This window comes from Micromonospora terminaliae, from assembly GCF_009671205.1.
Taxonomy (GTDB): Bacteria; Actinomycetota; Actinomycetes; order Mycobacteriales; family Micromonosporaceae; genus Micromonospora; species Micromonospora terminaliae.
Map to the genome: position 1 here is coordinate 1,702,679 of NZ_CP045309.1, position 461,373 is coordinate 2,164,051.

General features: G+C 69.8%; 355 protein-coding genes, 1 tRNA gene and 8 pseudogenes (2 of these 364 only partly in view). 180 read left to right on the forward strand and 184 right to left on the reverse strand.

All coding sequences use genetic code 11. The annotated features are described in order from the left end of the window. From GCE86_RS07705 to GCE86_RS31965, 3 genes are all read left to right on the forward strand, one after another. On the forward strand, positions 1–1,576 hold the 3' portion of the coding sequence (locus GCE86_RS07705; protein WP_154226296.1) for a ThuA domain-containing protein. 434 nt of this gene lie to the left of the window's left edge; only the last 1,576 of its 2,010 coding nucleotides appear in the window; the start codon falls outside the window, past its left edge; it ends in the stop codon at positions 1,574–1,576. 611 nt (positions 1,577–2,187) lie between these two features. Further along, positions 2,188–3,432 (forward strand): SGNH/GDSL hydrolase family protein, encoded by a 1,245-nt coding sequence (locus GCE86_RS07710; protein WP_154226297.1) that lies wholly within the window; start codon positions 2,188–2,190, stop codon positions 3,430–3,432. Positions 3,433–3,565: 133 nt separating this feature from the next. After that, positions 3,566–3,688 (forward strand): YciI family protein, encoded by a 123-nt coding sequence (locus tag GCE86_RS31965; protein ID WP_239543051.1) that lies wholly within the window; start codon positions 3,566–3,568, stop codon positions 3,686–3,688. On the opposite strand, the gene GCE86_RS07715 is transcribed toward GCE86_RS31965, so the two are convergent. After that, positions 3,658–4,365 carry a maleylpyruvate isomerase N-terminal domain-containing protein gene (locus GCE86_RS07715; RefSeq protein ID WP_244317224.1) on the reverse strand — a complete coding sequence of 236 codons (708 nt, stop codon included), beginning with the start codon at positions 4,363–4,365 and terminating at the stop codon, positions 3,658–3,660. The two genes, GCE86_RS31965 and GCE86_RS07715, sit on opposite strands and share 31 nt — an antisense overlap. Before the next feature lie 66 nt (positions 4,366–4,431). Between GCE86_RS07715 and GCE86_RS07720 the strand changes: the two genes are divergently transcribed. Both GCE86_RS07720 and GCE86_RS07725 read left to right on the forward strand, forming a co-directional pair. After that, positions 4,432–5,385, forward strand: coding sequence for a helix-turn-helix domain-containing protein (locus GCE86_RS07720; RefSeq protein WP_204342862.1), 954 nt, complete (start codon positions 4,432–4,434; stop codon positions 5,383–5,385). Between the two features lie 66 nt (positions 5,386–5,451). Then, positions 5,452–6,033 carry a dihydrofolate reductase family protein gene (locus GCE86_RS07725; protein ID WP_154226299.1) on the forward strand — a complete coding sequence of 194 codons (582 nt, stop codon included), beginning with the start codon at positions 5,452–5,454 and terminating at the stop codon, positions 6,031–6,033. Between the two features lie 85 nt (positions 6,034–6,118). Here the strand turns inward: GCE86_RS07725 and GCE86_RS07730 are convergent, their stop codons facing one another. From GCE86_RS07730 to GCE86_RS07765, 8 genes are all read right to left on the reverse strand, one after another. Further along, entirely contained in the window at positions 6,119–6,820 is a 702-nt protein-coding gene (locus GCE86_RS07730) for a hypothetical protein (protein WP_154226300.1), read from the reverse strand. A 126-nt stretch (positions 6,821–6,946) separates the two neighbouring features. Then, positions 6,947–8,038 carry a glycerate kinase gene (locus tag GCE86_RS07735; RefSeq protein ID WP_154226301.1) on the reverse strand — a complete coding sequence of 364 codons (1,092 nt, stop codon included), beginning with the start codon at positions 8,036–8,038 and terminating at the stop codon, positions 6,947–6,949. Beyond that, complete coding sequence (locus GCE86_RS07740; protein ID WP_167537031.1) at positions 8,038–8,880, reverse strand: sugar phosphate isomerase/epimerase family protein; 843 nt, start codon at positions 8,878–8,880, stop codon at positions 8,038–8,040. Before GCE86_RS07740 ends, GCE86_RS07735 begins: the two co-directional genes overlap by 1 nt. Further along, complete coding sequence (locus GCE86_RS07745; protein ID WP_154226302.1) at positions 8,877–10,040, reverse strand: dihydrodipicolinate synthase family protein; 1,164 nt, start codon at positions 10,038–10,040, stop codon at positions 8,877–8,879. The genes GCE86_RS07740 and GCE86_RS07745 overlap by 4 nt, the downstream gene beginning before the upstream one ends. After that, positions 10,037–11,188: a Gfo/Idh/MocA family protein gene (locus tag GCE86_RS07750; protein ID WP_154226303.1), complete on the reverse strand. Its 1,152-nt coding sequence runs from the start codon at positions 11,186–11,188 to the stop codon at positions 10,037–10,039. Before GCE86_RS07750 ends, GCE86_RS07745 begins: the two co-directional genes overlap by 4 nt. 19 nt (positions 11,189–11,207) lie before the next feature. Then, on the reverse strand, positions 11,208–12,029 hold the full coding sequence (locus tag GCE86_RS07755) for an ABC transporter ATP-binding protein (RefSeq protein ID WP_154226304.1): 822 nt from the start codon (positions 12,027–12,029) through the stop codon (positions 11,208–11,210). 5 nt (positions 12,030–12,034) lie between these two features. Continuing rightward, positions 12,035–13,051, reverse strand: a complete 1,017-nt coding sequence (locus GCE86_RS07760; protein WP_154226305.1) for an ABC transporter substrate-binding protein — start codon at positions 13,049–13,051, stop codon at positions 12,035–12,037. Positions 13,052–13,067: 16 nt separating this feature from the next. Beyond that, positions 13,068–13,949: an ABC transporter permease gene (locus tag GCE86_RS07765; RefSeq protein WP_154226306.1), complete on the reverse strand. Its 882-nt coding sequence runs from the start codon at positions 13,947–13,949 to the stop codon at positions 13,068–13,070. 229 nt (positions 13,950–14,178) lie between these two features. Between GCE86_RS07765 and GCE86_RS07770 the strand changes: the two genes are divergently transcribed. From GCE86_RS07770 to GCE86_RS07780, 3 genes are all read left to right on the forward strand, one after another. Further along, the gene (locus GCE86_RS07770; RefSeq protein WP_244317225.1) at positions 14,179–15,177 is read left to right on the forward strand and encodes a LacI family DNA-binding transcriptional regulator; all 999 of its coding nucleotides are present in this window, start codon (positions 14,179–14,181) and stop codon (positions 15,175–15,177) included. Then, the gene (locus GCE86_RS07775; RefSeq protein WP_154226308.1) at positions 15,174–16,328 is read left to right on the forward strand and encodes a mandelate racemase/muconate lactonizing enzyme family protein; all 1,155 of its coding nucleotides are present in this window, start codon (positions 15,174–15,176) and stop codon (positions 16,326–16,328) included. The genes GCE86_RS07770 and GCE86_RS07775 overlap by 4 nt, the downstream gene beginning before the upstream one ends. 65 nt (positions 16,329–16,393) lie before the next feature. Beyond that, positions 16,394–17,182 (forward strand): SDR family oxidoreductase, encoded by a 789-nt coding sequence (locus GCE86_RS07780; protein WP_154226309.1) that lies wholly within the window; start codon positions 16,394–16,396, stop codon positions 17,180–17,182. Between the two features lie 56 nt (positions 17,183–17,238). Here GCE86_RS07780 and GCE86_RS07785 read toward each other — a convergent pair whose 3' ends face one another. The 3 genes from GCE86_RS07785 to GCE86_RS07795 are packed head-to-tail and all read right to left on the reverse strand — an operon-like array spanning position 17,239 to position 18,608. Beyond that, positions 17,239–17,811, reverse strand: coding sequence for a TIGR03086 family metal-binding protein (locus tag GCE86_RS07785; protein ID WP_154226310.1), 573 nt, complete (start codon positions 17,809–17,811; stop codon positions 17,239–17,241). Then, positions 17,798–18,280 (reverse strand): SRPBCC family protein, encoded by a 483-nt coding sequence (locus GCE86_RS07790; RefSeq protein ID WP_154226311.1) that lies wholly within the window; start codon positions 18,278–18,280, stop codon positions 17,798–17,800. The genes GCE86_RS07785 and GCE86_RS07790 overlap by 14 nt, the downstream gene beginning before the upstream one ends. Further along, complete coding sequence (locus GCE86_RS07795) at positions 18,213–18,608, reverse strand: ArsR/SmtB family transcription factor (RefSeq protein WP_154226312.1); 396 nt, start codon at positions 18,606–18,608, stop codon at positions 18,213–18,215. Before GCE86_RS07795 ends, GCE86_RS07790 begins: the two co-directional genes overlap by 68 nt. Before the next feature lie 131 nt (positions 18,609–18,739). Between GCE86_RS07795 and ggt the strand changes: the two genes are divergently transcribed. Both ggt and GCE86_RS07805 read left to right on the forward strand, forming a co-directional pair. After that, positions 18,740–20,542 carry a gamma-glutamyltransferase gene (gene ggt, locus GCE86_RS07800; protein ID WP_154226313.1) on the forward strand — a complete coding sequence of 601 codons (1,803 nt, stop codon included), beginning with the start codon at positions 18,740–18,742 and terminating at the stop codon, positions 20,540–20,542. Between the two features lie 167 nt (positions 20,543–20,709). After that, the gene (locus tag GCE86_RS07805) at positions 20,710–21,297 is read left to right on the forward strand and encodes a dihydrofolate reductase family protein (RefSeq protein WP_154226314.1); all 588 of its coding nucleotides are present in this window, start codon (positions 20,710–20,712) and stop codon (positions 21,295–21,297) included. Positions 21,298–21,325: 28 nt separating this feature from the next. Here GCE86_RS07805 and GCE86_RS07810 read toward each other — a convergent pair whose 3' ends face one another. Both GCE86_RS07810 and GCE86_RS07815 read right to left on the reverse strand, forming a co-directional pair. Continuing rightward, on the reverse strand, positions 21,326–22,198 hold the full coding sequence (locus GCE86_RS07810) for an LLM class F420-dependent oxidoreductase (RefSeq protein ID WP_154226315.1): 873 nt from the start codon (positions 22,196–22,198) through the stop codon (positions 21,326–21,328). A gap of 52 nt (positions 22,199–22,250) precedes the next feature. After that, a complete protein-coding gene (locus GCE86_RS07815) occupies positions 22,251–23,738 on the reverse strand; it encodes a purine-cytosine permease family protein (RefSeq protein ID WP_154226316.1) in 1,488 nt (495 codons plus the stop codon). Between the two features lie 476 nt (positions 23,739–24,214). Here GCE86_RS07815 and GCE86_RS07820 point away from each other — a divergent pair, with 476 nt between their 5' ends. After that, positions 24,215–25,576, forward strand: a complete 1,362-nt coding sequence (locus tag GCE86_RS07820) for an MFS transporter (RefSeq protein ID WP_154226317.1) — start codon at positions 24,215–24,217, stop codon at positions 25,574–25,576. Here GCE86_RS07820 and GCE86_RS07825 read toward each other — a convergent pair. Continuing rightward, a complete protein-coding gene (locus GCE86_RS07825) occupies positions 25,573–27,408 on the reverse strand; it encodes an AMP-dependent synthetase/ligase (protein ID WP_154226318.1) in 1,836 nt (611 codons plus the stop codon). The genes GCE86_RS07820 and GCE86_RS07825 overlap by 4 nt on opposite strands. A gap of 256 nt (positions 27,409–27,664) precedes the next feature. On the opposite strand from GCE86_RS07825, the gene GCE86_RS07830 reads away from it, so the two are divergent. After that, on the forward strand, positions 27,665–28,075 hold the full coding sequence (locus tag GCE86_RS07830) for a VOC family protein (RefSeq protein WP_154226319.1): 411 nt from the start codon (positions 27,665–27,667) through the stop codon (positions 28,073–28,075). 318 nt (positions 28,076–28,393) lie between these two features. Here the strand turns inward: GCE86_RS07830 and GCE86_RS07835 are convergent, their stop codons facing one another. The 3 genes from GCE86_RS07835 to GCE86_RS07845 form a co-directional block, all read right to left on the reverse strand. Continuing rightward, a complete protein-coding gene (locus tag GCE86_RS07835) occupies positions 28,394–29,242 on the reverse strand; it encodes an MBL fold metallo-hydrolase (RefSeq protein ID WP_154226320.1) in 849 nt (282 codons plus the stop codon). A 27-nt stretch (positions 29,243–29,269) separates the two neighbouring features. Further along, positions 29,270–29,707 (reverse strand): Rrf2 family transcriptional regulator, encoded by a 438-nt coding sequence (locus GCE86_RS07840; RefSeq protein ID WP_154226321.1) that lies wholly within the window; start codon positions 29,705–29,707, stop codon positions 29,270–29,272. A 569-nt stretch (positions 29,708–30,276) separates the two neighbouring features. Then, entirely contained in the window at positions 30,277–31,008 is a 732-nt protein-coding gene (locus GCE86_RS07845; protein WP_154226322.1) for a TioE family transcriptional regulator, read from the reverse strand. A gap of 59 nt (positions 31,009–31,067) precedes the next feature. On the opposite strand from GCE86_RS07845, the gene GCE86_RS07850 reads away from it, so the two are divergent. The 4 genes from GCE86_RS07850 (at position 31,068) to GCE86_RS07865 (ending at position 33,745) form a co-directional block, all read left to right on the forward strand. Continuing rightward, complete coding sequence (locus GCE86_RS07850) at positions 31,068–32,261, forward strand: erythromycin esterase family protein (RefSeq protein WP_154226323.1); 1,194 nt, start codon at positions 31,068–31,070, stop codon at positions 32,259–32,261. Positions 32,262–32,408: 147 nt separating this feature from the next. Continuing rightward, entirely contained in the window at positions 32,409–32,888 is a 480-nt protein-coding gene (locus tag GCE86_RS07855) for an NUDIX domain-containing protein (protein ID WP_154226324.1), read from the forward strand. Between the two features lie 130 nt (positions 32,889–33,018). Next, positions 33,019–33,477 carry a pantetheine-phosphate adenylyltransferase gene (gene coaD, locus GCE86_RS07860; protein ID WP_244317226.1) on the forward strand — a complete coding sequence of 153 codons (459 nt, stop codon included), beginning with the start codon at positions 33,019–33,021 and terminating at the stop codon, positions 33,475–33,477. Then, positions 33,470–33,745 carry a hypothetical protein gene (locus GCE86_RS07865; protein ID WP_154226326.1) on the forward strand — a complete coding sequence of 92 codons (276 nt, stop codon included), beginning with the start codon at positions 33,470–33,472 and terminating at the stop codon, positions 33,743–33,745. The genes coaD and GCE86_RS07865 overlap by 8 nt, the downstream gene beginning before the upstream one ends. Before the next feature lie 23 nt (positions 33,746–33,768). Here the strand turns inward: GCE86_RS07865 and GCE86_RS07870 are convergent, their stop codons facing one another. Then, positions 33,769–34,218 carry an AAA family ATPase gene (locus GCE86_RS07870; RefSeq protein WP_154226327.1) on the reverse strand — a complete coding sequence of 150 codons (450 nt, stop codon included), beginning with the start codon at positions 34,216–34,218 and terminating at the stop codon, positions 33,769–33,771. 560 nt (positions 34,219–34,778) lie between these two features. On the opposite strand from GCE86_RS07870, the gene GCE86_RS07875 reads away from it, so the two are divergent. Beyond that, complete coding sequence (locus tag GCE86_RS07875; RefSeq protein ID WP_154226328.1) at positions 34,779–36,635, forward strand: FAD/NAD(P)-binding protein; 1,857 nt, start codon at positions 34,779–34,781, stop codon at positions 36,633–36,635. Further along, a complete protein-coding gene (locus GCE86_RS07880) occupies positions 36,632–37,861 on the forward strand; it encodes a putative PEP-binding protein (RefSeq protein ID WP_204342860.1) in 1,230 nt (409 codons plus the stop codon). The genes GCE86_RS07875 and GCE86_RS07880 overlap by 4 nt, the downstream gene beginning before the upstream one ends. Positions 37,862–37,918: 57 nt before the next feature. On the opposite strand, the gene GCE86_RS07885 is transcribed toward GCE86_RS07880, so the two are convergent. The 4 genes from GCE86_RS07885 to GCE86_RS07900 all read right to left on the reverse strand — a co-directional run bounded on the left by GCE86_RS07885 (position 37,919) and on the right by GCE86_RS07900 (position 41,183). Beyond that, entirely contained in the window at positions 37,919–39,163 is a 1,245-nt protein-coding gene (locus GCE86_RS07885; RefSeq protein WP_154226329.1) for an RNA polymerase sigma factor, read from the reverse strand. A gap of 14 nt (positions 39,164–39,177) precedes the next feature. Then, the gene (locus tag GCE86_RS07890) at positions 39,178–39,471 is read right to left on the reverse strand and encodes a YciI family protein (protein WP_154230383.1); all 294 of its coding nucleotides are present in this window, start codon (positions 39,469–39,471) and stop codon (positions 39,178–39,180) included. An 80-nt stretch (positions 39,472–39,551) separates the two neighbouring features. Continuing rightward, entirely contained in the window at positions 39,552–39,932 is a 381-nt protein-coding gene (locus GCE86_RS07895; protein ID WP_154226330.1) for a YciI family protein, read from the reverse strand. 177 nt (positions 39,933–40,109) lie between these two features. After that, positions 40,110–41,183, reverse strand: coding sequence for a carboxymuconolactone decarboxylase family protein (locus GCE86_RS07900; RefSeq protein WP_204342859.1), 1,074 nt, complete (start codon positions 41,181–41,183; stop codon positions 40,110–40,112). 268 nt (positions 41,184–41,451) lie between these two features. On the opposite strand from GCE86_RS07900, the gene GCE86_RS07905 reads away from it, so the two are divergent. Further along, positions 41,452–42,387, forward strand: a complete 936-nt coding sequence (locus tag GCE86_RS07905) for a maleylpyruvate isomerase family mycothiol-dependent enzyme (RefSeq protein WP_204342858.1) — start codon at positions 41,452–41,454, stop codon at positions 42,385–42,387. Positions 42,388–42,448: 61 nt separating this feature from the next. On the opposite strand, the gene GCE86_RS07910 is transcribed toward GCE86_RS07905, so the two are convergent. Beyond that, entirely contained in the window at positions 42,449–43,384 is a 936-nt protein-coding gene (locus tag GCE86_RS07910) for a hypothetical protein (RefSeq protein ID WP_154226332.1), read from the reverse strand. Positions 43,385–43,725: 341 nt separating this feature from the next. On the opposite strand from GCE86_RS07910, the gene GCE86_RS07915 reads away from it, so the two are divergent. The 13 genes from GCE86_RS07915 to GCE86_RS07975 all read left to right on the forward strand — a co-directional run bounded on the left by GCE86_RS07915 (position 43,726) and on the right by GCE86_RS07975 (position 60,647). Further along, positions 43,726–44,205 carry a hypothetical protein gene (locus GCE86_RS07915; protein WP_204342857.1) on the forward strand — a complete coding sequence of 160 codons (480 nt, stop codon included), beginning with the start codon at positions 43,726–43,728 and terminating at the stop codon, positions 44,203–44,205. A 5-nt stretch (positions 44,206–44,210) separates the two neighbouring features. After that, positions 44,211–44,756, forward strand: a complete 546-nt coding sequence (locus tag GCE86_RS07920) for a copper resistance CopC family protein (RefSeq protein ID WP_154226334.1) — start codon at positions 44,211–44,213, stop codon at positions 44,754–44,756. A 256-nt stretch (positions 44,757–45,012) separates the two neighbouring features. Continuing rightward, the gene (locus tag GCE86_RS07925; RefSeq protein ID WP_154226335.1) at positions 45,013–46,005 is read left to right on the forward strand and encodes a DUF1702 family protein; all 993 of its coding nucleotides are present in this window, start codon (positions 45,013–45,015) and stop codon (positions 46,003–46,005) included. After that, positions 46,002–51,752, forward strand: a complete 5,751-nt coding sequence (locus GCE86_RS07930) for a type I polyketide synthase (protein WP_154226336.1) — start codon at positions 46,002–46,004, stop codon at positions 51,750–51,752. The genes GCE86_RS07925 and GCE86_RS07930 overlap by 4 nt, the downstream gene beginning before the upstream one ends. 3 nt (positions 51,753–51,755) lie before the next feature. Next, positions 51,756–52,178, forward strand: a complete 423-nt coding sequence (locus GCE86_RS07935) for an acyl-CoA thioesterase (RefSeq protein WP_154226337.1) — start codon at positions 51,756–51,758, stop codon at positions 52,176–52,178. A 19-nt stretch (positions 52,179–52,197) separates the two neighbouring features. Next, positions 52,198–52,758 (forward strand): flavin reductase family protein, encoded by a 561-nt coding sequence (locus tag GCE86_RS07940; protein ID WP_154226338.1) that lies wholly within the window; start codon positions 52,198–52,200, stop codon positions 52,756–52,758. A gap of 237 nt (positions 52,759–52,995) precedes the next feature. Next, positions 52,996–54,957, forward strand: coding sequence for a CRTAC1 family protein (locus GCE86_RS07945; RefSeq protein ID WP_154226339.1), 1,962 nt, complete (start codon positions 52,996–52,998; stop codon positions 54,955–54,957). Continuing rightward, positions 54,954–56,000: an enediyne biosynthesis protein gene (locus GCE86_RS07950; RefSeq protein ID WP_239543050.1), complete on the forward strand. Its 1,047-nt coding sequence runs from the start codon at positions 54,954–54,956 to the stop codon at positions 55,998–56,000. The genes GCE86_RS07945 and GCE86_RS07950 overlap by 4 nt, the downstream gene beginning before the upstream one ends. 9 nt (positions 56,001–56,009) lie before the next feature. After that, a complete protein-coding gene (locus GCE86_RS07955) occupies positions 56,010–56,798 on the forward strand; it encodes a 4'-phosphopantetheinyl transferase family protein (RefSeq protein WP_154226340.1) in 789 nt (262 codons plus the stop codon). A 427-nt stretch (positions 56,799–57,225) separates the two neighbouring features. Next, positions 57,226–57,582, forward strand: a complete 357-nt coding sequence (locus GCE86_RS07960) for an SCP2 sterol-binding domain-containing protein (protein WP_425280846.1) — start codon at positions 57,226–57,228, stop codon at positions 57,580–57,582. A 46-nt stretch (positions 57,583–57,628) separates the two neighbouring features. Continuing rightward, the gene (locus tag GCE86_RS07965; protein ID WP_154230385.1) at positions 57,629–58,159 is read left to right on the forward strand and encodes a DUF5987 family protein; all 531 of its coding nucleotides are present in this window, start codon (positions 57,629–57,631) and stop codon (positions 58,157–58,159) included. Continuing rightward, complete coding sequence (locus GCE86_RS07970) at positions 58,156–59,829, forward strand: GMC family oxidoreductase N-terminal domain-containing protein (protein WP_154226342.1); 1,674 nt, start codon at positions 58,156–58,158, stop codon at positions 59,827–59,829. The genes GCE86_RS07965 and GCE86_RS07970 overlap by 4 nt, the downstream gene beginning before the upstream one ends. A 20-nt stretch (positions 59,830–59,849) precedes the next feature. Next, positions 59,850–60,647: a TIGR03084 family metal-binding protein gene (locus GCE86_RS07975; protein WP_154226343.1), complete on the forward strand. Its 798-nt coding sequence runs from the start codon at positions 59,850–59,852 to the stop codon at positions 60,645–60,647. Between the two features lie 147 nt (positions 60,648–60,794). Here GCE86_RS07975 and GCE86_RS07980 read toward each other — a convergent pair whose 3' ends face one another. Next, the gene (locus tag GCE86_RS07980) at positions 60,795–61,592 is read right to left on the reverse strand and encodes a helix-turn-helix domain-containing protein (RefSeq protein ID WP_154226344.1); all 798 of its coding nucleotides are present in this window, start codon (positions 61,590–61,592) and stop codon (positions 60,795–60,797) included. 425 nt (positions 61,593–62,017) lie between these two features. Here GCE86_RS07980 and GCE86_RS07985 point away from each other — a divergent pair, with 425 nt between their 5' ends. The 3 genes from GCE86_RS07985 to GCE86_RS31795 all read left to right on the forward strand — a co-directional run bounded on the left by GCE86_RS07985 (position 62,018) and on the right by GCE86_RS31795 (position 64,965). Continuing rightward, positions 62,018–63,211: an MFS transporter gene (locus tag GCE86_RS07985; RefSeq protein WP_163636897.1), complete on the forward strand. Its 1,194-nt coding sequence runs from the start codon at positions 62,018–62,020 to the stop codon at positions 63,209–63,211. A gap of 595 nt (positions 63,212–63,806) precedes the next feature. Beyond that, on the forward strand, positions 63,807–64,286 hold the full coding sequence (locus GCE86_RS31790) for a helix-turn-helix domain-containing protein (protein WP_244317227.1): 480 nt from the start codon (positions 63,807–63,809) through the stop codon (positions 64,284–64,286). Next, complete coding sequence (locus GCE86_RS31795; RefSeq protein ID WP_204342855.1) at positions 64,246–64,965, forward strand: RNA-guided endonuclease TnpB family protein; 720 nt, start codon at positions 64,246–64,248, stop codon at positions 64,963–64,965. The genes GCE86_RS31790 and GCE86_RS31795 overlap by 41 nt, the downstream gene beginning before the upstream one ends. A gap of 55 nt (positions 64,966–65,020) precedes the next feature. On the opposite strand, the gene GCE86_RS07995 is transcribed toward GCE86_RS31795, so the two are convergent. Beyond that, positions 65,021–65,824 carry a hypothetical protein gene (locus GCE86_RS07995; protein ID WP_154226346.1) on the reverse strand — a complete coding sequence of 268 codons (804 nt, stop codon included), beginning with the start codon at positions 65,822–65,824 and terminating at the stop codon, positions 65,021–65,023. Between the two features lie 370 nt (positions 65,825–66,194). Here GCE86_RS07995 and GCE86_RS08000 point away from each other — a divergent pair, with 370 nt between their 5' ends. From GCE86_RS08000 to GCE86_RS08010, 3 genes are all read left to right on the forward strand, one after another. Further along, positions 66,195–67,568, forward strand: coding sequence for an FAD-dependent oxidoreductase (locus tag GCE86_RS08000; RefSeq protein ID WP_154226347.1), 1,374 nt, complete (start codon positions 66,195–66,197; stop codon positions 67,566–67,568). A 15-nt stretch (positions 67,569–67,583) separates the two neighbouring features. Next, positions 67,584–68,744 (forward strand): epoxide hydrolase family protein, encoded by a 1,161-nt coding sequence (locus tag GCE86_RS08005; RefSeq protein WP_154230386.1) that lies wholly within the window; start codon positions 67,584–67,586, stop codon positions 68,742–68,744. 87 nt (positions 68,745–68,831) lie between these two features. Beyond that, positions 68,832–69,257 (forward strand): SgcJ/EcaC family oxidoreductase, encoded by a 426-nt coding sequence (locus GCE86_RS08010; RefSeq protein ID WP_154226348.1) that lies wholly within the window; start codon positions 68,832–68,834, stop codon positions 69,255–69,257. A 299-nt stretch (positions 69,258–69,556) separates the two neighbouring features. On the opposite strand, the gene dpgB is transcribed toward GCE86_RS08010, so the two are convergent. Together dpgB and dpgA are read right to left on the reverse strand one after the other, a co-directional pair. Next, the gene (gene dpgB / locus GCE86_RS08015; RefSeq protein ID WP_154226349.1) at positions 69,557–70,267 is read right to left on the reverse strand and encodes an enoyl-CoA-hydratase DpgB; all 711 of its coding nucleotides are present in this window, start codon (positions 70,265–70,267) and stop codon (positions 69,557–69,559) included. Continuing rightward, the gene (dpgA, locus tag GCE86_RS08020) at positions 70,264–71,427 is read right to left on the reverse strand and encodes a 3,5-dihydroxyphenylacetyl-CoA synthase DpgA (protein WP_154226350.1); all 1,164 of its coding nucleotides are present in this window, start codon (positions 71,425–71,427) and stop codon (positions 70,264–70,266) included. The genes dpgB and dpgA overlap by 4 nt, the downstream gene beginning before the upstream one ends. 354 nt (positions 71,428–71,781) lie before the next feature. On the opposite strand from dpgA, the gene GCE86_RS08025 reads away from it, so the two are divergent. After that, positions 71,782–71,952, forward strand: a complete 171-nt coding sequence (locus GCE86_RS08025) for a hypothetical protein (RefSeq protein WP_154226351.1) — start codon at positions 71,782–71,784, stop codon at positions 71,950–71,952. Positions 71,953–71,981: 29 nt separating this feature from the next. On the opposite strand, the gene GCE86_RS08030 is transcribed toward GCE86_RS08025, so the two are convergent. The 5 genes from GCE86_RS08030 to GCE86_RS08050 form a co-directional block, all read right to left on the reverse strand. Further along, positions 71,982–72,491: a pyridoxamine 5'-phosphate oxidase family protein gene (locus tag GCE86_RS08030; protein ID WP_154226352.1), complete on the reverse strand. Its 510-nt coding sequence runs from the start codon at positions 72,489–72,491 to the stop codon at positions 71,982–71,984. A 149-nt stretch (positions 72,492–72,640) separates the two neighbouring features. Then, complete coding sequence (locus GCE86_RS08035; protein WP_154226353.1) at positions 72,641–73,855, reverse strand: serine hydrolase domain-containing protein; 1,215 nt, start codon at positions 73,853–73,855, stop codon at positions 72,641–72,643. Between the two features lie 262 nt (positions 73,856–74,117). Continuing rightward, the gene (locus tag GCE86_RS08040) at positions 74,118–75,101 is read right to left on the reverse strand and encodes an LLM class F420-dependent oxidoreductase (RefSeq protein WP_154226354.1); all 984 of its coding nucleotides are present in this window, start codon (positions 75,099–75,101) and stop codon (positions 74,118–74,120) included. 118 nt (positions 75,102–75,219) lie between these two features. Next, positions 75,220–76,575 carry a condensation domain-containing protein gene (locus GCE86_RS08045; RefSeq protein WP_154226355.1) on the reverse strand — a complete coding sequence of 452 codons (1,356 nt, stop codon included), beginning with the start codon at positions 76,573–76,575 and terminating at the stop codon, positions 75,220–75,222. Then, the gene (locus tag GCE86_RS08050) at positions 76,572–76,943 is read right to left on the reverse strand and encodes a phosphopantetheine-binding protein (protein ID WP_154226356.1); all 372 of its coding nucleotides are present in this window, start codon (positions 76,941–76,943) and stop codon (positions 76,572–76,574) included. Before GCE86_RS08050 ends, GCE86_RS08045 begins: the two co-directional genes overlap by 4 nt. A 230-nt stretch (positions 76,944–77,173) precedes the next feature. Between GCE86_RS08050 and GCE86_RS08055 the strand changes: the two genes are divergently transcribed. Further along, the gene (locus GCE86_RS08055) at positions 77,174–78,826 is read left to right on the forward strand and encodes a condensation domain-containing protein (RefSeq protein WP_163636895.1); all 1,653 of its coding nucleotides are present in this window, start codon (positions 77,174–77,176) and stop codon (positions 78,824–78,826) included. 360 nt (positions 78,827–79,186) lie between these two features. On the opposite strand, the gene GCE86_RS08060 is transcribed toward GCE86_RS08055, so the two are convergent. From GCE86_RS08060 to GCE86_RS08090, 7 genes are all read right to left on the reverse strand, one after another. Continuing rightward, positions 79,187–80,422 carry an acyl-CoA dehydrogenase family protein gene (locus GCE86_RS08060; RefSeq protein ID WP_420846491.1) on the reverse strand — a complete coding sequence of 412 codons (1,236 nt, stop codon included), beginning with the start codon at positions 80,420–80,422 and terminating at the stop codon, positions 79,187–79,189. A gap of 137 nt (positions 80,423–80,559) precedes the next feature. Next, complete coding sequence (locus GCE86_RS08065; protein WP_154226358.1) at positions 80,560–84,096, reverse strand: non-ribosomal peptide synthetase; 3,537 nt, start codon at positions 84,094–84,096, stop codon at positions 80,560–80,562. Positions 84,097–84,170: 74 nt separating this feature from the next. Beyond that, entirely contained in the window at positions 84,171–85,484 is a 1,314-nt protein-coding gene (locus tag GCE86_RS08070; protein ID WP_204342854.1) for an aminotransferase-like domain-containing protein, read from the reverse strand. Beyond that, complete coding sequence (locus GCE86_RS08075; RefSeq protein WP_204342853.1) at positions 85,463–86,698, reverse strand: enoyl-CoA hydratase/isomerase family protein; 1,236 nt, start codon at positions 86,696–86,698, stop codon at positions 85,463–85,465. Before GCE86_RS08075 ends, GCE86_RS08070 begins: the two co-directional genes overlap by 22 nt. Positions 86,699–86,763: 65 nt before the next feature. Then, on the reverse strand, positions 86,764–88,008 hold the full coding sequence (locus GCE86_RS08080; protein WP_154226359.1) for a cytochrome P450 family protein: 1,245 nt from the start codon (positions 88,006–88,008) through the stop codon (positions 86,764–86,766). Positions 88,009–88,082: 74 nt separating this feature from the next. Further along, positions 88,083–89,099, reverse strand: a complete 1,017-nt coding sequence (locus GCE86_RS08085) for an alcohol dehydrogenase catalytic domain-containing protein (RefSeq protein ID WP_154226360.1) — start codon at positions 89,097–89,099, stop codon at positions 88,083–88,085. An 85-nt stretch (positions 89,100–89,184) separates the two neighbouring features. Then, entirely contained in the window at positions 89,185–90,366 is a 1,182-nt protein-coding gene (locus GCE86_RS08090; RefSeq protein ID WP_154226361.1) for an acyl-CoA dehydrogenase family protein, read from the reverse strand. A 271-nt stretch (positions 90,367–90,637) separates the two neighbouring features. On the opposite strand from GCE86_RS08090, the gene GCE86_RS08095 reads away from it, so the two are divergent. From GCE86_RS08095 to GCE86_RS08140, 10 genes and pseudogenes are all read left to right on the forward strand, one after another. Beyond that, positions 90,638–93,859 (forward strand): condensation domain-containing protein, encoded by a 3,222-nt coding sequence (locus tag GCE86_RS08095; protein WP_163636893.1) that lies wholly within the window; start codon positions 90,638–90,640, stop codon positions 93,857–93,859. Between the two features lie 47 nt (positions 93,860–93,906). Further along, the gene (locus tag GCE86_RS08100; RefSeq protein WP_163636891.1) at positions 93,907–95,451 is read left to right on the forward strand and encodes an amino acid adenylation domain-containing protein; all 1,545 of its coding nucleotides are present in this window, start codon (positions 93,907–93,909) and stop codon (positions 95,449–95,451) included. Between the two features lie 22 nt (positions 95,452–95,473). Continuing rightward, the gene (locus tag GCE86_RS08105; protein WP_239543069.1) at positions 95,474–96,247 is read left to right on the forward strand and encodes a thioesterase II family protein; all 774 of its coding nucleotides are present in this window, start codon (positions 95,474–95,476) and stop codon (positions 96,245–96,247) included. 141 nt (positions 96,248–96,388) lie between these two features. Then, positions 96,389–96,904 (forward strand): annotated as a pseudogene (locus GCE86_RS32565) (FAD/NAD(P)-binding protein); the annotation flags it as partial. Between the two features lie 1,397 nt (positions 96,905–98,301). Then, the gene (locus GCE86_RS08115; RefSeq protein ID WP_154226366.1) at positions 98,302–99,882 is read left to right on the forward strand and encodes an AMP-binding protein; all 1,581 of its coding nucleotides are present in this window, start codon (positions 98,302–98,304) and stop codon (positions 99,880–99,882) included. Positions 99,883–99,886: 4 nt separating this feature from the next. Beyond that, positions 99,887–100,942 carry a phosphopantetheine-binding protein gene (locus tag GCE86_RS08120; RefSeq protein ID WP_154226367.1) on the forward strand — a complete coding sequence of 352 codons (1,056 nt, stop codon included), beginning with the start codon at positions 99,887–99,889 and terminating at the stop codon, positions 100,940–100,942. Between the two features lie 111 nt (positions 100,943–101,053). After that, positions 101,054–101,263, forward strand: a complete 210-nt coding sequence (locus GCE86_RS08125; RefSeq protein WP_154226368.1) for an MbtH family protein — start codon at positions 101,054–101,056, stop codon at positions 101,261–101,263. Positions 101,264–101,331: 68 nt separating this feature from the next. Then, positions 101,332–102,297, forward strand: coding sequence for a 2,3-diaminopropionate biosynthesis protein SbnA (gene sbnA, locus GCE86_RS08130; protein WP_154226369.1), 966 nt, complete (start codon positions 101,332–101,334; stop codon positions 102,295–102,297). Positions 102,298–102,306: 9 nt separating this feature from the next. Beyond that, positions 102,307–103,290, forward strand: a complete 984-nt coding sequence (gene sbnB, locus GCE86_RS08135) for a 2,3-diaminopropionate biosynthesis protein SbnB (protein ID WP_154226370.1) — start codon at positions 102,307–102,309, stop codon at positions 103,288–103,290. An 18-nt stretch (positions 103,291–103,308) separates the two neighbouring features. Next, entirely contained in the window at positions 103,309–104,478 is a 1,170-nt protein-coding gene (locus tag GCE86_RS08140; protein WP_154226371.1) for a threonine synthase, read from the forward strand. On the opposite strand, the gene GCE86_RS08145 is transcribed toward GCE86_RS08140, so the two are convergent. After that, complete coding sequence (locus GCE86_RS08145; RefSeq protein WP_154226372.1) at positions 104,368–105,348, reverse strand: alpha/beta fold hydrolase; 981 nt, start codon at positions 105,346–105,348, stop codon at positions 104,368–104,370. The genes GCE86_RS08140 and GCE86_RS08145 overlap by 111 nt on opposite strands. Positions 105,349–105,539: 191 nt before the next feature. Between GCE86_RS08145 and GCE86_RS08150 the strand changes: the two genes are divergently transcribed. Together GCE86_RS08150 and GCE86_RS08155 are read left to right on the forward strand one after the other, a co-directional pair. Further along, positions 105,540–106,880, forward strand: coding sequence for an extracellular solute-binding protein (locus GCE86_RS08150; protein ID WP_154226373.1), 1,341 nt, complete (start codon positions 105,540–105,542; stop codon positions 106,878–106,880). 32 nt (positions 106,881–106,912) lie between these two features. Then, positions 106,913–107,788, forward strand: coding sequence for a MaoC/PaaZ C-terminal domain-containing protein (locus GCE86_RS08155; RefSeq protein WP_154226374.1), 876 nt, complete (start codon positions 106,913–106,915; stop codon positions 107,786–107,788). A gap of 54 nt (positions 107,789–107,842) precedes the next feature. Here the strand turns inward: GCE86_RS08155 and GCE86_RS08160 are convergent, their stop codons facing one another. Beyond that, positions 107,843–108,808, reverse strand: coding sequence for a DUF1702 family protein (locus GCE86_RS08160; protein WP_154226375.1), 966 nt, complete (start codon positions 108,806–108,808; stop codon positions 107,843–107,845). Positions 108,809–109,063: 255 nt separating this feature from the next. Here GCE86_RS08160 and GCE86_RS08165 point away from each other — a divergent pair, with 255 nt between their 5' ends. Further along, positions 109,064–109,870, forward strand: coding sequence for an AfsR/SARP family transcriptional regulator (locus tag GCE86_RS08165; RefSeq protein WP_154226376.1), 807 nt, complete (start codon positions 109,064–109,066; stop codon positions 109,868–109,870). A gap of 73 nt (positions 109,871–109,943) precedes the next feature. Here GCE86_RS08165 and GCE86_RS08170 read toward each other — a convergent pair whose 3' ends face one another. The 11 genes from GCE86_RS08170 to GCE86_RS08220 form a co-directional block, all read right to left on the reverse strand. Beyond that, entirely contained in the window at positions 109,944–111,341 is a 1,398-nt protein-coding gene (locus GCE86_RS08170; RefSeq protein ID WP_154226377.1) for a cytochrome P450, read from the reverse strand. A 91-nt stretch (positions 111,342–111,432) separates the two neighbouring features. Next, a complete protein-coding gene (locus GCE86_RS08175; protein WP_154226378.1) occupies positions 111,433–111,906 on the reverse strand; it encodes an acyl-CoA thioesterase in 474 nt (157 codons plus the stop codon). 205 nt (positions 111,907–112,111) lie between these two features. Next, positions 112,112–112,720 (reverse strand): response regulator transcription factor, encoded by a 609-nt coding sequence (locus tag GCE86_RS08180; RefSeq protein ID WP_154226379.1) that lies wholly within the window; start codon positions 112,718–112,720, stop codon positions 112,112–112,114. Positions 112,721–112,736: 16 nt separating this feature from the next. Continuing rightward, a complete protein-coding gene (locus GCE86_RS08185; protein WP_154226380.1) occupies positions 112,737–113,942 on the reverse strand; it encodes a sensor histidine kinase in 1,206 nt (401 codons plus the stop codon). A 150-nt stretch (positions 113,943–114,092) separates the two neighbouring features. Then, complete coding sequence (locus GCE86_RS08190; RefSeq protein ID WP_154226381.1) at positions 114,093–115,217, reverse strand: branched-chain amino acid aminotransferase; 1,125 nt, start codon at positions 115,215–115,217, stop codon at positions 114,093–114,095. A 2,247-nt stretch (positions 115,218–117,464) separates the two neighbouring features. Next, positions 117,465–118,280 (reverse strand): hypothetical protein, encoded by an 816-nt coding sequence (locus GCE86_RS08195; RefSeq protein ID WP_154226382.1) that lies wholly within the window; start codon positions 118,278–118,280, stop codon positions 117,465–117,467. Further along, on the reverse strand, positions 118,277–121,030 hold the full coding sequence (locus GCE86_RS31800) for a non-ribosomal peptide synthetase (protein WP_204342851.1): 2,754 nt from the start codon (positions 121,028–121,030) through the stop codon (positions 118,277–118,279). The genes GCE86_RS08195 and GCE86_RS31800 overlap by 4 nt, the downstream gene beginning before the upstream one ends. Beyond that, positions 121,027–121,452 (reverse strand): phosphopantetheine-binding protein, encoded by a 426-nt coding sequence (locus GCE86_RS08205; RefSeq protein WP_204342850.1) that lies wholly within the window; start codon positions 121,450–121,452, stop codon positions 121,027–121,029. The genes GCE86_RS31800 and GCE86_RS08205 overlap by 4 nt, the downstream gene beginning before the upstream one ends. Further along, positions 121,453–123,861, reverse strand: coding sequence for a lantibiotic dehydratase (locus GCE86_RS08210; protein WP_154226383.1), 2,409 nt, complete (start codon positions 123,859–123,861; stop codon positions 121,453–121,455). A 28-nt stretch (positions 123,862–123,889) separates the two neighbouring features. Next, positions 123,890–129,328, reverse strand: a complete 5,439-nt coding sequence (locus GCE86_RS08215; protein ID WP_154226384.1) for a type I polyketide synthase — start codon at positions 129,326–129,328, stop codon at positions 123,890–123,892. Beyond that, on the reverse strand, positions 129,318–132,767 hold the full coding sequence (locus GCE86_RS08220; protein ID WP_163636888.1) for a condensation domain-containing protein: 3,450 nt from the start codon (positions 132,765–132,767) through the stop codon (positions 129,318–129,320). Before GCE86_RS08220 ends, GCE86_RS08215 begins: the two co-directional genes overlap by 11 nt. 438 nt (positions 132,768–133,205) lie before the next feature. On the opposite strand from GCE86_RS08220, the gene GCE86_RS08225 reads away from it, so the two are divergent. The 3 genes from GCE86_RS08225 to GCE86_RS08235 all read left to right on the forward strand — a co-directional run bounded on the left by GCE86_RS08225 (position 133,206) and on the right by GCE86_RS08235 (position 146,459). Beyond that, positions 133,206–134,237, forward strand: a complete 1,032-nt coding sequence (locus GCE86_RS08225) for a MupA/Atu3671 family FMN-dependent luciferase-like monooxygenase (protein WP_154226386.1) — start codon at positions 133,206–133,208, stop codon at positions 134,235–134,237. A gap of 181 nt (positions 134,238–134,418) precedes the next feature. Next, the gene (locus GCE86_RS08230; RefSeq protein ID WP_154226387.1) at positions 134,419–135,582 is read left to right on the forward strand and encodes an MFS transporter; all 1,164 of its coding nucleotides are present in this window, start codon (positions 134,419–134,421) and stop codon (positions 135,580–135,582) included. 47 nt (positions 135,583–135,629) lie between these two features. Then, entirely contained in the window at positions 135,630–146,459 is a 10,830-nt protein-coding gene (locus tag GCE86_RS08235) for a non-ribosomal peptide synthetase/type I polyketide synthase (RefSeq protein WP_163636886.1), read from the forward strand. Positions 146,460–146,535: 76 nt separating this feature from the next. Here GCE86_RS08235 and GCE86_RS08240 read toward each other — a convergent pair whose 3' ends face one another. Both GCE86_RS08240 and GCE86_RS08245 read right to left on the reverse strand, forming a co-directional pair. After that, the gene (locus tag GCE86_RS08240; protein ID WP_154226389.1) at positions 146,536–147,015 is read right to left on the reverse strand and encodes a GNAT family N-acetyltransferase; all 480 of its coding nucleotides are present in this window, start codon (positions 147,013–147,015) and stop codon (positions 146,536–146,538) included. 161 nt (positions 147,016–147,176) lie between these two features. Beyond that, positions 147,177–148,031, reverse strand: a complete 855-nt coding sequence (locus GCE86_RS08245; RefSeq protein ID WP_338106363.1) for a sulfotransferase family protein — start codon at positions 148,029–148,031, stop codon at positions 147,177–147,179. A gap of 250 nt (positions 148,032–148,281) precedes the next feature. Between GCE86_RS08245 and GCE86_RS08250 the strand changes: the two genes are divergently transcribed. Beyond that, entirely contained in the window at positions 148,282–149,406 is a 1,125-nt protein-coding gene (locus GCE86_RS08250) for a zinc metalloprotease (RefSeq protein WP_244317228.1), read from the forward strand. Positions 149,407–149,465: 59 nt separating this feature from the next. Here the strand turns inward: GCE86_RS08250 and GCE86_RS08255 are convergent, their stop codons facing one another. The 4 genes from GCE86_RS08255 to GCE86_RS32315 form a co-directional block, all read right to left on the reverse strand. After that, positions 149,466–149,981, reverse strand: coding sequence for a GNAT family N-acetyltransferase (locus tag GCE86_RS08255; RefSeq protein WP_154226391.1), 516 nt, complete (start codon positions 149,979–149,981; stop codon positions 149,466–149,468). A 65-nt stretch (positions 149,982–150,046) separates the two neighbouring features. After that, on the reverse strand, positions 150,047–152,575 hold the full coding sequence (locus GCE86_RS08260; RefSeq protein ID WP_154226392.1) for an FtsX-like permease family protein: 2,529 nt from the start codon (positions 152,573–152,575) through the stop codon (positions 150,047–150,049). 1 nt (position 152,576) lies between these two features. Next, a complete protein-coding gene (locus GCE86_RS08265) occupies positions 152,577–153,353 on the reverse strand; it encodes an ABC transporter ATP-binding protein (protein ID WP_154226393.1) in 777 nt (258 codons plus the stop codon). A gap of 31 nt (positions 153,354–153,384) precedes the next feature. After that, positions 153,385–153,516: a hypothetical protein gene (locus GCE86_RS32315; RefSeq protein WP_275587224.1), complete on the reverse strand. Its 132-nt coding sequence runs from the start codon at positions 153,514–153,516 to the stop codon at positions 153,385–153,387. 138 nt (positions 153,517–153,654) lie between these two features. On the opposite strand from GCE86_RS32315, the gene GCE86_RS08270 reads away from it, so the two are divergent. Beyond that, a complete protein-coding gene (locus GCE86_RS08270) occupies positions 153,655–153,894 on the forward strand; it encodes a heavy-metal-associated domain-containing protein (protein WP_154226394.1) in 240 nt (79 codons plus the stop codon). On the opposite strand, the gene GCE86_RS08275 is transcribed toward GCE86_RS08270, so the two are convergent. From GCE86_RS08275 to GCE86_RS08285, 3 genes are all read right to left on the reverse strand, one after another. Then, positions 153,891–156,872, reverse strand: coding sequence for an AfsR/SARP family transcriptional regulator (locus GCE86_RS08275; RefSeq protein ID WP_154226395.1), 2,982 nt, complete (start codon positions 156,870–156,872; stop codon positions 153,891–153,893). The genes GCE86_RS08270 and GCE86_RS08275 overlap by 4 nt on opposite strands. 128 nt (positions 156,873–157,000) lie before the next feature. Further along, a complete protein-coding gene (locus GCE86_RS08280; protein ID WP_154226396.1) occupies positions 157,001–158,071 on the reverse strand; it encodes a flavin-containing monooxygenase in 1,071 nt (356 codons plus the stop codon). Positions 158,072–158,094: 23 nt separating this feature from the next. Next, the gene (locus GCE86_RS08285) at positions 158,095–158,292 is read right to left on the reverse strand and encodes a heavy-metal-associated domain-containing protein (RefSeq protein WP_091261743.1); all 198 of its coding nucleotides are present in this window, start codon (positions 158,290–158,292) and stop codon (positions 158,095–158,097) included. A gap of 219 nt (positions 158,293–158,511) precedes the next feature. Between GCE86_RS08285 and GCE86_RS08290 the strand changes: the two genes are divergently transcribed. Then, positions 158,512–161,751 (forward strand): heavy metal translocating P-type ATPase, encoded by a 3,240-nt coding sequence (locus tag GCE86_RS08290; RefSeq protein WP_154226397.1) that lies wholly within the window; start codon positions 158,512–158,514, stop codon positions 161,749–161,751. A 29-nt stretch (positions 161,752–161,780) separates the two neighbouring features. Continuing rightward, entirely contained in the window at positions 161,781–162,416 is a 636-nt protein-coding gene (locus tag GCE86_RS08295; protein ID WP_154226398.1) for a DJ-1/PfpI family protein, read from the forward strand. Positions 162,417–162,496: 80 nt separating this feature from the next. Here GCE86_RS08295 and GCE86_RS08300 read toward each other — a convergent pair whose 3' ends face one another. After that, positions 162,497–164,500, reverse strand: coding sequence for an acyl-CoA dehydrogenase family protein (locus tag GCE86_RS08300; protein WP_154226399.1), 2,004 nt, complete (start codon positions 164,498–164,500; stop codon positions 162,497–162,499). 211 nt (positions 164,501–164,711) lie between these two features. On the opposite strand from GCE86_RS08300, the gene GCE86_RS08305 reads away from it, so the two are divergent. Both GCE86_RS08305 and GCE86_RS08310 read left to right on the forward strand, forming a co-directional pair. Beyond that, the gene (locus GCE86_RS08305; protein ID WP_154226400.1) at positions 164,712–166,745 is read left to right on the forward strand and encodes a hypothetical protein; all 2,034 of its coding nucleotides are present in this window, start codon (positions 164,712–164,714) and stop codon (positions 166,743–166,745) included. Between the two features lie 36 nt (positions 166,746–166,781). Next, positions 166,782–167,456: a cytidylate kinase family protein gene (locus tag GCE86_RS08310; protein WP_154226401.1), complete on the forward strand. Its 675-nt coding sequence runs from the start codon at positions 166,782–166,784 to the stop codon at positions 167,454–167,456. An 18-nt stretch (positions 167,457–167,474) separates the two neighbouring features. On the opposite strand, the gene GCE86_RS08315 is transcribed toward GCE86_RS08310, so the two are convergent. Next, positions 167,475–168,905 carry a hypothetical protein gene (locus GCE86_RS08315; RefSeq protein ID WP_154226402.1) on the reverse strand — a complete coding sequence of 477 codons (1,431 nt, stop codon included), beginning with the start codon at positions 168,903–168,905 and terminating at the stop codon, positions 167,475–167,477. Positions 168,906–169,163: 258 nt separating this feature from the next. Here GCE86_RS08315 and GCE86_RS08320 point away from each other — a divergent pair, with 258 nt between their 5' ends. Next, positions 169,164–169,988, forward strand: coding sequence for a MarR family winged helix-turn-helix transcriptional regulator (locus tag GCE86_RS08320; protein ID WP_204342849.1), 825 nt, complete (start codon positions 169,164–169,166; stop codon positions 169,986–169,988). 62 nt (positions 169,989–170,050) lie between these two features. Here GCE86_RS08320 and GCE86_RS08325 read toward each other — a convergent pair whose 3' ends face one another. The 3 genes from GCE86_RS08325 to GCE86_RS08335 all read right to left on the reverse strand — a co-directional run bounded on the left by GCE86_RS08325 (position 170,051) and on the right by GCE86_RS08335 (position 171,889). Further along, entirely contained in the window at positions 170,051–170,470 is a 420-nt protein-coding gene (locus GCE86_RS08325; RefSeq protein ID WP_154226403.1) for a PPOX class F420-dependent oxidoreductase, read from the reverse strand. Positions 170,471–170,559: 89 nt separating this feature from the next. Further along, positions 170,560–170,931 (reverse strand): VOC family protein, encoded by a 372-nt coding sequence (locus tag GCE86_RS08330; RefSeq protein WP_154226404.1) that lies wholly within the window; start codon positions 170,929–170,931, stop codon positions 170,560–170,562. Between the two features lie 52 nt (positions 170,932–170,983). Then, positions 170,984–171,889 (reverse strand): LysR family transcriptional regulator, encoded by a 906-nt coding sequence (locus tag GCE86_RS08335; protein WP_154226405.1) that lies wholly within the window; start codon positions 171,887–171,889, stop codon positions 170,984–170,986. Between the two features lie 72 nt (positions 171,890–171,961). On the opposite strand from GCE86_RS08335, the gene GCE86_RS08340 reads away from it, so the two are divergent. After that, complete coding sequence (locus tag GCE86_RS08340; RefSeq protein ID WP_154226406.1) at positions 171,962–172,885, forward strand: EamA family transporter; 924 nt, start codon at positions 171,962–171,964, stop codon at positions 172,883–172,885. 39 nt (positions 172,886–172,924) lie between these two features. Here GCE86_RS08340 and GCE86_RS08345 read toward each other — a convergent pair whose 3' ends face one another. Continuing rightward, complete coding sequence (locus GCE86_RS08345) at positions 172,925–173,401, reverse strand: hypothetical protein (protein WP_154226407.1); 477 nt, start codon at positions 173,399–173,401, stop codon at positions 172,925–172,927. Positions 173,402–173,617: 216 nt separating this feature from the next. On the opposite strand from GCE86_RS08345, the gene GCE86_RS08350 reads away from it, so the two are divergent. The 3 genes from GCE86_RS08350 (at position 173,618) to GCE86_RS08360 (ending at position 176,475) form a co-directional block, all read left to right on the forward strand. Then, positions 173,618–174,478 (forward strand): YwqG family protein, encoded by an 861-nt coding sequence (locus tag GCE86_RS08350; protein WP_239543045.1) that lies wholly within the window; start codon positions 173,618–173,620, stop codon positions 174,476–174,478. 94 nt (positions 174,479–174,572) lie between these two features. Continuing rightward, the gene (locus GCE86_RS08355; RefSeq protein ID WP_154226408.1) at positions 174,573–175,268 is read left to right on the forward strand and encodes a hypothetical protein; all 696 of its coding nucleotides are present in this window, start codon (positions 174,573–174,575) and stop codon (positions 175,266–175,268) included. Positions 175,269–175,392: 124 nt separating this feature from the next. Continuing rightward, positions 175,393–176,475, forward strand: coding sequence for a CapA family protein (locus GCE86_RS08360; RefSeq protein ID WP_239543057.1), 1,083 nt, complete (start codon positions 175,393–175,395; stop codon positions 176,473–176,475). Positions 176,476–176,505: 30 nt separating this feature from the next. On the opposite strand, the gene GCE86_RS08365 is transcribed toward GCE86_RS08360, so the two are convergent. The 3 genes from GCE86_RS08365 to GCE86_RS08375 are packed head-to-tail and all read right to left on the reverse strand — an operon-like array spanning position 176,506 to position 179,847. Then, positions 176,506–176,976: a ribosomal maturation YjgA family protein gene (locus tag GCE86_RS08365; RefSeq protein ID WP_244317230.1), complete on the reverse strand. Its 471-nt coding sequence runs from the start codon at positions 176,974–176,976 to the stop codon at positions 176,506–176,508. Between the two features lie 40 nt (positions 176,977–177,016). Further along, positions 177,017–179,440, reverse strand: a complete 2,424-nt coding sequence (locus GCE86_RS08370; protein ID WP_154226410.1) for an MXAN_6230/SCO0854 family RING domain-containing protein — start codon at positions 179,438–179,440, stop codon at positions 177,017–177,019. Then, positions 179,380–179,847, reverse strand: coding sequence for an RING finger family 4 domain-containing protein (locus tag GCE86_RS08375; RefSeq protein ID WP_154226411.1), 468 nt, complete (start codon positions 179,845–179,847; stop codon positions 179,380–179,382). The genes GCE86_RS08370 and GCE86_RS08375 overlap by 61 nt, the downstream gene beginning before the upstream one ends. A 292-nt stretch (positions 179,848–180,139) precedes the next feature. Between GCE86_RS08375 and GCE86_RS08380 the strand changes: the two genes are divergently transcribed. Next, positions 180,140–180,871, forward strand: a complete 732-nt coding sequence (locus tag GCE86_RS08380) for a class I SAM-dependent methyltransferase (protein WP_154226412.1) — start codon at positions 180,140–180,142, stop codon at positions 180,869–180,871. Positions 180,872–181,039: 168 nt separating this feature from the next. On the opposite strand, the gene GCE86_RS08385 is transcribed toward GCE86_RS08380, so the two are convergent. Continuing rightward, entirely contained in the window at positions 181,040–181,753 is a 714-nt protein-coding gene (locus GCE86_RS08385) for a hypothetical protein (protein ID WP_154226413.1), read from the reverse strand. A gap of 73 nt (positions 181,754–181,826) precedes the next feature. Continuing rightward, complete coding sequence (locus tag GCE86_RS08390; protein WP_154226414.1) at positions 181,827–182,324, reverse strand: GNAT family N-acetyltransferase; 498 nt, start codon at positions 182,322–182,324, stop codon at positions 181,827–181,829. A gap of 172 nt (positions 182,325–182,496) precedes the next feature. Here GCE86_RS08390 and GCE86_RS08395 point away from each other — a divergent pair, with 172 nt between their 5' ends. Next, complete coding sequence (locus GCE86_RS08395) at positions 182,497–182,856, forward strand: hypothetical protein (protein WP_154226415.1); 360 nt, start codon at positions 182,497–182,499, stop codon at positions 182,854–182,856. Between the two features lie 517 nt (positions 182,857–183,373). Here GCE86_RS08395 and GCE86_RS08400 read toward each other — a convergent pair. The 4 genes from GCE86_RS08400 to GCE86_RS08415 all read right to left on the reverse strand — a co-directional run bounded on the left by GCE86_RS08400 (position 183,374) and on the right by GCE86_RS08415 (position 193,621). Continuing rightward, complete coding sequence (locus tag GCE86_RS08400; protein ID WP_154226416.1) at positions 183,374–189,562, reverse strand: S8 family serine peptidase; 6,189 nt, start codon at positions 189,560–189,562, stop codon at positions 183,374–183,376. A gap of 15 nt (positions 189,563–189,577) precedes the next feature. Next, positions 189,578–189,739: a hypothetical protein gene (locus tag GCE86_RS08405; protein ID WP_154226417.1), complete on the reverse strand. Its 162-nt coding sequence runs from the start codon at positions 189,737–189,739 to the stop codon at positions 189,578–189,580. 80 nt (positions 189,740–189,819) lie between these two features. Continuing rightward, on the reverse strand, positions 189,820–192,696 hold the full coding sequence (locus GCE86_RS08410; protein ID WP_239542685.1) for an ATP-binding protein: 2,877 nt from the start codon (positions 192,694–192,696) through the stop codon (positions 189,820–189,822). A gap of 235 nt (positions 192,697–192,931) precedes the next feature. Beyond that, a complete protein-coding gene (locus GCE86_RS08415) occupies positions 192,932–193,621 on the reverse strand; it encodes a hypothetical protein (RefSeq protein WP_154226419.1) in 690 nt (229 codons plus the stop codon). Between the two features lie 403 nt (positions 193,622–194,024). Between GCE86_RS08415 and GCE86_RS08420 the strand changes: the two genes are divergently transcribed. The 5 genes from GCE86_RS08420 to GCE86_RS08440 are packed head-to-tail and all read left to right on the forward strand — an operon-like array spanning position 194,025 to position 199,021. After that, complete coding sequence (locus GCE86_RS08420) at positions 194,025–194,912, forward strand: ABC transporter substrate-binding protein (RefSeq protein ID WP_204342190.1); 888 nt, start codon at positions 194,025–194,027, stop codon at positions 194,910–194,912. Between the two features lie 8 nt (positions 194,913–194,920). Continuing rightward, a complete protein-coding gene (locus tag GCE86_RS08425; protein WP_244317231.1) occupies positions 194,921–195,859 on the forward strand; it encodes an amino acid ABC transporter permease in 939 nt (312 codons plus the stop codon). Further along, entirely contained in the window at positions 195,856–196,620 is a 765-nt protein-coding gene (locus tag GCE86_RS08430) for an amino acid ABC transporter ATP-binding protein (protein ID WP_275587145.1), read from the forward strand. The genes GCE86_RS08425 and GCE86_RS08430 overlap by 4 nt, the downstream gene beginning before the upstream one ends. Then, positions 196,620–198,242, forward strand: coding sequence for an N-acyl-D-amino-acid deacylase family protein (locus GCE86_RS08435; RefSeq protein WP_154226420.1), 1,623 nt, complete (start codon positions 196,620–196,622; stop codon positions 198,240–198,242). The genes GCE86_RS08430 and GCE86_RS08435 overlap by 1 nt, the downstream gene beginning before the upstream one ends. Next, on the forward strand, positions 198,239–199,021 hold the full coding sequence (locus GCE86_RS08440; RefSeq protein WP_154226421.1) for a serine hydrolase: 783 nt from the start codon (positions 198,239–198,241) through the stop codon (positions 199,019–199,021). The genes GCE86_RS08435 and GCE86_RS08440 overlap by 4 nt, the downstream gene beginning before the upstream one ends. Here the strand turns inward: GCE86_RS08440 and GCE86_RS08445 are convergent. After that, positions 198,904–199,917 (reverse strand): LysR family transcriptional regulator, encoded by a 1,014-nt coding sequence (locus tag GCE86_RS08445; RefSeq protein WP_154226422.1) that lies wholly within the window; start codon positions 199,915–199,917, stop codon positions 198,904–198,906. The two genes, GCE86_RS08440 and GCE86_RS08445, sit on opposite strands and share 118 nt — an antisense overlap. A gap of 168 nt (positions 199,918–200,085) precedes the next feature. Between GCE86_RS08445 and GCE86_RS08450 the strand changes: the two genes are divergently transcribed. The 3 genes from GCE86_RS08450 to GCE86_RS08465 all read left to right on the forward strand — a co-directional run bounded on the left by GCE86_RS08450 (position 200,086) and on the right by GCE86_RS08465 (position 204,482). Beyond that, positions 200,086–200,772, forward strand: a complete 687-nt coding sequence (locus GCE86_RS08450; RefSeq protein ID WP_154230399.1) for a DUF2306 domain-containing protein — start codon at positions 200,086–200,088, stop codon at positions 200,770–200,772. Positions 200,773–201,312: 540 nt separating this feature from the next. Beyond that, the gene (locus tag GCE86_RS08460; RefSeq protein ID WP_154226423.1) at positions 201,313–202,851 is read left to right on the forward strand and encodes an FGGY-family carbohydrate kinase; all 1,539 of its coding nucleotides are present in this window, start codon (positions 201,313–201,315) and stop codon (positions 202,849–202,851) included. Beyond that, a complete protein-coding gene (locus GCE86_RS08465; protein ID WP_154226424.1) occupies positions 202,848–204,482 on the forward strand; it encodes a fucose isomerase in 1,635 nt (544 codons plus the stop codon). Before GCE86_RS08460 ends, GCE86_RS08465 begins: the two co-directional genes overlap by 4 nt. A gap of 69 nt (positions 204,483–204,551) precedes the next feature. Here the strand turns inward: GCE86_RS08465 and GCE86_RS08470 are convergent, their stop codons facing one another. From GCE86_RS08470 to GCE86_RS08480, 3 genes are all read right to left on the reverse strand, one after another. Further along, the gene (locus GCE86_RS08470; RefSeq protein WP_154226425.1) at positions 204,552–205,550 is read right to left on the reverse strand and encodes a LacI family DNA-binding transcriptional regulator; all 999 of its coding nucleotides are present in this window, start codon (positions 205,548–205,550) and stop codon (positions 204,552–204,554) included. A 166-nt stretch (positions 205,551–205,716) separates the two neighbouring features. After that, complete coding sequence (locus tag GCE86_RS08475) at positions 205,717–209,400, reverse strand: GH116 family glycosyl hydrolase (protein ID WP_204342189.1); 3,684 nt, start codon at positions 209,398–209,400, stop codon at positions 205,717–205,719. A 15-nt stretch (positions 209,401–209,415) separates the two neighbouring features. Continuing rightward, positions 209,416–210,498, reverse strand: a complete 1,083-nt coding sequence (locus GCE86_RS08480) for a GTP-binding protein (RefSeq protein WP_204342188.1) — start codon at positions 210,496–210,498, stop codon at positions 209,416–209,418. 257 nt (positions 210,499–210,755) lie between these two features. Between GCE86_RS08480 and GCE86_RS08485 the strand changes: the two genes are divergently transcribed. From GCE86_RS08485 to GCE86_RS08505, 5 genes are all read left to right on the forward strand, one after another. After that, positions 210,756–214,007, forward strand: coding sequence for a glycoside hydrolase family 172 protein (locus GCE86_RS08485; protein WP_154226426.1), 3,252 nt, complete (start codon positions 210,756–210,758; stop codon positions 214,005–214,007). A gap of 85 nt (positions 214,008–214,092) precedes the next feature. Further along, positions 214,093–215,631 (forward strand): sugar ABC transporter ATP-binding protein, encoded by a 1,539-nt coding sequence (locus GCE86_RS08490; protein ID WP_154226427.1) that lies wholly within the window; start codon positions 214,093–214,095, stop codon positions 215,629–215,631. Beyond that, positions 215,628–216,692 (forward strand): ABC transporter permease, encoded by a 1,065-nt coding sequence (locus GCE86_RS08495; protein WP_154226428.1) that lies wholly within the window; start codon positions 215,628–215,630, stop codon positions 216,690–216,692. Before GCE86_RS08490 ends, GCE86_RS08495 begins: the two co-directional genes overlap by 4 nt. 23 nt (positions 216,693–216,715) lie before the next feature. After that, complete coding sequence (locus tag GCE86_RS08500) at positions 216,716–217,720, forward strand: substrate-binding domain-containing protein (protein WP_204342187.1); 1,005 nt, start codon at positions 216,716–216,718, stop codon at positions 217,718–217,720. 103 nt (positions 217,721–217,823) lie between these two features. Next, positions 217,824–219,515, forward strand: coding sequence for a family 43 glycosylhydrolase (locus GCE86_RS08505; protein WP_154226430.1), 1,692 nt, complete (start codon positions 217,824–217,826; stop codon positions 219,513–219,515). 480 nt (positions 219,516–219,995) lie between these two features. Here the strand turns inward: GCE86_RS08505 and GCE86_RS08510 are convergent, their stop codons facing one another. Next, on the reverse strand, positions 219,996–220,397 hold the full coding sequence (locus tag GCE86_RS08510) for a nuclear transport factor 2 family protein (protein WP_163636807.1): 402 nt from the start codon (positions 220,395–220,397) through the stop codon (positions 219,996–219,998). Positions 220,398–220,467: 70 nt separating this feature from the next. Between GCE86_RS08510 and GCE86_RS08515 the strand changes: the two genes are divergently transcribed. Continuing rightward, positions 220,468–220,926 carry a MarR family winged helix-turn-helix transcriptional regulator gene (locus GCE86_RS08515; RefSeq protein WP_204342186.1) on the forward strand — a complete coding sequence of 153 codons (459 nt, stop codon included), beginning with the start codon at positions 220,468–220,470 and terminating at the stop codon, positions 220,924–220,926. 105 nt (positions 220,927–221,031) lie between these two features. On the opposite strand, the gene GCE86_RS08520 is transcribed toward GCE86_RS08515, so the two are convergent. Together GCE86_RS08520 and GCE86_RS08525 are read right to left on the reverse strand one after the other, a co-directional pair. After that, positions 221,032–222,162 (reverse strand): glycoside hydrolase family 18 protein, encoded by a 1,131-nt coding sequence (locus GCE86_RS08520; RefSeq protein WP_204342185.1) that lies wholly within the window; start codon positions 222,160–222,162, stop codon positions 221,032–221,034. Positions 222,163–222,230: 68 nt separating this feature from the next. Beyond that, the gene (locus tag GCE86_RS08525) at positions 222,231–222,953 is read right to left on the reverse strand and encodes a class I SAM-dependent methyltransferase (RefSeq protein WP_154226433.1); all 723 of its coding nucleotides are present in this window, start codon (positions 222,951–222,953) and stop codon (positions 222,231–222,233) included. A 188-nt stretch (positions 222,954–223,141) separates the two neighbouring features. Between GCE86_RS08525 and GCE86_RS08530 the strand changes: the two genes are divergently transcribed. Together GCE86_RS08530 and GCE86_RS08535 are read left to right on the forward strand one after the other, a co-directional pair. Then, entirely contained in the window at positions 223,142–223,804 is a 663-nt protein-coding gene (locus GCE86_RS08530) for an MOSC domain-containing protein (protein ID WP_154226434.1), read from the forward strand. Positions 223,805–224,060: 256 nt separating this feature from the next. After that, positions 224,061–225,248 carry a low temperature requirement protein A gene (locus GCE86_RS08535; protein WP_163636805.1) on the forward strand — a complete coding sequence of 396 codons (1,188 nt, stop codon included), beginning with the start codon at positions 224,061–224,063 and terminating at the stop codon, positions 225,246–225,248. Between the two features lie 3 nt (positions 225,249–225,251). On the opposite strand, the gene GCE86_RS08540 is transcribed toward GCE86_RS08535, so the two are convergent. Further along, complete coding sequence (locus GCE86_RS08540; RefSeq protein WP_154226436.1) at positions 225,252–226,433, reverse strand: low temperature requirement protein A; 1,182 nt, start codon at positions 226,431–226,433, stop codon at positions 225,252–225,254. 490 nt (positions 226,434–226,923) lie between these two features. Here GCE86_RS08540 and GCE86_RS08545 point away from each other — a divergent pair, with 490 nt between their 5' ends. Further along, positions 226,924–227,334, forward strand: coding sequence for a DUF2267 domain-containing protein (locus GCE86_RS08545; protein WP_204342182.1), 411 nt, complete (start codon positions 226,924–226,926; stop codon positions 227,332–227,334). A 240-nt stretch (positions 227,335–227,574) separates the two neighbouring features. On the opposite strand, the gene GCE86_RS08550 is transcribed toward GCE86_RS08545, so the two are convergent. Continuing rightward, positions 227,575–227,964, reverse strand: coding sequence for a hypothetical protein (locus GCE86_RS08550; protein ID WP_154226437.1), 390 nt, complete (start codon positions 227,962–227,964; stop codon positions 227,575–227,577). A gap of 299 nt (positions 227,965–228,263) precedes the next feature. Between GCE86_RS08550 and GCE86_RS08555 the strand changes: the two genes are divergently transcribed. Together GCE86_RS08555 and GCE86_RS08560 are read left to right on the forward strand one after the other, a co-directional pair. Beyond that, positions 228,264–228,413, forward strand: a complete 150-nt coding sequence (locus GCE86_RS08555; RefSeq protein ID WP_154226438.1) for a hypothetical protein — start codon at positions 228,264–228,266, stop codon at positions 228,411–228,413. A gap of 397 nt (positions 228,414–228,810) precedes the next feature. Further along, positions 228,811–230,127, forward strand: coding sequence for a vanadium-dependent haloperoxidase (locus GCE86_RS08560; RefSeq protein ID WP_239542683.1), 1,317 nt, complete (start codon positions 228,811–228,813; stop codon positions 230,125–230,127). A gap of 219 nt (positions 230,128–230,346) precedes the next feature. Here the strand turns inward: GCE86_RS08560 and GCE86_RS08565 are convergent, their stop codons facing one another. From GCE86_RS08565 to GCE86_RS08605, 10 genes are all read right to left on the reverse strand, one after another. Further along, positions 230,347–231,132, reverse strand: a complete 786-nt coding sequence (locus GCE86_RS08565) for a CBS domain-containing protein (protein ID WP_154226440.1) — start codon at positions 231,130–231,132, stop codon at positions 230,347–230,349. Positions 231,133–231,241: 109 nt separating this feature from the next. Continuing rightward, positions 231,242–231,775: a hypothetical protein gene (locus GCE86_RS08570; protein WP_154226441.1), complete on the reverse strand. Its 534-nt coding sequence runs from the start codon at positions 231,773–231,775 to the stop codon at positions 231,242–231,244. After that, positions 231,759–232,250 carry a hypothetical protein gene (locus GCE86_RS08575; protein ID WP_154226442.1) on the reverse strand — a complete coding sequence of 164 codons (492 nt, stop codon included), beginning with the start codon at positions 232,248–232,250 and terminating at the stop codon, positions 231,759–231,761. Before GCE86_RS08575 ends, GCE86_RS08570 begins: the two co-directional genes overlap by 17 nt. 102 nt (positions 232,251–232,352) lie before the next feature. Beyond that, positions 232,353–232,793, reverse strand: a complete 441-nt coding sequence (locus GCE86_RS08580) for a DUF4190 domain-containing protein (protein WP_154226443.1) — start codon at positions 232,791–232,793, stop codon at positions 232,353–232,355. After that, the gene (locus GCE86_RS08585; RefSeq protein ID WP_154226444.1) at positions 232,790–233,194 is read right to left on the reverse strand and encodes a hypothetical protein; all 405 of its coding nucleotides are present in this window, start codon (positions 233,192–233,194) and stop codon (positions 232,790–232,792) included. Before GCE86_RS08585 ends, GCE86_RS08580 begins: the two co-directional genes overlap by 4 nt. Beyond that, complete coding sequence (locus GCE86_RS08590; RefSeq protein ID WP_154226445.1) at positions 233,191–235,680, reverse strand: AAA family ATPase; 2,490 nt, start codon at positions 235,678–235,680, stop codon at positions 233,191–233,193. The genes GCE86_RS08585 and GCE86_RS08590 overlap by 4 nt, the downstream gene beginning before the upstream one ends. 403 nt (positions 235,681–236,083) lie before the next feature. Beyond that, positions 236,084–236,902 (reverse strand): ribonuclease HI, encoded by an 819-nt coding sequence (locus GCE86_RS08595; protein ID WP_163636804.1) that lies wholly within the window; start codon positions 236,900–236,902, stop codon positions 236,084–236,086. 32 nt (positions 236,903–236,934) lie between these two features. Beyond that, positions 236,935–237,864: an Rv1352/Rv1906c domain-containing protein gene (locus GCE86_RS31575; RefSeq protein WP_163636802.1), complete on the reverse strand. Its 930-nt coding sequence runs from the start codon at positions 237,862–237,864 to the stop codon at positions 236,935–236,937. Between the two features lie 113 nt (positions 237,865–237,977). After that, positions 237,978–238,544 (reverse strand): hypothetical protein, encoded by a 567-nt coding sequence (locus tag GCE86_RS08600; RefSeq protein WP_154226447.1) that lies wholly within the window; start codon positions 238,542–238,544, stop codon positions 237,978–237,980. Between the two features lie 79 nt (positions 238,545–238,623). Continuing rightward, positions 238,624–239,154 (reverse strand): DUF4352 domain-containing protein, encoded by a 531-nt coding sequence (locus tag GCE86_RS08605; protein WP_154226448.1) that lies wholly within the window; start codon positions 239,152–239,154, stop codon positions 238,624–238,626. Positions 239,155–239,253: 99 nt separating this feature from the next. Between GCE86_RS08605 and GCE86_RS08610 the strand changes: the two genes are divergently transcribed. From GCE86_RS08610 to GCE86_RS31970, 9 genes are all read left to right on the forward strand, one after another. Continuing rightward, entirely contained in the window at positions 239,254–241,206 is a 1,953-nt protein-coding gene (locus GCE86_RS08610; RefSeq protein WP_154226449.1) for an HsdM family class I SAM-dependent methyltransferase, read from the forward strand. Position 241,207: 1 nt separating this feature from the next. Next, positions 241,208–242,035 (forward strand): 8-oxoguanine DNA glycosylase OGG fold protein, encoded by an 828-nt coding sequence (locus tag GCE86_RS08615; RefSeq protein ID WP_154226450.1) that lies wholly within the window; start codon positions 241,208–241,210, stop codon positions 242,033–242,035. A 187-nt stretch (positions 242,036–242,222) separates the two neighbouring features. Beyond that, positions 242,223–245,375 carry a DISARM system SNF2-like helicase DrmD gene (gene drmD, locus GCE86_RS08620; RefSeq protein ID WP_204342181.1) on the forward strand — a complete coding sequence of 1,051 codons (3,153 nt, stop codon included), beginning with the start codon at positions 242,223–242,225 and terminating at the stop codon, positions 245,373–245,375. Next, positions 245,372–249,424: an Eco57I restriction-modification methylase domain-containing protein gene (locus GCE86_RS08625; protein ID WP_154226452.1), complete on the forward strand. Its 4,053-nt coding sequence runs from the start codon at positions 245,372–245,374 to the stop codon at positions 249,422–249,424. Before drmD ends, GCE86_RS08625 begins: the two co-directional genes overlap by 4 nt. Continuing rightward, on the forward strand, positions 249,424–253,263 hold the full coding sequence (gene drmA / locus GCE86_RS08630; protein ID WP_154226453.1) for a DISARM system helicase DrmA: 3,840 nt from the start codon (positions 249,424–249,426) through the stop codon (positions 253,261–253,263). Before GCE86_RS08625 ends, drmA begins: the two co-directional genes overlap by 1 nt. Continuing rightward, complete coding sequence (gene drmB, locus GCE86_RS08635) at positions 253,263–255,161, forward strand: DUF1998 domain-containing protein (RefSeq protein WP_154226454.1); 1,899 nt, start codon at positions 253,263–253,265, stop codon at positions 255,159–255,161. Before drmA ends, drmB begins: the two co-directional genes overlap by 1 nt. 76 nt (positions 255,162–255,237) lie before the next feature. Continuing rightward, positions 255,238–256,020, forward strand: coding sequence for a DISARM system phospholipase D-like protein DrmC (gene drmC / locus GCE86_RS08640; RefSeq protein WP_154226455.1), 783 nt, complete (start codon positions 255,238–255,240; stop codon positions 256,018–256,020). Between the two features lie 255 nt (positions 256,021–256,275). Further along, complete coding sequence (locus tag GCE86_RS08645) at positions 256,276–257,997, forward strand: N-6 DNA methylase (protein ID WP_204342180.1); 1,722 nt, start codon at positions 256,276–256,278, stop codon at positions 257,995–257,997. A 34-nt stretch (positions 257,998–258,031) separates the two neighbouring features. Next, a complete protein-coding gene (locus GCE86_RS31970; protein WP_244317233.1) occupies positions 258,032–259,606 on the forward strand; it encodes a serine/threonine-protein kinase in 1,575 nt (524 codons plus the stop codon). 23 nt (positions 259,607–259,629) lie between these two features. Here the strand turns inward: GCE86_RS31970 and GCE86_RS31580 are convergent, their stop codons facing one another. Further along, complete coding sequence (locus GCE86_RS31580; RefSeq protein ID WP_163636799.1) at positions 259,630–260,064, reverse strand: hypothetical protein; 435 nt, start codon at positions 260,062–260,064, stop codon at positions 259,630–259,632. Here GCE86_RS31580 and GCE86_RS08655 point away from each other — a divergent pair. The 3 genes from GCE86_RS08655 (at position 260,036) to GCE86_RS08665 (ending at position 267,062) form a co-directional block, all read left to right on the forward strand. Continuing rightward, positions 260,036–263,401, forward strand: a complete 3,366-nt coding sequence (locus GCE86_RS08655) for an AAA family ATPase (protein ID WP_163636797.1) — start codon at positions 260,036–260,038, stop codon at positions 263,399–263,401. The genes GCE86_RS31580 and GCE86_RS08655 overlap by 29 nt on opposite strands. 37 nt (positions 263,402–263,438) lie before the next feature. Next, positions 263,439–264,722, forward strand: a complete 1,284-nt coding sequence (locus GCE86_RS08660; RefSeq protein WP_154226458.1) for a vWA domain-containing protein — start codon at positions 263,439–263,441, stop codon at positions 264,720–264,722. 204 nt (positions 264,723–264,926) lie between these two features. Beyond that, the gene (locus tag GCE86_RS08665; RefSeq protein WP_204342179.1) at positions 264,927–267,062 is read left to right on the forward strand and encodes a UvrD-helicase domain-containing protein; all 2,136 of its coding nucleotides are present in this window, start codon (positions 264,927–264,929) and stop codon (positions 267,060–267,062) included. Between the two features lie 535 nt (positions 267,063–267,597). On the opposite strand, the gene GCE86_RS08670 is transcribed toward GCE86_RS08665, so the two are convergent. Continuing rightward, entirely contained in the window at positions 267,598–267,801 is a 204-nt protein-coding gene (locus GCE86_RS08670) for a DUF397 domain-containing protein (RefSeq protein WP_154226460.1), read from the reverse strand. Further along, the gene (locus tag GCE86_RS08675; protein ID WP_154226461.1) at positions 267,794–268,681 is read right to left on the reverse strand and encodes a helix-turn-helix domain-containing protein; all 888 of its coding nucleotides are present in this window, start codon (positions 268,679–268,681) and stop codon (positions 267,794–267,796) included. Before GCE86_RS08675 ends, GCE86_RS08670 begins: the two co-directional genes overlap by 8 nt. 267 nt (positions 268,682–268,948) lie before the next feature. On the opposite strand from GCE86_RS08675, the gene GCE86_RS08680 reads away from it, so the two are divergent. From GCE86_RS08680 to GCE86_RS08695, 4 genes are all read left to right on the forward strand, one after another. After that, complete coding sequence (locus GCE86_RS08680; protein ID WP_154226462.1) at positions 268,949–269,242, forward strand: DivIVA domain-containing protein; 294 nt, start codon at positions 268,949–268,951, stop codon at positions 269,240–269,242. Then, the gene (locus tag GCE86_RS08685; protein WP_154226463.1) at positions 269,239–269,490 is read left to right on the forward strand and encodes a hypothetical protein; all 252 of its coding nucleotides are present in this window, start codon (positions 269,239–269,241) and stop codon (positions 269,488–269,490) included. The genes GCE86_RS08680 and GCE86_RS08685 overlap by 4 nt, the downstream gene beginning before the upstream one ends. Positions 269,491–269,752: 262 nt before the next feature. Next, a complete protein-coding gene (locus GCE86_RS08690; protein ID WP_167537034.1) occupies positions 269,753–271,843 on the forward strand; it encodes a hypothetical protein in 2,091 nt (696 codons plus the stop codon). Between the two features lie 10 nt (positions 271,844–271,853). Then, positions 271,854–273,506, forward strand: coding sequence for an Hsp70 family protein (locus GCE86_RS08695; RefSeq protein ID WP_154226465.1), 1,653 nt, complete (start codon positions 271,854–271,856; stop codon positions 273,504–273,506). On the opposite strand, the gene GCE86_RS08700 is transcribed toward GCE86_RS08695, so the two are convergent. After that, complete coding sequence (locus GCE86_RS08700) at positions 273,460–276,840, reverse strand: DEAD/DEAH box helicase (protein ID WP_154226466.1); 3,381 nt, start codon at positions 276,838–276,840, stop codon at positions 273,460–273,462. The genes GCE86_RS08695 and GCE86_RS08700 overlap by 47 nt on opposite strands. A 466-nt stretch (positions 276,841–277,306) precedes the next feature. Here GCE86_RS08700 and GCE86_RS08705 point away from each other — a divergent pair, with 466 nt between their 5' ends. Then, the gene (locus GCE86_RS08705; protein WP_163636795.1) at positions 277,307–278,035 is read left to right on the forward strand and encodes a CBS domain-containing protein; all 729 of its coding nucleotides are present in this window, start codon (positions 277,307–277,309) and stop codon (positions 278,033–278,035) included. An 85-nt stretch (positions 278,036–278,120) separates the two neighbouring features. Here GCE86_RS08705 and GCE86_RS08710 read toward each other — a convergent pair whose 3' ends face one another. From GCE86_RS08710 to GCE86_RS08725, 4 genes are all read right to left on the reverse strand, one after another. Further along, entirely contained in the window at positions 278,121–278,621 is a 501-nt protein-coding gene (locus GCE86_RS08710) for a hypothetical protein (protein ID WP_154226468.1), read from the reverse strand. 979 nt (positions 278,622–279,600) lie between these two features. Then, positions 279,601–282,699 carry a C-terminal helicase domain-containing protein gene (locus tag GCE86_RS08715; RefSeq protein WP_154226469.1) on the reverse strand — a complete coding sequence of 1,033 codons (3,099 nt, stop codon included), beginning with the start codon at positions 282,697–282,699 and terminating at the stop codon, positions 279,601–279,603. Further along, a complete protein-coding gene (locus tag GCE86_RS08720; protein WP_154226470.1) occupies positions 282,696–284,447 on the reverse strand; it encodes a phospholipase D family protein in 1,752 nt (583 codons plus the stop codon). The genes GCE86_RS08715 and GCE86_RS08720 overlap by 4 nt, the downstream gene beginning before the upstream one ends. Continuing rightward, positions 284,434–285,669: a DUF6361 family protein gene (locus GCE86_RS08725; RefSeq protein ID WP_154226471.1), complete on the reverse strand. Its 1,236-nt coding sequence runs from the start codon at positions 285,667–285,669 to the stop codon at positions 284,434–284,436. Before GCE86_RS08725 ends, GCE86_RS08720 begins: the two co-directional genes overlap by 14 nt. A gap of 392 nt (positions 285,670–286,061) precedes the next feature. On the opposite strand from GCE86_RS08725, the gene GCE86_RS08730 reads away from it, so the two are divergent. The 3 genes from GCE86_RS08730 to GCE86_RS08740 all read left to right on the forward strand — a co-directional run bounded on the left by GCE86_RS08730 (position 286,062) and on the right by GCE86_RS08740 (position 289,201). Beyond that, complete coding sequence (locus tag GCE86_RS08730) at positions 286,062–286,958, forward strand: tyrosine-type recombinase/integrase (protein WP_163636793.1); 897 nt, start codon at positions 286,062–286,064, stop codon at positions 286,956–286,958. Between the two features lie 381 nt (positions 286,959–287,339). Further along, complete coding sequence (locus GCE86_RS08735; RefSeq protein ID WP_154226472.1) at positions 287,340–288,896, forward strand: SGNH/GDSL hydrolase family protein; 1,557 nt, start codon at positions 287,340–287,342, stop codon at positions 288,894–288,896. 44 nt (positions 288,897–288,940) lie between these two features. Further along, complete coding sequence (locus GCE86_RS08740) at positions 288,941–289,201, forward strand: STAS domain-containing protein (protein ID WP_154226473.1); 261 nt, start codon at positions 288,941–288,943, stop codon at positions 289,199–289,201. 13 nt (positions 289,202–289,214) lie between these two features. On the opposite strand, the gene GCE86_RS08745 is transcribed toward GCE86_RS08740, so the two are convergent. After that, the gene (locus GCE86_RS08745; RefSeq protein ID WP_154226474.1) at positions 289,215–289,505 is read right to left on the reverse strand and encodes a hypothetical protein; all 291 of its coding nucleotides are present in this window, start codon (positions 289,503–289,505) and stop codon (positions 289,215–289,217) included. A 331-nt stretch (positions 289,506–289,836) separates the two neighbouring features. On the opposite strand from GCE86_RS08745, the gene GCE86_RS08750 reads away from it, so the two are divergent. The 3 genes from GCE86_RS08750 to GCE86_RS08760 all read left to right on the forward strand — a co-directional run bounded on the left by GCE86_RS08750 (position 289,837) and on the right by GCE86_RS08760 (position 293,127). Next, the gene (locus tag GCE86_RS08750) at positions 289,837–290,085 is read left to right on the forward strand and encodes a hypothetical protein (protein ID WP_154226475.1); all 249 of its coding nucleotides are present in this window, start codon (positions 289,837–289,839) and stop codon (positions 290,083–290,085) included. Between the two features lie 416 nt (positions 290,086–290,501). Then, positions 290,502–291,689 carry a TerB family tellurite resistance protein gene (locus tag GCE86_RS08755; protein ID WP_154226476.1) on the forward strand — a complete coding sequence of 396 codons (1,188 nt, stop codon included), beginning with the start codon at positions 290,502–290,504 and terminating at the stop codon, positions 291,687–291,689. Then, entirely contained in the window at positions 291,679–293,127 is a 1,449-nt protein-coding gene (locus GCE86_RS08760; protein ID WP_154226477.1) for a hypothetical protein, read from the forward strand. The genes GCE86_RS08755 and GCE86_RS08760 overlap by 11 nt, the downstream gene beginning before the upstream one ends. Before the next feature lie 631 nt (positions 293,128–293,758). Here GCE86_RS08760 and GCE86_RS08765 read toward each other — a convergent pair. From GCE86_RS08765 to GCE86_RS08775, 3 genes are all read right to left on the reverse strand, one after another. Then, on the reverse strand, positions 293,759–294,376 hold the full coding sequence (locus tag GCE86_RS08765; RefSeq protein WP_154226478.1) for an SNARE-associated domain-containing protein: 618 nt from the start codon (positions 294,374–294,376) through the stop codon (positions 293,759–293,761). Between the two features lie 136 nt (positions 294,377–294,512). Continuing rightward, positions 294,513–296,855: an NACHT domain-containing protein gene (locus tag GCE86_RS08770; protein WP_154226479.1), complete on the reverse strand. Its 2,343-nt coding sequence runs from the start codon at positions 296,853–296,855 to the stop codon at positions 294,513–294,515. Between the two features lie 91 nt (positions 296,856–296,946). After that, on the reverse strand, positions 296,947–297,711 hold the full coding sequence (locus GCE86_RS08775; RefSeq protein ID WP_154226480.1) for a hypothetical protein: 765 nt from the start codon (positions 297,709–297,711) through the stop codon (positions 296,947–296,949). Between the two features lie 490 nt (positions 297,712–298,201). On the opposite strand from GCE86_RS08775, the gene GCE86_RS08780 reads away from it, so the two are divergent. The 5 genes from GCE86_RS08780 (at position 298,202) to GCE86_RS08800 (ending at position 302,576) form a co-directional block, all read left to right on the forward strand. After that, the gene (locus GCE86_RS08780) at positions 298,202–298,876 is read left to right on the forward strand and encodes a CDP-alcohol phosphatidyltransferase family protein (protein WP_154226481.1); all 675 of its coding nucleotides are present in this window, start codon (positions 298,202–298,204) and stop codon (positions 298,874–298,876) included. 116 nt (positions 298,877–298,992) lie between these two features. Beyond that, positions 298,993–299,823: an alpha/beta fold hydrolase gene (locus tag GCE86_RS08785; protein WP_244317234.1), complete on the forward strand. Its 831-nt coding sequence runs from the start codon at positions 298,993–298,995 to the stop codon at positions 299,821–299,823. A gap of 13 nt (positions 299,824–299,836) precedes the next feature. Beyond that, positions 299,837–300,448, forward strand: a complete 612-nt coding sequence (locus GCE86_RS08790; protein WP_154226483.1) for a glycerol-3-phosphate acyltransferase — start codon at positions 299,837–299,839, stop codon at positions 300,446–300,448. Further along, positions 300,435–301,508 (forward strand): polyprenyl synthetase family protein, encoded by a 1,074-nt coding sequence (locus GCE86_RS08795; protein WP_163636789.1) that lies wholly within the window; start codon positions 300,435–300,437, stop codon positions 301,506–301,508. The genes GCE86_RS08790 and GCE86_RS08795 overlap by 14 nt, the downstream gene beginning before the upstream one ends. Positions 301,509–301,583: 75 nt before the next feature. After that, entirely contained in the window at positions 301,584–302,576 is a 993-nt protein-coding gene (locus GCE86_RS08800; protein ID WP_154226485.1) for a lysylphosphatidylglycerol synthase transmembrane domain-containing protein, read from the forward strand. A gap of 17 nt (positions 302,577–302,593) precedes the next feature. Here GCE86_RS08800 and GCE86_RS08805 read toward each other — a convergent pair whose 3' ends face one another. The 5 genes from GCE86_RS08805 to GCE86_RS08825 form a co-directional block, all read right to left on the reverse strand. Next, positions 302,594–303,319 carry a hypothetical protein gene (locus GCE86_RS08805; protein WP_154226486.1) on the reverse strand — a complete coding sequence of 242 codons (726 nt, stop codon included), beginning with the start codon at positions 303,317–303,319 and terminating at the stop codon, positions 302,594–302,596. A 111-nt stretch (positions 303,320–303,430) separates the two neighbouring features. Next, entirely contained in the window at positions 303,431–304,078 is a 648-nt protein-coding gene (locus GCE86_RS08810; RefSeq protein ID WP_163636787.1) for a glycerol-3-phosphate acyltransferase, read from the reverse strand. Positions 304,079–304,102: 24 nt separating this feature from the next. Next, on the reverse strand, positions 304,103–306,340 hold the full coding sequence (locus tag GCE86_RS32320; protein WP_163636785.1) for a PEP/pyruvate-binding domain-containing protein: 2,238 nt from the start codon (positions 306,338–306,340) through the stop codon (positions 304,103–304,105). Further along, entirely contained in the window at positions 306,337–307,260 is a 924-nt protein-coding gene (locus tag GCE86_RS08820; protein ID WP_154226489.1) for a UbiA family prenyltransferase, read from the reverse strand. The genes GCE86_RS32320 and GCE86_RS08820 overlap by 4 nt, the downstream gene beginning before the upstream one ends. A gap of 690 nt (positions 307,261–307,950) precedes the next feature. Next, positions 307,951–308,088, reverse strand: coding sequence for a hypothetical protein (locus tag GCE86_RS08825; protein ID WP_154226490.1), 138 nt, complete (start codon positions 308,086–308,088; stop codon positions 307,951–307,953). 412 nt (positions 308,089–308,500) lie between these two features. Between GCE86_RS08825 and GCE86_RS08830 the strand changes: the two genes are divergently transcribed. Further along, on the forward strand, positions 308,501–310,156 hold the full coding sequence (locus GCE86_RS08830; protein WP_154226491.1) for an XRE family transcriptional regulator: 1,656 nt from the start codon (positions 308,501–308,503) through the stop codon (positions 310,154–310,156). A gap of 1,580 nt (positions 310,157–311,736) precedes the next feature. Here GCE86_RS08830 and GCE86_RS08835 read toward each other — a convergent pair. Further along, the gene (locus GCE86_RS08835; protein ID WP_154226492.1) at positions 311,737–313,404 is read right to left on the reverse strand and encodes a hypothetical protein; all 1,668 of its coding nucleotides are present in this window, start codon (positions 313,402–313,404) and stop codon (positions 311,737–311,739) included. Between GCE86_RS08835 and GCE86_RS08840 the strand changes: the two genes are divergently transcribed. The 3 genes from GCE86_RS08840 (at position 313,375) to GCE86_RS08850 (ending at position 320,646) form a co-directional block, all read left to right on the forward strand. Then, positions 313,375–313,638: a hypothetical protein gene (locus GCE86_RS08840; RefSeq protein WP_154226493.1), complete on the forward strand. Its 264-nt coding sequence runs from the start codon at positions 313,375–313,377 to the stop codon at positions 313,636–313,638. The genes GCE86_RS08835 and GCE86_RS08840 overlap by 30 nt on opposite strands. A 322-nt stretch (positions 313,639–313,960) precedes the next feature. Further along, positions 313,961–316,606: a BTAD domain-containing putative transcriptional regulator gene (locus tag GCE86_RS08845; protein ID WP_244317235.1), complete on the forward strand. Its 2,646-nt coding sequence runs from the start codon at positions 313,961–313,963 to the stop codon at positions 316,604–316,606. Between the two features lie 668 nt (positions 316,607–317,274). Next, the gene (locus GCE86_RS08850; RefSeq protein ID WP_163636781.1) at positions 317,275–320,646 is read left to right on the forward strand and encodes an NB-ARC domain-containing protein; all 3,372 of its coding nucleotides are present in this window, start codon (positions 317,275–317,277) and stop codon (positions 320,644–320,646) included. Between the two features lie 416 nt (positions 320,647–321,062). Here the strand turns inward: GCE86_RS08850 and GCE86_RS32570 are convergent, their stop codons facing one another. Together GCE86_RS32570 and GCE86_RS08860 are read right to left on the reverse strand one after the other, a co-directional pair. Beyond that, positions 321,063–321,635 (reverse strand): helix-turn-helix domain-containing protein, encoded by a 573-nt coding sequence (locus tag GCE86_RS32570; protein WP_154226496.1) that lies wholly within the window; start codon positions 321,633–321,635, stop codon positions 321,063–321,065. Between the two features lie 922 nt (positions 321,636–322,557). Continuing rightward, positions 322,558–323,577: a C40 family peptidase gene (locus GCE86_RS08860; RefSeq protein WP_154226497.1), complete on the reverse strand. Its 1,020-nt coding sequence runs from the start codon at positions 323,575–323,577 to the stop codon at positions 322,558–322,560. A gap of 86 nt (positions 323,578–323,663) precedes the next feature. Here GCE86_RS08860 and GCE86_RS08865 point away from each other — a divergent pair, with 86 nt between their 5' ends. Then, on the forward strand, positions 323,664–324,281 hold the full coding sequence (locus GCE86_RS08865) for a hypothetical protein (RefSeq protein WP_244317236.1): 618 nt from the start codon (positions 323,664–323,666) through the stop codon (positions 324,279–324,281). Positions 324,282–324,377: 96 nt separating this feature from the next. Beyond that, on the forward strand, positions 324,378–324,728 hold the full coding sequence (locus tag GCE86_RS08870; RefSeq protein WP_244317237.1) for a hypothetical protein: 351 nt from the start codon (positions 324,378–324,380) through the stop codon (positions 324,726–324,728). 91 nt (positions 324,729–324,819) lie between these two features. On the opposite strand, the gene GCE86_RS08875 is transcribed toward GCE86_RS08870, so the two are convergent. The 4 genes from GCE86_RS08875 to GCE86_RS08890 all read right to left on the reverse strand — a co-directional run bounded on the left by GCE86_RS08875 (position 324,820) and on the right by GCE86_RS08890 (position 328,849). Further along, a complete protein-coding gene (locus GCE86_RS08875) occupies positions 324,820–325,809 on the reverse strand; it encodes a DUF932 domain-containing protein (RefSeq protein WP_154230408.1) in 990 nt (329 codons plus the stop codon). A gap of 74 nt (positions 325,810–325,883) precedes the next feature. Beyond that, positions 325,884–327,110 (reverse strand): MarR family winged helix-turn-helix transcriptional regulator, encoded by a 1,227-nt coding sequence (locus GCE86_RS08880; RefSeq protein WP_154226498.1) that lies wholly within the window; start codon positions 327,108–327,110, stop codon positions 325,884–325,886. 221 nt (positions 327,111–327,331) lie between these two features. Next, positions 327,332–328,063 carry a hypothetical protein gene (locus GCE86_RS08885; protein WP_154226499.1) on the reverse strand — a complete coding sequence of 244 codons (732 nt, stop codon included), beginning with the start codon at positions 328,061–328,063 and terminating at the stop codon, positions 327,332–327,334. Between the two features lie 96 nt (positions 328,064–328,159). Beyond that, positions 328,160–328,849 carry a hypothetical protein gene (locus tag GCE86_RS08890; RefSeq protein WP_154226500.1) on the reverse strand — a complete coding sequence of 230 codons (690 nt, stop codon included), beginning with the start codon at positions 328,847–328,849 and terminating at the stop codon, positions 328,160–328,162. Positions 328,850–329,404: 555 nt separating this feature from the next. Between GCE86_RS08890 and GCE86_RS08895 the strand changes: the two genes are divergently transcribed. After that, entirely contained in the window at positions 329,405–330,124 is a 720-nt protein-coding gene (locus GCE86_RS08895) for a DinB family protein (RefSeq protein WP_154226501.1), read from the forward strand. 335 nt (positions 330,125–330,459) lie between these two features. Here the strand turns inward: GCE86_RS08895 and GCE86_RS08900 are convergent, their stop codons facing one another. The 7 genes from GCE86_RS08900 to GCE86_RS08930 form a co-directional block, all read right to left on the reverse strand. Continuing rightward, positions 330,460–331,368, reverse strand: a complete 909-nt coding sequence (locus GCE86_RS08900) for a methyltransferase (RefSeq protein ID WP_204342176.1) — start codon at positions 331,366–331,368, stop codon at positions 330,460–330,462. Positions 331,369–331,680: 312 nt separating this feature from the next. After that, positions 331,681–332,535, reverse strand: coding sequence for a replication-relaxation family protein (locus tag GCE86_RS08905; RefSeq protein ID WP_154226502.1), 855 nt, complete (start codon positions 332,533–332,535; stop codon positions 331,681–331,683). A gap of 203 nt (positions 332,536–332,738) precedes the next feature. Next, positions 332,739–335,201, reverse strand: coding sequence for a type IV secretory system conjugative DNA transfer family protein (locus GCE86_RS08910; protein WP_154226503.1), 2,463 nt, complete (start codon positions 335,199–335,201; stop codon positions 332,739–332,741). Next, the gene (locus GCE86_RS08915) at positions 335,201–336,952 is read right to left on the reverse strand and encodes a VirB4 family type IV secretion system protein (RefSeq protein WP_167537035.1); all 1,752 of its coding nucleotides are present in this window, start codon (positions 336,950–336,952) and stop codon (positions 335,201–335,203) included. The genes GCE86_RS08910 and GCE86_RS08915 overlap by 1 nt, the downstream gene beginning before the upstream one ends. Then, positions 336,949–337,839, reverse strand: coding sequence for a PrgI family protein (locus GCE86_RS08920; protein WP_154226504.1), 891 nt, complete (start codon positions 337,837–337,839; stop codon positions 336,949–336,951). The genes GCE86_RS08915 and GCE86_RS08920 overlap by 4 nt, the downstream gene beginning before the upstream one ends. After that, positions 337,836–338,756: a conjugal transfer protein TrbL family protein gene (locus GCE86_RS08925; RefSeq protein ID WP_154226505.1), complete on the reverse strand. Its 921-nt coding sequence runs from the start codon at positions 338,754–338,756 to the stop codon at positions 337,836–337,838. Before GCE86_RS08925 ends, GCE86_RS08920 begins: the two co-directional genes overlap by 4 nt. Before the next feature lie 10 nt (positions 338,757–338,766). Then, positions 338,767–339,063, reverse strand: coding sequence for a pilin (locus GCE86_RS08930; RefSeq protein ID WP_154226506.1), 297 nt, complete (start codon positions 339,061–339,063; stop codon positions 338,767–338,769). Positions 339,064–339,572: 509 nt separating this feature from the next. Between GCE86_RS08930 and GCE86_RS08935 the strand changes: the two genes are divergently transcribed. The 3 genes from GCE86_RS08935 to GCE86_RS08945 are packed head-to-tail and all read left to right on the forward strand — an operon-like array spanning position 339,573 to position 343,589. Next, positions 339,573–340,307, forward strand: a complete 735-nt coding sequence (locus GCE86_RS08935) for a hypothetical protein (protein ID WP_154226507.1) — start codon at positions 339,573–339,575, stop codon at positions 340,305–340,307. Beyond that, complete coding sequence (locus GCE86_RS08940; RefSeq protein WP_154226508.1) at positions 340,300–341,421, forward strand: KAP family P-loop NTPase fold protein; 1,122 nt, start codon at positions 340,300–340,302, stop codon at positions 341,419–341,421. The genes GCE86_RS08935 and GCE86_RS08940 overlap by 8 nt, the downstream gene beginning before the upstream one ends. Further along, on the forward strand, positions 341,418–343,589 hold the full coding sequence (locus GCE86_RS08945) for a CHAT domain-containing protein (protein ID WP_154226509.1): 2,172 nt from the start codon (positions 341,418–341,420) through the stop codon (positions 343,587–343,589). The genes GCE86_RS08940 and GCE86_RS08945 overlap by 4 nt, the downstream gene beginning before the upstream one ends. Positions 343,590–343,800: 211 nt before the next feature. On the opposite strand, the gene GCE86_RS08950 is transcribed toward GCE86_RS08945, so the two are convergent. Continuing rightward, a complete protein-coding gene (locus GCE86_RS08950; protein ID WP_239542677.1) occupies positions 343,801–344,679 on the reverse strand; it encodes a hypothetical protein in 879 nt (292 codons plus the stop codon). Between the two features lie 387 nt (positions 344,680–345,066). On the opposite strand from GCE86_RS08950, the gene GCE86_RS08955 reads away from it, so the two are divergent. The 8 genes from GCE86_RS08955 (at position 345,067) to GCE86_RS08990 (ending at position 352,404) form a co-directional block, all read left to right on the forward strand. Further along, entirely contained in the window at positions 345,067–345,534 is a 468-nt protein-coding gene (locus GCE86_RS08955) for a hypothetical protein (RefSeq protein ID WP_239542675.1), read from the forward strand. After that, positions 345,527–346,402, forward strand: coding sequence for a TRM11 family SAM-dependent methyltransferase (locus GCE86_RS08960; RefSeq protein WP_154226510.1), 876 nt, complete (start codon positions 345,527–345,529; stop codon positions 346,400–346,402). Before GCE86_RS08955 ends, GCE86_RS08960 begins: the two co-directional genes overlap by 8 nt. A gap of 508 nt (positions 346,403–346,910) precedes the next feature. Further along, a complete protein-coding gene (locus GCE86_RS08965; protein WP_154226511.1) occupies positions 346,911–348,098 on the forward strand; it encodes a hypothetical protein in 1,188 nt (395 codons plus the stop codon). A 145-nt stretch (positions 348,099–348,243) separates the two neighbouring features. Beyond that, positions 348,244–349,251 (forward strand): DUF4192 domain-containing protein, encoded by a 1,008-nt coding sequence (locus GCE86_RS08970; RefSeq protein ID WP_154226512.1) that lies wholly within the window; start codon positions 348,244–348,246, stop codon positions 349,249–349,251. A 31-nt stretch (positions 349,252–349,282) separates the two neighbouring features. Then, positions 349,283–349,735 (forward strand): hypothetical protein, encoded by a 453-nt coding sequence (locus GCE86_RS08975; RefSeq protein ID WP_154226513.1) that lies wholly within the window; start codon positions 349,283–349,285, stop codon positions 349,733–349,735. A gap of 108 nt (positions 349,736–349,843) precedes the next feature. Further along, entirely contained in the window at positions 349,844–350,257 is a 414-nt protein-coding gene (locus GCE86_RS08980; protein ID WP_154226514.1) for a hypothetical protein, read from the forward strand. A 165-nt stretch (positions 350,258–350,422) separates the two neighbouring features. Further along, positions 350,423–351,115 carry a GGDEF domain-containing protein gene (locus GCE86_RS08985; RefSeq protein ID WP_154226515.1) on the forward strand — a complete coding sequence of 231 codons (693 nt, stop codon included), beginning with the start codon at positions 350,423–350,425 and terminating at the stop codon, positions 351,113–351,115. Then, positions 351,112–352,404 (forward strand): hypothetical protein, encoded by a 1,293-nt coding sequence (locus GCE86_RS08990; protein ID WP_154226516.1) that lies wholly within the window; start codon positions 351,112–351,114, stop codon positions 352,402–352,404. The genes GCE86_RS08985 and GCE86_RS08990 overlap by 4 nt, the downstream gene beginning before the upstream one ends. 615 nt (positions 352,405–353,019) lie before the next feature. Here the strand turns inward: GCE86_RS08990 and GCE86_RS08995 are convergent. From GCE86_RS08995 to GCE86_RS09005, 3 genes are all read right to left on the reverse strand, one after another. Next, complete coding sequence (locus tag GCE86_RS08995; protein WP_154226517.1) at positions 353,020–353,160, reverse strand: hypothetical protein; 141 nt, start codon at positions 353,158–353,160, stop codon at positions 353,020–353,022. Positions 353,161–353,293: 133 nt separating this feature from the next. Then, entirely contained in the window at positions 353,294–353,860 is a 567-nt protein-coding gene (locus GCE86_RS09000) for a hypothetical protein (protein WP_154226518.1), read from the reverse strand. 117 nt (positions 353,861–353,977) lie between these two features. Then, positions 353,978–354,907 carry a hypothetical protein gene (locus GCE86_RS09005; protein WP_154226519.1) on the reverse strand — a complete coding sequence of 310 codons (930 nt, stop codon included), beginning with the start codon at positions 354,905–354,907 and terminating at the stop codon, positions 353,978–353,980. An 822-nt stretch (positions 354,908–355,729) separates the two neighbouring features. Between GCE86_RS09005 and GCE86_RS09010 the strand changes: the two genes are divergently transcribed. Further along, positions 355,730–356,389, forward strand: coding sequence for an HAD family hydrolase (locus GCE86_RS09010; protein ID WP_154230412.1), 660 nt, complete (start codon positions 355,730–355,732; stop codon positions 356,387–356,389). Here GCE86_RS09010 and GCE86_RS09015 read toward each other — a convergent pair. Next, entirely contained in the window at positions 356,386–357,720 is a 1,335-nt protein-coding gene (locus tag GCE86_RS09015; RefSeq protein ID WP_154226520.1) for a helix-turn-helix domain-containing protein, read from the reverse strand. The two genes, GCE86_RS09010 and GCE86_RS09015, sit on opposite strands and share 4 nt — an antisense overlap. Before the next feature lie 541 nt (positions 357,721–358,261). Here GCE86_RS09015 and GCE86_RS09020 point away from each other — a divergent pair. The 9 genes from GCE86_RS09020 (at position 358,262) to GCE86_RS32325 (ending at position 364,663) form a co-directional block, all read left to right on the forward strand. Next, positions 358,262–358,999 carry a hypothetical protein gene (locus GCE86_RS09020; protein ID WP_154226521.1) on the forward strand — a complete coding sequence of 246 codons (738 nt, stop codon included), beginning with the start codon at positions 358,262–358,264 and terminating at the stop codon, positions 358,997–358,999. Positions 359,000–359,133: 134 nt separating this feature from the next. Beyond that, positions 359,134–359,502 carry a hypothetical protein gene (locus tag GCE86_RS09025; RefSeq protein WP_154226522.1) on the forward strand — a complete coding sequence of 123 codons (369 nt, stop codon included), beginning with the start codon at positions 359,134–359,136 and terminating at the stop codon, positions 359,500–359,502. Positions 359,503–359,508: 6 nt separating this feature from the next. Beyond that, positions 359,509–360,186 carry a class I SAM-dependent methyltransferase gene (locus GCE86_RS09030; protein WP_154226523.1) on the forward strand — a complete coding sequence of 226 codons (678 nt, stop codon included), beginning with the start codon at positions 359,509–359,511 and terminating at the stop codon, positions 360,184–360,186. 282 nt (positions 360,187–360,468) lie between these two features. Next, on the forward strand, positions 360,469–360,705 hold the full coding sequence (locus GCE86_RS09035) for a hypothetical protein (protein ID WP_154226524.1): 237 nt from the start codon (positions 360,469–360,471) through the stop codon (positions 360,703–360,705). Further along, on the forward strand, positions 360,702–361,439 hold the full coding sequence (locus tag GCE86_RS09040) for a GOLPH3/VPS74 family protein (RefSeq protein WP_154226525.1): 738 nt from the start codon (positions 360,702–360,704) through the stop codon (positions 361,437–361,439). Before GCE86_RS09035 ends, GCE86_RS09040 begins: the two co-directional genes overlap by 4 nt. Positions 361,440–361,502: 63 nt before the next feature. Continuing rightward, positions 361,503–362,999 carry an APC family permease gene (locus GCE86_RS09045; protein WP_154226526.1) on the forward strand — a complete coding sequence of 499 codons (1,497 nt, stop codon included), beginning with the start codon at positions 361,503–361,505 and terminating at the stop codon, positions 362,997–362,999. Positions 363,000–363,010: 11 nt separating this feature from the next. Then, the gene (locus tag GCE86_RS09050; RefSeq protein ID WP_154226527.1) at positions 363,011–363,667 is read left to right on the forward strand and encodes a GNAT family N-acetyltransferase; all 657 of its coding nucleotides are present in this window, start codon (positions 363,011–363,013) and stop codon (positions 363,665–363,667) included. Between the two features lie 8 nt (positions 363,668–363,675). After that, positions 363,676–364,278 carry a hypothetical protein gene (locus GCE86_RS09055; RefSeq protein WP_154226528.1) on the forward strand — a complete coding sequence of 201 codons (603 nt, stop codon included), beginning with the start codon at positions 363,676–363,678 and terminating at the stop codon, positions 364,276–364,278. 250 nt (positions 364,279–364,528) lie between these two features. Beyond that, a complete protein-coding gene (locus tag GCE86_RS32325) occupies positions 364,529–364,663 on the forward strand; it encodes a hypothetical protein (RefSeq protein WP_275587143.1) in 135 nt (44 codons plus the stop codon). Positions 364,664–365,016: 353 nt separating this feature from the next. On the opposite strand, the gene GCE86_RS09060 is transcribed toward GCE86_RS32325, so the two are convergent. Beyond that, entirely contained in the window at positions 365,017–365,412 is a 396-nt protein-coding gene (locus GCE86_RS09060) for a hypothetical protein (protein WP_154226529.1), read from the reverse strand. 51 nt (positions 365,413–365,463) lie between these two features. Between GCE86_RS09060 and GCE86_RS09065 the strand changes: the two are divergent. Beyond that, positions 365,464–366,038 (forward strand): annotated as a pseudogene (locus GCE86_RS09065) (transposase family protein); the annotation flags it as partial. A gap of 231 nt (positions 366,039–366,269) precedes the next feature. Beyond that, positions 366,270–366,899: a peptidase associated/transthyretin-like domain-containing protein gene (locus GCE86_RS09070; protein WP_154226530.1), complete on the forward strand. Its 630-nt coding sequence runs from the start codon at positions 366,270–366,272 to the stop codon at positions 366,897–366,899. Positions 366,900–367,689: 790 nt separating this feature from the next. Here the strand turns inward: GCE86_RS09070 and GCE86_RS09075 are convergent. The 3 genes from GCE86_RS09075 to GCE86_RS09085 all read right to left on the reverse strand — a co-directional run bounded on the left by GCE86_RS09075 (position 367,690) and on the right by GCE86_RS09085 (position 370,512). Continuing rightward, positions 367,690–368,739: a hypothetical protein gene (locus GCE86_RS09075; RefSeq protein WP_154226531.1), complete on the reverse strand. Its 1,050-nt coding sequence runs from the start codon at positions 368,737–368,739 to the stop codon at positions 367,690–367,692. Beyond that, complete coding sequence (locus GCE86_RS09080; RefSeq protein ID WP_154226532.1) at positions 368,736–369,287, reverse strand: RNA polymerase sigma factor; 552 nt, start codon at positions 369,285–369,287, stop codon at positions 368,736–368,738. Before GCE86_RS09080 ends, GCE86_RS09075 begins: the two co-directional genes overlap by 4 nt. A 979-nt stretch (positions 369,288–370,266) precedes the next feature. Continuing rightward, positions 370,267–370,512, reverse strand: coding sequence for a hypothetical protein (locus tag GCE86_RS09085; RefSeq protein WP_154226533.1), 246 nt, complete (start codon positions 370,510–370,512; stop codon positions 370,267–370,269). Between the two features lie 553 nt (positions 370,513–371,065). On the opposite strand from GCE86_RS09085, the gene GCE86_RS09090 reads away from it, so the two are divergent. The 5 genes from GCE86_RS09090 to GCE86_RS09110 all read left to right on the forward strand — a co-directional run bounded on the left by GCE86_RS09090 (position 371,066) and on the right by GCE86_RS09110 (position 375,239). Beyond that, the gene (locus GCE86_RS09090; protein ID WP_154226534.1) at positions 371,066–371,368 is read left to right on the forward strand and encodes a hypothetical protein; all 303 of its coding nucleotides are present in this window, start codon (positions 371,066–371,068) and stop codon (positions 371,366–371,368) included. 50 nt (positions 371,369–371,418) lie between these two features. Further along, the gene (locus GCE86_RS09095) at positions 371,419–371,949 is read left to right on the forward strand and encodes an SMI1/KNR4 family protein (protein WP_154226535.1); all 531 of its coding nucleotides are present in this window, start codon (positions 371,419–371,421) and stop codon (positions 371,947–371,949) included. A gap of 647 nt (positions 371,950–372,596) precedes the next feature. Beyond that, positions 372,597–373,805 (forward strand): NAD(P)/FAD-dependent oxidoreductase, encoded by a 1,209-nt coding sequence (locus GCE86_RS09100; protein WP_154226536.1) that lies wholly within the window; start codon positions 372,597–372,599, stop codon positions 373,803–373,805. Positions 373,806–373,815: 10 nt separating this feature from the next. Next, the gene (locus GCE86_RS09105; protein WP_244317238.1) at positions 373,816–374,772 is read left to right on the forward strand and encodes a sigma-70 family RNA polymerase sigma factor; all 957 of its coding nucleotides are present in this window, start codon (positions 373,816–373,818) and stop codon (positions 374,770–374,772) included. 170 nt (positions 374,773–374,942) lie between these two features. Next, entirely contained in the window at positions 374,943–375,239 is a 297-nt protein-coding gene (locus GCE86_RS09110; protein ID WP_204342173.1) for a hypothetical protein, read from the forward strand. A 90-nt stretch (positions 375,240–375,329) separates the two neighbouring features. Here the strand turns inward: GCE86_RS09110 and GCE86_RS09115 are convergent, their stop codons facing one another. Beyond that, on the reverse strand, positions 375,330–375,593 hold the full coding sequence (locus tag GCE86_RS09115; protein ID WP_154226538.1) for a hypothetical protein: 264 nt from the start codon (positions 375,591–375,593) through the stop codon (positions 375,330–375,332). A 316-nt stretch (positions 375,594–375,909) separates the two neighbouring features. Here GCE86_RS09115 and GCE86_RS09120 point away from each other — a divergent pair, with 316 nt between their 5' ends. Then, positions 375,910–376,278 (forward strand): hypothetical protein, encoded by a 369-nt coding sequence (locus GCE86_RS09120; protein WP_154226539.1) that lies wholly within the window; start codon positions 375,910–375,912, stop codon positions 376,276–376,278. Positions 376,279–376,315: 37 nt separating this feature from the next. On the opposite strand, the gene GCE86_RS09125 is transcribed toward GCE86_RS09120, so the two are convergent. Further along, positions 376,316–377,230, reverse strand: coding sequence for an endonuclease/exonuclease/phosphatase family protein (locus GCE86_RS09125; protein WP_244317239.1), 915 nt, complete (start codon positions 377,228–377,230; stop codon positions 376,316–376,318). A 292-nt stretch (positions 377,231–377,522) separates the two neighbouring features. Here GCE86_RS09125 and GCE86_RS09130 point away from each other — a divergent pair, with 292 nt between their 5' ends. Beyond that, positions 377,523–378,197 carry an HNH endonuclease family protein gene (locus tag GCE86_RS09130; RefSeq protein WP_154226540.1) on the forward strand — a complete coding sequence of 225 codons (675 nt, stop codon included), beginning with the start codon at positions 377,523–377,525 and terminating at the stop codon, positions 378,195–378,197. Between the two features lie 297 nt (positions 378,198–378,494). Next, positions 378,495–378,836 carry a hypothetical protein gene (locus tag GCE86_RS09135; RefSeq protein ID WP_154226541.1) on the forward strand — a complete coding sequence of 114 codons (342 nt, stop codon included), beginning with the start codon at positions 378,495–378,497 and terminating at the stop codon, positions 378,834–378,836. A gap of 1,017 nt (positions 378,837–379,853) precedes the next feature. Here the strand turns inward: GCE86_RS09135 and GCE86_RS09140 are convergent. From GCE86_RS09140 to GCE86_RS09155, 4 genes are all read right to left on the reverse strand, one after another. After that, positions 379,854–380,276 (reverse strand): ATP-binding protein, encoded by a 423-nt coding sequence (locus GCE86_RS09140; RefSeq protein WP_154226542.1) that lies wholly within the window; start codon positions 380,274–380,276, stop codon positions 379,854–379,856. 19 nt (positions 380,277–380,295) lie between these two features. Further along, positions 380,296–382,023, reverse strand: a complete 1,728-nt coding sequence (locus GCE86_RS09145; protein WP_154226543.1) for a SpoIIE family protein phosphatase — start codon at positions 382,021–382,023, stop codon at positions 380,296–380,298. A 339-nt stretch (positions 382,024–382,362) separates the two neighbouring features. Further along, the gene (locus GCE86_RS09150; protein ID WP_154226544.1) at positions 382,363–382,794 is read right to left on the reverse strand and encodes a MarR family winged helix-turn-helix transcriptional regulator; all 432 of its coding nucleotides are present in this window, start codon (positions 382,792–382,794) and stop codon (positions 382,363–382,365) included. Between the two features lie 1,355 nt (positions 382,795–384,149). After that, positions 384,150–384,419, reverse strand: coding sequence for a hypothetical protein (locus tag GCE86_RS09155; protein ID WP_154226545.1), 270 nt, complete (start codon positions 384,417–384,419; stop codon positions 384,150–384,152). 845 nt (positions 384,420–385,264) lie between these two features. Between GCE86_RS09155 and GCE86_RS09160 the strand changes: the two genes are divergently transcribed. From GCE86_RS09160 to GCE86_RS09170, 3 genes are all read left to right on the forward strand, one after another. Further along, positions 385,265–385,831: a hypothetical protein gene (locus GCE86_RS09160; RefSeq protein WP_204342172.1), complete on the forward strand. Its 567-nt coding sequence runs from the start codon at positions 385,265–385,267 to the stop codon at positions 385,829–385,831. Between the two features lie 380 nt (positions 385,832–386,211). Beyond that, positions 386,212–386,358: a hypothetical protein gene (locus tag GCE86_RS09165; RefSeq protein WP_154226546.1), complete on the forward strand. Its 147-nt coding sequence runs from the start codon at positions 386,212–386,214 to the stop codon at positions 386,356–386,358. A 224-nt stretch (positions 386,359–386,582) separates the two neighbouring features. Further along, positions 386,583–388,583, forward strand: a complete 2,001-nt coding sequence (locus GCE86_RS09170; protein ID WP_244317240.1) for a bifunctional polysaccharide deacetylase/glycosyltransferase family 2 protein — start codon at positions 386,583–386,585, stop codon at positions 388,581–388,583. Between the two features lie 261 nt (positions 388,584–388,844). Here GCE86_RS09170 and GCE86_RS09175 read toward each other — a convergent pair whose 3' ends face one another. The 3 genes and pseudogenes from GCE86_RS09175 to GCE86_RS09185 form a co-directional block, all read right to left on the reverse strand. After that, positions 388,845–389,630: a glycoside hydrolase family 6 protein gene (locus GCE86_RS09175; protein ID WP_163636777.1), complete on the reverse strand. Its 786-nt coding sequence runs from the start codon at positions 389,628–389,630 to the stop codon at positions 388,845–388,847. Between the two features lie 441 nt (positions 389,631–390,071). After that, positions 390,072–390,920, reverse strand: a pseudogene (locus GCE86_RS09180) (IS5 family transposase). Positions 390,921–390,977: 57 nt separating this feature from the next. Further along, positions 390,978–391,112, reverse strand: a pseudogene (locus GCE86_RS09185) (helix-turn-helix domain-containing protein); the annotation flags it as partial. A gap of 277 nt (positions 391,113–391,389) precedes the next feature. On the opposite strand from GCE86_RS09185, the gene GCE86_RS09190 reads away from it, so the two are divergent. After that, positions 391,390–391,944, forward strand: a complete 555-nt coding sequence (locus tag GCE86_RS09190) for a DUF3592 domain-containing protein (RefSeq protein WP_154226549.1) — start codon at positions 391,390–391,392, stop codon at positions 391,942–391,944. Between the two features lie 137 nt (positions 391,945–392,081). Here GCE86_RS09190 and GCE86_RS09195 read toward each other — a convergent pair whose 3' ends face one another. Both GCE86_RS09195 and GCE86_RS09200 read right to left on the reverse strand, forming a co-directional pair. Further along, positions 392,082–392,540: a DUF3592 domain-containing protein gene (locus GCE86_RS09195; RefSeq protein ID WP_163636776.1), complete on the reverse strand. Its 459-nt coding sequence runs from the start codon at positions 392,538–392,540 to the stop codon at positions 392,082–392,084. 202 nt (positions 392,541–392,742) lie between these two features. Then, a complete protein-coding gene (locus GCE86_RS09200) occupies positions 392,743–393,210 on the reverse strand; it encodes a barstar family protein (protein ID WP_154226551.1) in 468 nt (155 codons plus the stop codon). A gap of 1,156 nt (positions 393,211–394,366) precedes the next feature. Between GCE86_RS09200 and GCE86_RS09205 the strand changes: the two genes are divergently transcribed. Continuing rightward, positions 394,367–394,747 carry a hypothetical protein gene (locus GCE86_RS09205; RefSeq protein ID WP_154226552.1) on the forward strand — a complete coding sequence of 127 codons (381 nt, stop codon included), beginning with the start codon at positions 394,367–394,369 and terminating at the stop codon, positions 394,745–394,747. Positions 394,748–395,058: 311 nt separating this feature from the next. On the opposite strand, the gene GCE86_RS09210 is transcribed toward GCE86_RS09205, so the two are convergent. The 4 genes from GCE86_RS09210 to GCE86_RS09225 form a co-directional block, all read right to left on the reverse strand. Further along, complete coding sequence (locus GCE86_RS09210) at positions 395,059–395,682, reverse strand: hypothetical protein (RefSeq protein ID WP_154226553.1); 624 nt, start codon at positions 395,680–395,682, stop codon at positions 395,059–395,061. 437 nt (positions 395,683–396,119) lie between these two features. Continuing rightward, a complete protein-coding gene (locus GCE86_RS09215) occupies positions 396,120–396,434 on the reverse strand; it encodes a hypothetical protein (RefSeq protein WP_208818081.1) in 315 nt (104 codons plus the stop codon). A 73-nt stretch (positions 396,435–396,507) separates the two neighbouring features. Further along, positions 396,508–397,791 carry an IS110 family RNA-guided transposase gene (locus tag GCE86_RS09220; protein ID WP_244317241.1) on the reverse strand — a complete coding sequence of 428 codons (1,284 nt, stop codon included), beginning with the start codon at positions 397,789–397,791 and terminating at the stop codon, positions 396,508–396,510. Positions 397,792–398,143: 352 nt separating this feature from the next. Continuing rightward, positions 398,144–398,410, reverse strand: coding sequence for a hypothetical protein (locus GCE86_RS09225; RefSeq protein ID WP_154226555.1), 267 nt, complete (start codon positions 398,408–398,410; stop codon positions 398,144–398,146). A 417-nt stretch (positions 398,411–398,827) separates the two neighbouring features. Between GCE86_RS09225 and GCE86_RS09230 the strand changes: the two genes are divergently transcribed. The 3 genes from GCE86_RS09230 to GCE86_RS09240 all read left to right on the forward strand — a co-directional run bounded on the left by GCE86_RS09230 (position 398,828) and on the right by GCE86_RS09240 (position 400,920). Continuing rightward, positions 398,828–399,007: a DUF397 domain-containing protein gene (locus GCE86_RS09230; protein WP_154226556.1), complete on the forward strand. Its 180-nt coding sequence runs from the start codon at positions 398,828–398,830 to the stop codon at positions 399,005–399,007. A gap of 727 nt (positions 399,008–399,734) precedes the next feature. After that, positions 399,735–399,935, forward strand: a complete 201-nt coding sequence (locus tag GCE86_RS09235) for a hypothetical protein (protein ID WP_154226557.1) — start codon at positions 399,735–399,737, stop codon at positions 399,933–399,935. Between the two features lie 706 nt (positions 399,936–400,641). Continuing rightward, the gene (locus GCE86_RS09240; protein WP_154226558.1) at positions 400,642–400,920 is read left to right on the forward strand and encodes a hypothetical protein; all 279 of its coding nucleotides are present in this window, start codon (positions 400,642–400,644) and stop codon (positions 400,918–400,920) included. Between the two features lie 242 nt (positions 400,921–401,162). Here GCE86_RS09240 and GCE86_RS09245 read toward each other — a convergent pair. Further along, positions 401,163–401,619: pseudogene (locus GCE86_RS09245) on the reverse strand (calcium:cation antiporter); the annotation flags it as partial. On the opposite strand from GCE86_RS09245, the gene GCE86_RS31810 reads away from it, so the two are divergent. Next, positions 401,504–402,094, forward strand: coding sequence for a hypothetical protein (locus GCE86_RS31810; protein ID WP_204342260.1), 591 nt, complete (start codon positions 401,504–401,506; stop codon positions 402,092–402,094). The pseudogene GCE86_RS09245 and the gene GCE86_RS31810 overlap by 116 nt on opposite strands. A gap of 56 nt (positions 402,095–402,150) precedes the next feature. Here GCE86_RS31810 and GCE86_RS31990 read toward each other — a convergent pair. After that, positions 402,151–402,261 (reverse strand): annotated as a pseudogene (locus tag GCE86_RS31990) (transposase); the annotation flags it as partial. Positions 402,262–402,283: 22 nt separating this feature from the next. Between GCE86_RS31990 and GCE86_RS32485 the strand changes: the two are divergent. After that, positions 402,284–402,529, forward strand: a pseudogene (locus GCE86_RS32485) (transposase); the annotation flags it as partial. Positions 402,530–402,741: 212 nt separating this feature from the next. Further along, positions 402,742–402,885: a hypothetical protein gene (locus GCE86_RS09255; protein ID WP_154226559.1), complete on the forward strand. Its 144-nt coding sequence runs from the start codon at positions 402,742–402,744 to the stop codon at positions 402,883–402,885. Between the two features lie 242 nt (positions 402,886–403,127). Here GCE86_RS09255 and GCE86_RS09260 read toward each other — a convergent pair whose 3' ends face one another. The 4 genes from GCE86_RS09260 to GCE86_RS09275 all read right to left on the reverse strand — a co-directional run bounded on the left by GCE86_RS09260 (position 403,128) and on the right by GCE86_RS09275 (position 409,881). Then, positions 403,128–403,976 (reverse strand): alpha/beta fold hydrolase, encoded by an 849-nt coding sequence (locus GCE86_RS09260; protein WP_154226560.1) that lies wholly within the window; start codon positions 403,974–403,976, stop codon positions 403,128–403,130. A 17-nt stretch (positions 403,977–403,993) separates the two neighbouring features. Further along, positions 403,994–404,734, reverse strand: a complete 741-nt coding sequence (locus tag GCE86_RS09265) for an alpha/beta fold hydrolase (protein ID WP_244317242.1) — start codon at positions 404,732–404,734, stop codon at positions 403,994–403,996. A gap of 46 nt (positions 404,735–404,780) precedes the next feature. Continuing rightward, positions 404,781–407,051 (reverse strand): XRE family transcriptional regulator, encoded by a 2,271-nt coding sequence (locus tag GCE86_RS09270; RefSeq protein ID WP_154226561.1) that lies wholly within the window; start codon positions 407,049–407,051, stop codon positions 404,781–404,783. Positions 407,052–407,112: 61 nt separating this feature from the next. Further along, entirely contained in the window at positions 407,113–409,881 is a 2,769-nt protein-coding gene (locus tag GCE86_RS09275; protein WP_154226562.1) for a LuxR C-terminal-related transcriptional regulator, read from the reverse strand. A gap of 146 nt (positions 409,882–410,027) precedes the next feature. Here GCE86_RS09275 and GCE86_RS09280 point away from each other — a divergent pair, with 146 nt between their 5' ends. Next, positions 410,028–410,237: a hypothetical protein gene (locus GCE86_RS09280; protein ID WP_154226563.1), complete on the forward strand. Its 210-nt coding sequence runs from the start codon at positions 410,028–410,030 to the stop codon at positions 410,235–410,237. 573 nt (positions 410,238–410,810) lie between these two features. On the opposite strand, the gene GCE86_RS09285 is transcribed toward GCE86_RS09280, so the two are convergent. Both GCE86_RS09285 and GCE86_RS09290 read right to left on the reverse strand, forming a co-directional pair. Beyond that, complete coding sequence (locus GCE86_RS09285) at positions 410,811–411,530, reverse strand: alpha/beta fold hydrolase (protein WP_154226564.1); 720 nt, start codon at positions 411,528–411,530, stop codon at positions 410,811–410,813. A gap of 396 nt (positions 411,531–411,926) precedes the next feature. Then, the gene (locus tag GCE86_RS09290) at positions 411,927–412,535 is read right to left on the reverse strand and encodes a hypothetical protein (RefSeq protein WP_154226565.1); all 609 of its coding nucleotides are present in this window, start codon (positions 412,533–412,535) and stop codon (positions 411,927–411,929) included. A gap of 577 nt (positions 412,536–413,112) precedes the next feature. Between GCE86_RS09290 and GCE86_RS09295 the strand changes: the two genes are divergently transcribed. Beyond that, positions 413,113–413,397 (forward strand): phosphoheptose isomerase family protein, encoded by a 285-nt coding sequence (locus GCE86_RS09295; protein WP_244317303.1) that lies wholly within the window; start codon positions 413,113–413,115, stop codon positions 413,395–413,397. A 202-nt stretch (positions 413,398–413,599) separates the two neighbouring features. Here the strand turns inward: GCE86_RS09295 and GCE86_RS09300 are convergent, their stop codons facing one another. The 3 genes from GCE86_RS09300 to GCE86_RS09310 form a co-directional block, all read right to left on the reverse strand. After that, positions 413,600–414,451, reverse strand: coding sequence for an alpha/beta fold hydrolase (locus GCE86_RS09300; RefSeq protein WP_154226567.1), 852 nt, complete (start codon positions 414,449–414,451; stop codon positions 413,600–413,602). Positions 414,452–414,980: 529 nt separating this feature from the next. Further along, entirely contained in the window at positions 414,981–415,265 is a 285-nt protein-coding gene (locus GCE86_RS31815) for a hypothetical protein (RefSeq protein WP_204342171.1), read from the reverse strand. Positions 415,266–415,539: 274 nt separating this feature from the next. Then, positions 415,540–416,268 carry an 8-oxoguanine DNA glycosylase OGG fold protein gene (locus GCE86_RS09310; protein ID WP_154226568.1) on the reverse strand — a complete coding sequence of 243 codons (729 nt, stop codon included), beginning with the start codon at positions 416,266–416,268 and terminating at the stop codon, positions 415,540–415,542. Positions 416,269–416,548: 280 nt separating this feature from the next. On the opposite strand from GCE86_RS09310, the gene GCE86_RS09315 reads away from it, so the two are divergent. Beyond that, positions 416,549–416,623 (forward strand) — tRNA-Val (locus tag GCE86_RS09315). On the opposite strand, the gene GCE86_RS09320 is transcribed toward GCE86_RS09315, so the two are convergent. Then, positions 416,602–419,352, reverse strand: a complete 2,751-nt coding sequence (locus tag GCE86_RS09320) for an ATP-binding protein (RefSeq protein ID WP_204342170.1) — start codon at positions 419,350–419,352, stop codon at positions 416,602–416,604. The genes GCE86_RS09315 and GCE86_RS09320 overlap by 22 nt on opposite strands. Before the next feature lie 97 nt (positions 419,353–419,449). Between GCE86_RS09320 and GCE86_RS09325 the strand changes: the two genes are divergently transcribed. Next, positions 419,450–419,863, forward strand: a complete 414-nt coding sequence (locus GCE86_RS09325) for a hypothetical protein (RefSeq protein WP_154226570.1) — start codon at positions 419,450–419,452, stop codon at positions 419,861–419,863. A gap of 684 nt (positions 419,864–420,547) precedes the next feature. On the opposite strand, the gene GCE86_RS09330 is transcribed toward GCE86_RS09325, so the two are convergent. The 5 genes from GCE86_RS09330 to GCE86_RS09350 form a co-directional block, all read right to left on the reverse strand. After that, positions 420,548–420,793, reverse strand: a complete 246-nt coding sequence (locus GCE86_RS09330) for a hypothetical protein (protein ID WP_154226571.1) — start codon at positions 420,791–420,793, stop codon at positions 420,548–420,550. Positions 420,794–421,337: 544 nt separating this feature from the next. After that, positions 421,338–421,493: a hypothetical protein gene (locus GCE86_RS09335; RefSeq protein ID WP_154226572.1), complete on the reverse strand. Its 156-nt coding sequence runs from the start codon at positions 421,491–421,493 to the stop codon at positions 421,338–421,340. Between the two features lie 11 nt (positions 421,494–421,504). Continuing rightward, a complete protein-coding gene (locus GCE86_RS09340) occupies positions 421,505–421,798 on the reverse strand; it encodes a DUF1330 domain-containing protein (RefSeq protein ID WP_154226573.1) in 294 nt (97 codons plus the stop codon). 33 nt (positions 421,799–421,831) lie between these two features. Then, a complete protein-coding gene (locus tag GCE86_RS09345) occupies positions 421,832–423,220 on the reverse strand; it encodes an MFS transporter (protein WP_204342169.1) in 1,389 nt (462 codons plus the stop codon). Between the two features lie 11 nt (positions 423,221–423,231). Beyond that, positions 423,232–423,720, reverse strand: coding sequence for a MarR family winged helix-turn-helix transcriptional regulator (locus GCE86_RS09350; protein WP_239542671.1), 489 nt, complete (start codon positions 423,718–423,720; stop codon positions 423,232–423,234). Between the two features lie 165 nt (positions 423,721–423,885). Here GCE86_RS09350 and GCE86_RS31590 point away from each other — a divergent pair, with 165 nt between their 5' ends. Beyond that, on the forward strand, positions 423,886–424,584 hold the full coding sequence (locus tag GCE86_RS31590) for a hypothetical protein (RefSeq protein WP_167537036.1): 699 nt from the start codon (positions 423,886–423,888) through the stop codon (positions 424,582–424,584). Positions 424,585–424,678: 94 nt separating this feature from the next. On the opposite strand, the gene GCE86_RS31820 is transcribed toward GCE86_RS31590, so the two are convergent. The 4 genes from GCE86_RS31820 to GCE86_RS09375 form a co-directional block, all read right to left on the reverse strand. Next, the gene (locus tag GCE86_RS31820; RefSeq protein ID WP_204342167.1) at positions 424,679–424,849 is read right to left on the reverse strand and encodes a hypothetical protein; all 171 of its coding nucleotides are present in this window, start codon (positions 424,847–424,849) and stop codon (positions 424,679–424,681) included. Between the two features lie 41 nt (positions 424,850–424,890). Continuing rightward, positions 424,891–425,103, reverse strand: coding sequence for a hypothetical protein (locus GCE86_RS31825; protein ID WP_204342166.1), 213 nt, complete (start codon positions 425,101–425,103; stop codon positions 424,891–424,893). A gap of 335 nt (positions 425,104–425,438) precedes the next feature. Further along, positions 425,439–426,647: a low temperature requirement protein A gene (locus GCE86_RS09370; protein ID WP_244317243.1), complete on the reverse strand. Its 1,209-nt coding sequence runs from the start codon at positions 426,645–426,647 to the stop codon at positions 425,439–425,441. 335 nt (positions 426,648–426,982) lie between these two features. After that, on the reverse strand, positions 426,983–427,447 hold the full coding sequence (locus GCE86_RS09375) for a hypothetical protein (RefSeq protein ID WP_154226577.1): 465 nt from the start codon (positions 427,445–427,447) through the stop codon (positions 426,983–426,985). Positions 427,448–427,608: 161 nt separating this feature from the next. On the opposite strand from GCE86_RS09375, the pseudogene GCE86_RS32490 reads away from it, so the two are divergent. Beyond that, positions 427,609–427,701: pseudogene (locus GCE86_RS32490) on the forward strand (response regulator); the annotation flags it as partial. Positions 427,702–427,828: 127 nt separating this feature from the next. Here GCE86_RS32490 and GCE86_RS09385 read toward each other — a convergent pair. The 3 genes from GCE86_RS09385 to GCE86_RS09395 form a co-directional block, all read right to left on the reverse strand. Continuing rightward, positions 427,829–427,987, reverse strand: a complete 159-nt coding sequence (locus tag GCE86_RS09385) for a hypothetical protein (protein WP_154226578.1) — start codon at positions 427,985–427,987, stop codon at positions 427,829–427,831. Between the two features lie 14 nt (positions 427,988–428,001). Continuing rightward, positions 428,002–429,810 carry an amylo-alpha-1,6-glucosidase gene (locus GCE86_RS09390; protein ID WP_154226579.1) on the reverse strand — a complete coding sequence of 603 codons (1,809 nt, stop codon included), beginning with the start codon at positions 429,808–429,810 and terminating at the stop codon, positions 428,002–428,004. 428 nt (positions 429,811–430,238) lie between these two features. Further along, entirely contained in the window at positions 430,239–434,504 is a 4,266-nt protein-coding gene (locus GCE86_RS09395) for an FG-GAP-like repeat-containing protein (RefSeq protein ID WP_154226580.1), read from the reverse strand. Positions 434,505–435,007: 503 nt separating this feature from the next. Between GCE86_RS09395 and GCE86_RS09400 the strand changes: the two genes are divergently transcribed. The 4 genes from GCE86_RS09400 (at position 435,008) to GCE86_RS31595 (ending at position 443,768) form a co-directional block, all read left to right on the forward strand. Further along, on the forward strand, positions 435,008–441,436 hold the full coding sequence (locus GCE86_RS09400) for an RHS repeat domain-containing protein (protein WP_239542669.1): 6,429 nt from the start codon (positions 435,008–435,010) through the stop codon (positions 441,434–441,436). Between the two features lie 33 nt (positions 441,437–441,469). Beyond that, positions 441,470–442,462, forward strand: a complete 993-nt coding sequence (locus GCE86_RS09405; protein WP_167537037.1) for a TolB-like translocation protein — start codon at positions 441,470–441,472, stop codon at positions 442,460–442,462. A gap of 720 nt (positions 442,463–443,182) precedes the next feature. Continuing rightward, positions 443,183–443,335, forward strand: coding sequence for a hypothetical protein (locus tag GCE86_RS31995; protein ID WP_239542667.1), 153 nt, complete (start codon positions 443,183–443,185; stop codon positions 443,333–443,335). Between the two features lie 274 nt (positions 443,336–443,609). Next, positions 443,610–443,768: a hypothetical protein gene (locus GCE86_RS31595; RefSeq protein WP_167537038.1), complete on the forward strand. Its 159-nt coding sequence runs from the start codon at positions 443,610–443,612 to the stop codon at positions 443,766–443,768. Positions 443,769–444,557: 789 nt separating this feature from the next. Here the strand turns inward: GCE86_RS31595 and GCE86_RS09415 are convergent. Further along, the gene (locus GCE86_RS09415; protein WP_154226583.1) at positions 444,558–444,932 is read right to left on the reverse strand and encodes an ArsR/SmtB family transcription factor; all 375 of its coding nucleotides are present in this window, start codon (positions 444,930–444,932) and stop codon (positions 444,558–444,560) included. Between the two features lie 766 nt (positions 444,933–445,698). Between GCE86_RS09415 and GCE86_RS09420 the strand changes: the two genes are divergently transcribed. Further along, positions 445,699–446,616 (forward strand): NADP-dependent oxidoreductase, encoded by a 918-nt coding sequence (locus GCE86_RS09420; RefSeq protein ID WP_154226584.1) that lies wholly within the window; start codon positions 445,699–445,701, stop codon positions 446,614–446,616. Between the two features lie 498 nt (positions 446,617–447,114). Here GCE86_RS09420 and GCE86_RS09425 read toward each other — a convergent pair whose 3' ends face one another. From GCE86_RS09425 to GCE86_RS09435, 3 genes are all read right to left on the reverse strand, one after another. Next, positions 447,115–447,618 (reverse strand): DinB family protein, encoded by a 504-nt coding sequence (locus GCE86_RS09425; protein ID WP_154226585.1) that lies wholly within the window; start codon positions 447,616–447,618, stop codon positions 447,115–447,117. A 196-nt stretch (positions 447,619–447,814) separates the two neighbouring features. Continuing rightward, positions 447,815–448,282: a DUF5134 domain-containing protein gene (locus tag GCE86_RS09430; protein ID WP_163636771.1), complete on the reverse strand. Its 468-nt coding sequence runs from the start codon at positions 448,280–448,282 to the stop codon at positions 447,815–447,817. Positions 448,283–448,457: 175 nt separating this feature from the next. Then, the gene (locus GCE86_RS09435) at positions 448,458–449,216 is read right to left on the reverse strand and encodes a DUF899 family protein (protein WP_154226587.1); all 759 of its coding nucleotides are present in this window, start codon (positions 449,214–449,216) and stop codon (positions 448,458–448,460) included. A 209-nt stretch (positions 449,217–449,425) separates the two neighbouring features. Here GCE86_RS09435 and GCE86_RS09440 point away from each other — a divergent pair, with 209 nt between their 5' ends. Together GCE86_RS09440 and GCE86_RS09445 are read left to right on the forward strand one after the other, a co-directional pair. Further along, positions 449,426–450,049, forward strand: coding sequence for a winged helix-turn-helix transcriptional regulator (locus tag GCE86_RS09440; protein WP_204342164.1), 624 nt, complete (start codon positions 449,426–449,428; stop codon positions 450,047–450,049). A gap of 396 nt (positions 450,050–450,445) precedes the next feature. Continuing rightward, the gene (locus tag GCE86_RS09445) at positions 450,446–451,327 is read left to right on the forward strand and encodes a PhzF family phenazine biosynthesis protein (RefSeq protein ID WP_154226589.1); all 882 of its coding nucleotides are present in this window, start codon (positions 450,446–450,448) and stop codon (positions 451,325–451,327) included. A 213-nt stretch (positions 451,328–451,540) separates the two neighbouring features. Here the strand turns inward: GCE86_RS09445 and GCE86_RS09450 are convergent, their stop codons facing one another. From GCE86_RS09450 to GCE86_RS09465, 4 genes are all read right to left on the reverse strand, one after another. Then, entirely contained in the window at positions 451,541–452,902 is a 1,362-nt protein-coding gene (locus GCE86_RS09450; RefSeq protein ID WP_239542665.1) for an MFS transporter, read from the reverse strand. 259 nt (positions 452,903–453,161) lie between these two features. After that, positions 453,162–453,656: a hypothetical protein gene (locus tag GCE86_RS09455; protein WP_154226591.1), complete on the reverse strand. Its 495-nt coding sequence runs from the start codon at positions 453,654–453,656 to the stop codon at positions 453,162–453,164. A 67-nt stretch (positions 453,657–453,723) separates the two neighbouring features. Further along, a complete protein-coding gene (locus GCE86_RS09460) occupies positions 453,724–456,024 on the reverse strand; it encodes a hypothetical protein (RefSeq protein ID WP_167537039.1) in 2,301 nt (766 codons plus the stop codon). Between the two features lie 171 nt (positions 456,025–456,195). After that, positions 456,196–456,732, reverse strand: a complete 537-nt coding sequence (locus GCE86_RS09465; RefSeq protein ID WP_341874577.1) for an FAD-dependent oxidoreductase — start codon at positions 456,730–456,732, stop codon at positions 456,196–456,198. Between the two features lie 195 nt (positions 456,733–456,927). Here GCE86_RS09465 and GCE86_RS09470 point away from each other — a divergent pair, with 195 nt between their 5' ends. Continuing rightward, entirely contained in the window at positions 456,928–458,526 is a 1,599-nt protein-coding gene (locus GCE86_RS09470; protein WP_154226593.1) for a beta-N-acetylhexosaminidase, read from the forward strand. Positions 458,527–458,643: 117 nt separating this feature from the next. Further along, a complete protein-coding gene (locus GCE86_RS09475) occupies positions 458,644–461,265 on the forward strand; it encodes a glycoside hydrolase family 2 protein (RefSeq protein WP_163636767.1) in 2,622 nt (873 codons plus the stop codon). Between the two features lie 45 nt (positions 461,266–461,310). On the opposite strand, the gene GCE86_RS09480 is transcribed toward GCE86_RS09475, so the two are convergent. Further along, a protein-coding gene (locus GCE86_RS09480) for a hypothetical protein (protein ID WP_154226595.1) crosses the window boundary here: on the reverse strand, positions 461,311–461,373 show its 3' end. The gene runs 93 nt beyond the window's last position; only the last 63 of its 156 coding nucleotides appear in the window; the start codon falls outside the window, past its right edge; its stop codon occupies positions 461,311–461,313.

Here is a 461,373-nt window from a genome sequence, read left to right on the forward strand (position 1 = left end):
GCCCGGCTCCGGGGGAGTCTTCATCCACCGCATGTGGATCGACGGAACCGAGGTCACCCCACTGCCCGTCGCCACCTCCACCCTGGCCACCGGCGGGCACTCGATCAGCCTGGTGGCCAGCGACGCGGCCGGCAACGCGGCGCGATTCGACCAGTCGTTCGTGGTGACCACGTCCTACGCCGATCTCGACGCCCTCGTCGCCGGCTTCGTCACCAGCGGCGCGATCAGCGCCGCCGCCGGGGACAGCCTGCGCGCCACGCTGGCGGAAGCGGCCAGCCTGGCCGGCGCGGGCGACGCCAACGGTGCGGTGCGCGCCCTCAACCAGTTCGCCGCCGCCGCGCAGCGCGCGACGGAACCCGGTGCCGCCCGGGACACCGTGGTCGGTGACGCCCGCTACCTGAAGCAGCAGGTCACCGGCACGCTGCCGGAGGAACCGGCGACCGGGATGACCGTCACGCCGGCCGCCGGGCCGGACCCGATCCCCGCGGCGCGGCCGCTCGCGGCCTCGACGAACTTCCCCGGCGCCGGCTACAGGGTGCTGTACTTCTCGGCCACCAAGGGCTTCCGGCACGACCACATCCCCGACACCGCCCTGCTCGTCGAGCAGTTGGGCGAGCAGTACGGCTTCGACGTCGACGTCTGGGACCCGAGGCTCGCCCCGGCGTCGCTGCCGAGCACGCCGTTCACCTCCGCCGCCGACCTGGCGAAATACAAGACAATCATCTTCTCCTCGCCGGTGGACGGGACGAACCCGAACAGCGCGCCGGACGCGGACGCGCTCAACGCCAGTGAGCTGGCCGCCCTCCAGGGATACATCCGGGCCGGCGGCGGGTACCTCGGGCTGCACGGCGCGTCCGACGCGATTCACAACGTGCCCTGGTACCGCGACCTGGTCGGTGCGTGGTTCACCAACCACCCGGGCGGTCAGAACGGCGAGGGGACCTGCGGCAGCTGCATCAACGTGCGGGTCAACACCGAGGACCGCACGAACCCCGCCGTTGCGCACCTGCCGAAGACGTGGCTCACCATCGACGAGCTGTACAACTTCGACCACAACCCCCGCGCCGAGGTGCACACGCTGCTGAGCCTCGACGAGTCGTCGTACCAGCGGAGCCTCAACAGTGGCAACGCCGCGACGAACCCGCTGCGCCTGATGGACGGGGACCACCCGATCGCCTGGTGCCAGGAGTTCGACGGCGGCCGCGAGTTCTCGCTCATCCTCGGCCACGACCGGGCGCAGTACTACCGCGACCCGTTCACGCGGATGCTGCTGGGCGGCATCCATTGGACGGCCGGGCAGACCGAGGCGAACTGCTCGACCTTCCGCCAGACCCGGACGCTGATCAGCGGCGACGCTGCCGCCGGTGACCTGGACGCGGAGTCGGCCGCGGCCGCCTCCGCGCTGCTCGACGACGCCCAGGCCGCCTACCTCGGGCTGAACTACACCGCCGCGACCACGTCGCTCAACCAGATCATCGCGATCGCCGGTAACCCCGCGGCCGGCAGCGAGGCGGCGCGTGCCCGACTCGACCGCCAGGCCCGCCAGCTGCGGGACTGGATGTTGTCATTGAAGTAGTCCCGACCCCTGCGGCGCCGTCGGCTCCCCAATGGACCGGCGGTGCCGCAGGCGAGGATTCTCGCGGCGAATTCAACGAACTACCTTCGATTTCTCCGCATGGGCGGCCGGCCGGTCAATCGCACCGGGCCGGCCCTCTTCCGGCTGCGGTGGGACTTGCTGACATCGCACACCGCGTTGACCGGATTTCGCCGGCCTGACCACCCTGCCGACGACATCAACGGGCTATCTCCCCGCTATCTGGTGTCGTGGTCGCATATCGACAGACCGGAACGAGCGACCGGGCAACGGTGTGCGCTGACACGAGCGCTCGGCCAGCCAGGACAACGTCGGCGGATCTGTCGAGCAGATGGTGAAAGCAGCCGCTTGTCGGCACGCGGGAACCGCTCATCGCTCGATTTACGCCGTTCAACTCAACTCCGGGATCAAACTGCTGCACGTCGCCGCAAGAGCAATTAATGTGATCTATGCGTTGGCATTCAGTTGAACGGCCGGCGATCCCGGCGTCTGACTGCCGAACGGTCCATGGTCGACCATTCGCTCGCGGCCTTTCCCCTGCATCGGGCAAGGGTCAAAACCCGGAACCACCACCACTGAGGGAGTCATTCCTGATGAACCGATCACGCATGCCGTTGGTCGCCGCCGGCCTCGCCGTCGCCGCCGGCCTCGCAACGGTAGCCGCCCTCACCGGACCGGTCGCCGCCGAACCGAACTCCGACGCCTCCACACCGGCGGCCTCGGTCACCACCGACCAGGTCGTCACCTGGGGCGCCAGCGCGGACCGCACCGGCGGGTCGTTCACCGACCAGACCGTCCGCAACATCGTTCACACGAGCATCGGCGGCAAGAACCTGCGCATCTCGCTGTCCAACGTGTTCGGCGACCGCATCGTGACCTTCGACTCCGTCCACGTCGGCCTGCAGAGCACGGGCGCCGCCGTCGTACCGGGCAGCAACCGGCAGGTCACCTTCGCCGGCAGCACGAGCGTGACCGTTCCCAACGGCGCCGAGGTCCTCAGCGACCCGCTGCCCGGCGACGTGCCCGGCGACACCAACCTCACGGTCAGCATCCACGTCCGGGGCGCCAGCGGCACCCTGACCGGGCACAACTTGGCCATGCAGACCAACTACGTCTCCGCGGCCGGCGATCACGCCGCGGACGTCGACGGTACGGCCTTCACGCAGCAGGCGACCCGCTGGTACTGGGTCGACGCGCTGGTCGTCGACGCCCCGCAGCAGGTCGACACCGTGGCCACGCTCGGCGACTCGATCACCGACGGCTACGGGTCCACGCGCGATGCCAACCGCCGCTGGCCGAACTACCTGGCCCGCCGCATCGCCGACCAGCCCCCGGCACACCAGTTCGCGATCATGAACGAGGGCATCTCCGGCAACCGGGTCCTCACCGACGGCGCCGGGGTGAACGTCCAGGCCAGGTTCGACCGGGACGTGCTCTCCCAGCCCGACGTGCGCACCGTGATCCTCATGGAGGGCATCAACGACATCGGCGGTGGCGTCGCCACCTCGGCCGACCAGCTGATCTCGGCCTACCGGATCCTGATCGCCCGCGCCCACGCCGACCAGACCTGCATCCTGGGCGCCACGCTGACACCGTTCGAGGGCGCCGGCTACTACAGCCCCGCCAAGGAGGCCATCCGCGAGCAGGTGAACACCTGGATCCGCACCAGCGGCGAGTTCGACGGGGTCATCGACTTCGACCAGGTCACCCGTGATCCCGCGAACCCGAAGCGGTTCCTGCCGGCGTACGACGTCGGCGACCACCTGCACCCGAGCGACGCCGGCTACGAGGCGATGGCCAACGCCGTGGACCTGCGCCAGCTCGAGTGCACGCGGTAACACCACATTTCCACCTCGCACGATCGTCGAACCTGTCCGGCCGGAGCTGACCGGACAGGAGGTAGGGCCCGCGCCAGGTCGGCGCGGGCCCTGCCAGCGTCTGCGGGATCGCACGCAGGCGAGGATGCGGGCCATGCAGTTCTTCTGCTACCACCGCGACCGGGGCGGCTCGATGTCACTGCGCCGCGAGTTGCTGGAGGCGCACCGGTCCTACATGGATCGTTGTTACACGGACGGATCCCAGGCGATGAGCTGATCGAAGATGCGACGGTCGCCTTCGAGCTTCAAAGAATCCAGCGGTATGCGGCCGTAGAACATCAGGACCAGGTCACTGGCCGTGCCCCGGGCGGAGGCGTCGGCCTTCTCCGGTTCCTCGCCGACACCGGGCTCGCCGAGGCGGGCGACCCGTGCCCCGTCGCGGGACAGCCGCAGGCGCCAGGCGCGGCCCTCGGTGGCGTGGTAATCGACGACGGCGGGTTGGTGTGGCCAGGCGACCGTCGTTGCGCAGAGGGTGAACTGGCAGTCGTCGAAACCGTCGAGGGCGACCTCGTCTGGTAGCGGTTGCGGGGCACCCACGGTGAGCTGGGCGTCGTAGGTGTACACCGCGATCTCGGGGACCTGTCGCCGCGCCCAGGCACCGGAGGTTTGCGGTGACGGCGAGTCACCCCACCACGTCCAACAACCGCGATCCGGGCCGGCCTCACGCAGCGTGCTCGTCAGTAGCTCGATGGACTCGGTCCACCAGGTCAGCAGTGCCTCGCGTTCCCGAGGCGCACCCGTGCCGTCGTCCCAGGCCGACTTCTCCGGGGGCGCGTCCGCAGGCCCCGCGGCGACGATGGCGGCTGATTTGCGGCGGGCCATACCCACGTGTCGGACGAGGTCGAACAGCGTCCGCTCGGGGAAAGCATGCGGATCGCTGGTCACCACCGGCACGTCGAGGCTGGGCGCCGCGGCGACCGCGGCGCGGAAGGCGGTCGACCGTTCCTCAATGAGCTGCAGATGATCAGAGAACGTCAAGGTCTTGTGCACTCCGGCTTTCTACCAGTGTGCTCCGATGACCGGACAGCGACTTTCGCAGCCGGCGCGGCTGATGGCGTCTGCGATGCTGTGGACGTGCAGTACGTGTCCAGAGTGCCGCGACCGCCGCTGGACGGGCTGATCGACGATCTTTACTACCTGGAAGGCGCGCCGCCGTACGCCCGGCTGACGCTGCCGCCGATGCCGGCCGCGTTGCTCATCGTCAACCTCGGGGCGCCGTTCCGGATCCGCGCCGGCACCGACATCGAGACGGCCGAGTACGCCGACGGCTGCGTGGTCACCACGCCCACCCGCGCGTTGGAGTTCGGCTACCCACTCCGGACCCGGTCGGTCGGCGTGCACGTCAAGCCGTGGGGGCTGGCGCCGTTCCTGCCGATGCCGGTGGCCGAGCTGTGTGACCGGCCGGTGACGGTGGAGCAGGTGTGGGGCCGGCCCGCCGTTGCTGAGCTGCGAGACCGGCTGGCCACGGCGGACGGACCCCACGAGATGCTGACGGTGCTCGAGGACGAGCTGATGCGACGGCTGTGTGAGACCGCCGGCCTGGGGCTGGTTGGCCACACCAGCAGCGTCATCGCGGCGGCCGGCGGGGCCGTGGCGATCGGTGACCTGAGCGTGGCAGCCGGTGTCAGCGGCACTCATCTGGCGCAGCGGTTCAAGGAGCTCATCGGCGTCACCCCGAAGCGGCTGGCCCGCACCTACCGTTTCGCCGCCACCGTGTTCGCGATCGATCCCGCTGGACCGATCGACTGGGGCGACCTCGCCGGTGGCGCAGGCTACTTCGACCAGGCCCACTTCGGCCACGAGTTCCGGTCGTTCACCGGGCTCACGCCGACCCGCTACGTCGAAATCCGGCGGCGGTTCCTGCGCGAACATCCCGGCCACGTGCTGGACGGCTGGCCGCTGCCGGCCGATTGATTTCTTACAAGAGCGACAGCTCACCACACGCTAGCTTGGGGGCACCTTCAGGCAGAGGAGAGCCCCGTGGGCAAGGTGGTCATGTACAGCTCGGTGTCGGTGGACGGCTTCGTCGCGGACGAGAACGACCAGCCCGGACCGCTGTTCGACTGGTTGTCCAGCGGTGACGTCCCGTTGGACGAGAGCGGCGAGCTGAAGGTGTCGCAGACGTCCTACGACTACACCCGGCCGTACTGGGACCAGATCGGGGTGACAGTCGTCGGCCGCCACGTCTTCGACATGACGGACGGCTGGGACGGGAAGCCTCCGGGCGGGGTCGACCAGGTCGTCGTCGTGACCCACCGGGGCAGGCCCGAGGGCTGGCACCCCGAAGCGCCGTTCCACTTCGTCGACGGCGTCGAGGCGGCCGTGGCCAAGGCGCAGGAGCTTGCGGGTGACCGCGTGGTCGAGGTCGCCGCTGGCGACGTCGGTGGCCAGGTGCTCGCCGCGGGCCTGGTCGACGAGGTGCGCATGGACGTCGTACCCGTCGTGTTCGGGTCCGGCAAGCGCTACTTCGGGTCGGTCGACGCGCAGCACGTGCTGGAGGATCCCGACGCGGTGATTCGCGGCAACCGGGTGCTTCACGTGCGCTATCGGGTGCGCCGCTGACCGCTCTGGGCGGGTACGTGAAGAAGTCCACCGCGAACGGTGAGCACCACGTCCGCGTCGGCGAGCGCGTCGCCCAACCTCTCCGTCACTGCCACGGAACCTCGTGGTACGTCACCGTCGAAACGATCATGATCAGGTGCCGTTGTCCCCGCAGGGGACCGTTCCAGAGGGAGTCGACGTCGACTGGGCGGTCGTCCTGGAACACCACCGGCCACCGGAGTTCCAGGGGAGCGGCGCTTGGCCTCGGGTCGCTCGCCTGTGACCACGCGATGTGGAGCCGTCCGTCGTACCCTGGCGCGACATAGATCGAGTCCGGTGGGCCCAACAGCTGGCCGCCGTCAATCTCGCCGTTGCCGGCGGAAGGGGTCCGGACACCGTCCCGCCTCGCGTCGATGAGCGTCATCAGGCCGGCCTTCTTCGCCCCCGCGTGCACCTGACGCACCACATCGGGCAGCTCTCCCCGGACGCCGAAGTACCTGGTCTCATGCCGGGTGCAGCGAAGCCGGTAGGGGTCGTGCGGGAAGGAGCCGTTGGTGTCGCCCGCGTGGCAGGTGTCGGACGTCGACGTCGCGACCGGCCTCAACGCCGGTGTCTGCTCGACCAGGCGGGCGATGATCCCGTTGAGCTGGGAGGCAGCCGACGCGCTCGCGTCCCTGACGGCCCTGGTGTTGGCCTCCCGGCGGACGTCCTCCGGCGTCGAACCCAACTCACACGTGGGGAGCATGAGTGCCAGGACCAGAGCGGTAGCCAAGCTGAGCCGGCGTCGAGATTCCATGATCACGAGCATGCGGGCTCGCGGCGTCGGGCGGATGAGCCGCCGTACTCATCCTGCGGTGAGCAGCCAGGACTGGGACGCCCTCGTGGCCGCCGTGGTGACGCACACCGCCTGACCATGCCGAGTTCGGGCGGGGACTCAGGTGGACAGCCGGCCGGCCAGCAGGGCGCCGGCCTCGGTGAGCCACCGCCCGGGGTCACCGAGCGCCGCGTCGACCGACCCGGCAAGCTCCACGAGGGACACCGCTGCCGACACCGAACCGGGCACCGGTCCGGCGACCTGCCCGGCGGCCACCGCGACGCGGACCCCGGCGGCCGCGGCCGAGTCCAGCAGCGAACCGACCACCTTGCCGGTCAGCGAGGTCTCGTCGAACCGTCCCTCACCGGTGAGCACCACGTCCGCGGCGGCTAGCGCGCCGGGCAGCCCCACCAGGCCGGCGATGGTCGTCGCGCCCGGCACGATGGTGGCCCCCCACACGGCGGCCAGCCCGTACGCGGTGCCACCCGCCGCGCCGGCGCCCGGCTCGTCGGGATCGCCGCCGGCCAGCCCGGCGAACCGGCGCAGCGCGGTGTCCAGCAGCGTCACCTCCGCCGGCTGCGCGCCCTTCTGCGGCCCGAAGACGGCGGCGGCGCCGGCCGGGCCGGTCAGCGGCGCGGTCACATCGACCAGCAGCCGCACGCCGCCGGGCGGCGCGGGCCGTAGGTCGGTGGTGTCGATGCCGGCGAGGCCGGCCAGGGCGGCGCCGCCGAGCGGCAGGTCACGGCCGAGGTCGTCGTGCAGGCGCAGCCCGAGGGCGCGCAGCGCGCCGGTGCCGCCGTCGGTCGACGCGGAGCCGCCGAGGCCGACGACGAGGCGGGTGGCCCCGGCGTCGAGGGCGGCCCGCGCCACGGCGCCGAGCCCGTAGGTGTGCGCGCCGAGCGGGTCGGGGGAGGCCATGAGCGGCAGCCCGCTGGAGCGGGCCAGTTCCAGCACCGCGGTCCGGTCCGGCAGCAGCAGCCAGGCGGCGCTGACCGGCCGGCCGTCGGGCCCGGGCACGGTCACCGTGCGGCGTTCGGCGTCGGGCCGGGCGGCGGCGAAGGCGTCCAGGGTGCCCTCGCCGCCGTCAGCCAGGGGGACCAGCCGTACGTCGTCGCCCGGCCGCCGCGCCAGCCAGCCGCGGGCCAGGGCGCGCGCCGCCTCGTCGGCGGTGGCGGAGCCCTTGAACGAGTCGGGGGCGACGACGACCCGCATCAGTCGGCGAGCACGAGCTGGAGGTAACGGTCCTTCATGGTGGCGAGGACCTCGTCGGGGTCGGTCGCCCACACCTCGGCGTTGAAGATCTCCACCTCGGTGTCCCCGGTGTAGCCGGCCTCCTCGACGGCCCGCCGGAACGGCGGGAAGTCGATGTGCCCGTCGCCCATCATGCCGCGGCCGAGCAGCACGTCGGCGGGCAGCGGGGTGAGGAAGTCGCAGACCTGGAAACTGGCGATGCGGTCACCGGCCCGGGCGATCTGCCGCCAGACGTCCGGGTCCCACCAGATGTGGAAGGTGTCCACGACGACCCCCACCTGCGTGACCGGGAACGGTTCGGCCAGGTCGAGCGCCTGCCCGAGAGTCGACAGCACCGCACGGTCGGCGCAGTACATGGGGTGCAGCGGCTCCAGGGCCAGCCGCACACCCCGCTCGCCCGCGTACGGGGCCAGCTCGGCGAGGGCGTCGGCCACCCGCTGGCGGGCGCCGATGAGGTCCCGGGAGCCGGGCGGCAGGCCGCCGACGACCATGACGAGGCAGTCCGTGCCCAGCCCGGCGGCCTCGTCGATGGCGCGCCGGTTGTCCTCCAGCGCGGCCCGGCCGGCCTCGCCGCCGGCGGTGAGGAAGCCGCCCCGGCACAGCGACGACACCCGCAGCCCCGCGTCGGCGACGAGCTTCGCGGCGGTCGCCACCCCGATCTCGGCGACCGGCTCGCGCCACAGCCCGATGGCCGGGATGCCGGCGCGGACGCAGCCCTCGACGGCCTCCCGTGCCGACCACGACTCGGTGGTGCGCTGGTTCAGCGACAGCTTCGCCAGCCGTGGGTCGATGCCGGCGCTCACGCCGACACCCCGGCCACCGACAGGTAGCGGCGCATCCGCGCCACGGCCAGGTCCGGGTCCAGCAGCAGCCCGGCTGCGTCGGCGAGCCGGAACACCGCCACGAGGTGCGGCACGCTGCGCCCGCTGTGCAGCCCGCCCACCATGGTGAAGCCGGGCTGGAAGCCGTTGAGCCAGGACAGGAACGCGATGCCGGTCTTGTAGTACTGGGTCGGCGGGGCGAAGACGTGCCGGGACAGCGGCACCGTCGGGTCCAGGATCGCCCGGAAGCCGGCCACGTCACCGGCGTCGAGGCGCTGCAGCGCGGCCGACGCGGCCGGCGCGATGGCCGCGAACGCGCCGAGCAGCGCGTGGCTGGACCGCCGGCCGTCGCCGGCGATCAGCTCCGGGTAGTGGTAGTCGTCGCCCGTGTACACCTTCACGGCGGGCGGCAGCAGCTCGCGCAGCCGCACCTCCCGCTCGGCGTCGAGCAGCGACACCTTCACCCCGTCGATCCGGTCGGCGTGCGCCTGCACCAGCGACACGAACGTCTTGGTCGCCTCGTCGAGGTCGGTCGACCCCCAGTAGCCGGTGAGGGCCGGGTCGAACATGTCGCCGAGCCAGTGCAGCACCACGGGCGTGGACGTCTCCCGCAGCACCTGCTCGTAGACGCTCAGGTAGTCGTCCGGCCCGGTGGCCAGCGCGGCGAGTTGCCGGCTGGCCATCACCACCGGGGTCGCGCCGCACCCCTGCACGAAGGCGACCTGCTCGGCGTACGCGCCGACGACCTCGTCCAGGGTGTCCGGCAGGCCGGTGAGCTGGTCGGTGGCCGCGCCGGCGACGATGCGCCCGCCGCAGGCGGCGGCCTCGGCGGCGCTGCGCCGGATCAGCTCCCGGGTGGCCGCCCAGTCCAGCCCCATACCGCGCTGGGCGGTGTCCATCGCCTCGGCGACGCCGAGGCCCCAGGACCAGAGGTTGCGCCGCACGTTCAGGGTGGCGTCCCAGTCCAGCCGGGCGGGCCGGCCCGGTGCGTTGTCGGCGTGCGGGTCGGCGACGACGTGCGCCGCCGCGTACGCGATCCGGCTGGCCGGCGGGGTGGCCGGCCGCCGCCAGCCGGCCGGCTCGCGCAGGGTCAGCTCCTCGGCGCCGCCGTCGGCGCGCGGGAGGGTGATGCGGGCGGTCACAGGCGGATCTCCTCGATCTCGACCCGCCGCCCCTCACGCGCCGAGAGCAGCCCGGCCTCGGCGAGCTGGACGCCGCGGGCGCCGGCCAGGAAGTCCCACGGGAACGGCTCGTCGTCGACGACGTGCCGCAGGAACGCCTCCCACTGCACCTTGAACCCGTTGTCGAAGTCCTCGTTGTCGGGGACGGTCTGCCACTGGGCGCGGAAGGGCTCGGTGACCGGGAGGTCCGGGTTCCACACCGGCATGGGGGTGGCGCCGCGGTGCTGGATGCGGCACTCGCGCAGCCCGGCCACGGCGCTGCCGTGGGTGCCGTCGACCTGGAACTCCACCAGCTCGTCCCGGTAGACCCGGACCGCCCAGGAGGAGTTGATCTGCGCGGTGATGCCGCCGGCCAGCTCGAAGATGCCGTACGCGGCGTCGTCGGCGGTGGCCCGGTAGGTCTGGCCGGTCTCGTCCACCCGCTCGGGGATGTGCGTGGCGATGTGCGCGGTCACCGCGGTGACCGGGGCGAAGATCTGCTCCAGCACGTAGTGCCAGTGCGGGAACATGTCCACCGTGATGCCGCCGCCGTCCTCGGCGCGGTAGTTCCAGCTCGGCCGCTGCGCGTCCTGCCAGTCACCCTCGAACACCCAGTAGCCGAACTCGCCGCGCACCGACAGGATCCGGCCGAAGAAGCCGCTGTCGACCAGCCGCTTGAGCTTGCGCAGGCCGGGCAGGAACAGCTTGTCCTGCACGACACCGTTCTTGACGCCCCGGGCCACGGCGAGCCGGGCCAGCTCCAGCGAGCCGGTCAGCCCCTCGGCCAGCGGCTTCTCCGTGTAGATATGCTTGCCGGCCTCGATGGCCGCCCGGATGGCCTTCTCCCGCTGCGCGGTGACCTGCGCGTCGAAGTAGATCTGGTACGAGTCGTCGGCGAGCGCGGCGTCCAGGTCGGTCGTGTACGACGTCAGGCCGTGCCGGGCGGCGATCTCGGCGAGCTTGGCCTCGTTGCGGCCGACCAGGGTCAGCTCGGGCCAGATGCGGCTGCCGTCGCGGGCGGGCAGGCCGCCCTGCTCGCGGATGGCGAGCAGGGACCGGACCAGGTGCTGCCGGTACCCCATCCGGCCGGTCACCCCGTTGAGGATGATCCCGATTGACGTGCGCTCCACGTGTGTGTCCTTCCAGTGGTTATTCGGCGGTCGTCGTCGCACCCAGCAGGTCCCGGATGCGTCCCGTGGCGCGGGCGAACTCCGGCGCCGACATGGTCTGGCCGTAGTCCCGCTCGACGGGGAGGTCGACATCGATGACCTCGGCGACGGTGCCGGGTCGAGGGGTCATGACGATCACCCGGTTGGCCAGGTAGACCGCCTCGGCGATGGAGTGCGTGACCAGCAGGACGGTGGTGCCGGTCTCCCGCCAGATCCGCCGCAGTTCGACGTTCATCTGCTCGCGGGTGAGGGCGTCGAGCGCACCGAACGGCTCGTCCATGAGCAGCACCGGGGGGCGGTGCAGCAGCGCGCGGCACAGGGCCACGCGCTGCTGCATGCCACCGGACAGCTCGTTCGGGTACGCGTCCTCGAAGCCGGTCAACCCGGTCATGGCGATCAGCTCGTCGGCGCGCTGGCGTGCCTGCGCCTTCGGCATGCCCCGCATCTCGGCCTGGAGCAGGATGTTGCGCCGGGCCGTGCGCCACTCCAGGAGGGCGGCGCGCTGGAAGACGTACCCGATGTCGCGCCGCGGCCCCCGCACGTCCTCGCCATGCAGGCGGACCTGGCCGGACGACGGCCGCAGCAGGCCGGACACCAGCTTGAGCAGCGTGGACTTGCCGCAGCCGGAGGCGCCGACGATGGCCACGAACTCGCCCGGCTCGATCCGCAGCGAGACGTCGCGCAGCGCCGTGACGTCCTTCTTCTTCGTGCGGAACCGGACCGCGACCTCGTCGATGTCGACCGCGGCGCCGGTCGCCGTGGCGTCCGCGGAGCGCTGCGTGGTGGTGTTGCCGACCGTCATCAGAATCAACCCTTCGGAGCGAAGCTCGCGTCCCAGTACTTCGACGGCGACTCGGCCTTGGTGATCACACCGGCGTCGGCGAAGACGGTGATGGTCTTCTGCCAGTCGGCCTCGTCGTTGACGCCCGGGGCCTGCCCCTTCGTGGCGTCGGTGTGCAGCAGCTGCAGCGTCGCGTTGAACTGGTCGGTCAGCACCTTCTCCGACGGCAGCTGCTGGGACGCGCCCTGCATCGCCGCGACCGCGCCGGCCGCGTCCTTCTCAGCGGCGGACCAGGACTCGCTGCTGGCGGCGACCATCCGCTTGACCAGGTCCTGCTTGTTCTTGATGGTGTCGCCGGAGGCCAGCAGGCCGTTGCTGAAGAAGGTGAGGCCGTGCTCGGCGAACTTCAGGTACGAGACCTGCTTGCCGGCCTTCTCCTGCATGGTCGGGCCCTGGTCGGTGGCAAAGCCGAGCAGCGCGTCGGTCTTGCCCGACATGACCGCGGCCATCTTGCCGGCCGGGTCGGTGTTCTGCAGGGTCACGTCGGTGGCGGCCAGACCGTTGGCCTTGAGGAACGCCGGGAACGTCTTGCTGAGCGCGTCGCCGGCCGTGGACGCGATGGTCTTGCCCTTGAGGTCGGCGGGGGAGTTGATGTTCTTCTCGCTGAAGAACTGCACCGACGACGGGGTGGTCTGCAGGAAGACGCCGACGCTCTTGACGTCCATGCCCTGACCGACAGCCGAGAGCAGCGCCGGGGTGTCGGCCCAGCCGAAGTCGGTCTGCCCGGCGGCGGTGGCCTGGATCGTCTTCTGCGATCCCTGGCCGGCCTGGATGGTCAGGTCGATGCCGTGCTTGGCGAAGATCTCCTTCTTCTTGCCGTAGTAGAACGGCGCGTGCTCGCCGTACGGGTACCAGTTGAGGGTCAGGGTGACCTTGTCCAGGCCCTGGGCGTTCTTCTCCTGCTCGTCGGAGGACGAGCCGCAGGCGGTGGTGGCCAGAAGGAGTGCCGGCACGAGCGCGGCGGCGAGAGTACGCAACTTCATCCGAAGGTTCTCCTGTTCACAGCGTTGTGGTGGCAGCGTCGGTGCGGCGGCTGGCGTGCCAGGGCAGAACGAGGTACTCCAGCAGTTCCACGACGACGAAGAGGATCACGCCGAGCAGCGACATGATGATCAGCCCGGCGAAGAGGGTCGGGGTGTCGAGGTTGCCGTTGGCCTGCAGGATCACGTAGCCGAGGCCCTCGTTGGCGCCGACGAACTCACCGACGACCGCGCCGGTGACGGCCATGGTGGCGGCGACCTTCAGGCCGGCGAACAGGTGCGGCAGGGCGGCGGGGAACCGGATCTTCCGGAACGTCTGGGCCGGGCCCGCGCCCATGGTCGCCGACAGTTGCAGCATCTCCGGGTCGATGGACTTCAGGCCGGTGACCGTGGAGATGACGATGGGGAAGAAGGCCATCAGGACCGCGACGACGACCTTGGGCGAGAGCCCGAAGCCGAGCCACACGATGAACAGCGGCGCGATCGCGATCTTGGGGATGACCTGGGCGAACAGCAGCAGTGGGTAGAGGCTCTTCTCGACGGTGGGGGAGTAGACCATGACGACGGCGGAGAGCACGCCGACCACGATGGCGATGGCGAAGCCCAGCACCGTCTCGTAGGTGGTGATCCAGGTGTGGTGGGTGAAGTAGCCCGGCTGGGCGAGGACCACGTCCAGCGTCGTGCCGGGCGAGGGAACCAGGTAGGGCTTGACCAGCTCCGCGGCGGTGACCACCCACCAGACCAGCAGGATGGCCACGAGGACCGCGGCGGGGCGCCACGTGTTACGGGCGAACCGGAGCAGGCCGGCGCCCGCCCCGCCGGGGCGGCGGGTGGCCGACGCGGTGGCGCCGGCGGGAGCGGTGGTGCGCTCCGATTGCTCGATGGTGCTCTGCGCGGCCATGACCCTCCGTTCTCCCTGGCTGGCCGGCGGTTTCGCCGGGTGTCAGCCGCTGGGTAGGCGCGTGCCGTCGGCAGGGCCGGGGACCCCAGTGAGGGCGGGGAAGCGGCCCTGAATGCGCTTTCAGTAAGCGCTTTCAGGGTGCTACGGTAACCACGCCGAAATAATCCGGTCAAGAACTTCCGCAGGGGGAAATCCGATGCAGCCACGGGCGCACGTGACCTTGGAAGACGTGGCCAGAGCCGCCGACGTCTCGCTGGCCACGGCCTCCCGGGCCCTCAACGGCATGCGCGTCACCCCGCAACTGCGCGACCGGGTCCTCGCCGCCGCCGAGAAGCTCGCCTACACGCCCAACGCGCACGCCCGCGCCCTCGCCGGCGCCTCGCACCGCACCGTCGGCGTCATCTGCCACGACGTCACCGACCCCTACTTCGCCGCCGTCGCGGGCGGGGTCATGCGGGTCGCCGGGGCGAACGATCTGCTGGTCATGCTGGCCAGCACCTTCCGCGACCCGGAGCGCGAGATCGCGTACGTGTCGATGCTGCGCGCCGAGCGCGCCCCGGCCATCCTGCTGATCGGCTCCGGCTTCGAGGACGCCCGGTGGGAACGCGCCTTGGAGGCCGAGCTGAAGCCCTACCTGGACGGTGGCGGCCGGGTCGCCGTGGTCAGCCGGCACCGCAGCCTGAAGGTCGACAGCGTCCTGCCCGAGAACCGGGCCGGCGCCGCCGCCATGGCCCGCGCCCTGCTCGACCTCGGCCACCGCCGGTTCGCCGTCCTCTCCGGACCCCGCGCGCTCACCACGGTCGCCGACCGGCTCGGCGGTTTCCGGGAGGAACTGGCCAAGGCCGGCGTGGGCCTCGACCCGGCCGACATCGTCGAGGCGCCCTTCACCCGCGACGGCGGCTACGGCGCCATGACCGAGCTGCTCGCCCGGGGCTCGACGGCCACCTGCGTGTTCGCCCTGACCGACGTCATGGCCATCGGCGCCTGCGCGGCGCTACGCGACCAGGGCCTGTCCGTCCCGAACGACATCTCCGTCGCCGGCTTCGACGACATCCCCATCGTCCGCGACCTCACCCCGCCGCTCACCACGGTGGCGCTGCCGCTGCAGAGCCTCGGCGAGAAGGCCATGGAGCTGGCGCTCACCGAGAACAGCGGGCGCCGCCGCCGGCTCCTGCGGATGGGCGGCGAAGTCGTCCTGCGCGGCAGCACCGCGAAGGTGGGCTCGTGAACGCTCTCGCCGGCCTGACCATCGAGGCGGTCGACACGTACGCCGTCGCGCTGCCCACCGTCCGCTCGTTCGGCGTCTCCGGCGGCTCCGTCGCCGTCGCCGGCACGCCGAGCATCCGCGTGCTCGTCAAGGTCACCGCCGGTGGCGTCACCGGCTGGGGCGAGGCCACCCCCATCCCGGCCTGGACCTACGAGACCGCCGAATCCATCGTCACCACCATCGACCGGTACCTCGCCCCGGCCATCCTCGGCCGACCCGCCTGGGACCTCGACGGCGTCACCACCGCCTTCGACCGCGCCATCAACCGCGGCTTCACCATCGGCTCGCCGCTGGCCAAGAGTGCCGTCGACGTGGCCCTGCACGACCTGCTCGGCCGCGCTCTCGGCGTACCGGTCGGGATGCTCTGGGGGCAGCGCCGCCGGGAGACCATCGAGCTCGGCTGGATCGTCTCCGGGCAGACCGCCGACGAGGTCGCCGAGGCCGTCGCCGAGGGCCGCGACCTGGGCTACCGGGCGTTCAAGGTGAAGGTCGGCCTGCACAGCGAGGCCGAGGACGCCGCCGTGGTGCGGGCCGTCCGCGAGGCCGCGCCGGACGCGGCGCTGTGGGTGGACGCCAACCAGGGCTACACCGTGGACGGCGCGCTGCGGATGGCCCGCCGCCTGACCGACTACGACGTCACCGCGTTCGAGCAGCCGCTGCCCGCCAACGACGTGGCCGGACAGCGCCGGCTGCGGGAGAGCTCACCGATTCCCGTGGCGCTCGACGAGAGCCTGCGTCATCCGAGCGACCTGGCGACGTTCGTGAAGCTCGACGCGGTGGACGTGGCGATCGCCAAGGTGCAGCGCAGCGGCGGGCTGACGCTGTCCCGGCGGCTCTGCGCCCTGGCCGTGGACGCCGGGGTGCGGCTCATGGGCTCCGGGCTCACCGACTCCGACCTGGGGCTGGCCGCCTCGCTGCACCTGTTCGCCGCGTACGGCATCGACACCCCGGTCGACCTGAACGGCCGGCAGTTCCTCACCTCCTCCTACGCCACCGGGGCGACGGTCGAGATCAAGGAAGGTGTCGCACGCGTGCCGGCCGGGCCCGGGCTCGGCGTCGAGGTTGACGAGTCGGTGGTGCGGGAACTCGCCGTGGACGTGCTCGCCCGCTAGGCACCGGCCGGGCGACACCACACCGCCTTGACTTCGAGCGGGCTCCAAGTCCTAGCGTCTCCGCCATGAGTGCTTCCCACCCTGCGCAGCTCACCGGCCCCCGCGTGCGCGTGCTGGTGACGGGCGGGACGAGCGGACTGGGACTCGCCATGGCCACCGCTCTGGCCGAGGCGGGAGCCGCCGTGGCGTTGACCGGTCGGTCTGGTCCCCGCGCACAGGCCGTCGCGGCCGGCCTGCCGGGAGCGATGGGCGTCGAGTTGGATGTACGCGACGAGTCGTCGGTGACCAGGGCTGTCGGCGAGGCGTGGTCACGGCTGGACGGCATCGACATGCTGGTGAACAACGCCGGCATCGGCATGCGCACCGTCAACCCCCGCTTCATGACCGATCCGCGGGGCTTCTGGGAGGTGCCGGTCGACGGCTTCCGCGCCGTGGTGGAGACCAACCTGACCGGCTACTTCCTCCTGGCACGGGAGGTCACGCCGCGGATGCTGGCCGCCGGCGGCGGACGCATCGTCAACATCGCCGTGAGCACGTCGACCATGCACCGGGCCGGGTTCGTGCCCTACGGGCCGTCGCGCGCCGGCAGTGAGGCGTTGTCCCGGATCATGGCCGCCGACCTGCGGGACACCGGCGTCACCGTGAACCTCCTGCTGCCCGGGGGCGCGACCGTCACCGGGATGCTGCCTCCCGATGCCGTGCCCGCGGGCCAGGCGTTCCTGGACCCCGCCGTGATGGGCCCGCCCGTGGTCTGGCTGGCGTCCGACGACGCGTCCGGCGTGCATGACGAGCGCATCGTCGCCGCCGACTTCGCGAACTGGTTGCGGGACCGGACGACGGCGCGGCGGTCCTGACGGGCGTCGGCCGGCGGGGTCCGGGGCCGGCGGGGATCCGCCGGCCGGGGCTCGATTCAGGGCTTCGACCAGAACGGATCCCGGCCGATGAAGCCCAGCAGCCTGGTCTGGGCGTCCGCGTCCTCGGGCACCGCCACCCGCGGGCCGTACTGGCCGGAGGAGCGGATGACCTCCTCCATCTGCTCCATCCCAGGGAGGAGTTGGGCGCAGAACTCCGCGTCCAGCGCGTCGTCCTGGCCGGTGGCCCGGGCCAGATCCCAGGTGTGCATGAATACGTCGGTGGTGTAGAACCGGTCGATCGCGTCCGCCAGCGGCAGGCTGCCGAGGTGCGGGTTGGTGAGCTTCCGGTGCGCCGTCTCCGGATCGTCCAGCACCGCCTGCACGCCATCGACGTGAATCTGCCAGGCGGCGACTGGGTCGTCGTCCACGGACGGCCCCTGGGGCAGGTCGATGCCGGCGCCGGAGGCGAGGAACCCGGGGAACCATTCGGTGAGGTGGCGTACCACGTCGCGGGCGGTCCAACCGGCGACCGGAGCGGGCGCGTCCCACGATCGGGTGCCCCGGACCCGGTCGGTGAACACCCCGGCCACCTGCCGGTGCCGGTCGGCCGGGCGGTCAGACAGCGCCATCGATGATCATCCTCTCGAGCTTCGCGTATCCCTCGTTGACACCGACCTCCATGCCGCTGCGCAGCCACGCGTCGCGGCCTTCAAAGCTGTCGACCAGGGACTGGGTGCGCAGCCGCGTACGGCCGTCGCCCAGGTCCTCGAACCACAACGTCTCCAGCGCGACCCCGTCCGGCTCGCCCTCGAACGTGAAGGTCTGCACGATGCGGTCCGGCCGTACCTCGTGGAAGCAGCCGCGGAACCAGTACTCCGTGCCGTCGTGCACCGAGGCGTATCGCCAGCTGCCGCCGGTGGACGCGTCCCAGTGCTCGATCCGGGTGGCCATGGCATCGGGACCCACCCACCGGGCGAACAACGCCGGATCGGTGTGGGCGCGGAACAGCTGCTCGGGCCGTGCCGCGAAGTCACGACTCATCCGGATGACCGGCAGCCTCGGATCGGCTTCGATCGCGGTCTCCGTGATCCTGTCCATGTTCGTCTCCTTCCATCTGCGCCAGGACGGCGTCGAGGCGGCGGTAGCGCTGTTCGACGCGGCGCCGGTGGCGCTCGATCCAGGTGTCCACCAGGTCGAAGGCCCCGGACTCCAGGCGCACCGGCCGGGGCTGCGGCCCGCTCGGCCGGCTGACCAGCCCGGCGTCCTCGAGTACCCGCAGGTGCTTGTAGACCGCCTGCAGTGTCATCCGGTACGGCTCGGCCAGCTGGCTCACGGTCGCGTCGCTCTCGGAGAGCCGGGCCACCATGTCGCGCCGGGTCGGATCCGCGAGGGCGGCGAAGGCCCGGGACAGCGCATCCGTGGTCATCCACCCACCCTTTCAACCCGATGGTTTAAAAGACGGTAGGCGGCGGGCGGTCCGCCCGTCAACCCTCGGGTTGCCCGCCCGCGACCGGTGGAGTAGGCAGGAGGTTCACCCACGTCGATCTGGGAGGCCGGATGAGACCTCGGGCCCTCGTCACCGCGACCATCGCCCTGGCCACGCTCGTGGCCGGGACCGCCATACCCGCCCAGGCGAAGCCGGCTGGGCCGCCCAAGGAGCCGGTGGCCGTCGGCTACGGCGGAGCCGTGTCCACCGTGGATGCCACCGCCACGGCCGTCGGCCTGGACGTGCTGCGGCGCGGCGGCAACGCGGTCGACGCGGCGGTCGCCGCCGCGGCGACCCTCGGCGTCACCGAACCCTTCTCGGCCGGCATCGGCGGTGGTGGCTTCTTCGTCTACTACGACGCGAAGAGCCGGCGGGTGCACACCATCGACGGCCGCGAGGCCGGACCGGCCTCGATGAGCGAGACCACCTTCATCGACCCGGCCACCGGAGCGCCGTACCGGTTCGACGAAGCCCGGATCAGCGGGCTGTCCGTCGGCGTCCCGGGCACCCTGCTCACCTGGCAGGACGCGCTGGACCGCTGGGGCACCCGGTCGCTCGCGCAGGTGCTGAAGCCCGCCGCGCGGGTCGCCGAGGACGGCTTCCCCGTCGACGAGACCTTCGCCGGTCAGGTCGCCGGGAACCAGGCGGCGTTCGGCCAGTTCAGCTCGACCAGCGCGCTGTACCTGCCCGGCGGGCAGCCGCCGGCGGTCGGCAGCACCTTCCGCAACCCGGACCTCGCCGAGACGTACCGGCTGATCGCCAAGCGGGGCACCGACGTCCTCTACCGCGGCGAGGTCGGTCGCGACGTGGTCGCCACCGTGCAGCACCCGCCGGTGGCGGCGGACCCGGTCGGCTCGTGGCCCTACCCGATCCGCCCGGCCGGCATGACCGCCGCGGACCTCGCCGCGTACCGCACCCGCTTCCCCGAGCCGACCCGGTCGGACTACCGCGGCCTCGAGGTGTACGGCATGGCCACCCCGTCCAGCGGCGGCACGGCCGTGGGCGAGGCGCTCAACATCCTGGAGCAGTTCGACCTGCGGTCCATGACCGCGACCCAGGCGATGCACCGCTACCTGGAGGCCAGCGCCCTGTCGTTCGCCGACCGCAACCGGTACGTCGGCGACCACACTCCGCGGAACGTGCTTCGGGAGCTGCTCAGCGACGCGTACGCCAAGGAGCGGGCCTGCCTGATCGACCCGTCGGCGGCGCTGCCCAAGCCGGTCGCGCCCGGCGTACCCGACGGCACCTACGGCGGCTGCACGGCGGCGGCCGCCGCCGACGTCCGCGACGACCGCACCGGCACCACGAACCTGACCGTGGCCGACCGGTGGGGCAACGTCGTCGAGTACACGCTGACCATCGAGGCGACCGGCGGCAACGGCATGGTCGTGCCCGGCCGGGGATTCCTGCTCAACAACGAGCTGACCGACTTCAACTTCGCGCCCACCCAGGGCACCGCGACCGACCCGAACCTCCCAGGGCGGGGCAAGCGCCCGCGCAGCTCCATGGCACCCACCATCGTGCTGGCCGACGGCCGGCCGTTCCTGGCCGTCGGCTCGCCCGGCGGCGCGACGATCATCACCACCGTCCTGCAGATGCTGGTCAACCGGATCGACCGGGGCATGACGCTGCCGCAGGCCCTCGCCGCGCCTCGGGCGTCCCAGCGCAACGGCGCCAGCACCCAGGCGGAGCCGGCCTTCATCACCGGGTACGCCACCGGCCTCCCGCCGGGCCACACCTTCTCGTCCACCGCGGAGATCGGCGCGGCCACCGGTATCGAGTTCCTGGCGGACGGCCGGCTGGTCGCCGCGGCCGAGCCCGTACGCCGGGGCGGCGGCGCGGCGGCGGTCGTCGGCCGCTGGGGGCGTGACTGAGTACGGGGATCGCGGCGGCGGTTCCGGCCCAGCCGGAGCCGTCGCCGTGCCCCTGGCCGCAGGGCTGTGACCCGAACGCCTCAGCCGGTGTCGGGACCGCCGGGTCGGCTCCGACCACCTCCTGAGGGCACCGGACGGCGGCGCTCGGAGGACGGCGGAGGTCAGCGATGGGCAAGGTAGTGCTGGACGTGTCGATGTCCCTGGACGGGTTCGCGGCCGGACCGAACGTCCGCGAGGCAGAGCCGATGGGGGATGGCGGCGAACGCCTGCACGCATGGATGGCGGAGCAGGGACCACGCGGCGAGATCGATGCGGCGGTGCGCCGAGAAGTGGACGCGGCCGTCGGAGCGACGGTCATCGGGCGACGTACCTTCGATCTCGGCCTCGGGCCGTGGGGCGGCACCCCATGGCCCGGCGTCCCCAGCTTCGTGGTGACCCACCGGGCGAGGCAAAACCTGGTCGGCGACAACGGTGGGACGTTCGCCTTCGACGGGCTGCACGCCGCGGTGCGGCGCGCCAAGCAGGCCGCCGGACACAGGGACGTCCTGGTGCTCGGGGCCGATGTCGCCCGCCAGCTGCTCCGGGCGAACCTGCTCGACGAGGTACGCATCCACCTGATCCCACTCCTGCTGGGTGCGGGAACACCATTGTTCGCCGGCGAGCAGGCCGAGCTGATCCCGGAAGGAAAGCCGGTCACCGGAACCGTGACCCACCTACGCTTCCGGGTCGCACCAGGCCCCGGCCGCCTGTCCTAGGGTCGCAGGCGGCCGAGCCAGTAGTGGATCAGGCGAGTTCGGCGAGTCGCGCCGCGATCCGCTGCTCGGCCAGTTCCTGCGCGAACTCCACCGGGTGGCGGTCGGGCATCGTCTGCACCTCGGTCACGCCGAGCGCCGCGTATTCGGCCACCTCGGCCACGAACGCGTCGACGTCGGCCAGGGGCGGCCGCGTGACCAGCACCGTCTTGTCGATGCTGCCGTAGTCCCGGCCCTCGGCGGCACAGTGTTCCCGCAGCACGTCGAGCTTGCGCGCGACCTCCGCCGGGCTGTTGCCGAACACGTTGCAGGCGTCGGCGTAGCGGGCCACGAGCCGGAGGGTCTTCTTCTCGCCGCCGCCACCGATCATGATCGGGGGGTGCGGCCGGCTGATGGGCGCCGGCACATTCAGCGTCTCGGCCAACTGGTAGTGCCTGCCGTCGAACCGGCCGTTGTTGTCGCTCCACATCTGCAGGCAGATCTGCAACGTCTCCTCGAGCCGCTCGAAGCGCTCGCCGACCGGGATGACCGGCACGCCGAGGCCGCGCTGCTCACGGTCGTACCAGGAGGCGCCGATGCCGAGCCGGGCCCGCCCGCCGGAGAGCACGTCGAGCGTGGTGACGATCTTGGCGAGCAGGCCCGGATAGCGGTACATCACCCCGGTGACGAGGACGCCGAGCGTCATCTGCTCGGTCTTCGCAGCCAGGTAGCCCAGGGTGGTGTAGGCCTCGAGCATCGGCTCCTCGGCCGACGTCGTGAACTCCATCTGGAAGTAGTGGTCCATGACCGTGAGGGCCGAGATCCCGGCCTGCTCCGCGATCCGGGCGGTCTCCGCCAGCGCCCCGGCCATCTCCGAGGGGTCGGCGGGCGTGGAGAAGTTCCAGTAGTGCAGGCCGAGCTTCATCGCCCATCCTTCCGTCCCTGGGACAACTGGCATTACGCCGGGGCCTCCCGGGTCACGCGGTCCGTTCCTGCTCGCGGACGCGACGCCGACTGAGGAGCAGGTAGCCGAGGAACCCGATGGCGAAGGACACCGCCACCCCGAGGTTCGCGTACGCCCAGTCGCCGGTCCTGCCGCCGAGGCCCGTCGCCGACAGCAGGTAGCCCTGCCAGGACAGCCACGAGGCCAAGCTGTTCGTCACCAGTCCCCAGCCGACGGCGGTGCCGGCGACGACGAGTCCGGCCGCCGCCGCGCCGATCGAGCCGTATCGGCCTTCGGGCCGGTAGAGGTCCGCCTCCGTGTACGCCTGCCTGCGCAGCGCGAGGTCCGCGAGGAACACGCCGCACCAGCCGGCGATCGGCACGCCGAGGGTGATGAGGAAGCCCTGGAAGGGACCGATGAAGCTGTTGGCGATCCAGACGACGTAGATGGTGCCGAGGATCATCAGGACACCGTCGATGCTCGCCGCCACCCACCTCGGCACCCGCAGTCCGAGGGTGAGCAGCGCCAGGCCCGACGAGTAGATGTCCAGGACCGCGCCGCCGATGAGGCCGAGGATGGCGACGATCGCGAACGGTACGAGATACCAGGTAGGGACGAGCGCCGTCAGGGCACCGATGGGGTCCGCGGCGATCGCGCTGCTGAGCTGCTCGTCGGAGGCGGCGAGCAGCAGGCCGTAGACCACCAGGACCACGGGCGCCACGCTCGCCCCGAACGTGGTCCAGCCGACGACGCCTCGGCTCGACGCGCCGCGCGGCAGGTAGCGGGCGTAGTCGGCGCCGGAGTTGACCCAGCCGAGGCCGAAGCCGGTCATCGCGAAGATGAGAGTGCCGACGAACGCCTCGACGGACCCGCTCGGCACCGACGACACTGCGGCCCAGGAGACGTGGTCGGCGGTCAGTGCGAGGTAGCCGACGGTCAGGACGGCGGTGGCGGTGGTGATAATGCCCTGCAGGCGTATGATGGCGTCGAAGCCGAGGACCCCGGCGAGCACGACGATCAGGGCCACGACGAGGAACGCGACGACCTTGGTGAGGTTGCCGCTGCCCCAGCCCAGTCGGTCGAAGACGGTCGCCGTGGCGAGCGTGGCGAGGGCGCAGAGCACGGTCTCCCAGCCCACGAGCAGGACGTAGCTGATGGCCGCCGGCAACGCGTTGCCGCGTACGCCGAACGGGGCCCGGCTGAGGATCATCGTGGGCGCCGAGCCGCGCTTGCCGGCCAGCGACACGAAGCCGACGAGCAGGAACGACACGACGGTCCCGAGTACCCCGGCGAACGTCGCCTGCCAGAAGGAGACACCGAAGCCGAGGAAGAAGGAGCCGTAGCTGATACCCAGGACGGCGATGTTGGCGGCGCACCATGGCCAGAACAGGTCGCGGGGTCGGCCTTTGCGTTCCTCCTCCGCGATCACGTTGATGCCGTTGAGCTCGACGGGCAGGCCGGCCGGCCCGTTGGCGCCGGGCTTCGGGCCTTGACTCTCGGTGGGGCGGACCTCTGCGGTCATGGCTTCCTCGCGCAGTGGGCGGGTGCGACCCGGACGGGTCGATGACTGTGGACGGTACGGGCGATGACCAGTGTCCGGCTGGCGGGCCTGGATGAACAAGGGCCAGGGCGAGCACGATCGGCGGGATCCGGGCGCCGGTCCTGGATGCGACCGGATGACCATGAGTCGTGGCCGGCGGGTGAGGACGTTCGTCTAGGCGGAGCCGGCTGATGCAGGTCAATAAATAGACGGACACGTAGATCTTCAGTCGCTAGGGTTTGAGCTCAGTGCGGAACCGTCCGCGTGGAATTGAGGAGCACTGATGTCCAAGTCGTCGGCTGGAGCTTCCATTCGCCCCTTGGTGACCGCAGTCGCAGGCTTGTGACGCCGCTCGTGTAGCGAACTCAGCCCACATCCCGGTCGCCGGGGCGAGGTGACACCTGTCATCGGCCCTTTGCGCTTTCGGCGTCTCCGTTCGCCTTTCCGGGAGCTCTGCTGTGTCCGCTCGTCGTTCCGCGATCCACCGTGTCCTTCTCGTTCTCCAAGGCCTGATCACTTCCCCTGTCGGCAGGAGAGATCGACGGCTGAGGTCAGCTCCGGCTTCAGACCTTGCTGACGAGACCGTCAGCCGCAACGTTCGCCTGCTGGGCTGGTTCAACTTCCTCGGCGACTTCCGCATGTACGGGCCAATCATGGTCATCTATTTTGGGCAGGTCACCGGCTCGTACACAGCCGCCGCAAGCCTGCTGGCGCTGAAAAAGCTGTCCTCCGCGGCGTTCGAAGTCCCCACCGGCGTGCTGTCCGACCGGCTCGGGCGTCGCGGCACGATGATCGCCGGTGCCGTCGTCATGGTGACCGCCCACCTCGGGTACGCCGGAGCTTCCGGCTATGGCCTCCTCCTGGCAGCTGTTGTGCTGGAGGGATTGGCGGCCTCGCTGTGGAGCGGCAACAACGACGCGCTTCTGTACGACACTCTGCTCGGAGCCGACCGGGAGGAGGAGTTCCCCCGGCACTCGGGCCGTGTGAACTCGATGTTCCAGCTCGCGCTCGCAGTGGCGGCGGCCATAGGTGGCGTGATCGCCGGCGCATGGTCGCTGCGTGCGGTGGTCATGCTGTCGGTCGTGCCGCAGGTGCTGTGCGTGCTCGTCGCCTTGCGGGTCCGAGAGCCGCGATTGCACGGCCCGCTGGAATCGAACGTGCTGGTGCATCTCGGTTCGGCCCTGCGCGGCATCCGCCGTAATCCGGTGCTCCGCCGGATGACTTTGGTGTCGGCGCTTCGATACAGCGGTGAAAGCGCGGCTCAGTTGTCACCAGTCTTCGTGGCAGGGCTGTGGCCGCTCTGGGCGCTGGGCGTGTGGCGCACCTTCGGCCATGGCGTGGCCTTCGTCGGCTTCAGCATCAGTGGTTGGATGATCGGCCGAGTGGGCGCGGCCCGTACGCTGCTGTTGGGTGAGTTGTTCGACAACCTGGCGAACTTCGTGGCGCTGGTCAAGCCGACGACATTTTCGCCCGTGCTGCTTGGGTCACCGACCTACGGCATGTCGACAATCGCCCAGCAGACGTTGCTGCAGCGCGAGTTCACCGATCGGGAACGCGCGACGATGGGTTCGCTCGGGTCGCTGCTCGGCAGCGTGCTGTACGCGCTCGTCGCCGTGGGGGCCGGCCTCGTGGCAGACCGTTGGGGCATCGTCGCGGCGTTGCTCGCGATCCAGGCAGTGGTCCTGGCCGCACTTCCGCTCGCCTGGTCGGTGCACGTACACGCTCTCCGCTACAGCGGAAAGGCCATCCGCTGGGGGCGGGCGCCGGCTCAACCGCGGCGGCCTGACCGACCCGGCGAACGTACGCGGTCAGAGCACTAGTGACCCGCGTAGAGGGCGTCGATCTCGGCGGCGCGCCGCCGCTGCACGACCTCACGCCTGATCTTCAGGGTGGGGGTGAGCTCACCGCTGGCCTCGGTGAAGTCGTCGGGCAGGATGCGGAAGGTCTTGATCGCCTCCGCCTTGGAGACCGAGCGGTTCACCCGGTCGACGGCTGCCTGGATCTCGCCGCGCAGGGCGGGGTCGTCGCGCAGTTCCGCCACTGACGCGCGCGGGTGACCGTGAGCGGTTCGCCAGCGGGACCATGCCTGCGGGTCGATGGTGATCAGAGCGGCCGCGTATGGCTTGGCGTCGCCGACGAGCATGCAGTGGCTGACCAGCGGGTCCGCGCGCACCTGGTCCTCCATCGGGGCGGGCACGATGTGCTTGCCGGCGGCGGTCACGAGGATCTCCTTCGTCCGTCCCGTGATGCGCAGGTAGCCGTCGTCGTCGAGGCTGCCGAGGTCGCCGGTGCGGAACCAGCCGTCGTCGGTGAACACCGCGCGGGTGGCGGACGGGTTGTTCCAGTAGCCCTGGAACACGACCTCGCCGCGGGCGAGGATCTCCCCGTCGTCGGCGATCGCCAACTCCACGCCCGGTAGCGGCCGGCCGACCGTGCCGATCCGCATCGCCGACGGCCGGTTCGCCGCCAGCGCCGGGGAGGTCTCGGTCAGCCCGTACCCCTCCAGCGCCGTCAGGCCGGCGCCGCGGAAAAAGTGCCCGAGCCGCTCACCGAGGGGGGCGCCACCGACGATCGCGATGCGGCACCGTCCGCCGAGCGCCGCCCGCAGCTTCCGGTAGACCAGCAGGTCGAAGACCTGCCGTACCAGCCGGAGCAGCGGCCCGGGCCCGGACGGGCGGTCGAGCGACCGGCTGTACCGCACCGCGACGCGGTCCGCGACGGCGAAGAGGCGGCCCTGGTGGTTCGCGATGGCCTTCTGCTGCGCCCGGTTGTACATTCTCTCGAACACGCGCGGCACCGCGAGGACGAACGTGGGCCGGTACCGGCGAAGCTGATCCATCACCCCGCTCATGCTGGCGCTGTGCACCATCGTCGCCCGGGTCTGCACCATCCCCACCTGGATCATCCGGGCGAAGGCGTGCGCCAACGGCAGGAAGAGCACCGTCGACGCCCGCTCGTGGAACAACTCCGGCAGGGCCGCGACCGCGTTGCCGACGTCGAGGCCGATGTTGCGGTGCGTCAGCACGCAGCCCTTCGGCCGGCCCGTCGTCCCGCTGGTGTAGACGATCGTCGCCACGTCCCCGCCCGACACCGCGCCACGCCGGGCCTCCACCTGCCCGTCGTCGACGGCCCGGCCCCGGCTCGCCACCTCGATCAGATCGCCGGCGTCGATCTGCCACACCTGCTTCAGCTCCGGCAGCCTGTCCCGTGCGCCGGTCAGCATCGCGCCGTGATCGGGTGTCTCCACCACGCAGGCCACCGCGCCGGAGTCGGCCAGGATCCAGGCCAGCTGCTCGGCACTCGAGGTGTCGTACACCGGAACGGTCACCGCGCCGATCGTCCACGCCGCATAGTCGACCAGCGTCCACTCGTAGCGGGTGCGGCTCATCAACGCCAACCGGTCTCCGGGCGCGACCCCTGCCGCGATGAGCCCGCGCGCCAACGCCAGCACGTCGTCGCGGAACTGGCGGCAGGTCACCGCACCCGGGCCGCCGACGCCGGACCGCTGGGCGGGCCACGACCTGATGTCCGGGTCCGGGCGCAGAAACTGCACCCTGTCCGGTTTCCGTCGCGCGTTCTCCCAGACCACGTCGGCCAGCCCCGCTGACTCGCGGCCGGTCACCTTCGGCTCCGCCGCGACACTGCCCCGCATGCCCCGTACGCCCCCTGGCTGTAGACCGGCGCTTCCCGGCGCGCGATTGCCCGAGGCGTCGCGGGGCAAACGCGTGACTGGCGCACCGATCGAGGTGACGCGCTCGGAAAGCGCCCGACGCGACTTGGGGCAGGATCTGCTGCAGCATTGGTCAGCGGGATCTTCGCAGTTGAGGGTGTAGTCGGGGTGCGCGGCGATCGCCGGCTAGGGCCTGTCTCAAAGTCCGGCTCATTTGATCTTGTGGCAAGATCGCGGGATGCTACGACTAACCGACTTCATCATCGATTGCCCGGACACGATGAAGCTGGCAGCCTTCTACTCCGGGGTGACGGGGCTCCCGGTCAAAGACGGCAGTAACGAGCACTGGGCCGGCATCAAGTTCGGCGAGATCGAACTGGCCTTCATCCAGGTGGAGGACTACCGCGCCCCGCAGTGGCCCGACAACGAGCACCCCAAGCAGTTCCACCTCGACTTCGAAGTCGACGACATCGAGGCCGAACAGAGCCGCATCCTGGCCCTCGGCGCGACCCTGCAGCAGGACTCCATCGGCCCCGACGGCTACGGCTGGCGCATCTACACCGACCCGATTGGCCACCCCTTCTGCCTCTGCCGCAACAAGGGTGTCACCTGGACCGACCAGGGCCCCATCTGGCCCAAGCGCGACTAGGCAGTGTCTCGAAGTGCGTAGCCACTCGTTGATCACGGTGACGTGAATGGCAGGGCATACACCTTCGGCACCGCGCACGGCGGTTGCCACAACGAGTTCGGTTTCGGAACTCACTCTTCGATCGCGATGCCGACCAGGTGAGGGAGTAGTGGCTCGACGGCATCACACAGCCGGATAACGAATCATCGCCCTACGTCCATCACACAGTTTGGCCAGAGCCTGAATGTTGCCTACAGAACCACCCGGCCGTGCGGGCCACGCCCAGGGCGTCACCCGCGCGCTGCGCTCCTGAGTGCGCAACGCCGACGGTGCCAGTCGCTACGCCGGTTTGGCGGCCTTGGCGCCGCCCCAGAGGGCGCCCGGGTTGGCGCGGCGCGGGTAGAGCTTGAGCATCCGGTCGTACAGCTCCTCCGCGGTCCGGGAGTCGTCCGCGGCGGCGGTGAAACTGCGCAGGTAGGCGGCGGTCTCGGCGAGGATTTTCGGGTCGTCGGACGCGTCCGGCTTCTTGTGACCCGCGACGACCGCTACCGGGTCGAGCGCGGCGAGCCGCTCGGTGGCATGCGCCCACTGCTCGCGCGTCTCCCGCGTCGTCTCGGCCGTGTACTGGTGGGTGTCGTTGTAGACGACGTCGCCGGCGACGATCAGGCGCAGGTCGGGAACCCACAGCGAGGTGGAGTCGGGCGTGTCGGTGAACCCGGTCTCGATCACCTGCAGCAGGTGGCCCTCGAGCTCGAACTGGTGGCCGTCGGCTGGCTCCGGGAAGACGATTTCCGGGATCTGGCCGGGGAACAGCTTTTCCCAGAATCCGTCGCGCCACTGGGGCTCACCCTGGGTGTGCGCTCGCGCCACGGATCCGGCTGTGGCGATCGCCTTCGCGTCCGGGAACGCCGCCAGGAGTTGACCGATGCCGAAGAAGTGGTCACCGTGGCCGTGGGTGATGAAGACGTAGGTCAGGTTGCGGCCGAACGACTTCACCCAGTCCACTAGTTCGGCGTTCTGGTCGATCGACGTGTACGTGTCGACCAGAACCGCGTCGTGTTCGCCGTAGATGAGGGTGGCGCTGTTGGCGACCCACTGCAGATCCTGCGGCCCGTGCGGCAGGTCGCGGGTGACGCCCTGCCGGGTTGCGGTGCGCACGGCGTACGCGAGGTTCGTGTTGTTGGTCATCGGTATCTCCTGGGATGTGTCGCCGGGTCAGGCGCCACTGACGGTGAGCGTGTCCCGCAGGACATCGGCGAGGCGGGTGCCGGCCAGCTCACGACGGATCGCGTCGTCGACGCGGGCATAAACGGGTGTGAGTGCCGGGCGGATGCCGCGGGCGACCGGGCAGGTCTTGCTGGGTTCGTTGCGGTGCAGCGCGAACGCCGCTTCCGCACCGAGTGCCTCGTTGATGTCCCACAGGCTGATGTCTTCCGGAGCCCTGGCCAGACGCCAGCCGGTGCCCGGGCCGCGCTGCGTCTCGATCAGGCCGGACTTGGCCATCTCGCTCATCAGCCGCCGGATCACCACCGGGTTGGTCGCCACGCTCTTCGCGATCTGCTCGGAGGTGGCGAACTTGCCGCCCAGGCGCTCGTTGAGGGTCATCCACGCGAGGGCGTGGGTGGCGATCGTCAGCTTGCTGTTGGCGCTCACGTGAGAACTGTAACCGAACCAGTTACACTTCTCGAGCGCGGGCCCCATGCAGCAAGGCGGCAAACCCGGATCTCCGGTTCTGCCGCCTTGGCGATACGGTGTTGTTCGGTCTGTCAGCAGTGACGCAGCTGACAGATCGCCGCGCCGGCCCCGGTGCTCGCACCGGTCCGGCGTAAGCCTCAGAGCCGGACCTGGCAGATCCTGGTCGTGGGTCTGGGCGCGTTCATCGCGATCTGGGCCGGTCGGGTGGAGCTGGGACGGCTGACCGGGTTCGTATCGTGCACCCGCTGCCGGGCATCTGGGACAGCTTCAAGATTGACACCACGATCACGCCGCCGCCGGGCATGGACGCCTACGCCGCGTTCACGCTGAGGGTCCGGTTGAGCTTCCCCGGTAGCCCGGAGACTTTGATCTTCCCCAGGTTCCCGGAGTCGTTCTGGTTGGTTTCAGGCGGCTGCCAGCGCCGCACAGCGACATCCTTCCAGGCCGCCCACTGGGCAAGCCATCTCAGATGTCACCTATCGGTGCAGCAGACCCACCCCACGACACGCCAACCTAACAAAGCACTACTAGGCCGTGTCCCCGCGCGTGGCCTGCCGGCAGGTGAGGTAGGCGTCGAGTGCGGCGGCGCCGGTGAGCATGGCGCGGCCGCGCGCCGAGAGACGGGATCGCCAGTCGCCCAACATCGACTCGAGGGGTGCGACGCCGCCGGCGGCGCGGACCTGGGCGATCAGCGCGGCGATCTGCTCGAGCCGGTAGCCGCCCCGCCTCAGCTGGTGGGCCAGCCGGGCGTCGCGCACGTCGGCGGCGCCGTAGACCCGGTAGCCGGTCTGCGGGTCGCGGCGCGGCTGGATCACTCCGGCGCGTTCCCACTTGCGGAGGGTGGCCGGGCGGAGCCCGAGCCGTCGCGCCAGGGGGCCGACGAACGTGTCGCCGCGTTCCTGGCGCACCGGCCCGAGGTCACGGAGAGCGGCCTCGACGGCCTGGAGGGTGCGGCGGTCGTCGAGGAGCTGGGCGTGGCTCTCGTCGATGAGCCGCAGCGCGTCCTCGGTGGCGCCGCGGTTGACCGCCCGCATGATCGCCGTGGTGGTCTGGTGGCCGTGCCCGGGCACCAGGGCGAGGAACGCGTCGAGGGCCCGCGCGTGCAGCGGGGTGTAGGTGCGGTAGCCGCTCTCGGTGCGCTCGGCGTCGGGCAGGACGCCGGCCGCCTCGTAGTTCCGGATCGCCTGCGTCGACAACCCGTGCCCGCGTGCCAGGTCGACCGGCCTCAGCCGTACCCCGTGTTGAAGGTTCTGTGCCACCGCTCTGCCTGAGGTTGCGGAAAAGTCTCCACCGACGGTTCAACGATACCGTTTAAGGAATGACTGACCTCGAATACATCGCCCAGGCCGTCGACGCCGCCACCGTCCGCACGCTGCTCCCGCACCGGCCGCGGGTGCTCGCCCTCGGTGAGCCCACCCACGGCGAGGACGTCCTGCTCGACCTGCGTAACGATCTCTTCCGGCAGCTCGTCGAGCAGGACGGCTACCGGACCATCGCCATCGAGAGCGACTGCCTGGCGGGCCTGGTCGTGGACGACCACGTCACCTCGGGCACGGGCACGCTCGACGAGGTGATGGAGCGCGGCTTCAGCCACGGGTTCGGCGCGTCCGCGGCAAACCGGGAGCTGGTGCGCTGGATGCGCGTGTACAACGAGGGCCGGCCCGCGGCGGAGCAGGTGCGCTTTGCCGGTTTCGACGGGCCGCTGGAGATTACCGGCGGCGCGAGCCCCCGCCTGGTCCTCACCGCCCTGCACGGCTGTCTCGCGGCCCGGGTCGACGCCGGCATGCTGCCCTGCACCGCGGAGACGCTGGAGCGGCTGATCGGCCCCGACGACCGGTGGACCGAGTCCGCCGCCATGATGGACCCGTCCCGGTCCGTGGGGCGGACGCCCGGCGCCGAGCGGCTGCGGCTGCTCGCCGACGACCTGGTGGCCCTGCTCGACGGGCAGGCGCCCCACCTGGCGTCCGCGTCGGAGGACTGGCACCGGGCCCGCCTGTACGGGCGCACCGCCACCGGCCTGCTGCGCTACCACTCCTGGATGGCCGACACGTCACCGGCGCGCATCACGCGGCTGCTGGACCTGCGGGCGTCGATGATGGCCGCCAACCTGCTCGCCCTCGCGGAGCGTGGCCCGGTGCTGGCGTACGCCCACAACAGCCACCTCCAGCGGGACAAATCGTCGATGCGGATGGGCGGCGGGCCCCTCGAATGGTGGAGCGCCGGCGCGATCGTCGAGGCGCACCTCGGCCGGGACTACGCCTTCCTCGCCACCGCCCTCGGCACGATCCGCCACCAAGGCGTCGACACCCCGCCGCCGGACACCCTCGAAGGGCTGCTGTACGCGCTGCCGAAGGACCGGCACCTCCTCGACGCCCGCCGTCTGGCCACCGCCCTGGCGGACCGGCCGCCCGCCGCCCGGGTGTCCCCGTGGTTCGGCTACGCCCCACTCGACCCGGCCCACCTGACCCGCGTCGACGGGCTCGCGTTCGTCAAGGACGGCCACGGCAGCTAGGCGCGCGCGGTCAGCGCTCGGGATGGCGGCGGATTCTCGTTCGCGAGTTCGATCTCGCGGACCTCGGCGGCCAGTTCTGCGCCGGATGTCCGCCGCCGCCCGGGCGGCTGGAGCGAGCGTGTCCTATCCCTGTGCTCTACTCCCGCCATGCATGTCGTCGTCACAGGTGCACTCGTTGAGAACGGCGCGGTCCTGCTGGTGCACCGCAGGCCAACCAAGCGGGCCTTCCCAGACGTCTGGGATCTGCCCGGGGGGCAGGTCGAAGCGGGTGAGTCGGAACTGCAGGCCCTCGCGCGTGAGATGCACGAGGAGCTCGGGGTGCACATTGTCGCGGAGTCCGCCTCACGGTTGGGCGTCGTGCACGCCAGCGTCGGTGAGGACGCCGTTCAGGTGGGCGTCTGGCACATCGGAGACTGGGTTGGCTCTCCGACCAACCGTGCACCCGACGAGCATGACGACATCGCTTGGGTCGGGATCAGCGAGCTGGGCGGCCTTCCTCTCGTGGATGGCGTGCTGGCGGCATTGCTTCGTTCTGTGCCCGAGCCTGACCGGCTGTTTCGTCGCAACGAGGCACGGACAGCCGCAGCGCCGAGCGGTCCAGCGAACCATCGCTGGTCATCGGCATGATCGGGCCTTGTCACGGGTTCCTCGTGGCGGTCAGTCGGTCGGCGGCAGATTAGGATGCCGGCGGGTACGGCTGGGTGGTCGTGGCCAGGTGATGGGAGTCGTGGTGACGGCTACGCCGGATGGTGGAGTGGTGCCGGGTTCGTTGGCGGTTTACCCCGGCACGTTCGATCCGTTCACCCCGGGGCACCACGACCTCGTGGCCCGCGCCCGGGTGCTCTTCGACCGGGTCATAGTGTTGCTCGCGGTGAACGCCGACAAGCGACCGACTGCCGAGGCCAGGACCAGGGCCGCGCGCGTGCGCGACGCCATGCCGGTGGCCTGGGGGAACGTCGAGGTGGACACCTGGGCCGGCCTGACCGCCGCCTACTGCCTGCGCCGCGGCGCCACGGTCATCGTCCGCGGCTTGCGTACGGCCGCAGACCTCGGCCACGAGTACCAGCTCGCCGCGATGAACGAGCAGCTCGGCATGCAGACCGTCTGGTTGCCGGCCCGTCCGCAGCTGGCCGCCACATCGTCCACGGTCGCACGGGCCTACCGCTCGGCACAGTCGGCCCGGCCTTCCCCGGCCGGAACATACGACCATGTTTGATCATCGCTGCCCACAGTGTGGTCGACGAGGGTCGGTCAACAAGCAGGAACGCCGCGACGAGCTGTGCTGGGCCTGCAGCGCGGCGGCAGCCTGGGATTCGCTCGACCCGGACGTGCAGTCCGCGATCGATACCGCGATCCGCCGCGGACCGATCCCCGGGCTGATCGCGATGCGCGACGCCACACCGCCGATCCGGCTGCCCCATGCTGCCGATCTGCTCCACTACCGGCTCGGTTCAGGGGTGGGTTTCGAGGCGGTTGACCGGTAGCCGGTCGCGCGCCTCCCGGCCGTTCAGGGCGCCGCGTCGAGCAACTGCTCCACGATGTCGGCCAGCTCGCCGACTGGGCGCTGGCCGTCGAGTTCCCGCGTGGCGCCACGCCGGAGCAACGGCTCCACCTCGCGCACGTAGCGCGCGATCTCGGCGCGCTGCTCGGCTGTCTTCCCGTACGGATTGGTCGACCGCGCCGTGACCCGATCGAGCAGGACGCCCAGTGGTGCACTCAGCAGGACCACGTGGTCAAAACGATCGTAGAAGTGACCCTGGTTCGCCACCGTCCCCGACACGACGACCACGGGCCGGTCCGTGAGCAGAGCCGCCATCCGTGGCTCGTCCCAGTCGCCGTCCGGCAACGTCCAACCGTCACTGTCGGTGTCGATGGTGTCGTAGCCGCGACGGGACAGCTCGGTCAGCAGGGTGGTCTTACCCGCCCCCGACATGCCCGTCACCAGCACTCGTGCCATCCATCGACCCTACGCAGAGGCCCGTACCAGCCTGAGCGTTCGCCTGTGCGTCGACGCCGGGCGGGTGCACGCACCGCATCCCGCAACGGCGAAGGTGGAAACCCGCGACGGCGCCCGCGAGGCTGTCACGAGGACGCCGACCGTCTCCTCTGATCTTGCATTACTTCGGAGGCTGGGCGGATCAAGACCTGTCACGATGGAGGTTGAGCCCTTATGATGGGGATCTTCGCGGCCGGCACCCTGCAATCCGAAGGATGCGACGTAATCGGCGATTCGAATGACACCGACCCCTGCGTTGTTTCAGTGGTGTCGCACAACTGCCCTTTATCGCGATGCCCGAAGCGCAGTTGTTCGGTATTCGGACCAGGATTCCAAGAATTCGTCGTTCGCGTCGCACCGGAACGCCTTCGCTCGCCCGCGTTGCGGGGCGACGTCGCCGTCCCGATGTCCTCCGCCTGCAGCGGAATGCCGGCCATCGTCCCCCCATCCGGGGGATTCAGGATCGAGGACATCCTCGGCGGGCCGTCGATTCCGGCCCGTAGACGACGACGGAGGCAGGTATGCGTCGCCCACGGATTCTCGTCATCGGCGCCGGCTTGGCCGGTACCGCCACGGCTCTCCGGCTTCTCCAGTTCGCCCGCATGCCGCTTGAAATAGTGCTGCTCGAGCGCCGTGCCGAATACCGGTACGCGGGCGTGGCCTACCACCGGGACGGCAATCCGTGGGGCCATGTCTTCAACATCCAGGCGGGCCGCATGTCGGCGTTCCGGGAGGACGTCGATGACTTCGTTCACTGGGCAAACAACGAGGCCGACCGTCGACAGTGGCCGGAGCCGTGGACCGACTTCGAGTTCGTCGAACACGGACCGGCCCCCCGCAGGATCTACCACGACTACCTCGCCGACCGGATGACGGAGGCGCGCCGCGAGGCGTATCCGGACGTCGACCTTGTTGAGGCCGAGGGTGAAGCGATCGATCTCACCGTCAGCGACCACCACGTCGAGGTGACGATCCGGGACGCCAACGGGACTGACGCCGAGCGCACCTCGACGCTGATCACGGATCACGTCGTTCTCGCGACGGGACTGGAACCCAAGTGGCCGGCGTTCGCCGTCGACGTGCTCGCACATGAGGCCTTCATCCAGCATCCGTACTCGACGGAGGGCGTCCACAGACTCCTGACCGTGCCACCGCAGGCGAACGTGGTGATCGTCGGGACGGTGCTCAGCGCGTACGACTCCGCGGCCCTGCTGCTGCGCCAGGGCCACACCGGCACCATCCATCTGGTCTCCAGGTCCGGCACCACACCCCGGGCCTACCCCGAGCATCACCAGCACGGCGTGGTCCAACTACCCGTTCCGGCACGTCTGCTCGAGCCGTACCGGAACCGGGACGACTTCCTCGCCCGGCTCCGCACGGAGTGGGAGGCGGCCTGCGCTACGGTGCGCGCGGACCACCCGGAGATCGACCCGATGGTCGTCTCGGAACGGGTGGCCAAGGCATGGGAACCGCACCTACCGATGATCATCGACCGGATTCCGACGGACGAGCTGCGCCGCCTGCTCGACGACTACAGCACGCGCATCGCCGCATTCCGCGTCGGCGCCGTGCGGTACACGACAGCGATCGTCGAGCAGGTGATGGCCGCGGAGAACGGGCCCGTGGAGATCGTCATCGGCAGGGTCGAGCGGGTGGAACCGGCCGGCTCGGAGCGGCTGGCCGTCACTGTCGCGGCGCCCACCACCACGCGCGTCATCACGGCCGACCTCGTGGTGTGCAACTTCGGCAGGGAGACCGACTACACGCAGGTCGACTCGCCGCTGTGGAAGAACCTCCTGGCCAAAGACCTGGTCACGCCACATCGCCGTACGGGGCGGGGCATCGAGGTCGACGACCGGGGCACACCGCTGAGGCCCGACGGTGAGCCGGTCACCTTGCTCTCCGCCATCGGCGTGATGCGGGAAGGCGACGAGATCGTGCGCAACGGACGCGCCGGCGCTTTCGCCTTCAATCTCGCCGCCATCAAGAATCACTCGATCGTGGTCGCCGCTCACCTTCTCGCACGACTCGAACTGGACAGTGACGACGCCGCGCGCCGCGCCGTGGCCGAGCGCCGTCGTGCGCTCGCCGCCGACGCGTCGACCCGACCGGAGTTGGAGGAGGCCGTCTCCCTCGAAGTCAGGCGTCTGGCGACACGGTCCCGGGACGAGCGCAGGCGCCTCGACGAGCGCCTGGAGGCCCACCTGCTCTCCATGGACAGCCGTCGCGCCAGCCGTCCGGACGGCACACACGGCCGCCTGACCCGAGCCGCGGTGAACCAGGCGGCGGTGGAGCGCCTCACGGACATCTCGGTCACACCGCGTCAGTTGCGCCGACGACTGCGAATAGTCACCGATGAAGATGCGGAGATCTCGTGATCGAACGACGGATCCGAGGCGTCCTGCTCACCCCCGGTACCACGCCGGTGGTGAGCGGACCCTGCAATCGCACCGCACGGCCGGTCGAGGGTTCGATCCTCGTCGTCCCCGCTCTCAGCCCGAGGCTGTACGACGCGATCATGGTCGCCCGCGCCGTCGTCTGCAGCTCGGGCGGATCGACGGCCCACATGCAGTCGATCTGCCGCGCCAAGGGCATCCCGGTTCTGCGCGTCGACCCCACCGACCTCGACATGCTCTCCGGTGAGGTGACGCTCGACCTGCAAACCCAGTCGATCCTCGTCGGCTCGGCCGGCAACCGCGCGGCGGAGCCGACGAGGACGAGTATGCCGTCGCCGGACGATCTCGGCTCGATCTGTGCGGTGATCGCGGACTCCCGGGACATCCGCACCATCAACACCAGCGACCCGGGCGTGACGCGAGTCGAGTCGTTCTTCCTGCGCGAGGAGTTCCTGTGCCTGGCTGCGGCCCTCAGCCCGATCGACGCGCTGCATAGCGGGACGGCCAGTGTCGTCGCCTACGGGCGGGCCATCGCGGACCAACTGGAGACCTACGTCAAGCTGCTCCTGCCGGGCCAGCGGCTCGTCCTGCGGATGCTCGATCTACGTTCCGACGATGCTGCCCGCATCACGGCACGGGCCCCCATACATCCCGAGCCGAACCCCGACATGGGTCTGCACGGCACACGGTGGCTTCTCCGGTCGGCTTCGTACCCCCAGGCGTTGCACGTCATGTTGGAGACCTTGCGGGTGCGCCTCGGCGCCGAGGCGGGCCGCGTGAGCCTCTCCGCCCCGTTCCTCAACGACGCCGAGGAGTTCGAAGAGCTCCGCCCCCATCTCGGGCTGCCGGCCGAGGCGCCCCTGTCGGCGTTCATCGAGACGCCGGCGGCGGTCCATGCGACGTCGGCGATCTGCGCCGCTGGTGCCCATGAACTCTTCATCGGCACCAAGGACCTGGTGCAGTTCTATCTCGCCGCCGACCGCAACAATCACCTGGTGGCCGAGTCCTATCGCACTCGGCACCCTGCCGTGCTCGACGGCCTGGGCAGGGCCATCGAGGACGCGCGGAAGACCCGCACGCCGGCCCGGGTGTTCGCGCTCGGCGCGGACCTCAAGTACTACCTCGAACGGCTGCCCACTCCCACTGGCTACATGATGTGCGTCGGCGAACTCCAGCGACTGCTCCCGACGCCTCTCCAGACTGTCTAGGGTCGCTCCTGCCGATCATGCAGCGGTCGGTCAGCCAACGGTGACCTCACGTACCGGTCAGCCGACGAGCTGGTCGCGGCGCCGCGCGAGGTAGGCCCGCTCCGCCGGGTTGCCGGCGAGATCGATGGCCCGGTCGTACGCCGTCCGCGACTCGCCGCCGCGCCCGGCTCGCCGCAGCAGGTCGGCGCGCGCGGCGTGAAAGGCGTGGTAGCCGTCGAGGACCTCGGCGAGCCGGTCGACCTCGGCGAGCCCGACCCCGGGGCCGTCGACCTCGGCGACCGCGACCGCCCGGTTGAGCCGCACGATCGGCGACGGGTCGAGCAGCAGCAGGCGGCCGTAGAGGGCGACGATCGTGGACCAGTCGGTGTCCCGGGCCGACGGGGCGTCCGTGTGGACCCGGTTGATCGCGGCCAGCAGTTGGTAGCGCCCGGGTGGGTCACCCCCTGCCGCCACCGCCTCGAGCCGCTCGCGAACCAGGGCTCTGCCCTCGGCGAGGAGGGCGGGCTCCCATGCGTGGCGGTCCTGCTCGGCGAGGGTCACCAGCTCCCCCGTGCGGGACACCCGCGCCGGCCGCCGGGCGTCGGTGAGGAGCATCAGGGCGAGCAGGCCGGCCACCTCGCCGTCATCCGGGAGGAGAGTTCGGAGCAGGCGGCCGAGGCGGATCGCCTCGGCGGAGAGCTCGACGCGTACCGGCTCGGCCCCCTCGCTCGCGAGGTAGCCCTCGTTGAAGATGAGATAGACGACCGCGAGCACGCCTGCGAGCCGTTCGCGGATGTCCTCGTCCGAGGGCACCCGGTAGGGGATGTGCGCAGCCTTGATCTTCGCCTTGGCGCGGGTGATCCGCCGCGCCATCGTCGTCTCCTGCACGAGGAAGGCGCGGGCGATCTCGGCCACGGTGAGGCCGCCGAGCTGCCGCAGGGTGAGCGCCACCCGGGCCTCCATCGCCAGCGCGGGGTGGCAGCAGGTGAAGACCAGCCGCAGCCGGTCGTCCTCCACCGGGCCGGTCGGCTCAGGAGGGCTGTCGTCGTAGACCATCCGGGCCTCCTGATGCTTGGCGTCGCGCTGCGACTCGCGACGGAGCCGGTCGATCGCCTTGCGGGTCGCGGTGGTGGCCAGCCAACCGCCGGGATTGGGCGGTACGCCGTCGCGCGGCCACCGCTCCGCAGCCGTCACGAACGCCTCGGCGGCCGCTTCCTCGGCGACGTCGAGGTCGCCGAAACGGCACGCGAGGCCGGCGACCACCTGCGCCCACTCTTCGCGGTGGACGCGGGTGATCGCCTCCTCGACGTTCGGACCAGTCACAGCTCCCGTAGCGCTCAGACGGATCCCCCGGATCGAAAGGGGCGCACCTCGACCGTGCCGTGGCACGCTCTCGACCCCTCCGCGGCAAGGGCCAGGGCCACGTCGAGGTCGGCCGCCTCGATGACCCAGAAGCCGTCCAGGTGCTCCTTCGTCTCCAGGTAGGGCCCGTCGGTGAAGACCGGCTTCCCGCCTCGCCCGTCAACGGTGGTGGCGGTCGTCGGGGCCTCCAGGCCGTCGGCGAAGACGAGGTGCCCGTCCGTCCTGAGCCTTTCGTTGAAGGCGCCGGTGTCGGCGAACGCCCGCAGCATGGCCTCCTGGCTGGGGTGGGCGCCGAACTCGGCGCGCTCGGCCGGCCCGTAGACGGACAGCAGGTACCTGGGCACCGCGCTCAGTTCTTCCCGGAGCCGCTACGCCGGACCTGGCTGGGGCCCGGGAACCGGTGCACCTCCTGCGGCCATTCGAGCGCGGTCGCGAGCCTGCCGGCCCAGTAGCGCGCCGCTTCCTCGTCGGGCACGTCCACGACGACGAGGCCGCCGAGGTGCTCCTTGGTCTCGACGTACGGGCCGTCGCTGAAGGCGAGCTTGCCGTCAACCGCTTCGACACTGCACACCACGTCGGACGGGTCGAGCCCGCCGTTGGTGAAGACCAGGACATCCTTGTCCTGCATCTCCTCGATCACGGCCCGGACGGCCGTGCCCTTCGCGCCCATCTCTTCCGCCGTGTGGACGGGCACCCATTCATCGTTGAAGCTGATCAGGTACTCGGTCATGGTCGTCTCCTCTCGATCCTGGGACGAGGGTCTACCCGACTCGTCGTGTCCGGCGGCGCTGATGGCCGCCGCACACTAGTTCCACGAACGGCAGCGCCGTAATACGACACCATGCGGGAATCTTCTTTTCAAGCAGGCAACCCTGGAGTGGCGACCGAGGGGGAGGAGGGCTGGACGTCACACGGCGCGGTGACCGCCGGGGTGGTCTCCGAGCTCCTGACCTGCCGCGATGTGACGGGCCGCAGTCATGCTCGCCCACGACGTGATCTCGATCAGCGCCGCGTCGTCCGCGCCGGTCGTCCGTACGCCGGCGATGACCGCATCGGTGACCCGGAATGACGCGACGGCGGCGAGCAGGGCGAGGCGGGTAGCCGGGCGGTCACGGGCCGGCAACGTGTCGAGCCGCTCCTGGAGCCACGGCGCCGAGCCGGCATGGGGACCGGGCTCCCGCAGGGCGGCCCGGACGAGGCCGCGTGCCTCCTCCGTGAGCCGCCGCTCGCCGCCCTCGTCGATGGCCCCGGCGGCGCGGGCCAGGGCGTTGGCGACGGCGGGGCGACCCGCCGCCCAGCTCAGGTCGCCGGGCACGGGCGCGGCGGGGAGGAGGTCGTCGGTGTCGAGCCCGGGTAGGGGCGTGGCGGACGCCAACCGCCGCATCACCCGGGCGGCTCCGCGCCGCACCATGTCCCGCGCGAGACCCTGGACCGGCGGCAGGGGCGACTCCTGCAGGAAGACGTTGACCATGCGGTTGATGTAGTGGAAGGTCAGGACCGTGCCGATCAGTTCCGGCGCCTGAGCCGGGGCGAAGGGGGCCGGGCCGGGAGCGTCGGCGGAGGCGACCGCCCAGCCGGCGAGCGCGCGCAGCCGCTGGTCGGTCACCTTCTCGATGCGGCCCGCGGCGATCGCCTCAGGATCCTTACCGCGCACCAGCCCTCGGAGCGTCGTGCCGTGCACCTCGGCGCAGTACGGGCAGTTGTTCGCGAGCGAGACCGCCGCCGCCACCGCCTCCTTCTCCGCCCGGGGGACCAAGCCGGGGACCACCATCACCTCACGCAGGATCGACCAGCTGGCCGCCAGCACGGCCGGCGCGGGGGAGTGCAGGGCGAGGGGAGGGGCGAGCATCCCGAACTCCGCCTCGATCCGCCGGTACACGGTGCCCACGAGACCGGTGGCCGCGGCGAACGGCACCGGACGCACGTACCGGAAATGCGAGCGGCCGGCGCGTCGCGTCGCGCGTGCGAACAGTGTGGTCATGCCGATCCCGTCTGTGCATCAGCCGGTGGGAGGTCGCTGCCGGTGGGAAGCACCGCCGCCACACCGGCTCGTCCGGCGCAGCGGCGGCGCTGCTTCAGGCCATCGCCGCGGGATCCCCGCCGGCGACGGTGCCGACCGTGAGTGCCGGTACCCACCCTCGCTTCCCGGCCTCGGCGTCGAACTCGGTCATGCGGCGAGCCTCGCATCGCCCGCGGAGGCGATCACCTCGTGGGTTGCCGGACGGAACGGATCTCCGCCAGGAGTCCGGGTGGTCGCGTTCCACGGATGCCGAAACGGAGCACAGTGGAGGGTCGGCTACCGCCCGATCCGGTGTGAGAGTGGTGCCGTGACGAAGAACGCCCGCGACCGCTGGCCCGATGCACGAGCCGCCGTGCACCACGCCACCCAACGGTTCACCGCACTGATCAGGTCATGCCCGGCGCCGACACGCGCCATGGCCACCAGGGCATGGACCGTGTCGGACACCACCGCGCACGTGTTGTCCATCGCGTCGCTCTACGTCTCGCTGGTCGACGCCCAGGCCGACCCGCCGCCGGTGCCCGGGCTCGACGCTGCGCTGGCACGAACGACGGTGGACACGGTGTCGTCGCTCAACGTGCTCGTGCTCCGCCATCTGACCGAGCGTGACGCCGAGGTGTTGTGCCGGGACCTGTCCGACGCGGTGGACCACCTGCTCCGGGCCACGGCGCACGCCGATCCGGGCCGCGTGGTCCGCTGGCTCGGAGGAGCGTCGGTCACGATCGCGGGTCTCCTGGCCCATCTGACGAACGAGCTCCTCATCCACGGCTGGGACATCGCCCGGGCGACGGGCCGGCCGTGGCCCATGCCGGAAGCCGATGCCGCGTTGTTCTTCGACCTCTTCTTCCTCGACATGGTGCGCCACGACCACGGTGTCCTCATCGACACCGGCGTGCGCCAGCCCGCGCGTCACATCGCGGTGGCGTTCCAGTCGGCGTACACCGCACCGACGACGACCGTCCTGGCCGACGGCCGCTTGACCGTTGCTCCGCCCGGCACCGCGGCGGACGTCCGCATCACCTATCGTCCGGCGCGTTTCAACCTCATGCTGTTCGGGCGCATCGGAATGCTCTCGGCCGCGTTGCGTCGCGACGTGGTCATCGGTGGTCCCCGGCCGTGGCTGCTGCCCGGATTCCTCCGGGTCGTGCACATGCCGAACGCATAGTCCGCTCCGCTGGATGGCCGGCGGGCGGTGACCTGATTCCCGCCGGCTCCGGGTCCCCTTTTCAGCGGTTGTACGGCATCGTGGGGAACCATCCGTGTCCGAACATCGCGGGCAGCCGGACGTCCCAGTAGACGAAGGTGAAGACGCCCAGGGCGATCAGCAGCGCCCCCGTCACCGCGACGGTACGGCCCGGGTTGCTCGACAGCCAGCCGATGACGCGCCCCCGGCTGAGCACCACGATTAGGCTGAACAGGGCCGCCACGATGACGATGTTGCCGAGGGACTGAAGGATGAAGGCCCCGGCGCCGTACAGCGGGTTGCCGCTGTCGACGGCCCAGTGGAACAGCTTGTTGAACAACGGGTACGGCCTCCCGATGAGGAAGGCGCCGACGAGCGCGCCGAGGGTGACCACGCGGGCGACCGGGCGCCGGGCGAACGGATCGGGCAGCAGGCCGAGTGCGGCGAGCCCGAGATAGACGAAAGCCAGCCCCACCAGGCCGAAGACCACCATCGACTGCCAGAGGCGTACGGGGATGCCGCCGGATGTCGCGGTCGACAGCTGAGCCAGCCGGTCGCCGATGAGCACTCCGACGAACCCGTAGAGCCCGGAGACCGTCACCATGCCGAGGGTCAGCCACCCGACCGGCTTCAGCATGCTGCGCAGGCCGCTGCGGGCGGAGGAGCCGGCACTGGCCTGACTCATCGGGCCGATGGACGCCGCCATCGCGATGTTGCACGCGGTGAACGTGCCGGCTAGGCCGGAGACGAAAGCGAAGGCCAGGCCGGCCACGGTGCCGCCGATGGCAGTGGCCTTGGCGTCGCGGCCGAGCAGGGTGTTGGCGACGTTGTCGCCGATGACGTGGTCGACCAGTTCGAACGACCAGAGGATGGCCAGCAGCACGCCGGCCACCATGCTGCCGACGATGATCCGGCCCCGGTGAACGGGCCTGCTGCTCGGCGGCGTGGTGATTATCTGTCTGCGGTCGTAGAGAGTCATGCGTGTCATTGTCGGGGCGGATCCGACCGCCTGGTTGTCCCGGATTGCTCTTGCTGTTTACCGCACGGCAACCCGTGAGAAACGCGCGCCGTCGCGCGTGTGCAAGGTGGTGTACGACGGCCCGGATTGACTCATAGCGGACAATGCATTTGTGTTATCCCCCGGCCCGTTGCAGCAATGTACGAGATGGGCCGGGGCCGATACGATCCCATCGTTGATTCGGCACCGCCGGGTGCCGTCACAATGGTGCGGAGGGGCTAGTGGCCACGATCGCGAGAAACAACCAGCGCTCTCTCAGCTGGATCAACGGCGCCGGACATCGACTTGTTCTCGGGCTGTTCATGTTCATTGTGCTCGCCCATTGGGCCGAGCACCTGGTGCAGGCCGCGCAGATCTGGATCCTTCACCAGCCACGACCGCAGGCGCGGGGCGTTCTCGGCCAGTTCTACCCGTGGCTGGTCTCGTCCGAGATCCTGCACTACGGATACGCGATCGTCATGCTGATCGGCCTCTTCGCGCTGCGCAACGGGTTCGCCGGCCGCGCCAGGACGTGGTGGACCGTGGCGCTGGTCATCCAGTTCTGGCATCACATCGAGCACCTGCTGCTGCTGATCCAGGCCCAGACTCACCACTTTCTGTTCGGCGCCACGGTGCCGACCAGCATCCTGCAGTACTTCTACCCCCGGGTGGAGCTGCACCTGTTCTACAACACCGTCGTCTTCATCCCGATGGTGGTCGCCATGTACTTCCACCTGCGTCCCAAGGACGCCGAGCGAGAGCTGACCGCCTGCACGTGTGCCCGCGAACTGGTCAGGGTCTGACGGCCATGACCCGATCCACCCGGTGGGGACGGCTCGTCGCGGCGGCCGGAGCGCTCGTCGTCGTCGCGATCGGCGTGCTGATGTTCGCCGGGAGCGGGGACGTCGCCCTCGGGCCGGTCTACCCGGCCGACGGCGCGGCCCTGCGCGAGCCGCCCCACCAGGTGTCGCTCACCTTCGACGCCCCGGTGCGGCCTGAACAGATCCACATCGGGGTCTCTGACGGTCGGGGGAGGCTGGTGCCGTCCGGTGCGCCGGCGGTGGAGGGCACGGCGATCAAGACGCCGGTGACGATCCAGGCCGACGGCGACTACGTTCTGGCCTATCACGTTGTCCTGGCCGGCGGCCGCACCTTCACCGGCACCAACCGTTTCCGGGTGTCCTCGTCGCTCGCGTCCGCGGCGGCACCCGCCGACGCGGCGCAGCCGGCCGCCGGCGGGCACGATCACTTCGGTAGCGACCCGCTCAGCGTCGGCCTCACCGTCGTCGCCGCGGGATCTGTCATCGCTCTGTTGGTCATGCTCATCCACCGGCCTCAGCCCCGCCGGTCCTAGGGCGTGTGTCGAGTTCCCCCAGTTGGCCGCAGCGGCCCCGATGACGGCCGGTCGCCTGGCGAAATCGGCCCGGACGCAACGCCGCATCCGGGCCAATTCGCTTTCCGGGCTGGAGTCTGAATCCATCTGACGGGTTCGACGAGCCGTGGGCAACACCAAAGAAGACACGTCACCGACGCCTTGCCAGGCTCAGGGAGATGGCGAGGCGGCACAGCGCTTCCCAATGTCGGACGAGCGGCCCAGGAGTAGCCCACCGATGAATGCTCTTCGAGTGATTCGCCGCAAGATAATGACACCCAACCGATCCGCCACAAGGATGGATGTCCGCGGATTCCACGTCAAGAGCCCCGAGGCGCGCGCGCTGCTGGAAACCGTCGGTGGCGCCTTCCTTGACGGCTTTGGAATCGCCGCCGAGGCCCGGACACCAGCTGCGGCCAAGATGCCGTTGGCGGCCGTACCCACCCGCTTCCGCGGTTTCGCCCACGAGGGCGCCGCCATGGCCTTCGCCATCCGCGACGGCCTGCGCCCCGGTGGACGCAACGTCGCACGCTTCCTGGCCGGCGCCGGTGCCGACCACATCTACATGGCGTACGTCGGTGTCGGATGGGCCATGGCGCGACTGCCCCGGATCCGGTGGTCGACGCTGCACTCACCCGATCCGCTGCTGCGGTGGCTGGTGCTCGACGGCTACGGGTTCCACCAGGCCTACTTCCGCACCGAGCGCTACGTCTACGACCTGTACGAGGACAGCTCGCTTCCGTGGCGTGACGTGACCGCGCCGGAATACGCGTCACGCGCCATCGACCAGGGCATCGGCCGGGCGCTGTGGTTCATCGGCGGCACCGACGTCGAAGTCGTGGCCGGCCTGGTCGAACGCTATCCGCGCCCTCGGTGGGCCGACCTATACAGCGGGATCGGGCTCGCCGCCACCTATGCCGGCGGCGCCACGAAGGCCGAGCTGACCGCGCTGTGGGATCACGCAAAGGACTACCGGCCGCAGCTGGCCCAGGGCGCCGCCTTCGCAGCCGGCGCCCGTGCCAAGGCCAACCTGGTCTGCCCACACAACGAGGTCGCCACCCGGATCTTCTGCGGCCAGCCGGTGGCGCTGGCGCAGAAGGTCACCGACGAGGCGATGGTGGACCTTCCGAGTGACGGCCCGGTACCGGCGTTCGAGGTCTGGCGCCAACGGATTTCCGAGGCCTTTGTTCGTTCCGGACACTACGCACTAACTGCCACGGAGCAAAAATGACCCGGATCGCTATTGTCGGCATGGCCTGCCGTTACCCCGATGCCAACAGCCCACGCGAGTTGTGGGAGAACGCGGTCGCCGGTCGGCGCGCGTTCCGGCAACTGCCGTCGGAGCGGATGAATCTCGACGACTACTGGTCACCAGACCCGGCCGCGCCCGACCGGTTCTACGCCCGCATGGCCGCGGTCATCGAGGGCTACGAGTTCGACCGGCTGGCCTTCAAGGTCGCGGGCAGCACGTACCGGTCGACCGACCTCACCCACTGGCTCGCTCTGGACGTCGCGGCGCAGGCGCTCGCTGACGCCGGTTTCCCCGGCGGCGTGGGCCTGCCCCGGCAGCGCACGGCCGCCATCGTCGGCAACAGCCTCACCGGCGAGTTCTCGCGGGCCAGTCAGATGCGGCTGCGATGGCCGTTCGTCCGGCGCACGGTCGCCGCCGCGCTGCAGCGGGAGGGCTGGGACGACGACCGGCTCGGCGCGTTCCTCGCGAAGCTGGAGGGGGTCTACAAGGCCCCCTTCGCCGAGGTGGACGAGGACACCCTCGCCGGCGGCCTGTCGAACACGATCGCCGGCCGCATCTGCAACCACTTCGACCTCAACGGCGGCGGCTTCACCGTCGACGGCGCCTGCTCCTCGTCCCTGCTGGCGGTGGCGACCGCCTGCAACAACCTGGTCGACGGCGTGATCGACGTGGCGGTGGCCGGCGGGGTCGACCTGTCGATCGACCCGTTCGAATTGATCGGTTTCGCCAAGACCGGGGCGTTGGCCCGCACCGAGATGAAGGTCTACGACCGCGGCGCGAACGGGTTCTGGCCCGGTGAGGGCTGCGGCATGGTCGTTCTGATGCGCGAGGAGGACGCCCTGCGCAGCAGCCAGCGGGTGATCGCCACCGTGGCCGGCTGGGGCATGTCCTCCGACGGCAAGGGTGGCATGACCCGGCCCGAGTTCAGCGGCTACCAACTGGCGATGCAGCGGGCCTACGAGCGCGCCGGCTTCGGGGTGGAGACGGTGAGCCTGTTCGAGGGCCACGGCACCGGCACCGCGGTCGGCGACGCGACCGAGCTGCGGGCGTTGTCGGAGGCACGGCGGGCCGCTGGGGCCACCGGGACGGCCGTGGTCGGCTCGGTCAAGGCGATGATCGGCCACACCAAGGCCGCCGCCGGCGTGGCCGGTCTGATCAAGGCGGCGATGGCCGTGCACCACCAGGTCCTGCCGCCCGCCCTGGGCTGCAGTGAACCCCACGACCTGCTGACCGCCCCGGACGCGACGCTGCGGGTGCTGCGTCAGGCCGAGCCGTGGCCCGCCACCGGCCCGGTCCGCGCCGGTGTGACCGCCATGGGTTTCGGTGGCATCAACACCCACGTCGTGCTGGAGAACACCAGGCGGCGCAACGGATTCGATGTCCGGACCCGGGCCATCGCCACGGCCATCCAGGACCACGAACTGCTGCTGGTCGACGCGGCTTCGTCCGCCGAACTGTCGGATCGGCTGCGGGAACTGGTCGACTTCGTGCCGACGATCTCGTACGCCCAGCTCGGCGACCTGGCCGCGAGTCTGCACCAGCGGCTGCGTGACCTGCCCTACCGTGCGGCCGTCGTGGCCAGCTCGCCCGGGGACGCCGCAGACCGGCTGCGGACCCTGCTGGAGAAGGTCGAGTCCGGCGAGACGACCAGCTTCAGCGCGGACGGACGGAGCCTGCTCGGGCACTTCGCCAAGCGCGGTCAGATCGGCTTCCTGTTCCCGGGCCAGGGATCCGGTCAGGGAACCAGCGGCGGCGCGATGCGGCGCCGTTTCACCGAAGCGGACGCGGTGTACGCCAAGGCCGCGCTGCCCACCGGCGGCGACACCGTGGCGACCGAGGTCGCCCAGCCGCGGATCGTCACCGGGTCGGTCGCCGGGCTGCGGGTCCTGGCCTCGCTCGGAGTGCACGCCACGGTGGCGGTCGGCCACAGCCTCGGCGAGCTCTCGGCCCTGCACTGGGCCGGGGCCATGGACGAGGACGCGCTGCTGCGCCTCGCCGCCCAGCGGGGTCAGGCCATGAGTGAGCACGGCGCGACCGGCACGATGGCCCGGATCGGCGCTCCGGCGGTGGAGGTCGACCAGATCATCGCCGGTTCGGACGTCGTCATCGCCGCCTACAACAGCCCGCAGCAGACTGTCATCGCCGGGCGGGTCGAGGCCGTCGAGGCGGCCTGTGTCCGGGCCCGGGAGGCCGGATACGACGCCGGCCGGCTGGCGGTGTCGCACGCGTTCCACTCGCCGTTGGTCGCAAAGGCGGCCGAAGTGTTCGGTGCGGCGCTCGACGACCAAGCCTGGGCGCCGCTGACGGGCCGGGTGATGTCGTCCGTGACCGGTGAGCTGCTGCCGGCCGACGCGGACCTCACCGGTCTGCTGCGCAACCAGATCACCGACCCGGTGCTGTTCCAGCAGGCGATCGCCCTGGTGGGCAAGGAGGTCGACCTGTTGATCGAGGTCGGTCCCGGCCGGGTGCTCACGGGTCTGGCCGGGGCGGCCGATCTGCGGGTGGTGGCCCTGGACACCGATGACGAGTCGCTGACCGGCGTGCTGCGGGCGGTCGGGGCGGCGTTCGTGGTCGGCGCTGCCGAGGTCGACTCGAGCCTGTTCCATGGCCGGCTGCTCAAGCCGCTGGAGGTCGGGACCCGGCAGTCGTTCTTCGCCAATCCGTGCGAGGCCGCCCCGGCACTCGACATCGATGTTCCGGCCCAGCCGGCCGGACCGGCGCCGTCGATCCAGGCGCCGGCGGATCCGCCCGCGATCGTCGCCGACGATGCCGGGGCCTCGAGCCTTGAGCTGCTGCGGCGGCTGGCCGCAGACCGGGCTGAGCTGCCACTGGATCTGGTGCGTCCGGACAGCCGGTTGCTCGACGACCTGCACCTGAGCTCCATCACCGTCGGTCAGATCGTCAACCAGGTCGCGACCCAGCTCGGGATTCCGGCCGGGCAGACACCGCCGAACTTCGCCACGTCGACCGTCCGGGAACTTGCCGACGCTTACGAGGCGCTGGCTCGCAACGCGGGGACGGTCGAGGCGGCCGCACCGGTGGCGCCCACCGGCGCGGCGTCCTGGGTCCGACCGTGGTCGGTCGACCTGGACGTCACGCCGATTCCGCCTCGGGCCGCCAGGGACACCGACGGTGAGTGGCAGGTCTTCGCCTCGCCCGGTCACCCGTACGCCCAGGACCTGAGCGCCGCCCTGGCCAGGGCCGGGGTGGGCGCGGGCGTGCTGGTCTGCCTGCCGCCGGACTGTACCGAGCAGGACCTCGAACTGGCCCTGCGCGGGGCCAAGGTGGTCCTGGCCGGACCGTCGAACCGGCGGTTCGTCCTGGTCCAGCACGGCCGGGGTGCGGCGGGGCTGGCCAAGACGCTGCATCTGGAGTCGCCGCAGACCCGGGTCACCGTGGTCCATCTCCCCGACGCCGATCAGGCGGTGGCGCGGGTGACGGCGGAGACCGCCGTGACGGAGTCCTTCACCGAGGTGTTCTACGACGCGGACGGCACTCGCCGGACCCCGACGCTCCGGGTGCTGCCCTTCGAGCCGGCCCGGACCGTCCCGGCCCTCGCGGCGCGGGACGTGCTGCTGGTCACCGGCGGTGGCAAGGGCATCACGGCCGAGTGCGCCCTGGCCATGGCACAGGACAGCGGGGCCAAGCTCGCACTGCTGGGCCGATCCGACCCGGCTCAGGACGCCGAACTGTCGGCCAATCTCCAGCGGATGGCGCAGGCCGGCATCACCGTCGAGTACGCCCGGGCCGATGTCACCGCCGCCGAGTCGGTCAGCCGTGCGGTGGCCGCGCTGACCGCGACGCTCGGCCCGGTCACCGCGGTGCTGCACGGCGCGGGTCGCAACGAACCGGCGTCGCTGGTCACCCTGGAGACGGAAGCCATCGCCCGTACGCTCGCGCCGAAGACCGGCGGGCTGCGCGCCGTGCTGGCCGCCGTAGACCCGCAACAGGTGCGGCTGCTGGTCACCCTGGGCAGCATCATCGGCCGCGCCGGGCTGCCCGGCGAGGCCCACTACGCCACTGCGAACGAATGGCTGGACGACGCCACCTCCGAGTTCGGCCGGCGGAACCCGCACTGTCGCACGATCTGCCTCGAGTGGTCCGTGTGGTCGGGCGTCGGCATGGGCGAACGGCTGGACGTGGTCGAGAAGCTGGACCGCGACGGGGTGAGCGCCATCCCGCCGGAGCAGGGGATCGCCGTGCTTCGTCGACTGCTGGCTGACCCGGACAGCCCGAACACCGTGGTGATCAGCGGCCGGACCCATGGCATCGACACGATGCGCTACGACGAGCCGGAGCTGCCCCTGCTGCGCTTCGTCGACCGCCCACTGGTGCGCTACCACGGGGTCGAGCTCATCTGCGAGGTCGAGCTGAGCGCGGGAACCGACCTCTACCTGGCCGATCACCTGCTCGATGGCAACCAGCTCTTCCCGGCGGTCTTCGGCATGGAGGCCATGGCGCAGGTCGGGGCGGCGGTCACCGGTGCGGCCAACGCTCCGGTCGTCGACAACGCCGAGTTCCTCCGGCCGATCGTCGTGCCGCCGCACGGCAGCACCCGGATCCGGATCGCGGCCGTGGTCACCGGCCCGGACACGGTCGAGGTCGCGCTGCGCAGCGAGGAGACCGGGTTCAACGCCGACCACTTCCGGGCCCGGCTGTGCTTCGCGCCGACGCGTCCGGCGGCTGGAGCACCCGAACAGGTCGAGCCCGGCCTGCCCGCGGTGCCGCTCGACCCGATGACGGACCTCTACGGCCCGGTCCTGTTCCAGGGCCGCCGGTTCCAGCGCCTGCGGACGTACCACCTGGCCGCGGCACGCGACGTGGACGCCAGCGTGGCGGCCGACGCCTCGACCGACTGGTTCGCCAGCTACCTACCGTCCACGCTGCTGCTCGGCGACCCGGGCGTGCGGGACGCCATGATGCATGGCAACCAGGTCTGCGTGCCGGACGCGACGTTGCTGCCGCAGGGGATCGAGCGGATTGTGCCGGCCGGCGCGGCCATGTTCGACGCCGACTCGCTCCGGTTCCGTGCCATCGAACGCTCGCGAGACGGGGACACCTACGTGTACGACATCGCGTTGCGCGATGCGACCGGCACCGTCGTCGAACGCTGGGAAGGCCTGCGGCTGCGTGCCGTACGCAAGCAGGACGGTTCGGGACCCTGGCATCCGGTCCTGCTCGGCTGCTACCTCGAACGGGCGATGCAGGACGTGCTGGGATCCGCGGTCACGGTCGCCGTCGAACCGGCGCCGGCGGGACCGGACCAGTCGACCACCACGATCGCGATCGGCCGGGCCCTGGGTGCGCCGACCAGGGTCCGCTACACCAAGGACGGCCAACCCCGGGTCGCCGGAGGGCGGAACGTGTCGGCCAGTTCGGCGGCCGGTCTCGCCCTGTGCGTCGCGGCCGCGGACTCGATCGGCTGTGCGGTCGTTCCGGTGGCGCGCCGGACGGCGCAGGAGTGGGCCGATCGACTCGGGTCGCACGGGGAGCTGGCACGGCTGGTTGCCCGGGCCGCCGGGGACTCGCTCGACGACGCGGCGACGCGGGTCCAGGCCGCCCTGGAATGCCTGTCCGACGCCCGCGAGTGGCGCCTGGTCACGACCGAACCGGTCGGTTGGGTCGTGCTCGGGTGCGGTGACCGGAGGGTCGCCACCTTGGTCACCCGGGTGTCCGGCGCGCAGAACAAAGTCGCCGTGGCCATTCTCGACGGAGGGCGTGAATAGGCAGTGGAGAAATACTACGAGTACCGCCACACCGTGGGGTTCGAGGAAACCAACATGGTCGGCAACGTCTACTACGTCAACTATCTGCGGTGGCAGGGCCGGTGTCGGGAGATGTTCCTCAAGGACCGGGCACCATCGGTCCTCGAAGATCTCCGGCAGGACCTGAAGCTGTTCACCCTCAAGGTCGACTGCGAATTCTTCGCCGAGCTCGCTGCCTTCGACGAGCTGAGCATCCGCATGCGATTGACCGAGCTGGCACAGACCCAGGTGCAGTTCGGCTTCGACTACGTGCGGCTGGACGGGAGCGGGGAGACGCTCGTCGCCCGCGGCAGTCAACGGGTCGCCTGCATGCGGGGACCCAACACCCGGACGACTCCGGCTCGCGTGCCGGAGGCGTTGGCCAAGGCTCTGCAGCCCTATGCCTAGACGGCCCCCGGAGGCGAATATGGAAAGGCTTCAGCCGGCTCAGGATGTGATCCACGAGAAGGGGGCACTGCGCCGGGTGTTCGGCGCCTTCGCCACCGGCGTCACCGTGGTGACCGTGGGTGGCGAGATCGCGCACGGTATGACCGCCAACTCCTTCACCGCGGTCTCCCTCGACCCGCCGCTTGTCCTGGTCTGCGTCGGGCGGGACGCTCTCATGCACGACGTCCTGGAGCAGGATCCGGCATTCGCGGTGTCGATCCTGGCCGCTGATCAGACCGAGCTGGCGCGGTACTTCGCCGACAAGCGACGGCCGGTCGGCCGGGATCAGTTCAACGCGGTGTCGTGGTCCCCGGGGCCGTACAGCGCCGCTCCCCTCATCGACGGCGCGCTGGCCCATCTCGAATGTGAACTCGAGCAACGGCACGAGGCGGGCGACCACACGATCTACGTCGGTCGGGTGCGATCACTGTGGCGTCGACCCGGCGACGACGCACTGCTGTTCCTCAACGGCCAGTTCCTGCGCACCGACCCGTCGCCGAAGCCGGTGCCGGCCCAGCCGGGAGCAACGGGCACCGCGTAGGACGGACCTCTTCGTCGGAGCGTCCCGCCCTGTTCGCAAAAACTTTGTCGCCTACGGACCGCGCGGACCCGGTTCGGCCATTCCGGTGGCCTGCCGGGCCGCCGGCGTTTTTTCCCCGAACCGTTGAGCACCGCGCGAGAAGACGCGCTGCCGCCCACAATTCACGCTTTCCCCGGCAGGATCTGCTGCCGCCGTCCGGCGTCCGGTGACGCCTTCCCGTCGAGATGAGAGGATCCAATGCGATCGAGCCCAGTCGCGGTGGTCCGCAGACTCGCCCCAGCACTATTCGTCCTCGTCCTGGCCACCACCTTGTTCGTGGTGGCTCAGCGACCCGCGATCTCCGCAGCCGACGAGGCCGCACTGGCGTCGCGGTTCCGGTTCACGGAAATGCCGATCGCGCTGCCGGAAAACCTCCCGCAGAAGTCGGTGCGGGTGGTCAACCCGAGGTATGAGCACATCCGGTCGTGGATCTCGTCAGTCGGCGCCGCCATCTCCGTCAACGACCTGGACGGTCGCGGTGTGGCCAACGACCTGTGCCTCGTCGACACGCGATCCGACGCGGCCATCGTCACCCCGGCCCCGGCCGGCGGCGACAACTACCAGCCATTCGTGCTGAACCCGGCACCCCTGCCGATGAGCGACGTCATCGCGCCGATGGGCTGCGTGCCGGGTGACTACAACGGTGACGGCTGGAACGACCTCCTCGTGTACTACTGGGGGCGTACCCCCGTGGTGTTCCTGCACCGCGGCCAGCAGGGCCCGCTGACCCTGGCCAGCTACCAGCCCACCGAACTGATCGCGCCGTCCACCGGGCCCGGCGGTACGTACCAGGGCAAGCAGTGGAACACCAACGCCGTGGCAGTCGCCGACTTCGACGGCGACGGGCATCCCGACCTCGGGGTGTTCAACTACTTCCCGGAAAGCGGCGTGCTGGATCCCCACGGGCAGCCCAACGTCCAGATGAACCATTCCATGTCCCGGGCCACCAACGCGGGTGGCGCGCACATCCTGCGCTGGACCGGGGCGACCGCCACGTCGGTCTCCTTCGAGGAGGAGCCGGCCATCAACCCGCGCTTCGCCACCGGCTGGACCCTGGGTGCCAGTTCGGCGGACCTGGATGGCGACCTGTTGCCCGAGCTCTACCTGGCCAACGACTTCGGCCAGGACCGGATGTTCCACAACCGGTCCACCCCGGGCGACATCAAGTTCGAACTGGTGGAGGGCGAGCGGGACGCGCTCACGCCCAAGTCCCTCGTCGTCGGACACGACTCGTTCAAGGGCATGTCCATCGAGTTCGGTGACCTGAACGGCAATGGCCAGTTCGACGCCTTCGTCAGCAACATCACCACCCCGTGGGGTCTGGAGGAGAGCAACCTCGTGTGGATCAACACCGAGGGCAGCGCGGCGGGGGCCAAAGCGAAGCTGGAGAAGGGCATCGCGCCGTTCCGCAACGAGGCCGGCGACCTCGACATGGCCTGGACCGGCTGGGGCTGGGACGCCAAGATGGCCGATTTCACCAACAGCGGCCACCTGGCCGTCGTGCAGGCCTGCGGATTCGTCAAGGGCACCATCAACAGGTTCAACTGGCTGCAGGAACTGGCCATGAGCAACGACGTGCTGCTGGAGAACCCGGACATGTGGCCCAAGGCCGAGCCGGGCGACGACATCGCCGGGCACGAACCCATGGCCTTCTGGGTACCCGACGGCAACGGCCGTTACGTGAACCTCAGCGCCAAGCTCGGCCTGGACGTACCGATCCCGACCCGCGGTGTGGCGGTTGCCGACACCGACGGCGACGGCGGGCAGGAGTTCGCCATCGCCCGTCAGTGGGGCGCGCCGGCCTTCTACCGCAACACCAGCCCGGAGCGGGGTGCCTTCCTGGGTCTGCGCCTGCACCGGCCCGCGTCGGCCGGCGCGGCGGGCGGACCGGTCGGTACCCCCGCCTACGGCGCCAAGGTCCTGGTGACCACGGCCGACGGTCACCGGCAGGTCGCCCAGCTCGACGGTGGTGGCGGCCACTCCGGCAAGCGGAGCTTCGACGTGTTCTTCGGCCTGGGTGACCAGGGCTCGCAGCCGGTGTCGGCCGAGATCAGCTGGCGGGACCTTCAAGGGACCGCTCATGTGCAGACGGTTGACCTGGCTGCCGGCTGGCACGACCTGATGCTGACCGACCAGGTCAAGGAGGTAGCAGCGAAATGACGGCGACGGACAGCGTCTCGACTGGTGACGGGCGTGCCCAGAATCACCTTTCCAGCACCATCACCCTCCCGCCGCCGGCCAGGGACGTGCCGGTGCCGCCGGCGCTGAAGGCCGCGGCGGACCGACGAGCCGCCCGGCCACCGCGCGTGGACAGCCGGGACCCGCGTTACCTGGCGCTGCGCAACTTCGCCATCTCGATGAGCATCTTCAACATCCTGGGCTACACGGTTCTCGGGTTCGAGCAGCCCTGGGCCTGGCCCTTCTTCGCCCTGGCCATCGGCCTGGGCCTGGAGATCGTGATCGCGCTGATCGCGGCTTGGGCGACCCGGAGCAGGCCTGCCTTCACCGGACACGGAGCGTGGGGGTTGTTCACCTTCCTCCTACCGGCCTACATCACCACGCTCGCGTGCAACATGCTGCTGTACGCGAACGACCGGTTCTGGCCGATCGCCCTCGCCGTGGTGATCGGTGTGGGCCAGAAGGCGGTGCTCGTCGCGCCGATCAAGGGTCGCTGGCGGCACTTCATGAACCCGTCCAACTTCGGGATCACCATGACCCTCGTGCTGTTCTCCTGGGTCAACATCGCTCCGCCGTACCACTTCACCGAACACGTGCCGGACGTGTTCCGGATCATGATCCCAATCATCCTGCTGACCGCCGGTACGGTGCTGAACGCCGTACTGACCAAGAAGGTGCCGCTGATCCTGGGCTGGGTCGGTACGTTCGTCATCCAGGCCCTGGTGCGGCACTGGGTCTGGGACGTCTCCCTGTGGGCCGCGCTGGTGCCGATGACCGGTGTGGCGTTCCTGCTCTACACCAACTACATGGTGACCGACCCCGGTACCACGCCGAGCAAGCCGCTCCACCAGTTCATGTTCGGCATGAGCGTGGGTCTGGTGTACGGCGTGCTCATGCAGTTCAACATCGTGTACACCCTGTTCTTCGCGACGACCCTCGTCTGCCTGGGCCGGGGCGCGATGTGGTGGCTGAAGTGGTTGCGGGAACGCCGGCGGCCGGCGGTCGCCGCGGCGCCCGCGAGCTGACGGTTGATCATGGGTGTCTCGGGCGTCGACACCGGCGCGGCGGTGGAAGCGACGGACTGCCGGGTGTGGTGCGTCGATCCGACAGATGCCCCCGACTGGTGCGAGGAACTGCTCAGCGAGCCGGAACGGGCCCGGGCCGAGTCGTTCCACACCGTCGTGGCGCGACGACAGTTCGCGGCGGCCACCGCGTTGCTCAAGGTCGCGGTGGCCGGGTGGAGCGGTGGTGATCCCTTCGATGTCGAGCTCCGGCGGGAGTGCCCGGACTGCCGACGGCTGCACGGGCGCCCCGAGGTCGCGGGAGGCGGGCCGCACGTCTCGCTGTCGCACTCCGGCGACCTCGTGGCGGTCGCGCTGTGCGCGCACGGACCCGTCGGGGTGGACGTGGAGCAGGTGAACCCGGACGTCGACGTGGACGGCATGCTGGAATTCGTGTTCGGCGAGTCCGAGCGCCGGGTCTTCAGCGAGATTCCCGACCGGCGGGCCCGGCGCCGGGCGTTCTTCCAGTGCTGGACCCGCAAGGAGTCAGTGCTGAAGGCGACCGGTGACGGGCTGCGGATCCCGATGTCGAACGTGACCCTGGAGGCACCGGACGGACAGGTGCGGCTGACCGGCTTCACCAACCATCCGGAGCTGGTCGGCACGGCACAGATCGTCGATCTGCGAGCCGGACCGGGATACGCCGGGGCGGTCACGGTGTTGTCAGACCGGCCAGTACGGGTCTGGGAGCTGGCCGGGGCGGACGCGTTCGCCGCCGCGGCCGAGCTCGTCCGCGACCGGTCACGCATCGCGGTGCGATAGGGCGACATTGCCTGTGAACCGAGAGACGAGTGCCGGACGCCCAGGCGTCCGGCACTCGCGTTCGTTGCGACGGAACCCGGGCCGTGACCGCCGGCCGCGCAGCGACTGGTCGCCGGTCGGGTGTCGGGGTGCGCGGGCGAACGGCACGGTGGGAGAGGGCCGATCGAGGCCGGCGGTGCCATGGTCAAGGGCAACCGCCTCGGCCCACCGACGCCGATGACAAACGGTGGAGTCCGTGGCGCGCATCGATCTGGGAGCCGATGCCGCGATGACGCAGCCGGATCGTCGCGACCAGCTACGGCGTGCCTGAACCCGTTACCTGACAGGAGATCGACGGATGAGCCCAGTCGACACCAGCCCCCTTCACGACCGGCTCGCGTTTGCCCGACAGGTCAAGGCCGCCTCCAACGGCGAGCTGCTGGCCCTGATGACGTCACCGCGCCGTGCGTCGATCGTGCACGACATCGTCGAGGACCTGCCGGCGGTCTTCCGGGCCGACCGGGCCGGCGACCTCGACGCGGTGGTGCACTGGAAGGTGACCGGGCGGCCCGACGGCGGCACCGACACGCTGGAGCTGGTCATCACGCGGGGAACGCTGACGGCGTCGCTGGAGCCGACCCGCGCGGCCCGTCTGACCCTGACCCTCGGGCCGGTCGACTTCCTGAGGATGGTCACCGGCAACGCCAATCCCAAGATCCTGTTCCTGCGGGGCCGCATGAAGGCCCGCGGCGACCTCGGCCTCACCACCCGATTTCCCAGCCTGTTCGACACGCCCCGGCCGTAAAGGAAGGTACGTGGAAGACTTCGATGGCCTGACCGCCGACCAGGTGATGACCCTGGAGGCGTACGCCGACACCATCATTCCCGGTGAGAAGCGTGATCCGACCGACCGGGCGGTCGCCGGCGCGGTGAGCGGCGGAGGCGCGGTCGCCTCCGGCGCCGTGGAGCTGATGCTCTCACCCGAGGGTGGCCTGGCCGGCACCCTGGACAGCCTGGCGGAGGGGCTCAACGAGCACGCGCGTGACTACGGCGCCCGGCTCGGCCTCGACCTCGATCCCGCCGTGCCGCCATTCGTGGCGCTGGCCTTCACCGACCGGATCACCCTCGCCCAGGAGCTGCTGGCACCCGGTCACCCCGAGCAGGAGCTGTGGGTCGCGCTGGCCATGTTCACCACCATGGCCTGGGACACCGGCGCCCACATGAGTACGACCGACGCCCTGGCGTCGGGCCATCCGGGCCTGACCACGATGGGGTTCATGCCGCCCGAGCCGGACGGCTCGTGGCGCTTTCCCAGGTTTTCCTATGGCCGTGCCCTCGCCGCGACCCATCCGCGGACGACCCCGAGAGGAGATCCGCAGTGACAGCCCACGAACGGACCGATGTCCTGGTCATCGGCAGCGGCTTCGGCGGAGCGATTCCCGCATACCACCTGGCGGCCGGCGGCGCCTCGGTCGTCGTCCTCGAACGGGGCCCGTGGCTGAGCGCCGACGAGTTCGACCATGACTTCAAGTTCGGGTCCTCGTCGACCCGGGCCTTCGAGTTCACCATGGGCGAGGGGATGAACGTCCTGGGCGGCAACTGCGTCGGCGGCGGCAGCGTCGTCTACTTCGCGGCCATGCCCCGCGCCCCGCGATTCGTGTTCGAGCGCCAGGGCAGCCTCGGCCGGCGGATGTGGCCGAAGTCCATCACACGGGAGGCGCTGGATCCCTGGTACGACCGGGTCGCCCAGGCCCTGCCCATCACTCAGAGCACCTGGGACGACGTCACGTACTCCGGCGGCGTCTTCGCCGCCGCCTGCGACCACGCCGGCCGCACGGCCAACCCGGTCGCGGCCGCGATCGACACCGATCTGTGCACCAACTGCAACTGGATGATGTCCGGCTGCAAGTTCGACGCGAAGCGGTCGTTGCTGCTCAACTACCTCCCGGCGGCGGTCGACCACGGCGCGCAGATCCGGCCGCTGCACGAGGTGCAGCGCATCGAGCGGTCCTCCGAGGGCGCCTACCTGGTCCACTACACCGTCGTCGACCCGGTCGACTACCGGGTGCAGGTCGACGTCGGCGTCATCGAGGCGAAGATCGTGGTGGTCGCGGCCGGCGCGGCAGCGACGCCGGTGATCCTGCAACGGTCCGAGGAGACCCTCGGGGCGATGCCGCCCGCGGTCGGGCGCTACTTCTCCGGCAACGGTGAACGGCTCAACACGGCCATCCTCAACGAGGACCGGGTCCGCGACGTTCTGGGCCTGGACCGGGGCGACGGCCTGGCCTACGCGGCCAACCAGATCGGCCGGGGACCGTCAGCCGCCAGCTGGGACCGGCTCGACGGTTCGCTGCCCGAGTTCAGCCGCTACTCCCTGGAGCAGCTGTACTTCCCGCCGGGGTTCGGCACGATCCTCGCGCAGGCGCCCGACGCCGACGGACCGAGCTGGTTCGGACCCGACAAGAAGGAGATCCTGCGGCGCTGGCAGTCGTGGCTGACCATCTTCATCATGTCCGAGGACGACAACGAAGGCGTCTTCGGTCCTCCTCCGGAGACCGGCAACGCCGATCGCATCTCCATGCAGATGCTCAGCCGGGGCAACTTGCGGTACGAACCGACCGCCAACACGCGGCACGGCTGGGCCCTGGCCGACGCGGACATCCGCGACATCATGGAGCGCGACGGCCTGTCCCGGGTGCTGCCCTGGACCAACGAGGTCATCGGGGCGTACACCGTGCATCCGCTGGCATCGTGCCGGATGGGCGACGACCCCGAGACCTCCGCCCTCGACGACACCAACGAGCTGCGGGACCACCCGGGGATCTTCGTGACCGACGGCTCGGCCGTGCCGGGGGCGTTGACGGTCAACCCGGCGTTCACCATTGCCGCGATCGCCGAGCGCGCCGTGCCGAACATCGTCCGGGCCGCCCAGGCCCGTGGCGTCGACGTGCGGTATCGCGGGTCGCTGCCGCCACCGGCGCGGATCAGTCGCAAGGCACCGGTCCCGTTGACCGGCCGTGACGGCCAGCCCGTGACAGTCCCCTCGGTATAGGCGAATCATCAGGAGGAAACGTGTCGAATCAGACGAGCGTCTACGACGACCTGATCGCTGACGGCGACGACATCGAGGCGTTGGTGACCGGGTTGAGCCCGGCTCAGTGGTCCACCGCCACCCCGGCCCCGGGCTGGACCGTCAAGCACCAGATCGCGCACCTGGCATTCGTGTCCCACCTGGCCGCCCTGTCGGCCACCGAGCCGGACGCCTTCGCCGAGCATGTGGCCGACGCCAAGCGTGACTTCCAGGCGGCGGTCGACAAGGCCCTGGCCGCGTACCTGGAGCTGCCCACCGGTGCGCTGGTGGACAGGTGGCGGCAGGAGCGCAACACCGCGGCCAAGGCGCTGGCTGCCGTCGAGCCGACAGCCACCGTTCCCTGGCTGGTCACCCCGTTGCCGCCGTCGGTGCTGGCCGCGGCCGGCATGATGGAGTTGTTCGGCCACGGTCAGGACATCGCCGACGCGCTCGGGCGCACGCGCGAGCTGACCGACCGGATCGGCCACCTGGCCTGGTTCGGCTTCCGTACCCGCGACTTCGGCTACCACGCGCACGGGCTGACCCCGCCGACCGAGGAGTTCCGGGTCGAGCTGACCGGTCCTTCCGGCGTGGTCTGGGAGTTCGGGCCGGCCGACGCGACCCAGCGGGTGACCGGACCCGCCGTGGACTTCGCTCTGCTGGTCAGCCGCCGCCGACACCGCGACGACCTGTCCCTGACCGCGCAGGGCGAGGAAGCCGACCGCTGGCTCGACATCGCTCAGGCCTACCGCGGGCCGGCCGGCGCCGGTCGCCGCCCCGGCCAGTTCGCCAAGCGGTAATCACCCCGGAGTCCGCCTCCGCGAGCGTCCGTGAGGACCTCGCGGAGGCGGACTTCTCTGTGCGCACGGCGCACGCGACCAACGGATCGCAGGAGCGCGAACCCAGCAGGTGCGAGGGGCGTCCTGCGCGGGTCCGCGCCCGCGTCGCTACCTGCCCTGGGACGCCAGCTCTGCGGTCTGGCCCGGCGCGGACTGCCCGGCACGACCCGCGCAGTGAGTTTCCAGGTTGGGGATCGCGTAGAGGATGGGCAGGTCCGTCATCCGCTTCGGCCGCAACGCGATGCCGACCACGCTGGTTGACCTGTCCGTCACCGTGACCGGATCGACGTCACCGAGGAGCAGCGAGCGCCGGGTCCACGGTTCCGGGTCCACGCTGTCGGCCGTTGCCACGGCCCTGACGTACCACTGCCCGGGGGAGACGGCGGGCAGGCAGTAGCGGGCCTTCACGCCGGCTTCCGCCTCGACGACGGTCCAGGACGCTGGTTGACGCTGGATGATCGGGGTGTCGAAGGCGCCGATGTAGACGCGGGCCCTGGCGTACCCCGGCGGTAGGGTGACCGTGCCGGTCACGGTGCCAGACTCGGGCAGTGACCGGTTCTCGGGCTGCGGTGTCGCACGCATGCCCTCGGCCCACATCCGTCGGAACCGGCTGGGCGACGTGCCCACGCTGTCGGTGAAGTGATTCGTGAACGAGCCCAGACTGTTGAAGCCGACCGCCAGGGAAATGTCCGTGACGCTCAGCGTGGTCGTGGCAAGCAGACGTTTGGCCTGGTAGATGCGAACGGCCGAGAGATACCTGCCGGGGGAGACCCGGGTCGCGGCGCGGAACACCCGGGAGAAGTGGAACCGGCTCAGGATTGCGCTCTTCGCGATGTCGTCGAGCGACAACGGCTCGCTGTAGCTCGCCCAGATGCGCGCTATGGCCGACTTGATAGCACTGTTCATGTGGGGCCTCCGTGAGCGGAGCAACACGATCCGTTAGAACTCTGCACCGGGGACCTCGAGAGCCGGTGGGGCCCGGATGGGGCCTCGGTCGAGACCGCCTCGAGGCGGTGTGGAATCGGATGACACCGCCCTGGGCCGGACGTGACCGGCGCCCGCCGGCCGCCTCGAAGCAGACGGTCCACGCCGCGGCGCCGGACTTCATCGAGCTTTGCGCGTTCGCCAGCCGGTTCTCGATCACTTGCGCGTCGCACGCACGTCTCCGTACAGCCAGGCAATCCCGAAGATGTTGCCGGGAGGCCGGATTCGAGATCGTGCTGCCAGCGACCGACACAGAGATCGGAGGCGGAGCCATGCCGCGATGGAACCCAGTTCGCGTCGTCAGGTCCTTATTCCCCAGCGAGCCGGGCCCGAAGCGCCTGTACGTGGTGGCCACGCTCATCAACACATTCGGAAGCGGGCTGCTGATCGGAAGCCTGCCGTTGTACTTCACCCGCGTCGTCGGCCTGTCCGCGGCCCGGGTCGGCCTGGGCCTGACCATCGCGGCCTCGGTCGCGCTGGCGATGGCTCTCCCGCTCGGCGAACTGGCCGACCGGCGCGGCCCAGCCCAGGTGATCAGGGCCCTGCTGCTGGTGGAGGCCGCGGCGATGCTGGCCTTCCTCTTCATCGGCGACTTCGTCACCTTCCTCGTCGCCGCGTCCGTGCACCTGGTGGCGTCGAATGCGCTCGGGACGGTCGAGGGAGCCCTGTTGCGACGGGTGGCCGGCGACGACGCGCCCGCCTTCCGATCCTCGATCTACGCGGTCACGAACCTGGGCCTGTCGGTCGGCCTCATTCCCTCCGGCATCGCGATCCAGCTCGGCACCCCGGCCGCATATCGCGTGCTCATCATCGTCAATCTGCTCAGCTTCGTGGTCACCTGGGCGGTTCTCAGCAGACTGCCGCGTTACAAGCCACTGCCGAAGCCGGCCACCGGGCCGCGCTGGATCGCGGTGCGTGACAAGCCGTACGTCGTGTTCGCGCTTCTGAAGGCCTCGATCCACCCCCAGTTCTATGTACTCACCCTGCTGCTTCCGCTGTGGGTGGTCGACAAGACGAACGCTCCGCGTTGGGCCATCCCGGTGTCCCTGGCGATCAACACGATCATGATCATCCTGCTCCAGGTCCGCCTCGGTGGTCAGGTGCAGACGATCCGGCAGGGCGGGCTCGCGTGGCGGCGGGCCGGACTGGCCTTCCTCCTCAGCTGCTGCGTGCTGGCCTTTGCGGCCGGGCTGCCCAGCTGGGCGGCGCTGGCGGTGGTGATCACGGCCGTCGCCCTGCACAGCTACGGCGAGATCATGCACACGGCCGGCATCTTCTCCATCGCCCTGAACCTGCCTCCGGCCCACGCGCAGGCGCAGTACGACGGCTTCAGCGGGATCTTCGCCGGCACCGGCAACGCGGCGGCTCCGGCCCTGCTCCTCGGGGTGGTCCTGAGCCTCGGCGTGCCTGGCCTGATCGGACTCGGCCTGTTCTTCTTCCTGCCGAGCCTGCTGATGCCGGCCGTGACGCGGTGGGGTGAGCGGACCAGGCCGGCGGTGTCGGAATCCCTCGACCTGCAGGCTGTCGATGCGGTGAAGTGATCCGGGCAAGCCCTGGCCGGCGCTATCCGACCCCGCCGGTCAGGGCCCGAGAACCAAAGCAGGGCCGGCTGGGCCGACGGATCGGCCCAGCCGGCCCTGCCATCGACGAGGTGGGCGCGACAGTCGGCCTGGACGCCGAGGCGTACGAGATCGGCGCCTGCCGCCGACGTTCGAGGCGGGTGGTGCCGGTCGCGTTCCGGCCGCCGCCGATTTCCGCGCTCGTTCGTGATGCCTGGTGACCATCGACCAGCCGGGTGACCAGCGGCTGCCTACGTCAAGCGGCAGCCGGGCCGCCGTGTGTCAGGCGAAAGCGGCTGACGCGAAGCGCGCGCATCGGTCAGGAGACCCCGCGGCCGGGCATGCGGGCGCCGTCCCGGACGGGCCCGTCACCTGTACCTCCGCAGAATGCCCCGGCCTTCAGGCCGGGGAGGATTTCGGGCTCCGTCAGGAGCGGCCCGGCGAAGCCGGGGCGGTTCGAGAACGGAGTCCTCTGACGCGCAACCCGCCTTCTTACACAGGAGGGCAGATCATGCCCGTCAGTCCTATGAGGACGGTGTACAAATGTCGGGCCTACCCGACACCCGAGCAGGCGGCCGTGTTCAGCCGAACGTTCGGGTGTGTGCGCCTTGTCTGGAACCGGACCCTCGCCGAACGCCACGCCGCCCACCACCAGCGGGGCGAGCGGACCTCGTACAGGCGGACCGACGCCGTCCTCACCGGATGGAAGAGGACCGCGGGGTTGGCGTTCCTGTCCGAGGTGTCGTCGGTGCCGCTGCAACAGACCCTGCGGCACCAGCACACCGCGTTCGCGAGCTTCTTCGCCGGTCGCGCCCGGTACCCGCGCTTCAAGAGCCGCAACGCTCGCCAGTCGGCGCATTACACCCGCTCGGCGTTTCGGATGAAGGACGGCGCGCTGCACGTGGCGAAGACGAACGGGCCGTTGCCGTTCGCGTGGTCGTTCGGCGGTGTCGACATCGCCACCCTCAATCCGACCATGGTCGTGATCTCCCGACGACCCGGACGGCCGCTGGTACGTGACGTTCGCGGTCGACACCGACTTGCCCGAACCGCTTGACGCGACCGGGCACGAGATCGGCATCGACCTTGGCGTCAAGGACTTCGCGGTGACCAGCGATGGGCAGCGGATCGCCAACCCCCGGCACCTGGACCGTCGGGCCCGTAACCTTGCTCGCTACCAGCGGCGCATGGCCCGGTGTCAGCGCGGCAGCGCGAACCGGCGCAAGGCCAAGGCGAAGGTCGCCCGCGCGCACCGCAAGGTCCGTAACGCTCGCGTGGACTTCCTGCACCGCACCAGCACCAACCTGGTTCGGGCCGCCGACACGATCGTGATCGAAGACCTCGCGGTCAAGAACATGCTCCGCAACCGCAGCCTCGCGAAAGCGATCTCCGATTGCGGTTGGGGCGAGTTCCGCCGCCAGCTGGAGTACAAGGCCGAGCGTGCTGGCCGCACCCTCGTGGTGATCGACCGCTGGTACCCCAGCTCCAAAACCTGCTCGGCGTGCGGGCATCTGCTCGCCGTTCTGAGTCTTTCCACCCGGCACTGGACGTGCCCCACCTGCCGCACCCGCCATGATCGGGACGTGAACGCGGCGAAGAACATCCTTGCGGCTGGTCGAGCCGTAGCCGAGGGCAACCGCGGTGATGCCTGTGGAGCTGACGTGAGACGGCAAAGGCCCTCCCTTCCGCGGTCGGCCGTGAAACAGGAACCCCCCGCCGTGAGGCGCCCGGCGTAAGCCGGATCGGCCGTAAGGCCGGTGGGAATCCCCCTCCTTCAGGAGGGGGAGGAAGTCAAGCCGTCCTGAGGTTCGGTGCGATGTTCGTGGCGACGATCTCGGCCAGCTCGGGCGTGACCGTGCCGACCGGTTGCGCCGGCATCTCCCGTACCAGGTAGGCATCCTCGTCCCGGCCCGGCACTCGGACGGTCGCGGGGGAGTCCGACAGGACCGTCACCGCCGCTCGTCCGGCGGCGAGCCCGATCTGCGTGTCGTTCCGGCCGGCCAACAGGAAGGCCAGCCACGCGCGGTACCACACGATCAGGTCCGAGAAGGCCCCCGCCGAGCCGCTGAGGCCCCTGCTGGCTGCCAGGGCGGTCACCTTGTCGAGAAGGATCCCCTCCATCCTCGACATGTCGAGGTCGGGGTCCGCGGTCAGCTCCGGGGGAGCGTGCGTGGCCGGCCCGAACTTGCCGAGGAACTCGGTGAACTTCAGCGCCACGTCGTCGTCGACGGGCCACATGGGATTCACCAGAACCGCCGTGACCGAGCGGCTGGACGCCAGCAGCCCCGCGACGCGCAGCGCCAACGGCGAGGCGCTGCAGTGGCCGACGACGTGGACGTGGCCGTGGTCCGCGCCTGAGCCCAGGAACTCGCTCACGCAGGCTGCGGCCAGCTCCGGCAGCGGAACGTACCGGCGGTCCTCGGACAGCACGCCGATGGGATCGATCTGGAAGACGGCGCGGCCCGGAATCCGTTCGCTGAGCATCTCGCTCATGCGCGGGGACATGGACATCGCCTGGAAGTCGGCTACCAGGATCGGATCGGTGTCGCCGGGGCTCAGCCGCCGGAGGATCCGCTCGTCGCCCGAATGCGTCATGCCGCTCCCTCACGTACTAGCGCCGCCGATGCAGCCGGCGGCCTCGCCGTCCGAGGGCTGACCGCCACCCGGGAGTGGTAGCGACGGTCGTCGCCAGCTCATGATCGACTGACTGACCGTCGTCCATGACCATCGTTCGCACGAGTGCGCGCCGGTTCTTGTCCGGTGGTGCTCGATCGGTCCAGCCCACCCAGCGGTGCCGGGGCCGTAGCCGTAGCACAGCGGAAGGTGCCCGAGCGCGCCGCCGTCGTCGATTCTGGCTCTGGCTCTGCCGTGGTCATGAGGCGAAAAAGTATTCGCCCGCCTGGCGCGACGGCTACCGGTACGCGAGGGCGCAGGCTCTCGGCCCACAAGGGAGGACGAGATCGCAATGCCTGATCAGCTCGGTAACCGGGCAGTGGTACTTGGCGGTAGCCTGGCCGGTCTGCTCGCCGCCGACGTGCTGGCCGAGGTCTACCCGGAAGTAGTCGTGGTGGATCGCGACGAGCTGGCCGGAGTGGCGGGTCCCCGGCGCGGTGTCCCGCACGGCCGCCACGCCCACGGTCTGGTCGCCCGCGGCCAGCAGATCCTGGAGAAGCGCTTCCCCGGCCTCATGACGGACATGGAAGCCGCCGGCGTCCGGCCAGGTGACTTCAGCGGCGACATCCGCTGGTATTTCAACGGCATGCTCCTGCGCCCGGCACAGACCGGGCTTCTCTCGGTCCCGTGCACCCGGCCCGTCATCGAGCGGCTGGTGCGCAGCAGGGTGCAGGAGGTCCGCAATGTGCGGTTCCTCGAGCAGTACGACATCGTCGGGCTCGAGACGACCCCCGACGCGGGCCGGGTCACCGGTGTGCGCGTGCAGCCGCGCGACGGGAGTTCGGGCCTGGAGGTCCTGGGCGCCGATCTGGTCGTCGACACCACTGGCCGGGGCTCACGGACGCCGGCGTGGCTGGAGGAGCTCGGCTATTCCCGGCCGGTGGAGGACCGGGTGAAGGTCGACCTGGCCTACACCACGCGCCACTACCGGGTGTCCCGCGATCCGTTCGGCAGCGACATCGCCATCATCGCCGCGGCGACCCCCTCACATCCGCGCGGCGCCTTCTACTACCGGCTCCCCGGCGACGACGGCCGGGTCGAGCTGTCGCTCACCGGCGTGCTCGGCGACCATCCGCCGACGGACCCCGACGGCTTCCTCGAGTTCGTCCGCTCCCTGCCGGTGCCGGAGATCTACGAGTCGGTCCGCGAGGCCGAGCCCATCGACGACCCGGTGATGTTCCGCTTCCCGGCGAGCGTCCGCCGCCGATACGAGCGGCTGTCCCGGTTCCCGGAAGGCCTGCTGGTGATGGGCGACGCGGTGTGCAGCTTCAACCCGGTCTACGCGCAGGGCATGGCGGTTGCCGCCATCGAGTCCCGGGTGCTGGCCGATCAGCTCAGGAAGGCTCCCGTGCCACCGGCGCGTGACTTCTTCCAGGCGATCTCCCGCCAGATCGATTCACCCTGGGACTTCGCCGCGACCGCCGACCTCGGCTACCCCGGGGTGGAGGGCCGCCGGACGGCCAAGGTCCGCATGATCAACGGGTACGTCGCCCGGCTCCAGCGGGCAGCGGTATACGACGAGAGCCTCACCAACGCCCTCATGAGAGTTGCCGGCCTCGTCGACGAACCGACGGCTCTTCTTCGTCCCGGCCGGATTCTCCGGACGTTGCGGCACTCCGGTCGCCGGACGCCGGCGCCGGCACCGCTCGCAGTGGCCCGTGACTAGTTCTGGAGGTGCATGATGCGTTCGTTCCGTATCGAGGTTCCGCAGTCGGATCTCGACGATCTGAAGCAGCGGATCGCCAACACCCGCTGGCCGGACGAGATGCCCGGCGTCGGCTGGGACCGAGGTGTGCCGCTGGGATACCTCAAGGAGCTGGCCGAGTACTGGCGCACCGGTTACGACTGGCGGGCGGCCGAGGCGCGCCTGAACGAGTTCCCGCAGTTCGTTACCGAGATCGACGGCGTGAACGTGCACTTCATGCACATCCGGTCACCGGAGGCCGGCGCGCTACCGCTCATCATGACGCACGGCTGGCCCGGCACCGTGGCGGAGTTCCTGGAGGTCATCGAGCCGTTGACCGACCCGGTACGGCACGGCGGTGACTCGGCCGACGCGTTCCACCTGGTCATCCCGTCCATTCCCGGGTACGCGTTCTCGGGCCCGACCGGCCAGGTCGGCTGGGACACCGGCCGGGTGGCCGGCGCCTGGAAGGAACTGATGCGCCGCCTCGGCTACGACCGGTACGCCGTTCAGGGCGGCGACTGGGGAACGCCGATCTCGCTGCGGCTCGGCTTGGCCGACCCCGAGCACGTCGTGGGCGTCCACCTCAACATGTGCGTGGCGTTCCCACCGCCGGACCCGGCGGCCATGGCCGGCCTGGACCAGCCCGACCTGGACCGGCTGGAGTTCACCGGCCGCTTCATGCAGGACGGAACGGGGTGGCAGCGGATCCAGTCCACGCGTCCGCAGACGCTGTCCTACGCCCTGACGGACTCGCCGGTGGGGCAACTCGCCTGGATCGCTGAGAAGTACAAGGAATGGACCGACTCGGCGAAGGTGCCCGAGGACGCGGTGAGCCGTGACCACATCCTCACCGCAGTCTCGATCTACTGGCTGACGGCGACGGCCGGATCCAGCGCCCAGCTGTACTACGAGTCCAGCCACATGGACGCCGACTTCGTCAGGACCTGGGGTGGACCCTGGCCGCTGGCGATGCCGGTGGGGGTCGCGTCCTTCCCCAAGGACGCGGTACGCCCGGTCCGCCGGTTCGCCGAACAGATCATGCCGACCCTCACCCACTGGTCGGAGTTCGACCGAGGCGGGCATTTCGCGGCACTGGAGCAGCCGGAGCTTCTGGTCGGCGACATCCGGACCTTCTCCCGATCCCTCCCCCGCTGACCGGGGCGCGGCTCAACTCCCGAGCCGCGGCACCCCGCGCCCGTCCGTACCAACGCGTCCTACCCGCTCCACGAAAGCGAGACGATCATGCCGACGAACTCCTCTCCGGCCGCCGCGCCGACCGGGCCCGGCGCCGAACAGGCCGAGATCGCCGCCGTACCCGGGCGGATGGTTGCGGCGTGGGCCGCGCACGACGCCGACGCCTTCGCCGACCTGTTCACCGAGAACGGAACGCTGATCCTTCCCGGCGTGTACAAGAAGGGCCGTGACGAGATCCGGGAGTTCATGGCGACCCAGTACGCCGGGCCCTACAAGGGCACGCGGGTCACCGGCACCCCCATCGACCTCAAGCCGCTCGCGGAGGGCGCCGTGGCGCTGCTGACCACGGGCGGTGTCATCGCGTCCGGCGAGACCGAACTGGCGGACCGGGACGCCATCCGGGCGTCCTGGATCCTGGTCCGGCGCGACGGCCGGTGGCAGCTGGCGGTCTACCAGAACTGTCCGCGCGACTGAGCTGTTCGACCGAACGTGACGGGCGACCGGTGCTCATCAGAGCACCGGTCGCCCGTCGTGTGACCGGGATCGGTCCGCGGGCCGGGCGGCGCTCGCCTTCGACCAGGGCCGGCGGGTGGCCGGCGTCCGCCCCTCGCTGCTGAAGCAGGTCGCCGGCCGCCCCTTGGCGGCCGGCGGTTGTGGTGTCCTGACGCGCACGGCGAGCGGGTCGACGCGCGGCTCCTCCGAACAGGGAGTGGGGCCGTGACCGTCGGCGGGTCACGGCCCCACTCCCGCGGGAACGCGGTGCGGGGGAACGGCTATGGCGTCCTGGTGGTGGCCGACCGCCGAAGGGCTCTGTCGCAGGCCGCGAGGTGGCGGCCCAGGGCATCCTCGAAGCTGGTGGTCGTGGCATCGAACATCAGTTGCCGACGGATGGCCAGTTCTCTGCCGGACAGACCGCCCACCATCTCGGCGGTGGCGGTCAGGGCCGTGGCCAGGTCGTCGGTCACCTCGTCGACGAGGCCGAGGTCGAGACTGTCCTGCGCGTCCAGAGGGGCACCGAACAGAATCGCGCGGCGCAGCCGGTTCCCGCCGGACTGCTGTGCGAGCCGGAAGACCGCCATGCCCGGCCAGGTGGCGTCCCCGTCGACGTGCAGCGACAGCCGGACATCGGGGGTGGCGATGCGGTAGTCCGTCGCCAGCAGGACGTCGAGGGCGAGGCCCCCGCAGTCGCCCGAGGCGACCGCGACGGTCGTGACGCCGAGGCGTTCGAGCCGGCGCAGTGCCCGCTCCCACTTGCTGACCAGCGCCACCTCCAGGCCGTAGGTCCAGTCTTTGCCGGGTGTACCGGTCACCTGCACCGCAAGCATGGTCGTGGACGTGTCCGACTCGGCAGCCGAGCATGCGGCTTCCACCGCGGCGACGGACTCCGTCGTCAGGGGTTTCGAGCCGTCGATGCGAAGGACGACGTCGCCTCGCGTGCCGTTGGCGGCGTAGTGCTCGCCCCGGCCGACGGTTTCCGCGCTCACCACTGGATCAGCGCCGTCTCGATGGTGGAACCAGGACCCATGGTCATCAGCACTCCATAATCGCCCGGTACGGTAACTCTCTCCTGCTGGAGGCGTTCGTACGAGAAAATGAACGATCCGCTTGACACGTTGCCGTAGTCACGGAGGACGCCGGTGGTGTGCCGGACGTCGTGACGGTTCAGTCCAAGATTGACCGCGACCGCGTCGATCACCTTCTTTCCACCGGAATGCACGAGCCAGTGCGCGATATCGCTTCGATGCAGGCCGGTGTTCGCCAGCAGACGATCCGCGACGATTTCCGCGTGAGCGCCGACAACGTATGGGATCTGCGGGTCGAGGAAGAAGCTGAACCGGTTCTGGGTACTGTCCCAGTCGTAGCGCATGGCGTCGATCGCGTCGGGGATGATGCAGCTCGCGAACTTGAGGATGCGGGGACCACCAGGGGCGCCCACGGAGTCGCCGGCGGGACGGCCGACCACGGCCAGCGCAGCGGCGCCGTCGCCGAACAGACTGTTCACGACCGCGGTGCGCATGGTTGAGTCCAGGACGTAGGCGGCGGAACAGGCCTCGGTGCACAACACCACGGCCAGCTCGCCCGGGTTGGCCACGGACCAGCTCGACACCACGTTCAGGGCGTTGAGCCCCGCGTTGCATCCCATCCCCACGATGTCGGTCCGGCTGCAGTGCCGGTCGATGCCCAGCTCACGGATGAGCAGGGCACTGAGCCCCGGCGTGAGGAATCCGGTGGATGTCACGCAGCATAGGTGGCGGATGTCGGCGATCGTCGCGCCGACGTCGTCCAGGCACGCCTGCAGGGCGCGCCTGCCCATGTCCACGGCGAGCCTCTTGTGCCGATCGAGCAGGTCCGCCTGCGTCTCGAGAGCCGGGGTGCCGTCGGGCGCCGGGAGTGGAAGCTCCAGGAAGCGCCGGCGGATCGCGCTGTTGAGGAAGACGGAGCGGATCTTCGGGTCGGAGATCGCGAAGGTGTCCAGCAGGTCCTGCTGTGAGAAGGACGTGGCGGACGAGGCCGTGCCCACCCCGACAATTGTGGAGGCGTAGGGTGTGGGTGGGAGGATGGGAAACTCTGCTGCCAGGGTCCGATCGTATGGACTCTGGGTGTTCGCGATGTCAACGGTCACGCGCAGGTCGTCCTTCCGCATTTCAGCCACCTCGGCGTGCTTGACCGAAGCCGCATTGTGCTCGTTCTACGAGAATGCTGCCGGGGCCGCGGACGCTGCATCTTGGAGGTTGCCGGCGCGTCCGGTGGACCCGCAATCAGCGCAACGAAATGGCGAAGGAACACGACGGCAGCGCGTTCGTAAGATAGCGACAGGACCGTTCCAGGCGAGTCCGAGTAGTTGTCGGGATCGGCCACACCGCGTCGCGCACCGGGACGAGCTGAAACGCCACCTCAAACCGGCGAGGGTCTGCCCGCCGGATCCTGGCTGACGGTCGCCAGCAGGTGTGCCACTCCACCGCGTGCTGGGCGATCTTCGGGGCGAAGCCTGCGGCGGGTGCAACAGGCCGATGATCTGGTCGTGCAGCTGTGGGCCGACCGCACGGGGCAGCAGCGCGGCCGCCAGCTCGTTGCGGCGTACGGCACCAGCGTGGTCAGCGACCTGGACGCGGTCCGGTGGCTCGAGCGTGGCGCCGTGACCGGGGGCATGCGCTACGGAGTCACGTAACGGTCACCGGGCCGCGTCGGCGGCGCTGCTCAGAGGCGGTAGTTGGTCTGGCTGAACGGGTCGCCCTTGGCGTGAGCGAACGCCTTGCTCGGGGTCACCTCGAAGACCACGATGTCCGTGTCGGGCATGTCGGAGACGACGGCGCCGTCCTTGATCTCGAGCTCCCATCGGCCGTCCCAGCGACCGCGGTAGAGCTCAGCGAGCTTCCGCAACAGAGCGTCGTCGGTGACCGGCGCGACGGTCCCCTCGACGGCCACGTCCAGCCCTCGCTCCCAGGCGGTGTCACCGGCGAGCACGAGCACGTGGGGATTGGCCTGGATGTTGGCGTACTTCACCTCGGTGCTGCCGGTGTGGAAGTAGACCTTGCTGTCATGGAACACCGGCACCATCGGCGTCGCGTGCGGACGGCCGTCCGGTCGCACGGTCACCACCCAGGCGAGCTCGGCAACGGCCAGCCTCGCCTCGGCCTCGGTCCACGGGACGGCCTGGCCGGCCTCGTCGCTGTAGCGCCGGTCGATGCGTTCGCTCGTCGGCCTCATCAACCCTCCGCAAGTGATCGCCGTACGACGGTGGTTGAGAGACGTTAACACGATCGATGGGACAGCACCGTCGGCGTCGATGGCTGACACGCCGGACCCGGCCCGCCGGTCGGCCGGTTCGCTGGACCGGGGCGTCGCCGATCGCCGGCTCAGTCGTCGATCGCCTGGTAGACGGCCGTCCACATGTCGTTCCACAGCGGCAGCGTCTGATCACCCATGTGTGCCCGCTGCATGATGACGACCGACGCCATGTCCTCAGCGGGATCGTTGTACCAGGCGGTGCCATAGAAGCCGGACCATCCGTAGCTGCCGACCGATGGGCCCAGGCGCGTGCGCCGGGTGATGACCGCCATCCCGAGACCCCAGCCGAAATTGTCGAAGTACCCGGGCCGGAATCCCGAGACGGCCTTCTGCGCGGGGGTCAGATGGTCGGTTGCCATCAGGCTCACCGACGACCGCGAGAGCACCCGCTCGCCGTGGTAGGTGCCGCCGGCGAGCAGGGCCGAGGCGAAGGCGAGGTAGTCGTCGGCGGTCGAGACGAGCCCACCGCCCGCGCCCTCGAACGTCGGGGGCCGGCTGAATCGTCCGTCGGGGGAGTCCTCGACGATGGCCTCGCCGGCGGGGCCGTTGTCCCGTTCGTACGCCGTCGCGAGCCGGCCGAGGCTTCCGCCTTCCACGCTGAACCCGGTGTCCTTCATCCCCAGCGGTTCGCAGATCCGCTCGCGCACGGCCTCCCCGAGAGACCTGCCGGTGGCCCGGGCGATGAGCGCACCTGTCGCGTCGGCGGCGGTGTCGTACATCCAGCGCTCACCCGGCTGATGGACCAGGGGTAGCGCGCCCAGGTCACGCAACCACGAGTCCAGGTCGGGCCTGGCGACAGCCTCCAGCGCGTCGGCGATCGGAACCGTTCCCGGTGCGGCGATCACCGTGCCGGTGCCGAGTGTGAAGGTCAGCAGATCCCGCAGCGTGATCGGGCGGCTAGCCGGGACCGTGTCGTGCAGCGGCCCGTCCGGATCGGCGAGCACCCTCATGTCCGCCAGCTCCGGCAGCAGGTCGTCCACCGGGTCGTCCAGACGCAGCAAGCACTCCTCGACCAGCGTCATCGCGCACGCCGCGACGACCGGCTTCGTCATCGATCCCATCCGCACGATCGTGTCGCCCGCCATCGGGATCGCCGCCCCCGCGCCCTGGAACGCCAGGGTTCCCGTGGCTTCGACATGCACCTCGCCATGGCGGGCGAGGGCCACCAGCGCGCCAGGAACGAAACCGGAGTCGACGAGACGCTCGAGCAGGCGCCGCACCCGAACCAGCCGCTTCGCCGAAAACCCGCCAGCCGACACCCGCCGCCCCCTCAGCTCGCTCATTCGAAGACTCGGCTCGCCCGTTCGAGCGCGCGGTCCGCCTCGGCGACGAGGCCAGAGCAGCTATCGATGGTAGCCGTTGCGGCGAGGTTTTTCCGTGCGCGCGGATCGGTTCGTGGGCGCCTGCGGTCGTCCCGGCCCGGCCGACGGCGGCAGGGATGCACCCGCGCAGACCGACGGGCGCGACCGAACCGGCAGCGCCGCGTCGGTGCCGCGGCGCTGCCGGTTCATCGGGGCCTGCTCGCGTCGTTGTTCCACCCGTGAGTTATCGGGACAGCTCTGGTATCACCTTGTTGGTGAAGAGGTCGATGCTCGTCCGGTCGTAGGCCGCGTCGATGAATCGGGCGATCACGTAGCCGACGCCCATCCGGCCGGCCTCGGTGAGCTGCTCCACGATCTGTTCCGGCGTGCCGATCAGGCCCTCTGTCCAGTAGCCCAGGAGCGGCTCGAGCCTCTCGGGCGGCAGGAGCGGCTCGTAGTGGGCCCGGACCCAGGCCACCCGGTCGGCGACATCCTTCTCGGTCTCACCGATGGCCACGTTGAGCAGGACCGACCGGGTGATCGCGTCGAAGTCGGTGCCCACATCCCTGCAGTGCGCGGCCAGGACCCGGGACTTGTGTTCGAACCCGTCCAGTGACGCCCCGAAGTTGGTGTACTGCGCGTACTTCGCCGCGGTCCGCAGGGTCTTCTTCTCGCCGGAGCCCCCGATCCACAGCGGGATCCCGCCGTCCTGCAAGGGCAGCGGCCGGCTGATCGCGCCGTCGACCTGGTAGTGCTTGCCCATCAGGGTGGCCGACCCGGTCGTCCACATCTGTCGCATGATCTGGACGCCCTCGTCGAGCATGCCCAGCCGGTCGCTGACGCTGGGGAAGCCGTAGCCGTAGCTGCGCCATTCGTGCTCGTACCAGCCGGCGCCGATGCCCACCTCCAGCCGGCCGCCGGACATGACGTCGATGCAGGCCGCCATCTTGGCCAGGTAAGCCGGATTGCGGTAGCCCATGCACGTGCAGAGCTGCCCCAGCCGCACCCGTGAGGTGCACGCGGCGAAGGCCGCCATCATCGACCATGCCTCGAACGTCGGCTCATCGGATGGCGGATCGGTGATGAAGTGGTCGAAGACCCAGATCGACTCGAACGGCCCGGCGTCGGCGTCCTGGGCGAGATCACGTATCACGTCCCACTGCTTGGTGACCGGTACGCCCCGGAGCTCGAAATCACCGCCTTGAGGGATGAACATACCGAACCGCATGTCTTGCAGCTTGTTCGTCACGAGGCACGTCCTCTTCTCGCGTCGCGCCGGATCGCCGTGCACGAAGCTGTCGTTGTCCTGAGCGAGGAAGACCCGGCCGCGGTGTCCGGACCGGGCGTCATGCCAGGCCCGGTGAAGCATCCGGGGACGAGCTGAAGGCGCGGGCGATCTCGACGAATTCCGCGGCCATGGAGACGATGGTGTCCTCGCGGAAGAGGTTCCGCTTGTAGGCGACGGCGCCGATGGCATCGCCCGACGGGTCCATGTTCACGTCCCACAGCGCGCCGTCCGGGATCGCGGACGCCAGCTTCTGCGGCTTCAGCAGCCGGGTGATCTGCACGAATCTCAGGTCACCGGGCGCGTCCACGACCGGGTTCGTGGGCACGCTCTGGAACACCGTCGCGGCCGCGTTGTCGGCCATTGCCGGGGCCATCAGCTCCGGCGCCTCGGCGAAGATCTGAATGGTCGGGATGTCGTGGGCGAAGGCCTCGAGACACGTGCGCCGGGTTCGCTTGAGCACATCCCCGTATGACATGCATCCGGTGAGGTCCGTGCGCAGCGGTACGAAGTTGTAGAGCGAACCGACGGTCTCGTCGAAGAGCCCGCCGGCGCGGCCCGGCGTGAACGTCGCGGTCACCACATCCTTGGCGCCGGTCAGCCGATGCATGAGCAGCTGGTAGACCGCGGCGACGGCGATGAAGCGGGTGGCTCGGTTCGCCCTGGCCACGCGGTCCATGGCCGTCATCACGTCACGCGGGATCAGAAAGCGGTGCCGGGCTGTCGACTCAGCGAGGCCCATCGAGCGCGGCATGTCCGTCGGGACCGCCGTGAACTGGGCGCCGTCCAGCCGGCGGCGCCAGTACTCGCGCGCTGTGGCCGACTCGGCAGCCGTACGCTCCCAGGTGCCGTACTCGCGGTACTGCCGGGTCGTCGGCAGGTCCGGAACGCGATGTCCGGTCCGGGCGGCGTAGCGGTTGGCCAGGTCCCGAATGATCACGTCCAGGGACTGTCCGTCGACGCTGATGTGATGTGCCATCAGGACCAGCACCGCGTCCCGGTCATCGAACCTGGCCAGTACGGCGCGCAGGAACGGCGACTCGTACGCGCTCATCGTCCCGGTCTCGACTTCGTGGATCAGCGCCTCGGCCGCATCCGCGCGGGCGTCCTCGGGAACGGCCGGGAAGTCCCGGACCTCGAGCCGGACCGGGCTCGGCGGCAGGATCTCCTGGTACCGGTCGTCGGGCGGCCCGGCGACGCGCGTCCGGAGTGCCTCGTGCCGGGTCACGACGTCGAGGAGGGCGTCGCGCAGTACCTCACTGTCGACCGGCCCACCGGTGACGCGCCACGCGGTGACCGCGTGGTTGCGGCAGCCGAACGGACCGTCGTCGCCACCCCCGTCGAAGAGGCTGTTGAACGTCTGGTTCAGCGACAAGGGGGCCACTGCGGCCCGGCCCTCGGCGTCGGTTGTGGTCACGCCTGCCTCCTGCTGGTCGCGGTGTGCTGCTGAGGGGGAGTCCGGTCCGGATCGGCCCCGAGATGCTGATCCAGTTCGGCGACGGTCGGGAAGTCGAACAACTGGTCGATCGACAGCTCCGACCCGAGCGCCTTGTTGATCAGGTTGACCAGCCGCACGCCGTTGAGGGACTGGCCGCCGAGGTCGAAGAAGCTGTCGTCCAATCCCACCCTGGTCACGCCGAGGGCCTCCGCGAACAGCGTGCAGAGCGTCTCCTGCCGGGGCGTGCCGGGCGCCCGGTAGGCCGACGGATTGGCGAATACTGGTTCGGGCAGCTCCCCGGACGGCGCATGCGCGGCGAGCTGTTCCCGGGCGGAGCTGGAACCCATGCCTTTTCCCCATTCGCGAGCCCGGAACTGAAGGTCCTTTTGCAGGTCCCAACGTGGCAGGCGGCCCCACCAGGTGCACCTCACGGATTGCCCTCGCCTCGGTCGTCGGGCGGGTGCCGCGGGCCGCGGGGCAAGCCCAGAGGTGCCGTGCGGGAGAGGACCGAGCGACCCTCGGCATCTAGGCAATCGTGGTTGCCGGCCGTTCCCGTCCCCTCCGAGGAGGAGTGGAAATGACGCAGCAAGAAGCCCTGGAGACCTCCGGTACCGCTCGATGGTCCGGCGTCGTCGGGGAGGAGCGCCCACACGGCGATACGGAGGTCCTGGTCGAGCGCCTCTTCGCCGAGATGCTCGATGTTCCTGGCTTGCCGCGCACGGCCTCCGTGTTCGATCTCGGACTGGACTCGGTGTGGGTGACAGTCGCCTGCGCCCGCCTGGAGCAGATGACCGGGGTGCGGGTCAGGTTCACCCAGATCTTCCGGACTCCCACCGTCGCTGAGCTCGCGGCATGGATCGATGCCAACCGCGACAAGGCGAGCAACGACGCGGGCGTACCCGCCGAGCCGTCGGCCGGCGAAGGCGACGAGCTCGTGGCGATCAGTCCGATCCAGGCGGAGTCGGTGCCGCAGGAGATCGTGGTGGAGATCGCCTGGTGGTTCGACAGCGAGATCGACGCGACGGCTCTGGAGAGTGCCGCGACTGATGTTCACCGCCGTCATCAGGCGCTGCACGCCCGGTATCTCAGCGGGCCGGATCTTGGCCTGGCGGAGGTGCCGGCCGACCCGGGACGGGTGGAGTTCCACCGGCTGGGCGATGAGGACACCGATCAGGCGGCGATCGAAGCGCTCAGGCGGACACTGCGGACGCCGCTGAGGGTCGACGAGGGGAAGGTGTGGCGGTGCGTGCTCGTGCGCAGCGGGCAGAGCGGACGCACCCTGTTCGGGCTGGCCGTGGACCACTCGGGCTTCGACGGCCGGTCGTGGGACATCGTGACGGCGGAGCTGCCGGTGGCCTACGCGGCGCGGGTGGCCGGGCGGACGCCGCGGTGGCCGGGCCGAACCGCCTCGCTCGCTGAGATGGCCTGCGACTTCCGCCGCCAGCTCACGTCGCCGGACATCGAGGCGCAGCGTCAGTACTGGCGCGACGAGCTCCGTGACCTCCCGGTCTGCCAGTTTCCCCGGCTCCGCAACGAGGCGGCGCAGACCCCGCCGAAGGCCGACGGCTCCCGGTACACGGCCCTGGGACCGGCCGTGTTGCGCAGCTTCCTCGTGCCGGAGTCGCACCTGCGGCATTGGAACGACTACGCGCGGAACAACGGCATGCCGTCATCCGTGGCGGTGGCGGCGGTGTACGTGGAGTCCCTGGTCCGGGCGGGTGCGCTGCCGGACTTCGCGATGATGGTCCCGATCGCGAACAACTCCGGGGAAGTGATCGACCGGACGGTCACCAACCGGGTGGGCACCATCCTGCTGCGCCCGAACGGTCCGTCCCGCTCCGGCCCGCACCTCCTCGCGCGGATGCGCGAGTCGTATCAGCAGGCAATGGCGGCACGGGACGCTCTCCTCGCACCGAAGGACCTGGCCGACGTGCTCAGCGGCGCCGAGGGGACGATCCCGCTCGACCGGATGGTGGCGCTGAACTACAACTCGACGCCGAGCCTCAGCCTCAGTGGCGTCGACGGGACCCTCGTGACCGAGGGCACCGCATTCGCCACGAAGACCTTCTTCGTCGTGATGCTCCTGGTGACGCCGTCCCCGGAGGGCCTCCACATCGGCTTGCAGGTGCGGACCGACCTGCACGACGCCGGCCTTGTCGATCAGATCAAGCAGCACTTCCTCGAGATCATCGAGGCTGGGCCGGAGCGGCTCGAATCGGGAGGCGCGTGACCCGACGATCGAGGCCGTCGCAGCTGTGACGGCCGGTTGAGATCCTGAGTCGGATACCGGAGGTCGAAACCGACCGCGCTCCGACCGTGAATGGGCGGCACCGCCAGGTTCTGGGAACTCCCCGCCGGGCGGTGCTGACCCATGTGCGCGAAGGACGGTCACCCGGCCGTCCTTCGCCCCTTTTCCACGCCGGCGGCGTCCCGGTCGGCCTGCGGCGGCATCGTCGCGGCGATCCGGCGTCGGCACGGGCCGCGGCGGTCGGCCTCGGATGTGTACGCCTGATCGACCGAGGCCGGTCCCCGCGGGTCCGCGGCGGCCGGCACCGAAGCGGGGCGGTCGTCAGACCGCCCCGCTGCCGCCCTAACGCGCCAGGCTCTGGGCGAGTTCGCGCAAGGCGATCGTGCGCAGCAGGACCGAGAAGCCCGCGTGGGTACGCAGCGTGGACATGTCCCGCCACACCCTCTCGAGGCGCTCACCGTGCCGTATCGCACTCGAACCCGCCGTGGGAAGGATGTAGTTCCCCATCGCCTCCCAGCACAGGTTGGCGGCCTGCAGGCAGATGGCCGAGAGGCGCAGGTCCGATTCCCTGGTCACCGCGGCCGGGCCCAGGGCGGCCGTGTGGCGCCACTGCTGGGCCGCGTTCAGCAGGGCGGCCTCGGCGGCGCCGATCATCCCGAAGGCGTCGCTGTACCACAGTTGGTAGTCCCGGTCCTGATAGCGGGGCACCACCGGCGGCACCATGGTCGTCCGGTCGCGCAGCAGGTCCTCGTACGCGTCGAGCGCACCCCGGGCCATGCCCACCGCCATGGAGCAGTTGAGCAGACTGATGAAGGCATGCAGGGCGCCACCGTATTCGGGGTTGCCGTGCAGCGTGCGTCCAGGCGTGCCCGACGTCGCGTCGTAATCGACGATCACCACCCCGGGTCGAGCCAGGTGATCGGGAACATGGCAGTTCGTCATCCTGACGCTGTGCGAACCGCTGCCTCGCAGGCCCAGTTGCTGTCCCCAGTCGTCCAGTCGCACCCACTGGCTCCGCGGTGCGACGAAGAGCAGCGGCGTCGGCGGTTGGCCACCCTCGGCGGGCATCAGCGTGTGTCCCATGAAGTGGGTGCCGTACGGCGCTCCGGAGCTGTACGGCCAGGTGCCGTTGACGGTCCAGCCGCCGTCGGCGGCGGGTACGGCGGTTCCGTTGGGTACCGCGGTGCTGGGACAGATGAAGTCGCCGCAGCTGAAGAGCTCCGCCTGGGCCTGTTCGTCGAACACCGTGGCGGCCATGAGCGCGTGCGAGGCCCCGAGGCTGTACATCCAGCCGGTCGAGGAACAACCGCGGACCAGGGTCATGGCGACGCGCAGGAAGGCCTCGACCCCGAATTCGTACCCGCCGTAACGGCGGGGCACCAGGATCCGGTAGAAGCCGTTCCTAGCGAAGCGCTCGTGGATGTCCTCGGCATAGAAGCCGCGCTCCTCCACCTCGGCCTGGCGTTCGACGAGCTCGGGAATCATCGCCTCCGCTCTCGCGATCACCTGCTCCGGGGTGAGGCCCGGTTCGGGCGGCGCGGGGAGGTCGAGTGCGGCGGTGTTCATGTTCGCGGTCATTGACCATCCATTTCTACCGGGCACGATGCCGCGTGGTTCCTCGCGGGGCGACCGTTCGTCGTCACGGCTCCACCGTCGCCCGCCGTACCGATTTCGACCACTTCGCGATTGCCGGCTCCCGCGCCGAGGGCCGGCGGTCAACGCATCCCGGCGACGACGGACGCCAGCAGCGACCAGTCCGTGGCTGCATCGTGTCCCAGCGCCAACAGCACGAGATCGGCGTCCTCTGCTGTCGCCCGCCAGGTGCGGAGCAGCCCGCGGTCGTGGCTCACCACCCACTGCGGAGCGTGCTCCGGCGGATGCGAACCGCTCGGCGCGGGCGGTTCGACCGCCAGCACCTTCGGCCCGACGCCGATCCGCTCGCGCATCGTGTGGCTCAACTCGGCCGCCGTGGTCACGAGCTCACCGCACGCCGCCAGAACGGCGGCGCCCGGAGCATCAATCGTGGCCAGCCGCGCCGGGACGTCCTGCGGGCGCCCGTCGGAGATGTCGAGGATCGCCACCCTGAACCAGCGCTCGAACTCCGCCACCGCCTGCGCCGGCCAGGCCGCGTCCCCCTGAAGGAGCACCAGCGCGGATCGATCCGGACGACCGGACCAGCGAAGTGGCGGTGCGCCGGCGGCGAGCCGGGCCTGTCGGATCCGCTGTGCCTGATCGGCGGCCGTGGACGCGGCCACGATGTCGTCCAGACGAAGTTGAACGCCCAACTCGCGCCGGACGAGGGCGCGAAGCTTCCAGGCGAGTCGCAGGTCTCCCGGCAGCTCGGCCCGGTCGTCGTCGCCGGCAACGGCACGCCACGCCTCGGTCATCCAGCGTGCTTCCGGGTCGCTCTCGGCGCCGTTCGGTCGCGGTGGCCTGATGCGGGCCAAAGCAGCCCGGTCGATCTTGCCCGTGGCGGTCAGCGGCATCGCGCTCATCAGCGCGTACGAGGACGGCACCATGTACGCCGGTAGCGCCTGGCGGGCATGCGCCGCGACTCGGCTCACCAGGTCCTGACCGAGACCTGGCTGCCGCGGTTGGAGGAACGCCACGATGCCTCTGCTGTCGCGGTCCTGGCCGGCCACCACGGTGGCGGCGAACGCGACGTCCGGATGGCCGCTGAGGACGCTCTCGATCTCGTCCGGTTCGATGCGATGCCCGCGTATCTTGACCTGGCGGTCGTTGCGGCCCCGGAGCTCCAACCGGCCGTCGGCCCGCCACCGGGCGAGGTCACCCGTGCGGTAGAGCCGCCCGCCGTCGCCGCTCGGATCGGGCACGAAGCGCTCGGCGGTCTGCCCGGGCGCACAGATGTAGCCCCGGGCCACCCCGACACCGCCGATGTGGAGCTCGCCGACGACACCCGGCGGCACCGGCCGGCCGGCGGCATCGAGGATCCGCAGCCAGACGCCGGGTAACGGGCGGCCGACCGGGACGATCGGCGGCTGCGGCTGCCGCGGCAGTCGCTCGCACACGCCGTACATCGAGGCCTCGGTGGGCCCGTAGGTGTGCCAGAACTCCTTCGTGCAGGCGACCAGGCGGCTGGCGAGTTCGGGTGAGACGACGTCGCCGCCACAGGACACGGTCAGCTGCGGATCGCCCGGCCAGCCCGTGGCGAACAGGATGCGCCACGTCATCGGCGTCGCCTGCATGACATCAGGCCGATGCCGTGCCAGCACGGCCTGCAGTTCTGCTCCGTTGCGGGCCTGGGCGCTGGTCGCGAGGATCGTCCGGCCGCCGCTGGTCAGGGCGAGGAAGGTCTCCAGCATCGCGATGTCGAACGAGATCGTGGTGACGGCGAGCAGCGACTGGTCCGGCCGGAAGTCAAGCAGCTGCCGGGTGGCGACCAGGCAGTTCGCCAGGCCGCGATGGGTCACCGCGACCCCCTTCGGCCGGCCAGTGGATCCAGACGTGTACAGCACGTAGGCCAGGGAGTCCGGGTGCGGCGGCTGGCCTCCCGCTGCCGGGACGGCCGCCAGCAGGTCGGACAACGGCACCAACGGTACGCCGAGTGCCGTCGCCCGATCGGCCCGTAGGGTGCCGTCGATGATCACCCCGCCGCATCCGCTGTCACTGACGATGTACGACAGGCGCTCGGCGGGATGGTCCGGATCCATGGGCACGGCGGCCAGGCCGGCACGGGCGACTCCGAGCAGGATCGCCGGTAGCTCCACCCGGCGGGCCACGAGGATGCCGATCGGCGACTCGGCCGGGAGTTGGAGCGCGCGCAGCCCGGCTGCGATCCGGCTCGCCGCGTCGTCCAGGTCCCGGTAGGTGTGGACCACGTCGGCCATCACCACGGCCGGCCGGTCGGGCGTGTCGCGGATCCAACGATGGACCAGTTCGACCAGTGTGTCCTCGCCGCTCACGCCCGAGGTCGGCGCCTCCCACTCCGCGAGTCGCGCCCGGTCGGTTGGATGGATCACGTCGAGCTCGCCGATCGGCCCGGCCGGACCGTGCACGAGTCCATGTAGCAGGGTCGAGTAGCTGCGGCCCATCCGATCGAGGGTCTCCTCGTCGAACAGCCCGACCGCGCCTCGCCACGCGCCGACGACACGATCCCTCCCGATCGCCACGTCGAACTCGAGCTCGTACGGTGAGTGCGCCACCGGCAGGTCGACCTCGCGCGTCACCATGCCGGCCCAGGCGGCGGGCGGCTCGGCTGCGGTGTCGCACCGGAAGCCGACCTGGACATCGACCTCGGCACCTCGTTCCGGGCGCAACGCCCGCGACAGAAGCGCGTTCAGCGCCCCGGGATGGTCGACCGGCTGCGTCGCACTGACGTGCTCCGCCCGGAGCGTGTCCACCACCGAGGTGTGCTCGTCGAGGGGGTGGCGAAGGATCCGGATCTCTTCGGGCACGACCTGGAATTCGCCGGCTCGGGTGGGCTTCGGTGCGCCGATCAGGACGTCCGGCTCGCCGGTCTCGCGGAGGAGGAGGACGCGCAGGGCACACCGCAGGACAGAGGCCAGGGAGACACCGGTCTGGTCGGCGAAGCGTCGCACCAGTGTCGTCTGGCTCTCGTCCAGCGACCATGGCCTGGTGATCGATCGACCGTGACTGCGGCCGCGGCCACGGTTGGTGGGCCAAGCGACAGCTTGCGGTGCCGCGGGGAGGGCGCCGGAGACACCGTCGGGCGCGGGCGCGGCGTCGGTGGTCCGCTCCGCACCGTCCGGCTCGATCGGCGGCGTGCCGTCCGACGCACGTGGCGGGTCGGCGACCGCGGATCGGTACCGATCGCCCAACTCATCGAGCAGCCGCGCCGCCACGGACCGACCGCCCACCGCGGCGTGGATGGTCAGCGCCACCAGCGTGCTGCCGCCCTCCACCGGATACACGCCCACCCTGATCGCCGGTCGTCGGCTCAGGTCGAACCGTCGGTTCGCGTCGGCCGCGGCCACCGTGAGCGTGGCGTCCAACGGTTGGGTCACCCCGGCGACGAGCTCCACCGGCGACCCATCGCTCGGCACCAGCAGCGGTTCTCCGTCGACGTCGCGGAAGTGCCGTCGCAGCATGGCGTGGCGACGCTGCAGGTCCGCGCATGCCGTGGCCAGCGCGGCAGGGACCACGTCACCCGCGACCAGGACCGCCTGGCAGTGTTGCAGGCCACCGGCCCAGAGAGTCGTCTGCTCGGCCAGATACCACGCGACCTGGCTGGCGCTCGGCCGCCATGTGGACGACGAGATGTCGTGGATCATCGCTCCTCCTTCCCCCCGGATGACCGGAGTGGTTGCACCAGCGGCTTGTCCGCGCAAGGCCGGCTCGGCGTCGCCTACAACGCATCGACGAAGTCGGCCAGCCGGGCGGCACCCTCGACGATCTCCTCATGCTCCAGCGCGGAACACGACAGCCGGATCCGGCGCTCGCCTCCCGGGCCGAGATGGAAGCCACGCATCGGGGTCCAGAGCACACCGAACGCCTCCGCGGAGTACCGCAGCAGCGCGTCGTCGGCCTCGACCGGAAGCTCGACCTGGACGAAGTAGCCGCCCTCGGGTGCCCACCAGCGAACCCCGGCGCCCGGCTGATCGGGCTCGCCGAAGTGGTGGGCCAGCCGATCGAGGAGGACGTCGCGGTTGTCGCGCAGCCGGGCCGCCTTGGGCGCACCCAATGCGGCGATGGAGCCCCCGTGGCGAAGGAGAAGCCCGCCGATCAATGCCTGGGCCAGTGGAGACGTGTTCAGGGTGACCGCGTTCTTGGCGGCAGCGATCATGGCGGCCAGTCGCACCGGCGGGCCAGGGCGCCGCTCGACCCACTGGTCCGCCACCACGTAACCCACCCGGGCGCCCGGCACCGCGACCTTCGCGAAGGTGCCGGTGTGTACCACCCGGCCGTCTCGATCGAGTGCCTTGAGACTGGGCAGCCGGTCGTCCGAAGCGGCCGTGAAAGCGTACGGGTTGTCCTCGATCAGAATGAGGTCGAGGGCCGACGCCGTCGCCAGCAGGCGCTGGCGGGCGGCGAGCGTGAGCCGGTTACCCGTCGGGTTGGCGAAATCGGGGGACACGTACAGCGCCCGGAGGCGACGACCCGCCGCCCTCTCCCGCTCCGAGGCCCTGCGCAGGGCGGCCAGGTCCGGGCCGGTGCCGTCGTCCGGCACCGGGTGGACCGCGATGTCCAGCGAGTCCGCCGCGGCGAGCACGCCCACGTAGGACGGATCGGTAACCGCCAGGCTGGCGCCCGGCGGATGGAGGACTCGCAGGGTGAGGAACAGCGCCTCCTGGCACCCGACCGTCATGACGATCGCGTCGGGCGGGACATCGATGGCCTCGTCGACGCGCAGAGCGGCGGCAACCAGGTCGTTGATGATCCCTCTGCTGGGGCCATACTGGAACAGGTGCCGGCGCACCTCGTCCTCGCTGAGGCCGGCGGCGCGTCGCGCCTCGACGAAGGTGTCCAGCAGCGGACCGACCGTGATGTCCGCGAAGAACGGCTCGTAGGGGGCGCCTGGTGCGAACGAGATCGCGTCGGGGAACTCGGCCACGATCTCGTTGAGGAAGGTCATGGCGGCGACCTGCCGGCTCGACACGCTGCGATGCAGGTCCTCGGCGTGCAGGTGCGCGGACGGGATCAAGGTTGCCGGCGCATCCACTGCTGCTCCAACCGATGTAGGACGTCCTGGCTGTAAAGCCGCTGTACCTGAACTTCCGCGAACTCGGCGAGGTAGCTCCGGAACTGGTCCTCGGTCTCCTCGAAGGCGGTGAGCATGTGCCGGTTGGCCACCACGGCGGCGTTGTCCATGGCTTGGACCGCCTGGCCGAGCGCGTCGTCGACCGCGTCCTCGGCCACCACGGCGTCGCACAGCAGCGCGGCGACCGGCTCCCGGGCCGCTATCCGCCTACCGCCAAGGAGGACCTGCCGAGCCAGCCTCGGGCCGAGGATGCGGCCGAGCCTGAGGTTGGCCGCACCGGGCACGATGCCCTCTCGTGCCGCCGGCAGCGTGAAGTAGGCCGTGTCCAGGCTGATCACGTAATCGAAGGTCAGCATCAGCTGCATGCCACCGCCGATGGCGAATCCGTCGACCACCGCGATCCATGGCTTCCCGCCGCGGGACGCCGGGTCGGCCTCCTGCCGCGGATCCCACAGGCCACGCTGGATCTTGCTCAGATAGCCGATCTCCCGCTGCATGACGAAGCCAAGGAAAGGGATCTGCCCGGCGCACAGGAGTGTGAGGTTGATTCCGGAGCTGAAGACCCGGCGACCGGCGTACCTCGGGTGCTCCATCACGGCGCCCCGCACCACGCCCACCCGGACGTCCGGATCCAGCAGGGCCAGGTCGACGGCGACCTCCAGCTGCTGTCCGAGGGGCTCGTCCTCCGCGTTGAGGTAGCGCTGGTTGGCGACGGTTATCTCGGCCACCCCGTCCGTACGCCGCACCGACACCACGGGCATCTCGACGACACCGGTCCGCTGGAACTCCGGCAGCCGCGATCGGGCCTCGTCCGTCGGCAGCCGCTGTGAGCGCACGAGGTCGCCGCCCGCACCGGAGCCCAGCAGAGCGGAGTACGCGATGCCCTGGTCGATCTCGAGCCCCTCCTTGGCGCTCTGGCGGCGGGCACGTTCGACCTCCATCTGGGCGCGGTTGGGCGTCAGGCCCGGAACGATGTCGGCCAGGTGGTACGACAGCTCGGTCAACGAGAGCCGTTGGGGGCGCTCGCCGACGGCTTCGCGACAGAGCCGGTCCGATTGGGCGCTCAGCAGCCGGCGCCTCGCGGCTCGCGCGCGTCCATGTGCCGCGGCGGCTCGGGCCCGCTGGTCGGGGTTGCGATCGGCGGGAGCGGGCAACGTCGACAACAGGTCGGCCACGCGAGCCGCGGCGGCCGTCACCTCGGCCCGTAGGCGGTCCCGCACCAGGGGTTTCGTTGATGGAGTCACGCTGACTCGGCAAGGGGTGCGGAGAGCAGGACCGGCAGCTCGCTACGACCGTTCATGATGAACCCGCTCTGCGGCGCGATCTCCGACGCCGGTACCGCGAGAGCCAGGTCGGGGAAACGCGCGAACAGCGCGGGGACCGCGATCTCGGCCTCCAGCCGCCCGAGGGCCTTACCGATGCAGCTGTAACCGCCGTGACCGAAGGACAGATGGTCCTTGCGCGACCGGGTGATGTCGAAGGAGTCGGCGCTCTCGCCATGAACGGCGGGGTCGCGTCCGATCGCGGCGAAGTTCATGAGAACCGGATCGCCCGCACGTATCGTCACCTCGCCGAGCTGGACGTCCTCGGTGGGAAACCGGAACGGCAGATGTGCCACCGGAGCCTCGACCCGGAAGGTTTCCTCGATCGCGTCCTGACACGAGGCCTGTCCGGAGCTGATCAGCCGCCGCTGGTCGGGATGGGTGAGCAGGGCGTGTATCGAGTTGATCACCAGATTCGTCACGGTCTCGGTGCCGGTCCCCAGCAGGAACGACAACGTGCCGACGATCTCGGCGTCGCGCAGCCCGGAGCCGTCCGCTTCCTGGGCGGTGATCAGGTCACTCATGAGGTCGTCCGCCCGGTTCCCGCGCTTCGCCTCGACCAGCGCGGCCATCTCCATGAGTCCCTGCTCGACGCTCGCCGCGATCTCTTCGCCGGTCTTGGTCGTGTCGACCTGCGCCTCGCCGTCGCCGAGAATGGTGTCCCGGGCCGCGCCGGCGATACCGAGGACATCGAAGATGACGTGAGCGGCCAGCGGATAGGCGTACCTCGCCTTGAGGTCCACGACCGTACCGGCGGGACTGGCGGCGAGGTCGGCCAGGAGGCTGGACACGATCTTGTCGATCGTCGGCCGCATCGCCTCGACCCGTCTCGGCGTGAATCGCTTCGCCACCAGTGCGCGCATGCGGCTGTGCGCGCTTCCGTAGGTGGTGTTCATGTTGTCCATGAGCGCCCAGTCGATGAGTGGGAAGGTCGGGTCGACCTCGCCGTCGGTGAACGCGGTCCAGTGCTGACGCCCGTCCTTGGACATCCGCTGGTCGCTCAGGGCCTGCTTGCCGGCCTCGTAGCCGGTGATCGACCACGCTCGCACGCCGTTCGGGAGCTCGACCTCGGCGACTGGCCCACGCTCGCGAATTCGCGCGTTCTCCGCATGGATGTCGGCACCGGAGGTATCGATGACAACCGGAGGGGTTTTTTCTTGCATGACGCCGTCCTCGCTGCTCAGTGGGACCAGCTTTGTACGTGGAATGGCCGACCTGCGTCGGTGCGGCTTCCGGGTCAGTAGGTGACGACGGCGCGGAAGCGGACCTCGCCGGCGGCCACGCGGTCGACCGCCTCGGCGATCTTCTCCTTGGGGAAGACCTCGACCAGGGGAGTGACGGCGCCGCGGGCGGCCAGGTCGAGGGCCTCGACGAGGTAGGGCAGGCCGTTGTGGGTGGCACCGAGGACCGACTGGCCCTTGGCGAAGAACTGTCGCGACGGGTCGATGGTGAAGGAACCCGACGGGTCGATGGTCGCGAGCACCATGCGGCCGTCGACCCGGAGGCCCGCAAGGCATTCGGCGGCGGACTCGTACGAGGTGCCGGTGACGACGACGACGTCGGCGCCACCGATCCTCGCGAGGTCCTGCCCGTCGGAGACCACATGGTCGGCGCCGAGTTCTCGGGCGACCTCGTGCTTGTCCGGATCGCGGGTCACCGCCACGGTCTCGAAGCCGCAGGCCTTGCTGAACTGCACGGCCAGGTGGCCGAGGCCGCCGATGCCGAGCACGGCGACCCGTTCGTGCGGCTGCGGATTCGCGGCCCGCAGCGCCGACCACGAGGTGTACCCGGCGCACAGCAGCGGCGCGGCCAGTTCGTAGGGCAGTTGGTCGGGCAGCAGCACCGTGGAGGACGCGGGTACCACCAGGTATTCGGCGTGGCCGCCGGACCTGGTCAGCCCGGTCATCGCGGGGTTGACGCAGTTCATGCCGGTGATGCCGGTGACCGGGAGGTTGAGCCGGCAGTGATCGCAGCGGCCGCAGCCGCCCTGGATCCAGGTGGCGCCGACCCGGTCACCGACCTTGCGCGCGGTCACCCCGGCGCCGACCTCGGCGACCTCACCGGCCGGCTCGTGCCCGACGATCGTCGGATCGATCGGCGGATACGGGTACGTGCCGTCGGTGAGCCACACGTCATTGCGGCACAGACCGCTCGCGTGCACGCGGATGAGCACCTCGCCCGGACCCGGCGCCGGCTTCGGAACCTCGCGCAACTCCCAGGGCTTACCGGCTGCGGGACACACTGATGCCAGCATCACGACGACGCCTTTCCGACTACGACCGGCCGGATGAGCCGGCCGTTCCTGACAGATGAATGCGGCCCACTGATGAACACGCGGATCAGACGAAGGGCGTGTTGCTGTCCAGGCCGCACACGATCCGGCCGTACAGCTCCAGGTTGGTCTTGGGGTGCAGGATGGCGTGCAGGTTGAGCGCCTGCACGTCGCGCTGGATGCGCTGGATCGGCACGTCCTGGTGGATGGAGGAGCCGCCGCTCGCACCATGCAGGATGTCGACCGCCTCCTTGGCCCGCTGGCACGCGGCGCCCAGGTCGAGGCGCACGCGGGCCCGTTCCTCCAGCGTCCACGGCTCGCCCGCCTGACCCTTGGTGTCGATCATGTTCGCCGCGCGGCGGGCGTGGAAGCCGACCTCGTCGATGTTGGTGATTGCCTCGGCGATCTCCAGGTGGGTGACGGGTGCCTCGGCCTGGTTCTCGTAGCTGGTGTACGTGATCTTCCGCCCGGGCAGTCGCTCGAGGAAGGCGTCCTTCGCCGCCCTGGCCAGGCCGAGGGCCGGCGCGCTGATGGTTGCGCACGCGGTCGGCATGAACGGCGCCTTGAAGATCGTCGCGTCGGCGTTCAGCCGGGACTGGTGCTGCCCCTGCAGCACCGGCCCCATCTGCAGCACCCGCTCTGCCGGGATGAAGACGTCCTTGGCGATCGTGGTGATGCTGCCGGAGCCACGCAGCCCCGACGTGTGCCAGTCGTCGACGATCTCCAGGTCGGCGATCGGAATCGCTGCCATGATCGGAGCGAAGCCGCCGTCCCCGGTCGGCGTGACCGCGGCGTTCGTGTTCCACGTGCTCTGCTGGGCCCCGGTGTTGAACGACCATCTGCCGTTGATGATGAAACCGCCGTCGGTCGGGACGGCCACCGCGCCGGGGCTGAGGATTCCGCTGATGCGGACGCCCGGAGTCCCGAACACCTCGTCCTGCACCTCGTCGGGGAACAGGCCCATCATCCAGGTGCTGATCGACCACACCGCGACCGTCCATGCGGTCGAGCCGTCGCCGCGCCCGAGCTCCGCCAGGACATCCACGACCGTTCCCATGTCCGACTCGTAGCCGCCGTAGCGGACCGGGACCCGCATCTTCAGGATGCCGGCGTCGGTGATCGCGTCGATGACATCGTCGTGGATCCGCCGGTTCTCCTCCATCCACAGGGCCTTCTCCCGCAGCAGCGGGACAAGCTCAGAGGCGCGACGGACCAGCTCGTCCTTGGGCGGCGCTTGCGTAATCTCCATCGTGTTCTCCTTGGCAGGCGTCCCGCTGCGGCATAGGGCCCGATATCGGAATCAGCGGCCATGCAGACGTTTCCAGGTCGTACTGCCCGCCGCGCCTTCGCGCTTGCTGCCCGGCCACGACGGCCGGCTCAGCGCGCCGTCGAGCAAGATCCGAGATGGCCGTCGGTAGTGCGGCTGTGACGCTCCCAGAGAGTTGTGCGTGGCGAGCAGCCAGCTGATTCCACCCTGTGGCGTGGCCGGCGCGGCTCGATTCGTTCCAGCCAGGATGGGGATGACCATGGCGAATCGCTTCGACGCCGGTGGCGTGCTGGGGGACCTGACCACCGCGCGGGAAGAGATCCTGTGCGAGCTGTTCGCGCAGGTGCTGGGCGTCGACCGAGTGGGAGTCGAGGACAGCTTCTTCAATCTGGGCGGCCAGTCCCTGCGGGCGATCCGGCTGATCAGCCGCATCCGCTCGGTGCTCGGCGTGGAGGTCGCGGTCCGTACGCTGTTCTCGAATCCGACCGTGGCGCAGCTGGCCAAAGCCCTAGATGAGGCCGGCGACTCCCGGCCGCGGCTGGTGGCCGCGGCGCGACCGGACCGGTTGCCGCTGTCGTTCGCCCAGCGGCGGCTGTGGTTCCTGGACCAGCTCAACGGGCCGAGTGCGGTCTACAACATGCCGTTCGCCTGGCGGCTTCGCGGCTCGCCGGACGTGGGTGCGCTGGAGTCGGCGCTGCGGGACGTGGTCAGGCGGCACGAGTCGCTGCGGACGATCTTCCCGGTGGTGGGTGGTCAGCCGTACCAGCAGATCGTGGACGCCGCCGAGGCGGCACCGGACCTGACGGTGGTGGAGGCGGACCCGGGGACCCTGCCCGGCCTTCTGGAGCAGGCGACGCGACACGTGTTCGACCTGGCGACCCAGCTGCCGATCCGGGCCTGGTTGTTCCGGTTGGCGCCGCAGGAGCACGTGCTGCTGTTGATGACCCATCACACCGCCTGTGACGGATGGTCGATGGGCATCCTGGTGCGCGATCTGGCCGAGGCGTACCGGGCCCGGACCGGCGGCGACGCGCCGGGGTGGCCCGAGCTGCCGGTGCAGTACGCCGACCACACCCTGTGGGAGCGCCGCCTGCTCGGCGAGGGCGCCGAGGTGAGCAGCCTCCTGGCCAAGCAGGTGGACTACTGGACGTCGGCGCTGCGGGACCTGCCCGACGAGCTGGACCTGCCGTACGACCGGCCGCGGCCGCTCGAGCCGACCGACCGCGGCGGCATGCTGGCGGTGAACCTGGACGCCGGGCTGCACGGCGCCCTGAGAGCGTTGGCGCGCGGACACAAGACGACGCTGTTCATGGTGCTCCATGCCGGGCTGGCGGCCGTGCTGTCCCGCTGCGGCGCGGGCACCGACATCCCGATCGGCACCCCGGTGGCCGGCCGCTCCGACGAGGCGGTCCACGATCTGGTCGGGTTCTTCGTCAACACCCTGGTGCTACGAGCCGACCTGAGCGGCGACCCGACCTTCGCCGAGCTGCTGGCCCGTGTCCGCGAGACCGATCTCGCCGCGTACACCAATCAGGACGTGCCGTTCGAGCGCCTGGTCGAGATCCTCAACCCGGCCCGCTCGGTGTCGCGGCATTCGCTGTTCCAGGTGATGCTGATCTCCGACAACGCGGGCACCGGCCGCTGGGAGCTGCCCGGCGTGCGGATCGAGCCCATGGCGCTCGGCCATGAGACGACCAAGTTCGACCTGTCTCTCTTCGTCCGCCCGCAGTACCACGCCGACGGCTCGCCGGCGGGTGTCCGTTGCACCTTCGAGTACGCGCTCGACCTGTTCGACGAGTCGACCGTCCGGGCCCTCGCCGAACGACTCACGCGACTGCTGCGCCAGGTCGCCGAGGACCCGTCCCGGCCGGTCAGTGACTACGAGGTGCTGGCGGAAGACGAGCGGCAGCGGATCCTGCACGTGTGGAATGACACGGGCCGGTCGGTGCCCGGGCACACCCTGCCGCAGCTGTTCGAACAGCAGGCGGCCCGGACGCCGGACGCCACGGCGGTCGTCTGCGGCGCGAACCGGCTCTCCTACGCCGAGCTGGACCACCGGGCCAATCAGCTTGCTCGCCATCTGGCCGGTCTCGGCGCCGGCCCGGAGCGGTCGGTGGCGGTCGCCCTGCCCCACGGTGAGCTGCTGGTCGTCGCGCTGCTGGGGGTGTTGAAGGCCGGCGCGGCCTTCCTGCCGGTCGATTCGGACCGGCCCGCCGGGGAGGTCGAGTTCCTGCTCGCTGACGCCCGCCCGGCGGTTCTGATCACCGATGACCCCGCCACCGCCGCCGGGCTGTCCCCCGCGGGAGACGGCCCGCCAGTCATGATCCTGAATGCCGCCGGCACCCGCGACGCCCTGACGACTGTGCCGGGGACGGCCCTCTCCGACGACGAGCGGACAACCCCGCTGCGCCCCACCCACCCGGCGTACGTGGTCTACACCCCGGGCTCGACCAGCACTCCTGCGGGCGTCACCGTCACCCACGGGAGCGTCGTCAACTACAGCGTCTGGGCCCGAGACACCTATCGCGTCGGTGCGGGCAGCACGGCGCCGGTCCGCACCCGGGTGTCGTCCGGCCCCGCCATCGGTTCGATCCTGGTGCCGTTGCTGGCCGGGGCTACGGTTTCGCTGATCCCCGGGGGTGCCGGCGCTCAGCCGCTGACCGCCTTCCTGGACGGCGCGGCCGGCCCGGTGGCTCCGGTCAGGCTGAAGCCGTCGGACTTGCGGATGATGGCCGGGCATGAGGACCGGGCGGCGGACCGACCGACGGTGCTGGTCGTCAGCGGCGAGACCCTGCCGACGTCGCTGGCGCGCGACTGGTCGCGCGGCGGTGCGGCGGTCCACCGCGAGTACGGACCGGAGGAGTGCACGGTCGGCAGCGTCGCGCACCTCGTCGGCGACGAGTCCGGTGGTGTCGTGCCGATGGGGCGTCCGATCTGGAACGCCCGCGTCTTCGTGCTCGACAGCCGGCTGCGGCCGGTTCCGCCGGGCGTCGCCGGGGAGCTGTACGTGGCGGGTGCGGGGCTGGCGCGGGGGTACCTGGGCCGGCCGGCACTGACGGCGGAACGGTTCGTGGCGTGCCCGTTCGCCGTAGGGGAGCGGATGTACCGGACCGGCGATCTGGTGCGGTGGCGCCCGGACGGGATCTTGGAGCTCGCGGGCCAGGTGGCTGAGCAGGCGTCGGTTCCGGACCTGATCGCTCCGGATGGCGACCGGGTGCCGGCGTCTCCGCAGGAGGAGGTCCTGTGCGGGTTGTTCGCGCAGATCCTGGGTGTCGACCGGGTGGGAGTCGAGGACAGCTTCTTCGATCTGGGCGGCCATTCCCTGCTGGCGGCGGTTCTCATCGCGAAGATCACCGAGAGCTTCGGCGTGGAACTTCCCCTCAAGCGCTTCTTCAGCAACCCGTCGGTCAGGGCGGTCAACGAATACCTGGGGGATGTCTCCACCGGTGCACACTCGACTGAAGGATCCCGATGAGTGAATTCCCGGAACAGCTCGGCCGCCAGCCGCTGATCCACGCCGCCGTGGCCGGGCAGGCCGCGCGTGACCCGGACGCGACCGCACTCGTCTGGCGGGACCGGGAGATCAGCTACGGCATGCTCGACACGGCCGCGAACGACTATGCCGCTGACCTGCACGATCGCGGCGTCCGGCCGGGGCAGGTCGTACCGATCCTGATGGACCGGTCGCCGGACATGGTGGCGCTCCAGTTGGGCGTGCTCAAGACGGGGGCCGCCTACACGAATCTCGATCCGAACTGGCCGGTGGAACGGCAGCGCCTCATCATCGATCTCATCGCGCCGACGGTGGTCATCACCACGGACGACCGGTGGGACGGCCGGTTCGACCGCTACCAACCGTCGGACGACGGCATCGACGGTGCGGCCCGGCGGGCGCGACCGTTCGACCCGGTGCAGGTGCCACCGGAGGCGCCGGCGACCGTCTTCTTCACCTCCGGCACGACGGGCGTCCCGAAGGGTGTGCTGTCACCGCATCAGGCGGTGACGCGGCTCTTCGGCTCCGCGGGCCTCGACGGTTTCGGTCCCGGCCATGCGACGCCGCAGGTGGCGGCGCTGGCCTGGGACATGTACGCGTTCGAGCTGTGGGGACAGCTCACCACGGGCGGCGCCGTGGTGCTGATTCCGGAGAACTACCTGCTACCGCACACGCTGCGCCAGGTCGTGTCGAAGCACGGCGTTGACACCCTGTGGATCACCACCTCGGTGTTCAACATGTTTGTCGACGAGGCTCCGGACTGCTTCGGCGGCCTCGCCCGCGTCTACACCGGTGGTGAGAAGGCGTCGCCGGAGCACATGCGCGGCTTCCTGAGCCGCCATCCCGATCTCCCGCTCTGGAACGCCTACGGGCCGGCCGAGAGCTGCATGATCACGACTCTCCGGCGGTTGGTGCCCGCGGACTGCGACGTGTCGGGGGGAATTCCGGTCGGCACACCTGTGCAGGGCACGAGCGTGGTGCTGCTCGACAAACGCGATCAGCGCTGCGAACCCGGTCAGGAGGGCGAGATTTGCATTGCCGGCCAGGGCCTGGCGACCGGTTACCTGGGGCAGCCCGAGTTGACGCGCGAGAAGTTCCCGACCATCGACGTCGACGGGCTTCCGGTGCGGCTCTACCGGACGGGCGACATGGGGGTGTGGGACGACGACGGCGTTCTGCACTACCGCGGCCGGCGGGATCGCCAGATCAAGATCAGTGGGCTGCGGATCGAACTGGCCGAGATCGAGTCGGTGGCCGGCTCACTGCCGGGCGTCCGGAACTGCATCGCCTTCCCGATGACCATCCGTGAGGGTCTACCACCGCGGCTGGCACTGGTGTACCAGGTCGCGAGATCGGACGCGCATCCGTCGGGGCCACCGGACGACGATCCCCTGGACGTGCACGCCCAGCTGCGTCAACTGTTGCCCGCGTACATGGTGCCGCAGACCGTCCGCGGCCTGGCGCAGTATCCGGTGACCGCCAACGGCAAGGTCGACCGCGAGGCACTGCACGAGATCGCCCGGCGGTCGCGGACCGCCGGTCGGGTCCGATCGGGGCGCGGCCATGAGCGCTGAACCGGACGGCAACGCGGCCGCGATGCGTAGCGGCGCGAGGAGGAGCACCGGGCGGACGCGTCCCCGGAACCCGTGGTTCCCGTTCGGGACCGGAGAGGGCGCCCCGGTCCGCCTGCTGTGCCTGCCACATGCCGGTGCGGGTGCGGCGGTCTACCGAGCCTGGGCCCGCGGCTTGCCGGGCACGATCGCTGCCTGCCCCGTCGAACCACCGGGCCGGGGGACACGGAGCTCCGAACAACCGCTGACGTCGGCCGTGGAGATAGCCCGGCAGCTCGCCCCGGAGGTGCTCGCGACGGTGCGACCGCCGTACGCCATCTTCGGCCACAGCACCGGGGCCCTGTGCGCCTTCGAGGTCGTGCGTGAGATCCGTCGCCTGGGCGCACCGCTGCCGGTCCACCTCTACGTGGCGGGCCGGCGCCCGCCGAGCATGCCGATGATGAGGACCGAGCTTGCCGGGCTGCCGGCGGACGAACTGGCGGTCGTGCTGCGGCGGCTGGGCGGGACACCCGAGGAGCTCCTGGCGGACCCGTTCCTGTTGGAGCTGATCCAGCCGCTGCTCGTCGCCGACTTCCACGTCAACGAGATGTACCGCTACCGGGCCGAGCCTCCCCTGCCGATCCCCATTACGGCCTTCGCCAGCACCGAGGACCATTTCGCGGAGCCCGGCCAGGTCGCCGGCTGGCAGCGGGAGACAACCGACCGGTACGCGCAGCTCGTGTTCAACGGGGGCCACTTCGCCATCTTCGACAACTCGCCGACGGTGCTCGGGCGGATAGCCGCCGACCTGGAGCCGTAGTCCCGATTGCGGCCGTCGGTCAGTGGCGTCGACGGCCGCAATCGTGGAGGTGTGACGCCCGGATGGGCCTGGAATCGTCAGCTTGGGCCGCCGATGCGGTTGCGGTCTTTGGCCCATTATCGCTTATCTGGAAGGTCTGTGATGGGTGAGCATTATGCGCCGGAGCAATGGAGAAAATGCGTCACTGTTGCGATCGTGGGCCTCGGTGTCCGAGGGCTCGGTGTGCTGGAGCGTCTCATCAGTCACGCCTCCCTCGTCGATGAGAAGGTGACCTTCAACCTGCACCTGGTGGACCCCAACCCGGCCCAGCCGCATCAGTACGACATTCACCAGCCGGACTATCTCCTGCTCAACCACGCGTGCGCGTACGTCTCGATGTTTCCTTCGGTGACGTCCGTCGCCCATGCGCCCGCGACGAGCGGCCCGAACCTTTTCGAGTGGGCGCGCGAACGCGGGATGCGAGTGGCGAGCGACGGGTTCACGGTCGGCGGCGACGGGCGTCAGGTCATGCCGAACGACAACCTGCCGCGGCGGGTCTTCGGAGAATATCTGCTGTGGTTCCACCAGTATCTGCGGGACAACGCCCCGGACAACGTGCGACTGGTCAGTCATGTGTCCCGGGCAGTGGACCTGCAGCCAAAAGGCGATACGTCGATCCTGTATCTCGACAACGGTGACCGCGTCGAGGCGGACTACGTCTTCGTGACGGTCGGCCAACTGCCCTCCCGCGCACGCGACGATCAGGACCTCTCCGCCGACGTGCGGATCGGAACGCCTTACCCGCTGCCCGGGCAACTCGCGTCCGTCCACCCGTCCGAGACCATCGCCATCGCCGGCCTCGGTCTGACGGCAACGGACGCGATCCTCGCGCTGACCGTAGGCCGGGGCGGCAGATTCGACCGGTCGGTCGTCCCCGAGCGGTACGTGCCGAGTGGCCGGGAGCCGCGGATCGTCGTGTTCTCCCGCTCCGGCCTGCCGTACCGCGCGCGGCCTGCGCCGTCGTCGGTCGTCTCGTACGAGCCCGTCGCGTTCACCCGGTCGGCGATCGACCGACTGCGGGCCGGGACGCCGCAACTGGACTTCGATCGCGACGTCCTTCCGCTGCTCCTGCTCGAAATGCGGGTGGCGTACCGCCGGGCGGCGCTGCTGCAGGAGGCAGGCGCCGGAGCGGCTGAGGTCTTCCTTCTGCGTGCGCGCGCCGCCGCCGCCGCGGGGCGCCTGCACACGCTCGCCGACCTGCCCGGGCCGGCCGAGTTCGACGCCGAGGCGGCCTACCACGGGACGCTGACCCCGGGCGCCCAGGACTCCCCGGCGCCAATTGACGGCGAGGCGTATCAGCGGTCGGTGGAGTCGTGGATTGCCGCCGACCTGGCGAACGCGGCCCGCGGATTCGAGGGGAGCCCGTTCAAGGCGGCGACCGAGATGTGTCGCGAGGTCCGCGACACCATCAGGTACGCCATCGAGTTCGGCGGGCTGACGGACGCCTCGCTCGACCGGTTCTACCGCTACCACGTGGAGACGATCAACCGGCTGGTGATCGGGCCGGAGAAAGAGCGATCCGCCAACATCCTGACCCTGCTCCGATCCGGGGTGGTGTCGATGTCCCTGGGTCCGAATCCCCTCGTAACCTGGGACAGCGGCGCTGCCGCATGGTCCCTGTCCTCCACGGCGTTTCCGGTCCGCAGCACGATCAGGGCAGACTGGCTCTACCAGGGATACACCGACCGCCTCAGGTCGTTGCAGGACGACACGAGCGTGGTCGGGGCGATGGCCAGACGGGGCGTGCTGCGGCGATTCAAACCCGACAGCGCGGTCGTGTCGTCGATCGATGTGGACGGCCAGGGTCACCCGGTCGCGGAAGACGGAAGCACCGCTTCCCGGATCTGGATCTTCGGACTGCTCTGCGAGGGCGCGACGTTCTACAACGGCTACCTCACCTCACCCCAACGGTTCGAGCGTGCCCAGTTCGACGTCGATCACGCGGTGCACGAACTCATCAAGAGCGTCCGGCGGGAAGGGCAAATCACCAGCGCGTTCGAGGGAGAGGCCTGCCGATGATCATCGAAACCGGACTCTGGGGCGGGACCGTCGATCCGCCCTGCGTGCTCGCTTCGTTCGAGCGCTCGCTGAACCTGCGGCCGTGGGCGCTCGCCGTAGCCGACTCCGAACACCAGTTGACCTATCAGGACCTGTCGGTATGGATCGCCCGCATCACCGACCTGCTCCACGAGGCCGGGGTCAGGGCCGGCGACACGGTGGCCGTGACAGGGCGCCGGTCGGCGGCGATCGTCGCCGCCGCCTGGGCCGTCATCGGTGCGGGAGCCACCTACCTGCCGCTGGACACCAACTTCCCGCACAAACGTCTCGCCTACATGCTCGCCGAGACCGGCGCCAAACTCCTGCTGCACACCGGGCCCGACCCGGAACTGCCGGCACCGCGCCGGGCGCAGATCCCGGCGTGGAGCGACGTGGACCGGCAGACCGGGCCGGCCCTGGCCTTCGTGCCCTGCACGCCGGATGCGCCCGTCTACGTCATCTACACCTCCGGATCGACCGGAAACCCCAAGGGAGTGGCCCTCCCGCACAGCTGCATCGACAACATGGCGCACTGGCAGCGGCACCACTCGGTCCACCAGGACCTGCGGACGGCGCAGTTCGCGCCGTTGAACTTCGACATCTGGTTCCAGGAGACGCTCAGCACGCTCGGTGGCGGCGGGTCGTTGGTCGTCATGCCCGAGGAGTTGCGGCAGGACCCGATCGAGCTGCTGGACTGGCTCGCACGCGAGCGGATCGAACGGCTGTTCCTGCCCTGCGTCGCGCTGCACATGCTGGCGACGGCGGCAACGGCGTTCGACTCCCTGGCCGGCCTCGCCCTCCGCGAGATCAATACCGCCGGCGAGCAGCTCGTCTGCACGCCGGCGATCAAGGAGTTCTTCCAGCGTCTGCCCGAGTGCGGCCTCAACAACCACTACGGCCAGAGCGAATCGCACACCGTGTCGGCGCACACTCTGGCGGGGCCGAGCAACGCCTGGCCCGCGCTGGCGCCGATCGGCCTCCCGCTGCCGGGCTGCGAGATCCTGCTGGACACCGACGAGGCCGGCGAGTCGCACGTCGGCGAGCTGCTCGTGGCCGGAGCACCGCTGGCACTGGGCTATTTGAACCAGCCGGAGTTGAACGCGCAGCGGTACGTGACCATCCCGCCGACGGCGCACGGGCACACCAGGGCCTTCCGGACCGGCGACCTGGCGAGCGTGGACAACGGAGTGCTGCACTTTCTCGGCCGTACCGACGACGAGGTCAAGATCCGCGGGTACCGCGTCAACCCCCTCGAGGTCGAGGCCTGCCTGGGCAGACAGCCGGGAGTGGTGGAAGCCATCTGTGTCCCGGTGAACCTGGGCGCCGGCTCGCGGCAGCTTCGAGGTGCCGTGACGGTCGCGGCCGGCACGGAATTCGACGCGGCCGCCGCGCTCGCCGCGCTCCGCGAGGAGCTGCCCTGGTACGCGATCCCACCGTCCATCTCGGTGCTGCCTTCGATGCCGCGCACGTCGAGCGGCAAGGCCGACCGAGCCGCCATCGCGCGGCTACTGGCTCCAGGCGACCGATCCGCGGTAGCCGCCGACGCAGGGGAGCGATGAGACCTTGTCCGCGAATCCGTTGCTTCTCGTCCTCGACTACCCGGGCCGGCGGCCCGAGGCACACATCAGCGAGATGCACCTCGAGCGATCCGGGTTCGAGTGCCGGGATGTCCTGACCTCACCGATGCCGACCGCCCTCACGACTCCGGCGTACGCCCGTGAGCTCTACGCGCGGCAGCGACCGGACCGGCCGGCCGCCCTGGTCGCGTACTGCGCGGCCGCACCGCTGGCCGTCGCGATGGCCGCGCTGCTGGCTGGTCCGGCCGGTCCTGTGCCCATCGTGCTGCTCGACCCGCAACCGACACCGCCGTCGGAGATCCTGCACGAGTACCACGAAGTCGTGCGTCAGGTCGAGGGCCGGGCGCCGAACGTCGAACGGCCGCCGCTGCTCGACATCGAGGGCCTGCTCGCCACTCCCGAGACGTTCATGGCACGGATCGGGGAGGACCTGCGCCTGCGCGCGAAGCTGGCGCTGGCCGCCTTCGGTTTCGACGGGGCCGACGTCAGTGGCCCGGTGGAGGGCGTGGTCGGCGTCTATGTCGAATGGCTCAACTTCCTCGTGGCGGCTCACTACGACGAGCAGCCGGGGCCGAGCGGGCCGACGCTACAGGTGATCTCGAAAGGCCACCCGGCTGACGCCGGCTGGCTGGGCGCCACCGACCTCCGGACCGTACGCGTCCCGTGCGACCGGCCGGAGCTGGCTGCCAACGCCGAGGCGCGGGCGGCCGTCCTGGAGTTCCTCCACGACTGTGCGCTCTCCGCACCCGCCGACGGCCGGGGCCAGGGGCAGCCAGGGCAGGGCGACCTCGTCACCGACACCGAACTCGCCCTTGCCCGCATGTGGGCGGACGTCCTGGGCGTGGACGCGGTCGGCCGACGCGACAACTTCTTCGACCTCGGCGGCGACTCGATGCTCGCCACCCGGCTGGTGCTGTCGGCCCGCCGCACCTGGAACGTCGAGTTCAGCGTCCGCGCGCTCGTCGACTCGCCGGTGCTCATGGACCTGGCCGCCCGGATCGACGGGCTGACCGACGCCTCCGCCTTCGGACGGCACCGGTGAGCGCGTCGGCAACCGGCAAGGTGCCCGGCCGGCCCGTGGCACGCACGATCAATGCAGCCGGCTGGCCCGCCACCGTGGCGAGAGCGACCGACAACGAAAGGAGGAGTACCCGTGTCCAACCCGTTTGACGACGGTGACGCCCGCTATCACGTGCTGGTGAACGATGAGGGCCAGTACTCGCTGTGGCCCGCCACGGTCGCCTGCCCTGACGGCTGGGAGGTCGTCCGTGTTGACGACTCCCGAGCTGCCTGCCTCACCTACATCGAGGAGCACTGGACGGACATGCGTCCGGCGAGCCTTGTCCGCTCACAGGATGGCTGACCGACCACCGGAATCCGAGCCGGTTCGCCGGCTGATGCGACCGCGCACGACTGGCGTAGCGAGGCCCGATGATTTTTGACGCTCCGTACGACATCGTCACCGACGACATCTTCCTCAACCTGGCCGGGTTCGTTCCCGGGGTCGACCTGAAACTGAAGTTGGAGGGCCTGAACCCCGCCGGCTCCATCAAGCTGAAGACCGCAGTCGGGCTGATCGAGGACCTGATCGACAGGTCCGGCATCGGCCCCGGCGACCGGCTGATCGAATCGTCGTCCGGCAACCTCGGAATCGCACTCGGCACCGTCTGCGTCAACCGGGGCATCAGCCTGACGATCGTCGCCGATCCCAACACCAACGCGGCCGCCATCCGCACGATGCGGGCTCAGGGCACCACGGTTGTGGTCGTCACGGAACGGGATGCCAACGGCGGTTTCCTGCAGACCCGGATCGACTACATCCGCTCCCAGCTGAAGCAGGACCGGAAGCTGTTCTGGCCCAACCAGTACGCCAACCGGGCCAACAGCGCCGCCCACTACCGGCACACGGCTCGGAGCATCCTCGAGGAACTACCCGATGTCGGCGCGGTGCTCATCGGGGTGAGCACCTCCGGCACCCTCATGGGCTGCCTGGAGTTCTTCCGCGAGCACCGCCCGGCCACCCGGATCATCGCCGTCGACTCCGAAGGATCGATCCTCTTCGCCGAACAGGGCGCCCCGCGCCTCATCCCGGGTCTGGGCGCGAGCCTCCGTCCCGGGTTGCTCGTCGACAAGGGCGACTACGAGCGGGTCGTGGTGCCCGAGGTCGACACGGTGTCCGCGTGCCACATGGTCGCCCGCCGGTACGGAGTGCTGGTCGGCGGCTCCACCGGGACGGTGCTCGCCGCGGTGCGCCGCCTCGGCCCGACGTTGCGCAACGGACAGCCGGTGGTGGCCATCTCGCCGGACACCGGAGAACGGTATGTCGACACCATCTACTCGGAGAAGTGGGTGGCGGAGCACTTCCCCGGCATCGACTCGGTCCTGGCTCGCTGGTGAGGAGTCCGAATGTTTCAGATCGTGCCGCACGCGGTCGCCGTCGAGGCGCTCGAAGGCTCGCGCGACGCCGTCCTGGCCGCGGTCCAGGCGGCGTACCTCGCTCACGACAGAGGCGACACCGTCAACCCGTCCAGCCACTTCCTGCGTTTCCCGGACCGGCCGGCGGACCGCATCATCGCCCTGCCGGCCTACCTGGGCGGCGAGGCCGGGATGCCCGGGCTGAAGTGGATCAGCAGCTTCCCCGGCAACCACGAACTCGGTCTGCCCAGGGCGTCCGCCGTGCTGCTGCTCAACGACGACCGAACCGGCCGGCCGGTGGCGTGTCTCGAGGCGGCACACATCAGTGCCGCGCGTACCGCTGCGTCCGCCGCCCTGGCGGCGCGAGTTCTCCGGCCGTGGGGCGGGCCGGTCAGTCTCGGCTTCGTCGGTACGGGCGTGATCGCGCGAACGATCGCCGCGTACCTCCATCACACCGGGCTCCCGGTGACCCGGTTCGTGTGCCACGATCTCGTGTCCGGGCGAGCTGAGCAGTTCGTCAGTGACGTGGAGAAGCACTGGCCCGGGTCCGGCGGGGTGGCGGATCTGGATGCCGCGCTCGGCTGCGACGTCGTCGTCCTCGCCACCACCGCGGGGAAGCCGTACCTGCCGGAGACCCTGCGCTTCGCGCCCGGGCAGACCGTTCTCAACGTCTCCCTGCGCGACATCCACCCGCAGACGTTGCTGGCCACCCGGAACGTCGTCGACGACGTGGACCACTGCCTGCGCGCGCTGACCTCGCCGCATCTGGCCGAGCAGCTCTCCGGCGGCCGCGAGTTCGTCACGGGGACCCTCGCCGACGTCCTGCTCGGCAAGTGGAAACCGCAGCCGCACGAAGCGGTCGTGTTCTCTCCGTTCGGTCTCGGCGTCCTCGACATCGCGGTCGGCGCCATCGTCCTGGAGCGCGCGAAGAACGATGCGCGCACCGTGACGGTGGCGGACTTCTTCGAGGACTGACCCCGCTAGGAGGCACCGGTGGGTGAGGCACGGCTGGAGTCCGGCGCGCACGGACACGAGACGTACACCTATGACTACGACAGATCGCTCCTGCCCGGGTCGGGCTCGCGGGCTGGCATGTGGCGGTACCAGGGGCTGCTGCCCCGGCCCGACGTGCCCACACGGTATCCGCTGCCGGTGGGTGGGACGCCGCTGCGACCCGTGCGAGAGCTGCGGCGGCGGCTCGGGCTGCCGGGGCTGTGGCTCAAGGACGAGACGGCGGGGCCGAGCGCCTCCAACAAGGACCGGGCAACGGCCCTCGTCATCGACCAGGGGCTGCGCACCGGCGTCGATGTCGTCTCGACGGCGTCGACCGGCAATGCGGCTCTGTCGACCGCCATCGGCGGCGCGGCCGCCGGCATGTCGGTCGTCATCTTCGTACCCGCGGACTGCGCGCCGGCCAAGGTCGAGATGATGACGGCGATGGGGGCGTACGTCTTCCGGGTCCGCGAGGGCTACCGCGCGGCGTTCGAGCTGTCCCGGCGTGCCGCCGCCCACTTCCACTGGCTGGACCGGTGCACGGGACTGAATCCGCTGACCATCGAGGCGAAGAAGACGGCTTCCTTCGAGGTCTGGGAGCAGCTCGCAGGCCGCGCGCCGGACGCGGTGGTCCTGCCGGTCGGTGACGGGGTGACTCTGATCGGCGCGGCGAAGGGCTTCCGAGAACTGGTCGCCTGCGGGGTGCTGGCGAAGGTTCCCCGAGTCGTCGCGGTGCAGGCGCGGGACTGTGCGCCGCTGGCTGCGCAGTGGCACGGCGCCCGGGCGCCGGCACGGTGGCCCGGCACGGTGGCCGACGGCATCGAGGTGCCGGAGCCGATGCTCGGCGACTGGGCCATCGACGAGGTTCGTCATGCCGGAGGTGACTTCGTCACGGTCAGCGACGCCGAGATCCTGGACGCGGTCGACCTGCTGTCCGACGCGGCGCGGATCGCGACCGAGCCTGCCGGGGCCGCCGCGGTCGCGGGCCTGCGCCGGGCGAGCGCCGCGGGGCTGGTCGGTTCGAACGAGACCGTCGTGGCCTGGGTGACCGGCGCGAATCTACCGGCCGCTCCGGTCGAGGCGGGCCGGCCCGGCGCGGTCTTCACCATCTCGGCCGGCCTCGACGCGGTGGCCGCCGCGCTGGCCGGAACCCGCGTTCCGGTGGCGTGAGCGCTCGGCCAGCCACGCATGCGCGTCAGGCAGGCGCTTCAGCGCCAGCGTCCCGTGCCCGTCGTCGTCGAACCACCGGACCTCTGCACCCGGAACGTGCCTGGCCAGCCACTCGCCGTGGCCGGACGGGACGAACACGTCCCGCCGTCCGTACATGAGCAGGACCGGGACGGCGATGTCGGCGAGGTCGAATCCCCACGGCCGCACCTGCGTGCCGCTGTCGTCCCACCATCCCTCGATGCCCGGCGCCAGGCCGGCGGCCCGGCAGGAGGACAGGAACCGGTGGTACCTGCCGAGCGTGGCCGCTTCATCGTCGCGTGTGGGCGTCCACGCCTCACCGACCGCGTCGTCGGTCGCCGCGAGGAGGAACTCCTCCCGGTCCCGGTCCATCTTCTTCCGGGCCGCGACCGGGTCGGTGAGATACAGGTGGGTGTCGTCGACGTCGTCCCGGTACATGTCGGCGAACCAGTCGAGGCCCTCGGCCTCGAACGGTGCCATCCCGGCCAGCACGGCGGCAGCGGTCACCAGATCCGGCAGCAGGGCGGCGCACGCCAGCGCATGCGGACCGCCGCCCGAGAAGCCCCACGTCCCCAGGCGGTCGATGTCCAGCTCGGCGCAGATCGCGCGGACGTCGGCGGCGGTGTCGGCGACGGTGCGGCCCGGCCGGGGCGAGGAGTCCCCGTAACCCGGCCTGTCGTAACTGATCAGCCGCAGCCCGCGCTCGGCGGCGTCGCGCACCCACCGACCGTGGAAGGTCGCTCTCCTGGAACTCGGAGTGCCGTGGTGGGCCAGGATCGGCCAGCCGGCGGGATCACCCCACTCCTCGACGGCCAACCGCCCACCATCCGGAGTTCGTACGGTCCGGCGCATCCTGCCTCCTCAGCGGTGCGTTCGCGCAGCCGTAGCCATCAGAGCACGGTCGCGCGGAGCGGCGAACTCCACGATTGCCCGATCTCCGCCGGGGTGAGCAAACCCGAAGGCGCGGCTGGCCGCGCCCCGTTGACACGATCGACTGGCGCCTGCCCATAACCCCGCAATGCCGGCGTGGATAAGGAGCTGACATGACACAGCCGAGGACCAGGATCGATGTGTGGCTGACGGACCCGGCCAGCTGGGCGACCAACGAGGCGGACATCGCGGTCTCCGCCGCGGCGGAGTTCAACGGGGCGCACCCGGAGTACCAGGTCGAGATCAACAGGTACGACTTCCGTACGATGCCCGAGGAGGTGGCCCGAGCGGCGGAGCGCGGCGAGGCGCCCGACATCGCGGAGTACCACTTCACCTCCACCCGCGCCGCCATGGACACGCTCGGGCCGGACGGGAATCCCCTGTTCACGCCGGTCGAGCGAGCCGTCGCGGGGCGGAGCGAGATCCTCGGTGAGCCCGTCGTGCTCGACGACATGGTGCCCGCGGCACGTGACTACTTCCGCTACCAGGGCGAGCTGATGTCCATCCCGCGCACGGCGTCCGGGATCGTGCTCTACGCCAACACGGACCTCCTCGCCAAGGCCGGTGTGGCCGAGCCGCCGCGTACCTGGCGCGAGGTCACGGCGGCCTGCGAGGCGCTCGCCAAACTGCCCAACGGTCCCACGCACGGCATCGCGTGGCCCAACTTCTACTGGGTCTTCCTGCAGTCGGTCGCCCAGCAGGGCGGGCTGATCGCGGATCGCGACAACGGCCGGTCCGGCCGGGCCGAGAAGGTGGATCTCGCCTCGAGCGAGATGATGAACTACGTCCGGTGGTGGCAGGGTCTCCACCGCGACGGCCATTACCTGTACACGGGCAAGCTCATGGACTTCGCGGGCGGCTACGAGGCGTTCGAGGAGCAGCGGATCGCCCTCTTCCTCAGCTCCTCGGTCGATGCGTCGCACCTGCTGGATCGGGGCGAGCGGCACGGGTTCACCGTGGCGGTGAGCCCGATGCCGTACAACGACGAGGTTCCGCTGGCTGGCAACATGATGGGCGGATTCTCGCTGTGGCTCGCCGCGGGTCTCGACCAGGCCAAGCAGGACGGTGCGCTGGCGTTCATGCAGTATCTGAACCGGCCGGACAACGCCGCGGAGTGGGCCAGGCGTCACTACCGCATCCCGATCAGCAGGGCGGCGGTCGACGTCCTGCAACGGGAGGGCTGGTACCGCGACAACCCGCGCCTTCGCGTGGCCGGCGAACAGCTCGAGGCCGCGGACGGCTCACCGGCGGCGCTCGGGCCCCTGCTCGGCGGTCAGGCCAGCATCATGGGCGAGATCACCGGCGCGATGCACGACGTGCTGACCGCCGACGCCGAGCCTCACGCCCGGTTCGCCGAGGCGACCCGCCGGGCACAGGAGTTTCTCGACGCCTACAACTCGTACTGCGACGGGCCGCCCCGCCGCACCCCTCGTGACCTCGCCGTCAGCCTGTAGTCCACGAACTGGTGTCACCACCTGGAGGTCGCGTGTCGCTCGATCACAGTCTCGTCGGTGTACCCGGAGAACCGCGCGAGCGATCCTGGACCTCCACGGACGCGCTCCTGTACGCCCTGGGCGTCGGCGCGGGCCTCGGCGATCCGTTGCGTGAACTGGAGTTCACCACCGAGAACAGCGAGGGCATCGAGCAGAAGGTGCTGCCCACGTACGGCGTGGTGATAGCGCAGATCCCGCCGGCGCGGAGCATCGGTGACTTCGACCGCGCCCAGCTGGTGCTCGCCGAGCAGTACGTTGAGCTGCATCAGCCACTGCCGGTCTGCGGCACCGTGTTCACCTCGTCCACCGTCACCGGGATGTACGACAAGGGCTCGGGTGCGCTGGTCGAGTTCGAGAGCGTGGCGGTGGACCCGGCCACCGGTGAGCCTCTGATCACCACCCGGTCAGGCATGTTCATCCGGGGCCAGGGCGGGTTCGGCGGCGACCGCGGCACCTCCACGCCGTGGGCGCCGCCGGACCGCGACCCGGACCACACGGTCGTGGAGTGCACCAGGCCGGAGCAGGCGCTGCTCTACCGGCTCTCCGGCGACCGGAACCCGCTGCACGCCGACCCCAGGTTCGCCGCACGTGGCGGCTTCAGCCGACCGATCCTGCATGGTCCGTGCACCTTCGGGTTCACCGGCCGGGTGCTGCTGCACGAGTTGTGCGGCTCCGATCCCGCGAGGTTCGTCGCGATGTCCGGCAGGTTCACCGCTCCCGTCGTTCCGGGTGAGTCGCTGGTCGTCTCGATCTGGCGGGGTGACGACGGCGCCGCCGTGTTCCGGACCGCCAAGCGGGACGGGACCGTCGTCATCGACCGCGGCCGGATGAGCTATCGCGTGCCGTCCGAGTCGCCGGCGTCCTCGTAGGGGCGGCCGCAGGACCCGCCGACCGGCGGCAGCTCGCGAACGAGCTGCCGCCGGTCAGGCCCTGTCGAAATGGGCCCGGATGCGCTGTCGCCACAGCTCGTAGGCCGGCTCGGCGCCGGGGGAGTGCACCGCGGTGGAATCGGCGAGCGTGACCGCCTTGTCGACGGACAGGCCGGTGAGGGCCTGGCAGGCGGTGGTGGTGTAGTCCGGCACCAGACCGGCGTAGGAACGTGCCTTCACCGCGAACACCGCTCCCAGCGCCACCTGGGGCCACTGGTCACCGGCGGCGCGCCGCAACGCGTCCAGGCCGTCAGCGTCGCTTCCCCCGGCGAAGGTGGCTGCCAGCCCCACCCCGCTCCACAGGTCGGGCCGGCGGTGCTCGGCGAAGCGCCCCACCGCGGCGGCGACGTCGGGCGTCCGGCCACCACAGATGAACCACAGCGCCCGCCCGACGCCCTGATCGGCCGCGCGGAGGAAATAGTCCGGTGACCCTTCCCAGGGATAAGGCTTCGGCACCTTCTGCGCATCCACCCAGCGCGATGTGTCAAAATAGGCGCGGTCGAATGCGTAACCGTCCACCGCCAGCCAGCTCATCGTCGGGTAATACGGGTTGCCGGCAAGGTCGGGAACGGCCTTGTGCCACAGCTTTCTGGGCAGTCTGGCCATTGCGAAACCCATGCCGATGTACGCCAGGAAGATGTGCGGGCGACCCGGGCCGAGGAGCAGATCACGGGTCCGGTGGCCGCGTCCCATGGCGTCGAGGACGGTGAAGGCCATCGTGGCGCCCTCGTAGGCGAATCCGCGCATCTCCTCGTTGACCAGATCCAGCCTGCGCTCGACCTCCCACTGGTCGCGGGCGTCGATTCCCCACTCGAATCCGCAGACTACGGCCTGGGGGACAGCCTCTAGATGTCGTGTGCCGGGGGACGGTTGGGCCGGGAAGCCTCGTTTGGCGAACGTCACGTCGGCGAGCTGAGGGGTCAGCGTGAGCCTGCGCAGCGATCCGAAGACAGTTGGCATCTGTTCACCTTCCGTGGTGACACCGACGGGCCACCTGTCCATTGTGGCGTGAGAAATGCGGGCCGGCTTACTCTCGCTTGCTGTCTGCCGCCGACTTCGTCACAGGCTCGGCCATTGATGGGCGCACGTTGCGATGTCATGTTTGTGGGGTGAGTTTTTCACCCTCCGGGTCGTGACGAGGTCTCTGGAAGCTCGGGTTTCGCTCGAGGCAAGATCGAGCAACAGCAAGTCATCCGCCAGCCTTGGAGGTGCGAAATGAACAACGAGAATGGGCGCGTTGTCTTCCAATTGCTGGGACCGGTGTCCGCGCACCTGAACCACCAGCCGGTGATGCCGAGTGCACCCAAGCAGCGTCAGATCCTCGTGCTGCTCGCGCTCAACGCCGGGCGGGTGGTCACCACACAGACGCTCGTGGAGGAGCTCTGGGGGGACCAGCCGCCACGCAGCTCCGCCACCACTCTGCAAACGTACATCCTTCAGCTGAGGGCCAAGCTGGCGGCGGCTGCCCGGGACCGGACGTCGGCGAGGCGCGTGCTCGAGACCAGGCACTCCGGCTACCAGCTCGATGCGCAACTGTGCGAGACCGACGTGGCGGAGTTCGACAACCTGGCACGTGCAGGCCGCCGAGCAGTGGACGCGGGAGATCCGCGGGCCAGCTCCGAACTGCTGGGTTGCGCGCTGGCACTGTGGCGCGGGCCGGCCCTCGTGGACGTCCCGGCCGGCCGGATCCTGCGCGCGGAGGTGGGACTGCTCGAGGAGAACAGGCTCGGTGTGCTGGAACGCCGGATCGAAGCCGACCTGGCCCTCGGCCGTCATGCGGACCTGCTGGGAGAACTGACGATGCTGGTGGCCAGGCACCCGATGCACGAGAACTTCTGCGCCCTGCTGATGACCGCCTATTACCGCTCCGGGCGCGCCGGGCACGCGCTGGAGGCATTCCGCCAGATACGTGCCGTGCTCCGGAGCGAACTGGGGGTGGAGCCGGGTCCGCGGCTGCAACGGCTCCACCAGGCCATCCTGGCCGGAGCCCTCGACTCCGAGCCGGTCTGGCTCGCCTCGTAGGCCGACCCGCCCGACGACCCCGTCGCCGCGCCGGGCCCCGCGGCGATCCGTCGGGACGGGAGCGCCTCAGCGCTCAGGCCGGCCGTACCCGTACCGGCAGGCCGTCACGGATCCGGAGCGACAGCATGGCCTCGGGTACCGGGTCGGCCGGACCGGCGAACTCGAACCGGAAGCGTCGCGCGACCATGGCCGCGACGAGGGTCGCCTCGAGCATGCCGAGATGGCTTCCCACACAGACCCGCGGGCCCGCCCCGAAGGGTATGTAGGCGTACCGGTGCGCGACGGCCGGGGCGTCGGCCGCGAACCGTTCCGGCCGGAACCGGTCCGGCTCCGGCCAGAAGTCGCGGTGCCGGTGCAGCGTGTAGGGGCTGATCATCACGTCCGCGCCGGCAGGGATCGGATATCCGCCGATCTCGTCCGCGGCCAGGGCCACCCGCGGCAGCCCCCACACCGCGGGATAGAGCCGCATCGTCTCCTGGATGACCATCGTGGTGTACGGCAGGCCGGCCAGGTCGGCGTACCCGGGTGTGCGGTCGCCGAGCACCGCGACCGCCTCGGCATGCATCCGCTCGGCCGCTTCCGGATGGCGGCTGAGCAGATACCAGGCCCAGGACAACGTGCTGGCCGTGGTCTCGTGCCCGGCGAGGAGCATCGTCACGATCTGGTCGCGCAGCCCGCGCCAGCGGGCGTCGGCGTCCTGCTCGCTGTCGGCGGCGCGCAGCAGCACCGACATGAGGTCTGACCCGTCCGTACCCGGGCCAGGGCCGCGGGACCCGACGAGTGTCCGCACGGCGTCCTCGATCTGCCGCTTGGCGGCGCGGAAGCGGCGGTGGCGCCGCAGCGGCAACCACAGCGGCAGTGCGCCGAGCGTGACCATCTCGAACATCGCCTGTTCCTGCGCGGTCTCGAACGCGGTTCCCAGGAAGCTCAGGGGGCTCAGGTCGGCGTCGAGCAGGGTCCTGCCGAGCACATCCATCGTGAGTGCCGTCATCTCCTCGGCGAGATCGACGACGTTTCCGGTCTGCGCGTCCAGGCGCTCGGTCAACTGGGCGCCGGCGTCGGCCACCACACCGGCGAATCCCGCGATGCGCTCCCGACGGAAGGCGGGGGAGATGAGCCGGCGCTGACCGCGCCACGTTTCGCCCTCGCTGGTGAGCAGTCCGTCACCGAGAATCCGCCGTCGGGCTTCGGCCAGGCCGAGCCCCTTGTGATAGTTGGCGGCGTTGTCGGCGAGCACGTGTCTGGCGTGATCGGGGTGGTTGAAGAAGTAGAGGGTCTTGGGACCCATGGCGAACCGGACCACGTCGCCGTACTCGTTCGCCGCATCGGACAGCAGGGCCAGCCGGTCGCCCCACAGCTTGCGCAGCAAGCCAGGTGTCGCCCATGGCGGTGGCCCGGGGAAGGTACGCCGGCCGCTCGTTCGCCGATCCGGATCCCGCGGTGCCTGGTCCGCGCGGTTCCCAGTCCTCATGTCAGCTCCCGCGGGTGGTCGGAGAACCGGGGCGCGAGCGGCCGGGCCGTCCCGGGCAGCCGGGGTGCGAGTCCCGGCTGCCCGGCCGGCCTCACGCCCGGCCTCCGGTGCCGGTGCCCCTGCCGGAGGTGGCGGGGGCGACCGCGTAGGCACGCAGCGCCGAGGCGAGCTGTGGCGGTACCGGTGCCGGAGTGGTGGCGCCGTCGACCACACGCATGCACGCCACTCGCTGACGGCATCGAGCCACCAGATCCTCCACTCCGTCACGTACCCGCACGATGTCGAAGGCGAGGCCGATCTGGGTCTGAGTCAGTTCCCTGAGCCGCATCCTGATCGACACCTCGTCGAAGGCGGAAACCTCGGCGAGGTATTCGCACTCGGACTCGATCGGGCGAAGCTCCAGGTCGCCACTCAGCTCGTCGAGCACGCGCGGAGCGTGCTCGAGCAGGAACATCTCGCGACACCGGCCCTGCCAACGCGCGTAGTTGACGGTGTAGACATTGCCGACGAGGTTCGTCTCCTCGAAGCCGACAACGTGCCGGTATTCGTAGTAGTTCTTCCTCACTGGCCGCCTCCGTCAGTCGCTTACGCAAATCAAAGGCGCGAACACCCCCGGGTCGCCGGCTGTGTCGCAGATTGTTCTGCCCGCTGATCTGGGACCACGATGCGCGCAGGCCGTGCGCCTCTTCATCTCGGACCTTGCTCACAGAAACAGCAATCTCCGATTACTCCGAGTCGCGACATCCGGCTAGCGTCAGCCGTCGGGCGCCCTATGGCAGCCAGCCCGAGTCGTACGCCATCTTGACCGCGTCGACCCGGTTGCGGGCGTGCAGCTTGGTCACGACCGTCGTGAGGTAGTTGCGGACGGTCCCGACCGACAGATGCAGGGCAGAGGCGATCTCGGTGGGGTTGGCGCCCTTGGCCGTCAGCCGCAGCACCTCGTGCTCCCGCGTGGACAGCGGGTTCTGGCCGCAGTCCCACGCGGACAGGGCCAGCTGCGGGTCGATCACCCGGCGACCCAGGGCGACGGCGCGGATGGCGTCAGCCAGGTCCTCCGGAGGGGCGTCCTTGAGCAGGAAGCCGGACACCCCGGCGGCGAGCGCGCGGCTGACCGTCCCGGACCGGCCCAGGCTCGTGAGGATGAGGGTACGACAGCAGGGCAGCTTGGCCCTGAGCTGGGCTGCCGCCGACAGGCCGTCCATGCCCGGAAGGTCGACGTCGAGGACCGCGACATCGGGCCGGCAGCGCAGCGCCGTGGAGAGGATGTCGGTGCCGTTCTCAAGGGCCGCCACCACCTTCAGGTCCCGCTCCAGTTCGATGAGGGCCACCAGCGCCCCGCGGACCATGGCGACGTCCTCGGCTAGCAAGATCCGCAGCATGCACAACTCCCTCAATTCACGCCGCCGGCCGACGCGGCGCCGACGAGGTCCATCGATTCCGGCGTGACCGTGCACCCACGCCCGCGTCAGCTTGGGTGGCGATCTTCGCGAGCACGTGGAATCGTCCGTCACCGCGCACCGTTGCGCTCAATGTGCCGCCGACTGCCTGCAGTCGGAAGGCGAGATTCTCCAGCCCACCACCGTCGCGGTAGGTGCGTGCGGTCCGTGGCACCCCGTCGTTGACCACGGACAGAGTGATGTGTCCATTGGTCTGTTCGGCCGTGACCCAGCAGTTCCGCGCACTGCTGTGCCGGAGGATGTTCGTCGTCAGCTCCCGCAGGAGCATGGCCAGGACGGAGTCGACCTTGTCGGGCAGAACTCCGCAGTTCAGGTCGACCCGCGCTGTGATGTCGGCGCTGGCGAACAGCGAGGCCACGGCCGCCGCCTCCTGGGCCAGTGAATTGTTGCGGTACCCCTGGGCGACCTGCCGCACCTCGGTGACGGCCTGCCGGGCCATGGCGACCACGTCCCGCAGTTCACCGCGTGCCTTGGCTGGGTCGCTATTCATGAGCCGTCCGGCCAGCTCGGCCCGGAGCGTGATCGCGGCCAGGCTGTAACCGAGCAGATCGTGCAGGTCCCGGGCGAAGCGCATCCGTTCCCTGATCACGGCTAGCTGTACCACCTCGGTGTGCGTGCCCTGCGCCTGCTTGACGGTGCGGGTGAGGCGGCACATGGCGAAGATGGTCAGGCCGACGGCCAGGCTGGTGATGGCGAGGTAGCCGGCGTCTCGAACTCCCAGCCCTGACGTCAGGGCGGCCGCGAACAGGCTCACGATGACGGCGGTGAGCGGCGCCCAGGCGGCCCGACCGGGTATCACCAGCAGCACTGACGCTGCGAGGAATCCCCCCGATCCGGGCCAGGCCGCACCGACGACCAGCAGCGGCAGGTAGGTGGCGAGGCCCTCGACGGCCAGGAGGCCCATTCGCTGCCACGGTGGACGCGACGCGGTCTCTCTGAAGTGACGGGCCTGCAGGACGGTCAGGGTGGTGACCACGGCCAGACTGGCGGCCAGCCGCCGCGGCGGCACGGGCACGGCCAGGATCGCACTGATCTGCACCGCGAACAGCACGCCGAGGATCACGGCCCGTAGGCGTGCCACCACCGGCGACTTGTCCTCGCGTTGCGACTCCTGTGCCGACGGCATGTAACTGATCGGCTTCATGGCATCTGTGATGTCATTCGGAAACCCCCGAAACCAGGTCTTCGTGGATGGTCCATCGACGCTTTCTGCAATTCCGTCGAAGGCGCTGTGGGCCTGCGACGAGGCGGCCGGACCGCTGGTGTGCTCGGGCCGGCGCTCAGGTGTCGACGGTCAGCACACGATGTGCGTCCACCCCAGGTCGTCGGGGATACGGCCGTATTGGATGCCGAGCAGTTCGTCACGGAGGCGCAGGGTCACCGGACCGGGGCGACCGTCGCCGATCGTCCACTCGTCGTTCGCCCCGCGTACGCGCCCGACCGGCGCGATGACCGCCGCCGTGCCGCAGGCGAAGACCTCGGTGATCAGGCCGGCCTCGCACTGCTTACGCCACTGCTGCACGTTGATGCGCCCCTCGTTGCGGCCGAGGCCGAGCCGCCCGGCCAACTGGAGCAGCGAATCCCGCGTCACCCCGGGCAGGAGCGTGCCGGTCAGCGCGGGGGTCATGAGCGATGAAGACTCGCCGTCCGCTGAATGTTGGACGAAGCAGAGATTCATCCCACCCATTTCCTCTATCCAGGTGTGCTCGACCGCATCCAGCCAGACAACCTGGTCGCAGCCCTGCTCGACTGCCTCTCGCTGCGCGAGGAAGGCGGCCGCGTAGTTGCCGCCGGCCTTCGCGGCCCCGGTCCCGCCGGGCGCGGCGCGGGCGTACTCCTCCGACAGCCACACGGTCAGTGCCCGCGGGCCGGTCCGGGTGCTGAAGACGGCAGATGCCGGGCAGGCGATCACGCAGAACAGGTAGCTGCGCGCTGGGAGCGTGAACCCCAGTGTGGGCTCGGTCGCGATCATGAACGGGCGAAGGTACAGGCTGGTGCCGTCACCGTTGGGTACCCACTGTCGGTCCTGCCGGACGAGCAGTTCGACGGCTCTGACGAAGGTGTCGACCGGGAGCTCCGGCATCGCCAGTCGCCGGGCGGAGGCGTTGAACCGGGCGGCGTTGCGCTCCGGGCGGAACAGCGCGATCGAACCGTCCTGCTGGCGGTACGCCTTCATGCCTTCGAAGATCTCTTGCCCGTAGTGGAAGACGGAGGCCGACGGCGGCAGAGCGATGTTCTGAAACGCTTCAAGTCGCCCGTCGTGCCAACCCCGCTCGGCGTCCCAGCGCAGGGTGACCATGTGGTCGGTGAACACCTTGCCGAAGACCGGTGCGTTCAGTATCTCCCGTCGGTCCAGCTCCGACATCGGATTGCGGATTGGACGCACGTCGAAATCTATTATGACTACTGCCCTCCCCATCAGACCATGCACTGCGTGCAGTTGGTGACCATTCCCCCGAGTAATCAGTCACCGCAGTCTATTCGACGCAAATAATTCCTCTTCGTCCGTGGAACCGTGGGCCGTCCAGCTCACCGGCGTAAAACGCTGACAATTATTCTCCGATTAGTCAATTGCGCCGGGCGATGCTCCTGGTGGCCGGATAGTCCGATTTGCACCGATCACCTCCCTCTCCTGGGCTCACAGGTCGTATCGAACTACCTCTACATCCATCCTAGATCGAGTGGCGTTCTTGCGTCGAGTCCCGTTGATCGGATCGCGGCCGGCCGTCACCTCCTGGTTTTCCGAGAATGGCCAGGTCAGAGTTGGTGGGGAGATTCTCTCCGGCCCGATTTGCGGGTTGACCGGCAGCTGCTGGGTCGTGGAGCCGCTTCGGTGCCCCGGTCGGCCGGGGCTCCGCCTGGGCGGCCGATGCTTCTGTCGATTCGTCCGTTTGTCCCGATTTCGGCATCTCTTGCGGACCACAATCGGAAATAGATGGTCATCGCTACCGCTTCCCGCATTTTCCTCCTCCGTGCTCCTCAGGAAGGAGTGTCAACAACTTTGCGCCTCTCCCGCAGGGCCGCGCGCGTCGCGCCGAGCTCTCGTAAATTGCCTGCGCGGGGGAAGCGGACGGCCGGAGCTGCGATTCGGGCACGGGAAACTACTGCCATTCAGCGCACTCAGGAGGTGGTCCGCCCATTGCTCCAACCGGTACGGCTCTCAACGAGCTCGGTCGGTATTTGATCATCACTGGGTCGTGTTCTCGTACGGGGCGGGCGTCATTGATATCGCGGCGCCCGTCGTCGCCGACGGCAGGCGCCGTAGACGTCATCATCGTGACCGGAAAGGCCACGGTGGGTGGCGGTGTGGTGACAGTTGAAGATGGCCGGCTTTTGATCGGTGCGCCGGCAAGATCGACGGCCGGCGGTCGGGAGCAGCGTCGCAGTTGCGGCCCGCGATGCGGTCGTCGCTGAAAGCAATGGTCGGCGTGCGGCCGGGTGTTCCAGATCGGTGCACGGGGGCCTGGGATGTACAGCTGGACACATGAGTCGACAACCCGGGCGGGTCATTGTGTAAAGGGGGCACGAGTCGGACTCGAGATCCAGGTGGCGTCCGCTGGGCCGAGCTGATCGGCGGCACCATCGTCGTCGCGTTCTGCGGTTCAGCCGGTGCGGAAACCGTTTCTCCCGCGCCGGCGCCGGGCCAGGACGAGACGGTGGGTCGTAGCCGGCCACGGCACACTGTGGATGGTTGGACGGGAAGCTTCCGCACCTCAGGCGGTCTCTGCCCGGGCGGAGCGGCGCGACGACCCGCCGACACTATGTCCGGGAATCCGCAGGACGACGTGGCATGGAGGTGCGCCGGCGAACCCCCGCGCCGCGGAATGCGGGCCGCGCCTACGCCACCGACAACGCCGCCCGGATGCGGGCAGCAACTGCCGTTGGCGCGGAGCGATCCGACGACGTGGCATTTGTGGTCCACCGGTTTCGGCAACAAGGAGAAGCGTGGCCAGGCGCGACGCGGACACTCGCCGGGCGGCTGGGTGCCGACCGGATCACACCGCTGTAGGCATGAAAGATGCTGACAGCCCGGTGTGATTTCCCGGCGAATGTCTTCAGCGCCGAGGACGACCGGATAAGCCGGCACGGCCGCAGCTTCGCCAGCCGCCTCTCGCCACGCTGTGATCCATCGTTAACGTCGGTGTGCCACCAACCGTCGGATCGGCGTATCAGGCGGCATCTCGTCACTGTCTTGTGCTGCGAGCCGTACTCGATCTCGGGAGCCGACGGTCGCATCCGTCGGCATGCCGGAAACATGGCCCCCCCATGGCCAGGTGACCGAACCTGACTAGCGCGAATGCGCTACGTAGTTGCCATCGTCGGCATGGCGGCGAACTGTGGACCAGGACCGGTTCCTCGTTAAGAGCAAAGGTGTCCGAACAGGGGACCGGCGCACGTGAGATCACCGATCCCGGCATCAGAGTGGATCTTTTCCACGATGACAGCGCCACGGCGATGACGGTGGCGGGCTGGAGGAAACTCGCTATTCAAGATCTGCAACCGTGGTCGGGCCGGTCATCGTGGCCGCACCGCTCTCGGGGGGCGCGGAGTGGTATTCGTGGGTCACCGTACCCCCGGCGCAGGGCGTCCGGGGACAGACGTCCGGACGGCCTCCCTCATCCGTGCGTCTCCTTGTCCGCGTGCCTTCCGCGTGACGGCTCGCTGCTCACCGCAGCGCCTCTGCAACGATGCGCGCGACGGCGGGATCGGCGAGCAGCGCCGCGCGGGACACCGGGAGGCGGTGGTCCTCGACGCCGAACCCGGCGGGCAGGTCGTGGTGTTCGGACACGATGACCGTCTCCGTGCCGCCCCGCGCCGCGCCCGCGCGTCCGGCGGTGACCAGATAGCTGAGGAAGGCGCCGAACCGCTCCGAGAATCCCTGGCCCACCTCCTCGCCGGCGTCCAACATGTCGCACACGGTGTGGACGACGTCGTCGTACACGGCCTGCAGGCCGCGCATCGCCTCGCCGAGCGCCGCGGGAGGCTGGGTGCCGATGTCCGTACCGAGGGGACGGGTGAGGCCGTCCGCGGTAGCGAGGGCAGCCCGGATCTGGTCCTCCGACAGCAGTCCCGCGTAACCCTCCACCGACGTGGCGAAGAGGTCTTGGATCAGGGCGCCGTCGACGTGGCTCGGGTCGAGCAGCACGACCGGGGGCTCGGGCAGGCCGCTCCTGCGCAGCAGGTCGGCCGCTTGTCGGGCCAACGCGCTGCCGGCGCAGTAGCCGAGCACCCCGCAGACCTCCAGCCCGGCGCTGGCGACGTCGTCGAGCCAGCGGCTGAGGCAGCGGTGGGGATCCGTGCCGGTGACCGGGTCGCCGGTCTGCGGAGCGAACACCGGCTCCCACACGACCGGCTCCGGTGCGAGGTTGGCGACCAGGTCGCTGAAGCCGGCCTCGCGGCGTCCGGGGCCGAAGTCCACGGCGAGCAGGACGCGATCGCTGGGGCCTGGGGCGAGAACCCGCCACGTGGTGTGCATCGTCATCTCGATTCGTTCGTCCGGGCAGCCGGTGCGCCGAGCCCGGCGGGCACCACATAGGCCACCAGCTGGCGATTACCGGACCCGTCGTCGCGGGTCACGACCACGGCCTCCTTCACCCCGGGGTGCCGGCGCAGCAGGCTGGCGATCTCGTCCACCTCGATCCGGTGACCCCGGATCTTGACCTGCGAGTCGGCCCGCCCGAGGAACTCGAAGTCACCGCCGGGGCGCAGCCGGACCAGGTCGCCGGTCCGGTAGAGGCGCTCCGCGCCGGTCTCCGGCGGCCCGGTGACGAAGCGCTGGTCCGTCAGGCCCGGCCGGCCCCGGTAGCCCAGTGCCAGTCCGCTCCCGCCCAGGTACAGCTCGCCCACCACACCGGCCGGCAGGACATCCCCGTCGGGGTTGAGCACCCAGGCCGAGGTGTTCTGGATCGGGCGGCCGATCGGCACGGGCTCGTCGTCAGGTCCGGGGCGTAGCGGGGCGATCAGCGACCAAACGGTCGTCTCCGTGGGGCCGTACATGTTCCACACCTCGGAGGCGGCCTCGCTTAGCCGGTTGGCCAGCGGACGGGTGAGCGCCTCGCCGCCGCAGAGCGCCAGACGCAGGCGCAGGTGCGCCGGGGCCAGGGTCAGGATGCCGTCCCAGGTCACCGGCGTCGCCTGCAGCACGGTGACCCGCTCCTCGGTGATCAGGTCGAGCAGGCGCTGGGGGTCGCGCGCGTCCTCCGTCGAGGCGAGCGCGATCCGTGCGCCCACGGTCAGGGGGAGGAACAGCTCCAGCACGGAGATGTCGAAGGACGGGCTGGTCAGGGCGAGCATCACGTCGTCCCGGGTCAGCCCAGGCCGCAGCGCCATCGAGGTCAGGAAGTTCACCACCGCGCGATGCGGAACGTTCACCCCCTTCGGCTGGCCGGTGGACCCGGAGGTGTAGATGACGTACGCGGAGTCCTCGCCGCTGCCGCCCGCGGTGGCGGTGAGCGGCGCGCCGTCCGCGGCGTCGCCGTCGGCCTCGTCCAGGACGACGACCGGCGTGCCGAGGGCGGTGAAGGTGTCCGGCGCGGTGGCCGGGCCGGTGACGATCACCTGCGCCCTCGCGTCGCGCAGGATGAACTCGACCCGGCGGCGGGGGTACGTCGGATCCACGGGCAGGTACGCCGCGCCCAGCTGCCAGCTCGCCAGCATGGCGAGCAGGGCCTCGACGGACCGGTCGAGGTGGACGGCGACCACGTCACCGCGGGTCACCCCTTGCCGCGCCAGCCGATCGGCGAGCCTGCCGGCGTGCCTCCCCAGCTCCGCGTAGGTGAACCGGCGCCCCCCGCTGTGTACCGCGGGCGCGTCGGGATGCCGGTCGATCGAGGCGAGCACCAGGTCCAGGGCGCTGCGTACGTCGGGCAGGGGCGTGCGAGGCGGCGCGCAGAGGCGGAGGAGTTCCCGACGCTGCTCCTCGGTCACCAGGCTGAGCCGGTCCACCGGGGTGTCCGGCGCGGCCATCCCGTTGCGCAGCAGGTTGACCGTGTGCTCCAGCAGAAGGGTGGTGGTGGCCTCTTCGTAGAGGTCCGCGCTGGCTTCCAGGTTCAGCTGCATCCGCTGGTCGGGCCCGGCGACCACGATCATTTCGAGGTCGGTCTGGATGGCCGCGGAGGCCAGTGGCAGCCGCCGGCAGTCCAGTTCGGGTACGTCGGCGAACGCCTGGGCCGATCGGGAGGCGTTGTTGAACAGGACCTGGTAGACCGGGTTGTACGCCAGGCTCCGCTCGCGGCCGAGTTCGGCCACCACGGCGGTGAAGGGTGGGCGCCGGTGCATCATGGCCGTCAGGCTCTCGTCGCGTACCCGGGTGACCAGCTCGGCGAAGCTCGTTCCGGCGGGCAACTGCACCCGTAGCGTCACCACGTCCATGAAGAGGCCGATCAGGCCGCGCAGTTCCGCGCGGTCCCGTCCGGACACCGAGGTGCCCACCAGGATGTCCCGTTCCCCGCTGTGCCGGCTCAGGGTGGCCACCCATGCGGCCGACAGGACCATCGCCGGCGACACCCGGTGCAGGCGGGCGAACTCCTGCAGCGCGGTGACATCGTGCTCGGTGAGTGACGCCTGCGCTCCGTACGACGACAGCGTCGGTCGGCTCGGGCGCGGGGCGGCCCCCGGCATGGTGAAGACGGCAGGGGCGTCGTGCAGGCGCGCCCGCCAGTAGGCGAGATCCTCGGCCCAGGAGCCGTCCGTCGCGGCGGTCCGTTGCTGCTCGACGTGCCGCTGATAGGTGGTTGGCAGGTCCGCCGCCGGCCACCGGCCGCCGTCGCGCAGGGTGGCATAGGCGTCGGAGAGTTCGTCGAGGAGCACGCCCAGGCTGGCTCCGTCCGCGACGATGTGGTGCAGGACGACCATGAGGACGTGGTGGTCGTCGGCGATCGGGAAGAGGGTCATCCGGAACAGCGGTAGCTCGGAGAGATCGAACTTCGCCGCGATCTCCACCTCCGCCCGGCTCCTCCAGTCATCGAGCGACGCCACCGGCACCACGCGCAGCGCGGGCGGTGCGGTGTCGTGCACCGTCACGAAGGGACGGCCGTCGCGTTCGTGGAAGGTGGTCCGCAGTGACGCGTGCCGTTCCACCACGGCCTCGGCGGCGCGGCCGAGCACCGCCGGATCGAGCGGCCCCCGGATCTCGTAGGCCATGGTGAGGTGGTGCATCAGCGTGTCCGGCAGCAGCTGCTCCAGAAGCCAGATCCGCTCCTGCCCGAACGACGGCTCGATGGTCGACGTCACGAGTCCCGCCTTCCCGCGCCGGCCGGTCCCACAGCCGCCGCCTCCCGCACCCGCGCGGCGAGCGCCGCCACGGTGGGCTGCTCGAACAGGTAACTGGCCGGTACACCGACCCCGTACGTCTTGCGTACGTGCGCGATCACCCGCATCACCTGCAGTGAGTTGCCGCCGATCCGGAAGAAGTCGTTGTGGACGCCCACCTGGTCCCGGTTGAGCAACTGCCCCCAGAGCCCGACCAGATCCCGCTCCAGGTCGTCGCGGGGCGAGCCGTCGGCCCGCGACTCGACCGTGACCGCCGGCAGGGCGTTGAGATCCACCTTGTGGTTGGGCGTCTGCGGCAGGGCGTCCAGCGTGACGATCGCCGACGGCACCATGTAATCGGGCAACAGCTGACGGAGGTAGTTGATCAGCTCCTCTTCCAGCACCTATTCATTCCTTCCGGTGCGAGGATCGGTGGATTCCGGGCCGGCCGCGCCGGGTCTGGCGCGGGTGCCGTCGATGAGCGGGTCCACCGCGGTGGCACCGGCGGCCGGGTCGACCGCCACCACCCGCACCTCCGCCGTGTAGCCGGCGCCGTCGCCATCGGTCAACCAGGTCTGGCTGATGTCCGGCAGCATCTCGGAGATGGTGAAGGTGGTCTGCCGCGCCTCGGCCGTGCGCCGTACCGCCTTGGCGAACAGGTTCACCAGCACCAGGCTGGTGAAGTCGACGAAGACCGGCTTGTCCTCGACCGGCACCTTGTAGAACCCTCGCTCCGGCAGGCCGAGTTCGGCGCGCCAGGCGCGGGCCGCCAGGAACCGGTCCGGCTCCTTCTTGATGGACGCCCAGCGCAGGTCGGTGGCGTCCAGCGTCCAGGACTCGCGGGCGAGCACGAGCCGGTCGATCGTGACCCTGGGCCGGTGCGCGGCCGGTGGCAGCGGTTTGAACCCGTTCACCGTGGCGGCCGAGAGCAGCTCGCCCACCACCTCGAGCAGGTCGAAGCGCCGGGCACCGTCACGGGTCCGGACCTCGAGCCGGCCGTCGCTGCGTTCCACCACGAGGCGCGCCGCCGGCAGCGGCTCTCCCGGGGTGCCGCCGGCGTCCGGATGCAGCGACCAGTACGTGTACCGGGGCGACAGCAACGCCGACGGTGGGTAGGTGCGGGAGTTCACCGCCTCCCAGTGCTTCGGTGAGGAGAGGTACACCCGCCGGTCGCGGTGGTCCGCCTCGTCCGCCCGGAACAGCCAGGACGGGTCCTCGTGTTGCTCGACGAAGAGGCGGCTCTCGACGGTGTTCGACGCCAGGTGCAGTTCGCCGAGGACGAGCAGGAATTCGCCGCGGGCCACCGCCTCGGGCCCGTCGGCGGCGATCATCAGGTCCGGAGCGTGGTGGACGGCGGCCGCCCAGGCCGGCTCCGGCGCGGCGAAGAGCTCGGCGACCCGCTCCGTGATGTCCTCGGCACGCACCTGGTGGCAGGGCGTGTCGGGGGACGGCCGCAGGATCTCCTGCCACCGCCGCTGGAGCTCCTCGGCGACCGTCGCCACCGGTCGTGGCAGCTCACGGAGGGAGAAGAACAGCTGGGGGGTGGCGGCCGCGACGACCGCCGCCAGCGACGGTGGGGCGTCGCCCGACCGCGCGCGCACCAGCTCGTACGCCTCGTCGAACACCTTGCGGTACTCGCGCGTCACCTCGGCGACGAACCAGCGTGCGCTCTGCAGCAACAGCGCCAGCGGCGGAGCCAGGGCTTCCAGGACCGCCGCACCGAAGTGGACGTCCACGTCGCGGACGGTGTCCTCGTAGAGGATGGTGCGTCCGGCGTAGGTCTGGCCCGGCCGCCGGGCCGCCTGCACTCCGGCGATCTCCTCGAACACCCTGGCGGCCTGGTCCAGCGCGGCCACGAGCTTCGCCTCGTCACCGGCCGCTGCGGCGACCGCGTCCCGGGCGTGCAGGAGACGGCCCACCCGGGTCAGGACCTGCTCGCGGACCACCGGGTCGCCGACCCTTTCGAGCCGCTCAATCAGCTCCCGCTCGGGGTGGGCGGAGACCGCCACCTCCAGGCCGAGGTGCAGGAGTCCCCGGTCGCGCAGTGCCACGAGCTGGTCGAGGACGTCCTGCTCGGTGCAGAGCTCGGGGTGGCCCGACCAGAGGATCTCCTCGGCGATCTCCCGCGCGGTCCTGGTGCCGTCGCAGAGGCCGACGAGTTCGGCCTCCGCCTCGGTCAGCAGTACCGGCGGCCGGCTGCTGCGATGTAGCGTCCGGCCGACGAGGTCGAACGAGTTGATCCGGCGGGGCGGTAGCCACGGGATCAGCTTCGGGTCCTGCTCCAACGCCCGGGCCACCGCGTCCACCGCCCAGACCTCGAGGTAGGTGGTGCGCCGCGCGAGGAGGTCGGGGCCGGGCGTGACCCGTGTCGCCGCGTCGTCGCTGGACCAGTTCGCCCAGCCCACCGGACCGAAGAAGCCGATGGTGTCGTTCTTGACGCAGTAGCGCTGCCAGTAGCTGGCGATCGCCGACTCGTGGTTGCGGCCCCGGACGTTGCGCGGCTCCCCGGCGGCGGCTTTGTCGACACAGTCGGCGATGAGTGCCCGGTTCTGCCAGGCCACCGCCTCGCGGAACGTCGGGTCGCGGGCGATCCGCCGGATCTGCTCCGACAGCTGGGTCGTCGCGCGTTCGTAGGCGGCCTGGTAGTCGTTGCGACTGCCCTCGCCCGTCGCGCACCGGTCGGCCGCCGCCGCCAGCTCGACGTTGCTGAGGCGGCCGACGTCGGCCGCGGGGAAGCCGGCGCTTCGGAGCACCGACTGCTTCCAGATCGACCAGTCGCTGCCGCCGAGGCGGAGCAGGTGCTCGGCCGTCATCGTCGGCACCCCCGATCCTGCCGTCCGGTCATCGTCCCGCTCCCAACCGGCGCAGCTCCTCGGTGAAGCTGCCGAGCGTGGGGTAGTCGAAGATGGCGCCGACGCTCAGGTCCACGCCGAAGCGGTCCCGGACCTGTGACATCAGCTCCACAGCGATCAGCGAGTCGCCGCCCAGCGCGAAGAAGTCCTGGTCGTCGCTGAGGTCGGCGACGCCGGTCGCCGCCGTCCACAGTTCGCGGACCTGGTCGGCGAACTCGCTCGGCGACGGTGCCGGCTCCACGACGGCCGGTGCCGGTGTCGGCTCGGCGGCGGGCGTTCGTTCCGGCATCGGCGCTGGAACGGCAGGTGCCGGCGTCGACGGCCCGCGCCGGCCGGTCGCCGGTACAGCGGTCCTGGGAGCCGGTACCGGCCGGGTGGCCCGTGCCTCCTCCCGGGCCGCCGTCGTCAGCGGGTCCGCAGGAGACGGCTCGGGACGACCGCCGCGGAACCGGCGGACCGCCACCTGTCGGGGCGTGCGCCCCGTCAACAGGTCCATCAGTAGATCCACACCGACCTCGGGCGGTATGCCCACGCTCTCGGCGGCCTCGTCGACCCGCCGCGGTGACACCAGGGCGGCCGGGTCGGTGGCCCGGCGCATGGTGAAGCCCCGCACCTCGACCAGCACGGTGCCGTCCTCGTCGAGGACGTCGAGGTCCGCCATGATGCTGTTGGTCGGGGCATCTGGCCGGCGGCGGATGTGACTGAGGATGCGACCGGGCAGCCGGCCGTGCACCACCACCGAGCGGTACATGAAGGGGACATGGATGTCGTCCTTGTCCAGGTCACGAACCGATGTGGTGGCGGCGTCCATGAGCGTCGGGTGCACCGCGTGCCGGCGTGCCTCGTGCTGGTAGTCCTCGGGCAGCGCCAGGACGAGCAGTTGGCTGTCGCCGGCCGGGTCGGCCTGGGCCTGGTGGTAGGTGCGCCAGCGCGGGCCCAGCGTGAACGCCTGCCGGTCGCTGCCGAACGGTGGGAGGGGCCGGTGCTCGCTCAACCTGGCGCGAAGTTCTGCCAGGTCGACGCGGCGCCGTGCCGTGGTGTCCGGCTCGGGTCGCCACGCGGCGACCCGCCCCCGTACGTGGGTCTGCACGTCGGTGGGGGAGGAGGTGGTCAGTGGCGCCGAGGAGACCGCGAAGGCCCAGCTCTCGCCCTCGGGGTTGAACGCCACCTCGACCCGGCGCGGCGAGGTCAGCTCCAGCATCCGCTGGAACACCACGTCGTTCAGCGCGACCGGCTCCTCCGCCCCGTCGAGGATCTCGGCCCGGAAGGCCTCGACGACCAGGTCCAGGTGTCGGGTGCCCGGCACCACCGGAACGCTGCCCAGCCGATGCTCATCGGTCACCGGGTCGTTCTCCGCGCTCAGCATCGTCTGCCACCGGCGGGCCGGAGCCCGGCCCGCGGAGAGGAGCATCCCGCCCGCGGCCATCCCCACGCCCTGCCATGCCGGCCAGCTGATGCTCAACAGGCGGTCCGCGACGAGGGGCGTGTCGCGCACGAAGGTGTCCAGATAGGCGTTGGCGGCGGCGTAGTCGGCGCCCCCCACCTGGCCTTCCAGGGCGGCGCGGCTGGAGAAGCAGACGAAGAAGTCTAGCCGCGGGCGGCCTGCGAACACCCTCTCGAGGCTCAGCGCACCGGCCATCTTGGGGGCGAAAGTCGCCTCACTGTCCGCCGCGCCGGTGAACTGGACCGTGCCGGAGCCGATCCGGCCGGCCAGGTGCAGGACGCCGTTGACCGGACCCCGCCGGTCGGTCACCTCGTCGACCAGGCGACCCAGTGCCGTGGCGTCCGTGACGTCACAAGCATGGACCTCCACCGTCGCGCCGAGCGCGCCGAGTTCGTCGAGCACGTCGTCCGGCACCGACCCGCTCCGTCCCACCAGTGCGAGAACCGGCTGCTGGCCGGTCCTCGCGAGCCCGCGGGCCACCTCGATGCCGAGTCCTCCACCGCCGCCGGTGATCAGGTAGACGCCGTTGCGGCGGACCGCCGGCGACGCCCCGGGAACCACATCGAGTCCTCGCTCGGCGGGCACCCACCTGAGGTCGCCGCGTAGTGCGACGACCGGGGAGCCGTCCTGGTCGGCCAGCTCCGCGGCGAGGTCGTCGTCGGTCACCCGCGCGCCGAGGTCGATCAGCCGTACGGTGAGCCGCTGGTCCTCCTCGGCGATCGTCCGGGCCAACGGTGGCAGCAGGGCGTGCTCCGGGCGTACGACCTCAGCGCCGCTGATGTCGACGGCTTGGCGGGTCAGCACGACGATCCGAGCCCCGTCGGCCAGCCCGGACACCCGGGACACCAGCCGGGCCACCTCGTGCAGCTCCCGGAAGGGGCGTTGGAGTGCGGCCAGGTCGGCGCGGTCGGCGGCCGCACCCGAGAGACCCCACGCGTGCACCAGCATGAGCGGCTGCCGACCGGCCGCCGCGACGTCGCGCAGCAGGTCCGCCAGCTCACCTCGGCGCCGTACGGGCAGGTGGAAGGACCGCTCGGCGGAGCCTGAGCCCGGATCGGCCGGGACCGGCACCATCCTGATCCCGGCCCGTTGCAGCGCGACGGTGAGGTCGCGTGCGCGGTCCTCTTCGGCCAGCAACAGCGCGTGCGGCGCCGTGTCGTGGCTGGCGTCGGCTCGCCGGGGCACATGCACCCAGCAGGGCACCGAGAATGGGGACTCGTCCACGGGGGTGTCGGCGGTCAACTGCTCCTCCGTCGGGTCGGCTGTCGTGGGTGCTGCTTCGCTGTGCGCCCTCGTGGATTCCGGTGGCGCCTCGGCCGCGGGGGACGTCGGCCCCGCCGCGGCGGGCGCGGCGGGCGGGTCCGCCCAGAACCGCTCCCGCTGGTAGGGGTAGACCGGCAGCGGCGTACGGACGACCGGTTGCCCGTGCCCGACCGCGTGCCAGTCCACGTCGTGTCCGTCGGTCCAGACGGTGGCGAGGGAGTGCAGCAGCGCGATCTGGTCCTCCCCGGGCCTAGGGCGGGACGGCAGCGACGCCACGGCCGCGTGGCCCCCGGCGGCCAGGGCGTGGTGCGACCGGCTCAGCGACGTGAGGGTCTGGCCCGGCCCGACCTCGACGAGCACCTGCGGTCCCTGGGCGAGCAGATGTTCCAGCGCGGGACCGAAGAGCACCGGTTCGACGAGCTGGTCGGCCCAGAATGTCGGGTCCGTCGCCTGGTGTGCGGTCATCGTCGTGCCGGTGGCGGCGGAGACGATGGGGATCCGTGGCGCGCGCAGCGCGACGGCGCCGAAGGCGGAGCGGAACTCGTCGGCCGCCTTCCGCATGGCCTCGGTGTGGAAGGCGTGCGAGGTGCGGATCGGGCGACTGCGCAGGCCCCGTTCCCGCAGCGTGTCGGCGAGGCCGGCCAGCGCGTCGTGCGGACCGGCCAGCACACTCTGTCGGGGTCCGTTCACCGCCGCCAACTCGACTTCCGCCGACAGTAGGTCGGTCAGCTCGTCGGCGCCGGCGGCGACCGCGAGCATGCCGCCGGCCGGCATCCGGTTCATCGCCCGGGCGCGGACCGCGACCAGCGTGACGGCGTCGGAGAGGCTGACGACCTCGGCGACGGCGGCCGCGGTGAGCTCGCCGATGCTGTGGCCCAGGAGGCGGTGCGGTACGACGCCCCAGGAGCGCCACAGCTGCGCCAGGGCGTACTCCACCGCGAACAGCAGCGGCTGCGCGACCGTGGTGCTCGCCAACTGCGCGTCGTCGCCCGTACGCCAGGCCTCGGCGACGTCCGTTCCGGCCGCCGAGAACAGGTGCAGCGTCTCGTCGAGCGCCTCGGCGAAGCGGGGCTCCTGCTGATACAGGTCCTGCGCCATGCCCGCGTACTGAGCGCCCTGGCCGGGGAAGAGGAAGGCCAGCTCACGCCGTTTTCCGGCGCCGCGGACCACGGCGTTCCCGTCGGCGGCGGTGAGGCCGGTGACCGCCTCCGCAGCGCTTTCGGCCACCAGGGCGGCTCGATGCGGGTAGGCGCGGCGGCCGTGTTGCAGGGTCGACACGGTCGCCGTGAACGTCCGCTCACCGTGGTCGGCCAGGTGGGCCCGGATCCGCTCCTGGTAGGTCTCCCGGGCCGCGGCCGTCGCCGCCGACCAGACCAGCAGGCGAGGCCGGGTGGCGGCCGGCTCGGCCACCCGTACGGGCGCTTCCTGCAGTACGGCGTGGGCGTTGGTGCCGCCGATGCCGAGGGAGCTGACGGCGGCCAGCCGGGGCTGATCAGCGCGGCGGGGCCAGGGGACGGCCTCGCTCGGCAGGTAGAAGGGCGAGCCGTCCAGGTCGAGCTTCGGGTTGACGGCGCTCACGTTGATGGTGGGCGCGATCCGCTCCCGTTCCAGACTGAGCACGGCACGGATGAACGATGTGACGCCCGCTGCGTGGCCCAGGTGACCGACGTTGGCCTTGACGGAGCTGAGGGCCACGGTGTCGTCAGCGGGGTGCCCCAGCCGGCGGTACGCGGCCAGCAGGGCGGCCACCTCGATCGGGTCGCCCAGCATGGTGCCGGTGGCGTGCGCCTCGACCAGCCCCACGTGGTTCACGTCCGCCCCGGCCATCATCATGGCCTCCAGCACCACGTTGGTCTGGCCGGTCACGCCGGGGGCGGTGAAGCCGACCTTGCGGGCGCCGTCGTTGTTGACGGCGGTGGCTCGTACGACGGCCCGGACCGCGTCACCGTCCGCGAGCGCCTGCGCGAGCTTCTTCAGCACCACGACGCCCACGCCGCTGCCGAAGATCGTGCCGCTGGCCGCCGCGTCGAACGGGCGGCAGTGCCCGTCCCGGCTGAACGGTCCGTCCATCGCCCAGCGGTGTCCGTGGGTCAGGGGCAGTTCGACCTCGACACCTCCGGCAAGAGCGAGTTCACACTCCCCGTTGCGGATGGCGGCCACCGCCTGGTGGATGGCGACCAGTGAGCTGGAGCAGGCCGTCTGCACACTCATGGCGGGCCCGGTGAAGTCCAGCTTGTACGACACCATGGTGGCCAGCGAGCCGAGATTGTTCCAGGTGCCGACCGCGAGGCCGGTGATGCCCGTGGCCGCCCCCGGCTCCGGGCGCAGGTACAGGTCGACGTACCGGTTGGTGCCGGCGGCGCCGAAGACCCCCACGTCGGTGAGCGAGCCCGGGTCGTAGCCGGCGTTCTCCACCGCGGCGTGCGCCGTCTCCAGGAACAGTCGCAACTGCGGGTCGCTGGTGCGTGCCTCCCGAGCGGTCATTCCGAACAGCGCCGCGTCGAACATGTCGAGCTGCGCCGCTTCGGCGACCGCCCGTACGTACGCGGGGTCGTCGAGGCTGGAGCGGGGAACTCCGGCGGCCAGCAGTTCGTCCTCCGACAGGAAGCGGATGGACTCTCGGCCCGCGCTGAGGTTCTGCCAGAGTTGCTCCACGTCGTCGGCGCCCGGGAACCGCCCGGCCATGCCGATCACCGCGATGGGCTCGAGTTCATCGGCCATGGCCCGACTGTCCCTTCCGCTCCTGGTTCAACTGGGTTCGGACGGCCCGGCGTCGGTCGCTGGCGCCGCCGGGCCCGGCCGCGGGCCGCAGGGGCGCCACGGGCTCGGCAGTCGCGTCCGCTCCGGCGAGCAGCGCGCTGATCTGGCGAACGGTCGGATGTGCGAAGAACGCCGTCGCCGGAGGCGGATCGGGCATGGCCTCGGCCAGCAGCGCGTGCACCTGCAGCAGCCTCATCGAGGTGAGACCGGCTTCGAAGAAGTGCTCATCGAGACCGATCCGCCGGCCGATGACCCCGGCGATGAGGTCGACCAGCCAGCGCTGGGTGTCGGTGGCCGGGGCGTGCCGCAGGCTCTCCCGCGCTGCTTGATCGCCGGTTTCCGCGGGCTGGAGTTCGGTGGGGTGGAACACCACCTTGTGATTGGCGCTGGTGGCGAGGCGGTCCCGGACGTCGATGCGGGGCGGCACGGCGTGGCCCGGCAGCAGCGACAGCAGGTGCGAACGCAGTGCCTGCGGGTCGATCGTGGCATCCGGCCGGGGAACGACCTGCAGGGCCAGGACGGGACCGGCCGCGGTGGCGACGGTCCCGGCGACGGCCTGTGCCACCGGACCCGCGCGCAGCGCGGCGGCCTCCACCTCGGCGAGGTCCAGGCGATGACCGTCGACGTCGATCTGGCGGTCCCGCCGGCCGACGAACTGGACCCCGCCGTCCAGGTCGATGCGGCCGACGTCGCCGGTCCGGAAGGCCGGCCGACCGCCCGGGCCGGCGACGAAGCGGTCCGCCGGTCCGCTGTCGTCCAGGTATCCCTCGGCGAGCAGGGGACCCGCCACCACGATCTCGCCCGGCTCGCCTGTTCCGGCGTCCCGGTCGCCGTCCGCCAGGACCAGCAGCTCGTTGCCCGCCACGCCCCGGCCGTGCGGCAGCACCTCGTCGTCGGCCCACTGAGACAGCGCGTCCTCGGCGGACTCGCCGTGACCGAGCACCTGGTGACAGGCTGCCAGCTGCGGGGTCTCGGTGGTGCCGTAGCCGTTGACCACGGCGGCGGGGGTCAGCTGCCGCAGTCGCCGAACCAGCCCGGCCGTGAGTGGGGCACCCCCGCTGAGCACCAGCCGCACCGTGTCCAGCCGGACCCGCGCCGAGTGGTGTGCCGCGACGAGCAGCTCCAGCAGTCCCGGGGTGGCGTGCAGCACGGTGATCCGGTGGTCGGCGAGGAAGCGCAGCAGTGCGACCGGGTCGGCGAGCACCGCCTCCGGAGGTACCGCGACGCTCGCCCCCACGTGCAGCGCGACGAGCAGGTCGCGCAGCACCGGGTCGTGACCGATCCCGCCGACGAGCGCGAACCGGTCGGCGGCGGTCGGCTGGAAGGCCGTCGCGTACCAGGCGAATGCCGCGCTCAGTGGCTGCGGACCCACCACAACACCGGCCGGGCGCCCGCCGCTGCCCGAGGTGAACAGGACATGACTCGCGCCGGGCAGCGTCCGCGGCTGTGGAACGCCGCTGTGCAGCGTCGGCGCCGCGACCGCTTCCGGCGGCACGTCGATCACGGCGGCCGGCCGGAGCTGTCGCTGCTGTTCGGCCAGGCGGGCCTCGGGCAGGGCCGCGTCGACCAGGGCGATCACCGCCCCCGAGCGCCAGCCGGCGAGCAGAGCCATCGCCAGGCCGGCACTTCGGCGGCCCCGGATCTCCACGACCTGCCCGGGCGTGACGCCGGCGGCGCTCAGCCGGGCACGGAGGTCCTCGACGGCGGCGTCGAGCGCGCGGTAGCTCAGTGGGCCCTCGGCCGTGTGCAGGGCGGTGTCGTCACTTCCGCCGTTCAGGGCCCGCGCCGGGGACCAGGCGTCGGCTCCCGCGGCGGCCGGTGCCGGGTCGGCCAACGGCGAGCGCGCCCGCCGCGCCGCGGTGACCAGGGAGATCTCCCGCGGCGACACGGAGGCGTCGGTCAGTACCTGGTCGAGGACGAGCAGGCATTGTTCGAGCAGTTCCCGGGCCATACCTGGCCGGACCCGGTCCGCGGCGCGGACCAGCTCGAGGCGGAACCCGTCGGTGTCGCGGTGCAGGTAGAGGTTGAGGTCGAACAGCGCACCCGTCCCCGGCGCCGGCTGCGCCCGCACCTCGACATCCGGGAGGCGGGGCAGCGCAGCGCTCTGCGTGAGGTCGTTGAACCAGACCTGGAACAACGGGTTGCCGAGCGGCCGTGCGGGCAGGTCCAGTTCGGCGAGCAGGGCGTCGAAGGTCGGGGTGGCATGGGTGATGGCGCCGACGTGGCGGTCGCGGACATGTCGCAGGACGTCGAGCAGGTCGCCGCGGCGGCCGGTCTCCAGCACCAGCGGGACGGTCTCGATCAGGAAGCCGACCAGCTGGTGTTCGGCGGCCGTGCGGCGGCGGCTGGCCGGCATGCCGACCACCACCTGCTCGGTCCCGCTCCAGCGCGTCAGGACGACGGCCAGGCAACCGAGCAGGAGGACTGCCGGGGTGAGACCGTGGGCACGCAGGAACCGATCCACCTGGCTCGTCCGCTCGGCCCCCAGCGCCACCTCCTGGTGGGCGCCGCGCAACGACGGGGCCAGCGAGTGAGCCACCGGCAGCTTCGGGCTCTCCCGGACCTCGGCGAGCAGGTCCTTCCAGTAGCGCAGGTCGGCCTGCCAGGTGGTGCCGCCCACGAGCTGGGTTTCGGCCACGGCGTACTCGGCGAAGCTGGGGGCGGGAGCGAAGTCGGGCGCCGCGCCGGTCGACCGGGCGGCGTACGCGGTGGCGAGGTCGGCCACGACGATGTCCGCTGCGGCCTGGTCGGAGATGATGTGATGCATCGACAGCGCCAGGCAGGCGTCGGTGCCGTCGGCCGCGCGCAGCAATCCCGCGCGCAGCATGGGCGCCTGATCCATCGGGATCGTGACGGCCCCCACCCGGCGTACGAACTCCTCGGCCGCCGAGTCCCTCAGCGCGCCGTCGGCGTCCTCGACCGTCAGCTCGGGCCGGGCGTCGTCGTCGTACCGCAGCTCCGGGGTGTCGGTGACCCACGCGCGCAGCGCGTCGTGGCGCAGTGCCACGTCGCGGAGAGCGGCGCGCAGCGCGGCGACCTGCACGCGGCCGCGCAGCCGCAGCGCCGTCACCACGTTGTAGGCGGCCGACTCGGGGTGCAGCCGGCTCACCACCCACAGTCGGCGCTGGCTGGGGGCCAGCGGCGAACGGTCGCGGGCGCGGTGCTGCTGCGCGGGGGCCGGCGCCGGCGCGGACACCGCCCGTGCGCGAACGTCGGCGAGGGAGGCGTTGTCGCGCATCAACAGGGCCAGCGGAACCTCCAGGCCCAGTCGTTCCCGCGCCGCCGCCACGAACCGCAGGGCGGCGAGGGACTGCCCGCCCAGCGTGAGGAAACCCTCGGCCTCGTCCTCCTCGCTCTCCGGTGGCCCGGCCGCCTCCCACCAGAGGTCGTCGAGTGACACGCCGTCAGGGGATCCATGCGGGCGGTCCGCCATCGGTAGTACTCCGTCCGTCGAAGCGAGTGCGAGTACGCGCGGTGTCGTCGCTGGTGTGAGGTTCGGGCCAGCGGCGCCTGCCCCCTCGCAGCGTCCGGTCCGTCGTACCTGACGGCCGCCTTTGAAATGGTGCTGACTGCGGGAAAGCGCCGCTTCTCGCCCATTGCCTCGGGGCCGGCGCCACCGCATCACCCTCCTGAGCTGCACGGAAACGTCTTCCGATCTGCGGACAGCAACCGTGAGCAAGCGCGCCCGAATTCGTCGCGCCACGATGGACTGGTGAAACCGCGAGGGAATGGGTGCCGAATGGTTCCGGCGTGAGCTTCCACCCCTGAAGGCAAATGAAAGAGCCGATCGGCGAGCACGCATGCAGATGACTGCTACGGGCTAGGAGTTACCACGAGCATGAAGTTCAGCATCTTCTACTTCGCCGATGGGGCCTCCGCACGGGACGGGGGTCTCTACCGTCTCCTCATCGACGGCGCGCGGTTCGCCGACGCGCATGGGTTCGAAGCGGTCTGGACGCCGGAGCGGCATTTCCATTCTTTCGGCGGGCCTTACGCGAACCCGTCACTGACCAGCGCCGCCGTCGCCGCCGTCACGACGCGTGTGAAGGTCCGCGCCGGTAGCGTCGTGGCGCCACTGCACCATCCGCTCCGGATCGCCGAGGAGTGGTCGATGGTCGACAACCTGTCGGGTGGGCGGGCCGGCGTCGCCTTCGCTCCCGGATGGAACCCGGTCGACTTCGCCTTCAGCCCGCAGTCGTACGCCGACCGCGCGCGGGTGGTGGCCGAGACCGTCGACCAGGTCCGCTCGTTCTGGGCCGGCGAGCCCGCCGAGGTGGTCGACGGCAAGGGGCAGGCCCGACAGGTGCAGCTGTACCCGCGGCCGGTGCAGAAGGAACTACCGATCTGGATCACGAGCGGTGGTAGCCCTCAGACCTTCGAGACCGCCGGGCGACTCGGCGCGGGTGTCCTGACCCACCTGTTCGATCAGGACATCGACGATCTGGCGCAGAAGATCGCGGTCTACCGACGGGCGGCGGAGGCGTCGTCGGCCCGTCCGAACGTGGTCGTCATGCTGCACACCCTGCTCGGGACCTCCCGTGAGGAGGTGCGCTCGTTGGTGCAGGCTCCGATGAAGGAATACCTACGGAGCTCGTTGGACCTCATGTCGCGCATGTCGGCGGAAGACGAGGACCTCGATCCCGCCCTGGTCGAGGAGCTGATGAACGAGTTGCTCGACCAGGCTTTCGAGCGTTACTTCGCCCACGGCGCTCTGTTCGGCACCGTGGAGGACGGACAGAAGCGGATCGAGGAGTTACGCGCGGTCGGCGTCGACGAGGTCGCGTGCCTCATCGACTTCGGTCTGCCGGACTCGACGGTCATGGAAGGGCTGCGCCATCTCCGGGACCTGAAACAGTCATGCGACGACTGACCCGTGACTCAGATCCGAACGCCTCGCATGGTGGGTCCATTCAGTCGCCACGGGAATAGTGGGCGCTCACGGGTAAGGGCGGGATAGATTGCGCCGGCCAACGACGGCAGTCCGCGCGGCACACCCCCTTCGCCTCGTTGTCGCGGCACAGGCATCGTCCACCTACGGCAGTTTCCTCAACATGGTGGCTCTGGGGCTGTTCACCCTCGATGTCACGGGTTCCACGGTGCAGACCGGGTTGTTCATGGCCGTCCGCCTGGCTGCCGGGGTTCTCATGGCGCCGATTGCCGGAGTCCTCGTGGGCCGGTACGCCCGAACCGGCCTGATGGTCACCGCCGACCTGCTCTCGGCCGCCGTTCTCGTGCTGTTGGTCGTGGTTCCGGTGGAAGCGAAGCCGGCGGTGCTCTACGCGCTCGCCGTCGTGCTCGGCGCCGGCCAGGCCCAATGGGGGGTCGCGCTGCGCAGCGGGCTCCCCGAGCTGGTCGAGCCCGAGCGGCTCACCCGCGCGAACGCGCAGCTCGTCGCCGTCCGTTCTACGGCCATGCTGCTCGGTTTCGGCACCTCGGGCGTGCTGGTCACCCTCCTCGGCTACCACGCCGCGTTCCTGGTCGACGCCGCTTCCTATGTCCTCTCCGCGCTGCTGCTGACCAGGGTGGGCAGCTGGCGCCCGCCGATCGCGCCGGTACCGGGGCGGCCGGCGGGCCGCCGCCCGCGCCTCGCGCAGGCGCTTTCCGGGATCGCTCCGGTGGTGCTGGCAATGATCGCCGTACGGACCGCCGACGCCTTCGGTTCCGCGTCGCACAACGTCGGGCTGCCGGTGTACGCGAGCCTGACCCGACCCGACGCGCCCGCCTCGTTCGCCGCCCTGTTCACCACGGCATGGGCGGTCGGCAGCCTGGTCGTCGGTCGCTGGTTCGCCCGGTCCGGGCAACGGAACGCCGGTCCGGCCTCCCCGGCGGCCTTCGGGGCCGCCACGTGCGCGATGTCGGCGCTGTTCGTCCTCGCCTTCACCGGGCTTCCGCTGTGGCTCCTGGTCGTCGTCGTGGTCGCGGCCGGGATGGCGGACGGCTACGCCGAGATCAGCTACACCACCCGCCTGCAGCACGTCGAGCCGTCCCGCCGAGCCCAGCTGTTCGGCCTGGCCGGTGCGTCGCAGAACGCCGGGTTCGGCCTCGGCATGATCGTCGGCGCGTTCGCCCTCGACCAGTTCTCGCCGTTCGTGGTGGTCGCCGCTGCGCACGGGCTGGCGCTCGTCTCCGCCGTCGTGTTCGTCATCACCCAGGCCCGATCCCGGCAGCGCCGGCGGCACCGGCACGCTGCACAGAAAGTCGAGGTTGCCCCGTGAACTCAGCATCGCCCGTCCGACCTCCCGCGATCAGCTACGGCGGAGACGTGCCGAACGATGCCGCCCACCCCCGTACCCTGCGCGCCGCGCTCATCCGGGCGGCCCGGGACTTCCCCGGCTGCGGTATCCGGGTGGTGGGCGCGGACGGGCGCGAGGAGTTCCTCGATTACCCGAGCCTGCTGGACAGGGGAGAGGCGTCATTGGCCGGTCTGTGGGCACACGGGGTGAAAGCCGGCTCGTACGTCGTCCTGCGCATCACCTCCGGCGTCGAGTACTGGCCCGCCTTCGCCGGCTGCGTGCTGGGGGGCATGGTCCCGCTCACCGTGGGCGCTCTCGGCGGCTACGACCCGGACGCACCGGGTGTCGGTGCCCTCCTGCACGCCTGGCGCAAGCTCGGGGAGCCGGTCGTCGTGGGCGGCTCGGACGACCTGGAGGTGCTCACTCGCCTGGCGGTGCGGAACCGGGTCGTGGCGGTGACCGAGCTGAGCGCCGCCGGGGCCGGGGGTGATCGCGGGCCGGGGCGGCTGGCCGGCGCGGTGGGCCAGGACGATCCCGTCGCTGAGCCGGCAGATGTGGCGCTCCTGCAGCTGTCCTCCGGCAGCACCGGCACCCCCAAGATCATGCCACTGACGCACCGGGCGCTCGCCGAGAACGCCATCGGCGCGCGGGAGATGCTCGACATCGGCCCGAGCGACGTCCTGCTCAACTGGCTCCCACTGGACCACTCCGCCAGCCTGCTGCTCTACCACGTCGCCGGGATCTTCCTCGGCGCCACCTCGGTCCATGTCGCCACCGAGCTGGTGCTCGCCGACCCGCTGCACTGGCTGGAGCTGATGCGGCGGCACCGGGTCACCCACAGCTGGGCGCCGAACTTCGGACTGCGGCTGGTGGCCGATGCGGTCGCGGGTACGCCCGACCGGCGCTGGGACCTCAGCGGAGTGCGCTGCATGGTCAGCGGTGGGGAGCAGTGCCTGCCGGAGACGTTCGAGGCGTTCCTGGCCGCGACCGGAGTGCCGGCGGCGGCGATGCGCCCCGCCTGGGGCATGTCGGAGACCGCCACCGGGATCACCTACGCCTCCTACGGGGAGCCCGGTGCCCGGCATCGCATCCGTACCGCCAGTGTGGACGGTGACCTGGAGTGGGCCACCGAGGGCGACGCCCCGGAGGCCGTCAGCGAGTATCTCTCCGTCGGGCGGCCGGCTCCGGGGGCCACGGTGCGGATCGCCGACCACGACGGAGCGGTGCTTCCCGAGGGCCGCATCGGCCGCCTCCAGCTCGCCTCGGCCCGGGTCACTCCCGGATACCTCGATGGTCCGGAGGCGACCCGGCTCGCCTTTCCGCACGGAGGCGACTGGCTGGACACCGGCGACCTCGCGTTCATGCGCGATGGCGAAATCGTGATCACCGGACGGGCGAAGGACCTGATCATCCTCAACGGGCAGAACCTGCCCTGCCACGAGGTCGAGCGGGTGGTGGGCGGTGTGCGCGGGGTACGCGACGGGTTGGTCGCCGCGGTCGGCGTACCGGATCCGGCGACCGGCACCGAATCGCTGGTGATCTTCTACGCGCCCGACGACGGGAACCCGCCGGTCGGGCGTGTGGCACGGGCGGTCACCGCCGTGGTGGCCCGGCGCTGGCAGGTCACGCCGGCCCAGGTCCTCGCCGTGCCGGCAGCGGAGTTTCCGCGTACGTCGGGCGGGAAGATCCAGCGTGCGGCGCTGCGCCGGCGCTACCTGGCGGGGGAGTTTGCGGCGCCGGCCCACGACGAGGACTCCGGCCCCGCTGTTGGCGGCGCGACCGCCTCGGTCGGTGGCCGGAACGCGGCGCCCGGCCGCGTCGAGATGCACGCACTGGTGGCCGACATCCTCGCCGACCTGACCGGCGGCCCGGTCGACCCCGCCGTGCCGTTCTACGAGCTCGGTGTCGGGTCGGTCGAGATGGTCCGGCTCCGGTCGCGCCTGGAACGGGCGCTGGGCCGCCGGATCACCGCACCCACGCTCTTCGCCCATCCCACGGTCCAGGCTCTCAGCGCCCACCTCGCCGCCGCCCCCGCCGCATCGTCACCGGAGCCGATCGGGGCGCAGACGCGGGACCGGCGCATCGCGGTGATCGGCATGGCTGCCCGGTTTCCGGGCGCCGACACCGTCGAGCGGTACTGGGCGAACCTGCTCGCCGGGGTGGACAGCATCCACTGCTTCAGCCCGGACGAGCTGGTGGCGGCGGGAGTTCCCGCGGAGACCGCGACCGCGCCCGACTTCGTCGCCGCGAGCGGCACCCTGGGTGACATCAGCGGCTTCGACGCGGGCTTCTTCGGCATCACCGCCCGGGAAGCCCGGATGCTGGATCCGCAGCACCGCCTGTTCCTCGAGACGTGCCACCACGCGCTGGAGGACGCGGGGCACCCGGGTGACCATCCCGGTCATCGCACCGCGGTCTATGCCGGCAGTGGGATGAACCTGTACCCGCATCACAGCTACCTGCGCCACCAGCTCGGGGAGTTGGCCGGGTCCGCCGATCCGGTGGCCTCGATCGGCGCGGCGCTCGGCAATCAACCCGACTTCCTGGCCACCCGGGTCGCCTACCGTCTCGGGCTGACCGGGCCGGCGATCAACGTGCAGACCGCCTGTTCGACCTCCCTCGTCGCGGTGCACCTGGCGGTGCGGGCTCTGCTCGACGGAGAGGCGGATGTGGCGGTCGCCGGTGCCGTGGCGCTGCACGTGCCACAGGCGACCGGCTACCGAGCCACCCCCGGATCGATCCTGTCGGCCCGCGGCCGCTGCCGGCCGTTCGACGCGGACGCCGACGGAACGGTGGGGGGCAACGGTGTCGCCGCGGTGGTCCTCAAACCGCTCGACCGTGCCCTCGCCGACGGGGACCGCATCCACGCGGTGATCCTCGGCTCGGCGGTCAACAACGACGGCGCCGGGAAGGTCGGCTTCACCGCACCCGGTGTGGCGGGCCAGGTCGACGTCGCCCGACGGGCGCTGGACGCCGCAGCGGTGCCGGCCAAGTCGATCGGCTACGTCGAGGCGCACGGCACCGGCACCGCCCTCGGCGACCCGGTCGAGCACCACGCCCTCGCCGAGGTGTACGCGGGCGCCCGGCCGTTCCTCGGATCCGTCAAGGCCAACATCGGTCACCTGGACAGCTGCGCCGGCATGGCCGGGCTGATCAAGGCGATCATGACCGTCCGCGACGCCCGGGTCCCCCCGCAGATCAACTTCACCCGTCCGAACCCGGCGATCGACCTGTCCGGCGGGCCGTTCACGATCGCCACCAGCCCCCTGGACTGGCCGGAGGACTCCCGCCCGCGCCGGGCGGCGGTGAGCGCGCTCGGGGTGGGCGGCACGAACGCCCACCTGCTCGTCGAGCAGCCGCCGGAGGCGCCACCCACCCCGGTCGGCGGGACCCGGGTGCACCCGGCGCCGGGACTGCTGCCCCTCTCCGCGGCCGACCCCGAGGCGCTGCGGGAACTCGCCGCCCGGTACCGCGACCGACTTCGGTCCCAGCCGGAGCTGCCGCTGGCGGACGTGGTCTCGACCGCCGGGCGGGGTCGCCGCCACCTTCGACACCGCCTGGTGGCCCGCGGCAGCTCCACGGCCGCGCTGGCCGACGCCCTGGACGGGTACCTGCGCGGCGGCGGCGCCGGCCCGGTGCTGGTCGGGCAGACCGGCGCGGACGGGTCGAGCCCGGTCGCGCTCGCCTTCCCGGGCCAGGGGGCCCTGGGCACGGTCGTCCTCGACCTCGCCGCGCGCTTTCCGGTGGTCCGGGACGTGCTCGACGAGGGCGCCGAGGCGTACCGGCGGGCGGTCGGCGGCGACCTCGTCGCTCGGCTGCGGGAGCGACCGGACGCGGGCACCCCGCCGACCGACGTGGCGCAGCCGGCCCTGGTCATCACCGGAGTGGCGCTGGCGGAACTGTGGCGGTCGTGGGGGCTGAACCCCGAGTATCTCCTCGGGCACAGCGTGGGGGAGTACGCCGCCCTGGTCGCCGCCGGCGCACTGTCGCTGGCTGACGCGGTCACGCTCACCGCCCACCGTGGTCGCCTCATGCAGCAGGACCTGCCGCCCGGCGCGATGCTGGCGGTCCTGGCCGACACAGGTGTCGTCGAGGAGTTGCTCGCCGGGAGCGAGGCCGAGATCGCCGCCCGCAACGGTCCGAACCAGTACGTGGTCTCCGGCCCGCCCGCCGCCGTGGAGGCGCTGGCCGGCCGCGCCGAACGGCTCGCAGCGGTGACCCGCCGGCTCCCGGTCGACCGGGCGTTCCACTCGGCGGCCGTGGAGCCGGTGCTCGACCGGTTCCGGCGCATGATCGAGGAGGTGACGGTGCGGCCGACCCGGGTGCCGGTGGTCAGCACCGTGGACGGGCAGGTCCGGCGGCCGGGCTGGCGGCCCGACGGCGACTACCTGTGCCGCCAGGCCCGCCAGCCCGTCGCCCACGACGCCGCGGCGCGAACCCTCGCTGCGCACGGCGTCGCGACGGTCGTGGAGGCGGGGGCGGACGGTGTGCTGACCGGGATCGCCCGGGGCGCCGGGCCGGACCTGCGATGGGTGCCGTCCCAGCGGAGGGACCTGGAGCCGGCCGACGGACTCTGGCAGGCGGTCGCTGAACTGCACGTCGCGGGCGTGGCGGTCAACTGGGCCGCAGTCACCGCCGACTGTGGTGGCCGGCGGACGTCGTTGCCGGCCTACCCCTTCCAGCGGCAGCGCTTCTGGGCCGGGACGCGGGCGCCGGTGACGCATCCCGCGGCCGAGCACGCCTCCCCGTCCGGGGCCGCACCCGCCCTCGCGGGGGAGAGCGGGTCCCCGCCGGTGGCCAGCGCGCCGGCCGCGCCCAGGCTGGAGGAGCGGCCCGACCCGGCTCTGGACTCGGCGCTGACGCGGGTTCTGGCCCTGACCGCCGAGCGGCTCGGCGTGGACGCGGCCGAGGTCGACCCGGACCAGACGTTCCTGCAGGCCGGTGCCGATTCGCTGCTCCTGATGACCATGTCCAGGGAGATCAACGACGCGTTCGGTGTCCGGTTGCCGGTCCGCGACCTCTTCGGCGCCGTCGGCACCCCGCGCCGCCTCGCCGAGGCGGTGCTCGGCGGCCCTTCGCCGGCGACGATTCCACCGACCCGGCCCGGTCCGCCGACCCCGTCGACTCTCCAGCCGACGGACCCGAAATCGGCGGCGGGCGAGCCGGCCTTCGCGCGCCCGGGCGTGACGCCACCACCGGCGCCGCCGCCGACCGCAGCTCCGCCGCTGCCCGCGCCGCTGCCCACGCCGCAGGCCGGCAGCGCCCAGGGGGCGCCCGCCGATCTCGCCGCTGTCGTGCACCGCCAGCTCGACCTGATGCGGGAGCAGCTCGCTCTGCTCGGCGGAACCGTCCCGACCGCGCCGGCCCCACCGACCCGGCCCGGGCCGCCGCCACCGTCCGTGGCGAAGCCCGTCCCGACCCCGCGGCCAGCGGTCGCCACGCCGCCGGTGCCGGCCACCGACGCGGCCGACACCGTCGACTTCAGCCTCTACTTCTTCGGTGACTACGCGGACCAGGGCCGGGACGATGCGTACGAGGTCATCCTGGACGCCGCCGAGTTCGCCGACGCCCACGGCTTCCACGCCGTGTGGTTGCCGGAGCGGCACTTCCACTCGTTCGGCGGGATCTTCCCCAATCCCTCGGTGCTCGCCGCGGCCCTCGCGGTGCGGACCCGGCGGCTGCGGCTCAACGCCGGGTCGGTGGTGCTGCCGCTGCACCATCCCATCCGGGTGGCCGAGGAATGGTCCATGGTGGATCGGCTGTCGGGAGGTCGGATCGGCCTGGGCTGCGCGCCAGGCTGGCACGCCAACGATTTCGTCTTCTACCCGGACAACTTCCCGCGCCACAAGCAGGTGATGTACGAGAACCTGGATACCGTCCGGCGGCTGTGGCGCGGCGAGACCCTCCACGCCCGCTCGGGCAGCGGTGCGGACACCGAGGTCCGGCTCTTCCCTCGGCCGGTGCAGGCCGAGCCGCCGATGTTCGCGGCCATCGTCGGAAACCCGGACAGCTACCGGGAGGCCGCCCGCCGCGGTCTGGGTGTGGTCACCAACCTGATGACGCAGGACGTGCCGCGGCTGGCGGAGAATGTCGCACTGTACCGGCGTACCCGCGCCGATCACGGGCTCGACCCCGACGCCGGGCGGGTCGTGGTGCTGATGCACACGTACCTCGACGAGGACGCCGAGCGGGCCCGCACCGCGGCGTTCGAGCCGTTCTGCGCGTATCTCCGCTCGTCATTCAGCCTGCTCGGCCAGGTGGTCAACAGCCTCGGGATGAACATCGACCTGGCCGACACCCCGGACGACGACGTCCGGTTCGTGCTCTCCCGGGCCTACCAGCGGTACTGCGACCAGCGGGCGCTCATCGGCTCGCCCGACAGTTGCCGGCCGGTGCTGGACCAGGTTCTCGCGGCGGGTGCCGACGAGATCGCCTGCTTCGTCGACTTCGGCCTGCCGGCGCAGGCCGTCCGGGACGGGCTGCCGGTCATCGACACGCTGCGCCGAGCCACCCGACGCCGGCTACCTCGGAGCGGGGTTGAAGCTGCCGACATGGCACCGCTCTCCAATGGCCAGCGGCGGCTGTGGTTGGCGGAACAGGTCGATCCTGGTACCCCGGCGTACACCGAGGGTGCGGCGGTGCGGCTGCGCGGCGCGCTCGACGTGAATGCGCTGCGCGACGCCGTGCAGGACGTCGTGGACCGGCACGCCCCGCTGCGGACCACCTACCGGGATGTCGACGGCGAACCGCACCAGATCATCCATCCGCGGCTGCAGGTCGACCTTCCGCTGCGCGAACACCCGGGCGCCGACGAGGAGCCGGTCGTACACGCGGCGATGGCCGCGGTGAGCGTCCGGCTGTTCGACCTGCGCGAGGGCCCGTTGTTCGCATTCGAGCTGCTCCGTTTCACCCCGACGCATCACGTGCTGGTGATGTCGTTCCACCACCTGGTCGCCGACGGCGGCTCGTACGCCGTGCTGACCCGGGAGGTGTCGTCGTGTTACCAGGCCCGAATCGCCGGCCGTGCGCCGCACCTGCCCCCGCTGCCGGTGAGTTACCCGGAACTCGCGCGGGATCGTGCCGCCACCGACGAGACCGACAAGCATCTCCACTACTGGCTTGATCGGCTCGACCCGCTGCCGCCCGCCCTGGTCCTGCCCTCCGACCGGCAGCGGCCGGCCGTTCCCTCGGCCGCCGGTGAGAGCCTCTTCGTGGACTTCCCCACCGAGCTGACCGAGCGGATCCGCCAGTTCAGCCGAGCCGAGGGAGTGACCGTCTTCCACACGCTGCTCAGCGCGTTCGGCGTGATGCTGTTCCGGTTCAGCGGCCAGCCCGACCTGGTCGTGGGAACGGGCACGAGCGGACGGGACGAGAGGACCGAGAACCTGATCGGGTTCTTCGTCGACACCCTGCCGCTGCGGCTGGACCTCACCGGGGACCCCACGTTCCGCGAACTGGTCACCCGGATCCAGGCCGGCGCCGTCGACGGATATGACCACGCCGTCCCGTTCGACCTCCTCGTCCACACGCTCGCCCCGTACCGGCAGGCCGGTCACCACCCGCTCTTCGACGTCGTCGTCGAATACGAGAGTGGCGACGAACTCTTCGCATTCGACCTGCCGGGGGTCACCGCGAAGCCCCTCCGGATCGGCCTGGACAAGGCGCCGGTCGACCTCATCCTCTACCTGTCGCACCGGGAGACCGTGCACTGCCACGTCGAGTACCGGACCGAGGTGTTCGACCGCACGACCGTGCAGCGGTTCCTCGACTACGTCCAACGGGTGCTCGACGAGGCGACCCGGCAGCCGGGTGACCCGCTGTCCCACCTGGCGACGCGCCTGGACACGCCCACCGGTCAGCTCTGTGGGCCGCAGCGCGAGCCACTCGCCGAACGGCTGCACGACCCGTTCGTCCGGCAGGCGGCCCGCACGCCCGACGCCGTCGCGGTGGTCTGCGGCCAGACCCGGTGGACGTACCGGGAACTGCACCGGCGGGCCGAGCTGTTGGCCCGCCGGATCGCCCGCGCCGGCGTGGGACAGGACGACATCGTGGCGGTGCTCCTGCCACGTCGGCCCGAACTCGTCGCCGCGCAGCTCGGCGTCCTGATGGCCGGCGCCGGGTTCCTTCCCCTCGACCCGACGCTGCCCATCGCCCGTGTCCGTGCCCTGCTAGCCGACAGCGGCGCGCGGCTGCTGCTCACCACAGCCGAGATCGACCACCCGACGGAATGGGCTCACGTCCTCGTGGAGGAGCCGGTGGATCCCCACCTGCCGCCACCCGACCGGGTGCCCGCACCCCAGCATCTGGCCTGGTGCGTGTACACCTCGGGCTCCACCGGCCGCCCCAAGGGCGTCGTCGTGCCGCACCGGGCCGCCGTGGACACGGTGTCCTGGCATGTGCGGGCACTCGCGCTCACCTCGGCCGACACGGTGGCGCACGGCATGGGGTTGGGTTTCGACGCGAACCTCGCCGAGATCCACCCGGCTCTCGCCGCCGGCGCCACCGTCCACCTCGTCCCGGACGAGGTCCGGTCCGACCCGGCTGCCCTGGTCGACGAGTGGTCCCGGCACGGCGTCACCGTCGCACTACTGCCGGCGCCCCTGGCCGAGCTCGTCTTCGCGCTGCCGACACCTCCACCCGCCACCCTCCGGACCCTGGTCGTCGGGGGCAGCCAGCTACGGCGTCGCCCACCCGCCGGCTTCTCCGCGGAGGTGATCAACGCGTACGGCCCGACCGAGTGCAGCATCGTGACCACGGCCGGTCCAGTGTCGCCGGCCGGCCACGGGCAGATCGACATCGGCACCCCGGTGGACAACCGGAGGCTGCACATCCTGGATGCTGCCGGCCTGCCGGTGCCGGCCGGGGCGGTCGGGGAGTTGTGCGTGGGCGGCGCTGGGGTGGCCCGTGGCTACCTGGGCCGGCCGGGCGACACCGCGGCCGCGTTCGTGCCGGACCCGTACCAGCCCGGTGCCCGGATGTACCGCACCGGAGACCTCGTCCGGGTGCGCGGGGACGGCACCCTCGAATTCATCGGCAGGCTGGACGACCAGGTCAAGATCGCCGGCCATCGGGTGGAGCCGGGTGAGGCGACCGCGGAGCTGGCACGGTTGCCCGGCGTACGGCAGGCGGCGGTGATCGCCCGTCACGACCGCGGCGACGATGCCTACCTGGCCGCGTACGTGGTGCCCGACGATGATGACGACGAGCCGGCCGACGCCCGGACCGCACGGCTCGCCACCCTGCTGGCCGAACGCCTTCCGCAGCACCTGATGCCGGCGGCCTGGGTGCTGCGGGACGACCTGCCCACCACCGCCGCCGGGAAGGTGGATGCCGCCCGCCTGCCGGCGCCGGCCGCCGCCCCCGGCGAGGAACGGCCCCGCACGAGCCAGGAACAGCTCGTCCACGACGCCTGGTGTGCGGAGCTGGGGATGTCCCGGCTGTCGGTGGACGTCCCGTTCACCGCGGCCGGTGGCCACTCTCTCGCCGCCGTACGTCTGGCCAACCGGTTGACCGCGCTCGGCGAGGTCAAGGTGAGTGTGCACGAGGTGCTGCGCAGCGGCGGCATCCGGGACATGGCGGCGGCCCTGTCGCCGGGCGGTGGCGACGGGGTCGTGGACCGGGCGCCGGCGACGTACCAGCAGGAGCTGATGTGGCACCGCCAGCGCCAGGCACCCAATCCTCCCGCCGTGCACATGGCGGTACGGATGAACGTGACCGGCCGGCTCGACCTGCCCGCGCTTGAACGTGCGGTCGACGGGCTGGTCGAGAGGCATGCGGCCCTGCGGACCCGCCTGGTGGATCGCGGCGGCGAGCTGATCCAGGAGGTCCTGCCGGCGGGCCCGGCGGGCCTGCCCGTGGTCGACCTCTGTGCGGATCAGCTCGACGAGTGGTGCCTACGGGTCGGCCGGGAGGCCTTTCCCGACGACGCCGGTCCCTGGCTCCGTACCCGACTGGCCCGCGTCGACGACGAGACCTGGGTGCTGATGCTCGTCGTGCACCACCTGCACGGCGACGGGTGGTCCATGCTCCAGCTCCTCGACGAACTGGGGCGCGGATACGCCGCCGAGCGCGGGGGCGCAGCGACCCCACCGCCGTCGGCTTCCAGCTACCTGGCGTACGCGCGCCGGCAGCGTGCCACGCAGGTGGCGCCGGCCGTGCTCACGTACTGGCGAAGCCAGCTTGCCGGCGCTCCCCGGACGGTGTCGCTACCGACGGACCGGCCGCGGCCGGTCCGGTTGTCCGGTCACGGCGAGGAGTTCACCTTCGACATCCCCGCCGACCTGACCGCGCACCTGACCCGCTTCGCCGCCACCCGCGGCAGCACACTCTTCCCCGTCCTGGCGGCGGCTTACGCGTCTCTGTTGCGCGAACTGACCGGCAGCAGCGACATCGTGCTCGCGTGCCCCTATGCCCACCGTGACGATCGGACCTACGAGTCGGTTGTCGGTCTGTTCACCAGCACCCTGCTGCTGCGGCCACCGCTGGCGACGGCGGGATCCTTCACCGAGCTGGTGGCCGGCACCGAGCAGGCGTTCCTCGACGCGATCCGGCACCAGCCGGCACCCCTGCCCGCGATCTACGCCGCGGTTGATCCCGAATGGCGCGGCGGCACGCCGCCGGTAGCCACCATGCTGTTCGGCATGAATCCGGGAATGCCGGAGGTCGACCTGCCCGGCCTCTCCGTGGAGGTGGCGGACCAGGGGCTCGGTTGCGCACGCCGAGACTTCGCGCTGGTCGTCTCGCCGTTCGCCGGTGGCTTGCGTGGCGTGGTCGAGTATTCAACCGATCTCTTCGACCGCTCGACCGTCGAGGCGTGGAGCAGGAGATTTCTGGATCTCCTCGCCGAGGTCGATGGGTGACGGCCGGGCGCCGGCTGACCGCCGCGGACGGCCGCCAAGCGCAGCGGCGCGGGCAGGAGACCGGCCGGACTCCTGGTCAAGCGAGCGACTTACGCATCTGTTGTGTCACGACGCGATAGCCGGACGTCTCGTACAGCCGGATCGCCCGGGCATTGTCGCGGAAGACGTTGAGCTCCAGGCGACCCACGCCACGAGATCGCACCGCGTCCTCGACAGCAGCCAGGAGCGCGCGTCCGTAGCCGGCTCCGCGGTGCGCCTCATCGATCTCGATGTCGTAGATGAACGCGCAGTCGGGCGCGCCGCGCGGATGCGTCAGGCCCAGCCACGACACACCGACATGGGCGCCGTCGGGGAGCACCGCCCGCAGGAACAGCATTCCTGCGGTCGCAAAACCGTCCGGCAACAGGACGTCGTGTGCCCTGGTGGCCAACTCGAGGGCTTCGTCCGCGGACCAGTTCCCGGCTGCTACCTGTTCATCGGCGTAGGAGCGGATGGTGCGGTCACGCCACACCTCGAACTCGTTCCGCGTCATGTCCCGCACGATCAACTCAGGCACCGCGTGATGCTCCCACACCGATCGGTGGACGGCTGTCCGGTTATCCGCCGAGCATAAGGGAGCGCCGGTGCTCGGGTCTGTGATGAGGTTCGGCTGAAGCAGCGTCTGACGGGCGTTCGGGGGCCACGATGCCGCGTCGTCACGGTGGAGAGTCGGAGTCGTCACTCGTATCCCATAGCCGGGATGATCTTACTGAGTGCCTCCTTGACGAATTCGCGGGTGTCGTCGTCGAACTGGTTGTTGCGGTTCGCCAGCTTGTGCGACTGGAACTCGGACGGGGTGGCGAAGTCGTCGACGCCGAGCCGTTCGAACAGGCCCTTGCGCTGCCCGCGCCAGTCGGCTGCGAGTTCTTCCGCTTTCACCTCGATGTATCGCCGGCCCGTCAGGTCGACCGTGTCCTTCCAGGTGAGCCATCGCTCGTAGATGGGCTTGAGGTACGCGAGCGCGCCGTCGACCGTGGACGGTGCCCACGGCTGGGCCAGGTGGGAGGCGAGCACCGAGACCGGGTGACGCTTGATGTGCACGATGGTCGCTTCGGGGACCAGTTCCCAGAGGAAGTCCATGCACAGCAGGTTGAACGGTGTCTTCTCGCACCAGGTCGGCTTGCCCGCGTCGGCGGCCGCTCCGGCGAACAGGGTGTTCACTAGGTTCCGCAGGATGCCGACCAGTTCGCTCCGGTCACTGAAATACCTGGGGACGACCCGTGGGCGGCTCGGCGGCGCGAACGGCCCGGCCGGCCTGTCGGCGTTCCCGAACCCTTCCGCGGGCGCGGGCTCTTCGAACGTGTGCGTGATCAACTGCGGCCAGAGCCGCTGCACCGCGTCCCGGTAGCGCTGCTCGCCGACCAGTTCGGGAACGGTTTTCCCGCGATCGTCGCGCCGGCCGGGCACCCGTACGGTGAGGAAGTCGCTGAGCCGGTGCAGGGCGTCCTCACCGACGGTGGGGTCGTATCGATCGGTGAGCGCGTCGGCCAGGTCCCGCAGGCCACCCGGGTCGATGAGGAACCTGGTCTCCATGGGAATCCGGTGGATCAGCGGATGTTGGCCGATGATGTCGGCGATCCGTGAGGTTCCCGAACGACCCGTACCCGCGACGAAGACCGGTGAGGGGGAGGACATGGTGAGCAGCCAACGCTCAGCCCGGCGGCGCCGCAAGCCATTTAACCCCTAAGTCGCAGCTACGGGCCGGACCGCACGCCATGTCCCGCCGTACCATCCTGCGGTGATCCCCTCCCGCCGACGGCTGGTCGTCGCGTGCCTCCTCCTGGTGCTGGAGGCGGTCGCGTTCGCGCTCTTCGTCACCGAGTCGCTGACGGGTGCGCTCGCCGCCGTCGGTCTCACCTGCGTGTCGTTGTGGGTGCACGTCGTCCTGCACGAGTGCGGGCACCTCGTCGCGGCGAAGCTGCTGCGTCTGCCGGTCCTCGCGGTCCGCATCGCACCCTTCACCGGCAGGCGGAGCGAAGTGTGGGTCCGGCCGGCGCCGACGGCGACCGCGTTGCCGCTGCGGATGGTGATGTTCTACCTCGGCGGCCCGATGGCGAACCTGTGCGCCGCCGCGGTGCTCGGTGCCGCGACGGCGTTCACGAGCACGGCGGTGACGCGCCTCGCGCTGCTCGGCGCGGCGCTCGTCGGAGCGCTGCTCGGACTGGCCAATCTCATTCCCGGCACGTCGCCCCGCAGTGACGGCCGCAAGCTGCTCCGCTGGCTCTCGGCGCCCACGGCCACCCGCGCCGCGCTGCGGGCGGGCCACTACCAGGACGAGGTGAGCCGAACGCTGCGAGCGATGGACCATCGTCTCGGAGATCCGGTTCGCGACGGCGACGACCCGCTACTGGCGCTCGCCGCCTTCCAACGGCGCTGGAGGATGGGGCACGCCGGGTCGGCGGCGGATTTCATCGCCGAGGCCGAGCGGCTCGCGGCGCTGGCCCGAGCCGACAGCACCGATCCCATGGCCGCCGCGGCCATCGGGCAGGCGCTGACCGTCCAGTTCGGGCTGTGGTACCTGTACGACGCGGTGGTCAACGGCGCGCCGGTCGAACACCGGGAGGTCGTGGAGATCGCGAAGCTGGCCCAGCTCGCCCATCACGTGCAGCCGCACCGGTTGTCCGCTCGTGTCGCCATGAGCCTCGCTCACCTGCTCAACCATAGGCCGGAGCAGGCGCGGTCGCTGCTTCTCGACATCCGGGCGGATGTCGACCCGCCGGACCTGTGCCACGTCGCGTTTCTCCTGTCGGCCATCGCCGAGTGTCACCTCGGCAACCACGCTGCCGCGGACGCCCTCATCCGGGCGGCCGGCGGCGGCCACCCGCAGCTGACTCAGGTCGCTGTCGCGATCCGCGCAGCGGACCCGGTGCCACGCCTGTTCGCCCTGGCACCGATGGTTGACGCCTGACCGGCGTGCCCCCGGAGCGGACGCGGGCCCACGGTCCGGGGGATGGCCCGTCCGCCGGCTCAGCAGGGGCTCCCCTGATGCCGGGCGATCGTGTCCGTGCCTCCCGGCGAGAGCAGCGGGAGATAACCGTCCGGAGGCCAGCCGGCGATCACCTTGGTGAAGAGCCTCGCGCCGAGCCGGCGGTAGAACCGTTGTGCCCCCACGTTCCCGGGCTTGACCTCCCACCGGATGGTGAGCCGGTCGACGGCGGCGCAGCGAGCGAGCGTCGTCATCAGCTCTCGCCCCACCCCGCCGTCCCGGGCCTGCGCGCGAACGTACAGGTCGTCCAGGGCGAGGATGTCCCCGCCGGTCCACAGGTGCAGGCGGCGCTGCGCGGACACGTAGCCCAGAGGTTCGCCGGCCCGCTCGGCCAGCAGGACGGTGACGTCTGCGCGCCCGAGTAGGTCGCGCCACCCCGAGGCGGTGACGCTGACGTGGACGCTGTCGCCCTCGTGGGCGGCGATCTCCCGGACCAGGGTGTCCACGGTGGGAGCGTCGTCAGGGTGGGCCCGGCGGATGGTGATGGTGTCGTTCATGGTGCTCTCCTCGAAGAAGGTGTGGCCGGGCGGCACCGGACCCGGCCGGTGCCGCCCGGGAGGGGTCACGGAGTGCCGATGGCGGCGAGAACGTCCAGCCGGGCGGCCCGGCGGGCGGGCAGCAGCCCGGCGAGGAGGCCGGCGGCGAGGGCGACGGCCAGTACCAGGAGCAGTCGGCCGGCCGGCACCGCGAGCACGGTCGGGGCGTCCCGGCCCAGCGCCCGGACCGTGGCGGCGGCGAAACCGACGCCCAGCAGGATTCCCAGCACGCTGGCCAGCGCGGCGACCAGCACCGCCTCGCCGCGGATCATCCAGCGCAGCTGCCGGCGGGTCATTCCCACCGCGCGCAGCAGCCCGATCTCCGCGGTGCGCTCGGTGATCGAGAGGGCGAGGGTGTTGGTGATGCCGAGCAGTGCGATCAGCACGGCCAGCATCAGCAGCACCGTCACCAGACCGAGCACCTGGTCGATCATCTGGGTCCGGCCGGCCACCGCGGCGGCCTGGTCGCGTAGCTGGGCGGTCGGGGTCTCGGCCAGGGCCGCCTTGATCGCCCGCTCGGCGGCCGCGCGTCCGGTCCCGTCGGCGGTACGGATCAGCACGCTCGCGTCCATCTCCTCGCTGTAGAGCCGGGCGAAGGTGTCCAGCGAGATGAGGTAGTCGGTGGAGAGCGCCCGGGCGTCCCCGTCCCTCAGCAGGCCGACCACCGGCAGGCTGCGGGTGCCGGTGCGGGAGAACGTCATGGGCAGCTCGTCCCCGACGGCGAGGCCCCGGTCCCGGGCCACGTGCTCGGCCAGCACGATGCCCCCGCCGTCCAGCGCCGCCAGGTTGCCGGCGGTGAAATGCAGGGACGTCACCCGGGGCAGCGTCGTCGGGTCGACGGCGGTGAGGGCCTGGGTGGCGTCCCCGTCGCGCCAGTGGCCGTAGCGCAGCCGGGACGCGACCGCCACCTCGGGCAGCCGGCTCACCCGGTCGTACACCGCGGGGGAGAGGCCGCCGAGCATCTCGTTGCGGGCGCTCTCCACGACGTGGTCGGCGGTGATCACCTCGGCGTACGACTGGCGGACCGAGCTCTTGACCGAGGTGCCGAGGACAGCCATGAAGCTGATCAGCGCGAGCCCGAGGGCCAGCGCCAGGGCCGTCGCCGCGGTACGTCGCGGAGTCCGGGCCGCCGACTCGTTCGCCAGCCGTCCGGTCACCCCGGCGGCGGCCAGGGGCCGACCGATGAGGCGTACCAGGATCGGGGTGATGGCGGGGCCGAGCAGCGCGAGCCCGCCAACGGCCCCCAGCGCGGCGACGCCGAGCAGCGGGACGGGCGCGCCGGCGGCGAGCACCGCGGTGGTCGCGGCCAGAGCGGCCACGGCGGCCAGTGCACCCGCGACCACCCGGAGCCGTCCGGTGCGGGCGGCGGTCGCGTCCCGCAGCGCGGCGACCGGCGCCACCGCAGCGGCCCGCCGGGCCGGACCGACCGCCGAGCCGACCGTGACGACCACGCCCACGGCGAAGGCCACCAGGACGGTACGGGCGGTCAGCACCAGCCCGCCCTCCGGCAGCGGTACGCCGAACGCCCCGGCCAGATTCCGGATGCCGGTGGCGGCGGCGACGCCGAGGCCGAGGCCGGCGGTCGAGGCGGCGAGCCCGACCAGCAGCGCCTCGCCGAGGACCGAGCGCAGCACCTGCCCGCCGGTCGCCCCTGCGGCCCGCAGCAGGGCGAGTTCCCGGGTGCGCTGGGTGATGACGATGGAGAACGTGTTGGCGATCAGGAACGCGCCGACCAGCAGGGCCGCCGCCGCCAGTGCGAGCAGGACGAGTTGCAGCCAGCCGAGCTGGTCCCGGGCGGCTGCCGCCCCGGCGGCCGCGATGTCCCGGCTCGGGGTGACCTCGTAGCCGGCGCCCAGCTCGACGCTGATGCGGTCCCGCAGTTCCTCCGGTGCGACACCGGGTGCGGCGACCACCGCCACCTCGGAGACGGTGGAGCCGAGCCGCAGGAGGCGCTGCGCCGACGGGAGGGTGACCAGGGCGATCGTGCTGTTCGGCAGGCCGCCGCGGGCGCCGAACCCGGCCAGGCCGACCACCCGCAGCCGGCCGGTGTCGGTCGCCCGGACCGTGACGGTGTCGCCGAGGCCGATGCGGTGCGCCCGGGCCGTGTCCTCGTCGATGACCACCTCGTCGTCGGCGGCCGGCGGCCGGCCGCTACGGATAGTGAACGCGCCGAGCGGCGGCGGCACCCAGGAGGCCAGCACCGACGGGCCACTCGGCACGACGGCCGTGCCGTCCACCTCGAGCAGGCCCTGGCCCCGGACCTGCGGCCGGACGGAGGCCACGCCGGGCACCGCGGCGATCCGCTCCGGGAGCTTCGCCGGCAGCGGATCCCGGGTGACCTCCACGCCCATGGCGGAGTCGAAGGCGACCGCGTCGCGCACGGTCAGGTCGACGCCGGCGGTCGCGGTGCGGAACTGGTCGTCCAGCAGCCGCCCGGAGGTGTCGGTGAGGATCAGGCTCCCGGTGGCGAAGGTGACGCCGAGGACGACCGCGAGCAGGGTCAGCGCGAGCCGGGCCCGGCGGGCCAGGGTGGTACGCAGGGTCACGCGCCACATGTCAGTTCCCTCCGGTGGCGGCGGGCGCGGCCAGGCGCGCCAGGTGGGACAGGATGGCCGGAACGCTCGGCGCGTCGAGCTCGCCGTCGATCCGGCCGTCGGCGAGGAACACCGCCCGGTCGGCGTACGCGGCGGCGTGCGGGTCGTGGGTGACCATCACGATGGTCTGCCCGAGCTCGTCGACGGCCTGCCGCAGGAAGCCGAGCAGCGACTCGGCGGCCTGCGAGTCGAGGTTTCCGGTCGGCTCGTCGGCGAAGACGATCTCCGGGCGGGTGACCAGAGCGCGGGCCACCGCGACGCGCTGCTGCTGGCCGCCGGAGAGTTCCCCGGGCCGGTGCCGTGACCGGTCGGTCAGGCCGAGGGTGGCGAGCAGGTGGGCCAGGTGCTCGGGGTCGGGCCGGCGGCCGGCCAGGGTGAGCGGCAGGACGATGTTCTCCTGCGCGGTCAGGGTCGGCACCAGGTTGAAGGCCTGGAACACGAAGCCGATCCGGTCGCGGCGCAGCAGGGTGCGCTGCCGCTCGGTCAGCCGGCCGAGGTCGGTCCCGCCGAGCAGGATCTGCCCGGCGTCGACGGTGTCGAGGCCGGCCAGCGCGTGCATGAGCGTCGACTTGCCGGAGCCGGACGGGCCCATGATCGCGGTGAACCGGCCGGCCGGGATGGAGACGGTCACGCCGTCCAGGGCGCGGACGGCGGCGTCGCCGCGGCCGTAGGTGCGGACGACGTCGCGGGCCTGCGCGGCGACGGTGGTGGTGGGTGCGGGGGCGGTGCTCGTGGTCATTGGAGATCTCCTGGCGGGTGCGTCCGGGGGCTCAGCGGGCGGTCCGGCGGTGCATCGGGGTGCGGCTCGCGCGAACGGTCGCGGCGTGCCGGTCCCGGTGCAGCTGGCGGACCAGTTCGGCGCGCTCCAGCTGGAACAGCTCGGCGGTGAGCAGGTGGTTCATGGCAGCTCCTCGGTCAGGTGCGGATCGGTGACGTGAGGAGAGTCGCCGGTCGCGCTGTCCGGACGCTGGCTGTCGACCGCGTGGGGGCGGACAGCGGATGGACAGGCGGCCGCCAGCGGCCGCGGCCAGGCTGGCGGCATGGCGGAACGGAACGAGCCCGGGGGGGCGACGCGGGTGACAACGGTGCGGCTGCTGCCCGGCATGTGCCGGCGGTGCGTCCGCGCGGTCAGCGCGCGGGTGAGCGACCTGCCCGGGGTGGTGTCGCTGGAGTTCGACGTGGACGCCGGCGCGCTGCGGGTGGGCGGGGCGGTGGACCCGGCCGCTCTGCGCCGGGCCGGTCTGGTGGTGTGCCCGGACGGCCCGGACTGCTCCGGTTAGCGGCCCGCCGCCAGGTCCGCGGCGGCTCGCCGGGCCGCGTCGGCCTCCTGCGGTCGCCCCGCGGCCGTCGCCGCGTCGGCCGTGAGGGACCAGAGCCGGCGCCGCGCCCACGGGAACTCCCGCTCCTGGAGCAGGTCCAGAGCGCGGCGGCACTCGTCCGCCGCGCCGGCCGTGTCGCCGTCCGCGTACCGGATCCGGGCCCGGCCCCAGGCGGCCCAGGCCTGGCAGCGTGGGTTGCCGCTGCGGCGGGCGGTGTCGTCGGCCTCGGCGAGCATCGCCGTCACGCCGTCGATCTCGCCCCGGTCCAGCCGGGTGTGCGCGAGCTGCACGAGGGTGAACGCGCTCGCGTGGGGGGAGGGGTTGCGCTGCGCCTCGGCCGCCGCTTCCTCCAGCGTGGCGATCGCCTCGTCGAGCCGGCCGGCCTCGCGCAGCGCGATGCCGAGGTGCGCCAGGATCCCGGCGGGCAGCAGCAGGTCGCCCGCCTTCCGCGTCCACTCGAGGCTGCGGGCCCACTGCTCGGCGGACCGCTCGAAGGCGCCGGTCCGCAGATCCAGCAGCGCGTCGACGTAGTGGACCGTCCCGTGCCACCAGGGGTCGTCGGTCTCGCCCCGCTCGCGGACCGCCTGGGCGACCATCGCCCGGTACCGGTGCGGGTCGCCGTCGTACTGGCCCTCCCATGCGACGACCAGCCGGGAGGTGGCGGTGTTGGCCGGGTCGCCCAGGCGCTCGAACGCGAGCACGCTGTCGCGGGCAGCGGCCCGGGTCTGCGGGGTGGGGTAGTAGACGCCGAGCAGGCCGATCCGTTGCAGGGCGGCGGCCCGTGCGGCGGGCGTGGGGACGCCGGCGGCGAGCAGCGCGGTCAGGGCGCGCACCCCCTCGTACCGGGGGCCGTAGTTCCAGAACAGGAAGAGGGCGTCCGCCAGCCGCAGGCCGGCGTCGACCCCGTCGCGCCGGTCCAGGCAACGGTCGATCGCGGCGCGGAAGTTGTCGTGCTCCTCGGTCAGCCGCGCCCAGGCGTCGGCGTCGGAGCGCGCGTGCGGTCCGTACCGCTCGGCGAGTTCGGTGAAGTGGGTGAGGTGCCGGTCGCGGGCCGTCTCCGTCTCGCCGGCCTCGGCGAGCCGGGCAGCGGCGTACTCCCGGATGGTGACCAGCAGGCGGAACCGCCCGGTCGTCGGGTCCGGCACCACGAGGGACCGGTCGACCAGGCGGAAGAGCAGGTCGAGGACGTCGTCGGCGGGCAGGCCGTCGAACGCGCAGACCTGCTCGGCGGCGGGCAGGTCCCAGCCGCCGCGGAACACCGCCAGCCGGCGCAGCAGCCGCCGCTCGGCCTCGGAGAGCAGGTCGTGGCTCCAGTCGAGGGTGGCCCGCAACGTGCGGTGCCGTGCCTCGCTGGTTCGCGCGCCCGCCGTGAGCAGCTTGAACCGGTCGTGCAGGCGTGCCGCGATCTCGGCGGGCGGCAGCGCCTTGACCCGCGCGGCGGCCAGCTCGATGGCCAGCGGCATGCCGTCGAGCTGCCGGCAGATGTCGGCGACCACCGGCGCCGTCGTCTCGTCGAGGACGAACCCGGGGCGCACCGCCCGCGAGCGATCGACGAACAGGGCCACCGCCGGGCTGCCGTCCAGTCGCGTGGGATCGGCCGGCCCGTCGGGTACGCCGAGCGGCGCCACCGCGAGTTGGGTCTCGCCGGGTACGGCCAGCGCCTCCCGGCTGGTGGTCAGCACGGTCACCGCCGGACAGGCCGCGACGAGCTGCTCGACCAGTTCCGCGGCCTCATCGATGACGTGCTCGCAGTTGTCGACCACGAGCAGGGTGCGGTCGGCGCCGAGCCAGGCCACCAGCGCGGCGGTCGCGGCCGGTCCCGGCCCGCCGGCCGGTACGCCGAGCTGACCGGCGACCGCCTCGGGCAGGTCCGCCCCGCTCGGCAGGGCGGCCAGCCGGACCAGGTGCACCCGGTCGGCGAGGGCGTCGTCGACGTGGCGCGCCGCCTCCAGGGCGAGGGTGGTCTTGCCGACTCCGCCCGGCCCGGTCAGCGTCACCACCCGCGCCTCGCGCAGCCGGTCCAGGACGCGGTGCACGTCGTCCTGACGGCCGACGATCGAGGCGAGCCGGCGGGGCAGGTCGTCGCGTTGCGGGGCCCGGGAGGTGGGGACCGGCGGCGGCGCCGTCCGGGCCGGCTCGGCCACGGGCGGCGCGGCCGGCGCCGGGGCGGGCACCTGTTGGCGCAGGATCGCCTCGGCGAGCGCCTGGAGTTCGGGTGCCGGGTCGATGCCCAGCTCGTCGGCGAGGCGGTGCCGCAGCGCGTGGTACGCGGTGAGGGCCTCCGCCTGCCGCCCGCCCCGGTAGAGCGCCAGCATCAGCAGCCGGTGCAGCCGCTCCCGCAGCGGGTGGGTGGCGACCAGCCGTTCCAGGTCGGCGACCGCCTCGGCCTGCCGGCCGGCGGCCAGCAGCAGCTCCAGGCGGTCCTCCACCGCCCCCAACCGCAGCTCCTCCAGGCGGGCAGCCTCCGCGAGGGCCCACTCGGCGTCACCGACGTCGGCCAGGGCGGGCCCCCGCCACAGCCGCAGCGCCTCGTCGAACCGGGACAGCGCCGCGGCCGGCCCGTCGCCGGTGGTGGCGCCGCGCGCCGATTCCAGCAGCCGTTCGAAGCGGTACGCGTCCACCGTGTCCGCGGCGACCGCGAGCTGGTAGCCGGGGGCGCGGGTGACGAGCAGGTCGCCGCCGGCCCCGGCGGCCACGAGGGCGCGGCGCAGCTTGGACACCCGCAGCTGCAGCGCGTTCGTGGCGTCGGCCGGGGGCTGCTCGCCCCACAGCGCGTCGGTCAGCGCGTCCGCCGAGACCACCCGGCCCGCGGCCAGGACCAGCCGGGCCAGCAGCGCGCGGACCGCCGGGGCGAGCGGTGTGGCGGGGCGGCCGGCCACCTGGAGCTCGACGGTGCCGAGCACCCCGAAGCTCACCGTGGGCTCGCTGTCCCGGCTCATCGCATCCCCGTCCGCGGCGGCGGACACCCGGGGCCCGCTCCGGTCGCCCGGCGATCGCCCGGGCGGGCCCCATGGTACGTCCCGGCCGTCGCCGGAACGATCATCCGAGTGGCGGTGACCTGCACCGATCAGGCCGGGACCGCCGGTCGGGCCGGCGCCGGCCGCCGGTCCTCGGCCAGCCGGGCTGCCAACACCTCGGCGTCCCGGCCGACCCAGCCGAGCACCGCCGAGCCCCGGGCGCGTTGCCAGGGCAGGCCCAGGAAATACAGCCCCGGCCAGTCCGTCACGCCTTCCCGCTGGACGGGCGCGCCGGACGGGTCCAGCACCGGCACCTGGAGCCAGGGATAGTGCGCGCGGAAGCCGGTCGCCCAGACCACCGCGTCCACCCGCCGCCGCCCGCCGCCGGCGAACCGGACGTGGTCCCCCTCGGCGTCCACCACCCGACCGACCCGGTCCACCCGGCGCAGCAACCCGGCCACGTCGGTGCCGATGATCGGGTTCTGGGCGGCGATCCGGCGACCCAGCCGGCTCTGCGGGCTCAGCCGCATGGTGCCCGACCGGGAGAACCACCAGAAGATGTCCCGGCCCAGCCAGCACTGCGGCAGCACCGGGCCGAGGGTCGGCGCGGCGAGCGCCACCCGGCGGCCGTCGTCGGCGAGTTCGGCGGCGATCTGCACCCCGGTGTTGCCCCCGCCGACCACCAGGACATCGTGTCCCGGCAGCTGGCCGGGCCGGCGGTACCGGGCGCTGTGCACCTGCGCGACCCGCGGCGCGAGCTTCCGGGCCACGTCGGGGATCCGGGGCGTGTGGAACGCCCCGGCCGCGACCACCACGCGCCGGGCCTGCAGGGTCCCGGTCGAGGTGTCGACCGTGAAGCCGCCGGCCGGGCCGGGACGGACCGACGTGACCCGGCAGCCGAGCCGGACCGGCAGGGCGAAGTGCGCGGCGTACCGGGCCAGGTAGTCGGCGACCTCGTCCTTGCCGGGATGCCCGTCCGGGTCGCCGGGGAAGGGCAGGCCCGGCAGGGCGGAGAACCGGCGCGGGGTGAACAGGGTCAGTGAGTCCCACCGCTGCCGCCAGGCGTCTCCGACGTGGTCGTGCGCGTCCAGGATCGCGAAGGGCACGCCGGCGCGGTGCAGGTGGTGGCCGAGCGCCAGCCCCGCCTGACCGCCCCCGACGATCACGGTGTCCAGGTCCATCGGTCCGTCCCCCCTCGTACCGGTCAGGCGACCTGGTGGCCGGCTTCGCCGATGGCGGCCACCACCGCGGCCCGGTCGGCGTCGCCGTCGACCCGGACGGTTCGGGTCGCGAGGTCCACCGCCACGGCGCGGACGCCGGCGACGAGACCCACCTCCTCCCGGATGGCGTCGACGCAGCGGCCGCAGCTGATCTTCGGCACGGAGAGCACGAGCTGGTTCACGGTTCACTCCTTCGTCCGGCGGGCCGCCCTCCTGGTGGCCCTGCGGTTCGAACCGTGCCGGGAGGCGCTGTCCGCGCCCTGTCGCGTACCCCCGGCGGCGCCGACGGGTCGCGGACAGCGGGCGGACAGCGGCGGCGGCGAGCGTGGCGTCACCGGCCGGCGAGAGCCGCCGGACCAGCGAGGGCGCCTGCGACGCCCCAGTACGAGAGGAGCAGTGCGATGACGACACCGACGGTTGTCTCCGGCACGCTGGACATCGGCGGGATGACCTGTGCGTCCTGCGTCCGGCGGGTGGAGCGGGCGCTGAGCCGGGTCGAGGGCGTCGAGGCGGCCCAGGTCAACCTGGCGACCGAGACGGCGAGGGTGGTCTACGACCCCGCCCGGGTGGCCCCGCCGGCACTGACCGCAGCGGTGGAGCGAGCCGGCTACACGGCCACCGTGCCGGCCGACGAGCCGCGTGAGCCGGGCGGGACGCCCGCGCCGGCGGCCGACGAGGACGCCGACCGGGCCCGCGCCGAGGAGCGGGAGGTCACCCGGCTCAAGCGGACCTGGCAGCTCACCCTGGCCACCGGGCTGTCCATGATGGTGCTGATGTACCTGCCGTTGTCCATCGACGCGATGGACTGGCTCATGCCGGCGCTGCTGGTCGTCGCGACCGTCGTGCAGTTCGGCGCGGGCCGGCCCTTCTACCGGGCGGCCTGGGCGGCGGCGCGGCACGGCGGCGTCAACATGCACACCCTGGTGGCCCTGGGCACCACCGTCGCCTACGGGTACAGCGCCTTCGTCACGCTCTGGCCGGCGGCCGCCGAACGGCTCGGCCTGCCGCTGCACGTCTACTTCGAGATCTCCGTGGTGGTCATCGCGCTGGTGCTGACCGGGCGCTGGATGGAGGCCCGGGCGCGGCGGCAGACCGGCGCCGCGATCGGGGCGCTGCTCGGCCTGCGCCCGCGGACCGCGTGGGTGCTGCGCGACGGCGCCGAGGCCGAGGTGCCGGTGGACCAGGTCGTCGTGGGTGATCTGGTGCGGGTGCGGCCCGGCGAGAAGGTGCCGGTGGACGGCACGGTCGTCGAGGGTGCCTCCACCGTGGACGAGAGCATGCTGACCGGCGAGAGCCTGCCGGTGTCGAAGACGGTCGGGGACGTGCTGATCGGCTCGACCGTCAACCGGACCGGCTCCGTGGTGCTCCGGGCCACCGCGGTGGGCCAGGACACCACCCTCGCCCAGATCGTGCGCCTGGTCCGGGAGGCCCAGGGCGGCAAGGCGCCGATGCAACGGCTGGTGGACAGCGTCTCCGCCTGGTTCGTGCCGGCCGTGCTCGGGCTGGCCCTGCTCACCTTCGCCGTCTGGGCGCTGGCCGGGCCGGCCGACGGGCGGCTGACCTTCGGCATCGGCACCGCCATCGCCGTGCTCATCATCGCCTGCCCGTGCGCGCTGGGCCTGGCCACCCCGACCGCGATCATGGTCGGCACCGGCAAGGCCGCCGAGCTGGGCATTCTCATCTCCGGCGGCGACGCGCTGGAACAGGCCCGGCGGATCACCACCGTGGTGCTGGACAAGACCGGCACGCTGACCCGCGGCCGCCCCGACGTGACCGCGCTGCACGTCGTCGACGGCGTCGACGCCGACCAGCTGCTGGCCTACGCCGCGGCGGCCGAGACCGGCTCGGAGCACCCGCTCGGTGAGGCGATCGTCCGGCACGCCCGCGCCCGCGACCTCGCCGTTGCGGCGGCGGAGTCCTTCGAGGCGGTGCCCGGACACGGCATCGAAGCGCGGGTCGAGGGCCGCGCCGTGCTCGTCGGCAACGCCGCCCTGATGGGGCGCCACGGCGTCGACGTGACCGCCCTGTCCGACCGCGTCGCCGGCGTCGCCGCCACCGGCGGCACCCCCGTGTACCTCGCGGTCGACGGCCGGCTCGCCGGCGTCGCCGGGATCGCCGACACCCTGCGACCCGAGTCCGTGGACGCGGTGGCCCAGTTGCAGGCGCTGGGCCTGCAGGTGTGGATGCTCACCGGCGACAACCGGGTCACCGCCGAGGTGGTCGCCCGCGAGGTCGGCATCAGCCAGGTGATCGCCGATGTCCGGCCCGAGGAGAAGGCCGCCCGGGTGGCCGCACTGCAGGAGCGGGGCGCGGTGGTGGCGATGGTCGGCGACGGCATCAACGACGCGCCGGCGCTGGCCCGCGCGGACCTGGGGATCGCCATCGGCACCGGCACCGACGTGGCGATCGCCGCCTCCGACATCACCCTGGTCGGCGGCGACCTGCGCGGCATCGTCTCGGCGATCGCGCTGTCCCGGCGTACGGTCACCACGATCAAGCAGGGCCTGGGCTGGGCGTTCGGCTACAACGCCCTGCTGATCCCCGTGGCCGCCGGGGTGCTGTACCCGGCCTGGGGCATCCTGCTCGACCCGTCGCTCGCCGCCGCGGCGATGGCCATGAGCTCGGTCAGCGTGGTCACCAACGCGCTGCGGCTGCGCCGCTTCCGCCGCCCGGAGACGGCCGCCGCGCTGCGGCCCCGCCTGGGGGCCCGGCTCGGCGAGTGGGCGTACCTGACCGGGGTCGCCGCGCTCGCGCTCGCCGTGGGCGCCGGCTTCACCGCGCTCAGCCGCACCGACGCCGCCGCCCGGGGGATGAACGGGGTGCTGGCCTGGACGCAGAACACCGGCATGCCGATGCGACCAGCGATGAGCACCATGATGACCGCCGAGACCGAGCCGGTGGACGCCGAGGACGCCGGGGTCCGCGTCGACGTCCGGCTGCCCGCCGACGTCCTGCCCGGCCGGCCCGCCACGATCCGGGTCCGGATCACCGACGCGGAGAGCGGCCGGCCGGTCCGGGACGTGGGGCGCAGTCACGACGCCTGGATGCACCTGATCGCCGTTCGCGACGACCTGGCCAGCTTCGCCCACGTCCACCCGCAGCCGGCGGCCCGGCCCGGCGAGTTCGACGTGACGCTCACCTTCCCCACCCCGGGCCGGTACATCGTGCACACCGAGTTCCGGCGCAAGGGCGAGCTGACCGACGTGCTGCAGCGCCACGACCTGGTGGTCGGCGACCCCGCGGAGGTCATCCACCAGCGGCCCGTGGTGTCCGGGCGGCAGCAGGTCGTCGACGGCGTGCGGGTGACCCTGGACGGGACCGCGAACGTCGGCGGCAGCCGATTCACCTACCGCTTCGCCGACGCGGCCACCGGCCGGCCGCTGACCGGGCTGCGGCCGTACCTGGCCGCCGCGGGGCACGTGGTCGTCATGTCGGCCGCGGGCGACAGCTTCGCCCACGAGCACGCCGAGACCGTCGACGCCGACGGCCAGCCGGTCTTCGCCCTGCCCGGTCAGACGTACGGCCCGGACCTGGACCTGCACGCCGACTTCCCCCGCCCTGGCCGCTACCGGCTCTGGGGCCAGTTCCGCCTCGCCGACGGCCACGTCATCACCGTGCCGTTCACCGTCGACGCCCGCTGACCGACCGACACCCTGGAAAGGAACCGACCATGCAGATCGCCGTCCTCCTCTTCGACCGGTTCACCGCCCTCGACGCCGTCGGCCCGTACGAGGTGCTCGGCCGGCTCCCCGGTGCCCGTACCGTCTTCGTCGCCGACCGGCCCGGCCCGGTCACCACCGACGTGGGCGCCCTCGCCCTAACGGCCACCGCCACTCTGGACGAGGTGACCCGCCCGGACGTGCTGGTGGTCCCCGGCGGGCCGGGGCAGATCGCCCGGATGACCGACGCCCGGCTGCTCGACTGGCTGCGCGCCGTCGACACCGCCACCACATGGACCACCTCGGTCTGCACCGGATCGCTGCTGCTCGCCGCCGCCGGCCTGCTCGCCGGCCGCCGGGCCACCTCGCACTGGCTGGCCCTGGATCAGCTGCCCGCGTTCGGGGCCGCGCCGGCCGAGGAGCGGGTGGTGGTGGATGGCAAGTACGTCACCGCCGCCGGGGTGTCGGCCGGTGTGGACATGGCCCTGACGCTGGCCGGCCGGATCGCCGGGGAGGCCGTCGCCCAGGCGGTCCAGCTCGGCATCGAGTACGACCCCCGGCCGCCGTACCCGGCGGGATCCCCGCGCACCGCGCCGGCGCCGCTGGTCGCCGCGCTGCGCGCGGACCCGCATCGGGTGCTGGGCTGAGCGGTCCGCCCGGGTGGGAGCAGCGCACGCCGGGACCCGTGCCGCAACGGGCGGCGTTCCGTGTCCCGGCGGTGGGCCCGCTACGCCCCAACGGTCTGCGGATCACCGGCGGCGTCGTGGGCGGCCATCGTCTCCTGCCGGAGAGGTTCCTCGCGCAGGATGGCGCAGTGCAGCCAAGCGTCCGGGATGCCGAAGCCGTCCACCAGCGTCCGCATGTGCGGGCGCAGCTCCTTGAGCAGGCCGTTCACCACCCCGGTGACCGCCTTCGAGCGGGCCGGTGTGAGTCGGCCGTGCTCCAGCAGCCACCCCTTGTTGGTTTCGATGACGCTGAGCGCGTACAGGTCGCAGACCCGGGAGAGCAGCGCCCGGACCGCCGGGTCGGCGGCGTCCTCGATGCCGGCGACGAACGCCTCCAGGGTGACCCGGTCGATGTGCGCGGCCGCGACGGCGAGGACGTGGTCCTGGACGTCGTTGAAGATGTCGAAGGGGTGGTCCTTCTTCGTGGCCGCGCCGTTGCGGAGGCGGCGGACCGCGCCGTCGAGCAGGTGCCTCTCGCGGTCCTCGAAGACCTTGAGCTGCCAGCCGCGGTCGGTGACGGCGACCTCCTCGTCACGGCCGGGCACGGCGCTGATCAGCCGCTCGATCAGCGACCGGGCGGCGGTGCGTTCGAGCACCATCTCGCGGACGTGTTCGGCGACGAAGGAGGCGCGTCCCCAGCCGTCCAGCGAACCGAACGCGTCGCGGTAGCCGGTGAGCAGGCCCTTTGCCACGAGTTGCAGCAGCACCGTGTTGTCGCCCTCGAAGGTGGTGAAGACGTCGGTGTCGGCCTTGAGGCTGGGTAGCCGGTTCTCGGCCAGGTAGCCGGCGCCGCCGCACGCCTCGCGGCACATCTGGATGGTGCGGGTGGCGTGCCAGGTCTGCGCGGCCTTGAGGCCGGCGGCCCGGGATTCCAGCTCCCGCTGCCGGTGCTCGTCGACCGGGCCGTCGCCGCTCTGCACCTCGTGCAGCGCGGTGACCAGCTCGGTCTGGGCGAAGTGCAACGCGTACGTGGTGGGCAGGGCGGGCAGCAGCTTGCGCTGGTGGGCCAGGTAGTCGTTGAGCAGCACCTCCCGATCCGCGCCGGGCGTGCCGAACTGCCGGCGGATGTCGCCGTAGCGCACGGCGATGGTCAGCGCCGACCTGGTGGCCGCCGACGCGGCGCCGCCCACGCTGACCCGGCCGCGCACCAGGGTGCCGAGCATCGTGAAGAAGCGGCGGGAGTCGTTCTCGATCGGGCTGGAGTACGTGCCGTCCTGCCCGACCTGACCGTACCGGTCCAGCAGCATGTCCCGCGGCACCGTCAGGTGGTCGAAGCTGAGCCGCCCGTTGTCCACGCCGAGCAGGCCGGCCTTGGCGCCCGCGTCGCCGATGGTCACGCCGGGCAGGGGATTGCCCTGCGCGTCGCGGATCGGGACCAGCCACGCGTGGACGCCGTGCCGCCGCCCGTTGGTGACCAGTTGTGCGAAGACCACCGCCATCCGCCCGTCGCGCGCCGCGTTGCCGATGTAGTCCTTGCGGGCTGCCTCGTGTGGGGTGTGCAGGTCGAAGGTCTGCGTGTGCGGGTCGTACGTGCAGGTGGTGCGCAGTTGCTGGACGTCGGAGCCGTGACCGGTCTCGGTCATCGCGAAGCAACCGAGGAGCTTGCCGGAGATGATGTCCCGCAGGTACGCGTCGTGGTGCCGTTTCGTGCCGAGTGCGCTGACGGCGCCGCCGAACAGGCCCCACTGCACGCCCGCCTTGACCATCAGCGACAGGTCGACCTGCGCCAGCATCTCGGTGGCGACGATCGAGCCTCCCACGTCGTTCCTGCCGCCGTACTCGGTCGGGAAGGCCGATGCGATCCCCAGCTCGGTGGGGAGTTCGGTGAGCAGCCGGCTGATCCGCGCGCGGGCCTGGTCGCCGGTCTCGCCGTAGACCGGGAGGAAGCGCCCGTCGAGGTGGTCCCGGAGCGCGTTGCGCACGTCGGCCCACGGCCCGTCGAGCACCTCCCGCAAGTGAGCGAGGTCGATGTGATCGGACACGGGCACCCCTCCGCTGACGGACATATGGGTACAGTTCGTACTCGATCAAGAGTACCGGCCGGTGGCGTGACCCGCCGGGCGATGCCGCGGTGAGACCGGACACCATCGTCCGCTCCCGCCGGGAGCGCTCGGCGCCCGGTAGCCGGAGCTTGCCGAGATCGATTCACGAGCGTAGGAAGAACATCACCCCTTGACCACCGCGTCGACGCACCGTCCAGTGTCGAAGGAGCAGCGCGTGACCACACCCGGACGCCTCCGTCTCGCCGTGTCCGTGCTGGTGACCGCGGGCAGCATGCTGCTCGGCACGGCCGCCGCCGCAGCGCCTCCCACGACCCCGGCGCCGGCCGGCGACCGGACGTGCGACCCCATCGACCCGACGGCCTGCCTGCTGCCGTTCCCGAACGACTACTTCACCGTGCCGGACCGGACCAGCCCCACCGGCAAGCGGGTGCGGTTCGCAGCGTCGGCGATGCCCGCGACCGTGCAGGGGACGCCGATCGACCCGGCGGAGTGGAACCGGCAGGACGGGTTCAGCCCCGGCTCGCCGATCCTGGTGCACGTGCCCGGCCTCGACGCCGCGGCGACCGGCGTCGCGCCGGTCACCGACATCGGCCGCTCGCTGGCACCGGACGCGCCGATCGTGCTGCTCAACGCCCGGACGGGCGAGCGCACCCCGTACTGGGCCGAGCTGGACGCGCACGCCGCCGGCCGGCCCGACCGGCAACTGCTGATCATCCGGCCGGCGGTCGCGCTGACCGAGGGCACCCGGTACGTCGTGGGCCTGCGTGGCATGCGCGACGGCACGGGGGCGACGATCCCGGCGCCGACGGCGTTCCGGGCGTACGTGACCGGCGCCGGCCTCGGCCGCCGGGACGTCCGCGCCGCGCAGATGAAACGGATCCTCGCCGACCTGAGCCGGACCGGCGTCAAGCGGCACAGCCTCTACCTGGCCTGGGACTTCACGGTGGCCAGCCGCCAAGGGCTGACGGGGCGGATGCTGGCGATCCGCGACGGCGCGTTCGCCGCCCTCCGCCGGGCCGCACCGTCGTTCACCGTCACCAATGTGACCGACTACTCGCCGGAACAGGACCCGCTGATCGCCCGGCAGGTGACCGGCACCGTCGACGTACCGTCCTATCTGACCGGCGACGGCGGGCCCGGCTCGCGGCTGCACTACGGACCGGCCGGCGGCGACGGTACGCCACCCACACCGAACGCCCTGCCCACGCCATCCGGCAGCACGGTGGCGGCCGACTTCGTCTGCAACATCCCGCGCAGCGCCTCCGCCGCGACACCGGCGCACCTCTCGCTCTACGGCCACGGCCTGCTCGGCCGGCCCACCGAGATCAACGCCGGCAACGTCAAGACGATGTCGAACACGTACGACTTCACCTTCTGCGCGACCAGCTGGATCGGCATGGCCTCCGCCGACGTCCCATACGTGGCCGGCGCCTTCACCGACCTCACTGCCTTCCCCGCCGTGGTGGACCGGTTGCAGCAGAGTTTCCTGAACTTCCTCTTCCTCGGTCGCGCGATGATCCACCCGGGCGGGTTCGCCGCCCACCCGGCGTTCCGGGACGCCGCCGCGCGGCCGCTGATCAACGCGGCCGGCGGGCTGCACTACGACGGCAACAGCCAGGGCGGCATCAACGGCGGCGCGCTCACCGCCATCGCTCAGGACTGGACCCGGGCGGTGCTCGGCGTGCCGGCGATGAACTACTCGACGCTGCTGCAACGCAGCGTGGACTTCGCCCCGTTCCAGCAGATCATGGACGGCTCCTACCCGGACAAGGTCGACCAGCAGCTGATCCTCGCGCTGCTCCAGATGCTGTGGGACCGCGCCGAGGCCAACGGGTACGCCCAGCACATGACCGACCGCCCGCTGCCGGGCACCCCGGCGCACCAGGTGCTCATGCACGTGGCTTTCGGCGACCACCAGGTCTCGCCCGCCGCGGCCGAGGTGCAGGCACGCACGATCGGCGCCCGCCTGCACACCCCCGCGCTCGCCGACGGCTGGTCGGCGGACGTGCGGCCGTACTGGGGCATCGCGCCGATCCGCAGGTACCCGTATCAGGGGTCGGCGATCGTGATCTGGAACAGCGGCACGGCGTACGCGCCACCGCCGACGAACCTCGCCCCGGTCGGCCCGGAGTACGGGAAGGATCCGCACGAGTTCCCGCGCGCTCAGGCCGGGGCCCAGCACCAGAAGGCGGTGTTCCTGCTCACCGGCGAGGTCGTCGACGTCTGCGCGGGCACACCCTGCCCGTAGAAGGGCCGCCCTCGAACACACCTTCCAGAAGGGGACATGGACGACGGCACCCGCGGCGAGATGCTCGACCGCCTGGCTGAGGCAGTCGGCTCCGTCGCCGTCACACACCCGGCGCGCGTTGCCATCGACGGACCGCCCGCCGCTGGCAAAACCACGCTCGCCGACGAGCTGGCCGTCGTCCTGCGCGCACAGGGCCGCGACGTCATCCGCGCGACGATCGACGACTTCCTCTTCCCCCGGGCACAGCGCTACCCACGCGGCGAGTACTCGGCCGAGGGCTGCTACTTCGACACCCACGACTACGCGGCGCTGAACCGGGTTCTGCTCGATCCGCTCGGCCCTGGTGGCGATCGACGCTTCCAACACGCGGTCTACGACCGCACGACCGATGCCACGCTGTCCCCGCCGGTCACGACCGCCACCGCCGACGCCGTGCTGATCTTCGACGGCGTCTTCCTCATGCGCCCGGAACTGATCGACCGGTGGGACCTGCGCATCTTCGTGTCGACCGCGCTCGAGAAGACCGTCGGTCGTGCCCTGGTCCGAGAGCGCCGGGTGTCGTCCCGCGCCGACATCGAACGGCGCTGGCGCGAGCGATACATCCCCTCCCAACAGCTCTACCTCGCCACGGTCCGCCCGGCCGAGCACGCCGACATCATCGTGCACAACGACGAGCCCCAGCAGCCGATCTGGACGACCCGAACGCGCTGACCGTACCGGTTTGAGGTCTCAGCGTAGGGCGGCGTGGGCTTCGGTGAGGAAGCGGTCGCGGTCGTCGCCGTGGGCGATAGCCGCGTTGTAGACGGCGTCGATCGCGGCGGCCAGCGGATCGTCGTTCGCCAGCGCGATCAGGGCGGGAAACGCGGTGGCCTGCTGGAGCACGTCGGAGACACGACGTGTCCCGGACGCCCTCGCCGGCAGGTGCAGCGTGATGATGGTGTGCGGCACCTCGGGATCGGACAGCAGCCGGTGGAACGCGGCGCCACCGTTCTGCTCGCTGAAGGGCTGGGGGAGTGGGCGGCCGGCCTCGGCGGCGGCGAGCGCCTCGGCGACCCACCCGATCCGTTCCAGCCCGGCGACCCGCATCGCGCGGCGAGCCGCCCAGCAGGCTGTCGCGCGCTGGCGGGCGGCGGGCAGGCCGTCGAGGCGGTCGAGCAGCGGGCGGTCGATCCGGGCCAGGGACCGCGCCTGGCCGAGGAGCCCACGGACCCGATCCGACGGGGGAGCACCGCCCCACTGCTCGGCGTCGCGCGCGGCCTTCCAGCGGCGGGCCTCCTCGGCTCGCGCGGTCGCCTCGGCGGCCTGCCCGCGCAACGGCTCCATCCACGGGTACGACCCGACGGTGTCGAGCAGGTGCTCCCAGATCACGCCGAGGGCGAAGGCGTGCCGGCCCAGGACCCCCTCGTGCCGCAGCGTGACGCCGTCGGGGCCGGACGTCAGCCGCACGATGCTCGGCTCGTCGTCGGGCAGCGCGTCCAGCGGTTGAGGGAAGATCGGCTCGTCGGCGGTGGCCCACGACCACGTGAGCGTCTCGTCGTCGACCCGAGCCAACCGGACCTCCAGGTCACCGGCGGGCAGCACGCCCTCGGAGATCCCGACCGGCGCGGGCCGGTGGCGGACCACCGTCACCCGGGGCAGGCCGGAGTCGTCCTCGTACGGGTCGGGTGGCAGCGGGGGCAGGATGGCCGGGCGTTCGGACGGGCGTGGCACCAGGGACAGCATGCCCCACTCGGCGGCCTTCGCCGGCTTCTGCTCCCAGGCACGACCCCCCGGCCCGGCCAGCACCGTGCGCCACGGTGCCTCCTCGGACACCGCCCAGATGTGCAGCTCGTGCCGCTCGGGCGGGTCGTCGTCGGTGCGTACGGTCTCGTGCAAGCGGTCGCGCGCGTGCACCCGCACCCGGATCAGCCCGCGCGGAACGGCCACGTCGGTGAGGGCCTCCGCGGTGCCGCCCATCAGGCCGACGACCGACAGCCGCCCGCTGGGACTCCAGAGGGTCACCTCACTGATCGCGTCCCAACCGGCGTCGACCGCCGATGGAGGCCCGGGCAACACCCGTACCCGTGCCTCGATCCGCCCGGTATGTATGCCGCAGAAGCCGGTGAACTGATTTGGCCCGCCGAGGTGCAGCAGGTCGTCACCCCGGACGTGGATCCCCATGCCGGATGCACCCGGCACAGTGAACACGTCGTACTGGCAGTAACTGACCGGCAGGCGCGCCCAGCCGGTCCCCGATTCCGCAGATCGATGATCCGTACCAGCCAGGTCGTCCACTCCGCAATCCTACGACCGTCATGATCTGCTGACCTCGGCTGGATCGATGTCGGCCGGAGTTGTCGTATCCGGGCCGCGTTGTTCGTAGCTGATGTGAGAGGCCGCCCACGAGGGCGCGGTCGCGACCGAGGGAGATGCCGACCGATGCAGCACCCACTGGCCATGGTCCACCGCATGTTCGAGCTCGTCGAGCCGATCGCCACCGTCACCTTCTCCGAGGTGCCGAACGAGGCGTTCCTGGCCTTGGGTATGCGCAACTACTGGGACGGGTACTTCGCGGGCCGGGCCGCACCGCTGGGCCTGGCGCCGGCCGAGGTGGTGCACGCGGTCTTCTACAACTTCGCCGACGGCGAGGTGGCGCGCCACATCCCGTGGGTCTGGGGGAAGATCACCCCGCAGGAGGCGATCGCCGTGCGCGAGCGGGGCAGCGCCGCGGCGCTGCGGCAGAGGATCGGGCAGCTCGCCGACTCGCCCGGCCTGGTGCGGGCCGCCGGCCTGGCCACCCGGGCAGCGGTCAGTGCGCCGACCGAGGGCCGCGCGCTGTACGCCGGGCTGCGGGCGCTGGACGTGCCCGAGGAGCCGGTGGCCAGGCTCTGGCACGCGGCGACGCTGCTGCGGGAGCACCGCGGGGACGGCCACAACGCCGCCCTGCTCGCCCACGGCATCGGCGGCACCGAGGCTCACGTCCTGCTCGCGCTGTCCCTCGGCATGCGGGCCGAGGAGTTCGGCCGGATTCACCACCTGCCCAAGGCGCAGCTCGCCGGTGTCGTCGACGGGTTGCGCCGCCGCGGCCTCGTGGACGCCGCCGGCGGGTTCACCGACGCCGGCCGCCAGACCAAGGAGCGGATCGAGGCCCTCACCGACGAGCTGGCGGCGCCGGCGTACGACGTGCTCACCGCCGGCGAGCTCGACGAGTTGATCGCGCTGCTCGAGCCGATCGCCGCCGCGGCACAGGAAGCCGACGACTGAGCCGCTCGGTCCCCGTCGGTCGTGCGGGCAGCGGCCTCGCTGGTTGCCGGGTCGGCGCCGGCTCAGCCGATCTGGTTGTTGTCCTTCAGCGCGCCCCACCCGTGCCAGCGGTCGATCTCGATCAGAGCGCTGACCCTTCGGCGATCGCGCCGTGGATAGGCCCTTCCGGTGTAGTGCTGGGAGAGCCGGTCGATGTCCGTCAGGTCCTCGTCGTCGCGAAGTTCGACGACTCGCCCGAGGATCGTGACGTGGGTGTACCAGGCCTGCTCGTCCAGCACCGTCAGGGTGACCCGGGGGTCGTTGCGGAGGTGGCTCAGCCGGCGGCGGCCCTCGTCCATGTTCACCATGATCCGGCCGTCGTCCCACAGATACCAGGTGGCCGCGGAGACCGGCTGACCGTCGGCTCGGAGTGTGGCCATGACGGCGGGGTTCGGCTTGCGGAGCATGGTGACCGCAGGTTCGGGCAGGGGCGGCTTCGACATGGAACTCCTCCTCGCGACAGCGTGACCTTCCGCAATGTACGCAACCGCCGGGCCGATCGGCCTTGTTATGGGGTGTTGTGGGCTGTCGGTCAGCCGTTGGGGCGTGATGCGATCGCCTGCAGCGACCACTTGTTGCCGTCGGGGTCGCCGAAGTAGACGAAGTTCCCCCATGGCTGCACGTCGACCTCGCTGGCGTCGACGCCGGCGTCGAGCAGTTGCCGGCGCGCAGCCTCGGCGTCGGCGACCACGACCTGGATTTCCTGGGTGCCGGGGGTCTTGTCGGTGATGCCGTCGCCGATCACGATGGAGCAGGCGGAGCCGGGTGGTGTCAGCTGGACGAAGCGCAGGCTCTCGTGCACCCGATGGTCGTGGTCGGCGTTGAAGCCCACCTTCTCGTAGAACGCCTTGGCGCGGTCGACATCGGTCACCGGAACGGGGATGAGTTCAATCTTCCAGTCCATCGCCCCACCGTAGGACGTGGCTACGACACTCGGGGGCCCCAGACCATCCGGCTCAGGTCCGGGCTTCGGCCGGGCCGCTCAGCTCGGCCAGGAAGGCGTCCACGGCGGGCCGTTGCGCCGTGCCGCCGAGGGCGCGGGTGACCGCGAAGATGCGCCGCTCGGTGACCGGCTCGACCAGTGGCTCCACGTGCACCCCGGGTGGCACGTGGCGCAGCGCCAGCTCCGGTACCAGTGCGGCGCCCAGCCCGGCCGCGACGAGGTCCAGCGTGAGCGCGAAGTCGACGGAACGGTGCCGGATGTCCGGCTCGAAGCCGGCGAGCCGGCAGGCGTGCAGTGTGGACCGCAGGCACGGCGTGTGCTCGGCGCTGGCGATCCACGGCACATCGCGCAGCTCGCTCAGCCGGCCGGTGTGACGGCGCCACCCGACCGGGGTGATGAGGTGCATCGGGTCGGTGGTGACCGGGTGCCGGTCCAGGTCGTCGACCAGCGGCGCGGGCACGTGGTCGTATTCCTGCAGCACCACCACGTCCAACGTGCCGGAGCGCAGGTCGAGGCGGCTCTGCTGGTCCTCGGCCTCGATCACCCGCACGTCCAGCTCCGGGTGCTTGGCCCGCGCGCGGGCGGCGGCGGGGGCCACCAGCGCCCCGGCCGCGGACGCGAACGCGCCGACCCGCACCGTGCCGCTGACGCCGTGGCGGATCGCCGCGAGCCCGGCCACCGCCTGTTCCACCGCCCCCAGCACGGTCTTCGCGTGGCCGGCCAGCACCTCGCCGGCCGGTGTGAGCACGATTCCGCGCCCGGCCCGCTCGACCAGCTCGTGCCCGGCCTCCCGGGACAGCTGGACGAGCTGCTGGGAGACCGCCGACGGGGTCACGTGCAGGGCCGTTGCGGCGGCGGTGACGCTGCCGCGCAGCGCGACCTCGTGCAGCACGCGGAGCCGGCGAACATCAAGGTCCATGTAGCCAGGCTACAACAGCGATGAAGAACTTTGAACTGGTCCTTAAGCGTCCGCTCGGGCAGCGTAGCGGGCATGAAAGCATCGCACCGACTTCTCGCCGTGCTGGTGGCCGCCATCTGGGGCGTCAACTTCGTCGCCATCGAGATGGGCCTGCGCGACCTGCCGCCGCTCGTGCTCACCGCGCTGCGCTTCGTCGCGGCGGCGCTGCCGCTGGTCTTCCTGGTGCCGCGCCCCACCGCCCGGCTTCGCTACGTGGTCGCCTACGGGCTGGTGCTCGGTGTCCTGAAGTTCGGCGCGCTGTTCACGGCGCTCGCGGCGGGCATGTCGGCCGGTCTGGCCTCGCTGGTGCTGCAGGCGCAGGCGCTCATGTCGGTGCTGCTGGCGGCGACGGTGCTGGGCGAGCGGCCGACGCGGGCGCAGGTGGCCGGCGTACTGGTCGGATCGGTCGGGATCGGCGTGCTTGCGATCGACAGCGGCGGCCACGCCACGGTGATCGGCTTCGTGCTGACGCTGTTCGCGGCGGCCAGCTGGGCCGTGGCGAACCTGGTCATGCGAGCCAGCGGCGAGACGCGACCGCTCTCGCTGCTGGTCTGGTCGAGCCTGGTGCCGCCGCTGCCGCTGCTCGGCCTGGCCGGCGTCGTCGACGGCACGCACGCGGTCCTTGATGCGATCACCGGCCTGTCCTGGCGCGGGCTGCTCGCCGTGGCGTACGTCGCGTACGTGTCGACCCTCGTCGGCTTCGGTATCTGGAACCGGCTGATCGCCCGGTACTCGATCGCCCGGGTGGCGCCGTTCAGCCTCCTCGTCCCGGTCTTCGGGCTGAGCGCCGCCTGGCTGCTGCTCGGCGAGCCCGTCGGCCCGACGGAGCTGGCCGCGGGCGCCACCATCCTCGCCGGGCTGGCGCTGGTGGTCCGGCGTTCCACGGCGGACCGCGGCAACGCCCCAGCTGCCAGCGAGGGCCGGGAGCCCGAGTACGCCCCGGCCGCGACTGCCTGATCCGCGTCCCAGCGTCGAGGGCTCAGGCGTTGGCGGCACTCACCGTCGACTGCGTGGCTGCTGCCGGACGTAGGAGGCCGTCGTCACCACGAGCAGCACCGCACCGACGAAGAAGTAGGTGTTGATCCCGAGCCCGGCCCAGAGCTCAGTCGTCGAGATGTCTTCCGCCCCCACAAAACCGCCGCGGCGGATGCCGGTGGCCATGAGCAGGTTCTCGACCATCCCGGGAATGCCCCGGACGACGAGGAGCGTGCTGCCGAACCACAGCGGCGTCAGGAGCACCCACCGAGGGACACGTCGTCCCCACGGCCGGACGGTGGCCACCACGACAGCCGTCCCGACGGCCGCCATGAGGATGAGAACGACGTTGAAGATCACGTACGCCCTCAGGTCCCACGGCCCGTCACCGGTCGGATCGTCACCGGGAAAGAACACCGCCAGCACGTGGGACACGACGAAGAAGACCAGCCACGCGACCATGCCGTACGCCCACCGAGCGCTGCCGTGAACTCTCATGCCATCAAGATCGTCCACTCGGACGCCCCGACACCTCCCCTCCTCGAGGGATTCACCTCCCCGCGCGGAAGGAGGCTCGACTTCTCGGGCACACGCGGCCGGTGTCAGGTGAGCCGCAGGTCGTGCTGTTCGAGGGCGGCCTCGGTGATGTTCAGGGGAGGCCGGGCCGGGCCGGCAAAGCTGTTCGTGTCGGTGTGCGGTGGCATGATGCTCCGCATGACCAGCCAGATCGATCTTGCGGCGGCAGCCCGCGAGCACCTACCGGCAGACGTCGCCGACACCTGGTTGTCGCTGCTGCGGCCCGGAATTCGGCTGGTCACCGCCGACGGCGGCGACGGGCCTGCGATCGGATACCTGGGCGGTGAGCCCGAGCTGCCCGAGGACCTGGCGTGGCCGGTCTGGGAGGGGCACGGGCCGTTGAGTTTCATCGCGTCCGTCGACTGCGCCGCGCTGCCACGGGTGGCCGGCGAGATGGGGCTGCCGGTCGACGGCCGGCTTCTGTTCTTCTACTTCGACGGCCAGTACGACGACGCTGAGGCGTTGGTCTTCGCCAGCGATCCGGAGTCCCAGGCCGGTGCCCGCGTCGTGTACGTGCCGGCAGGCCGAGCCGGTGTGCAGCGGGCGACTCCCGAGGGCATCGAACCCTACAAGCGCATCCCGCTCGCCTCGCGCGCGGTGTCGACGGCACCCTCGTACGACCATCCCGTGCTGCACGACGCGTTCGGGGCCGGGTTCAGCCGGGCGGCAGAACCGGAGCATCCGCTTCGACGCAGCGAGTTCTGTTCGGCGATCAGCGGTGGCGGGGGCCCGCTGCACCAGCTCGGCGGCTACGCCTGGCCGGTGCAGGGCGACGTCGAGTACGAGGTCGCGCAGGCGGCACTGGGCGGCAGCGTCGACTGGCAGGACCCGGCACTCGCCTCCGAGGCCGGCCGATGGCTGCTGCTGGCCCAGTTCGACAGCGACGACAACGCGAACATGATGTGGGGCGACGTCGGCATGCTCTACTGGCTCATCCGGCCCGACGACCTCGCCGCCCGTCGATTCGACCGAGCCATGTTCACCTGGCAGTGCTGCTGACCGCGCTTCGCGGCAGAACCTGTGCACGGTTCCCGGGCACGGTCGCAGGACCTGGGCCGGCCTCGCCGGTCCGGCCGAGACACCAGGGGTTGCGGTGAGTTTTGACCTGTACGTCTGGCACGAGGACCAGCCGATCACTGCGGCCGAGGCGCGAGCAAAGCTGGAGCGTTGGGCCGACGGTGGGCCGGACCCGTTCGCCGCGCATCCGGCCGTGGGGCGGTTCTACGACGCACTGCTCGACCGCTTCCCACCGCTGGAGAGCCTCAGCGACGAGGACATCGACCGGCTCGGAGTGTGGAGCATGACCCCCGAGCGTTCCGATGCGATCGTGGCCGTCTCGTGCGTCTGGTCGCGAGCGGACGAGCTCGGTGCGGCCGTCCTGGCCCTCGCCGTCGAGCACGGCCTGGTGTGCTACGAACCGGGCTACCACGTCGTGAACCCGAACGCGCCGGGCTACACAGCGCCCTTCACGCTCTCGTCGGAGAGCTTGCCGACGATGCCCGACCCCGACGACCGCCGATTGGAGTGGATCATGGGCCAGGTCGGCAGAGACAACGGTTACGTGATTCTCGAACGCGCCGACGGATGGTTCGTCCAGGTCGGCTACGGCGACGCCGGGGGAGTGCCCGACGGGACATACGCATTGGAGTATCGGGAAGGTTCCATCGACCGGCACTTCCGCTGCCAGACCACCGACCGTGCGGCGGCCGTGCGGCTCCTGCAGGAGTTCCGAGCCGGTGACGAGACGTGGAAGCGCCGTCATACGTGGGGGCCGCTGTTCGGCGAGTGAGCGCACCGGGGCGGGTCGAGGCGTGCGCGATTCAGCCACTGGGATGCGGCGTCACGGCCGGGTTCTGTGGTGGTGGCCGCCGGGGCACCGGTGGTCGCGCGGAGCGCGTACCCTCGGCCGCGTGATGCGCAGGACGGCGCGTTCCGCGCTGGCGGCGCTGACGGCGGTCGCGATCGGCGTCGGGCCGGCGGGATGCGCCGCCGGACCGACCGGCCCGGCGCCGGTCTGGCACGGGGCCACGTCCGCTCCGGCACCGACCGGCACCGCGGCGCCGGACGCGCCGGTCGAGGTACGGCTGGCGTTCGCCGGTGACGTGCACTTCACCGGCCGTACCCTGCGCCTGCTCGACGATCCGGAGACGGCCTTCGGGCCGATCGCGTCGACGCTGCGCGACGCGGACCTGACCCTGGTCAACCTGGAGACGGCGGTCACCGACCGGGGCGCCCCGCAGCCGAAGACCTACCATTTCCGGGCGCCGAAGACCGCCTTCGCGGCGCTGCGCGCGGCCGGGGTCGACGCGGTGTCGATCGCCAACAACCACGTCCTCGACTACGGCCGGCAGGGGCTCGCCGACACCCTCGGCGCCGCCGCGGAAGCCCGGTACCCGGTCTTCGGCGCGGGTCGCGACGCCGAGACGGCGTACGCGCCCTGGCTCACCACGGTACGAGGGCTGCGGATCGCGGTGCTCGGCATGTCACAGGTGCATGACCTGGCCGGGTCGTGGCGGGCTACGGACACCCGATCAGGGGTGGCGATGGCGTTCGATCCCGTGCGGGCCACCGCCGCGGTGCGGTCGGCGCGGGAGCGGGCGGACCTGGTCATCGTCTTCATGCACTGGGGCGTCGAGGGCAGCTCGTGCCCGACCGGCGAGATGAAGACGTTCGCCGGCAGGCTGTCCGAGGCCGGCGCCGACATCGTGGTCGGTGCGCACGCGCACACGCTGCTGGCCGACGGCTGGCTCGGCAGGACCTACGTGCACTACGGACTCGGCAACTTCCTCTGGTACGCCAACTCGCACAGCACGGACTCCGGCGTGCTGAAACTGGTCGTCCGCGGCCGGACGGTGGTGGACAGCCGGTTCGTCCCGGCGACGGTCTCCGCCAGCGGCCAGCCGGTTCCGGCCACCGGGGCCGGCAGACAACGCATCCTCGGCAAGCTCGCCACCGCCCAGCGGTGCACCGGTCTGGCAACCAAACGCCCGGGATAGCGCGGCGGGCGTGGCCCCGCCCGCGAGCGCCTACCGACGGGTGTCGAGCACGCGGTCCGCCGGTGGGGAGACGGCATGGCTCGGCGGTTGCGGTGTCGCGGGGGCCCGAGCGCGCACCAGGTGGTGCAGCAGCACCAGGGGAGCCACGCCGGCCGGGTACCAGGCCAGGTCGACCGGGTCGAACTGCACACCCAGCGCCAGCCGCGCCGCCAGGCTCCGCGCCGACAGCTCGGCCGGGACCCCGGTCAACTGCGCGCACTCCACCAACCAGCAGAAGACGGTGGCGACCGCCCCGGCCGGCACCGGCGCCATCCGGGGCCGCACGAACAGCACCCCGGCCCAGGCCATCGACGCGTACAGCGCGGTGCCGGAGTACTGCCGCAGCGCCCCGTCGTCGACGACGCGGATCAGCAGTGCGAGGCCTAGGAACAGCAGCGCGGCCACCGGCATGAGCAGCCGCACCGTACGGGTCGTGATCGGCGTTCGCGCGAGGGTGGCCACCGCAACAAGGTACGGGTACGGACCGATGCCGGTGGGGCGGCTACCGCGGCGCCAGTGCGGCGGCCAGGTCACCGGGGGACACCGCCGTCCACGACGCCCCGGCCGTCCCGTCGAGCAACAGGGCGCTCGAACCTTCGGCCACTTCGCCGTCGAGGAGCATCGTCAGCCGGTCCTGGTCCACCGTCGCGACGAACGCCTTCCCCGGCTGGGGCCACGGCGACGTGCCGTCCCCGGTGTCGCGGGTCGCTGCCGCGCGGACCGCGGCAACGGTGTCGGCGCCGCCGCCGACCGGCACCTGGGTGGTGGTGCCGTCCGCGTGCGCGACGACGATCCGGTCGGCCCGCGCCGAGGCGTGCCAGGCGGCCAGGTCCAGCAGGGTCGGACGGATGCCGGAGCGGAAGTGTTCCCACAGGTCGGCGGCGAGCCGGCCGAGCCGAGCGCCGTAGCCGGTGACGTTGTGACCGTACCCGGTGGTCGACAGGCTCGCGTCGATCCACATCACCTCGCCGGTGCGCACGTTGTGCACCAGCGGCGCGAGCGAGCGGGCGTCACCGCGCAGCTGGAATCGCTGCACGACCCGGGCCGGGTCGAACTGGCGGCCACCCCGCTCCGGCAGGGAGAAACCGGCGAACGCGGCGTCCAGCGCCTCGAAGGGCACATCGTTGTAGCTGAACACCACGGGCACGGCCCACTCCACCCGCGCGGCCAGCAGCGCGGCCCGGTCGAGGTCGAGGAACTCGGTGGCGCCCAGCGGCGGCGGCGCCGACGTGAGGTCACCGGAGTGGATCGCGGCGCGCCCCTTGAACCGCAGCCGGGTGTAGTCACAGTGACCCCGCGGCCTCCACCCCGCGTCGTAGAACGCGCAGGACAGGTCCAGGTCGACCCGGAACTTCTCGCCGTCGGTCCAGTGCAGGAAGAGCCGCAGCACGTCCAGGTCGGGCAGGTGGCGGAGGCTTCCCCGCGGCCAACCCGTCAGCTGGGCGGAGCCCGCGCGTTCGCGCCGCGGAGCGGGCACCCGGCCCAGCGCGGCATCCAGCACCGCCACGTCGAACCGGTCCAGCCCGCCGGCCCGGTCCACCAGTTCGGCGTCGACGCTTGCCCGGATCTCGGCGATCGCGTCGGCCGGCAGCGGGCGGCGCCGCTCCGGCGCGCTCCACGCCCGTACCACGTCGCCCTTCGGGAAGAACGTGCGCCGCGGCGTGCCCGGCTCGGCGCCCCGACCCGGTGCGGGCGTGGCCGGTCGCCGTGTCCGCAGGCCCAGCGCGCGCCCCAGCGCGGCCCCGACCGTGCCGACGTGCCCGGCTCCGACAGCCTGTGCGGCCTCCGCCATCGACGCGCCGGCGGCCAACTCCACCGCCTCCGGGACTGCGACCGTGGCGTCGCGGCCGGTCAGCGCGGCGGCCGCGTCGGCGAGGACGGTCGGCGACACCCGGGACGCGACCTGCCGCGCGCCGTCCAGCACGACGCGCTGCGCGTCCGGGTCGTCGCCGGCCAGGCGCAGCAGGTGGTCGAGCCGACGCCACAGGTCGCCGGGCCGCTGGACGAGCAGGGCGGCGGCGTCTGCCGCGTCCCCGTCGGCCGCCGCCTGCTCGACCAGCGCGGCGAAGGTGCGAACTCGCACCGACACCGTGCCGCCGGCATGCCAGGAGAGGATTAGCCGCTCGTGGGCGCGCGCAGCGGCGTCGACCATCGCGGTGCCCAGCGCGCCGCGGGCCGGGGCGCGGGTGCCGCGCAGCGCGGCGAACGCGACCGCCGCATTCGGGTACGCGGCGACTCGTTCGTAGGGGTGCAGCCGCTCGGCGAGCCGCTTCCAGACGGTGGGATGGCGGGCCAGGTCCTCGGCCGCGATGACGGGGTCGAGGGACGCGAGGAAGGCGAGGACCGTGCGGCGCAGTGGCCGGGGCAGCGCCCATACCCGCGGCGGGCCGACGGTGACCGCCGGCTCGTCGACCGGCCGGTACGCCTCCGACGGCGGGTTGTCGCGGCGTCGCCGCGGCAGGACAAGGCCGGGATCCCCGCCCGAGTACGCCCAGAGGGTGCGGGCCACGTCGCTGGCCGTGCCCCAGCGGGCGGCGGCCTCGGCGAGGACCCGCTCCTGGGCGGCGGTGAGTGCCGTGCGGTGCAGCGCCTCCGCGATCACCACCGCGAGTGTCTCCCGGGCGGGCACCACCGGCGGCAGCCAGTCGAGGCGGTCCGGCGCGGTCGCGGCGACGAGCGTCCGCAGGTCGGCCAGATCCGCCCCGCCGAGCGCCGTGGGCCGTCCCACCAGCTCGTCCCGCAGCCGGGCGGCGGTGCCGGCCGGAGCGGGGTCAAGGGTGAGCCGGCGCAGCCGCACCGGCGCCGCCGTGGACGACGCCGGCGGTGCCGCCTCGGCCTCGAGCGGCAGGTAGGAGTTGCCGGCGGTCAGCCGCGCCCGCAGATCGGGCAGGCTGTGTACCCGTCGGCGTCGAAGCAGTCCGCGCACACCAGGTGCCCACAGGGATCCAGCGCGTGGACTCGACCCTCCGCGCCGCACAGGATGCACGGTGCCGTCTCCGTCTGCAGCAGGTGCACGATGAGCCGCTCGACGTAGAGCCGGTCCGCGTCGGCCGGGGTGTCCGGGAAGCGGCGGAACAGCGGCACGTGTTCCCGGTCGGCGCCGACCAGCTCGGCGGTGACCGCGCAGACGAAATCGGCCCAGCGCATCCGGGTCACCGGGTCCAGCCGGGCGAACCGCCGCCGGACCACCGCGTCGAGCAGCCAGCCCGTGGCCGCCAGGTCAGCCTCCAGGTTGGCCACCCAGGCGTCGCCGTCGGCGGGTGGCGCGGCGGCCGGCTCCGGCAGCGCCACCGAGCCGGCCCGGCGCAGCAGGAGCGTCGCGAGCGCGTCCATCAGCGGCGTCCTCCTCGCGGTTGCTGTGCCGGCGGCCGGCGCCGCCGCGGCAGGCAGATGCCGGGGCGGAGAGTCGGCACGCTGCATTCAGTCGAAGAAAGGAGAAGGAAGCGCACCTGGGAGCCGCCCCGGCCCGCCGATGTTACGGCCGCCACATCGAGCGCGCGACCCGGTTTCCGCCGGGAACGCGGCTCGGTCAGCCCGCGAAGCGGTCCGGGCAGCGAGTGCCAGCGGCCGGGGGAGGGCTGGTTCGGCTGCGGCATCGGGGTAAAGGTCTGGCAGGCTGCTCACCATGCCGGACCGCCTGCTCGATGACGAGGCGTTGGAATCGTCCGCCGTGGTGGCGAACTCGTCGATGAACCGGGAACGCCAGCTCGCCGGCGTGAACAGCTACGCGCGGGAACTCGGCTTCAACCCCCTCGACTGGGTCATCGCCCGGGCCCGGCAGTCCCCGCCGCGCGGGACGATCGGCTGGCTCGACCTGTGCTGCGGCAGCGGCCGCGGCCTCGTGCAGGCGGCGAACACCCTCGCCCGCGACGGACTCGACCATCTCGTCACCATCGTCGGCGTCGACCTCGTCGACTTCTTCGACCCCACGCCCGTCCAGGGCGCGGCCCTGCACCTGACCTGCGCCTCCGTCGTCTCCTGGTCGCCGCCGCGCCGGTTCGACCTCATCACCTGCGTCCACGGCCTGCACTACGTCGGCGACAAACTGGCAGTGCTGACCCGCGTCGCCAGCTGGCTCACCGAGGACGGACGGTTCGTCGCCGATCTCGACCTGGACAGCATCCGCCTCGCCGACGGCCGGACCGCCGGCCGGAAACTGGCGACCGCCCTCCGCGAGGCCGGCTTCACCGTCGACACCCGCCGTCGCCGCATCACGCGGAACGGCGCCGGGGACGTCTCACTGCCGTATACGTACCTCGGCGCCGACGACCGCGCCGGACCCAACTACACCGGGCAGCCCGCGGTCAGCTCCTACTACCGTCATCGGCAGGACTCCGGAGCCGACAGCGGGGAGTAATAGAGGGGCTTGGGTTGCCGGCGACGTCGCGGAGCCCGAAGCCGGGGGTCATCGCATCGGTGCAGGAGAAGCGACCGTGCACAGCTCCGCGAGCATCCGGGCGGGCGCGGTCCGACTCACAGTCGGGCTCGATCGGAGCATCGTCCACCTTCGAGGGCGGCCGGCGGTTCAGGCGGTGCGGAGCCAGCGCCGCCAACTCGTCCGGGTGATCCGTTGCTCGGGGTGCGCGACCAGGTGGAGAACGAACTGCACCCGGAGCTGCACCAAGGGGTCGTCGAGCTGCACCAAGGGGTCGTCGGCACGGGCCAACATCGCCACCCGGTCGAGGAACAACGGGTCGTCGAGCTGCCGGACCAGGCAGGCGTACCCCCAGTCCTTGCACCGGTACGGCCGCCGTAGTGCCGCAAGGATCAGCTCCGCGATCTGCGGCTTGATCCCCTCCGGAATGACGTCACGGTCGAGTCGGCGCAGAAGTGCCTCCTTCGTTCCCCAGGGGGACCACATCCGCGACTCCGGCGCCTGCCACTCCTCGGGAAAATCCGCCTCCCACCGCAGGTACAGCACCACGAACGGTGCCCAGAGCGCGCGGGTCACCCCGTCACCGTCCGCGGCGTCCCGGAAGGCGCCGAGCGGCCCGTAGATCGTCTGTCTGTCATGCCAGCGGAAGTCGGCGTGCGCCTGGTCCATCGCCGCGCGGAGGCGAGGCTGGCTGGACCTCGACCGGTAGTGCGACAACCACAGGGCATTCGATCGGTGCAACGCGTCGCTCGCCGCCGCGACCATCGCCTGATGCCGGTCGAGCGCACGGTGGCGCGTGACCGGGTCAGTCGCCACCAGGTCGAACAGCCAGGCGTAGTCGCCGGGTGGCTCCTCGAAGATCACCGCGGCCTGCTGTGGCGGCTTCGGCGGGGAGCGGTCAGGCCAGAGGTTGACATGATCCGGGCCTTCGGGAGTGTCACGAGGCGCGTGGCAGCGCGAGCCAGTCCTGCCAGGTGATGTCGCGACCCAGATAACGGGGCTGCTGGAAGGGCCAGTCCGCGGCGATCCACCGCGGTACCAGCGCGTCGAATGCGCGCTCCAGTTCGCCGCCGACGAGGTCGTCCACCACCCACCAGGAGACCTCGCCGTCGGAGCCGATGCGCTCGGGCGGGTCGATGTAGACGCACCCGAGGATCCTGGCCTCCTCCTCGTCCAGCAGCGCGTAGTTGAACGACTGGTGCGCGGCGATCTCCTTCTCGTGCCGCAGCAGGTCGATGCGGTTCTGTTCGTAGGTCATCGACTCCGGCGGCCAGGCCCAGGCCGGACCGAAGATCTCCCACAGGCGCTCTTGGGAGCCCATCACGGCGGGGTAGTCGAGCGGGCTGTCCGCCTCCCGGATCGGCCGCAGGTGGAGCGTGGTGTCGGGCACCGGCACGTAGACGGGGTGGACGAAGTCGTCAGGCAGCCAACTCATTCGGCCGACGCTACAACCGGTGCGCGCGCAATGATCCGTCAGGCCGGGGGGGGGGGGGGGGGGGGGGGGGGGGGGGTTCGGCGCCTGCTGCCGGCCGGATGCCGTGACTTCAGGCCGGACCACCTCACCAGCACACGGGCTCTGGCCTGACGGTGGCGGCGGCGGTCAGGAGGTGACCGGCGTCGTCGTACCCGTCGGGCTTGCCGACGGCGACGCCGGGTCGGGGGACGCGGAGCCGCTGGGCGCCGGGCTGCTCGGCGCCGGAGTGCCACTCGACGGGGTCGGGCCAGGGGTGGACGGGGACGGGGTGGGACTGCCGGACGGGCTGGGGGTGCCGGACGGGCTGGGCGGGGCGGTGGTCGGGGACGAGGAGGGGGCGCCGGTCGGTCCGGACGTCGGCGGCACCGTCGGCTTCGTGGTCGGCGGCCTGGTGGCCGGGCTTGTGGCCGTCGGCTTCGGACCGCCGGTCGCCGGGCGTGGCGTCGCCGGGGCGGTGGTCGGCTGCCGCACCGACTCGGTCCGGGCCACCTGATCAGTAGGCGGCGGGATGTCGGTGGGAGATGGACCGGAGACGGCGGCGGCACTGGGCGTCGGCAGGAGATCGGGCGTGGGGGTGGCCGGTGCCGGCCGGACGTCCGGCGTGCCGGCGGCCCGCGCCTGGGCGGCGGTGCCCGGATCAGCCTCGGCGTCTCCCATCAGCGCGAAGCCGAGACCCGCTCCGCCGACCAGCAGGGCGGCGAGGACTCCGGTCACGACGGGCAGCGCGGCCGAACGGGGTGGGCGGGGACGCCGGTGGGCGGGCAACGAACACTCCTGACCTGCTGGGATGTGGCTGGCGCGACGACGCCGACCCATGACCCTGCCGTCCGCCCTCGGCGACCGCCAATGGCCGGACGGCGGAGGTGACCGGGATCACCACCAGGCGGGCATGCGGCGGTCGAAGCAGCCATCAGACCGACATGTCGGACCAGTGCACGTCCGCTCATGGCAGAGCCTCCCCGGCGATCCGGGGAGGCTCTGACCATTGCTGGGGGACCGGTGCCGCTACCTCACCGGCGCGGGTCCTCCTGGATCTTCAGGGCGTTGAGGATCGGGTCGCTCTCGCCCTTCTCGCGGCGAAGCTCGATCTTCAGATCGCCACCGGCATGCTCGACGGTGACCGTGTTCATGTCCGCGGTCAGCGCACCCACCTTCGCCTGCACATCGTGGTCGTAGAGCACGACCTTGCCGTCGGCCAGAACATCGAAGGTTCGCTTGCCGGCCTTGACGTTCTCGATCTCCGCGAAGTCGAGGCCGATCCGGTACGTCCCGGCGGGGGCGTTCTTGAACACGTAGCTGAACGTCTCGCCGGTCCGCTGGGTGCGGAACAGCGCGTCCTCCTCGGTGCCGGCGATGTCGGCCTTGGTGGTACGGGCCTTGCCGCCGACGTAGCCCCACGGCTGCGAGCCGAGCTCCTGGTCGGGCGACCAGACGAAGCCGTCGGTGCCCACGTACCCGGCTCCGCCCACGTCGACGCCCCGCCAGTAGGCCGAGGTCGCCAGGCGGACCGGCTTGAGCTGAGCCTCACTCTTGCCGGCGTTCGACGTCACGAGCACGTCCCCGACGAGCACGCCGGGCTCGACGCCGGCGTTGTCGGCCGTCGCCGTGACCGTGGTGGACTCGCCGGCCGCGAGCGTGACCGTGCCGGTCGCGGCCGCGCCCGTGAGGGTCAGCCACGGAAGGTCGGCCGCCTCGTGCCCGCCGTCGCTGGTGCGTTTCTGCTCGCTGAGCCGCACCTCGAGCGGGGCGGAGCCGGTGTTGGTCACGGTCACGTCGGCCGTCGCCTCCTGGCCCTTGTCGAGGAGCCAGTCGAGGTCACCTCCGGTGACGGTCGCGATGCCCGTGGTCAACGCCGTGTCGACCACCTCGGCCTGATCCTTCCTGGCGATGGTCACGGGGTGGCTGGCGGTGACGTAGTTCGGCGCCTCGACCTGCACGGTGTTCTCGCCGACCAGCGCCTGAGCCTTCCACCGGCCCTTCGCGTCGGCCGTGATGACCCGCTCGCCGTTCGGCCCCTTGAGCGTGACGATCGCGCCCTCGATCGGCTTGCCGTCGTTCTTGTCGGTGACCGTGCCCTCGATCGTGCCCGCGGCCGGAAGGGTGTACTCCAGCCCCAGGCCGGCCTTCAGGATGGGCTGGTTGAAGGAGTACTGGGCCGCGGGGTTGTGCGTCAGGCTCTCCACGCCGACCGTCGCGGACGACCCTCGGGTGAGGGGGTTGTCGCCGCCGACGCCGTCGCCGTACCCGATCTGGATGCGGCCGTCCGCGATCAGGGTGACCGAGAAGCTCACGCGCGCCGTCTGGTCGCTGTAGAAGGTGGCGTTGCGCCACTCGATGACCTCAGCGGCCAGGCCGTCCACCTCGGTCCTGCCGAAGTAGATACCCGCTTCGTCGTCGACGACCAGGTCGTCCCAGAGCGGATAGATCGCGTCGAACGCGTACGGCGACGGCAGCTCCGTGTTGCCTCCCACCGCGCTGGCCTGGTCGAAGATCAGCTGACCGTTCGTCGTCACGCACACGCCGTCCCAGGCCGTGTCGTAGAACGGGAACAGGAAGCTGGAGTCGAACCACAGCACGCCGCAGACGTCGTCGCCGTGCCACCCGGACTCCTCCGTACCCTGGCGGTAGAGCCCGTCGGTCACCTTCATCGAGTACGAGCGACCGGCGGGGGCCACCGGCACGGGGCCCGGCTCCGGCTGCTCGGGCTGGGGCTCCGGCTCCGCCGCGTCCGCGCGCGGGTCGAGCGTCACCCGCAGCGCGGCGATGGTCGGGGCCTTCAGGCCCTTCGAGCCCCGCAGCTCGACGGTCAGCGGACCGCCCTCGTGCTTCACGACCGCGGTGCGCCAGTCGGCGGCGTTCGGCCCGACGGCCGCGGCCGCGTCGTACGCGTAGTCCGTCAGCGTGCCGTTCACGAGGACGTCGAACACCCGCTTGCCCTTTGCCGTCTTCTCGATCTCGGCGAACCCGAGGTCGATCGCGTAGGTGCCCTTGGGTGCGTCGGGGAAGCGGTAGAACAACTGCCGGTCCGCCGTGGTGCGCTGCGACTGGAACAGGGCGTCGTCCGTCGTACGTTCGATCCCGGACGTCGTGGAGGCGACCTTCGTCTTCCCCTCGTAGCCCCACGCTTCCTTGCCGGCGGCCTGGTCGCCGGACCAGGTGTAGCCGGAGCCGTCGGTGAACGAAGGGCCGCCGGCGTTGACGCCGACCTGGTACTTCGTGGTCGTGAGCGTCACCGGGACGTACGTCTTGGACTGGCGTCCGGAGTCGGACCGCACCACGATGTTCGCGCCGAGGACCCCGGGCTTGGCGTCCTTCGAGGAGATCGACACCTTGACGGTCGTCGACTCGCCCGGGGCGAGGGTGCCGCCGGTCGAGGACAGCGACAGCCACGGCAGGTCGGTGAGCAGGTCGTCCTCGACGTCGACCAGCACGACGTCATCGGCGACCTGGTCCGCCGCCCACAGCGCGCCGGTCGAGTCGGTCTCGAGGCCGCCGCCCTGGCCCGCCTTCTGGCCCGGGAACCACCACGCGTTGACCAGCGAGCAGTCGTCGGGGTCGACCTGCAGCAGCCGGGTCGGCCGGTTCGAGGTGAGGTCGGTGTACCAGATGGTGTCGGACGCCTGGTTGTAGGCCAGGCCCATCACCTCCGGCAGCGGCGGAGCGCAGAAGGACAGCAGCGCACCCGCGTTGTCATGCGACGTCCCGGCGACGGTGCCGATCATGCCGTTCCTCCGGCCGCCGACGTAGAACACGTCCTCCGCCGGGTTGTAGGCGAGTCCGGTCAGCTGCAGCGTGGACCAGTCGCCCTTGATCTGCCGGGTCTCCTTCCCGGTGTTCCGGTCGAAGCAGTGGATGTAGCTGGCCGGGCTGTCCTCCATCTGGCACATGTCACCGGTCCTGGTGTCGAGCGCCATGTCGAACGCCCGGTAGGCGGGGTTCCACGAGGCGTCGAAGACCTTTCCGGTCGGCTTGCCCGTCACCGTGTAGGCGGTGTTGGTCCGCTTGTTGTAGTCGTGGACCCAGACGTCGCCGTCGTACCCGATGCCCGAGGGCTCCTTCTCCTGGATGGTGCCCGGGATGGCGATCCGGGTGATGACGTCTCCGCCGGAGGTCACGCCGACCTTGCCGGCCGCCTGTGCTTCCGCGGCCTTCGCCGTCGCCGCCGTGCCGTCGAGGTTCGACGGCTTCATGCCGCTCGCGCCGGCCTTCCACGCGGCGAGGTCGATCGTGCTGGCCGCACCCGTCCCGGTGCGCGCGGTGGCGCCGGTGGCGTCGAGCTCGGGGTGGCGCGCGGCCTCGCCCAGGTCGTACGTGAGCGGGGCGGAACCGGTGTTGGTCAGCGTCAGCGAGCCCACGCCGTTCTGGTCGGTGCCCAGCAGCGCGTCGAGGCCGTCGGCCTTCAGGCCGGCGACGCCCGTGGTCAGCCGCGCATCGATCGTGGCGTTCGCGTAGAGCTTGTCGAGGGAGAAGGGGTACGCCGCGGTCGTGTAGTTCGGCGCGTCGACCGTCATGGTGTAGTCGCCAACCGGGAGCTGGCGATGCACGATGCCCGTCCCGTTGGTCGTGACCGCCTCGACCAGCCCCTTCTTGTTCGTGAAGGAGACCTTGGCCCCGGCCACCGGCAGCCCGTCGTTCTTGTCGACGACGGTCGCGTCGAGGTAGCCCCAGTCGGGAAGGTCGTAGGTGACGATCATCCCGTCGTGCAGCACCGGGGCGCTGTCGGAGAACCGGATGCCGTCGACGCCGGCCCAGCCCTGGATGCCGGTGATGGTCTTGGCGCCGGCGGTCACCGGGTCGTCGGTGCCGATGCCGTCGCCATACCCGAAGATGATCTTGCCTGAGCGGGTGAGCGTGGCCGAGAAGTTGACCGGCTCCGTGTACTCCGACCGGATCGGCCAGGCCCAGATCTTGGCGTTGCGGAACTCGACGACGAACGCGTCCTCACCGTCGACCTTGGTGGCCGCCGTGAAGACGCCCCCACCGGGGGCGAACTCGACGGGGGTCTGGACGTAGAACGGGAAGACGCCCGCACCGCCGCTGCCGGGTCCGGTGCCCTCGTCCGGGGTGATCACGCCGCGCAGGCTGATGCCGAGGGTGTCATGGCTGCCGTTGTAGAGCGCGATCGGGAACGGCAGCTTCACCGTCGCCCACACGCCGCTGGTGAACGCGACCTGGTCGGTGCCGCGCAGGTATTCGCCTTCGGACACGTCGCAGCTGTAACCGCCCTTGTCGACGACGCGCCCGACCAGGATCTCCAGCGGCTTGTTCTCGGCGCCGACGGTCAGCGGGAGGGACGTCGGCGAGAGGCAGGCGTTGGGCGTGACGGCGAGCCCGTACTGGCCCTCCGGCACACCGGCGATCGTGAACGCGCCGTTGGCGTCCGTGCGTACGGGCTTCAGCGGCGTGTTCTTGACCGAGACGTCGGCGTTCGGGACCGGCCGCTTCTTGTCGTCGACGACCCGGCCGCTGATGTCGTGCTTCGCGGCGGCCGTGAGCGGCAGCGTGACGGAGCTGTCCTGGCCGAGGGAGATCGTGACGTTGGCGGTCGCGGTCAGGTAGCCGAAGACCTTGGTACTGAGCTGGTAGGTACCGACCGGCAGGTTGGTCGTGAACCGGCCGTCCTTGTCGGTGCCGATCGACCGGCTGAACGGTCCGCTGATCGTCACCTCGGCGGCGGGGACCGGGGCGCCGTCGGCGGTGACGACACCGGTGAGGGTGCCGCCCTGCCGGGGCGCGAGCTCGAGCAGGCGGACGAGGTCGAGCCGGCCCTCGCCGTACTTGTTGTTGACGTCGGCGGTGCCGCCGCACTCGGTGTCGTCGACGTCGACGGCCGAGTCGGCGAGCAGACGGCGGGTCTCCTCGACCTGCCCGATGAGGGTCGGGTCGTAGCTCCACAGGTCGGCGACGGCGCCGGCGACGTGGGGAGCCGCCATCGACGTACCGGCCATCTCGACGTAACTGTTGTTCGGGTACGACGAGCGGACGGCGACGCCCGGCGCGGAGATCTCCGGCTTGATCCGGCCACCCTCACCCTCGCCCTTGCGGGAGAACGACGCGAGCGTGCCGTCCGAGTCGTACGCGCCGACGGAGTAGGCACTCTCGGCGGAGCCGGGCGAGGAGACGGTGTCGCAGGCGGCGTACGGCGTGGTGTTGCCCGACGACCAGACGCTGAAGATGCCCGCGGCGCTCCAGGCCTCGTCGATGGCCTGGAAGAAGTCGTCGAAGTTGTGCTCGACGGTCTGGCCCCACGAGTTGTTGATGACGTGGGGGCGCTTGGACGGGTCAGGGTTGTTCCCGTTGACGTCGGTGGGGGCGAGCAGCCACCAGCCGGACTTCAGCAGCGACTCGACGCCGCTGCTGTCGCAGCAGCCGTTCGTCGCGATCCACTGCGCGTCCGGCGCGACGCCGATGTGGTTCGTGCCGTCGTCGCCGACCATGGTGCCCATGGTGTGCGTGCCGTGTCCGTTGTCGTCGCACGGCGCGCCCGTGCACGTGCCCCGGGCGGCCATCCAGTTGTAGTTGTGGTCGACGGTCCCGTCCGGCTTCGTACCGCGGTACTGGTGCATCAGGGCGGGGTGGTCGAACTGGACACCCGAGTCGAGGTTGGACACGGTGATGCCCGCACCGGTGGCGCCCATGGCCCACGCCTCGGGGGCGTGGATGGCGTCCAGACCCCACGTGGTGGTGCCCTCCGCGGCCGTGGCCTTCGGGGCGGCGGAGCGGGCAGCCTGGTCGGCCGGCGTCTTCTCCTCCACGGGCTCGACCAGCGCGACCTGCGGCGCCACGTGGATCTCGGCGACCTGGCCGACCGAGGCGACGTCGAGCGCGAGCTTCTGCGTGCCGCCCTTGACGAGCACGGCGTTGACGAGCGGGTAGGACGTGTACTTCACGCCCGCCGCGTCGAGCTCGGCGGCGACGGACCCCGCGGAGCTCTTCGCTGCCGCCTTCAGCGCGTCGTAGACGAACTGACCGCGTTCGGTCCAGTTCGCGATCTTCTTGGCGGGGGCGAGATCGGCCTTGGCGCCGAACGTGATCCAGAAGTCGGAGGTCGGCTGCGTGCGGAAGCGGTCCTTCAGGTTCGACGCGATCTTTTTGGCGGCCGCGCCGGGATCGGGCTCAGCGGCGGACGCCGGTACTGGCTGGATCATGCTCAGGCCGACCGCTGCGGCAAGCGTTGCCGCGAGGGCTTTGAGTCTCATGCAAAGTCCTTCTGCCTACAGGGGTTGGTAGGGGTCGTGGCTCTCGTGGTCGTCGGCACCGTCGGCGTCGTGGGCGTCGGAGGCGTCGCGAGCGCTGACGTGCGGCTCGCGCGACAGCTCGAGAGGTGGTTGGTGCTCGCCGGCGGAGTCGTCACGCGCGACAGGTAGCTCAGCCATGCATTGGCCTACGGCTATGGATCATGCAGTCATGCTCGGCGGACGAGAGACCGCTCGCTATCCAGCGGATACGTCAATTTTCACGACGCGTCGCCGAGGGTTTCCTCTTCGGCGAACACTCCGGCCTCCACCGCCTTGACCGCGAGCGCGGTCCGGGAGGTCACCTTCAGCTTGCGCATCGCCGCACGTAGCTGCTGATCCACCGTCGCCGGCGACTTGGCCAGGATCCGGCTGATCTCCCGGTTCGTCTTGCCGGCGACAACCAGTTGGACCACGTCGAGCTCGCGAGGGGAGAGCTGGTCGCCGTACCCTCGTCGGCCGCCGCGCCACAGTCGCGGAACCTCGGCGCCGTGTTCGCGAAGCCGCTGTGCGACACGGTCCGCATCGCCGCGGGCCCCGAGCCGGAACAGCTGCTCGTACTGCGCGGCCAGCAGCTCCCGGCCCGGTTCGATCCGGCCGTGCGCGATGAGCGCCTCGGCTTGCCGCTCGCGGGCGAGCATGGCGTCATACGGGCGCGGCAACGCGCTCCAGGCGCGCGCCGCCCGCTCGTAGGCCGTCGCCGCGCGGACGTGGTCTCCGGTTGCGGCGAGCAGCAGGGCGCGGCACACGGCGAGCGCGGCGCGCGGCGCGGGCGCCGTACGGCCACGCAGTCCTCTGGCGAACTGCTCGCCCAGGCGGGTCGCGGCCTTCACGTCGCCCGCGACGAGGTGCGCCTCGATCCGGGCGGGGACGAGGTCCGTCGCCCAGACCCAGATTCCCTTTCTCCGGACGGTGTCCATCGGCTCGTTCGTGACCTGCAGCGCCCGGCCGCTGTTGCCGTCCGCCAGCCACAGTCTGGCCAGCGCGGCGGCGGCCTCCATCGTGTCGTCGGCTGCGCCGAGACGGGCGGACTCCTCGAGGACCAGCCGGAACTGCTCCTCGGCGGCGCGCCGCCGTCCGGCCGCGGCGGCCAGCCGGGCCGCGAGGCGAATGCTGCCGAGGTAGTGCGCCGGCCGGTCCCGGTCGGCATCGGCGAGTGCCGCGCTCCGCTCCGCGAGACCATCCCACCGGCCGGTGAGCCACGCCAGGTTGGCCTGTTCGAGTCGGACGTTGTGCTGCAACCGGGACGCCTGCTCGGCCTCGGCAAGGCCCATGGCCACGGCGAGGTGTTCCTCCGCGTCGGCGTACCGGCCCCAGATCAGCGCGCCGGTCCCGACATTCGCGTGGATGCGGGCCACGTCGAGACGCTCCGCCGAGCTTGTGCCGTCGGTGGGCAGGCCGGCGACGACGTCCCAGGCCTCTTCCTCGCCGAGCATGAGCAACGCCGCGGCCCGGTTGCCGGCCAGGTTCAGCCGCTCCGCGGGGGAGTCGATGTCGGCGGCGAGTTCGGCGGCGCGGTCCAGCCAACGCCGGTGGGTCGACGCGGGCCACGGCCCCGCATAGGCCCATCCCAGGTAGGTCATCGCCCGAGCCGCCTCGACCGGGTCGTGGTCGAGGTTGGCCACCGCCTGCTCCAGCTCGCCGAGTGCGGCCTGCGGCTCACCCCCGGTGATCAGGAGCCGGCCGAGGGGGTTGCGGATCTCGGCCTGCTGGCGGGCGGACAGTCCGGGGGTGTCCAGGACCGAGCGCAAGGTACGGATCACGCGGTGGTAGACCTCGTCGACCGGTTCACGGCGGCCCAGCGCGGCTACCCCGGCGATGCGCGCGACTCGTGCCCGATCCGTCGGCGGCAACACCGCCCACGACAACAGGTCGACCAGCACGTCGACGGCCTTGGTGTGGTCACCCGAGGCCATGGCCAGCTCGGCGCTCTGCTCGGCGTACCGCGCCCAGGACTGCGTCTCGCCCGCCTCACGGAAGTGGCGGGCGAGACGTGCGACCGGCGGCGGATCGATGTCCTCCACGGCCCGGCCGGCCAGCAGGTGGAAGTGTTTGCGGTCGGTCAACGGGATCGCTTCGTAGACCGCCGTGGCGGCCAGCACATGCCGGAACCGCCAGCGGCCGCGGTCGTCTCCGTCGAGGATGCCGGCATTGGCCGCCTCCGCGACAGCGCCTCGACACGCATCCGGTGACAGACCGGCGGTCATCGCGATCGTGGCCACCGACGACCGCTCACCCAACGTCGCCGCGGCCCGCAGCACCTGCTGCGCCGCCGGCGACAGGCGGCCCACCCGCTCCCGGGTGGAGTCGCGCACCGTCGGCGGCACCTGCAGCTCGCGCAACTTCAGCCGGACCCACTGCCCGTCGCGGAAGACGAGGTCGGCACGGTCGCACATGAGGCGAACCGACTCCTCCAGCGCCAGCGGAACGCCACCGGTCCGCTCGTGCATGAACGTCGTGAACTCCTGCGATATCGGATTGCCGTCCAGCATCGAGGACACCAGCGCTGCCGTGTCGTCGGGTCGCATGGGCGCCAGGGCGATCCTCAGCTGGGTCACGCCAGCAGGCAGCCGGGATGTCAGCCGCAGCAACAGCGACCCGGCGTCCACCTCCTCCGGCCGGTAGGAGATCACGAGGCTCGGCCCGTCCGACTGCTGTCGGGAGGTGACGAACAGCAGGAACTCCAGGGTCACCTCGTCGGCCCAGTGGGCGTCCTCGAGCACGAGAACGTCGACACGCAGAGCCCGCAGCAGCTCGTCCAGGGCGCGGAACAGGCGATGCCGCGCCGCCTTCGCATCGTCCAGTGGCGGCAGTGCGGGCGGCAGGTCCGACGACCACTCCGGGAACAGGGGCCGTAACGCACCCGCAAGCTCGCTGAGCCGCAGCCGGGACACCGGCCGGTCGATCCCACGGAACGCGTCGACGACCGGCCCCAACGTCAGCGACTCGCGAAGCGGTGGGCACACCGAGACCAGGGCGGTGTGCTGGTCCGGCGCGGCCAACCACTCCCGCAGCAGTCGGCTCTTCCCGATGCCCGCCTCGCCCTCCACCAGCACGATCGCCGGTGGCCGGGCCAGGGCCCCCCGAAGCGCCGTCATCTCGCGGTCACGACCCACGAAATGCGGCGTGGAAACGGTCGGTGACGTCCGGTCGTCCTCTGGCGAGGGGTCGAGCATGCGTGATGATCTCTCTTCTCGCTGCTCGGCCGCAAGTGGCAGCGCGGCGAACGTGGCCCCGCGCTCGAGCGCCTACCGACGGGTGTCGACCGCGCGGGCCGCCGGCGGGGTGACGACGTCGCTCGGCGGTTGCGGTGTCGCGCGGGCCCGAGCGCGGTCAGTCAGGCCACGAAGTCGGGGGCGGGCCAAAGGCACGACGACCGGCCCGCACAGCCAGAGTGGCGAGGGCAGCGTTGGCGCCACCACCGATCACAGCGCCGATACCGAACGGTGCCACTCGACCGAGAACGATGATTCCCTGCTTGGTCCCGTACTTCGTGACGAAGTTCTTTCCCAGGATCCCGTTGATCTGACGCAACGTCTGGACAGGCACCTTGGCGACGACCTGACGTCCCCAGTGTTGCCCCGTACGCTCGGCGACCTTGCCGATGGTGGCAGAGCCGGATCCGCCGAGCATGATTCCCATGACGATCGTCCGTCGGCGCTCGGTCTCGTCGATGCGGACTCCGTGGACTTCGGCGATCGAGAGCGCGAAGAGCGCGCTCAGCTCAAGGGATGAGAGGGCCTCGCCGGCTGACAATGCCAGTGCAACGCCCGTGCCCACGCCGGGCGCCGCTGCAGTTGCTCCGACTGCGGCACCCGTTCCGGTCAAGGCGCTGATGTACATCCGCTCCAGATTGCGGATCACGTCTGCCGGTGTGGCCTCCGGGTTCCGCTGGCGGGCCCGGGCGATGTTCTTGCGCACCAGAGGGCTCTGCACGGCGATTGCCTTGTCCAGGAGGTCGAGGACTCGCTGCCCAGGTACGGCTGCTTCCGGAACCGGTCCGTCGAGGGCATCTGTTGCCATGCCTTGAACTCCTTGAATTGTCAGGTGCCAGCGGAGTCTCCCATTCGACCAGTCGAGCGGACCTTGCGCTAGATCGTCGATCGGTGGACGCGTTACTGGCCGTGTAGTCGACCCGGCAGCAGGGGGCTGAGCGTCTTACGACGGCGGAGCCCGGTTTTTTCGACTCTGCCCTCTGGACCACCGGTCGGTCATCGCGGGCATTTATCCCGCGGCGACCGTCGAACGTGCCTGCGGTTGCGCTGTTCCGCCTCGAGTCGAGCGTGACGAAGGGGGCCGGCTGTCCGTGGCCCGCTTCGCTGCGAGCATCGAACAGTTAGGTGCTCACCCTGCAAAGCATTCGGGCTGTTCATGCTGCCTGAACCCGGATAGGGTCCCCGCCATCGTCTCAGGCAGGAGGTTTCCGGTGGTCAGGAAGCGTGCGCTTCGCATTGTCGTCGGTCTCGCCGCACTCTCACTCGCCGTCGCCGGCTGTGGCCGCTCGACCAGCGGCCAGACGCCGCAGGCCGGTGCCTCCGCCTCGGCCGCCGCCGACGCCAAGGCGGCCGACCTGGTCCCGGCCGCCCTCAAGGAGAAGGGCGTCCTGCGGGTCGCCACCGCCGAGGGCTACCCGCCGATGGAGATGTACAAGGAGGGGACCCAGGACCTGATCGGCGTCGACCCGGAGCTGGCGGCGGCGATCGCCGGGCGGCTCGGCCTGAAGCTGGAGATGACCAACGCCAGCTTCCCCGGCCTGATCCCGGGTCTGCAGGCTGACCGGTGGGACCTGGCGATGTCCTCGATGAGCGACACCGAGGAGCGCCGCAAGGCCGTCGACTTCGTCGACTACTTCCAGGCCGGCGGCGCCATCATGGTGGCCAAGGGCAACCCGGCCGGGGTGAAGGACCTGGCGGACCTGTGCGGCCGCGCCGTGGTGCTCGCCAAGGGCAGCTCGAACCTCGCCATCGGCGAGAAGCAGAACACCTCGTGCGCCAAGAAGATGACGATCTCGCAGAGCGAGGACGCCCCGACCGGCCTGCTGCAGATCGACGCCGGGCGCGCGGTGGCCACCATCGTGGACTACCCGGTGGCCAAGATGCTGGCCACGCAGAGCGGCAAGTACGAGGTGCTGGAGGCCCAGTACGAGGCCGGCCCGTGGGGCATCGCGATCGACAAGAAGGACAGCCAGCTGCGCGACGCCGTCCAGCGGGCCCTTCAGGAGCTGATCGACTCGGGTGAGTACACCAAGCTCCTGGAGAAGTGGGGCGTGCAGGGCAGCGGCGTGCAGGCCGCGACGGTCAACGACCAGAAGTGAGTACACCGGTGGATACGACCGCCACGGGCCCGGCCTCGGCCGGGCCCGCCGGCCCGGAGGTGAACCGGATCAGCCACCCGCTGCGGCCGGGGCGCTGGCTGGCCGCCGGGTTGACCGCCCTGGTCCTGGCCTGGCTGGCCTGGACCATCGCGATCAACCCGAACCTGCACTGGGACATCGTCGTCAAGTACCAGTTCGACCGGGTGATCCTGGAAGGGCTGTGGGTCACCGTTCAGCTCACGGTCGCGTCGATGGCGATCGGTGTGGTGCTCGGCGTCGTCGTGGCGCTGATGCAGGTCTCGGACAGCCGGGTCCTGCGCGCCGGCGCCATGGCCTACGTGTGGTTCTTCCGTGGCACGCCGCTGCTGGTGCAGCTGATCTTCTGGTTCAACATCGCGCTGATCTTCCCGGAGGTCGGGCTGGGCGTGCCGTTCGGCGGCCCGAAGCTGATGACCTGGGAGACGAACACCCTGGTCACCGGGTTCGTCGCGGCGCTGCTCGGGCTCAGCATCAACGAGGGCGCCTACATGAGCGAGATCGTCCGGGCCGGCCTGCGCGCGGTCGACCCCGGCCAGCAGGAGGCCGCGGCCGCGTTGGGCATGTCCCGCATGAAGATCATGAGGCGGGTGGTGCTGCCCCAGGCGATGCGGATCATCGTCCCGCCGACCGGCAACCAGTTCATCTCCATGCTGAAGACCACCTCGCTCGTCTCGGTGATCGCCGGCGCCGACCTGCTCACCGTCGCCCAGCGGCTCTACCTGACCAACTTCGAGGTGATCGCCCTGCTCATCGTCGCCTCCTTCTGGTACCTGGTCCTCACCACCGTCGCCAGCGTCGGCCAGTACTACCTGGAACGCCGCTTCAGCCGCGGCTTCGGCACCACCGCGCCGGGAACCCTGCGCGGGCGCATCACCCGCAACCTGCGCTTCACCGGGAGCGCCCGATGACCCCGCCCATGGTGCAGTGCCGAGCCCTGCGCAAGAGCTTCGGCCGGCTGGAGGTGCTGCGCGGCATCGACCTGACCATCGAACGCGGCCGGGTGGTCTGCGTGGTCGGCCCGTCCGGCTCCGGCAAGTCCACCCTGCTGCGCTGCCTCAACCACCTTGAGGAGCCGCAGGCGGGCCGCGTCTACGTCGACGGCGAACTGATCGGCTACGAGGAGCGCGGCGGCCGGCTGCGGCCCCTGCCGGACGCCCGGCTGCGCCGCCAGCGCGAGTCGATCGGCATGGTCTTCCAGCGCTTCCACCTGTTCCCGCACCGCACCGCCCTGGAAAACGTGATGGAGGGCCTGGTCGCCGTGAAGGGCGTCCCCGCCGCCGCCGCGCGGCGGCGAGCCGCCGACCTGCTCGACCGGGTCGGACTGGCCGACCGCGCCCACCACTACCCGGCGCACCTGTCCGGCGGCCAGCAGCAGCGGGTGGCCATCGCCCGCTCGCTGGCCATGTCGCCGAAGCTGATGCTCTTCGACGAGCCGACCTCGGCGCTCGACCCGGAACTGGTCGGGGAGGTGCTGGAGGTGATGAAGGACCTCGCGGCCAGCGGCATGACGATGATCGTGGTGACCCACGAGATGGGCTTCGCCCGCGAGGTCGGCGACCACCTCGTCTTCATGGACGAGGGCCTGATCGTCGAGCAGGGCCCGCCCCGGGAGGTGCTCGCCGCGCCGCGGCACGACCGTACCCGCGCCTTCCTGTCCAAGGTGCTCTGATGGCCCGGCTGGACCTGCTGGTCACCGGCGGGGACGTGATCGACGGCACCGGCTCGCCGTCGCGCCCCGCCGACGTCGGGGTTCGCGACGGGCGGCTCGTGCTGGTGCCACCGGACAGCCGCACTCCCGCCGAGACGGTCATCGACGCGACAGGCCTCACCGTGACGCCCGGCTTCATCGACGTACACACCCACTCCGACCTGCTCGCCGGAGACGACGACCAGCGGGAGGTGCTGCGCCGCGCGCCACTGCTGCAGGGCGTCACCACGGAGATCTGCGGAAACTGCGGCATCAGCCCCTTCCCGGTCCCGCCCGAGCGCGCCGGACCGGTGCGGGAACTGATCGCCGCCACGTTCGGGCCACCCGCGTCCGCGTACGGGTCGTTCGCCGAATTCGCCGACGCCCAGAGCGTGGCCCGGCGCAACCACCTCGCCGCCCTCGTCGGCCACGGCACGCTGCGCGCCGCCGTGATCGGCTTCGCCCAACGGCGGGCCACCCCCGCCGAGATCCAGGCGATGTGCCACCTGCTCGACGAGGCCCTCGCCGCGGGCGCCGCCGGCCTGTCCACCGGCCTCATCTACTCCCCGGGCGTCAACGCCGGCACCGACGAGGTCATCGCCCTCGCGCGGGTCGCGGCCGCACACGGCAAGCCGTACGTGACCCACCTGCGCGACGAGATGTCCCACGTCGAAGCCGCACTCGAAGAGGCCATCGAGATCGCCACCGCAGCCGGGTCGGCGCTGCAGGTCTCCCACCACAAGACCGCCGGCCGGCGCGCCTGGGGTGCCACCGTCCGCACCCTCGCCCGCCTCGAACAGGCACGCGCCGACGGGCTCGACGTCACCTGCGACGTCTACCCCTACACCGCGGGCAGCACCGCCCTGCACGCCATGCTGCCGCCCTGGCTGATCGCCGACGGCGTACCCGCCATGCTCACCGCCGCCGCCGACCCTGCGGTCCGCGACCGGATCCGCCACGACCTGCTCGCCGGCGTTCCCGGCTGGGAGAACACCGTCGGCAACGGCGGCTGGGACCTCATCCGCGTCGCCTCCGCCCCGAACAACCCCGACGCCCAGGGGCACACCATCGCCGACCTGGCCGCCGCGCACGGCGTCGACCCCGTCGACTACGCCTGCGACCTCCTTGCAGCCGAACACGGCGACGTCACCATCCTCAGCCACTCCATGCACGAGGACGACGTCCGCCGGGTCCTGGCCAACCCGCTGACCATGCTGTGCTCCGACGGCGTACCGAAGGGGGGCCGCCCCCACCCGCGGTGGGCCGGCAGCTTCGCCCGGGTGCTCGGCCACTACGTTCGCGACGTGGGATTACTGGACCTGCCGGGGGCGGTGCACAAGATGACCGGGATGCCCGCGGCCCGCTTCGGCCTGCGCGACCGCGGGCTGCTTACCGACGGGTACGCCGCCGACCTGGTCGTCCTCGACCCGGAGCGAGTCGCCGACGGCGCCACCTACGAAGATCCCCTCGCTCCGCCGCACGGGGTGCGGTGCGTGCTGGTCGGCGGCCGGGTCGTCGTGGGCGGCGGCGAGGTCACCGACGCGCGGCCGGGCCGGGTGCTGGCCGTACCCGATCGGCAGGCCGGCATGCCGGGGCGGCCATGAGCCCGGCGGTGCGCATCGGGGCGATGGTGCGGCGCCTCGACGACGGCCACACCCTCTCCACCGACCCCGACCTGATCCTGCCGCTGGCCAGCGTCGGCAAGGTGCTGCTCCTCGCCGAGGTCGCCCGCCGCCTCGCCGACCGGACCCTCGCCGCGGACCAGCCGGTCGAGCTGCTCGACGCCGACCGGGCGCTCGGCGGCACCGGCCTGCTCGGCCAGCTGTCACCCCGATGGTGGACGGTCGCCGACCTGGCCACGGCCGTCGCCACGGTCAGCGACAACGCCGCCACCAACGCCCTGCTGCGACTGGTCACCCTGGGCGCCGTGCAGGACCTCGCCCGCGACGCCGGGCTGCGCGATACCACCGTGCACGACCGGATCCGCGCCGAACGCGGCCCCGGCGTGCCGGAAACCTTCGCCACCGGCACCGCCGGAGAACTCTGCGCCTTCCTCACCGACGTGGCGAAGGGGACCTGGCAGAGCCCGCAGGCGTGCGAGCTGCTGCGCGGCTGGCTCGCCGGGAACACCGACCGCACAATGGTCGCCGACTCGATCGGCCACGACCCCTGGTCCGGCGAGGGCGTCCGGGTGGAGAACAAAACCGGAACCGACACCGGGGTACGCGCCGACACCGGCATCGTGTCCGGCCGGCACACCGTCGTCTACGCCGTGATCGCCGCGTTCCCGCCGGGGGAGGAGCGGGCCGCCGTCGCCGAACTGCGCCGCTGGGGTGCAACAGTCGACCGGCTCGCCGGACCCCACCGCTCCGACAACTCCTGACTCAGCGTCGCCGCCGCGCCGCGCAGCCGCTCGACGAAACTGCCGACCACCGGGTTGGGGTTGCCGGAACGCAGCGCCACGCCGATCTCCCGGTACAGCTTGGCGTGGGCGAGCTGCCGCACCGCCACCTCGCCCGGGTTGCGCAGGCCCAGCGACGGCACCAGCGCCACCCCGACACCGGCCCGGACGAGGCCCAGCACCACCTCGTAATGGTCACTGCGGCAGCGGATCCGCGGCGCGAAGCCCTCCGCCCGCGCGGCCAGCTCCAGCACCGACACCTCGCCCTGCACGCCGAGGGTGGTGATCCACGGTTCGGCGGCGAGGTCGGCGAGCCGCAGCCGCCGCCGGCGGGCGAGCGGATGATCCGGAGGAAGCACCACCAGCTGCGGGTCCACCATCAGCGGCTCGACCTTCGCGTACGGCGATTCCTCAGCCGGGCTCAGCGGGTGGTCGAAGACCACCACCAGATCCAGCTCACCCTGATGCAGGCGGGGGAGCAGCTCGTGCGGCTGCCCCAGGATCAGCGCCAGCTCGACCTGCGGATGGTCCCGGGTGAAGCTCGACAGGGCGCGCGGCAGCAGTTCGGTGCCGGCGGTGGCGAAGAACCCGATCCGCAGCATTCCCTGGCGGCCCTCGCCGTGTGCGGACAGCTCGTCGCGGGCCGCCGACATCAGATCGGAGATCTGCTGCGCGTAGTCCGCCAGGCGCTGGCCCGCGACGGTGAGCCGCAGGCTGCGCGGCCCCCGGTCCACCAGCGCCACACCGGCCTCCTGCTCCAACGCGGCGAGCTGGTGGGAGACCGCGGACGGGCTCAGCGCAAGGCGCTCCGCGGCGGCGACGATGGTGCCGTGGCGGGCGATCTCCAGGATGACCTGCAGGCGTGCGGTGTTGAACATCGGCGGGTTGCCTCCCAGGGTCAGGACCCGGCCCGCGTCCCCGGGAAGCGGTGGCCACACCGTAGCGCGCCTCTTGACGGTGTACGGCGTACACCCTAACGTCATCCCTGGGTGTACGACGTACACCGCGTGCCATGGCCGGCTGGCCAGTGGATGAAGGGATCTACCATGACCTCCTCGGCCAAGCGAGAGTGGCTGGTACCCGCCGGCCTGATCCTGCTCAGCGCGGTTCCCGTGATCGCCGGTGCCGCCCGGACCGCCGAACTCGCCGGCGGTGCGGCCGTCACCTCGGACAACGCCCGGTTCTTCGCCTCGCCCGTACCCGTGCTGGTGCACATCGTCGGCGCCAGCCTGTACTGCCTCGTCGGGGCGTTCCAGTTCGCCCCCGGCCTCCGGCGCCGCCGGCCCGGCTGGCACCGCCTCGCCGGACGGTTGCTGATCCCGTGCGGGCTCGCCGCTGCGCTGTCGGGCCTGTGGATGACGCTGTTCTATCCCCGACCGCCGATCGACCACGTGCTGGTGACCCCGATGCGGCTCGTGTTCGGTACGGCCATGTTCTGCTGCATCGTCCTCGGCCTCGCCGCCATCCGGCGGCGGGACATTCCCCGTCACCGCGCCTGGATGGCCCGCGGCTATGCCATCGGTCTCGGTGCGGGCACCCAGGTTCTGACCCACCTTCCCTGGATGCTGCTGGTCGGCCAGCCGAGCGGGGTCGGCCGGGCACTGCTGATGCTCGCCGGGTGGGTGATCAACCTGGCCGTCGTCGAATGGGCGCTGCGCGGGCGACTGACCAAGCCGACCCGGAGGATCCAGATCCTCGCCGACGCTCCCGCCGGCGTGGTTGCCAGCCAGTGATGGGGACGCGAGGTGTTCGGACGCGATCCGGGCGCGGCCTGGGAGGCGTCACGAGGCGCGCGGCAGCGTGAGCCAGTCCTACCAGGAGACGTCGCGGCCCAGGTAACGGGGCTGCTGGAAGGCCCAATCGGCGGCGATCCACTACGGCACCAAGGCGTCGAGCGCGCAGCCCAGGATCACCATCTCCTCCTCGTCCAGCACCGGGTGGCCCGCAGCTTGCGCATGTTGCAGCACCGCGCCAAGGCGGTGTCACCTGAGCCGCCGCTGAGGGCGACCCAGCCTGGTTCTGCCATGGGCACCCGGTAGGGCAGCCAGGCATGCGACGACGCCTGTCTGCATCGTGAGGATCGGCCGCTCCACCGTGTCCGGAGCCGTAGTGAGTTAACGATTTCCCACCGGTGCCGATCACCTCTGGCCGTGCCAGCACCCGCGTTTACCAGGCGATACGACAGCATGCCAGCGTGCATGCTCGCACCCGACAGGGGAAGACGCGGACGCATCGGTCTTGATTCGGAAATCGATTGCTGAAACAGTGGCGCCATGAAGGTTGCGGCCGTCCTGGGCGTCGACATCGGCACATCGAGCAGCAAGGGCGTCCTCGTCGACACCGACGGCCGGGTCGTTCGCTCGGCGACCCGGTCGCACGAGGTGAGCCGCCCGCGACCGGGCTGGGTGGAGATGGACGCCGACGTCTGGTGGCAGGAGTTCGTCGCGCTCAGCCGGGAGCTCCTCGCACCGGGCGACGCCGACGTCGTCGCCGTCGGCGTGAGCGGCATGGGACCGTGCGTGCTGCTGACGGACGCCGCAGGCATCCCGCTGCGTCCGGCCATCCTCTACGGCGTCGACACCCGCTCGACCCAGCAGATCGCCCGCCTCACCGAGCGTTTCGGCGCGGAGGAGATCCTCCGCCGGTGCGGCTCGGCGCTGTCCAGCCAGGCGGCGGGCGCCAAGGTGGCCTGGGTGGCCGACAACGAACCGGAGTTCTTCGCCCGGGCCCGACGGCTCTTCATGCCCAGTTCATGGCTCGCGTGGAAACTCACCGATCACTACGTGCTCGACCAGCACTCCGCAAGCCAGTGCACACCGCTCTACGACACCGAGAGCCAGGACTGGTACGCGCCGTGGGCCACGGAGATCGCACCCGACCTGGACCTGCCACCGCTGCGCTGGCCCGGCGAGGTGGCCGGGACGGTGACCTCGCGCGCGGCGGCGGAGGCCGGCCTGCCGGCGGGCGTCCCGGTGATCACGGGCACCATCGACGCCTGGTCGGAGGCGATCAGCGTGGGCGCCCAAGGCGTCGGCGACCTGATGCTGATGTACGGCACCACCATGTTCCTCGTCCACACCGTCACGGCCCGCCTGACGAACCCGTCGCTGTGGGGCACGGTCGGCGCCCTGCCCAGGACGCGGAACCTCGCCGGCGGCCTGGCCACCTCGGGCGCGATCACGGCGTGGCTCCGCGAGCTGTTCGGCTCACCGGACTATCCCGAGCTGCTCCGGCTGGCCGAGGCCTCCGGCCCGGGCGCGCAGGGGCTGCTCCTGCTCCCGTACTTCGCGGGGGAGCGCACGCCCATCCTGGATCCGCGGGCCCGCGGCTTCGTCGCCGGCCTCACCGTCTCGCACACGCGCGGGGACCTGTACCGCGCCGCGCTCGAAGCGACCGCGCTCGGCGTACGCCACAACATCGAGACGATCGAGGCGAGCGGTGGCGACATCCGACGGGTCGTGGCGGTCGGCGGCGGCACCCAGGGCGGGCTGTGGACCCAGATCGTCTCGGACGTCACCGGGCGTGCCCAGGTCATCCCGTCGCAGACCATCGGCGCGAGCTACGGAGCGGCGTTCCTCGCCGCGCGGACCGGGTGGCCCGCATCGATCGAGGCATGGAACCCCGTCAAGGAGATCCGGCAGCCCCGGGCCGAACTGGCCGCGGACTACGACGAGCTCTACGAGCTGTACCGGGAGCTGTACACGAGTTCCAAGCGGGTCGCGCACGCGCTCGCTGCACGTCAGGACCGTCTGATGGCCGCCGGCGCGCCGGCGGTCAGCGACACCCCACGCACCGAAGGAGTCGCCCCATGACCCGTTACCCGCTGCCCGTGCTGGCCGAGCCGCCCGTCGCGGCGCCCGGCACCGTCTACACGGTGGCCAGTGGCGATCTCCGGCCCCGCGCGAACGTCACGTGCTGGCCCACTCAGCAGCAGCTGGAGGCCGACCTCACGGCCGCGGTCAACGCGCTCGGCTGGAAGGTCGAGCGTGGCCACGCGTTCGACCCGGACAAGGGCCACGGTTTCATCGACAGCCAGCGGGCCGGGATCGAGGTCTTCAAGGGCATCCCGGTCGACGCGCCGCTCATCGTGGTCGAGGCGGTCTGGCAGTACAGCCACCACGTCCTGGCCGGCCTGCGCAGCCACCGGGGACCGATCCTCATCGTGGCCAACTGGAGCGGCGAGTTCCCGGGACTGGTCGGCCTGCTCAACCTCACGGCGAGCCTCACCAAGGCGGGCGTGGCGCACTCCGCGCTGTGGAGCCGGGACTTCACCGACGACTGGGCGGTCAGCGGGCTGCGCACCTGGCTGGAGACCGGCGAGCTGCGCCACGACACCAGTCACGTCCGCGATCTGTCCACCCTGCCGGATGACGCGGAGGTCGAGCTCGGTCGCGCCCTGGCGGCGCAACTGGCCCGGGAGAAGGCCATCATCGGCGTCTTCGACGAGGGCTGCATGGGTATGTACAACGCGATCTTCGACGACGAACTGATCAACCCGCTGGGCATCTACAAGGAGCGGCTGTCGCAGAGTGCGCTGGTCGCCGAGATGGCACGGGTCCCCGACGAGGAGGCCCACGCGGTCCGCCGCTGGCTGGACGAGGCCGGGTTGACCTTCCACACCGGCACCGACGAGGCGACCGAGCTCACCGACGCCCAGCTGACGAGCCAGTTCAAGATGTACATCGCCGCTCTGCGCATCGCCGACGACTTCGGCCTGGACGCGGTCGGCATCCAGTACCAGCAGGGGCTGAAGGACACCGTCCCGGCCAGCGACCTGGCCGAGGGGCTGCTCAACAACGTCCAGCGGCCACCGGTACGCAGCCGCGACGGCAGCCGCGAACTGTACGCGGGCGCGCCGCTGCCGCACTTCAACGAGGTCGACGAGGGGGTGGCCGTCGACTCGTTGATCACCAACCGCATCTGGACCGCCATGGGCCTGGACCCGGCCACCACCCTGCACGACATCCGGTGGGGGGAGACCTACGGCGACGACTTCGTCTGGGTGTTCGAGATCTCTGGCTCGGTGCCGGCGTCGCACCACGGCGGGTACGACAAGTCGTACAGCATGCGGCAGCCGCCGATGTTCTTCCCGCTCGGCGGCGGCACCCTGAGCGGGGTCTCCAAGCCAGGCGAGATCGTCTGGTCCCGGGTGTTCATCATGGACGGCGGGCTGCACGTCGACCTCGGCCGCGCGACCGTCGTCGAGCTTCCGGAGGAGGAGACCCGGCGCCGGCTGGAGGCCACGAACCCGCAGTGGCCGATCATGCATGCCGTGCTGCACGGGGTCGGTCGCGACCAGCTGATGGCCCGCCACAAGGCCAACCACGTGAACGTCGCCTACGCGCCGGACGCGGAGACCGCCGACCGGACACTGCGGGTGAAGGCCGCCATGTTCGCCGAACTCGGCGTGCAGGTGCACCTCTGCGGCGACGTCAACCTTTGAGTTGGCGCTCGGCGACCCGGCCGGTCCGCAAGTCCGGCCGGGTCGCCGGGCCCGCGTGCCGGCAGACGGTCAGCTCGGGCGGGTGGAGCTGTCGCGCACCTGGAGCCCGGTGCTGAGCGTGACGGTCGACGGCAGCCGCGACGGGTTGGCGATCCGCTCGGTGAGCAGGCCGGCGGCGGCGCGTCCCAGGTCGTACGTCGGCTGCGAGACGGTGCTCAACGACGGCCGGACCAGGTGTGCCCACGGAATGTCGTCGAATCCGACGACCCCGACCTCGTCCGGCACCCGGATGCCGCGGTCGACGAGGCATTCCACGGCGCCCACGGTCATCAGGTTGTTCGTGGCGAAGACGCTGTCGGGCGGGTTGTCGCTGTCGAGCAGCGAGGCCATGGCCCGGTAGCCGCCCTCCTCGCGGAAGTCCGCGTACCGCACCAGGGCGTCGGTGACCTCCCGTCCGCGTTCCCGCAGCGCGCGCTGGTAGCCCCGGAGCCGCTGGGCGGCCGTGGAGATCCGGCGGGGGCCGGTGATGCAGGCGACCCGCTGATAGCCGTTGTCGAGCAGGTGCGTGGTCGCCAGCCCGGCACCGTGCACGTTGTCGACGAGCACCGTGTCGATGGTGACGCCGCGCAGCTGACGGTCGATCGCCACGACCGGGATGCGGGCCTCGAGGAGCCGGTTGATCACCGTCGAGCGGCCCGACGTGGAGATGATGACGCCGGCCATACGTTCGGCGAGGACCGCCGCGATGTACCGGGACTCCTTCTCCGGGTCCTCGTCGGTGTTGCACAGGACCACGGAGTAGCCGGCGCTCTGCGCGACGTCCTCGACCCCACGCACCATGGAGGTGAAGAAGGGGTTGCCGATGTCGGAGATGATGACCGCCCAGAGGCTGGTCTGGCTCAGGCGCAGGTTACGGGCGACCGCGTTGGGGCGGTAGTCGAGGTCCTGCATCGCCTGGTGCACGCGTGCGGCCATGACTGGATCGACGGTGGTGCGGCCGTTCAGCACCCGCGAGACCGTCGCGGGGGAGACCTGAGCCTGCCGCGCCACGTCGTAGATCGTCGCCATTCGCCTCCATCCGGTGGATTCCTACGATGACAAGCCCGGGAACGGGTGCCCGATCCCCGCACCGGCGTCGGTGCGGGGACTGGGCATCTTACGGGCGGAAAGTGACGGATTAGTCACGGGCGTCCGCGCCGGCGCTCGACACGGGCCGTGTCGAGCGCCGACACGTTCAGCCGTTGAGCATCACCTGGATGGCGTCGCCCCGACCGACCACGACCTCGGCGTCCAAGGTAACGAGAATGCGCCCGTCCCGGCACGACCAGTCACGCACCGGCAGGGTGCGATTGCGCAGACGTACCGTCACCCGTGCCGGGGACCGCGTCACCGCCAGGGCGATGCTGGATACCCGGAGGCGGCCGTACCGGACCTCGATGGTGCCGGTGAGGTGCCCGCCGTGGCGCTCCTGCTGGAACAGGCCCCACCCCTCCGCCGCGGTGAATGCGGCGGCGAACCTGTCGGGGCTGATCCGGGGCGCGAACCCGATGTGGCCGCGGGGGCCGTGGTACTCGAATCCGCAGGCCGCGAGGTAGACACCGTGGCTGGCCATGGCGCGGGCGTAGTGGTCGCCGCACTCGATCTCGTTGTACGGGTTGCGCTTGCCTGCGGCGTACCGGTCGTGCACCGCCCGGGTGAGGGTGAGCCCTTCCTCGACCAGGCCCTCCTGGAGCATCTGTGCCGCGACCTGGTACTCCTGGCCAGTCCACACCTCGTTGAAATACATCGCGGCCCAGCTCGCCGGGTTCCCGGCCGCGGTGTCGGCGCCACCGTGCGGCCAGGTGGTCATCAGCATGCCGTACTCGTGGTCCATCGCGAACCAGCGGCCGCCCGGAATGACGCTGTCCTCCCGGTAGTCGGCGTGGTCGGGCGTGAAGTTGTACCGGTAGAGACTCTCCAGGGCGCTGATGGCCTGCTCCGCGGGCACGACACGGGGGAGCCCGAGCTGACCGGCGAGGCTCTGCCCGAAGAGCTGGTCGATGTGGCACCCCCGATTGCTGTTGATCGCATCGGCGTGGGCCGGGTCGACCTCCTGAATGAAGTACTCACCGTTGAAGAGTTCCGTGGACAGGTACCGGCTGCCGGAATCGGCGAGGACCCGGCACCGGTCGGCGAACTCGGGCTGGCCCACCTCGTCGGCCATCGCCGCGCCCGCCCGCAGCGCCGCGACGTACATTCCGGTGATCCAGGCGATCTTTCCGTACCAGGTGGTGTCGAGCGTGTTCGGCTGCGGGCCGTCGAGCGTGCCGTCCGGGCCCACGTCGTGTTCCATGATCCACTCCAGCGCGCGCCGCAGCCGGGACCAGTTCACCCGCAGGTAGGTGTCGTCCGGCGCGGTGAGGTGTTCCCGGTAGCAGCGCAGGATGGTGCCGCACTGCCCGTCGGTGGCCCAGCCCATGTCGGCCTCGGCGCGGTTGCCGATCTGGCCCGTGTCCGGGTGGAATCCGATGCCGAGGTCCACGCGGCTGCGGGTGTCGCGTTCCAGCTGGGGGAAGAGCCGGGCGATGGACTGGGCGTAGTTCCACACGTGCTCACAGGTGCCCGGGCAGCAGTACACGCCCTCCCAGCCGTAGAACCGCCCGTCGTCGAACAGGTAGCAGGTGTTGGTGGCGAGCGTCGACGCGGGCGCCAGGGTGCGCTCCAGGAACCAGTGCGGCAGGGTGGCGTCGGCGTACCAGGTCTTCACCCAGATGCGGGTGTCGGCCTCCAACCGGTCGAGGTCGTGGGCGATGTGTTCCACCACCGCGCGGGCGTCGGCGAACCGGGTCGCGTAGTGCCGGCGCAGGCTGTCCGAGCCGCGCAGGAAGCCCAGCGAGACGCGGTCCGGCACGGGGAAGTGCCAGCCGAGCACGAATCGCACGGTGCGGCTCTGGCCGGGTGCGAGGCGGACCGCCACGCTCACCGACCCGGCCTGCCCGGCCAGCGAGCCGTCCACCTCGGTGGGGCCGGCCTCCGAGGCGAACACCTCGTCGAGGCTGTCCCACCCGGCGAGCGACGGGCGCGTCACCGCGCCTGCGTCGAGCGCGGCGAGGACGAGCGTGCCGTTGTCGGGCACCTGGTCCAGCGGCCGGGTGTCCGTCGGCACGTCGCTGAACACGATGCGGTCGACGTTGACGTGCCCCCACCCGCCGGTGTCCGCGTCCACGACCTCGATCACCGCCGTGCGCCCCTGGTACGCGGAGGCGTTCATCGTCGCCACGCTGACCGGCTCCGCGTCGCGGCCGGCCACGCTGGCCACCAGAACGCCGTCCACCAGGAGGTTGACGCACGTGCTGCCGCGGTGGCTCCCGCCGCCCACAGCCACGTTGACGTAGCGGCGCTCGACGGTGAACGGCCGGCTGGTCAGCTTGCCGGTGACCGCGTCGGCCCGGCCTGTGTCGCCGCCGGAGCCGCGGAAGTCGTGCGAGGTCACGAACCGCTGCCCGGACGCGCCGAGATCGCCGAAGCGCTTCATGTAGTCCGGAACCTCGGAGACCTGCACCGGGCCGGCGCCGAACGCGGTGCCCTCGACGGTCCAGCCGTCGTAGGTGTCGCGCTCCCAGTCCTCGAACACGATCTCCGGGCGGGGTGCCACGTCGGTGAACACGATCCGGTCGACGTTGACGTGCCCCCACCCGCCGGTGTGGGCGTCGACGATCTCGATGACCGCGGACTTCCCCTGGTGTGCGGAGACGTCCAGGTAGACGCTGTGCATCGCCTCGGCGTTGCGGCCGGTCGCCGTGGCGACCACCGCGCCGTCGACGAGCACGTTGACGCAGGCCTGGCCGGGGTGGTTGCCGCCGCCGATGGACAGCCGGATCGACTTGCGTGAGACCGTGAAGGGGGCGCTGGTGAGCTTGCCGGTCGGCTCGTCGGCCCGGCCGATGTCGCCGTTGGCCCCGCGGAAGTCGTGCGAGGTGACCAGTCGCTGTCCGGTCGCGTTGAGCGGCCCGCCGCCCTTCATGTAGTCGGGTATCTCGGAGACCAGCACCGGGCCGGCGCCGAAGGCGGTGCCCTCGACGGTCCAGCCCTCGTAGGTGTCCCGCTCCCAGTCCTCGAAGACGACGTCGGGGCGGTCGGCCGTCTCGGTCTGCTCGGCGGCCGAGAACCGGACTCCGCGCAGCGACCGGTCGCCGAACGCCGTCGACCGCAGCGTGATCCCGCGTTGCGTCCTGGTGTCCAGGCAGACCGGATTCTCGACGTAGCCGAGCAGCGTCGCGTCCACCGTCCGGTGCGACGTGTTGCGCAGCGTGTAGACCAGCACGGTCGCCGGCAGCGTCGAGTCCGCGACCGACAGCGGTACGAACGGCGAGAACCCCTCCAGGGTCACCTCGACCGGAGCGTCGGCGGCTGAGTACCGGACGGTGCCGATGGGGTACTGCCCGGTGAAACGCACCTGGTCGAAGCCGGTGGCGTCGAGCGCGCGGGTCTGGACCCGCCCGCCAGCGCGGGTCCGCAGCGCGAAACCGTGCCGGACGGGCGAGGCGGGCTGCCGAGGGCTCGCGTACCCGACGTCGGTGGTGCCGGCCGCCGGCCGGTTGAAGATGTCCCAGTTCCACAGCCGCCCGTCGCCGCCGAGGTACAGCTGGCCGGTGGCGCCACCGCCGACCGGCATGCCGAGCCAGCGCAGGTCGGCGCCGGCGTAGCTGGTGGGCTCGTCCCGGCGGTACAGCGCCGCGGACCAGTCGGGCGGCAGCGCCTTGTCGACCGGTACGCCGATCAGCCGATCCTCGGGTACGCCGAGGGCGGCGGCGGCTTCGGCCCGGGAGCCGGCGAGCACGGTGCCGGCGGTGAGCCCGAGGGAGAGGGTGAGGAACTGCCGGCGGTTCGGGCCGCAGGCGTTGCCGGGACAGCACTGGTCGTTCATCTGGTCTGCCATGGGTGCTCCTGACGGTCAGGCCGGTGTGGCCGGGAGACGGTGCACGGGGCGGGGGTAGGACGGCGTGAAGGCGTTCGCCGGGCCGGGCCGGGCGGCGGCGCCGGCCGCGAGGTCGGCGTCGTAGGCGGCGGCCCGTACCAGCGATTCGAGGTCCCCCGGTGGACAGGTGGCGCGGACGTTGACCAGCACGGTGGCCCGGGCCACCGCCGGTCCGTCGCCCCCGGCGGGCTCGTGCCGCGGCGGGTCACCGGCGGCCACGACGCTCATTCGGATCCGCCCGGCGGGCGACTGGATGGCGAGTTTGGCGTGACCGATGACGTCTCCCCGCCGGGCGCAGGCGGCGGAGAGCGATTCGAGGGCGACGTGTGCCCAGCGTCGCGGGGAGAACCCGCTGTCGGCCGAGACCTGCCATACCTGGTTGAGCCAGCTCAGCCGCGCCTCCGCCGCGGCGTACCGGTCGTAGTCGACGTCCAGGTCCACGCCGCGGTCGCGCGGTGGCTCGCCGGTCCACCGCGCGATGAGCTCGTCGACGTGCTCGCCGTGGCTCGCGCTGTAGCCGAGGACGGACGCGCCGGGGTAGCCGCCCCGGATCTGGTCGAGGAGCGCGCCGAGCGCGGCGGGGGGCAGGGTGTCGGACTTGTTGACCGCGATGAGGTTCGCCTCGGCGAGCTGGCGGTCGAACAGGTAGCCGAGGTCGCCGTCCAGCATGCCGACGCGCGCCGGATCGACGATCGTGGTGAGGGGGGCCAGCGTCAGGCGGTCGCCGTAGCGGGCCCGCAGGGGGCGGATGACCGTCGCCTGCAGGTCGGTGCAGCTGCCGACGGCCTCGGCCAGGATGGTGTCGGCCCGCCCGGTGTCGAGCAGGTCCGTCACCAGGTCGGCGAGGTCCTCGAAGCGACAGCAGAAGCAGCCGTCGGTCACCTCGCCGACCTCGGGCACAACGTCCCGGGCCAGTTGGGTGTCGACGAGGTCGCTGCCCTGGTCGTTGGTGATCACCGCGACCCGGCTGCCGCGTGCGGTGAGCAGCCGTCCGGCGGCCAGCATGGTCGTGGTCTTGCCCGCGCCGAGGAATCCGGTGAGGACGACGAGTCGGGGCACGGCTGCCCCCTCCCAGCGCGCCGAGGGTCGCGGTGCGCTTCGTCAGCGAGAAATCGTTTGCTCGGTTCTGAACGAGGACCATAGGAGCGGCGGGTGGGGCTGTCAACGTCGAAGCGCCGCCGACCTCGCCGGTCAGCACTGGAGGATTGACCGCCGCGCGACGGCTGCCTAACCTGATCGCAACTGCAGCGAGAAATCGATTCCTTGCCTGCCGCGTATCACGGCCCGCCCCACCCACCGATGTGGAAAGGCGATTCATGACACCCACCACCCGCGCACCACGTACCTCGTTCCGGCGGCTGCTCGGTGCCGCCGCCGCGGCGACGCTCGTCGCCGGCTCGGCCGTCGTCGGTCTCACCGGGCCCGCCACGGCCTCCACCGGACCGACCACGAACGGCCCCGTCGGCTGGGACGTCTACCGCCGGCTCGACCGGCTCCCGGAACTGACCGACGGATCCCGGGCCTACCAGTTCTCCAGCTTCGACCGCAGCGGCGGCAACGACGACGGCTTCTCCGGCCGGTACTCCTGCCTGCGCACCAGCGCCGACGGCTGCGTCATCGCCGAGGCCAGCGGCGCCGGCGAGATCGACTCCATCTGGTTCACCCGCGACGAGGGCAACGTCTCCGCCACGGGCAGGATCAAGGTCGTCCTCGACGGAGAGACCGTGCTCGACGCCAAGCTCCAGGATGTCGTGGACGGCAAGCTCGGTGCCCCCTTCGTCTACCCGGTGGTCGCCAACGCGGCGCAGAGCTCCGGGGGCGTCTACATCAAGGCGCCGATGACCTACCGCAGCTCGATGCGGGTCACCACCGAGAAGAACCCGATCTTCCACCACGTCTCCTACCGGAAGTTCACCACCTCCGACGGCGTGCGCACCTTCGACCCCACCGACCGGGCCGAGGACGTCATCGCGCAGCTCAAGGCCGCCGGCACCCGCGACCCCAAGCCCGCCCAGCCGGGCGCCGCGACGGCCGAGCGGACCTTCGCCGTCCCCGCGGGCGGCCGGGCGACCCTCGCCAGTGGCGTAGGCCCCGGCGCGATCACCGCACTCCAGCTGAAGATTCCCCAGCTCGTCGGCGCGCCCCAGCCGATCGCCGACGACGGCCGCGCCTTCGGTGCCGGCGGCGGCAGCGAGTTCACCGTCGCCGTCGACCCGGCCAACACCGGCGTACGGCTCACCCGCCGGCTCGACCCACACATCGGGCACCAGCGGGCGCGGATCCTGGTCGACGGAGCACCGGTCGCTGAGTGGCCGGCCAACGACCCGGTGCCGTTCGGCACCTGGCTGGACCAGAGCGTCGAACTGCCGGCGAGCGCCACGGCCGGCAAGACGAAGCTGACCATCCGCAACGAGTTCATCTCCTCCGACCTCGACGTCAACGAGTTCACGTACTGGGTCGACAGCCTCGTCTCCGGCACCGCGAAGCGGACCGACACCGTCGACGTGGGCCCGGCGCACACCGACGTCGAGGCGGCGCACGGCTACCGGATCACCGCGCAGACCTGGCAGGGCAGCAACACCTTGTCCTACCCGGCCGACGACGACCGCAAGGCGGCCGTCGCCGCGTCCGACGCGGTGCTGCGCGACACCCGGCTGCGCATCTCGTTCGACGACAGGACCACGGTGGACGCACCCCTCGGCGAGTTCTTCGGCACCGGCCTCGGGCTGCACTCCGTCCGGTCCCTGATGTTCGGCGTCGACCCGGCGACCGCGACCCTGTCGGCCTGGTGGCCGATGCCCTACCGGTCGCGCTGGTCGATCGAGCTGCGCAACGGATCCGACGTGGCGATCAAGCCGTCGGTGGCCACCGTGACCACCGAGAGCTCCGCCCGCTGGGCGGCGGCCCTGCGGCCGACCGGCGACACCGGCTACTTCCGGGCTACCGCGACCAGCGCCGACACCACGCCGGGAGCGGACCATCTCTTCCTCGACGTCGCCGGACGGGGGAAGTTCGTGGGGGTCACCCACACCATGGAGGGGCACATCCCCGCCGGCAACCAGCGCAACTACCTGGAGGGTGACGAGCGGGTCTACGTGGACGGCGCGCAGAGCCCGAGCATCCACGGCACCGGCACCGAGGACTTCTACGAGAGCGGCTGGTACTTCAACCACGGCACGTTCTCCGCGCCCATGAACGGCAACCCGGCCCACGAGGTCGCCGCCTACGGCTGCCAGTACGACTGCACCGGGGCGTACCGGCTCATGCTCGCGGAGTCGGTGGCGTTCTCGACCGGACTGCGGTTCGGCATCGAGCACGGCCCGGGCGACCAGGACCCGGCCCGGTACGGCTCCACGGCGTACTGGTACGGCCAGGACACCCTCGGGCAGCGCTGGACGGACACGGTCGACGTGGGCGACGCCGTCAGCGAGACGGCTCACCAGTACGCGTCCGGCGGCGACCGGACGGTGCTCACGGCGACCTTCGAAGGCGACGACGGCGCGCCCCGACCGGTGACCGACGACGTCCGCGCCTCCACCGAACCGATCCGGTTCCGGGTGACCCTCGACGAGGACAACGCGGGCGCGGTCCTGCGCCGGGTCGGCGACCAGTCGGCCGGGTACCAGTCGGTGGCGGTCGATGTTGACGGGCAGGACGCCGGCACGTGGTCGCAGCCGCTGGCCAACGCGTCGCACCGGTGGTTGGAGGACGAGTACCGGCTCCCGGCCGCGCTCACCCGCGGCAGGGACGCGGTGACCGTCACGCTGACGCCCACCGCCGGCGCTCCGGCCTGGTCCGCGGCCCGGTACGCGGTGCTCAGCCTGGTCACGCCGTTCACCGACCACACGCCGCCGGGCGCGGTCAGCGGGCTCACCGCCACCAGCGGCACGACCAACGCCGTGACGGTGGCCTGGCGGCCGGCCGCGGACGACGTCTACGCCCCCAGGTACGAGGTGTTCGCCTCCCGCCAGGCGGACTTCACGCCGGGACCGGGCAACCGCGTCGGCACCACGACCCGCCCGAGCTTCGAGCACGCGGGTCTGGGGCTGCGCGAGACCTGGTACTACCGGGTGCGCGCGGTGGATGCGGCCGGCAACGCCGGGCCGTACTCGCCGACCGCCTCAGCCAGCACCGGCGACACGCTGCGGATCGAAGGCGAATCGCTCCTGCCGGCGGTCAGCGCCGACGCGCCGGCCGACCCGCAGAGCGACTGCTGCGGCATCCACTGGTCGCAGAGCGCGCAGCTGTGGTTCCACGCGAACGGGCCGAACCAGAGCGTCACCGTCAACTTCACGGTGCCCACCACCGGGACCTATGACCTGCGCCTCGTGCAGACGCTGGCCCGGGACTACGGCACCAACACGGTGGCGATCGACGGTGCCCGGATCGGGCCGGCCTTCGACGCGTACCACTCGCCGGAGGTGGTCGTGAGCGACCCGCTCGACTACGGCCAGCGAGAGCTGACGGCGGGCCGGCACACGCTCACGCTCACCGTGACCGGCAAGGCCGCCGCGGCGGTCGGCTACCTGGCAGGGCTCGACTACGTCGAGGCGCGGCTCGTGTCGTGACCGACCGGAGCCGCCGGGTCCGCACCGGGCCCGGCGGCTCCGGCCCGACCCGCAGCAGACCCGCAGACGACTGACGAGGTGCCGCATGACAGAACACCCGCTGGTCCGGATGACCGGCATCGGCAAGCGGTTCGGCGGTGTGCACGCCTGCCGCGACATCGACCTCACCGTCCGGGCGGGTGAGGTGCACGCGCTGCTCGGCGAGAACGGCGCCGGCAAGTCGACACTGATCAACATCCTCTCCGGCGTGATCACCGAGTACGACGGCACCATCGAGCTGGACGGGCGGCCGGTGAGTTTCGCCGGCCCGTCCGACGCCCAACGCGCCGGCATCGCCACGATCCACCAGGAGCTGGACCTGGTGGCCGGGCTGTCCATCGCGGAGAACATGTTCCTCGGCCGCGAGCCGCGCACCCGGGTGGGCACCGTCGACCTCCGGCGGATGCGCCGGCAGGCCACGGACCATCTGCGTACGCTCGGCGCCGACCTCGAACCGCGGCGGCTCGTCGGGTCGTTGCGCGTCGGCGAGCAGCAACTGGTCGAGATCGGCCGGGCCCTGTCGCTCAACGCGCGGGTGCTGATCATGGACGAGCCGACCGCCGCCCTGGCGGACGCCGAGGTCGAACGCCTCTTCGCGACGATCGCGGAGCTGCGCCGGGCCGGCGTCGGCATCGTCTACATCTCGCACCGGATGGCGGAGATCGAGGTCGTCGCGGACCGGGTCACCGTGCTGCGCAACGGCGGCGTCGCGGGCAGCGTCGACCCGAAGACCGCCTCCCGCGACGACATCATCCAGCTGATGGTCGGCCGGTCGGTCGACGCGCTCTACGGCGAGGGGCGCAACGAGCCCGGGGACGTGCTGCTCGACGTCCGTGGACTCGCCGTGGCGCCACGCCGGCCGACACCCGGGCGGACCGAGCCGGCCGGTGTCGACCTCACGGTGCGTTCCGGCGAGATCGTCGGACTCGCCGGGCTGATGGGCGCGGGCCGCACCGAACTTCTCGAGACGCTCTTCGGCGCCGGGGGCTCCGGCCGCCGCGCCGGCCAGGTGACGTTCGACGGCCGCCCGTACCGCCCGCACGGCCCACGGTCGGCCCTGGCGCGCGGGGTGGCGTTCGTTCCCGAGGACCGGCGTGGCGCCGGGCTGATGCTCGAGCACTCGGTGAGCGACAACGTCGTGCTCTCCGCGCTGTCGACACTATCGAGGCTCGGCCTCGTACGCCGGCAGGCGGTGAAGCGGACGGTGGCCGGGCAGCTCAGCGCCCTGGCGGTGAAGGCCGCCTCGCCCGTGGTCGCCACCGCCACGCTCTCCGGCGGCAACCAGCAGAAGGTCGTGTTCGCCAAGCAACTGCTGACGCGACCGCGGCTGCTGCTGCTCGACGAGCCGACCAGAGGCGTCGACATCGGGGCCAAGGCCGAGATCTACCGGCTGCTGCACCAACTCGCCGACACCGGCATGGCGATCCTGCTCGCCTCGTCCGAACTGCCCGAGCTGCTCAGCATCTGTGACCGGGTGGTCGTCCTGCACCGCGGTCACACCGTGGCCGCGTTGCCCCGCGCGTCCGCCACCCAACAAGCGATCCTCGCCGCGGCCAACGGGGCCGATGCCAAGGAGGCCCGATGAACTCGCCCAACCCCACCTCCGTCGCTGAGGCGCCGCGCGAGGCGCCGCCCCGACGCGGGCCGATCCGACTGCCGCGGGACCGGCACGCGATCGTCGACAGCTTCTTCCGCTTCCAGAGCCTGTTCGGCCTGGCCGCGGTCTTCATCATCGCGATCGCCGTGTCGCCCGTCCGCAACGGCGAGAGCGTCTTCCTCAGCTCCGGGAACCTCGCCAACATCGTCCGGGCGGTCTCGGAGATCGGCATCATCGCGGTCGGGATGACGTTCGTAATCCTGATCGGCGGCATCGACCTGTCCGTCGGGGCGGTGCTCGGGCTCGCCGCGGTCGGGTCCGCCACCCTCATGGTCGACAGCGGCATGGGCATCCTCCCGACGGTCCTGATCGTGCTGTTGATCGGCACCGCGTTCGGCGCCACCCAGGGTGCGATCGTCGCCCGGCTCGGCATCCAGTCGTTCATCGTCACCCTCGCCGGCCTGCAGGCGGCCCGGGGCATCGCGCGGATGTGGTCCGGCGGGCTGGGCATCCCCATCGCCTACGGTGACGGGCCGCAGGAGGCCCCGGAGGCGTTCTCGACGCTGAGCGGGTCCATCAACGGGGTCCTCCCGGTGCCGGCGCTGCTGTTCCTCGCCATCGGCGTCGGCGCGCTGCTGGTGCTGCGCACCACGGCCTTCGCCCGGCACGTGTACGCCATCGGCGGCAATGAGAAGGCCGCCCGGCTGTCCGGGGTGCCGGTGCGCCGTGTCCGCATCACCGTGTTCGCGATCTCCGGCCTGCTCGCCGCGCTGGCCGGGATCATCCACGCCGGGCAGCTCAACCAGGGCAGCCCGAACGACGGCGCCGGCTACGAGCTGGACGCGATCGCGGCCGTGGTCATCGGCGGGACGAGCCTTGCCGGTGGCAGTGGATCCATGGGCGGCACGATCGCCGGCGCCCTGCTGCTCGGGATCCTCAACAACATCCTCGCGCTCAACAACATCGACGCGAACGTGCAGCTGGTCGTCAAGGGCCTGGTCATCGTGGCTGCCGCCGCGCTGCAGAAGCTACGTCCTCGCATCGCCTGACCCACCACCCTATGGAGGAAACCATGCGTTACGCCCGAAGAGCCGCCACAATCGTGGCGCTCGCCGCGCTCGTCGCCACCTCGGCGTGCAGCGTCGAGGACGACCCCGGCAGCAGCAGCTCCGACGCCTCGGCGAAGTGCGGCAGCGGCAAGGACTTCCTGATCGGCATGTCCCAGGCCAACAACGCCGAGCCGTACCGGCAGGTCATGAACGACGACGTGAGCAACGCGGCGAAGGCCGTGCCCGGCTTCAAGGTGGTCGTCTCGGACGCGGCTCAGGACAACAGCAAGCAGGTGGCCGACGTGGAGAACTTCCTCTCCCAGGGCATCAACCTGCTGATCATCTCGCCGAACGAGGCGAAGCCGCTGACCGCGGTGGTCAAGAAGGCGTACGACCAGGGGATCCCGGTCATCGTGCTGGACCGCAAGGTCGAGGGTGACGCGTACACGGCCTTCATCGGTGGCGACAACGTCGCAATCGGAAAGGCGGCGGGCGAGTACTACGCCAAGACGCTGCTGCCGCAGGGCGGCAAGGTCGTGGAGATCTCCGGCCTGCCCGGCTCCACCCCGGCCGCCGAGCGCGCCCAGGGCTTCCGGGAGGGCATCGCCAGCAACCCGAAGATCCAGATCGTGGCGAGCCAGACCGCCGAGTGGCTGCGGGAGAAGGGGCAGAGCGTCATGGACGCGATGCTCAAGTCGACCCCGGACATCGACGCGGTGTACGCGCACAACGACCCGATGGCCGAAGGTGCCTACCTGGCGGCGAAGGCGGCCGGCAAGGAGACCGCGATCAAGTTCACCGGGATCGACGCGCTGCCCGTCCCCTCCGGCGGCATCAAGGCCGTCGAGCAGGGTCGCCTCCAGGCGACGTTCCAGTACCCGACCGGCGGGCGTGAGGCGATCGACCTGGCCAAGAAGATCCTCGTCGACTGCGCCAAGGACGTCCCGAAGACGACCACCCTCGGCACCCAGCAGATCACCAAGGAGAACGCCGCGGAGGTCTACACGAAGCTCGGCGGCAAGCAGTAGGGCCGGGCGCTGGTCCGCCGCCGGAGGTAGGCGGCGGACCAGCGCGGCCGCGCGCCCGTCCGGCGCACCCCCCCACGCCACCCGTTCACCCCTGGAGGAACGCATGCCCCGCCCACCGTCCCACGTCGGTCGGCTGTCCGCGCTGCTCGCCCTGGCCCTGGGACTGATCGTGGCCCCGGCGCCGGCCCGAGCCGCCGACAGCGCCGCGCCGAGCAACCAGCCGTACGAGAACCGGTCCGTCCAGGTCACCGCCGGCGAGTTCGTGAACGTGTACGACCCCAGCGTCGGCGAGGACGAGCGCTGGTACTACAACGACCACACCATGGTGCGTGACCGCGCGACCGGCCTGTGGCACGTCTTCGCGATCACCCATGCCGAGCCGGCCAACCCGTTGGACGAGAAGTTCTTCGGCCATGCCACGGCACCGTCACCCCGTGGCCCCTGGACGAAGCAGCCGTTCGCCCTCGAGGCCGACCCGAGCGCGGGGGAGACGCACATCTGGGCGCCGTACGTGCTGTTCCACGCCGGCACCTACTACATGTTCTACGCGGGCGGCACCGCCGACCACGAGGCGTACCGGATGCACCTCGCCACCTCCAAGGACCTGACGACCTGGACACGGCACCCGGGCAACCCGCTGTTCACCGACGGCTTCGACGGCCGGGACCCGATGGTGACCCGCGTCGGCAACCAGTGGGTCATGTACTACACCGCCAACAGCACCCCGGCCGGTGGCCACCACATCGTCGCCTACCGCACGAGCCGTGACCTGGTGCACTGGAGCGACCGGCGGACGGCCTTCGAGCACCCGGCCACCGGCACCTTCGGCGGGCCGACCGAATCGCCGTTCGTGGTGCACCGCGATGGCTCCTGGTATCTCTTCGTCTGCTGCGAGAGCGGCTACCAGGACACCCGCGTGTACCGCAGCGAAGACCCGTTCCACTTCACCGTCGACCAGCTCGCCGGCCGGATCGAGGCGCACGCCGCGGAGGTCGTCAAGGACGACTCCGGCGCCGGCCAGTGGTACGTCACCGGCGCCGGCTGGGGTCAGGGCGGGCTCTGGCTGGCGCCGCTGAACTGGCGTACGCCGGTCGTGACGAAGGGGAGGCTCGTCAGCACGCCCTACTACCGGGCCGTCGTGCAGACCGCACCCGAGTCCCGGCTGGTCTCCTACGAGGCCGACCCGACCGGCCAAGGCGCGTACCGGCCCGTGACGGACTCGTCGTTCCGTTCCACGGCGCCCTACCTCGCGGTCGGCACCTTCGGGCCCACCGACACGGCGGGGGCCGCCCGGACCGTGACCGTGTCGGCCGACGGCACGGACACGCTCCTGGCCGGCATCCCGCTCGGCGACGAGCCGGTGACCGTCGACTGGCGCTTCCGGTTCGCACCGACCACGGTGGACGTTGACCTCGTCTGGCACGTGACCGGCCCCACCAGCGCGCCGGTCTGGGAGGCCGCCTGGAACATCGACTCGGCCCTGCCCCGGCTCGCGGACCCCGCCGGCGGCGATCGCGACGGGGACGCGGCGGGCTTCACGCCGTGGACACTCGCCACGGACGACACGACCACGCTCGCGGTCGCGTACCGGGACGGGTCGGCCTGGAGCGAGGACAACCGGTGGTTCAACCGGCCGAGCGGCTCGATCGCCTGGCAGCCCCTGTGGCAGCCGGGCGGGCGGTCACTTCCGGTGGGCGACCTCCCGGGCGGGACCTGGCGCATCGGCGTGAGCGGCACGCCCGCCGACACCGGGTTTGCAGAGGCCCTCGCGGCCTCGCTCAACGGCGCGGCATAACCTCCGCCCCGCGGCCCGCAGGTCAGAGTCGCCCAGCAGGGATGTCAACAGCGCGGAAGCCCGTCACCGGTTCGCCCGGTGACGGGCTTCCGCACCCCTGGGGCTCGACATCGGGTTCCCCGACCGGACCTCGACTCGTCCACGACGCCATGCGCATCGAGGGCGACGGGACCGGCGCGGGCATGGGCGGCGGGGGACCCGGCCAGCAGGTCATCGTCATCGCCGTCCGCAACCGTCGAGGTCGTGCCGGGGTGGGTTGATCACGACGTTGCATCTGGCGGCAGCCGCTGTCGAGTCTGATGACCGCTGGTCATCCCGTCCAGGTCGGGCCGGGCACTCCGCCTCAGCGGCGGACGAGCCCGAGCCCGGCCCGAACCGGATCCTGGCCGGCAAGGCCTACCTCTCCACGGCCTGGGGACGGCGTGGCGAGACCGCCGTTCACGTCGCCGCTGCCGACGGCTGGCGCTGAGTTCGCAGCGATTACGAGGCGCGTTGCCAGAGCGGGGAGATCTGTGCCCGCGCGAGGCGCCAGCCGCCCGGCGTGCGTACGGCGGTGTACCGGGTCTGGAGGCCGGCCAGCCGGTGCGGCACCTCGCCCTCGTGGAAGAAGTACACGAGCTGGTGGGCTTTCACCTCGGCGCGGTCGCCGTCGAGGTCGACCACGACGTCGGTGTTGAAGTGCTGGGTCAGCACCTCCTCCGGGCTGGTTCGCCGCACGACGTCGACGATCTCGTCGATACCGCGCAGGGTGCCGCGTGGGCTGTGGGTTTCGGCGTCCGGTGCGTAGATGCTCCGCAGGTCGTCGAAGCGCCGCTCGTCCAGCGCCCACGCGAGCCTGGGGACCAGTTCGGCGATCTCGGTGCGGTCGGTCAGGGATGACATCTCGAATCTCCATTCGTTGGTGCGGCCAACGATACGGCAGATCGTTGGCGCAGCCAACGGTCTTGTTAGCATGGTCACCGTGGAATCGACACCGAGTCGTCTCGCGACAAAGGCGAGCTGGTTGATCTCGCAAACCGCCGTGCACTCGCGGCGGTTCGTCGCCGAGGGGTTCACCGCCGCCGAGGCGCGCGGCTACCACTACCGCGTGCTCGCCGCGTTGGAGGAGTTCGGTCCCGCGAGCCAGGCCGACCTGGGGCGACGCAGCCGCATGGACCGCAGTGACGTCGTCGCGGCCGTGACCGAGCTGGAAAGCCAGGGCTTCCTCGCGCGCAGCGCCGACCCGGCGGACCGCCGGCGCAACATTGTCACGATCACCAGGGCGGGCACTCAGCAGCTCCGACGGCTGGACCGCGTGCTCGACACCGTGCAGGACGAACTGCTCGCCCCGCTGTCGGCTGCCGAGCGGCAGACCCTTGTCGCGTTGCTCGGCAAGTTGATCGAGCACCACGGCGGCGTGCCGACCTCATGAGCCGACTGGGCGCCCACCAATGTCCTAGCGGACGCCGAAGTCGCCGCCGATCTGCCGGGCCTGCTGTGGCACCGCATCAACGTCGGCCAGGTGGCCCACGAAGGGCTAACGGCGGAACGGGCGGGTCATGGCTGCGAGGAGGGAATGCTCGCTGTCGTCACCGGCGAGCTGCCACGTGAACGCGCCCCGCAGCCCGTGCCCCGCCGCGAACGCCGCTCGTTCCTCGATGGAGTCGGCGTCCTCGTAGCTCACGAACGTCTGGGTCTCAGGATGGTAGAGCCACGGTGTGCGGGCGACCGGATGGCGGTGGTGCTGCCATGCCGGGTCGGGCAGCAGGTCACGGCTGATGTCGCGCCAGTTGCCGACATCGACGGTACCGATCTGGGGCTGGAACAGGCCGGCTTGCTCGCCAGGTGAGGTGACGCGGAATCCGCGGCCGTAGAACGGTACGCCGAGCACGAGCTTGTCGCGTGGTACGCCGTGACGCTCGTAGTAGTCGACCGCACCCGTGACGTTGTTCCACCGCCGCAGGCCGGGTTCGAGCGGGTCGTCGGCGACTTCCGTCAGTGGCGCGTTGAACGTAGCGATCGGGGAGAAGCCCGTACCGAAGTCGTAGGTCATGAGGTTGACGAAGTCGAGGACATCGGCGAGTTCCGCGAGCTCGAAGCTGTCCGCCGGGTCATACGGGCCGGCTGACTGCAGCCGCCCGGCCGGCAGGGCGGCGGTCAGCAGGCGGTCCGGGCCGAGACGGTCACGCAGGTCCTGGGCGAGCAGCGTGCAGTTACGCCGATCCTCGGGCCGCCGGGTCAGCTCGGCAGGGCCACCCGATACCGGAAACTCCCAATCCAGATCCACGCCGTCGAAGCCGGCGGTGAGCTCCACGCATTCGGCGACCAGGTTGGCGCGTGCGCGGGGGGTCAGCGCAGCATCGGAGAACCCGCCGGCACCCCAGCCACCGATCGAGATCATGATTCGCAGGTGCGGATGCGCCTGCTTGATCGCGGCGACCTGCGCTGGTGCCGCGGCAGGGGGCCTCAGGTGCCCGTCCTCGATCGTGGCGAATGCATAGAACAGGTGAGTCAGCAGGTCGGCGGGAAGGTGCTCGATCGGGTACTCGTGCGCGTCCGCTCCGGGAAAGTAGGCACCCAGAACCGTCCGCCCCATGATCACCCGGACACGGTAGCAGCAGGCGCCCAGAGCCGGGCCGGTGAATTCGGTGCGATGGCGCACCCGCACGCCTGGGAAACGCTGGCCGCTAAGCCACCGGACTTGACGATGTGAGCGTGCCGGCTCAGCTCGGTACTTCAGGCTGCGGCGATGAACACGAACTCACGGCCTGGACGATCCGGGGCCTCACGTACATCGAGGACCCGATAAGCGTTGGCAGCCAGGCTCGATTCCACCTCGTGGCGGCTGCGAAACCGGAGGGTCGAGTCGGACGTGACTACCGCGCCATCGGCCAGGAACCGGTAGGTGTACCGGAAGGAGACGAACGGAAGGCTGACGTCGGTGACCGCAAGGCGGCGTTCTACGTGCCCGATGCCCGGGACATCGAGGGTGACCGGATCAATGTCGGCGGCCCACTCCTCCCAGGCGCGACGTTCGGGGCACCTGGTCTCGAACACGAGATATCCGTTCGGGCGAAGCGCGGCGTGGATGCCCTGGAGAGTCTGTGCCCAGTCATTGTCGGCGAGGAAGACCTGCGCCACATTCCCGGTCATCGTCGCCAGATCAGCATCGAGCGCCGGCACTGACGTGGCATCGCCGTGGATCCAGGTGACCCTCGCGGCGTCGTCTTTCAACTTCGCGACCGCAAGTGACGCTTCGGCGGGGTCGACAGCCACGACTGTGTGGCCGCTACGAGCGAGCAGGATCGCCAGAGTTCCCGTGCCGCACCCGACATCAAGCACACGGCGTGCTCCGAACTCGTCGGCGATTGCGAGGTAGGCAGCCAAGTCGTCGCGGTCTCCATCAAAAGCGTCGTAGACGCGTGCGAGGCGAGGGTGAGCGAAGATCGCATCGGGCACCGGGCGACCATATCGACCAAGACGTGCTCTGGCGACAGAGATCCGACGCCATCGGCACCGACTCGCGGCGCGATGATGCAAACCCGGCCCTGACGGGCGACGAGGCCCTGGGTGCCCGCGCAGAGGAGACGCTTCGCCGGATGGGAATTGCGCGGCGTGCGGTGGCCGGAGCGGCTAGGTTGCCGGGCGTGTCCAGGATTGTTTCGGTCAACCTCGCGGTGCCGGAGCCCAACCCGGCAAAGGGCGTTGGTGTCACGGGCATCAACAAGCGGCCGGTTGATCACCTGGTCCACGTGCGGGCGCCAGGGCCGAAGACCACCGGTCTCCACAGCGGCCTGGTCGGTGACCAGATCTTCGACATCGAGCACCACGGCGGCGACGACCAGGCGGTGTACGCGTACGCGCGCCAGGACTACGACTGGTGGCAGGCGCGCCTGAGTCGCCCCCTGGCCAACGGGCTCTTCGGCGAGAACCTGACCACCGAGGGGGTGGACGTCAACGGCGCGGTCATCGGCGAGCGGTGGCGCATCGGTCCACGGTTGCTGCTCCAGCCGACGTTCGGCCGTATCCCGTGCGTCACGTTCCAGCACAAGATGGGCGAGCCGCGCTGGGTGAAGACCTTCACCCGGGCGAACCGCCCGGGCGCGTACCTGCGCGTGCTGGAGCCGGGCGAGGTGTGGGCCGGTGATCCGGTGAGCGTGGAGGACCGTCCGGCGCACGGGGTGACGATCGCGCAGGCGTTTCGGGCGTACCTCACCGAGCCGCAGCTGCTGCCCGAGCTGGTCGAGATCGACGGGCTGCCCGACGACCTGCGCGAGACCCTCGCCGAACGGCTTCACCGGCGGCGGTAGCTCGTGATTCAGTGGCCGAGGCTGCCGACATCGGCAGGCGTGTGTCGAGCAGCCCCTCGGCCGTACCGGTGTAGGGCCTGGTCACCCGCGTGTTCGACACGGAGCCGCGCGGCGCCGAGGCCGGCAGCCAACGCTCCCCGGGCCGGCACGACAAGATCGCGCGGTAGCGGGAATGCGCCGATGGCGGGCATGCGGGCGGGCCGGTGCCCGTAGGGTGTCATCAGGCGAGGACGGTGCGGGGGTCCGGGGGACGTCGATGGTGACCGAAGGCGGCGCCAACACGGCGGCTCCGATCCCACGGGACCCCGCCCGCCCGGCGTTCCTGGAGCTCTTCTTCGACCTGACGTACGTCTTTGCCATGATCTCCCTGGTCAAGACGCTCGCCGACGACGTGAGCTGGACCGGCGTCGGCCAGACGCTGGTCCTGCTACTCGCGTTCACGCTGGTCTGGGCGGTGACCACGTGGGCCGCCGACACCCTGGACCTGTCGCGGCCCGCGGTCCAGGTGCAGTTCATCGGGGTGGCGGCCGCCAGCCTGCTGCTTGCGGCCGCGGCACCCGACGCGTACGACGGGCGCGGCCTGCTCTTCGCGATCACCTACCTGGCGATCCACCTCGGGTCGAGCAGCTACTACCTCCTGCTCCTGCCGAGCGCAGCCGAGCCGCGTCGCAGCGGCCGGGTCTTCTTCTGGTACACCATCGCCGCCGTCGGCTGGATCGGCGGCGCGCTGGCCACCGGCCACACCCGCCTTTTGATCTGGGCGGTGACCATCGCCATGGAGTACGTCGCCGCCTCGCTCGGCTGGCCGCTGCCGAAGCTCGGGCGGTCGCAGCCGCAGGAGTGGCGGCTGGTCGGCGAGCGGGTGGCCGAGCGGTACCGGCAGTTCGTCATCATCGCGCTCGGCGCGTCCATCTTCGTCACCGGGACGACCTTCACCCGGACCGACTACACGATGGAGCGGGCCTGGGCGCTCCTGGTGGTGTTCACGATCGTGGTGCTGGCCTGGCGGATCTACATCTACCGGGCTGGCGAGCTGCTGACCGAGGCCATCGCGCGATCGGCGAACCCGTCCCTGCTCACACAGTCCGCCGCGGTCACTCACCTGATCATGGTGGCGGGCATCGGCGGCATGGCGGTCACGAGCCACCTCGTCGTCCTGCGTCCCTTCGGGCAGACGCCGCCGGCGTGGGCTGCGGTTATCCTCGGCGGACCGGCGCTGTTCCTGGTCGGCCGCGCGGCGCTCGACTACACGGTCTTCGGTCGGATGTCCCGGTCCCGGCTGGCCGGGCTGGTCCTGCTGGCCGGCGCGGCGCCGGCTGCTGGCCTGCTGCCGCCGGTCGTGGTCGCGCTGCTCGCCATGACCATCCTGGCCCTGGTCGCCGCGGCGAACCTGGTGAGCACCCACCGGCACGCCCGCGTGCCGATGCCACCGGCGCTCGGGTGACGCTCAGGTCGGCACTGTGATCCGGACCGGCCGCGAGTGTGCGGGCAGCGTCTCCCAGACCAGGATCAGCAGCAGCACCAGATTCGCCACGATCAGGATGGCCAGCGGCGGGAGCAGCGCCGCGACGGGGCCGATCACGCACAGCACCACGATCCCCGACGCCCGGGACCAGAGGAGCCGTCCGGTGACCACGGCGTCGAACAGGCAACTCCCCAGCAGGAACAGCGCCGGCCCGCCCAGGATGGCGACGATCCAAGCGGCCGGTGCCGCACCGAACGGCTGGTCGATGACCAGCGCGACGCTGGTCGACACCACCAGCACCCCGGCCACCATCACCAGATGGCTGTACGAGGTGGAGGTGCCGGGCCGCACCCGCTCCACCACCATGACGGCCGGTGGTGCCAGCAGCTGCCGCACCCGGTGGAAGTAGAGCTGGAAGAGCACGACGGCGCCGGCGAACCCGACGAAACTCGTGGCCACCCGGCCGGCCTGGAAACCGCTGCCGGCCAGCCCCAGACCGCAGCTCAGGATCAGCTCGCCAAGCGAAATGATGAAGATCTCTCGATGCCGCTCGGACAGGTGCATTCCGGTGAAGATCTGACTGGCCAGTTCGGTGCGACCAAGCTTCGGCGTCGGCCAGCCCAACCGGGCCGACCCGAGGTCGCCCGCCACCGCCACCGACCAGAGCAGCAGCCGAGCCGTTCCGTGCGCGAACGCCCCGGCCACCCACGGCAGCGCCGTGACCCCGAACCAGAAGAACACCCGGATGCTCCGCGCCTGGATCGGGCGGTTCACCCGGGTACCGGGGATGAGCACGGCGTCCCGAACCAGATGGATGCCGAAATACCCCGCAACGAACAGCCAACCGTAATCGGCGAAGGCGTACGGCACCGCGATCGCCATCAACAGAGTGCCGAACATGACCGCCAGGACGGTGGCCTGGATGACCGGCAGCCGCGGGTTGAACAAATCGGTGAGCCACGCGGTCAGTACCCAGACCCACCAGGCGGCCATCAACAGAACGGCGGTCTCGGCGGCGCCCCGGACGGTGAGGTCCCCGGCCAGTCCCGCCGAGAGCCTGGAGAGCATGAAGATGTAGACCAGGTCGAAGAAGAGCTCCAGGAACGTCGGATAGTCCGGCTCGCCGCGCCGGCGAAGGATCCGGGGGAGCGGGCTGGGCCTCACGCGTCTGCCTCCTTCGGGCACGCCCCTCGGGGGCGGAGGCACGCTTGTCCCGCCAACTTACAAAAGCGGAGGTCGCCGGAGGGCGGAAATGGAGCAGCAGGGCGGAAGCCGTACACCGGTCATCGGCCTGACCCCCCGACCGTCGGCGATGCAGTCCCCAGGGATGGCCGCCATCAGATGGCGGGGTGGGCGATCAGGCCAGGCAGGTCCGGCCGGTAGATCCCGCGCACGCCCTCCGGGCAGGACCGGTCTGCAGCCGCGGGTGAGCCCGTAGCCGGGCTGGCGCAGCCTCGCCAACCCCTCTCCCGCTCGGCCCGTTCCATCGAATCGTCGAGGGCGCTGCCGCAGGGCGCCGTAATGATTCGCCCGATGGGGATGAGGCCGGATCACCCTCCGTACTAGCAGGCTGTCGAGGTACCAGTTCGCTCAACGAAGCGACGTGATGCGTTCCAGCCGTTCGGCGGGGGAGCTGGCCGGAGAGGAGAATCAGGTGGAATACGAGGATTTCATCAATGCGGTGGCCACGCGAGCAAAGGTGTCGACCGATCAGGCGGCGACGCTGACCGGCGTGACGTTGGAGACGTTGGCGGAGCGGATCAGCGCCGGTCAGGCTGAGGACCTCGCCTATCAGCTTCCGGATCGACTTGCCGCTCACCTGAACAGACCCCTCGGAGGGGAAATGGCCACCGCGTTCGGGCTTGAGGAGTTTGTGCGGCGGGTTGGGGATCGTCCTGAAGTCGACCGTGCGCTCGCCGGTGCCGGGGTCCGCGCAGTGCTCACCACCCTGCGTGAGGCCGTGACCCGAGACGAGTTCGAGAACGCCATGGCCCAACTTCCTGAGGAGTTCTCGCAGGTCATCGAACCGGTGGGCGCCGGTGGCGGGCGGCGCCGCGGCTCGTAGCACGCAGAGTTGAGGCAGGAGCAGTCGGTACGACTGACCAGCCCCCGGGCAAGGTTGTGCATCCTCACGGAATCGACACGTGGTCGGCGAGCTCGACGGCGGCGTGCAGCACTCCGCCCGGCGAGGACCCGCGATGTCCACGTCGCTGCGCTCGAAAGTGGCGGCCTGGCGGGAAGCGACGGCACCGGAGGTACACCATGATCGCCGCTCCCGGAGCGGCGATCATGGCGTGACGTGCGGTCAGCTCGCGAAGACCAGCAGCGCATTAGCGATCAGGACGACCGCTCCGAGCCCGATCCCGACGGCGGCGCTGACCCGGAGCCGGCGCCGCACGTCCAGCCCCAACACGATCGCCGCGATGCCCAGCGCGGCCGACAGCCTGGACCAGTAGACGACGACGCCCGTGAGCAAGCCGAGGATCGCGAGCACCAGCGACCACACCGCCGTCGAGCCGGGTTGTTGCCGCAGGACCACCCGCGCCGCCTCTGCGAAGACGACCACCGCGGCGAGCAGGGCGACGCCGGCGTGCGCCGCGCTCTCTCCCGCCGAGGCGTCGGGGAGGATTCCCCACTGACCAGAGGTCCGCCCCGCCTTCGGACGGAACGGGGTGTCGACGGTCGGGGAAATCATCGCGAGCTGGGGGGACCGTACCGCCGACGGCCCCGACGACCGCCAGGTTGGGCCCTGCGGGAAGGGGGCTCGGCTGGTTGCCTGGCACCAAAACGTCGGAGCGACGATCGTCGAGCTGAGCAAAGCGAACACCACCAGACTGCCCTCCGGCAGCGGGAACTACGCCAGCAGACCGCCGAGCGCGAGCGGACCATCGCCCGAAGGGGCGACATCGAATCCAGCTTCAGGAACTGCACACCAGGCTGACGGCGCTGGCCGAAGCCGGTGATGAGTTCATCCGGGAGCAGAAGGACCGGCAGGTGATCCGACGCGCACAGGAGTGGATCGCCACCAGCGGCACCGCGGCGACGGGCAGCGGCCTGGGCATGGCGGACATGTTGGCCGGTCACAGCCGCACGCTGCTGCAGGCTCAGGAGGAACTTACCGAGGCGTACGCGAACACCCCGTAGTGGCTCGTCAGCGCGCCGCGCGTCCACCGCCCGCGACCCATGCCGGCGCGAGATATCCGAGCACGTCACCACCGCTGGCGGAATCGTCGAAGAGCGCCAGCGCGACGGCGGCGGTCAGCAGCGGGGCGCGGCCACGACCGCTGCCTCGAGGTCGTTGTGCAACATCCGCGGGCCACTCGCCGGTGCCACACGAACCGGTGGTAGGCCGCCTCCGCGAGTCGGGCGAAGCTCAACCTACGCGACGACGTCGTGGTGCCTGATGTCCACAAGAGAGCAAAGAGTTCCGTCAGCTTCAAGTTCATCGGGGACAACGACTTGTTCACCAATAGGACACAATGGAGTGCGGGTGCCGCTGTAGCTTTCCTGCTGGCAGCAACTCCCGTGGATGGGCCGTCAGTTGGCCGGGATCCCCAGTGAGGGGGCAGTCATGGCAAGTCAGGTTCGCGCTCGCCGGAAGGTCGTGTGCGCGGTCGTCGCCGGTGTCCTCGCCGCCGGGTCCCCGGTCGCGATCGTCAGCCCGTCGGCATCCGCAGCCCGCACGAGCACGTCCGCCAACGCCGTCATCGTCTGGGACCGCAACGCGCAATCCGCGATCTGGGACGTGGCGGGCCAACAGCCGCAGGTCCAGGCGCGCAGCTTCGCGATGGTGCACGGTGCCGTCTATGACGCGGTCAACGCCATCGCCGGACGGAAATACCAGCCGTACCTGATCGCGCCGGCCACCAACGGCCGGGAGTCGGTGGACGCGGCGGTTGGGACCGCGGCCTTCCAGGTGCTCAGCTCCCTGTTCCCGAACCAGCAGGCGCGGCTGCAGACGCAATACGACGAGTGGCTGGCGACCATTCCCAACGGCAGCGCGAAGCGCGGTGGCATCTCCGTGGGCAGCCGGACGGCCGCCGCGATGATCAGCGCACGGCAGAACGACGGGGCGTTCGGCAACCCGGCCTGGCCGGTCGGCACCGAGCCCGGCCAGTGGCGGCCCACTCCGCCGACCAACGCCAACGACGGGGCATGGGTGGCGACTCTCAAGCCGTTCCTCCTCCTCAGCGCGTCGATGTTCCGCTCATCCGGCCCGCCCGCGCTCACCAGCGAGCAGTACGCCCGGGACTTCAACGAGGTCAAGGCGATCGGCGCGGTCAACAGCCCGATCCGGACGGCGGACCAGACTCAGGCAGCGATCTGGTGGCACGATCGGCACCTGGGCGAGTGGGAGATCAAGCGCCAGCTCGCCACGACCCAACGGCTGAACCCGCTGCAGACGGCGCGGATGTTCGCGATGGTCGACCTCGCGGAGGCCGATGCCACGACCGCCTGTTACAACGAGAAGGCCGCCTGGTCGTTCTGGCGGCCGGTCACCGCCGTCCAGCTGGCCGACACCGACGGCAACCCGGCCACCGAGGCCGAACCCACCTGGATGCCGCTTCTCGTCACGCCGCCCCACCCCGACTTCACGTCCGGGCACACCTGCTTCACCGCGGCGAGCATGCTGGCGCTGAAGCACTTCTTCGGCCGGGACGACATCCCGTTCAGCGCCTACAGCGAAGCCTCGGGCACCACTCGGTACTTCGGCAGCTTCTCTGCGGCCATCGCCGAGGTCATCGAGGCCCGCATCTGGGGCGGCATCCACACCCGCACGGCCGACGTCGAGGGCGCGAAGATCGGCGCCAAGGTCACCGGTTACATGATTGAGAACTACTTCCGCCCGCGACGGTGACGCGCCGGGCCTCCGCCTGGGTGAGCGCGGTGGTGACGACTGCTGGACGGCCGGCCGCTCAATACCGCCCGTGCGGGCAGACGCATGTTCGCATGGCCGCCGCGCCCGGGCTACCTGCCGTTTCCCGTCGCACTCAAGGTTGGCTCCGGCCGACTCCCCGATAAGGATCGCGATCAGGCTACGTCCGAGACGCGATCGTGGCGAGGCCACTGCTCCGGCTCATGCGGACAGCAGTCTACGGAGCCGCTCGTCGAGGCTGATGAGCCGCTGCAGCGACGTGGGTGCCTCGGTGGCGAGGGTCCGCACGGTGTGCATGACAGCGTGCCGCAGCTCGATGAGCGGAGCAGAAACCTCGCTCTCCCACTTCGCTGCGCTGTAGTCACCGAACGCCCCGCGTAGCGCATCCGTCTTCTTCACGATCTTCAGCAGGTCGGTGAAATCCATCGCCGCGACGATGTCGGCGACGACATCCTCGCGCTGCTCCGTGGCGAGTCGATCCCGGATCCGCTCCTGACGGGACTGCGGTAGCAGCAACAGAGCCTTCTCCTGGTCGGCGAACAACGCACGGGTCCGCTCTGCCAGATAAAGTTCGAAGGCACTGACCAGCAGATAGAAGTAGGTACGCCCGGGCTGCTTGTTGAGGTCGGCCGGGCTGACGATCCCGACGATGTCATGACCATCGACGACGAACAGGAACTTGGCGCGTCTGAGGGCCGGCAGGAGGGTGGCCAGCGGTGTGTCGCCGGCGATGACCCGGGAGGCGGTCAGCGGACGGGTGTGCGCGGCGAGTGTCCCGGGCTGGTCGACCAGGTCCGCGCGGTGGACGTAGCCGCAGATCTCCCCCTCCCGGGTCACGGGCGCAGAGTCGAAGCCGGCGTCGGCCAGGGCGTTGGCGACGTCCAAGACGGGCGTGTCCGCGCCGTAGCAGAGGACGCGAGCGATCGGTGTCTGCAGATGTCGCGTGCGGATCGCCGTCGCGATGTCGTCGGAATGCCCGTGGATCATGCCGACAGTGTGTCGTGGCGGCGGCCGGGTCGACGACGGGGGTGACGTCGACGCGGCGCGGTCGTGCCTCACCGCCCGGCGCCGACCAGTCCGCCGGCCATGGGCGCAGCTATCCGGGTCTCTCGACGGCGGTCACGTCAGCCGCCTCGTCTCCGAAGAACACCCGGACCGCCGCCCGCACCTCCTGCGTGTCGTTGGCCATGGCCGTACGAGCCTGGGCGAGCAACGCCTGGGGTTCGGCCTGCCGCTGCCAGTCGAGGTCGGCCAGCAACTGGTCGATGTCCGGCACGTGCCGTTCGCCGGTCAGCGCGCGGGCTGGTGGCCGGAGGTCCATGAGGTGGCAGAGCAGTCGCAGCGGCCGGTGTCCGTACACGCGGGTGCCGCTGGGCAGGGCGGGCAGGCCGTAGGTGAGCAGCCGCGTCACGGCGCCGTCGAGCAGCGGGGTCGCCCAGTGGGCGTTGTCGAACAGGCTGTTCGAGGTGGCCTGCGGCAGGCCGAGGCCGGCCACCACCTGGTTGACTTGGTCCGCTGCGGCTTGGGCGACGACGAAGACGTGGGGTGAGACTCGGCTGCGGTGGAAGACCTCCGACCACACGCGGCCCTGCGCTGACGATGTCACCGGGGCGTTACGCGAGGTGCTCACGTGAGGATCCCTCCTGGTCGTTGCGCTGACGAGCGATGTCGAGCAGGCGGCCGAGGGCCGCGCGGGTCCGGCCGGTCACGGTGGCGAGGGCACCGAGCGGGTCGATGTGCCGGCGTTCGGCCAGGTCCTCGTAGACGGCGAGCAGGTCGGCCTCGAACCCGTCCGCAGTCGCGCCGCGGGCCTGGGCGAGCTCCGCGAGGCGGCCCTCGATGTAGCGGCTCGCCATCACCTGGTACGCCCCGACGCTGGGCATGTGGTGAAACTCCGCCACCATGTCGTCGACGTGCCGGCCCATCCGGTGCAGGACCGCGGATGTGATGCCGTGCCGGCGTACCTCGGGGGCTGCCTCGTTGGAGATGCGGATGACGACCTCGTCCGGTCCGTTGATCTCGTCTGATCCGGTGTCGCTGTTCCAGCGGGCCGTGACGACGAAGCCGTCGTCCCGTCGGGACAGTTCGAGGGACGGGTCGGGCACGGCGTGGAGGGGATTCTTCTGGGGCATGCGTTCCTGTCTTTCCGGCGGCCTTGTGGGCGCCTGTTTCCGGGGCCGCGGTGGCAGCCGTGTCACACCTGTTGTTCAGGGCGTCGGGGTGGCGGCGCTCAGGATGCTGCCGAAGAACACCATGACGGTGAAGAGGATCATCGGGCCGACGAAGACGTAGCCCAGGACGAGACCGGCGACCGCCATCCCATGCCCCGACCGCATGCCGTCGCGGGTCTCCCGCAGGGCCAGATGGCCGAGGATGACCGCCAGGACGCAGGGCAGCCCGAACAGGCACCAACCGCCGAGCACGCCGAGGATCCCGAGCACCAGCGACGCCGTCGCCATGCCCGAGGTCAAGATGGGCTGGACGGTCAGCCGCTGCCCGCCCGCCGGGTAGCCGCCGCCCGGGTAGGGCATGGCCGGGAGCGGCGCGTACCCGCCGGTGGGCGCGGACACCGGGGGATACGGCCCCAGGACGGCGGGCAGCGGCGGCTGCGGGCGGGTGGGGTCGAGGCCGGGCTGCGGGTAGGTCATCGGTGCGGTTCCGTTCTTCCATCGAGGTGGGTGAGCAGGGCGCTCACCTCGGTGTGCAGGCGACGCAGCTCCGCGGCCGTCGGCGCCAGCTCGTAGCAGTGGTGGTGGGCGGCAGCCGACAGGGCCGCCCAGGTGAAGGCGACCCGCCGGGCGACGGCGGGGCCGGGCCCGAACCGGCCGCGCAGCATCAGCTGTTTCGCCCGGCCCTGCCGGCACGCGGCCACCACGGGGCGGGTGCGCCGCCAGTAGGCGTCGATGCCGCCTTCGAGGGCGAGCCGGATCAGGCAGGCGCACGCCCGCGGCCACCAGCCGGCGGTCACCGCGGCGGCGCCGAGTGGTCCGGTGCCGCGCAGCATCTGGTCGGCCGCCGCCAGGCAGTGCCGGGGCGTCGGCGCGGTCACGACCGGACCTCGGCGCCGTTGCGGGGCGCGGGCACGGCAGCGGCGTGGGCCCGCAGCGCTTCGGCGAGGTGGCGGGCGTCCGAGACCAGGACGGGCAGGTCGAACAGGTACGCCCCGTGCACGCCCTCCTTGCACGCCTTGTACGCGCCCACCGCCCGCGACCCGTGCCGGCGACTCAGGTACCCCAGGACGTCACCGCCCCGGTCGGCGTCGTCGAACAGCGCCAGCGCGACGGTGGTGGTCAGCCTGCGGGACGCGGCCACGACGGCCTTCTCGATGTCGTCGTGCGGCACACCGCGGGCTACCCGCCGCCGCCACACGATCCGGTGGCAGGCCGCCTCGATCGCCGAGCGGCACAGCTCCGCCACCACCGGCCCGCGCACCTCGGAGGCGATCTCCTCGGTGTGGGCCAGGGCGTACGCGTCGTCGAGGTAGCGGGTCACCGGGTCGGAGCCGGGCCGCAGCGTCACCACCGACCGCTCCGCGCGGGTCACCTCCACGATGCGGGACCGACCCAGGTCGAGGCGCGCGAGCGCGTCGGGCAGCCGGGTGTCGTGGGTGAAGACCACCACCTGCCGCTGCTCGGCCAGCTCGGCGAGCACCCGCGCCAGGCCGTCCACCTTGGCCGGGTCCATACTCTGCACCGGGTCGTCGACCACGATGAACCGGAACGGGCTCTCCGGCGCGCAGCCACGCGGCAGGAACGTCGCCAGCCCCAGGGCGTGCATCTCGCCCTGGCTCATCACCCCGAGGGCGGTGCCGTTGTCCGTGCCGTCCACGCTGACCGGGATCACCACCCGCCGCCGGGTGTTCATACCCGCCAAGGTCATCGCGCCCAGCTCGACGTTGCTCTCCTGCCGCAGCTGCGCCCAGATCCGCTGCGAGTGCTCCGCGAACGGCGCTACCCGCTGGTTGCGCAGCTGCGCCCCGGTGGCCTTCAGCCATGCCCGCGCCGCCTTCACTCGCGCGAGGGCGCGTTCCTGCTCCGGCAGCGTTGCGGCCGACGCGATCCAGGCCCGCAGCTCGGCGGCCACCGCCTGCCAGCCGGTGTCGCGCTGGCGGAGCAGATCCTTCGCGTACGCCTGCGCGGTCTGCGCCGCCGCGAGCACCGCCGGGTACCGGGCGGTCAGGTGGTGGGCCAGCTCCTCCGGCCCGCCCGGTGCCAGCCGCAGCGCCGTCACCGCCGTGTGCAGGTCGCCGACCGGCACCCCGTCGCCGTCGCCGGTGGGCACGTCCAGGTCGTCGATCAAATAGTGCGCCCGCTGCAGCAGCGCGGTCAGCCGGGCAGAGGCGGCCTGGGCGGCGAGGGTGCGGTCGCGCAGCTCCGCCAGGGACTCGGCCGCGCTGATCCGCCAGCTGTCGTCGAGGCGGCCGGTCGCGCAGACCGGGCACGGCCCGTCACCTTGGTCGTCGTGGTGCTCGACGGCCAGCCGGAGCAGCTCTGCGCTGCGCAGCGACGCCCGCGACCGGCCGCCGTCGTGCCGGCGTGCCTCCGCGGCGGCCTCCCGCAGCTGCCCGGCGAGGCGGGTCACCTCGTCGGTGTCGGGCAGCTGCATCGCCGCCAGGCGCCGGCAGAGAAGCACCGCCTCGTCGTCGGTCGGGTCCTCCGGCTCGTCGAGGATCGCCGTCAGCATCGCCAGGTCGGCCGCACCCCGGGTGCGCAGCAGCCCGGCGGCCCCCCAGGCCCGGTCGCCGTCGATCCCGGCGAGGCGGGCGGCGAGGGCGGCGCGCTGTCCGCGTACCTCCTTGATGGTGGTGTCGAGGGGGCGCGCGGCGGCCATCAGGCGGCGGTCGGCGTCGGTGATCGCCTCCAGGCCGAGGATCGCGGAGATGGCGTCGAAGAGCTGGCTCTGCGTGCCGGCGGTGAGCCGGCCCAGCTCGGCGGCGGTGAGGAACGGCCGGTACAGCTCCAGCGGCCGGGCCAACCCCAGCTCGGCGAGGTCCTGGTGGCTGCCGCGTGCGCTGGTGACCATCACCTGGGCGTCGCCCAGCTCCGCCTCCGACGACCAGGAACGGACCACCCGGGTGGGCGTGGCCACCCCGTCGACGCGCAGCTCGACGGCGATCCGGCACGGGTCGCCGGCGTGCAGGTTGCGCCACCCGGTACGCCACACGCTGTTGCGATCCGCCCAGCGCGCGCTGTCCCCGGTCAGGGCAAGTTCCACGGCCTCGGCGAAGCTGGACTTGCCGGAGCCGTTGCGCCCGACCACCACGGTCAGCCCGGGGCCGGGCTCGATGGTGAGGGTGCGCTCCGGGCCGACGCCGCGGAACCCGGCGACGGTGACCGAAGAGAGCCAGATCCGCTCCCGCAGCTCGTCCGTCGCGGTGCGCTGCGGCTCCAGTGCGGTCGGCGCGCCGGCGAGCGCCGCGGCCAGGTCGGCCTCGCCGCTCAGTGCGGCGAGGACTACTTCGGCGGTGTCATCGGGTACGCGGTCGGCGGCGAGCCGGTCGAAGATCAGCTCGACCAGGGGTTCGGTGTGGTTCATCAGGCGACCTCCGGGGAGGGCATCGAAGGTGGACGGTTTCCGGCTCGGGCCGGTTCGCTGGCGGTGGTGGTGCGACGACGCTGTGCGCTTGCCCTCTGTGAAGTGATCGGCGGTCACGCCGGCAGTGCAACAGGACAATCGGGGCTGGCCAGGCAGGTCCGGGCCGGTGGAGTGCCGCGGTGACCGATCGGGTCGACCGTCGTCGCGGCGGCCGGCAGAAGGCCGAGCGGCTGGTGCGGGCGGAATCCCGGACCGGCCCAGGGTGCTTGTACGAAGGTCATCGTCTTCTCCTCCAGGCGCGTGGTGTCCGCGGATCGACGGTCGATCGATCCGCCCGAGGGGGTGGTGGGAAGCTGTGGCGCTGTGTCGGCAGTGGATTAGCCGGCTTGCCTGGCGGGCCGGGTCAGTTGGGGAGGGCCGCGTGCCAGTCGTGCAGGAAGGCGTCGACCAGGGCGTGCGCCCGTGGGCGAACGTCGAAGGTTTCCTCGACTCGGCGGCGGGCCATGTGCGACAGGCCGTCGGCGGCCTCGTTGAGGGCGTGCCCGCTGTGCCCCTTCACGTGCGCGAACGACAGGTCCGGCCGGCGACTCACCTGATCAGCGAGCCGGACCAGCGTTGGCCGGTCAGCCCACCGGCGCTGGCGCAGGCTGTAGCCGGCCGACATGGCCGACACCTCACCGGCCTGCCACCGGCGCAGCCAGCGCAGCGCCACCGTGCTGTCCAGCAACACCGTCATCCCCGCCGGCGCCTCCTCGTACGCCGAGAGCAGGAAGTCCACCGCCCGCAACTCGTTGATCAGCACCCGCGACGCCCCGGTCGGGTCCAGCCGGCCGGTGCCCCGGCCGCGCAGGCCGTAGTGGCCGTCGCTGACCACGTACGCGATGCCGCCGGCGCGGCCCTTCCAGCTGGCGTCGGTCGCGGCGACGACCGGCGCGGACACCGCCGCCCAGCGCGTGACCCGGCCGCGGCCGCGCTGCTGGTCCGGCTGTGGGCGGCAGGCCGTGCCGTGCACGGTGGCGAGCTGTTCGGCGGTGTCCAGGAGTTCGGCGGCCGAGGCGAGCTCGTCGTAGTTCGCCGCGGTGAGCGCGAGCGTGACCGCGTCGCCGATCCGCTGACAGTCCGCGCAGGTGGTGCCGTGGACGTAGCGACGCAGGGGGAGAGCGCGGGCGTGCAGGGGAGTGGGGAGAAGGTCCAGGACACGGAGGAACTCATCGGGACGCACGACGCCTCCTGACGTCTCGGTTGCGGGCAATGTCAGCGGGCTGGGCGCCACTCTCCGCAGTTCTCGGAGTGGAAGGCATAGTCGGAGGATCGGATGGTGACCTGTACGCGGCGGGCGCCGTTGGTGAAGTAGTTGTCGATGATGTTTCCGGAGCTGTTCTGCCGCTCCCAGTAGCAGCCGTCGACGTCGTGCGTGACGTAGGTGCCGGGCTTGATTTCCTTGCCGACCCGGTAGGTACCGGATCCGAACAGCCGGCCCTGGGCCTCAAGGTCTGCGTCGGCCTGGCCGCGCTGCACGGCCTGCCGCCACTTCTTCGCGTACGGATGCTTGGGGCAGAGGGTCAGCGCGGCGTTGATCTCGGTGATCTGCTCGCTGCTGGCGGCGAATCCCGCTTCGGCGTAGACGTCGTCGGTGTCGATCGCGGCGCAGATTGCGTAGAGCGGCGCGATGTCCTGGTCGTCGTACTTGGAGACCTTGTAGGCCTGCTTCTCCACGCTCGTGACGATGGTGACGGCGCCGACGATGTCGCAGGAGCTCGCCTTGGCTGCCCATACCTCCGTGAAGTCGGGCCGGCCGTCCTTGCCGGGGAAGACGGTGAGGAGTGAGCCGCCCGACTCGTTGTTGGTCTCGCACTCCAGGTTGATCGGCGCCTGCTGGGGGATGTTCTTCGGGTCGTCGGGGTAGCTGTCGCTGCTGTCGGGGATGCCGTCGTGGTCCCGGTCGGCGGGCGGGGTCCGGCTCGGCGTCGGCGACGGGCTCGCCGAGGCGGATGGACTGGCGGAAGGGGAAGGCGCGCTCCCGGCGGCCTTGCGATCGTCTCCGCAGGCGGTCAGGGCGAGAGCCGGCAGCAGAAGGGTGACCAGCAGGATGCCGGTCGAGTGGCTGAGGTGCCGCCGGGAGTCGGCGTGGCTGCTGGTTCGAACAGGGGTTGAAGGAATCGCGTCGTGGTGGCGGCGGGCCATGGTCACTCCGAGGTGAAGAGCAGGCTGTGGCAGTGGTTCCGCTGCAGGCGGAGTCGGATCGGCGGCGAAGTAGCCGTCGTGTCGCGGTCGACCGGGTGGATGTCCCGCCGTCGTCAGTCAGTGACAGTGATGACCATCTGGAGGCCGCTGTCCGGGTGGTAGCTCCAGGACGCATGGATGTCGTCCCAGTCGCCGCTCTGCCGGCCATCGAGGGCCCGCGTCGCGAGGACCTCCGCCCTGACCGAGTCCGACATCTTGAGCTCAGACCAGTAGCACTCGAGCGCGCTGAAGCTGAGCCCGCTGCTCTCCTTGCCGGCCCCGTGCAGGGTCAGCGTCCTGCCCTCGTCGCCCAGCATGGCGCCGCCCGCGAGAGAGCTGCCGCACTTCTCCTTGGCCAGCGTGAGCGGCGACTTCCGTTCGGCCAGCGGCGACGAGATCGGGCTCGCTTGGAAGGCCGTGTAGATGCCAGCTCCGGCCAGCAGGAGTGCCGCCACGGCGCCGGCCGCGATCAGCGCGACGGAGCGGCCGTTCAGGGCGAGGGACGGCTTGCTTTCGACGCTCTTGGGTTCGCCCGCCTCATGGAGATCAGCGGGGTCGAGCTCCTGCGCCGAGGTGGCCCGAGGAAGCTCGTACTGATCCGTGGGTTGTTCGGTCGGGGTGGCATGGGTCGGGTCGGTCATGACGGTCTCCTCTGTGAACGAGCCAAAGGAAAGGGACAGGCGGGGCGGGCGGTGGTGCCCGCCCCGGTCGAGCGGTGGATCAGGTGAGGGAGACGGTCACGCCGCCGGAGAGCATCGAGTCGTGGAGCTCGAGCTTGGTGAGCTTCACGTTCTTCGGGATGTCGAAGACGAACACGCCGGTCACCTGGTTGCCGGGGTTGATCTCCTCGAAGAAGGTGCTCGCCTCCTTGTTCGCGTAGAGGCCGGCCTCGGTGTCGGAGGAGTATTCGGTGCCGTCGGCGGCGAGAGCCTTCTGGCTGCTGCCGTCGAGGGTCTGCGCCTCCTTGCCGATGTTCTTGACGTTGACCGTGATCAGGCAGAACTGGCCCTGGGCCTTGTCGCCGATCATCGACGTGCCGACCTTCGCGACGCCGCACTTGGACGACTTGACGGTGAACTCGAACTTCCCGTCCCGGGCCGGCTGGCCGATCTTCGCGGTCTTCGCCGGCTTGTCCTCGCCCTTGGCGCCGCTGTCGGACTTGCTGCTGGTGCCCTCGTCGGTGCTGCCAGCGCCGCATCCGAGGGCGACGAGGCCGGTGGCGATCAGGGCGAGAGTGGTGGTCTTGCGCATCGTTTTCCTCCTGTTGTGAACGTGGCGGGGTCAATGAGAGCATCATCTGTGAACGCTGTCAACACACATCATGCTTGACAGGTGTGACACACTCCGAACATGCAGGAGACACCGAGCATCACCGCAGCGGAGATCGCCCGGCTCGCCGGTGTCGGTCGGGCCGCAGTCAGCAACTGGCGCAAACGGCACGCCGACTTCCCCGACCCGGTGGGCGGCACCGCGGCAAGCCCCGAGTTCGACCTGTTCCAGGTCGAGGAGTGGCTCCGGGGGCAGGGCAAGCTCTCCGAGGTGTCCCGAGCCGACCGGCTCTGGCGGTACCTCGCCACGGCCAAGGAGAGTCCCGCCACGGCGTTGGCCGGCGTCGGCGCCTACCTGCTGGCCCGGCAACGAGGCGAGCAAGCGACCCGCAAGCAAATCGACAAGCGGCTGGTCGGCCTGCTGCCCGAGCTCGACGCTCTCGCCGACGAGCTCGGCCCGCAGGGCGCCTTCGATCAGCTGTGGCAGCGCTTCTCCGCACCGGGCCCGGGGCGTCCCTTCGCCACCCCCGACGAGCTCGCCGACCTGATGGTCGGAATCGCCGGCATCGACGGTGGCTCCGTGCTCGACCCGGCCACTGGCACCGGCGCCACCCTCCGGGCCGCAGTCCGGGCCGGCTGCACGTCCGCCTACGGGCAGGAGCTCGACCAGGACCTGGCCAAGCTCGCCGGACTCTGGCTGGCTCTCCGCGACATCCCAGGGGAGGTTCGCAGCGGCGACTCCCTCCGCGCGGATGCGTTTCCCGGCCAAACCGTCGATGCCGTCGTCTGCCATCCGCCGTTTGGCGTCACGAACTGGGGCTTCGAAGAGCTGGGTTACGACCCGCGCTGGGAGTACGGCGCGCCGCCGCGTACCGAGCCGGAGCTGGCTTGGGTGCAGCATTCGCTGACCCACCTACGGACCGGCGGGCACGCCGTCCTCCTGATGCCACCGACGGTTGCCGGCCGTCGCGCCGCCCGGCGGATCCGTGGCCACCTGCTGCGGGGCGGCGCGCTGCGCGCCGTGATCGCGCTCCCCAGCGGGGTGGCCGCGCCGCACGGCGTACCCCTGCACCTGTGGGTGCTGCGACGGCCCGGGGCAGACGAGCCGGCCCCCGCTCGGGCGCTGCTGATTGATGCCGCTGAGGGCGACCACGCCGAGTTGTACGGGCGGGTGCTGAGCACCTGGCGGACCTTCGCCGCGGCGCCGGAGGCCGACCTCGAGGAAGCCGGCTTCGCCCGCGCCGTACCCGTGATCGAACTGCTCGACGAAGAGGTCGATCTCACGCCGGGTCGCCGGCAAACCGCCGTTGGGGGCGAGGCAAGCGAAGAACATCTGGTACGCACCAGAGAGCGGCTGGCCGCCATTGTCGGCGACCTGCCGGCGCTGATGCCGCAGGTCACGCCCGAGCCCGACGGTGCAACTCCGCCGCCGACCGTGTCCATCGCCGAACTGGCCCGCACCGGTGCGCTGCAACTGATCGGCCCGGTCCGCTCCACCGGCTCGTCCGACGACGAGTCAGCCGGGACAATGGAGGGCCCACTGGTGCTCACCGGCCGCGACGTGGCTACCGGCGTAGAGGCGTCCGGGCGGGACGACGGCAGGCTGGGGCAGCCCATACCCCTGGCCGTCGGGGATGTGGTGGTGCCGACGGTCGCCCCGAACCTCATGGCCCGGGTCATCACGTCGGAAGGGGCGCTGCTCGGGCGCAACCTCTACCTGCTGCGACCGAATCCGGCGGCGCTGGACTCGTGGTTCCTCGCCGGGCAACTGCGTACCAGCGGCAACGAGAAGCAGACGTCGAGCCTCTCCGGCACGCTTCGTTACGACATCCGACGGGCCCTGGTCCGGCGGCTGCCGCTAGAGGAGCAGCGTGTGCACGGCGAGGCGTTCCGGCGGCTGGACGCCTTCGAGTCAGCCGTCCGAGAGGCAGCATCACTCGGCCCGGAGCTGGTGCGGCTCACCGCCGACGGACTCGCCGGTGGCGCCCTACGGCCCAGCCACTCCTCAGCCCCTCGTTCACGGAAGAAGGCTTGACGTGCACCTTCCCGAAAATGCCTCGGAGTACGACGCGGGTGTCGTCAACGGTGGGCTCCGCGACGACGAGCTGGAATGGTTCAGACGGCAGCGACGCGACCTGGAGGCCGAGCGCGGCGGCGATTCGCACGATGCCGAGGACCTAGTCGGGCGGCATGCGGTGAACGTGGTGCCGGCGCGGTGGTGGCAACGCGATCTGTCGCTGCCGTTTGATGAGGAGGCCTTCTCCGTAACCTCGCTGAGCCGGGACGATGTCACCGCCGAGGCGCGGCGATGCCGCGAGAGCGGGAACTGGCTGCCGTTGCTGGTCGTCTCGTTCGCCTGGGGCTGGGGTAGCCGTGGTTTCGGGCCGACCAGGCTCTCCTGGGTGATGAGAGGCGGTTGGAGGTCCCCGAGACTCGGCCGCGACGAAATCGAGCGTCGGCTGGGCGCTGCCATCGATGTCCTGGACCGCGAGGGTGCACCTTCTGCTTATGACCTCCTGCTCACCGGCGGGCGCATCCCGGCGCTCGGGCCGGCGTTCTTCACGAAGTTTCTGTACTTCGCGAGCAGGAGTCAGGAGGTGCGATGTCCAGCTCCGATCCTGGACGCGCGATTGGCAAGCGCGATGCGATGCTTCTGGACGCGACGTAGCGACGAGCCGTACGCCGTCGGAGGCCGCCCTGCCCGCTGGCTCTGGCAGGGCCCACGGTGGTCGACTTACCGCTACCGGGTCTATCGGGCTTTCCTCGGTCGTGCCGCCGCTCAACTGTCCGAGGCGGGGGAGCGGTGGACGCCGGACCTGGTGGAGCTGTTGCTGTTTCGGGGTGGTCCGTGTGAGGTCAACTGATTTGTCAGGCTTCTGACTGATCGGTTCCGTTGACGGGACGCGACCCTGGGTGGTCTTCTGGTCGCTCCATCATGAGCCTGTGAACTGAAGAAACAAGCCTTTCGGAGGACCCCTCGCCGATCAGCGGGTGCGTACGGTCCTCTTGATCAAGTGGGGGCGAAGTGAACATGGGGGCACGATGCCGAGCGTGACGACGGCAAAGAAGCCGACGATCGGCGACCTGGTCGCGGTACGCGGCCAGCGGTGGGTGGTCAGCGACGTCCAGGACGGCGAGCACAGCAGCCTGGTCAGCCTGCAGAGCGTCGAGGACGGCCGCTACGGCCACACTCTCGACGTCATCTGGGAGGTCGAACCGGGGCGGCAGGTGCTGCCCAGCGGCTCGCTGCCGAACGTCGCCGAAGGCAAATTCGACTCCCCGCAACGGCTGGCCGCCTTCCTCGACGCGGTCCGCTGGTCTGCGGTCACCTCCGCCGACGTGAAGACGCTGCAGGCGCCGTTCCGTTCCGGCGTCGCGATCGAGGACTACCAGCTCGAACCGGTCGCCCGCGCGGTCGACGCACCCCGCGTCAACCTGCTGCTCGCCGACGACGTCGGCCTCGGCAAGACCATCGAAGCCGGCCTCGTCGCCCAGGAGTTGCTGCTGCGACACCGCGCCCGACGCATCATGATCGTCTGCCCGGCAGGTCTGACGCTGAAATGGCAGGACGAGATGGCCGAGAAGTTCGGCCTCGACTTCACCATCATCGACTCGGAGCGCTGCGCGGTTGTCCGCCGCAGCCACGGCTCGGCGGCGAACCCGTTCGAGGTCTACCCGCTGAGCATCGTCAGCCTGCCCTGGCTGCGCGGCCAGAAGGCGCAGCGGTTGCTCGACGAGGTGCTGCCGGCCGACGGGCCGACGTATCCGCGCACGTTCGACCTGCTCATCCTGGACGAGGCGCACCACGTCGCCCCGGCCGCGCCGAAGCAGGTCTACGCCGTCGACTCCCAGCAGACCAAGCTGATCCGCCGGCTCGCCCCGCACTTCACCCACCGGCTGTTCCTGTCGGCCACCCCGCACAACGGCTACCAGGCTTCCTTCACCGCCCTGCTGGAGGTCCTCGACAACCAGCGGTTCGCCCGCGGCGTCAGGCCGGACCAGGCCGCGGTCAAGGAAACCGTCGTACGCCGATTGAAGCGTGACATCGAGAACCCGGACGGCAGCCCCCGCTTCGTGGAGCGGAAGGCGTCCGCGATCCCGGTCGCGTACCCGGAGGACGAGCGGCAGATCCACGCGCTGCTCACGCAGTTCGCCGAGCTGCGCCGCAAGCGGCTCAGCTCCCAGCGGGGCCGTAAGGCCATCGACCTAGTGACCCTGCTGCTGAAGAAGCGGCTCTTCTCCAGCCCGGCCGCGTTCGCCCACACCGTCCGCGTCTACCTGGAGACCCTCGCCAGCAAGAAGGGTTTGCCCAGTCTGACAGCCGGTGACGACGTGCCGGAGTGGATGGACGAGTTCATGGACGACCTCGCCACCTACGATGACGAGCAGCTCGCCGAGGCCGAGGACGACGCCCTCAACCGGGTCCGGCCCATGCAGCCCGACCCGACCTCGGACGAGACCGCCCTGCTGGAGAAGATGCTCGACTGGGCGGAGGCCAAGGAGGCCCAGCCCGACGCCAAGGCCCACGAGCTGATCAACTACCTGAAGGCGATCTGCAAGCCGGACGGCCGGCACTGGACCAACGAGCGGGTCGTCGTGTTCACCGAGTACCGCGACACCCAGACGTGGCTGGCCGACCTGCTCCGGCAGGAAGGCCTCGGCGGCGAAGGGCTCGCGCTCCTGCACGGCGGCACGCCGGCCGACGAGCGGGAGCAGGTCCGGCTCGCCTTCCAGGCAGACCCGACCGAGCGGCCCGTGCGCATCCTGCTCGCGACCGACGCCGCCAGCGAGGGCATCGACCTGCAAAACCACTGCCACCGGCTGGTCAACTACGACATCCCGTTCAACCCCAACAAGCTGGAGCAGCGGATCGGCCGGATTGACCGGTACGGGCAGAAGGTCAGCCCGGAGATCCAGCATTTCGTCGGCACGGGCTTCGGTAAGCCGGTCGACTCGTTCGAGGCGGACCTGGAGTTCCTGTCCCGGGTCGCCACGAAGGTGGCCCGGATGGAGGAGGACCTCGGCTCCGTCAACGCCGTGCTGTCCGACGCCGTGCAGCGCCGGATGCTCGGCGAGCAGGTAGGCGTGGACATCGACAAGGCCGGCAAGGGCAAGACCGGCGGCAGCCTGCCGACCGAGTCCAACCTGCGCGAGCAGGTCCGTCGGCTCCGCACCGACCTGGACAAGACCGTCGAGGAGCTCGGCATCACCCCGCAGGCGGTCAGGCGAGTCGTCGACACCGCGCTGGAACTGGCCCGTCAGCAGCGACTCGAGCGGCACACCGACGACCAGCACCTGATCGACGGCCTCTACCGGGTGCCGCCGCTGACTGGCTCCTGGCAGCGCGCCGGCGCCGGCCTCACCGCCAAGCTGCAGAACGACGACGAGCCGCCCCGCCAGCTGCCGGTCACCTTCGATGCGCAGGTGGCCAAGGAGGATCGCGACGGCATCGTCCTCGCCCACCTCAACCACCCCCTGGTCGCAATGTCGACCCGGCTGCTGCGCGCCGCCGTCTCTAACCCCGACATCGGCCTCCACCGGGTCACCGCGGTCGTCAGTGACGATCCCGCGCTGGAGGACGTGCTGGTCGGGGCGTACTCCCGGTTCGTGCTGGTCGGCGCGGACGGCGTCCGGCTGCACGAAGAGGTCCTCTACGCGGGCGGCTGGGCGCCCGAGCAGGGCCGCTTCCGCCGCCTGGAGAACCTCGGCACCCTCGGCGGCATCCTCGACCGGGCGCTCACCACCGGCACGCCGGCCTCGCAGATCGTGCGGGACCGCCTCGCCGAGCGCTGGCCCCGGATCGCCGACGGTGTGCTCGCCGCGATCGATTGGCGGACCAACACCCGTCGGGAGGCGCTGGAGCGCAAGCTGGCACAGCGGCAGGAAGCCGAGGAGCAGCGCATCAAGCACAACCTCGAGCAGTTCGCCGCCACACTGCGCGGCGCTCTCGCCACGCCCGAGGATGGCCTCGGCGGGCAGGACTCCCTGTTCACGTCCGAGCAGCTCATCGCGATGAGTAAGAGCAAGGAAGAACTCACCCAGTACCGCAAGGACCGCCAATCCTGGGAGGAACGCTTGTCGGCCCTCCAAGCCGAGCGCGACCGTGAACTCGCCGCCGTCGCGGCTCGCTACCACGACCCGAAGCCCCACCGGTTCCCGGTCGCCGTGGTCTTCGTCGTACCGAAGCGGGAGGCCACCCGATGAGCCGCACGTTCCACCGCCCCGCCCCCGACGGTGCCGAGCAGCACCGCAACTGGCTCAGCCTGGTCGACGTCAACGGCCCGTTCCTCAGCCTGCCGGTGCTGCGCCGCACCTGGCCCACCCTCGACACCTTCGACAAGAAGGCCAGGGAGCGGCTGCGCCAGGAGCACACCACCTGGCAGGCCGACGTCGTCGCGGGCCAGCAGGCCTGGATCGGGTACGTGCTGGGCGAGCTGCTCGGCTGGGGCGACACGCTGCACGAGAACGGCCTGGAAGCGCTCGCCTACACCGTCGCCGAGCACGACACCGAGCTGTGCCCGTCGTTCGTCCTCGTCGAACCGGGAGAGGAGGTCAAGCCGGACAGCGTACGGCTGCTCGGCCTGATCTGCCCGCCCGGCCAGCAGCCGACGGCGCGCATCAAGGACTCCACCTGGGCTGCGACCCCGGCCGACCGGCTCGCCCACCTGTGCCGGCACCACAACATCGAGCTCGGCCTCGCCACCGACGGCCGCTGGTGGACCCTGGTCTGGGCGCCCCGCGGCGGCGTCACCACCACCGCCACCTTCGACACCGTCACCTGGCCGGAGGCGGCCGACCGGGAGGTGGTGCGGGCGTTCGTCTCGCTGCTGTCCCGCCGCCGGTTCTTCGGCGTGCGCGACAGCGAGCGGCTGGTGCCGCTGCTTCGCGACAGCCTGGGCAGCCAGGAGGAGATCACCGAGGCCCTCGGCGTCCAGGTCCGCCGGGCCGTCGAGCTGCTTGTCGCCGCGATCGGCCGGATCGACGTACGCGAGCGGGAGCTGGGCGGACGCGGCCTCGCGGACGTAGAAGCGCACGAGGTCTACCGCGGCGCGGTCGCGGTGATGATGCGGATGGTCTTCTTGCTTTTCGCCGAGGAGCGCAAGCTGCTCCCCGCCGACAACGAGCTGTACGCGACGGCGTACTCGGCCGGGCGGCTCTGCGAAGAGCTGGAGCAGCGGGCCACCGAGGGCAGCGAAGAAGACCTGGAGCACAGCTCCGCCGCCTGGCACCGGCTGCTCGCCCTGTTCAACGCCGTCTACCACGGCATCGACCACCCCCGCCTCAAGCTACACGGCCACGACGGCTCGCTTTTCGACCCGAAGCAGTACGCGTGGATGCCGCTCACCATCGACGACCGGACCGTGCTGCACATGCTGCGCGCGGTGCAGTACGTCGAGGTCGGCACCGGCCGGTCGCGGGAACGCCGCACGGTCAGCTTCCGCACCCTCGATGTCGAGCAGATCGGGTACGTCTACGAGGGCCTGCTCTCCTTCGAGGGCTTCCGCGCCGAGGACGTGACGGTCGGGCTGATCGGCAAGGAGGGACTGGAGGAGGAGGTCGCGCTCGCCGACCTGGGGGCGCTGCGCGAGCGGCACCCCGACGTGCCAGCGCTGGCCAAGGCTCTCGCCGAGAACTACAAGGACTCGAAGATCGGGTCGGTGGCGGCGCTGACCAAGAAGCTCGCGCCGCTCGACGGGGTGGAGCGCGAGGAGGCCCGCAAGAAGCTGCTCGCGGTCACCGGCGGCGATTACCGGCTCTCCGAGCGGCTGCTGCCGCTCTTCGGTCTCCTCCGGGAGGACCTGCGCGGTCTGCCCGTGGTGATTCTGCCCGGCGCGCTCTTCGTCACGGAGTCGGCACTCCGCCGCAACACCGGCACCCACTACACGCCGCGCTTCCTTGCGGAGGAGGTCGTTGAGGGCACCCTGGAACCGCTGGTCTACGAGCCAGGTCCGCTGCAGACAGCGGACAAGTCGAAGTGGAAGCCCAAGTCCAGCAACGAGATCCTCGCCCTTAAGGTCGCCGACATCGCGATGGGCTCGGCGGCGTTCCTGGTCGCGGCGGCCCGCTACCTGGCGGGCCATCTGATCGAGGCCTGGTCGCGGGAGGGCAACGAGCGAGCGTTCGCCTTCCAGCAGCGCGGCGTCGACCGGTCAGTGGACGCCGACGACGACCCGTTGGTCATCGAGGCGCGACGCCAGATCATCGAGCACTGCCTGTACGGAGTGGACATCAATCCGATGGCCGTGGAGATGGCGAAGCTGTCGTTGTGGCTGGTCTCGATGGATCCACAGCGCCCCTTCACCTTCCTCGACGACCGGCTGGTCGCTGGCGACTCGCTGCTGGGCATCACGTCACTCGAGCAGTTGGAGTACATGCATCTCGACCCGAAGCAGGGCCGGAAACTGCACGATCAGGGGATATTCGACTGGACAACGGCCGTTCGATCTCTGGTTGGCGAGGTGGCGGATCAGCGTCGCAAGATCGGAGATGTCGCATTAGGCAAGGATCCGATGGCCGCGCTTGCTAGGAAGCGGGAATTGCTGCGCGAGGCAGAATCTAAGTCCAGGCTACTCTGCCTGCTTGCCGACCTCGCGGTCGGCGTCGCGCTCGCTAATGTCAACAAGGGTGAACGAGGAATTGGCGCCGGATCTGTAGAGGCAGCTAAGCTCGTCAACGACATGGTTGGCGGAGACGTCGACGAGGCGACCGCCTGCGAGCAAGCCAGGAAGTGGCTCGCCACGGATCATGTGGCCGGCTCATTTGACCGGCATCCGTTGCACTGGCCACTGATCTTCCCAGAGGTCTTCGACGGCGGGGGGTTCGATGCTGTCATCGGAAACCCACCGTTCTTGGGTGGTCCGAAGCTTCGCCCTTCCCTCGGTTTTGGTTACCGGGAATTCCTAAGTGTATTCGTTGCCAATAATGTGCGTGCTACGAATACCGACCTCGTAGCCTACTTTGCGCTACGAGCCCATGTCCTTCTCAATCGTAGGGGGCAGGTCGGTCTTATTGCAACCAACACGCTCGCCCAAGGCGATACTCGCGAAGTTGGCCTCGATCAAATCGTTGCGCTAGGAGCGACGCTCCGACAGGCTGTAAAAAGCAGGCCATGGCCGTCGAAGTCGGCCGTGCTGGAGTATTGCGCAGTCTGGACTAGTCGTGCATTGCCGTCGGAGGGGATCGTTCGAACAATTGACGGCGAGGTCGTGGAAGGTATTACCTCCTCGCTGGATCGGCAATCACGTGCAAAGGGGAGGCCAAATAGGCTGGCGTCTAGTTCTGGCATCGCGTACCTCGGCGCCGATGTTGGCGGTCCCGGGTTCGTAGTGACGCCCGACGCGGCTCTCTTAATGATTCAAAGTGAGGCGAGGAATGCAGAAGTGCTGTTCCCGTATATGGTGGGGCAGGATCTCAACTCTCGAGTGGATTTTTCCCCTAGCCGATGGGTGATCAACTTCCATGATTGGCCAGAGGATCGAGCAAAGAGTTACAGGCAGCCATATGAACACGCGCTTCGCTTGGTCAAGCCTGATCGCCAGAGGAAGAGCGAGGCCGTACGTCGTGCCCCTTGGTGGCAGTTCTGGCGGCGCCGTCCTGCGTTGATAAACGCCATTTCAGGTCTGGATCACGTTATTGCGCTTACGCTCGTAAGTAAAATTGTCATGCCTGTCATGGTTCCTACCGGTCAAGTCTTTGCGCACAGGCTGGCGATTTTCGCGTCCGATGATTATGCAATTCTTGCTCTTCTGTCGAGTGGGTTGCATTATCATTGGGCGGCTAGCTGGAGTTCTACAATGAAGGCCGATTTGACCTATGCGCCTTCGGATGCTTTCGAGACACTGCCATTGCCGCGGCTTACCCAGGATCTTCGTGATTTGGGTCAGCAACTGAGCCGGTGCCGGCGAGACGTCATGATGAGCCGGCAGGCGGGGCTGACCGCGACCTATAACCTAGTGTTCGATCCGGGCTGCAATGACGCCGACATCATGGGGCTGCGACGGCTTCACCGCGAGATCGATGAGGCCGTGTGCCGCGTATACGGCTGGGACGATTTGGTGAATCAGGGACTCGACCATGGTTTCCACAAGGCCGGTGCCTACACGCGCTATACGGTCGGGCCGGCCATTCAACGCGAGATTCTCGACCGGCTGCTAGAGCTGAACCACCAGCGCTACGCCGAGGAGGAGGCCAAGGGCCTGCACGACAAGAAGTCCGGCCGCAAGGCGAAGACCACCGCGGAAGGGCTGTGGTGATGGTCGACGTACAGGGCGGGCTCTTCCCGCACCCCCGTGGCGAGCAGCAGGCACTGTCCCTGTCCGGCAGGGATGACAGCGAACAGAATGCCCTGATCCCGCCGCTCGACGTACCGCAGACGTTCCCCGAGGCCACGTCCTACCAGGTCCGCGACGAGCTGGAGGAGCTGATCGGGCGGGACCTGCTCGGCCCGTGGGACGGCGACCGCGAGGAGTTCCGTCCCGGCGCTATGGGTCCGCGCGAGCGCTACCTCGTCGGCATGCTCGGCCCGAAGCAGCGTCCGCGTACCGAGCGCCGCGACTCGTCCGAGGTGCCCGACGTGGACGCCGCCGTCCAGGGCGACGGCAGCGAGGCCGAACTGCCCGAGGTGGTCACACCGCAGAACCTCGGCAAGATGTGGGCCTCCTCGATGGGGCTGTCCTTCGCCGTCGCCGGCGACACCGACGTGGTGTCGGTGACCGCAGAGTGGGGCCGCTACGACCTGCGCGAGTCGGAGGACGAGAAGGGCAAGAAGCGCCGAGTCTGGTACCGGGAGCCGGTCTCCTACGCCAAGGAGGTCCGGCTCGACGGCGAGACCTCGCACCGGATCCCGCTCAGCGTCCCCAGTCAGGATGACCCGGGGGTGCACCTCTCCGTCGAGGTCCGGCCGCGCGACGGGCAGCGGGTCGTGCAGCTCGCGCTGATCAACACGCAGCTCGAGCCGGAGAGCAACGCCGACACCGCCTGGCTCTTCCAGTCCGCGCTGACGGTTACTGCACTGGACGGCCATGCGGCCGTCTTCCTCCCCATCGACGATCCGCTCGATGGAGTCAAGGGCGTCGACGACGACCTGGAAGAGGCGCACCTGCGGTTGCTCTATCGGTCGCAGCGCCGCTACGCCTCCGGGCGCAACATCGCCGTGCACCCCTGGGTGCGTGATGGCGAGCGCTGCGCCCACAAGCTCTTTACCACCTGGCTGCCCACCTACAACGTCCCCGCGACGGTCGCCCCGGTCGGTAAGGGCACGCCCTTGGCCGGTGTCGAGCTGTCCATGGACGCCCTGGCCACCGCCGACATCGACCGGCTCCGCACCGGGCTGGCGCCGCTCGCCGACGGGTACGAAGCCTGGCTCGACGACGAGTCCGCGAAGATTCCCGGCCTGCCTGAGGCGCTCCGCGAGGCCGCCCAAACCGCGGTCATGAACGCCGAGAAGGCGGCGAAGCGGATCCGCGCCGGGATCGCGCTGCTCACCGACCCGGAGAAAGAGAAGCACGCCGACGCGCTCGCCGCGTTCCGGTTCGCCAACGAGGCCATGGCGCTGCAGCGCCGCCACAGCGAGGTCGCCCGGCTCCGGGAGGAGCAGGGCCTGACGTACGCGGGGGCCAAGGCCGCCATCGACGCGCGCGGTGCCGCGGCTGCCTCCTGGCGGCCCTTCCAGCTCGCGTTCGTGCTGCTCAACCTGCCGTCGCTGACCGACCCGGCGCACCCCGAGCGGGCCGCCAGCCGGGATGCCACCGTCGACCTGCTCTTCTTCCCGACCGGTGGTGGCAAGACCGAGGCCTACCTGGGCCTGACCGCGTTCACGTTCGCCATCCGCCGGCTTCAGGGCGTGGTCGGCTCCGGGGCGGACGCCCGTAGCGGCGAGGCCGGTGTGGCCGTCCTCATGCGGTACACGCTGCGGCTGCTCACTGCCCAACAGTTCCAGCGGGCCGCCGCGCTGATCTGCGCGGCTGAGGTGCTGCGCCAGCGCGCCGAGGGCACCTGGGGGAAGGAGCCGTTCCGCATCGGCCTCTGGGTCGGCGGTGGCGTCTCGCCGAACTGGTTCGATGAGGCGGCCGAGCAGATCGCGGAGGCGCGCGAGGCCGGTCATGGCAAGTTCACCAACGTCCTGCAGACGCTGAGCTGCCCGTGGTGCGGGTCGAAGCTGCGCGCCGAGCGGGACCTGGAGCCGAAGGAGGACCTGCGCCGCGTCCTCCTGTTCTGCGCCGAGGCCGAGGGCGTCGACGCCTGCCCGTTCTCCCGCACCCGCAGCAGCGAGGGCCTGCCGATCCTCACCGTCGATGAGGAGATCTACCGGTACGCCCCCAGCCTGGTCATCGCCACCGTCGACAAGCTCGCCCAGCTCCCGTGGCGCGGCTTCGCCGGCCTGCTCTTCGGGCGGGTGCGCGAGCGCTGCCCACGGCATGGCTACCGGCACGACGACCTCGACGGGCGCACCAACTGCGGCAACCGGCACAACAAGAAGGGCGGCCTGGAGGCGGTCACCAGCCAGCCGGTGATCCGGCTGCGCCCGCCGGACCTGATCATCCAGGACGAGCTGCACCTCATCTCCGGCGCGCTCGGCACCGTGGTCGGGCTCTTCGAGGCGGCTGTCGACCAGCTCTGCACCTGGCCGCTGCCGGGCGGCGGCGCGGCCGGGCCGAAGATCGTCGCCTCCACGGCCACCACCAAGCGGGCCCGCGAGCAGGTGCTCGGTGTCTTCGGTCGGGACCTGGCGGTGTTCCCGCCGCCGGTCATCGACATCACCGACACGTTCTTCAGCCAGCAGGTGCCGGTCACCGTCGCGAACCCGGGCCGCCGCTATCTCGGCGTCTGCGCCCACGGGGTACGGATGAAGTCCGCCGAGATCCGGGTCGCGGAGATCCTGCTGCTCGCCGGACAGACCCTGTTCGACAGATACGGGAAGCCCGCCGACCCGTACATGACGACCGTCGGCTACTTCAGCGCCACCCGTGAGCTGGCCGGCATGCGCCGCCTGCTCGATGACGACGTGACCACGCGTGTTCGCACGCATGGCCGGCGTAAGGATCTCTCCGATCGGCTCGTCGGGCCGAGCATGCTGAACGTGCAGGAGCTGACGTCCCGGATCTCGTCCGGCGACATCAGCGACGTGCTCAAGCGGCTGGAGATCGGCTTCGACCCGGAGATCGACACGACCGCCCGGCGGAAGGCGATCTTCGAGGACATGCGGGAGGCCATGAAGGCCAAGACCGCATCCAACCCGCGGCTCAACCTGCATCCGGTGACCGACCGCTACTACGGTCGGCAGAGCGAGGGCCAACTCCCGGTTGACGCGGTGCTGGCCACGTCGATGCTCCAGGTCGGTGTGGACGTGTCGCGGTTCGGTCTCATGGTGGTCACCGGGCAGCCGAAGAACACCGCCGAGTACATCCAGGCGTCCTCCCGCGTCGGCCGGGACGCCCGCCGGCCCGGGCTTGTGGTCACCCTCTACAACTGGACCCGGCCCCGGGACCTCGCCCACTACGAGGACTTCGAGTACTACCACGCCACCTTCTACCGGCAGGTGGAGGCGCTGTCCGTCACCCCGTACACCCGGCGGGCGCTGGACCGGCAGACCACCGCGACCCTGGTCGCGGTCGTGCGCAACGCGGAGGAGGCATTCTCCCGCAACACCGACGCGCAGGACGTGCCGCTCGACGGGCCCGAGGTGCAGCGGATCGTCGACCGGTTCCTCCAGCGGGCCGAGGACATCGCCGGCAACCGCGGTCGGGACTACCTCTCGGAGCGCATCAACCGGCTGCGGGATATGTGGAACGACCGGAAGACCGGCTCGACGCGGCTCGGCTATGCCGACGGGACCTTCAAGCAGCAGAAGCTCGCCGGCCTGCTCACCGTTGCCGGCGGCGATCGGTGGACCGATCTGACGGTCGGGCAGTCCATGCGGGAGACCGAGAACGAGATCAACCTGGTGCTGCCGGCTGGCGACAAGATCTTCGACCCGCAGTACGGGGCACCGGAGTGGTCATTCGGGCCGCCGCCGAGTGACGACGTGCGGGATGAGGACCTGCCGGACGGGGACGAGCTGGGCGAGTCAACCCTCGCGGGGAAGGGGAACTGATGGCGGGCAAGCACTTCCGGCGGGTCGGCTCGGTCCGCCCCAGCCACCTGATGTTCACCACCGGTGTGGGCGCGATTGTCGACCTGCCGAACTTCTCCGTGCTCGTGCGCGGCCTCGACGACTGGAACCACAACGCGGTGCCCGACTGGGAGCCGATTGCCGAGCCCCGGCTGCTCGCCGCTGTGCGAAAGCTGCTCAAGGAGAAGTCCATCAAGGAGCTGCGGCCGGCGCCCTGGATCGACGGCGCCGACCAGCAGCCCAACGGCCCTGCCGCCAGGGTCGGAGTGCCGATCACGCCGTTCCCCGGCTGGTTGCGCTGCACGGCTTGCGACGAACTGGCGCCGATCGACGGCGGGGTCTTCGGGTTCGAGAACGACAAGGCCCGCAAGCCGCACGAGGCGCGGTTCTTCCACACCGTGTGCGGGCGGAAGAAGTCCGGCCGGCGGCCCATGGCGGTGGCGGCTCGGTTCGTGCTGGCCTGCACCGCCGGCCACCTCGACGACTTCCCGTACGCGCAGTACGTGCACCAGGGGGGCGGCTGCCCCAACGCCAGCCACCCTAAGCTGCGAATGGATGACCGGGGTGGCAACCTCGGCGCCAACGTCGAGATCCGGTGCGTGCCGTGCGGCGCCCGCCGCAACATGAAGGAGGTGCTCGGCCAGCGCGGTGCGGAGAAGCTGCCCCGCTGTCGCAGCCGCCGGGCGCACCTGGGCGACTTCGAGCCGGGGGAGTGCACCGGCAAGCTGAAGCTGCTGGTGGTCGGCGCGTCCAACCAGTGGTTCGCGCAGACGCTCTCCGCTCTCGCCGTGCCGCGTACCGGCGCCAGCGAGCTGCAGACCAAGGTGGAGCAGCACTGGTCGACCTTCGAGAAGATGGAGAGCGTCGCGTTTCTGCCCTTCGCCCGCTCCGCCGTGCCGGCGCTCAGGGAGTTCGAGCGGTGGACCGACGCGCAGATCTGGGCGGCCATCGAGCGGCACCGCAGCGCCCCGAAGGGCGACGAGGACGAGAAGGGCTACCCGGACCTGCACACGCCGGAGTGGGAGATCTTCTCCGCCGGGGAGTTGCCGCCGACCACCCCTGACTTCACGCTGCGCCGGGACCCGAACGGTGTGCCGGGCGAGCTGAAGGAGATCTACGCCGACGTCATCCAGGCGGAACGGCTACGCGAGGTCCGTGCGCTGGTCGGCTTCACCCGCCTGGACGCTCCTGATCCCATGGACCCGGAACTCGTTTGGCGGGCGCCCCTGTCCAAGGCCACGCCGACCTGGGTGCCGGCCAGCGAGGTACGGGGCGAAGGCATCTTCCTCCGCCTTCCCGAGGACCTGCTCGCCGACTGGGAGCAGCGGGTCACCGACACCGAAGCCATGGAGACGCACCGGGAGGCGTACGGGCGGTTCCGGGAGAGCCGCTACTCCGGGCGCATCAAGGGTGGCTTCGACCGGATGAAGCACTGGCCGGGGGAGCGGTACTTCGCCCTGCACACCCTGTCGCACCTGCTGATCCGCACCATCGCGCTCGAATGCGGCTACAGCTCGGCCAGCCTGTCCGAACGCATCTACACTGGGACCCCGGACGACCCGCAGCGGGCCGGCATCCTCATCTACACCGCCGTGCCGGACGCGGAGGGGACGCTCGGCGGCCTGGTGTCGCTCGCGGAGCACGACGACCTGGTCCGCCTCACGCGCCGGGCGCTGAACGACGCCATGCACTGCTCGTCGGACCCGCTCTGCGCCGAGCGGCTCCCGCACTATCCGGAGGATTTCCTGCACGGCGCCGCCTGCCATGTCTGCCTGTTCGTCTCGGAGACGACCTGCGAGCGCGGCAACCGGTTCCTGGACCGGCGACTCGTCGTACCGATCGACGAACCGGACCTGGCACTCTTTCCCGAGCTGCCATGAGCGAGCGTCAGCGAGTGAATCGTCGGCACTGCGCGGTGGTGCCTCATGACGGCACGGAGCGAAGCGGAGTGCCGGCATGAGCTGGCACCCGGCGTTCGAGGCGGCGGCCGAGGCCGCAGTGAACCGGCTGGGTCCGGGGCACCTGCACGTGCTGGCCGACCGGCTCGGCGACGGCTGGCCGGAGCAGGCGCTGCGGCACGCCGTCCCGGTACCCGGCTTCGCCGAGGCGGCCGGGGCGGTGCTCGCCGCGCAGCGGACGTCGGGGGTGCCGGGAGTGGAGGCGGCGGCCTACCTGCGCGGGCTGGCCGCCGGCCACGCCCAGCGGTCGGCGGCGGTGCGGATCGAATCGGTGTGGAGCGGGCCGAGCACCCACCCGGTGCCGGTCCGCGCCACCGCCCAGGTGCTGGTCGACCTGGTCGCGCAGGCCCGCAGCGAGCTGCTGTTGATGACGTACTCGGCGACCCGGTACCCGCCTTTGCAAACGGCACTGACGGCGGCCGTCGACCGCGGCGTGGCGGTCACCGTCGTTGTCGAGACGCTGGAGGGCGCCGCCGGGGCGCTCCACGGCGCCGAACCGGCTGCCGCCTTCGCCGACCTGGCCGGTGTGCAGTTGTGGCACTGGCCGGCAGGGCAGCGGATCGAGGACCGGGCCAGGATGCACGCCAAGATCGCCGTCGCCGACCGGCGGGTGCTGCTGGTCTCGAGCGCCAATCTGACCCAGTCCGGCGTGCACCGTAACATCGAGGCCGGCCTGCTGGTCCGCGGCGGGACGGCGCCGCAACGCGCGGCCGAACATATCGCCGAACTGCAGAGCCGCGGAGTGTTGACCCGGCTCGCCACGACGAGTCCGGGGAGGTGACCGGTGCCCGATCGGGACGGCGCGACCGTTGCCAGCAGTGACATCGCCCGGTTGGCGGGTGTCGGTCGCGCGGCGGTCAGTAACTGGCGGCGCCGCTTCGCGGACTTCCCCGAACCCGTCGCGGGCAGCTCGGCGAGCCCCCTGTACGCGTTGCCGGACGTGGAGGACTGGCTCACCCGGCACGGCAAGCCGTACGACGTCACGCCGGCGGACCGGCTGTGGCAGTCGCTGCGCGGCGCCGCCGCCGATCGCGAGTTGGGTGACCGGCTGGGGAACCTCGGCGCGTTCATGGTCGCCCTGAAGCGAGAGCCCGACCGGTGGAAGACCCTCGCGGACCAGCCCGACTCCGTCCTCATCGCGAACCTCGTCGACCTGATCCGTACCGCCGTCCCGGAGTTCGACGCCCTGCTCACGGACGTGCCGGACCAGGACAGTGCCACCATCGTCCGGCTCGCGGCCGAGGCCGTCGAGCGGGACAGCGGTGCCACCGTCTTCGACTTCCTCTGCGAGCGGTACCTGGAGGTCCACTCCCGCCGACACACCGTCACACCCACATGGGTGGCGAACCTCATGATCGCATTGACCGGCGCGGCGGGCGGGCGGCTGCTCGACCCGGCGTGCGGCATCGGCACCCTTCTGCTGGCCGGGCGGGCCGCAGGCGCTACCGAACTGTCCGGGCAGGAAATCAGCATCTCCGCCACCCGAGTTGCCGTCGCCCGGCTGCTCCTGCAAGGCGACCGCTCCAGACTGGTCGTAGGTGACTCCCTAAAAGGCGACGCCTTCGCCGGCGAAGTGTTCGACGCCGTGGTCTGCAACCCGCCGTTCGCGGAGCGCTCCTGGGGCCACGACGAACTCACCAACGACCCCCGCTGGACGTACGGGATGCCGCCGCGAGGCGAGTCGGAGCTGGCCTGGCTGCAGCACTGCCTGGCCCACGTCAGGCCCGGCGGGCATGTGGCGATTCTGATGCCGGCGGCCGCGGCGAGCCGCCGCGCGGGCCGCCGAATCCGGGCAAATCTGCTCCGGGCCGGCGCGCTCCGCGCGGTCATCAGCCTGCCCGGATGGGGGACCACGTCGCCGGGCGGCCCGGATGTGTGGGTGCTACGCCGTCCCGACAGCACCGACCACACGCATGTGCTGCTGCTCGACGCCACCACCGACCGCGACATGGTCGAGGACAGCTGGCGGTCCTTCGTGGCCGACCCGCAGACCGATCCGCAAGGCCCGAGCCGCTCGGTCCGCATCATCGACCTACTCGACGAGGATGTTGATCTCACCCCGGCTCGGCACATCGCGGCCAACTCCGCCAGCTCCGGGGCACGGACATTCCGGCCCACCCGAACCCGGCTGTTCCAGGCAGCCCGAACACTGGCTGACACCCTGCCCGATCTGGTCACCCCGGACACGTCCGACCCGTTGCCCACCACCACCATCGGCGAACTGGCAAAGGCCGGCGCGGTGTCCATCCGTCAGGCACCGATGGGAATGCTCACCGACCGGGGAGACCTGCCCGTCCTCACGGCCAAGGATGTCCGGCTCGGCCGTCCGCCCTCGGGTGCCGCCAGCGTCGGCCCGGGCTCGATCACCCTGCGGCGCGGCGACGTGGTCGCTCTGCCGCCCGGGCGGCACTCGGCGGTCCGCGTGGTCACCGAGGACGGAATGCTGCTCGGACCACAGCTACTGCTCTTCCGGGTCGATCTCGAGCGGATCGACCCCCAGTTTCTCGCCGGGTTCCTCCGCATCGCGCAGACCGCACCCCGCAGCGGGTCCAGCTCCGGGCGTGCCGATCTGCACCGGACACCCCTGCTCCGGCTGCCCCTAGACGCGCAACGCGAGTATGGCGCGGCGTTCCAGCTGTTGTCCGACTTCCAACAGTCGGTGCGGGAGACGGCGGAACTCGCGGAGTCACTTGTGGCACTAGGAATCGCGGGTCTCGCTGACGGCGGCCTACGCCCGGGCGGAGTAGGGAGTGAATAGCATGCCCAGCGCCATGGGGTCAGCGGGAGGGACTGTGTCGGGGCGGACGCTGAGCAGCGGGCGATACGAACTGGAGAAGTTTCCCCTCGCCCGGGGAGGCATGGGCGAGGTCTGGCTCGGGCGGGACACGAAGCTCGACCGGGAGATCGCCGTCAAGTTCATCCGGTTCCCCGACGGCACCCGGGACGACGAGCACATCCGCCGCTTCGTCCGAGAGTCACGCATTACCGCGCGGCTGGAACATCCCGGCGTGCCCGCTGTCTACGACGTCGGGGTCGACGACGATGGTCGCCCCTTCCTGGTGATGCAGCGCATCCGCGGGATCAGCATCGCCGACCTCGTCGCCGAGCAGGGCGCCTTGCCCATCGGCTGGGCGGCAGCGATCGCGGCCCAGGTCTGCGCCGTGCTTGCCGCCGCTCACCGCGCGTCGCTCGTGCACCGGGATCTCAAGCCCAGCAACCTCATGCTCGAACCGGACGGGCGGGTCAAGGTCCTCGACTTCGGGCTCGCCGTGGCGCCAACTCTCGCCGACTTCTCCAAGATCACCCATACGGGGCAGCCCCTGGGCACCCCCGCCTACATGGCTCCGGAACAGGTCGAGGCGAACCTGAGCAGCCCCGCGACCGACCTCTACGCGCTCGGTTGCACGCTGCACGAGATGCTCTCCGGCGGGCACCTCTTCACCGGCTCGACGTCCTACTCGGTGATGAGCAAGCAGGTGAAGGAACAGCCACCGGCCCTGCGGTCGCTCCGCGCCGAGGTGCCACCGGGCCTGGAACGGCTGGTGCTCGACCTGCTGGAGAAGAAGCCCCAGTCCCGACCCGCCAGCGCAGAGATCGTCTACGACCGGCTGCTCCCCTTCGTCACCGACCTCGGCCCGCTACCCGGCGCGCTGGGCTCGCCGTCGGCCGCGAGCCCGGTCCGGATGTACGCCCGCGTCCTCAGCCGGGTCTTCGCCGAGATGACCGGCGCCCCATCCCGGCCGGTTCCCAAGCAGCCAGACGCGTCGGCACCTCCCGTAGAGATTGACTCGCGTCCGGACCGGCTCAACCGGAGTGACCTGGGCCGGGCCCGCAGCGACGCCCACGAACTGGTCCGGCAGGCCCGTTACAGCCAGGCCGCGGAGGTGCTGGCCGAGGTGGCCGGGCCGGCCAGCCGTACGTTCGGCGGCACCGACCGGGACGTGGTGAGCCTCCGCTTCGAGCTGGCCAATGTGTTGTTCGAAGGCGGGGACTACCATCGCGCGGCGCCCGCGTACCGGGACCTCGCTGTTGACCTCGCCACCGCCGAGGATACGCAGACGGACCTGCTACTGCGCTGCCGTCTGCAGGAGGCGACCTGTCACGCGTTGACCGGCCAGACGAGCCAGGCGCTGCGGCAGCTCAACGACCTGCTCCAGGATGAGCGCCAGGCCTACGGCGACGAGGACCCGCGAACCCTCGAACTGCGCCGCCAGATCGGCCTGCTCCAGCTCGGCGCCGGGCAGCGCCAAGCGGCCGAGCAGACCCTGTCGATGCTGCTCGCCGACCTCAAGGGCTTGGGCAACGCCGCGAACCCGAGCACCAGCGAGATCGCCGACCTGCTCACCTCTCTGCGCCGGTCGCGATAACCCGCACGTGCCCCACCACCTGCCTACAAACCAGCCGCCGTCATCTGCGGCACCGAAACAGGAGGCGCCATGGACGAGCCGGCTCGGGCGATCGAACACATCTCTATCCGGGTGCCATGGCACGACGCCGGCTGGAACGGCACCGTCTGCGCCGACCCGCACGGCAACGGCACCTGCGTCCTGTTGAAGAACATCGGCCAGCGCCGGCACGACGACCACGAGCAGCGCCTGGCCGGCAGCGACATCGCCGACCTGCCTCTCGCGGACGCGCCGCCGTGCGTCGCGGAACGGGCCACCTTCATGTCCTCGCGGGTGACCCCGTTCCAACGCCAGCACCCCTTCACGCAGAAGTCGCCGGCGTTCGCCACCTTCCAGCTCACCCCGCAGCCGATACCGGCGTACTCCGCCCAGGCCGTGCCGTTCCGCTGGATGTCCCGGGACGGCGCGAAGAAGATCAACGAACAGCGCAAACTCGGGCTGCGCCCAGAGCTTGAGGAGCAGGTGGACGCGATCACCGGCTGGGACAACTCCACCTGGATGATGCACGGCGACAACCAGCGCACCATCCTCGAAGGCTTCTTCGGCACCGTGCGGCCCGAGTCGAGTCTCGTCTTCTTCTACGCCAAGCACAGCCCGCTGAGCGATGACCCACGCCGGCTCCTGGTCGGCGCTGCGCTGGTCACCGAGGTGACCCCGACCGGGGCGTACCGCAGCAGCGGCGGCGAGCAATTCCCTGCGCAGATGTGGGAAACCAACATCTCGCACTCGCTGCGCCCCGACCAGCAGCGGGGATTCCTCATGCCCTACCAGGCGCTGCTCGCCGCACGGGACGACAAGGGCATCGACATCACCGACGCCCTGGCCTTCGCGCCGGAAGGGGGCTGGGAGGCCTTCTCGTACGTGACCGAGCACGTCAGCCACGACCTGGCCATCGACGCGCTACTCGCCCTGATGGCAGCCGGCCGCACCGCGCAGCGGCTGCTCGGATCCGCGGCGGGACCGCTGGGCTTCGACTGGCTGGAGGGGCAGCTCAACCGGCTCTGGAAGCTGCGGGGGCCTCGCCCTGGGCTGGCCAGCGTCCTGGCGGCCTTCGGGGTTCCGCAGTCGGTGACCTTCGCGCACACGGTTGCCGCCGCAGGCGGTCCCGACGCGGACCCATGGCTGACTCTCGAGCAGGCGATGGCCGACCCCGAGCGGCTCGGGATCGCCGCGAAGACCCACCTGACGTCCACCGTCCGCGCCACCTGGAAGGCGCTCAGGCCGGAGCGGCGGAAGCTGCTTGAGCTGTTGAGCCGCTTCTCGCTGACGCGAGAGCAGGCCGAACGGTTCTTCGTCGTCGAGGAACGCGACCCCGCACTGAGCGACGAGCAGATCATCGCCAACCCGTACCGCCTGTTCGAGGCCGACCGCTACGAACCCGACGCCGTACCCTTCGCCATCATCGACCGGGGCTGCTTCCCGGACGCCGCGGTCGCGTCCGAGCACCCACTACCCACTCCCAGCGCCATGTCGGACGGCCTCGACGCCCGCCGGGTGCGCGCCCTCATCGTCGACGAACTGCAGCGAGCGAAGGTAGCGGGGCACACGCTCCAGCCCCAGGCCGATGTCGTCAGCAGCATCAGGACTCGGACTCTCAGCGTGCCCTGCCCGGTGACGGGCGACGTCCTCGACGCCCACCAGCTCTCCGCCGACACTTTGCCGCCGCAGGGTCCGCTCACCGGCGTGACGCTGCCCAACGGCATGCCGGCATTGCAGCTCACCGAATTGGCCGAGGTCGGCGCCGTCATCCGCAAGGAGGTCGAGCGGCGGCTCAAGGCACCGTCGATCGCCGACCTGCCGGACTTCGTGCGGCGACTCGATGACCTGCTCGGCCCGATCCGCGTCGACCTGTCCGCAGAGGAGCGAGACGCCGAGACGCGGGCACGGGCGGAGAAGGTGGCTGCTCTCAACACCCTGTACTCCTCACGGGTCAGCGTGCTGATCGGCTCCGCCGGAACGGGCAAGACCACCCTGCTTCAGGTGCTGCGGCACACGGAAACTGTCGCAGCGGGCGGCGTCCTCTTGATCGCCCCGACCGGGAAAGCCCGGGTGCAACTGGCGCATCGCGTGGAGGCGGAGGCCGTCACCCTCGCGCAGTTCCTCATCGCAACCAAGCGGTACAACCCGTGGACCGAGCGCTACCTGGTGACTGGGGACGTCCAGACCCGCGCCAAGAACTACAAGACGATCGTGGTCGACGAGGCCTCCATGCTCACCGAGGAGCAACTGGCCGCGCTGTTCGACGCGGTCACCGGTGTGCAACGCCTCGTGCTGGTCGGCGATCCCCGCCAACTCCCGCCGATCGGCGCGGGTCGCCCGTTCGTCGACATCGTGCGACACCTCGCACCCGACGACATCGCCACCCGCAGCCCCCGCTGTGCCCCCGCCTATGCCGAACTCACGATTCCCCGGCGGCAGGTCGGGCAGGAGCGCGACGACCTGGTGCTCGCGAGCTGGTTCGCCGACGGCGAGCTGTCACCAGAGGCCGACCTCGTCTGGGAACGGCTGCGAGCCGGCGAACAGTTGCCGACCCTGCGGGCGGTGCGCTACGACCGGGCCCAGCTTCTCGCCACCCTGCTCACGGTGTTGCGGGAGGAGATCCCGGAGCTGCGGGAGGCCTCCGACGACGAGCTGGCGGCCGCCTTCGGCCGCAGCTACGGCGGCGTCATCTCCGCCAAGGGCAATCTCTATTTCCCCGGCGGTGCGGCGAAGAAGGCCGACGCCTGGCAGATCCTCTCTCCGGTCCGCAGCCGGGGGTGGGGCACCACCGAGATCAACCGGGCGCTCAAGGACGCGTTCGGGACGCGGGCACTGGATCAGGCAACCGGACCCAGGCGCTGGAACGCCAAGCCGATCGGCCCCGAGCGGATCGTGGTCGGCGACAAGGTGATCAACATCCGCAACCACCAGTTCAAGCAGTCCCGGATCTACCCGAAGGACGCTGAGCGCTTCGTCGCCAACGGGGAGCTCGGCGTGGTGGTCGGCCAGACGCGCTCCAAGTGGGTCACCTGGCCGCCGAACAAGACCGAGATCGAGTTCAGCGGGCGCAACGGCGTCAAGTACGACTACTACGACTGGTCCGACGACGGTGACGCCCCCATGCTGGAACTCGCCTGGGCGATCACCATTCACAAGGCCCAGGGAAGCGAGTTCGAGACGACTCTCGTCGTGCTTCCCGAGGCCAGTGCCGGCGTGAGCCGCGAGCTGCTCTACACCGCCCTGACCCGTCAGCGAGGAAAGGTGATCCTGCTGCACGAGGCCGACCTCGACGAGGTCGCCAAGCTGGGCTCCGCCGTCTACTCCGACACCGCCAGCCGGCTGACCAACCTCTTCGTGGCCTCCGAGCCGATCCAGGTGGGCGACGCGGTGATCGACCGCGGCCTTGTGCACCGAACCGCCCGCGGCGAGCTCGTCCGGAGCAAGAGTGAGGTGCTCATTGCCAATCTCCTGGACGAGCTGGGGTTGTCCTACGACTACGAGTCGCCCTTCCCCGGTGAAGACGGCCGGACGGTCCGACCGGATTTCACGATCCTCACCGACCTGGGCGAAACCGTCATCTGGGAGCACCTCGGGATGCTCTCCGACCCTCGCTACGCCTCGAAGTGGGCGCTGAAGAAGGACTGGTACGCCGCCAACGGAATCCGCCCCGATGAGGATGGCGGCGGCAGCCGAGGCAAGCTCGTGACCACCGATGACATCCGTGGGGTTGACTACCCCGCCTGGCGCAGCCTGGCGCACAAGGTCTTCGGCCTCTGATCTCTTCCGCCTCCTAATCCCCTCAAGGAGACCCCCCATGCACGTCTCGGCCCATCTCGATCTTGACCTGCTGGCACTCGAGACCGACAACCAACTGGCTGTCCTCATCGAGTTGACCGCTCCATCTGCTCCGGCTTCCGCTACTGCTCGACCCGCATCCACCCTCCAGGCGGTGCTCGACCGCAGCGGATCGATGACCGGCGACCGCATCGACGGCGCGAAGGCCGCACTCATCGGTCTGATCGACAAGCTCGACCCCAGCGACAACTTCGGCCTGGTCGCGTTCGACGACCGGGTCGAGGTGACGGTCGCGGCCGGACCGCTCACCGACAAGGAGGCGGTGAAACGCGCCATCGCACAGCTCAGCGCACGGGGCAGCACCGACCTGTCCGCCGGTTATCTGCGCGGGCTGCAGGAAGCAGGCCGGGTCGCCGGGGCGACCGGAGCGAACGTGCTGCTCATCTCGGACGGGCATGCCAACGCAGGCGTCACCGACCCCGACAGGCTGGGCGGCATCGCCGCCAAGGCCCACGCCGACAACATCACCACGTCGACGCTCGGCTACGGGCTCGGCTACGACGAGCGGCTCATGTCGGCGATCGCCCGCGGCGGCTCCGGCAACGAACTCTTCGCCGAGGAGCCGGACACCGCCGGCGCGCTCATCGCCGGCGAGGTCGACGGCCTGCTCTCCCAGGCCGCCCAGGCCGCTTCGTTGCTGATCAAGGCCGCCCCGCAGGTACGCGCGGTCCAAGTCGTCAACGACATGCCGGTGACGACGACGGACGACGGACTCCTCGTCGAACTCGGCAGCTTCTACGCCGACGAGACCCGCAAACTGCTGCTGACCTTCGACGTGCCCGCCATCGCCGCACTCGGCCTGGCTCAGGTCGCGACCTGTCACTTCACGTGGGTCGAGCTGCCCAGCCTCGCCCAGCACACGCTCACCGTGCCGCTGCACGTCAACGTCGTCCCCGGCGACCAGGCCGCAGGGCGGATCCCCGATCCGACCGTGCGTACGGAGCTGGTCTATCTCCAGGTGCAGCAGGCGAAACGTCGCGCGTCCGGCCACCTCAGCGCCGGTGCAGCCGGCGCAGCCCTCAGCGAGATCCGTCGGGCGCAGGCTGCCCTGTCCGAGGCCTTGCCCGCCGCCCCGCCTCACCTGCACGACGACCTGGCCGAAGAGGCCGCCGCCCTCGCTTACCTCGCCGATCAGACAGAGAACGGCATGATCGCGAGGGCGGCTAAGTATTCATCCATGGATGCTGCCTACAAGTCGGGCAAGCGCGGCCGAAGCCGGCCGCCGTCGAGTGAGGCGAACTGACCATGGCCTCTGAAGGGCGATGGACCGACAGCGATGTGTGCGTCGTGGTGGAACTGGAGGGTGATGCGCTGCAGGCAGTCGCGCGGATGCTGGGCGAGAGCGACATGCTCCAGCAGTCGCGGGGAGGACCTTGATCCTGCTGCTGCCCGGTAGTCTCGCGTCCCGCGCCATCCCTACAGGGGGAATACCTTGCCTCAGCTTGCCTTGGCCAAGAGCTTCTGGGAGAGCTACGACGTCCTGGAGAAGCCGATCAGAGCCGGCGTGCGCAAGGCGATGGAGAAGTTCCAGCAGCTCACCGTCGCCGGGCTGTATGCCGACAAGGGCCTGCACCTGGAGTCGGTGAACAACGCCAGAGACCCGCGCATGCGGACCATCCGCATCACTGATTTCTGGCGTGGAGTGGTGCTGGCACCCGACGATGGCAGCGACACGTTCCTCCTGCTCAACGTCGTGCCGCACGACGGCGCGTACACCTGGGCGGCGAAGCGGCTCTACACGGTCAACACCGCGACCCGCGCCCTCGAGGTCCGCGACGTCGTCGCCATCGAAGAGATCACCAACACGATGGAGAAGGCGGCGGCGCAGGCCCCGGCGTTCCTGTTCGCACGGCACTCGGACACGGTGCTCCGCGACCTCGGCATCGATGATCAAGTGCTGCGGGCGGTCCGGACGATCACCGACAAACCGCAGCTCGAAGCGTTCGGAGCGTTGCTGCCCGAGGACCAGTTCGAGGTCCTGCAGTACCTCGCCGAGGGCTTCTCGCCCGATGAGGTCTACCGCGACGTCGTGGCCGAGCGCAGGCCGGTCGACGCGACACCGGAGCCGAGCGAGAACCTGGCGGCGGCCATTGCCAACACTAGGACGCGCATCATGCTGGTGACTCGACCCGATGAGCTGGCCGAGATTTTCGAGAAGCCGTTCGCCGCTTGGCGCGTCTTCCTGCACCCGTCACAGCGGCGCATTGCATACCGGGTGTCGTATCGAGGGCCGGCGCAGGTGACGGGCGGACCAGGGACGGGGAAGACGGTGGTGGCCTTGCACCGGGTCAAGCACCTGTTGTCCCGCGCGCCTGACAGCCGGGTGCTGCTCACCACGTATACCAATGCCTTGGCGGCGGCCCTGCGCGAGAACCTGGCACTGCTCCTCGGCGACGAGAGTCAGCTGGCGCGGGTCGAGGTGACCACGGTGAACGCCTTCGCCAATCGGGTGGTACGGACCCTCGCCGGTCGGGCGCCCACCCCCTTGGGGGACGCGGACGAGCGGCAGATCTGGCGGCGGGTGTGCCGACGGCTGACCCTGCCCTGGAGTGAGCAGTTCCTCGCCCAGGAATACCGGCATGTCATCCTCGCCCACGACGTGCACAGCCGTGACGAATACCGCGAGGTCAGCCGGAGGGGCAGAGGCTCGGCGCTGGGCCCGCGGCAGCGTGATCGCGTGTGGGATGCGGTGGAGATGTTCTCGGCCGAGCTCAAGGCGGCCGGCACACGTACCCACCTGCAGGTCTGTGCGCGGGCCGCGCAGCTGCTGCGGGAGGCTGACCTCGGTGTGCACGGCTTCGACCACGTAGTGGTCGACGAGGCACAGGATCTGCATCCCGCGCAGTGGCGCGTGCTCCGCGCCGCCGTGGCACCCGGTTCGGACGATCTTTTCATCACCGGCGACCCGCACCAGCGGATCTACGACTCCCGGGTGTCGCTCAACGCCCTCGGCATCACCATCAGTGGACGAAGCAGCCGGCTGCGGATCAACTACCGCAGCACCGAGGAGATCCTTTCCTGGTCCGCCGGCGTCCTCGTCGGGTCGCGGGTCGAGGACCTCGCCGGCGAGGGCGAGGACAGCCTCATCGGTTACCGATCGCTGCTGCACGGCAAGCGGCCGCATGCCCAGGGGTACGCCACATCCCAGGCCGAGGTCGCGGCGCTTATGAAGCGGGTCGGCGGGTGGCTGGAACAGGGCATCCATGCAAGCGAGATCGCTGTGTGCGCGCGGTTCAACACGATGCTCAGCACCGTGTATGACGAGCTGATCGGGGCCGGGATCCCGGCGGTCCGGGTGCGGGACCAGCCTGGTGCAGACGTCGACGGGGTACGGCTGGCCACCATGCACGCGATGAAGGGCCTGGAGTTCCGCTGTGTCGCCGTGATCGGTGCCACCGAGCGGGCTGTGCCGTTCGCGAAGGAGGTCACACCGCCGGAGGTGGATCCGTTGCAACACGACAGCGACATGCTGAGGGAGCGCTGTCTGCTCTTCGTTGCGAGCACCAGAGCTCGGGAGGCGCTCTACGTCTCATGGAGTGGGCCGCCCAGCCCTTTCCTCGCATATGCGGCTGACTCCCGCTGACCGTCGGGCAACGGTCTTGGCTATCGGCCGCCCGAGGTCGCCAAGGCGCCGGCAGTCGAAGTGTAAGTGGGGAGCGCTTCGCGGCGGGAAACGAGGCGGGGCGTTACCTGGGAAAGGAGCGCCTCCGAGTCGCCGTCCGAGAGTCGTAGGAGTGCTCGACGGAGGTAGACGCTCCACGCCTGCGGCTTCGGAAATGCATCTAACTGGGCGACCATTGGCTGCAACTCCACCCCATCTGGAAACGGCACGAGGCCGTCGATGCCGAGGTCGCAACCCGAGACGAACCTCCGACCCGCGATCTCTATCGGCTCGTCGAAACGGCGAACGCTGGACCTGGCACATGCGAGACCAATGATCCGGCCGCGGTCCCGCCTCGGGTTGCGCCAAGCACCCCTTGTTGCATAGAGGAACAGCCGGTCGCCTTGCCTCAGGGCTGCGACCTCTGCCCGTGGTGTGGATGGAAAGGCCATCCGCTCTTCGCGGAGCACCCACCCGATCGCGTCGCGATCGCCGAGGACAACCAGGTATGACTGGCTCATTCGCCGAGTATCTCGCGCTTGGCCGCCTGGACGAAGTCGATCCACGCTGGTGCGGTGAACGTGAGCAGGGGACCGGTCGGGTCTTTGGAGTCGCGTACCGCGACGATGCCGGGGAGGTTGGTGGCGACCTCGACACACGCCCCGCCGTTGTCGCCGCTGCGGCTGCTCTTGCGCCAGGCGGCGCCGGTCAGGTCAGTCATGTCGCATCTCCCCAATGATCCTCTTGATCATGTCTTTCGATTCTGCCTCACCGAGCGCGAGCGCATCCAGCCCGGTCCAGACGCGCTCGTAGGCGGCAAGCTCGTCGGGCTTGTCGAGGTAGAGCGCGCCGGTCAAGGACTCGCTGTAGACGACCGACGGCTCCGGCGCGGCTCGGCCGCCTTTGGTGGGCGGAAAGTCGAGAATCATGAAGGTACCGGCAACAGCGCCGGGCTGGGGCCCGGCCGCGAGCGGAAGCACTCGGACGGACACGTTCGGCAGCTCGGACAGCCCGAGGAGATGGTCGAGCTGGGCGGTCGTCGCCCCCGGGCCGCCGACTGTGCGGCGAAGTACCGCCTCTGAAAGCACGGACTCCAGCCGTGGGGCCGCTGGCAACCGTCGGGTGAGCAGTGCCTGTCGCTGCAGCCGCACCTGGACCGCGCGCTCTCGTTCCTCGTGGCTCAACGTCCGGCCGAGGCGATAGAGCGCGTGGGCATACTCCTTGGTCTGAAGGATGCCCGGGATGAGCGACTCGTCATAGCCCCGCAGGCGGGACGCGGCGGATTCCAGGCCGACGTACAGCTCGAACCAGCTCGGTACCGCGTCCCCGTACGCGTGCCACCAGCCCTTCGACTTCGTCTCAGCGGCCAGCCCCTTCATGGCCTCGGTCATGTCGGCCGCAACCCCGTACAGCTCGCACATCGCCTTGACGTCGAGCACCCGGACGGCGCCCAGGCCGCACTCGATGCGCCAGATCTTCTGCCGGCTGTATTCCAGGGCCTCAGCGGCGGCGTCGAGGGTCACGCCGGCTTCGGTGCGGTACTGGCGCAGCAGCCGGCCGAGCTGCCGGCGCGGCACGGTCGATCCGATGTCTTCCGCCATCCGAGCACTCCCTGATTCCGCTCTGCAACAAGGCGTGGCGCTGCTCTGCAACCAGTACAGGTTGCAGTAAAGAAAGTCAATACATCTGTCGAGAAATCCGTAGTGGAACGTTGCATTGGAGCCGCTAGGTGTCACAAGCTGACTACCAAGAGCCGTGCTGCCGTACCGCTGATGGAAGCTGCGGTGGCAGGGCCGGGTGGGTCCACTCGTGCGGGGAGGGCGGATGGGCCCACCCATCCAGTCGCGACGACGAGAGAGGTCGACCAGATGAGCCTCCGCAAGCAGAAAACGGGGACCGGTAGCACCTACCGCTCCGGTGCGTACACCAGTCTGCTGCCGTGGCAGGTGCGTGAGCGCCGCTTCAAGCCGGTCGGGTTCCGACGCCGGGGCTTGGATCCCGACGACGTCTACGCCTTCCTCGACCGGGTCGCCGGGGACATGGCCAACGTCTACGCCGCGCTGGCCGCCAGTCGCCGGGACACCGCCGCCCTCAAGGACGCGCTGCGCCGCTGGCAGTCCGACCAGGGCCGCATCGGCGACGCCCGGGGAGACCAGCGGTGACCCAGCGGTACGTCATCCACCTGCCGATCGTCGCCAACGACTTGCCCGCCGCCCAGCGCCTGGCCCGGGTGGTCGGCCGCTGGCTGCTGGTCCTGCCGCAGACCGAGCCAGGGGGGACAACGGTCTCCACCGAGGACGACCAGAATCTACGCCACTGGGTCTTCTGCGATGCGCTGATGCCGGGCGGGCGGCGCTGCCTGCTCCGCGCCGACCACGGCGGCCCCTGCAGCCGTCGGCTGCGACGGTGACCAGGTCGCAACCGCTGGCAGCACGACGGTTGCCACGCGATGGTGGGCCGTTCCCCTACCGCAACCCGCTGTGGGTGAGTCGGTGAGGGCTGGCCAGTCGGTGGCCAGGTCGCCACGGTGGTAAGGGATAACGAAGGATCGTCAGTTCCCGACCACCGACCGGTGGCCGCTGCGCACATGCCGCGGTCAGATTCTCGTCCAGTGCAGGTTTACCTGCCGAGCCGATCGAGGCCGCCTCGCCACCCCGTCTACAGTCTCAGCCGTGGAACGAGCTGAGGTCGTCGTCCGGCAGCCGAACCGGAATAGCGAGTCTGCCCGGGTCGGTGCAGTGCTGTCCGCCGAGGGGACCAGGTGCCTCGTGCGCTGGGAGGACAACGGCGAGGAGGAGCTGATCGTCGCGGCCGGATCCATCAAGCGCGCTCAGCGTGACTCGCTACGCCATCAGGCACTCATCGATCCGGCTCCAATCGTGGGCTGGTTCGCCGACGACCCAATGGCCACCATCGTGCGGCTGCTGCGTGAACACCGCTCAAAGATGACCGGTCTCCGCATCAGGCAGGAGCTCGAGCAACTCGGTCTCGACCCCGCCGCGGTCAGGAAGGCGTGGGCCAGCGCAAGCAAGACACTCGGGAACAACCCGCAGGTCGAGGTGACGGGAAAGAAGGGAGCGCCTCTCTTCCGATGGATCGGTGCTCGAGACTCCTCAGCCGAGGCCGCCGCGCCGTCGGCGCCCGGGGCGGAGACACTGCCGGAGTCCAGCCCTGGCCCGAATCGTCGCCACACAACAGCATCTGCCGCAGCGCAGACCACGGAGACAGTCCGTGCGGACGGCGGGGTGCAGCCGGAACCTACTGCTCCAGCACCAGAACAACGCGTCAGCCAGGAATCGGCGCCAGCGGCCACCGAACGAGCACCACATGTGGCCGCCGGAACGAAGGCGGAGCCGGGCGCTTCATCCACGCAGCCAACCCTCGCCGAGCGGATCGCCGCGGTCGTCGGCGAGGAACACCCTGCCGAACTGCGGGACTACCTGTCGCGGCCGTTGGCAATCGGCGCGCGCTTCGGTCAGGTCGACGGCCAGCGGATCGATGACTTCCTCGGTTCCCTCGCCGAGCACGACCGTGAGGTGGCGTTGAGTCTGTTACTCGCGCTGCCGCGCCAGTCCGCAGCAGTCGGCGGCGGTCGCCAGCGGAAGTTGGTGGACGGAGGGGTCGTCGAACCGGTCCTCGCCGCTGCCGCTGCGGAACTCCGTGGGTACGCGGCCGCGGAACCTGCGGTTCTAACAGCCGCGGCGTGGCTGCTCCGTCGCGCGTCGGGGGTTGAGGACCTGCCGGGGTCAGCCGCCGCATCCCTGATCTCCCTCATGGTCAAGGTCGCCTCGGCCCGGCGCGAGCAGGATGTCACCGTTCTCGACGCGGCCGTTGGCACGCTCAGTCGCCTCCTGCCCGCCCTGTCGCGCGACGAGCGTACGGGTCTGGACCTCACCGGACTCGCGCAGGCAGTGGCACACCTGCCGCTGAGCCGTGACGGCGGCCGTGCCGCCCTGCTCGCCGCGATCGGGAAGTTCCGGAGCAAGGCCCTGCTGGCGCCGGACTGGTGGGAGAGCGTGACCCTTGACGCTCTGGCCGAATGCGCGACAGGCCCCTTGGGTGGCGTCACCTCCCGTCCCGAGATCGTCGAGCAGTACGTCCGCCCGCTCGTGGCCCGAGAGCTGTCCCGGGTCACGTCCCGGACTAGGCTCGGGTTCCTGCTCGGCTTGCCGGGCGAGTTCGTGTCGAACCTGCCGGCGGACGCGCTGGCCGCCGCCTTCCGGCGGGTGGCCGGTGACGACGAGGTCGTGGCCGCGTTGGTCGGCGCCCTGGCTCAGGAACGGCGGATCGACGCCTTGCGTCAGGACGTGGAGCGGGCACGCACGGAGGCGGCGGCCGCCGGCGAGCGTGTCGAGGAGGCGGAACGGCGGGCCGCCGTCCTCGCCGACCGGTGTGACCGGCTGGAGGAGAGCCTGCGGGCGGAGCACCGCCAGGCCTCGTCACTGCGCTCGGCTCAGGACCGACAGATCCAGATCGACGTCATCCGGTCACTGGCCGACCTGGCCGCCGAGGTGGAGGAGCTCGCCGCCGAACAGACCACCCCGGACGTGCTGGTCGAACGGGTGCGGGCGCTGGCGTACGCGCAAGCCCTCGAACCCGTCGGCCAGGCCGGCCAGAAACTGCCCTTTGATCCGACTGCCCATGAGCCCATCGTCGGTGCCCCGAGCAACCATGACGCGGTTACCGTCATCCGACCTGGATATCGCTGGCGCCCGTCCGGTGAGGACATCCTCATCGAGAAGGCGTTGGTGACGACGACCTAGGGGAGCGCACATGGGGGGAACCCACGGCCACGCCGTCGGGGTCGACTTCGGCACGTCCACGTCACTGGTGGCCACACGGGCGGGCCGGCGGCCGGTGGAAATTGCGCCGCTGGGCCGTACCACGCGATCGTTTCCGTCGGTGGCGGGCTACCGGGGCGAGACGCTGCTGATCGGCGAGGACGCTGACGCGCTGCCCAGCGACCAGGTGATTCGGTCGGTCAAGCGTGCCATCACCGAAAACGCGGAAACCGTCGCGCTGCCCGGTCCAGACGGGCCACGGGCCGTACCGGCGGACGAGGTGATCATCGCGGTGATGGCCGAGATCGGCGAGCGGGCCGCGCGCGCCGGTGAACCGTTGACTTCCGACCGGGAGTTCCGGCTGGGCTGCCCGGCGATGTGGGACGGACCGCAGCGGCAACGCCTGCTCGGCCTGGCCGCCAAGGCGGGCCTGCCGGTCGAGGATTCGGCCCTCGTCGACGAGCCCATCGCCGCCGGCATCGCCTGGGTCACCCACCGGTTCCTGGCCTACGGGGAGCGTCCCGAGGGGCGGCTGCTCGTCTTCGACATGGGTGGCGGCACCCTGGACATCGCCGTCCTCGACATCGTCGGCGGCGCCCACCCGGAGGTGTCGGTGCTCACCGCGCTGGGCACCGCGTACGCCGGTGACATGCTCGACCACGCGATCGCTCGGGACCTCTTCGAGGACCTTGGCGGGCGCGACTTTGACTTCGAGGCCGTCTCACACCCGGAGTTGCTGCGGGCGCTCGTGCTCCGCGCGGCCCGTGACGCCAAGGTGAACCTGTCCCGGCTTCCGGAGCACCGGGTTGTGCTGCCGTCGCGAGGGATCGGGCGAGTACCCGTTCTCACCTATACCCGGGAGCAGTTGGAGGATGCGTTCCGGCCGCAGATGGACGCCGCAGAGCAGCTGGTCTGGGCGGCGTTGCGCGCCGCCCGACTGACCGAGCGTGGCAATCGGTCGCCGTCCGAGCTGCGCGCGCTAGGCCCGGCGCAGCTGAGCCGCGACATCGACTACGTGCTGCTCGCCGGCGGGATGAGCCGTATCCCGTATGTGGAGCGACGCATCGGCGCCCTTTTCCCGAACGCGCAGGTGTTCGACAACGCCGGCGTGGAGCCCGACGAGGCGATCGTGGCCGGTCTCGCCGACACCGCGGGCTACGAGCGGCTCAACCTGCACCGTCCCGGCTTCGACTTCGTCGTTGAGTGGGAGGAGAATGGGCAGCTCCGACAGGAAACCCTCTATGCCGCGTACACCCCGTTCTACGAGCCCTGGCAGGTGTTGAGCGGGCAGTCCGACCTCGGCTACGCACGCCACGGCCGCGACTTCCCAGGCCCACAGCAGGGCACCGGCCGACTGCGGGTACGCGCAACGACCGGTGAACCGCTCGGGCTGACGTTCGACGGCCAGACCATGGACGGCGTGAGCCTGACATTCGGCCGTGACATGGGGTTCAAGCTCTACTGCGACGGCCGCATCCTGATCCGCCATGGCTCGGGCAAGCGGGTACACATGCGGGTTGACCGCTGGCCGGTCATTCGTGGCCGGGACCACGCGCAGCTGGTGCTGCGCAGCGCCGAGGAGGCGATCCCGACGCCGCCTACCCCCTGGTACATGGAGAAGGAGTGGGCTCCGCCGATTCGATGAGGGCGACCGCGACAGCGCTCAACGAGATGTCGAGCTCCTTGCGGGCGGCCAGCTCATGCCGGATGTCCGTGCGACGAGCCTGCAGGTTGCGCAGCCGCCCCTCGTTCATCCGGACGACGCTCGGCCCCCGGCCGTCGAAGCGTAGCTGCTGGAGGACGCTGCGAGTCTTTTGGATCTGAAGATCCAGCGAGCCCTCACGGGCCCGGATCCGCCCCTCCACCAAGGCGGTGTTCTCCTGTTGCCGGAGGCGCTCGGTTTCCCGGTGCCGTACCGCGAGGTGTTCCTGAGCCTGCCGCCACACCTCATGTACGTCAGCCGGCGGAATGAGCCGGCCGTCCGTGAGCCGACCTTCCGCCAGGGCGGTGAGGATGGCATCCCCGACATCGGGGTTCGGTTCGCGCGTGTCGAGGTCGATCGCCGTCGCCCAGAGTTCGAGCAGCTTTCGCAGACCGCTCGTCTCCGCGAGGTCGATGGTCACCAGGTACCGCTTCCCTGGCGGTAGCCCCGGAACCGCGACGGAGCCGTACCGTCGTAGGTCCAACGTCTCGTCATCGAGCACTTCCAGGGCGAGCTTCACGAGTGGATGCCTGCTCGACAGCAGCTCGGCGTCGTACTTACTCGCCGTCTCCGGCTGGAACGTGCACTCCAGCGGCGTCCCGTTCTGCAAAAGCGCGGCGAGCTTCGACCGGGTGAGCCGGCTGCCGCCTTCACCTACCCGGCTGGACCGCAGCCGCTCCGCCAGATCGCGTGACCCAATCACCTTAAAGATGCCGTTCTTGTCGGCCTTGCGCCGCTTACCGCCAAGCCGCTGGAAGAGCTTGTCGAGCAACCGCTGGATTTCTGCGGCGCCGATGAAGCGGCCGTTTCCGGGTCCGGACTCTGTGAACCCCTCAATCAGCAGGCCGTCGAGGCCCGACAACTGGGCCTGCGAGGCCCGCAGCTCCTCAATCTCGTGGGACCGCTGCTGCATCGCCACCGCGACCCGTTCGACCTCCCGCCGTCGGGCGGCCGCGTCGAGCCTCGGGTCGAGCAGCTGTTTGGTGATGTCACCGAGCTGGTCACGCAGGATCGGTTCCAACTCGCCGATGGAGCTCTCGAACACCCCGATGCGGTGGTAGAGCCGCTGGAAGATGTCGGTCTCGATCGTCCCGGGCACGTGCATGTTGTAGATGAAGATCTTCTCGTGCTCCTGGCCGAACCGGTCGAGGCGGCCGATGCGCTGCTCCACCCGCATCGGGTTCCACGGCAGGTCGTAGTTGACCAGGACATTGCAGAACTCGAAGTCCAGGCCCTCGGAGCCGACCTCGCTCAACAGCAGGATTTCAAACTGTCCGGCGCGGAACTCTCGCATGATCGCTTCTCGCTCCGGCATCGGCACTCCGCCGTGCATCACCCGCACTTTGAAGTGCTCCTGCAGGCGCCCCGCCAGGTAACCAAGCGTGCGACGGAAGAACGAGAAGATCATCACCTGCCGGAGGCCAGCGGCGCGGACCTTGAGCAACTCGGCGAGGAGCTGGTCGTACTTGCTGTCGACGCGCAGCCGTACCGCGAGCGCTGGGACGTCCAGCAGGCCCGCCACGTCAGCCGCGATCTCCTCCTCTGGGTCGTCGATCTCCTGCCAGAACTGCTCCGGGTTGCGCTCCCGGACCAACTGCTGTGAGGCAGGGATGCAACTTGCGGCCTGCCGCAGCGGCATCTGCATCGCAAAGCCTGGGGGAGTGTTCATCTCCAACGCTCGACTCATGTACCAGGCGTAAACCGCGTCGTAGTACGCCTGCTCCTGCTCGGTCCACACCACGTTGATGTTGCGAGCCTCGCGTATCGCCTTCCGGTCCGGAACCTCCGCCTTCCGGGTACGGGTGAGGACGCCTCCGAGCACGTTCAGGTCGGCAAGGAGCCGGCGTGACCGGGCCACCTCGTCGTAGTCGAGCGGTCGGTCAACATCAAACAGCGAACGGAGCAGCTCGTAGTCAGGTCGATCGGTGATCGTCCTGCCGAACTGAAGGGTGTCCAGCTCCGACAGGCTGCGCACCAGCTCGCGCGGTGTCTTGCGTCCCTCGTGGAGAAGTGACCGAGCCACCTCGTTCAAGACCTGGTTCGGCCTCAGCTGGGCCGCGAAGACGGCCCGGTCGCCGAAGTGGCCCTCGTCGAGGAGGTTCATCAGGTTGAACAGGTCGTCATTGCCCAGGTTGAGTGGCGTCGCGGACAGGAAGACCAGGTAGTCGGACCAGTCGGCGAGAAGTCGTCCCAGAGCGTGCGACTTGCTCTCCCGGTTCCGCAGGTAGTGGGCCTCGTCGACGATGACGAGGTCCAACCGCGGGTGAAGATCGTTGAGCTGCTCCAGGACGCCATCGGCGCCGCGCAGTGCCTCGAGCGAGACGACGCCGTGAAGGGTCGGCTCGTCTCCGTCCCGCAGCCGCTCGGCGAAGTCAGCGAGATCCCGGGGTCGGAGGATCTCGAGCTGGCGATCGAATCGCCGACCCATCTCCGCCTTCCACTTGAGGGTCAGCACCGCGGGGGCGACGACAAGGACCCGGTCGAGCCGGGACCGCTGCTCCAACTCGCTCCAGATGAGCCCAGCCTCAATCGTCTTGCCGAGACCCACCTCGTCGGCGATGAGCAGCCGCCCCGATGAGCCGGTGAGCACCTTCAGCACCGGCTTGAACTGATACGCCCTGAACACCGTTTTGCTGGAGGCAAACGAGTACAGCGTGTCGGTCAATGGGTGACGCAGCTTGGTCCAGGTCAGGGTGAGGGACAGCTCCTCGGCGCCGACCGGCGGCTGTGACAACCAGAAGGCGGGATCTCGCGGGTCGCCGACGACCAGTACGAGCGAGTCTTCGTTGTAGCGCTTGATCTCCCCGTACAGGTCGACCTGGTACTGGTAGGTGCCGGCCAACGGCAGCGCCTCCTTGACACGGCCGATACCGCCGGCGCCACTCCTGGTGCGAACCATATCGCCACGTCGAAACTTCGCCTGCCCAGCGAACGCCTCGGCCCCCGGCCACAGGGCTTCGTACACGATGCCGGCGTGCACCAGGTGCCCGTCCTCCGTGTATCGCGAGCGCGCCCTTCCCGGTCGCGCCGGCTCCCCGCCGGACGTGACGATGGCCGCGTGCCACGAACCGGCGCGCTTGAAGGCGTATGTGCCTTGGTGGAGCAGCCGGACCAGCGAGTTCGCCGGCGCTTCGCGCACTTCGCCGGCGAGCGTGCTCACCACATCCCGATCGCTCTCGGCTACCTCACCGACGACGAGGCACGTCGCCGCCTCGAGTTGCTCCAACCAGTCGAAGCCGTGCTGTGGCGGCTCGTACCGAAGGTCGTCTTCGACCACGCCCTGGCCCCCGTCCTGCCCGCGTACGTTGAGCCTCGATCTTGGTAGAGGAAGAGTTGCTGTTGCAGGGCCGCTCGTCCAGAAGCCGTTCCGCCATTCGTGTCGGCCGCCGCCCCGGGGGAGACGCCGGAGGAGGCGCTTGAAGGCAACGAGGCAAGGCGTGTGCGGTCAGTCCTCGTCCAGAATCGGGAAGCCTTCGCCCGTCGCACCCGGCCTCCGCTCTGCCTGTTGCTGAATCCACGCGCTCGTACCGGTGACCTCCAGCCGCTAAACCCCGAGGCAGAACCTGCACTTGCCGAACCTCTCGGCCCATGCGGAACTCACGGGGAACTAGGAGGAAACCAGCTGACTCGATCCGTCCGCACGGCAGATTCCTGCCCGTTCATCATGATCGAGGATGTGAGGTACTGAACACGACCTCCGGCTCCAGTCGCGTCGTCCCGGCGCCGTGGCAGTGTCTCCGCCCGTGACCATCACGACGGCGGGTGCGCGATTCCTCGCAGCGTTCAACGACATCGAGAATCACATCCGAGCGAGCCTGCGCGCGGACGTCAGCGTCGGGTTCGCGCAGTTGGCCCGGGAGTACGCCGATAAGAAGCGGCCGCCGAATCACCACAAGAGTGCCCTGGTGGCGTTCGCTTCGTTGCGGAACGCGATCAGCCACGGTACCTACTACGGCGGCCGGCCGATCGCTGAGCCGGTAGAGGCCGTCGTGCTGGAGATCGAGCGGCTCCGACAGCAGATCCTCGAGCCACCGCTGGCACTGACCGTCCTCGGTTCCGGCAAGGTCTGCGTGGTGCAGCCGGACGATCCGATCAGTGTTGCACTGGACCATGTCCGCACCTTCGGGTACTCGCAACTGCCGGTGTATGACGGCGACGGCTATCGCGGCGTCCTGACCACCAACGCCATCGCTCGGTGGCTCGCGGACCAGTTGACCAGGAACACCGGGATCGCGGAGGAAGAGCCGGTCTCGCAGGTGCTCGCGTTCGCCGAGCCGGGGGATGACGCCCTCCTAGTTCCCAGGACGATCACGGTGGTGGATGCCATCGACAAGCTCAGCCGAGGCAGGCAGGCCGGGCAGTTGAGCGCGGCGCTCATCATCACTCAGAACGGGAGCAGGAAGGAGAAGCCGCTGCGTCTGGTCGCTCCGTACGACCTTCCGGTACTGACCGCGGCCCTCGCCATCACCTGATTCTTCTGGTTCCCCGCGGGGATGCGCCGCCGCTGGCCCCGCCTCATCGGCCGGAGCCAGCGGTGCGAGCGGCGAGAGCCGGAAGTCAGCCGGCGAGCGGGCTGAAGCTGCGGCCGTCGAGCACGTTGATGAGCTCGTCGTCGCGGGTGACCTCATAGCCGCGCTCGCGCAGCTCCGCCACCAGCTCGCTCTCGTGGTCGATCGGGATCTCGAGGAAATCACCGTTGTGCGCGGTGAACTGGCGCTTGCCGAACCGGTCCTGGAGATCCTCGGGGAGCAGCTCTAACGCGCGCTCGGTGACCATCCGGGGCCAGTCGCCCTCCATGACCGTGCCCAGCTCGTTGATGTCGAAGGGCTTGCCGTCGGCGTAGTCGTCGTCCTCCGGCTCGTAGCACTCGGGGCCGGCAGGGTTCCACAGGTGGGTCATCTGGACCTGGCGGGCTTCGCCCCACGTGCGGGCGGCGGCCAGCGCCTTGATCTCCTCGGCCTCCTCGGTGGCGGTGTTCGCGTCGGCAAAGGCCAGGCAGTCGTGCAGCTGCGCGTGGCCGTAGACCAGGCGCCGGGGGTTCGGGTGGTGCGTCTTCATGGCGCACATCCTGCCGAATGGGTACGACATTCAAGATCAGGTGTTGATGCGGCGATCGAAAGCGGGATCGGCCATGGTGCACGGCCGGTTGGACCAACAGATGATCACGAAGGGTGACGCTGACCTGCGATCCGGGCAAACGATCCTGTCCGGACGGACCAGCCACCGGCGGCGGCACCATGCCTCTAGCGGTGTAGCTGGGAACACCCCGGAGCCGAGGTGGCCTGTCATAACGGGTCGGCGGCATATGCCGAGGCGATCCGCGACGGCGCGGCGCACGGCAGCGCGTGCGAGCGGGACGTTCAGTCAAATCGGTCAAGTAGCCGATGTACTTCCTCGTAGCGCGGAAGCATGACAATCGGCTGGCCCAGTCTGTCAGCGTTAGAGCCGAAGAAGACTGGAGCTACGAAGTGCTGAGACCTGCGTTGGAGCGCGCGTACCAGCGGTAACATCAGCGGGCCGTAATTGCTCGGCCAGAGGCAGCCGACGTGTCCAACCCAGGTGACTAGCCCGACCAGGTTGTCCAGCTTGTAGATTGGATCCGGAGGCGCTGGGTAGAGTGCTGCCGCGTACCACGGGTCCCTGTCCGGATCAAACCCATGCGGCGACGTGGAGCATAGGCGATGGATCCTCCTCTCATTGTGATGCGATCCGTAAATCCATCTCGCCTTTGCGTCCCACCCGTCGATCGTCACGAACTCTTTCATGCTCGTGGTGGTTGCTATGGCGCGCTTCGCGCGCTTCCAGGATATGTTGGGAGGGTCCACCTTCTCAAAGGGTACCCACGCTGGCTCAACAAACCTGTAGTCCAAGCTTCACTTCCAGTAGTCGTTGTTGAATGCGGCGGATAACGTAGTTAAACGGCCCCTGCTCCCGCCGCCTCCGCCGCTGACCAGCCGTACGGCCACCACGCCCTACCAACGTGACGCCAGGCGCTCGCCCCTGGCGTAGCCAGGATGATGAGCCGAGCCACTTCTCGTCACGGCTGGCTTCGTTCCGGCGCGGGTCGCAGATCCAGAACGTCGGGAACGCCCACTGCCTCGCTCTCCCGTCGCCGCAGCAGGTTCAGCAGGTCCTCTTGCCGCGGCTGACCGAACGCCAGCCGGTATCGCACCAGGTCCGCCTTGAGCCGGTCGAGCTTCGCCTGGTCGCGGCTGAGCGGGTACGGCAGGACGTGCCGCTCGATCTTCGCCGGCCCCGGGAACACCCAGTACGGTGCGAAGTCTCCCAACGCTCCGGAGCGCGCGCGGGCCGCGTCGTAGAGGGCCTTCCACACGTCCGAGTCGGGGGAGCGCAGGGCGTCGGCGCGGTGCGCGGCGGCCAGGTTGCGGCGGACGGCGTGGCCGCCGAATCGGTGCACCCGCCCTTCACGCTGCTCGAAGTCGACGGGGTTGGCGGGGGTGTTCCAGTGCACGACCGCCGAGCACCACTGGTGGAAGTCGATGCCCTCTTGGCCGGCGCTGGTGGTGGCGACAACGAATGGCCAGAACGGGCTGTTGAAGGCACGCCGTACGGCGACCTTGCGGTCGACCTGGGACTGTTCCTCACCGCGGCCGCCGTAGCGTAGCGCGAACCGGCCGGGCAGCCTGATCGGCTGCCGGGGGTGGTGCGGGTCGAAGGCGACGTACGTTGACGGGCGGCTGGCGATCGCCTGCCGCGCCTCGTCGGCGAGTTTCCACAGCTCCTCGTCGTTGAGCGGAGTGTCGGAGGCCGTGCTGCGCAGCGTGTGCAGGTGCTCGTCGAGGACGGCCTGCAGACCGCCGGCCGCGCAGTACCGCAGAACCGCCTGCCAGTAGACCTGGCCCATCTCTAGGTTTTCCAGCAGTTGCGCGGATTCGGGCCGGTTGAACAGGGAGCGCAGCCCGTTGGCCAGCAGCGCGGCCGCGCGCCAATGTCCGCCGGGTGTGACGGCGCTGCCGGGGTGGATCAGCCGCGACAGTGCCCGCCAGGCGATGTTGCCGGGGCCGTGCAGGCCGATCGCCGTGACAGTGTCGAGCAGCCCGTCCGGCTGGCCCACTGCCGGGTGGCCGGCCTGGCCGGCCAGCTCGCGGGCGCGGGCCACGTGCCGGTCCAGACCCGTGGCCGGCCCCTCCTCGTCGGCGGACGCTCCCCCCATGGCCGCGGCGGCATCCTCAATGCCGGGATCCCCGCCCGGCCATCGGAAGACCAGCTCCCACGGCTCCGCCGAACCGCCCTCGGTCGTCGCCGGCCACGCGGCCACGTGCGCGTGTAGCCGCTCCCGGACCTCCCGCTCGATGACGGCGAGCGTCGGGGTCTCGTCCGGCCGTTTCCGGGCTGCGTCGAGCGGGTCGCACAGGGCTGCCAGGGCGGGATGTGGCCAGAACAGGGCGAGCGCGCTCATCGCGGCTGGACGATCGTGCTCCATGCGGTAGTCGAGGTGGCGGTGTCCTTCGCCGGCGCGGCCCAGCCGGCGCTCGGCTTCGTAGCTGAGCAGTCCTGCCACGGCGGTGGGGGTGGCGTTCCAGGAGGAGAACAGTAGCCGCTTGGTGATGCCCTCCCGGGCCGCCGTCGCGAACGGCTCACCGAGCGCGTGATACGGCAGCGACGGCGGTAGCCACAGCAGCTGCCACCAGCCGCGGTCGACGGTGTCCGTGGCGAGCTGCCGCAGCCGACTGTTGCCCAGATCGACCGGTTCTCGGCGGCTGATCGCGTCGGCGTCCAGCAGCTGCGCGGAGGCCAGCAGCGCGGGCACCTCCGGGTGCGGATGCCCGTCGAGCGCCGCGCGGACCTTGTCGCCCAGCTGGTAGCCGTCGAGGAAGTTCAGGAAGTACGGGGCGGACTTCCAGTACTCGACAGTCATCGGGGCGCCTACCGCCTCGGCGATCTTGCGCATCGCGACGTAGCTGCGCACGTCCCGGACGTCGAGATCGTCGGCAAGGCTCAGCTGCTCGCGCAGCATCCCGTCCTGACCCAGCATGGGCCGTTCGGTGCGGCACATGACCCGCAGCAGCAGGCCGCGCAGCCAGTCACGCAGGTCGCCGCAGGGCTCGCCGCGCACCAGCGCGTCCCGGTACGACTCGAACGCCTTGGTCACGTCAGCGTGCCACGGCTCGTCGTCGCTGAGGAATCGCAGCACCTGCCGGAAGTCGGCGTAGTGGTCCTCGCCGGCGGCGGCCTCCTCGGCGAAGGTGAACGGCTTGTACGGGGTGGCCGACAGCAGCAGCACCCGGGCGGACCGGTAGTCGAACAAATGTCGGGCGAGCTCGGCTCCCTCGCCGCCGTTCGGGTCGAGCAGTTCCCGGAACCGCTGGAACTCGTCGAGAATGATCAAGTCGGGTTCGAGAACCTCGACGCCGGCTGTGGCCAGCGCCGTACGCAGGTCGCCGGTGAGCTTGCGGGCGGTCTCCCTCAGCGCGTCGGGCAGGACAGCCCGTCGGCCGATCCCGTCGAGCAGCGCGTCGAACTCGCCGAGCAGGCCCCGCCGCCGGGCCTGGCGCAGAAACTCGCCGCTGATCGTGGGATCGAGTTTCCGATTCAGGGACACCCACAGTCGGTTGCACTGGTCCTCGAACCGTTCCGGGGTGGAGACGCCCGCCTGCAACGCCCGCAGCGCCGCCCGGGTTCGCCAGCCGTCCCACGAGCTCGCTTGCTCGAGGATCAGAAACAGCAGCGCCCGTTCTTCCGCCGTGCCGGTCCGCCAGCCCTGGTCGAAGGAGGTGCCGGGGGTGAACGCGACCAGGTTGATCGGCTTGCCGGCGCTGGCGGTCGCGGCGTTGAGCTGGTCCGCGTGCTTGGCGAGCAGGGTAAGCCGGCTGGACAGAGTGACCGTCTCGTCCGGGGTGACCCGGAGCCGCTCGATGTTCTGCCGCGCGACGTCCTGGTTGGAGCAGACGTATATGACGTCGACCCGCTCCACGCTGTCGTCGTCCTGCAGCCGCTGCAAGGCCTGCGCGATGACGCCTCGCGCGACGACACTCTTACCGAGCCCGGTCTCGTCGGCGACCAGGAACCGACGGGTCGGGTCGGCGCCGAAGTACCGATCGATGACATGGGCGACGGTGGCGCGCTGGAAGTCCTTCAATCCGGCCATGACCGGGCCGGCGTCGTACCGTTTCACGAGCGCACCGCCTCCGTGATCATGTCCCGCGCCGTGCTGATGACTCGCCACAGTTCGACGAAGCCCGGGGGCAGTAGACGCTCGCCGTTACCGCTGGCTTCGATGCGGGTGACCAGCCGGGCCAGGTCGTCGAGCTGCTCGGGCCGGTCGACGAGAGCGTTGAGCAGCAGCTCGAGGATTCCGGTTGCGCCAGAGCGCCAGGCGCCGATTTCACCGGCCTCGCCGCCGACGGTGGCGATAGCCTCGGTCCCGAGGCCGAGCATGAGCAGCAGGAACTGTAGGAACTTCTCCGGCGTGTCGATCTGCGCGGCGATGACATGGTCGAGCCGGTGTTCGGGATCGCCGACCAGAGCCGCGAGGACCACCGTCTGTTCCCGACCGGTGCTGTCCTCGACGCTGATTGCGACGAACGGGGTGACGTCGACCAGCGCAAGCCCGCTGAACGTCGCGTCCACCGGCTGTCCCGGCGCAAGCACCACCACCTCCCCGCGGCGGGTGTGCAGCTGCGCGGTAATGCGCACGCCCAGGGCGTCGGGCAGGGCGTCCTCGGACGCCAGCCGAATGTGGTAGCTGTCGGCGTCGGACGTGACGGCGGCCGTCAGCGGGATGGCGGCGATGTCGCGGATCAGCTCACGAAGATCGGCCACCTCCGGCTCCGGTTCGATCGCGTTGTGGCGTTCGTGGGGTTCGAGGATCTCCCGGAAGCCCGCCGTGGGACCGACCAGAGCGTCGATGCCCCACTGGGTGCGGCTACCGACCAGTTCCACGAGCAGTTCGACGTTACCGCCGAACGCCGCGTCGGTGGCGTTCGCCGAGCCCAGCAGCACCCGCGCCTGGTGGCCCTTCTCCACCACATACAGCTTCGCGTGTAGCCCGGCGAGCACCTCCTGACCCGACGGCGCACCCTCGGCCGGCAGACCGGCGAGAGCATTGATCACCAGCGCTTGCACCCCGGTCAGGCTCTCCTCCGGGAGGCAGTCGAGCGTTTCCTGCCGGCTCACCAACGCGGGCTGCCCGCTCGGCGCGCACCTATCCAGACCACCGGGCGTGCAGAACGGCGACACCACCAAGTGCCGGGTACCCCCGAAATCCGGAAGCCGGGCGCCAGGCACGCCAAGAGCATGAAAGAACATCTCCCGCGCGCCCTCGGGATACTCCCACTCGGCGCGGCGCAGGTCCTCGCCCAAGGCCTCAATCGCCGCCTGCCGGTGCGGCGGCAACGGCGCCACCGCCAGCCGCATCGCCTGCCGCAGCAGCTCAACCACCGGCCGGTTGGCCACCAGCCGCCGAGTGCCGATCACACCGTCCAGGCGCAGGCACACGTCCCAACTACGATCCTTGGTCAGGTTGCGGCTGAGCACCAGCAGCCGCAGCGACGTCTCCCCGGTCGCCTCGTCGTGGAACCGCAGCGCCCACAGCTTCGGATGAAACAGTCGCCCCGGCCCGGGCCGGCGAACCTGGTGCACCATCGGCTCGACAAACGCCAACAGCGCAGACGCCGTTGGGGGCACCACAATCTGCCCAGCCTGACAGAAAACGTCGATCCGGTCGGCGCAGTGCCGCACACCCTCCATCACCGCGATCGGGTCCGTCGACTCGCGCAGCCCGTGCGCGGCGAACGCCAGCGGGGCGACCAGCAGGCTTTCCAGATCGAGGGTGAACGTCAACGCCACGGCCCGGGACAGCCGCCCGCCCGGCGGCGGGCGCAGAGCGTCGAGCAGCAGCGCGCGGGAATCAGGCGCGAGCACCGGCAGCCTCCGGCAGGTCGGCGGCGCAGCCGTCGTGGACGTCGATGAGGATCCGGCGTACCTGCGGCCAGCGGAACACCAGTTGCCTGCTGCCCGACGCGCCGCTCCAGGTACGCAGCAGCTTCTCGTTGACCAGCCGAGACTGACCCTTCTTCACCGACCGTTCCCGCTCGGCCACCAGGTTCCGCAGGCTCTGGTCGTCCGCGGCGCCACCCGCGGCTCCGCTGGTGACCGCCTCGAGCCAGCGGTCGATGAACCGGCGCCCGGCGACATTCCCGGCGATCCGCGGATTCTGTTCGATCAGCCGATCCCACATACCCGACCGGTCCCAGCCCTTGAGGCCCCGCTCCGCCGACACACGATCGTCCCAGCCCTTCAGCTCATTGCGGTACCAGTCCACCGGCTCCTCGTGCTCGGTCAGACCTGCCACCTGATACCGCTCGGCGACGAGCAGGTTGTACAGCAGCGCCGCACCGTGGATCGCCAACGAGAACCGCACCGCGTCCCGCACCAACGATCCGATCGGCTCCGGAGCAACGAGCGCCGCCGGCTCATCCCACGGCGCCGTACTGTCCCAGCCTGGACAGTTCTCGGGCTGGAGCAGGTATGCCAGCAGGGTGCTCGGCGCGGCGGCGAGAAGCCGTTCCCGCAGCCATCGGGCCTCCTCCGGACTCAGCCTCAGCCCACCCTCGACCTCCGCCGGAAAACTCGCCGGAGCCGACGGCAGAGTCCGGTGCCACATTCCGCCCGACCGCTCGGTCAGCTCATCGGCTTCAACCAGGCCCGATGCGAGCCGGCCGCCGGGCGCGCTGTCGTCGGCGCCAGTCCGGATGCCGTACCGCAGCAGCGCCGCCGCGTAGATGCTCGACGGCAGCGTCCGCACACCCACCCCGGCCCGCCGGCCGATCACCCCCTCCGTGTCATCCCCGCGCAGCAGAGCGTCGATTACCTTCCGCTCGTTGCGATCGACCTGCGCGGCGAAGCGGTCACCGCGCAGCCCCCGGCGCTGCGCCTCCTGGAAGCACCACGGAACAATCAGCAGATACCGCGCCCGGGTCTGGATGACCGACGTGCCAGGGAAGAGCAGGTCGCTGAACGCGTCCCGGACCTGGCCGATGCCCAACTCGTCCCGGCTTTCCGTATCGCTGAACAGCTTGAGCAACTCGCGCAGGCGTTGCTGGTCCTCGCGGGAGCTGTCCAGCCAGCTCAGTCCCGAAGCCATGAATACCTTCCACTCATACCCCTGCTCGGGCGAATTCGACACCGCGGAAAGAGGCAACAGCGTATCTAAATCCGTTGCACAATGCCGCCCGCTGGTGGAAGGTGCGGCTCAGGCGGCCCGTCGATCACCACGCCGCGTCCTGATGGGCCACTCACTCGTCGCCTCCGGCCCGCCGGGCTATGACGCCCACCGCTCGTCATCACTGCACTACCGTAGGTGCTGCCGAGCGTGTCAGGGATGAGCCATTCGAGCGTGATTACACAACGTGCGCGCATTTTCCGCTGTCCGGCCGCGCCGGGTGATCTTTCGTCCCGGCAGGCCGCGACGTGTGGCCGCCGGGCGCCGGGCACCGACATCGTCCCGAGATCGAGGACTTCTACGACGGACGGTGGGTGAAGATCCGCGACCTGGCGCGGGAGAAGGGCCTGCCACGCCGGATGACGACGCACGGGCCGCGCCGCTCGCTGCTGACGCTGCTCGCCACGGAGGGCGTCGACCTGACGGCGCTGCGGACGATGGCCGGCCGCGCGAGCGTAACCACGACGATAAACGTCTACGTGCACGCAACGCGGCGGCACCACGTGCCGGTGCGGCGGATCGTCGGGGACTTCCTCGGCGTCGACGAGTTGGCGGCCGCCGGCTGGTGGCCGGTTGGCGGGCGCGAGCGGACAGGACGTGGCCGGCGGGCCGAGTGGCCCGCCGGGCCGCGCCTTCGCCGCTGCGGCGTGCCATATTCGATGTGCGGGGCTGGCGGCATGATGGGACGGTGGATCACCATGAGTTGCGCCGTCAGGTGCTACGGCGGATCTGGTACCCCTGAAGGGCTCTTCGATGTCGCCCTGACGAATGGCCTCGCCGCGATAGTGGCGTTCGACAATACCGGCCTGGAGCGCGGCACGAACGGCAGGATGCTGTCGGCTAGCGCGCTGCTCAAGGTTCTCGAGGATGCGGGCACGAGCTTGACTATGGGGCCCTACGCGAAGCTCTTAAGGTCACTCAGCCGATGCGCCACGGCCGAGCAGGCGACGAGGTTCTTGTTGGCGAGCTTGTATGAACAGGCGGCCCCCGATGCTTCGGGAATTGCTGGCATAGATGATCAGTTTTGCCAGGCCGAAAACCTCGAGGAGTGCGACGAATGCTGGCGGATCACATTCCCAGCGAGCTTCGATGAGTTCGGTGGCACCGACTCGCATGGGCGGTGCTTTGCCTGCGGCTACGAGCGGGATGCGGAGACAGCATGGCGAGATGCCCGCGATGCCGAGTGGGCACGGGTTATGAGCAAGGACTGATTGGGGCTGTATTTGATCGTGCAGTTGCAGGTGGCCGGGAACTATCGTTGGTCCTTGGTGCCCACTCCTGTGAAGGTGCAGACGATCAAGGCGGCGTCGGGACCCCGCCTGTCGAGCCGCCCGCCCCTAGATCAACTGCTTGGCGTGGTTCTTCGGCTAGATGGTTCGGATTGCCGACTGCCTACGATGGGATGTGATCTTTACTGGCTCAGGTACGCCGCCTCGATCACCGGCCATGTCTTGTCCGCCAGGATTCTCTGTCCTGAAGGGCAGGATGTTCTAGCGAACGACTAACTTGAATAAACCATTTCCCTGCTTCGTGGCGATCCAGCGCCCGCATAGCGTAATGCCATCCGAATCCGTCGACGATGGTGGGGCATTATGGCGATCTGGACGGCCCGCCCGCGTACAGCGGCGATAGCGGCAAGCGTTGTGATGGCGGCGAGTCTTGCCGTACCGGGGTCGGCACTCGCCGCCGGCCCGCAGGTGACGATGACAAGAACCGCCGGAACAGCCGGCATCGTCACGCGCATCAACTCGATGCAACCGTGCCCCGTGCCAGCCGGGGAGCCATGGTCCTTGGTTGTCGCGACATTCGTAGACGCCGCAGGCAAGAGCTGGCCAGCGGAGACGTGGTCGACCGACGCCGACGGCACCTGGGGCCTCGACGGCTATCCCCTGCGCGTGCCCCGCCGAGAGGCTGTCTCGTTCAATCCGCCCGTGATGGGCGGCGACCCGGCGGCTGGCCCCGCGACCGTGGCGGTAACCTGCCGGTCCTATACGGACCAATCGGTCCTGCTGCAATACGCTCCGGTGGCGTTTACGGTCACCGGACCGTCACCGACGCTCAGCGTGTCGGCGGCCGCCGTCGCACCAGGCGGGCGCTTAACGGTGGCACCATCTGCTCGGTGCCCTGGAGGACCGGGCATCGCCTCGATTGCTCTAGAAGAGGAATCCGGCGCCTTGCACGGCGATGCCGAGCCTGTAGTAGACGCCCAAGGCAGCTGGCCGGCCACCTCGTTCCTGGTTCCGGCCACGCTCAGCCCTGGCACCTACGCGGTCAACGTCAGCTGCAGTTGGAGTAGGACGGACTGGGCCTACTACGCCCAAACCTTCATCGCCGTTGGCTCGGGTGGCAGTGGATCCCCGCCGCCCGTCACGGTCGCACTCGGTGACTCCTTCTCGTCCGGCGAGGGCAACCCGAAGTTCGATGTGCCTACTGATCTGCCAGGTATGAATATGTGCCACCGCGCGGGCTGGGCGGCATGGCCGCGTCTGCTGGGCGTGCGCGCGGATCACCACCTAGCCTGCTCTGGCGACACCGTGGCCGACCTGTACGAGAGCAGGCAGACCCTCGCCCCCGACAACCGGAGCCAGTTGAGCCGGCTGTGGGAGATCGAAAGGCTGCTGAACAACGCGGGCGACCATGTCGACCGAGTGACCCTGACTATCGGCGGTAACGATATCGGCTTCAGCGCGATCATGGGCGACTGCTTCTTTAGGGAATGCCTAGCTCATCCAGAAGACAACCTCGCCGCCGTGCATAACCTGCTCCCACGCGTCGTCACGCTGATCAGGCAGATCAAGAAGGCCGCGCCCGAGGCCGAGGTCGTCCTCGTCGGCTACCCGCGCCTCTTCCCGAAGAATCAGCGCGACAACACGTGCTGGTGGCTCACTCCGCGCGAGCGGGCGCGCGCTAACCAACTCGGCGTCGACCTTGACGCCACTCTGCGCCGTGCGGCGGCCAGTGCCGGAGCCCGCTTCGTCCTCGTAGCAGACGCGCTCAACGGTCATGAGCTGTGCACGGCCGATAGCTGGGTTTTTCAGGTCGACCCGACGATCTACCGTAAGGACCAGCGCCAGGGACACCCACTATGGCCAGGGCAGCGGGCGATTGCCCGCGCGGTCGCCCGCGAGTTGGGCCTACCGGCGGTCTGAGGGATTTCGCCGCGCGGGCCGGACCTCGACGAGGTCCGGCCCGCATGCTCTCTTTAACGGCGAGCTCCAGCTCGCTGGGGGATGTCCTGCAGGGCGCGATCGCCCTAGCGCCCCGCGTCCAGGTCGACCTGGCGCGGGTCAGCTTCAATCGACTCCACGTGCTGAGCGCGTTCGTCAACGCCCACGGCGGTGCCACCGACACGGGATTCAGCCTCGCCCTGGTCAATCCCACCGGCCATGTCCGGCGCGTGCTGTCGATGACCGGGATCCTGCCAACGTTCAGCACGCCCGACGCCGGCGATTAGTCCGTCAGGCGGACTAGCTGTAGGTGCGGCACGGGTTGCGGTCGGCGCTGACGACCGGGTCCACCCGAACGTCCGGGCACATGCGGCAGCGCAGCACCAGGTGCCCGCCGCAGCGGCATGGCCACCAGTCGCAGACCGCCCGGGTCGTCGACCTGCCGACGTAGCTGTGCCCGCGCCGGCAGTGGTCCAGGGCAGCGCCGACCAGCTCGCGCACCTGCCGATACGGGAAGGCGACGACGTGCCGGTCGGCGCGGCCCCGGGCGACCATGTGCCGCAGCTCGGCGGGGGAGGCGACGACAGTCACACCGACGGGCGAGTTGTCAGCCCGGTCCCAGCGGATGGGGATGTATCATCGCGTGCGCAACTCCACCTGGACACGTTATTGAACATGCATACGAGACAGGGCGTCAGATCGGGCATTCGTCAGCTTCTCCCCGCCAGCCGGGGCCTCGTCCCGCCGGCCGGTAGGCATCGCAATACGTAGCTGAGGTCATCCTGGTACCTCTGACCTCCTCATTCCGATTCGCGTTCCGCTGGCGGCCCTACGGAACACGAGGGCGTCCAGACCACGTCGACATCGCCATTGGTGTCGGCGTTGCCTGACAGATGTGGCTCGGTCGTGACGAACACTGCGGGTGGTCCTGCCCGACCGGATGGGCTGCCTCAAGGGCGCAGTCGTCGTCAACGTGGTCTTCCCGACGGTGCAGTACGTGCGCTCTGCGGCGCATTACGGTTTCCGGCCTGACTTCTGCGGGGCCAAGGACCCGGAGTCCAAAAAGGCGCGGTCGAGGCCGCAGTGCGCCGTGGCAAAGTCGGAACTGGTCGTGCCCGCCGAAGGCTTCGGCGGCGACCTGAGCGTGGCCAATGCCGCCGTGGTCGCGTAGTGCCGGAGATCAACGGGAAAAGCACTGCGAGATCCAGGCGATCGCCTGGCCGTGGAGCGTGACGTGCTGCCGTCGCTGCAGTTGGGGCAGTCGAGGTGTCAGCCGTATGGTCGACAAGCTGTCCACGGTTCGGAAGTGCCGAGGTGACGACGCCGGCCAAGCGCGACAGCTCACTGAGCGCGACGAGCCCGCTGAGGCTGCCCTCGCTGTCGGAAGCCGTGGTGCAGATGAGCCGCGCGGGCGGCGACCGGGCGTTCCGGGTGGCCTCGCCAGGCATAGAGGCGCTCGCTGGGGCTGGCGGCGCCAGAGTCGTAGGGCATCGAAATTTGGCCGATGAGGACATGCGGTAGGGCCGCTGGGAGGACGTCGCCTCGTCGGTGGCTACCGATAGCCTTTCGCCAAAGAACGTGAAAGGGATGGCGATGGACCTTCGTGATGTTGGGCTTGGACGGCTGAAGGGCGTTGCCGACGCCGCCGGACGGATGGTTGCCGACGGCACGAGCGCCGCGAGGCAGCTTGTCGTTGATGCTGCTGGCGATGCACAGGAGATCGTGAAGCAGTCCGCCGAGCAGGTGATGGCGAAGGTCGGAGAGGTCAAGGACGGCCTGTCGGCCTGGTCGTCCGGCAACCCCGCCGATTCCGGCGACTTGTCCGCGCTCGGCGCGGACGGGAAGTTGCTCTATTGCCGGGTGTTGGTGAGCTTGGCGCTGGTCGACGGCCTCCTCGATCCTCGCGAGATCGCGAATCTGTACCTGTTCGCATCGACGATCGGTCTCGACGACGAAGCGCGATCGGAGTTGCGCAGGGAAATCACTGGGGCGCAACGGGATGCCGCGAGCGACGCAGGGGTCCCTGACGTCACGGTGGAGCTGTCCAGGGAACTGCACGACCGCCTCGAGGAGGATCAGCGCGAGCCGGTGTTCACGGTGCTGGTGCGCGATCTGGTGCGAATCTCGCGTGCTGACAGACATGCTGCAGACGCCGAGCGTGAGCGAATCGTGCTGGTCGCAGGACTCGTGTTCGCCGAGTCAGCTGACAAGGTCGTGGAGGCGACCGAGCGGTTCGTGATTGCGGAAGAGGACTTCGCTTCCGGCAAGATCACGACCAGCCAGTTGGAGACCACCACCAAGGACATTGCTGCCAGGGCGGCTGCGTTCGGTGCCCCGATCGCCGCGATCAGTCTTGCTGGCAGCGTCTCCGGCCTCAGCGGGGCGGGAATCACCTCGGGTCTGGCCGCCCTGGGGTTCGGCGGCCTGCTGGGCCTGAGCGCGATGGCCACCGGGATCGGCACCGTGGTGATCCTCGGGGTCGCGGTTCACCAAGGCGCGCGTTGGGTGCTGGCCACCAACGAGCGCGAACGAGAAAATCGGCGCGAGCATCTGATTCAGCAAGTCATCAAGAATCACCAGCAGGCAATGGCCGAGCTCACCGACGACATCGCCGGGCTCGCTCACCGGATGGAGGCCCACCTCACCCAGACCACGAGGAACGAGGAGCGACTCGCCACGCTCAGGGATGAGTTGGCCGCCTTCCAGTTGGCCCTGGTGAATCTGCAGACCAGTCAGGAGGCCTTCGAACGGCGGGAGCCGCTCAGTGTCGGGTGACCAGCTTTCGGCTGCTGCCGCGGTCGTGGCTTACCAGGCCGTCACGCTGACCGAACTGCGGGGCTTGTTCGACCAGGCGGAATTCGACCTCAAGGATGTCCTCGAACGCGAACTTCGCGTCAGCGACACCCTGGATTCGGTCGAGTCCGAGTTCGACGCGGTGCGCGCCCGTCTCCAAGCAATGGGCGTCCTCGTACCAGCTCAAGAGTCCCAGTCGAGCGCAATGGTCACCGTTAGTGGCGAGGCACCGAGCTACCGCCGTTACGCCGTCCCCATCGTCCCGACTGATGACGACTTCGATCAGCTCGTCAGGCTTGCCGAAGCCCGGTTGGATCTGCTGGGTATCGATCTGACCCGGGACCCGCTCCAGCAGGTTCTACCCGCCGGCCAGATCGCTCGCAGCCTGCGCGGCTACGCCGAGGAACATGGCGACGTCAGCTGGGACAAGACCGACTGGACGGTCGTCCTGCTTGCCGGAGCCCTCGCGACCCTCCTTGACATCATCCTCGTCCGCATCCCCCAGGGCTCCACCTTCGGAGGCAAGGAGTACCCGGGATCGCCCCTCACCAAGTGGCTCCAGGACAAGGATCGGGCTCAAGACATCCATGCCCGATTCTTCAAGAGGTTCGAGAAGCTGGCCAAAGTTCCCTATGACGCCTCCACCACGTGGGCCACCGGGGGCCGGGTCAGCGGCATGTCGTCGTATACCCATCGGCTCCAGAGCCTCGGCCACGACCCGGCCCTGGGTTTCCTCTACGGCGTTGCAGATCTCATGCACGGCACCGGCACCTACATCGACAAGGCAGGGCGCCTGGTCCAGGTCCCAGCCACCGGCTACGACCCGGTCGACCTGATCACCGCGCTCATCACCCAGGTGCGCCATCTGCTCTCGGACGTCTACACTCCTGCCGGCCTGCAGCCCCCGTTCTTCAGCCTCCTTCAGCTAGGACAGGTTGGTTCCCCGTTCGCCTTGGACCCCTCCGGCGTCAAGGTGCCCTGGACCGAGGTCGCCCGCTACATGTATAAGAACGGCTACGACCTGCGCCATTTCTTCACGATGGGCATCACTCCTGGCGTGGTGTCCGCGATCATCCGTGGGTACTGGCTTCTCAAGAGCTATGCCACCGGCGGTATGGCAGCGCAACGGAAGCTGGAGCACGCCAAACTCACCTCCATGCTGCTGCTCGGGCACTCCATCGCCACCTCAGGCACGCTTCTCAAGACCGGGCTGGTGTTTGGCATGAACCCGGCCGCCCTCAACTACAACCAGATTCTGGCCATGGCGCCCGCCACCATCGCCTGGTTCAAAGAAGCCATCGCCCGCGACCGTCGAATCAGTCAAGCCCTAGAGAAGGAATGGGAATTGCTCCTCACCGAATCCGAGGGGCAATCGTGGCCAGCGAGCCGAGTCACGAACCTGGGCAGGCTGTCAATCTGATGAAGCGCGGCTTGATTTGCAAGGCCATTTGGTCACATGCGCGCACATGCCGCTGGCACGAAAGGCGCGGGGCGGGATCCCAGGGAGATGCTTGAGCTGCTCCGTATTCTGGGCGGCCGCAGGCGGCTTGGCAAGTCGGTTGTGTATGGCCGGGGGGAGCGGTTCGGGAACTTCGGGACGCACTTACCCGTCGGCAGCGCCTACCTCGTAGGCCAGGGTCAGCGACGCGTAGCCGGCGCTCAGTACGAGCGCCGACCTGCCCGACAGGGGGGCCGGTTCAGCCGATCAGCTGCCCGCCGGTCTCGGGCCCGAGAGCGGGGAGCAAGTTGGGAGCAACCGGCTTCACAGAACGGCGCCCGAACAGCGCTTGACGGCACCGAACAGCTGCACCCACCGTAATCTGCAGGTTTCGTTGTTGCAGGTCAGCGTGGGTCCGGGGTCGCGCTTCACGCCGATGAGGTCGCTGGGCGACCTTCCCGTAGCCAGTAGGTGAGGACCATCGTCCCTGAGCGGAGAATTCGTCCTTTCGCACATGTGATTGGTTGGTGCGGTGACCCTTCGGCCTCGATACTGGCCGGATGGCGGAGTTGACCCGGTGGGCGCGCGGCGGGGCGGACTCGACCGTCAGCGCTCAAGCGCCTTCCGGCGACCTGTCCGAGGACTGGGCCCTGCGCCTGCGCCACCGCGTCGCCCGCCATAGCAGCCAACCGCAACCGACTGAGAGCGTCACTGCCATCACCCACGCGGTATTGTTGTCCAGGATTCCGACGGGCACCGCGATGCTGTCGCCCGTGGACTGTAGGAACAGGAACAGGGCGGCGATTTGCAGGCCTGTGCCGAAGACCTCGAGAAGCGCGAAGCGTATCGGCGATGTGCCGGTGGCGCCGGCGATGGTGCGTGCGATGTTGCTCGAGGTGACCAACACCGTTGCTGCGGCGGCCTTCGGCAGCAGTCGACGTGTCCGCTGCAACGCCCTCCGCCAGAGGGGGGAACGGCGGGCGACCCACTGCATCGCGCTGTCGCCGTACCAGCGGCCGAGCAGGTAGTACGCGACATGGGCGATCGTGCGCCGGGTGATGCCCACGGCGAGAAGCGGAACCATCCCGACCTTGACGCTCGCCAGCAGGAGGTACCGGTTTCGACCATCCAGAACAGGCAACAGGAGCGGATGGTCCCGCAGAAGCACGGGCCACAGCGTGTTGGCGGCGCCGGTAGCTGCCAACAGCGCGGCCACCACGATCAGCAGCACCGTGAGGCGCACCGGTGGACGGCCGACGGACTGCCCGCTCGTCCCCGCTCCAGCGGAATCAGCGAGTCCCCAGGCCGGCTGCGTGCGCAAGCGGCGGAGTAGGCGGCCAGGTTGCGGTCTCCGGGATCCGCGCCGCTCAGCCATCGACGGACCGCCATGCCGGGGCGGTCCCGACGCTCCATCGGGGCGCTTCTGCTGGACTTGCTTGCGGCTCAACGCATTGGGCAGCCAACCGGTCCCGTAGCCGGCTGTGCCGAAACTGGTAGACCGGGCCTGCCGTGCGCAACACTCCTCGTTGGTGGGCGTCCTCAAGGAACCGCAGCATCCGCAGCGGTGCCAGTCCGCGGCGATGCAGTTCGAGGAACGTCAGCGAAACCGACCAGGTGTTCGAGTAGACGCGTCCGGCCAGCAAACCGATGACCGACCAGGTTCCGATCCATGCCATCAAGCCGGCTCCGGTCCACGGTCGTAAGCCGGTCCGGCCGACCAGGACCGCGCCCGAGACAAGACCGAACACCAGGCCGAAGATCAGCCCGAGGACGAGACCATGCAGGCGGTCGCGGCGCCAGCAGGTAAGGGGGTCGATCGGGCTGTTAGCGTCTGCGGACGGCATTGTCGCGCCGACGGCCAGCCGGAAGATGATCCGCAGAATCAGCCACACCGTGACGCCGAACACCGTGCCCCAGGCCACGCCGAGGGCGGACGCCCAACCCGCGGCGCCGCCCAGGACGACGAATACCACTCCCAGTCCGATGCTGTCGCGCGAGACGGGCCGCCAGCGGCGCCTCGCGGACGATTCGGCCTCTGGGCGGGACTTCCGTTTGACATAGCTGCCGCCCGCAGCGCCGAGGCCCGCCCCCACGAGCCCGCCGACCAGAGTCGCGACCAGCGCTGCCAGCACGCCCCGGCCAACCCGAAAGCCTAGTGCGAAGCCAAAGACGAGCCCGGCGAGTAGCCCGAACACCAGCCCGTCGACGCGTCCTTCGACCGAACCAACCCTGCTGGGATCGGCTAGCGCTGGTCGGGACCACCGGATGGAGCCCAACTGCCGGGGGCTGCGGCAATCCTGCATGGGGATCCGGCGCGCGATCAGGATGCCGACCAGCACGCCGCAGCCTCCACCGGCCGCACCCCCCACGGCGGCGGCCACGAGGCTGTGCCCGGATCCATACCCGAGGACGAGACCGGGGCCGAGCGTCGCGGCGACTGCAGTGGTCTGGAAACGAAACGTGGGCGGCCGCCACTCGCGAATTCGCCACCAGGCCAGGTCCTCGGTGCCCCGTACCTGCATTTCGTGCGCCGCATAGGCCAGCCAGCGCCGGGCTTCCTCCATTTTGTAGTGAGGCCTGCGTGATCGGCGGGGACGCCTCGGTCGATCGGTGTAGGCGGCAGTAATCACTCGGTCGAGGAGGTACCCCTCTGCCTCGGTCGAGTCGGTGAAGTGTTGGTTGATGAAATCCAGCAGCGGCCGTGGGTCCTGCGCGAAGGCGTAGTTGTCGCGGACCAGACTGAGCATCAACGGGGTGCACAGTGCCCGGGAGATTGGACTGTCGGAGTCGTTCCGCACGTGCTCCACCAGGTCGCACCATGGGCCCGCGTCCTCCTGCGGCCGGCAGCTCCCCAGGTAGTCTGCGGCCTCGTGGTTGCTCAGCGGGACCAGCTCGAACGCAACCGCGCAGACCAGCCAGCCTCCTGCCGCTGCGTCTCGCATGGCGTCCGTCCGGGAGATCAGGACGAGCTGGAATGACGCCTGTCCATTCAGCGCTTGTAGTGCGGAACTGCGGAGCCCGACCGGCAGCTGATCCAGACCGTCGAGCAAGACCACCAGCCGGTCTTCGACGAGCAGTCGGCGGGCCACGTCGGGGCCGTAGTCCGGAGCCTTCAGAAACGGATACTCGACCGTCATCCGCTCCACGAGCCAGTCTTCCAGGTCGGTTTCGTCCGGATCCCAACCGGTCAGTGAGAACAGGACCGGTACGCGGGCCTTCGCCCGGTCACCGTCGCTCGTGGAACGGTTCAGCACGTCGAGTAATAGCAGCATCGCAGCGCTGGACTTTCCGGTGCCCTCCCCGCCGAGCAGCACCAAGCGATCGCAGTCCGGCAGGTCGTAGAGAGCCGACAAGCTGGCCGTGTCCCGTGGGGCTGGGCTTGAGAGGCTCATCGGAGCCCTCGCCGGCCCGACGCCCACGGTCGACGGCAGCAGCCGCACGGGAATCGGTGCCGGGTGACGGAGCTGCCGCTCCATGGCCGCCTCGGTCCAACGCTGGTGTACGGCGCGCGCCAGCTCGCGAGCAGCATCGTCCAGCGTGCGTTTGTCGGGTCGGGACGGGAGGAAGGACAACATCCCGACGGTCCCGACCACCACCGTAATGGTGGTCTGCACCAGGATGCTCCCCTCGTTGCGATCGTTGATCAAGAAGAAGGCGGGAAGAGTGAGCCATCCGACAGTCATGCCGATCACTACGAACGCAATACGCACTCTCCGCGAATGCTGACGCTGCATATCGAGCACCTACATCATGAGGAGGGACCGCCGAGACTCCGTGGCGTTGGTTGATGTCGTGCGGCGCTCACAATCGTCCGCGGACGTCCCTGGTCGTGGACCTGCCGAGCAGGGCCGGGACCCACAGGAGGTGGCTAGCAAGTCGCAGCCAGCACGTGCTGAGCGTCGCATAGCGCGTCGAGCACTCGGCCAGATACCGCTGCCAGGTTGCGGGACAGTGCCTTCGCCACCAGACGGTGTTCATGCGGGCGCCGCTCGCGGACGCGAGCTGGACGGGGTCGGATTCCGACGGATGCTCCCGAACCAGCGCCGCCAGGAGATTGGGGCGCTCCGCCTGGAGGTCGGCCCGAAAATCGATCATGTCATCGGCGGCTTTGCCCAATATGCCGAGTGCGGAGAACTGACGATACGCTGGCTCAGGCAGTGCCACGTTCATCGACAGGGCGACCACCTGTGCCACCGCCGTGAGGAATCCGCCGGAATCCAACGTGGCCGCCCGCAGGAGTTGCGCGAAGTGGGCCTCCGCAGGTGCCGAGCGTCCACCGATCGTGTAGTCCGCATACAACGACCGGACCGATTCGTGCAGGTGATTCCGCAGCGCGGGATAGGTCGGAAAGGGTCGCATGATCTCGCGCCACTCGCCGAGTGCTTCCGTTACCTGCGCACTACCGAAGACGTCATCGAATGCGACCGGCTCGCCCCGGGCGCACCGTCGTTCGTACTCGTCGTCGAAGGAGAACGCCAGGCGGGTGAAGGCGACCGCGATCCGGCCCGCCACCAGGCCTACCGCTCGTCCGGCGAGAGATGACAGGCCGTTGAGAATGATGTTCAAGACGCCGTCGTAGAGCGCGATGCGATGCCGGCGTCGTAGGTCGGTGAACAGCCCACCTATCCGACTCCGCCACGGTAGGGGCCGGTACGGTGCAACGACGATGTGCTTCAGGTACCAGGGCGCGAAGGCGATGAGTAACCACGGTAGTCGATAGAGGGTAGGGATGGGCCGCCGAGCCCAAGGGAGAGCCCTCCCGCCCGATGACGCCTTCGCCGACACGCCGACGACCACCGGTGCACTCGAATTGGACGGAGTCACCGGCAACCTCCACGGTGATTTGGGGTGCGTCCGACGCTACGGCCCGTGGGAGGTCGCCGCCTTCGGACTATGTGGCGGTTACCGTCGGCGCACGGCGTGCCATATCAGCCGTTCGTCGATTCCTCGTCACCGATTGCTTGCCTAGGGTGAAACAGGCGTCGTCGGTCGGCCGACGGCTGCCCATCCCGGGCCCTGCACCGGGCTCCCTCGTGCCCGAAGGACTATTTCGCGAATGCAAAGCCATAGCTGGACACATACCCGCCAGCCGCCGCCGCAGTTGCGACGGACCGGTTCTTCGCGCAGACACCTCCCGAACGCCCTCAGCATCGGCCGGATCCTGATTACACCGATCTTCGGGGTAACACTGATCCAAGCCGGGGACGGGCACAGCTGGCGGGCTGGCGCGCTTTTCGGCGCAGCCGCGCTTACGGACCAGATCGACGGTTGGCTGGCAAGGCGGTGGCGAGCGGAGTCACGGCTCGGCGCGCTGGTCGATCCACTTGCCGACAAGCTGATCATCGGTACGGCCATGGTCGTGTTGATGCACGCCGGCCGGATTCCGGAAGTGGCCTTCGCATTGGTCTTGCTTCGGCAAGGGGTGTTGTGGGGCGCGCGGGCGTATTCGCGGGGGCGCTACGGCTTTCCAGTCAGTCGCATGGCGCGGGCCAGCGCATGGGTTCTATATGCGTCGCTGTGGCTGATCATCATCACGCCTCCCGGTACGCGTTGGCCGCTCGGGCTGTTCTGGGTCGGCATCGCTTTGGCACTCGCCGAGGTCTGGCCGTACACGCAGGTGCTGAGGAGACATTCCCGGCGGCCATCCGACACGGTGCCGGGCGCCGCGGATCTGGTTGACCAGGGTGGCCAGCTTCGCGACAGAAGGGATGCGGCATGGACGAGGGTCTGATTCGGGTAGGCGGACGTCGACTGGCGTACTGCACGTATGGCCCAGCGGAGGGTCTACCAGTTTTCCTCTTCCACGGCTGGGGGGAGTGCCGCCTGACCGTCCCACCGGACGTGTCCGTGATCGAGGAGCTCGGGATCCGACTCATCACGATCGACCGCCCCGGTGTCGGTCGCTCCGACCCGGAGCCAGGTCGAATGCTGCTCCACTGGCCCCCCAACGTGGAAGCGGTCGCCGATCACCTCGCCATCTCGTCGTTCGCGGTGGTCGGCCGCTCAGCCGGAGCCGCATATGCCGCCGCCTGCGCCTTCAGCCTGCCGCATCGCGTCATGTCGGCCACGCTCATCAGCGGCGTCGGACCGCCCTCGACGGGTGCCTGGAAGCTGCTGGCCACCTCCGATTTCCGGAAGCTGATCTTCTGGCTGAGACTCGTGCCACCGTTGGCGCGCCCGACACTCTGGCTCGGGGTGCGGCTGATCCGTCCGCATGTTCGTCGTCTGCTCGATCGGCACATCGCCGGCCTCCCCGCAGCCGACCAGCAGGTGTTGGGCGATGGCGCGATGCATGCCATGCGTGTGTCGAGTCTGCAGGAGGCGTTCTGTCAGGCAGAAGTCGGGATCTATCACGACGCGCTGCTGTTGGCGCGCGATTGGGGCTTCGACCCGGCAGCCATCAGCACGCCGGTTCGAATCTGGCACGGCGAGTCGGACACGATCGTCAACGTCGAGTTCGGCCGCCGCCTCGCCACTGCGATTCGGCACAGCCGGTCGTCCTTCACCGCCGACGCTGGCCACTACCTCATGTTTACCCACTGGAGGCAGATCCTCGAGGCCGTGGTGGAGGACAGCCGGGCCGAGCACGTCGCGGCCAACGGACGCGGCACCGCATCACCGGCCCGGCGTGACGAGGTGGAGCTGCCCCGGGTGCCGGACCTTACGAGCGGACCGTGAGCCGGAGGCGAGGATGAGCAGGCGCACACACACCAGCCGACTGGCCGCAGCCCTGCTGCTCGGCTCCGTCCCGTTCGCCCAGTGGGTCGCGCGAGTCGCGGCCGCCCAGGACCTGCGTCGCGTCGACAACGGAACCGTCTCCGCCACTGGCGTCTTCCGGGTTGCTGGCCATCTGCCGTTTGTTGCCGTCTGCCTATTGGACGTCGGCAAGGGAGCGACCGCCGCCCTGATGATCCGGCATCTGCCGCCGGGCACGCGAGCGGTTGGGGCGGGACTGGTCGTGGTGGGCCACAACTGGTCACCGTTTCTCCAGGGCGCCGGCGGCCGGGGCGTCCTACCAGCGTTGGGAGCCCTCGCCGTCGCCCACCCCACCGGCGCCGCAGTGCTACTCGGCGGGATCCTCGGCGGATACGCGCGGGGGGACACCGCTCCCGGCTGTTTCCTCGCCCAAACTCTCCTGACGCCACTGCTCGCGCTCACCGGCGGCCGGCGGGCTGCCCTGTTCGGCGCGGCGGTGGCCGCGCCGATGCTGGCCAAGCGGATCGCCGGTAATGGAACGTACGGTCGACCGGCCAGCGCCCGCACTTACTGGACCCGAGCGGTGTACGACCGTGACCGGCGTTGACGAACGGACAGTGTTGATGCTGACCAACAGCGACTTGACGCACGACAGGCTCTTTCTCGACGCCGTCGAACAGATGATGCTCGCCGAACTCGACCGTTGGGACTGGGGGCCGGTGCCAGAACTACGCCGTATGGTGGCATCGCAGCTGACCAGAGGCGGCAAGCGGCTACGACCACTGTTGGCCTGGACGGTCGCGGAGGCGTACGGGCGGAGCTGGCAGGACATTGTCGCGCCCGCCACCAGCGTGGAGCTGTACCACCTCGCGTCGTTAGTCCTCGACGACGTGCAGGACAACTCTGACGTTCGACGGGGCCGTCCGGCCCTGCACACCACCGCGGCGACGAGTACCGCGATCAACGTCGCCGCCGTCACCAGGTCTCTCTCCTACCACCTAATCCATCGATGCGATGGGCCGACGCCCCAGCAGAAGCTGGCGTTGCACCGTGAGCTGGACACCGCCGCCACGTGTCTGGTCATGGGACAGAGCATTGACATCGGGTGGGGCGCCGGCTGGTACGGACAGCCTGCAGACTTTCCTTACCTTTCGATGGTGCGGTGGAAGACCGGCTCCCTCTTCGGCTGTGCGGCAGCGATGGGAGCGGTCATCGCCGGAGCGCCGGATACGGACACAGTCCGGGACTTCGGCCTGGCCTTCGGCTCCTTCTACCAAGGGGTGGATGACTACCTCGACACCTTCGGTGACGAGACCGTGCTCGGTCGTCCCCGACTCGAGGATTTCCGGGGTGGCAAACTGAACGCTCCGCTGCTCCGCCTCCTCGACGTGCTGACAACGGCCGGCGACGGCGAGACGGTCAAGTCGATCCGCGATGGCTTGGGCGATCGCGATGCGAGCTGGGAGTGGTTGCTGGACCTGATGCACCGGCACGGAATCGCCGATGCCCTCCGCCGAGACCTCGCCCAGGAGGCCACTCACCTGGCCGCCGAGCACGCCGCCAACATGCCGACCGGTCGCAGCGCCGGCATGGCCCGCCTGATCGACACGGTGATGCGGCGGGCGGGCATCCCCTGGCAGGACCCCGCCATCACAGCGCACGTCTGAGGTCCGGCCATCAACACGTCAGTCGGTGGCGCTCCGGGCCGCTTCCCGCGTACCAGCCGCCGTGCGGTGTCCACCATGACCGCCGTCGCCGTTCTGCTGATCGCCGCCCTGGCACTGCGTCATCAGCTTCACTACGTGCCTCGGAGCCTTGCGTTGCTGACGTCGGCCGCACCGGGATGGCTCGCCGGCGCCGCGGTGCTCAGCATCTGGTCGGTCGTGATGCTCGCGGAGCAACAACGTCGGTTGCTCCGAGCCCTGGGCACCCGCATGTCGCCGTGGCGCGCCGTCGGCATCGCCTATGCGCAGTCCTCGGTCGCGATCACAGTGCCCGGCGGATCAGCCGTAGCGACCGCGTTCACGGTGCGGCAGTTGCGCGCCGGCGGAGCATCGCTCGATGCGGCCGTCGCCACGGTCGCCCTGTCCGGAGCCGCATCGGTGCTGGGCCTCATGGCTCTCTGCCTGCCTGGAGCGGTGCTGGCCGGCGTCGGCGAGGCTCTGCAGATGGAGGGAGCCGCTACGATTGCGGTGGCACTCGCGATCACGTTGGCCCTCCCGGCAATGCTGCGGTCACTGCCTCCGCTCCTGCTGCGATACTGGCAACACCGCACCGCCCAACCACGCCGGCGGATGCGTGCCCCCTCCTGGGTCGTACGACGCTGGTGGCGCATGGGTCGAAGTCGGAAGCTCGGGCGCGACACCTTCGACGCGATGCGCCGGCTGCGAGAGCAGGACTGGTACGCCGCCGTGGCGTTCGCTGTCCTCAATTGGTTTGCGGACGCGTGCTGCCTCGCCGCCGTCGCCCGCAGCATGAAGATCGACGTAGAACTGGCGGTCGTTGGCACCGCGTACCTCGCGGTGCAGGCCGGCAAGTTTATCTCTCCGATTCCTGGCGGCCTCGGCGTCGCGGAACCGACCCTGGTGATGGTGCTCTGCGCCGCAGGCGTCGATGTGCTACCTGCGACCTCGACGACGCTGGTGTATCGAGCATTCTCCTACTGGGCTGTGGCGCTCGTCGGCCTGCCCCTATGGCTACGGCTTCATCGAAGGGCAGCAGCCACCGCCGGATGAGCGACGACGACGGACCGTCAGCCGAACGACCGGCTCACCCTCACCCGGTCGTTCAGCCTGTCGAGGGCGCCGTCAACCACCCGCCGCGACGCCGGGAACAGCATCGGCATCGCTTGTGCGACATGGCGGGGATGCCGGCCGGAGAACGCCCTGATCAGCTCTTCTCCCTCCGGTGACGGCCCAGCCGTCGACTGGTCGAATTCCCGGCAGGACCGTTCAGTCGCTGGCACGGTGGCCAGGTTGGCGGCAAGCAACCGCATGACGTTGGTGATGTAGCACCAGTAGCGCTCGCCGACGGCAGGCGACAGCTGCTCGTCGCGGTGCGCGCGCAGACGAAGCGGCGCGATCGCGAGCAATCCGCCGATGAAGTGCATGTATGGCACCGTCATTCCGGGATATTGCAGATGGGCTTCCCGCAACCGTTCAGCTCTACGCATGACCTTCTCGTCCCGGATGCCGGCGTTTCCTGGGCCGCCCGCCCCGAGCCCGATGATTCCATTCAGGAATTCCCTTTCGCGGTGACCGTCGATGGCCGTCCGAAGCGAAGCGGTGGGGCCTGCGGCGCGCACAGCCAACAACGTCGGGTTCGCAAAGTACGTCAGCAAGACGAAGCTGCCCGCGGTCTCCACAACTCCGGGCGTGGACCACACTGCGCGGCATGCGGCAAGGTCCGCTTCATATTCGGCTGATCGCACGTACCGGGCCACATCGGCAAATTGGTCCGGCCTGTGTTCGCCTGTCATGAAGACATTCTTCCGCCGCATGACGATCCGGGAACCCTCCTATCGTTCGCGGTTGCCCGCCATACGGACGGCGCCGGCATGCGGAATGGCACGTGCGATTCGCCTCGCCAATTAGGGCGGAGCGTCCCGGCCGCACCCGCGGATGACAATGTCCGTACCGTCTCCACTGCGTTTGGCCCCACGACGCACAAGGGGATCAAGGAGTCGACGCCGAAAGATCTCGTGTGTGGTCTTGAAACCGATCGGGCCGACCAGAATGGCACCGAGAAGTAGCCCGCGTCTTCCGTCGATCAAGCCCAACAGCGGCAGCAGTGCGAACGCCGCCGCACGCATGAACACCAGGACCCGACGCGTCAATATGCCCATCACGAGGCACCCGAACATGAAGACGGCGCCCGGCCATGCGACCACCAGCAGGGCTCCGGTCGCCGTGGAGATGCCCCGGCCACCCCGCCCCCGCAACAGTGGCGACCAGTTGTGGCCCGTGACGGCGAGCCCGCCAGCCACCGCGGCCAGCAGCGGACGGTCCGGGCCGATCAGCGCTGGTCCCACCATTCCCTTGGCTACTTCGAGCACACCGGCGAGGACGGCCGGACGCAGGCCGGCTGTCCGGTGAAGGTTCGCCGGTGTCGTTGTGCCGGTGCCAGCATGGCGAAGATCCAGACCGGCGTACCGGTGCGCGACCAGATTCGAGAACGGAACCGCTCCAACGAGGTACGCGAGCACGAGCACTGCGAAGTCCCACACGTGGTCCGCCACACCCATCCTCCAGTCGTCGCACGGCTACTGGATTTCGACGACCCCGCTGGTGCCGTCCACCGTGACGGCCATGCCGTCCGCCAGACGAGTGGTGGCATCGACCAGCCCCATTACGGCTGGAAGGCCGTATTCCCGTGCCACGATCGCGGCGTGCGCCGCCACGCCGCCGCTGTCGACGCACAACGCGCAGATCCGGCCGAACACCTCGGTGAGCGCCGGTACCGCAGCGGGCACGACGAGGACTTCACCGACACCAACCTGGTCGATAGCGGTTGGGTCTCGCAATACCCGCACCCGCCCGGTGGCCCTCCCGGGGCTCGTGGCCACGCCCCGCAAGGTCCCACTCGCCCCCGCGCCGGCGGACGGGCCGAGGGACGGAAGCAAGACCCGGGAGAGCAGCAAAGGCAACCTGCCGATCATGCTCGGCGGTGTCAGCCGGCGCTGCCGGTTCCGCTCCTGCCGGCGCTCGGCCACCACCGCCCGGAGATCGCCGGTCACCTTCCCGCCACTGGCCGCCGCCAGCTCGGCCCTGGTCAGGAAGAAGACGTCGTCGGGATCGTTGATGAGATTGCCCGCGAACAACGCCTCGCCGACCCGCAAGATGGCCTTCCGCATCGTCGGCCATCCGACCGTGAACCAGTCGCTGTGCTCCTGCCGCAGGAGGGCGGCCCGCTGCGTCACCTCGAGTAAACGGTCGAACCGGCGGCGTGCCCGCCCCCGCAATGCCCGTCGGCATGCATTCTCGGCGGCCACCCGCTCGACCGCCGCACGGCGTTGCCGCAACTGGAGGTTGCCGTCCGTCGTCGCGTGCGGTGTTAGCTCTCCAAGGGTCGGATGGATCCAGTCCAGGCTGAACACGGCATGCGGCTGCGGCAGGTGGTCTGACAGACCCTGCAACAGGGTCTTACTCGGTACCGGCACCCGGTGGGCCAGGTGGCGACGGTGGAAGCGGTCAAGGGCTTCTTCAGCCCGCCAGGCAGCACCACCGCTCAGGACCAAGGACCAGAAGCATTCGCCGGCCAGGTCGGCGAGTTCGTCGACGATGGCGAGCAGCTCAGTCGGTTCCGCCGTCTCCACCTGCGGTGTCAAGCGGGCGACGGCGGAGCGGTAGCGGAGCAGGAGGTCCCCGTGCCACTCCCGCGCATAGCGCCGGTGCGCCATGACGTCGGACCACTCTGGTCGGCGGCGGCCGACGAGCGTCGCCAGCGCGAGCCGCGGACGACGGAGGAGGCCGGTGACAAGGAGTGTCTGGCTGCCCACGCCGATCGGGGAGTGGAAGTACCAGCCATTGACCAGAACATGCAAGGGCGCCGGCGCGAGGAAACCACCTACCTCCCGCTGCCGCTGGCGGAAGCGTTCCTCAATCCGCTTCAGCAACCAGGACTCGCACAGCGGCGCGACCGGCTCGGGCAGCCACTCGCCGAGGCGGATGGTGCGTAACCAGCCACCTCGCGTCGGTGCCGTCCACGCTACCTCCGCGGGCAGGGCGGTCATCGGACGTAGCTGCAGCACCACGATCCTGCCGTCCACCATTGCCCACTCCAGGTCCTGGGGCCGGTCAAGCTGCGCCTGCATGGTCTGGAGGAGGTCCGCCACCATCCGCGCATCAGCCGCGGTAAGTATGCCTCCGGCCGGCTGACGGCAGCGCGCCTTGCCAGCCACCACGTCCCATTCCTCAGGTATGGTCACGCCGCCTACCAGGCTGGTGCCGCTACCCCGGACTGCGCTTACGATGATGGTGTTCCGATGACCGGTCAACGGGTCCGCGCCAAAGGCGACCCCGGCCAGCTCGGCGGATATGTACCGCTGCACAAGGACCGCCATGCGCGCATCCGTTATCCGGACTTCGGCTTGATAGCTGGCCACCCGCGACTGCCGGGCGGAGCGGCTGCAGGCGACCACGGCCGCTTCCAGGCCAGCCACGCCTCGGATGTCGAGATAGCTTTCGTACTGGCCGGCGAACGACGCGGCGTCGGAGTCCTCCGCAACGGCAGACGACCGCACCGCCCATGATGCCTCCGGTTGTTCCTCAACCAGCGACTGGAGGGACCGGCGGACGCAGTCGGGAACTATGGGCTTGTTGTGCTCTTCTGGACGGATTCTTGAGAGCGTTGGCACCGTCACCACAACACCGCCAGGCACCGGAAATCCAGCCTGCCGCAGCGTGGCCAGGGTGGCCGCCTTGCCGCCGGTCAGCGTGGGGTCGCAGGCGAGCGGTTCGTCTAGCCCGACGACCGGGGGGCAACTTATCTCCGCTGTCATCGCAGCGCCAGCAGGGCGACCGTCCCGAGCAACCAGGCCCGTCGCATGAACCGCATGAGATCCCATATGTCCACTGGCGGCCGCCCGCGGTGCAGTCGATAGACGACGTACCAGATCGGAGCGACTAGAACAGGTACGGCAATCGTGACGTACACGAGCAGACTACGGGTGAGAGGCACGGCCGCGAACACGGTGATCGTGAGTGCGGTGGCGAGAGCAACCAACGTCCTTGTCGAAGTCCGGAATCGTGTCGCAGTTGCGAGGGTCCGTAGTCCGGCCGCTGCATCGCCGGCCCTGTCGGCCAACGTCTTGAGTACCTCGTACGCGAGCATGAACTCGAAGGCGAGGAGCGCAGCGCACAGCACTTGGCCGGTCACGTTGCCGGCAGCAGCGGCGCCGAACAGGAGTGGAGAACTGGCGCAGGCGGCAACCAGAACGTTGCCGAACAGAACGGTGCCCTTCAACCGGGCCGAGTACAGGAACGAGACGACCAGCAGGGCCGCCATGACGGCGATCAGAGTGGTTCCCAACGGAACGGTGGAAACCATGGCCAGAGATGCGGCTCCGGCTGCCGCGGTATGCGCGCCGCGCGATGAAATGCGACCAGCTGGCAGCGGTCGATCAGGCTTGCCGAGGGCATCGACGTCGACATCCGCAATATCATTCACCACGTTTGCGAACGCAATGGCGGCGGCGATGCTCGCGGCCGCTGCTGCGCTCCGCGCGGGCGTTCCTACCATGGTGCCGGTTCCGAGGTAACAACCGACGAGGGTCGCCGCCGCTCCGGCGATGCAACTTCGTATCCGCACGATCGTCAGCACCGCAGCGATTCGCCCTGTGATCGTCTGCCGATCCTCGCGGGTCCTGCGCTGAACGGTATCGGGCGTGATCACCGACGACAGCTCCGACTTGTCCGCCACACCGCGTATCGTAGGTGTGGGGATACGGCGCCAACTCCATCACGAGGCCGCCGAGGTAATCCGTTCAGTCAATATTGTTTCGCCTTGTCGGGTACCCTGGAGTTAGCTCAACAGCGACTGCTGACATGATTCGTCTGGAAACGAACGTCCGGTTCGGAGGCGGGTGTACGCAGCGGGTTCTCACCAAACGATCATGTGGTGAGAAGACGGCATGCGCCGTGTTGGCTCAACCCGCAAGCAGGGAGACGGAGCGCAAGTACCTAACGCCTCGTCTCCGCCGCCGATAGTGACGGTGTTGTCGGCGGCCCACGCTCGAACATCTGTCGGCGCGTCCTGATGGGCCCCAGCCGCTGACCTGCTGCCGCCAACAGGAGGCAGTGGTGTCAGTGGTGGAAACCGTTGTCTCGATGTGGTTGGCGCCCTACGCTGGTCCATCCGGAGACGAACATCCCAAGCCCGAACCCGACAACCGGACTACCAGCGCCGGCTCGCACACGAGGTCAACGAAGATCAAGTGACGTTGGAGTATTAGCAGACCTGGCCGTCCACAAGAAGCACGCGATGCAGCTCAGGGCCTGGCCAGTCTCGGCTTGCGGCCACGGGTGGATGTAGCAGCGGTAGTGATCGGCGGTGCCGCCGCCGAGACCATCTTCAACGTCTCCGACTGGGCACCAACTCGTCGCCAGCGCACTAGGTGGCCCTGCGGTCGCTGTGGCCGAGTAGTGGGAGCCACTTGCCCGTGCGGTCGTCGGCTTCGTCATAGAGCCACTTGACGGCGCGGCGGGCGGCCTCGGAGACGTCCTTGCGGCCCGCCTGCTCCTTGCCCATGAGGAGGCGCCGATGGCCTCGGTGTTGTGGCCGGCGCAGTGCGCGCACAGCGGGTCCAGCTCCAGCCCTCCTAGATAAGGCCGGTGACCGAGTTGATGCGGAAGTCGTAGCCGATGTCGCTCCAGCCCCTGCCCGCAGTTGGAAGTCCTGCATCTGGCGCGGGGTCTGCGTCGCGCCGGCGGCCGAGTAGTGGCCCTCGAAGGGCGGTCCAGCCAATGATGAACGCTGCTTGTCCTCCCGGCAATATGGATCGTGCTGTCCGGGGCGGTCCCGCGCATCTGAAGACTGTTCACTTCTCGATCTTTCGTTCTGAAAAATTTACAGGTGCTTTCATCACCGCCAATGATCGGGTGAGTGGCCGGGGTGCAACGGGCTGATTGCACGCCTACCCGCCGAGTGCAATAAAGGGGTCATGGATGCCCAGAGCGGTTCCGGGAGCCGTCGTGGTCGGCCGTACCGTACACCCCGGCCGACGCCGGGACGGGCCGGATGGTCGGAGCAACAGCACCGGATCGGCTGGCTGCTCCGGGTCAACCGCCTCTACGGGCCGGAGGAGCGGTGGCAGCGGGAGTTGGACTTCGCCGCCGACTTCCAAGGCGGTTGCTGGGCCGAGCGCACGAGCATCCACCGGATTTCGCGGTGGGAGACAGCTGCGGTCCGCGTGCCCTACCTGGCGGTGCGCCGGTACGAGGAGCTCCTACAATTGCCGGCACATCGGCTCGTCGTCCTGATCGATAGCATCTACCGCTACTCCGCTGCGGTTTCCGGCGCCGCGCCCTTGTTGCAGAGGCCGCCGCACCATTACGTACCGGCGACCGTCGATCGTATGGACGAGCTGCTGGAGGCCGTGCGATCTGACGACGTGGTAACCGGGGCGGAGTGGGATGAGTTGACGGCACTGGTCGCCGGGGCAGGTCAGGTCATTCTGCCCCAGTCTACGTGGGCGCTCTTGGCGGAGCGGCTCCTGGCCGAGATGATTGTGGCCGACGGCGTGGCCTGGGCTCAGCGCTATGAGGCACTCAATCGCCTGCTCGCCCACCCGCTTGGGCAGCAGCCGGCAGTCGCGGCCTGCGCCAGCCTCGCAGCCGACCGCTCCAACCAGGTGTTTGTGGAGACGGTCAGTGTGCTGGACGCAAGCCCCCACCCCGACGCGGCTGCACACGTAATCAGACAGCTCATCAATCCCACCAACGATCGGGCCCAGTACGGCGCTCTGCTCGCCTGCGTTCGCAAGGTGCGCTACGGGCACTTCACCGAGTCCCAGATACGACGGCTGGTGCCGATCGTCAACGAGCTCGCCATCGATCCCGCCTACTACGAGGACACCAGGCTGCTCGCCACCGAACTGCTGCGGCGGATCCCGGCGGACCTGCCCGCCGACGCTCGCCAGCGGCTGCGCCACGCGGCCAACTCGGCCGCCGTCGCACACCGTCTTCCGCACGGAACCAACCCTAAGCGCTCCTTGGCGGAGCGGATCGCCAACACCACAGTGGCCAGTATGGCCAGGGAAGCTCCACGCTTTCCGGACACGCTGCTGCCCAGCTTGGTCGAGGAGATGCTGTTCAGTCCGGTCTTCGACGTGCGGTTGTACGCGGCGATCCTGCTGTTCGGCACGCCATACCGTGCGCCACTGGCGTCCGCCCTGGCGCTTGAGCTCGCCGGCCAGATTGCGAACGGCAGCACCGAGGTAGCCCGCGCACTGCTCGAAGCACTCCGCATCCTGGGAAGCGGCGAGCAGCGCGCTCTCGTCGAGCGACTGACCGTCGCTACCGGTCTGCCCGCCGTGGTCACCCTCGCGGCGGCCTCGGCGATCGGACACCTAGGCGGCAGCAGCCCCGACCACTACTGGACAGGTGCGATCGACCAGCACATCCGACTCTGGCGGACGACCGGGAGCGGGACGAGCGCGTCGGTATTGAACGGGCTGATCTATGGCCTCGGTATTACGCGCAACAGCGCTCTGCTCTGCCGCGTCCGCGCACGTCCGGATGCCCCCCATCCCGCCCGGGCCGCCGCTGGCTGGTGGCTCAATCTGCGGAGGTCCGTGTACGAGAGCGCGAACCGATAGCCGCACCGCAGCAGGCTCACCGGATCGCCGCTCCCAGGAGACAGCCGCCGTACGGCCTGCCGGCGCTGGCGGGCATCACGACACGTGCCGTCACGACCGCTTCGGGTAGGAACTGATTTATTGCACTCGTCCCCGTCGCCTGCAACGGGTCATCCGCCTGCGAAGGCGTGGTGGATCCTCAGCTCAGTGCTTTGCGTTCGCGTCAACGCCACTTAGTCGCGGACCTGACCTGTGGCAGGGGCCGACTCAAGGCAGCTAGGGGTCCAAATGGTGTCCAGCCGAGGAGGACAGATGCGCGACCAGAGAATCCCTGTGGCCCCAAGATGGCTGCGAGCGTTAAGGGGTTGGGCAGGCCAAATGGGAATTAGAAAGGCCCTTGCTTGCTTATCGGCTCTTGTCCTAGGGGCGATTATGCCGCTAGCTCTTCCGAGCGCTCCAGCAATGGCGGCGACGCCCGTGGTTAACGTGCAGCCACCGATGTCCGGAAACTGGGCCAGTTATGGGACGCAGCCGGGCTACCCCGACTACCACCACATCATTTGGGGTGGCGACTGGGCTACCGACTTTTACGCGCCCGCAGGATGGACCGTCCGCACCCGCGCCTGGCCTGCATCGCAGGTAGGCGGAGTGCAGTACTACATCAGTGACGTCACGGGCACCTGCGGCGGCGGTTACTGGGCTGGCTGGACCGTTAAGGTTGACTTTTGGTACAACGGGGTTATGACCGGTTGGGCAAGGTACGCGCACCTGGACTCTCCTCCCGTTTCACGCGGACAGTGGGTGCCTCATGGGGCGGTCATTGGATATTCGAAGCGCTGGGATTACAGCGATTGCTATCAAGTAAAGAACGACGCTGGCGTTCATGTTCATCTCGAACTCTGGTCTCCTGAAAACTATGCTTGCTACATATCGCGGCCTTCTGGAGCATGGGTGGACTACTGGGGAGTCATTGGGCGCGTGGGGAGCGGGCAAGCCTTCGCGAAACAAAGAGCTTGTTCATAGGTGGCACTCCCACGGCAGAGGGGCGGTGGTGATCACCGCCCCTCTCCGTCAGCACGGTCCGGCCAGGCGGTGCCGGCACACACCAGGCAGGCGCTGACCCCGCATGACCGCGTGACGCGGTGGAACTGCTCGGGGCGCACGCGGACCAGATCCAGGTACGGTCCGCACGATCGCCCCCAATCGTCATGATTACTTCGCGGCCGGACTGTCACCCCTGGTGCGCCATGAATCCCCTGAAGCAACTGCGACAAGGTCCACTCCCTACGAGCCCTCTGGCACTCGTCAACCCTGGTGTCAGTACCGGCCAATCGGCGCCTGCGGGAATCGCAGTGCACTGGGCAGCACCTCCGGCGTGTGCGGCGCCTCTCTCGACAGTAGTCATCGTCGGTCTTGCAGGACCGGCCGAATTCGGTCCGCTGGCCGCCGCTGCGCGGACAGCGGCGACCGGCCGGAGGCCCCTTCTGCTGACCCAAATCCGCAAGCAGTCAGGGCCCGAGGACGATCGCTGCCTCTTCGGACGCGTCGGCGTCGAGCTACCCCTGATCTGTTGGCGGCTCAGGCACCTTCGGGTGCGATTGTCAGGCCTCTCGGCCATCGATGAGGCGGCGAAGCGCTGCGCCTGCGGTGGGAAAGGCAAGTCGCAGAGTGTGCGCGGTGAGGCGGATACCCCACCAGGTGAGGACGACGAGGTATCCGGCGATGACGGCGCCGTTGGTGTCGTTGGTGAAGACGATGGCGTAGCCGATTCCGAGGCCGGGCGCGGTGATGGTGCGGATGGTGCGGCTTCGGCTGGCGGTGAGGGCGGTTGCGATGCCGAGGAGTGCGGCTCCGGCGCTGCCGATGAGGCCGGGCATGCCGGTTAGGTCGACCGGTGGGGTGATGGTGAGTGCTGCTCGCATGAAGTAGATGCCGGTGGTGGCGATGGCGGCGTGCAGGATCGCTGGCCGGGTGCGCGCGAGCCAGGCGGGAAGGTCGTTGGCGGGGATGCGGGGTGCGGTCGCGGCGATGACTGCGGCGCAGAGGGCGAGTGGCACCGCGGAGCCGAGAGTCCATTTCAGGTATGGGCTGTAGTCGTATCGGACGGAGGTGCCGGTGGCCAGGCCGTAGAGGCCGGCGGCGATCGCGCCCCCGATGGCGGCGGCGAGGTATCCGCGTCGGATGAGGCTGCCGGTCGCGGGCTCGGGCGCAGACGTGCTGTGTGCTCCGGCGAGCCAGGTAGTGGGGGCGAGGTGCGCCACGGCGAATGCCGTGAGCACGGCGAGGGCGCCGGCGGCGCCCAGTTGCGGTAGGGAGGTGCGGACACCGACGACCCGGAGAAACGTGGTGGTGATGTCCGCGGTGAAGATGGCTTGGAGAAGCAGGATGAGAGAACAGGCGCCGAGCAGGAGGGCGCTGGTCAAATCCCGGACGCGGAGCCGGACCCGCGGTAGGTGGGTGTTGGCGGCGGTGGCTGGGTGATGGTGTGGTGCCGTGAGCGCCAGGGCGCCGTCGGCGAGGACGTGGGGCTGGTCGGCGAGGATTGCCGGGGTGAGGCCGGTGGCTGTGGTGAGCTGGTCTTGCAGGCCGGCTATGGCTTCGGCTTGGCGGAGGACGACGCCGCTGAGGTGTTGGCCGTCGATGTCGGCCGCGTCGAGGGTGTCACGGACCGCGTCGTGAACCCTGTCGAGGAGGGGTTGCGCGGCGATGGCGACGTCGTCGTGGGTGATGACCGCGGGCGTGCGGGGTGCGGGGAGCAGCACCGGCGCGCGGTCCTGCGTCATCAGGAGCTGTCTGGCCTGGCGGACGGATTCCAGCAGCGCCGAGCTGTCCGGGTCCTGCTGGGACAGGGCTATCTCGGCTCTCAGTGGGTCGTCGTCCGTGGTGGCCGCGTCGACGATGCGCTGAGCGAGAACCTGGTTCAGGTCGCCGGGTAGGTCGATCGATAGTGTAGCCAGCTCGCGGTACCCGTCGGCGCTTGTTTGAAGGATGGTCAGGGTGACCGGATGGCGGTCGGCCTGGCAGATCAGTAGGCAGGAGCCGTCAGGTGCGGTGAGCCCGTGGGCTCTGGTGTAGGCGGCGAGGGCTGCTGGTGCGGTGACCATGGCAGGGGCGGCCAGGCTGGCCCGCGCTGCCGCTTCCGCGAGTTGTGCCCGGCGGCGCGGTCCCCAGGTCGGCGGGATGGTCACGGTGAGGGCGGTGATCGGCTCACCGATCTGACGGGCGGCCTGGTCGGCGACATGCCAGAGCTGGGCGGCGAGCAGTTGCACGCCGTCGATCGGCTGGTCTGCTGCTGGTCTGCCGAGCAGCTCCAGCGGGTCGCCGACGAACTGATGGTTCGCCGACGGCTGGGACGCTGCGGACACTCCGACGTGGATGTGGCCGGTGGGGTCGAGGGCGACGCCGTGCGGCATGGCGAGGTGACCGTCGAGCATGATGGGGATCCGGGCGCCGTGTCGGTCGGCGGTGGCGGCGATGGCCGACGAGTTGAGGTCGATGGATAGCCGGATGCCCCCGTTTGGCATGTGCGGAAGTCTCTCCCGGCGGGGGAGTGGATCGTCAACTTCAGTCCCGCCCAGTGATCTCTTGTGAGCGTATGGTGAGAATCCTTCTCCGCGAGGTGGCCATCGACAGTCATCCTCATATATGCGGGGGAAGGTAGGAATCGGCGCGGGTGGAGGCGAGAGAGTGCCGCAGGAGTCGCGGGAGAGAGCCAATCGGCTAGCCGAGTATGCGCGTCCCACGGTCTATGCGCCGCACGAGTCGTCATCGCGTCGGCCGCCAGGTCGGCGGCCGGTGGCCGCGGTCCGGGCAGTCCGCGCCGGCGTGGGCGCGCTGGTCTTCCTGGTCGGCGTGCCTGGGCTGCTGTGGACCGTCGGTGGCGACCCTGTGCGGCGGCTGCCGACGTGGCCGCAGGTCGTCACGTGGTTCGACGAGCCGAGCGGCCGGTTCACACCGAGCGTGCTTACGGGCGCGGCCGTCTGGGTGCTGTGGCTGCTGTGGGCCGTGTTCGCGCTGCTCCTGCTCACCGAGCTGTTCGCGGTGTTGACCCGGTGGCGGATCCCGGCGCTGCGGCTTCCGGCACCGCTGCACCGGCTCGTGTTCGGCCTGGCCGGCACCGCCGCAGTCGCCGTCACCTCCGTCGGATCCCTCACCACAGGGGAGGGCGCTGACAGGTCAGCGGCCGTCGTCGCCTCCGCTGAAGGCGGTGGTGTGATTCCGCGGCAGGCGGTCGCGCGAGGGTCCGCGCTGATCCGGGTCGCAGACACCCGCTACGTCTACACCGTCGAGCGACACGACACCCTGTCCAGAATCGCCAAGCAGTGGCTCGGCGACGCGGACAGGTGGCCGGAGATCTGCCGCCTGAACAAGCACCGCCACTTCCCTCGAATCGGCGGCGCCCTACGCGACTGCAACCTCATCTACCCCGGCTGGGAGCTCCGGCTCCCCGCCGAGGCCCGCCCACCGCAGACCGCCACACCGGCGGCACCGCCCGCTCCGCCGGCGCCATCACCCTCGACCGCGACCCCGTCGGCATCGCCAAGTACTGCCTCAGGCTGGCCGAGTCCTACCGTGCCGCCCGCCACGCCCGATCAGGAAGCAGCACCAATCCCCAGCAGCACACCATCGGCAAGCCCGAGCGCCAGAGAGTCCACCTCGCCAACCCCGATCGGGACCTCCGCCGCCACCGCGTCGGCGTCGGGGTCCGCCTCGCCAGCTGCGGGCGACACCCAAGGTTCGACCGCGGCAAGTGACGAGCGCGGGGTGCAGCTATCGCCGTCCAATTGGCTGCCCTGGTCGCTTGCCGCAGCGATCAGCGCCGCCGTCGCGCTGGTCTGGGCGCAACGCCGCCGCCGATACACCGGCGAGCCCGACGCCGACCCACCCACGCAACTGCCACCGCCAGTATTCCAGCTGCGCCGCGCCGTGGCCCGCAATCCCGAACTGCTACATCCGGACGACCACCACGGCGAGACGCCCGCGCTCGTGCCCAACCTCGCGCCGCTGCCGCCCGGCGGAACCGGCATCGTCGGCGACGGCGCCCGCGCCGCGGCCCGCGCCGCCCTGGTCGCAGTCCTGGCATCCGGCGGCCCGCACCACCCCGACACACGTGGCGAAGTCATCATCGACGCCGCCACCCTGGAAACACTGCTCGGCGCCGACACGGCGGCCCTCATCCCATGGCCACGACTGCACATCGCCGACAGCACGGGTGACCTGCTCGCCGTGATGGAAGCCAAACTCCTTCACCGCAGCCGCATCCTCGACGAACACGCCCTCACGGACCTGGACTCCCCGCGCCGGCAGGCCCCCGACGAGGAACCGCTACCGCCGATCATGCTCATCACCCACACCCCGCCCGCCAGCGCCCGAATGCGCGCCAAGACCACCCTCGCCCTCAGCGCCGACCTACACGTCTCGGCGCTGCTGCTCGGCGAATGGACCCACGGCCCTACCGTCGAGGTGGGCCCCGACGGCCACGCGGCACTCGTGTCCGGCCAGATGGCAGAGTCGGTGCCACCGCGCCTGCCCGTACTCGATCACGACACGGCGATCCAGATCCTCACGACCCTGCGGGAAGCCCAGACCGGTGAACCGCCCGCCGACGCCTCACCCGCTGTACCGGTCTCGGTCGTCCCACTGCACGCCAATCGCACCGACAGCAAGCCCGTCGAACAGCAGGCGGTTACGGCGCAGCCCGACGCGACCACCCGCAAAGCACAGCTCCGGGTGCTTGGCGAGCCGCGGGTCGACAACGTCACCCAGCCCGGCCGGCCGCTGCGGGCCAAGGCCCTCGAGCTCGCCGTGTTCCTGGCCTGCCACCCCGACGGGGTCACCACCCGCGACATCGGCGAGTACCTCGAACCCGACGCCCGCCTCAGCCAAGCCGACCAACGCGTCCACACCAACGCCAGCAACCTGCGGCACGTCCTCGGCCGCGCCGGCACCGCGGACACGAAGAACGCTTACGTCATCAAGACCCGGGGACGCTACCGACTCGATCCAGCCACCGTCGACGTCGACGTTTGGACGCTGCGTGACCTCCTGCGGACCGCAGCGATCGCCACCGGCCCGCGCCGCCGGGACCTGCTCACCGCCGCCTGCGACCTCTACACCGCGCCGCTGGCCGACGGCCGAGACTACGAATGGCTCCAACCGCACCGCGAAGCCGTACGGCGCTGGGGAACCCAAGCCCACCTCCTGCTCGCCGACGAGCTATTGCAGAGCAACCCGCAAGCCATGTCCGACCTGGTCGACAAGGCCATCGGCTTGGATCACTACAACGAAGCCCTTTACACCCGCGCCATGCGCGCCCGTCACGCCCTCGGCGACGCCGACGGCATCCGCACCCTGCTCCGCGCCCTAACCGATGCCTTCACCGACCTCGACGCCCAGCCCCAAGATGAGACCTTCACACTCGCCAACCAGCTTCTCGCTAGGCTCGCCGAGAAGTCGGCTCACCAGCACTAGCGAGAGCCAGGTACGGGCTATCAAACGGTGCCGGGCCGAGCATGTATGAGCGGCGCTGGACAGGCATAACGGCGAAGGATAGGGCACAGCCGCAACCTGTACCCGGCCGGGCAGGCTGGTCAGGAACGAGTTGTTACCGCACCCGGATCAGCCACGAAGGGAGCAATTGGGCACGAATTGCCCTCGATCATCTTGACCGTAGGCTCAGATGCGGAGATCGACTGCCTAGGGTATAAATGGTTTCTCTTGGCGGCGGCCGCGCAGTATCACCGCGGGCGAAGCCTCAGCCGCTTGAGTACGGTGATCTATCGGTGGGAAGAAGACTGCGGCCGGGCTCGGTCTCGGGCCTGGTTGTCCTGGTGTCCGCCGCCACGAGCGTGTTGACCACCATCGGTGCTGTCGCGATCAACGCCCTTACTAACATTGCGGCACCCTGGCCCGCTGGCCTGGAAAACGTCCACCGTCATCCTTTTCGTTGGGCGCTGGGCGTCACTGTGGCTGTGCCGCTCCTGACGTGGCTCTCGTTGAGGATCGGCGCGCATCGAGATGGCGGACCAGGCGATCCGCTCCCACCTCCAACCACGAAACCTGAGCGGTGGATCGTGCCTCGAAGCCGTGAGCTCGAGGACATCATTGAGGCGATCCGAAGGCCTCGCTCTGCTAGTACCGTGGGAATCACAACCGCTCTTCGCGGGGCGGGCGGCTTCGGCAAAACCACGCTCGCACGAATTGCCTGCGCTGAGAATCGTGTTCAACGGCACTTTAAGGGCAAAATCTACTCGATCACGGTGGGCCGCGATTGTCGCGGCCCAGCCTCCATCGCCGACAAGGTCAACGACCTCGTGGAATTGATCACGGGTGGACGGCCAGGCTTCGCGGATCCTCGGCTGGCGGGGCAGCACCTAGGCAGGCTTCTGGACGAGCGCGGCCGAATTCTGATCGTCCTCGACGATGTGTGGGAGGAAGATCAGCTTGCGCCCTTCCTCCATGGCGGCCCGGAAACGGTACGGCTCGTCACTACCCGGTCTCCCTCTGTGCTGCCGGAGGGTGCGATCGCGGTCAAGGTCGACCAGATGTCCGAGCACCAGGCGCGGCGCCTCCTGCAGTGGGAGGTACCGGATCTGGCTCCAGCCGTGGCCGACGAGTTGCTGCGACGCACGGGGCGTTGGCCGCTGCTGTTGCGCTTGGTTAATCGGATCCTCCACGGTCATGCGGCACTCGGTCACGACGCCACCGCTGCGGGGGCTTCAATCCTGGCTCGGCTCAGGGATTACGGTCCGGCCGCAGTTGACGACCTCGATACCCGAACGATGTCCATTGACCTGAACGTGCCCGAGCAGCGCGCTCGGGCTGTCCGAGCGACCATCGAGGCAGGCACTACCCTCCTCGGCAATGACGCCGTGGAGCGTCTCGGCGAGCTGAGCATCTTCGCCGAGGACGAGCGCTTCGACCTAGATGCGGTTACACGCCTTTGGGCGGCGACAGCAGACTTGGATGAGGTTAGCTCAGCGCGAACGGCGAGGGAGCTCGCCAACTTGTCGCTGGTGACGATCGAGCGCGAGGGGGGACGGAGTTACCTCCAGATTCACGACGTTGTACGCGCCTTCCTGCGTGGAAGCCTCGGCGAGCAGCGGATTGCCGACCTCAATCGGACGTTCCTCGACGCAGTGGCCGCCACCCTGCCCGAGGAGCGAATGCTGCGGCCATCCGTCGACGATCGCGTGGTAACGGCGTGGTGGCGGCTAAACACGTCCGCCGACTATCTGTGGCGGCACCTGGCCTACCACCTCTTCGAGTCGAACGACGTGGAACGGGCAACCGACCTCGTTACCGACCTGCGTTGGATTGGTGAGAAGCTCGTGCTCGCCGGACCTGTGGCCGTTGCGGTCGATCTGTCGTTCGCACGGGATTCCCGGTCCCGTGTCCTCAGACGTGTATTGCTTCGCTGCGCGAACCTGCTGGCCGAAACCGACCCTCCTCGCTCGGTGATCACCATCTTCGTCAGTAGACTCTTGGACGAGCGGGGATGGGGCACCGAGATCTGTCGATTCCTGGCGCTAGAGACGGCGCCACAGCTAGTCGGCCGTTTCCCGCTACCAGACGCGCCGCATACCTCACTGCTGAGGGTGATTCCCGGCGGGAACGAGCGGATCCTGGCATTGGCGACCGCCGACCGAGGTCGGATTCTGCTCGCTGCCGGCAGTGACGGGGTCGTCCGAGCGTGGAGCACGGTCACTGGTCTTCTCATCAGGTCATTCGAGGGGCATCGCGACTGGGTCCGGTCGCTCTCAGTCGGTTCCGGAACTCGGTTTGCCACCGCAGGGGACGACGGTTATGTCAGTTTGTTCGACGTCGCGAACGAGGGCGCGGTGGCGCGGGCCGGATTCGACGGTAGTTGGGTGATGTCCGTGGTCATGGTGGACGACCACCGAGTGGTGGCAAGCACCCGTGAAGGTGTTACCTACCTTCACGACTTTCGGAACTCAGTAAACCGGGAGGTGCTCTCGGATTTCCTCGACCCTATTCTGTCCGGTTGCCTGCTGGCGGGGGGCCAACAGGTAGCACTTGGCTCAAGCAGTGGCCGGATCCACCTGCTGGACCTGGAAAGCGCCGACGTGCGCACGCTCGACAGACACGGACGGCAGCCCGTCCTCGCAATGGTTGCCAGCGGCGGCGAGGGCTTCGCCGCGGGCGTGGGAATCCACATCGAAGTTTGGCAAGACGGTAGGGTCTCCGACGTCATCGCCAGCAACAGCCCTGGCCTGATTTCGGCGTTGGCCGCGCCGGAAACGGGCGAGTGGCTCGCGTGTGGCACAGAGCACGGGGTCATTAGTGTCCGGTTCCGTGAATCAGGTCATGAGATGGTGTTCAGTGGCCATACAGGTCGCGTTACCGCGATTGTCAGTGGACCTGACGGCGAGTGGATAGCGAGCGTTAGCGAGGACGGTGCCATCCGTATCTGGGACCCGGCAGCAGAAAACGCCGACGCGATCGAGGACGCAGTGTCGACTGGACTGCAGGGAAGGCTGCGGGCACTTTCCATCGTCGGCGACGAGCTCGAGGTCGCCGCAGTGAGCGACGGCGTCGTTAAGACGTGGAATACCCGAACCGGCGCGCGAACCGACGTGACGAGGTCCTGGCGCTTTGACTCGGTCGGCGGAAGATTGTGGCGCGACATCATCCCGGGTTCCGGACGGCAATGGATTGCAGCCGCCCGCGCTGACGGAACTATCGTAATCCGCAATGCCATTGACGGCAAAAGGCTGCACACCATGGAAACCTCGTTGACAGAGCCTATCGCAGTAGCTGCTCCTTGTGGGGATTGGCTGGCGTCTACCACAGCGGACGGAATCGTGGTCTGGGAGGCGAAGACCGACGAGCAGTACCCGCTGCCTACAGATCTGGGAACGAAGTCGATCGTGCGGGCCTTGGCGTCGGCGCCCGACGGAGCATGGCTGGCTTCCAGTATCGAGCGAGGCATCGAGGTCTTCACGCGCACAGAAGACGAGGGGAACGGCCGGCTTGCCCGGCATAGACTGTGGGCGGCAGGCGATGAACTCGCCAGTGACCGGCTAATCCACCTCGATGTCGCCCCAGACAGCACTTGGCTCGCTGCGCGCAGTGCCGGCGGTGCTGTCTTTGTTTTCACCATGCCGGCCGCAACCCTACGGCATTCCTTGGTTCCGCCGGGACGCGCAGCCGTCCTATGTGCAGTAAAGAACGGCGCCGGGATGGTGATTGGATGTCGGGACGGCGGCCTAGTGCTCTTGGACTCGCACAGCGGCGTAGTCCAGGCAACGGCCAGCGGTCATCGCGACACGATCCTTGGGATCGCATGCTCGCCTAGTGGCAACCGGGTGGCGACAGTTAGCTCTGACCGGACGGTTCGACTCTGGTCGGTGGATTCGGACACCATCCAATGTCTGGCGATGCTTCGGACGGAGGCAGACGTGTCGGAGGTCGTCTGGTTGCCGGACGACTCTGGAATCGCAGTCGCCGGCGTTCGCGGCCTCTACCTTTTAGACTTCCGTAATCTCTGAGTGCAGAGCTACTCGGTCATCCGCTTGGACTGGACGCATGTTGTCGCCGAGTGTGATGCCGTCGCGCCGATGATAAGGACGGGCCGCCTGCGCCTTGGAACGGATCTACTACGTAACCTGGCGGTCAATGCTGGCCGATGCGATCGAGCGCCGGGACCGGCAATGCCGAAGGTTCCCTGTTGCGTGGAGGGCCCGTTGATTCCGACGGCGACTACGGCGTCGAACCGGTAGCTAAGCGGCGGGTGGTGCGGCGCGTTTTTCTCCGAAAGCCGGGGTCGATGTGACCCATCTGCGCGGCCCGTCAGCAGAAGCAGCATGCCGTATCTCAGGGCTGCTGATCCATGATCGGCGCGAAGCACCAGCGCGACGAAGTTCCGCCGCAGAGCCGAACAGCACCTGGTGAGCCAGTCGGTCGTTCACCTGCGCTCGATCGCCTCGGAACGGCAAGCGACGCAGCGGCCAGCGGGCTGACCAACATGCCCAGGACGGTGGCACCGACCGCCACCTCCGACGTTTGCCTCCGCCACGCGCGGCCGCCCGTCGTTCCCAGCTGGCACCGGAGCCCGCCGACTTGTCGGCAGATACCGCCGCCACCCCGCAGCGCTCGCGGGCGCATCGCCCTTCAAGTGGTCTTCAGTACTTCGGGTGACACTCTGGCTGTCACCCCCGGCAGGCGAATGTGTCACCCCCGCCGGTTGTTCTGTCACCCCCGCTGCGGCTGTGGTTCGTCGATTCGGATGCACCAGCCGATAGACGCGGGTGGCGATACCGGCGACCTTCGACACGACGAGGCGACCCAGTTGCACGAGCTTGGCCAGGCATCGTTGCACTGTGCGTTCGGAGCAGCCGACGTACTCTGCAAGGGTGGCCACGGACGGCCAGGCGTTGCCCTCACGGTTGGCGTGGGCGGCAATGGCAATGGCTACCGCTCGCTCGTTCTTCCCAAGGTCTTTCGTGGTGAGCAGTGCAGCCTTGACGGCTTGACTCATGGCTTGCGTATCTCCGTCCGTCAGGGTCCGGAGCGCCTGTCGTGGCGCCCCGGCCGATCTCTGGGTTGAAACCGCCGGCTCTTCCGGTACGGCGGTGCGATACGTGGGCGAGCTCAGTTGCTGCGGGGTTCTTCACCGTCGCCAGGGAAGCTGTCGACGATCGGCGTGGGATCCGGGTCATGGCAGCCGCGGGCGCGGGCATGCCGGGATAACCGGGATGGCGGTGAAGGCGGGTCTTGCGGTTGCTCGCGGCAGGGATCCACCCGGGAGCTTGCGGGCCAAATCCAGGACTGGCCATCGCTTGCGCCTCTTCGTCAGCAAGCCCTTGCCGGGCGGTCGGGTGATGGTGCGGACTGCCGCCGACGGATCAGCCACCGGCGGACCCGATCGACGCTCAATCCGTTGCTGCGGTCAAGCCACCTCAGCCGGGATCGCCGGCGGACGTCATCGGCACCGCAGATCAGACGCTGAGCGACACGACCCACGGGGGTTCCCGGGAGCTGAGCGCACTGCTGCATCGGGCTGCCGCTCTGAAGTTGGACTCACCGCACCGCGCGTCACCGCAGGTCACAGCACACGTGCCTGCGGTTCCGCCGGGACCTCGGCCTGCGCCGCAGGCGGTCTGCGGCCTGGACCGGCTGCCCGACAGGCACTCCCGGCTGCACCGTACGACGCTGACTCCGTCGCCCACGACATGCTCGGCGCCCGGCCGGCCCAGGGAGCCGACCAGCCCTCGGCGTGGGCCTTGCCGCCTCCGGCTGCCGCAGCGGGCTGCGGTACCGGCATCCGCCGTCGCCCGGGCAGGCGTAACGGTGCGCGGCCGCTCCACTGAGGGCGATGACCGATCGGAGCGGATTGCTCCCGCACGTCATAGTGCTTGCTGAAGATCAGCAGCCCGGTTGGCGCGACGCTCGATGAGCTCTCACCCGGAGGGGGCAACGATGCGTCGAAGCGCTGCGATCTGATTGGTCCAACTGCTCAGTCGGGTGATCTTCACGACGTCGCCGGTCGTCGGGGCGTGGATGACAAGTCCTTCGCCGAGGTACATGCCGACGTGACGGGGGTTGGCCATGGTGCCTTGGCTGCCCGGAATGAGGATGAGGTCGCCCGGGAGCAGGAGCGCGGGGTTGTTTAGGGGCTGTCCGGCGTTGGCCTGGTCGGTGGTGATGCGGGGGATGGAGATACCGGCCGCTCGGTACGCCGCCTGCATGAGCGATGAGCAGTCGCACTGTTGGTCGGGGTTGCCGGAGTGCGGGTCGGTGCATGATCCGCCGAAGTGGTACGGGGTGCCGAGTTGGTTGACGGCCCAGAAGATGGCGGTCGTGACGGCGGGCGGGGTGTTGGCGGGAAGCGTGAACCCGTCCGGGAGGGCGGCGGGCGCATCGCTGGCGCAGTCCGTCGGCGTGTTGGTCAGCTGCTCCACCAGGTGCACAGCGTCGCCGGTCCACTTGGCGTAGGCGTCGGGGAAGGCCGAGGCCTGGACCGCCTGGGCGGCCTGGGTGAGGGGCATCGACTCCCATCCGGGAACGGTCAGGAGCTTGTCAAAGAATCTGCCCGCCTGGTAGGCGGGCTCGGACAGTTGCGCGACGCTGCCCCAGCCTTGGCTGGGGCGCTGCTGGAACACTCCGATGGAGTCGTGGTCGTTGGTGTCGCCGAGGTGGGGCAGGTTGCGCAGGCCTGATTCCTGCATGGCGGTGGCGACGGCGATGGCCCAACCCCAGCGGGGTACGCCTTTGGCGACGCCGACGTCGATGATGGTCGCGGCGTTCTCCAGCTGCTTGGCGTCCCAGCTACCCGTGCCGGGCGGCTGCCCTGGATGGGGCACGGCGACGATGCCACACTCCTTGGCGCCGCCGCCCAAGACGGAGGACAGCAGCAGCATGGGCAGGCCGAAGCAGGCGACGATGACGACAGTGACTACTCCGATAATGACTTTGGTCATGGCGATGCCTTCCGTGAAAACGAAGAGGCCCGGTCTGCGCGCGTGCACGGCCCGGCAACCGCAAGGTCAGGTAGGGGCTACAGGCGGTGAGTGAGCGGCAGCAGGTCGGTATGGGCGCCGTTGAGGAAGCCAGCGAGCAGGTCGGCGTTCTCGAACAGCGGGTGGCCCCTTCGCCGCTGTTAGCCCGGCTCGCCGTGCTACTCGCGTGGGAGGGACCGGCCGACACGGAGATCGACTGGCCAGCCCTCGCGGAAGCCGCTGGCCACCCGTTCCCAGAGGACTACCGCCGTTACGTTGAGCTCTTCCCACCTGGTGAAATCGGCTTCCTGAAGGTCCTCCACCCCCGTCGCTGGAGCGCAGCGGAGGACTTCCTCACGTACGCGCGGAACTGGCACGCGGTGATGAACGACAAGGCGGAGCTTGCAGGAGGGTTCCCGTACCACTTCGGCGCGTCCCCGGGTGATCTCCGTGTATGGGGAACCGTGAACCTCGACTATCTGCTCTGCTGGCAGCTCAACGAGGGTCCTCCCGAGCAGTGGCCAACGGTCGTGTGCGACACCGCCATGGTCGACCCGCCGGAGCGCTACGCCGGCACCGTCACGGAGCTGCTAGTCGACCTGGCTGAGGCGCGGAACCCGTTACCGGTGATTGGTTACGTGACCGAGATTGAGGGGGCGCCGTACAGGTTCTCCCGACATGAGTAGGGCGTGCGGTACGCGGAGCCGCGTGGGCGGTCACCGGGACAGAACGGGACTCAGCTCTTGCTCGACTGCTGAGGATGGGTGCGGCAGCATGTGCCGGTGAGTTTTGACCTTGATGTGCTGGCCATCGACCCGGCCGCGAGCGATGACGCAGTGCGCGCCATGGTGAAGCGCTGCAGTAGCAGCCAGCATCCCGAGGGCGAGTTAGACGATCGCATCGTCGGCTTCTACGAGAGCCTGCGTGCCCGCTACCCCGACTTCCCGCCATACCGCGATGACTCGCCCTGGATGTCGATGCCACTCCACGTTGGTATCGACCACGTCAGCATGAATATGACCTTCGGGGAGCGAAGCACACCGGCCCTCGAACTGATCTTGGTTCTTGCGGAGCGATATGGGTTGACGATTTACGACCCGCAGGGCGATGAGGTGACGCGGCCTCACGGTTGATGTCCGAGCACGCGCGCAGCCAATCGGCTTTGGTGGGCCGGGGGCAGCGGCGTGGTGACCGCCACCCCCGGCCGGTGGACGAGGGGGGCGGTCAGACCTTCAGCAGGTCAAAGGCGGCGATCTTCAGATGGTCGGCGTTGCCGGTCAGCACCCGGTTGGCGCGGGCGGTCGCGTTCTTGGCGGGCTGATAGTGGTCGAGGTACTCGGTGATGGCCTGGCAACCGGCCCAGCGGCTACCGGTGATGGCTTTCTGGGTGTCGGCCTCACGGATGAGGTACTTGAGCGTGCCGAGCCGCTGCTTGGCGTTGTTCTTGGTCTGTTCGGAGGCGTTGTCCTTGACCGGCCACACCTGCGCGACGACCTTCTCGAACTCGCGCATGGTGAGTTCGGTCTGCAGCATCCGTTCGGCGGCCTTCTCGAAGGTCTCCACGTACGTCCACATCAGGCCCAGTGCCTCGCGGGCCTGGCTGATCTGGGAGTTGACGTTGGAGGTGTGCCGGAACGTGTAGTGGCCGACCGCATGCCGGAAGGCGGCGCGTTGGGTGTTGGCACAGACGACTCGGATCGGGCTGGCGTCCACCCGCAGGGCGGCGGTGCCGTCGTGGGAGGTGGTGCCGATCAGGTACATGTCCAGCCGGTCCACCCCGGCGATCTCCATCGCGTCGGGCAGCTTCATCGTGACGAACACGCTCTTGCCGCGGCGGAGGCTGCCGGCGGTCTCGAAGTGGGCGCCGCCTACCTGATCGACGAGGCGGTCGAGCATCTCGGCGCACTGCTCGTTCTGGACCACGGTGTAGTCGGTGCCGACGATGCCCAGGTACTCGGTTTCGCCGGTGACGGGGTTGCGGCGCACGGTCATGCGCTTGTCGTCGGCGGGGATCTGCACCTCGACGCCGTCGACGATGTCGATGCCGACGGTGGGGATGGTGCGCACACCCCAGTCGCCGAGTCGGGCGGCGGCCATGATCTCCTCGGCCTTCATCGTGTTCTGGGTGACGGTGCCGAGCTGGTGCCAGGCCGACAGGCGGGCGCTGGCGAAGGCGGTCGTTCCGTCCGCGAACGTTTCGAGTTCGTGTGGCACGTGCTTCTCCTCTTTATGCACTGAGGGGGCCGAGCCCGACCGGCTCGGCCCCCGCATAGGTGGCGATGGTGGGATCAGGACTGCTCAGCGGTGTCGCCGTTGTCGGTCGGCGCCGGGTGGGCGAAGGTCAGCGGCGTGTCGGAGACCAGGAGGATGCGGCCGGCGGCGGCGGCCTTGGTGCAGTTGTTGCGCACCGCCCCGGAGCTGACCGTGCGGCCGAGTTGTCCGCCGAGCGCGGTGGCGATGTCCTGCGGGGTCATCGCCCGGCCCGGGTTGGCGGCCAGGACGTCGAGGGTGAGCTTTTCCAGCTCGCCCCGGCCGAACGGCTGGCTGCCGTCCGTGTTGAGGGTTCCGTCGCCGCGCCGGCCCTCGCTCCTGAAGACGCCGGTCGGGCGGGGGGTGGTGCGCGTGGGCAGGGTGACGACGTGGGTCTCACCGTCCGGCCCGACGACGTGCAGCGTGCCGTCCGGGCGGATGAGGGGCAGCACCGCCGCGGTGGCGCTCGGCGTGTTCCCCAGCCGCCGGATGACCTGGTGGCACAGGGGGCAGCGGGGCGGCTCGGGGTTCGGGTCGACGTCGCTGGCCTTGGTGGGGCCCGGGATCCACCGCTGCGGTGCGCCGGGGAGGCGGCGGGCGGCGTCGGCCTGCTCCATCGCGGTGAGCAGGCGGGTCGCGGTCGGGTGACCGATGCCGCTTTCCGCCACGATCACATCGAGGGTCGCGCCGTCATCGCCGTAGTCGGCCAGGACACCTTTGATGGCCATGACCTTGCGGTCCCCGGGACGCGCCGCCTGCACAACGGTGACAGTGGGGCTCTCGTCGCCCCCCGTGCTGTCGTCCTCGTCGCCGTCTTCGGTCTGGCCGGCCTCGTCCTCCGTATCGGCGCCGGCGTCGTCCGGGATAGTCCCACCCTCGCCGTCTCCGGGCTGATCAGTTCGCTCGGTATCGCCGGTGTCACCGGTGTCTGGCTCGGCGGCCGCGTCGTCGACGTCCGGGTCGCCGAAGTCAGCCTCGTCCACGATCGCGGCGTGCTCGTCACCGAGGTCGACGTCGTCCGGGGCAGCGTCGGGGTCCTCCGCCCGGTGCGCCAGGGTCCACTGGGTGGGCGTGCCGTCGGCCGGGTCGGCGTCGGTGTCCACCGCGACGATCACCCCAGCGTCCGCCAGGGTCTTGATCGCCTTGTCGGTGGTCGACCGGGCCTTGCCGGACTTGGCGGCCAGTTCGTGGACGTTGCCTCGGCCGAGTTCGGTCAGGGCGTCGAGGACCGCCTGCGTGGCAGGCGTCAGGGACAGACTTTCCATGTGCGATTCCCTCCTTGGGAACTGGGGTTGGAACGCCCGATGCGGTGTTCTGCCGGGCGGTGGTGCGCCGAGTCGCGGGCAGCGGTCAGCACGGCAGACGCGAGGTGCTGTGCGCTGCCGTTCTGGGTGCTGCTGATGGCGGCCCGGTGACCTGGGGCGGCGCGGCGCCGCCGGGGCCGGTGCCGGCGGCCGTGGGTCCGTCGGCTACCGACTGCGGGAACCTAGGCGCAGAGGTGGGCGAGTTCGGCCGGGGTGAGCTGGCCGGGGGTGCGGCTGCGCCAGGCGTCGGAGTGGCGCAGGTGCCACCAGCGCAGCAGTGACCGGCAGGCCGAGGCGAGGTCGTGGCAGACCGGCAGCGGGTAGGTCAGGCCGGGCTGGGTCTGGCGATGCCGCAGGTTGGTGTAGGCGGTCGGAGTCCAGCCGGCGCCGGTTTGGGCGATCTCGCCGACGAGTCGGCCCGGGTAGGGGATGTCGAAGGCCCTGGCGGCTTCGGTGTCGGGGAAGACCAGCCAAGTGTGCGGCTCCTGCTGGCGTAGGACGGCCACGCCGCGTGAGGGGTCGCCGGGTTGCAGGAGCAGATGCCGCTCGTCGCCGTCGCCGATCGGTCGGTGGTTGCGCCAGCCGCGATAGGCCGTGATGAGCATGGTCCCGAGGACGAGGTGCCGTTCGCGGGCGGCGAGTGCGTCGGTCAGCGCTTGGTGGTAGCCGGCCAGGTGTAGGTCGGCGCGGGCGGCCAGCTGCTGGTGGCCTGCCTCGGCGAGCTCAGTCAGCCGGGTGAGGGACTTCTCGAGGGTGGCGGTGCTGTCGTTGAACCCGAGGGCGGTCTTGTGCAGGACGCGGGCGAGGTCGCCGAGGGCGTCCAGGGTGGCGGTGTCGTGGCGCCACGAGTGCTCGGGCAGGACGTCGTTGGTGTCGGCGGCGATGCGCCGTAGCGCGGGATCTGTCAAGAACACCCGGGTCTCCTTTTGCGGACGGGGAGGGTTGTGTGGGCATCCGGAAGGCCGGTCGCAGCAGGGCTGCGACCGGCCTTCGGTGTTCGGCGATGGGGGTTAGGCGATGGCGACGGCGCACAGTCGTGCGCCGCGGTGCAGGCCTCGCAGGTAGGCGCATGCCTCATTGAGGAAGCGGAACCGGTCAGCCACGGAGTCGCTGGCCGAGATGAGGAGGCGGCCGTCGGTGGTGATCAGCGCATCGCCGACCAGGGCGATACGCCAGTACAGCCCCGCGTAGGCGGCTTCACCCGCCTGGTAGACGGGCAGCTCGTAGGGGTCGAAGGAGTGGGCGAGCATCGCCAGGACGCGGGGCTGTTGTTCGAAGCGGCGGCGGGCCTCGGCCAGGGGGACCTTGGCCGGGTCGGCGTGGTGCTGGGCGAGGTAGTCCTCCCAGCTGCGGGCCGGGCGGGTTGTTGCCGCGATGTGGGTGTTCCAGGCGTGCCAGCGCCGGGCGGCACGTTCGGCGGCCTTGGCGGCGGTGCCGGTCAGGTCGAGGCGGCTCTTGCGGCCGCCGGCGGCAATGGTGATCGCGCCGAACCGGCGGGCGGTGTGGAGCAGGTAGTAGCGGAAGAAGCGGGTCAGCCAGCCGATCAGCCGGCGGTGGCGGACGTGGTAGCGGCGGGTCGGGGTGCCGTTGGCGTGCAGCACATCGTGGACCTTCTCGGAGGCGGCGAACCAGTCCATGTCATCGCTCGGGGCGAAACAGACGGTGACAACGCGGATGGTGAGCTGCCTGGGCTTGAACATGGCAGTGTGCTCCCTTCCTGAATGGGTGGGCAGGGGTGAATGCGCGGTGGTGCCAGCGGGCCGCGGCGTCTGAGCCGGCGAGCTGCCGTGAAGGGCGCGGGGCGTGGATCACGAGCCGACCTCAGGTGGGCTGTGGGTGACCCCGCTGGCGCGGGCAGGCTGCGGAAGGGGCAGACGGCGGCGGTGCGAGCAGATAGAAGAAGCTGCACCGTAGCTTCGTGACCTGACAGCACAGCCCTTGTCAGAAATCACGACTATGCCTCTGAGCTGCACTGACAGAACCAGCTGCGCGGCTGTCAGGTTGCCTCCACTGACAGCTACAGTGCGCGTCCGCCAAGCGAACGGTCGGCGTGCTAATGCCCAAATGCTGCGATGGTGGAGGCGACGGGACCGGGAACAGGTTGTCGTGGGACTGCTCAGCGCGGCTCTGCTGGAGATCCGCATGCTCGCCTTTAGGCCGGACCTGTTGCGTTTTTCGCGCTCGGTCAGGACCTGGGAGAGGCCAAATCAAGCCGGGAGGCTGGCTTGTCGGTGCTCGGACCTAGTCTTCGGACCATGACGCGGTATGTCGACGAGGATCTGCGCGGTGCGGAGTTCCGCGAGTGCGATCTGACCGGGGCGCGCCTGATCGGCGTCGTCATGCAGGATGCCGTGATCGACGGGCTCATCACCAACCTTGTGGTGAACGGTGTCGAGGTCACCGGGTACGTCGAGGCAGAGCTGGACCGGCGTCATCCGGTGCGGGTGCTGATCCGCTCCGAGGACCCTGGCGATCTACGCGAGGCAGCGCGTCAGCTCCATGCCGGCTGGGCCGCGACGATCGAGCGAATCCGCCGGACGCCCGGCATCGAGCGCCGCAGCGTGAACGACGAGTGGTCGGCGGTGCAGACGATGCGCCACCTGGTCTTCGTCCACGACTCTTGGTTCCGCCGCTGCTGCCTGGGCTCGACGGAGCTGTTCACGCCGATGGGCATCGGTACGACCATGGAGCCCTACCGTGAAGCGCACGGGCTTGACCTCTCGCTCGATCCAGCCCTCGACGAGATCGTGAGAGTGCGTGACGCACAGGCCGCCGAGCTCGAGGCCTGGCTCGACGAGGTCACCGCTGCGCAGCTCGCAGCACGGGCGCCGGTGCCCGATGACGATGTCTGGCCGCCGTACGCCCGGGGCCGCTCGGTGCGGCAGTGCCTCGGCACGGTGCTCAACGAGACCTTCGAGCACAACGGCTTCTGCGTCCGCGACCTCGACCTGATCGAGGCACAGAACGCTGAGTAGGGCCGGCTACGGACTCAGCATCTTTCCGCTAAACCCAGCCATCCCCACAGACACAGGCAGAACCCCTTACATCAAGCTGATCTTGCTCAGATCACCTCATTGATCTGGAACCCATCATCGAGTAGCACGAAGCTGCGCTGCTCATCCGGCCGATTGTCGAGGTGAAATCCCCACTCGTAGACGATGGCGTCACCGAGACGCAGCCCCGGCGCGCGTGCAGCTTCCCGTCCCGCATCACGGTCACAGGCGTCGGTTCACGCTCGGAACCATCAGTCACACGCAACAGCTGCACAGGTCGACGACTCGACGACCAACCATGATCGGCAGGACAGTCCCTAGCCTGGGCGGCGTCCCCAAGCCGAGATCAACGGCGCGAGGGTGAGGTCGAGCTCGCCGGCCTCGACGGCGGCCAAGTGCGCGTCGATTTCGACGTCGTTGGCCAGCCCTGCGGCGAGCAACTCGGCGCGGACCATGCGCACCGTCGCGGTCTCCAGCCGGTCGCAGGCTGCCCCGCCGACCGGGAAGTAGCCGGCCGCCGTGACATCGACCAGGCCCGCCGCTCGCAAGGCTCGCGGCAGCGTACGGCCGTAGCGCAGATCGGCGCTGCGGCGGGTCATCAACTCCCGGACGGCGCGCCGCAGCTGGTTGGCGCGCCGCTGCGCCGGGCCAACCTCATCGAGGCAGGCCAACGGCTGCAGCTCGGTGTCGGCATCCTCTATCAGTAGCCGACCGCCGGGCCGCAGCGCCGCCACCATTGTCGCCAACGCTCGGGCACGGTCGGGTACGTGAACGAGCACGAGCCGTGCGTGTACCAGGTCAAACGTGCCTGGCTGCGGCGGCCTGTCCTTGACGATGTCGTGCCGGAGCACCTCGTAACTGCCGTGCGGGTCCAGCCAGGCCGGATTGACGTCCGTGGCGAGCACGTGACCGGTTGGTCCGACGGCCGTGGCGAGTGCTTCGGGAATGCTGGGGCCTCCGGCACCAACTTCCCAGCAGCGCCAGCCCGCCCTCACTCCGAGCCGGTCGAAGTGCCCACGTGTGACACCGTCGAACAGTTCGGCCAGCCAGGTGAACCGCTCACCCGCCTCCACTCGGGCGTTGTCGAGCAGGTAGCGGTGATCCGGGGAAGCCCCGGCGGAGTCCGGCGATGGGGGCCTGGACGGCGCTCCAGCAGTATTCACCGGCCCGCCCGCGGTCGTGTCCGGCTCGGATCCGGGGTCGGCTACGGGCTGCGATGAACTCATGCCCACATCCTCACGCCCGATCGCGTGCTGTGTCAGCGCGACACGGGCTGAGCCCAGACGCAGCCTGGCTCCAGCCAACCAGGCCGACCCCTCGCCCTCGACACAATCGCCCGCTCATCCGCGGCCTCGGTGTCCCGACGCTCCCCGGCCGCCTGGCCGCGCTGCGCCGACTCCTACTCCAGGCCCCGGCGCCGATCGTCGTTGCGGCACTGTTGCCTTTTGGCGTGTCGACGTGAGGGCTTCGCCGGTGTCACGGGTTGCCAACGCCGGACAGAGAGTGCCAACAGCCGCTGCTAGTCACATCACGGCCTGTCAGAGCACGAAGACGCCGTCGTCGTAGTTCGGGTTGTCCGCTACCGGCTGGCCGTGGTCGCTGGGCAGCGCCGTGAGCCGGACCCGGCCGGTGGCGCCGGCCGGTAGCCAGACCGCGTCGGCGGGGTCGTTGTGGTGGGTGGCGGTCGCGGCCGGGACGTCGCCGGGTTTGCCGCGTAGGAGCCGGTGGAGGTGTTCTTCGCGTTGTTCGCTGTGAAGCCAGAACAGCACCGGGTATCGGGGGCCGCCGCGGCGGATCAGCTGGGCGTACCGGTCGAGCTTGGTGACTACGCGGCTGCGTAGTGCTTCGGTGCCGGTGTCGGCTTCGAGGAAGAACCCGACGTTGGTGTCGTCGACGCTCCATAGGCCGTGGCCGTCGGCGGTGATGGTCCGGTACTGCTTGCTGGTCAGCGTTTCGGACCACCACCGGTCCAGCTGCGCGTCGGGGTGGTGGCGGGCGTGTGCGGTGAGTCGGACGAAGAACTCGTTGGTGGTGAGTAGGTGGGTCAGGTGCGGGTTGGCCGACAGTCGCTGCACGGTTTGGCGGCTCGTGCGGGCGGTCGGTTCGGGCCGGTTGTGGGCGGCGGCTTGGAAGCGGTGCCCGTTGTGGCCGAGCGTCCAGTGCCATGGTTGGCTGCCGCCTCCGTCGCGGGCGAACCGGAATCGGTCCAGCAGGCCCAGGGCGGCCAGCTCGCTAAGCCGGATCTGGCAGGTCCGGCGGGCGTGGAACAGCATGCGGTGGATCTGGTCGGTGGTGAGGACATGGTGGTCGTCGAGGAGTTGGAGCAGCAGGCGGTCGCGGCTGGTGATGTGGGGGTAGATGGCCAGTAGTCCGGCAGTACGCGATTGCGGCATAGATGCTCACCCCGTGGAGAGAGAGTCCCGTAGGGAGTCTGGATAGGTTGATCTTGGCCCCCGGTCCTGTCGGCCGGCGGGTTTGGGCAGTTCAGGCACCTGACAGGCCAGGTGGAGGGGACTCGTGTGGGGTCTCGTCTCGCCGACGCCCCCAAACGAGCCCCCGGTGCCGCACCCGGCCGAGCCCTCGAACGAGCCGAGCCTCAGCGGTCGTGTGCGGTCATGCGTCGCTTCATCGCGGTGCGGGCGAGCTGCTGCATTGGTGGCTCACCGTCGGCGCGGCTGTGGGCGGCGGCGCACGCCTGCCGGATCGCGGTCGCCTCACCCACGACCGGTGCCGGCGGGTTCGTCACGAACGTGAAGCTCGGTAGTTCCCGGTTGCCTACGAGGAGCCGGGCGGCGGCGGTGTAGACGTCGAGGTGCGCGAGGTCGTGCTCGTCCAGCTCGGGTTTGGTGTGCCGGGACAGCTCCCGCGCATCAGCCGGGTCGACGGTGAAGAACAGCTTCGACCGGGCGTTGGCCGACACCGCCGCGGCGACGTCCTTGGGCAGCTGGGCGAGGTCCTGGTGGGCGAGGACGAGCCCGAGCCGGAACCCGCGGGCCTCGGCCAGCATGTCCCCGACGCTGCCCGGCAGTGTCAGGAAGTTCTGGCACTCGTCGACGTACAGGCAGGCGTCTTTTCGCTGGTGTTCGGGGATGGTGGCGCGGGCGATGGCGGCCTGCCACACCCGGGCCACGATCAGCGAGCCGAGGATCCGGCTGGTCTCCTCACCGAGGATGCCCTTCGGTAGTCGGCATAGCAGCACTCCGCCGTCGAGTACCTTGCCCATGTCGAACGACGAGTGGGCGTTGCCGATCACGCTCTTGACGAAGTCCCGCAGTAGGAACGCCCGCAACCGGGCGAGGACCGGGGCGATGACTTGGCCGCGGAACTGCTCGTTGATGCCGTCGTACCAAAGCCAGAACCCGCCGAGCCCGTCCGGGTCGTCCAGGCCGTGGGTGAACCTGGCCCGGAACTCCCGGCTCTGCAGCAGCGACGGGACCAGGCTCAGGGTGGGTTTGGCGTGCCGCATCAGCGTCAGACACGCCACCCGCATGGTGTCGTCCATGCGTGGCCCCCACTGCCCTTGAAAGATCTTCGCGAAGATCCCGACGAGGTTGTCCACCGCCAAGTGAGGGTCGCCCTGGTCGTCGAGGGGGTTGAAGCAGCCCGGGTTCTCCTGGTCCGGGTCGATGATCACGATCTTGTTGGCGTGGGAGGCGGGGAGCCGGTCGAGGATGTCGGTGATCAGGTCCCCGCGCGGGTCGATGACCACCGTCCCGCGGCCGGCCTTGATGTCGCCGAGGATCATGTTCAGCAGTAGCGTGCTCTTGCCGACGCCGGTCTTGCCGACCACGTGCACGTGCTGCCGGGCGTCCGTCACGGTCAGGCCGACGCTGTGGCGGCCGATCTGCGACCGTCCCAGCACCTTCACGCCCCGCCCGCCCGCGGGCACCTGCACGGGCGCCGGCGCGGCCTTGGCCCGTGCCCGGTCCAGGCCTGGCACGGCGAGGTCTTGCGGCAGCGCCGCGAGGGCTGCGAGTTCCGGCACGGTCGCTAGGAACCCGCGCCGCAGCCGCCGTCCGGCGAGGGTGGCGACCGGCTGTCGCATCTTCATGCGCCGCAGCCGATTCGGGCCGGTATACGTCGCGGCGGCCGAGGCGATCGTGTGCCGCAGCCCGAGCAGCCGTGAACGGACCTGCCCGGCCCGCTGCGGGTCCGGTGGGGTCTTGTCCGCGTCGGCGGCCACCGCGAACCGAACCGCGATCTCGAAGTGCGGCACGCGCACGGCCTTGTCGACGACCGTGCGCGCGTCGGCGCTCGCCACCGGGTCCCGCTCGGCCGCCCGCACCGTGGGGTATGCCGGGGTGCGGGGCCGGGATGAGCCGGGCGTGAACACGTCGAGAAGCCACAGGAGGGGTTCGATGGCCAGCCGCACCGCCCCGGAGACGGCGCGGGCGGCCACGTCGGGCCGCCCGTGCGGATGGTTGCCGGTGGTGGCTGCCGCCCGTCTGGTTGCCCGGACGCGGCGGGTCGATGCCGGGCGGGCGAGGACCTGCACGCACGCGTGTTCCCGGTGGCGTACCTCGGCGCCGGCAGCGAGCAACGCCCGCAGCGGGTCGCTGTCGTGCTCGCTGCGCAGCGGCAGCCCGTCGGTGTGCTGCGGCCAGTGCGCCCCACCCACCTGCTCACCCACGATCAGGGGGATCGGCGCGGCGGCGTCGGTGGTCGTCGCGGTGGCGGCGGGCCACGCCGCGCGGACGGCGGCCTCGACCGCGCCGGCCGGCACCGTGCCGGGCACCCACACCCGGATCGTCAGGGCGCGGCCGGTCCAGGTGTACTCCCACCCGACGTGCGGGTGGCCGTAGAGCCTGCGCCGCCACCCTGGCGGAGTCAGCACGCCGACGAGCATGGTCCAGAACGCGGCGGCTGCCTCCTTGGTGACCTCGGGTGGGGCGGCGATGGTCAGCCACCGCGCGCCGGTCACGAGTCGCTTGTGCCGCCAGGCGAGCAGCTGGTCATGGGCGAACACCGCGCCGACGATCGCGGTGGCGGCGAGAACACCGAGCCATGGCCGGGCGATGATCCAGTGTGGGGCCTCTTCGGGCCAGGTCGGGTCCACCATCACTCGGCCTCCCCGATGCCGGTGACCGCGATCGTGTGCTCGGCGGCCGACCCGACGGCGCGGAACGGGATCCGGCTCCGGCCGGCGACGAGCAGGCCCTCACCGCGTGGCGCCGACAGCAGCAGCCGCGATTCCCCGGCGGTCAGGTTGAACGCCTCGGCCACGGCGTCGATGGACTGTGTGCTTTGGCGCATCAGCACCTGGGTCGCGGCGTTGGACACGACAGCCAGGCCGAGGTCGGTCGAGAGCACGTCGGCCGCGTCCTGGGTGATCACACACAAACCCGCCGCGCGCTTGCGGGCGGCCTTCGCCATCCGGAACAGGAACCGGCTGCCTTCACCGTCGCGCATCAGCAGCCACGCCTCGTCCACCACGACGAGCTGCCGCCGACGGCGCTCGCCTGAGGCTGGTGTGTCGATGCCTGACCAGATCGAGTCCAACGCGAGGAGCGTGCCGACGGTGCGTAGCTCGTCGGGCAGGTGCCGCAGGGACCACACCACCAGGTGACCCTTCGGGCTGGTGGTGGTCGGCCCGTCGAACAGGCTGGCGAAGTTCCCGACCGTCCAGGGGGCGAGCCGCGCGGCGAGCTGCCCGGCGGCCGGGTCACTGTCGGCGGCGAGTACGGCGGCCAGGTCCCGCAGCAGCGGTGCCGGTTTGGTCCAGGTGGCGGGGTCGCTGTTGATCCCGGCCTGGTGGTAGGTGGCGGTGATGGCCCGGTCGAGGGCGGCTCGTTCGGCCGGCGGCGGCGCCGCCCCGAGCATGACCGAGATCAGCGTGTGCAGGAACAGGCCGCGTCGGGTGAGGGTGTCGGGCCGGTCTTCGGCGGGCAGGTCGAGGGGGTTGATGCGGACGCCGGGCTGGCCGAGCTGCACGACAGTGCCGCCGACGTGCTCCGCGAGGGGCGCGTACTCGTCCTCCGGGTCGATCACCCTGACGGCCGTGCCTTGGTACAGGTTGCGCAGCACTTCCAGCTTGACGAAGTACGACTTCCCGGCGCCGGAGCGGGCCAGGACGACGCTGTTGTGGTTGTCCTGCGCCCACCGATTCCAAATCAGAACACCGTTGGAGGTGGTGTTGACCCCGTACAGCACGCCCTCGGGCGGGGCGACGACGCCGGGGGAGGCGGCGGCGAGGTCCGCTGAGGCGAGGGGGAACGCCGCGGCGAGGGCGGTGGTGTCGAGGATGCGGCGCATCCGCAGCGGATCCACGCCGACCGGCAGCGTGGAGATCCAGCCCTGCTGGTGCCGGAACGTCGCCGGCTGCAGATCGAGGAGCACGCTGGCGGCGGCGGACTTCACGCCCGCGGTGACCGTGGCCAGTTCGTCGAGGGTGCGGGCGTGGATGGTGACGTAGATGCCGACCTCAAACAGCTTCGCCGCCCCGCGGGCGACCCGCTCGGCGAGGTCCGCGGCGCCGGCCGCTGCTGCCTCCACCACCGGATCACCCAGCCGTCCCTGATCGGCGTCGAGGCGGCGGGAGGACTCCAGGCGGGCGCGTTGACGCTTGAGCATCGGCGCGGCCAGCTGCGCCGCAACGGGGCCCAGGTGCACGGCGACGTCGACTCGGCCGGGGTAGGACAGCAGCGGATCCAACCAGGCGGGGCCGACCTCGGCCGGGTATCCGCACACCACGTAGGTGGCGGCGTAGCTGTCGCCGACCTGCACATGCCACGGCGTGACCGACAACGCGGCCGGGGAAGGCATCCCCTCCCCAGCCGCCACACTCTTCTTCCTGGGCTTCAGCAGGTTCATGGTGTGCTCCTGAGGGTGATCGGGGCACCGGGCACCGCGCGGGGGCCAGGCGGCGGGGGAGAGAACGGATCGACCGCCGCCGCGAGGGCCGCAGCGACCGCGGGCCCGTCCAGCGCGGCGGCTTCGACACCGAGCCCGGCCAGGGCTCGCACGGCGGTGTCGGCCGCGTGCGCGCCGGTGACGACGGCGAGGACCTGGCGGCGCAACGGATCACGCTGTGCGTCGAGATCGAGGAGGAACTCGGCGTAGTCCCCGGCGGCGGCCTGCAACGCCGGATCCGGCAGCCGCGGCGCGTAATCGACGGTCGCCTGCGCGTAGACGGTCAGGTCATGCCGCTGCGCGGCCACCACGATCTGCGCCGGCCCGGTCAGGCTGTTGAGGAACCGACCGAACCCCTCCAGCAGCGCGCCCTGCTCGCTACCGGTGCGCAGGTGGATGTTCGTGGTGCCGCAGGCAATCAGCACCTTGTCGCTGCCCTCACTCGTGAGGACTCCGGTCGGGCTGATCGACGTGACCGGAGAGCGCAGCGGCGCCGGAACGCTCAGCTTGACCGCCACGGCCGCGACCGAGCTGGCGCGAGCCTCACCCGGGGCGAGCGTGCGCGGGCTGCGGCTGAGCGTGAAGCCGCGCCGCAGCCACACATCCAGGGGCAGGCCGTCACGGCGGCCGAGCGCCACCACGACCGCGACGGCGAACGCGATGACCCCCGCGACGATCCACACCGCCGGTGGGAGAAAGTGCCCGATCGTGCGGTAGAGACCGAACCCGGCCAGCCCTGTGCCGCCGATGATGCCGAGTTGCCGGAATGTCAGCCCGAACGCGATCCGGTCAGGCTCGTTGACGTTGGCCGGGACGACCGCGCGCGGGGGAGTGTCCTCGTGCGTCATCGCCCACCTCGCACAGCCGCACCTAGACGACCGAGGGGCAGCGGCAGGCGGCGGGTGACGCCCTGGATGAACACCGCACGCAGCAGAACCCCGCCCGTGTTCGACGACCCGCCACGGGTCACGTACCGGCGCATCATCCCGGGGATCTTGATCGTGACCCAGAGAACGACGATGACGAGCATCAGGTTCACCGCGTCAGAGCTCGGCAGGCCGAGCAGGATCGGCAGGTTCGCCTCCGGGTCGATCAGCAGGTTGATGCCCGCCGAGAAGGCGACCGCCTGCAGCGTGGGTGTGGCCAGGCACCCGAGCAGGCTGCGCCACCACAACTCGGCGGCACCCTTCGTCGACGGGGTGGCGTAGCACGCGAGGGCTACCGGCGCGATCCCGGCCAGGACGACCAGCACCCCGATCCGCGCGAGCCACGTGCCGACGAGCATGAACATCAAAACGACGATGAGCAGCCCGATGACCGCCATCAGCAGGGCGGAGCCCTCGTCGGTCATCGCCGAGGCGATGCGAGCCCGGACGAAGGTGACCGCCTCGGTGGTCGGCGCCGTGGTGCCGGCGATCGACGCCGTCAGGGCGTTGGCGATGTCGATGAGCACACCGGTCAGCGGGACGGCGAACGCGGACAGGACGAACCCAACGACAAGCCGGGGGAGTAGCTCCTTGATTCCGTAGCGCACCTCGACCGAGTCGCCGACCATGGCGGCGACGCCCACGGCGATGATCGCGAGGACGAAGCAGGCGCTGACGACCAGGGCGCTCTTGTCGGCGATCGACTGCACCTGCGGCAGGACGGTGACGTCCGGCGACACGAACATTGAAGAGGCCAGGAACGCCAGCAGGCCGCCGAGCAGGTCGACGACCTTCTCGGCGAGCCAGCTGACAAGGCCGTTCATCATCCAGTCGACCATGGTCGCCGCCTCAGCCGCCGAGGATGCCCTGCAGCACCTGCAGGATCACCGGGGCCAACACAGCGAGGGCGTAGCCGATCAGAGCGGACTTGACGTTGCCCTTCGCCTGCTCGACCTGGGCCGGGTCGCCACCGGCGGCCATGTAGCGCAGGCCGCCGATGACCAGGAACATCGTCGCGACCAACGCGATGATGCCCATGACCCAGCCAGTGATGTTGGAAATGACCTGGGCAATGGACTTGGGGCCTCCACCATCAGGGGCGGCAGCGGCCAGAACCAGGTCGTTGAGAACAGAGATCGTGTGCATTGCGGCGCTCCACAGGAATGTGTGGCCGCCGTGGTGGGGACCGGGGCGAGGGACGGTTCGGTGGGGGCGCTCCTCCCTTGCGCCTAGCGAAGGGTTGCGGTGTCAGTACGCCGCGCCAGCCATGCCGGACCGAGAGTCTCGCCGGATACAGGTCCCCGCCCGGCGGGCATGCCGTGGATGACATGCACTACTCAGATCTCGGCTGTCAGGTCCGATGAACTCCCCGCCAGCCTGTCACAACCTGACCGAACCAGTCAGCGACTCAGGCTGCCGAGCAAGGGTTGGCGCGTCCCGGGAACCAGGCATTGCCCGGGACGGCGTATCGCGTCGAGGTACACGGTGCGGCGCCGCGGTTGCCGAACTGGCAGCCGGGAAAGCAACGCGGGATCCGCCTCGATAAGCCGCCATGGCGGACCTCTGGATCTTGCTCACCCAATCGGGCGAAGTGGCCTTTGTTAGCAACCGTTCGGTGAGCGGGCGATCGCGCTGCGCGCCGGTAGCCTGTCCTCGTGTCGCAGTCAGTCCTCCCGGACGGTCGCCCGGCCGCCATGAGCCGGCTCGATGCGGGACTGGCAGTGGTCCTTGCGGTGCTCGCGTACGTGGCCGGGTCGGCACTGGCCCCACGGCTCGACCCGCCGTGGGGCGAGGACGGTCCGGCGATGGCGACCACTGCGGCTGGCCGGAGGCTGCTGAGCGCCCAGCAAGAGGCCGATGGGGTGCGGTCGCTCCGCAAGGCGCTCGAGTCCAAGATGGCCGAGGAGCGGGTTAAGCAAGTGGCTGACCGAGTCGCGGTGGTTCGCGTGAGCGAGCAGGATGCCGTCAAGCTCCACGAAAGCATTGATGACCGCGAGGCGCTGCTACGTGCGTTGCGGGTGGAGGCCGACACGGCGATCGCCGCCCAATCCTCGGCCGACCGCGAGTTGCGGACCGCGACCGAGAAGGCCAAGAAAAGTGAGACGGCTGCCACCAATCGTCTGCGGATTCTGGCGAAGGGTACCCGTGCGGCCGCCTCCGCCGTGGCGTGGGCCGCCCTCGCCCTTCTCCTGCTCATCATCGTTGGGCCGGTGCGGCTAGTGGCGCGGAAGCGGCCTCGCCTAATCCACATGCGGACCGTGCTGGGCGGCAGCGCCCTTGTGCTCGCCATGCTTCTGTTGGCGGTGACAGGGGGTTGGATTTTCGCGGCGGCCTTCGCGGCGTTGCTCCTGCTCGGCTGGGTGGTCGTCACGGGGAGGCCTCGTGCCTGACGCTATCGACACGCCGATCTCCGATCCGTGCGACGACCTACTAGCAATGTCAGGCGACGCGGAACGGCTCGCCCGGCGCGTGGCCGGGCGGCCGTTGCCCTTCACGCTCGGGATCTACGGCGCGTGGGGGGAGGGCAAGACCACCCTGGCTAACCTCGTCAGCCACTACCTCGGCCAGCAGGACGGCTGGCGGGACAGGCGGTTTATCGAGTTCTCGGCCTGGCCTTACGTCACGGCCGACGCCGTCTGGCGGGCACTGTTGGAGACGGTCGCCCGAGCGGTCTACAAAGTTCCAGTCGACCGCGATGCCACGCGCGGGCCAGCACGGTCGTTGCCGGCTCGGCTGCGCAGCCTGCTGCTCGGCGAGGTCTTTCCCAGCAGCACCGAGAAGAGCGATGAGGAGCAGCGCGGCGACGACTTCGAGCGGCTGATGGCCACGTTCGGCCGAGCGACTGCGGTCGCCAGCCGCGCCGTCAGCGACGCCGAGTCAGCCCGGCAGCTCTCCACACTGGCCGGCCTCGTCGTCGACATTGCCGCAGCGGTGGGGAGTCCGCTCGGGCCGATACGTGGTCTACTCGGAAAGGGCCCGGACACGGCCGCGAAGAAAACCGCGGAGCGCAGCGTCGCCACTGTCGAGGAAATGCGGCAGGGTGTCCGCGAGCTGTTCAGGGCGGCGAGCCACCCCCGCACCGTCGTGCTCATCGATGACCTTGACCGATGCCTGCCGGAGGTCGCCTTTGACGTCCTCGAGACCATCAAGATCTTTCTTTCGGAGAGCGCAGAAGCCGAGGCCAGCTGCCTGTTCATCGTGGCCGTCGATCAACTTGTGCTCTACCGCGGGCTCAGCGCCCGGGTCGGCGGCGTCAACGCGATTAAACAGGTGGACGCCCGGATGTATCTCGAGAAGGTGATCCAGATGGGAATCGCCGTCTCCGCCGTGCGGGATTCCTCATCCGACCGGTTCATCGCGGCCCAGTTCCCGGAGTGGGTCGGCGCTGCCGATCTCATCGACATTGCGACCCGGGGCAACCCGCGCCGCCTCAAACAGCAGTGCGATCTGCTCGCGTTCGGCTTCGAACGCGAGCAGGCGGAGAAGGGCGGCGAGAGCGCATGACCACGGCCCCGGTCGAGCCCGTCAAGCTCTGGCACCAGCTAGTGCAGATGATCGCGACCGATCCCAGCGTTGAGGAACATCGGGATGTGCTCGCCGATCGGCTCACCGCGGAGAACGTGACCAGAAGGACCCTGGAGATCCTGCTGCGATTTACCGACGCGCACGCAGCTGGAGGCACGATTGTCAGCCGGGACGGGCCGTTCACCTATATCGCGCAGACCGTCGGCGACCAGGTGGGCACCACCTCGGTTGGCTGGCTCCACCTCCAGTTCTTCGAGCGGGTGCTCCGGCTCTGGCACGACGACCAGAAGCTCGCGGAGATCGTGCGGCAGGGCACCTACCGGAACGACTACCTGACGCAGATTGACGCCATCGACAAATGGCTCGACGCCCAGCGGGCGCGCACCGACCTCGACGAGCGCCCGGCGCTGGTCCGTCAGCGCGATCCGAGCGGGGCCCTCAGCATTGACCGGTGGCCACTGCTGCTGGCCGGATCCCCCCGGATCTCCCAGGTGCCGATGGAGTATCTCCGGGCGAATGTCGCCGCGCTGCCCCGACATCCCACCACTCTCCCCGACTACGGCGAGGACCCGGACTCTTACCACCAGGCAGCCCAGACCTTGCTGGCCGCCGCCAAAGCCGCCGATGAAGACTTCGACGCGTACGCGAAGGTGCGGCTCGGCGTCGCTCTCGACCTCGTTCGGCGCCGCCGCTTCGCGAAGGTCCGCATGCTGGAGCTGGGTTGGCCCGATCTGATGGAGCGAGTCCGCACGCCCGGTGGCATCCGGCGCCTGCGCCAACTCGAGGCGAGCATTCTCGGCGACACTGATGTTGAGGCGCCGTCGGACGCCTGGCGCGCGTACGAGAGCGACGAGCGGCTGAGCGAGTTCCTGCGCATCCCTCCGCACTTTCGAACGATCTTCGACGGTCAGTTGACCCGCGTGGTGGGCGCCGTGGAGGGCCAGCCGCCGCCGGCCGAGCCGAACGTGGAGTGGGCCCCCTACACCAACGTCGCGCTTCGTCTGGACCCACCCGACGTGGCCCGCGCCACGCACCAGCCCGAGCAAAGTCGTTGGCAGGGCATTGCGGCACTGACCACCGCGTCGGGAAATTATGTTTGGCCCGTCGAGATCGACATCGGGGAGCTCCGGAGCGCCGCTGCCAGCCTGCGGGATGCATATGTGTCCGCGTCAACCACATCGCTCCGTCCGAACACGACGCTCCGGGACGTCGCACGCTTGCCGGACGCGGCCGTTCTGGTGGAGCAGATCGGCGAGGTTCTGTGGCGTCAGACTCTCGGCGCGGACGCCGAAGCCACGTCGCGCTTTCTCACCGCCCTGACCGGTAACCCGCGAGTGCGGCTGACCGTCTCCTCCGGGCTCGTTGACCTCACCGATTTGCCTTGGGAGTGCCTGCGGATTCCCGCCCTCCGGGTCATGGCCGGTCTGACCGTGAAGCTCTCCGTGGTCCGCCTGGTCAACGACGCGATCAACGAGGCGCACCGCGCAGTCGGCGCGACTCTGCGGGTTCTGGCGGTGCATTCAGAGCCGCGTGGCGTGGCGCCACTGCCAGGTGCTCGCCAGGAGTTGCGGTTGCTGCGGGAGAGCTTCGCGGAGGCCGAGCAGAAGGGATGGGCGTCGGTGACAACCATCGAGGACGCCACCGAACGCGACTTGCGGGAGAGCCTGCGGCGTGTCCGGCCACACATCCTTCACTACACCGGCCACGGCGGGATCGACCACACCGAAGGTGTGGCGGCGCTGATCCTCCACGATGACGACGGCGACCCCTTCCTGCTGACGGCCGACGAGCTTGCCGTCCAGCTATGGGATTCAGGCGTGGTCCTCGCGGTGCTGAGCGGCTGCGACACCGGTGTCACCCCGGGCACCGCCGACCGGGCGACGTTCGGGGTATGCCAGAGCATCGTCCGGCAGGGAGTTCCAGCCGCGATCGCCACTACACGGACGGTCTTCGACAACGCAGCCCTGCGCTTTGCCCAGGAGTTCTACCAGGCCTTCATTGACGGCTACCCTCTCGAGGCATGCCTTTCCGAGGCCCGCAAAGGCCTCTTCATGCAGGGCTGGGATTGGTCGGCGTGGGCCCTGTTCGCCGCCGATCCGGCCATGCTTGAGCTGATCCGTCTTCGCCGCCTCGGCGGGATGAGTTAATGACTTGTCTACTTCATCGCGAGAATCATCGCGTCTTCGGTAAGTGCTGGCCATGGCTTAGCTGGGGTCGTCTGGTCGAGGGTCGGCGCGCCGGTTGGCACGGTCGACGTCGGTCGCGTCGATGATCTGACGCGTTGAAGTTCAGCCATGAGGCACCTTCGTCTAGTTCGGCGATCCGGACGGCAACGGATAGTCGCTGCAGGCGAGCGAGTCAGGCTCCAACGGCTGATTGACCGCCCGCAACACCCCTGGGCAATGAACTGTCTTGCCGCGATCCGGGCGCTCTGCATGTATGCCGACCTGCTTCGGCGTTGTCCGGCCGTGTTGCGGGTTCGTGGCGGTCCGAGGAGCGGGCGGCGTCAGATAGATCGCCGCGTGTTACGGCAGCCGCCACGATGCGTTCGGCGCGGCGTCTGCGCATGCGCAGGACTGGTGCGGTCACGCCCTTCTCGGCGGCGAGTTGCTCGATCAATGCGTCACCGAAGCGGGTAGCGCTGATGAGCTCGGCGGCTTCGGCGGTAATCAGGCCGGCGACTGCTGCTCGGCCGAGCAGCAGGTCGGGATGCCCGTAGGGCATCCTCGGCGACCGTGAGCCGCTGGGCAGGTCCGGCGGCAACTCCTGGTCGTTGTTGGTCTTGACGACTGCGGCGCCGGCGCGCCATGCCGCCCAGCACAGCCGCAGCCATAGCTTGGGCGGAGCGAGGTCCGCCGTGCGTAGCGCTTGAAGGAACGCGGCCAGGACTTCGGAGTCCACGTCGTCGGCGTGCCCGGGTTGTCCGGGGCTGATTTTCGCCGCGAGGTGCGTCAGTGCGGGCAGCGCTACGCCGATTGCGCCGACGACCCAGGCTGGCCCGCATTCGCGGGCGTGGTGGGCCAGCTGCCGCCACAGCTCGTCGGTGGTGTCGCTGTCGTAGCGCTGGAATACCAGCAGCTTGCGCAGTTCGTCGAGCGGCATCGCCGTGTCTGGCAGCCCTGGCACCGGGCGGGCGTCGAAAACCAGCGGCGCGGGTTGGCAGGTCAGCAGCTCGAAGGCCTTCTCGGCGGTGGTCAGCGCCGTATTGGCCGTCCTCGTTCGAGTGGTCGTTGCCATGGTGACGTCCCCTCCACGTAGCGCTTCGCCCTGTGCGAAGGCCGAGACCTCGATTGGGACAGCTCGACCTGACACCACGAGCGATCGTCCGACCGGGACAGGTTGTGTCCGCTGGTGTCAGGTTCGCGGTGTGCCGACCGCCCGCACGGTGGGTGACTGGCTGTCAGGCGCCGCGATGACTGGTGCTGTCAGGCCGGAAGCGGGTTCGATCGGGTTGTCAGCGGCGTACTGAGGATCGTCAGTACGCCCGCCGGTCCGGGGGCCACCGTGCCCATGACCGATACCAACCGTCACAGCGCGCCGCTCCCCGTGGGAGACGTGGTGCCCGGTGACCCGCCCGTGCCGATCACCGTCTGGCCGGTCCCCGCCCCGCAGCCGGGCGAGACCATGTCCAACGAGATGGGCGTCCGGCTGGTCCACAACCTCACCCACCCGTCCGACCTGATCATCGACCTGGCTGGGGGCCCGCAGCTGGCCCGTGCCATCATCGCCGCACACCGCCGCAGCCACCTACAAGCAGCCTGCCAGGGCGGTTGGGGCCGCGAGGCGGCGACGCTGATCGTCAGCGGCTGGCCAGTCGACAACACCGATTCACCGGTCGAGTTCTTCGGACGCTGCCGGGAGAGCCTCGTGCCGGGCGGCTGCGTGGCGGTGCTGCTGCCGCACGGAGACGTCGTCCTTCCGGTCGACGTCGTCGCCGCCACGAAGCGGGTCGGGCTGGCGTACCTGCAGCACATCGTGGCAGCCGACCGGCCGCCCCGACGTGGCCAGCACACGCAGCTGGACATTCACACTGACGTGCTAATCCTGACGCGTAGCACCGACCAGGCACAGGCGGGAGGCGGCGATGTCTGAGCCTCTGCCGATTACATCGGTGTGGCTGACTTGCCAGCAGCCCTCTCGGGACCAGCGACGGGGCCGGTACGTGCCAGAGTCGTCCACGCACCCGGGGAAGATGCTGCCCCATCTCGCTGCGCATGCCATTGCCGCCTACACCGCGCCTGGGGATCTGGTGCTCGACCCGATGTGCGGGTCGGGCACCACGCTTGTGGAGGCCATGCACCTCGGGCGGCGTGCGCTCGGCGTGGACATCGAACCGCGGTTCACCGCGTTGGCGGCGGCCAACATTGCCCTCGCGGCGTCCCAGTGCGCCCCTGGCACGGCGGAGGTGATCACCGGCGACGCAACCGGCCTGCTGGAACTCGCCCCCGCGTCGGCGGTCGGTGAGGTCGGGCTCGTGCTCACCTCCCCGCCGTACGGCCGCTCCACCCACGGACTTGTCCGGGCAACTGGCACCGGGGTGACGAAGCGGGCGCACGTGTACGGCGACCGGCGGCGGGGCAACCTTGCCTACGTCGGATGGTCGGGTCTGCTCGACGGGTTCGCCGCGATCATGGCCGCCAGCTACCAGCTGCTGCGCCCCGGCGGCACGGTGGTCATCACGTGCCGACCGGTACGGCGCCGCCCGGACGACTTCATCGACCTACCCGGCGAGTTCCTGGCCGTCGCCCAGTCGGTCGGGCTGATTCCGGTGCAGCGGTGCGCGGCGATGCTCGCCGCCGTCCGCGACGGGCAGATCGTGCACCGCGCCTCGATGTTCGGCCTCATGGCGGTACGCAAGTCCAGGGCCGAGGGCGTGCCGGTACACCTTGTCGCACATGAGGACGTGCTGGTCCTCCGGCGCGGCCATCAGAATTCCCGCGTCACGCCGGCCACAGCCTGACATCAGGTGAGCCGGTGCTGTCAGGTCCCGCCAGACGGCAACACCTGACAGCCCACGCCACACCAGCAGGATCGCGATTAGCTTGAAGCCTCTTCTTTCTTTCTCCTGCTGCTGATCTGCTGCGTCCGCGACGACATCGCGCCCACCCTTCCCGGTCGGCCGCCGTCCACAGGCTTAGATCCCCGCAGTCATGACCCGCCCCTCGCCTCAGCGGCGACCGGGGCCTGGCACCCCTGTCCCTGAAGGCGGCCACCACCTGGTGGCCGCCTTCCTTCATGCCTCAAGGAGGGCACATGCTTCGTCCCGCCCGGTACCTGACAGACGGCCATCTCCGTGCTGAGCCGCACAACGCGGCCCTGCCCAATCTCCTTACCGACGTCGCCGCACCCGTCGGCGTGAACCAAGGATCCGGCCGAGCAAGCGACAGGGCCACCGTCCGGTTGGCCTCCTGCGCTGCGCGGATCGCAAGGATCCGTTCGACCGCCGCCGGCACTCGGGCGCCGCAGCAATGACCGACGCCAACCTGGCGGAGCAGATCTGCACTCTGCACGCCGAAACGATCGCCGCCATCGAACAGCGGCAGGCCCTCGCTGCCGAGGCCCGCTCCGCTCTCATCGCCGCCCTGCGGAACCGGCTGATCTGCCGGCCCGGCTGCGAGGACGCCCTCGCCACGTGGGGCTTAAAGCCGCTGCCGCACCGATGGACCGTCTCCGCTGACGCCCAACTGTCGCACACCCGAACCCACGCCGACCTGGGTGAGGCCCGCGAGCAGGCACGCCTCGGCGTGCCAGACGAACTGCGCCGCCTTCAGCCGGCGATGGCGGTCTACCCGAGACACGTCATCGACGTAACACCCGCACCGCCAGAGAATGGCCAACCCGATCCGCGGCGGTACCGCATCACGGTGCAGGTCACCGTCCAGACGTGGGTCACCGCAACCCGCGAGGCGCAGGCGCTCCGCGCCGCTGCCGCGATCGTGGAGGGCCACCTGCCTGCGCTGGCTGACGCCGGCATCTCCCTGACCGGGCTGAGGTGGCGGGGCGCCGACGGCCCGGACGACGTCCCGGTGGACGACATCGACACCGAGGCGCAGCCCGTGACCGGCACAGTGCAGCTGACCGACGCCGATGACCTCCCCGCCGCGACGGCGGCACGGGACGCGGCAGTGCAGGTCCTCGCCGCGCTGCGACGCAACATCCGCACCCGCGCTATCCGCGCACTGGGCGACGACGAAATCGGTGGCTGCTATCAACGAACCGCCGAGCGGGTCAGCAAGTTCCTAGCCGATCTCGGGCTCGCCGGCCTACCTCAGGCACACCACGTCACGGTCATCGCCGACGTAACACTGCGGCTCCCTGCCGGCACTGCCTCCGAGGCATGCGACGCGGCCCGGGACACGCTGCGGGCGGCCACAACCGACAGCCCGGACGAGACACGGCCGTGGACCGCGTACGGCTGGACCGCCCCTGAGTACGCCACGGTCGACCAGGACGGCTGGCTTGTGCCGTGGCGGCACGAGTACGACATGTGGCTCCGCGGCCACACCACCTCCGCCGACGCGACCGCAGCCGCCGAGGTCCTCGTCCGCGCCGACCTGAACCGCGCGCTGGCCGACGTCGAGCAGACCCCGATCACGCTGACCGCCAGCCTCGAGGGCGCCGGTGTCGACCTCTACCTGGACCCCGACCGCGACTGAACCGTCGAGCGCCCCGAGCGGCTGCTCGATGCGCCTACCTCCGGAGAGCCGCATTGCGTCGCGCCCAGCCGACACGCACCGGCGGCTCATCCGGCGTGCCGAGCTTCCCGTTATCGCCGACAGGAAACCCGTATTGGAGATCGTCATGTCGTTCCCCGACAACAAGTTGAGCGTGCGATCACCGGCCGACCTGGTGGCCGCCGTGCCCTACCTCCTCGGCTTCCGTCCCAGCGACGGCAGCATCGTCGTCATCGCGAGCAGAGACCGGCGGATCGTCTTCGCCGCCCGAGGTGACCTGCCCGCCCCCGATGCCCCGGCAAGCCAGATCCTCGACGTCGCCGCCAACATGGTCCCGGTCCTGCGGCGGCAGCAGCCGATCACCGACCTCATGCTCGTCGGATACGGAGCTGAGCACATCGATCCGGCACTCCTGACTGTCGGCGAGGCGCTCACCGCCAGTGGCATGGCGCTGCTGGAACTGCTGCGGGTCACCGGTAGGCGGGTCTTCAACCTCACCTGCGACAACCCCGACTGCTGCCCACCGCAGGGCACTCCGTTCGATCCCACTGCCTCGCTGATCGCCGTGCAGGCAACCGCCGCCGGGCAGGTCGCACTACCGAACCGGGCAGCCGTGGCCGCCCGGTTCGCATCCGTCGACGGCGCCGCCCGGGATTGCATGCGCCGCGCCACCACCGAGGCGGTCACCCGCCTGACAGCGGTGAGCGCCGCCGGCGAGGCCGCCGCGGACGAGGCTGGCGCCCGGGCGGTCCACGACGCGCTGCGCATGCACGACGACGGCGAGCGCCTCACCGACGACGAGGTCGCCTGGCTCACCCTGCTCCTGAAGCGGCCGTCGGTGCGGGACCTTGCCGTAGACCTCACCCAGCCGCACGACCCGCACGTCACGTTCTGGGCCGACATCACCCGCCGCGCCGAGGAGCCGCTCGTGCCGGCACCGGCCACCCTCCTCGCCATCACCGCATGGCGCTGCGGTGACGGCACCTTGGCGGGCATGGCAGCAGACCGCGCCCTGCAGGTCGACCCCGACTACCGGCTCGCCGACCTGCTGCTGCAGACCCTGCACGCCGGCCTCCCACCCACGGTGTTCGAGCAGGCCATCGCCAACGCCCGAACCAACCCCTCGGCCCAATAGCCGGCACACCTTCAACAACAGGAGGACTCCGATGGATCCCACCCGCAGCATGCTGCTCGCCCTCGCCAGACACGCCGACGAAGCCCGGCTGCGCTGCCACGCCGAACGCGCCGCAGTGCGAGCCCGCGGCGAAACGCCGGCCCGCAGCGAGGCCCACGCCTACCACGTCCAGGCCAACCTGTGCCTGATCACCGCCATCGGCGCCGCGGACCTGCCGCCGAACTTCCGCATCTACGACATCTCCCTGTCCCGCGACCCCCTCGCCGCGGCCGAGCAGCTGCGTCAGATCGCCAACGCCTACGACCACAGCGGCCCGATCGAGGCCGCACACGAAGCCGCGCGCCTGGCCTACAAAGCGGCCTTCGCCGAACCCGTCACCGCACAGGAACAGCAGTACGTCGACCTGCTCGCCGACCTTCCCGCCGCCCGCCGCGACAAGATCGTCGACCTCGCCGAGCAACGCGCCCGCCACCCCGAGGCATGAGCCCGAGAGTCCGGCGACCCCGCAGGCCGCCATCTGCCGCTCGCTGCGGCGCAACCCGCGCAACTCCTGCCGGACGGGCTTCGGCTGCCCACCCGCGAGAGGAACCAGATGAGCCTCTACACCCTCGCACCCAAACCCGGCTTCGACCGCTACACCATCCAGGTCGGCTGGAACCCACACCGCACCTACTTCGCGACCGTCGTTGACTTCGCTTGGGATCCGGTCACCGACCCCCACAACCAACCCGACACCGTCCGGCTCGGTCTGCTCGAGACGATTCTCGACCCGAACGAAGTGCTCCTGGCCGTCGAACCCTATGCCGACATCCCCGCTGACCTGGCCGGCACACTGCGCGCCGATGGCCGCGCACCCCGTGTGCGGCTAGCGCGAACACCTGCGGCTAACCGGTCCACCTCGACGCGACCCCCCACATTGCGTTCGCGACAGCACCCTCCGATCCGCCGGTCGTGGCCAGGTCGCCTCGTGACGGCCCCCTGCCGCTCGCCATATCGCCTGAGTTAGCACGCCAGCGTCGCCTCCACCGATGCAGCCATTGCCGTGCCGCCAACTATCGGCACAAGCAGCAAAACGGCCCGCCACAAGGCGGGCCGTCGTCGTATCAGGACCCGGGACGCCCGCCTGAGAAACGAATGCGTCCCGGGTTCTCCAACCGAATGGAGGACTCCAGTGTCCCTACCACTGATCATGATCGCCACCGCGTTGGTGTCATTCACCCTCGGCGGCCTCACCATGTGGCCGATCGTCCGCAGGCTCCGCACCCGGCTCACCGACGCCATCTGGCAGCTGGAACATGACCCGGTCACCGGCATGCTCAACCGCGCTGGCCTGCTCGCCGCACACGTCGCCCTCGCTAAGGCCGCTGCCTCTCAGCCGATTGTCGTCGTCCTGATCGACCTCGACGACTTCAAACCGGTCAACGACACCCACGGCCATGACCGAGGCGACGACGTCCTGGCTGCCATCGGCGGCCGCATCGCCGACATCGCCGCACTCCACGGCGGCACCGCCGCCCGGCTCGCCGGCGACGAGTTCGCCGCACTGCTGCCCGTCCGCACCGCCGACCTGGCCCGCATTGCCGACACCTTCGTCACCCTCATCGCTCAGCCCGTCGACCTCACGACCGACGGCGCGACCGTCACGGTCACTGTCACCGCGAGCGTCGGCATCGGCCTTGTCGAGAGCACGGACCCGTTCGAGGAGGTGGCCCTCCGGCGCGCGGACATTGCCATGTACCACGCCAAACACCACGGCCGGAACCGTCACGTCGTCTACGAGCCGGGGATGGCGATGCCCGCCGTCGGGCGCCGTCGAGGACCGCGCCTGCGCGACCGCCGCCTGAGCAAGGAGGCGACGGCATGACCGCGGCGCCCGAGGAGATGGCCTGCCAGATCTGCCTCTCCCCACTGAACACCCTCGGCGCACCCCCCACCTACGTACACCCGATCCAACTCGCCACCGACGGCCACCAACCAGTACCCGTCCCGGTCAGGCAGCTCGACACGGTGAACCGCCACTGCGACTTCTGCGGTGACCCTTTCCCCACGTGGACGCTCGTCGGCGGCGAAGTCACGGCCTTCGCGCTCGGCTCGGCTGCAGGACTGGTGCAGAACCTCGGCCACGCATGGGCCGCCTGCGCGACGTGTCAGAGCCACATCGACGACGACAGAACCGACAAGGTCGTCGACCGGGCGGTGCAGGCATTCGGCCTCGCCGACCACCCGCAGGTACGAGAGCGCATCGAGGAACTGCACCAGGCGTTCCTGAACGCCCGGCAACCTGGACGGACGCTCATCACGACCACCGCCTGGCCCGCCACCGTCATCACCGCACGCGAGCTGCCCAAGGTACGCGACCGGCTCGCCGGCTTCTACCGAGGTACCGACAGCCTCCCAACCGCGCTCGCTACCGCCGAAACGCGCCAAGAGGTCGCCGCCGGCCTGGACCGAGCAGGCTTGTTCTGGATCGACGACGACTTCACCGACCTCGCCGAGTACGCCGCAGAGAAACTCCCCGACGTCACCACCAACCGCGAGCTCATGCCCGGCACCGACGGACTGCTCGTATGGTCGCGCCCGGTGACGCCCCGGCGGATCACCGCCGCCTCCTGGACCGCCACCAGCGACGGCTGGCACCTGATCAACTACCGAACCATCGGCGGAGGCCTGCACGACACACCGCTCCAGCAACTGCGCGAACAGGTGGGGTGGTTCGCCCCGATGAGCACCGTTCGGGTAAACGACCAACACCTGCTGCATAGCGAACATCCAGCGGCAGCGCTGGTCGCCACCTGGCTGCTGGTCGCCCAGCAAGCTGCCAACGTCACAATGGCAGAAGTCGACAAAGCCGTCCGCAAGTCCTACGCCCGCACCAACCGACCAACGCCCGAGGTGCGCATCGTGCGCATCGGCGCCAACCGCGGCACCCGACCGTCGCCTGGGCGATCGGCGTCAGGTGACCCAGGGCGCCCTCAGAGCAGCCGGTTCTGGGTGTCCGGCCACTGGCGCAACCAGGCATACGGACCCCGCAGAGCGCTGCGCCGCCCCATCTACATCAGCCCCTTCCTTAAAGGCCCCGATGACGCGCCGGTCAAGCTCAGCACGACCGTGCGCATGCTCAGCATCCACAGGTCGGACCAGGGCCACGACTAGAACCCGTCGATCAGGTCGTGGCAGGGGCTCTGCCCCCTGCCACGAGCCCTGGCAGTGACGTGGGCCAGGGTGCATAACTCGGCCTTGCCGTGATTCGCGCGTGGACTCTGTGTTGCCGAGCAGCAGGGGCATTGCTGTGTGAATCCGGGGCTCGGCGTATTGCCGCAGGATCTCGGCGGAGAGCTCGCACGGGCCCGCAAGGGTGGACCTGCGGTGGAAGGGCTGGCCAGGCCGGAGGATTTCCTGCTCGGGCGGGTCAGCCACCTGTCAGGGACGAGCATCGCTGCAGCGTCTTCGGGAAAAGGAGCTGCCTCGCGGGTAGCCGGGCAGATTTAGGTCGCATGTCGGTGAGTGTGAAAAGTTTGCAGAAGGAGCAGGGCATACGGCGAGGACATGGCGAGAATCCCAGCGTAGAGACCTCAACCGATGTCGTAACGCAAGCCGTCGAGATGCAGGACCTGTAGCCGGTCGCGGACGATGTCACCACCGTGGCCGCCTGAGATGGTGCTCCACCCGCCGGCGCCGATCGTATCGGCGCGGGGGATCTCGATTCATGCCCAGAGCACGAGCACGACCCCAAGGAGGGAGAGTGCCGGGATGCCCATCGTAGGGAGTTCAGCGCCGGCGGCAGGTGACGATCGATGCGCGGGCGAGCAGGATCGAGGCTGCGGCTGATGTCGCGTTGAGCACTAGGGCCGTGCTCCAGGCGGTGGATGCGGCCCAAACCGATGCGCTGTTGGTCTCGTAGGTGCTCACCCCGTTTGTGGAAGCGACCCATCCTGACTGAAACCAAGGACGAAAGCCGCTTACCAGGACGGCCAAGGCGGTGCCCGCGGTCATCAGCTAACGCCGATGCGACCGAGCGGGCGACGTGCGTGGGATGAGGTCGTCAGTTGTCATCGTCGTCAGTGTCCGGGAGAGCCTGCTGCCACCACATGCGAAGGAGGTATTTCTCGACGGCTCCGTACCGGGCCTGCAGCTCGCTTTCCGCCCGGCCTGCTCGCGGACCCATGGCGTGCACGACTTCGCGGTATGCCAACTCGGCTCGCTCGCGCCCTTGGTGGTAGACAGCGATGCGGTACCGGCCTGGGCCCTCAGGTGGATCGATTCCATCGATGGACGCGCTCATCCCGTCACCGAGCACCAGCAGGCCCGTCGGGCAATCGAGATCTACGGCCGCTGCACTGGTCCAGCCAGTATCGACGCCTTCATCAGCGGGTGGCCCGGTCCACGTCTCCACCCACACGTGTGTAGCGAGCAGATTCTGCACCGTGTGCAGGTACAGGGCATAACGGTTACCTGCCGCAACGTCGCGCACGGCGTGCTCGATTGCCGACGTGTCTCCGACGGCGGCGTCACATTCGATGTCTCGCAAGATGACGATGCGATGGTCCGGGCGCAAGGCCAGCTCGTATGAGGCGTACGGGTTGGGCATAAGAACGTCGCTTCCTGGCATTGCGGCACCGTCACACCGGGCTAGCGCCGGAGGTCGGTCGAGTCTCCGCCGCCGGCCAAGAGATGCCTTCCATCCACCTTTGGCTCTGGGCTCTGCCGTGCTTGCATCGCATGGATGCTACCCCTTTCGCTTGAACCTGCCGGATCGCCATTCGAGGGAAAGGATGATCCGGTTGGTCGGAATCTCTTCAGATATCGGGGAGAGGGTGTGTGTCGGCTCGGTCGCTCCAGAGGCCTCCTTGGCTTTAGATTCACGTGTAGCACTGGGCTGAACTCGGCGGAGGGCGTCAGCGCCATGTATTGCCAACGCTGCACAGGTTGCGAATACGGCAAGCAGTAGGAACATTCCGACAGCGATCAGATAGAGCATCACACGTGGTGGCCTATAAGCTTCAGGCTTGGCTATGACGACCGACGACAGGACGGCGGCCACTACGGCTGTGACCAGGCTTGCATGGGAGGTGGCGAGCGTCGCGATGGGAGCTGTGTGGTCGCCCCGTCTGCGGCGGCGCCACGATGCCATCGCCCATGCTGCCGAAGCGGCGATCATAAGGACAACGGTCAGGCGTATCCCGACGTAGAAGGGTGATAAGCGTTCGTTGGATCGAGGATCGACGGCTGCGAGAGCATTCATGAGCCGTAAGTGGACGATGGCGGGGCCGATCAAGACTACGAGGATTAGCCCCAAGCGAACCACCTCCTTGAAGCCGCGGTCGGATGCCATAAGAGTCAGGGCGAAGAATAGCGTTAGGACGGACAGGCCGAATGGCAGGCCCGCTATAATCAGCGCCGTGTTTGCCCGTGTGGTGCCGTCCTTCTCTCCCGTCAGCAGCGCGTACAGAACGGAGATCAGCACGAGTGCGGCGAAAGCGGAGAAAAGGGTGGTCGAGATTCGGCGAACCAAGACGCCTTCACTGTCCTCTTCGCTGCTGCGCTGGCCACTGGCCAGGTAGTTGCCGAGAGAAACGAACGCAAACCCAGCAAGGATTCCGGCCACCTGCGCGTACGCGTTGGCAAGGTCCGATGTCGGCAGTCTCGAATCGTCCATGAGCGGATCCCTTCGCCGTGGATGATCGATTCCGTAGGGCTGTGGGCTTGGCTGCTGCATGCCTACTCTTTTTCATGCGGGCCTCCCCTGCAACCGACAGCTCAGGGAGTGACGGTAAGCCGACAACTGCCTGATCCGTCCCCCGCTTGGGATCCGGGATCGACGATCGGGGGAGTAGTTGGATGCACGGAACGGCGTTGAACTGTGCCTAACTGCACCGAACAGTGCTTAACGGAACCGATCCCAACCCGCAGGTTTCTGGCGCAAGGTCACAAACGGTGCGGCGCGCCCGTGCACAGCCAAGAGGTCCCTGGTTCGATCAGGCGTCGATGCCACGGTTGTGGATCAGTTTCTCCCCGATCCCACCGCACCATGGTGGAGCGGTCGACGCCAAGAACTTCGGCAAGGCGTTCCTGGCTGGTATGCCCGGCAACCCGTGACCGCACCTCCGGTCCTCTCGCTGATGCAACCGTCGCCCTCACTGCCGTCGACCTAAGTGTTCTGCCCAGAGAGGTTGGAAGCGCGGCTGGCGGGTGGTTCGCCACCGAGTGCGGTGTGACAGCGGTGGTGATTGTAGGCGTGCGGCCAGCCGGGTAGGGCTTTGCGGCGTGCGGCCTCAGAGAGGTAGGGCGGGCGTAGGCCCATTGCTCGGTCAGGGGACCACACGTCCTGAACGATGCCGAACAAGGGTTCGTCCGGGGACCGATCCGGATGCCGCTCTTGCTTGACGTTCCGGCGCAGTCGGCAGGCTACCGACCGAAACCCGCGTGCCGGAGTGCGGCCGTCCGTGTTGATCACTCTGGGCAAAAGCGGCACAATCAGATGGTGATCGCTAGTGTGTTTTTCGACGTTGGAGAGACGATCGTCGACGAGTCCCGGGAGTACGGGACCTGGGCGGACTGGCTGGGGGTACCGCGGCACACTTTCTCGGCAGTCTTCGGGGCGGTGATCGCACGCGGCTTGGACTACCGGGAGACGTTCCAAGTTTTCCGTCCAGGCTTCGATCTGACCGAGGAGCGGGAGCGCCGGGCAGCGGCTGGTCAGCCGGAGCACTTCTCGGAGGAGAATCTGTACCCGGATGCCCGGGCGTGCCTCGCCGGACTGCGGGAGTTGGGCGTGCAGGTGGGCCTGGCAGGTAATCAGACGGCACGGGCCGAGACGATTCTGCGTGCCTTGGACCTGCCGGTGGATGTGATCGGCACGTCGGATGGTTGGGGTGTGGAAAAGCCATCGGCGGCGTTCTTTGAGCGCGTTGTGGCGGAGGCGGGCTGTCCAGCCGATCAAGTGCTGTACGTCGGGGACCGGCTGGACAACGACATCCGGCCTGCGCAGGAGGCCGGGATCGCGACCGCGTTAGTCCGGCGCGGCCCGTGGGGGCACATCCTCGACGACAAGATCGTTAGCGAGCGTTGCCTGTTCCGCCTCGACTCGCTGGCTGAGCTGCCCGAGCTGGTACGCAAGCACAACGAGTCGGCGGTTTAGTGGTCGGGCAGGGCGGCTCGGCTCGCGGTGAGGGCGGCGATCCGCTCATCAAGCTGCCTGCCCTGCCGGCTGTCGCCAAGTGCCGGCCGGACAGCTCGGACCCGGTCCAGGCCGGTGCCGTACCAGTCGTTGAGCAGGGCGTCCATCGCCTGGTTGAGGTAGTCAGCGGCATGGTCTCCGTCGCCGCGTTGTGCGGACGCGAGGTCGGCGAGGATGACACTGCGCTGCTTGGCTGCCGTGGCGGCCAGGCCCGCGAGGGCCGCGGTGAGCTGCTTGGTGGCCTCGGTGTAGTCGTCGGCCGCTAGGGCTGCGTAGCCGGCGAATGAGTGCAGACGAACTGCGTCGTAGAAGTCGAGCCATTCCGGCGGGGTCGAGTTGGCTTCGATCGCGGTTGAGGCGAGGTCGATCTGGTGACGGCTCGCTGATCCAGCCCCGGCGCGGGCTTCGACTTCCGAGGCGACGCAGTGAAGCCAGGAGCGGACGGCCGGGCTGACGCCGTGCCAGGTGTGCTGTAGCGCCGCGTCGATCAGCGGGCGGGCGGCGGAGGGGTCGCGGCTGAAGGCGGGGATGAAGGCCATGTGACCGAGGACGGTGGCGGCCAGGGCGTGGTCCCCGGCTTCCCGGGTGGCGGCCAGGGCGACGTCGTAGCAGCGCTGAGCGATGGCAGGCTGGTTGAGGTCGAAGAACGCCAGCCGGGCGGTGAGGAGCGCCGATTCGGCGAGGGCTGCAGAGAGGGTGGTGCGGCTGGTGCCGCTCGCCGCGCGGACGAGCCCGGTGCCAAGCTGGGTGTGAGCGTATGCGGCCTCGTAGAGCGACCTTGCCGGGCTAGTCCAGTACAGCGCCCGCTGACAGCGGACGATCTCGGCGTAGGCGTCCGGGTCGGCGGTCTTCGTATCCGCATGCGCTGCCTGGAGGTCCAGCGACAGCAGGGGAGCGACCAGGGGCAGCATGCTGGCGCCGAACAGTGCGCGTAGGACGGCTGCGCGGTCCCAGCCGGCTTCGTTCTCTTCTCCGGTGAGCATGTCCCACAATCTCCTGAACTCGTGCAGTGTCTCCGCCTGCGGGCAGAGCGCCAGCTCGTCTGCAGTGAGAAGGCCGAGTTGGCTGGCTGGCTTGTCGAAGAGGGCTACTAGGTGCTTGCGGTAGCGCGGGTCCGGCCATCGTTCGCCGGTCTCCCATCGCCGCACCGTGTTGGCGTTGAGCCCGGTGTCGCTCTCTCCAGCGAGTCTTATCCCCGCGCGGATACGTTCGGCGACCTCCTCATACGACCAGCCCCGCTGGAGCCTCTCCCACGCTAGCCGTCGGTTAGGGGAGTAGCGCCTTCCGGCCATCTGAGCACCTCCCGCCTTGCCTGTCCATGGCGGTCACGCTAGTCACCTCCGCTATGGCCCGTCATTGCCTGGTTGCGAGCGGACGGCTAGTGGACGGTACCGCTGGCCGCCCGTGAACGGTTTCGTGTTGACAAGCATCGAAGCCCGCTCCTGTGCGGCTGGTCAGCTCGCAGACCCCGTTCTCATCAACAGCAAGGATCCATGGTGGACAGATTTATCGAGTCTGGCAAGCCAGCCAGGAAGCTGACGCGGCCGATTGCTGCGGCGTCCCGATCCTTGTGCACGAGGCTGACTCCTCGTCTGCGTACCGCCATCAGGCTGCGCGGGCGAGTGACCAGTGGGTCGCTTCAGCCGCCGCATTGCTTGGCGGGCCCACGCGGAATCCAGGTGGGTCCGCCAAAGCTGGGAGCCGAGCCACAAGGAGGTGAGACACGCCCACTCACAGCCACTCATAGCGGTGGTTCTGCCAGCCGGATAGCTCCGCAGGCCCGCCCCACCAGCGCGCAGACGGTCACATACCATCTTGAGAGGAATTGCCGCCATGACGGTAGCCAGTGCCGACGTTATCAAGGTCGACTTGCCCGTGCCGTTCACCAAGACCTGGGAGCGCATCCACGGCATCACGATCGACGGATCGACGGTGACGATCAAGCCGGAGGAATTCTTCTTCCGCTACGAGAACCCGAGCTGGCTGCTGTGCGACTGGCAGCAGGTCCGCGACGAGCTGCTCCCGGCCGCGGAGAGCGAGGATCTGACGATCGAGCAGCTCGTGCTGGACTTCGTGAAGGAGCACGGCCACGCCACCACCGATCCGGCCGAGGTGCTGCGCACCGCACATGACGTGTACGCCTACATGTTCCGCGAGGAGCACTTGCAGGACCCTGGCCTGGACTTCGTGCCTGACGGGACGCTGCTGATGCTGCGCGAGTGCGGGACCCTGATGGCCCTCAACCGGGTCGAGCTTGACGGGCATATCAGCAACGTTTCCCCTGCCTGGATGCTGTGCGCTGCTGCCCGAGTGGTCTACGATCTGGACAAGGCGACCGCTGAAGTGCTCGACGAGCTGTATCACGGCACCTGGTTCAACGAGTCGCGGCGACGCGAGAGCATCCTCGCGCACGCGGCTCTCGGCGGCAGGCTGGTCCACGCCTGCCAGGGCGCTCCCAACATGTCCGGCGGCTGCGTCGTGCCCTTCGGCACCGACGTCGAAACGATGCGCCGCGAGCTGGCTGGCATGCGCGTGCCCTGGATCGAGCGGACCCTGGCCCCGCTGACCTGAGAAGAACCGGTGGCCGCGCGGCGCCTGAAGCCGCTTCATCCTGCCCGCGCAGGCCACCTCTATCCGAACCGGTGGCCGCGCGCGGCGTCTCCCGCGCCGTGCGCGGCCACCCCGGGAACATGTGAGGAGTGGTCGTGGCGATTGCCAGGGACACCAGCGGCCGGGTCGTGACGGTCCGGGACATGCTCGACGGCATCAGCACCTCGCTGAAATACACCAACTATCAGCTCGACACCGCCGGCGTCGGCCATGAGCCCCACCCATGGAACTGGACCGAATGCGCCGGCCACTTCCGCAGCGTGGTCACCAAAGAGGCCGAACTCGCCGAACACGTCGCCCGCACCATCGACCGCTGGGTCAAGGCCAACCCCAACGCCGATGCGGCGAACCTGGCCGCGATGCGCGCCGCCTCCAAGGACCTCAAGGCAGCTGCCCGAAGCCTTATCAACCTGGGCAAGAAGATGCGTAACGTGCAGTCCTGCCTCGACGTCACCCAGTCGTAGCGCGCCATGAATACCAGCATCTCGACGGCGATCAACCGGCACGCGTGGGACCGGCAAGCACTCCTCGCGCTGCCCGACGACCGACCGATGACTCCGGGCCGAGTCGAGTGGACGCAGTATCCGGGCCACGGCCCAGGGATCGAGTTGTTCGGCCAGGTGAGCGGGCTGACCGTAGCCGAACTCGGCTGCGGCAACGGTGACAACCTGACACCGCTGGCACTACGCGACGCCGACTGCGTCGGGGTGGATGTCGCACCGCTGCAGATCACCCGGGCACGTACCCGCTGGGGCCACCTGCCGATCCGCTTCCACTGCGCCGACGCGCGCATCTTCCTCGCCCGCACGCACCCGCTGGATATCTGCTTCTCGATCTTCGGGGCGGTCGGATTGTGCCCGCCTGATCAGCTCCTACCGCTGATCTCACGACAACTGCGTCCCGGCGGCCGGCTGCTGTTCTCCGTACCGCACCCGCGCTGGCTCGGCTCACGTCGGGCCATAATGCGGCTGGCGGACGGGAGCCGGGTACCCGTCGCCCGCTGGACGTCGGGGCCGCAGGGCTGGAAAGCCGCCATCACCGCATCCGGACTTAGATGCCTGGACGTAGCGACCATCGACAGCCCGACCGGTGAGGTCTGCTGCCTGCTCGTGAGCGCGCAGAGGGCCGGCGGAGATTCCAATGCCTGAGTCTGCTGACCACGCGACATCACCGACGGTGCCCAACCGGCGCAGGGCTCAGCGCTCCGGCTTGATGACATTCAGTGGTTACTCGGCCTTGACCTCACGCCCGGCATCCCCGTTGACGTGGTCGTGCACCGGACTTCAACCAACAACGCGAAGCCCAGCGACCGGTGGCTACGGGTGCTACGACAACGCCCCGAGTGCGAGTACATCGCTCTCGACCCAGCATCCGCCCTGGATCGAGATGGTTGGCAGGGCCTTCGCCCTAGGCCGAACTGCGAGGCCGCGATGAGCCCGATCGACGACAGCTACCGCCCCGCGGATGTCTTCGACTCGGCCCGCCGGACAGCGCAACAGCACGCCGACGGCCACACCTGCTTCAACTGCACTGACAGCACGACCTGCACCCAGTACGGATGGGCCGTTGACGAACTGCCCCGGTATCCCGGCGGGCGCGACGTTCTGAGGAAGCTCAAGATCCCCGTTCCCGTTGAAGTCCCGAGCGAGGAAGGCCAGCAGCGGTGATCCCCACACCCCTTGGCGCAGAAGATCACCGACCGGTAGTGCACCTGCACCTGGAGTCCACACCCGCGAGACACCGGCAGCCGCGGGGGAGTGGCTCGGATCGGCCACCGCTGCTGGCTGACGAGTTCTTCCTGATCGCGCACGACGACCAGACCGGCCGGCCCCGGCTGCACCAGAGCGCGATCACTCACGGGCTGGCCGCCGCGCTGCTCGGCGAGCTGGGTGCCGCCGGGCGGATCTCGTTCGACCGCGGGCACATCTACGTGCTTGACCACCGGCCGCCCGCCGACGCTCTGCAACACCTCATCCTGGACCGGCTCGTCGGCGAACCGCAGCACACCGCCACCCGCACGTGGCTGTCGTACCTCGCGGCGACTGCCCACGATGAGGTCGCGCGACGGTTGTGGCAGGCCGGCAAGGTGGAACCGCAGCAGCAGCGGCGCTTCCTCCGCACGGTGACGGTGCACGTTCCGGCGGACATGAACGTCGCTGCCTGGTCGTGGGCACGCCTGTCAACGAAGCTGCGTCAGTACGAGGACCTGGACGCGTTCGACCTGGCCTTGGCCGGCATCGCGGCGTCCTGCCGCCTGGACCAGTTCATCCTCGACGGCGCGCCCTACGCGGTCGGCGCGCACCTGCGGCGCCTGCTGGCAGCCGCCCCGCCGCCGATGCGTGAACTCCTCGCCGACCTGGACACGGCGATCGGTCACACCGTTCTGAGCCATCGCACCTGAGCGCAGCTGCGGCGAACCACCCCACCGTTCACCCTTCAACCCCGTGAGAGGGGCAGCCTTCCCATGCCCAGACCTCATCCTGACACCGTGTCGGCTGTCCTCGCGCGCGGCCGGCTCGGCATCCCCGCCGTGGTGTTCTTCGTCGTGGCGGCCGCCGCGCCGCTGACAGCCGTCGCCGGCGGCGCGACCACCGGTTACGCCGTCACCGGCGTGCTCGGCATCCCCCTGGCCTATCTGGTGGTCGCCGGCGTGCTGGCCCTGTTCGCCGTCGGCTACGTGGCCATGTCCCGCCGGATCGTCAACGCCGGCGCGTTCTACACCTACGTCACCCGAGGCCTCGGCAGGCCAGCCGGCGTCGCCGCCGCGATCGTCGCCCTGCTCGCCTACAACGCCATGCAGATCGGCCTGTACGGCGTCTTCGGCGCGGTCCTGTCCGGGTTCCTCAACGACCGGTTCGGGATGAACACCACCTGGTGGCTGTGCGCCGTCATCGCCTGCGCGGTGATCGCCGTGCTCGGCCTGCTGCGCATCGACCTCAACGGTAAGGTCCTCGCCGTCCTACTGGTCGCCGAGTGCATCATCGCCCTGGTCTATGACGCGGTGATGGTCGCCCGACCCGTCAACGATCTCGGCGTCAGCTTCGACACCCTCGCCCCGGGCAACCTGATCGGGCCTGGCCTCGGCGCCGCCCTCGTCACGGGCATCGCCGGGTTCGTCGGCTTCGAAGGAACCACGGTATTCGCCGAGGAGACCAAGGACCCCCAACGGACGGTGCCCCGCGCCACGTACATCGCCGTGGCGGTCACCGGCCTGCTGTACGGGCTGTCGGCGTGGGCCATGTCGGTCGCTACCGGACCCGACCAGATCGTCGCAGCCGCCCAGACCGAGGGCACCGACCTCATCTTCAACCTCGTGTCCCCGCACCTCACCTCGTCGCTGGTGACCCTCGGCCGGTGGCTGTTCATCACCTCACTGTTCGCCGCCCTACTCTCCTTCCACCACACGGTCGCCCGGTACGCGTTCGCGCTCGGCCGCGAACGGGTCCTCCCCAGCGTCCTCGGCCGGACCAGCCGGCGCACCGGCGCGCCGAAAGCCGGCTCGATCCTCCAGAGCGTCCTCGCCGTGGCCGTGCTCACCGGGTACGTGCTGGCCGACGCCGACCCGATCGTGCACCTGTTCTTCTGGCTCACCTCCCTCGGCGCGCTCGGCGTACTCATCCTGATGACCGCCACCTCGGTCGCCGTGGTCAGCTACTTCACCCGGATCGCCCACCACGACGGCAGGTGGCGCACTGCCGTCGCGCCGGTCCTGTCCGCCCTGGCCCTCGGCGCGATCCTCGTCGTCACCGTCGAACAGTTCGACGCCCTACTTGGTGTCGACCCGACCTCCCCGCTGCGATGGATGTTCCCCGCCAGCTACGCCGTCGCCGCGGCGACCGGGCTGGCATGGGCGTTCACGCTGCGCGCCGCCCGGCCCGACGTCTACCAGACGATCGGCCTCGGCGCCGACAGCGCAACAGCGCCCCTTCGCACACCCGATTCCGTCCGCCAGCCCGCCTGAGGAGCCACAGTATGTTCACAACCCGCGCAGACCTCACCGTGCGGCAGGCCACCCCCGACGACGTGCCAGCGCTGCTGCCCGTGCTGGCGCAGGCGTTCTCCACCGGCACGGTCGCCGAGTGGGCGGTCCCCGAGACCGCCGACCGGACGGAGGTGTTCACCGGCTACTTCCGGTACATGCTCGCCCTCGGCCTGAGCGACGGCAGAGTCGACACCACCGACGACCTGTCCGGGGCGGCGATCTGGTACCGGCGCGACGAGACACCCCCACCGGACTCCGACCATCTATACGGGCTGGAGGAAGCCACCGGCCGGTACGCGCCGAAGTTCCTGCTGCTCGACGCGATGTTCGAAGCCCGCCACCCGCGCCTACCGCACGCCTACCTCGCCTACCTCGGCGTCGACCCGGCCGTGCAGAGCCGGGGCGTCGGGTCAGCGCTGCTCGCCCACGCCCACGAAGGGTTGGACGCCGAGAACCTGCCCGCGTACCTGGAGGCCAGCAACCCCCGCAACCGCGACCTGTACGCCCGCCACGGCTACGAGGCCGGGCTGCCGATGCAGCCGACATCGTCCGGGCCACCCTTCTGGCCGATGTGGCGCGGCCAGCTCAACGGCGGCGTCCGCTCGTCGTTCCCGCCGCCCAATCCCTACTACCGGCGGCCGCGGTGAACGCCGCCATGACCACCTCCGTACGCCGGGCGCGCCCGGCCGACGTTCCCGCCATCACCGCACTGCTGGTCGACGCCCTGTCCCGGGACCCAGTCGCCGAGTGGCTGGTGCCGGACGCCGACAACCGACTGGACGTCCTGCACCGGCTCCTCGCCGTCGACGTCGACCACGCCATCGAAACCGGCCACGTCGACGTGGCAGGGGACTGGTCAGCGGTCGCGGTGTGGCGCCGCCACGACCTGGACGCGCAACAATGGGCGCTCGGCGACTACCACCTGACCACGTTCGCAGGCCAGGCGGCTCCCCGCTTCGACGAGCTGAACGCCGCGGTACGCAGCTACCGGTCCGACGCGCCGCACCACTGGCTGTCCTGGCTCGCCGTGCAACCCAGCTACGGCTGGCCGGTCGCCGGCGAACTGCTGCACCAGCACCACCAGATGGTCGACCGGACCGGCCACCCGGTGTACGCCGTCGTCACCACCGAGGGCGCCCGAGACCTGCTCTGCCAGCACGGCTACCGAGCGGACTTACCGCTACACCTGCCCAGCGGCCCGAGGCTCTGGCCACTGACCCGCGCCGGCCGCCCGATTCCGAACAACAGCACCAGCTGAACGGTCCTCCGGTGAAGCCCGACCGCCCTGCCTCCAGCGGCCGGGACACCCTGAAGGGCCCGGAAGGTGTCACCGCGCAGGTCCGCAGGGGGTGCGGACCCGCCACCCGAGGTCACCCTTCCGGGCCATTCAGCTGCGGTTGACGATTACCCTTGGCCGGTGACGTCCACGGTCTGGTTCGTTGGAGTGTCGACAGGCAAGTCGTTAATCGATGAGGCGTTCCCGACCTGGATGGGCGACCTTGGCCTTGATGTACGCCTCGTCGGCCGCGACGTGCCTCTGGTCCCCTGCTGAGCCGTACCGCGCCTTGCTGACCGAGCTGGCCGGCAGCGATGACGTGCTCGGCGTCGTCACCCCGCCGGTCTACCTGCAGATTGGGCGGTGACGCCTGGCAGAGCGAGATCACCAGGCGCAGACCTGGCACAACAGACCGCGAAACGGCATGCGAGACGTCGGGACGCGGCGAGTACCGTACCCGAGGGTCCCGGGGCGATGGGTCCAACTTGGACCTGTCATGCCCGCCGCGGCTTCCGGTTCGAGCGCGGCTTCAGGCACCGGCCGTCAGCAAGAAGCCAGCGAAGCGCGTGACAACAACAGATATCCGCTGGCACAGGACGCAGGGCCTCCCATGCCAACGTCACCCGTCGACACTGTTCGGCGAGCGTCAGCGATCGAGCCGCCTTTACAAGGCAGAGGTCGGCGACGTGCTGGCCAGTGACGAGGCGCAGGCCGGGCGCCTCACCGGCCTGCGCGGAGCCACAGCACCATGAGCGCCGCGCCGATACCGCCAAGCGCGAGGATCGCCCAACGGGGTAGTTGCCGCGACACCGGAGGGAGCGCGCAGCCCATGGGCTGGTAATCAACGGTCAGCTCCGCGTGCAGCGCCGGGAGCCGCTGGCCGCCAAACGCCGCCCGGTCGATGCCGCAGATGACCGGACCGCCTTCAGTGTCGGCCTGCACGAGCGCCGTCACTATGTGGCCGCCGCTGTCCCGTTGGACGGCTATCACGGTGCCGCGAAGCAGTTGCCCGGCCGGCGGGGGCGGCCCCAGGTCGGAGAAGAGACCGGCCAGAAGGATCAACACGGACGCCACCAGCCCCGAAATGGGGACCGCTGGATAGGCCCGGGGAAACATGCAGCGAGGCTAGTGCAGGCGATCAAGTCCACGCGGGGCCGAAGGTGACGCCGGCAGCTCGGGCCGCTGTTCGGGGTCTCACACTCGGCCGCGCACCGCGTCATAGATAGCCTCGGCCCACTGCTGGCCTTAGCGTCGTTCCGTCGCCGCCCGAAGGACCAGTCGCCATCGTTGACGGCACGTTGATCCCCACTCGTGACCACCGCCTCGCCGCACCGTCGAAGAACTACCGGTACTCGGCCAACCTGCAGGTAGCCATCGACGCCAACACGCGCCTGGTCATCGCCCTCGGCATCCCGCAGCCGGGCAACCGCAACGACACCATCGTCTACCGCACCAGCGGCATCGCCGAGAAGCTCGCTGGGCGGGCAGTGATGGCCGACGGCGGCTACCTGGGCAACCCCGAAGTGATCATCCCTTACCGCAAACCCCATGACCGCAGCCCGCTACCTGCCTGGAAAGAGGAGTTCAACGCCGAGCACCGCACCGTCCGCGCCCGCGTCGAACACACCCTCGCCCGGCTGAAGACCTACAAGATCCTGCGCGACTACCGCCGCGCCGCCACCACACTGGCCGACACCGCCTCCGGCATCGCGCACCTTCACAACATCGCACTCACCGCCTGAGCGCAGCCGCTCTCGGAGAGCGACCCGCCGCGGGTTACGAGACACCGCTTAGGCCTCGCAACCCAACTGGCGACCACAGATCCACTCGCGCCGTATCGAAAGACGTTGACGGAGATCATCTTGCTGGCTACGTTGATCACACCGTGACATTCTGATCATGCGGGGGCTTGAATGTTTGTCGGACCAACCTCGGGTGCGCGCATCCGTCCTACTCGCCGCGGGCTTGTTGCGATGGCTGCGTCGCTGCTGCTGGCCGCCGGTTCGACGTTGGTGGCGTCGCCAGCGTCGGCGGCCCCCGGGCGCCAGGCTGGGGCTAAGCTGCCCCTCCAACCGTCGATCAGCTTCCCGAACGGGGACAGCGTCGCTGCAGGTGGCCAGATTGCCATCAGGTTCGACGCGAACGGTGACACCACGGTGACCAGGTTCCGGTACAGCCTCGACGACACGAACCTGGACAGCGAGGTGCCGGCGGCGCCGGACGGTACGGCCAGTGTGACGATCGACGTCGGCAACGTGAGCGGTGAGCATCCGGTGTACGCGGTCGCGGTCGATCGCCACGGCCGGCTCAGCCCCATGTCGCAGGGGACCTTCACGGTCTCCGCCGCCTGGAACCTCAAGGGCCAGGCGATCGACGCGACCACCTGGCTGCCGGTGGAGGGGGCGACGATCCGGCTGGAACCGGCTGGGATCGAGGTTGTCACTGGCCCCGACGGCACTTTCCAGCTCGCCGTCGACCCGGGCCTCTACACCCTCACCGGCACCTACGCCGGCCCGCCCAGCCTCTACGGCAGCCAGCAGCTGCAGCTTGACAACCAGGAGACGTGGTTCGACCTGTACCTGTTTCCGGACTCCGGGAGCTGATGACCAGCCCGCCACGACGAAACCGGATCGATGGCCCCGGCGCTCAGTGCCGGGGCCATCGTCGTACCGCCTGGTCAGCGCCGCTTGGTGCCCAGGTCCCGCTTTTGCCCGCTGCGTTGCCACTCGCGACTAAGGGGTTCAGGCCTCGGCCTCATCAAGCCCGTGCCCGATGCAGCGGTCAACATCGGCCAGTAGAAGCGCGTCGTAGAGCTTGGCCCGGTCGCCCGCGCGTCCATCATCAGCCGACACCACGCCCGGCGGCCGTGGCTCAACCCGATTCCCAAGCTGAGGTTAGACACCTTTCAAACTGACGGTGCGACGTGGGCGCGGCCTAGGCCGACAGTGATGCCGATACGACAGCTGCGCGCACGTGTTGCCGAGTTGGCCTATTGATAGATCGAGGCGGCCCGCAAGCGGGCCGCGTCGGCGGCGCTCGGCCTGCTGGCGGCGCAAGCGCCGGCATCGGCCGGCGCGCCGGCCAATGAGGGCATGCCTCCGGCGGGGGCCCGACTTGGCCGGCGTCGTCTTGGGGGACTCCTGGGTCTTGGATCGCTGCTAGGAGCTCATCCGTGCAGCTCGCCACGTCGCCCATCTTGATCTCACAATCCCTCGGTCGCCGCCCCGCCCTTGACGACTGCCATTGAGACTCGTCCGGTAGGGCGCTCCACCTTGTCCCCGTCCGAGGACGCCTGGAAGGTCTACGACTGCCCGATGAGGAGATCCTTAAGTAGTAACGACCGGCATCGTCGCAGCGATGATCAACGGAATATCGCGTTCCCGTGGAGATCACCTACGAGCGGTTCAGCTGGACGCTGTTCGCGACGGCGATTACCTGATCCCTGGTGAACGAGCGCGGTGCCATCAGCGTGAACCCGGATCCATCGGCGAGTGTGGCTGTCAGCCGCCAGAACTGCTCGGCCCGGACGAGCCGGGCCGGACGCTTGTTCACCGTGACGGCATGCGCCGTCTGGAAGCCCTCGATGTCGGAATCCGGGCTCGTGTCCGGCTCCGGCGTCCACCGCACGTGCAAGTCAAGGTCCGAGTTCGCCGGATCGCGGTAGGAGATGATCGAGCCGCCGTCCTTGAACCCGCCGAGTCCCCAACCGTCTGGGACCAGGCCGACAGTGACCTTGAAGGCGAGGCGCTGGGGCTGGTCCACCACCTGACGGGCGAGTTGCAGAACCGACTCCACGCTGGCACGGCGGCCGTTGCCGACGATCGTCACCCACTCGCCGGGTCGCCGCTCCCAGGTCAGCTGAACGGAGCCCACAGAACCCAAGCCGTCCCCGGGCATGGAGAGGATCCGGCCCGGCCGGCCGTCTACGCTGATGTCGCGCTCCCCCCGGATTGGCTGGTCCCCGCGCGCTGTGCCGATCGTGAGCACCACGTCGCTGCCGTCCGGGGCCGGATAGACGGCGATGATGGGGCCACCGGGATCAGCGGTGAACGATGGCTTGCCGAGGTTCGGCAGCGCGTACGGGAATTCCGGTGCGGTCGCGGCGACCAGCTTGATGCGGCCTGGCGCAGCCGAACGGGTGCCGCTGGGGCCGTCTGCCGTGACGGGCGGGTAGGGGGCGCGCTGCCACGCGTCCGGCATGACGGCGAGAGCCGTCGCTACCACCGCGACCAGCCCCACCGCGGGGAGGGCCAGACGTGTCAGGAGTTTCCGACGGCTGTCCGCGCCGAGCCGGCTGACCAGGGCGGACCGAGTGGCGTGCGGCACGGCGGTCGAAGCGGCCGAGATCTCAGCGAGCACTCTGACACGGGCGGCGTGCAGCGCCTCGTCGGACAGGTCCGGCGCGTCCGGCCCGTACGCCTGCAAGAACGTGACCTCGTTCATCGGTCCTCCTTGAGCGAGCTCAGTGCGGTACGTGTGAGCCGACGGGCCCGGTTGATCCGCGAACGCACGGTTCCGATCGGGATATTGAGCGTGGCGGCGATCTCGACGTAGGAGAGCTGTGCCCAGGCCAGTAGCAGCAGCGCGTCCCGGTCCGCGGGCTTCAGGCCCGCCAGCGCCGCGGCGAGCGCGGATCGCAGTGCCTGGGCGTCCAGTCGGTCATCGGACGGGTCGTCCGCGTGCGAACCGGCCTCGAGGAGCCCGGCCCGGGCCAGCGCCCGATACCGGCGTTCCTCCTGGCGTACGTGCCGGTGCAGGACGTTGGTGGCGATGCCGAACAGCCACGGCCGCACATCGAGCTGCATCGGTCGGTACGAGGCTCGCCGCCGAAACGCGATCAGGAACGTCTCGGCCAGCAGGTCCTCGCCCGGCGCTCCGATCCTGCGGGCCAGGTAGCGATGCACGGCGGCGGCGTGCCGGTCGAAGATCGGCGCGAACCGTTCCGGATCTCGTATCGACTCGCGGATCAGCACGTCGTCGGCGACTTGCATCGGCTGCGACCGTAGTTCGTTCACGCCTGTTTATGCCCGATCCACGCAAGCAGGTTCACGGACGAGGACCGCGCCGCATAAGCCAGTCGCGGCAGCGGACACACGCCGCCGTGGATGGGCAGCGCCCTACCCTGCCCGGGAGCGCGAGTCGGGGCTGTTAACCGATGGTCGTCGCAGCCGGCTCGTAGTTGCCCAGGCGAGATAGCCAACCGTCGTGACGGTGAGAGTCGTAAACAGGACTTGTAGGGACCACGGGATAATCCATGCAAACGTCAGGACAGTGAGGGCAGTGTGACGACGTGAGGTTTCGGGGACGGTGACTTCTCATTCGTAGTTCTCGTCCGGATCCGTGGTGAGTGCTTGCCACTGCGTGCTGACGGGCACGCCGTGGACCCGTCCTGAAGCAGTCAGACCCACCCGGGTCCAGCGCCCCGCGCACCGGCTGTGCTGCCTCTCCAACTGGTCGTAGGTGACGTAGCAGTGGTCCACTGCAACCCGAGCAGGCGCCGGTATGACGCCCGCTCCGTAGGCCATCGCGGCTACGGCTGCGACGAGGCCAATCCATGCGGCCGCTCGCCTCACGGTCGTGGGGACGAGAGTGACTGGCATGATGCCCTCTCTCAGTTCTGGCAGGGATCCCTTTGGGAAGGTACGCCTCCCAATGGCCCATCCATAGGTTTCAAGCCTTGCTCCTCGCGGGAACCACGGGGACCTACGCGACCGAATGAAGCCGAACCGGATCGGCCGGGTAGGGCGCTGGCAGCCACGGCGAGCCGGATGTCGGCGGACTGCCGTGAAGCGGTCATGGCAATCTACGGATCAGACGGTCGTAAGGTTGCCCGGTTCCAGTCCTCATCCAGTCCTCAAGAGGTCGAGCTCCGGCCGCTGACGCTGAGAGATGCCGAGAGGGGTTTCCGCAGGCCAGGCGGGGTTGGGGCAGGTGGACCCTGGTGGGCAACTTGATCTCGTAATGCGTAGGTCACACCAGCCTCAAGTCGAGCGCAGCCTTCGGCCGTAAGAACCTCGCCCTGAACGTTGAGGATCGCTCGCCTACTGCCGCCTCCAACGTGATCGTTTCGTCGTTGTCAAGGTCCACGTGGATCGGCAAGCTGCTTCGCCAGTCCAGATGGACCCGCACCACATACGGGCCTGGTGCCACGCCGAAGCTCTGGCTAGCGCCACGCTCCAGGCGTCCGATGATCTGCCCGTCGATCTCGACCTTCATAGGTCGGACCAGAACAAGGTTCAAGGCTTGCCGAACCGTGATAACGGGCACGAGTTGTCTTTGTACCTTTCCCGCTCAAGCCTGTACAGCCATCCGTACAGCCAAGACTGGCGGCCGTCGCCAACACGAGCCGACGGCCGCGGACGGCCTGAGCAGAGGCGCCGTACCGTGACCAGGCCCACGATCGGCCGCACCGGCCTACCCGTCGAAGTGGACGTCGCTGACGTGGCTCCTGAGGAGCGGCAAGATCCGGAACATGCGCGGAATGATCAAGCACGGCCGTGGCGAAAGTTCGGGCGTATGCCCTGGTAGGAGGAAGGCCGGCGCCGCAAGGGCTAAACCGTCTCCTAAACCGTGTGTCGCAGGTTCGAATCCTGCCGGTGGCTCCAGGTCACACCCTTGATCAACGGTCACTGTTCGGCCTTCCGCGGCTTACGTGCCCGCTGCGTGCCCGATCGCCTCGCTGTCCTGATGTAGCCGGAGCGCGAATGTCGGTGGAAACGGCGGTGGGGCCGGATGACGGGTGCCATGCCAGCCGTGCACGATGCTGTCTGTGCGTACCGAGCGTCTGAGCTTCTTCGTTGAGTCTGTCCAGGCAGTGCCGGGAGGTTGGCAGCTGGAGGGTGAGCCGGGGTATCACCCGCGGCATTGGGCTCGCCCGGGTGACCGCTTCGACCGTGCCTGCTGCGAGCATGGCCGCGAGGAGCGGAACCTGGACCTGGTCGTTGTTGAGCTCACCGGGTCATCCGCCGTCGTCACCGGCGCCGGTGGCGACCAACTCAGGCCCGGCGACATTGTCTCCGGCGAGCGGCTCATCGAGGACGACATCCTGGCCGGCGAAGGCTCCAGCGGCTAGTCGACGGCACTGAACGCCTGTCCCGGCTACTGGGTCTGCCAGCACGCGCCATGTCAGACGCGACCGGATGCGGCTGGTCGCCAGTCGAGACACAGCTGGGTGTTGCGCTGCCCGACGATTACAAGGCGTTCGTCGACGTGCATGGGCCCGGCTCCGTCGATGATCACCTCATCGTCTGCGCCCCCAACGCGGTCCACGACTGGGCAGACCTGGTGCAACACAACACCTGGGCGCACGAGTGCGTCCGCCTGGACTTCGCGGGGCCCGACAACTGGTCCGAAGGCTGGCCGCTAGGCGACGCATCGCGTTGGACGCCGAACCGCGAGGATGTCCCGTCCTGGTTCGAGCCTGGCGACAACCTGATCTCGTGGGGGTACACCCGGAACGGCGACTTCCTCTTCTGGCACGTCAGGCCCGGCACGGCCCCTGACGAATGGCCTGTTGTGCTGAAGGAAAGAGGGCCGTATTGGGAGCACTACCACGTCGGATTCTCCGCAGCACTGGTCGGCCTACTTACCGGCGAGAGCCAATCCGTGTATCTGAGCCGATGGCTAGGCGGACCGCACACCTACGGCCTCTGACAAGCTGACCACGGCCTACAGCTCCCCACGGTCAGGGGCACGACCTGCCGCAATCAGCGCGCTGAGGTGTCGCAGATCAGTTGGCGGACGAGTGTCGCGTCAGTCGACGGAGGACAAGGGGACTGCGGCTGACGTCGCCGAATTGCGCTCTATCAGATCAAGGTGGCCCGCAAGCGGGCCGCGCCGGCCCGGCCCCGGCCTGCTGGCGACCTCCGGCCGGCATCGGCCGGGCCGGCCGGCCACACTGCGGGGCGTGATGAACGAGGGGCTGGGGCGGGACGATCGCCATCGGGGTCGCTCTCCATCGAGGTGGGGGCGATCGCTGCCGCGCAGCAGAGCTGCTTGCCTCCGAGTCTTGTGGGCGCTGTCGACCGGAAGCGAGCGGAAACGGCTACCGGCCGAGGATGTGCAGAGACACGGCTTGACCTGCAAAGACTGCAACCCGCGCGCCTCCGACCAGGCGCAACCTAAACCGTGTGTCTCAGACTCGACCCCCATCCGGGGTGCCAAGTCGCATCCATAATCGTGAGCATCGTTGGGCGGCGCTGCTGCCGCCCTGTGACCCATGCCACATGAAGTTCCTGTCAGCAATCGGGGTGCTGTTCCGCTCAGTCACCGAGAGCAAGCGAACCGACAGGAGCATCACAATGAAGCACCGCATCGTCGTCCTCGGCGCCGGCTATGCCGGGGCCTTCGTCGCCGGGAACCTGGCCCGCCGGCTGTCCCCGGCGGACACCCAGGTCACCGTGGTCAACGCTGAGCCGGACTTCGTCCAGCGGCTGCGGCTGCACCAGCTCGCGGCCGGCCAGAAGATCGAGGCTCCGAAGCTCGCCGCCGTCTTCGCGGGCACGGGGATTCGGTTGCGCCTGGCTCGTGTCACCGCCGTCGACCCCGAGCGCCAGGTCGTTGCTGTGGCCGACGCCGATGGCGGCGGCGGACTCGGCTACGACACGCTTGTCTACGCCCTCGGCAGCCGCGGCGACGACTGCGGCGTCCCCGGCGTGGTCGAGCATGCCTTCGACATCGCCGCCCGGCCCTCGGCGCTGCGTCTGCGCGAGCGCCTGGACAGCCTGGACAGGCGGCGGGAAGGCGGGCGGGTGCTGGTCGTCGGCGATGGGTTGACCGGCATCGAGAGCGCCACCGAGATCGCTGAATCCCGGCCTGGCCTGTCGGTGACGCTCGTGGCCCGCGGCGAGCTGGGAGCCCGGCTCTCTGCCGGAGCCCGCAGCCACCTGCGCCGGGCATGCGACCGGCTGGGCATCACCGTCCTGGAGCACACCAGCGTCGAAGCCGTCGAAGCGACGCGGGTGCTGTGCGCCGACGGCACGGCCGTGGCCTCCGACGCCACCGTGTGGACGGCCGGGTTCGCGGTCAACCCCATCGCCGCCGCCGGCGGGCTGGAGGTCACCGAACGCGGCCAGATCGTCGTCGATCGCACCATGCGGTCGGTCTCGCACCCGAACGTCTACGCCGCCGGCGACAGCGCCTACGCCATCGGCGACAACGGCCGGCCGCTGCCGATGTCCTGCGCTTCGGCCGGCCACACCAGCAAGCAAGTCATCGAGGCGATCATCGGACGCCTGACCGGTCGCAAGATCGCGAACATCAAGATGACCTACACGGCCAACCACATCAGCCTCGGGCGGCAGGACGGGATCCTGCAGGCGGTCGACGACGAAGCGCAAGCAAAGCCGAAGTACGTGGGCGGCCGGAAGGCCGCGCGGATCAAGTCGGGCATCCTCAAGATGTCGCTGTGGGCCACGTCGCACCCGACCTTCGGTCTGCCCAAGCGCAAGCGCCGCCTGGACACCGTGCCAGATGCGTCCGCCACGAAGGCACTCGGCGCAGCCGCCTAGGGTGGCCCGCGTGGACAGCACCGCCACCGATCGCTTCGACACCAGTCGGTTCGAGGCCAGTCGGAACCGGCTGGCCTCGCTGGCGTACCGGCTGCTGGGCTCCGCCACCGACGCCGAAGACGTCGTGCAGGACACGTTCCTGCACTGGCAGGCCGTCGACCGGCAGCAGATCAAGGTGCCGGAAGCGTGGCTGACCAAGGTCGTCACCAACTTGTGCCTCGACCGGCTCCGCTCGGCACAAGCCCGCCGCGAACGCACCGTCGGCGCCTGGCTGCCCGAACCACTCCTCGACGGCGACCCGATGCTCGGCCCGGCCGACACGTTCGAGCAGCGCGAATCGGTCTCCCTGGCAGTGCTGACGCTCATGGAGCGCCTGTCACCCCTCGAGCGGGCCGTCTATGTCCTGCGCGAAGCGTTCTCCTACAGCCACGCCGAGATCGCCGAGATCCTCGACATCACCGAGTCGTCAAGCCAGCAGCACCTCCACCGAGCCCGGCGCCGCATCAACGCCGCACGGCGCCGCGGCGGCGAAGTCGACCCGGCATCCGCCCGCAGGATCGTCGAGGAATTCCTCGCCGCTGCCTCCTCGGGCCGCACCGAACGGCTGGTGGCGCTGCTCACCGACGACGCGACCGCCGTCTCCGACGGCGCAGCCGGCTTGGCCGAGACGCTGCTGCGATACGACACTCCGCATCGCATCGCCGCCGTCGTACGGGCCGGCTTCAAACCCACACCCGCGAAACGGCGACTCGTCGGCGGCACCCCCGCCATCCACTACGCGCTCGTCAACGGCGCCCCCGCCATCCTCTTCATGCTCGGCGACCAGGTCGCCGGCGCCGTGACGTTCGACATCACCAACAGCAAGATCGCAACCGTGCGCGGCATCGCCGCCCCCACCCGCCTCGCCCGCCTCGCCGAAACCTGGCGGCAGCACGAACCGGAGCCGCCGCTCATCACCCACTGGTGACCCGATGCCGACCGCGGCCAGGCGAAGCAACCGCGAGCGATGAACCACCCAGGCTTCGGACACCACCAGCCACATGCGGACAACGTGCAGCGGCTCGCTGCCGTCCCGCGCTGAGAGCCCCCAACCCCGCTCACCCTGCGACGAACACCGTCGGATCAGGAGGAAACAAGATGGCCGCTCAGGCCCACCCCGCAATCGATTCATCGCCGTCGCCCTGGTCAGCGGTGGCCAGGGCCGTCGCCCTGCTCACGGTGGCCGTCAGCGTGCTCCTGACCGCCTTCGCCTGGCCCTCGGCACGCTCATCGGTGCACGACGTGCCCATCGCTGTCGCCGGGCCGGCACCCGCGGTCAGACAGATCAGCGCCACCCTCGACGAGCGCCTTCCCGACGCCTTCGAAATCACCGAAGTCGCCGACACCGCCGCCGTCGCCGTCTACCGACAAGAGCATCGCAGCCGCACGGGATGAAAGTGCCAGGCTCCGCCCGCAAGACGGGGGCCGACGACGCCGGCACCGGCCCCTGAGCCGTGGACACGAGCTGCGACGTTACTTCGTCCCCTAAACGCGTGTTGGCCTCCGGCGGTGTTTCCACGCGTAGATGAAGGCAGCCAGACCAAGGATTGCCAGCGCGGCGGCGATCCACACCGCGTTCTCAAAGCTCTGCTCGAACGCGAGGGCCTCCGCGTTCTCCTGCTGGATGGCCTCAGGCGTCGGGTCCTGGTCGGGCAGGGTGATCCCGTTCCAGAACGTGATGCAGGGAATCAGACACGAGGTCACCATCAGGAGGACCCCGACGACCGTCAGCAGGCGCGCACGCGACACCGCGACAGGGTCCCACAGCCTTGAGGATCAAGTTGTTCCAGCGGCTCTTGAAGACCAGATCCGTTGATCCCTTCATTCAATTCGTGTCCCAGCCTCCATGACCTCGCATGCAACGTCATTCGACCTCTCCACCGCCGATCCACACCGGAGCAGTGAACGCGGCCGGTTCGTGCCCGATGCAACGGTCAACACGGGGTCATGGCGGCCCGGGCCGATGGCCTGAAGGTGCCGTGTGCCACTCCCACCTTCCCTGGCTATCCACGGTGTAGATCAATCCGACTCCACGCCCAGCGCACGGAGTTGCAATGATGACACCGTGAGTCAGGTAGCGGGTTGGGACTGCATGGTCGAGGGCGCACGTGTTCGCTTCATGCCTGGCCAGGACGATGATCCTGAAACGGCCGACAACATCGATGCCCACGTCTGCCTTGCTGATGGCACCCATCGTTACGCCACCTTCATGACCACGGATGAGATCAGCCGCGTCCTGCAAAAGTGGGCTGAGACTGGCGAGGCTGGTGGAGGTCGATACTTCTGGTGCTCGGACCTCGTCATCATTCCAAGGCCGGGCGTCGAGGCGATGGTGGCAGCCTTAGAAGAGATCATCCGATCCGGTGACACAGACGTAATGCTCGGCAAGGCGGAGGGCGACTCGGCTCGGCCACGAAGCTGTCGGCAGCGCTGATGGCAACCGCATCAGACGGCGGCCCGCGCCCTTTGCGCTACGGGCTGGTGAATCGAGCGATGACCGGGGCGTGATCCGGCACGATGGCTCGCTCCCGGCTGCGGGTGGAGGCGCCGATGGAGGTGATGTCGTCAACGAGCGAGTCGACGCTGACCAGTCGCAGCTGGAGGTCGCGGGTGGCCAGGATGTGGTCGATCAGTTCGCCGCGGCCTTGGTAGATGCGGGAGTAGGCGCGGGCTGGGGGCAGGCGTCGTCCGAGGTTGTACAGCCGGACCGCGTCGCCCTTGTCCGGGCGGTGAACGTCGCCGTCCGCGGGGCCCTCAAGCAGCACCGTGGTGACGGCGTCCGGTCCGTCGTTGAGGTCGCCGCACAGGATCGTCGGCATGCCCGGCTGCCCGTTGACGGCGGCTGCGGTCAGGATCTCGTTGAGGTGCACGCGTAGCGCGACGGCCTCGGCGGTGCGGCGCAGCAGGGCGTAGCCGGCGCCGCGGGCGCGTTCGTCTTCGCTGCGGGGGTAGCGCCGCCCGCCGGGGTAGGTGAGCAGCTTGCTCTTGAGGTGGGCGGTTAGCAGCCGTAACTCGGGGCCGCCGCAGTCGACGTGCACCTGGACCGCCCCGCGCCCCAGGTGCGTGAGGGTCCCGCCGTCAACGTCGGGGACCGCAGGCAGCCCCGCCTGCGGCAGCGCGACGATCTGCGCTTCCTCGGTCAGGGCGTGGCGGGCAAGAACAGCCACCCGGATGCCACGGCTGTCCGGGTGGGAGGACACCACCGCCTGCCACGGCTCGCCGAGGGCTGCCCGGAGATCCTCGGCCGCTGTCGGGGAGCCGATCTCCTGGAGGGCGACCACGTCGGCGCCGGTGCCGGAGACGAGTCCGGCGAGATAGGCGAGCTTCGCGGTGTACGTTTCTGCCGCCGGCGTGTCGCCAGCGTCGGGTCGGAACAGGTTCTCCACGTTCCACGTTGACGATCAGGTCGTTGGCCACCGTCGCTCCCAACGTGTGCTACCAGCCTGAGAGTCGCACTCTAAGACGCCGCTCCAGCCGCGATCGCCCGTTCCGTCGCCATGTCGACACGCACCAACCCGCCAGCAGTAACAGACACGCCTGCCGGCCACCGGAGCGGCGCTGGGAGGCTGGTACGGGCCAGTATTCGCAGAAGCCTCTTTCCCTCTTCACAAAGGCGACCTTCGATGGACATGCTCGGCCGAGATGGTCGCTGTTCATCGCGCTGCCGAGGAGGCCTTCATGCCAGTCACCCGACAGTCCCCCCGAACCTCACTGCGGCGGCGAGCCGTCACCGCCGCAGCCGCCGTGGCGCTGACCGGCGCCTACCTACTCGCCGTGGACGCCGCGCCGGCAATCGCGACGCCTCCCGGCATCCCGTCCAAGGCGACCGCCCAGTCGCAGCTCAACGCCCTCACCGTCAAGTCCGAGGGCTCGACGAGTGGGTACTCCCGGGACCTGTTCCCGCACTGGATTACCATCAGCGGCACCTGCAACACCCGCGAGACCGTCCTCAAGCGCGACGGCACCTCCGTCGTCACCGACAGCAGCTGCGCCGCCGTATCGGGCCGCTGGTACAGCCCATACGACGGCGCGACCTGGTCCGCCGCCTCGGATGTCGACATCGACCACGTCGTGCCCCTCGCCGAGGCGTGGCGCTCAGGTGCCAACGGATGGACCACCAGCCGGCGGCAGAGCTTCGCCAACGACCTCAGCCACCCGCAGCTGATCGCCGTCACCGACAACGTCAACCAGGCCAAGGGCGACCAAGACCCGTCCACCTGGCAGCCGCCCCTGTCGTCCTACCGGTGCACCTACAGCAAAATGTGGATCACCGTGAAGTACACCTGGGGCCTGACCCTGCAGTCGGCCGAGAAGTCCGCCCTGCAGAGCATGCTGAACACCTGCAGCTCCTGACGGCCAGTCCGCGCGCTCAAACCCCGAGGTTGCCGCCGGCGGGCTGCCACTGGAAAGCAAGGGCGGGCTTCCGAGGCGATGAGGCCGATGGCCGGATGCCAGGGATGTGGTCAACGGGCGGCGAGCTCAGCCCCAGGCTTGCCCCCTTTTCCGCCACCACTGCGGCCTGCGACGACGGTGGCGGTGGGCCAGCCAGGTGGCCGTGCCGTCCGCCAGGGAGGGTGGCGGCCATTCAATAGCCTTGGATCTATGGCAGAAGGGTGGCGTGGCCCCAGCGGGAACCTAGGGGAGGGACGTATGGAACCGTGGACCTTGGCGCAGGTGGATCACTGGCTTAACTGGGTGCACGACCGACACGACGAGTTCGACTACCGCTACATCTACTTCGCGTACTTGGCTGCTCGTGCTCCTGATCCGAGTGACGACGAGATCACCCTGACCGTCGAGGCCGACGGTGGTGTCGTGTTGCAAGCGGGCAACGACGATCGTGGACTGCGACTGGCGAACGACGACGAGCGGACCCAGTTCGTCGATCACCTGCAGCGGCGGTACTGCCGGGACCGGTACCCGAGCATGCGGGAGTGGGAGGAAGCCCAGCATGCGGACTTTCTTGAAGAGGCCCAGTGGCGGTTCGGATGATAATCCGCACTCCCCGGCGCCGGCGCCCGCACCAGCGAGAGGAGGCGGTTGGCACGTCGCCGCAGTTCCGTGGCCGTGACAGCCATACCCTCAGTGTGACCAGACCAAGTGGTCAGCGACCCGGCCGCGGGCTTGCCCAGCGGTGGGTTGTCGAAGAGAGAGCGCTGCCGGGACCTTCTCGGCGGGATGATAAAGGCAGGCTGGCCGCGGGCACGCAACGCCTGCGCCAGGCAATCGATCACCGGCAGGTCGGTCGGTCGGGTTCAACGAGGGCCGACATGACTGTCGTAGAGGCGTTGGCGAGCCCGCCCTCGTTGCATGTCCCGTCGATCGTCCCGAGCCTAGGCCGTCCAGAGCGACCTTTGGGCAACCGAGGTACCCGTGCCGACCGTCGCGAGCGGCTGACAACCCGCCAGGAGGCGGTAGGAGCACGGCCAGTACGCCTGGCAGTCGCGACACCGGCGCGGATCGTCCTCACACTGCCGGTGCCGCGCGGCCAACGCCTGCCACAGTTCCAGGTCCATATCCACGGCCACCTGGTACCCAGAAGCGCCACCGGCCACGCGACGACGGCGCCGTCGCGTTGCATTGTCCCGAGCCAGCGCTGCGCGAAGCCACCCAAGATCGAAAGTTTATTCCTCCGGAGCCGGGTATACGACGTGTGCTCAGAAGGCTGGATGCGGCTGAAGGAGCTTCGGCTTCGCCGAAGCTCCTTCGCTTCTCCCACCGCTGAGGAATGGGAGCGCCGAGCAGGTCGTTGGGCCGGAAAACTGCCCACCCAGCAGCAAGGCAGCAAGGCGCGGCCGGGGTTCCCGCCTCCGTCTAGGTCGAGAGGTGCCGAACCTCGCACGCGGGCCGTTGGGTTGTCTGGGCCCTGGGCGGGCCGCCAAACGCTGATCAGAGAGACGACCAGTAGTGCCGGAGGGAAGCGCCAGATCATCAGCGAGTGAGAAGTGGCTGACCTTTTGAGCGACAGACACATGCCTGTAGGCCGGACTTTGTCGGACCAGGGTGCCGCTACAGAGCCATGGTCACGGTGGCGGTGAGGCCCCTGTTGGTCGATTGCAGGGTGAGCGCGTCGGTGACGCGGCGAGCCAGCCAGAGTCCTCGGCCCCCAACGCCGGTGGGCGGGTTGTCGGGGATCCGCGGGAGTTGGCTGGGGCCGCCGTAGTCCCGTATCTCGCAGGTGAGGGCGACATGCCCTCTGGGCCGTATAAGGACACTGCCGCGGCCGCCGCCGTGTCGGACAGCATTGATGATCAGTTCATTGACGGCCAGGACGAAATCTTCGAGCCGGTCCCCGGACAGGCCGGCTGCTGCTGCCTGCGCCGCGATGACGTGGCGAAGGGCCCCGAAGTTGTCACGGGTGAAGGAGGCGGAGAGCAGCGCCGTCTGTCGCACCGGCCCGCGCGACGGCGGCGAACGATCCTGGTCTGTCATGGCACCTCCCGACCCTGCCTCAGCTCGTTCCTACCCAGCTTTGAGGCGATGGTGCGTAGTTGGGTAGGCGGAGCGCGATGACGGCGATGTCGTCTTCGTGTGCTGGGTCGGGGACGGTTGCGACAATCGTGTCGACCAGCTCGTCCAGGGGAAGGTGCGCGTGGTCGACCAGGCACGCGTGCAGTCGAGCGGCACCTTCCTCGAACGTCTCCGACCGGCGCTCGATCAGCCCGTCGGTGTAGAGAACCAGTGTCGAACCGGGGGACAGCGGCTGCTGCTGGTTCGTGCGGCGGACGAGGCGACTCGCGCCGAGCAACGGATTGCGGCCGGCCAGTGCCCGTACGCTGCCGTCCGAGTCGACGAGTACGGGCGGGGGGTGCCCAGCGTTGGACCATTGCAGGAGGTGCGAGCCGTCTGGCGTGGCGCCGACGTAGGCCAGGATCACTGAGGCGATCGATGGGTTGCCGAGCAGATGGTTGGCGTTGTCGAGGCGCCGGAGCAGGGCCGACGGTGGTTCCTGCCGGTCGACGAGGTAGCCGCGCAGGATGGAACGGAGCTGCCCCATCTGCGCCGCGGCGTTGATGTCGTGTCCTGCAACGTCCCCGATGACGACGGCGAGGGTGTCCTTCTCGATCTTGACCGCGTCGTACCAGTCGCCGCCGACCTGATCGCGGCGGTGCGCCGGCTGATAGCGAGCCGTCAGCTCAAGATGATTGAACCGGGGGAGGTGGCTGAGCATGGCACGTTGCAGGGTCCTGGCTGCATCTACTCGGTCTTGGAAGTGGCTGGCCCGTTGTAGTGCGTGGGCGACGTAGCCGGCGAGTGAGGTGATGAGGGCCCGTTCGTCGACCTCAAACGGATGAGCCTGCGGCCACGCGAAGAACAGGGCACCCAGGGGCTGACGGAGGCCTGGAACCGGGATGGCCGCAACGGCATGCCAGCCCACCGCTTCGATGGCGTCGGCGAGGTGCGGGTAGCGAGCGAGGATCCATGATCTATCGCCCAGGAAGACGGACTCGCCGGCGCGGACGGCGTCGGCGACCGGCAGTGGATCGTCGAGCGAGATGGGCAGCCACTTGGCAACCGCAGGCGGCAGATCCGTGGGGCCGACCAGATCAAGGAGGTTCTGCTCATTTCGCACCAGCAGTCCGACGAAGGACGGGCCGAGACTGCCACCGACGACGTCGCCGACCGCGGCGACGACGTCCTCGAAGGTCTCCGTGCCGGCCAGGGCGGTACTGGCGGCGAGCAAGACCTGACCGCGGTCGAAAGCGAGCGCCAATCGGTTGGACAGTTGCTCGACCGCCGTCTGGGCGGCGACCCGGGCCTCCAGCTCACGCCCGACTCGGCTGGCAGCGATGCGTAGCCGCAATTTCGCCGAGCAGGCGGCGGCCAAGTCAGCCAGTAGATCGAGTTCGGCGTCGGTCCAGGTCCGAGGCGAGGTGTCGATCGCGCACAAGGAGCCGATGACGTTGCCCTGGTCGTCGAGCAGTGGCATCCCGGCGTACCCGACGATCCCGAGACCCTCGATCGCGGGGTTGTCGCACACGCGATCATCGCCGCGAGCATCCGTGATCACAAGAGGCTTGGCCGCCATGACGACCGATTGGCCGAAGGAATGACCCAGCGGCGTCTGACGAGTGCTGGCCCACGGTTGGGCCAGGCCGGCCGCGCCGGGGAAGTACTCACAGACGTCGTCGACGAGCGATACCAGAGCCACCGGAACGCCGATGACCTTGGCAACCATGCGTGCGAAGCGATCCAACGCCTCGTCCGGTACAGCAGCCAGCGCAGTCGCCCGTACCGAGGCCAGCCGGGCCTCATCGCCTAACACACCGCTACCAACCCGCCTGAAGGTGCGCCCCAATAGGGGGTGCCGTCAACGTACCCGAGGCTTCCCTCCTACCCAAGCCCGACAGCCCGACCAGGCCATGAACGCGCCGGCGTGCCGGATCGGCGCACCAATCGTGGCACTCAGTCGTCCTCCCCAGGCACGGCACCGGCACCATCCGTTCTGGGGGCGGTCTGGTCCAGCCGACGCAGGACCGCTGGCTTGACCGCGCCGGCCGTTCGGCCCGTCCGTGAGCTACGGCCGATGCGGCGGTCGGATGTCGAGGTTGGGAAGAGTCGCGGCCAGGTCGCTGAGGGCGGCTCGCTGGCGATTAATGATCTCGCCGAGAAGCGCGGCGCCAGCTGGTGTGAGGTGCAAGTGCACCTCGCGCCTGTCAGCGAGGCCGCTGCGCCGCTCGACTAGCCGGTGACGTTGCAGGCGGTCGCACAGTCGAGAGGCGGCGGGCCTCATGACACCTAACTCGGCGGCGATCTCGCTGACGCGTCGTGGTCCTCGCGAATCGAGCAGCTGCAGGATCCGGTATTGCGGCAACGTGAGCTCCGGCTCAAGGCCGGTGAGGCAACGGACGGCCAGTGCCACGACCGCGCCTACCAGGGGAAGCAGAGCCTCGACGCTGCATTCGTGGCCGTCACCTCCGCAATGGATGTGGTGTGGCTGCTGACCCATGGGGGGCGGTCATTCGCCGACCTTTGCGCAACCGGGCGCGCCCGACGATCGCATCGGGGGTGGTGCGGGGACTGGTACAGGGCGGACAAGTGGGTGGTCAGGATTGCTGTAGTCCACCACGAGGTCCGGTCCATGGCTGCTATCGCCCTTGCTTACGGCAACCGAGCCATCCAAATGCGGGGCAGGGAAGGCTTCCCATCCGTCCTCGATGACGCGGATATTCACGTGGCAATCATCTTGGCTGACAGTCGTGCGCGGACCAGCGATGATCACGTTCAGCGTCGTGTCCTCAACGAGGTGAGCAGCCGCGCCTGGACGCCCTGACGGCGCGCCGGCAGGCGTGGGCGGCAGGCAGCGACAAGCCCGGCCCCGAGCGTGCAGGGCTCTGGCCAGATGTCCGGCGAAGGGCAGGCGCGCCGGAGAGCAGGTCACCGTGACGCGTAACGCCTTGCCCTGTGCGGCCATGACGATCGCGTCCGCTACAGCTGCCAGTACTTCTCGCTCTCGCCCCGCCGTCGTGAGCTCCGCGACCATAGGCCTCCTCCCACTCCGGCTCCAGCCCGTGCGGCCGAACTTCACAGCCATGACATCGGTGGATGCTCGTCATACCGCCCGGCAGCGCTGAAGCTCATCGGACTAGATCCAAGGCTGCAGGGTGAGCCCCGCGGGGCGCTGATCGGGGCGGGAAGACTTACTCCGTCTCAGACCAACCAAGCGCTACGTGGGATGCCAGCGTTACGGCGATCTCATGCGGCCCGCGCCAGGTTTGGCTGCTTGGCCGGCTCACAGGGGTCGACCGGAGCAGAGGGAGACCAGGAGATATGCTGTGATGCTGACAATTTCACCGATATCGTCGCCATTCATCGGCAATATCGGCGCGTCGGTGGCGCGCGCGCTCGAACTGGTCACCGCCGAGGTTGCCATCGTGAGGCCGCGGGCATTCCCGCACGCCTGTCGCAGACTGGCAAGGTCAGGCGCTGGTCTACGAGGCGATCCCGTCAGCGTTGTCGAGGCCAGGCCCTCTGTTCAAGGCGACGCCGGACGTCGCCGAGAAGCGGCGCCCAGTCGACGGCTTCGAAGCGGCGGTCTCCTCCGTCAACGAACCGGCGTGTCGCGGCACCGCACACGCCTTCCGCCTGGGGCTCGTCAGAGTGCGCTGCCCCTACCGGCCGATCGTTGTAGCGAGGTGGACTGATCGTGACGAGGCAGAATTCCGGACAGCGTGGCAAAAGCTTGGCTGCACTACCCGCATATCGACCAAGAACGGCCGCATGCCGAGCACGAGCCACCCGGATAGAGACCTTCACGCGTCGATCCCGGCCGCGTAGCTGCCATGTCGGGTCGGGCGCTCGCCGTCAGCAGCCGACCACCACCGCGCCAACCCGCTCATGCCTAGCCCAACCCTCCGACACCTGCCCTACGACCTGCGCCTGCAACCGCTGCGAGTCCAAGGCGAGAAGGCGACACGACCCGCACAGCGCCGGCAACTCCTCAGCGCCCTCCCGGGGGTCGCTTGGCTGGCAGCGGAACCCGACCGGCACCTCTTCGTCGACGGGAAGGCAGAACCTCAGCAACGTCCCCGCACGCTTGCACATCAGGAGCGCCTTGACGTAGTGCAGTCCCACCAAAACCTCCTGCTCGCAGCGGCCGCCGACCGGTGATCCAGTTTCTCTAACCGTTAGCGACAGGCGCTACTCAACCATGACGCGGGGAAGCTGCTGGCGCAGCGGCTTCTCGGCACGAGCCTGCCCTTTCGTTGAGATGGCAGCCATGACGATGATCTCTGGCCTGCGACGCGGTGGCTGGCTGGGATGGCCGGGGCTTGCCTGTACGGTCGGCGGCATGGGTTGGCTAGCAGGTCGGGGGCGAGGGTGAGCGGCGTTACCCGATGCCCTAGGAATCGTCGATCGTAAATGGAGCCGGAAGATGCACTGATCATGGCCGCCGGCGATCGACTTGCCACCATCGCGCGGGAAATAGTCACCGGTGCATGGCAGCAACTCCGGACCCGTCAGTCCCAGGCGAGTTGCCGCTGGACCCGGAAGCGGATGGTTCGACTGTTGTCGTCATCACGAGCGGACTGGTCACGGGCACTGATCGCGGTGTGCGCGTGAACGCCCTCGTGAGGGTCAACCGCCGGGCGCCAGGTGAGGCGCCTGCGCTACCTGGCGGCTCCCCGGACGTCATTCTCGACTACGGCGAGCCGCACGGGCCCATGATCCGGTACATGGCCACCTTCCTCTCGGCCGGTTCCAAGTAATACCAATGCGGCGCGCCAGCCCACCCCGGCTGCTGCCCTTTCGCGCCCGGATGTCGGCGACCTGTGACCGATGAGCCGTTTCTTTGTGCCGCTCATGCGGCCTCGACGAGGCATGCAACCACTCCAATGTGAATTGTTCTCAAAAGGTTTGCCCTGCTCGATAGGGGTAGGAGCTACGACGCAAGAGCAACCGAGAGGAAGGAACAGCACATGCGTGTAGCACGCCTCGGAACCACCGCCGCTGCGCTCGCCGCCGCGGCGGGTCTCGTCCTCGGCAGCACGGGCGTGGCTCAGGCCGCCCCGGTGGCGCAGCAGGCTCCGGCCGTCGCACCCGCCGCCTCGACGGTGGCCACACCGGTCACGGGCAGCTTCACCGACGCCCTGGGCGGCACCGGCGCCTTCGCCGGAACGTTCACGCCCACCCGATTCATCAACCAGAACGGTCAGCTTGCCGCCGTCGGCACGCTCACCGGCACTCTCACCAACTCGCTGGGTACGACGCTCGGCACCGTAACGCAGCAGGTCACCGTGCCGCTGCAGGCCGCCGGCACGTGCGACATCCTGCACCTCAACCTCGGGCCGCTGGATCTCAACCTGCTCGGCCTCGTGGTCCACCTCGACGAGATCGTGCTGGACATCACCGCCCAGCAGGGGCCGGGCAACCTCCTCGGCAACCTGCTCTGCGCGGTCGCAGGCCTGCTCGACAACACCGGCGGCGGCGGGGGCCTGAACGGCATCGTCGCCCTGCTCAACCGGATCCTGTCGCTGCTCGGCTGAGCATCGACACCCACTGCTCAGGAGCTGAGGGGTGAAGGCCGCCGGATAGGCCCGGCGGCCTTCACCGCGTCCGCGCGACCCGGGTCCCGCCGCCGGCCGACCGCTTGTCACCGGTGGACGAGAAACAGGATCTTCGCAGGTCAGCGATTCGTGATCAACAAACAAGGGTAGTTCTTCCCGCCGTGGGAGAGATGAACGAGGGTCATGTCGAACGAGCGCGGCCAACCCGCGCCTTCGCCCGGGTCCGCGTGGTTGCCCGGGTGCCGATCAACCGGCGCAATCCGGCTCCGGTCGCCGGGCCTGACCCTGTCCCTGCGGCGGAACCGTCGACCGCCGCTGAACCTGCCGACCCCCACACCGAGCTGCTACAGCCGCCGGATGTGACCGCTGCGATCTTCGTAGACGGCTCGGGGCGTCGCGGTCGCCGGTTGCGGATGGTCACGTACGCCCTGGTCGTGCTCGCTCTCGCGCTGATCCTCGCGTTCTGGGTGATGCAGGGCGTGGACGTGCTCGGGTCGTCGGCCTGATGGGCGTCTGGCGTGGAGGCCGGCGCGTACCGGCCACCGATGACACAGCGCCGCCGCCCCGAGCCCCCCTGGCGCAGGCACGGCGGCGGCGGCGCAGCCGGCGTCGCTGGATCCTGGCCGCCGTAGCGACGTTCATTCTGCTCAATCTGCTCGCCGTCGGCGCGTACGCCAACGCTCGTTTCACGCCCGACCATCGCGCCGGCGGCCCGGCCGGAGCGGGCGCGGTGCCAGCGGCGGTGCGCGACGCGGGCACGGTGGTCGACCCGCGCAGCGGGCACGTGGTCGCGCGGCGGATGCCGGCGCGCACGATCGCGCTGACCTTCGACGACGGACCGGACCCGGTGTGGACGCCGAAGATGCTCGACGTGCTGAGCCGCCATCACGCGCCGGCGACCTTCTTCGTCGTGGGCTCACAGATCAGCCGGTACCCCGACCTGGCGAAGCGGATGACCCGGGAGGGCCATGAGCTGGGCATCCACACCTTCACCCACCCCGAGATGACAGACCTGCCGCCCTGGCGGCGAAAGCTGGAATATTCACAGACTCAGGCGGCGATCGCCTACACCACCGGCGTCACCACCGGCCTCGCCCGACTGCCGTACTCCAGCGGCGTTGACGCCCTGGACGACGACAGTTGGCGGGTGGTGCAGGAGACCGGCACGTGGGGGTACGTGTCGGTGTTCAACGACACCGACAGCCAGGACTGGGCCCGTCCCGGCCCGGACGCGATCGTTCGTAACGCCACCCCGGAAGGTGATCGGGGAGCCGTCGTCCTGATGCACGACAGCGGCGGCGACCGGTCCCAGACCATCGCCGCCCTGGACCGCTTCATCCCGCAGATGCAGGCCCGGGGCTACCGGTTCACCACCGTCTCACAGGGGCTGGGCGGGCAGTTCGGCAGCACCGCGCGGCTGGGCACCGCCGACGAGATCCGCGGTGCACTGCTGGTGTGGGGGGTGCGGGCCGCCGATGCCACGGTGCGCCTGCTGTGGTTGCTGCTCATCGTGGTCGGCCTGCTCACCCTGGCCCGCACGCTGCTGCTGTTCGGGTACGCGCTCCGGCACGCTCGCCACCGCCGGGCACCCACCTGGTCCTGGGGCGGCGAGGTGACCGACCCGGTCACGATCATCGTGCCGGCCTACAACGAGCGGACGACGATCGCGGCAGCGGCCCGTTCCCTGGCCTCCGGCACCCATCCCGGGATCGAGGTGCTGGTCGTCGACGACGAGTCCGACGACGGCACCGCGGAGGCGGTGGAGCGGCTGAGGCTGGCTAACGTGCGGGTGGCCCGCATACCCGGCGGCGGGAAGGCCGCCGCACTGAACGCGGGAGTAGCGCTGGCCCGCAACGACCTGCTCGTCATGGTCGACGCCGACACGGTGGTCGACCCCGACGCGATCCACCGCCTCGTGCAGCCGCTCGCCGACCCCCGCGTCGGCGCGGTGGCCGGCAACGTGAAGGTGGGCAACCGGCGGCGGCTGCTGGGCCGCTGGCAGCACATCGAGTACGTCATCGGGTTCAGCCTGGACCGGCGGCTCTACGACACGCTGCACTGCATGCCGACCATCCCGGGCGCGCTCGGCGCGTTCCGCCGGGAGGCCGTCCTCGCTGCCGGTGGCCTCAGCCGGGCCACCCTGGCCGAGGACACCGACCTCACCATGGGCATCCACCGCGCCGGGTGGCGGGTGGTGTACGAGGAGAAGGCGGTCGCGCGCACCGAGGCGCCGAGCACGTTGCCGGACCTGTGGCGGCAGCGCTACCGCTGGAGCTACGGCACCATGCAGGCCCTCTGGCGCCACCGCCGGGCCCTCACCGACACCGGGCCGTCCGGACGCTTCGGCCGGCGCGGCGTGCCGTTCATCGCGCTCTTCTCCGTCATCCTTCCCCTACTCGCTCCGGTCGTCGACATCTTCGCCGTCTACGGCCTGTTCTTCCTCGACCGGTACGAGACCGTCATCGCCTGGCTCGCCATCCTGACCGTCCAGATCATCACCGCGATCCTGGCGTTCCGCCTCGACCGCGAACCGTTACGCCCGCTATGGGCCCTGCCGCTGCAGCAGTTCCTCTACCGCCAGGTCATGTACCTGGTGCTGCTGCACTCCGCGATCACGGCGCTCAGCGGGGGCCGCCTCAAGTGGCAGAAACTGCGCCGCACCGGCGAGGTCGCCACGCCGCAGCCCGCACCGCCTCCACCGGCCCCCGTCATCCCCGAGCAGGCTGCGTAACCAGCCGCGGGGGCGGCCGGAGTGGGCCGGTAGGACGTAACGCCGCACCCAGCGGCGACGCCTGTGAAGGGAGGTCGTGTGACCTCGGCATCGGGGCGGGCAGCCCGCCCCCCGCGGCCCGCCCCGATCCACACCCCGACACGGCGCAGTGACGCCACCAGAGTCCGTGATGGTGGAGGTGCCCAGGCGGTCACCGGACCGGCGTGGTGACGCCGGCAGCCGCCCGCCTGGCGGTGGCCGGCAGCCAGGGTGAGCCCGCGATCAGGGCCTGGGCCTGCGCCGGCCAGACGACACCGGCACGGGTTCGCCTCGACCGCAGGGGCCGTCCGACTCGCCTGGACTCTTGATCCACAGCAGCGCCGCCACGCGGGGCAGGCCGGGCGCGGTGGTCGGCGGCTGGCCGAGGGCCTGGCGGGGCGGGTTGCACCACTGGTCGTCGGGCGGGGCGGGCAGGCCGTTGCGCGAGGTGTCGATGAGCATCTCCCGGTCGCCGACCAGGTCCGACAGGCGCAGTCCCCACCGGTGGCTGTCCGCGGTCGACTGCCGGTTGGCCACGTTCACCGCGAGCCCCTCCGCCCGCGCCACGCCGGCCTGGCGGAGCCGTCCGGCCATCTCCTCCGGGCTGCGCCAGGGGGAATTCCCCGCGTCGAGGTAGACGTACTGCCCGGCGTCGGAGAGCCGGTGGACGGCGTGGACGAGCAGAGCCGCCCGGGCATCGTCGTAGCACTCGTCGGCCACGGCGTCCGGCTCCAGGACGACGGCGGCCCGGCTGTCGCCGAGCACCGCGACCGTGCGCTCGATGAACCGGTCGTACGCCTCGGCGTCAGCCGCGCCGCCCGCGTCCCGGCCGCAGTCCCGGTTCGGCACGTGATAGATCACGATCAGCGGCAGGGAACGCCGATCTCGGGCGGCGTCCAGGTAGGTCCGGAGGTCGGCCAGGTCCGCCGGCCCGGTCAGCCAGCGGGCCTGCGGGGTGTCGGCGATCGGGTCCACCCACCGTGCGCCATGGTCGTCACGCCAGTGCGCGGCCGGGCTGTCGGCGTCCACGACCAGGGTCGCCCCCGGAACGGGTGCCGCAGCGGCGCGTACTCCTCGCCGCCTCCGCCGCAGCCAGCCGCAGTGGCGAGCACCACGGCCAGGGCAACGGAGACCAGGGCTCGGCGCACCAGGTCACGGTAGGGCGGTTGCCGGCCATCCGCAGCGGTGGCCGGTCCGGGCTCCCGGACGTATCGCCTGGTGGCATGATGTCCCGCGTGTCCGCCCCTGCCGACTCGACCAGCGCCGAGGCGGTACGCGGCCTGCGCCTGCTCGAGGCGGTTGTCGTGCGCGAGGTACTTCCGCTGCTACGGGATCCGTCGTCGGCAGTGGTTGACGAGTGGCGGCGCGCGGACGTGCCGAGATGATTGCCCAGCACGAACATGATCACCGGGTCTAGCAGCGCCCTACACTGCGTCGATGGCACTGAGAGCGTGTTTGAGATGGGGTTGATCAGGCCCAGGTGAAGGTGCGACGGGCTTGACGGCGTGCGGGTTGGCCGCGGCTGATGCGGCGTGTCATGCCGGCGATGGCGGCCCAGCGGACGAGGGCTTCGGATACGGCGGGGTGGCGCTCGTAGTCGCGGGCCAGCCGGCGACAGGCGGTGAGCCATGCGAGGGTGCGTTCCACGACCCACCGGCGTGGGTGGACGGCGAAGCCACGCTGGTTGGCGGGTTTGCGGACGATCTCCAGCGTGGTGCGCAGGGTGTCGCGGGTCCAGTCGACGAGTCGTCCGGCGAAGCCCTGGTCGGCGAAGACGTGCCGGATGGGGGCGGCCATGTAGGCGCTGAGCAGGGCTGCCTTCGCGCCGTCGCGCTCCAGCTCGCGGCGAGCACGGTCACGGTGACCAGCAGGCCCAGGGTGTCGGTGATGATGAACCGCTTCCGACCGTTGACCTTCTTGCCAGCGTCGTAGCCTCGGCTGCCCCGGCCGACGGTGTCGGCACCCTTCACGCTCTGGGAGTCGATAATCCCCGCCGACGTCCGGCTGGCGGCCCTGCTGCACCCGCGCCTTGACCCGCAGCGTGGCCAGGAGTTTCTCCGTCACGCCGGCTTCTTCCCACCGGACGAAGTACCAGTACACCGGCTGCCAGGGAGGCAGGTCAGCGGGCAGGTACCGCCACGGACACCCGGACCGCACCACGTACAGGATCGCGTTGACGATCTCCCGCCGCGGGTGCTTCTCCCACCGGCCGTCGGTGTTCGGCTCCGGCAACAGCGGCTCGATCAGCGCCCACTGGGCGTCGGTCAGGTCGGAGGGGTAGCCACGGCGAGCAGACACCGCCGCTACCCTGCCCGTCACGCCGGTGGAAGTCGTGCCGCCATGCCGTCCGCAACAGACCTTCTCAAACACGCTCTAATACCAGGCCAGCCATCGATGCAGCGCCTGGCGGGAGACCCCGAATCGTTCGGCGACGTCCGTGACCGTCGATCCGGCAAGCACGTCCTGGACGGCTCGATACCGCTGTTCCATCACGCTCATCTCCGCCAACACTCGGCCGAGTGTCACGCAGGTCCTGATACCGATGTGTCACGCAGGTCCCGAGACCGGACAGGCCCGCTGCCGGCGTGTCGGACTCCAGTTGATGCGTGACGGATTGATGTCAGATGTCGGGTGACACGTCCGGCTAGACGATCATGGTGGAGCGAGGACGGCGGACGGGCCGGGTCGGCTTCCGCCCCTGCCGGCCCGTTGATCGCCACTCCTACCGTAGGCCGTCGGCGGGCGTTGACCGCCGACCGTTGATTGGACTGTTTAGGAGAGTTGAGCCGTGGCGAAACGTAAGGCCGGCGCCACCGCCCCCGCTGACACCGGTTGGTGGAGAACGGGGCTGATGGCCTCAGTGTTTCTCCTGCTTGGTGCGGCCTTGGTGGTTGGCTCCATCTTGTGCCGGTGGCGGTTGTCGGAGCGGGCGGACCGGCTGCGGGGCGAGGGAGTTCCCGTCACCGCCACGGTTACCGATCGAGCCGGGGGTGGCGGCCGTGGCAGCGGCATCGATCGCATCGAGATCTACTACATGTACGGGCCGGCGCAGTATCACACGTGGATCCCTTGCGCCGGGGTGACCGGCTGCCACAGCACTCCAGAACCGGAACTGACAGTGTGGGTCGATCCGGCAGAGCCCGAGCGGTTCGTGGCCGAGAACGGGCACACCGATGGTTCGTTGTCCTTCCTGATGTCCTGGACGACCATTCCGATGGGCGGGGCGTTTGCGGCCGTAGGAGGTGCGGGCCTCGGCCTCGTCCTTCATGTCAAGCGGAGTGGAAGGGCCAGCGCCAACCAGCCCAGTCAGGGCCGCCGCGGCCGTGGCGGTCGACGCCGCTAGCAGGTACGCGACGTTGTAGCCTGGCGGAGGGAGCAGGCCAGCCTCAGCGTCCCGGTTCACCCGTGGCAGTTTGAAATCCGGCGGGACGGCTTGGGAACCGGTTCGGCTGCGCCGGGCCGAACTCCCGCCGCTGTTCCTCACTTGGCCCGTGCTCTCGACCAGGCGAGAAGGCGGTCGCCGAACAGTGCCACGACCAGTGTGACGGCGCCGAGGGCCGCGAACAGCCCACCCGTCACGATCCTCGACCAACGGTTGAGCCACGCCGCTGAATCGTCGGTGTCACCGTTCGCGGCCACGAACTCCTGCGGCCTCGCTGGATCGACCCACACGGTCATCTCGACAGGCGGTTCCCGCTGACAGCCAGTACCGCCGCCGCACCGAATGCGGTCCTGGTAATACCCGCCTTGATATTCGTAGGTCACGATGAGGCCATCCGGCCCGCTGTTCCGGCCCCACCCGTTGTAGAAGTGCGAGACCGTAGCCGTGACCGGCACCCCGTCGGCACGCAACCGATCCGCCTTCGCGGACACCCGCGTCATGTAGACGGCCGAGGCCACCGCCAGACTCAATCCGCCCAGAAAGAACACCAAGCCCATGGCAATGACCTCCCCCCAGCCCCGCCTGTCCTGCACCGGCGGTGTAGCGGGTCGCCTGCGTCTTCTAGCCATCGAACCCCTTCGTATCCCGGACCGAACGCACTCTGCCAAACGTCGTCAAGTCGATGCCCTTCGACTTCGCTACCGTCACAGACCACATCCCAACGGGTCAGTTAACACAACGCCGGGGATCTCGCCCCGTTCAAAGGCTGAGGCTGACGATCTCTCGTTTCATCTCGACCGCTTCGTCGTCCCGGTCGCACAGCAGCAGCACCTTGAACGGGACGCCCTTGCCATCCGGCCGGCCGAGCGGGCTGGCCCACGTGCGAACGGCCCGCGACAGGACCCGAAAGAGTGTCTGCCGCTCGTCAGGGCTGGTGGACATGAGCAGTGGCGCGCGCTCCACGACGATGAGGTAGGAGTCGGCGGGCAGCCAGTTCAGGTCACGGAGGCAGTCGGATAACGCGTCCCAGTTCCAGCCGAAGTAGCCGGGAAAGAGCAGCGCGTCGGAGAACTCGTAGAAGACATGGTCCGCATCCGTCATCTTCGCCCCGTCCAACCGGGCGACAACCAGGTTTCCCGCTTCCGGCACGATCGCCCCGACCTGGACGATCGTTCCAGGCCCGCACACCGTCAGCGGCTCGCCAGGGCCGTTCCACCAGTCGCTCATGGTCGTATTCACCAGCCCATTGCCGGCTCGCCCATGACCTGGCCTCCCACGCCTGCGGCAAGGTCGTGCGCAAGCTTGGGTTGTGCAGGGTGCACGTGTACGTAGACGCTGTGCCCGCCCGGTGCTGGAACGTGCCACAGTTCGGCACCGTTGACGGCGAGCTCAAACCCGCAGCGGTTGTGCTCGCTCGGCCAGCACGTCTGCCACGAGATCCATGCGGGATCCGTGCCCGCCGGGGCGAGGAGAACGTCAGCCGAGGTCCTCGGCAGCGGGTACTCGGGCGTGGAGACCAGAGCGCCGATCGGTGGCAGTTGACGGAGCGCTGCCACGACCTCGGTTGTCATGTCCGTGATCAGGTAACCGCTGCCGTCACGGTGCCGACGCGGCCGGTCGCCAGGCGGTAGATGTGGCTCCAGAACGCCTCTTAGCTGATTGAGCAAGCGTGCCGGGATGGACAGGGACACCAAGGCTGGTCCGATGCCCAGGTACCGGACCAGCCCATGGGTACTGGTCTCTGCACGCCCGAGGACGTCCTGGGGGCAGCGGCAGCCGATCGACCTGCGGGCCAGCAGACGCTGGGACATCGCATACGCGACGCCAAGGTCATCACTGGTATGTATCCGGTAGACAGCCGAGTTCCCCATGGATCGCAGTCTCTCAGCCGTACGCTCAGAACCCGAACAGCGTCCTGACGCACCAATCTGTGCCTGCGCCCGCGGAAGCACTCGGTCCAGGTCGTGTCACCCATCACGTGAAGCCAGCCTGTAACGCATCAAGCGGAGTACGACACGGCACCGCCGGCAGCCAGCCGCGCCGCGCCGGAGCAGCGCGGCGCAGGGATGCGCGCGCCGGGTCCGCGCGGCAAGCCCCAAGCATGGGGGCGGCGACCGCCGAGGGCGCGCCGGTCGTCCAGGAGCCGGCTCCGCAGCCGCTCAGGGTCAGGTCAACCGCTCACCTGGGAGGGGGAGGGTGTCCGTCGGTGTTCAGGTCCGACCCCGGGAGCCGGGTCCGCTGCCGGGCAAGGTTAGGTCAACTGCGCCACTGTGGCAGTGGCCGCCGGGCGCGCGGTCCGAGACACGAGAGCCGACTTCAGTCTGTTCCGTAGCGTCCGTACGTGTGTCAAGGCCCGCTCGAACCCTGAACTGGGGGATGTGTAATGGTGACGAAGTCGTTAGTTGATGTGTTCAACGAGGCAGTTGACTACGGGGTCGAGGGCGCGGTGCCGGTCGGTACGCCGGTCGGGGTTGAAAAGCTCTCGCATGTACTGCGGGTTTTCAATGCCATAATGAGTGGCGGCCTGGGATTTGCGGTGGAAGTTATCGAGCCGGACGAGTTCAAGCGTGCTGTAGAAGGTTTCCGATACCTGGATTTAGCCGAGGTTGCGAACCTTCTCGCGGAATTGGTTGAAAGTTACGGGAGTTCTGATTATGACTTCCGGAAGGAAGAAATCCTGGAGCATGCGCTCAACGTTGGCGCGCCGGTCAATGACGCTTTTCGGAGGAAGGTTTCTCAGGTTCCATCTGACTTCGGGGTTTGATAGCTGAATTCTTGAGGAGCCTGTTCCGCTTCAACGTCTGACACCCGGGCTGGGTGACCAACTGGGTGACGACCGGGGCGGCCGACGCCGGACGCTCATGGACGATGGTGGACTGTGCCGGCAGCTCATTCCGGCTACTCGCCCAGCTCATCGACGGCTGATCATTCTTCCGGGACGAAGGGGTCAAGCTCCACCAGTAGGAGACCAGCGGAGCTTGACATCCATAGGAGCATCGGGATGACAGGGGCGAGCAGAGGATATGTTCGTGCTCTTGACGCTCGGTAACGAGGGATTAGTGAACGCATCGAAGTCTATAGGCCCGTTGGCTGAGCCCCGGCCGCTTCCCTCTCGGCAATGAGCTGGTTCCTGACCGCGGCCGCAAATCGATCGTGCGCCTCTACTTGCACCGAACCCTGATCCTTCGACGCGTGACCTCGGGCAATCCTTCGCCACGAATACTTTTCTTTCACGACCGCTCCAATCACCATGACGACGAGTAGAACGAGCAGCAGAGACAGGGTCGTGCGATCGGTGCCGACGTTTGCGAGTCGCAAAGCAATTAGACCGGTGCTAATGAGGCCGAGAATGCCGAAGGTGGTGCCGAAAGCGCCCAGCCTACCGAGAGTCAGGCATCGCGCGCAGAAAGGCCAACGGTCAACCTTCAGTGGTGGGAGCATCTTCCTGTCGACGGCTAACACGGCAAGGATCAGAGGTGCGACTGTAATCACGGGCGAAACCTTAGCCCTGAGCACAATGACTACCAGAACGGCGACGCCAATCAATGCGGGCAGGGCAGCCCACACCCATTCAGGGGTTTTCTGTTTGAACTCGACTTCTCGATCGTCCTCAGCCGGCTTTCCGTGCCGGGCGCACAACTCTAGCCGGACGGGGTTGAGGCTGCTTACCCACGCCGTGGGCACGTCAACTCTTTCCACTTGTCCTCCTCGCTGGACGAGGCATGCTACAACGATCGATCAATCCTCGCCTGCCCGACTCGAGCTGAAGAGGCCGCGTGGGAGCGCGAGTAGCGAGGCGGGCAAGGTCTCCTCATGAAGATCATCGGGCACAGATCCGGCACAGCCGACATCGAAAACCCATGCGAGAGGTCGAGAGACACCGAGGGGCCGCGAGCCAGGTCAGAGGATTCAAGGCCTGCTTTCGGCGGATCTGCCGCCGCGTCGCGGCTAAGGGGTTCTAGCAACAGCCTCACCCAAGGCCCGTGCCCGATCCGTGCCCGACGAAGCGGTCAACATCGGCCAGGGGCGGATCGTCGAGCTTTGGCCAGGTCGCCGATGGCCCCCGACCAGCAGGCACCACGCCCGGAGGCCCTGACTTAACCCGATTCCCAAGCTGACAGTGCGAGTTGATCAGGTCATGCTCGCCGCTCTACGTCGCTGGGCCGGACCCTGAACTGGGTGGTTCCGTCCTCCGCTTTCACGTGGTCCGGCACAGTGCTAACGACGAGGACCTGATCCTCCTGCTGACCGACGACATAGCACCTCATGAACGCCAGCTCGGGGAGAGGAGCGCCGGGAGGGATGGCGTCATCGAAGAAGATCGGGACCTTGTCGACGAAGAACCACGTTCGTCCGTCGGCGTCGACCAGGCGCACACGGACCCACCCCGGCCAGTCTTCGTCAACCCATGCGATCGCCTCGCAGCGCAGCAGGCTGGCGGAACCCATCACCGGGCTGATCCTGCCAGGTCTCCCCGTGGTCGGCGCGCGGCCGCCTGGGGCACACAGGGGGCACGAGACACTGTCAAACGAAACTTAGACGGACGGCGTGTGGGGCTATGCCGCGAGTGCGGTGAGTTCGGCTTGGTAGCCGAGGTCGTGTAGTTGGCGTAGCAGGCGGTTTTTTGCGGGTCTCCGGGTCGTCTCGCTGGGTGTAGTAGTCGGCGCCGAGGTCGGTGTAGGTCTGATCGTTGGCGAGTAGGTGCCAGACGATGACCAGGACGGTGTGGGCGATGGCGACGGCGGCTTTCTTGCTGCCGGTCTTGCCGAAGCGTCGGTGCAGGCGGCGGTAGCGGGCGCCGAGTCGGGTGCGGGTGCGGGAGGTGGCCCAGGCGGCTTCGACCAGCACGGTGGCGAGGTGCGGGTTGCCGTGGCGGGTGGTGCCTTTCCTGCGTTTGCCGGCTGATTCGTGGTTGCCTGGGCACAGCCCGGCCCAGGACGCGAGATGGGCTGGGGTGGGGAAGCGGGTCATGTCCACGCCGATCTCGGCAATGATCGTCTGGGCGGCGCGGTCACCCACCCCCGGAATCGTCTTGAGCCGGTCCCGCTGTGCCGCGAACGGGATGATGACCTGCTCGATGCGGGCGTCGAGCTTGCCGATCATGTCGTTGAGATGGTCGATGTGGGTCAGGTGCAGCCGACACAGCAGCGCGTGGTGGTCGGCGAACCGGCCGGCCAGGGCGAGGGTCAGATCGGGGATCTTCTTGCGCAGCACACCTCTGGCCAGGTCTGCCAACACTGCCGGATCCCGCTCGCCGGCGATGAGCGCTTCGATCATTGCCCGCCCGGACACGCCGGTGGCGATGGAGGCGACGGAATCGAGCTTGATGCCGCCGTCTTCGAGGACCTTGTGCAGCCGTTGGGTTTCCCGGGTGCGTTCCTCGATCAGTTTCTTGCGGTAGCGGGTCAGTTCCCGGATCGCGGCGATGTCGGCCGGCGGGATGAAGCTGCCGCGCAGCAGCCCCACCTCGCACAGCTCGGCGAGCCACACCGCGTCGGAGGCATCGGTCTTACGACCCGGCACGTTCTTGACGTGGTGGGCGTTGCACAGCAGGACCTCCAGCCCGTCAGCCTCGGCCAGGGCGTGGAAGACCGGCCGCCAGTAAACGCCAGTGGCTTCCATCGCCACATGCGTGACCTGCTCGGCGACCAGCCAGGCGGTCATCTCCCGCAGCGCGCTGTAAAAGGTGGGGTACTTGCGCACCTGTTGACGGCGCTGCCCGACCTGCTCGCCCGGCACCCGGACCGCCACCGTGATCTGCTTCTTGTGCACGTCGATCGCCGCGACCCGCGGATACACGATCTCCACGACGCCTCCAGGTGGAGCCGAGCCGACAAGGCGTCGCCCGCGGAACCCGCGAAAGATCAAGAAACTCAGACACGCGCTCGCAGCGGCAACCCGGGATACCTACCGGGACGGGCTCCAGCGTCACTCTTGTAAACGGACTCGTGGTGCCAAGTTCTGTCGACGTCGGCGGGCGACACATCGAGTTTCACAAACGCGCGGGTGCCCGGCCAGGGGCATCTCCCTCTTCTAAGCGAGACGTCCCGGGGTGGGAGAAGTGACGGAGCGGCTGTCACGGGGGAACTGCCGCTCCGTCGCGGGGGAGCCTATGGGGTCCGATACGGCGAGGCAGGGTCAGGGTCAGGTTGCACGGTGGCTAGCCCTGCTTGGCATGGTCGAGCAGTCGGGTAAGGGCGTAACGGAGCACGCGGGCCTGGCCCAGGTCCAGCAGGCATTCGCACTGTTCCTCGCTCATCCTGATGTCGAGGCCGATACCGACGAGTGGGCCGTCGGGTAGGTCCCGCTGCCACAAGAAGGCCCGCACGTCGACCGGGTGGTGGCCTGGCTGGGACGTGGCCCAGAAACGAGAGCGGTGGATGCCGTTGTCGTGGCTGACGCACCAGGAGGGATGCCCGGCGGCCATGGGCCCACATGCCTTTCTAGTGGTAGTCCGACTTGGACCGGTCGAGCTGCGGGAGGTGGCCGGGGTGGGTTGGGGTGAGCCCTTTGGGGAAGCGCCCACCCCGGCCGGTGACCGGCCCGGCAAAGCCGATCGCCCTTGAGGCGACACCCGGGCAGATTCCGTTACAGCCAGCCCGGAAGGACCTAAACCGGGTAGTCAGGCGGCCACAGGCATGAAAGCCCACCAGTACCTGCCGGACAAGTGGGGCGCACGAGCGCTGCTGGCATCGGACGTATCTGCTCGGCAGGCCGAGGTTCAGCCGGGGTTTCCGGCCCCTGTGACGCCTTCGTCGGCTTTGCCGCTTAGACGAGATGACCGACCGTCTATTGCTCTGCCGGTCCGCCGCGTGCAGGCCGGCCAACCGAAGGAGAGAACCATATGCAGTGGATTCGCCCGAACCGATGCGATAACTCCGGACCGAACTGCCTCGAAGTTGCCCTCGCGCCGGACGGTGGCCGGCTGTTGCGGAACTCCCAGCGGCCGGAGGTCACGATCAAGGTTGACGCGCAGGAGTGGGCGACCTTCGTCGACTCTGTGAAGGCCGGCCAGAACCTCTGAGTGGTTGGATGGCGGGGCGACCCGGGAAGTCATGGAAGACGAGCCGCCCCCTCCCATCTTGCAGGACTAAAGCGCCCTGGCCGGACGTCCCCGGATTTCTAAGTGCAGCCGCCGCTGACCACTGGGTGATCGGCTCACTCCGACCGGAGGCCCCGCCGGTGGCCTCCCGCCGAACTATTCGGCGGTTAGTTGGGACCGGGCGGGGCCGCTGGGGGGTCGGCTGCGGCCCCGCCCGGTCATGGAGGCCGCGCACCGCGGCCTTCACCATCGACAGGCGTCGGACATAGCTCGCCTGTTACATCCATCGGATTCCGGCATGCCGGATTTCCCCGTTCTGCTGCCGGATGAGGAGTGATCCCCTGCTCCGGCATGCGGCCGTCCATGGGGCAGTTGACTGTTGACCTCCGTATGACCGGCCGTCACGGCGGGCGTTGCCGTGGGTAACCCTGCGGGCCGGCAAGGTCATCGGGCACATGCCGGGCACAACTGACGCCGACAATAGCTGTCAAGGGCTGTAAGGCAACGTGATACCTCGCCCAGGTCAGAGTGCCGATCCGCCCGATCTGACATGGTCCACAGGCCGCCCGAGGGGTTCAGGGTTCAAGCCCCGGCCTCAGGGTGCCGGCGTCAGCATGGCTTCCTGACGCGACCGCCGAGGCTTGAATCGAGAGATTCCGGGTTGGCGGGTGGGACGAGGTGCCGGCCCAACGCGGGGCATCATGTGGGGGTGGAGGACTGGGACGAAACCGACAGGCTCATCATCGAAGGCCGGAGGATCCAGGCTGTGCAAGCGATCCGAGCAGCCCGCGAGTGCATCATCCCCGATGCCCTTGACATGCTGGCTGGACGGTACGCATTGCTCCGAGCAACCCGTCCCGACGACCTCACACAGAGCGACGAGGATTACTGGGCAGGGTTCTACTCCTGAGCCATGGTTGCAGTCCGCTGTTCATGATCCGGCAGATGTCCGGAATGATCATGCAAGCCGCTGGTCGCGCAGCTTCTAATCTCGCAGATAGGCCGGCTGAGTTGTGCCAGCTTCCTAACCCGACGCTCCAGATATGAACGCAGGCCGCTGACTTGCGCACTCTTCAAACACTAGACATTCTTTCGGGTCGCATACGGGCCTGTTGTGCTCGTGTGCGAGAGACCGGCAGGTGGGCAATGGTTCACTCGCCCGAGTGCCTTCAAGAAAGGAAGTGAACGCTGCCCGTACGCGAGATCAAGGTCAGGCGCCGCTGGTGGTGACACCCGTGCGCGACATGGACCGGGATGTTGTCCCCGCGCTGAGCGGGCAGCGAAGGTGGTCGCCCGCCGATCTGGATGAGCGGGCGTTGGCGTGGCCCAGCCGACCCATGAGCCCTGCACAGTCTCTTCGGCCACTCCAGCTTGGTGGCCACCGCTGCCGTGTCCAGATGCTGTCGGCGCTCGTGGCGACGCGGGATGAAGCCAGATGGTTGTTCGCGGCACAACGGCATCGATGCGCGAGAATCCGCGCCACGTTCCCTCCCCGTCGTGCGCCGAGTGGCCCGGGGCCTGGCTTCAGCACCTTATGAGGACGCCGCGCGGGGCCGGTGCCCAAGCCCGCCGGAGGGGGCAGCGCCGGGAGATCGAGACGTCTACTGTGGCCGCTCATGCACACCGAACCCATCGTGATCGACAGAGTCGCCGGCCCCGTGGTGGTCGACGTGAGCGTCTGGAAGAACACCGTCCTGGTCGGCGGAATCCCACAGCGGGGCCGCCGAGGCGTCGTCCAGTTGCCCGCCGTCGGGGGCGGGTGGCTCCGCGCCAAGCTGAAGCAGGCGAATCTCTTCGACCCGTACCCCGTCATCGAGGTCGACGGGGTGAAGCACCGTACCGGCCCGGAGACGCCTACCCGCTCCGGCTCCTGGGTCTGCTGCCGTTCCTCCTGATCATCGGGGGCGCGCTGCTCGGCGGCCTGATCGCGCTGCCCTGCGTCGCCGCCAACCGCGCCATCGCACGCAGCGACCGGTCGACGGCCGCGAAGGCGTTCCTGATGATCCTGGTCCTGGCGGCCGGCGTCCTGGGTTACCTCTGCGCGGCGGGCATCTACTGGTACGCGGCGGGCCAGCCGGAGTGAGCACGGCGGGCGTCTCTGGCGGTGGCCGCGACCGCCGGACCCGGGCGCCCGCCGCTACGGACTGGCGGCGGAAAGACGAAGGCCGCCAGCAGCACCAGGTGCACGCCGCCCTGGAGCACCGTCGCGCGACCCGGCACCGCAGTCAGCACGCCGGCCACCGCGGTGAGCGCGAGCAGCGTCAGCTGGGTGCCGTCCAGGCCGAGCAGCAGCGGACCCTCCAGCCAGATCGAGGCCAGCGCGATGGCCGGGATGGTGAGCCCGATGCTGGTCATGGCCGAACCGAGCGCCAGATTGAGGCCGATCTGCACCTGGTCCTGGCGGGCCGCGCGGGACGCCGCCAGGGTCTCCGGCAGCAGCACCAGCAGGGCGATGACCACCCCGACGAACGCCTGCGCATGTTCGCCGCCGAGACGCCGCCTCGATCGCCCGACGAGATCGTCTTAGCGTCGCCGACGACCGCCACCAGCGCCACGATCAGCAGGGCCAGGCTCGCCAGGGCCGCCCGGGCCGAGGAGCCGCCGGGCGGCCGTCCAGGTGCGGGCGCCGGCGAGGAGTCCGCGGGCTGGGCGATAGTCCGGACCGGCCGGGCCGACGCGGAGTCGCCGCGCCCGCTCGCCGACCAGCTGCGCCGGATGCCGGCCGAGACCGCCGCGACGGCGCTTGAGGCGCTGGCGCACCGCTGGTCGCAGCAAGCGCCCCTGCCCGGAAAGGCGAAACAGCGCCGCCATCACGCCGTGCGCGCTGATGATCGGGGCATGTGGGAGCGGGTCGAGGTGCCGGCTGTCGGGGGCCCGGTCGACGGCCGGTCCCTGCTGGTGCCCGTCAACGACACAGGGCTGCCGCCGGAGAGCATCGGCCAGGAATGGTTGTGGGTGGAGTACGGCGGGGAGCTCCTGGACGCCGACGTCGACGGGGTGTACGAGCTCGAGCCGGTCGCCGGTGCCGGGCCGCCGTGGGTGTACATCTGGGCGCCCGCGCGGCGCTGACCGCGGCCGCCTGCTACAGCCCTGGTCCGGTCGTCTCCCTGGCGCCGCGTCGAGGAGATCACCGGATAGACCGGGTTCAGGGGCCGGCTCTGCCACTCGGTCATCCCGTCGATGACCTTGTCGGTGATCGTAGAGATCGTCTGCCATGAGACCTCAGCGCCACACACCTAAACCAGGTCAGCCTACGGCACGAGCTTGGCGAAGCTCCCGCTGCCTTGCGCCACCGACGGCCGCCTGGTCTTGGCGGTGGACATGGACACCACCTGCTGGCTGCGGCCGGACGCGCACCCTTCGACGGAGCGGGTCCTGTGCCACACGTACGGCCGCCGCAAGGACCAGCACGTGATGATCCCTGGTTCGTTCGTTACGGCGTTGGAACCCGGTCGCAGTCCCTGGACTGCGCCGCTGGATGCTCAGCGACTCACGCCGGGCGATGCGCCGAGAGGTCGCGCTGGGGTCGACATCCTCCTATGGCTCCTTTCGCGGCATAGTTCTGCCTCACCGCCGCCGGTCGCGCCAAGCGTTCGATGGGCGGCCACGGCTTGTGTTCCTCGTGTACCAGCCGTTCGGCGGCGAGAACGCCCGTCGATCTGCATCAACTAGACCAAGGGCACCACGTAACGGCAGGCTCCAATACCCTGCTGCCCATGACGATCGCTCTGAATGCTCTGGACACCCTGGCCGACGGCCACCGCACGGGCGGCGCTCTCGGCGGCGCCCTGATCGGTGGTGTTGCCGCTGGTGTCTTGTACGGCATCATCTACCTGGTCCGGAAGTTGAGGGACCGGTAAGAATGTTCCACCCTCGTAGCAGGGCCAGATGCTGAGGCCCACATTTGGGTCCGCACCGCGCTTCGGCCCGCATGAACAGGTCGGCCACACGGTGCCGATGCAGCGCGGGACCTGCTGACCGCAGGGTGGCGGCCAGGGTGAGTTGCCGGGTTGGGCCCCACGCTCAATCGGTGAGTCCGGCTCGTCACGAGGAGAGTGCCCCGGTCCATGGTGGTGGACCCGGGGCACTCTCGTCACAGGCGTCAGCAGGTGGCCCTGGCGGCGTCGGTGATGAGGTTGGCGACGATTCGGGGGTTGCTGAGCATGACGACGTGGGACGCGTTCGGGACTTCGACGACCTTGCGCATGTTGGCGCGGGCGTACATCCACCGGGCGCACGCGGGCGGGATGGCCTTGTCCTGACCGGCGAACAGTCCCCAGGACGGGATCGTCTTCCAGGCCGCGGCCGTGGTCGGGAAGATGAAGGAGTCGGCGTCGAACGGACGCTGTGTGGCCTGCAGGACCCGGAAGGCGCTGGTGGAGATGTCGGCGGCGAAGGCCGCCTTGCCGTCCTTGCTCAGGTACAGGTCGATGCCGGTCGTTCCGTCGGCCTTCGTGTACGGGACCCCGACGCTCACCGGCCCGACCTCGCTGCCGGGGAACTTGGTGATCAGCTCGCCCTGCGTCTCGCCGACCTCGGGTACGAATGCCGCGATGTAGACCAGCGCCTTGACGTTGGCCTTCCCGGCGGCTGCGTTGGTGATGACCGTTCCTCCCATGGAGTGCGCGACGAGCACGACGGGTCCGGGGATGGAGTCCAGCAGACTGGCGATGTACGGGGCATCGGTCGGGATGCCTCGCAGCGGGTTGGACCCGCAGACAGTGGTGTAGCCCCTGGACTGCAGCTCCTGGATGGTGGCGTTCCAGCACGACGAGTCGGCGTAGCCGCCGTGCACCAGCACGATCGTGGGCTTGGTTCCGGTGGTGCCGGTGCTGCCGGTGGTGGCGGCCTCGGCGGGGCTGCCGATGATCGCGGCGGCCGTGGCCGCCGCGGCGGTGGCGCCGATGCCCGCGACGAGCGTGCGCCGCGAGATGGTGGAGTCGGTATTCATGGGTTTCTCCGATCGGGTCAGCGGCTCGCGGCCTGGCGGATGAGGTCAGCGACGGCCTGGGGCTGGGAGGCGTAGATCGCGTGGCTGCCGATGGCCTCGACGGTGACGGCACCAGCGCGGCTGGCCATAGCGCGCTGGGCGGGCGGGGGGATCATGCGGTCTTCGGTGGCGACCAGGTAGAAGGCGGGCTTGTGCCGCCACGCCGGTTCGGTGACCGCACCGGCGAGGGCGCCGACGCCCCAGGGCACCTGCGAGTCGGCGAGGAAGGCCGCTTCGTCGGCGGGCAGGTCACCGGCGAAGGAGTGGTGGAACTTGTCCCGGTCGAGGAACAGGAACCCGTCGCGGGGTGGCAGGATCGGCGGGACCGGGGCGCCGGGCAGCGGGTCGGCGATCAGGGTTTTGACCGACTCGCCCTTATCCGGCGCGAACGCGGCGATGTAGACCAGCGCCTGCACGGCGGGGTGGGTGCCGGCTTCGCTGATGACCGCTCCGCCGTAGGAGTGGCCGACGAGTACGGCCGGGCCGTCGAGGCCGTCGAGGATGAACCGGGTGGCTTCGACATCGCCTTCGAGGGACATCGTCGGGTTCTGGACGATCTTGACGTTGAAGCCGTCGTCGGTCAGGCGCCGGTGCACGCCCAGCCAGCCCGATCCGTCGACGAAGCCGCCGTGCACCAGCACGACGTTGCGGATAGTACTCATGCGCTGCTCCTGGAGATCGTGAGCGGCAGGCAGGTCGCCCACCGCTTCGATCTCCATTGCATGGTGTGGCGCTGCGGTGAACCAGGCAGAACCACATGCAGAACTACGAAGCTCCGCCAGCGCTGATCGCGGTTGCCTTCTGTCGGCATTCGGCGGTCCGCTCGTTCTCGCCGATCGACTCGAAGACCTCGGCGGCCCGCAGCAGGGCTTGGCAGGCTTGCTCGGGTTCGTCGGGAAGGTAGAGGTCGGCGAGCATCCACAGGATGGTGGCTTGCTGGAAGCGGTTGTGGGCGCCGTCGAGCAGGTCAACGGCGCGCAGCATGAGCGGGAGGCCCTCGTCGGTGCGGCCCGTGTCGCCTAGTACCTGTGCGATGCGCGACAGCACAATGGGTAGGGTGTTTTCGGCAATGATTGGTGTCATGCCCGACGTCGAGTCCTCGGCCAGACGGCGGGCATGGGCGTAGCAGGTCAGGGCCTCCTCGGCGTCGCCGAGTCGGCGCGCGATGAGGCCGCGCGATACCCAGCTCTGGCAGCTCGCATCAATGTCGCCGAGCTTGTCGAATAGTTCCGCTGCGGCCATCGCGCAAGTGCGGGCGGCTGGCAGGTCGCCGAGCTTGTAGTGGGCGCTGGCCAGGTAGTCCAAAGACCACGCCTCCTGGAGCGTGTCTCCAGCCGCACGCGCCAGGTCCAGCGCTTTCCCGGCGTAGTCCAGTGCGGGTCGGATGTCTCGCCAGGGCAGGGTGAAGGTCCAGGCCACGTAGTTGAGGAACTCGGCCTGTAAACCGAGGTCGCCCATGTAGACAGCTGAGTCGTGGCCGAGTTGGAAGACATCGCGCCACTGCTGCCAGTGCAGCCATCGGTCGGAGAACCAGTGCAGGGCGGCGACCGCCGCCACGACGAGGTCGTGGTCACCGGCAAGCGCTGCGGCTCCAAGCGCAGGGAACCAGTGTTCGGCTTCGAGGCGGATCCACGCGTCGGCGTCCTCCGCCGACGCGAACGTGGCGTGTTCCCCGCGCGGTTCGAACCACTGCCCAGCTGTGCGCAGGGTCGTCAACAGCCACGTCACCATCCGCCGACGCGCCGCAGCGACCTCGGCCGCGGAGTTCTCCCGCTCCAGGCGCTGGTGCGCGTACAGCCGAACGAGATCGTGGAAGCGGTATCGGCCGCCTGCGGCCGCCTCCAGAAGGCCTAAGTCGACCAGGTCGTCAAGCTGATCCTCGGTGTCGGCCAGCGCCGTCTGGGCGATGACAGCGGTCAGGAGTGCACTGAAATCCAGTCCCGGTGCCAGCGAAGCCGCTCGGAACACGTCACGGGCACCCTCGGGCAGCTGCTCGTAAGACATCGCGAACGCTGCAGCGATCTTCAAATCCCCTGCGGTGAGCTGGTCCAGGCGCCGCTCGCTGCTCGAAAGCCGACCCACCAGATCCGCCACCGTCCAATGCGGCTGCGCTACGAGACGGTTGCCAGCGATGCGCAGGGCCAGCGGCAGGCCGCCCAGCATCTCCACGAGGGCTTGCAGCTCCTGCGGCCGTGGCGCATCGCCGCGTTCGGCGACGATGCGCCACAGCATGTCGTACGCGTCGACATCCGGCATCGGATCCAGGTGCAGCCGTTGCACGCCTTCCAGACCGGCCAACAGCCGACGACTGGTGACCAGCAGCTGACTGGCCCCCGCCCCGGGCAACAGCAGGCGTACCTGTGCCTCCGACGCCGCGTCGTCGACGATCACCAGGACTCGGCGATCGCGCAGCAACTGCCGGTACAGTCCGGCTCGCTCGTCGGGCTCCTGCGGGATCTGCTGCTCGCGCACACCCAACGCCCGCAAGACCCGGGACAGTATCTCGTCGCTGCCTAGAGGGCGTATACCCATTCCCGCGGCGTCAACGAAGTGCACTCCACCGGCGAAGGTGTCGCGCAAGCTGTGCGCCGCGCGTACGACCAGACTGGTCTTTCCCAGGCCAGCGCCGCCCGAGATCACCGCCGTACCCGACTGGCCGGGCGCGCCCGGCTGTCGGCACACCACCCGGGTAATCCAGGCCAGCTCGGCTGCGCGGCCGGTGAAATCGCCGACCGACCCCGGTAGCTCGCACAGACCCGTAGCCACGGCCAGGTGCACCGACCGGGTCCGCCCGGCCTTGGCCAACGCCAGGAACGCCTCCCGCGGTGCGCCATCCAGCTTCAGCGCGTCGGCGATCTGCGCCACGGTACGCCGCTGCGGCCCGAGCGCTCGGCCGCGTTCCATATCGCTGAGCGCGCGCACGCTGACCCCGGATGCCTCCGCCAGCTCCTCCAAACTCAGTGCGAGCGCGTGACGTGCCGTGCGCAAGGCGGCGGCAAATGTGGCGATCGGCTCACTCGAATCACGGTCGATCATGGTCTGACGTTATGGACGGCGGTTGAGCCGCCGCGTCTGTCAGATGACTGAATCCCGCCCGTCACATGCTGTCGTCCCCGTCGATGAACATCATCGCTCTGGCCAGTTCAGTACGCGTCTTCACACCCACCTTCGGATAGATCCGGTAAAGATGGCTACCAACCGTTCGCGGGGACAAGAACAAGCGGCTGGCGATCTCCCGATTACTCAGTCCTTCCGCGGCCATCACCGCCACCTGCAGCTCCTGCGGCGTGAGATCCTGGCGGGCGTCAGCGCGGCGACGAACCATCTCGCCGGAGGCCCGCAGCTCTCGCTGCGCGCGGGCAGCCCACGGGGCCAGCCCGAACGCTTCGAAGACGCTCAGCGCCGCCCGCAGATGGGGCCGGGACTCGGCACTGCGCCGGTTGCGGCGCAGCCGGGCGCCGTACGCCAGATGCAGCCGAGCCCTGGAGAACGGCCATTTGCCGGTCGGCAGAGACAAGGCCGCCCCGAACAGGTCGTCGCCGGACAGCAACGCCTCGGCGAACGCCAGGCCGGCTTGCAGGGCCGGTGACTGCGAGCGTTGCGCCACCGGGGTCAGGCTCTCTGCAAGCACAGCGAGCTGCCTCTCGCGTCCCGCGCCGATGGCGGCGTCGGCGAGGTGCTCGAACACCACCCAACCGGTCGGATAGTGGTAGGCGATGTCGCCCGGATCGAGAATCCGCGCCAGCTCTTCGAAGGCTTCATCGAACCGGCCGGCCGCGAGCGCGGTGATGCCTCGCACCTCCTGGACGAGGGCCAGCATCGGGTGAACACCCACGGACAACAAGACCCGTTCCGCTTCGGCGGCCAGGTCCAGAGCAGTCTGCTCATCGCCGCGCAGCGCCGCGACCTTCGCGCCGATCATGTCCGCGGTGAGTACCCACAGGGGTTGTGCCGTTTCCGCGGCGAGTTCGTGGGCTTCGGCGGCGGCAGTCCGCCCGAGGATCGTGTCGCCCATGTGCGCCGCGGCCCACGCCTGCGACACCAGGGTTTGTGCGAGCTGGCCGAGCATGCCGCGGGAGCGGTAGTCGGCGATCGCCCTCGCCGCGAACGACGCGGCCAGGTCGATCGCACCCAGGTTCGACGCAGCGGTCGTCATCATCTGCAACTCTTCGCCCCGGGTGTCGACCCGGCCGGTCCGGTGGCGCATGCCTGGCAGCGCGAGGGCGCCGCGCTCGATCGGATCCGCGAGGGCGTACACCGACAGCAGCCGAGCGTCATCGGGGTCGGCGCCCATCTGCTCGGCGGCGGCGACGAACGCGGCACGTACCGGCGGCTCGGGATTGGCGAACGAGCAGCGCACGCCGAGCGAGGCAAGGAGGTCCAGCGCCCGGTCCGCGTCGCCCTCCCGCTGCAGTTGTAACGCCACCTCAATCGAGGCAGGCAACCTGTCCGCGCCCGACCAGGCCGGAGTCAGATAGGTCTCAGCCAACCAGGCCAGATGGACACGGTCAGCCGGATACAAATCGTCCGCACCCGCCTCGGAGATCAGACTCTCCAGCGCGCCAATGTCGCCCTGGTACGCGGCAGCATTGGCCGCCGCAACCCGCCATCCACCCCGGTCTTGGCCCGGCTCGGCCAGCTGGATCGCCCGCTGCCAGGCAGCGATCGCCGTGACAAGCTCGCCACGCTGCCGCGCAGCCAACGCTACCTGCGCCAATTCGTCGGCCAAATGCGGGGCGCGGCCGACCGACGCCGACGCACGATGCCAGATCCGCCGGTCCGGCTCGGCCACGACATTGCTCAGCGCGGCGTGGGCCTCAGCACGGCCTGCGACGCCTGCCAACTGCTGAATTGCCGAGCGCACCAGAGGGTGGCGGAACCGCACGCGGAAAACGTCGTCGACCTCAATCAGTCCTATCGCGACAGCCGATTCGAGGTCGGCGACCGATGCACCTTCGGCGATCTGGTCCGCGGCGCACAAGATCTCATCGAGCCGGTCACGGTCGTTCACGGCTGCCACGCACAGCAGCGTCCGCGTGCGCGCGGGGAGTTCCTCGGCCATCGTGCGGTACGCGCGGTCGAGCCGCGTATCCAGAGACACCAGGCCCAGCGGAACGCCTCGTTCGCCGAGCCGATCCGCTGCACTCGCCAGTTCGATCACGCCCAGGGGATTACCAGCCGCCTCAGCGAGCACTCGGGCCCGCAGCGCCACCGGCAACCGCGGCGCTACCTCATCGATGAGAACGCCACAGGCCTCGGGAGACAATGCCCCGATCTCCAGTTCCGGCAACCGCGCGCCCACCAGACGCCGCCGCGCCACCTCGCCCTCGCGTACGGCGAACAACGCCAGGATCGGCTCGGACTCGACACGGCGGGCAATGAAGGTCAGCGTTTCCCAGCTCGACGGATCGACCCACTGGGCATCGTCTACCAGCAGAACGTTCGGGGCGTCCTCGCCTGAGAGCAGGTTCAGCGCCTCCAACGCCGTCGCGGTCGAGTTGCCGTGCTCGGAGACGCTCGAACCCAATAGTGCCCGCAGTGCTGCGTTCGGCAGGTGGAACTCGGCCTGAATACCGGAAACCGTCCGCACACGAAATCCCCGGCGCACCGCCTCGGCCTGGACATACGCCAGGATCGACGACTTCCCGATCCCCGGCTGGCCCCGCAGAACCAACGCGCTGCCCGCAGTGGGAAGCCGGTCGAGCAAGCCACCGACAGCCGACTGCTCAGTTTCGCGTCCCCAGAGCGTCATCTGCCGATCTTGCCACGCTCCAGCGGTGAGCTTCAGTCCCTGGCAGCGTCGAGACTCAGCGACCCAACTGCCGCGCTCCGGTGCCGCGTCGACCCGCACCGTGGCCTCATCCACGCGGCAACGATGCGGAGTTTGTGTTGCCCCTCGGACACCAATCGAACGACAGAGGCTTTTGGCCGCTGACCTGGCATTACTCAGGTCGGCGGCCTTGATCGTTTTCGGGACTGTCGCGGCCACGGGATCGCGGGCTCTGAGCCCGAATGACGATGCACGGGTTGCGGCACTGGCTGCTGGCGCTGCTGGCCACCGAGAGCGTCGACCTGGCGGCACTGCGAACGGTGGCCGGGCAGGCCAGCGTTGACGACAGCCCCACCTGGCTGAGTACCTGCCAGTACCGTTTGACCCAATACTGGTCGTACGCGGTGTGCGTGGTGTCCTGGGCGAAGGGAATGCTGTCGGTCGGATACTAAGATTTTGCCTCGATGTGGACGCGGATGCCGGGGTACGACAGCGCGGTGAAGAGTCGCTCGTGGAATGCCGCGACGGACAGGCCGGGCAGTGGGGAGGAAACTGTCTGACCGGCGAGGGTGTTGAGGACCAGCCGGCGTCGACGAAGCCGAAGTCGAAGTCGATGGAGAACATCACGTCCCGGCCCGTGGGTCGGGACGTGATGCCGCCGCCGGTCAGGTGGAACGGCACGTGCCACCAGTGGTTGGGCGGCGCTGCCTGCTACAGCCGGATCTTGCCGACGCGGCGTTCAGCCGCTGCGCGGCGTCGTCGATACGGGCGGCGGTCTGGACCATGGTCAGGTCGATGTGCCCGCTGGGTTTGGTCTTGCCGCTCGGCCTTGTCGACTGACCAGCGACCCTGGTCACCGTCGAGATCCTTCGCCCGAGGCATGGCGGCGCATCGCCGCCCGCGGCCTCACACAGCTGATCTTGTGGCGACGGATGAGCCGACGGGTTCGCTGAGGTCTTGACCGTGGGCACGCCCCCGGCTCCTTCCCGGCCGCGAGGTGCTCCACCGCTGCCTGCGGCTGGTTGTCATCTACGTGCTTGGCCTGCCGGCATTGCGGTCCGGGTTTCGGCTGCCGTCTTGATGAGTTGTGCCGCTACGTCGGGGTGGGAAACCATCGGGACGTGGCTCGCAGGGACTTCGCTGGTCGTCGCGCCCATGCGGCTGGCGAACATGCGCTGCGCGTCCGGTGGGATCGCCTGGTCCTGCGTGGCGATCAGGAACCAGGACGGCAGCGATTTCCAGGCCGGGACACCCATCGCATCATTAAAGGCTGAGCCGGCAATTGGCTGCTGTACGGAGTGCATCACCTTGGCCCGGACCGGGTCGACGTCGGCGGCGAAGTGCTGGATGAAGTCGTCCTGCTGCTGCCATATGAAGCCCTGCTTGTCGGTGAACAGGTGTTCCAGCGCCGGTGGTGTGGGTCCCTGCGACAGCAACGCGCCGAGCGATTCGCCTTGGTCGAGTCCGAAGGCGGCGATGTACACCAGTCCGACCACGTTCGGCGCGTCGGTGCCGAGGGCGGTCATGATCTGGCCGCCGTAGGAGTGCCCGGCCACGATCGTTGGGCCGTCCTGCAGGGTGAGAACTTGCCGTAGCCGGGCGACATCATCGGCCGTCGAGGTTAGGGGGAACTGTGGGGCCGTCACGTGGTAGCCGTCGGCCTGTAGACGCTCGATGACCCCGCTCCAACAGGAGCCGTCGGCCCATGCACCATGGACGAGGACGATATTCGGTCGGCCATTCATGGGGCTTCCTTCCCTACTGGGTGCGGTGTTCATTTCGGCCCATGCTGTCCCGCAGGCGACGGGCCTCCTTCTGCCGATGCCAAGAGCAGAGGCAGTCACGTTGCGAGTACCAAAGCGGCCTCGGCGTAAACGTGCTGCGTCCGGCTTGTCGGCCACTGAAGTGCCCTGCCAGCGCACGGGCCGCTATACCCGCAAGCCTCGGCAGCGATGCCGGCGGCGATTAGCCCGGTGCCGGTCAACGGAAGGCAGCGAGAAGGCAACCAGACGAATAGCAAGAGTCGACACGAGGCTTTGCAAGGCGGCGAGGGCATGCCCTGCCAGCAGGCGACATCGGATGACACTACGATCGCCCGCAACCGCGTTCGCACCGACATGCTCGTCGTGGCCGAGCAACGATCAGCCGCTCAGCCAGATCGAGGCCCGCTTGATGAACGCGAGCTGGGCGGCGTAGGCGACCAGTGCGACAGCCACACCGAGCACGATCGCAAACGTGGGGGATCCGCCCGCCACTCCGGTCAGCAGGGTCGCGCCCAGGCCGACCAACAGTGCGTTGACGGCGCCCACCATAGCCGCCGTGGTCAGTAGCAACTGCCAGCGAGAGGCACCGCCGCCAACCGCCGCCGCGATCGTCTTCGTGTCACCCCCACCAGTCACCGCGTCGGCGAAGAAGTCGTGCTCGCCGGCGAACTGGCGGTGGTAGTAGGCGCGGATGCGCTGGATGCGCTTGAGATCCAGCGAGTTCTCCACCATGTTCTCCACCAGCCTTGCGAAGGTAAGCAGCCCGGTGATCACCAGGGTCGGCAGCACCGCCCCCAGGTACGGCTTGGTCAGGTGTGCGCTGCTAGAGACGAAGCCCAGCCCGATCAGCGAGGCGGAAAGCAGTGACAGGAACACGGTCGCCCGCCCGACGGACTCGGTGATCGTGGCGCTACGCGACGTCTGGAGCACGAAGTGTTCGGTGGTCAAGGCATTGAGCAGCCCCTGCTCTCGCGCGTCCTGGTCCATGCCACCGCCCCTTCCGGTGCCGGCCGCCCCTCACACAAGGAAGGACAAGGTACTTCGCGGGGTCAACCCACGCTGACTGAGCCTCCGGCGGTCCGGCCGTGGTGACGGACGACAAGACCAGCCCTCGATGCGAATGAGGCGGCCCGGGACTCGTGGATACGGGCCGCCCGTCACATCCTCGAAGACGAGGAGTCGGCCTTGCCGGACATCACGGAAATTGGACCGCGGTACATTCACCAGGCTCGGATCTATGGCAGGGGAGTGGCGTGGCCTCGGCGGGGGACCAGGGAGGGACCTACCGGCGGTGGACCTTGGCGCAGGTGGACCGATGGCTCAACTGGGTGCACGACAGGCACGACGAGTTCGACTGCCGCTACATCCACTTGGCGTAGTTGGCCGCTCGTGCTCCTGGATCGGCGTGACGACGAGATCACCCTGACCGTTGAGCCCGACGGTGGTGTCGTGTTGCAAGCGGGCAACGACGACATCTGGGCTGCGGTGGCGGACGACGGCACCCAGTTCGTTGATCACCTGCAGCGGCGGTACTGCCGGGACCGATACCCAGGGTGACGGCTTGGTGGTGATCTCCGGAACCGGCGAGACGCCGGTAGCGCTCCACCTGGCCAGACTCGCTGTCGGCTTCGGCGCTGACCTGCTCGCCGTCACCACCCGTACCGACAGTACCCTCGCCCGACTGGCGAGCGCCGTCATCGAGGTGCCAACCGCCGGGACAGGTCAGTTCGGTGGTTCCCTGTTCGAGCAGAGCGCACTGCTACTGCTCGACGCGGTCGTCCTCGATCTCACCGGCTCCCAGTCGGATGCGTATGCGCTGATGCATGCACGGCACGCCAACCTGCAGTAGACGTCGCAGCGCTGAGGCGGTCGGACGGTGATGGCCCCGGTTCGACAGCTGGGGAGGCAACCGTCTCCATCATCCGACGCATCGTGTACCGGGCATCACGTCCACTGACGGGTTCACTCCGGGCGGGCTGCCGTGATCACCTGCATCCAGGCATGTTGAACGATCGTTCAAGCGGACGGACGCCGGGGTTACGTGACATCTTCTAGCTCGCACCGACGTGCCGATATCCGCCGCTGATCCACTCGGCGGTCAGGCCGCCATACGCCTCGGGTGCTTGTTCCCATGCAAAGTGACCGGCGTCGAGAGGATGAATCTCGCTGTTAGGAAGGAGGTCGTGGAGGTACTGGTTGTTGGACCACGGCACAAGGTCATCATTGCGTCCGGCGAGGATCTGGGTCGGCGTGGCGATCGTCGGGAGAAGGCCGCGCAAGACCCGGTTCTGTTCTGGGTAGTGGCGCACGAAGCGAGCGGACTCGGCGAATCGCCCAAGGTCGTAGGCACTGACGTAGTCCTCGTGAACTTCGGGTTCGCTGTCGCTTCCGGCCACCGCCTCGACTGTCTGACCGATGTTGGCTCTGGCATTCAGCCCGCGTACGACGTCGAGGCTCGGTGCTTCGATGATGTCCTTGAGTGCGCCGCCCGCTTCAATGGGAAAGCGGACCGCGCCGCCCCCGATCGTCAAGCTCGTGACTCTCTCCGGTGTCCTCGCCGCAAGGAAGAGCGCCGCTGCCGTTCCGACGTCTGGCCCGACGATATGAGGAGATCCGAGGGCCCATTTGTCGATCAGGCGGGCCAGGAACGCTCCCGAAGCGTCCGGTGCGATCAGTTCCGAGCGGCCATCGGAATGGCCGAATCCCGGCATGTCTATGGCGACCACCCGCCCGACCGCTGAGAGGCGGCTCCAGATGCGGCGGAAGGCCCACAGGGTTTCGGGCCACGGCGCCAGCAGCAGAACCGTGATATCGGAGTCTGCCCTGTTGTCGACGTACCTCACCCGCACCCCGTCGCAGACGCGGAAGTAAGTAGAAATCGGCGAAAGCGCCTCAGCGCTCACCTGATGGTCTCCTCTCCAGCGCTCTCACGCTGTCGCGTCCGTCGACGATCGGCCCACCGGTCCACGTCGCCCTGGGACTTCTGCCATAGCGACTCTCCCTGCCTTCGGCCTGTCACCGCAGCCGAACACGAGAACACGTGTGAGCAGCGACGTGATCATCGGGCAGGATGGGAAGCCGACGGTGCCTGCTGACCGCGCACGTTGCCGAATTCGCTTCGTCAGGTCAAAGCGGGCCGGGCCGGGCGGGGCGGCCCGGCCCGGTCTGCTGGCAGCCTCCGGCCAGCATCGGCCGCGCCGGCCGACCAGTCTGACGGACGACTAGTAGTGCTTTGTTAAGTTCGGTGGCGTTTGTTGCGGTGTAATGGTTTCACGGGTTGGTGGCAAGTGATGCAGGCGCCGGTCCAGGTGGCGAGGCCGAGGATGGTGTCGGCCAGGGTGACTGAGGATTGCGACCCGCGGTTGATCCAGTAGGCGCGATCTGTGGCTTGGCCGGGCTCGTCTTCCTCGTCGGTCCCGAGGCGGGCCTGGCTCAGGACCGTTGTCGCGTTGGGGTGAGGATGCCTCCGACGTTGAGGACCCGCATCTGGATGGCGATGAGCGGGATCGCCGCGTTGAACAGGCTGATCACGTTGAGAAATCGGCTGGTGACATCCTCGGCGACGATCACAGCGACGTGCTCGTACTGCGGGTACCGCTTCCGTTCGATGTCCCAGTACTCGATGGTGCGGATGATGTGCGCCTCGTCCGTCGCCCCCAACTGGATTTCGACCTCGTACCGGGTCAGGGTCTCCGGGTCGTGCAGCAGCAGGTCCAAGCGTCCGGCACGGGGCTGCCGCCGTTCGACATCCCTTGACGACCAGGTCACCGAGCCCGAGCAGGCTTGGGTCCTCGGCCAGTAATGCCTGAAGCCACTTCTCGTTCAATGCCGGGTGGGTGGGCAGGTTAACGGGACCGCCTTGCGGAACTCCACGGGGTGACCTCCCTCGGTGGCTGCCCGAACGGCAGCGATTAGACGCAGATAATCATCGACGTAGCGTTTCGATGGACGCAGACCCTCGGGCCGTGTGTTGGCTGATAATCGCTCGGGCTCAGCCGCCGGCGGCTCGTCGCTTCCGGTAGATCGCGCGGCCCTTTCTGAACATGGCCGCCTCAACTGCGTCCGGGCGCACCGGCGCATCTTCGGTGGATTCGTTCCTGGCGTGGTTGTGGGCGAAGTCGAGCCACCGCTGGTATTGGTCGCGGTCCCATGGCCCCTGTTCGGGCAGGTCCCAGCCCTCGACCTCCTTCAGGGCTATCGCGACGAACTGGTCGAGGATCAGAGCCGTGCCAGCCTCCGCTTCGGGTCGGGCGTCTACGGCATACAGGAGTTTCGTGTAGAACGATGGCCCGAGGTGGGGGGTGTGGCACTCGTTCCCGCGGGCCAGCAACTCGTACGCGTATACCGGTCCGGTGGCTCGCAGGACGGCCAGCGCCTTGGCGAGCTTGCTCGTGATGGCGTCTGGACTGCTCTTGACGAAGACTTGCGCTCGGCGGCCGACGAGGAATCCCAGGTCGCCTGTACCCCAGGCGTAGCAGCCGACCAGCAGCCGCCCGATGTCGTCGGGCCGGTTGTTAGTGGCGGTGAGCAGGTCGCCGCGAGTGATGTGCCGGTACTGCCGCCCCCACTTCGCGGCGGGCAGGTCGGAAAGCGGCGACGTCCACGTCTCGCTGGGGACGCGTCGCTTCCACCACACGGGTCGGAAGTCGAACCCGTGGCCGAGTACCTCGTCGCGAGTCCAGAACGGGTCGCCGCCGAGCCGGTCCCTCAGCTTTCCCAACCGTCGCCTCCTGAGAAGGAGAAGCGGGCTCAGACTGTACCGACGACGGATGACACTCCGGAGGTTCCCTCAGCAGGTGTCGACAGGATGGGCACCGGCCGCGGCATGGTGCAGCATCGACCACCGGAGCGCGGCGCGGGCAGTCGCCGGAACGCTTCGGCGGCACGCGGACATAGCGCGGCTGGTAGCACATCACCTTGCCAAAGTGAGGGTCGCGGGTTCGAATCCCTCGTCCGCTCGGGACCGCCTGCCCCGGCCCTGCCGTGTCGGCGGGCACCACGGGCGATTGGTGCAGTGGGAGCGCGCTTCCTTGACACAGAAGAGGTCACTGGTTCAAACCCAGTATCGCCCACCAGGAACATCGGCCCGGACGCCACCCGCTCTTGCAGGCGGCCGCCGTCTCTCGGCGGCCGCGACCCCGGCCAGCGCCGCCAGCTGAGCCCGCGACGTGATGCCCAGCTTGGGGAACGCCTTGTAAAGGTGGTAGCCCACGGTCCGTGGGCTGAGGAAGAGCTGGGCGGCGATGTCGCGGTTGGAGGCGCCGGCGGCCGCCAGCCGCACGACCTCGCGTTCCTGCGCGGTGAGCACGCTGAGCGGGTCGCCAGCCCGGCGCGGCGCGGCCGGGACGTCCCCGGTCGCGCGCAGCTCGGTGCGGGCCCGCCGGGCCCACGACTCCGCGCCCAGCCGGTCGAAGACCTCCAGCGCGGCGCGGAGCTGCGTGCGGGCGTCCGCCCGCCTCCGGGCCCGTCGCAGCCACTCGCCGTAGGCGAGTCGCGTCCTCGCCTGCTCGTACGGCTGGTCGTCGCCGTCGTGGGCGCGGACGGCGGCAAGGAAGTGCGCCTCGTCCTGCTCCACCAGGGCCCGGCAGCGCAGGGCGACCGCGTCCGAGGCCGGTTGACGGACATGCCGCGCCCAGGTCACGTAGCGCTCCAGCGGCTCGCCGGCCCGCTCCGGCCGTCCACTGCGGACCGCCGCCTCGACGAGATCGGCGGCGGCGAGCGCCCCGAACCCGGTCGGCGGGATCCGTTCCAACTGCTCCAGAGCGGCGTCCGAGTTCCCCCGGCCGAGTTCGAGCCGGCCCAGCGCCCAGCGTCCGAGGGTCGCCGCGAGGACCAGCTTGCGGTCGTCGGCCCGCCGGACGCCGTCCTCGGCCCTCGCGCGGCACCCCGCCACGTCCTCCTGATGAGCGAGGATCCACGCAAGGCAGCAGGTGAGGTGGATGACCCGGTGCTCGTGACCCAGGTCGGTCGCCAGCCGCAGCCCTTCGTCGAGGGTCGCCCTCGCCTCCCCGTAACGGCCCTGCATCCCCTGCGCGAACCCCTGGTCCTGGAGGGCGAACGCCAGCCAGCCGATCATCCCGCTCCTGCGGCAGTCCGCCACGACCCGCTCGGTGAGTTCCTCGCAGAGGGCCGCGCGGCCCGTCGCGAGGGCGGCGCCGGCGGCGAAGGTCAGCCCCGGAACGCCCAGCCCGGCGAGCCCGGACGGGTCCAGCGCGCCGCCGGTGAGCGGCAGCCCACCCGCGAGGTCGCCGGCCAGCAGCCGGGCCAGCCCGACCGCCTGGCCGACCAGCGGCGAACCGGTCGCCGGCAGCTCGTGCAGCGCCGTCGCCGCCTGTCCGGCCAGCGGCGCGTCGCCGGCGAACCAGGCGCAGCGGACCGCCTCCACCAGCAGCCAGGTCGCCTGCTCGGGGTCGCGCGCCGCCACCCGGAGGGCGGCGTCGAGGATGATCCGGCCGGCCGCCAGTGGGGTGCCCAACTCGACCTCGCGGTGGGCGCGGACCTGGGTCAACGCCACGATCATCGCCGGGTCGTCCACGTCGGGCGTGGCGCTTGCGGCGAGCGCGGCGGCGCGGTCGGTCAGACCGGCGTCGCTCGCGGCCAGCGCCGCCGCGGCCAGCCGGGCGGATCGGCGTACCGGATCGACGGTGAGCTCGGCGGCCCGCTGGTAGGCGGCCGCCACCGCGGCGTGGCCGCCTCGGGTACGGGCCCGGCCCGCCGCCTCCTCCAGCTGCCGCGCGACGCCCTCATCGGGACCGAGCGCCGCGGCGGCCAAGTGCCAGATGCGCCGGTCAGCGGCGTCAGGCGAGGTCGAGCTGATCAGCGCGTCGGCGAGCGCCCGGTGTACGGCGAGGCGTCGGCTCACGGACGCGCTCTGGTACGCGGCCGCCCGGATGAGGGGATGACGGAAACCGACGGCCGTCCCGTTGATTCCGATCAGCCGGCTCCGCTCGGCGGCTTCCAGGCCGTCGAGCGGAGCGCCGGCGGCGACGAGCGTCGCGAGTTCGCCGGAGCTTTCCGCCGCCGCGACCAGGAGCGCGGTGCGCGCGGCCTCGGGCAGCGCGGCCATCTGCGCGAGGAAGGCCTCCTGGATCCGCTCCGCCACCGGCATCGCCCCCACCGGCGACAACCGCCCAGCCCGCTGTTCGGGAGTCAGCGCGGCCGGCAGCTCGATGAGCGCCAGCGGGTTGCCGGCCGACTCCTGGACGAGGCGCTCCCGGACCTGCGGCGGAAGATCGGCCGGGAGCAGGGCGGCCGCCGCCGTGTCGTCGAGCCCAGCGAGACAGTGTTCGGGAAGGCCGGTGACCGGGAGGTCCGGACGGGCGGCGAAGATCATGGCGATGCCCTCGGCCCCGAGCCGGCGCGCCGCGAACACCAGGGCGTCGACGGACGCCTCGTCGCACCATTGCACGTCGTCCATGAGGCAGAGCAGCCCGCCGTCCCCGGCCAGCTCGGACAGGAGGCTGAGGGTGGCCAGGCCCACCAGGAACCGGCTCTGCGGTGGCGCGTCGCGCAGCCCCAAGGCGGCGCCGAGCGCCCTCACCTGCGCGTCGGGCAGCGCGTGGATCCGGTCGAGCCCGGTCCGCAGGAGCAGGTGCAGTGCGGCGAACGGCAACGCCGCCTCGGACTCGATGCCGACACCGCGCACCACCCGCATGCCAGTCGCCCGCAGCGCGGCGTACTCCAGCAGCACCGACTTGCCGATCCCCGCCGGACCCCGGAAAACCAGGGCGCCGCTGCGACCTTCCCGGGCACCGTCCACCAGCCGGTCGATCTGCGCCTGTTCCTCGGCCCGCCCGTGCAGCACGACTGGCAACCTACCGTCACGATGACGGATTCGGCATGGCCGCCCGCTCCGTAGCTTCGTGATCAGACGCACGTCAGCACCACGAAGGGACTTCGAGATGGCCACCATCGCCAGCACCGTCCGGACCGCCGACGACGCCAAGCTGCTCCGTTTCGCCCTCAAGCAGGACGCGATCGGCTCAGGCGCCAACGGCGTCGTCTACCTCGCCGCCGCGGCGATCTTCGGCCGGCTGTTCGGCCTTCCCGCCGGTCTTCTCTACCCCGTAGGCGCCTTCCTGGTCGCCTTCGCGGCCGCCCTGCTCTTCCTCGCGTCGAGGCCGACGGTGAGCCGACCCGCAGTGGCAGTCGTGATCGCCGTCAACATCGCCTGGGTCGCCGCGAGCGTCGAGCTGCTCGTCGCCGGTTGGTTCCCGTTGACCACCCTCGGCGTGGCGCTGGTGATCGCGCAGGCGGTGGTGGTCGCTGGATTCGTCGCTCTCCAGATCACCGGCCTGCGTCGGACGGCCGTCTGATCCGTGCGGATCCCCGGGTGCCCCTTGCGGGCCGGAGCGGACACCCGGGGATCCAGCTCACCAGCCGATCCGGTCGGCGCACCGTTCAGTGACCTCATGAGACACCTTCGACCCCGGTCGCGTCGGGCGCTTCTTCGCGCGCCGCTCAAGACGTATCCGGAGCTGCCTCGATTCGCGCAGAACCCCCGTGGTGCGGTGACCGGCCATAGCCAGAGTGGGCGAACGGCTGGCGGGCATCAGGGTAGCCGAACAACGTGGAGCCGGACCGCTGGTCGACTGGGCTCCGGGCCTGGCGCCCTGGGCGGCGAGACGTGCCGAGCCGTTGACTCTTGAAGAACTATCCCCGAGATGCGACTCACACCCGCTATGAGCCGTAACGGGCACGGGCGCACACGTCAGCCGAGCGACGAGATCGCGGAACGACGCGAACGACGCGATGCGCGGATCCGCGCCGAGCGCATCGAGTTCGCGATGGCGGAGATAGAGGACAAGCCGCCGACCGACGACATCGAATTCGGACCCGGTCGGGATACGCGTGCTTGGCGGGGAGGATCGCCCGGGCTCGGACGAGGCCGATGACCTGCCCGATGTGGCGCTGGGGGGAGCTCGGAGCAGCCCTGCTTGTGCCGACAATGACGCCCGCACCGGTCAGGCGGGGTTGACCGCAACGACAAGATCTTGCGCTCACGCCAGCTCGGCCGGTTCGTCGGTGGTCGGGTCCACATCGCCGGGGTCGGCGCCGTCGCGTTCGCTGCCGTCCCACTCGAACCGCGCTCCCATCTCTGCGGCGGTGAGGGCGGTTTCGACGGCTGCTTCGGCGGCGCCGAAGGCGTCCTCGCGGCCGGTGGCGGCCACCTCGAGGAGGACGGACAAGGTGAGGCGGACCTGCCAGCGGCGGGGCAGTGCTGGCAGGTTCAGCGCGCTCAGCACCCGGTCTGCAGCGTCGGCGTCGATGTCGTGGGTACTGGCGGCCTCCCGCAGGGATCGCCACACCTCGAGGCGGAAAGTGGGCCAGTGCGTACGTGCCGGCGGCGGGCGGCTGGGCCTGCGGCGGGGTGTGTTGGTGGTGCAGGTGAGCGTGGATCTGGGCGGTGGTGTGGGTGAGCCACCCCAGTGGTGCGGGGTGGTCCGGGTGGAACATGTTCCAGGCGTCGAGCAGGACGGATTCCAGGGTCGGTGGTGACGTCGTCGGCTCGGGTGTGGTCATCGCAGATTGCTCCTCGAGAACGGAGACGGTCCCGCCGCCCTGGCGGGCGGCGGGACCGTCGGCTGGTGTCAGGACTGGCGGCGGATCCGGCTGATCCGACCTCGTGGGTGTCGTAGCGCACGGTCAGTCCTAGCCACGGGTAGCCGGCAGCTGCTGCGGTGCTCGGGCGGGTGATCAGCGGGGTGGGCTGGTCGGTGAGGTGCAGGTGCTCGGCGAAGTCGTCGCCGCCGAGATCCGGGTCGCCGCGGTGGCCGTCCGTGTCGGGGTTCAACCGTGGGCGTAGACGGCCAGGCTGCTGCCGGGCCGGTTCGGATCCTCGAGGTGCGGCAGGCCGCTGGGCATCAGGTAGACGCCGTGGTCGTGGACCCACACCAGCGTGCCGGGGCAGGTGATGCCGTCTTGGTGCTCGGCGAACGAGGACACCTGGACTTCGGTCAGTCGATGCCTTCGACGATACGGAAGTCGCGCTCGACGCCGTCGGAGAGGGCGACCAGCGCCTCCTGGTAGGACGCACTCTCGTGCGCCGCGACGGCCTGCTCGAAGCTGTCGAACTCGACCAGGACGGTGCGCTCGGCGATTCCGGCGTCATGCGCCACGACCCGACCGCCACGGACGAGGGTCCGACCGCCCCCGGCCTTGACGGCCAGACCGGCCAGCTTGTTGTAGGCAGCCAGCTTCTCCGGGTCTGAAATGGTGCGGTAGACGCTGACCCAGTAGCCCTTGGGCATGGAACCTCCAGTGTTGGGATGAGTGCATCTGACTTACGGGTTGGTCTCGGACGAGCGTCGGTGGGCGAGCGCGAGGCTTGTCAGCGTCGTGATCGCCATGGCGCCGATGCCGACCAGCGCTGCGTTGGTGTAGGCGCTGTCGTCGGGGAAGAGGTGGCCGGGGCCGGTGCCCGCAGCGAGGATCAGGCCGCCGATGGCGCTGCCCAGGGAGTACCCGACACTGCGGACGACGTAGTTGAAGCTCATGGCGCTCGACGTCTCGCTCTTGGCGGTGACGGCCAGGATGACGCCGGGCATCGCGGCCGAGAAGCCGCCGACGCCGAAGCCGAGCACGCCCATCGCCGCGAACAGTTCGACCAGGTCCGACCGGGCCGCCGCGAACAGGGCGAACCCGCCGCCGACCACGACGGCGCTGCCGGCCAGGAGCACGGGGTCGGCGATCAGCGTCCGGACCCGCGGCGTGAGCTTGCCGGCGACGAACCCCAGCACCGAGAACGGGATGAGGACCAGCCCGGCGACGAAGGTCGTCAGCCCGAAGCCGTAGCCGGCGCCGTGCGGCGTCTGCGCGTACCGGGTGATGAGCGTGAGCAGGAGGTACATGCCGATCCCGCCGACGAGCATGGCGAGGTTCGCCCCGGCGACCGCCGGGTGCCGCACCGCCCGCACATCGACCAGGGGCGTCGTGCTGCGCAGCTCGATGACGGCCCAGACGCAGAGCAGCACCACCGCGACGACGGCGAGGCCCGCCGCCACGGCGAGGTGCCGGCTCCATAGATTCCGTTCGCCGGCGAGGAACAGCACCAGGAGCAGCGCGACGGCCAGGACGACCGCGCCTGCCAGGTCCACGTGGGCGGAGCGGCCTTCGGGGGCTTCGGGCATGGAGCGCCACGCGGTCAGGAGGGCGGCGGCGGTGACGACCAGGCCGAGGCCGTAGGCGGCCCGTACCCCGCCGAGCTCGGCGAGCAGTGCGGCCAGTGGGTAGCCGACGCCGGCCCCGATGATCGAGACCACCGAGATCAGGGCGATCACGGCCGCGCTGCGCTCCTCGGGGAGGTGGTCCCGGGCCACGCCCATCATCAGCGCCGCCAGCCCGAGCCCGATGCCCTGGGCCGCCCTGCCGGCCAGCAGCCACGCGAACGGCAGCGGCAGCACGGTGAGCGCGCTGCCGGCGACGACCACCGCCAGCGTGGCGAGGATCGTGGCCCGCCGGTGCGGGCCGGCTCCGAGCCGGCCCAGGACCGGCGTGGCGACGGCGCCGCTGAGCAGTGCGACGGTCAGCGTCCACTGCGCGCTGCCGAGCGAGACGTGGAACGAGGTCGCCACGCTGGTGATGAGCGGCGTCCCGAGGCTGGCGACCGCCGCCACGACCAGAGCGATGAACATCAGGGTGGGGACCAGCAGCCGCGCCTCGGACCGCGCCACCGGGAACGCCTTCACCGCGCCCCCGTCGACCGGCTGCCCGGTCGCTGCTTCGGCCCTTCGCGGTCCTGGCTTTCGAGCTGTGCCAGATGCTTCAGCGCCGGAAGGGCCGCCACCAGCGCCTCGACCTCGTCGCCGGTGAGCTCGCCGATCAACCGCTCGAACGCGTGGACGCCCGCCTGGCGCCGCGTCCGGACATAGGAGGCGCCGGCCTCGGTCAGGCACACCAGCGTGACCCGCTTGTCGGACGCGTCGCCCCGCCGCTCGACCAGGCCGGACGCCTCCATCACCCGGACCAGGACGGTCATCGCGGGCTGGGTGACGCCCTCGACCGCGGCCAGATCGGTGATGCGCCGCGGGCCGGTCCGGTCCAGGGTAGCCAGGGTGGCGGCGGACGTCAGGCTCATGTCCCGGGGCAGGCGTCTCGCGGCCCTGGTCGCCAGGCCGTAGAGGGCTGCCCCGATGGCGGCGGACGCGCCAGGAGCGGCGTCTTGACGGCTCATGCTCGAAGCATAGCGCTTTTATATTCATACTTTATGGAAGTGGTCGACTGGCGGGGGCGGCCTCGACCGCTGCCTTGTAGCCGGTGACGACGACTTGGTCGTTGCAGTCCTTGTCGAGGCCGAGGAAGCGCAGGTCGGCCAGGGCGCCGAGGCCGGCGCTTTCACGTGCACGACGATGTGGTCGTGGCGGGCGGCGGTGATGTCGTGGGTGCGCCCGGGCCTCGCGGCGGAGATCCAGATCAGGCGTCAGCGTTCGTCGGTGAGCGCGAGGAAGTGCAGGCCGTGGCGCTTGTGCTTCCCCGAATAGTTCTTGCGGTTGTCCTTGCCGGTGCGGCGGCGGGTGGGGATGAGGGTGCCGTCGATCAGCACGGCCTCCCCGCCGGTCTGGCGACCTTGGCCAGGGCGGTCCAGTCGCGGTGCCCGGGCCGCCAGCAGGGCGACGACCTCGTCGTTTTCGGCCGGGAGGTCGTCGAGGCGGCGAGGACCGCCTTTGCCGAGGCGCCACCGGAGTGCCCCGATCACCTCACAGTGCCGATCAACGTCACGGCGGAAGAAGAAGAGGATGAGCCGAACCGGGCGCTTGTGGCGCTCGAGGACGCGGCCAAAGCTACGGGCACCTGGGTGGCGAACGTAGCCGGCACCGTGACTCGGCCCTTCCGAAGCGTCGACCTCGATGGCGATGGAGTTCCTGACGAGCCCCAAGCGCTGACCGCCGTGAAGGGCGTCGGTGGGGCGATCGCCGGAGTGGCCGGGACCGTCGGCGAGGGGGTCACCTCTCTGTTTAAGCCGAAGAAGCGCGGCAAGCCTGCCTCTGGTGAGCCGCGGCGAGAGATCGAGGCGGCCGAGGCGTCAGACGGCGAGTAGCTGGGTGTGCTATTCCCACCACATGCTTAACGAATCCGTCCGCACTTCATGACGGGTGACCTAGAGGAATGAGGATGATCCTGCGGGGTCGCTGTCAGATCCAGAGGTCTTGGCCGTCGCGACCGGAGGGGTCGAGAGTGAGAAGGTCCTCGTGGAGGCCGTCGAGGTGTCTTCCCGTGGGCTCGCCGGTTGGGGCGATCTCGGCCAGCGCCCAGGACGGGAATTGGCCGGTGGCCTCTTCGTCGGCGGCGAGGTGGTACAGCATGGCGAACACCGTTTCGTAGGCGACGGCTCGGGCCAGCTGCGCTAGATCGCCTTGGCTGGCTCCCGCTTCGCGTCGTGCCAGCTGTCGATCACTTGCGGCCAGAGTGTGCGCAGGAATCGGTAGCGGGCCAGTTGCGGGATGTCCTCCCCGATTTCGGACCGGGCCCATCCCTCAGGGTCACCGCACCCGAGCTGGCTGAACGCGCCGAGCAGCTGACGTGCGCGCTCCCTGGCACCGGTGGGTAGCTGCTGCAACCAGATCTCCTGATCTGCTTCTTGTGCACGTCGATCGCCGCGACCCGCGGATACACGATCTCCACGACGCCTCCAAGTGGAGCCGAGCCGACAAGGCGTCGCCCGCGGAACCCGCGAAAGATCAAGAAACTCAGACACGCGCTCATAGCGGCAGCCGGGGGTACCTACCGGGGCGGGTTCCAGCGTCACTCTTGTAAACGGACTCGTCGTGCCAAGCTCTGTCGACGTCGGCGGGCGACGCATCGAGTTTCACAAACCCGCGGGTGCCCCGCCAGGGGCATCTCCCTCTTGTAAGCGAGGCGTTCGGTCGTCCGATCACGTCGAAATCCGGGCTGCTATTTGCCTGGCTTGGCTGGCTCGGGTGGCGCCCGTCGTGCGCGCCGCCAGTCGGCGACCGCAGCCGCTGCGAGCACCAGTGCGGTGGCGACGAGTCCCGCGAGCGGTCTCGCCAGCATCAACAGCGGGAAGAGAGCGACCAGTGCGACGAGCACGGCGATTCGGGAGGGCGATACTCGGCAGAACACCTCGTATTCCAAGCGGGAGCGACCGACCATGAACAGCGCTGGTCCGCCGAGCACTAGCGCGAGCCAGGGCGGCGGCACCTCCCCGTAGGGGTGGTCGATGGTGAGTTCGGAGCCGATGGAGGTCGCCACGATGCCGGCGAGCATGATCATGTGTGAGTCGGCGGTCGATCGGCCGAACCTGGCCGGCTGCTTGCTCTTGCGCACGGCCTCCGGCAGGATCTGGCCGGCCCGGTAGAAGTAGATTCGCCAGATCAGCACCGTGGTGGCCAGTGCCGCTGCGAACGCGGTCGTGTGGCCGGCGCTGTGGCTGCTGTCGCTGTAGGCGATGCCGGTCGTTAGCACCGACTCGCCGAGGGCGATAAGGAAGAACGACTGGTAGCGGTCGGCCAGATGCTCACCCGAGAGGTCCCATTTCCAGGTGGGAGAGCGGCCCAGGCCTGGTACCGGCCAGCCGTATCGCGCGGCCCCGAACTCGATGGCCAGGGCAAGTGCCCAGAGCACTCCTCGGTCCCACCCTGCTGGCAACAGCGCGCCGGCGATCCAGAAGATGCCGGTGACACTGAACGTGATCAGCATCCGCAGCTTGAGTCCCTGGCGCTCCGAGCCGCGAAGCATGATCGCTAGGATCAGCGGGTGGGACACCTGGGCGATCACATAGGCGGCGGCGAAGGTGAGGCCCCGGTCGCTGAACGCCCCCGGTATCGCCGCCCCCATCACCATGGTGGCCAGCAGCCGCATGATGACCACAAGCTGAATCGCTTCGTGACGGGGGTCGTACCGGCTGGTGGTCCAGGCCGTGACGTGCCAGATGGCCCACAGGGCGAGCAGTAGGATGAGGGTCTTGCCGGCGTCGCTGAGGATCACACCCAATCTGCCGGGATCGGTGAAATCCCCGACCGCCTGAGTGGTGGCCCGGTTGAGCGCGAAGACGAGGACCAGGTCGAAGAAAAGCTCCAGGAACGTCGCTCGGTGCGCCTCGCCACCTTTGGGCAGGAGGTCCTGTAGCTCACGTGTCCTCACGGATGCGCCCCGTCCTGCCGACCGGTCCAGTATGCGCAGCCCCGCCACAGGACGGTGAGCCAACGGTCCGGGCATAGGACCAGCCCGCTCCGGACTAGGAGCTGCGGTTCTGTGGTTCGTGCCTCTCGGCCAGTCGTATCACCCGGCGCGTGGTGTGCAACGAGGTACGGACAAAGAGTTTCGGCTCTGACCGCGCGGTGGTAGGAGGCGTTTGCCAGGCTGCGCGGTCAGGCCAAGCATTTAGCAGGCCGGCAGCGCAACTGGCTTCCTAAACTGTGTGTCGCTCGGCCGCCCTCTCGATGTCGGAGGCAAGGATGCACCCCCTGCGTTCTTGATCAGTCGGTGGTGCGAACTCCTCGGGAGCGCAGGAGCGCGTTGACCCGATCTTGGATTTCCGGATCGGGCATGCGTAGCCGCCAGATGCGGCCCACCAGGACGGCGCTGTTAGGGCCGGGAACGTCCCACGGCCCGCCGTTGGGGTAGACGGCCAGGGCGACCTGGCCGAACCCGGGTCGAGTCAGTTCAGCTTCGCGGATCTCTCCCCAGCGGTAGCGGCGGGTGACCCGGCTGCGGTGTCGGAGCAGCAGACCGGTTTCGTCGGCCAACAGAGCGTCGCCCCGTTGGGACCAGGCCACGACGACCGTGGTGAGCAGCCAACCGACCGGCACGAACGGGGAAGGAGGCATCAGCCAGATGCCGGCAGCGACCAGCGTGGGCTCGACCGGCCAACCGCGGCCGCGAAGGTGCTCGACGAGCCGGGTCACCGTCGTTGCCCGGCCGGCACCGTCGGCGGCCGTCACCACGAACTCGGCCGTGCAGTTGCCGCTGCTGCGACCAGCAGCGCATTCGTCGGCTGAAACCAGGTGCAGCGACGCCGGTAATGGAAGGACCTCGTCGTCGCGGACGGCGACCCGCAGTGAACCAACACCGTCGGTTTGGACCAGGCCAAGCCCGCAGCCGCAGCAAGCCGGTGGACTTCGAGCGCTTTATCTCGGTGGTCCGCCAGATCGACGCGTTCTTCGGCAGCGTGGTCAAGCTTCCCCCTCGGGGATAGTCGGTGAACCGGAGCCGAATGACGACAGGTGCCAACTTCCCCTGCCAGGTCGACAGGTCACAGGGCCTCGTCATCTCGCGGCCGTTGCCGCCCCACGGCCGGGACAAACGCCGGCGGCGCGCGCCGGTCAGGGCTCAGCCAGCCGGACGTATCCGGTGGAGCCCACCGCCTCGATGTCCCAGTGCCGACCGAACGCCCGCACGCCGCTGATCATGATCCGTCCGATCTCCTTGGGGACCTGCGGGTCGACCACCAGCTTGCCGCCTATCGCATCGAGGCCGAGCATGCTGCGGAGGAAGTTCAGCGGCGCGCCTGCCGCCCAGGCCTGCGGGCTGCACGCGGTGGGGTACTGGACCGGCCAGGTCGAGCGCCCTTGTTGATAGCCGGCGATCGCCTCCGGCAGTCGGAAACTGAATGCCTTCGCCGCCTCCAACAGCGCCAGACAGACCCGGTTCGCCTCCTCCCGGTAGCCGTAGCGGGCCATTCCGAGCGCCGCGATGGAGTTGTCGTGCGGCCACACCGTGCCGAGGTGGTATCCGATCGGGTTGTACGCCGTCTCGTCCATCGACAGGGTGCGGATCCCCCAACCGGAGAACATCGAGCGGACATCAACTGCCGCACCACCTGCCCGGCGCGCTCCTGCGGCACGATCCCACTCCACAGCAGGTGCCCCAGGTTGGAGGTGATGGAGTCGATCCGGTTTTTGTCGCCGTCGATCCCGACGGCGTAGTAACCACCCCGCTCCTCGACCCAGAAATCCCGGTTGAACGCGACCCGGAGCCGCTCGGCGTCCGCGCGCAGGCGCCGTGCCAGGTCAGGATCGTCGAATGGACCCTCGGCCAGCTCAGCCAGGCGCAGTTTCGCGTCGTACGTGTAGCCCTGGATCTCACATGTGGCGATCGGCAGGACCGGCAACCGGCCGTCGGAGAACCGGATCCCGTCCCACGAGTCACGCCAGCACTGGTTGCCCAGCCCCTCCGGGGACCGGGTCAGGTACTCGACGTAGCCGTCGCCGTCGCGGTCGCCGTACCGATCGATCCACTCGAGCGCGGCCAGGGCGTTGGGGCGCAGCGACCGGACCAGTTCGTCGTCGCGGGTGAACCGCCAGTACTCGGAGAGCAGGATGAGCCAGAGCTGGGTCGCGTCCGCGGTGCCGTAGTACGGGCTGTAGGGCCTCTGCCCGGTCCGGGTCAACTCGCCGTTGCGCACCTCGTGCAGAATCTTGCCCGGCTCCTCGTCGGTGAAGTCATCGAGCTTGCGGCCCTGCAACCCGGCGAGCGCCACCAGGGCCCCCTTGGCCAGGCGCGGGCCGCCGATGAGCGTCTGGTAGGCCGTGATCAGCCATCGGGCGGCAGGATCGACGGCGCTGTGCCGGAAGACGTCCTCGAAGTCCCCGCGCACCGGCTCCACTACCCCCATGCCCGGCGGGAGGGAGACCTTCAGATCGACCCCCCAGTCACCACCAGGCGGGAGGTCGAGCACCCAGACGAAGTCATCACCGTCCACCCGGTCCGGTACCGGCGACGAATGCACCTCGGTCTGGGCGACGAAGTCGCCGTTCTCGTAGCGGAACAGCAGTCGGCCGCTGTCCGCTCGGTGCCGTCGGGCGATGGCCTCGGCGCGTTCCCGCACACCGGACTTGATCTCCAAGAGGTCGGCGAAGTCACTGCCAACACCCAGCCGCAGCTCGACACGGACGGGTTTGGTCGCTGAATAATGCAGTTCGATCCGTTCATGCAGGCCCTCTCCGAGGTAGCGGCGTCGGCGGACGGTAAGGGCGTCCGCCGGCAGGTCCGGCAGTTCAGGATTGGCCAGGTAGAACTCCGCCGAATAGTGGTCGACCGTCCCGGAGCGGAGAACCAGCAGCGGCGCTCCGTTCACGGTGAGCATCCACCGGTTCAGCAGCCGGGTGTCGAGATGAACGAGGCCACCGATCGACCCCGCCGGGATGTCACCAGTGGGGTCGGAGTACATGAAGGTGGCACCGCTGAGCACAGCGATCGAACCCGGGTCGAGTTCGGGCGGAAGATCCCGCTGCCGCACGCCGTTCCGCTTCGCCCCGGCCAGGTGAGGCATCGGATGGGCAGGCGTCGGACGCTGGTCGGCCATGCATTAACCGTAGGAACACCCGTCGTGGCCGGTCACCACCCGCTCCGGGTGATTCCGCAACTGCTCAGAAGTCGACAAACGCCGCACTCCAAGCAGGGTGACCGTTCGGCAGCCGACAGCGACGGCGGCGGGTATACAGACTCCCACGGTCACGGTGCAGCCGGCTGGCGCTCCTCCGTCCCGGCCGGGGCGGCTCACGGCGTTCCTTCGACCTGGGCGCGTCGCCAGGCGGAGGAGGCGAGCAGTCGTAGGCCGTTGAGGCCGACGATGACGAGGAGATCCGCTAGGAGCAGCTATGGCCTGCGAGGCCCTGCAGCCCTCATAGGCTGCGCGGCGCGCGTTTGCCAAGGGCACGAGGGGCAGAGCGCTGCGGATTGGGCCGAAGGGCGGGTCGTTGATGTTCAGCGACCCGCCCCTCAGTCTTTCACTTAGAAGATGAGGTCGAACGCTGACCAGTTGGACCCGATGATGGTGTAGCCGGGTTTGAACCGTCCAGTGCCATTGCCTTGGTAGAGGTAGATATCGCTCGTGGGACTGTAGCGGCCGATGACATCGTTGTTGCCGTCCATGTTGAAGTCACCGACCGACAGGATTTGGTTGAAGTTACTCCAGTTGAAGCCAATGATCGTGTAGCCAGACAGGATGCGTCCGCTACCGCTGCCTCGGTAAAGGTAAAGATCCTTCGTGGTGTTGATGCGGCCGATGATGTCTGGGTGGCCATCCCCATCGAAGTCACCGGGCGAAAAAATCTTGTCGAAGGCGGCGAAACTGGAACTGATGACGGTGTAGCCGCTCTGGACACGCCCGTCGCCCGTGCCTTGGTAGAGGTAGAGCTCCTTGGTGGTGCTGATGCGGGCGATGATGTCGGCGTCTCCGTCGCCGTCGAAGTCTCCCGGGGAAAAGATCGTGTCAAAGGCGGCCATGCTTGAGGTGATGACGGTGTATCCGGATTGGAAGTTGCCTCTACCAGTGCCTCTGTAGAGGTAAAGCTCCTTGGTGGGGGTGTAGCGCGCGATGACGTCCGTCGTGCCGTCGCCGTCGAAGTCGCCGGGGGAGAAGATGATGTCAAATCCTGACCAGGCTGAGCCGATGGTGGTGTAGCCCGGGTTGAACAGAGCGCCGTTGCCCTTGTAGAGGAAAATGTTCTTGTTCGGACTGTAGCGGGTCATCACGTCGGGGTAGCCGTCGCTGTTGAAGTCGCGTTTGGGGCCGGCGGGGACGGGCTGGGCCGGGCTGACGTTGCTCTTCCAGGCTAGGGTTTCGCTGATCTGGCCGTTGAGGTATCCGGTGTAGCTGCTGGTCCCAGTTTTGTGCGCGCCGATGCGGAGTGGGCCGGTGGCGTCCCACCCGGTGCCGTGGACGGCGGTGGCGACGTTGACGTCGTTGACGTACAGGCCGAGTCGTCCAGATGAGCTCTGGTAGGAGATGGTGAGGCGGGTCCAGACGCCGATCTGGACGCTGTTGGCCGCGGCAGCGGCGGTGTCCCAGGTGGCGTTGGTGGCGTCGGTGCGGGGCATGCCGAATCGCCAGCTGGAGTCGGTGGCCTCAGCCCAGAGCCTGAATCCGGCGGTGGTGGCGCCGTCCTGCGAGATGACGGTGCCGCCGGTGGCAGCGGGTTTGACCCAGACGTTGATGGTGAAGTCGGCGTTGGTGGTGACGGCCGGGCCGGCCGTGGTGAGCGTGCTGTTGGTGCCGTCGAGGCTGATGTCGGGGCTGAACACGTCGCCGCTGTTCCACGAAGTGTTGCCTGCGCCGGTCGCGGACAGGGTGTTGACATCGTCCGTGGCGACGCCGTCGCCGGTGACTGGTCCTCCCTCGGCGTTGTTGAACGCCCAGGCGTGATCCGCGGCGATCAGCGCTCGGTCGGTCGAGGCGGTGATAACCCCGGCGCCGGTGGTGAGGCCGGTGACGAGCCACGGCGTCACCTTGGTGCTCGCGTCGAGGGTCCAGATGTCGCCGGTGCCGTTGCCGTCGATGTCGCCGCCCTGGAAGGTCAGGGACTTGCCGGTGTTCCAGCTGGTACTCAGCAGGTGCTGGCTGTAGTGGAGGGTGTAGGAGCCGTCGTTGTCGTAGGTGAGGTTGTTCCACAGGTACAAGGTGCCGCTGCTGGCCTGCCAGAGGAACAGGGCGGTGCCGGTGGTGGTTTGGGCGGTGGTGATGGTCCAGGTGTTCCAGTCGTACCCGCCGGAGGGGGTGGCTTGGGCGGCGAGGGTGTCGACCTGCCCGTAGCCGCCGATGCCGTTGAAGTTGGGGTAGTAGTTGAGGTAGTAGCCGGTGCTGTCGCCGGCGATGCCGATCAGGTCGGGGTAGGCGAGGCCGTTACTGTGTCCGGCGTTGGCGAGCTGCAGCGGGTTGAGGCCTTGGTTGTCGACGAACGTGCCGGAGTTGATGCCGGCGTATGTCCCGTCGCCGGCCTGGATGGTCGAGCCGTCCCCGTTGCCTCGCAGGATGACCGCTTCCCCTGTGTGGGTTCCCGTGGGGTAGTAGGCGAGGACGTCTTGCAGACCCTCGCCGGCGAACCGTCCAGTGAGAATTTGGGCGCCGTTGAAGTCGGTCGGGCGTCCGGTCAGGAAGACACCGTTGCCCTTGGCGCCGAGGTTGGTCGCGACGCGGTTGACCCCGGCCACTCCGCTGCCAGCGCCGAGCCACAGGCCGGGCGGGAGCCCGTCCTTTGCGCCGGCGGTGACCAGGTCGGCGTTGGCGTCGCCGGTGAAGTCACCGTCGGCGGCAAGGTCGGCCGGCACGGAGTTGAACGTGACGACGGCGTTGTCACCGATGTTGCCGCCGGGGGACAGGCTCGTGACGGTCAGGGAGTTGGTGAAACGGGTTGGGGTGATGTTGATCGTGAGGCTGCCGTTGGTCGCGGGCAGGGTGCTGGGCGGGCCTGCGTTGAGCTGGTACAGGTAGCTGCTGGGTGTCGTCCCGGTGGTCGGCGGGGAGATGGTGATGGGGAAGGACTTGCCGATCTGGGTGCTGCCCTCGGCGGGGGTGGGCAGATCGGGCGCGCCGGTGCGAGTCGGGTCGAACTTGAAACTGCAGGTGACCGACCAGTCGCTGGGCTTGTTGAAGTCCGTGGCTTGGACGCGCCAGGAGAACTGGGTGATCGTCCCGGCCGCCGCAGCTCGCAGCGTGTCCACACCGACTTTCCGCACGGCGGTGGAGCCGGAATGGTAGGTGAGAAGGTTAGGGTCGGAGGAGGCCAGGATGGTCCCCGGCGTGCTGGTTTTCCACAGCTCGAAGCGGACGCCGAGTACCCCGCCGTCGGGGTCCGAGACGGGCGCGTACAAGGTCACGTTGCCGTCGCCGATGGTGACGAGAGAAGTGCAGGAGGTGGCGGGGGAGGTGGTCAGGCCGGACGGCTTGTTCGGCTTGTGGTTGTAGGTGATCGACAAGGTGGGGCTGGTCTCCAGGAATTCCTTCCAGCCGAAGGTGTCGCCTTCGTCGGCGGCGAGCAGCGCAAAGGTCTGGACCTTCTTACCGGCCGACACGTTGGCCTGGATGGTGCTCTTCACGTCGAAGGCGACACCATCAGCGGGGCAAGAGGAGTTGTACCCGTGGGCCACAGTCTGGTAGGCGACCACGGAGCCGAGACTCTGCCCGCTCCAGTAGCTCCAGGTGGCGTTCGATGACTTCAATGTCCCGGTGGGGGCATATACGTTGACCCGCCTCGCGTCGCACGACCACGCGTACGTCTCGGTGATCTTCAGCGTGGCAGTGTTGATATCGGCCCCGGCCAGCACTGAGGTGGAGATCGGGAAGTTGATGAACGTGCGGGACAGGATCGACCCTCCGTTGCCGACCTGCATGCGGCCGTACGGGTCGGGCGTGTCGTTCCAGTAGTTCGTCGACGCGTACTGCTTCGCCACGGTCGCCCACCCATCGTTGTCCGAGCCCGAGGAGGACCAGGTGAACGTGGGATCGATGAACACCGGATAGACGGTCTTGGGCCCGGCCAGCAGCGCCTTGTCGGGTGTCAGCCGGATCTTGCCTCGGTCGACGGTGGTGCGAATCCGCGCGGTACGCGCGGCAGGTGCGGGACCCGCACTCGTGGATGCGGCGTGGGCGCCACCGCGCCGTCTGGCAATGGTCGTCTCGGTGGTCGACGACTGAGCGGCAGTGGTGGAGTCCCACATCAGCGGTGCCGGGGCCGTGAGGACAACCTGGCTGGTCCGATCGGTTCCGGTGATGTTACCGGCGCTGTCGCTGGCGAGCGTGATGCCGGTCGTCTTGGTCTCCATCGCCAGGGTGCTGAGCGCCGGGTTGGCCGCCGCCTCCGCGGTGTGGACGACGAAGACCTCGGAGAACGAGCCGTGGGCATCTACGGTGACCTGCAGGTCCACGTCGGGCAGCACGTTCGCATAGGTTGCCGTGGGGCCGGACACCGTCGGCTCGGGCAGCCGCATCGGCGCCGTCAGCGCCATCGACATTCCGGAGTCGCCGATGGTCGCCAGCGGGCCGCTACCTCCTCCGGACAACCGCACCTGGGCGTAGCCGACCGCCGAGGACCAGGTGCCGTCGTCGTTGCGCACCAGCGTCGCATCGAGCGCCTTCCATGTGTTGCCAACACGCTTACGCTGCGGTAGAGCCGCGCGGGTGACCGTGACCGTCCCGTCCGGGTTCCCGATCACGGTATCTCTCGCAGAGGCGGCACCGGTGGCCTCGACCGGCTTTCCAGTTTCGCGGGCCTGCGCCACGGCCTGGTCGACTGTCAGATTGGTCGGGGCCGCGGGCTGCGGTGGGGCCGGGATGGGTGGCGCAGCGGCCGCCGGTGGCGCCACCGCCACACCTAGCAGTAGGCCGGCTGTGGCCAGCACGGAGATGCCGCGTCTGCGCGTGGCGCGGCCCGGAGTCGTACTCATTCAGTTAACCGCCTTCGTTCCCCGTTGGGGTTGCTGTGTCTATCGGAGGCCGACCCTAGGCGTCGGCACGGCGGCGGGGGAACCGGTTGATCGAGGCGAAATGCCTAGGTCTTGATGATCGATGTCCCTTTGCTCAGGCCAGGAAACCTGATCGTTATCCATCCGTGATCTTGGGGGTTGATGGGAAGTTGACCTTGCGTGCGACAGTCCCTGCGGACTTCTGAGCATGGATGTCCGGCGATTGCCCTTGATCAAGTGAGGTGGCGATGACTGTGCCGAGTCTTCAGCGTGGGCAGGCACGGAAACGGTTGCGCAGGGCACTTGCCCTGGGCGTCACGATGACCTGCGTCATCGTCGGAACGTGGGTACCCGCCTACGCCGCACCGCAGCAGCCGGCCAAGCCGCCGAAGCCGTACCCGGGACGCGCGGTGTCGGGGGTCAAGCCCGTACCGTCGCACTTCGTCACGCCGCCGAACGCCGCCAAGAGCAATCACAAGCCCACCGCGACCCGGTGGCCGGCCGCCGCCAAGGCCTCGGTGACGCTGCCCACCTCCAGCGACGCGGCAACGGCGACTGCACGCGCCAAGGGCACTCCGGTGTGGCTGCGCCCGACCGCCACGGGCGGCCGCTACGCCGGCCCGCCGAAGGCGGACGTGCGCGTGCTGGACCAGGCGACGGCGCAGCGGGCGGGAATCGTCGGACTGCTCGTGGCGGTGTATCCGCAGGGGCAGGGAACCGGGCATGCCCGCGTCGGCGTGGACTACGCCGGCTTCGCCGAAGCGTACGGCGGCAACTACGGCTCCCGGCTGCGGCTGGTGCAGCTACCGGAATGCGCCCTGACGACACCAGAGGTGTCTGCCTGCCGCACCGCCACGCTGGTGAAATCCACGAACGACGCGGCTGCACGGACGGTGTCGGCGGAGATCACCCTCGCGGGCGGGACCTCCAGTGACCGCGCTGCATCCGCATCCGCGCCGACGGTGCTGGCGGCGGTCGCGACATCGGACACCACTGCCAGCGGTGCCGGCACCTACGCGGCCAGCGACCTCAAGCCGTCCGGCTCGTGGAGCGGCGGCGGCAGCTCCGGGGCGTTCACCTACAGCTACCCCCTCACCGTTCCTCCGGCCGCCACCGGCCTGACCCCGACGCTGACTCTGTCGTACGACTCGAGCAGCGTCGATGGGCAGACTGCCTCGACGCAGGCCCAAGCCTCCTGGGCAGGTGACGGCTGGTCCACGGCGCAGTCGTACGTTGAGCAGTCGTTCATCTCGTGCGCCGACGACCCCGAGGGCACAGCGTCGCCGAAGAAAACCAGCGACCTGTGCTACGACGGGCCGATCCTGACCCTGTCGCTCAACGGCTCCACCTCCGCCCTAGTGTGGGACGCAGGCAAGCAGGTGTGGAAGCCGACGTCGGACAACGGTGAGGTCATCACGCACGTGATGAACTCCAACAACGGGTCCGGCACCCGCGACACCGACTACTGGCGCCTGACCGCGCGCGACGGCACCGTCTACGAGTTCGGCCGCAACCAGCTCCCGGGATGGACGTCCGGCAAGCCGACCACGAAGTCGGTTGACACCGTGCCGGTCTACTCGCCGCACTCGTCGGGGCCGTGCTACAACTCCGCTGGCTTCGACTCGTCGGTGTGCACCATGGCGCGCCGGTGGAACCTTGACTACGTCAAGGACGTGCACGGCACCGCGATGGCCTACTACTACAAGCAGGCCACCAACTATTACGGCCGTAACCAGGGCGCCACGATGGCCTCCTACGTCCGCGACAGCTACCTCGACCGCATCGACTACGGATTCACCGACGGCAACGCCTACGGCCCAGTCCCGAACCAGGTGGTATTCGGCACCGGCGACCGGTGCCTGTCCGGCACCTGCCAGCCGCTGAACGCGGCGAACAAGGCGAACTGGCCCGACGTGCCCTACGACCTGGTCTGCGACTCCGGAGCCACCTGCACCTCGCAGAGCCCGTCGTTCTTCTCCACCGTCAGGCTCACCTCAATCACGACCCAGCAGTCCAACACAGGCAGCGCCCCGTACACGCCCGTCGACCTCTGGGCCCTGACCCACACGATGCCGACAACCGAGGACGGCACCTCACCCACCCTGTGGCTGGACTCGATTACCCGCACCGGATACGACACCCCCCCGGGCGGGACGACAGTGTCGAAGACATTGCCTTCGGTGTCGTTCGGCAGCATCAAGCTGCAGAACCGTGTCGCCACCGTCGACGGATTCCCGGTGTTCAACCGGCACCGACTCGAAACGATCACCACCGAGACCGGCTCGGTGATCACCGTCTCCTACGAGCGGCCCGATCCCTGCACCGCGCCGGTCACCGTCGACCCGGCAACCAACACCACCTCCTGCTACCCGATCCGGTGGACCCCGGACGGCCTCACCGCGCCGATCCTCGACTGGTTCAACAAGTACGCCGTCACCCGAGTCAGCGCCACCGACCCTACCGGTGGATCCGGCGGCACCTTCACCAGCTACGCCTACCTCGGCGGTGCCGCGTGGCACTACGACGACAACGAGCTCGTCAAGGCCAAGCACCGCACCTACGGACAGTTCCGCGGGTACCGCACGGTGCAGACCTTCACCGGCGACGGCGACTTCGACCGGCGCACCAAGTCGACCGCGGCCTACTACCGAGGCATGTCCCGCAACAACGGCGGCGCGGTCGTCAACCTCACCGACTCCACCGGCGGCACCCACGAGGACCTCAACGAACTCGCCGGACAGCCGCTCGAGACGACGCAGCACAAGGGCGAGGGCGGACCGGTCGACAACTCCACCATCACCGCCTACTGGGTGTCCGCGCCCACCGCCACCCGTGCCCGTACCGGCCTGCCGGACCTGACCGCGAACTGGGTGGCCCCCGCGCTCGTGCAGAACCGGCAGGCGGTCACCTCAGGAGGCTCCACCACCTGGCGGGTCAACCAGACCGACACCAGCTATGACGCGACCGTCTCCTCACCCACCCTCGGGCTGGCCAAGGCCACCTACAGCCACGCCGTCCCGGCCGACCCGGCGTACGACTCCTGCACCACCACCAACTACGCGCCCGTCAACGCCAGCAAGAACCTGGTCGGCCTGGTCAGCGAAACCGAGACGGTTTCCGTGGCGTGCGCCGGCTACACCCCCGGCAGCCCCGCCTCCGAGCCGGGCAGCCTCAACACCCTGACCACCCCGACGACGGTCTCGCGGCCGGCGCAGGTGGTGGGGCGCACCCGCACCTTCTACGACGACGCCACCTGGTCGACCACGTTCCCCCAGGCTGCCCCGCCCAGCAAGGGCGATGTGACCATGACGCGCAAAGCCGCCGACTACACAAGCGGCGCCTACACGTGGCAGACCATGAGCCGGGCCAGCTACGACAGCTACGGCCGCGCGAGGGACACCTACGACGGTAACGGCAACAAGACCACCACGACCTACACCGACAACGCCGTCGGACTGACCACCGCGACGACCGTCGCCAACGCCCTCGGCCACACCCAGTCGACCACGATCGACCCGCAACGCGGCCTGCCCCTGGCCGCGACTGACCCCAACGGCGTCGTCACCACCCAGCAGTACGACCCGTTGGGACGCGCCACCGCCGTCTGGCTCAACAACCGTGCCACCAGCGCGCCGGCGAACTACAAGTTCACGTACGCCGTCTCTAAGACTGGAATCACCGCCACTACCACTGAGTGGGCCAACGACTTCAACGGTTACATCAAGTCGACCATCATTTACGACGCGCAGCTGCGGCCACGGCAGACGCAGACGGACACGCCGCAGGGCGGCCGGCTGGTCACCGACACCTTCTACGACAGCCGCGGCTGGATCGATGCCACCTACAACGGCTGGTGGGACTCGGCAACGACTCCGAACACCACCTTGGCCACGGCAACGAAGCTGCCGTCATCGGTACCGAGCCAGACGTTCACCACCTACGACGGCCTCGGCCGGCCCGTCGTCGTTGAGCAGGCCAAGGATGGTCTGACCGTCTCCAAAACCACCACCGTCTACAACGGCGACCGCACCACCGTCATCCCGCCTGCCGGGGGCACCGTCTCCACAACCATCACCGACCCAATCGGCCGCACCAGTCAACTCCTCCAATACTCGAGCCGACCGACGCTGAACACACCCGCCGACACATTCACCGGCACGTTCACCACCACCGGCGGGACAACCATCGCATCGACCTACCACTACGACGAACACGGCAACCAGGACGCCGTCGCCGACGCAGACGGCAACACCTGGACCTCGCAGTACAACTTGCTCGGCCAGGTCACGAGCAAGACGGACCCGGATGCCGGCAAGACGACTGGCATGACCTACGACGGCAGTGGCAACCTCACCCAGTCCACCGACTCCCGCGGCAAGACCGTGTCGTCCACCTACGACGCACTCAACCGGAAGATTGCTAGCTACGCCGCCGCCACGACCGCCCAGTCGCCAAGTAACCAACTCACCGCTCTGGTATACGACAACTCCAACAACGCCGTGCTGAACATGACCAACCCGAAGGGACATCTCACCACCTCCACCGCCTACTGGAACAACCAGCCCTACAAGACGCAGGTGAAGGGCTTCAACGTATTCGGCAAGCCGACGGGTGAGACGATCAGCATCCCGACGGTTGAGGGCCCCCTCGGCGGCGACTACATCTTCAACTACGTCTACACGCCCAACAACGGGCTGCCGCTCAAGACCTCCTACCCCCTCAAGGGCGGCCTCCCGGCCGAAACCACGCTGTACGGCTACGACGCCTTCGACCAGGTCGATCACTTCGGCGGCCTCAACGGCTACCTCCAAGGCGTCACCCAAGACGCCTATGGCCGCATCAACCAGCAAACCATCGGCTCCTCCCCCAACCAGGCCTTCATCACCAACACCTACGACGAGCACACCGGGCGCCTCAAGCAGCAGCTGGTGACCCGCACACCCACCACACCCGACAATGTCGACCAGCAGAACTACGACTACGACCTCGCGGGCAACGTCATCCACCACACCAGCACCCGCCTAGGTGGCGCGTCGTCCGAAACCCAGTGCTACACCTACGACCAGCTCCGGCGCCTCACCGAAGCGTGGACCGCTACGGACGACTGCACCACCACGCCCACCATCGCCAACCACGCCATGGTCGGCAACACCATCGGAGGCAACAGCGCCTACTGGACCAGCTGGACCTTCGACAACCTCGGCAATCGGACCGGACAAACCCAGCACAACCTCACCGGACCGACCGACACCACCACCACCTACACCTACAACGGCAACGGCGCCGGACAGCCCCACACCCTGACCAGCACCACCGGATCCATCACCGGCGCCACCAGCTACCGCTACGACACCGCCGGCAACATGACCACCCGCAACGCCGGCAACGGAAACCAAACCCTTACCTGGAACGACGCCGGCCAACTCACCTCCGTCGCCCGGACCGCCGGCACCAGCAACTCCCTCTACGATGCCGCAGGAAACCTCCTGCTCCAGAAGGACCCCGGCACCACCACCCTCTACCTCCCCACCGGACAACAGCACACCCTTAACAGCACCACCCAAACCGTCACCGGCGTCCGCTACTACCCACTCCCGGGCGGCGGCACCGCCATCCGCACCGGCGCCGGCACCAACTACACCTTTGTCATCAGTAACCCGCAAGGCACCCCCACCCTCTACCTCAACAACACCGCCCAAACGCCCACCTGGCGGCAATACACCCCCTACGGCGACCCACGCGGGGCCGTCGCCAGCTATCCCGACAACCACGGCTTCCTCAACAAGCCCCTTAACGCCAGCACCGGGCTCACCCGACTTGGTGCCCGCGAATACGACCCGACCACCGGAAAATTCATTAGCATCGATCCGGTTATGAATATTGCTGACCCTCAGCAGTGGAACGCCTACAGCTACGCCAACAATTCGCCCGTCACCCTGAGTGACCCGAGCGGTCTAAGTCCCGAAGACGCTCAGTGGGGTGGCGGGAAACCCTCGCACCAGTCCGAGCTCAACACTCAGCACCGGTACGGCGGGTCCGGATGCGGAGCGGAATGCAAGGCCGACCAGAGCGAGGGCAACAAGCGGTACGCCTGCAAGGGCGTCAGCATCAACAACTGTCACGCCTTCACCGACAGCGAACGGAAGGCCATCGAGCGCGCGGACGACATGCTCAAGAAATGGGGCGACGAGCCGAAGACCTGCTTCGGCGGAGAACCCTTCTGCGGGAGGTACACCAGTGGGAACGCCGGCGCAAGGAAGGACCAAATCGGCCCACACGAGCGTGCCTGGTGCCGGATGGTAGGCGCGGTAACCTGTAAGATCGCACAGCGGGCTTTTCATCTGGCAGAGAACGAACTCGCGGTGCGGCCGAAGGGTGTCAGCGGCGAAGACCCGAGGTGGAACGCCAAACACCACGGTCTTTGGATGGCCATTATGGTGGCCAACGGGGTGCCGGAGGACGACGCCCGACTGTTCGGGGTGGCTCACGAAGTTGATCACTGGGAGAAGAAGCGCGGTGTGATTGAGATGCGCCGCGACCTCCGGAACAACGACGTCGGAATCGAAATCGGGCGCGACTCAGTGCACATAACCAAGCAGGACGTGGTGAATGCCTGGGCCTCCAATGGCGGATACAGCTCGGGTGATAGAATCCTGAACGAAGGGCTCGACAGCAGCAGGACGGACCAGGCGATCGAGGGGGTACAAAGAGCCCTTTCGACGAACTGTGCGGGAATCTGCTTCTCTTAAAGAACTTCGGTGGATAAAGGAGACTCGGCGGCCGTGACGAATGGCGGAGTCAAGCGCTTCGCGCATTGCTGCGCGTTCGTCGCGGCCGCTGTCATGGTGCTGCTGACTGCGTGCGCGCCGGAGGAGGCTTCCCAACCCCGTCGTCTGGGAGTGACCGATGCGGCGCACGTGGACGACATTGCTTGGAGTGCTGATCGCCGTCTGTTTGCTCTCTACTCGACAGGATCTAAAGACCAGCCCGATCTGGCTCAATTCACTGATGATGGGGTTTTGAGCCCGATCGAGCTGGATGCCAACGGGTTCTGCCCTCAGGCGGACTTTTTCGATCTGGCACCCCTTCCAAACGGGGCCCTCGGCGCGGTAGTCACGTGTGACGAGGCCGGAGAGAGGTTCGCGGTCCGAATCGAAGGCCGAAAGCTTGTCCGGCTTGCGTCTCTGGGTGCGCCGAATCGCCTCATCAAATGGAATCATGACATGCGGACAGGCTGGCTGGAGTTGCTGACAGGCGACTGTATGAGCCTGGGCCTGTTCCAGAACGGGGAGGCGATGGCCTTTCCGTCCTACAAGCCGACTGATGTTCTTGCCTGGGATTTGCGAGCGGCCTCGTTGGAGAATGCGAACTGCCAGAAGCCAGGACGTGCTGGTTTCGCGGATGTCGACGCCGAAGGGAAGCTTTACCTCCTAGCGTCGAACCGGGCCATGGGCTTGTCTGAGAAACCTGACGTGCCATGGCAACCGCTCGTCTTCGATCAGTATTCGAAGCAGTTGCGGAAGTTTGGGCCCGAGTTCACGGAACCCTACGATCTGGCCGTGGTGCCTAACAGCGACTCGGTGGTGGTTAGCGGGGTGCAGGACGGACGCAGGGGCGTTTGGCAGGTGTTTGCTGAGAGTGGGAAGGTCGCGCTCCTTGCCTCCGGCGATTTCCGTGCTGTGTGCGCTGCTCCCGATGGAAGTCAGATAGCGATCGTGCGGTCCACGGGTAGTAAGGATGAAGTCCTGGAGATAGGCACCGTGAAAGGGAAGTAGCACGGTCCGATCGGTCCTTTAGCCGGCAGCGTTTGCCATGCCACCCCGCCGCCTGGTCGCACCAGCGGCCGCGCTCGCATCGTTCGATACAGCGACCCGACGTCAGCCGCAGGGCCCCCGGCCGCGACCACTTACCGGCTCACGCAAAGGTCTCATGATCGGCGGAGGAGTCATTTGGCCGTGCCAACCAGCCGCCGTGCGCCTGGTCAGAGAGTGGAAGCGGGTTGGCAGCAGCCGGGTGCAGCGAACGGCATTGAACAGCGCCCACGGCGCCGAATGGCACTTAACGGCCCCCACCACGGCCTGCGTGTTCTCGTTTCGCAGGTCATCCCTCAAGGGGCGGGGCCGGTCAAGGGCGGCGGGCATCGAAGGTGGTGAGCAAGCGGCGGGCCGGCCGGTACGAGCCCGGCCGGCGCGGCTGGTCGAAGTTCCGCACCCGCATCGTCACGGAGGCCATCGTCGGCGGGGTCACCGGCAGCATCCACAGCCCGGAAACGGTGCTGCTCGGCCGCCTGGACCGGCGGGGACGACTGCGCTACACCGGCCGCTCCCACCCGCTCACCACCGGCCAGGCCACAGAGCTGGCGGCGCTGCTCACACCACCGCTCCTTGCACGCCCCGGCACGATCGCCCACCCGTGGCCGCAGCCACTGCCCGCATCCTGGTCGGGGCCGATTGGACCGGACCGAGCCCTTGCCGTACGCGCAGGTGGATCCAGTCGTGGTGGCCGAGATCGACGCCGACGTCGCCTTCGAGCACCAACGGTGGCGCCACCGGCTCCGCCATGCGCGAGCCCGGCCGGACACGTCGGTCTACGACGTGCCGCTACTCCTCGGCGAGGGCGAAGACCCCTTCGGGATACCGGCCGGCTGACAGGCGTGAACCGGCGGCCCTAGCCACCCAGTTGCCGCGTTGCCGCGGCCGGGCCGTTCAGCCACCTCGTAGCGATGCCCCCATGCGGCCCGCCCGGCCGGGAGGACCGCCCTCACCGCGACCCCGACGGCGCTCATGCGGCGGCTTGCCCTCGTCACTGGATCTGACCGTTCCGGCTCACCTCCAAGGCAGATAGGCAGGGCGTCCGCGGGTAAGAAGCCATGAGGCGCGGCCCTACTACCGCAGTCACTAGAGCAATGAAAGGTGGCAGGTCATGACATCGGTCGGCCAACGGATCAAGGGGTTCCTGAACAGCCCACAAGGGCGCAAGATGATCGACCGCGGGCGACGCGAGGCGGCCAAGCCGAGCATGCAGGCGAAGCTACGGCAATTCGCAGAGCGGATGACGGGCGGACCGTCTGGCCGCCGCTGACGGCGCGAGCGGTCGCCGTTAGGGCTTCGCGTGATCGGGGTGTCGAGCAGGCGGCCCCGGGCCACGACCGTGAGGGCGGCTGCGGCACCGGCGGCCGTGAGGGTCGGTACGGGTTTGGCGCGAACTGTGGTGCGCACCTTCGCTGTCACGGCACGTACGGAGGTGACCGCGGCGGACCTTGGGTTCGCTGGTGGGGTGTGGAACCCGCCGGGAGGCTCGTGAGCCGGTATGCGCGCCGACGCGTCAAGGCGAGCGAGGGCGGAAGTCACTTCCCGCCCTCCGCAGGGCTCTATGGGGTCCTTCTCCGACGGCCTCTAGTCCCAGGCCAGGAACCGGCAGGTCGCTGCTTGACAGCAAGCTCCGTCCACCGCGACCATCGCCCGCCGGCTTCAGCAACTCGCCGACCTTCACCAGCAGCGACTGATCACCGCGCTTCAGGCAGGTGAAAGAGCATCTGCAACAGCGTGAACTGCTAGCAGGACGCCCAGCCGCGTAGCGGGCGGTGAACGGTCCGCAGGCATGGTCCAGGGCGCCCCACCGCTGCCAGGATCTCGAAAACCGTCCGAATGGGGTAGGCGGTTGGCCCGTCACCGCAGTTCCTGCCCGTGACAGCCATGCCTTCATCGTGACCCAGACCAGCTGGTCAGCGACCCGGCCGCGGGCTTGCCCAGCGGTGGGTTGTCGAAGCGAGAGCGCTGCCGGGACCTTCTCGGCGGGATGAAACCGGCCGCGACCAGAGCGGATCCAATTGCCGGCAGGGCCGGCGCCGGCGGTCTTTGACAGTGGCGCTTAGCGGGTTTTCCTGGTCGCGCGCTTGCGGGGCGGGGTCAACAGTTCGGCGATCGCCGCGATCGCGGACGGCACCAGGCGGTAGTACGCCCACACCCCGCGCTTCTCGCGCTCGAGCAGACCGGCCTCGGTGAGGATCCGCAGGTGATGACTGACGGTCGGCTGGGAGAGGCCGAGCGGCGCGGTGAGGTCACTGACGGAGGCCTCGCCCTCGGGAGCGGACTGGATCAGGCTGAGCAGTCGCAGCCGGGCCGGGTCGGCGACGGCCTTCAGCACGCCCGCGAGCCGTTCGGCGTCGGCGCGCTTGATCGGCTCACCCGCGAGCGGCGAGACAACAGCGGTTGCAGCGGTTTTCGGGGTTCCCACGTCATGCATCGTTGCACCAACACCATCAATACGCTGGCGGAACCCAGGACTAGGCCCAACGACGGCCCGCGGGTAGGACCCTCCTGCTACCGGCCGCGTCCGTGTCCGGACGGAGGTATGAGCCTCGGCCCGCGTCTCGGTCACCGTCCGGCTCGAATCGGTAATTCGGGAGCAGTGCCGGCAGGGCGTCCGGCGGGATTGGGACGGACCGTCCAACCGGCTTCGGGGCTCGCTGGAACGCGAGGTGTCGCCAGGCGTCCCAGGCCAGCGGGACTGGCATCGTCGGCGGGTTACCGGCCAGAGTTCACCGGTTTGCGGGTGTTCCGGGATGAGGGCGAGGTCGCCGTCGGTGTGCGGAATGCCGGGCCCGGCTAGGACCAGGGTGCGTTCCTGTCCCGCCCGCCCTGACGAGGCAGTCGAGAGTTGGTCGGAAGACCTCGCGACCTGGTGATCGGGGACCGCCACAGGATCGCCGCCCGAGGCGGCCAGCATGTGTGCCAGTGCCGAGGCTGCGGTGGCCTTCGATATCGGGTGCCAGCATCGCCAGCGCGTTGGTTACGCCGAGGTAGACCAGTCGAAGCAGCACGACCCGTCATCCTCGCCCAGTGGTTTTTCAGCGATTCGACCAGCCTGGGCACGTTGATGAGGGCAAGATCTTTGTCGTCGTGGTCAAACCGGCAGTGACCAGGGCGGACGTCATTGTCGGCACCTGCAGGGCTAGCAGGCCCAAAAGGCGGCGCACAGAGCCGACGAGCACGAGATACACGGAGGCACCATGAAGGCAATCGTCGCGATGGATCAGGCCGCGGAAGCAGCCGGAATCACACTCGCGGAGCGGCCTGAGCCGACGCCGGCGATCAACGACGTCGTGGTTGAAGTCCACGCGTCGGGCTTCGTCCCCGCGGAGTGGGAGTGGCCCTCGACGTGGGTCGATCGCTCCGGTCACGATCGCGCCCAGGCGATCATCGGCCACGAGTTCGCCGGAGTGGTCTCCTCCCTCGGCTACGGCACGACGGGACTCTCGTTGGGACAGCGGGTGTTCGGGATCACGGACTGGCACCGCGATGGAACGCTGGCTGAGTACGCGGCCGTGGAGGCACGCAACCTTGCGCCGCTGCCGGGGAACGTCGACTTCACGGTGGGTGCGAGTCTGCCGATCTCCGGCCTGACCGCGTGGCAGGGCCTGTTCCAGCACGGTCGTCTTCAGGCGGGGCAGAGCGTCCTTGCACACGGCGCCGCCGGCGCCGTCGGATCAGTGGTGACGCAGCTCGCCCGGGAGTTCGGCGCCTTCGTCATCGGTACCGGTCGGGCGGCGGACCGCCAGGCGGCGCTCGACTTCGGCGCGAACGAGTTCCTCGACCTCGACCACGAGGATCTCGACGACATCGGCGGGGTCGACCTGGTCTTCGATGTCATCGGCGGTGATATCCAAAGGCGCTCGGCGAGCATCATCCGGCCTGGCGGGACGCTGGTGTCGGTGGTCGGACCTGTTGAGGCTCGCCCTGTCGACGGCTTGGCGGTCGACTTCGTCGTCGAGTCCGTTCCGAGTCAGCTAATGGAGATTGTCGACCGGGTGCGAGACGGGCGCCTTCGCACGCACATCGGAACAGTCGCGACTCTCGACGACGCCATCCCCGCGCTCAACCCGACCGAGCGGCGCAAGGGCAAGACCGTCATTCGCGTGCGCCCCTGAGTGCCCTGGAATAGGCCCACAGCGCCGTCATGCTGACGCCCCACTGACGAGATCGGCACCCCACCCGACGTCGACGACGTCAGTGGGGCCGCGCAGTGCGCCCGCCACAGCCACGGCCGCGTTCGACCCGGACACGGCCACCGCTCCACCTGCGGCTCCGGCGGCCCCATCCAAGAAGATCATGGACACCTCGTCCGAGTATCAGATCAGCTTCTACTGCCGCCCGGTCGCGGTGCACAACGCCCTGACTGCCGGCGGCATCGACGCACGTCCTGAGACGCGACGTCGCCGACAGCCGGCTGTCCGACTCCGGTTGATGGTTGACACGGCGGCCTCGGTTGACGCTTGACATGATCGCTCCGGCCTCGCGTTTAGCGCGCGACTCGCGGCAGATCCGGTTGGCCGTCAGAGTGGTCGCCAGGCTTGACATGGGGGACCGGAATGGCGCAACCAGGGTTCGGCCGCACGGGAGTCGAAATGCGGCGCCAGGCCTACTGGTCAGGCGTTCACCACCCACTGTTGCCCGTCGATGAGTTCGCGAACCGCGTCGAGGTGTCCGGCGTGGCAGGCGGTCTCGGTGATCACATGGAGCAGGACGTCCCGAAGATTGTGCAGGCGCCACTCATTCCCGGGGAAGGGCCACCAGGCCAGGTCGGCATCGGCAGATGAGGCGGCGATGACGGCATCGGCCAGAGAAGCCTCATGGCGATAGCAGTCAAGGACATCGCCGGCCGGCAGTCCCGGGGCTACCTGCCATGGGCTGTCTTGGCTGCCAACCAGGTCGATGACCTCCGGGTCGCCGGCCACAACTGCGCGGAACCACAAACGCTCCACCGACAGCGCGAGGTGCTGCAGCATCCCGAGGCAGCTCCACCCAGAGGGCAGCACGGGGCGCCGCATCGCCTCATCGCTCAGTCCTTCCACGGCACCCAGCACGTGGTCTCGCTGCCTCTGGAGGCACTGCATCAACGCGGTGATCTCGGCGTCGACGGCCACCGTCATTTCTGAACCTCCCTAACACGACACTTCTTCACAGGGCCGAATGCAACCTTGCGGATACGTACCCGCCGACTTTCCGTGACGACTGGCATGCCAGTTATCCGCTTCTGTCGAAGAGCGGATGCCCGATCTTGGCATGTTCCTGTTGATCTCAACCGAAGTTCACCCGGCGACGAGCATCCCGCCTGGCGCCCATCGTTTACGCCATCGCCAGCAGGGCGATGCCCATACCCGCGCTCATCACGCCGTGGCACAGTGCCGACCAGTCCAGCGGACACCCCACCGCGTCCGTCGTCGCCGTGGACAGGCCACCGACGCGCATCCCGCGGCCAACCCACCAGACTCCGGCGAGTACCAGGTAGCCCCCGAGCAGCGCACTGGCCCATCCGGCACACCCGACCGGCGCATGACCCATCCCGGCCATGTCCATACCACTGTGACCGCCGGCGGAGGCGTGCCCCGGTGTCGAGGCACCCATCCACACCATCGTCCCTGTCGCAGTGGCGAAGAAAACCGGAAGGGCGCGACCGCGGGGCGTCCACACCGCCCGCACCGCGAACCACCCAGTCGACATCATGAAAATGACAATCCGGGCCGCTGCCGGGACCGCCGCGCCCCACGGCCAGATCATCGCGATCATCGATAGTCCCATGACCAGGTGCAACATCTCGGAGAGTCGATGCTCCGCCACCGGAGAGAGCCACGCAGCGGGTGGGCGCAGGCACCGGAGCAGGTGAAAGGCGGCCGCCCCTCCGAACGCCACTGTCAGCAGCCATCGGAGGGGGGCAATGTCGATCATCGGCCCCACGAACGGTGGCGGGCCCTCGGGCAGACGCCGAACCTCAGTGGCAGCACTGGTGCGCGCTGCCGGCGGGCTCGGTGGCGCCCAGGTCGTCGTCACGGCCGGTGGCGAGGCGCGACCACTGGGAGGTCGGCCGGCCGTCGAGCCGGAACTGGTCGCCGTCGGTCCGGAAGCGCTGCGGCCAGCCGTCTGGCGAGTCCTCCCAGGTCTCCTGGCGACCGTAGACGGTCATGTCGAGCAGGCCGTACGACGGCGCCATCGCCTCGACGCCCCGCCCGGTGGTCCAGTAGGTCTCGAACACCCGGTCGCCCTGGCGCAGGTAGCACGCCTTCATCCCGAACGCGCGCCCGGCGACGAGGGAGTCGAGCGACTCCGCGGGCACCGAGTACCAGGGCGCCTGCCAGCCCATGAAGTCGCGGTAGCGCGACGACTCCTCGAACGGCCCCTGACAGAAGACCGCGAACGTGACGTCACGCGAGTGCAGGTAGGACAACTCGAGCACCTGCCCGGTGAAGAACGTACATCCCTCGCACTGGTCGGCGGCCGGCCTGCCCGTGTGCCACATGTGGTACGACGCGAACAGCTGAGTCCTCCCCTCGAAGACGTCAAGCAGGGGCACCCGGCCGTCGGCACCGACCAGACGGGTGGCCGGGTCGACCTCGACCATCGGCAACCGCCGGCGGGCCGCGGCGACGGCGTCGCCCTCGCGGGTGTGCGCCTTCTCGCGGAGCCGGAGCTCGTCGAGTTGCTTCTGCCAGGTCTCGCGGTCGGTGATCGGGGGTGTCGCTGGGGTGGTCATGGACTCCTCCTCTGGTCAGTCGCTATGAGGCTAATAGTGACTGCTAGGATCAAGCAAGTATCATTCTTGGACTCGCCAGTGTGACGAACGGGCGGCGCGGTAGCGGACAAGGCGTAGGGAGGTTTTCGGTGCCCACTCAGCGGGGTTATCGCCAGGCGTGCGGCGTTGCTCGCGGCCTCGACATCGTCGGAGAGCGGTGGTCGCTGCTCGTGGTGCGCGAGCTGCTGCTCGGGCCGAAACGGTTCACCGACCTCCAGCAGGCGCTCCCGACCGCCAGCCCGAACGCACTGTCCGACCGGCTGCGCGAGCTGGCCGACGCGGGCGTCGTACGCCGTCGGCAGCTGCCTCCGCCAGGCAATGTGCGGGTCTACGAGCTGACCGCGTGGGGTCGCGGCCTCGAGCCGATCGTGGTCGCGCTGGGCACCTGGGCGCTGGCCGCCCCGCCGACTGCGGAACAGCTTTTCGTGAGCGCAGACAGCGCCATGCTGACCATCCGCACCTACTTCGTGCCGACGCCGGAACAGCCCGAGGTGACGCTCCGGATCGAACTACGCGACCACGGTCCCGCCGGGGTGTTCGGCGTCCGCCTCACGTCGGCCGGCGCCGAGGTCACCCACGAGCCGCCCGAAGAGCCGCACGCCGTCCTGATCACCACGACGGATGCCCTCCTCGCCGTCTTCGGCAGCGACGACCTCGCCGGCCTCGTAGCTGCCGGCGCCGCCATCATCGGTGATCCCGAGGTCGTACGCCGTCTCGTCGCGGCCGTGCGAGTCCCGGGCGCCACAGGTCAAAGCTCAAACGGCACCCCCGGGCCAAGGGGGACGGGCGGATAGCCGCCAGAGGCTGCCCGGAAGGTGACCCAATGCCCCGGGCAGATCCGGCCCGTCCTGTTTGGTCGACACTCCGGCCCGGCGTCGACCAAGGTCCCTACACGCATCTGCCGCCGTCCGTGGGCTACAGAGTGTTTCGGCTTGATCGGGACTGGATTTGCTCTTCCGCGCTTCGGGTCGGCCTGAGCGACGAGGTGGGCACGGTTTTCACCTGGGAGTCGGCTAGTAGTGGCGGGACCGGACATGAGTTGCTGTGTGAGTGGCATTCTCGTGCGTCGCCCGAGCTGCACGGAGGCCACTCCCGCTCACCGTCACAAGCAGCGAGGGCTCGGGCGGCTCAGAGGAGCTCATATTCCCGCAGTAGAGTTTGCCGGTTCGTTGAGCGTCAGAGGTGGGCCCATGTCCTGGCCGGATGTCACGGTGGTTGATGCGTGCGTGCGGCGCGATGGCCGTGGCGGTAGCCCCACGGCCGTCACCGACGACGACCCGGCGGCGACGGACGCGGACCGGCGTGCGGTCGCTGCTGCGGCCGGCACTTCGCACGCGGCGTTCCTCGGCACAGGGCGGACGCCGGACGGTGGCTGGCCGGTCCGGTTTTTCACCGCCACCGCCGAACTGTCCGGCTGCGGCCATGGCACCGTTGCCGCGCAGGCCGTCCGGTTGACCCGCACCGCGCTGGGCGAGCTGAACGACCGCCAACACACCGGCGGGCGCACGTTCGACACCGTCGCGATCCGCCGCCCCGCCGGCATCGAGGTGTGGTTCGACCAGGGCCTCGTCGCGCTGCGTCACCCGGCACCGGACGAGCGCGCCGCGATCGTCGCCGCGCTCGGCCTCACCGCTGACGACCCGCATCCGACCGACGCGCTACGCATCGCCGCGCCCGGCGCACCACGCATGCTGGTACCGGTCCACGACCGGTCGGCGCTGCTCCGAGTCTGCCCACACCTCGGCAGGCTGACAGCGGCGTGCCGGCGGTACGGGCTCCTCGGGTGTTTCGTGTACGTACCGCCGGTGGGCGACCGACCGGGTGCGGCGCGGATGTTCGCGCCGGCGATCGGTGTCGACGAGGACGTCGCCAACGCCAACAGCACCGGCTGCCTGGCCGCCCACCTGCTCGACACGACAGGGGAACAGACGGTCGCGATCGAGGTGGAGCAGGGTGACACCCTCGGTCGACCGTCAAGCGTGCTCGCTTCGGCCCGACGCGGGCCGGCGGGCATTACGACCCGGGTCGGCGGGTTAGCGGTGGTCCGCGACAGGAACCGAGGCGACAACTAGACCGTCGTCTTTTGCCGCCGACCGCGCCCTAACGTGCTGCTGCCGCGGGGAGCTCACGCCGCCCTGAGCCAGCGGGCATGGATCCTCGTAGCGCAGCGAGTCTACGGCGGCGGGGTCGTCGAGGAGGGTCACCAGCAGGGTGCCGTGCCGGCGTCGGCGCGTGCCCGTGCCGCCCGCGACTGCGGGAAGTGGTCAAGTCAGCCAGGGCGTGGCCTAGCGGATCAGGCCACCGGTGGACTCGGGCTGCGGCTCATCGGTGTTGATGAGCGAGGGCGGCCCGGCCGCGATGCCCTCCTCGGGCTCGCGGCTGGACGCACGGGCGTCGGCCAACACGTCGGCAGGGACGTGCTGCTCGAGGAATCGCCGCGCCAGCCGAGTCGACGGGTGCACGCCGATGGTGGCCACCACGATGATGCCGGCGATCACCAGCCAGCCGCTGGCGCCCCAGTTCATCGCGAGGAAGGTGTACACCGCCGGCGCCCATACCTTGCCCAGGGTGCCGCTCAGTTCGGCGGCGCCCTGGTAGGCGCCGCGCTGACGCGGGTCCATCAACTCGGCCTCGAACGACCAGCTGGCGGCCGAGAGGTATAGCTCAGCCCCGGTCACGGTGACGTGACCCAGCCAGACCAGCGAGATCGTGACCCAGCCGACGGTGTCGTGGGTCGCCAGCGTGATCAAACACGAGAGCACGAAGAAGGCGGACGACACCCGAACCGCCTTCAGCGCGGTCGGCACGTCCTCAACGCCGCGGGCCGCCGCCATCGGCAGGAAGATGCACATCACCGTGTTGGTGCCGAACAGAAAGGCCAGCAGCACCCGGGGGGCGTCGGTCTGTTCCACCAGCCACAGCGGAATCACGATGTTGAGTAGCACCTGGTTGGTCCAGAAGACCCCGGTGAAGAACGTCGTGAGGAGCCAGCCGGGGTTGCGCAGCGGTCCGGGCCCGGGGATCTTCGCCTTGCGGTCCTGCGGGGTGCGGTCGTCGTGTGAGGCCCGCGGCAGTCGGCCGATTGCGGCAGCGTTGACGAGGAAGACCACTGTCGTGAACCAGGGCAGCGCGTGGAGGACGTCGTTGGAGTGGAACGCCAGCGCGAAGCCACCCATCAGGGAGCCGAGGGTGAAGCCGAGGTTGAGCGCGGAGTACATGTAGGCGCGTGATTGCACCCGCTCGTTCGGCGGCAGTGCGTCGATCGTGTACGCGCCGTGCGCCGCGTTGCCGAGGGCGCCGATGACCTCCATGCCGACGGCCATGGCGACGTAGCCCTTGAAATCGGTGATGAGCGGCCACACCGCGAACATCGCCGCCTGCCCGGTCGCGCTGACGGCCCACATCTTCTTCGGCCCGAAGCGGTCGACCAGCTTGCCCATCGGCAGTGCGGCCAGGAAGGCGGCGATGCCAGCGAACGTCAGGCCGAGACCGACCTGACCGGCGGACAGCCCGACGATCTTGGTGAAGAACACGGCCGATCCGGTCATGAAGGTGCCCTCACCGAGGGCGAAAAGGAGTGACTGGGCAGCGAGCTGGCCGGCGAGAGGCGACGGGGGGCGCGCTCGGCGGAGGACGGCGGCGATCATCAGCGAGGATTCTGCGGAACCTCACGACAATTGTCGTGCGATTTTCCGGCACGGCGGCGGTCGCGCTACCGTCCGCCCGGCTACGACCACCCACTCAGAAACAGGCCCGGCCGGATGTGAGCCTTCCGTCGACCACGCCGATCATGCCGGACGGCCAAGCCATCGATATGCCACACGTAGAGCGGAGCAACGTCGGCTGTTGGGCGACTGGCGCGACGTCGATGCCGCGCTGGCCGCGACCACGGGCCTCAGCCTGACGTCAGTAGGGCAGCTCACGCCCGAGGTGCCGGGCGTACGCGCGGTGTGCGGCGAGGATGGCCGCCAGCCACCGGGCCATCATCTCGTCGGCCCGCAGCAGCTCCGAGGTCTCCACCTCGAAGGACTCCCGGTCGTAGTGGAACGCGGACGCGACACCCGGCTGCTCGGCGAGTGCCTTCTCGATCAGGTCCTCACGGATGTGGCCCATGCTCGGCTGGACGAGGTGGCCCACCTCGTCGGCGAACCCGAGCCCCCAGTGCAGGCCGCTACCGGTCGACACGTAGACCTGCTCCGTCAGCGCGAGGCGGCTGATCGGATGCTCCTCCCGCGTCTCGTCCGGACCGGCCAGCGCGATCAGCTCGGCCGGGAACGCCTCGAGAACAGCGGCGACCGCGGGAAGGCCGGCCAGCTGGTCGCCGCGGTAACCGACATTGCCCTGGTTCGCGGAGCCGGTCCTCGGCTCGATGCCCGGCACTGCGAAAGGCGAAGAGGTCATTTCTGCGTCCTCACATACGGGGTCCGGGGGTGCGGGCCGGGCACGTGGCCCGGCCCGCACGCTGTGATCAGTCCGCCGGGAAATGGATAGTGTAGGTGATGTTGTTCCTCTTGAGGCAGTTGAACAGATCCTCGGACATGCCGAGGTCGTTCACGTTGGGCTGACCGCTGCCGCTCGCCACGAAGTGCCAGTGGACCTTCTTGACACCCTTGCCCTTCATCTTGTCCTTGTTGGCTTCCTTGATCGTGTCCTGGTTGGCGGGATTCTGGTACCAGGCGTCCTTCTCGCACTGGTCGACCTGCTCCTGGATCCGATCATCGGCGAACGCGAAGCCGGTCTTGACCTCGTGGAAGATCCAGCCCTCGTCGGTTTCTTCGGCGTAGTCGACGTCGCGGCCGCCCTTGAAGTCAGGGTGGTCCGGCTTCTTGACGCCGAAGTCCCGCAAGCCGGGGCGGCCGATGCCCTGCATCATGTCGGCGAAGTTGATCTCGCCGCTCTGCCAGCCGTACGCCCAGTCGACCTTCGGGCCGTTCTCGTGCAGCCCGTCGGGGTCGGTCATCATCTCGTGCAGCCGCTTGAGGTCGGTTCGCTTGCCGTTGAGCAACCGGTCGAAGTTCGCCTTGGAGACCCGGCTGCTGGACGCCGTCGCGACGAAGCCGGCCGGCTCCTCGACCTGCTCGACGATCAGGTAGTTCCAGACCTCGGGCATGATGAGCTCGTAGGTGAGCTCCTTGACCGAGTCCGGGATCTTGTCGTACTTGGCGACGTAACGCGCCGCGCCCATGAGCCGGTGCGCGTACTTGTTGACGAACTTGGCGACCTTGGCCGGGATGGAGACCGCGTCGCCGACGTACGGGATGACGCCGAGGATGCTCAGGCCGGCGCTGACCCATTCGGCGTGGATGAGCGCCGCGACGGTGTCGCGGATGTCAGCGAGACCACCGAGAATCCAGCCGACCACCGGGATGACGCTCAGTCCGCCGCCGCAGAGGTTGCCGGCGAGCCACGCCATCGAGTCCTTCTCAGCGAAGTCACCGGCGAACATCCCCAGCAGAAAGTCGGTGACGTACGTCCACTTGCTGATCTGCTCGTCGAACTGGCCCGGGTGCAGGCCCTGCGACTCGGCGTTGGCGACTTCGTAGTCGTCGCGCAGGCCGTCGTTGTCGGTGTCCTGGAACAGCGCGCTGATCAGGTAGTCGAGCTCGACGCTGTCGGAAAGGCCGTCGCCGTCGGTGTCGGGCTTTGTCGGGTCGGAGCCGTTGTTCTCCTCGGTGAAGTCCGGCACCCCGTCGCCGTCGGTGTCGATGTCGGTGGGCACGGGTTCGATCGGCGGGACGTCGCCCGGCGCCGGAGGGGCACGCGGCTGGTCGGCGACGAGCGGGTTGCTGCCCTGGGCCACCTCGGCGCCGTCAGTGGCTCCGTCGCCGTCGGTGTCCGGGTTGGTGGGTGAGGTGCCCAGGTCCTGCTCTTGCAGGTTGGTGAGGCCATCGCCGTCGACGTCCTCCGCACCGTCGGCGATCGAGTCCTGGTCGGTGTCGACCGCGTTGGGTCGGGTCCAACCCGTCAGTTCGGTGATCTCGAACTTGTCGGTCAGTCCGTCACCGTCGGAGTCGACCAGCAGCGGGCTGGAGCCGAACCGCAGCTCCACCACGTCGACCACGCCGTCGTTGTCGTGGTCGCCGCTGTAGGTGATGCCGAGCCGGGTGAGCACGTTGAAGCCGCTCGACCAGGCGTTCCCGGCCTGAATGGTCGCCGGCTCCGGGTTGGCCTTGGCGAGCATGTCGTCGGATTTGGCCAGGTTGACCTTGGCCGCATCCAGGTCCGCGAACGCCTCGGTCAGCCCCGCCGGGGCGGGCGCGGGCGGCGGACTGGCCCGGAACGGGCCGATCGTCGCCTCAGCGTCCTGGATCGCCGCGTCAGCCAACAGTCGGACCCCGGTGAGGGTCTCCACCAACGCCCTGACGTGCGCCTGCTCGGCCTCGCCGCTGGGCGGGCTCGCACCATTCATCCGGCCCTTGAGGAACGCCTCAAGGTGCTCCAGGTTGTCGAACGCGACCTCACCATCGGCGGCGCTCTTCAAGCGGGCGCCGTCGAAATACCGGCTGCCGACATCCGCCAGTACCGTGTCGATCCGGCTGTCGCCCAACCCGGCACCGACAAACGGGCGCAAGGCCTGCGTAGCCTCCGTGACGTAAACCTTCGCGTCACGCGTGTACTTGGCGGTGGGGATCTTCGCGACCTCCACCTCCCACAGGCGGCCCGACCCTGCCGACGCCGGGGCGGCAACGAGCGCCACCTGCGCGGCAACCAGGGCCGCAACCACCGCGGCAAGTCTGGACCGCCATCGTCTTTTGTGTCTCACTGACACCTCCGTCTATCCGTTAACCAATCAAGATCCTTAAGTATATTTACCAGGATGAGTGTCCGAAGTACCCACAGGAACTACTGGTCTAAAATGGACAGACCCGTGCGGGACTGACCGATTCACGCTGGCGCTTCGAAGATTTGTTCCAAACCGGCAAGGGCCAGCCGCGATCCGTCAGACGGTTCTGATCCCCGGTTGTCCTTTTCGGCCTGAGCGCTTCATCCCTCGTCGTCGACACGGGCGTCGGCTTGCTGCTCCTCGGCTACGCGATGATGGCGCTGTTCCGAATGAGGGTGTAGCCCCGCTGACCTGCTCGGTGCACGGCGCGAACCTGGCCAGCCCGGCCGCCCAGGGTGGCGTTGCGTCGCCCCAGTCGCTTACCAGCCGGCCTCGCCTGATGGGCACCCCCGAGCGGGGATCCGCCGCGAGAGCGGCGAACTCGGCCTCACCGGCCCGGCTCCACCGGGTGGCCGGGTCGTCCGGACCGGTGATCGTCGGTCCGCACATGGCGCCGGCCACCGCCGAGGTGGTCCACTCGACCGGATCGGCGGTCCGGACCAGCACCGCCAGGCCGGCCTCCGCCAGGCAGACGGCGGTGGTGAGGCCGATGACGCCGCCACCGACGACGACGGCGTCGGGGCGGGCCGTACGTTGCGTCAGATCTGCGCCCCTCCGACAGTGCAGCACAGCGGGAAACCGTGTGCAGCGCACGCGCCGATGAGGCGTACGGGACCCGCGGCGCAGGTGTCCACGGCCGCCGCGGGGGGCTGCCCGCTCACCTGCAACCAAATTTGTTAAGTAGCTTGCCTTACCAAAAGATGGCCGCTAACTTGACTGCTAGCGACGAAGGTCGATGCGCGGTCGGCGTCCGGCTTCCTGCGGCATCGCCCGGGTGCGGAGGCAGTCATGACCACCGGCGGCGTACGTCTGCTCACCACCACAGTCATCCTTGCGCTCACCGGCGGTTGGGGCGCGCCCACCGCTCCCGCCGCCGTCCAGGCGTCATCCGTCTCGTTCACGTCCGTCGTACCGGCGCCGGTCGTCACCGCGCCGGCAAGCGGCGTCACCCACCAGATCACCGCGACGACGACGATCTACACCGAGCCCGGTTCGCCCGCGGCGGCGCAGATCGCCGGGCAGCTCGCCGCCCTGCTCCGCCGCTCGACCGGCTATACCCTGCCGGTCGTCGACGCCCCCAGCACGACCCCGACGGACGGCATCGCCCTGCTGTTGTCCGGGGCGCCGCCGGCCGCCGGCAGCGAGGGCTACCAGCTGGACGTCAGCGCCCCGTCGATCGCGGTACGTGCCAACCAGCCGGCGGGTCTGTTCGCCGGCGTCCAGACGCTGCGTCAACTGCTGCCACCCGCCGCGGAGAGCGCGACAGCCCAGCCCGGGCCCTGGGAGATCGCGGCCGGCCACATCCTCGACTATCCGCGGTTCTCCCATCGGGGCGCCATGCTCGACGTTGCCCGGCACTTCCTGCCGGTCCCGGTGGTCGAGCGCTACATCGACGAGATCGCGCTCTACAAGGTCAACCGCCTGCATCTGCACCTCTCCGACGACCAGGGCTGGCGTATCGCCGTCAACAGCTGGCCCAACCTCGCCGTCTACGGCGGGAGCACGCAGGTCGGCGGCGGCACGGGCGGGTACTACACCCAGGACGAATACCGGCAGATCGTCGCCTACGCCGCCGCCCGTTACGTCATGATCATCCCGGAGATTGACATGCCGGGCCACACCAACGCCGCACTCGCCTCGTACGCGGACCTCAACTGCGACGGCGTGGCCCCGAAGCTCTACACCGGCACCCGGGTCGGGTTCAGCTCGCTCTGCGTCAGTAAGGAACTCACCTACACCTTCCTCGACCAGGTCCTGGGTGAGATCGCCGGGCTGACACCCGGCGCCTACCTGCACATCGGTGGCGACGAGGCGAGCTCCACCACCGCCACGGACTACAGCACCTTCATGAACCGGGCCCAGCAGATCGTCGCCGCCCACGGGAAAACCGTTGTGGGCTGGCACGACGTCGTCCACGCCCCGGCCCTGCCGTCGACCGTCGCCCAGTACTGGGGAACCACCACCGCCGACGCCGCGGTAGCCACCGCCGCCCAAAACGGCACCAAGATCATCATGTCCCCGGCCAACCGCGCCTACCTCGACATGAAGTACAACTCCCGCACCAAACTGGGCCAGCGCTGGGCCGGCTTCATCGACGTGCAGGACGCATACGGCTGGGACCCGGGCGCCTACCTCTCCGGCGTCGGCGAAACGTCGGTGCTCGGAGTCGAGGCGCCGCTGTGGACTGAGACCATCCAGTCGCTGGCCGACGTCGAGTACATGGCCTTCCCGCGCCTGCCGGCCATCGCCGAGCTCGGCTGGTCACCGGCGAGCACCCATGACTGGACGTCGTTCAACCAGCGGCTCGGTGCTCAGGGCCCACGCTGGCGCGTCATGGCGATCAACTACTACCACTCCACCCAGGTGTCCTGGCCCACCGGAGCTTGACCGCCGCGCCACTCGCGGCGCACCGCCTTGATCACATCGAGGAGGCCAACCATGCCATCGCGCCCCACCATCCCCCGAACACCGCCACCGCACCGGCTGACCCGTCGACTGATCACGATGCTCTTCGCGACCATCACGCTCGTGGCGAGCATCGGGCTCGTCCACGTGCCGCGCGCGAGCGCCGCCACCGTCGGCTCGACCGAGCTGACGAGTGGCTGGGCCCTGCGATCGGCCAACCAGGTGGCGGACCCGGGCCCGACCATCTCCCAGGTCGGCTACAACACCGCCGGCTGGAACCCGATCTCGCTCCCGTCGACCGTGCTGGCCGGCCTGGTCGCGAACAACGTCTACCAGAACATCTACGTCGGCACGAATCTGCAGTCCGTGCCTGACCTGACCAGCCAGAACTGGTGGTTCCGAGGCCAGTTCACCGCCTCGGCCACCACCGCCGACCAGGCGTACTGGCTGCGCTTCCAGGGCATCAGCTACCGCGCCCAGATCTGGCTCAACGGCACCCAGCTCGACGCCAACGCGGTCGGCACCATGGCGGCGCACGAATACAACGTGACGAACCTGATCCGGCCCGGTGCACTCAACGCCCTGGCGATCCTCGTCACCCCGCCCGCCCACGACTGCAAGGACCTCTCCTTCTGCACCGTGGACTGGAACCCGGAAGCCCCCGACATGAACGCCGGCCTCTGGGGCAAAACCCTCCTGGACACCACCGGGCCGATCGCCCTGCGCGACCCGTACGTGAAGACCGTGCTGCCGCTGCCGGCCACCAACGCCGCCGACCTCACCGTCTACGTCGACGCCGTCAACGCCACGAACGCCCCGGTCACCGCCACGGTCAACGCCACCATCACCAAGGCCGGCTATCCCTCCGTCTCCGTCAGCCAACCGGTCACCCTGGCCGCCAACGAGCGCCGCGAAGTCACCTTCGACCCGGCCGGCTACCCGCAACTGCACCTCACCAGCCCAGCCCTGTGGTGGCCCTACCAGTACGGCAGCCCGGAGCTCTACCAGCTCGCCACCTCGGCGACCCTGGCCGGCGCCACCTCGGACACCAAGTCGATCAACTTCGGTGTCCGCCAGTTCACCGACTACCGGACCACGGTCAACGGCACCTCGTTCGTCGGTTACCAGGTCAACGGGAAGAACATCTTCTTCCGCGGCGGCGGCTACATGTGGGACCTGCTCCAACGCTGGGACACCAAGACCAACGCCGCCCACGTCCAGTACGTCAAGGACATGGGCCTCAACACCATCCGCTTGGAAGGAACCCTGGGCAACGACGAGCTCTACGACCTGGCGGACAAGGCCGGTGTCATGATCATGCCCGGCTTCGTCTGCTGCAGCGCCTGGGAGAACGACAACACCTGGACGGCCGAACAGGAGCAGGTCGCCAACGCCTCGCTGGAGAGCCAGATGCGCGCACTGCGCGCCCACGCCAGCCCGTTCATGTGGGCCTACGGCAGTGACCAGCCGCCCACCGCCGCCCACCTGACGGCGTACAAGAACACCGCGACCCGGTTGCATTGGCAGAACCCGACCGTGGACAACGTGGCGACCTGGTCGAACGCCAACGCCGGTATGAAGATGGACGGCCCGTACAAGTGGGAACCGCCGCTGCTGTGGTGGGACAGCCCGGCCCAGTCCGGCAGCGCCTTCGGCACCACCGGCGAGGAGGGCACCGAAGCCCCGCCGCCGCTGGAGAGCCTGCAGAAGTTCATCCCCGCCGCGAACCTCTGGCCGATCGGCGCCACCTGGAACTACCACGCGGGCAAGCCGCGCAGCGTGTTCGACAACATCCAGGTCTACACCGACGGCGTGGACAAGCGCTACGGCACCACCACCAGCGCCGAGGACTACTCCCGCAAGTCGGAGTTGCAGAACTACGAGAACACGCGCTCGTTCTTCGAGGCCTGGAACTCCCACGAGTACACCCAGTCGTTCGGGGTCATCTTTTGGATGCTCAACAACGCCTGGCCGTCGGTGCACTGGAACCTGTACGACTACTACCTCAAGCCCGGCGGCGGCTACTTCGGCAGCAAGAAGGCCAACGAGCCGCTGCACATCGCCTACGACTACAAGACCCGAAACGTGTACACCGTCAACTCCACCCTGACCGCACGGAGCGGGCTGACCGCCACCGCGACCGTCTACAAGATCCCCGACCTGAGCCAGGCCTACACCACCAGCGTGCCGGTCACCGCGACGGCCAACGCCGCCACCCAGGTCCTCACCCTCCCGGCGCTGACCGGCCTGTCCGCGACCTACTTCATCCGGCTGCAGCTCAAGGACCCGGCCGGCGCGGTGCTCAGCAACAACCTCTACTGGTACTCCAGCCAACCCGATGCGCTGGGCAACAAAAAGAACTGGTACATGACGGCGGTCAAGACCTACGCCAACCTGACTGGCCTCAACAGCCTGCCGGCCAACCCCAACCTCGCGACCAGCGTGACCCGGAGCGTCGCCAGCGGGCAGGAAACCGCAACCATCAAGCTGACCAACAACAGCCCGACGAACATCGCCTTCTTCCTGCGCCCCGAGATCACCGCCGGCAACGGAGGCAACGAGGTGCTGCCGGTCAACTACACCGACAACTACGTCTCCCTGTGGCCGGGGGAGTCGACCACCATCACCGCCACCTACCAATCCAGCGACCTCGGCGGGCAGGCGCCATACCTGCGCACCCGCGGCTACAACATCCCCACCACATCGACCCCCGTGCCGTAGCACCGACGGCTGGCGGGGGCGGCGACCAGCCGCCCCCGCCAGCCGTCATGCGTACAGCCTCGTATCGGCCGGCATGTGGCGCAGCTCGATCGGCCGGCCGGCGTGCTG

Coding starts and splice junctions, on each gene's coding strand:
- GCE86_RS07710 (WP_154226297.1), top strand. CDS start 2,188: ATGAACCGATCACGCATGCCGTTGGTCGCCGCCGGCCTCGCCGTCGCC.
- GCE86_RS31965 (WP_239543051.1), top strand. CDS start 3,566: ATGCAGTTCTTCTGCTACCACCGCGACCGGGGCGGCTCGATGTCACTG.
- GCE86_RS07720 (WP_204342862.1), top strand. CDS start 4,432: ATGATCAGAGAACGTCAAGGTCTTGTGCACTCCGGCTTTCTACCAGTG.
- GCE86_RS07730 (WP_154226300.1), bottom strand. CDS start 6,820: ATGCTCGTGATCATGGAATCTCGACGCCGGCTCAGCTTGGCTACCGCT.
- GCE86_RS07735 (WP_154226301.1), bottom strand. CDS start 8,038: ATGCGGGTCGTCGTCGCCCCCGACTCGTTCAAGGGCTCCGCCACCGCC.
- GCE86_RS07755 (WP_154226304.1), bottom strand. CDS start 12,029: ATGACGGTCGGCAACACCACCACGCAGCGCTCCGCGGACGCCACGGCG.
- GCE86_RS07760 (WP_154226305.1), bottom strand. CDS start 13,051: ATGAAGTTGCGTACTCTCGCCGCCGCGCTCGTGCCGGCACTCCTTCTG.
- GCE86_RS07765 (WP_154226306.1), bottom strand. CDS start 13,949: ATGGCCGCGCAGAGCACCATCGAGCAATCGGAGCGCACCACCGCTCCC.
- GCE86_RS07780 (WP_154226309.1), top strand. CDS start 16,394: ATGAGTGCTTCCCACCCTGCGCAGCTCACCGGCCCCCGCGTGCGCGTG.
- GCE86_RS07785 (WP_154226310.1), bottom strand. CDS start 17,811: ATGGCGCTGTCTGACCGCCCGGCCGACCGGCACCGGCAGGTGGCCGGG.
- GCE86_RS07790 (WP_154226311.1), bottom strand. CDS start 18,280: ATGGACAGGATCACGGAGACCGCGATCGAAGCCGATCCGAGGCTGCCG.
- GCE86_RS07795 (WP_154226312.1), bottom strand. CDS start 18,608: ATGACCACGGATGCGCTGTCCCGGGCCTTCGCCGCCCTCGCGGATCCG.
- ggt (WP_154226313.1), top strand. CDS start 18,740: ATGAGACCTCGGGCCCTCGTCACCGCGACCATCGCCCTGGCCACGCTC.
- GCE86_RS07805 (WP_154226314.1), top strand. CDS start 20,710: ATGGGCAAGGTAGTGCTGGACGTGTCGATGTCCCTGGACGGGTTCGCG.
- GCE86_RS07810 (WP_154226315.1), bottom strand. CDS start 22,198: ATGAAGCTCGGCCTGCACTACTGGAACTTCTCCACGCCCGCCGACCCC.
- GCE86_RS07815 (WP_154226316.1), bottom strand. CDS start 23,738: ATGACCGCAGAGGTCCGCCCCACCGAGAGTCAAGGCCCGAAGCCCGGC.
- GCE86_RS07825 (WP_154226318.1), bottom strand. CDS start 27,408: ATGCGGGGCAGTGTCGCGGCGGAGCCGAAGGTGACCGGCCGCGAGTCA.
- GCE86_RS07830 (WP_154226319.1), top strand. CDS start 27,665: ATGCTACGACTAACCGACTTCATCATCGATTGCCCGGACACGATGAAG.
- GCE86_RS07835 (WP_154226320.1), bottom strand. CDS start 29,242: ATGACCAACAACACGAACCTCGCGTACGCCGTGCGCACCGCAACCCGG.
- GCE86_RS07850 (WP_154226323.1), top strand. CDS start 31,068: ATGACTGACCTCGAATACATCGCCCAGGCCGTCGACGCCGCCACCGTC.
- GCE86_RS07855 (WP_154226324.1), top strand. CDS start 32,409: ATGCATGTCGTCGTCACAGGTGCACTCGTTGAGAACGGCGCGGTCCTG.
- GCE86_RS07865 (WP_154226326.1), top strand. CDS start 33,470: ATGTTTGATCATCGCTGCCCACAGTGTGGTCGACGAGGGTCGGTCAAC.
- GCE86_RS07870 (WP_154226327.1), bottom strand. CDS start 34,218: ATGGCACGAGTGCTGGTGACGGGCATGTCGGGGGCGGGTAAGACCACC.
- GCE86_RS07875 (WP_154226328.1), top strand. CDS start 34,779: ATGCGTCGCCCACGGATTCTCGTCATCGGCGCCGGCTTGGCCGGTACC.
- GCE86_RS07890 (WP_154230383.1), bottom strand. CDS start 39,471: ATGCTGCGGGCGTTCGCCGACACCGGCGCCTTCAACGAAAGGCTCAGG.
- GCE86_RS07895 (WP_154226330.1), bottom strand. CDS start 39,932: ATGACCGAGTACCTGATCAGCTTCAACGATGAATGGGTGCCCGTCCAC.
- GCE86_RS07900 (WP_204342859.1), bottom strand. CDS start 41,183: ATGACCACACTGTTCGCACGCGCGACGCGACGCGCCGGCCGCTCGCAT.
- GCE86_RS07910 (WP_154226332.1), bottom strand. CDS start 43,384: ATGACTCTCTACGACCGCAGACAGATAATCACCACGCCGCCGAGCAGC.
- GCE86_RS07915 (WP_204342857.1), top strand. CDS start 43,726: ATGTTCATTGTGCTCGCCCATTGGGCCGAGCACCTGGTGCAGGCCGCG.
- GCE86_RS07920 (WP_154226334.1), top strand. CDS start 44,211: ATGACCCGATCCACCCGGTGGGGACGGCTCGTCGCGGCGGCCGGAGCG.
- GCE86_RS07925 (WP_154226335.1), top strand. CDS start 45,013: ATGAATGCTCTTCGAGTGATTCGCCGCAAGATAATGACACCCAACCGA.
- GCE86_RS07930 (WP_154226336.1), top strand. CDS start 46,002: ATGACCCGGATCGCTATTGTCGGCATGGCCTGCCGTTACCCCGATGCC.
- GCE86_RS07940 (WP_154226338.1), top strand. CDS start 52,198: ATGGAAAGGCTTCAGCCGGCTCAGGATGTGATCCACGAGAAGGGGGCA.
- GCE86_RS07945 (WP_154226339.1), top strand. CDS start 52,996: ATGCGATCGAGCCCAGTCGCGGTGGTCCGCAGACTCGCCCCAGCACTA.
- GCE86_RS07950 (WP_239543050.1), top strand. CDS start 54,954: ATGACGGCGACGGACAGCGTCTCGACTGGTGACGGGCGTGCCCAGAAT.
- GCE86_RS07955 (WP_154226340.1), top strand. CDS start 56,010: ATGGGTGTCTCGGGCGTCGACACCGGCGCGGCGGTGGAAGCGACGGAC.
- GCE86_RS07960 (WP_425280846.1), top strand. CDS start 57,226: ATGACGTCACCGCGCCGTGCGTCGATCGTGCACGACATCGTCGAGGAC.
- GCE86_RS07965 (WP_154230385.1), top strand. CDS start 57,629: ATGACCCTGGAGGCGTACGCCGACACCATCATTCCCGGTGAGAAGCGT.
- GCE86_RS07980 (WP_154226344.1), bottom strand. CDS start 61,592: ATGAACAGTGCTATCAAGTCGGCCATAGCGCGCATCTGGGCGAGCTAC.
- GCE86_RS07995 (WP_154226346.1), bottom strand. CDS start 65,824: ATGACGCATTCGGGCGACGAGCGGATCCTCCGGCGGCTGAGCCCCGGC.
- GCE86_RS08000 (WP_154226347.1), top strand. CDS start 66,195: ATGCCTGATCAGCTCGGTAACCGGGCAGTGGTACTTGGCGGTAGCCTG.
- GCE86_RS08005 (WP_154230386.1), top strand. CDS start 67,584: ATGCGTTCGTTCCGTATCGAGGTTCCGCAGTCGGATCTCGACGATCTG.
- GCE86_RS08010 (WP_154226348.1), top strand. CDS start 68,832: ATGCCGACGAACTCCTCTCCGGCCGCCGCGCCGACCGGGCCCGGCGCC.
- dpgA (WP_154226350.1), bottom strand. CDS start 71,427: ATGCGGAAGGACGACCTGCGCGTGACCGTTGACATCGCGAACACCCAG.
- GCE86_RS08030 (WP_154226352.1), bottom strand. CDS start 72,491: ATGAGGCCGACGAGCGAACGCATCGACCGGCGCTACAGCGACGAGGCC.
- GCE86_RS08035 (WP_154226353.1), bottom strand. CDS start 73,855: ATGAGCGAGCTGAGGGGGCGGCGGGTGTCGGCTGGCGGGTTTTCGGCG.
- GCE86_RS08040 (WP_154226354.1), bottom strand. CDS start 75,101: ATGCGGTTCGGTATGTTCATCCCTCAAGGCGGTGATTTCGAGCTCCGG.
- GCE86_RS08050 (WP_154226356.1), bottom strand. CDS start 76,943: ATGGGTTCCAGCTCCGCCCGGGAACAGCTCGCCGCGCATGCGCCGTCC.
- GCE86_RS08055 (WP_163636895.1), top strand. CDS start 77,174: ATGACGCAGCAAGAAGCCCTGGAGACCTCCGGTACCGCTCGATGGTCC.
- GCE86_RS08060 (WP_420846491.1), bottom strand. CDS start 80,422: ATGACCGCGAACATGAACACCGCCGCACTCGACCTCCCCGCGCCGCCC.
- GCE86_RS08065 (WP_154226358.1), bottom strand. CDS start 84,096: ATGATCCACGACATCTCGTCGTCCACATGGCGGCCGAGCGCCAGCCAG.
- GCE86_RS08080 (WP_154226359.1), bottom strand. CDS start 88,008: ATGCAAGAAAAAACCCCTCCGGTTGTCATCGATACCTCCGGTGCCGAC.
- GCE86_RS08085 (WP_154226360.1), bottom strand. CDS start 89,099: ATGCTGGCATCAGTGTGTCCCGCAGCCGGTAAGCCCTGGGAGTTGCGC.
- GCE86_RS08090 (WP_154226361.1), bottom strand. CDS start 90,366: ATGGAGATTACGCAAGCGCCGCCCAAGGACGAGCTGGTCCGTCGCGCC.
- GCE86_RS08095 (WP_163636893.1), top strand. CDS start 90,638: ATGACCATGGCGAATCGCTTCGACGCCGGTGGCGTGCTGGGGGACCTG.
- GCE86_RS08105 (WP_239543069.1), top strand. CDS start 95,474: ATGCGTAGCGGCGCGAGGAGGAGCACCGGGCGGACGCGTCCCCGGAAC.
- GCE86_RS08115 (WP_154226366.1), top strand. CDS start 98,302: ATGATCATCGAAACCGGACTCTGGGGCGGGACCGTCGATCCGCCCTGC.
- sbnA (WP_154226369.1), top strand. CDS start 101,332: ATGATTTTTGACGCTCCGTACGACATCGTCACCGACGACATCTTCCTC.
- sbnB (WP_154226370.1), top strand. CDS start 102,307: ATGTTTCAGATCGTGCCGCACGCGGTCGCCGTCGAGGCGCTCGAAGGC.
- GCE86_RS08145 (WP_154226372.1), bottom strand. CDS start 105,348: ATGCGCCGGACCGTACGAACTCCGGATGGTGGGCGGTTGGCCGTCGAG.
- GCE86_RS08150 (WP_154226373.1), top strand. CDS start 105,540: ATGACACAGCCGAGGACCAGGATCGATGTGTGGCTGACGGACCCGGCC.
- GCE86_RS08160 (WP_154226375.1), bottom strand. CDS start 108,808: ATGCCAACTGTCTTCGGATCGCTGCGCAGGCTCACGCTGACCCCTCAG.
- GCE86_RS08165 (WP_154226376.1), top strand. CDS start 109,064: ATGAACAACGAGAATGGGCGCGTTGTCTTCCAATTGCTGGGACCGGTG.
- GCE86_RS08170 (WP_154226377.1), bottom strand. CDS start 111,341: ATGAGGACTGGGAACCGCGCGGACCAGGCACCGCGGGATCCGGATCGG.
- GCE86_RS08180 (WP_154226379.1), bottom strand. CDS start 112,720: ATGCTGCGGATCTTGCTAGCCGAGGACGTCGCCATGGTCCGCGGGGCG.
- GCE86_RS08185 (WP_154226380.1), bottom strand. CDS start 113,942: ATGAAGCCGATCAGTTACATGCCGTCGGCACAGGAGTCGCAACGCGAG.
- GCE86_RS08190 (WP_154226381.1), bottom strand. CDS start 115,217: ATGGGGAGGGCAGTAGTCATAATAGATTTCGACGTGCGTCCAATCCGC.
- GCE86_RS08195 (WP_154226382.1), bottom strand. CDS start 118,280: ATGACGATGCACACCACGTGGCGGGTTCTCGCCCCAGGCCCCAGCGAT.
- GCE86_RS08210 (WP_154226383.1), bottom strand. CDS start 123,861: ATGACGGCCGAGCACCTGCTCCGCCTCGGCGGCAGCGACTGGTCGATC.
- GCE86_RS08215 (WP_154226384.1), bottom strand. CDS start 129,328: ATGGCCGATGAACTCGAGCCCATCGCGGTGATCGGCATGGCCGGGCGG.
- GCE86_RS08225 (WP_154226386.1), top strand. CDS start 133,206: ATGAAGTTCAGCATCTTCTACTTCGCCGATGGGGCCTCCGCACGGGAC.
- GCE86_RS08230 (WP_154226387.1), top strand. CDS start 134,419: ATGGTGGCTCTGGGGCTGTTCACCCTCGATGTCACGGGTTCCACGGTG.
- GCE86_RS08245 (WP_338106363.1), bottom strand. CDS start 148,031: ATGGAGACCAGGTTCCTCATCGACCCGGGTGGCCTGCGGGACCTGGCC.
- GCE86_RS08255 (WP_154226391.1), bottom strand. CDS start 149,981: ATGAACGACACCATCACCATCCGCCGGGCCCACCCTGACGACGCTCCC.
- GCE86_RS08260 (WP_154226392.1), bottom strand. CDS start 152,575: ATGTGGCGCGTGACCCTGCGTACCACCCTGGCCCGCCGGGCCCGGCTC.
- GCE86_RS08265 (WP_154226393.1), bottom strand. CDS start 153,353: ATGACCACGAGCACCGCCCCCGCACCCACCACCACCGTCGCCGCGCAG.
- GCE86_RS32315 (WP_275587224.1), bottom strand. CDS start 153,516: ATGAACCACCTGCTCACCGCCGAGCTGTTCCAGCTGGAGCGCGCCGAA.
- GCE86_RS08270 (WP_154226394.1), top strand. CDS start 153,655: ATGGCGGAACGGAACGAGCCCGGGGGGGCGACGCGGGTGACAACGGTG.
- GCE86_RS08275 (WP_154226395.1), bottom strand. CDS start 156,872: ATGAGCCGGGACAGCGAGCCCACGGTGAGCTTCGGGGTGCTCGGCACC.
- GCE86_RS08280 (WP_154226396.1), bottom strand. CDS start 158,071: ATGGACCTGGACACCGTGATCGTCGGGGGCGGTCAGGCGGGGCTGGCG.
- GCE86_RS08290 (WP_154226397.1), top strand. CDS start 158,512: ATGACGACACCGACGGTTGTCTCCGGCACGCTGGACATCGGCGGGATG.
- GCE86_RS08295 (WP_154226398.1), top strand. CDS start 161,781: ATGCAGATCGCCGTCCTCCTCTTCGACCGGTTCACCGCCCTCGACGCC.
- GCE86_RS08300 (WP_154226399.1), bottom strand. CDS start 164,500: ATGTCCGTCAGCGGAGGGGTGCCCGTGTCCGATCACATCGACCTCGCT.
- GCE86_RS08310 (WP_154226401.1), top strand. CDS start 166,782: ATGGACGACGGCACCCGCGGCGAGATGCTCGACCGCCTGGCTGAGGCA.
- GCE86_RS08315 (WP_154226402.1), bottom strand. CDS start 168,905: ATGGGGATCCACGTCCGGGGTGACGACCTGCTGCACCTCGGCGGGCCA.
- GCE86_RS08320 (WP_204342849.1), top strand. CDS start 169,164: ATGCAGCACCCACTGGCCATGGTCCACCGCATGTTCGAGCTCGTCGAG.
- GCE86_RS08325 (WP_154226403.1), bottom strand. CDS start 170,470: ATGTCGAAGCCGCCCCTGCCCGAACCTGCGGTCACCATGCTCCGCAAG.
- GCE86_RS08330 (WP_154226404.1), bottom strand. CDS start 170,931: ATGGACTGGAAGATTGAACTCATCCCCGTTCCGGTGACCGATGTCGAC.
- GCE86_RS08335 (WP_154226405.1), bottom strand. CDS start 171,889: ATGGACCTTGATGTTCGCCGGCTCCGCGTGCTGCACGAGGTCGCGCTG.
- GCE86_RS08340 (WP_154226406.1), top strand. CDS start 171,962: ATGAAAGCATCGCACCGACTTCTCGCCGTGCTGGTGGCCGCCATCTGG.
- GCE86_RS08345 (WP_154226407.1), bottom strand. CDS start 173,401: ATGAGAGTTCACGGCAGCGCTCGGTGGGCGTACGGCATGGTCGCGTGG.
- GCE86_RS08350 (WP_239543045.1), top strand. CDS start 173,618: ATGACCAGCCAGATCGATCTTGCGGCGGCAGCCCGCGAGCACCTACCG.
- GCE86_RS08360 (WP_239543057.1), top strand. CDS start 175,393: ATGCGCAGGACGGCGCGTTCCGCGCTGGCGGCGCTGACGGCGGTCGCG.
- GCE86_RS08375 (WP_154226411.1), bottom strand. CDS start 179,847: ATGGACGCGCTCGCGACGCTCCTGCTGCGCCGGGCCGGCTCGGTGGCG.
- GCE86_RS08380 (WP_154226412.1), top strand. CDS start 180,140: ATGCCGGACCGCCTGCTCGATGACGAGGCGTTGGAATCGTCCGCCGTG.
- GCE86_RS08390 (WP_154226414.1), bottom strand. CDS start 182,324: ATGAGTTGGCTGCCTGACGACTTCGTCCACCCCGTCTACGTGCCGGTG.
- GCE86_RS08400 (WP_154226416.1), bottom strand. CDS start 189,562: ATGAGACTCAAAGCCCTCGCGGCAACGCTTGCCGCAGCGGTCGGCCTG.
- GCE86_RS08405 (WP_154226417.1), bottom strand. CDS start 189,739: ATGGCTGAGCTACCTGTCGCGCGTGACGACTCCGCCGGCGAGCACCAA.
- GCE86_RS08410 (WP_239542685.1), bottom strand. CDS start 192,696: ATGACGGCGCTTCGGGGGGCCCTGGCCCGGCCACCGGCGATCGTGCTG.
- GCE86_RS08415 (WP_154226419.1), bottom strand. CDS start 193,621: ATGGCAACAGATGCCCTCGACGGACCGGTTCCGGAAGCAGCCGTACCT.
- GCE86_RS08430 (WP_275587145.1), top strand. CDS start 195,856: ATGACCCCGCCCATGGTGCAGTGCCGAGCCCTGCGCAAGAGCTTCGGC.
- GCE86_RS08435 (WP_154226420.1), top strand. CDS start 196,620: ATGGCCCGGCTGGACCTGCTGGTCACCGGCGGGGACGTGATCGACGGC.
- GCE86_RS08440 (WP_154226421.1), top strand. CDS start 198,239: ATGAGCCCGGCGGTGCGCATCGGGGCGATGGTGCGGCGCCTCGACGAC.
- GCE86_RS08445 (WP_154226422.1), bottom strand. CDS start 199,917: ATGTTCAACACCGCACGCCTGCAGGTCATCCTGGAGATCGCCCGCCAC.
- GCE86_RS08450 (WP_154230399.1), top strand. CDS start 200,086: ATGACCTCCTCGGCCAAGCGAGAGTGGCTGGTACCCGCCGGCCTGATC.
- GCE86_RS08460 (WP_154226423.1), top strand. CDS start 201,313: ATGAAGGTTGCGGCCGTCCTGGGCGTCGACATCGGCACATCGAGCAGC.
- GCE86_RS08465 (WP_154226424.1), top strand. CDS start 202,848: ATGACCCGTTACCCGCTGCCCGTGCTGGCCGAGCCGCCCGTCGCGGCG.
- GCE86_RS08470 (WP_154226425.1), bottom strand. CDS start 205,550: ATGGCGACGATCTACGACGTGGCGCGGCAGGCTCAGGTCTCCCCCGCG.
- GCE86_RS08475 (WP_204342189.1), bottom strand. CDS start 209,400: ATGGCAGACCAGATGAACGACCAGTGCTGTCCCGGCAACGCCTGCGGC.
- GCE86_RS08485 (WP_154226426.1), top strand. CDS start 210,756: ATGACACCCACCACCCGCGCACCACGTACCTCGTTCCGGCGGCTGCTC.
- GCE86_RS08490 (WP_154226427.1), top strand. CDS start 214,093: ATGACAGAACACCCGCTGGTCCGGATGACCGGCATCGGCAAGCGGTTC.
- GCE86_RS08495 (WP_154226428.1), top strand. CDS start 215,628: ATGAACTCGCCCAACCCCACCTCCGTCGCTGAGGCGCCGCGCGAGGCG.
- GCE86_RS08500 (WP_204342187.1), top strand. CDS start 216,716: ATGCGTTACGCCCGAAGAGCCGCCACAATCGTGGCGCTCGCCGCGCTC.
- GCE86_RS08505 (WP_154226430.1), top strand. CDS start 217,824: ATGCCCCGCCCACCGTCCCACGTCGGTCGGCTGTCCGCGCTGCTCGCC.
- GCE86_RS08510 (WP_163636807.1), bottom strand. CDS start 220,397: ATGTCATCCCTGACCGACCGCACCGAGATCGCCGAACTGGTCCCCAGG.
- GCE86_RS08515 (WP_204342186.1), top strand. CDS start 220,468: ATGGTCACCGTGGAATCGACACCGAGTCGTCTCGCGACAAAGGCGAGC.
- GCE86_RS08535 (WP_163636805.1), top strand. CDS start 224,061: ATGGTGACCGAAGGCGGCGCCAACACGGCGGCTCCGATCCCACGGGAC.
- GCE86_RS08550 (WP_154226437.1), bottom strand. CDS start 227,964: ATGATTTCCCCGACCGTCGACACCCCGTTCCGTCCGAAGGCGGGGCGG.
- GCE86_RS08565 (WP_154226440.1), bottom strand. CDS start 231,132: ATGATCCACGGGCATTCCGACGACATCGCGACGGCGATCCGCACGCGA.
- GCE86_RS08580 (WP_154226443.1), bottom strand. CDS start 232,793: ATGACCTACCCGCAGCCCGGCCTCGACCCCACCCGCCCGCAGCCGCCG.
- GCE86_RS08590 (WP_154226445.1), bottom strand. CDS start 235,680: ATGAACCACACCGAACCCCTGGTCGAGCTGATCTTCGACCGGCTCGCC.
- GCE86_RS31575 (WP_163636802.1), bottom strand. CDS start 237,864: ATGGCCCGCCGCCACCACGACGCGATTCCTTCAACCCCTGTTCGAACC.
- GCE86_RS08600 (WP_154226447.1), bottom strand. CDS start 238,544: ATGACCGACCCGACCCATGCCACCCCGACCGAACAACCCACGGATCAG.
- GCE86_RS08605 (WP_154226448.1), bottom strand. CDS start 239,154: ATGCGCAAGACCACCACTCTCGCCCTGATCGCCACCGGCCTCGTCGCC.
- GCE86_RS08610 (WP_154226449.1), top strand. CDS start 239,254: ATGCAGGAGACACCGAGCATCACCGCAGCGGAGATCGCCCGGCTCGCC.
- GCE86_RS08625 (WP_154226452.1), top strand. CDS start 245,372: ATGAGCCGCACGTTCCACCGCCCCGCCCCCGACGGTGCCGAGCAGCAC.
- drmA (WP_154226453.1), top strand. CDS start 249,424: ATGGTCGACGTACAGGGCGGGCTCTTCCCGCACCCCCGTGGCGAGCAG.
- drmB (WP_154226454.1), top strand. CDS start 253,263: ATGGCGGGCAAGCACTTCCGGCGGGTCGGCTCGGTCCGCCCCAGCCAC.
- drmC (WP_154226455.1), top strand. CDS start 255,238: ATGAGCTGGCACCCGGCGTTCGAGGCGGCGGCCGAGGCCGCAGTGAAC.
- GCE86_RS08655 (WP_163636797.1), top strand. CDS start 260,036: ATGTCCCGGGACGGCGCGAAGAAGATCAACGAACAGCGCAAACTCGGG.
- GCE86_RS08660 (WP_154226458.1), top strand. CDS start 263,439: ATGCACGTCTCGGCCCATCTCGATCTTGACCTGCTGGCACTCGAGACC.
- GCE86_RS08670 (WP_154226460.1), bottom strand. CDS start 267,801: ATGACTGACCTGACCGGCGCCGCCTGGCGCAAGAGCAGCCGCAGCGGC.
- GCE86_RS08675 (WP_154226461.1), bottom strand. CDS start 268,681: ATGGCGGAAGACATCGGATCGACCGTGCCGCGCCGGCAGCTCGGCCGG.
- GCE86_RS08680 (WP_154226462.1), top strand. CDS start 268,949: ATGAGCCTCCGCAAGCAGAAAACGGGGACCGGTAGCACCTACCGCTCC.
- GCE86_RS08695 (WP_154226465.1), top strand. CDS start 271,854: ATGGGGGGAACCCACGGCCACGCCGTCGGGGTCGACTTCGGCACGTCC.
- GCE86_RS08710 (WP_154226468.1), bottom strand. CDS start 278,621: ATGAAGACGCACCACCCGAACCCCCGGCGCCTGGTCTACGGCCACGCG.
- GCE86_RS08725 (WP_154226471.1), bottom strand. CDS start 285,669: ATGGCTTCGGGACTGAGCTGGCTGGACAGCTCCCGCGAGGACCAGCAA.
- GCE86_RS08735 (WP_154226472.1), top strand. CDS start 287,340: ATGGCGATCTGGACGGCCCGCCCGCGTACAGCGGCGATAGCGGCAAGC.
- GCE86_RS08740 (WP_154226473.1), top strand. CDS start 288,941: ATGCTCTCTTTAACGGCGAGCTCCAGCTCGCTGGGGGATGTCCTGCAG.
- GCE86_RS08755 (WP_154226476.1), top strand. CDS start 290,502: ATGGCGATGGACCTTCGTGATGTTGGGCTTGGACGGCTGAAGGGCGTT.
- GCE86_RS08780 (WP_154226481.1), top strand. CDS start 298,202: ATGCAAAGCCATAGCTGGACACATACCCGCCAGCCGCCGCCGCAGTTG.
- GCE86_RS08790 (WP_154226483.1), top strand. CDS start 299,837: ATGAGCAGGCGCACACACACCAGCCGACTGGCCGCAGCCCTGCTGCTC.
- GCE86_RS08800 (WP_154226485.1), top strand. CDS start 301,584: ATGACCGCCGTCGCCGTTCTGCTGATCGCCGCCCTGGCACTGCGTCAT.
- GCE86_RS08805 (WP_154226486.1), bottom strand. CDS start 303,319: ATGACAGGCGAACACAGGCCGGACCAATTTGCCGATGTGGCCCGGTAC.
- GCE86_RS32320 (WP_163636785.1), bottom strand. CDS start 306,340: ATGACAGCGGAGATAAGTTGCCCCCCGGTCGTCGGGCTAGACGAACCG.
- GCE86_RS08825 (WP_154226490.1), bottom strand. CDS start 308,088: ATGGGCAAGGAGCAGGCGGGCCGCAAGGACGTCTCCGAGGCCGCCCGC.
- GCE86_RS08830 (WP_154226491.1), top strand. CDS start 308,501: ATGGATGCCCAGAGCGGTTCCGGGAGCCGTCGTGGTCGGCCGTACCGT.
- GCE86_RS08840 (WP_154226493.1), top strand. CDS start 313,375: ATGCCAGAGCTGGGCGGCGAGCAGTTGCACGCCGTCGATCGGCTGGTC.
- GCE86_RS32570 (WP_154226496.1), bottom strand. CDS start 321,635: ATGAGTCAAGCCGTCAAGGCTGCACTGCTCACCACGAAAGACCTTGGG.
- GCE86_RS08860 (WP_154226497.1), bottom strand. CDS start 323,577: ATGACCAAAGTCATTATCGGAGTAGTCACTGTCGTCATCGTCGCCTGC.
- GCE86_RS08880 (WP_154226498.1), bottom strand. CDS start 327,110: ATGGAAAGTCTGTCCCTGACGCCTGCCACGCAGGCGGTCCTCGACGCC.
- GCE86_RS08890 (WP_154226500.1), bottom strand. CDS start 328,849: ATGTTCAAGCCCAGGCAGCTCACCATCCGCGTTGTCACCGTCTGTTTC.
- GCE86_RS08895 (WP_154226501.1), top strand. CDS start 329,405: ATGACGCGGTATGTCGACGAGGATCTGCGCGGTGCGGAGTTCCGCGAG.
- GCE86_RS08900 (WP_204342176.1), bottom strand. CDS start 331,368: ATGAGTTCATCGCAGCCCGTAGCCGACCCCGGATCCGAGCCGGACACG.
- GCE86_RS08905 (WP_154226502.1), bottom strand. CDS start 332,535: ATGCCGCAATCGCGTACTGCCGGACTACTGGCCATCTACCCCCACATC.
- GCE86_RS08910 (WP_154226503.1), bottom strand. CDS start 335,201: ATGGTGGACCCGACCTGGCCCGAAGAGGCCCCACACTGGATCATCGCC.
- GCE86_RS08915 (WP_167537035.1), bottom strand. CDS start 336,952: ATGAACCTGCTGAAGCCCAGGAAGAAGAGTGTGGCGGCTGGGGAGGGG.
- GCE86_RS08920 (WP_154226504.1), bottom strand. CDS start 337,839: ATGACGCACGAGGACACTCCCCCGCGCGCGGTCGTCCCGGCCAACGTC.
- GCE86_RS08925 (WP_154226505.1), bottom strand. CDS start 338,756: ATGGTCGACTGGATGATGAACGGCCTTGTCAGCTGGCTCGCCGAGAAG.
- GCE86_RS08930 (WP_154226506.1), bottom strand. CDS start 339,063: ATGCACACGATCTCTGTTCTCAACGACCTGGTTCTGGCCGCTGCCGCC.
- GCE86_RS08945 (WP_154226509.1), top strand. CDS start 341,418: ATGACCACGGCCCCGGTCGAGCCCGTCAAGCTCTGGCACCAGCTAGTG.
- GCE86_RS08950 (WP_239542677.1), bottom strand. CDS start 344,679: ATGGCAACGACCACTCGAACGAGGACGGCCAATACGGCGCTGACCACC.
- GCE86_RS08955 (WP_239542675.1), top strand. CDS start 345,067: ATGTCCAACGAGATGGGCGTCCGGCTGGTCCACAACCTCACCCACCCG.
- GCE86_RS08960 (WP_154226510.1), top strand. CDS start 345,527: ATGTCTGAGCCTCTGCCGATTACATCGGTGTGGCTGACTTGCCAGCAG.
- GCE86_RS08965 (WP_154226511.1), top strand. CDS start 346,911: ATGACCGACGCCAACCTGGCGGAGCAGATCTGCACTCTGCACGCCGAA.
- GCE86_RS08970 (WP_154226512.1), top strand. CDS start 348,244: ATGTCGTTCCCCGACAACAAGTTGAGCGTGCGATCACCGGCCGACCTG.
- GCE86_RS08975 (WP_154226513.1), top strand. CDS start 349,283: ATGGATCCCACCCGCAGCATGCTGCTCGCCCTCGCCAGACACGCCGAC.
- GCE86_RS08980 (WP_154226514.1), top strand. CDS start 349,844: ATGAGCCTCTACACCCTCGCACCCAAACCCGGCTTCGACCGCTACACC.
- GCE86_RS08990 (WP_154226516.1), top strand. CDS start 351,112: ATGACCGCGGCGCCCGAGGAGATGGCCTGCCAGATCTGCCTCTCCCCA.
- GCE86_RS09000 (WP_154226518.1), bottom strand. CDS start 353,860: ATGCCAGGAAGCGACGTTCTTATGCCCAACCCGTACGCCTCATACGAG.
- GCE86_RS09005 (WP_154226519.1), bottom strand. CDS start 354,907: ATGGACGATTCGAGACTGCCGACATCGGACCTTGCCAACGCGTACGCG.
- GCE86_RS09010 (WP_154230412.1), top strand. CDS start 355,730: ATGGTGATCGCTAGTGTGTTTTTCGACGTTGGAGAGACGATCGTCGAC.
- GCE86_RS09015 (WP_154226520.1), bottom strand. CDS start 357,720: ATGGCCGGAAGGCGCTACTCCCCTAACCGACGGCTAGCGTGGGAGAGG.
- GCE86_RS09020 (WP_154226521.1), top strand. CDS start 358,262: ATGACGGTAGCCAGTGCCGACGTTATCAAGGTCGACTTGCCCGTGCCG.
- GCE86_RS09030 (WP_154226523.1), top strand. CDS start 359,509: ATGAATACCAGCATCTCGACGGCGATCAACCGGCACGCGTGGGACCGG.
- GCE86_RS09035 (WP_154226524.1), top strand. CDS start 360,469: ATGAGCCCGATCGACGACAGCTACCGCCCCGCGGATGTCTTCGACTCG.
- GCE86_RS09045 (WP_154226526.1), top strand. CDS start 361,503: ATGCCCAGACCTCATCCTGACACCGTGTCGGCTGTCCTCGCGCGCGGC.
- GCE86_RS09050 (WP_154226527.1), top strand. CDS start 363,011: ATGTTCACAACCCGCGCAGACCTCACCGTGCGGCAGGCCACCCCCGAC.
- GCE86_RS09055 (WP_154226528.1), top strand. CDS start 363,676: ATGACCACCTCCGTACGCCGGGCGCGCCCGGCCGACGTTCCCGCCATC.
- GCE86_RS32325 (WP_275587143.1), top strand. CDS start 364,529: ATGTACGCCTCGTCGGCCGCGACGTGCCTCTGGTCCCCTGCTGAGCCG.
- GCE86_RS09060 (WP_154226529.1), bottom strand. CDS start 365,412: ATGTTTCCCCGGGCCTATCCAGCGGTCCCCATTTCGGGGCTGGTGGCG.
- GCE86_RS09070 (WP_154226530.1), top strand. CDS start 366,270: ATGGCTGCGTCGCTGCTGCTGGCCGCCGGTTCGACGTTGGTGGCGTCG.
- GCE86_RS09075 (WP_154226531.1), bottom strand. CDS start 368,739: ATGAACGAGGTCACGTTCTTGCAGGCGTACGGGCCGGACGCGCCGGAC.
- GCE86_RS09080 (WP_154226532.1), bottom strand. CDS start 369,287: ATGCAAGTCGCCGACGACGTGCTGATCCGCGAGTCGATACGAGATCCG.
- GCE86_RS09085 (WP_154226533.1), bottom strand. CDS start 370,512: ATGAAGGTCGAGATCGACGGGCAGATCATCGGACGCCTGGAGCGTGGC.
- GCE86_RS09095 (WP_154226535.1), top strand. CDS start 371,419: ATGTCAGACGCGACCGGATGCGGCTGGTCGCCAGTCGAGACACAGCTG.
- GCE86_RS09100 (WP_154226536.1), top strand. CDS start 372,597: ATGAAGCACCGCATCGTCGTCCTCGGCGCCGGCTATGCCGGGGCCTTC.
- GCE86_RS09110 (WP_204342173.1), top strand. CDS start 374,943: ATGGCCGCTCAGGCCCACCCCGCAATCGATTCATCGCCGTCGCCCTGG.
- GCE86_RS09130 (WP_154226540.1), top strand. CDS start 377,523: ATGCCAGTCACCCGACAGTCCCCCCGAACCTCACTGCGGCGGCGAGCC.
- GCE86_RS09135 (WP_154226541.1), top strand. CDS start 378,495: ATGGAACCGTGGACCTTGGCGCAGGTGGATCACTGGCTTAACTGGGTG.
- GCE86_RS09140 (WP_154226542.1), bottom strand. CDS start 380,276: ATGACAGACCAGGATCGTTCGCCGCCGTCGCGCGGGCCGGTGCGACAG.
- GCE86_RS09145 (WP_154226543.1), bottom strand. CDS start 382,023: ATGGTTGCCAAGGTCATCGGCGTTCCGGTGGCTCTGGTATCGCTCGTC.
- GCE86_RS09150 (WP_154226544.1), bottom strand. CDS start 382,794: ATGGGTCAGCAGCCACACCACATCCATTGCGGAGGTGACGGCCACGAA.
- GCE86_RS09160 (WP_204342172.1), top strand. CDS start 385,265: ATGCGTGTAGCACGCCTCGGAACCACCGCCGCTGCGCTCGCCGCCGCG.
- GCE86_RS09195 (WP_163636776.1), bottom strand. CDS start 392,540: ATGGGCTTGGTGTTCTTTCTGGGCGGATTGAGTCTGGCGGTGGCCTCG.
- GCE86_RS09200 (WP_154226551.1), bottom strand. CDS start 393,210: ATGAGCGACTGGTGGAACGGCCCTGGCGAGCCGCTGACGGTGTGCGGG.
- GCE86_RS09205 (WP_154226552.1), top strand. CDS start 394,367: ATGGTGACGAAGTCGTTAGTTGATGTGTTCAACGAGGCAGTTGACTAC.
- GCE86_RS09225 (WP_154226555.1), bottom strand. CDS start 398,410: ATGGCCGCCGGGCATCCCTCCTGGTGCGTCAGCCACGACAACGGCATC.
- GCE86_RS09230 (WP_154226556.1), top strand. CDS start 398,828: ATGCAGTGGATTCGCCCGAACCGATGCGATAACTCCGGACCGAACTGC.
- GCE86_RS09240 (WP_154226558.1), top strand. CDS start 400,642: ATGCACACCGAACCCATCGTGATCGACAGAGTCGCCGGCCCCGTGGTG.
- GCE86_RS31810 (WP_204342260.1), top strand. CDS start 401,504: ATGTTCGCCGCCGAGACGCCGCCTCGATCGCCCGACGAGATCGTCTTA.
- GCE86_RS09255 (WP_154226559.1), top strand. CDS start 402,742: ATGACGATCGCTCTGAATGCTCTGGACACCCTGGCCGACGGCCACCGC.
- GCE86_RS09260 (WP_154226560.1), bottom strand. CDS start 403,976: ATGAATACCGACTCCACCATCTCGCGGCGCACGCTCGTCGCGGGCATC.
- GCE86_RS09265 (WP_244317242.1), bottom strand. CDS start 404,734: ATGGAGATCGAAGCGGTGGGCGACCTGCCTGCCGCTCACGATCTCCAG.
- GCE86_RS09270 (WP_154226561.1), bottom strand. CDS start 407,051: ATGATCGACCGTGATTCGAGTGAGCCGATCGCCACATTTGCCGCCGCC.
- GCE86_RS09280 (WP_154226563.1), top strand. CDS start 410,028: ATGACGATGCACGGGTTGCGGCACTGGCTGCTGGCGCTGCTGGCCACC.
- GCE86_RS09285 (WP_154226564.1), bottom strand. CDS start 411,530: ATGAATGGCCGACCGAATATCGTCCTCGTCCATGGTGCATGGGCCGAC.
- GCE86_RS09290 (WP_154226565.1), bottom strand. CDS start 412,535: ATGGACCAGGACGCGCGAGAGCAGGGGCTGCTCAATGCCTTGACCACC.
- GCE86_RS09325 (WP_154226570.1), top strand. CDS start 419,450: ATGGCCACCATCGCCAGCACCGTCCGGACCGCCGACGACGCCAAGCTG.
- GCE86_RS09340 (WP_154226573.1), bottom strand. CDS start 421,798: ATGCCCAAGGGCTACTGGGTCAGCGTCTACCGCACCATTTCAGACCCG.
- GCE86_RS09350 (WP_239542671.1), bottom strand. CDS start 423,720: ATGAGCCGTCAAGACGCCGCTCCTGGCGCGTCCGCCGCCATCGGGGCA.
- GCE86_RS31820 (WP_204342167.1), bottom strand. CDS start 424,849: ATGCTGTACCACCTCGCCGCCGACGAAGAGGCCACCGGCCAATTCCCG.
- GCE86_RS09385 (WP_154226578.1), bottom strand. CDS start 427,987: ATGCTCGGCCTCGATGCGATAGGCGGCAAGCTGGTGGTCGACCCGCAG.
- GCE86_RS09390 (WP_154226579.1), bottom strand. CDS start 429,810: ATGGCCGACCAGCGTCCGACGCCTGCCCATCCGATGCCTCACCTGGCC.
- GCE86_RS09400 (WP_239542669.1), top strand. CDS start 435,008: ATGACCTGCGTCATCGTCGGAACGTGGGTACCCGCCTACGCCGCACCG.
- GCE86_RS31595 (WP_167537038.1), top strand. CDS start 443,610: ATGACATCGGTCGGCCAACGGATCAAGGGGTTCCTGAACAGCCCACAA.
- GCE86_RS09415 (WP_154226583.1), bottom strand. CDS start 444,932: ATGCATGACGTGGGAACCCCGAAAACCGCTGCAACCGCTGTTGTCTCG.
- GCE86_RS09420 (WP_154226584.1), top strand. CDS start 445,699: ATGAAGGCAATCGTCGCGATGGATCAGGCCGCGGAAGCAGCCGGAATC.
- GCE86_RS09425 (WP_154226585.1), bottom strand. CDS start 447,618: ATGACGGTGGCCGTCGACGCCGAGATCACCGCGTTGATGCAGTGCCTC.
- GCE86_RS09430 (WP_163636771.1), bottom strand. CDS start 448,282: ATGTTGCACCTGGTCATGGGACTATCGATGATCGCGATGATCTGGCCG.
- GCE86_RS09435 (WP_154226587.1), bottom strand. CDS start 449,216: ATGACCACCCCAGCGACACCCCCGATCACCGACCGCGAGACCTGGCAG.
- GCE86_RS09445 (WP_154226589.1), top strand. CDS start 450,446: ATGTCCTGGCCGGATGTCACGGTGGTTGATGCGTGCGTGCGGCGCGAT.
- GCE86_RS09450 (WP_239542665.1), bottom strand. CDS start 452,902: ATGATCGCCGCCGTCCTCCGCCGAGCGCGCCCCCCGTCGCCTCTCGCC.
- GCE86_RS09455 (WP_154226591.1), bottom strand. CDS start 453,656: ATGACCTCTTCGCCTTTCGCAGTGCCGGGCATCGAGCCGAGGACCGGC.
- GCE86_RS09470 (WP_154226593.1), top strand. CDS start 456,928: ATGACCACCGGCGGCGTACGTCTGCTCACCACCACAGTCATCCTTGCG.
- GCE86_RS09475 (WP_163636767.1), top strand. CDS start 458,644: ATGCTCTTCGCGACCATCACGCTCGTGGCGAGCATCGGGCTCGTCCAC.